At 66.7% G+C, this 446698-nt stretch carries 440 protein-coding genes, 6 tRNA genes and 9 pseudogenes (2 of these 455 running past the window's edge); 249 read left to right on the plus strand and 206 right to left on the minus strand.

The annotated features are described in order from the left end of the window. On the minus strand, positions 1-1277 hold the 5' portion of the coding sequence (locus tag CNE_RS05055; RefSeq protein WP_013956058.1) for a vWA domain-containing protein. Its footprint begins 424 nt before the window's first position; the window shows 1277 of its 1701 coding nt (coding positions 1-1277); the start codon lies at positions 1275-1277; its stop codon lies beyond the left edge, outside the window. A 207-nt stretch (positions 1278-1484) separates the two neighbouring features. Between CNE_RS05055 and ggt the strand changes: the two genes are divergently transcribed. After that, a complete protein-coding gene (gene ggt / locus CNE_RS05060; protein ID WP_013956059.1) occupies positions 1485-3365 on the plus strand; it encodes a gamma-glutamyltransferase in 1881 nt (626 codons plus the stop codon). 67 nt (positions 3366-3432) lie between these two features. On the opposite strand, the gene CNE_RS05065 is transcribed toward ggt, so the two are convergent. The 4 genes from CNE_RS05065 to CNE_RS05080 all read right to left on the minus strand — a co-directional run bounded on the left by CNE_RS05065 (position 3433) and on the right by CNE_RS05080 (position 7715). After that, positions 3433-4509 (minus strand): phosphotransferase, encoded by a 1077-nt coding sequence (locus CNE_RS05065; protein ID WP_010809084.1) that lies wholly within the window; start codon positions 4507-4509, stop codon positions 3433-3435. A gap of 60 nt (positions 4510-4569) precedes the next feature. Next, positions 4570-5295, minus strand: a complete 726-nt coding sequence (locus tag CNE_RS05070; RefSeq protein WP_013956060.1) for a histidine phosphatase family protein — start codon at positions 5293-5295, stop codon at positions 4570-4572. An 83-nt stretch (positions 5296-5378) separates the two neighbouring features. Then, positions 5379-6158 carry an oxepin-CoA hydrolase, alternative type gene (locus tag CNE_RS05075; protein ID WP_013956061.1) on the minus strand — a complete coding sequence of 260 codons (780 nt, stop codon included), beginning with the start codon at positions 6156-6158 and terminating at the stop codon, positions 5379-5381. A gap of 33 nt (positions 6159-6191) precedes the next feature. Beyond that, the gene (locus tag CNE_RS05080) at positions 6192-7715 is read right to left on the minus strand and encodes a 3-hydroxyacyl-CoA dehydrogenase (protein ID WP_013956062.1); all 1524 of its coding nucleotides are present in this window, start codon (positions 7713-7715) and stop codon (positions 6192-6194) included. Between the two features lie 189 nt (positions 7716-7904). Here CNE_RS05080 and CNE_RS05085 point away from each other — a divergent pair, with 189 nt between their 5' ends. Then, positions 7905-8549 carry a glutathione S-transferase gene (locus tag CNE_RS05085; protein WP_013956063.1) on the plus strand — a complete coding sequence of 215 codons (645 nt, stop codon included), beginning with the start codon at positions 7905-7907 and terminating at the stop codon, positions 8547-8549. Between the two features lie 96 nt (positions 8550-8645). Here the strand turns inward: CNE_RS05085 and CNE_RS05090 are convergent, their stop codons facing one another. Further along, the gene (locus CNE_RS05090) at positions 8646-9827 is read right to left on the minus strand and encodes a pyridoxal phosphate-dependent aminotransferase (RefSeq protein WP_013956064.1); all 1182 of its coding nucleotides are present in this window, start codon (positions 9825-9827) and stop codon (positions 8646-8648) included. Between the two features lie 83 nt (positions 9828-9910). Further along, on the minus strand, positions 9911-10438 hold the full coding sequence (locus CNE_RS05095; protein WP_013956066.1) for a PIN domain-containing protein: 528 nt from the start codon (positions 10436-10438) through the stop codon (positions 9911-9913). Between the two features lie 49 nt (positions 10439-10487). Between CNE_RS05095 and yaaA the strand changes: the two genes are divergently transcribed. Beyond that, a complete protein-coding gene (yaaA, locus tag CNE_RS05100) occupies positions 10488-11273 on the plus strand; it encodes a peroxide stress protein YaaA (RefSeq protein ID WP_041228327.1) in 786 nt (261 codons plus the stop codon). 26 nt (positions 11274-11299) lie between these two features. Then, positions 11300-12442, plus strand: a complete 1143-nt coding sequence (locus CNE_RS05105; protein WP_013956067.1) for a M14 family metallopeptidase — start codon at positions 11300-11302, stop codon at positions 12440-12442. A gap of 80 nt (positions 12443-12522) precedes the next feature. Here CNE_RS05105 and CNE_RS05110 read toward each other — a convergent pair whose 3' ends face one another. From CNE_RS05110 to CNE_RS05120, 3 genes are all read right to left on the minus strand, one after another. Beyond that, positions 12523-13302: a BspC domain-containing protein gene (locus tag CNE_RS05110; protein WP_371827391.1), complete on the minus strand. Its 780-nt coding sequence runs from the start codon at positions 13300-13302 to the stop codon at positions 12523-12525. Between the two features lie 250 nt (positions 13303-13552). Then, a complete protein-coding gene (locus CNE_RS05115) occupies positions 13553-14440 on the minus strand; it encodes an N-formylglutamate amidohydrolase (RefSeq protein WP_013956069.1) in 888 nt (295 codons plus the stop codon). A gap of 15 nt (positions 14441-14455) precedes the next feature. Next, positions 14456-15442: a Bug family tripartite tricarboxylate transporter substrate binding protein gene (locus tag CNE_RS05120; protein WP_013956070.1), complete on the minus strand. Its 987-nt coding sequence runs from the start codon at positions 15440-15442 to the stop codon at positions 14456-14458. 124 nt (positions 15443-15566) lie between these two features. On the opposite strand from CNE_RS05120, the gene CNE_RS05125 reads away from it, so the two are divergent. Next, a complete protein-coding gene (locus CNE_RS05125) occupies positions 15567-16475 on the plus strand; it encodes a LysR substrate-binding domain-containing protein (RefSeq protein WP_013956071.1) in 909 nt (302 codons plus the stop codon). Between the two features lie 3 nt (positions 16476-16478). On the opposite strand, the gene CNE_RS05130 is transcribed toward CNE_RS05125, so the two are convergent. Further along, the gene (locus CNE_RS05130; protein WP_041227820.1) at positions 16479-17387 is read right to left on the minus strand and encodes a LysR family transcriptional regulator; all 909 of its coding nucleotides are present in this window, start codon (positions 17385-17387) and stop codon (positions 16479-16481) included. 109 nt (positions 17388-17496) lie between these two features. On the opposite strand from CNE_RS05130, the gene mdlC reads away from it, so the two are divergent. The 3 genes from mdlC to CNE_RS05145 are packed head-to-tail and all read left to right on the plus strand — an operon-like array spanning position 17497 to position 21651. Further along, the gene (gene mdlC / locus CNE_RS05135; RefSeq protein WP_013956073.1) at positions 17497-19101 is read left to right on the plus strand and encodes a benzoylformate decarboxylase; all 1605 of its coding nucleotides are present in this window, start codon (positions 17497-17499) and stop codon (positions 19099-19101) included. A gap of 49 nt (positions 19102-19150) precedes the next feature. Continuing rightward, a complete protein-coding gene (locus tag CNE_RS05140) occupies positions 19151-20602 on the plus strand; it encodes an aldehyde dehydrogenase (protein WP_013956074.1) in 1452 nt (483 codons plus the stop codon). 59 nt (positions 20603-20661) lie between these two features. Beyond that, positions 20662-21651 carry a Bug family tripartite tricarboxylate transporter substrate binding protein gene (locus CNE_RS05145; RefSeq protein WP_013956075.1) on the plus strand — a complete coding sequence of 330 codons (990 nt, stop codon included), beginning with the start codon at positions 20662-20664 and terminating at the stop codon, positions 21649-21651. A gap of 61 nt (positions 21652-21712) precedes the next feature. On the opposite strand, the gene CNE_RS05150 is transcribed toward CNE_RS05145, so the two are convergent. From CNE_RS05150 to CNE_RS05160, 3 genes are read right to left on the minus strand one after another with little or no spacing between them, the layout of a single operon-like run. After that, positions 21713-22888, minus strand: coding sequence for a vWA domain-containing protein (locus CNE_RS05150; protein ID WP_013956076.1), 1176 nt, complete (start codon positions 22886-22888; stop codon positions 21713-21715). Positions 22889-22916: 28 nt separating this feature from the next. After that, positions 22917-23510, minus strand: a complete 594-nt coding sequence (locus CNE_RS05155) for a GNAT family N-acetyltransferase (protein ID WP_013956077.1) — start codon at positions 23508-23510, stop codon at positions 22917-22919. 13 nt (positions 23511-23523) lie between these two features. Beyond that, positions 23524-24414 (minus strand): AAA family ATPase, encoded by an 891-nt coding sequence (locus tag CNE_RS05160; protein ID WP_013956078.1) that lies wholly within the window; start codon positions 24412-24414, stop codon positions 23524-23526. Between the two features lie 539 nt (positions 24415-24953). Between CNE_RS05160 and CNE_RS05165 the strand changes: the two genes are divergently transcribed. Together CNE_RS05165 and CNE_RS05170 are read left to right on the plus strand one after the other, a co-directional pair. Then, positions 24954-25301 carry a c-type cytochrome gene (locus CNE_RS05165; RefSeq protein ID WP_013956079.1) on the plus strand — a complete coding sequence of 116 codons (348 nt, stop codon included), beginning with the start codon at positions 24954-24956 and terminating at the stop codon, positions 25299-25301. 9 nt (positions 25302-25310) lie between these two features. Continuing rightward, positions 25311-25709: a c-type cytochrome gene (locus CNE_RS05170; RefSeq protein ID WP_013956080.1), complete on the plus strand. Its 399-nt coding sequence runs from the start codon at positions 25311-25313 to the stop codon at positions 25707-25709. 99 nt (positions 25710-25808) lie between these two features. Here the strand turns inward: CNE_RS05170 and aroG are convergent, their stop codons facing one another. Further along, a complete protein-coding gene (gene aroG / locus CNE_RS05175; protein ID WP_013956081.1) occupies positions 25809-26888 on the minus strand; it encodes a 3-deoxy-7-phosphoheptulonate synthase AroG in 1080 nt (359 codons plus the stop codon). 144 nt (positions 26889-27032) lie between these two features. Then, positions 27033-27278 carry a hypothetical protein gene (locus CNE_RS40935; RefSeq protein ID WP_148271560.1) on the minus strand — a complete coding sequence of 82 codons (246 nt, stop codon included), beginning with the start codon at positions 27276-27278 and terminating at the stop codon, positions 27033-27035. Between the two features lie 122 nt (positions 27279-27400). Between CNE_RS40935 and CNE_RS05180 the strand changes: the two genes are divergently transcribed. After that, positions 27401-28456: a class I SAM-dependent methyltransferase gene (locus tag CNE_RS05180; protein ID WP_013956082.1), complete on the plus strand. Its 1056-nt coding sequence runs from the start codon at positions 27401-27403 to the stop codon at positions 28454-28456. 64 nt (positions 28457-28520) lie between these two features. Here CNE_RS05180 and tldD read toward each other — a convergent pair whose 3' ends face one another. The 3 genes from tldD to CNE_RS05195 all read right to left on the minus strand — a co-directional run bounded on the left by tldD (position 28521) and on the right by CNE_RS05195 (position 35215). Continuing rightward, positions 28521-29981 carry a metalloprotease TldD gene (gene tldD, locus CNE_RS05185; protein ID WP_013956083.1) on the minus strand — a complete coding sequence of 487 codons (1461 nt, stop codon included), beginning with the start codon at positions 29979-29981 and terminating at the stop codon, positions 28521-28523. A gap of 99 nt (positions 29982-30080) precedes the next feature. Next, positions 30081-30911: a carbon-nitrogen hydrolase family protein gene (locus tag CNE_RS05190; RefSeq protein WP_013956084.1), complete on the minus strand. Its 831-nt coding sequence runs from the start codon at positions 30909-30911 to the stop codon at positions 30081-30083. A gap of 23 nt (positions 30912-30934) precedes the next feature. Then, on the minus strand, positions 30935-35215 hold the full coding sequence (locus CNE_RS05195) for a YhdP family protein (protein ID WP_013956085.1): 4281 nt from the start codon (positions 35213-35215) through the stop codon (positions 30935-30937). Between the two features lie 317 nt (positions 35216-35532). On the opposite strand from CNE_RS05195, the pseudogene glnE reads away from it, so the two are divergent. Next, positions 35533-38405 (plus strand): annotated as a pseudogene (gene glnE / locus CNE_RS05200) (bifunctional [glutamate--ammonia ligase]-adenylyl-L-tyrosine phosphorylase/[glutamate--ammonia-ligase] adenylyltransferase). Continuing rightward, positions 38395-39034 (plus strand): annotated as a pseudogene (rrtA, locus tag CNE_RS05205) (rhombosortase). The pseudogenes glnE and rrtA overlap by 11 nt, the downstream one beginning before the upstream one ends. Positions 39035-39052: 18 nt before the next feature. Here the strand turns inward: rrtA and mprA are convergent. The 4 genes from mprA to CNE_RS05225 form a co-directional block, all read right to left on the minus strand. Further along, complete coding sequence (mprA, locus tag CNE_RS05210; RefSeq protein ID WP_013956087.1) at positions 39053-40684, minus strand: MprA protease, GlyGly-CTERM protein-sorting domain-containing form; 1632 nt, start codon at positions 40682-40684, stop codon at positions 39053-39055. 108 nt (positions 40685-40792) lie between these two features. Beyond that, on the minus strand, positions 40793-41242 hold the full coding sequence (locus CNE_RS05215; protein ID WP_013956088.1) for a hypothetical protein: 450 nt from the start codon (positions 41240-41242) through the stop codon (positions 40793-40795). A 49-nt stretch (positions 41243-41291) separates the two neighbouring features. Further along, on the minus strand, positions 41292-43046 hold the full coding sequence (gene recN / locus CNE_RS05220; protein ID WP_013956089.1) for a DNA repair protein RecN: 1755 nt from the start codon (positions 43044-43046) through the stop codon (positions 41292-41294). A gap of 66 nt (positions 43047-43112) precedes the next feature. After that, entirely contained in the window at positions 43113-44030 is a 918-nt protein-coding gene (locus tag CNE_RS05225; protein ID WP_013956090.1) for an NAD kinase, read from the minus strand. A gap of 102 nt (positions 44031-44132) precedes the next feature. Here CNE_RS05225 and hrcA point away from each other — a divergent pair, with 102 nt between their 5' ends. From hrcA to CNE_RS05240, 3 genes are all read left to right on the plus strand, one after another. Further along, positions 44133-45167 (plus strand): heat-inducible transcriptional repressor HrcA, encoded by a 1035-nt coding sequence (gene hrcA / locus CNE_RS05230; protein WP_013956091.1) that lies wholly within the window; start codon positions 44133-44135, stop codon positions 45165-45167. Positions 45168-45273: 106 nt separating this feature from the next. Then, positions 45274-46389 carry a ferrochelatase gene (hemH, locus tag CNE_RS05235; protein ID WP_013956092.1) on the plus strand — a complete coding sequence of 372 codons (1116 nt, stop codon included), beginning with the start codon at positions 45274-45276 and terminating at the stop codon, positions 46387-46389. Beyond that, positions 46386-46781 (plus strand): RNA-binding S4 domain-containing protein, encoded by a 396-nt coding sequence (locus CNE_RS05240; RefSeq protein ID WP_013956093.1) that lies wholly within the window; start codon positions 46386-46388, stop codon positions 46779-46781. The genes hemH and CNE_RS05240 overlap by 4 nt, the downstream gene beginning before the upstream one ends. A 67-nt stretch (positions 46782-46848) precedes the next feature. On the opposite strand, the gene CNE_RS41690 is transcribed toward CNE_RS05240, so the two are convergent. Next, positions 46849-47022, minus strand: coding sequence for a hypothetical protein (locus CNE_RS41690; protein WP_013956094.1), 174 nt, complete (start codon positions 47020-47022; stop codon positions 46849-46851). A 275-nt stretch (positions 47023-47297) separates the two neighbouring features. Here CNE_RS41690 and grpE point away from each other — a divergent pair, with 275 nt between their 5' ends. Beyond that, positions 47298-47858 (plus strand): nucleotide exchange factor GrpE, encoded by a 561-nt coding sequence (gene grpE, locus CNE_RS05250; protein WP_013956095.1) that lies wholly within the window; start codon positions 47298-47300, stop codon positions 47856-47858. Positions 47859-47946: 88 nt separating this feature from the next. Beyond that, complete coding sequence (locus CNE_RS05255; protein ID WP_013956096.1) at positions 47947-48378, plus strand: thioredoxin family protein; 432 nt, start codon at positions 47947-47949, stop codon at positions 48376-48378. A 22-nt stretch (positions 48379-48400) separates the two neighbouring features. Here CNE_RS05255 and CNE_RS05260 read toward each other — a convergent pair whose 3' ends face one another. Both CNE_RS05260 and CNE_RS05265 read right to left on the minus strand, forming a co-directional pair. Beyond that, positions 48401-49717, minus strand: a complete 1317-nt coding sequence (locus tag CNE_RS05260) for a phospholipase A (RefSeq protein ID WP_013956097.1) — start codon at positions 49715-49717, stop codon at positions 48401-48403. Positions 49718-49848: 131 nt separating this feature from the next. Then, positions 49849-50280, minus strand: a complete 432-nt coding sequence (locus CNE_RS05265; RefSeq protein WP_013956098.1) for a DUF1841 family protein — start codon at positions 50278-50280, stop codon at positions 49849-49851. Between the two features lie 102 nt (positions 50281-50382). Here CNE_RS05265 and CNE_RS05270 point away from each other — a divergent pair, with 102 nt between their 5' ends. Next, complete coding sequence (locus CNE_RS05270; protein WP_041227826.1) at positions 50383-51321, plus strand: DMT family transporter; 939 nt, start codon at positions 50383-50385, stop codon at positions 51319-51321. An 88-nt stretch (positions 51322-51409) separates the two neighbouring features. Beyond that, positions 51410-51997 (plus strand): malonic semialdehyde reductase, encoded by a 588-nt coding sequence (locus tag CNE_RS05275; RefSeq protein WP_013956100.1) that lies wholly within the window; start codon positions 51410-51412, stop codon positions 51995-51997. An 82-nt stretch (positions 51998-52079) separates the two neighbouring features. On the opposite strand, the gene CNE_RS05280 is transcribed toward CNE_RS05275, so the two are convergent. The 3 genes from CNE_RS05280 to CNE_RS05290 are packed head-to-tail and all read right to left on the minus strand — an operon-like array spanning position 52080 to position 55368. Then, on the minus strand, positions 52080-52805 hold the full coding sequence (locus tag CNE_RS05280; protein ID WP_013956101.1) for a Coq4 family protein: 726 nt from the start codon (positions 52803-52805) through the stop codon (positions 52080-52082). Positions 52806-52822: 17 nt separating this feature from the next. Further along, positions 52823-53806 (minus strand): alpha/beta fold hydrolase, encoded by a 984-nt coding sequence (locus tag CNE_RS05285; protein WP_013956102.1) that lies wholly within the window; start codon positions 53804-53806, stop codon positions 52823-52825. Further along, positions 53803-55368, minus strand: coding sequence for a flavin-containing monooxygenase (locus tag CNE_RS05290; protein ID WP_013956103.1), 1566 nt, complete (start codon positions 55366-55368; stop codon positions 53803-53805). The genes CNE_RS05285 and CNE_RS05290 overlap by 4 nt, the downstream gene beginning before the upstream one ends. An 84-nt stretch (positions 55369-55452) precedes the next feature. Between CNE_RS05290 and CNE_RS05295 the strand changes: the two genes are divergently transcribed. Next, positions 55453-56079: a TetR/AcrR family transcriptional regulator gene (locus CNE_RS05295; protein ID WP_013956104.1), complete on the plus strand. Its 627-nt coding sequence runs from the start codon at positions 55453-55455 to the stop codon at positions 56077-56079. 7 nt (positions 56080-56086) lie between these two features. Here the strand turns inward: CNE_RS05295 and nth are convergent, their stop codons facing one another. Further along, the gene (gene nth / locus CNE_RS05300; protein ID WP_013956105.1) at positions 56087-56731 is read right to left on the minus strand and encodes an endonuclease III; all 645 of its coding nucleotides are present in this window, start codon (positions 56729-56731) and stop codon (positions 56087-56089) included. Then, positions 56728-57534 carry an electron transport complex subunit RsxB gene (gene rsxB / locus CNE_RS05305; protein ID WP_013956106.1) on the minus strand — a complete coding sequence of 269 codons (807 nt, stop codon included), beginning with the start codon at positions 57532-57534 and terminating at the stop codon, positions 56728-56730. The genes nth and rsxB overlap by 4 nt, the downstream gene beginning before the upstream one ends. Positions 57535-57829: 295 nt before the next feature. Here rsxB and CNE_RS05310 point away from each other — a divergent pair, with 295 nt between their 5' ends. Continuing rightward, positions 57830-58465, plus strand: a complete 636-nt coding sequence (locus tag CNE_RS05310; RefSeq protein WP_013956107.1) for a TetR/AcrR family transcriptional regulator — start codon at positions 57830-57832, stop codon at positions 58463-58465. 64 nt (positions 58466-58529) lie between these two features. Here CNE_RS05310 and CNE_RS05315 read toward each other — a convergent pair whose 3' ends face one another. Both CNE_RS05315 and CNE_RS05320 read right to left on the minus strand, forming a co-directional pair. Then, positions 58530-59789, minus strand: coding sequence for a polyhydroxyalkanoate depolymerase (locus CNE_RS05315; RefSeq protein WP_013956108.1), 1260 nt, complete (start codon positions 59787-59789; stop codon positions 58530-58532). Positions 59790-60101: 312 nt separating this feature from the next. Continuing rightward, positions 60102-61298: an amino acid aminotransferase gene (locus CNE_RS05320; protein ID WP_013956109.1), complete on the minus strand. Its 1197-nt coding sequence runs from the start codon at positions 61296-61298 to the stop codon at positions 60102-60104. A 239-nt stretch (positions 61299-61537) separates the two neighbouring features. Here CNE_RS05320 and uvrB point away from each other — a divergent pair, with 239 nt between their 5' ends. From uvrB to iscX, 15 genes are all read left to right on the plus strand, one after another. Beyond that, complete coding sequence (gene uvrB, locus CNE_RS05325; RefSeq protein WP_013956110.1) at positions 61538-63622, plus strand: excinuclease ABC subunit UvrB; 2085 nt, start codon at positions 61538-61540, stop codon at positions 63620-63622. 66 nt (positions 63623-63688) lie between these two features. Continuing rightward, positions 63689-63988: a putative quinol monooxygenase gene (locus CNE_RS05330; RefSeq protein WP_013956111.1), complete on the plus strand. Its 300-nt coding sequence runs from the start codon at positions 63689-63691 to the stop codon at positions 63986-63988. Positions 63989-64010: 22 nt separating this feature from the next. Continuing rightward, on the plus strand, positions 64011-64232 hold the full coding sequence (locus CNE_RS05335) for a hypothetical protein (protein WP_013956112.1): 222 nt from the start codon (positions 64011-64013) through the stop codon (positions 64230-64232). 32 nt (positions 64233-64264) lie between these two features. Next, positions 64265-64507 carry a hypothetical protein gene (locus CNE_RS05340; protein ID WP_013956113.1) on the plus strand — a complete coding sequence of 81 codons (243 nt, stop codon included), beginning with the start codon at positions 64265-64267 and terminating at the stop codon, positions 64505-64507. A 91-nt stretch (positions 64508-64598) separates the two neighbouring features. Beyond that, the gene (locus CNE_RS05345) at positions 64599-65087 is read left to right on the plus strand and encodes a low molecular weight protein-tyrosine-phosphatase (protein WP_013956114.1); all 489 of its coding nucleotides are present in this window, start codon (positions 64599-64601) and stop codon (positions 65085-65087) included. Between the two features lie 87 nt (positions 65088-65174). Next, positions 65175-67271, plus strand: a complete 2097-nt coding sequence (locus CNE_RS05350) for a site-specific recombinase (protein WP_013956115.1) — start codon at positions 65175-65177, stop codon at positions 67269-67271. Positions 67272-67376: 105 nt separating this feature from the next. Next, the gene (gene iscR / locus CNE_RS05355; protein ID WP_013956116.1) at positions 67377-67931 is read left to right on the plus strand and encodes a Fe-S cluster assembly transcriptional regulator IscR; all 555 of its coding nucleotides are present in this window, start codon (positions 67377-67379) and stop codon (positions 67929-67931) included. Between the two features lie 55 nt (positions 67932-67986). Further along, a complete protein-coding gene (locus CNE_RS05360; RefSeq protein ID WP_269148715.1) occupies positions 67987-69210 on the plus strand; it encodes an IscS subfamily cysteine desulfurase in 1224 nt (407 codons plus the stop codon). A 67-nt stretch (positions 69211-69277) separates the two neighbouring features. Continuing rightward, a complete protein-coding gene (iscU, locus tag CNE_RS05365; protein ID WP_010809025.1) occupies positions 69278-69676 on the plus strand; it encodes a Fe-S cluster assembly scaffold IscU in 399 nt (132 codons plus the stop codon). A gap of 43 nt (positions 69677-69719) precedes the next feature. After that, complete coding sequence (iscA, locus tag CNE_RS05370; RefSeq protein WP_010809024.1) at positions 69720-70040, plus strand: iron-sulfur cluster assembly protein IscA; 321 nt, start codon at positions 69720-69722, stop codon at positions 70038-70040. A gap of 24 nt (positions 70041-70064) precedes the next feature. Next, positions 70065-70286 carry a DUF3565 domain-containing protein gene (locus CNE_RS05375; protein ID WP_010809023.1) on the plus strand — a complete coding sequence of 74 codons (222 nt, stop codon included), beginning with the start codon at positions 70065-70067 and terminating at the stop codon, positions 70284-70286. Between the two features lie 63 nt (positions 70287-70349). Then, a complete protein-coding gene (gene hscB, locus CNE_RS05380) occupies positions 70350-70868 on the plus strand; it encodes a Fe-S protein assembly co-chaperone HscB (protein ID WP_013956118.1) in 519 nt (172 codons plus the stop codon). A 96-nt stretch (positions 70869-70964) separates the two neighbouring features. Then, positions 70965-72830 (plus strand): Fe-S protein assembly chaperone HscA, encoded by a 1866-nt coding sequence (hscA, locus tag CNE_RS05385; RefSeq protein ID WP_013956119.1) that lies wholly within the window; start codon positions 70965-70967, stop codon positions 72828-72830. 40 nt (positions 72831-72870) lie between these two features. After that, positions 72871-73209, plus strand: coding sequence for an ISC system 2Fe-2S type ferredoxin (gene fdx / locus CNE_RS05390; protein ID WP_013956120.1), 339 nt, complete (start codon positions 72871-72873; stop codon positions 73207-73209). A gap of 33 nt (positions 73210-73242) precedes the next feature. Then, positions 73243-73437: a Fe-S cluster assembly protein IscX gene (iscX, locus tag CNE_RS05395; RefSeq protein ID WP_013956121.1), complete on the plus strand. Its 195-nt coding sequence runs from the start codon at positions 73243-73245 to the stop codon at positions 73435-73437. A gap of 44 nt (positions 73438-73481) precedes the next feature. Here iscX and CNE_RS05400 read toward each other — a convergent pair whose 3' ends face one another. The 5 genes from CNE_RS05400 to prfB form a co-directional block, all read right to left on the minus strand. Then, positions 73482-74501, minus strand: coding sequence for a hypothetical protein (locus tag CNE_RS05400; RefSeq protein ID WP_013956122.1), 1020 nt, complete (start codon positions 74499-74501; stop codon positions 73482-73484). Positions 74502-74630: 129 nt separating this feature from the next. Further along, positions 74631-75371 carry a glycine zipper 2TM domain-containing protein gene (locus tag CNE_RS05405; protein WP_013956123.1) on the minus strand — a complete coding sequence of 247 codons (741 nt, stop codon included), beginning with the start codon at positions 75369-75371 and terminating at the stop codon, positions 74631-74633. A gap of 278 nt (positions 75372-75649) precedes the next feature. Further along, positions 75650-77194 (minus strand): lysine--tRNA ligase, encoded by a 1545-nt coding sequence (lysS, locus tag CNE_RS05410; protein WP_013956124.1) that lies wholly within the window; start codon positions 77192-77194, stop codon positions 75650-75652. Between the two features lie 64 nt (positions 77195-77258). Further along, the gene (locus tag CNE_RS05415; RefSeq protein ID WP_013956125.1) at positions 77259-78017 is read right to left on the minus strand and encodes an SDR family oxidoreductase; all 759 of its coding nucleotides are present in this window, start codon (positions 78015-78017) and stop codon (positions 77259-77261) included. 122 nt (positions 78018-78139) lie between these two features. Continuing rightward, a protein-coding gene (prfB, locus tag CNE_RS40940) for a peptide chain release factor 2 (RefSeq protein ID WP_099045607.1) occupies positions 78140-79244 on the minus strand; the annotation gives its coding sequence in 2 pieces (ribosomal slippage) (positions 78140-79162 and positions 79164-79244; 1104 coding nt in all). 192 nt (positions 79245-79436) lie between these two features. On the opposite strand from prfB, the gene CNE_RS05425 reads away from it, so the two are divergent. Beyond that, entirely contained in the window at positions 79437-80147 is a 711-nt protein-coding gene (locus CNE_RS05425; RefSeq protein WP_013956127.1) for a peptidoglycan DD-metalloendopeptidase family protein, read from the plus strand. A gap of 26 nt (positions 80148-80173) precedes the next feature. Here CNE_RS05425 and recJ read toward each other — a convergent pair whose 3' ends face one another. Together recJ and CNE_RS05435 are read right to left on the minus strand one after the other, a co-directional pair. Continuing rightward, the gene (recJ, locus tag CNE_RS05430; RefSeq protein WP_013956128.1) at positions 80174-81871 is read right to left on the minus strand and encodes a single-stranded-DNA-specific exonuclease RecJ; all 1698 of its coding nucleotides are present in this window, start codon (positions 81869-81871) and stop codon (positions 80174-80176) included. A 61-nt stretch (positions 81872-81932) separates the two neighbouring features. Continuing rightward, on the minus strand, positions 81933-83042 hold the full coding sequence (locus CNE_RS05435; protein WP_013956129.1) for a hypothetical protein: 1110 nt from the start codon (positions 83040-83042) through the stop codon (positions 81933-81935). A gap of 147 nt (positions 83043-83189) precedes the next feature. Here CNE_RS05435 and CNE_RS05440 point away from each other — a divergent pair, with 147 nt between their 5' ends. From CNE_RS05440 to CNE_RS05450, 3 genes are read left to right on the plus strand one after another with little or no spacing between them, the layout of a single operon-like run. Next, positions 83190-84440: a lipoprotein-releasing ABC transporter permease subunit gene (locus CNE_RS05440; RefSeq protein WP_013956130.1), complete on the plus strand. Its 1251-nt coding sequence runs from the start codon at positions 83190-83192 to the stop codon at positions 84438-84440. Next, complete coding sequence (gene lolD / locus CNE_RS05445; RefSeq protein ID WP_013956131.1) at positions 84433-85173, plus strand: lipoprotein-releasing ABC transporter ATP-binding protein LolD; 741 nt, start codon at positions 84433-84435, stop codon at positions 85171-85173. The genes CNE_RS05440 and lolD overlap by 8 nt, the downstream gene beginning before the upstream one ends. Positions 85174-85186: 13 nt before the next feature. Then, positions 85187-86047 carry a TatD family hydrolase gene (locus CNE_RS05450; RefSeq protein ID WP_013956132.1) on the plus strand — a complete coding sequence of 287 codons (861 nt, stop codon included), beginning with the start codon at positions 85187-85189 and terminating at the stop codon, positions 86045-86047. A 73-nt stretch (positions 86048-86120) separates the two neighbouring features. Here CNE_RS05450 and tnpA (CNE_RS05455) read toward each other — a convergent pair. Continuing rightward, a pseudogene (tnpA, locus tag CNE_RS05455) lies at positions 86121-86420 on the minus strand (IS200/IS605 family transposase); the annotation flags it as partial. 54 nt (positions 86421-86474) lie between these two features. Between tnpA (CNE_RS05455) and CNE_RS05460 the strand changes: the two are divergent. Both CNE_RS05460 and CNE_RS05465 read left to right on the plus strand, forming a co-directional pair. After that, a complete protein-coding gene (locus CNE_RS05460; protein WP_049800600.1) occupies positions 86475-87635 on the plus strand; it encodes an RNA-guided endonuclease InsQ/TnpB family protein in 1161 nt (386 codons plus the stop codon). A 300-nt stretch (positions 87636-87935) separates the two neighbouring features. Next, positions 87936-89129, plus strand: a pseudogene (locus CNE_RS05465) (ComEC/Rec2 family competence protein). 110 nt (positions 89130-89239) lie between these two features. On the opposite strand, the gene CNE_RS05470 reads toward CNE_RS05465, so the two are convergent. Further along, positions 89240-90178, minus strand: coding sequence for a MurR/RpiR family transcriptional regulator (locus tag CNE_RS05470; RefSeq protein ID WP_013956134.1), 939 nt, complete (start codon positions 90176-90178; stop codon positions 89240-89242). Positions 90179-90432: 254 nt separating this feature from the next. Here CNE_RS05470 and edd point away from each other — a divergent pair, with 254 nt between their 5' ends. The 12 genes from edd (at position 90433) to ftsB (ending at position 103415) form a co-directional block, all read left to right on the plus strand. Next, a complete protein-coding gene (gene edd, locus CNE_RS05475; protein WP_013956135.1) occupies positions 90433-92328 on the plus strand; it encodes a phosphogluconate dehydratase in 1896 nt (631 codons plus the stop codon). A 149-nt stretch (positions 92329-92477) separates the two neighbouring features. Then, on the plus strand, positions 92478-92984 hold the full coding sequence (locus CNE_RS05480; protein WP_041227830.1) for a gluconokinase: 507 nt from the start codon (positions 92478-92480) through the stop codon (positions 92982-92984). A gap of 325 nt (positions 92985-93309) precedes the next feature. Beyond that, positions 93310-94785 carry a circularly permuted type 2 ATP-grasp protein gene (locus tag CNE_RS05485; RefSeq protein ID WP_013956137.1) on the plus strand — a complete coding sequence of 492 codons (1476 nt, stop codon included), beginning with the start codon at positions 93310-93312 and terminating at the stop codon, positions 94783-94785. A gap of 67 nt (positions 94786-94852) precedes the next feature. After that, the gene (locus CNE_RS05490; RefSeq protein ID WP_013956138.1) at positions 94853-95806 is read left to right on the plus strand and encodes an alpha-E domain-containing protein; all 954 of its coding nucleotides are present in this window, start codon (positions 94853-94855) and stop codon (positions 95804-95806) included. A 47-nt stretch (positions 95807-95853) separates the two neighbouring features. Beyond that, positions 95854-96693, plus strand: a complete 840-nt coding sequence (locus tag CNE_RS05495) for a transglutaminase family protein (protein ID WP_193351049.1) — start codon at positions 95854-95856, stop codon at positions 96691-96693. Between the two features lie 115 nt (positions 96694-96808). Continuing rightward, a complete protein-coding gene (locus tag CNE_RS05500) occupies positions 96809-97630 on the plus strand; it encodes a proteasome-type protease (RefSeq protein WP_013956140.1) in 822 nt (273 codons plus the stop codon). A gap of 22 nt (positions 97631-97652) precedes the next feature. After that, on the plus strand, positions 97653-98459 hold the full coding sequence (locus tag CNE_RS05505; protein WP_013956141.1) for an alpha/beta fold hydrolase: 807 nt from the start codon (positions 97653-97655) through the stop codon (positions 98457-98459). Between the two features lie 141 nt (positions 98460-98600). Next, positions 98601-100253, plus strand: a complete 1653-nt coding sequence (locus tag CNE_RS05510; RefSeq protein ID WP_010808999.1) for a CTP synthase — start codon at positions 98601-98603, stop codon at positions 100251-100253. Between the two features lie 28 nt (positions 100254-100281). After that, positions 100282-101151, plus strand: coding sequence for a 3-deoxy-8-phosphooctulonate synthase (kdsA, locus tag CNE_RS05515; RefSeq protein WP_010808998.1), 870 nt, complete (start codon positions 100282-100284; stop codon positions 101149-101151). An 82-nt stretch (positions 101152-101233) separates the two neighbouring features. After that, positions 101234-101527 (plus strand): DUF1330 domain-containing protein, encoded by a 294-nt coding sequence (locus tag CNE_RS05520; RefSeq protein ID WP_013956142.1) that lies wholly within the window; start codon positions 101234-101236, stop codon positions 101525-101527. 88 nt (positions 101528-101615) lie between these two features. After that, positions 101616-102905: a phosphopyruvate hydratase gene (eno, locus tag CNE_RS05525; RefSeq protein WP_013956143.1), complete on the plus strand. Its 1290-nt coding sequence runs from the start codon at positions 101616-101618 to the stop codon at positions 102903-102905. A gap of 168 nt (positions 102906-103073) precedes the next feature. After that, positions 103074-103415: a cell division protein FtsB gene (gene ftsB / locus CNE_RS05530; protein ID WP_013956144.1), complete on the plus strand. Its 342-nt coding sequence runs from the start codon at positions 103074-103076 to the stop codon at positions 103413-103415. A gap of 24 nt (positions 103416-103439) precedes the next feature. Here the strand turns inward: ftsB and CNE_RS05535 are convergent, their stop codons facing one another. The 3 genes from CNE_RS05535 to CNE_RS05545 all read right to left on the minus strand — a co-directional run bounded on the left by CNE_RS05535 (position 103440) and on the right by CNE_RS05545 (position 105532). Further along, complete coding sequence (locus tag CNE_RS05535; protein WP_013956145.1) at positions 103440-103862, minus strand: hypothetical protein; 423 nt, start codon at positions 103860-103862, stop codon at positions 103440-103442. 104 nt (positions 103863-103966) lie between these two features. Further along, the gene (gene hslO, locus CNE_RS05540) at positions 103967-104968 is read right to left on the minus strand and encodes an Hsp33 family molecular chaperone HslO (RefSeq protein ID WP_013956146.1); all 1002 of its coding nucleotides are present in this window, start codon (positions 104966-104968) and stop codon (positions 103967-103969) included. A 39-nt stretch (positions 104969-105007) separates the two neighbouring features. Next, the gene (locus CNE_RS05545; RefSeq protein ID WP_010808992.1) at positions 105008-105532 is read right to left on the minus strand and encodes a gamma carbonic anhydrase family protein; all 525 of its coding nucleotides are present in this window, start codon (positions 105530-105532) and stop codon (positions 105008-105010) included. A gap of 137 nt (positions 105533-105669) precedes the next feature. Between CNE_RS05545 and CNE_RS05550 the strand changes: the two genes are divergently transcribed. Next, entirely contained in the window at positions 105670-106551 is an 882-nt protein-coding gene (locus tag CNE_RS05550) for a ferritin-like domain-containing protein (protein WP_013956147.1), read from the plus strand. Between the two features lie 17 nt (positions 106552-106568). Here the strand turns inward: CNE_RS05550 and CNE_RS05555 are convergent, their stop codons facing one another. Continuing rightward, on the minus strand, positions 106569-107774 hold the full coding sequence (locus tag CNE_RS05555) for an MFS transporter (RefSeq protein ID WP_013956148.1): 1206 nt from the start codon (positions 107772-107774) through the stop codon (positions 106569-106571). Between the two features lie 39 nt (positions 107775-107813). Further along, positions 107814-109010, minus strand: coding sequence for a serine hydrolase domain-containing protein (locus tag CNE_RS05560; protein ID WP_041227835.1), 1197 nt, complete (start codon positions 109008-109010; stop codon positions 107814-107816). Positions 109011-109125: 115 nt separating this feature from the next. On the opposite strand from CNE_RS05560, the gene CNE_RS05565 reads away from it, so the two are divergent. Continuing rightward, complete coding sequence (locus tag CNE_RS05565; RefSeq protein ID WP_013956150.1) at positions 109126-110028, plus strand: LysR family transcriptional regulator; 903 nt, start codon at positions 109126-109128, stop codon at positions 110026-110028. 408 nt (positions 110029-110436) lie between these two features. After that, positions 110437-112524 (plus strand): hypothetical protein, encoded by a 2088-nt coding sequence (locus CNE_RS05570; protein WP_013956152.1) that lies wholly within the window; start codon positions 110437-110439, stop codon positions 112522-112524. Between the two features lie 160 nt (positions 112525-112684). Here CNE_RS05570 and CNE_RS05575 read toward each other — a convergent pair whose 3' ends face one another. Beyond that, positions 112685-114415, minus strand: a complete 1731-nt coding sequence (locus tag CNE_RS05575) for an acyl-CoA synthetase (RefSeq protein ID WP_013956153.1) — start codon at positions 114413-114415, stop codon at positions 112685-112687. 168 nt (positions 114416-114583) lie between these two features. Here CNE_RS05575 and CNE_RS05580 point away from each other — a divergent pair, with 168 nt between their 5' ends. Beyond that, the gene (locus CNE_RS05580) at positions 114584-115483 is read left to right on the plus strand and encodes an alpha/beta fold hydrolase (protein WP_013956154.1); all 900 of its coding nucleotides are present in this window, start codon (positions 114584-114586) and stop codon (positions 115481-115483) included. A 16-nt stretch (positions 115484-115499) separates the two neighbouring features. Here the strand turns inward: CNE_RS05580 and CNE_RS05585 are convergent, their stop codons facing one another. Further along, a complete protein-coding gene (locus tag CNE_RS05585) occupies positions 115500-116585 on the minus strand; it encodes an NAD(P)/FAD-dependent oxidoreductase (protein ID WP_013956155.1) in 1086 nt (361 codons plus the stop codon). Positions 116586-116745: 160 nt separating this feature from the next. Between CNE_RS05585 and CNE_RS05590 the strand changes: the two genes are divergently transcribed. The 7 genes from CNE_RS05590 to CNE_RS05620 all read left to right on the plus strand — a co-directional run bounded on the left by CNE_RS05590 (position 116746) and on the right by CNE_RS05620 (position 122780). Then, on the plus strand, positions 116746-117591 hold the full coding sequence (locus CNE_RS05590) for a 3',5'-nucleoside bisphosphate phosphatase (protein ID WP_013956156.1): 846 nt from the start codon (positions 116746-116748) through the stop codon (positions 117589-117591). A 71-nt stretch (positions 117592-117662) separates the two neighbouring features. Further along, positions 117663-118286 carry an L-threonylcarbamoyladenylate synthase gene (locus CNE_RS05595; protein ID WP_013956157.1) on the plus strand — a complete coding sequence of 208 codons (624 nt, stop codon included), beginning with the start codon at positions 117663-117665 and terminating at the stop codon, positions 118284-118286. An 80-nt stretch (positions 118287-118366) separates the two neighbouring features. Next, entirely contained in the window at positions 118367-119032 is a 666-nt protein-coding gene (locus CNE_RS05600; protein ID WP_013956158.1) for a site-2 protease family protein, read from the plus strand. Positions 119033-119048: 16 nt separating this feature from the next. Further along, positions 119049-119621 carry a class I SAM-dependent methyltransferase gene (locus CNE_RS05605; RefSeq protein ID WP_013956159.1) on the plus strand — a complete coding sequence of 191 codons (573 nt, stop codon included), beginning with the start codon at positions 119049-119051 and terminating at the stop codon, positions 119619-119621. Between the two features lie 137 nt (positions 119622-119758). Then, the gene (gene dapA, locus CNE_RS05610) at positions 119759-120643 is read left to right on the plus strand and encodes a 4-hydroxy-tetrahydrodipicolinate synthase (RefSeq protein WP_013956160.1); all 885 of its coding nucleotides are present in this window, start codon (positions 119759-119761) and stop codon (positions 120641-120643) included. 48 nt (positions 120644-120691) lie between these two features. Then, positions 120692-121924 carry an outer membrane protein assembly factor BamC gene (bamC, locus tag CNE_RS05615; RefSeq protein ID WP_013956161.1) on the plus strand — a complete coding sequence of 411 codons (1233 nt, stop codon included), beginning with the start codon at positions 120692-120694 and terminating at the stop codon, positions 121922-121924. 67 nt (positions 121925-121991) lie between these two features. Next, a complete protein-coding gene (locus CNE_RS05620) occupies positions 121992-122780 on the plus strand; it encodes an MBL fold metallo-hydrolase (RefSeq protein ID WP_013956162.1) in 789 nt (262 codons plus the stop codon). Positions 122781-122873: 93 nt separating this feature from the next. On the opposite strand, the gene CNE_RS42005 is transcribed toward CNE_RS05620, so the two are convergent. Beyond that, positions 122874-123119, minus strand: coding sequence for a hypothetical protein (locus CNE_RS42005; protein WP_013956163.1), 246 nt, complete (start codon positions 123117-123119; stop codon positions 122874-122876). Between the two features lie 199 nt (positions 123120-123318). Then, positions 123319-124524: a ribosomal protein uL16 3-hydroxylase gene (locus CNE_RS05625; RefSeq protein WP_193351051.1), complete on the minus strand. Its 1206-nt coding sequence runs from the start codon at positions 124522-124524 to the stop codon at positions 123319-123321. An 11-nt stretch (positions 124525-124535) separates the two neighbouring features. Here CNE_RS05625 and CNE_RS05630 point away from each other — a divergent pair, with 11 nt between their 5' ends. Next, the gene (locus CNE_RS05630) at positions 124536-125063 is read left to right on the plus strand and encodes an FKBP-type peptidyl-prolyl cis-trans isomerase (protein WP_041227837.1); all 528 of its coding nucleotides are present in this window, start codon (positions 124536-124538) and stop codon (positions 125061-125063) included. Positions 125064-125144: 81 nt separating this feature from the next. Here CNE_RS05630 and CNE_RS05635 read toward each other — a convergent pair whose 3' ends face one another. Both CNE_RS05635 and mutS read right to left on the minus strand, forming a co-directional pair. Beyond that, positions 125145-126194: a hypothetical protein gene (locus tag CNE_RS05635; RefSeq protein ID WP_013956166.1), complete on the minus strand. Its 1050-nt coding sequence runs from the start codon at positions 126192-126194 to the stop codon at positions 125145-125147. Beyond that, positions 126191-128821: a DNA mismatch repair protein MutS gene (mutS, locus tag CNE_RS05640; RefSeq protein ID WP_013956167.1), complete on the minus strand. Its 2631-nt coding sequence runs from the start codon at positions 128819-128821 to the stop codon at positions 126191-126193. The genes CNE_RS05635 and mutS overlap by 4 nt, the downstream gene beginning before the upstream one ends. Positions 128822-129065: 244 nt before the next feature. Between mutS and CNE_RS05645 the strand changes: the two genes are divergently transcribed. Continuing rightward, on the plus strand, positions 129066-130346 hold the full coding sequence (locus CNE_RS05645; RefSeq protein WP_013956168.1) for a tyrosine-type recombinase/integrase: 1281 nt from the start codon (positions 129066-129068) through the stop codon (positions 130344-130346). Positions 130347-130353: 7 nt separating this feature from the next. Here the strand turns inward: CNE_RS05645 and CNE_RS05650 are convergent, their stop codons facing one another. From CNE_RS05650 to CNE_RS42010, 17 genes are all read right to left on the minus strand, one after another. After that, positions 130354-130608 (minus strand): hypothetical protein, encoded by a 255-nt coding sequence (locus tag CNE_RS05650; RefSeq protein ID WP_013956169.1) that lies wholly within the window; start codon positions 130606-130608, stop codon positions 130354-130356. Positions 130609-130610: 2 nt separating this feature from the next. Continuing rightward, on the minus strand, positions 130611-131465 hold the full coding sequence (locus CNE_RS41930; RefSeq protein WP_013956170.1) for a DUF3850 domain-containing protein: 855 nt from the start codon (positions 131463-131465) through the stop codon (positions 130611-130613). 4 nt (positions 131466-131469) lie between these two features. Then, the gene (locus CNE_RS05660) at positions 131470-131748 is read right to left on the minus strand and encodes a DUF4031 domain-containing protein (protein WP_013956171.1); all 279 of its coding nucleotides are present in this window, start codon (positions 131746-131748) and stop codon (positions 131470-131472) included. Then, positions 131745-132026 (minus strand): hypothetical protein, encoded by a 282-nt coding sequence (locus CNE_RS05665; protein WP_013956172.1) that lies wholly within the window; start codon positions 132024-132026, stop codon positions 131745-131747. Before CNE_RS05665 ends, CNE_RS05660 begins: the two co-directional genes overlap by 4 nt. Then, positions 132019-132267: a hypothetical protein gene (locus tag CNE_RS05670; RefSeq protein ID WP_013956173.1), complete on the minus strand. Its 249-nt coding sequence runs from the start codon at positions 132265-132267 to the stop codon at positions 132019-132021. The genes CNE_RS05665 and CNE_RS05670 overlap by 8 nt, the downstream gene beginning before the upstream one ends. After that, positions 132260-132889, minus strand: coding sequence for a hypothetical protein (locus CNE_RS05675; protein ID WP_013956174.1), 630 nt, complete (start codon positions 132887-132889; stop codon positions 132260-132262). Before CNE_RS05675 ends, CNE_RS05670 begins: the two co-directional genes overlap by 8 nt. Before the next feature lie 2 nt (positions 132890-132891). Further along, positions 132892-133362, minus strand: a complete 471-nt coding sequence (locus CNE_RS05680; protein ID WP_013956175.1) for a hypothetical protein — start codon at positions 133360-133362, stop codon at positions 132892-132894. Further along, on the minus strand, positions 133359-134114 hold the full coding sequence (locus CNE_RS38640) for a hypothetical protein (RefSeq protein WP_013956176.1): 756 nt from the start codon (positions 134112-134114) through the stop codon (positions 133359-133361). Before CNE_RS38640 ends, CNE_RS05680 begins: the two co-directional genes overlap by 4 nt. A gap of 21 nt (positions 134115-134135) precedes the next feature. Beyond that, positions 134136-136130 carry an H-NS family nucleoid-associated regulatory protein gene (locus CNE_RS05690; protein ID WP_238553055.1) on the minus strand — a complete coding sequence of 665 codons (1995 nt, stop codon included), beginning with the start codon at positions 136128-136130 and terminating at the stop codon, positions 134136-134138. A 55-nt stretch (positions 136131-136185) separates the two neighbouring features. Beyond that, entirely contained in the window at positions 136186-136605 is a 420-nt protein-coding gene (locus CNE_RS05695) for a hypothetical protein (protein ID WP_013956178.1), read from the minus strand. Then, positions 136602-136961, minus strand: a complete 360-nt coding sequence (locus CNE_RS05700) for a hypothetical protein (RefSeq protein ID WP_013956179.1) — start codon at positions 136959-136961, stop codon at positions 136602-136604. Before CNE_RS05700 ends, CNE_RS05695 begins: the two co-directional genes overlap by 4 nt. Before the next feature lie 10 nt (positions 136962-136971). Continuing rightward, positions 136972-137202: a hypothetical protein gene (locus tag CNE_RS05705; protein ID WP_013956180.1), complete on the minus strand. Its 231-nt coding sequence runs from the start codon at positions 137200-137202 to the stop codon at positions 136972-136974. Between the two features lies 1 nt (position 137203). Next, on the minus strand, positions 137204-137341 hold the full coding sequence (locus CNE_RS41475) for a hypothetical protein (protein WP_158310019.1): 138 nt from the start codon (positions 137339-137341) through the stop codon (positions 137204-137206). Beyond that, a complete protein-coding gene (locus CNE_RS39095; RefSeq protein WP_319609830.1) occupies positions 137338-137562 on the minus strand; it encodes a helix-turn-helix transcriptional regulator in 225 nt (74 codons plus the stop codon). Before CNE_RS39095 ends, CNE_RS41475 begins: the two co-directional genes overlap by 4 nt. Then, positions 137559-138071 carry a hypothetical protein gene (locus CNE_RS05710; protein ID WP_013956182.1) on the minus strand — a complete coding sequence of 171 codons (513 nt, stop codon included), beginning with the start codon at positions 138069-138071 and terminating at the stop codon, positions 137559-137561. Before CNE_RS05710 ends, CNE_RS39095 begins: the two co-directional genes overlap by 4 nt. A 9-nt stretch (positions 138072-138080) precedes the next feature. Next, positions 138081-138215 (minus strand): hypothetical protein, encoded by a 135-nt coding sequence (locus tag CNE_RS42685; protein WP_013956183.1) that lies wholly within the window; start codon positions 138213-138215, stop codon positions 138081-138083. A gap of 142 nt (positions 138216-138357) precedes the next feature. Further along, positions 138358-139179 (minus strand): LexA family protein, encoded by an 822-nt coding sequence (locus tag CNE_RS42010; RefSeq protein WP_238553056.1) that lies wholly within the window; start codon positions 139177-139179, stop codon positions 138358-138360. Between CNE_RS42010 and CNE_RS39100 the strand changes: the two genes are divergently transcribed. The 36 genes and pseudogenes from CNE_RS39100 to CNE_RS05885 all read left to right on the plus strand — a co-directional run bounded on the left by CNE_RS39100 (position 139178) and on the right by CNE_RS05885 (position 166520). After that, positions 139178-139435, plus strand: coding sequence for a hypothetical protein (locus tag CNE_RS39100; protein WP_013956185.1), 258 nt, complete (start codon positions 139178-139180; stop codon positions 139433-139435). The two genes, CNE_RS42010 and CNE_RS39100, sit on opposite strands and share 2 nt — an antisense overlap. Positions 139436-139660: 225 nt before the next feature. Then, a pseudogene (locus CNE_RS42850) lies at positions 139661-140197 on the plus strand (phage regulatory CII family protein). After that, positions 140194-140544 carry a hypothetical protein gene (locus CNE_RS05730; RefSeq protein WP_013956188.1) on the plus strand — a complete coding sequence of 117 codons (351 nt, stop codon included), beginning with the start codon at positions 140194-140196 and terminating at the stop codon, positions 140542-140544. The pseudogene CNE_RS42850 and the gene CNE_RS05730 overlap by 4 nt, the downstream one beginning before the upstream one ends. Then, positions 140541-140954: a hypothetical protein gene (locus CNE_RS05735; protein ID WP_013956189.1), complete on the plus strand. Its 414-nt coding sequence runs from the start codon at positions 140541-140543 to the stop codon at positions 140952-140954. The genes CNE_RS05730 and CNE_RS05735 overlap by 4 nt, the downstream gene beginning before the upstream one ends. Before the next feature lie 8 nt (positions 140955-140962). Further along, entirely contained in the window at positions 140963-141136 is a 174-nt protein-coding gene (locus CNE_RS41480) for a hypothetical protein (protein WP_158310020.1), read from the plus strand. Continuing rightward, positions 141136-142203: a hypothetical protein gene (locus CNE_RS05740; protein WP_013956190.1), complete on the plus strand. Its 1068-nt coding sequence runs from the start codon at positions 141136-141138 to the stop codon at positions 142201-142203. Before CNE_RS41480 ends, CNE_RS05740 begins: the two co-directional genes overlap by 1 nt. After that, positions 142200-142514 carry a hypothetical protein gene (locus tag CNE_RS05745; RefSeq protein WP_013956191.1) on the plus strand — a complete coding sequence of 105 codons (315 nt, stop codon included), beginning with the start codon at positions 142200-142202 and terminating at the stop codon, positions 142512-142514. Before CNE_RS05740 ends, CNE_RS05745 begins: the two co-directional genes overlap by 4 nt. A 2-nt stretch (positions 142515-142516) precedes the next feature. After that, positions 142517-142903 carry a hypothetical protein gene (locus CNE_RS05750; protein WP_013956192.1) on the plus strand — a complete coding sequence of 129 codons (387 nt, stop codon included), beginning with the start codon at positions 142517-142519 and terminating at the stop codon, positions 142901-142903. A gap of 197 nt (positions 142904-143100) precedes the next feature. Beyond that, positions 143101-143544 carry a hypothetical protein gene (locus CNE_RS05755; protein ID WP_148271562.1) on the plus strand — a complete coding sequence of 148 codons (444 nt, stop codon included), beginning with the start codon at positions 143101-143103 and terminating at the stop codon, positions 143542-143544. Positions 143545-143711: 167 nt separating this feature from the next. Further along, positions 143712-143873 (plus strand): hypothetical protein, encoded by a 162-nt coding sequence (locus CNE_RS41485; protein WP_158310021.1) that lies wholly within the window; start codon positions 143712-143714, stop codon positions 143871-143873. Then, the gene (locus CNE_RS41490; protein WP_013956193.1) at positions 143874-144464 is read left to right on the plus strand and encodes a hypothetical protein; all 591 of its coding nucleotides are present in this window, start codon (positions 143874-143876) and stop codon (positions 144462-144464) included. Between the two features lie 107 nt (positions 144465-144571). After that, positions 144572-145090 (plus strand): terminase small subunit, encoded by a 519-nt coding sequence (locus CNE_RS41495; protein ID WP_013956194.1) that lies wholly within the window; start codon positions 144572-144574, stop codon positions 145088-145090. After that, entirely contained in the window at positions 145047-147095 is a 2049-nt protein-coding gene (locus tag CNE_RS05770; RefSeq protein WP_013956195.1) for a phage terminase large subunit family protein, read from the plus strand. The genes CNE_RS41495 and CNE_RS05770 overlap by 44 nt, the downstream gene beginning before the upstream one ends. Before the next feature lie 12 nt (positions 147096-147107). Then, complete coding sequence (locus CNE_RS05775) at positions 147108-147329, plus strand: phage head-tail joining protein (RefSeq protein ID WP_013956196.1); 222 nt, start codon at positions 147108-147110, stop codon at positions 147327-147329. A gap of 1 nt (position 147330) precedes the next feature. Beyond that, positions 147331-148782 (plus strand): phage portal protein, encoded by a 1452-nt coding sequence (locus CNE_RS05780; protein ID WP_013956197.1) that lies wholly within the window; start codon positions 147331-147333, stop codon positions 148780-148782. A gap of 64 nt (positions 148783-148846) precedes the next feature. Continuing rightward, positions 148847-150901 carry a prohead protease/major capsid protein fusion protein gene (locus tag CNE_RS05785; protein ID WP_013956198.1) on the plus strand — a complete coding sequence of 685 codons (2055 nt, stop codon included), beginning with the start codon at positions 148847-148849 and terminating at the stop codon, positions 150899-150901. 83 nt (positions 150902-150984) lie between these two features. After that, complete coding sequence (locus CNE_RS05790; RefSeq protein ID WP_013956199.1) at positions 150985-151317, plus strand: DUF2190 family protein; 333 nt, start codon at positions 150985-150987, stop codon at positions 151315-151317. Continuing rightward, positions 151317-151619: a hypothetical protein gene (locus CNE_RS05795; protein WP_013956200.1), complete on the plus strand. Its 303-nt coding sequence runs from the start codon at positions 151317-151319 to the stop codon at positions 151617-151619. Before CNE_RS05790 ends, CNE_RS05795 begins: the two co-directional genes overlap by 1 nt. Continuing rightward, on the plus strand, positions 151616-152191 hold the full coding sequence (locus tag CNE_RS05800) for a hypothetical protein (protein WP_013956201.1): 576 nt from the start codon (positions 151616-151618) through the stop codon (positions 152189-152191). The genes CNE_RS05795 and CNE_RS05800 overlap by 4 nt, the downstream gene beginning before the upstream one ends. 20 nt (positions 152192-152211) lie before the next feature. After that, positions 152212-152400, plus strand: a complete 189-nt coding sequence (locus CNE_RS05805; RefSeq protein WP_013956202.1) for a DUF2635 domain-containing protein — start codon at positions 152212-152214, stop codon at positions 152398-152400. After that, entirely contained in the window at positions 152400-153881 is a 1482-nt protein-coding gene (locus tag CNE_RS05810) for a phage tail sheath C-terminal domain-containing protein (RefSeq protein ID WP_013956203.1), read from the plus strand. The genes CNE_RS05805 and CNE_RS05810 overlap by 1 nt, the downstream gene beginning before the upstream one ends. 48 nt (positions 153882-153929) lie before the next feature. After that, positions 153930-154295 (plus strand): phage tail tube protein, encoded by a 366-nt coding sequence (locus CNE_RS05815; protein WP_013956204.1) that lies wholly within the window; start codon positions 153930-153932, stop codon positions 154293-154295. After that, positions 154295-154624 carry a phage tail assembly protein gene (locus CNE_RS05820; protein WP_013956205.1) on the plus strand — a complete coding sequence of 110 codons (330 nt, stop codon included), beginning with the start codon at positions 154295-154297 and terminating at the stop codon, positions 154622-154624. Before CNE_RS05815 ends, CNE_RS05820 begins: the two co-directional genes overlap by 1 nt. Before the next feature lie 79 nt (positions 154625-154703). Continuing rightward, positions 154704-156425, plus strand: coding sequence for a phage tail tape measure protein (locus tag CNE_RS05825; protein ID WP_013956206.1), 1722 nt, complete (start codon positions 154704-154706; stop codon positions 156423-156425). A gap of 63 nt (positions 156426-156488) precedes the next feature. Next, positions 156489-157652, plus strand: a complete 1164-nt coding sequence (locus CNE_RS38650) for a DNA circularization protein (protein WP_013956207.1) — start codon at positions 156489-156491, stop codon at positions 157650-157652. Next, positions 157649-158848, plus strand: coding sequence for a phage baseplate assembly protein (locus CNE_RS05835; protein WP_013956208.1), 1200 nt, complete (start codon positions 157649-157651; stop codon positions 158846-158848). The genes CNE_RS38650 and CNE_RS05835 overlap by 4 nt, the downstream gene beginning before the upstream one ends. Continuing rightward, positions 158848-159411, plus strand: coding sequence for a phage baseplate assembly protein V (locus CNE_RS05840; RefSeq protein ID WP_013956209.1), 564 nt, complete (start codon positions 158848-158850; stop codon positions 159409-159411). The genes CNE_RS05835 and CNE_RS05840 overlap by 1 nt, the downstream gene beginning before the upstream one ends. Further along, positions 159411-159869 (plus strand): phage GP46 family protein, encoded by a 459-nt coding sequence (locus CNE_RS05845; protein WP_013956210.1) that lies wholly within the window; start codon positions 159411-159413, stop codon positions 159867-159869. The genes CNE_RS05840 and CNE_RS05845 overlap by 1 nt, the downstream gene beginning before the upstream one ends. A gap of 1 nt (position 159870) precedes the next feature. Next, complete coding sequence (locus tag CNE_RS05850; RefSeq protein ID WP_013956211.1) at positions 159871-160923, plus strand: baseplate J/gp47 family protein; 1053 nt, start codon at positions 159871-159873, stop codon at positions 160921-160923. Then, on the plus strand, positions 160914-161579 hold the full coding sequence (locus tag CNE_RS05855; protein WP_013956212.1) for a YmfQ family protein: 666 nt from the start codon (positions 160914-160916) through the stop codon (positions 161577-161579). The genes CNE_RS05850 and CNE_RS05855 overlap by 10 nt, the downstream gene beginning before the upstream one ends. A gap of 24 nt (positions 161580-161603) precedes the next feature. After that, the gene (locus CNE_RS05860; RefSeq protein ID WP_013956213.1) at positions 161604-162800 is read left to right on the plus strand and encodes a phage head spike fiber domain-containing protein; all 1197 of its coding nucleotides are present in this window, start codon (positions 161604-161606) and stop codon (positions 162798-162800) included. Between the two features lie 59 nt (positions 162801-162859). Beyond that, entirely contained in the window at positions 162860-163834 is a 975-nt protein-coding gene (locus CNE_RS05865; RefSeq protein WP_013956214.1) for a hypothetical protein, read from the plus strand. Positions 163835-164091: 257 nt separating this feature from the next. Then, positions 164092-164949 (plus strand): hypothetical protein, encoded by an 858-nt coding sequence (locus CNE_RS05870; protein WP_041227841.1) that lies wholly within the window; start codon positions 164092-164094, stop codon positions 164947-164949. Between the two features lie 87 nt (positions 164950-165036). Continuing rightward, the gene (locus CNE_RS05875; protein ID WP_013956216.1) at positions 165037-165678 is read left to right on the plus strand and encodes a glycoside hydrolase family 19 protein; all 642 of its coding nucleotides are present in this window, start codon (positions 165037-165039) and stop codon (positions 165676-165678) included. A 22-nt stretch (positions 165679-165700) separates the two neighbouring features. Further along, on the plus strand, positions 165701-165997 hold the full coding sequence (locus CNE_RS05880) for a phage holin family protein (RefSeq protein ID WP_013956217.1): 297 nt from the start codon (positions 165701-165703) through the stop codon (positions 165995-165997). Then, complete coding sequence (locus CNE_RS05885; protein WP_013956218.1) at positions 165981-166520, plus strand: DUF2514 family protein; 540 nt, start codon at positions 165981-165983, stop codon at positions 166518-166520. The genes CNE_RS05880 and CNE_RS05885 overlap by 17 nt, the downstream gene beginning before the upstream one ends. A gap of 19 nt (positions 166521-166539) precedes the next feature. On the opposite strand, the gene CNE_RS05890 is transcribed toward CNE_RS05885, so the two are convergent. The 8 genes from CNE_RS05890 to CNE_RS05930 all read right to left on the minus strand — a co-directional run bounded on the left by CNE_RS05890 (position 166540) and on the right by CNE_RS05930 (position 171492). Continuing rightward, on the minus strand, positions 166540-166920 hold the full coding sequence (locus CNE_RS05890) for a hypothetical protein (RefSeq protein ID WP_013956219.1): 381 nt from the start codon (positions 166918-166920) through the stop codon (positions 166540-166542). 4 nt (positions 166921-166924) lie between these two features. Next, entirely contained in the window at positions 166925-167173 is a 249-nt protein-coding gene (locus tag CNE_RS05895) for a hypothetical protein (protein WP_013956220.1), read from the minus strand. Between the two features lie 54 nt (positions 167174-167227). Further along, entirely contained in the window at positions 167228-167860 is a 633-nt protein-coding gene (locus CNE_RS05900) for an ATP-dependent DNA ligase (protein WP_013956221.1), read from the minus strand. A gap of 188 nt (positions 167861-168048) precedes the next feature. Continuing rightward, a complete protein-coding gene (locus tag CNE_RS05905) occupies positions 168049-168231 on the minus strand; it encodes a hypothetical protein (protein ID WP_013956222.1) in 183 nt (60 codons plus the stop codon). A gap of 60 nt (positions 168232-168291) precedes the next feature. Further along, positions 168292-168834: a hypothetical protein gene (locus CNE_RS05910; protein ID WP_148271564.1), complete on the minus strand. Its 543-nt coding sequence runs from the start codon at positions 168832-168834 to the stop codon at positions 168292-168294. A 517-nt stretch (positions 168835-169351) separates the two neighbouring features. After that, the gene (locus CNE_RS05915) at positions 169352-169786 is read right to left on the minus strand and encodes a universal stress protein (protein WP_041228342.1); all 435 of its coding nucleotides are present in this window, start codon (positions 169784-169786) and stop codon (positions 169352-169354) included. 448 nt (positions 169787-170234) lie between these two features. Further along, complete coding sequence (locus CNE_RS05925) at positions 170235-170450, minus strand: YdcH family protein (protein WP_010808971.1); 216 nt, start codon at positions 170448-170450, stop codon at positions 170235-170237. 223 nt (positions 170451-170673) lie between these two features. Next, positions 170674-171492 (minus strand): inositol monophosphatase family protein, encoded by an 819-nt coding sequence (locus tag CNE_RS05930; protein WP_013956226.1) that lies wholly within the window; start codon positions 171490-171492, stop codon positions 170674-170676. Between the two features lie 122 nt (positions 171493-171614). Between CNE_RS05930 and CNE_RS05935 the strand changes: the two genes are divergently transcribed. Together CNE_RS05935 and cysE are read left to right on the plus strand one after the other, a co-directional pair. Then, the gene (locus CNE_RS05935; protein WP_013956227.1) at positions 171615-172514 is read left to right on the plus strand and encodes an RNA methyltransferase; all 900 of its coding nucleotides are present in this window, start codon (positions 171615-171617) and stop codon (positions 172512-172514) included. A 305-nt stretch (positions 172515-172819) separates the two neighbouring features. Continuing rightward, entirely contained in the window at positions 172820-173563 is a 744-nt protein-coding gene (gene cysE / locus CNE_RS05940; RefSeq protein ID WP_013956228.1) for a serine O-acetyltransferase, read from the plus strand. Between the two features lie 30 nt (positions 173564-173593). Here cysE and CNE_RS05945 read toward each other — a convergent pair whose 3' ends face one another. The 4 genes from CNE_RS05945 to CNE_RS05960 form a co-directional block, all read right to left on the minus strand. Then, positions 173594-174391: a UDP-2,3-diacylglucosamine diphosphatase gene (locus tag CNE_RS05945; RefSeq protein ID WP_013956229.1), complete on the minus strand. Its 798-nt coding sequence runs from the start codon at positions 174389-174391 to the stop codon at positions 173594-173596. A gap of 66 nt (positions 174392-174457) precedes the next feature. Beyond that, positions 174458-174958 (minus strand): peptidylprolyl isomerase, encoded by a 501-nt coding sequence (locus CNE_RS05950; RefSeq protein ID WP_013956230.1) that lies wholly within the window; start codon positions 174956-174958, stop codon positions 174458-174460. A 21-nt stretch (positions 174959-174979) separates the two neighbouring features. Next, positions 174980-175564, minus strand: coding sequence for a peptidylprolyl isomerase (locus CNE_RS05955; RefSeq protein ID WP_013956231.1), 585 nt, complete (start codon positions 175562-175564; stop codon positions 174980-174982). A gap of 71 nt (positions 175565-175635) precedes the next feature. Further along, positions 175636-176337: a tetratricopeptide repeat protein gene (locus tag CNE_RS05960; RefSeq protein WP_013956232.1), complete on the minus strand. Its 702-nt coding sequence runs from the start codon at positions 176335-176337 to the stop codon at positions 175636-175638. A gap of 283 nt (positions 176338-176620) precedes the next feature. Between CNE_RS05960 and cysS the strand changes: the two genes are divergently transcribed. The 8 genes from cysS to CNE_RS06000 all read left to right on the plus strand — a co-directional run bounded on the left by cysS (position 176621) and on the right by CNE_RS06000 (position 187553). After that, entirely contained in the window at positions 176621-178009 is a 1389-nt protein-coding gene (gene cysS, locus CNE_RS05965) for a cysteine--tRNA ligase (RefSeq protein ID WP_013956233.1), read from the plus strand. Beyond that, entirely contained in the window at positions 178006-178845 is an 840-nt protein-coding gene (locus CNE_RS05970) for a DNA-3-methyladenine glycosylase family protein (RefSeq protein WP_013956234.1), read from the plus strand. The genes cysS and CNE_RS05970 overlap by 4 nt, the downstream gene beginning before the upstream one ends. Positions 178846-178960: 115 nt before the next feature. Beyond that, complete coding sequence (locus CNE_RS05975; RefSeq protein ID WP_010808961.1) at positions 178961-179932, plus strand: acetyl-CoA carboxylase carboxyltransferase subunit alpha; 972 nt, start codon at positions 178961-178963, stop codon at positions 179930-179932. Then, positions 179898-181349, plus strand: coding sequence for a tRNA lysidine(34) synthetase TilS (gene tilS, locus CNE_RS05980; RefSeq protein WP_404997183.1), 1452 nt, complete (start codon positions 179898-179900; stop codon positions 181347-181349). Before CNE_RS05975 ends, tilS begins: the two co-directional genes overlap by 35 nt. A gap of 123 nt (positions 181350-181472) precedes the next feature. Then, the gene (locus tag CNE_RS05985) at positions 181473-182723 is read left to right on the plus strand and encodes an aspartate kinase (RefSeq protein ID WP_010808959.1); all 1251 of its coding nucleotides are present in this window, start codon (positions 181473-181475) and stop codon (positions 182721-182723) included. Between the two features lie 129 nt (positions 182724-182852). Then, positions 182853-182946, plus strand: a tRNA-Ser gene (locus CNE_RS05990). 480 nt (positions 182947-183426) lie between these two features. Further along, positions 183427-186834, plus strand: a complete 3408-nt coding sequence (locus CNE_RS05995) for a bifunctional diguanylate cyclase/phosphodiesterase (protein ID WP_013956236.1) — start codon at positions 183427-183429, stop codon at positions 186832-186834. Between the two features lie 71 nt (positions 186835-186905). Beyond that, complete coding sequence (locus CNE_RS06000; RefSeq protein ID WP_013956237.1) at positions 186906-187553, plus strand: glycine-rich domain-containing protein; 648 nt, start codon at positions 186906-186908, stop codon at positions 187551-187553. Between the two features lie 247 nt (positions 187554-187800). Here CNE_RS06000 and CNE_RS41500 read toward each other — a convergent pair whose 3' ends face one another. Beyond that, positions 187801-187980, minus strand: a complete 180-nt coding sequence (locus CNE_RS41500) for a hypothetical protein (RefSeq protein ID WP_013956238.1) — start codon at positions 187978-187980, stop codon at positions 187801-187803. A gap of 200 nt (positions 187981-188180) precedes the next feature. Between CNE_RS41500 and CNE_RS06010 the strand changes: the two genes are divergently transcribed. Then, positions 188181-191684: a pyruvate carboxylase gene (locus CNE_RS06010; RefSeq protein WP_013956239.1), complete on the plus strand. Its 3504-nt coding sequence runs from the start codon at positions 188181-188183 to the stop codon at positions 191682-191684. A gap of 85 nt (positions 191685-191769) precedes the next feature. Here CNE_RS06010 and CNE_RS06015 read toward each other — a convergent pair whose 3' ends face one another. Continuing rightward, complete coding sequence (locus CNE_RS06015; protein WP_013956240.1) at positions 191770-192120, minus strand: hypothetical protein; 351 nt, start codon at positions 192118-192120, stop codon at positions 191770-191772. A 302-nt stretch (positions 192121-192422) separates the two neighbouring features. Between CNE_RS06015 and CNE_RS06020 the strand changes: the two genes are divergently transcribed. Next, positions 192423-194204 (plus strand): SulP family inorganic anion transporter, encoded by a 1782-nt coding sequence (locus tag CNE_RS06020; protein WP_013956241.1) that lies wholly within the window; start codon positions 192423-192425, stop codon positions 194202-194204. Positions 194205-194242: 38 nt separating this feature from the next. On the opposite strand, the gene CNE_RS06025 is transcribed toward CNE_RS06020, so the two are convergent. From CNE_RS06025 to CNE_RS06055, 7 genes are all read right to left on the minus strand, one after another. Next, on the minus strand, positions 194243-195568 hold the full coding sequence (locus CNE_RS06025) for an MFS transporter (protein WP_013956242.1): 1326 nt from the start codon (positions 195566-195568) through the stop codon (positions 194243-194245). Positions 195569-195695: 127 nt separating this feature from the next. Then, entirely contained in the window at positions 195696-196676 is a 981-nt protein-coding gene (locus tag CNE_RS06030; RefSeq protein ID WP_013956243.1) for a tripartite tricarboxylate transporter substrate binding protein, read from the minus strand. A 70-nt stretch (positions 196677-196746) separates the two neighbouring features. After that, positions 196747-200313, minus strand: coding sequence for an indolepyruvate ferredoxin oxidoreductase family protein (locus CNE_RS06035; RefSeq protein WP_013956244.1), 3567 nt, complete (start codon positions 200311-200313; stop codon positions 196747-196749). 91 nt (positions 200314-200404) lie between these two features. Continuing rightward, complete coding sequence (locus tag CNE_RS06040) at positions 200405-201439, minus strand: Ldh family oxidoreductase (protein WP_013956245.1); 1035 nt, start codon at positions 201437-201439, stop codon at positions 200405-200407. Next, positions 201436-202140 (minus strand): GntR family transcriptional regulator, encoded by a 705-nt coding sequence (locus CNE_RS06045; protein WP_013956246.1) that lies wholly within the window; start codon positions 202138-202140, stop codon positions 201436-201438. The genes CNE_RS06040 and CNE_RS06045 overlap by 4 nt, the downstream gene beginning before the upstream one ends. Positions 202141-202146: 6 nt before the next feature. After that, positions 202147-203301 carry a UxaA family hydrolase gene (locus CNE_RS06050; protein ID WP_013956247.1) on the minus strand — a complete coding sequence of 385 codons (1155 nt, stop codon included), beginning with the start codon at positions 203299-203301 and terminating at the stop codon, positions 202147-202149. A 5-nt stretch (positions 203302-203306) separates the two neighbouring features. Further along, positions 203307-203597, minus strand: a complete 291-nt coding sequence (locus CNE_RS06055; protein ID WP_013956248.1) for a UxaA family hydrolase — start codon at positions 203595-203597, stop codon at positions 203307-203309. Between the two features lie 217 nt (positions 203598-203814). Between CNE_RS06055 and CNE_RS06060 the strand changes: the two genes are divergently transcribed. From CNE_RS06060 to CNE_RS06090, 7 genes are all read left to right on the plus strand, one after another. Next, the gene (locus tag CNE_RS06060; RefSeq protein ID WP_013956249.1) at positions 203815-204276 is read left to right on the plus strand and encodes a hypothetical protein; all 462 of its coding nucleotides are present in this window, start codon (positions 203815-203817) and stop codon (positions 204274-204276) included. Continuing rightward, on the plus strand, positions 204266-204631 hold the full coding sequence (locus CNE_RS06065; RefSeq protein ID WP_013956250.1) for a hypothetical protein: 366 nt from the start codon (positions 204266-204268) through the stop codon (positions 204629-204631). Before CNE_RS06060 ends, CNE_RS06065 begins: the two co-directional genes overlap by 11 nt. Before the next feature lie 52 nt (positions 204632-204683). Beyond that, positions 204684-205655: a zinc-binding dehydrogenase gene (locus CNE_RS06070; RefSeq protein ID WP_013956251.1), complete on the plus strand. Its 972-nt coding sequence runs from the start codon at positions 204684-204686 to the stop codon at positions 205653-205655. Between the two features lie 33 nt (positions 205656-205688). After that, on the plus strand, positions 205689-206483 hold the full coding sequence (locus tag CNE_RS06075; protein WP_013956252.1) for a TauD/TfdA dioxygenase family protein: 795 nt from the start codon (positions 205689-205691) through the stop codon (positions 206481-206483). A 116-nt stretch (positions 206484-206599) separates the two neighbouring features. Continuing rightward, positions 206600-207718, plus strand: coding sequence for a Re/Si-specific NAD(P)(+) transhydrogenase subunit alpha (locus CNE_RS06080; protein ID WP_013956253.1), 1119 nt, complete (start codon positions 206600-206602; stop codon positions 207716-207718). Between the two features lie 22 nt (positions 207719-207740). Then, positions 207741-208091: an NAD(P) transhydrogenase subunit alpha gene (locus tag CNE_RS06085; RefSeq protein WP_013956254.1), complete on the plus strand. Its 351-nt coding sequence runs from the start codon at positions 207741-207743 to the stop codon at positions 208089-208091. Continuing rightward, positions 208088-209557, plus strand: coding sequence for an NAD(P)(+) transhydrogenase (Re/Si-specific) subunit beta (locus CNE_RS06090; protein WP_013956255.1), 1470 nt, complete (start codon positions 208088-208090; stop codon positions 209555-209557). Before CNE_RS06085 ends, CNE_RS06090 begins: the two co-directional genes overlap by 4 nt. Positions 209558-209609: 52 nt before the next feature. On the opposite strand, the gene CNE_RS06095 is transcribed toward CNE_RS06090, so the two are convergent. Beyond that, the gene (locus CNE_RS06095; RefSeq protein ID WP_041228346.1) at positions 209610-210659 is read right to left on the minus strand and encodes an RNA-guided endonuclease InsQ/TnpB family protein; all 1050 of its coding nucleotides are present in this window, start codon (positions 210657-210659) and stop codon (positions 209610-209612) included. An 89-nt stretch (positions 210660-210748) separates the two neighbouring features. On the opposite strand from CNE_RS06095, the gene CNE_RS06100 reads away from it, so the two are divergent. The 4 genes from CNE_RS06100 to CNE_RS06115 all read left to right on the plus strand — a co-directional run bounded on the left by CNE_RS06100 (position 210749) and on the right by CNE_RS06115 (position 213563). Then, positions 210749-211537 carry an SDR family NAD(P)-dependent oxidoreductase gene (locus CNE_RS06100; protein ID WP_013956257.1) on the plus strand — a complete coding sequence of 263 codons (789 nt, stop codon included), beginning with the start codon at positions 210749-210751 and terminating at the stop codon, positions 211535-211537. A gap of 29 nt (positions 211538-211566) precedes the next feature. After that, entirely contained in the window at positions 211567-212628 is a 1062-nt protein-coding gene (locus tag CNE_RS06105; RefSeq protein WP_013956258.1) for a phosphotransferase family protein, read from the plus strand. A 195-nt stretch (positions 212629-212823) separates the two neighbouring features. Next, a complete protein-coding gene (locus CNE_RS06110) occupies positions 212824-213078 on the plus strand; it encodes a hypothetical protein (protein ID WP_013956259.1) in 255 nt (84 codons plus the stop codon). A gap of 83 nt (positions 213079-213161) precedes the next feature. Beyond that, positions 213162-213563 (plus strand): hypothetical protein, encoded by a 402-nt coding sequence (locus CNE_RS06115; protein ID WP_013956260.1) that lies wholly within the window; start codon positions 213162-213164, stop codon positions 213561-213563. Here the strand turns inward: CNE_RS06115 and ppk2 are convergent, their stop codons facing one another. Next, on the minus strand, positions 213564-214448 hold the full coding sequence (gene ppk2, locus CNE_RS06120) for a polyphosphate kinase 2 (protein ID WP_013956261.1): 885 nt from the start codon (positions 214446-214448) through the stop codon (positions 213564-213566). It abuts the gene before it with no gap. 351 nt (positions 214449-214799) lie between these two features. Here ppk2 and CNE_RS06125 point away from each other — a divergent pair, with 351 nt between their 5' ends. The 3 genes from CNE_RS06125 to CNE_RS06135 are packed head-to-tail and all read left to right on the plus strand — an operon-like array spanning position 214800 to position 217509. Continuing rightward, positions 214800-216206: a DUF3300 domain-containing protein gene (locus tag CNE_RS06125; protein ID WP_013956262.1), complete on the plus strand. Its 1407-nt coding sequence runs from the start codon at positions 214800-214802 to the stop codon at positions 216204-216206. Positions 216207-216226: 20 nt separating this feature from the next. Further along, a complete protein-coding gene (locus CNE_RS06130) occupies positions 216227-217144 on the plus strand; it encodes a DUF2950 domain-containing protein (protein ID WP_013956263.1) in 918 nt (305 codons plus the stop codon). After that, entirely contained in the window at positions 217141-217509 is a 369-nt protein-coding gene (locus CNE_RS06135; RefSeq protein ID WP_013956264.1) for a hypothetical protein, read from the plus strand. The genes CNE_RS06130 and CNE_RS06135 overlap by 4 nt, the downstream gene beginning before the upstream one ends. Before the next feature lie 31 nt (positions 217510-217540). On the opposite strand, the gene CNE_RS40640 is transcribed toward CNE_RS06135, so the two are convergent. Both CNE_RS40640 and CNE_RS06140 read right to left on the minus strand, forming a co-directional pair. Beyond that, positions 217541-217843 (minus strand): hypothetical protein, encoded by a 303-nt coding sequence (locus CNE_RS40640; RefSeq protein ID WP_085959663.1) that lies wholly within the window; start codon positions 217841-217843, stop codon positions 217541-217543. Positions 217844-217930: 87 nt separating this feature from the next. Continuing rightward, complete coding sequence (locus CNE_RS06140; RefSeq protein WP_013956265.1) at positions 217931-219304, minus strand: tetratricopeptide repeat protein; 1374 nt, start codon at positions 219302-219304, stop codon at positions 217931-217933. A gap of 260 nt (positions 219305-219564) precedes the next feature. On the opposite strand from CNE_RS06140, the gene CNE_RS06145 reads away from it, so the two are divergent. Then, positions 219565-223476, plus strand: a complete 3912-nt coding sequence (locus CNE_RS06145) for a BTAD domain-containing putative transcriptional regulator (protein WP_013956266.1) — start codon at positions 219565-219567, stop codon at positions 223474-223476. Between the two features lie 16 nt (positions 223477-223492). Here CNE_RS06145 and CNE_RS06150 read toward each other — a convergent pair whose 3' ends face one another. From CNE_RS06150 to CNE_RS06175, 6 genes are all read right to left on the minus strand, one after another. Then, on the minus strand, positions 223493-225493 hold the full coding sequence (locus tag CNE_RS06150; protein ID WP_013956267.1) for a thioredoxin domain-containing protein: 2001 nt from the start codon (positions 225491-225493) through the stop codon (positions 223493-223495). A 79-nt stretch (positions 225494-225572) separates the two neighbouring features. Continuing rightward, positions 225573-225866, minus strand: a complete 294-nt coding sequence (locus CNE_RS06155) for a hypothetical protein (protein ID WP_013956268.1) — start codon at positions 225864-225866, stop codon at positions 225573-225575. A 509-nt stretch (positions 225867-226375) separates the two neighbouring features. Next, positions 226376-226663 carry a GYD domain-containing protein gene (locus CNE_RS06160; protein ID WP_013956269.1) on the minus strand — a complete coding sequence of 96 codons (288 nt, stop codon included), beginning with the start codon at positions 226661-226663 and terminating at the stop codon, positions 226376-226378. 167 nt (positions 226664-226830) lie between these two features. After that, positions 226831-227859 (minus strand): TGS domain-containing protein, encoded by a 1029-nt coding sequence (locus CNE_RS06165; protein ID WP_013956270.1) that lies wholly within the window; start codon positions 227857-227859, stop codon positions 226831-226833. An 89-nt stretch (positions 227860-227948) separates the two neighbouring features. Continuing rightward, a complete protein-coding gene (locus tag CNE_RS06170; protein ID WP_238553059.1) occupies positions 227949-228743 on the minus strand; it encodes an MFS transporter in 795 nt (264 codons plus the stop codon). Positions 228744-228845: 102 nt separating this feature from the next. Next, positions 228846-229442 (minus strand): IS4 family transposase, encoded by a 597-nt coding sequence (locus CNE_RS06175; protein ID WP_269148716.1) that lies wholly within the window; start codon positions 229440-229442, stop codon positions 228846-228848. A 75-nt stretch (positions 229443-229517) separates the two neighbouring features. Here CNE_RS06175 and CNE_RS06180 point away from each other — a divergent pair, with 75 nt between their 5' ends. Beyond that, on the plus strand, positions 229518-230771 hold the full coding sequence (locus tag CNE_RS06180) for an IS256 family transposase (RefSeq protein WP_104670212.1): 1254 nt from the start codon (positions 229518-229520) through the stop codon (positions 230769-230771). 17 nt (positions 230772-230788) lie between these two features. Here the strand turns inward: CNE_RS06180 and CNE_RS43290 are convergent, their stop codons facing one another. The 3 genes and pseudogenes from CNE_RS43290 to tnpA (CNE_RS06190) all read right to left on the minus strand — a co-directional run. Beyond that, positions 230789-231187 (minus strand): hypothetical protein, encoded by a 399-nt coding sequence (locus tag CNE_RS43290; protein WP_238553060.1) that lies wholly within the window; start codon positions 231185-231187, stop codon positions 230789-230791. Further along, positions 231184-231600 (minus strand): IS4/Tn5 family transposase DNA-binding protein, encoded by a 417-nt coding sequence (locus CNE_RS43295; protein WP_238553061.1) that lies wholly within the window; start codon positions 231598-231600, stop codon positions 231184-231186. Before CNE_RS43295 ends, CNE_RS43290 begins: the two co-directional genes overlap by 4 nt. Positions 231601-231735: 135 nt before the next feature. Beyond that, a pseudogene (gene tnpA, locus CNE_RS06190) lies at positions 231736-232035 on the minus strand (IS200/IS605 family transposase); the annotation flags it as partial. A gap of 54 nt (positions 232036-232089) precedes the next feature. Between tnpA (CNE_RS06190) and CNE_RS06195 the strand changes: the two are divergent. Beyond that, complete coding sequence (locus CNE_RS06195; RefSeq protein ID WP_049800594.1) at positions 232090-233250, plus strand: RNA-guided endonuclease InsQ/TnpB family protein; 1161 nt, start codon at positions 232090-232092, stop codon at positions 233248-233250. Here CNE_RS06195 and CNE_RS06200 read toward each other — a convergent pair whose 3' ends face one another. Together CNE_RS06200 and CNE_RS06205 are read right to left on the minus strand one after the other, a co-directional pair. Then, positions 233251-233925: an MFS transporter gene (locus CNE_RS06200; protein ID WP_202947890.1), complete on the minus strand. Its 675-nt coding sequence runs from the start codon at positions 233923-233925 to the stop codon at positions 233251-233253. It abuts the gene before it with no gap. Further along, entirely contained in the window at positions 233922-234716 is a 795-nt protein-coding gene (locus CNE_RS06205) for a hypothetical protein (protein WP_013956273.1), read from the minus strand. The genes CNE_RS06200 and CNE_RS06205 overlap by 4 nt, the downstream gene beginning before the upstream one ends. A gap of 235 nt (positions 234717-234951) precedes the next feature. Between CNE_RS06205 and CNE_RS06210 the strand changes: the two genes are divergently transcribed. Then, positions 234952-235530: an acyloxyacyl hydrolase gene (locus CNE_RS06210; RefSeq protein WP_013956274.1), complete on the plus strand. Its 579-nt coding sequence runs from the start codon at positions 234952-234954 to the stop codon at positions 235528-235530. 140 nt (positions 235531-235670) lie between these two features. Continuing rightward, entirely contained in the window at positions 235671-236546 is an 876-nt protein-coding gene (locus tag CNE_RS06215) for a pirin family protein (RefSeq protein WP_013956275.1), read from the plus strand. A gap of 50 nt (positions 236547-236596) precedes the next feature. On the opposite strand, the gene CNE_RS06220 is transcribed toward CNE_RS06215, so the two are convergent. From CNE_RS06220 to CNE_RS06250, 7 genes are all read right to left on the minus strand, one after another. After that, a complete protein-coding gene (locus tag CNE_RS06220; RefSeq protein WP_013956276.1) occupies positions 236597-237745 on the minus strand; it encodes a porin in 1149 nt (382 codons plus the stop codon). Positions 237746-237993: 248 nt separating this feature from the next. Next, complete coding sequence (locus CNE_RS06225) at positions 237994-238818, minus strand: SDR family NAD(P)-dependent oxidoreductase (protein WP_013956277.1); 825 nt, start codon at positions 238816-238818, stop codon at positions 237994-237996. A 26-nt stretch (positions 238819-238844) separates the two neighbouring features. Further along, positions 238845-239261, minus strand: coding sequence for a MaoC family dehydratase (locus CNE_RS06230; protein WP_013956278.1), 417 nt, complete (start codon positions 239259-239261; stop codon positions 238845-238847). 14 nt (positions 239262-239275) lie between these two features. Next, complete coding sequence (locus CNE_RS06235; RefSeq protein WP_013956279.1) at positions 239276-239716, minus strand: MaoC family dehydratase N-terminal domain-containing protein; 441 nt, start codon at positions 239714-239716, stop codon at positions 239276-239278. 26 nt (positions 239717-239742) lie between these two features. Beyond that, positions 239743-240930, minus strand: a complete 1188-nt coding sequence (locus tag CNE_RS06240) for a lipid-transfer protein (RefSeq protein ID WP_013956280.1) — start codon at positions 240928-240930, stop codon at positions 239743-239745. A gap of 38 nt (positions 240931-240968) precedes the next feature. Next, positions 240969-242108 (minus strand): acyl-CoA dehydrogenase family protein, encoded by a 1140-nt coding sequence (locus CNE_RS06245; protein WP_013956281.1) that lies wholly within the window; start codon positions 242106-242108, stop codon positions 240969-240971. A 196-nt stretch (positions 242109-242304) separates the two neighbouring features. Then, positions 242305-244995, minus strand: a complete 2691-nt coding sequence (locus CNE_RS06250; protein ID WP_013956282.1) for a LuxR C-terminal-related transcriptional regulator — start codon at positions 244993-244995, stop codon at positions 242305-242307. A gap of 516 nt (positions 244996-245511) precedes the next feature. Between CNE_RS06250 and CNE_RS06255 the strand changes: the two genes are divergently transcribed. Then, the gene (locus tag CNE_RS06255; RefSeq protein ID WP_013956283.1) at positions 245512-248292 is read left to right on the plus strand and encodes a LuxR C-terminal-related transcriptional regulator; all 2781 of its coding nucleotides are present in this window, start codon (positions 245512-245514) and stop codon (positions 248290-248292) included. Positions 248293-248322: 30 nt separating this feature from the next. Here the strand turns inward: CNE_RS06255 and CNE_RS06260 are convergent, their stop codons facing one another. Together CNE_RS06260 and CNE_RS06265 are read right to left on the minus strand one after the other, a co-directional pair. Further along, on the minus strand, positions 248323-249291 hold the full coding sequence (locus CNE_RS06260; protein WP_013956284.1) for a Bug family tripartite tricarboxylate transporter substrate binding protein: 969 nt from the start codon (positions 249289-249291) through the stop codon (positions 248323-248325). Between the two features lie 228 nt (positions 249292-249519). Next, positions 249520-250683, minus strand: coding sequence for a CaiB/BaiF CoA transferase family protein (locus CNE_RS06265; protein WP_013956285.1), 1164 nt, complete (start codon positions 250681-250683; stop codon positions 249520-249522). A 221-nt stretch (positions 250684-250904) separates the two neighbouring features. On the opposite strand from CNE_RS06265, the gene CNE_RS06270 reads away from it, so the two are divergent. After that, on the plus strand, positions 250905-251627 hold the full coding sequence (locus CNE_RS06270) for a hypothetical protein (protein ID WP_013956286.1): 723 nt from the start codon (positions 250905-250907) through the stop codon (positions 251625-251627). 92 nt (positions 251628-251719) lie between these two features. On the opposite strand, the gene CNE_RS06275 is transcribed toward CNE_RS06270, so the two are convergent. The 5 genes from CNE_RS06275 to CNE_RS06290 form a co-directional block, all read right to left on the minus strand. Continuing rightward, positions 251720-253459, minus strand: coding sequence for a long-chain fatty acid--CoA ligase (locus CNE_RS06275; protein WP_013956287.1), 1740 nt, complete (start codon positions 253457-253459; stop codon positions 251720-251722). 31 nt (positions 253460-253490) lie between these two features. After that, complete coding sequence (locus CNE_RS40755; protein ID WP_193351053.1) at positions 253491-253661, minus strand: hypothetical protein; 171 nt, start codon at positions 253659-253661, stop codon at positions 253491-253493. 33 nt (positions 253662-253694) lie between these two features. Beyond that, positions 253695-254093 carry a Zn-ribbon domain-containing OB-fold protein gene (locus CNE_RS06280; RefSeq protein WP_013956288.1) on the minus strand — a complete coding sequence of 133 codons (399 nt, stop codon included), beginning with the start codon at positions 254091-254093 and terminating at the stop codon, positions 253695-253697. A gap of 17 nt (positions 254094-254110) precedes the next feature. Next, complete coding sequence (locus CNE_RS06285; RefSeq protein WP_013956289.1) at positions 254111-255277, minus strand: thiolase domain-containing protein; 1167 nt, start codon at positions 255275-255277, stop codon at positions 254111-254113. Positions 255278-255363: 86 nt separating this feature from the next. Beyond that, entirely contained in the window at positions 255364-256464 is a 1101-nt protein-coding gene (locus tag CNE_RS06290) for a CaiB/BaiF CoA transferase family protein (RefSeq protein WP_013956290.1), read from the minus strand. Positions 256465-256490: 26 nt separating this feature from the next. Between CNE_RS06290 and CNE_RS06295 the strand changes: the two genes are divergently transcribed. After that, positions 256491-256706, plus strand: coding sequence for an N-formylglutamate amidohydrolase (locus CNE_RS06295; protein WP_013956291.1), 216 nt, complete (start codon positions 256491-256493; stop codon positions 256704-256706). A 13-nt stretch (positions 256707-256719) separates the two neighbouring features. On the opposite strand, the gene CNE_RS06300 is transcribed toward CNE_RS06295, so the two are convergent. Genes CNE_RS06300 through wrbA form a run of 3 tightly spaced genes read right to left on the minus strand, consistent with a single transcriptional unit; the run spans position 256720 to position 259163 of the window. Further along, a complete protein-coding gene (locus tag CNE_RS06300; protein WP_013956292.1) occupies positions 256720-258138 on the minus strand; it encodes an FAD-binding oxidoreductase in 1419 nt (472 codons plus the stop codon). Between the two features lie 18 nt (positions 258139-258156). Next, positions 258157-258564: a DUF2069 domain-containing protein gene (locus CNE_RS06305; protein WP_013956293.1), complete on the minus strand. Its 408-nt coding sequence runs from the start codon at positions 258562-258564 to the stop codon at positions 258157-258159. Continuing rightward, positions 258561-259163 (minus strand): NAD(P)H:quinone oxidoreductase, encoded by a 603-nt coding sequence (wrbA, locus tag CNE_RS06310; RefSeq protein WP_013956294.1) that lies wholly within the window; start codon positions 259161-259163, stop codon positions 258561-258563. Before wrbA ends, CNE_RS06305 begins: the two co-directional genes overlap by 4 nt. Positions 259164-259329: 166 nt before the next feature. On the opposite strand from wrbA, the gene CNE_RS06315 reads away from it, so the two are divergent. Next, the gene (locus tag CNE_RS06315; RefSeq protein ID WP_013956295.1) at positions 259330-260676 is read left to right on the plus strand and encodes a YihY family inner membrane protein; all 1347 of its coding nucleotides are present in this window, start codon (positions 259330-259332) and stop codon (positions 260674-260676) included. 32 nt (positions 260677-260708) lie between these two features. Here CNE_RS06315 and CNE_RS06320 read toward each other — a convergent pair whose 3' ends face one another. The 3 genes from CNE_RS06320 to CNE_RS06330 all read right to left on the minus strand — a co-directional run bounded on the left by CNE_RS06320 (position 260709) and on the right by CNE_RS06330 (position 263263). Next, positions 260709-261026, minus strand: a complete 318-nt coding sequence (locus CNE_RS06320; RefSeq protein WP_013956296.1) for an Mpo1-like protein — start codon at positions 261024-261026, stop codon at positions 260709-260711. A 102-nt stretch (positions 261027-261128) separates the two neighbouring features. Next, a complete protein-coding gene (locus CNE_RS06325; RefSeq protein WP_013956297.1) occupies positions 261129-261953 on the minus strand; it encodes an alpha/beta fold hydrolase in 825 nt (274 codons plus the stop codon). Further along, a complete protein-coding gene (locus CNE_RS06330; RefSeq protein ID WP_013956298.1) occupies positions 261953-263263 on the minus strand; it encodes an O-acetylhomoserine aminocarboxypropyltransferase in 1311 nt (436 codons plus the stop codon). Before CNE_RS06330 ends, CNE_RS06325 begins: the two co-directional genes overlap by 1 nt. Before the next feature lie 239 nt (positions 263264-263502). Between CNE_RS06330 and CNE_RS06335 the strand changes: the two genes are divergently transcribed. The 5 genes from CNE_RS06335 (at position 263503) to CNE_RS06355 (ending at position 269219) form a co-directional block, all read left to right on the plus strand. Further along, positions 263503-263949, plus strand: a complete 447-nt coding sequence (locus CNE_RS06335) for a CBS domain-containing protein (protein WP_013956299.1) — start codon at positions 263503-263505, stop codon at positions 263947-263949. Positions 263950-264099: 150 nt separating this feature from the next. Continuing rightward, on the plus strand, positions 264100-265998 hold the full coding sequence (locus tag CNE_RS06340; protein WP_013956300.1) for an MFS transporter: 1899 nt from the start codon (positions 264100-264102) through the stop codon (positions 265996-265998). A 27-nt stretch (positions 265999-266025) separates the two neighbouring features. After that, on the plus strand, positions 266026-266748 hold the full coding sequence (locus CNE_RS06345; RefSeq protein ID WP_013956301.1) for a glutathione S-transferase C-terminal domain-containing protein: 723 nt from the start codon (positions 266026-266028) through the stop codon (positions 266746-266748). A gap of 74 nt (positions 266749-266822) precedes the next feature. Further along, positions 266823-267932 (plus strand): chorismate synthase, encoded by a 1110-nt coding sequence (gene aroC, locus CNE_RS06350; protein ID WP_041227845.1) that lies wholly within the window; start codon positions 266823-266825, stop codon positions 267930-267932. Positions 267933-267944: 12 nt separating this feature from the next. Further along, positions 267945-269219 (plus strand): MFS transporter, encoded by a 1275-nt coding sequence (locus CNE_RS06355; protein WP_013956303.1) that lies wholly within the window; start codon positions 267945-267947, stop codon positions 269217-269219. Here CNE_RS06355 and CNE_RS06360 read toward each other — a convergent pair. Together CNE_RS06360 and CNE_RS06365 are read right to left on the minus strand one after the other, a co-directional pair. Then, positions 269141-270247: an NAD(P)/FAD-dependent oxidoreductase gene (locus CNE_RS06360; RefSeq protein ID WP_013956304.1), complete on the minus strand. Its 1107-nt coding sequence runs from the start codon at positions 270245-270247 to the stop codon at positions 269141-269143. The two genes, CNE_RS06355 and CNE_RS06360, sit on opposite strands and share 79 nt — an antisense overlap. Before the next feature lie 36 nt (positions 270248-270283). Beyond that, positions 270284-270997 carry a FadR/GntR family transcriptional regulator gene (locus CNE_RS06365; protein WP_013956305.1) on the minus strand — a complete coding sequence of 238 codons (714 nt, stop codon included), beginning with the start codon at positions 270995-270997 and terminating at the stop codon, positions 270284-270286. A gap of 240 nt (positions 270998-271237) precedes the next feature. On the opposite strand from CNE_RS06365, the gene CNE_RS06370 reads away from it, so the two are divergent. Together CNE_RS06370 and CNE_RS06375 are read left to right on the plus strand one after the other, a co-directional pair. After that, complete coding sequence (locus CNE_RS06370; RefSeq protein WP_041227847.1) at positions 271238-272125, plus strand: flagellar brake protein; 888 nt, start codon at positions 271238-271240, stop codon at positions 272123-272125. Positions 272126-272214: 89 nt separating this feature from the next. Beyond that, positions 272215-272740 (plus strand): annotated as a pseudogene (locus tag CNE_RS06375) (esterase/lipase family protein); the annotation flags it as partial. 123 nt (positions 272741-272863) lie between these two features. Here the strand turns inward: CNE_RS06375 and CNE_RS06380 are convergent. Continuing rightward, positions 272864-274023 (minus strand): annotated as a pseudogene (locus tag CNE_RS06380) (RNA-guided endonuclease InsQ/TnpB family protein). 54 nt (positions 274024-274077) lie between these two features. On the opposite strand from CNE_RS06380, the pseudogene tnpA (CNE_RS06385) reads away from it, so the two are divergent. Further along, positions 274078-274377, plus strand: a pseudogene (gene tnpA, locus CNE_RS06385) (IS200/IS605 family transposase); the annotation flags it as partial. Between the two features lie 70 nt (positions 274378-274447). Here tnpA (CNE_RS06385) and CNE_RS06390 read toward each other — a convergent pair. Next, positions 274448-275821: an IS4 family transposase gene (locus tag CNE_RS06390; protein WP_041227849.1), complete on the minus strand. Its 1374-nt coding sequence runs from the start codon at positions 275819-275821 to the stop codon at positions 274448-274450. A gap of 164 nt (positions 275822-275985) precedes the next feature. Between CNE_RS06390 and CNE_RS06395 the strand changes: the two genes are divergently transcribed. Together CNE_RS06395 and CNE_RS06400 are read left to right on the plus strand one after the other, a co-directional pair. Further along, positions 275986-276519 carry a hypothetical protein gene (locus CNE_RS06395; protein ID WP_013956310.1) on the plus strand — a complete coding sequence of 178 codons (534 nt, stop codon included), beginning with the start codon at positions 275986-275988 and terminating at the stop codon, positions 276517-276519. Beyond that, on the plus strand, positions 276506-277555 hold the full coding sequence (locus CNE_RS06400; protein ID WP_269148711.1) for a lipase secretion chaperone: 1050 nt from the start codon (positions 276506-276508) through the stop codon (positions 277553-277555). The genes CNE_RS06395 and CNE_RS06400 overlap by 14 nt, the downstream gene beginning before the upstream one ends. A 73-nt stretch (positions 277556-277628) precedes the next feature. Here CNE_RS06400 and CNE_RS06405 read toward each other — a convergent pair whose 3' ends face one another. After that, positions 277629-279317 carry an electron transfer flavoprotein-ubiquinone oxidoreductase gene (locus CNE_RS06405; RefSeq protein ID WP_013956312.1) on the minus strand — a complete coding sequence of 563 codons (1689 nt, stop codon included), beginning with the start codon at positions 279315-279317 and terminating at the stop codon, positions 277629-277631. A 310-nt stretch (positions 279318-279627) separates the two neighbouring features. Between CNE_RS06405 and CNE_RS06410 the strand changes: the two genes are divergently transcribed. From CNE_RS06410 to CNE_RS06430, 5 genes are all read left to right on the plus strand, one after another. After that, positions 279628-280413 (plus strand): SDR family oxidoreductase, encoded by a 786-nt coding sequence (locus CNE_RS06410; protein WP_013956313.1) that lies wholly within the window; start codon positions 279628-279630, stop codon positions 280411-280413. A gap of 268 nt (positions 280414-280681) precedes the next feature. Next, entirely contained in the window at positions 280682-281284 is a 603-nt protein-coding gene (locus tag CNE_RS06415) for a TRAP transporter small permease (RefSeq protein ID WP_013956314.1), read from the plus strand. Beyond that, positions 281281-282585: a TRAP transporter large permease gene (locus CNE_RS06420; RefSeq protein ID WP_013956315.1), complete on the plus strand. Its 1305-nt coding sequence runs from the start codon at positions 281281-281283 to the stop codon at positions 282583-282585. Before CNE_RS06415 ends, CNE_RS06420 begins: the two co-directional genes overlap by 4 nt. A 49-nt stretch (positions 282586-282634) precedes the next feature. After that, a complete protein-coding gene (locus CNE_RS06425) occupies positions 282635-283663 on the plus strand; it encodes a DctP family TRAP transporter solute-binding subunit (protein WP_013956316.1) in 1029 nt (342 codons plus the stop codon). Between the two features lie 52 nt (positions 283664-283715). Next, a complete protein-coding gene (locus tag CNE_RS06430) occupies positions 283716-284117 on the plus strand; it encodes an acyl-CoA thioesterase (protein WP_013956317.1) in 402 nt (133 codons plus the stop codon). Positions 284118-284132: 15 nt separating this feature from the next. Here CNE_RS06430 and CNE_RS06435 read toward each other — a convergent pair whose 3' ends face one another. Further along, on the minus strand, positions 284133-284678 hold the full coding sequence (locus CNE_RS06435) for a PAS and helix-turn-helix domain-containing protein (RefSeq protein WP_013956318.1): 546 nt from the start codon (positions 284676-284678) through the stop codon (positions 284133-284135). Between the two features lie 182 nt (positions 284679-284860). On the opposite strand from CNE_RS06435, the gene CNE_RS06440 reads away from it, so the two are divergent. From CNE_RS06440 to CNE_RS06450, 3 genes are all read left to right on the plus strand, one after another. Continuing rightward, positions 284861-285562 carry a CoA transferase subunit A gene (locus CNE_RS06440; RefSeq protein ID WP_013956319.1) on the plus strand — a complete coding sequence of 234 codons (702 nt, stop codon included), beginning with the start codon at positions 284861-284863 and terminating at the stop codon, positions 285560-285562. 11 nt (positions 285563-285573) lie between these two features. Further along, a complete protein-coding gene (locus CNE_RS06445) occupies positions 285574-286212 on the plus strand; it encodes a CoA transferase subunit B (RefSeq protein WP_013956320.1) in 639 nt (212 codons plus the stop codon). 226 nt (positions 286213-286438) lie between these two features. Further along, the gene (locus tag CNE_RS06450) at positions 286439-286822 is read left to right on the plus strand and encodes a putative zinc-binding protein (RefSeq protein WP_013956321.1); all 384 of its coding nucleotides are present in this window, start codon (positions 286439-286441) and stop codon (positions 286820-286822) included. A gap of 35 nt (positions 286823-286857) precedes the next feature. Here CNE_RS06450 and CNE_RS06455 read toward each other — a convergent pair whose 3' ends face one another. Beyond that, on the minus strand, positions 286858-287340 hold the full coding sequence (locus CNE_RS06455; protein WP_013956322.1) for a DUF411 domain-containing protein: 483 nt from the start codon (positions 287338-287340) through the stop codon (positions 286858-286860). A gap of 10 nt (positions 287341-287350) precedes the next feature. Continuing rightward, positions 287351-288127 (minus strand): 3-hydroxybutyrate dehydrogenase, encoded by a 777-nt coding sequence (locus CNE_RS06460; protein ID WP_013956323.1) that lies wholly within the window; start codon positions 288125-288127, stop codon positions 287351-287353. A 206-nt stretch (positions 288128-288333) separates the two neighbouring features. Between CNE_RS06460 and CNE_RS06465 the strand changes: the two genes are divergently transcribed. From CNE_RS06465 to CNE_RS06530, 14 genes are all read left to right on the plus strand, one after another. After that, positions 288334-289215, plus strand: coding sequence for an alpha/beta fold hydrolase (locus CNE_RS06465; RefSeq protein ID WP_013956324.1), 882 nt, complete (start codon positions 288334-288336; stop codon positions 289213-289215). A 44-nt stretch (positions 289216-289259) separates the two neighbouring features. Continuing rightward, positions 289260-289622 carry a RidA family protein gene (locus CNE_RS06470; RefSeq protein ID WP_010813105.1) on the plus strand — a complete coding sequence of 121 codons (363 nt, stop codon included), beginning with the start codon at positions 289260-289262 and terminating at the stop codon, positions 289620-289622. 15 nt (positions 289623-289637) lie between these two features. After that, positions 289638-291866, plus strand: a complete 2229-nt coding sequence (locus tag CNE_RS06475) for a RelA/SpoT family protein (RefSeq protein WP_013956325.1) — start codon at positions 289638-289640, stop codon at positions 291864-291866. 21 nt (positions 291867-291887) lie between these two features. Continuing rightward, a tRNA-Val gene (locus CNE_RS06480) sits at positions 291888-291964 on the plus strand. A gap of 361 nt (positions 291965-292325) precedes the next feature. Further along, positions 292326-294233, plus strand: coding sequence for a threonine--tRNA ligase (gene thrS / locus CNE_RS06485; protein WP_013956326.1), 1908 nt, complete (start codon positions 292326-292328; stop codon positions 294231-294233). Positions 294234-294281: 48 nt separating this feature from the next. Next, positions 294282-294803: a translation initiation factor IF-3 gene (gene infC, locus CNE_RS06490; RefSeq protein WP_080569535.1), complete on the plus strand. Its 522-nt coding sequence runs from the start codon at positions 294282-294284 to the stop codon at positions 294801-294803. A 167-nt stretch (positions 294804-294970) separates the two neighbouring features. Beyond that, entirely contained in the window at positions 294971-295168 is a 198-nt protein-coding gene (gene rpmI / locus CNE_RS06495; RefSeq protein WP_006575466.1) for a 50S ribosomal protein L35, read from the plus strand. A 28-nt stretch (positions 295169-295196) separates the two neighbouring features. Further along, complete coding sequence (rplT, locus tag CNE_RS06500) at positions 295197-295553, plus strand: 50S ribosomal protein L20 (protein WP_008650487.1); 357 nt, start codon at positions 295197-295199, stop codon at positions 295551-295553. A gap of 238 nt (positions 295554-295791) precedes the next feature. Continuing rightward, complete coding sequence (gene pheS, locus CNE_RS06505) at positions 295792-296823, plus strand: phenylalanine--tRNA ligase subunit alpha (RefSeq protein ID WP_013956328.1); 1032 nt, start codon at positions 295792-295794, stop codon at positions 296821-296823. A 57-nt stretch (positions 296824-296880) separates the two neighbouring features. Beyond that, on the plus strand, positions 296881-299328 hold the full coding sequence (gene pheT, locus CNE_RS06510; RefSeq protein ID WP_013956329.1) for a phenylalanine--tRNA ligase subunit beta: 2448 nt from the start codon (positions 296881-296883) through the stop codon (positions 299326-299328). Positions 299329-299429: 101 nt separating this feature from the next. Further along, on the plus strand, positions 299430-299840 hold the full coding sequence (locus tag CNE_RS06515; protein WP_013956330.1) for an integration host factor subunit alpha: 411 nt from the start codon (positions 299430-299432) through the stop codon (positions 299838-299840). Positions 299841-299956: 116 nt separating this feature from the next. Next, on the plus strand, positions 299957-300382 hold the full coding sequence (locus tag CNE_RS06520; RefSeq protein WP_013956331.1) for a MerR family transcriptional regulator: 426 nt from the start codon (positions 299957-299959) through the stop codon (positions 300380-300382). A gap of 55 nt (positions 300383-300437) precedes the next feature. Continuing rightward, positions 300438-300514 (plus strand) — tRNA-Pro (locus tag CNE_RS06525). A gap of 128 nt (positions 300515-300642) precedes the next feature. After that, on the plus strand, positions 300643-301947 hold the full coding sequence (locus CNE_RS06530) for a hypothetical protein (RefSeq protein ID WP_013956332.1): 1305 nt from the start codon (positions 300643-300645) through the stop codon (positions 301945-301947). A gap of 1 nt (position 301948) precedes the next feature. Here the strand turns inward: CNE_RS06530 and CNE_RS06535 are convergent, their stop codons facing one another. Genes CNE_RS06535 through CNE_RS06555 form a run of 5 tightly spaced genes read right to left on the minus strand, consistent with a single transcriptional unit; the run spans position 301949 to position 304964 of the window. Beyond that, complete coding sequence (locus CNE_RS06535) at positions 301949-303067, minus strand: tyrosine-type recombinase/integrase (RefSeq protein WP_013956333.1); 1119 nt, start codon at positions 303065-303067, stop codon at positions 301949-301951. Continuing rightward, positions 303064-303360: a DUF4224 domain-containing protein gene (locus tag CNE_RS06540; RefSeq protein ID WP_013956334.1), complete on the minus strand. Its 297-nt coding sequence runs from the start codon at positions 303358-303360 to the stop codon at positions 303064-303066. Before CNE_RS06540 ends, CNE_RS06535 begins: the two co-directional genes overlap by 4 nt. Continuing rightward, positions 303357-303881 carry a DUF1643 domain-containing protein gene (locus tag CNE_RS06545; RefSeq protein ID WP_013956335.1) on the minus strand — a complete coding sequence of 175 codons (525 nt, stop codon included), beginning with the start codon at positions 303879-303881 and terminating at the stop codon, positions 303357-303359. Before CNE_RS06545 ends, CNE_RS06540 begins: the two co-directional genes overlap by 4 nt. Before the next feature lie 10 nt (positions 303882-303891). Beyond that, positions 303892-304335, minus strand: coding sequence for a hypothetical protein (locus CNE_RS06550; protein ID WP_148271566.1), 444 nt, complete (start codon positions 304333-304335; stop codon positions 303892-303894). Next, on the minus strand, positions 304332-304964 hold the full coding sequence (locus CNE_RS06555; protein WP_013956337.1) for an ASCH domain-containing protein: 633 nt from the start codon (positions 304962-304964) through the stop codon (positions 304332-304334). The genes CNE_RS06550 and CNE_RS06555 overlap by 4 nt, the downstream gene beginning before the upstream one ends. A 44-nt stretch (positions 304965-305008) precedes the next feature. Here CNE_RS06555 and CNE_RS06560 point away from each other — a divergent pair, with 44 nt between their 5' ends. Beyond that, positions 305009-305248 carry a hypothetical protein gene (locus CNE_RS06560; protein ID WP_148271567.1) on the plus strand — a complete coding sequence of 80 codons (240 nt, stop codon included), beginning with the start codon at positions 305009-305011 and terminating at the stop codon, positions 305246-305248. Positions 305249-305250: 2 nt separating this feature from the next. Here CNE_RS06560 and CNE_RS06565 read toward each other — a convergent pair whose 3' ends face one another. After that, positions 305251-306315, minus strand: coding sequence for a DNA-methyltransferase (locus CNE_RS06565; protein WP_013956339.1), 1065 nt, complete (start codon positions 306313-306315; stop codon positions 305251-305253). 35 nt (positions 306316-306350) lie between these two features. Here CNE_RS06565 and CNE_RS06570 point away from each other — a divergent pair, with 35 nt between their 5' ends. Next, positions 306351-306986 carry a hypothetical protein gene (locus tag CNE_RS06570; protein ID WP_041227854.1) on the plus strand — a complete coding sequence of 212 codons (636 nt, stop codon included), beginning with the start codon at positions 306351-306353 and terminating at the stop codon, positions 306984-306986. 17 nt (positions 306987-307003) lie between these two features. On the opposite strand, the gene CNE_RS06575 is transcribed toward CNE_RS06570, so the two are convergent. Next, a complete protein-coding gene (locus CNE_RS06575) occupies positions 307004-308794 on the minus strand; it encodes a DNA cytosine methyltransferase (protein ID WP_013956341.1) in 1791 nt (596 codons plus the stop codon). A gap of 158 nt (positions 308795-308952) precedes the next feature. Here CNE_RS06575 and CNE_RS06580 point away from each other — a divergent pair, with 158 nt between their 5' ends. Beyond that, a complete protein-coding gene (locus CNE_RS06580; protein WP_041227856.1) occupies positions 308953-309630 on the plus strand; it encodes a hypothetical protein in 678 nt (225 codons plus the stop codon). A gap of 170 nt (positions 309631-309800) precedes the next feature. On the opposite strand, the gene CNE_RS06585 is transcribed toward CNE_RS06580, so the two are convergent. From CNE_RS06585 to CNE_RS06600, 4 genes are all read right to left on the minus strand, one after another. After that, the gene (locus CNE_RS06585) at positions 309801-310067 is read right to left on the minus strand and encodes a hypothetical protein (protein WP_013956343.1); all 267 of its coding nucleotides are present in this window, start codon (positions 310065-310067) and stop codon (positions 309801-309803) included. Then, a complete protein-coding gene (locus CNE_RS06590; RefSeq protein WP_013956344.1) occupies positions 310064-310399 on the minus strand; it encodes a hypothetical protein in 336 nt (111 codons plus the stop codon). Before CNE_RS06590 ends, CNE_RS06585 begins: the two co-directional genes overlap by 4 nt. Before the next feature lie 2 nt (positions 310400-310401). After that, entirely contained in the window at positions 310402-311301 is a 900-nt protein-coding gene (locus tag CNE_RS06595; protein ID WP_041227857.1) for a hypothetical protein, read from the minus strand. A gap of 207 nt (positions 311302-311508) precedes the next feature. Continuing rightward, entirely contained in the window at positions 311509-311913 is a 405-nt protein-coding gene (locus CNE_RS06600) for a hypothetical protein (protein WP_013956346.1), read from the minus strand. Positions 311914-311941: 28 nt separating this feature from the next. Between CNE_RS06600 and CNE_RS06605 the strand changes: the two genes are divergently transcribed. The 12 genes from CNE_RS06605 (at position 311942) to CNE_RS06655 (ending at position 317477) form a co-directional block, all read left to right on the plus strand. Continuing rightward, the gene (locus CNE_RS06605; protein ID WP_148271568.1) at positions 311942-312205 is read left to right on the plus strand and encodes a hypothetical protein; all 264 of its coding nucleotides are present in this window, start codon (positions 311942-311944) and stop codon (positions 312203-312205) included. Then, the gene (locus CNE_RS06610; protein ID WP_013956348.1) at positions 312171-312542 is read left to right on the plus strand and encodes a tail fiber protein; all 372 of its coding nucleotides are present in this window, start codon (positions 312171-312173) and stop codon (positions 312540-312542) included. The genes CNE_RS06605 and CNE_RS06610 overlap by 35 nt, the downstream gene beginning before the upstream one ends. Before the next feature lie 9 nt (positions 312543-312551). Beyond that, positions 312552-313154 carry a tail fiber assembly protein gene (locus CNE_RS38655; protein WP_013956349.1) on the plus strand — a complete coding sequence of 201 codons (603 nt, stop codon included), beginning with the start codon at positions 312552-312554 and terminating at the stop codon, positions 313152-313154. Between the two features lie 177 nt (positions 313155-313331). Beyond that, entirely contained in the window at positions 313332-313841 is a 510-nt protein-coding gene (locus tag CNE_RS06620; RefSeq protein ID WP_041227858.1) for a hypothetical protein, read from the plus strand. Between the two features lie 60 nt (positions 313842-313901). Then, positions 313902-314060: a hypothetical protein gene (locus CNE_RS41505; RefSeq protein WP_013956351.1), complete on the plus strand. Its 159-nt coding sequence runs from the start codon at positions 313902-313904 to the stop codon at positions 314058-314060. Between the two features lie 62 nt (positions 314061-314122). Beyond that, positions 314123-314359, plus strand: coding sequence for a DUF7940 domain-containing protein (locus CNE_RS06625; protein WP_013956352.1), 237 nt, complete (start codon positions 314123-314125; stop codon positions 314357-314359). Next, positions 314356-314835: a lysozyme gene (locus CNE_RS06630; RefSeq protein WP_013956353.1), complete on the plus strand. Its 480-nt coding sequence runs from the start codon at positions 314356-314358 to the stop codon at positions 314833-314835. Before CNE_RS06625 ends, CNE_RS06630 begins: the two co-directional genes overlap by 4 nt. Then, positions 314832-315221, plus strand: a complete 390-nt coding sequence (locus CNE_RS06635) for a hypothetical protein (protein WP_013956354.1) — start codon at positions 314832-314834, stop codon at positions 315219-315221. The genes CNE_RS06630 and CNE_RS06635 overlap by 4 nt, the downstream gene beginning before the upstream one ends. Continuing rightward, positions 315218-315634, plus strand: coding sequence for a hypothetical protein (locus tag CNE_RS06640; RefSeq protein WP_013956355.1), 417 nt, complete (start codon positions 315218-315220; stop codon positions 315632-315634). Before CNE_RS06635 ends, CNE_RS06640 begins: the two co-directional genes overlap by 4 nt. Positions 315635-315744: 110 nt before the next feature. Beyond that, a complete protein-coding gene (locus CNE_RS06645; protein WP_013956357.1) occupies positions 315745-316050 on the plus strand; it encodes a hypothetical protein in 306 nt (101 codons plus the stop codon). Between the two features lie 364 nt (positions 316051-316414). Further along, a complete protein-coding gene (locus tag CNE_RS41510) occupies positions 316415-316585 on the plus strand; it encodes a hypothetical protein (protein ID WP_013956358.1) in 171 nt (56 codons plus the stop codon). A 280-nt stretch (positions 316586-316865) separates the two neighbouring features. Beyond that, a complete protein-coding gene (locus tag CNE_RS06655; RefSeq protein WP_148271569.1) occupies positions 316866-317477 on the plus strand; it encodes a hypothetical protein in 612 nt (203 codons plus the stop codon). Positions 317478-317706: 229 nt separating this feature from the next. On the opposite strand, the gene CNE_RS40960 is transcribed toward CNE_RS06655, so the two are convergent. The 3 genes from CNE_RS40960 to CNE_RS06670 all read right to left on the minus strand — a co-directional run bounded on the left by CNE_RS40960 (position 317707) and on the right by CNE_RS06670 (position 318641). Beyond that, complete coding sequence (locus CNE_RS40960; protein ID WP_148271570.1) at positions 317707-317937, minus strand: hypothetical protein; 231 nt, start codon at positions 317935-317937, stop codon at positions 317707-317709. A 134-nt stretch (positions 317938-318071) separates the two neighbouring features. Further along, positions 318072-318326, minus strand: a complete 255-nt coding sequence (locus CNE_RS06665) for a hypothetical protein (RefSeq protein ID WP_013956362.1) — start codon at positions 318324-318326, stop codon at positions 318072-318074. A gap of 24 nt (positions 318327-318350) precedes the next feature. Continuing rightward, positions 318351-318641 carry a DUF2471 family protein gene (locus CNE_RS06670; protein ID WP_041227864.1) on the minus strand — a complete coding sequence of 97 codons (291 nt, stop codon included), beginning with the start codon at positions 318639-318641 and terminating at the stop codon, positions 318351-318353. 373 nt (positions 318642-319014) lie between these two features. On the opposite strand from CNE_RS06670, the gene CNE_RS06675 reads away from it, so the two are divergent. After that, entirely contained in the window at positions 319015-319308 is a 294-nt protein-coding gene (locus CNE_RS06675) for a hypothetical protein (RefSeq protein ID WP_238553062.1), read from the plus strand. 92 nt (positions 319309-319400) lie between these two features. Here the strand turns inward: CNE_RS06675 and CNE_RS06680 are convergent, their stop codons facing one another. The 4 genes from CNE_RS06680 to CNE_RS06695 form a co-directional block, all read right to left on the minus strand. Then, positions 319401-319703 (minus strand): HigA family addiction module antitoxin, encoded by a 303-nt coding sequence (locus tag CNE_RS06680; protein ID WP_013956365.1) that lies wholly within the window; start codon positions 319701-319703, stop codon positions 319401-319403. A 12-nt stretch (positions 319704-319715) separates the two neighbouring features. Next, positions 319716-319994, minus strand: coding sequence for a type II toxin-antitoxin system RelE/ParE family toxin (locus CNE_RS06685; protein WP_041228359.1), 279 nt, complete (start codon positions 319992-319994; stop codon positions 319716-319718). 314 nt (positions 319995-320308) lie between these two features. Next, a complete protein-coding gene (locus CNE_RS06690) occupies positions 320309-320815 on the minus strand; it encodes a cupin domain-containing protein (protein ID WP_013956367.1) in 507 nt (168 codons plus the stop codon). Between the two features lie 43 nt (positions 320816-320858). Further along, positions 320859-321119, minus strand: a complete 261-nt coding sequence (locus tag CNE_RS06695; RefSeq protein ID WP_035817461.1) for a hypothetical protein — start codon at positions 321117-321119, stop codon at positions 320859-320861. Positions 321120-321390: 271 nt separating this feature from the next. Between CNE_RS06695 and CNE_RS06700 the strand changes: the two genes are divergently transcribed. From CNE_RS06700 to CNE_RS06715, 4 genes are all read left to right on the plus strand, one after another. Continuing rightward, on the plus strand, positions 321391-321732 hold the full coding sequence (locus CNE_RS06700) for a hypothetical protein (RefSeq protein ID WP_238553077.1): 342 nt from the start codon (positions 321391-321393) through the stop codon (positions 321730-321732). 40 nt (positions 321733-321772) lie between these two features. Beyond that, positions 321773-322006 (plus strand): hypothetical protein, encoded by a 234-nt coding sequence (locus CNE_RS06705; RefSeq protein WP_035817458.1) that lies wholly within the window; start codon positions 321773-321775, stop codon positions 322004-322006. A 91-nt stretch (positions 322007-322097) separates the two neighbouring features. Next, complete coding sequence (locus CNE_RS06710) at positions 322098-322286, plus strand: hypothetical protein (protein WP_018310329.1); 189 nt, start codon at positions 322098-322100, stop codon at positions 322284-322286. Positions 322287-322386: 100 nt separating this feature from the next. Further along, a complete protein-coding gene (locus tag CNE_RS06715) occupies positions 322387-322746 on the plus strand; it encodes a hypothetical protein (RefSeq protein ID WP_013956372.1) in 360 nt (119 codons plus the stop codon). A 22-nt stretch (positions 322747-322768) separates the two neighbouring features. On the opposite strand, the gene CNE_RS06720 is transcribed toward CNE_RS06715, so the two are convergent. Further along, a complete protein-coding gene (locus tag CNE_RS06720) occupies positions 322769-327625 on the minus strand; it encodes an NAD-glutamate dehydrogenase (protein WP_013956373.1) in 4857 nt (1618 codons plus the stop codon). Between the two features lie 168 nt (positions 327626-327793). Further along, positions 327794-328348: a hypothetical protein gene (locus CNE_RS06725; protein WP_013956374.1), complete on the minus strand. Its 555-nt coding sequence runs from the start codon at positions 328346-328348 to the stop codon at positions 327794-327796. Between the two features lie 396 nt (positions 328349-328744). Between CNE_RS06725 and CNE_RS06730 the strand changes: the two genes are divergently transcribed. After that, entirely contained in the window at positions 328745-330262 is a 1518-nt protein-coding gene (locus CNE_RS06730; protein ID WP_013956375.1) for an acetyl-CoA hydrolase/transferase family protein, read from the plus strand. Between the two features lie 81 nt (positions 330263-330343). Here CNE_RS06730 and CNE_RS06735 read toward each other — a convergent pair whose 3' ends face one another. The 4 genes from CNE_RS06735 to CNE_RS06745 form a co-directional block, all read right to left on the minus strand. Continuing rightward, the gene (locus CNE_RS06735; protein WP_013956376.1) at positions 330344-330739 is read right to left on the minus strand and encodes a hypothetical protein; all 396 of its coding nucleotides are present in this window, start codon (positions 330737-330739) and stop codon (positions 330344-330346) included. Between the two features lie 147 nt (positions 330740-330886). After that, positions 330887-331027 carry a hypothetical protein gene (locus tag CNE_RS41515; RefSeq protein ID WP_013956377.1) on the minus strand — a complete coding sequence of 47 codons (141 nt, stop codon included), beginning with the start codon at positions 331025-331027 and terminating at the stop codon, positions 330887-330889. Positions 331028-331056: 29 nt separating this feature from the next. Next, positions 331057-332037, minus strand: a complete 981-nt coding sequence (locus CNE_RS06740; protein WP_013956378.1) for a Bug family tripartite tricarboxylate transporter substrate binding protein — start codon at positions 332035-332037, stop codon at positions 331057-331059. 339 nt (positions 332038-332376) lie between these two features. Continuing rightward, a tRNA-Lys gene (locus tag CNE_RS06745) sits at positions 332377-332452 on the minus strand. Between the two features lie 147 nt (positions 332453-332599). On the opposite strand from CNE_RS06745, the gene CNE_RS06750 reads away from it, so the two are divergent. Next, positions 332600-333508: a LysR family transcriptional regulator gene (locus CNE_RS06750; protein ID WP_013956380.1), complete on the plus strand. Its 909-nt coding sequence runs from the start codon at positions 332600-332602 to the stop codon at positions 333506-333508. Between the two features lie 133 nt (positions 333509-333641). Continuing rightward, positions 333642-335030, plus strand: coding sequence for an 8-oxoguanine deaminase (locus tag CNE_RS06755; protein WP_013956381.1), 1389 nt, complete (start codon positions 333642-333644; stop codon positions 335028-335030). Positions 335031-335145: 115 nt separating this feature from the next. On the opposite strand, the gene CNE_RS06760 is transcribed toward CNE_RS06755, so the two are convergent. Then, positions 335146-335221, minus strand: a tRNA-Lys gene (locus CNE_RS06760). A 226-nt stretch (positions 335222-335447) separates the two neighbouring features. Between CNE_RS06760 and CNE_RS06765 the strand changes: the two genes are divergently transcribed. Beyond that, positions 335448-335711, plus strand: a complete 264-nt coding sequence (locus CNE_RS06765; protein WP_010813081.1) for a DUF1488 family protein — start codon at positions 335448-335450, stop codon at positions 335709-335711. Between the two features lie 221 nt (positions 335712-335932). On the opposite strand, the gene CNE_RS06770 is transcribed toward CNE_RS06765, so the two are convergent. From CNE_RS06770 to folD, 5 genes are all read right to left on the minus strand, one after another. Further along, positions 335933-337723, minus strand: a complete 1791-nt coding sequence (locus tag CNE_RS06770; protein ID WP_013956382.1) for a SulP family inorganic anion transporter — start codon at positions 337721-337723, stop codon at positions 335933-335935. A 19-nt stretch (positions 337724-337742) separates the two neighbouring features. Further along, positions 337743-338261, minus strand: a complete 519-nt coding sequence (hpaR, locus tag CNE_RS06775) for a homoprotocatechuate degradation operon regulator HpaR (protein ID WP_013956383.1) — start codon at positions 338259-338261, stop codon at positions 337743-337745. Between the two features lie 86 nt (positions 338262-338347). Further along, positions 338348-339178, minus strand: a complete 831-nt coding sequence (xth, locus tag CNE_RS06780; RefSeq protein WP_013956384.1) for an exodeoxyribonuclease III — start codon at positions 339176-339178, stop codon at positions 338348-338350. After that, on the minus strand, positions 339175-341259 hold the full coding sequence (locus tag CNE_RS06785; RefSeq protein ID WP_013956385.1) for a M3 family metallopeptidase: 2085 nt from the start codon (positions 341257-341259) through the stop codon (positions 339175-339177). Before CNE_RS06785 ends, xth begins: the two co-directional genes overlap by 4 nt. Before the next feature lie 103 nt (positions 341260-341362). Further along, positions 341363-342214: a bifunctional methylenetetrahydrofolate dehydrogenase/methenyltetrahydrofolate cyclohydrolase FolD gene (gene folD, locus CNE_RS06790; RefSeq protein WP_013956386.1), complete on the minus strand. Its 852-nt coding sequence runs from the start codon at positions 342212-342214 to the stop codon at positions 341363-341365. A gap of 160 nt (positions 342215-342374) precedes the next feature. Here folD and CNE_RS06795 point away from each other — a divergent pair, with 160 nt between their 5' ends. Further along, positions 342375-343055 (plus strand): energy-coupling factor ABC transporter permease, encoded by a 681-nt coding sequence (locus tag CNE_RS06795; RefSeq protein ID WP_013956387.1) that lies wholly within the window; start codon positions 342375-342377, stop codon positions 343053-343055. Between the two features lie 102 nt (positions 343056-343157). Here CNE_RS06795 and CNE_RS06800 read toward each other — a convergent pair whose 3' ends face one another. Both CNE_RS06800 and CNE_RS06805 read right to left on the minus strand, forming a co-directional pair. Next, the gene (locus tag CNE_RS06800) at positions 343158-343790 is read right to left on the minus strand and encodes a response regulator transcription factor (protein ID WP_010813074.1); all 633 of its coding nucleotides are present in this window, start codon (positions 343788-343790) and stop codon (positions 343158-343160) included. Between the two features lie 169 nt (positions 343791-343959). After that, positions 343960-346545, minus strand: coding sequence for a PAS domain S-box protein (locus CNE_RS06805; protein ID WP_013956388.1), 2586 nt, complete (start codon positions 346543-346545; stop codon positions 343960-343962). A gap of 422 nt (positions 346546-346967) precedes the next feature. Here CNE_RS06805 and aceE point away from each other — a divergent pair, with 422 nt between their 5' ends. The 7 genes from aceE to amrS all read left to right on the plus strand — a co-directional run bounded on the left by aceE (position 346968) and on the right by amrS (position 356191). Further along, entirely contained in the window at positions 346968-349655 is a 2688-nt protein-coding gene (gene aceE / locus CNE_RS06810) for a pyruvate dehydrogenase (acetyl-transferring), homodimeric type (RefSeq protein ID WP_013956390.1), read from the plus strand. 167 nt (positions 349656-349822) lie between these two features. Then, positions 349823-351499 (plus strand): dihydrolipoyllysine-residue acetyltransferase, encoded by a 1677-nt coding sequence (aceF, locus tag CNE_RS06815; protein WP_013956391.1) that lies wholly within the window; start codon positions 349823-349825, stop codon positions 351497-351499. Positions 351500-351567: 68 nt separating this feature from the next. Further along, on the plus strand, positions 351568-352245 hold the full coding sequence (locus tag CNE_RS06820; RefSeq protein WP_013956392.1) for an Ntn hydrolase family protein: 678 nt from the start codon (positions 351568-351570) through the stop codon (positions 352243-352245). A gap of 33 nt (positions 352246-352278) precedes the next feature. Continuing rightward, positions 352279-354063 carry a dihydrolipoyl dehydrogenase gene (gene lpdA, locus CNE_RS06825; RefSeq protein ID WP_013956393.1) on the plus strand — a complete coding sequence of 595 codons (1785 nt, stop codon included), beginning with the start codon at positions 352279-352281 and terminating at the stop codon, positions 354061-354063. 316 nt (positions 354064-354379) lie between these two features. After that, the gene (locus CNE_RS06830; protein ID WP_041227872.1) at positions 354380-354817 is read left to right on the plus strand and encodes a universal stress protein; all 438 of its coding nucleotides are present in this window, start codon (positions 354380-354382) and stop codon (positions 354815-354817) included. Between the two features lie 94 nt (positions 354818-354911). Then, positions 354912-355106, plus strand: coding sequence for a hypothetical protein (locus CNE_RS06835; protein WP_013956395.1), 195 nt, complete (start codon positions 354912-354914; stop codon positions 355104-355106). Then, positions 355103-356191 carry an AmmeMemoRadiSam system radical SAM enzyme gene (gene amrS / locus CNE_RS06840; protein WP_013956396.1) on the plus strand — a complete coding sequence of 363 codons (1089 nt, stop codon included), beginning with the start codon at positions 355103-355105 and terminating at the stop codon, positions 356189-356191. The genes CNE_RS06835 and amrS overlap by 4 nt, the downstream gene beginning before the upstream one ends. Before the next feature lie 281 nt (positions 356192-356472). On the opposite strand, the gene phaP1 is transcribed toward amrS, so the two are convergent. Continuing rightward, positions 356473-357051 (minus strand): TIGR01841 family phasin PhaP1, encoded by a 579-nt coding sequence (gene phaP1, locus CNE_RS06845; protein ID WP_013956397.1) that lies wholly within the window; start codon positions 357049-357051, stop codon positions 356473-356475. A 359-nt stretch (positions 357052-357410) separates the two neighbouring features. Here phaP1 and CNE_RS06850 point away from each other — a divergent pair, with 359 nt between their 5' ends. From CNE_RS06850 to pbpG, 5 genes are all read left to right on the plus strand, one after another. Further along, positions 357411-358331, plus strand: coding sequence for a histone deacetylase family protein (locus tag CNE_RS06850; protein ID WP_041228360.1), 921 nt, complete (start codon positions 357411-357413; stop codon positions 358329-358331). Beyond that, positions 358328-359251 (plus strand): DMT family transporter, encoded by a 924-nt coding sequence (locus CNE_RS06855; RefSeq protein WP_013956399.1) that lies wholly within the window; start codon positions 358328-358330, stop codon positions 359249-359251. Before CNE_RS06850 ends, CNE_RS06855 begins: the two co-directional genes overlap by 4 nt. Before the next feature lie 72 nt (positions 359252-359323). Beyond that, complete coding sequence (locus tag CNE_RS06860; protein WP_013956400.1) at positions 359324-359803, plus strand: acyl-CoA thioesterase; 480 nt, start codon at positions 359324-359326, stop codon at positions 359801-359803. Further along, the gene (locus tag CNE_RS06865) at positions 359800-360522 is read left to right on the plus strand and encodes a nitroreductase (RefSeq protein ID WP_013956401.1); all 723 of its coding nucleotides are present in this window, start codon (positions 359800-359802) and stop codon (positions 360520-360522) included. Before CNE_RS06860 ends, CNE_RS06865 begins: the two co-directional genes overlap by 4 nt. Before the next feature lie 272 nt (positions 360523-360794). Continuing rightward, complete coding sequence (gene pbpG, locus CNE_RS06870) at positions 360795-362018, plus strand: D-alanyl-D-alanine endopeptidase (RefSeq protein ID WP_148271571.1); 1224 nt, start codon at positions 360795-360797, stop codon at positions 362016-362018. A 68-nt stretch (positions 362019-362086) separates the two neighbouring features. Here the strand turns inward: pbpG and CNE_RS06875 are convergent, their stop codons facing one another. The 3 genes from CNE_RS06875 to CNE_RS06885 all read right to left on the minus strand — a co-directional run bounded on the left by CNE_RS06875 (position 362087) and on the right by CNE_RS06885 (position 365191). After that, complete coding sequence (locus CNE_RS06875; protein WP_013956403.1) at positions 362087-363499, minus strand: FAD-binding oxidoreductase; 1413 nt, start codon at positions 363497-363499, stop codon at positions 362087-362089. A 15-nt stretch (positions 363500-363514) separates the two neighbouring features. Further along, the gene (locus CNE_RS06880; protein ID WP_013956404.1) at positions 363515-364264 is read right to left on the minus strand and encodes a FadR/GntR family transcriptional regulator; all 750 of its coding nucleotides are present in this window, start codon (positions 364262-364264) and stop codon (positions 363515-363517) included. Positions 364265-364405: 141 nt separating this feature from the next. Then, positions 364406-365191, minus strand: a complete 786-nt coding sequence (locus tag CNE_RS06885) for an IclR family transcriptional regulator (RefSeq protein WP_013956405.1) — start codon at positions 365189-365191, stop codon at positions 364406-364408. Positions 365192-365426: 235 nt separating this feature from the next. Here CNE_RS06885 and CNE_RS06890 point away from each other — a divergent pair, with 235 nt between their 5' ends. Genes CNE_RS06890 through CNE_RS06900 form a run of 3 tightly spaced genes read left to right on the plus strand, consistent with a single transcriptional unit; the run spans position 365427 to position 367860 of the window. Beyond that, positions 365427-366152, plus strand: coding sequence for a (Fe-S)-binding protein (locus CNE_RS06890; RefSeq protein WP_011615043.1), 726 nt, complete (start codon positions 365427-365429; stop codon positions 366150-366152). 29 nt (positions 366153-366181) lie between these two features. Continuing rightward, entirely contained in the window at positions 366182-367594 is a 1413-nt protein-coding gene (locus tag CNE_RS06895; protein WP_013956406.1) for a LutB/LldF family L-lactate oxidation iron-sulfur protein, read from the plus strand. Then, complete coding sequence (locus CNE_RS06900; RefSeq protein WP_011615045.1) at positions 367591-367860, plus strand: hypothetical protein; 270 nt, start codon at positions 367591-367593, stop codon at positions 367858-367860. Before CNE_RS06895 ends, CNE_RS06900 begins: the two co-directional genes overlap by 4 nt. Positions 367861-367878: 18 nt before the next feature. On the opposite strand, the gene CNE_RS06905 is transcribed toward CNE_RS06900, so the two are convergent. Further along, positions 367879-368766: a LysR substrate-binding domain-containing protein gene (locus CNE_RS06905; protein WP_013956407.1), complete on the minus strand. Its 888-nt coding sequence runs from the start codon at positions 368764-368766 to the stop codon at positions 367879-367881. A gap of 151 nt (positions 368767-368917) precedes the next feature. Between CNE_RS06905 and CNE_RS06910 the strand changes: the two genes are divergently transcribed. Genes CNE_RS06910 through CNE_RS06920 form a run of 3 tightly spaced genes read left to right on the plus strand, consistent with a single transcriptional unit; the run spans position 368918 to position 371855 of the window. Further along, a complete protein-coding gene (locus CNE_RS06910; RefSeq protein WP_013956408.1) occupies positions 368918-369919 on the plus strand; it encodes an ornithine cyclodeaminase family protein in 1002 nt (333 codons plus the stop codon). Then, complete coding sequence (locus tag CNE_RS06915; protein WP_013956409.1) at positions 369916-370752, plus strand: phosphate/phosphite/phosphonate ABC transporter substrate-binding protein; 837 nt, start codon at positions 369916-369918, stop codon at positions 370750-370752. Before CNE_RS06910 ends, CNE_RS06915 begins: the two co-directional genes overlap by 4 nt. A 56-nt stretch (positions 370753-370808) precedes the next feature. Then, positions 370809-371855: a tripartite tricarboxylate transporter substrate binding protein gene (locus CNE_RS06920; protein ID WP_013956410.1), complete on the plus strand. Its 1047-nt coding sequence runs from the start codon at positions 370809-370811 to the stop codon at positions 371853-371855. A 64-nt stretch (positions 371856-371919) separates the two neighbouring features. Here the strand turns inward: CNE_RS06920 and CNE_RS06925 are convergent, their stop codons facing one another. The 3 genes from CNE_RS06925 to CNE_RS06935 all read right to left on the minus strand — a co-directional run bounded on the left by CNE_RS06925 (position 371920) and on the right by CNE_RS06935 (position 374765). Further along, positions 371920-372714 carry an ABC transporter ATP-binding protein gene (locus CNE_RS06925; protein ID WP_013956411.1) on the minus strand — a complete coding sequence of 265 codons (795 nt, stop codon included), beginning with the start codon at positions 372712-372714 and terminating at the stop codon, positions 371920-371922. 1 nt (position 372715) lies between these two features. After that, complete coding sequence (locus CNE_RS06930; protein ID WP_013956412.1) at positions 372716-373612, minus strand: ABC transporter permease; 897 nt, start codon at positions 373610-373612, stop codon at positions 372716-372718. 175 nt (positions 373613-373787) lie between these two features. Further along, on the minus strand, positions 373788-374765 hold the full coding sequence (locus CNE_RS06935) for an ABC transporter substrate-binding protein (protein ID WP_013956413.1): 978 nt from the start codon (positions 374763-374765) through the stop codon (positions 373788-373790). A 200-nt stretch (positions 374766-374965) separates the two neighbouring features. On the opposite strand from CNE_RS06935, the gene CNE_RS40965 reads away from it, so the two are divergent. From CNE_RS40965 to CNE_RS06945, 3 genes are all read left to right on the plus strand, one after another. After that, positions 374966-375157 carry a hypothetical protein gene (locus CNE_RS40965; RefSeq protein WP_148271572.1) on the plus strand — a complete coding sequence of 64 codons (192 nt, stop codon included), beginning with the start codon at positions 374966-374968 and terminating at the stop codon, positions 375155-375157. A 246-nt stretch (positions 375158-375403) separates the two neighbouring features. Next, on the plus strand, positions 375404-376222 hold the full coding sequence (locus CNE_RS06940) for a DUF2092 domain-containing protein (RefSeq protein WP_013956414.1): 819 nt from the start codon (positions 375404-375406) through the stop codon (positions 376220-376222). A gap of 11 nt (positions 376223-376233) precedes the next feature. Then, positions 376234-376719: a hypothetical protein gene (locus tag CNE_RS06945; protein ID WP_013956415.1), complete on the plus strand. Its 486-nt coding sequence runs from the start codon at positions 376234-376236 to the stop codon at positions 376717-376719. 53 nt (positions 376720-376772) lie between these two features. On the opposite strand, the gene CNE_RS06950 is transcribed toward CNE_RS06945, so the two are convergent. The 11 genes from CNE_RS06950 to CNE_RS07000 all read right to left on the minus strand — a co-directional run bounded on the left by CNE_RS06950 (position 376773) and on the right by CNE_RS07000 (position 387267). Further along, the gene (locus CNE_RS06950; RefSeq protein ID WP_013956416.1) at positions 376773-377807 is read right to left on the minus strand and encodes a quinone-dependent dihydroorotate dehydrogenase; all 1035 of its coding nucleotides are present in this window, start codon (positions 377805-377807) and stop codon (positions 376773-376775) included. A gap of 88 nt (positions 377808-377895) precedes the next feature. Next, entirely contained in the window at positions 377896-378684 is a 789-nt protein-coding gene (locus CNE_RS06955) for an arginyltransferase (protein WP_013956417.1), read from the minus strand. Between the two features lie 68 nt (positions 378685-378752). Next, complete coding sequence (gene aat, locus CNE_RS06960) at positions 378753-379505, minus strand: leucyl/phenylalanyl-tRNA--protein transferase (RefSeq protein WP_013956418.1); 753 nt, start codon at positions 379503-379505, stop codon at positions 378753-378755. Positions 379506-379545: 40 nt separating this feature from the next. Beyond that, positions 379546-380130, minus strand: coding sequence for an NUDIX hydrolase (locus CNE_RS06965; RefSeq protein WP_013956419.1), 585 nt, complete (start codon positions 380128-380130; stop codon positions 379546-379548). A gap of 214 nt (positions 380131-380344) precedes the next feature. Further along, positions 380345-380420 (minus strand) — tRNA-Met (locus tag CNE_RS06970). Between the two features lie 122 nt (positions 380421-380542). Continuing rightward, positions 380543-381295 carry an RES family NAD+ phosphorylase gene (locus tag CNE_RS06975; RefSeq protein WP_013956420.1) on the minus strand — a complete coding sequence of 251 codons (753 nt, stop codon included), beginning with the start codon at positions 381293-381295 and terminating at the stop codon, positions 380543-380545. After that, entirely contained in the window at positions 381255-381644 is a 390-nt protein-coding gene (locus CNE_RS06980) for an MbcA/ParS/Xre antitoxin family protein (protein ID WP_013956421.1), read from the minus strand. Before CNE_RS06980 ends, CNE_RS06975 begins: the two co-directional genes overlap by 41 nt. A gap of 92 nt (positions 381645-381736) precedes the next feature. Beyond that, positions 381737-382987, minus strand: a complete 1251-nt coding sequence (gene boxA, locus CNE_RS06985) for a benzoyl-CoA 2,3-epoxidase subunit BoxA (RefSeq protein ID WP_013956422.1) — start codon at positions 382985-382987, stop codon at positions 381737-381739. 43 nt (positions 382988-383030) lie between these two features. Then, on the minus strand, positions 383031-384455 hold the full coding sequence (gene boxB / locus CNE_RS06990) for a benzoyl-CoA 2,3-epoxidase subunit BoxB (protein WP_013956423.1): 1425 nt from the start codon (positions 384453-384455) through the stop codon (positions 383031-383033). Positions 384456-384490: 35 nt separating this feature from the next. Continuing rightward, on the minus strand, positions 384491-386200 hold the full coding sequence (boxC, locus tag CNE_RS06995; protein WP_013956424.1) for a 2,3-epoxybenzoyl-CoA dihydrolase: 1710 nt from the start codon (positions 386198-386200) through the stop codon (positions 384491-384493). Between the two features lie 107 nt (positions 386201-386307). Continuing rightward, the gene (locus CNE_RS07000) at positions 386308-387267 is read right to left on the minus strand and encodes a helix-turn-helix transcriptional regulator (protein WP_013956425.1); all 960 of its coding nucleotides are present in this window, start codon (positions 387265-387267) and stop codon (positions 386308-386310) included. 268 nt (positions 387268-387535) lie between these two features. Here CNE_RS07000 and CNE_RS07005 point away from each other — a divergent pair, with 268 nt between their 5' ends. From CNE_RS07005 to CNE_RS07065, 13 genes are all read left to right on the plus strand, one after another. After that, the gene (locus tag CNE_RS07005; protein WP_013956426.1) at positions 387536-389191 is read left to right on the plus strand and encodes a benzoate-CoA ligase family protein; all 1656 of its coding nucleotides are present in this window, start codon (positions 387536-387538) and stop codon (positions 389189-389191) included. Positions 389192-389247: 56 nt separating this feature from the next. Next, complete coding sequence (locus CNE_RS07010) at positions 389248-390063, plus strand: alpha/beta fold hydrolase (RefSeq protein ID WP_228772678.1); 816 nt, start codon at positions 389248-389250, stop codon at positions 390061-390063. A 120-nt stretch (positions 390064-390183) separates the two neighbouring features. Further along, complete coding sequence (locus tag CNE_RS07015; RefSeq protein WP_013956428.1) at positions 390184-391386, plus strand: ABC transporter substrate-binding protein; 1203 nt, start codon at positions 390184-390186, stop codon at positions 391384-391386. A gap of 72 nt (positions 391387-391458) precedes the next feature. Beyond that, the gene (locus tag CNE_RS07020) at positions 391459-392325 is read left to right on the plus strand and encodes a branched-chain amino acid ABC transporter permease (protein ID WP_013956429.1); all 867 of its coding nucleotides are present in this window, start codon (positions 391459-391461) and stop codon (positions 392323-392325) included. Position 392326: 1 nt separating this feature from the next. Beyond that, positions 392327-393424 (plus strand): branched-chain amino acid ABC transporter permease, encoded by a 1098-nt coding sequence (locus tag CNE_RS07025; protein WP_013956430.1) that lies wholly within the window; start codon positions 392327-392329, stop codon positions 393422-393424. After that, the gene (locus CNE_RS07030) at positions 393421-394191 is read left to right on the plus strand and encodes an ABC transporter ATP-binding protein (RefSeq protein ID WP_013956431.1); all 771 of its coding nucleotides are present in this window, start codon (positions 393421-393423) and stop codon (positions 394189-394191) included. Before CNE_RS07025 ends, CNE_RS07030 begins: the two co-directional genes overlap by 4 nt. Next, positions 394188-394901 carry an ABC transporter ATP-binding protein gene (locus CNE_RS07035; RefSeq protein WP_013956432.1) on the plus strand — a complete coding sequence of 238 codons (714 nt, stop codon included), beginning with the start codon at positions 394188-394190 and terminating at the stop codon, positions 394899-394901. The genes CNE_RS07030 and CNE_RS07035 overlap by 4 nt, the downstream gene beginning before the upstream one ends. 300 nt (positions 394902-395201) lie before the next feature. Then, positions 395202-397103 (plus strand): potassium transporter Kup, encoded by a 1902-nt coding sequence (locus CNE_RS07040; RefSeq protein ID WP_013956433.1) that lies wholly within the window; start codon positions 395202-395204, stop codon positions 397101-397103. A gap of 262 nt (positions 397104-397365) precedes the next feature. After that, the gene (locus CNE_RS07045) at positions 397366-397770 is read left to right on the plus strand and encodes a hypothetical protein (RefSeq protein ID WP_013956434.1); all 405 of its coding nucleotides are present in this window, start codon (positions 397366-397368) and stop codon (positions 397768-397770) included. A 206-nt stretch (positions 397771-397976) separates the two neighbouring features. Then, positions 397977-398366, plus strand: a complete 390-nt coding sequence (locus CNE_RS07050; RefSeq protein WP_013956435.1) for a hypothetical protein — start codon at positions 397977-397979, stop codon at positions 398364-398366. Positions 398367-398433: 67 nt separating this feature from the next. After that, on the plus strand, positions 398434-399570 hold the full coding sequence (locus CNE_RS07055; protein WP_013956436.1) for an alpha/beta fold hydrolase: 1137 nt from the start codon (positions 398434-398436) through the stop codon (positions 399568-399570). 225 nt (positions 399571-399795) lie between these two features. After that, positions 399796-400236 carry an Hsp20/alpha crystallin family protein gene (locus tag CNE_RS07060; RefSeq protein WP_013956437.1) on the plus strand — a complete coding sequence of 147 codons (441 nt, stop codon included), beginning with the start codon at positions 399796-399798 and terminating at the stop codon, positions 400234-400236. Between the two features lie 15 nt (positions 400237-400251). Next, on the plus strand, positions 400252-400677 hold the full coding sequence (locus CNE_RS07065; RefSeq protein WP_013956438.1) for an Hsp20/alpha crystallin family protein: 426 nt from the start codon (positions 400252-400254) through the stop codon (positions 400675-400677). A gap of 197 nt (positions 400678-400874) precedes the next feature. Here the strand turns inward: CNE_RS07065 and CNE_RS07070 are convergent, their stop codons facing one another. Together CNE_RS07070 and CNE_RS07075 are read right to left on the minus strand one after the other, a co-directional pair. Further along, on the minus strand, positions 400875-401930 hold the full coding sequence (locus CNE_RS07070) for a bifunctional UDP-4-keto-pentose/UDP-xylose synthase (protein ID WP_013956439.1): 1056 nt from the start codon (positions 401928-401930) through the stop codon (positions 400875-400877). Positions 401931-401973: 43 nt separating this feature from the next. Then, on the minus strand, positions 401974-403728 hold the full coding sequence (locus CNE_RS07075; RefSeq protein WP_013956440.1) for an ArnT family glycosyltransferase: 1755 nt from the start codon (positions 403726-403728) through the stop codon (positions 401974-401976). 304 nt (positions 403729-404032) lie between these two features. Here CNE_RS07075 and CNE_RS07080 point away from each other — a divergent pair, with 304 nt between their 5' ends. Together CNE_RS07080 and CNE_RS07085 are read left to right on the plus strand one after the other, a co-directional pair. After that, positions 404033-404704, plus strand: a complete 672-nt coding sequence (locus CNE_RS07080; protein WP_013956441.1) for a response regulator — start codon at positions 404033-404035, stop codon at positions 404702-404704. Further along, positions 404701-406056, plus strand: a complete 1356-nt coding sequence (locus CNE_RS07085) for an ATP-binding protein (protein WP_013956442.1) — start codon at positions 404701-404703, stop codon at positions 406054-406056. The genes CNE_RS07080 and CNE_RS07085 overlap by 4 nt, the downstream gene beginning before the upstream one ends. A gap of 57 nt (positions 406057-406113) precedes the next feature. On the opposite strand, the gene CNE_RS07090 is transcribed toward CNE_RS07085, so the two are convergent. After that, a complete protein-coding gene (locus CNE_RS07090; RefSeq protein ID WP_013956443.1) occupies positions 406114-408465 on the minus strand; it encodes a Tex family protein in 2352 nt (783 codons plus the stop codon). A 169-nt stretch (positions 408466-408634) separates the two neighbouring features. Here CNE_RS07090 and CNE_RS07095 point away from each other — a divergent pair, with 169 nt between their 5' ends. From CNE_RS07095 to CNE_RS07105, 3 genes are all read left to right on the plus strand, one after another. Continuing rightward, entirely contained in the window at positions 408635-409426 is a 792-nt protein-coding gene (locus CNE_RS07095; RefSeq protein WP_013956444.1) for a hypothetical protein, read from the plus strand. Positions 409427-409460: 34 nt separating this feature from the next. Then, positions 409461-409664 (plus strand): DUF465 domain-containing protein, encoded by a 204-nt coding sequence (locus tag CNE_RS07100; RefSeq protein ID WP_013956445.1) that lies wholly within the window; start codon positions 409461-409463, stop codon positions 409662-409664. A gap of 69 nt (positions 409665-409733) precedes the next feature. Continuing rightward, the gene (locus CNE_RS07105; protein WP_041227876.1) at positions 409734-411890 is read left to right on the plus strand and encodes an ATP-dependent DNA helicase; all 2157 of its coding nucleotides are present in this window, start codon (positions 409734-409736) and stop codon (positions 411888-411890) included. An 80-nt stretch (positions 411891-411970) separates the two neighbouring features. On the opposite strand, the gene CNE_RS07110 is transcribed toward CNE_RS07105, so the two are convergent. Next, on the minus strand, positions 411971-412801 hold the full coding sequence (locus CNE_RS07110; RefSeq protein WP_013956447.1) for an outer membrane protein assembly factor BamD: 831 nt from the start codon (positions 412799-412801) through the stop codon (positions 411971-411973). A 17-nt stretch (positions 412802-412818) separates the two neighbouring features. On the opposite strand from CNE_RS07110, the gene CNE_RS07115 reads away from it, so the two are divergent. Next, the gene (locus CNE_RS07115) at positions 412819-414081 is read left to right on the plus strand and encodes an RluA family pseudouridine synthase (protein WP_013956448.1); all 1263 of its coding nucleotides are present in this window, start codon (positions 412819-412821) and stop codon (positions 414079-414081) included. Next, complete coding sequence (gene pgeF / locus CNE_RS07120; RefSeq protein WP_013956449.1) at positions 414065-414868, plus strand: peptidoglycan editing factor PgeF; 804 nt, start codon at positions 414065-414067, stop codon at positions 414866-414868. The genes CNE_RS07115 and pgeF overlap by 17 nt, the downstream gene beginning before the upstream one ends. A gap of 13 nt (positions 414869-414881) precedes the next feature. On the opposite strand, the gene CNE_RS07125 is transcribed toward pgeF, so the two are convergent. Next, positions 414882-415085: a hypothetical protein gene (locus tag CNE_RS07125; RefSeq protein ID WP_013956450.1), complete on the minus strand. Its 204-nt coding sequence runs from the start codon at positions 415083-415085 to the stop codon at positions 414882-414884. A 445-nt stretch (positions 415086-415530) separates the two neighbouring features. Between CNE_RS07125 and CNE_RS07130 the strand changes: the two genes are divergently transcribed. From CNE_RS07130 to CNE_RS07170, 9 genes are all read left to right on the plus strand, one after another. After that, on the plus strand, positions 415531-417300 hold the full coding sequence (locus CNE_RS07130) for a class I poly(R)-hydroxyalkanoic acid synthase (protein ID WP_013956451.1): 1770 nt from the start codon (positions 415531-415533) through the stop codon (positions 417298-417300). Positions 417301-417384: 84 nt separating this feature from the next. Beyond that, a complete protein-coding gene (locus CNE_RS07135; RefSeq protein WP_013956452.1) occupies positions 417385-418566 on the plus strand; it encodes an acetyl-CoA C-acetyltransferase in 1182 nt (393 codons plus the stop codon). A gap of 76 nt (positions 418567-418642) precedes the next feature. Further along, a complete protein-coding gene (locus tag CNE_RS07140) occupies positions 418643-419383 on the plus strand; it encodes a 3-ketoacyl-ACP reductase (RefSeq protein WP_013956453.1) in 741 nt (246 codons plus the stop codon). 435 nt (positions 419384-419818) lie between these two features. Then, on the plus strand, positions 419819-420370 hold the full coding sequence (gene phaR, locus CNE_RS07145) for a polyhydroxyalkanoate synthesis repressor PhaR (RefSeq protein ID WP_013956454.1): 552 nt from the start codon (positions 419819-419821) through the stop codon (positions 420368-420370). A 293-nt stretch (positions 420371-420663) separates the two neighbouring features. Next, positions 420664-421632: a tRNA dihydrouridine synthase gene (locus CNE_RS07150; protein WP_013956455.1), complete on the plus strand. Its 969-nt coding sequence runs from the start codon at positions 420664-420666 to the stop codon at positions 421630-421632. Positions 421633-421777: 145 nt separating this feature from the next. Next, entirely contained in the window at positions 421778-423157 is a 1380-nt protein-coding gene (gene rimO, locus CNE_RS07155) for a 30S ribosomal protein S12 methylthiotransferase RimO (protein ID WP_035820084.1), read from the plus strand. 92 nt (positions 423158-423249) lie between these two features. Continuing rightward, the gene (gene bktB / locus CNE_RS07160; RefSeq protein WP_013956457.1) at positions 423250-424434 is read left to right on the plus strand and encodes a beta-ketothiolase BktB; all 1185 of its coding nucleotides are present in this window, start codon (positions 423250-423252) and stop codon (positions 424432-424434) included. Positions 424435-424442: 8 nt separating this feature from the next. Further along, entirely contained in the window at positions 424443-425081 is a 639-nt protein-coding gene (locus tag CNE_RS07165; RefSeq protein WP_013956458.1) for a hypothetical protein, read from the plus strand. A 166-nt stretch (positions 425082-425247) separates the two neighbouring features. Beyond that, positions 425248-426471: a cystathionine beta-lyase gene (locus CNE_RS07170; protein ID WP_013956459.1), complete on the plus strand. Its 1224-nt coding sequence runs from the start codon at positions 425248-425250 to the stop codon at positions 426469-426471. Between the two features lie 6 nt (positions 426472-426477). Here CNE_RS07170 and CNE_RS07175 read toward each other — a convergent pair whose 3' ends face one another. The 8 genes from CNE_RS07175 to mfd all read right to left on the minus strand — a co-directional run bounded on the left by CNE_RS07175 (position 426478) and on the right by mfd (position 436614). Beyond that, positions 426478-426717 carry a DUF2789 domain-containing protein gene (locus tag CNE_RS07175; RefSeq protein ID WP_010810122.1) on the minus strand — a complete coding sequence of 80 codons (240 nt, stop codon included), beginning with the start codon at positions 426715-426717 and terminating at the stop codon, positions 426478-426480. 117 nt (positions 426718-426834) lie between these two features. Then, entirely contained in the window at positions 426835-428484 is a 1650-nt protein-coding gene (locus CNE_RS07180; RefSeq protein ID WP_013956460.1) for a PepSY-associated TM helix domain-containing protein, read from the minus strand. 10 nt (positions 428485-428494) lie between these two features. Continuing rightward, positions 428495-428797, minus strand: coding sequence for a hypothetical protein (locus CNE_RS07185; protein ID WP_013956461.1), 303 nt, complete (start codon positions 428795-428797; stop codon positions 428495-428497). Beyond that, positions 428794-429081, minus strand: coding sequence for a hypothetical protein (locus CNE_RS07190; RefSeq protein ID WP_013956462.1), 288 nt, complete (start codon positions 429079-429081; stop codon positions 428794-428796). The genes CNE_RS07185 and CNE_RS07190 overlap by 4 nt, the downstream gene beginning before the upstream one ends. A 209-nt stretch (positions 429082-429290) precedes the next feature. Further along, the gene (gene serB, locus CNE_RS07195; RefSeq protein ID WP_013956463.1) at positions 429291-430145 is read right to left on the minus strand and encodes a phosphoserine phosphatase SerB; all 855 of its coding nucleotides are present in this window, start codon (positions 430143-430145) and stop codon (positions 429291-429293) included. Between the two features lie 114 nt (positions 430146-430259). Then, positions 430260-431639: an amidohydrolase gene (locus CNE_RS07200; RefSeq protein WP_013956464.1), complete on the minus strand. Its 1380-nt coding sequence runs from the start codon at positions 431637-431639 to the stop codon at positions 430260-430262. Positions 431640-431873: 234 nt separating this feature from the next. Further along, positions 431874-433088 carry an acetylornithine deacetylase gene (argE, locus tag CNE_RS07205; protein ID WP_013956465.1) on the minus strand — a complete coding sequence of 405 codons (1215 nt, stop codon included), beginning with the start codon at positions 433086-433088 and terminating at the stop codon, positions 431874-431876. A gap of 76 nt (positions 433089-433164) precedes the next feature. Beyond that, positions 433165-436614 (minus strand): transcription-repair coupling factor, encoded by a 3450-nt coding sequence (mfd, locus tag CNE_RS07210; protein WP_013956466.1) that lies wholly within the window; start codon positions 436612-436614, stop codon positions 433165-433167. A 142-nt stretch (positions 436615-436756) separates the two neighbouring features. Here mfd and ispD point away from each other — a divergent pair, with 142 nt between their 5' ends. Together ispD and ispF are read left to right on the plus strand one after the other, a co-directional pair. Beyond that, positions 436757-437569 carry a 2-C-methyl-D-erythritol 4-phosphate cytidylyltransferase gene (ispD, locus tag CNE_RS07215; RefSeq protein WP_013956467.1) on the plus strand — a complete coding sequence of 271 codons (813 nt, stop codon included), beginning with the start codon at positions 436757-436759 and terminating at the stop codon, positions 437567-437569. A 4-nt stretch (positions 437570-437573) separates the two neighbouring features. After that, positions 437574-438083, plus strand: coding sequence for a 2-C-methyl-D-erythritol 2,4-cyclodiphosphate synthase (gene ispF / locus CNE_RS07220; RefSeq protein WP_013956468.1), 510 nt, complete (start codon positions 437574-437576; stop codon positions 438081-438083). Here ispF and CNE_RS07225 read toward each other — a convergent pair whose 3' ends face one another. From CNE_RS07225 to ompR, 6 genes are all read right to left on the minus strand, one after another. Next, positions 438084-438656, minus strand: a complete 573-nt coding sequence (locus CNE_RS07225; protein ID WP_013956469.1) for a GNAT family N-acetyltransferase — start codon at positions 438654-438656, stop codon at positions 438084-438086. A gap of 183 nt (positions 438657-438839) precedes the next feature. After that, complete coding sequence (locus tag CNE_RS07230) at positions 438840-439361, minus strand: carboxymuconolactone decarboxylase family protein (RefSeq protein WP_013956470.1); 522 nt, start codon at positions 439359-439361, stop codon at positions 438840-438842. Between the two features lie 106 nt (positions 439362-439467). Beyond that, positions 439468-440016 carry a peroxiredoxin gene (locus CNE_RS07235; protein ID WP_010810110.1) on the minus strand — a complete coding sequence of 183 codons (549 nt, stop codon included), beginning with the start codon at positions 440014-440016 and terminating at the stop codon, positions 439468-439470. A 297-nt stretch (positions 440017-440313) separates the two neighbouring features. Continuing rightward, positions 440314-441615: an MFS transporter gene (tcuC, locus tag CNE_RS07240; RefSeq protein WP_013956472.1), complete on the minus strand. Its 1302-nt coding sequence runs from the start codon at positions 441613-441615 to the stop codon at positions 440314-440316. Between the two features lie 224 nt (positions 441616-441839). Beyond that, a complete protein-coding gene (locus CNE_RS07245; protein WP_013956473.1) occupies positions 441840-443189 on the minus strand; it encodes an ATP-binding protein in 1350 nt (449 codons plus the stop codon). Between the two features lie 24 nt (positions 443190-443213). Further along, positions 443214-443936 (minus strand): osmolarity response regulator transcription factor OmpR, encoded by a 723-nt coding sequence (ompR, locus tag CNE_RS07250; RefSeq protein ID WP_010810107.1) that lies wholly within the window; start codon positions 443934-443936, stop codon positions 443214-443216. Between the two features lie 314 nt (positions 443937-444250). On the opposite strand from ompR, the gene CNE_RS07255 reads away from it, so the two are divergent. Then, entirely contained in the window at positions 444251-444598 is a 348-nt protein-coding gene (locus tag CNE_RS07255) for a hypothetical protein (protein WP_013956474.1), read from the plus strand. A gap of 46 nt (positions 444599-444644) precedes the next feature. On the opposite strand, the gene CNE_RS07260 is transcribed toward CNE_RS07255, so the two are convergent. Together CNE_RS07260 and hpnD are read right to left on the minus strand one after the other, a co-directional pair. After that, positions 444645-445907 (minus strand): Zn-dependent hydrolase, encoded by a 1263-nt coding sequence (locus CNE_RS07260; RefSeq protein WP_013956475.1) that lies wholly within the window; start codon positions 445905-445907, stop codon positions 444645-444647. A 44-nt stretch (positions 445908-445951) separates the two neighbouring features. Next, positions 445952-446698: the 3' portion of a presqualene diphosphate synthase HpnD gene (gene hpnD, locus CNE_RS07265; RefSeq protein WP_013956476.1), read on the minus strand. The gene runs 90 nt beyond the window's last position; only the last 747 of its 837 coding nucleotides appear in the window; its start codon lies off the right edge, out of view — the gene reads right to left on this strand; it ends in the stop codon at positions 445952-445954.

Genomic DNA, 446698 nt, shown 5'->3' on the forward strand with positions numbered 1-446698 from the left:
TCATACAGCGCCGTCACGGTGTGGCCCGCGCCGATATCGCCGGCATCGACCTTGTCGTTGTTGAAGTCCTCGCGCGCCAGCATGCGGTTCTCGTAGCCGATCAGGCGATACTCCTTCACCGTTGCCGGATTGAATTCCACCTGGATCTTCACGTCGCGCGCGATGGTGGCCAGCGTCGAGCTGATCTCGCTGACCAGCACCTTGTTGCCTTCCATCAGGTTGTCGATATACGAATAGGCGCCGTCGCCGGCATCGGCCAGCTGCTCCATCAGCTGCTCGTTGTAGTTGCCGGTGCCGAAGCCGAGCGTGGACAGCGACACGCCGGACTTGCGCTTCTCTTCCACCATGCTCTTGAGCTGCCGGAAGTCGGTCACGCCCACGTTGAAGTCGCCGTCGGTGGCCAGCAGCACGCGGTTGATGCCGCCGGCGATAAAGCTCTGTTGCGCGGCCTGGTAGGCCAGCGCGATGCCACTGGCGCCGGCGGTGCTGCCCCCGGCCACGAGCTGGTCGACGGCGGCGCTGATGGCGGTCTTGTCGCTGCCCGGCGTGGGCGGCAGCGCCACGCGCGTGCCGCTGGCATAGGTGACCAGCGTGATGCGGTCCTGCGGGCGCAGCTTGTTCACCAGCAGCTTCAGCGAAGACTTCAGCAGCGGCAGCTTGTCCGGCGAGTTCATCGAACCCGATACATCCACCAGGAATACCAGGTTGGCAGGCGGCAGCGCGCCGCTGGCCATGTCCTTGCCCTTGATGCCGATGCGCAGCAGCACATTGGCCGGGTGCCAGGGCGCGGGCGCCAGCGCGGCATGCACGGCGAACGGGCGACCGTCGGCGGGCTGGGCATAGTCATAGGGGAAGTAGTTCAGCAGCTCTTCCACGCGCACCGCATCGGCCGGCGGCACGCGCCCGGCATTGAGCATGCGGCGCATATTGCTGTAGCTACCGGTATCGACATCGATGCTGAAGGTGGATACCGGCGCCTGCGCCACCAGCCTGACGCCGTTTTCCTCGATGACGCCGTAGCGTTCGCGCTCGGCCGGCGCAGGCGGCGGCAGGTGGTAGGGCATGGCCAGCGCGGCGCGCGGGGCGACGGCATGCAATTCCATGGCGGGCGTTGCCTGGCCAGCCTTGGCGGCCTGGTCGTGCGTGGGCGCCGGCGCTGCGGGTGGCGGCACAGGCTGTGCCACTTCCTGGGGAAGCGACGGCGAATGCCCGCCGCAGGCCGACAGCGCCAGTGCGGCAGCAAGACTGGAAATGACGGCCGGTGCGCGAAGTTGCATGTTTTTCTCCTGAGCGGCCGCGGGGCGGGTTCCCGGTCATGACGGCCTGTCGATGAAACGGCGCAGATTAGCGATCGGGGTTAAACCGGGAGAATTTTTTGCTGCACCTTCATGTGGCCCCCGCATGTGGCGGCAGTCAGACTTTCTTGCCCCAGAATGCGCCGATCGCCACTACAATCGTTTGATCCTTCCCCCAGGAGATATCGCATGGCTCACCCTGACCTCTCTTCGATGGCGTGGCGCGGCGCGCTGGCCCTTGCCCTGACGGCGCTGCTCGGTGCTTGTGGTACCCAGGGCGGAGGGACCGCCACGCCGGCCGCGCCTGCCGCCCCGACCGCGACCACGCCACCGGCCGCCATGCCGCCGGCACCGGAAGTGTCGTCCGGCTATCGCCCCGGCATGTCCACGGCCTACGCGCAGCGCCATATGGCGGCCGCGGCCAACCCGCTCGCGAGCGAGGCCGGGCGCGCCATCCTGCGCCAGGGCGGCTCGGCCATCGATGCCGCCATCGCGATGCAGGCCGTGCTGACGCTGGTCGAGCCGCAGGCCACCGGCATCGGCGGCGGCGCCTTCATCATGTACTGGGATGGCAAGAACGTTCAGGCCTTCGACGGCCGCGAGACCGCCCCTGCCGGCGCCACCGAAAACCTGTTCCTGCGTTCCGACGGCAAGCCCATGGAGTTCAGCGAGGCCCAGATCGGCGGACGCTCCGTCGGCACGCCCGGCGTGATGCGCGCGCTGGAAATGGCGCACCGGAAGCACGGCCGCCTGCCCTGGGCCAAGCTGTTCCAGCCCGCCATCGACCTGGCGGAGAAGGGCTTCCCGATCTCGGAGCGGCTGTACACGCAAGTGGCGGCCGACAAGTTCCTGGCCAATTCGCCGGAGATGGCCGCGTACTTCCTGGATGCACAGGGCAAGCCCAAGCCGGCCGGCACGGTGCTGAAGAACCCGAAGCTGGCACAGACCCTGCGCGATGTCGCCCGGCGCGGTGCCGGCGTGCTCTACAGCGGACCGATCGCGCGCGATATCGTCGCCAAGGTGAACGATGGCAGCAATGCCGGCTCGCTGTCGCTGGCTGACCTAGGCAGCTACCGGGCCAAGCAGCGCGTGCCGGTCTGCACCGACTACAAGCGCTGGAAGATCTGCGGCATGCCGCCGCCGTCGTCGGGCGGCATCGCCATCGCGCAGATCCTGGGCACGCTGCAGGCGCTCGAAACCAAGAATCCCAAGTACGCGCTGGCCGCGCTCAAGCCACAGGGCGTGAACACGCCGGCGGTGATGGAGGCCAATCCCGACGCGGTCCACGCGATCTCCGAAGCTGACCGCCTGGCCTATGCCGACCGTGGCCTGTACGTGGCCGATACCGACTTCGTGCCGGTCAACGTGACCGGCCTGGTCAGCCCGTCCTACCTTGCCACGCGCGCGGAGCTGATCGGCGACAAGAGCATGGGCAAGGCCCAGCCAGGGGTGCCGCCGGGCACGGCGATGGCTTACGCGCCCGACCGTTCGCCGCCGCGCGTTTCCACCTCGCAGATCGTTGCGGTCGATGACCGCGGCGGGGCGATTTCGATGACCACCACGATCGAGTCGTACTTCGGCTCGCATCTGATGGTGCGCGGTTTCATGCTGAACAACCAGCTGACCGACTTCTCCTTCGTGCCGAGCGAGAACGGCAAGCCGGTGGCCAACCGCGTGGAGCCGGGCAAGCGCCCGCGCTCGTCGATGGCGCCGACGCTGGTGTTCGACCGCGAGAGCGGCCAGCTGGTCGCCACGGTCGGTTCGCCGGGCGGCTCGCAGATCATCGAGTACGTGTCCAAGACCCTGGTCGGCATGCTGGACTGGAACATGGACGTGCAGGCCGCCATCGGCATGGGCAACTTCGGCAGCCGCAACGGCCCGACCGAGGTGGAGAAGGGGCTGGTGTCGCCGGGCCTGGTGCAGGCACTGCAGCAGCGCGGCCACCAGGTGGCCGAGATCGAGATGACCAGCGGCACGCAGGCCATCATGCGCAAGCAGGGGCCTGACGGCAAGGCGGTGTGGGCGGGTGGTGCGGACCCGCGGCGGGAAGGGGTGGCGCTGGGGGATTGAGCGCCGCGCGACGCGGATGAAAAACGGGCGCCTCGGCGCCCGTTTTCTTGCCGCAGCCGTTGCTGCGTCAGCCCTTCGCCTTCTGCGCGTACTGCCACCCCATCTCCGCCATCGGCCGCGCGCGCTTGCCCGCGTCCAGCGCCTGCGCCGACGACGCGGTACCGTCCACCACGCGCTTCATGATCCCCTGCAGGATGCCGGCGATGCGGAACATGCTGAAGGCCAGGTAGAAGTTCCAGTCGCCGGTGATCGGGCGGCCGGTGCGCTGCTCGTACAGGCGGCGGTAGCTGGCTTCGTCGGGGATGCCCAGTGCGGCGAAGTCCACGCCTGCAATGCCGCGGAACTGGCCCGGGGCGATATGCCAGCTCATGCAGTGATAGCTGAAGTCCGCCATCGGGTGGCCCAGCGTGGACAGTTCCCAGTCCAGCACCGCCAGCACGCGCGGCTCGGTCGGGTGGAACATCAGGTTGTCCAGCCGGTAGTCGCCATGCACGATCGAGGTCAGGTCGGCGTCTTCCTGCGGGATATGCTGCGGCAGCCAGTCCATCAGCGCGTCCATCGACGGGATCGATTCGGTCTCGGACAGCTTGTACTGCTTGGTCCAGCGCTCGATCTGGCGCTGGAAGTAGTTGCCGGGCTTGCCGTAGTCGCCCAGGCCGATGGCGTTGTAGTCGACCGTGTGCAGCGCGGCGATGACGCGGTTCATCTCGTCGTAGATGGCGCTGCGCTCGGCGGTGCTCATGCCCGGCAGCGACTGGTCCCACAGCACGCGGCCGGCGACGAACTCCATGATGTAGAAGGCGCGGCCGATCACGGACTCGTCCTCGCACAGCGCGTACATGCGCGCCACCGGCACGTCGCTGCCGGCCAGCGCGGCCATCACGCGGTACTCGCGCTCGATCGCGTGCGCCGAAGGCAGCAGCTTGCTCTTGGGGCCGGGCTTGGCGCGCATCACGTAGGTCTGGCCCGGCGTGACCAGCTTGAAGGTCGGGTTGGACTGGCCGCCCTTGAACTGCTCCACGGTCAGCGGGCCGGCAAAGCCCTCCACGTGCTGGCGCATCCAGGCTTCCAGCGCGTCGGTGTCGAAGCGCTGCTGGTCCGCCACCGGGCGCGTGCCCTCGAAGTGCGATACGTTGCTCGTCATGCTGTCTCCGTTGGTTTTCTGTTCGGTATCGGTTGGGATTCGATCAAGTCCGCGGCGCACTCAGCCCTGCGGCTGGCGTCCGCGCAAATACTGGTGCAGCAGCACTTCCATGGTGGTGTGGCGCGTGCCGCTGTGAACGGGCGTGGGCGGCGAGTAGTTGGTCATGCGCACCACCCAGTCGAGCGGATCGTCGCCCATGTCGAGCACATTGATGCAGCCCGCGGTCTGCAGCAGCGAGCCGAAGAACACGCGCCGCCCGCAGGTGATGGCCTGCGACAGGATGGCGCGGTTGGTGCCGCCATGCAGCACCATCAGCGCGGTGTCCCAGTCGGGATCGGCGCGCAGGCGCTCCAGCGCGGGCAGCACGCGGTCGAGGAACTGGCCGATGGTCTCGCCGTTGAGGAAGCGCTTGTCTTCGGGGACTTCGCCCTCGAAGGCGCCGACGAAGGCGTCGCGCAGGTCGTGGTCGGCGATGGTGGACAGGTCGCCGCCACGGATTTCCTGCAGCGCGGGCCAGACTTCCGGCACCACGTCGTCCATCCCGGGCAGTTCGGCCAGCACGCGCTCAGCCGTCTCGACGGTGCGCGGCAGGCCGCTGACGATGACGCGGTCGAAGCGAATCTGTTCGGCGGCAAAGGCGCGCCCGGCGGCGGTGGCCTGCATGCGGCCGGTCTCGTTCAGGGGCACCATCTCGGGCAGGGCAGGGCGCCCGGCCTCGTCAAAATATGAAACGGCACCATGCCGCATCAGGTAGATGCGGCGACGCGAGGACGGCGGCAATTCCATGCGTTGTCTCCTTGCATTGTGCCGGCATGCCCGTCTGCCGCGGGCTGGCCGTTCGGGTAAAGCCAGGCGTCCGGCGCCCGGCTTCAGCGGTACTGCGGCTTGCGCTTTTCCAGGAAGGCGCTGATGCCTTCGCCGCCGTCGGGGTGATGCAGCGCGGCGACGAAGCTGTCGCGCTCGGCCAGCAGGTGTTCGGCGCGCGATGCGGTGGCCGCGTGGTTGATCAGATCCTTGATGCGGCCCACGGCGTGCGGCGACTGGCGGGCAAGGCCGGCGGCCAGGCGCAGGGCCTCGTCCAGGGCCTGGCCCGGCTCGGTGACGCGGTTGACCAGCCCGAACTGCGCCAGCCGCGCCGCGTCCACCGGCTTGCCTTCCATCATCAGTTCGCTGGCCAGCGGGCGCGGCAGCGCGCGTGCGATCTCGTACGAACCGCCGCCGTCGGGCGTGAGCCCCACGGAAACATAGGCCATCACGAACTTGGCATTGCTGGCCGCCACTACAAAGTCGCACGCCAGCACCACCGAGAAGCCCGCGCCCGCGGCCGCGCCTTCCACCGCCGCGATGATCGGCTTGGGAAAGGCGTGCAGCGACTCGACCCAGCCGTTCAGCAGGGCGATGCTGGCGGCCTGCACCTCCTGCGGCTGGCTGCGGTTGCCGAGCAGCCGGTTCAGGTTGCCGCCGGCGCAGAAAATGCCGTCGGCGCCGGTGATGATGACTGCGCGCACCGAGTCATCGGCCGCAGCCTGATCCAGCGCCTGCTGCGAGGCCGCGTAGATGTCCGGGTGCAGCGCATTGCGTGCCTCGGGGTTCGAGATGGTCAGCACCAGCGTCGAATCGACGCGGTGGGAAAGCAACTGTGCGGGCATGGGCGTGGCTCGGTCGGTGGGGCGGTGGCGGGCTTACTGCTCTTCGGCCAGCAGCGACAGGCCCAGGCCGGCACGGCGCCACAGCCACGGGCTCGGGCGGTAGCGCATGTCGCCGGTGAGCGCTTCCATGTTGCGCAGCGTCTCCAGCACCAGTTGCGGGCCGACCGCATCGCCCAGCGCCAGCGGGCCCTTGGGATAGCCCAGGCCCAGGTTGACGGCGAGGTCGATGTCCGACGGCGTGGCGATGCGTTGCTGCGCGATATCGCTGGCGATATTGATGATGCAGCAGAGCACGCGCTGCGCGACGAAGCCGGCCGAGTCGCGGATCACCGTGACCGGCACGCCGTCGCTGCCAAACAGGCCGTGCGCGGCATCACGGGCGGCGGCGCTGGTGGCCGGCGTGGTCATCAGCGTGCGGCGCTTGGTGGCCTCGAACGGCAGCAGCGTGTCGATGGCGACGGTGCGGGCCGGGTCCAGGCCCTGTTGCAGCGCGCTGGTGGTGGCGTCCAGGCCGAGCGGGGTGACGATGATCAGCGCATCGGCCGACGGCTTGTTGCCGCCTTCCGGGGTCACGCCCAGCGCGCCCAGCAGCTTGCTCACCATGGCGTGGCCGCGCTCGCTGGCGTGGCTGACCCACACGCTCGACGGGCGCGCGCCCGGCACCGCGGCAGCGGCCGGCACTTTCTTCTGGCCATCGGCGTACGAATAGAAACCAGCACCCGCCTTGCGGCCGATCAGCCCGCCGACCGCGCGGATCGCGGTGATCGGCGAGGGGCGGTAGCGCGGTTCCTGGTAGAACTGGTTGTAGATCGATTCCATCACCGGGTGCGACACGTCCAGCCCGGTCAGGTCCATCAGCTCGAACGGCCCCATGCGGAAGCCGGCCTGCTCGCGCATGATGTTGTCGATGTCGGAAAACCCGGCCACGCCTTCCTGCGCGACTTTCAGGCCTTCGATATTCATACCGCGGCCGGCATGGTTGACGATAAAGCCCGGCATGTCCTTGCAGCGCACCGGCGTATGGCCCATGCGGCGCGACAATGCCATCAGCGCGTCGCCCACCGCGGGGTTGCCCGACAGGCCGTCGATGACCTCGACCACCTTCATCAGCGGCACCGGGTTGAAGAAGTGGTAGCCGGCGATACGGCCCGGGTGCCTGGCGCCGACTGCGATGGCAGTGATCGACAGCGACGACGTGTTGGAGGCAATGACGGCGTCTTCACGCAGGACCGCTTCGAGCTTGGCGATCAGGTCGCGCTTGACTTCCAGTTTCTCGACGATGGCTTCCAGCACCATGTCGCAGCCGGCCAGGTCTTCCAGCGTGCCGCAGGGCTTGACGCGGGCCAGCGTGGCCTCGGCGTCGGCAGCGCTGATCTTGCCCTTGTCGGCGAGCTTGGCCAGCGTGTCCTGCAGGTACTGGCGCGCGGCGGCCACCGCTTGCGGGTTGGTGTCGTACAGGTTGACGGTCAGGCCCGCCTGCGCGGCGATCTGCGCGATGCCCCGGCCCATGGCGCCGGTGCCGACGATACCCAGCGTATCGATGGTGAAAGTGCTCATCATTCGTCCCAGAAGTTGTGGTTAAATTAGCACGATCGTACGTTTTTTGCACCTTCCGCGACAGTCCAGCGGGGCAGGCGGCGTGCGCTGATCGGCCAGCCGGTACACTGCAGACCCCGGATGGTCCACAATCACCCGACATCCGCACCGTGCGATGCGGGGATCATTCCAATAACGGAGAGAGACGACATGCTGAAGCTCTGCGGTTTTGCCGCCAGCAACTACTACAACAAAGTGAAGCTGGCGCTGCTGGAAAAGAACGTGCCGTTCGAAGAGGTGCTGGCCTGGATCGGCCAGACCGACCCGGCAGCCACGCCCGCGGGCAAGGTGCCCTACATCATCACCGAATCCGGCCCGCTGTGCGAGTCCGAAGCCATCGTCGACTACGTAGAGGCGGCCTATCCGCAGACGCCGCTGCTGCCGGGCGACCCGTACCAGGCCGCCAAGGTGCGCGAGATCGTCGTCTTCATGGAACTGTACCTGGAGCTGACCGCGCGCGAACTGTACCCCGAGGCATTCTTCGGCGGCAAGGTCAGCGATGGCGTCAAGGAACGCCAGCACAAGCTGCTGACGCGCTATGTCCCCGCCTTCGCCAAGCTGGCGAAGTTCTCGCCGTATATCGCCGGCGACACCTTCACGCTGGCCGACTGCGCCGCCGCGGCGCACCTGCCGCTGGTGTCGTCGTGCACCAAGATCATCTACGGCACCGATCTGCTGGCCGACCTGCCGGTCAAGGACTACCTGAAGACGCTGTCGGCGCGCGAATCGGTGCAGAAGGTCAATGCCGACCGCAAGGCCAATCTTGAGCTGATGGCGAGCCGCAGCAACAAGTAACCGGCAACAAGCCGGCCACAAAACCGGCGGCACAAGGTAAAACGCCCGCGATTGGATCGCGGGCGTTTTTCGTTGGCGCAGAGGCCAGGCCTGCGCCTACAGCTTGCCCAGCCGCTCCAGCGCCAGCGCCAGCGTCTCTTCCTTCTTCGCAAAGCAGAAACGCACCACGCCCGATTCACGCGGCTGCGTGTAGAAGGCCGAGACCGGGATCGCGGCCACGCCGATCTCGCGCGTCAGCCACATGGCGAAGTCGGCCTCGCTCAGGTCGGAAATGGCCGAGTAGTCGACGCACTGGAAGTAGGTGCCGTCCGACGGCAGCAGCTTGAAGCGGCTGTTGGCCAGCCCGGCGCGGAAGAAGTCGCGCTTGGCCTGGTAGAACGCCGACAGCTGCAGGTAGGGCGCGGGATCGGCCATGTAGTCGGCCAGGCCGTGCTGCACCGGCGTGTTCACGGTGAACACGTTGAACTGGTGCACCTTGCGGAACTCGGCCATCAGCGCGGCCGGCGCGGCCACGTAGCCGACCTTCCAGCCGGTCACGTGGTAGGTCTTGCCGAAGCTCGAGATCACGAAGCTGCGGCGCGCAAGCTCAGGATGGCGCGAGACCGAGGCGTGCTGCTGGCCGTCGTAGACCATGTGCTCGTAGACCTCGTCCGAGAGCAGCAGGATGTCGGTGCTGGCCAGGATCTGCGCCAGCTGGTCCATGTCGGCCGCGCGCAAGATCGTGCCGGTGGGGTTGTGCGGCGTGTTGATCAGGACCATGCGCGTGCGCGGCGTGATCGCGGCGGCCAGCTTGTCGAAGGGCACGCGGAATTCCGGCGCTTCCAGCGTGACCGGCACGGCGGTGGCGCCGGCCAGCTCGATCGCGGGCAGGTAGCTGTCGTAGCACGGCTCCAGCACGATCACCTCGTCGCCCGGATGCACCGCGCACAGGATCGCGGTCAGGATGCCCTGGGTGGCGCCGGCGGTGACGGTGATCTCGGTGTCCCAGCTGTACTGGTGGCCATAGAGGCTGGCGATCTTGGCGGCGATGGCCTGGCGCAGGCGCGGCACGCCAGCCATCGGCGGGTACTGGTTATGGCCGGCACGCATGGCAGCGGTCACGGCATCGACGATCCTGGGGTCGCAGTCGAAGTCCGGGAAGCCTTGGCCCAGGTTGACGGCGTTCTTCTCGGTGGCCAGCGCGGACATCACGGTGAAGATGGTGGTGCCGACGGCGGGCAGGCGCGAGGGCGGCGGGGTCAGCGGCGTCAACTGGGTGTGGGTGGTGTCTGCGGACATGATGCGAACGTGTCGATGCGGTGGGGACGGGGTGCGATCAGGCGTGCGGCGCCACCACGTAGGCGGCGCCGGGAGCCGACATTCTAAAGCGGATCGGCGGCGCTGGCGGCGCCAAGCGCGGCCAGCCAGGCGCCGAAGGCCGGTGGCGTCATCACTTCCACGCCGCTGCTGCGGCGCAGGCGGCTGCGCAGCTTGAGCACGGCCTTGTCCTTCGATACCAGGCAGGCGGCGCCGGCAAAGTGGGCCAGCTCGATGAACTTCTGGTCGTCGGTGTCCTTGCAGCGCGGCAGGCTGATGGCGTCGTAGTCGGCCTGCGGCGGCGCGGCTTCCAGGCTGGCGAGGCGGTCGACAGTGGCCAGCGCGGCATCGATATCGACGTCAAAGCGGGCAAATTGCGGATAGGCCAGCACCCGGCGCAGTTCCTCGCGGCAGTCGGCGCGGATCACCGGGGCGATGGTGCCGGCCTCAAGCGCGGTGCGGATCGGCTCCACATGGGGGTCGCGGAAGACCAGCAGGTCCACCCAGATGTTGGAGTCGAGCACCACGCGCGGCGCTGATGTGACGCCGGCGGGGCTGGCGAAGAGGGTGGTTCCGGTGGTGTCGAGGCGCATTCGCTACAATCTTGGCTTGTTTGTCCTTGGCTACTGCCGCGATTTTGCCATGCTCATCGTTTTGTCTCCCGCCAAGTCGCTGGACTACGAGACTCCTCCGCGCCTCAAGACCCATACGCTGCCGCGCTTTATCGACCGTTCCGCCACGCTGATCGAGCGCCTGCGCAAGCTGGCGCCGCAGGATGTGGGCGCGCTGATGGACATCTCCGACAAGCTCGCGGTGCTCAATGTGACGCGCTACGGCGACTGGTCGCCGGAGTTCACCGCGGCCAACAGCAAGCAGGCGGTGCTGGCCTTCAATGGCGACGTCTACGATGGCCTGGACGCGAAGACGCTGTCGGCCGATGACCTCGGCTTTGCGCAGAAGCACATCCGCATCCTGTCCGGCCTGTACGGCGTGCTGCGCCCGCTGGACTGGATGCAGCCCTACCGTCTGGAGATGGGGACGCGCCTCGATAACGTTGCCGGCAAGGACCTGTACGCGTTCTGGGGCGACGATGTTACGCAGATGATCAACGCCGACATGGCCGCGCTCAAGCAGGAAGGCGCGCCGGTGCTGGTCAACCTGGCCTCGGAAGAGTATTTCAAGGTGGTGCGGGCCAAGGTGCTGCAGGCGCGCATCGTCACGCCGGTGTTCGAGGACTGGAAGGGCGGCCGCTACAAGATCATTTCGTTCCACGCCAAGCGCGCGCGCGGCACCATGGCACGCTACGCGGTGACGCAGCGCGTGACCGAGCCGGAAAAGCTCAAGCGCTTTGCCGAGGACGGCTACGCCTTCGACGCCGCGGCCTCGGATGCCACCCGCTGGGTGTTCCGCCGCCGCCTGGAAGACTGAAACCCATCGCCACGAGACTGCCAGCCATGCCTGCCGACATGCATATCTCTTCGCAATTCGACTCCGGCGCCATCGAGGTCGAGGCACTCGACCGCGCCGACGATATCCGCCTGCGCATCCGCGCCGACTCGCACGCCGACTTCCGCCAGTGGTTCCATTTCCGCCTGCAGGGCGCGGCGGGGCAGGCGTGCCGGATGCACTTCCTGAACGCCGGCGACTGCACCTATCCGGATGGATGGCGCGACTACCGCGCGGTGGCCTCGTACGACCGCGCCAACTGGTTCCGCGTGCCGACGCGCTTCGACGGCCAGGTGATGACGGTGGAATGCACGCCCGAGCACGACAGCATCTGGTTTGCGTATTTCGAGCCGTATCCGGATGAGCGCCACCTGTCGCTGCTGGCCAGTTGCCAGCGCTCGCCGCTGGCGCGGCTGTCGCACCTGGGCAGCACCGTGGACGGGCGCGACATGACCCGCGTCACGCTGGGCCAGCCCGGCCCCGGCAAGAAGACCGTCTGGATGATCGCGCGCCAGCACCCGGGCGAGAGCATGGCCGAATGGTTTGTCGAAGGCGTGCTGCAGCGCCTGACCGGCACCGGCATGTGGGCGGGCGACCCGGTCGCGCGCAAGCTGCTGGAGCGCGCGGTCTTCCATATCGTGCCGAACATGAACCCGGACGGTTCGGCGCGCGGCAACCTGCGCACCAATGCCGCCGGCGCCAACCTGAACCGCGAGTGGATGGCGCCGAGCCCGGATACCAGCCCCGAGGTCTACCACGTGCGCCGCGCCATCGAGGCCAGCGGCTGCGACATGTTCTTCGACATCCATGGTGACGAGGGACTGCCGTACAACTTCGTCGCCGGCAGCGAGATGCTGCCGGGCTTTACCGAGGCGCGCCGGCGCGAGCAGCAGCGCTTTATCGAGGCCTTCAAGCGGGCCTCGCCGGATTTCCAGGATGTGCACGGCTACGCGGCCAGCAAGTACAACGCGGATGCACTCAAGCTGGCGTCCAAGTACATCGGCCATACCTTCGGCTGCCTGGCGCTGACGCTGGAGATGCCGTTCAAGGACAATGCCGATCTGCCGGATCCGGCGGTCGGCTGGAACGGCGCGCGCAGCGCGCTGCTGGGGACGGCGATGCTGCAGGCGATCCTGGACTACCTGGGCTGAGCCAGCGCAAACGGCCCAACCGGACGAAACCGGGTGGGCCGGAACGGCCTTGGCGCGGACGCGGTGCGCCCGCTTTGCGCCTATTGCTTCTTCTTGGTCTTGCTGGTCGTCTTGGCCGGGCCGGAGGTGGACTTGGCGGTCGTTGACTTCGACGACTTGGACGCCGACGCCTTGTCCGACTTCGAAGCCGTGCTCTTGCCTTTGGCCCCCTTGCGGCTCTTGCTTGCCGAAGTGTGCGTAGCAGCAGGCACGGCCGGCTCGGCAGCCGGTTCGCTGATGGTGGCGCCGCCGCTGTCCAGCAGCTCATACGCCAGCATCATGCCGTCGTCATAACCGCAGCGCACCTTCACCGGCTGCCAGTCGTCGCTGCCGCGGCGCTTGTGCGCGGTAGCGGCGAAGGTGACCACCGAGCTGACCGGCACGGCCTGCTTGCCGGGCGAGAAGCGTCCGTTCCATGGCTCGGTCGTGGCCTGTCCCGCGGCGAGCGCGCCGGTGGGGATCTTCAATGCATCGTAGCTGGCCGAGCGCGGCACCACCCAGCTGGCGTGGGCGGCGCAGTCCGCCACGTCGCTGGTGGCGTTCTCGGTCTTCATCAGTTGTTCGCGCATGCGGGTCCGGTACTCGGACAGGCTGACGCGGCCACGGTCGGGCAGGGTGACGGTCTTGGTGGGCGGAGTGGAAGTGGCGGGTGCCGGGGCGGCGGCAGGTCGGGCGGGCGCGGCGGTGGGTGCCGGGGCAGGGCCGGCGCTGGCATCATCGGCCGGCATATTGGCGCAGCCTGCCAGCGCGATCGCACCGGCCACTGCGGCAGCCACCATGCGGAGCCGGCTGCCGAGCAGTTCGGAGATTCGTCGGATCACGGTGTGAGCGGTGTGTGCGTTCTTGGGTTTTGCCCGCGGGGCCGCAGGGGCCGGCAGGCAAGATGGGTTCGCAAGGAATGCCATGATAGAGGAAACCTATCTGACAAAGTTCCTAAATCTTGTTACCCATTCTTCCAAGGCTTGAGGTCGTGCAGCAAGTGACTTGTGCACTAGCAGGAATCCCTTCTCTCGCACAACTGCGGTGAACCCGCAGCGTATGCGGGGCTGCGTGGCGCAGCCCCGGCCCGGGTCAGGCCACGCGCGACGGCATCGAGCGCGTAAAGCGCAGCAGCTCGTCGAGCAGCAGGTTCAGGTCATGGCGCAGCCTGGCAAAGCCCGCGGTATGCGTCAGGCCCACCTCGTCCATATAGAGCTTGCGGTTGACCTCCAGCTGCAGGCTGTGGCAGCCGGCCTGGGGCTGTCCCACCACGCGCACGATCTCCACGCCCTTGTACGGGTGGTTGCGCCAGACGTCGTAGCCCATCTCCTTGAGCACGCCCTCGACCCGGTCGGTGAAGCGCTTGTCGCAGGTGGTGCCGTCGCGGTCACCCACCACGAAGTCCGGATGCTCCAGCCCCGGGAACTCGGTGGCGAATGGCGCGGCGTGGCTCGGCATCGAATGGCAGTTGATATGCCAGGCGCTGCCGTGGCTGGCGACGGCGCGGTCGGCCAGCTTCTGCAGCTGCGCGTAATAGGGCAGGTAGCAGCGGTTGATGCGCGCCTGCACTTCTTCCACGCTCAGCTTGCGGTCGTAGATGGCCTCGCCAGTGTCCAGCACGCGCCAGACCAGGCCCTTGCCCAGCCGGGTCTTGGAGGTCTCCTGCCTGGCGCCGGGCCACGGTGTGTCGAGCAGGGCTTCGTCGATTTCTTCCAGCGCGCGGTTGGCGTCCAGATAGCTGCGCGGGAAGCCCGCGCACAGCAGCGGGATGCCGCGCGCCGGGGCGCCGGCGTAGAGCTCGTCGACAAAGGTGTCTTCGGCCTGGCGCAGCAGTTCCAGCGGTAGCGCGGGGTCGGGGCGGAAGTCCGTCGGGTAGGTCGTCGCGCTGTGCGGCGAGTCCAGGAACAGCGCCGCGGGCTCGCCCTCGGGCTGGTACAGGTAGAACGGACTGTCCGCGGTGGTTCGGTCGGTGTCGGTCATGGTGTTGCTGTGGAATCAGTCGAGCGAGATCTTGGCGGCGGCGGCCACGCGCTTGTTCTTGGCCACTTCGCTCTTGATCTGGGCGGCAAAGTGCGCCGGCGTATCGCCCACCGGGGTCGCGCCCAGCTTCTCGAGCTTGGCCTTCACTTCCGGCAGTGCCAGCACCTTGACCGCGGCGGTGTGGAGCCTGGTCTGGATATCCGCCGGCAGGTTGGCCGGTGCGATCAGGCCGAACCAGGCGGCGTCGTTGACTTCGCCCAGGCCCAGTTCGGCAAAGGTCGGCACGTTGGGCAGCGCGGCCACGCGCTTGGGCGCTGCCACGGCGAGCGCACGCAGCTTGCCGCCTTCGATGAACGGCAGCGACGACGGCAGGTTGTCGAACAGCACCTGCACCTGGCCGGCCAGCGCGTCGTTCAGCGCCGGGCCCACGCCCTTGTAGGGCACGTGCAGCAGTTCAGTCTTGCTGCTCATCTTGAACAGTTCCCCCATCATGTGCGAGACGCTGCCGTTACCCGCTGAGCCATAGGCAAGCTTGTTGGGCTGCGACTGCGCCAGCGCGATGAAGGACTTCATGTCGGTGGCCTTGACCGCCGGGTTGATGCTCATCACGTTGGGCACCGAGGCCAGGTTGGTGATGGTGGTGAAGTCCTTGGTTGCATCGTAGGACAGGCGCGGGTAGACCGCCGGATTGATGCCATGGGTCGAGGCCGTGGCAATGCCCAGCGTGTAGCCGTCCGGCGCCGCCTTGGACAGGAAAGCGGTGCCGATGCTGCCGCCGGCGCCGCCGCGATTGTCCACCACCACGGCCTGGCCCAGTTGCTGGCCGAGCTTGTCGGCGACGATGCGCGCGACGATGTCGGTGGTGCCGCCTGCGGGGAAGGGCACCACCAGCGTGATCGGCTTGGTCGGGTAGCCGGCCTGGGCGAAGGCGCTGAAGGAGATGCCGGCAGCGGCGGCGGCCGAAGCGGCGGCCAGGAGTCGGAGAAGATGGCGACGTTGCATGACGGGGTCCAGGGGAAGGGGAGGAATAAAGTGGATTTCACGATTCTGCGCGCCCGGGCAAGCGTGCCGCAAACGAAATAAAATCCTTAGCTCATTCCATTTGGTCGTAAAGTAGAGGTGATTTATGCGACGCCTATGTCCGTCGCTGACCGAGTTGCAGGCCTTCGAGGCTGCGGCGCGTCATAACAGTTTTACCGTAGCCGCGCGTGAACTGCATGTCACGCAAGGCGCGGTCAGCAAGCAGGTGCGCAGCCTGGAGGCTTACTTGGGCGTGGAGCTGTTCCAGCGCGTGCGCCAGCGCCTGATGCTGACCAAGGCGGGCGAGCGCTACCTCGAGCGCATCGGCCCCAGCCTGAACGAGCTGGAGGCCGCCACCGTCGAGCTGATGGCGCGGCAGGGGCGGGGCGGCGTGCTGCATATCGCCAGCATGCCGACGCTGGGCGCCAAGTGGCTGATCCCGCGCCTGCCGCAGTTTTTCGCGCGCCATCCGGAGGTGACGCTGGAATTCGTGCCGCACGCGCAGGGCTACGATTTTTCCGAGCCGGACCTGGACGCCGCGATCCGTTTCGGCGACGGCGTCTGGCCCGGCAGCCTGGCCGACTACATGACCGGGCGCGAGGTGCTGCCGGTGTGCCGCCCGGGCCTGCTGGCGTCCGAGCCCGGCGGCGTGGCGCCCACGCCCGCCGCGCTGCTGCGCTATCCGCTGCTGCACCACACCACCGTTCCCGAAGCCTGGCCCGACTGGTTCGCCACGCTGGGCGTGCCGACCCGCGAGGCCTGGAGCGGCGCGCGCTTCGACCAGTTTTCGCTGCTCACGCAAGCCGCGCTGTCGGGTCTGGGCATCGCGCTGATCCCGCGCTGCCTGATCGAGGAAGAACTGGCCACCGGGGCGCTGGTGGTGGCGCATCCGGCCCAGGTGCTGGCCAAGAAGGGCTATTACCTGTGCTATCCGGAGCAGAAGCAGCACCTGCCGGCGCTGCGCACATTCCGCGCATGGGTGATGGAAGGGGCCGACCTGGCGCGGCCCGCCTGACGTTCAGCCCACGTCCGATGTCAACTGGCGCAACTGCTCCAGCAGCTTCGCTGCCGGCGCCGGCAGGATGCCCTGGCGGCGCCGGTACACCGCCAGCCGGCGCGGCGCCTGGGCGCCTTCAATGGGCAGCGGCTGGATCATGCCCGCCTTTTGCTCGGCCTCGTACATCGGCGCGGCCATCCAGCTGAGGAAGCCCGCGCGTGCCACCAGCGCCTTGAGCGCAATGATCGAGCGGGTTTCGGCGACGATCTCCGGCGGCGGCAGCCCGGCCCGTGCAAACAGCCGCTGCAGTTCGTCGAATGGCGCTGTGCCGCGCGGCGGCATGACCCAGCGGCAGCCGACCGTATCCGCCAGCCGCAGCGCCGGCCGGCCCATCAGCGGATGCCCGGCGGCGGCGACCACGAAGCTGCTGTCGCTCCAGCCCACATCCGCCACGGCGCAGATTTCCTCGTTCTCCGGCAAGGCGATGCCGATGGCCAGGTCGATCTCGCGGCGCAGCAGCGCATCGGCCAGGAAATCTCCCACCCCTTCGACGATGCGCACGCGCAGCCCGGGCCAGCGTGCCAGCACCGCCTCGATCGCCTCCGGCAGCACCACGCTGGCCACGCTGGCGACGGTGCCCACGCGGATGGTGCCGGCGGCCAGCCCGCGCAGCGCGCGCACGGCCTCGGTGGCGTGCTCGGCCTCGTGGCGCAAGAGGTTGGCGTGCGGCAGCAGGGCCTCGCCGCAGGCGGTCAGCACCATGCCGGTGGCATAGCGTTCGAACAGCGGCGCGTCCAGCTGGGCTTCCAGCCGCTGGATGGTGCGGCTCAGTGCCGGCTGGGTCACGTTCAGCTGTGTGGCCGCACGGCCCAGGCTGCCGTGTTCGCACACCGCAAGGAAGGCAAGAAGCTGGCGCAGATCGAGGGTCATGCCGAATCGTAATGACTTTGCCCCGAAACGGCAATTTCTGGGCAAGGCCTGATTGTCCATACTGGTCGGCAAGCTTTGTCTCTAATTCCGCACTGGAGCTTCCTCGACCATGGCCAGTTCTGCCTCGCCTGCCGCCTCCGCCACTCCCACCACCGTGCGCACCGCGGTGCTGGACCTGGTGCGCGCGTTCGGCATGACCACCATCTTCGGCAATCCCGGCTCGACCGAGCTGCCGCTGTTCCTCGATTTCCCCGACGACTTCCGCTACATCCTCGGCCTGCAGGAATCCGTGGTGGTGGGGATGGCCGATGGCTATGCCCAGGCCACCCGCAATGCGGCCTTCGTCAACCTGCACTCGGCGGCCGGCGTCGGCCATGCCATGGGCAGCATCTTCACCGCCCACAAGAACCGCACCCCGATGGTGATCACGGCCGGGCAGCAGGCGCGCTCGATCCTGCCGTTCGAGCCCTTCTTGTTCTCGGCTCAGGCCACCGAACTGCCCAAGCCCTACGTGAAGTGGAGTTGCGAGCCGGCGCGGGCCGAAGACGTGCCGCTGGCGATTGCGCGCGGTTACTACATCGCCATGCAGCCGCCGCGCGGGCCGGTGCTGATCTCGATTCCCGCCGATGACTGGGCCCGGCCATGCGAGCCGGTGCTGCCGCGCACGGTCAGCACTGAAAGCCGCGTGCAGCCGGCACTGCTGGCGCAGATCGGCGACGCTCTCGATGCCAGCCGCCGGCCGGCGTTCGTGGTGGGCGCGGCCGTGGACCGCGATGGCGCCTGGGACGACGTGGTGCGGCTGGCGGAACGGCACCAGGCGGCGGTGTGGGTGGCGCCGATGTCGGGGCGCTGCGGCTTTCCGGAAGACCATCCGCTGTTTGCCGGCTTTCTGCCGGCGATGCGCGAGAAGATCGTCGGGCTGCTCACGGGCCACGACCTTGTTTTCGCGCTGGGCGCGGCGGCCTTCACCTATCACGTCGAGGGGTTTGGCCCCCATGCGCCGCCCGGGGCGCAGGTGGTGCAGCTGATCGACGATCCGAATATCGCCGCATGGGCGCCGGTGGGCACTGCCGCAGTCGGCAGCATCCGCCAGGGCGTGGCCGACCTGCTGGCGCGCCCGGCGCCGCCGCGGCGCGAAGCCCCGCGCCCGCGCGTGCCGGCACCGCGCGCCGAGCCCGGCACGCCGATGACCGTCGCCTATGTCCTGCAGACGCTGGCGGAGCTGCGCGACCCCGATTCCATCGTGGTCGAGGAAGCGCCCAGCGCGCGCCCGGTGATGCATCGCTACCTGCCCATCCTGCGCAGCGAGACCTTCTATACGATGTGCAGCGGCGGGCTTGGCTACGGCCTGCCCGCGGCAGTGGGCGTCGCGCTGGGCAAGCCGGGGCGCAAGGTGATCGGCCTGGTCGGCGACGGCTCCAGCATGTATTCGATCCAGGCGCTGTGGAGCGCCGCGCAACTGGGCCTGCCGATCACGTTCATCGTGCTCAACAACCGGCGCTATGCCGCCCTGCAGGAGTTTGCGCCGACCTTCGGCTTTGGCAGCGATGATCCGCTGGTCGGCACGGCATTGCCCGATCTGGATTTCGTGTCGATTGCGCTCGGGCATGGTTGCGAGGCATCACGGGTGACTCATCCTGCTGCATTGCGCGAAGCGCTGGCGACAGCCCTGCGCATGCGTGTGCCGACCGTGGTGGAGATCGAGGTGGCCTGAGCCGCAGCGCCAGACGACAGACGAAGTACCCCTTCCAGGAGACTCCAGGATGCAAAACATCACCATGCTGATCAACGGCGAGCGCACGCAGGCCGCCAACGGTGCCACCTTCGAGCGCCGCAACCCGCTTGACCACAGCGTGGCCACGCGGGCGCCGGCAGCCACGAGCGCCGATGCGCTGGCCGCGGCCGACGCTGCCGCGCGCGCCTTCCCGGCCTGGCGCGACACCGGTCCGGGCGAACGGCGCGCCTTGCTCATGCGCGCGGCGCAGGCACTCGAAGGCAAGGCCGGGGCACTCACCGCCGCGATGGCGGCGGAGACCGGTGCGTCGGCGATGTGGGCCGGCTTCAATGTGCACCTTGCCGTCGGCATGCTGCAGGAGGCCGCCGCGCTGACCACGCAGATCAACGGCGAGGTGATCCCCTCCGACGTGCCGGGCAGCCTGGCGATGGCGGTGCGGCAGGGCGCGGGCGTGGTGCTGGGCATCGCGCCGTGGAACGCACCGGTGATCCTGGGCGTGCGCGCTGTGGCCACGGCGCTGGCGTGCGGCAATACGGTCATCCTGAAGGGTTCGGAGATCTGTCCGGCCACGCATGGCCTGATCGTCGATGCGCTGGCGGAGGCGGGCTTCCCGGCGGGCGTGGTCAACTTTGTCACCAACGCCCCGGCCGATGCCGCCGCGGTGGTCGAGACCATCATCGCCCACCCGGCCGTGCGCCGCATCAACTTCACCGGCTCCACGCGCGTGGGGCGTCTGATCGCGCAGACCTGCGCGCGCCACCTGAAGCCCGTGGTGCTGGAGCTGGGCGGCAAGGCGCCGCTGGTGGTGCTCGACGATGCGGACCTGGACGCCGCGGTGGACGGTGCCATCTTCGGCGCCTTCGCCAACTCGGGCCAGATCTGCATGTCCACCGAGCGCATCGTGGTGGATGCCAGCATCGCGGACGCCTTCGTGGCACGCTTTGCCGCGCGTGCCGGCGCCTTGCCGCTGGCGGATCCGCGCACCGGCCCGGCGGTTCTGGGCTCCGTGGTCGACATGAGCACCGTCGAGCGCTGCAACGTGATGATCGACGACGCGCTGGCCAAGGGCGCGCGGCTGGTCTGCGGCGGCAAGGCGACCGACACGCTGATGCGGGCCACGGTGCTGGATCACGTGATGCCGGACATGGAGATCTATCGCGAGGAATCGTTCGGGCCGGTCAAGGCCGTGGTGCGCGTGGATGGCGTGGAAGCGGCCATTGCCTGTGCCAATGATTCCGCCTATGGGCTGTCGGCGGCCGTGTTCGGCGGCGATGTGGCGCGCGCGATGCGGGTGGCCGGCCGCATCGAATCGGGCATCTGCCACGTCAATGGCCCGACCGTGCAAGACGAGGCGCAGATGCCGTTCGGCGGCGTCAAGGCGAGTGGCTATGGCCGCTTCGGTGGCAAGGCCGGGATCGATGCCTTCACCGAGCTGCGCTGGATCACGGTGCAGACCACGCCACGGCAATATCCGTTCTGAGTGGCGCCGCGGAGCGCTGCGGCAGGCAGTAGCAAAACATAAGACAGGAGACAACCATTATGCGATTCCCCCACCGTATCGCGCGCGCCCTTTGCGCCGCACTGTGCGCGCCGGGCCTGCTGGCTGGCGTGAGCGCGCCGGCCGCCGCGCAGCCGTGGCCGGACAAGCCGATCCGGCTGGTCGTCAACTTCCCCGCCGGCGGGGCCGCGGATACGCTGGCGCGCGGCATCTCGCCCGGTCTGTCCGAGGCGCTGAAGCGTCCGGTGGTGATCGACAACCGCCCGGGCGCCAACGGCATCGTTGGCGGCGATGCCGTGGCCAAGGCGCCGGCCGATGGCTATACCTTCCTGCTGACCTCGGGCGGCGCGGTGGCCATCGACCCCTTCCTCTACAAGAAGATGCCGTACGACCCGCTCAAGGACCTGACCCCGGTCGCATCGGTGGCGCTTGTGCGGGTCTACCTGCTGGTGCATCCGTCGGTGCCGGCGAAGACGCTGGACGCGTTCATCGCCTATGTGCGCGAGCATCCGGGCAAGCTCAGCTACGGCTCGGCCGGCAACGGCAGCACGCCGCATATCGCTGCCGAGATGTTCAAGCGCGCCGGCAAGCTGGACGCCGTGCACGTGCCGTACAAGGGCGCGGCCCCGGCCCTGAGCGACCTGCTGGCAGGGCAGGTGCAGTTCATGTTCGATCCCGGCCCCGGCCTGCAGCACGTGGCCAGCGGCAAGCTCAGGCTGCTGGCGGTGGCCAGCGCCAAGCGCGCGGCGCAATACCCGGACGTGCCGACGCTGGCCGAGGCCGGCCTGCAGGACGTCGACGGCGACTCGACCTTCGGCGTCTATGCGCCCGCCGGCACGCCGCCGGCCATCGTCGAGCGCATGAACCGCGAGATCAACCGCGCGCTCGCCGGCGTGCAGCTGCAGGACAACGTCAACAAGCTGGGCGGTGCGGTGGCGCCGCTGAGCATCCAGGCGTTTGCCGAGCGGCAGAACGTGGATCGCGCGCGCTATGGCAGGTTCATCCGGCAGGCGGGCATCACCGTGGACTGACCCATGAAAAAGGGCGGCATGTCGATGCCGCCCTTTGCGCGCTTCAGCAGCCAGCGCCGCCTTACTTCGACAGCACCTTCATCGCCTGTTCCAGCCCCGCCAGCGTCACCGGATACATCCGTCCCTTCATCAGCTGGTTGATGACCGTGATCGACTGCCGGTACTGCCACAGGCCTTCCGGCTCCGGGTTGAGCCAGACGAAGTGCGGGAACTGCTCGGTCATCCGGTTCAGCCATACCGCGCCGGCCTCGGTGTTGTTGTACTCCACCGAGCCGCCCGGCTGCAGGATCTCATACGGGCTCATGGTGGCGTCGCCGACGAAGATGATCTTGTAGTCGGGCGTGTACTTGTGCAGCAGGTCCCACGTGGCCAGCTTCTCGGCGTGGCGGCGGCGGTTGTTCTTCCACACGTAGTCGTACAGGCAGTTGTGGAAGTAGTAGTACTCCAGGTGCTTGAACTCGGTCTTGGTGGCCGAGAACAGCTCTTCCACGCGCTTGATGTGGTCGTCCATCGAGCCGCCCACGTCCATCAGCATCAGCACCTTGACCTTGTTGTGGCGCTCGGGCCGCAGCTTGATGTCGAGCAGGCCGGCGTTGGCCGCGGTGGAGTGGATGGTGTCGTCCAGGTCCAGCTCGGTGTCGGCGCCTTCGCGGGCGAAGCGGCGCAGCCGGCGCAGCGCCACCTTGATATTGCGCGTGCCCAGTTCGACCTGGTCGTCATAGTCCTTGTAGGCGCGCGCCTCCCACACCTTGATGGCGGTGCGGTTGCCCTTGGACGGGCCGCCGATGCGGATGCCCTCGGGGTTGTAGCCGCCGTGGCCGAAGGGCGAGGTGCCGCCCGTGCCGATCCACTTGTTGCCGCCCTCGTGCTTTTCCTTTTGCTCCTCCAGCAGCTGCTTGAGGCGCTCCATCAGCTTGTCGAGGCCGCCCATGGCCTCGATCTTGGCTTTTTCCTCGGGCGAGAGTTCGCGCTCCAGCGTCTTCTGCAGCCAGTCGAGCGGGATGTCGGACTTCCAGTCGACCAGGCTCTCGACCCCCTTGAAGTAGGCGGCGAAGGTCTGGTCGAACTTGTCGAAGTGCTTCTCGTCCTTGACCAGCGTCATGCGCGACAGGTAGTAGAACTCGTCGATCGACGGCGAGATGACCTGCGCCTTGAGCGCTTCCAGCATGGTCAGGTATTCCTTGACCGAGACCGGCAGCTTGGCGTGGCGCAGCGAGAAGAAGAAATCGATCAGCATGATGCCTCGCTTTCAGTCGGCGGCCGCTTCAGCGCGGACGGTCGAGCTGGAATTGCAGGTGTTGCCGCACCGCCGGCCATTCGCTGGCGATGATCGAGAACACCACGGTGTCGCGCAAGGAGCCGTCCGGCATGCGCTGGTGGTTGCGCAGCACGCCGTCCTGCTTGGCGCCCAGGCGCGCGATGGCGGCGCGGCTCTGCTGGTTCATCCAGTGCGTGCGGAATTCCACGGCGATGCAGTCGAGATGCTCGAAGGCATGGCCCAGCAGCATCAGCTTGCATTCCGTGTTCAGCGGCGTGCGCTGGACGCGGCGCGCATACCAGGTGGAGCCGATCTCCACGCGCCGGTGGGTCGCGTCGACATTCATGTAGGTGGTCATGCCCGCCAGCTCGCCGGCGGCGTCGCGCACCGCGAACGGCAGCATCGAGCCCTGTTCCTGCAGCGCCAGGCGCCGCGCGATCTCGGTTTCGATCCGCTCGGGCGCGGGCACGCTGGTGTACCAGAGCTTCCACAGCTCGCCGTCGGCGCAGGCGCTGCGCAGGCCATCCGCATGCTCGGCGCGCAGCGGCTCCAGCGTGACGTGCCGGCCCACCAGCGTGACGGGTTTGACGAACGCAGTCATGGCGGGCGGTGCCTCAGCGGTTGGCGCGGTTCATGAACACCAGGCGCTCGAACAGGTGCACGTCCTGCTCGTTCTTCAGCAGCGCGCCATGCAGCGGCGGAATCGCGGCCTTCTTGTCCGGGCTCTTCAGCGCCTCGGGCGGGATGTCCTCGGACATCAGCAGCTTGAGCCAGTCGATCAGTTCGGAGGTGGACGGCTTCTTCTTCAGGCCCGGCAGGTTGCGCATCTCGTAGAACGATTCCAGCGCGGCAGCTACCAGCTCGCGCTTGATGCCGGGGTAGTGCACGTCGACGATCTGCTGCATCGTCTCGGCATCGGGGAACTTGATGTAGTGGAAGAAGCAGCGGCGCAGGAAGGCGTCGGGCAGCTCCTTCTCGTTGTTCGAGGTGATGATCACCAGCGGGCGATGCTTCGCCTTGACCAGTTCGCGCGTCTCGTAGACATAGAACTCCATGCGGTCGAGTTCGCGCAGCAGGTCGTTGGGGAATTCGATGTCGGCCTTGTCGATCTCGTCGATCAGCAGCACGACCTGCTCGTCGCCATCAAAGGCCTGCCACAGCACGCCCTTGACGATGTAGTTGCGGATGTCGTGGACTCGGTCATCGCCCAGTTGCGAGTCGCGCAGGCGCGACACCGCGTCGTACTCATACAGGCCCTGCTGCGCCTTGGTGGTCGACTTGATATGCCACTGCAGCAGCGGCATGCCCAGCGCGGCGGCGACTTCCTCGGCCAGCATGGTCTTGCCGGTGCCGGGCTCGCCCTTGATCAGCAGCGGGCGCTGCAGCGTGCGCGCGGCATTGACGGCCAGCTTGAGGTCGTCGGTGGCGACATACTGGTCGCTGCCCTCGAAACGGGCCTGCTGGGCGATGGAAGCTTGGGCGGAAGCGTTGGCGGTGTTTGACATGAGGCAACCTGAGGTGACGGCCTCGGATCGAGGGCCGGGTTGGCGTGCTTGGCGCGGTCTCTTCGCGCTGTCATGCGCGCTTTCATTATGGAAACAGGGTCCGGTGCAGGGCGCCCGCAAGCTGCTGGCGGCAGCATTCGCGAACGGTCGTGCAGATTCCCGGGATCAGCCAGTATAAAAGACCTTTGCGGTTCGTGTTGGGGCACGCTGACAGGCCGTCGGTGGTCCGGGCCGGTTGCTGGACTGGCAGGTGCCGGCTGCGGTACAATGCGGCGGTTTGACGCGCCCCCACGTCCAGTTCTCCAGCATCCGGCAGTCCGCGTTCAGAAGTCCCAGCGGCCCTTCCGGGTCGCGGCGATTGCGAGAGGTGGTTCCAGAATGGTGTTCCACATCCCTGCAACAGAGCGGATGCGACATGTCTGGCGGGTTGCACCTCGGCAATCCGTCCGGCTGCCCTGGTTTCCCCCGCAGAAGCATTCTGAAACCGTCTCCGCCCGGCAGGGCAGGTCACACGGTTTAACTTCCAATCCGCAAAGACAATGAAAAAGCTCCTCACGATGGTGGTGCTGGGCGCGGCTGCAACGGCTGCGCAGGCACAGGAAGTCAAGGGCAATGGAGACGCTGCCAAGGACAAGGTTGCAATGTGCATCGGATGCCACGGCATTCCGGGCTACCGTGCGTCATTCCCCGAAATCTATGAAGTGCCGATGCTGGGCGGCCAGAGCGCCAAGTACATCGAGAACGCGCTCAAGGCCTACCAGAAGGGCGAGCGCAAGCACCCGACCATGCGCAGCATCGCCGCGACGCTGACCGAGCAGGACATCGCCAACGTGGCGGCCTACTACTCGCAGCAGAAGGCCGGTACGCAGAACAATTCCCTCAAGTAAGAGACCCTCATGAATACGCTCAAGACGCTTTCGTTCGCGCTCGGCGCACTCGTGCTGGGTGCTGCCGCGATGCCGGCCTCGGCCGCCGACCTTGCCGCCGGCAAGGCGCTGGTGGAAAAGGGCGCCTGCGTGGCCTGCCATGGCGCGGGCCTGAACGCCCCGATCTCGCCGGACTACCCCAAGCTGGCGGGTCAGCACGCCGACTACCTGTACCACGCGCTGGCGTCGTACCAGGTGTCGGGCAACGCCCTGGTGGGCCGCTCCAACGCCATCATGGCCGGTCAGGTCAACGCCAATCCGGCCGTGACCGACAAGGACGGCAAGCCGCGCCCGTTCACCCGTAAGGAGCTGAAGGACATCGCCGCCTACATCGAGTCGCTGCCTGGCGACCTGGTGCTCAAGAAGTAAGAACGCGCGGCGGCTGCCGTGCCGATGCCAAAAAGCCGCTTCCCTGGAAGCGGCTTTTTGTTGTGTGCGGCAGCGCGGGGCCCGGGCCCCGCCGCGGCATCAGTTGCCGCTGCCCGAGGCCAGCCGGCGCTGGCGCACCGACTCGGCCAGGCCCTCGAGCACCTTGACCGAGTCGTCCCAGCCGATGCAGGCATCGGTCACGGACTGGCCGTAGGTCAGTTCCTCGACCGGCTGGCCCTGCACGTGGTCCTGGCGGCCCGCCACCAGGTGCGATTCCACCATCACGCCGATGATGCGCTGGTCGCCGCCGGCGATCTGGCGGCCGATGTCCTCGCACACCGGGATCTGGTTCTCATGCCGCTTGCTGCTGTTGGCGTGCGAGGCATCGACCATCAGGCGCGAGGCCAGGCCGGCCTTGGCGATGGCGTCGCACGCTTCCTGCACGCTGGCTGCGTCGTAGTTGGGCGCCTTGCCGCCGCGCAGGATCACGTGGCAGTCCTCGTTGCCCGAGGTCGACACGATTGCCGAGTGGCCGCCCTTGGTCACCGACAGGAAATGGTGCGGCTGCGACGCGGCCTTGATCGCATCGACCGCGATCTTGACGTTGCCGTCGGTGCCGTTCTTGAAGCCCACCGGGCACGACAGCCCGGAAGCGAGTTCGCGGTGCACCTGCGACTCGGTGGTGCGGGCGCCGATCGCGCCCCAGCTGACCAGGTCGGCGATGTATTGCGGGCTGATCATGTCGAGGTACTCGGTGCCGGTGGGCACGCCCATCTCGCTGATGTTCAGCAGCAGCTCGCGCGCGGTGCGCAGGCCATCGTTGATCTTGAAGCTGCCATCCATGTGCGGATCGTTGATCAGCCCCTTCCAGCCCACCGTGGTGCGCGGCTTCTCGAAGTACACGCGCATCACCACCTCCAGCTCGCCGGCGAAGCGGTCGCGCTGGACCTTGAGCAGCTTGGCGTAGTCCAGCGCGGCGCGGGTATCGTGGATCGAGCACGGGCCGATGATGACGATCAGGCGGTCATCCATGCCGTGCAGGATGCGGTGCATGGCCTGGCGCGCGCCGTAGATCACGTCCGAAGCCTGTTCGGAGCAGCCGAACTCGCGGATCAGGTGCGCGGGCGGCAGCAGTTCCTTGAGTTCGCGAATGCGCAGGTCGTCGGTGTTCTTCAGCATGATGGCTCCAGGAATCTTGTGAGGTCGTGAGTGTGTGGGGTAACAAACAGGTATAAAAAAACCGCCAGGGTCGCTGGCGGTCTTTTTTGTATTCGGGGCGCTGCTTACAGCCGTCCCTCCCTATCCGCCAGCGGTGTGAGATCGCTAAAAAAGTAAAAGTAAAACTTGGCGGACATGGCGGAAAAAGGCGTTGGCTTGGGTCAGCTTGAATCGATTATCGTCGTGGGCGCCGAATTTATGCTGCACTGCGTAGCAGAAAGGCAGGAAATTGCGCGCCGGTCGGTCAATTTTCGGCGTGCGTCCGTTGCTTATCGCGCGGCGAAGCATCTTTATAGCGCCTTTTGCCAGGGTTGGCAAGTGTCGACGAGGCCATGCGGTGCGCTGGCGCACCGATCTCCGGCGGCTTGCAGCCTTGCCGCGCAAGCCTTGTCCCGCCGCCGCTTTTCGGCTTTTCCCAACATAACCGGGGGCTATATTGGAACCGGGGAGCGGTGAGCACGGGGAGGTGCATCATGAGCGTCGATGAAGCGAGGCTGAATGCCTTCATGGAAAAATTCATCAACGATATCGGCGCGGTGATGCATGCCGCGACCGTGGTCGTGGGCGATGAACTCGGCCTGTACAAGGCGATGGCGGAAAAAGCCATGACCGCAGAAGTGCTGGCGGCAAAAACCCATACCGACGTGCGCTACCTGCGCGAATGGCTGTCGGCTCAGGCGGCCAGCGGCTATGTCGACTATGACCCGGCAACCGGGCAGTTCAGCCTGAACGAAGAGCAGGCCTATGCGCTGGCGCAGGAGGGCAGCCTCGCATTTATCCCGGGCGCGTTCCAGATCGCGGTGGCGCAGTTCCGCGCCATCCCGAAGATGATCGATATCTTCCGCAACGGCCGCGGGCTGGGCTGGCACGAGCACGATCCCGCGCTGTTCCACGGCACCGAGCGCTTCTTCCGGCCCGGCTACGCGGCGCACCTGGTCTCCGAATGGATTCCCGCGCTGGACGGCGTGGAGGCGCGGCTCAAGGCGGGCGCGTCGGTGGCGGACGTGGGCTGCGGCCACGGCGCGTCGACCATCATCATGGCGCAGGCGTATCCGGCCTCGCGCTTTGTCGGTTTCGACTACCACGAGCCTTCGGTGCGCCATGCCGCCGAAGCCGCGCGCCGCGCCGGCGTGGCCGAGCGCGTGCGCTTCGAAGTGGCCACCGCCAAGGACTACGGCGGCAAGGACTATGACCTGGTGGCGGTGTTCGACTGCCTGCACGACATGGGCGATCCGGTCGGCGCGGCGCGCCACGTGCGCGAGACCCTGCGTGCCGATGGCGCCTGGATGATCGTGGAGCCGTTTGCCAACGACACGCTGGAGCAGAACCTCAACCCGGTCGGCCGGGTGTTCTATTCCGCGTCCACCTTCATCTGCACGCCGGCGTCGCGCGCGCAGGAAGTTGGCCTGTGCCTGGGCGCGCAGGCGGGCGAGACGCGCATGCGCGCGGTGGTTGAGCAGGCCGGCTTCCGCAGTTTTCGCCGCGCGGCGCAGACGCCGTTCAATTTGGTGTATGAAGTGCGGCCGTAAGGCTGGGACGATCCCATGAAAAACGGGACCCCGCGGGATCCCGTCTTCGTCATCGCCGGACCGCTCAGGCGGTGCCGCCCACCGTCATGTCCTCGATGCGCAGCGTCGGCTGGCCCACGCCCACCGGCACGCTCTGGCCCTCCTTGCCGCAGACGCCGACGCCCGAGTCCAGGCGCATGTCGTTGCCGATCATGGTGACGTCCTTCAGCGATTCCGGGCCGTTGCCGACCAGCGTCGCGCCCTTGACCGGATAGGTGATCTTGCCATCCTCGATCATGTAGGCCTCGCTGGCCGAGAACACGAACTTGCCGTTGGTGATGTCCACCTGGCCGCCGCCGAAGTTGACCGCATACAGGCCGCGCTTGACGCTGGCGATGATTTCCTGCGGATCCCTGTCGCCGTTGAGCATGTAGGTGTTGGTCATGCGCGGCATCGGCAGCGCGGCATAGCTTTCGCGGCGCGCGTTGCCGGTGACCGGCATCTTCATCAGGCGCGCGTTGAGCGTGTCCTGGATATAGCCGCGCAGGATGCCGTCCTCGATCAGCGTGGTGCACTGGGTCGGGTTGCCTTCGTCGTCCAGGTTGAGCGAGCCGCGGCGGTTGGCCAGCGTGCCGTCGTCGACCACGGTCACGCCCTTGGCCGCGACGCGTTCGCCCATGCGGCCGGCAAAGGCCGACGAGCCCTTGCGGTTGAAGTCGCCCTCCAGGCCGTGGCCGACGGCTTCATGCAGCAGCACGCCAGGCCAGCCCGGGCCCAGCACCACGGTCATCGCGCCGGCCGGGGCCGGGCGCGCGTCCAGGTTGACCAGGGCCGAAGAGACGGCCTCGTCCACATACTTCTGCAGCAGCTCGTCGGTGAAGTAGCCATAGGCATAGCGGCCGCCGCCGCCGGAAGAGCCGACCTCGCGGCGCCCGCCGTGTTCGGCGATCACCGTGACCGAGACCCGCACCAGCGGACGCACGTCGGCGGCGATCACGCCGTCGCTGCGCGCCACCAGCACCACGTCGTATTCGCCGGCCAGGCCTGCCATCACTTGCACCACGCGCGGATCCTTGGCGCGCGCCATGCGCTCGACGCGCTCCAGCAGCGCCACCTTCTCGGCCGCGCTCATGGAGTCGAGCGGGTCGTTGGGCGTGTACAGGTTGCGCCCGGCGTGCGTGGCCAGCTCGCCGGCCACCTTGACGCGGCCGCTGCCGGCACGGCCGATGGTGCGCGTGGCCGCCGCGGCCTGCGACAGCGCCGCCAGGCTGATGTCGTCCGAATAGGCGAAGGCGGTGCGGTCGCCCGAGACCGCGCGCACGCCCACGCCCTGGTCGATGCTGAAGCTGCCCGACTTGACGATGCCTTCTTCCAGGCTCCAGGCCTCGTTGCGGGTGTACTGGAAGTACAGGTCGGCATAGTCGACCTTGTGCGTGAAGATATCGGCCAGCACGCGCTGGAGCTTAGCCTCGTCCAGGCCGTACGGTGCCAGCAGCAGTTGCTGCGCGGTGGCCAGGTTGCGGATTCCGAGATCGCCGGCGTTCATGAGATGTCCTTTCTTCCTGGGAACGCGCCGGCTTGCGGCCGGCGCGGCAAAAAATTCTCTGGGCGGGCGCCGGTGGCGGCCCCCGCGGTTGCGTACATGCTACAGCACCCGGTGTCGCAGTGCCGGCAGGTTCTGCCGGACCTCTGCCAGGCGCGCGGGGTCGATCACGCCGCCGACCACGCCTTCGCCTTCAGGCAGCGTTGCCAGGACCTCGCCCCACGGATCGACCAGCATCGAATGGCCCCAGGTGCGCCGGCCGTTCTCATGCTTGCCGCCCTGTGCCGCGGCCAGCACATAGCATTGGTTTTCAATGGCGCGGGCGCGCAGCAGGATCTCCCAGTGCGCCTGCCCCGTGGTGTAGGTGAAGGCGGCCGGCATCAGAATCAAGCTGGTGCCGTCGCCGGCGGCCAGTCCGCGGTAAAGCTCGGGGAAGCGCAGGTCGTAGCACACCGACATCGCCACCCGGCCGCAGGGCGCATCGAAGCTGACCGGCGTGCGCCCGGCCAGGATGGTGCGCGACTCGTCGTAGCTTTCAGTGCCGCGGGTAAAGCCGAACAGGTGGATCTTGTCGTAGCGCGCCACGCGCTCGCCGCGCGGGTTGAAGGCGAGCGAGGTGTTGTACACGCGCGCCGGGTCGTCGCACCACATCGGCAGCGTGCCGCCGACCAGCCAGATGCCGTGGCGGCGTGCCGTATCGGCCAGGAACTGCTGCACCGGGCCGTCGCCGTCATGCTCGCGCACCGCCACCTTGTCCGATTCGGAGCGGCCCATCATGCAGAAGTATTCGGGCAGCAGCACCAGCGCGGCGCCGCCGGCGGCGGCCTCGGCGATCAGCGCGCCGGCGCGCGCCAGGTTGGCATCGAGCGAGGTGCCTGTCACGGTCTGGATGGCGGCAACGCGGAACGGGGCGGGGGCGGCGGGTGCAGTCATAGGCGGGGCGGGCGTTGTTTTCCTCAGCGCGGGAAGGCGGGGTCGGCGCGGTTCTGGAAGGTCGGGGCTTGCGCCTTATTGTCCTCCAGTTTGCCGATCTGCGGGTTAGCCCAGCTACCGCTGATGCGGTAGTGCTGGGTGAACACCTTGGAGAACTCGTCGGCAAACAGCAGTTGCGCGGCCAGCGTGCCGATGCCCAGCACCGGGTTGATGAAGGCGGCCGCAATCGAGGTGGAGGTGGCGTTGATGCGCGGCACCACCTCCACGCGCAGGTCCTGGGTCTCGCGCAGCAGGTTGGCGGTGCCGCTCATGCTGGCCATGATCTGCGGGCTCCTGAGCTCGAAGTCCTGGATCGTGCCGACGCCGTTCTCGATCGTGCCGGTGCCGGCAATGCGGTCGAACACCAGCCCGCGGCCTGACAGGGTGCGGAAGTCCAGCGTGGCAAAGCGCAGCAGGCCCTGCAGGCTGAGCACGCCCAGCAGCCGCGCCGCGCCGGGGTCCACGCTCAGGATCTGGCCATTCTCCAGGTCCAGCGACAGCTTGCCCGACAGCGTCGGGTAGTCGATCGACAGCGGCGAGCCGCGCCAGGCCACGCGGCCTTCGAGCTTGCCCTTGCCGTCGCTCAGCGTGTGTGCCAGGCCCAGCCGGTCCAGCGTGGCGCCGGCATCGCGCACGTCGATGGTGAAGGACAACAGGGTGCGGCGCTCGGCATTGGCGTCGGCGCGCAGCCGGCGCGGCACGCGCCAGCTGCCGCTGCCGGTCAGGGTGGCGCCGGGCTGCTCGATCTGCAGCTTGTCCAGGGTCCAGACCGGGTCGGCAGCGCTGGTGCCGGTATGGGCCTTGACCTCAAGCTTGCCGAAGTCATGCCCGCGCAGCATGAACTGATCGGCCACCAGGTCGATCGCGGGCAGCTCGTCGATGCTGCTGGCAAGCGCGTCCACCACGTTGTGCTCGTCGCTGGCATCGGGCACGTTCAGGCGCGCCAGGCGCAGTTGCAGCGACCCGGTGGCCGAGGGCCCGGCCGGACGCCACTGCACCGCGCCGGCCACCTGGCGCGAGTCGATCTTAGCGTTCCAGCCACCGGCCTCGCGGTTGGCGTCGAGCACCACCTCATCCAGCGTGCGGCCCATGGCGTGCAGCGCGCGCGCGCGCAGCGCAATGCGGCCAGGCAGGAAGGGCGAGGGCGCCTCAGCGGGGCCCGCGGTGCCGGCACCGCCACCGAAGGCCGCCCGCCACGCATCGATATCGAGCTGGTCGAAGGTGGCCGCGGCGCTGACACCGGCCGCAGGCAGCGGCGCCGCCTGCTGCACGCCGATGCCGCCGGCGAGCACGTCGATGCCGCCGCCCTGGTCGCGGCGCAGCAGGTAGCGCGCGTTCAGCGCATGGCCCAGCTGCACCACCAGTTCGCTGGCGCCGGCGCGGCCCGGGGCGCTGGCCGGGCGCAGGTCCACGCGCAGCGCCAGGTCTTGCGCCGCGGCCTTGGCCAGGGGCGCGGGCAGGCCGCTCGCCATGCCATTCAGTTCGGAGCTCAGCTGCACCTGCAGCTGGCGCTCGCGCGTGGCGATCACGGCGCTGTAGCTGGTGCTGCCTTCGAGCCGCGCGGCCACCGGCGCCAGCGCCGAGCCCGCGGCAGCCTCGCGTAGCCCCGCGGCCGAGACGCTGCCGCTGGCGGTGACGTGCGTGGCGCCGTCCGGCTGGGTGCCGCCGCCGAGCCGGATCTCGCCACCGAGGAAGCGGGCGCGCATGTTCTCCAGCCCGAAACCGTGTTCGTTGAACGTGATGGTGCCGTTGGCATGGCCCAGTTGCGGCAACTGCGGGCTGAGCACGACTTCGTTGCCGGGGAAGCGGAAGCGGCCGTCCACCTTGGCGGCATTGGCGTGTTCCAGCGGCATGTCGAGCTTGAGCCTGAGCTCGCCGTTGCCGTTGGCCTGCGCCGCATCGGCCACGTGCGCGGTCCATTCGCGCACCGGCGAAGCGTTGATGTAGCGCAGGAAGCCCTGCACCGGTCCGCTGGCGCCGCCGTCGATCACCAGCTTGCCGTGCGGGCCAAGGTCGTCGATGCGGCCCTTGACGTCCTGTAGCGTGACGCCGGGGATATCTTGGACCGTGGCCCGGCTCGCCAGGAACGTCATGCCGCCGCGGTCGAACACGACCCGCCCGGCAATGTCGGTGAACGTGGGCCACGCCTGTACGCCGGCGGTGGTGCCGCTCGCGGTCTCATGCGGGGCGATCTGGTAGCTGACGTGTTCGATCGGCACCTCGACGCGGAACTCGCCGGCCTTCTCGTGCGGGGCACGGAACGGGAAATGCGCCAGGTCGCCGCGCAGCACGAAGCTCACGCCGGCCGCTTCGCCGCCCGCCAGCGCGCCGGCCAGGTAGTGCCGGGTGCCGGCCGGAATGCTCAGCGGCAGGTAACGCGGCACGCGCGCCACCTGGGCGCGGGTCATGTCACCGGTCAGGTCGGCGATGCCGGATACACCGTCGCCGCCTGCGCGCCAGGTGCCGCGCACCGAGCCGGCCGCATCGGCATTGGCAAAGCGCACGCCGTCCAGCGTGACCGCGAGCTTGCCGCCGGTGTGGGTCCAGTGCACTTCGCCGCCGATCTGGTCGAACGGCAGCCGCGGCTCCTCGAACAGGCCGGGCAGCACCAGTGCCGCGTCATTGCCTTCGAAGCGGGCATTGCCCTGCTGGTCATCGAAGGAGAAGGTGCCGGACAGGTGCGAGAAGCCGGGCGTGCCCAGCCGCGGGTGACCGCTGGCGTCCATCGCGGGCACGGCCGGCTGGCCGTTGACCGAGACGTCGCGCAGCGTGCCCTGCACGCTGTAGAGCGGCTTGCCGCCGCCGCGCTCGAGCATGCCGGCGCGATCGCGGCTCCAGGTCACGTTCAGGTTGTCGATGTGGCCCGCCGGCTGCAGCGCGCGCAGCCGGCGCAGCACCGCGGTGTCCAGCGGCATCGAGCTGGACACCGCGCGCACCGTGTTCAGGTCCAGCGTGGGCGCCTTCAGCGAGAACTTGCGCAGGGTGCCGTCATTGGCGGTGGCCCAGCCGAGGGTGACCTTGCGCATGCCTTCGCGCCAAGTGCTGTCGGCGGGGGTGCCCTCATCGTCGCTGGCGGGCAGGGGTTGCCAGAGCAGGGTGTCGACGGTCAGCAGGTTGCTGCCGTCACGCTCGGTCCGGTGCAGCAGGAAGGCCTGCGCATTGGCCAGGCGCAGCGGGGCGGAGGCGCCGGCCAGCTGCAGGTCGACGCCGCTGGCGCGCAGCCGGGTCTGGCTGCGCACGATGCGGCCCTGGCGGAATTCAATGCTGCCGTCGGTGCTGAAGGTGCCGCTGGCGACGCGCTCGAACATCGCCAGGTAGCGCTGCAGCACCGGCAACTGCAGCTGGCCGAGGTCCCAGCTGGCCTGCCCGGTCCAGTAGCGCCAGTTGCCGGCGCTGTGCAGGTAGTCGTTGCGGAAGGTGGACTGCACTACCAGGGGGCTCGGCCCCAGCGCCGGCGAGCGCGCTTCCAGTTCCAGCGTATGGCGCACGCCATCGCGGCGGGTATCGAGGCGGATCTCGCCGATATCGAGCTGCGGCAGGCCTGCCTTTTCGTCCAGCCAGCGCAGCTTGCCGTCGGACAGCGCCACGCGCCCCTGCGACATCAGCCAGCCCAGGAAGCGGTCGTCGTCCTGCTGGCCGCCGGTCGCGTCCACCACCATGCCGCCCACCAGCAGCCTGCCCTCGGGCGTGCGCCGCACCAGGATGTCGGTGCTGGTCGCGCCCAGGCTGACGAACTGCAGGTTCATGCTGAACAGCGAACGCCACGACAGCTTGCCGTCGAGCGTGGCGGCCGCAAGCAGCACGCGCCGTTCGGGGTCCACGGCGCGCAGGCCGCGGGCGCGGAAGGCTGGGTGCCAGCCGTCCCAGTAGGTATCGAGCGCGCCGATGCTGACCTTGGCCGAGAGCGCCACCGAGCCGCGCTCTTCCAGCCACTGGCGCGCGGTGGATGCCTGTGGCCACAGCACGAAGCGGATCAGCAGGCCCGCCACCAGCGCCAGCGCGGCCAGCACCAGTGCCAGCCGCACCAGCGCGCGGCCCAGCCCGCGCCAGAACGGGTGGCGCACGGCTGCCGCCACGCCGCGCGCGCAGGCGCGCAGGAACGTGCCCGCGCGTGCGCGGGCGGAACCGCTGTGCCGGGCGCTGGCGGCATCGTTGGCCGGGGGATTCACGGCGTGTGGCGGGGCCAGGGTGGAGGCGGCCTCCGGCCCGCCCGCGCCGCAATTGGGGGGGGAACCATCAGCGGGTTGTGGGGCGCGGCTGGACATGCGCAGATTATCCGACAATACTAGCCGCTCTCCAATCTGGTGCCCGGCCGGCTGAAACAAGAACGCGCAAGCTGCGCGCACCCAACGCGACAATAGCGACGATGGCGCGCCCGCTGCGCGGACAACAGGACGCGAGCATCGGGTGAACCGCGGGGCGAACCACGGGCCGCACCTTTTCTCGCATTTCAAATACTGGAATGACTGCCTCTGAACCGACGAGTTCCGCCGCTGGCGACGCTGCTGACCAACATGGCGCGCGCGCCACACCGGATCCGGCCAATCCAGCGAATGCGCAGCCAGGGCCGGGCGCCGGCACCATGGCTGCCGGCGCCTTTGCCATCACCGCGGCGCAGGCGCTGCAGCCGGCTGACGGGGTTGTCCAAGCGGGCGGCCACGTATTGTACTCGGCTGCGTATTCGCACTACGCGCGCCGCGTGCTGCAGGCCCGGCCGGATTTGCCGGCCGTCCTGGCCGCCGCGGCCGCCCAGCCGCTGACGCGCGCCTGGATGCAGGCGCGGCTGCAGGCGCTGCACGAGCCCTCGGCCGATGCCGAGGAATCCGCCAAGCGCACCCTGCGCCGTCTGCGCGCCGAAGTGATGTGCGCGGTGATCGAGCGCGATTTGCGCGGCCTGGCCACGCTGGGCGAGGTCACCGGCGCCATGACCGACCTGGCCGAGCTGGCGATCCAGCATGGCCTGGCGATGCTGGGCGACGACCTGGCCGCCACCTTCGGGCGCCCGGTCGGCGCCCAAAGCGGCGAGGTGCAGGAGCTGGTGGTGGTGGGCATGGGCAAGCTGGGCGGGCGCGAGCTCAATGTCTCGTCCGACATCGACCTGATCTTTCTCTATGACGAGGACGGCGAGACCCAGGGCGGCTCGCGCAGCCTGTCCAACCACGAGTACTTCATTCGTCTCGGCCGCCGCCTGATCAACCTGCTGGCCGAGGTGACCGCCGATGGCTATGTGTTCCGCGTCGACATGCGGCTGCGCCCCAACGGCGATGCCGGCCCGCTCGCGTGCAGCCTGGGCATGCTGGAGGAATACCTGGTGGTGCAGGGGCGCGAGTGGGAGCGCTATGCCTGGATCAAGGGCCGCGTGGTGTCGGCGCTCGACACGCCGCACGCGCAGCGCACCGCCAGCCTGCTGGCGCGGCTGACCACGCCCTTCGTGTTCCGCCGCTACCTGGACTATGGCGTGATCGCCGCCATCCGCTCGCTGCATGCGCAGATCCGCAGCGAGGCCGCCAAGCGCAGCGGCGGGCTGGCGGGGCACGGCGTCAACCAGCGTTCGTTCAATATCAAGCTGGGCCGCGGCGGCATCCGCGAGATCGAATTCATGGCGCAGGTGTTTCAGCTGATCCGCGGCGGCCAGGACCCGGTGCTGCGCGTGCGCCCGACGCTGGAAGTGCTGGCGGTGGCGGTCGAGCGCGGGCTGTTGCCCGCCGGCCAGGCCGAGCAGCTCGGCGATGCCTACCGTTTCCTGCGCCAGCTCGAACACCGGCTGCAGTACCGCGACGACGCCCAGACCCACCACCTTCCGACTTCGCCCGACGAACAACTGGCGGTGGCGCGGATGATGGGTTGCGCCGACTGGCAGGAACTGCTGGCGCGCCTCGCGGCGCTGCAGGAGCCGGTGGCGCAGCAGTTCGAAGCCACCTTCTCGGATCCCGATGCCGCCCCGTGCGAAGCGCTGTGGCCGGGCATCGTGTTCGACGACAACGCCGCGCAAGCGCAGGACAACCTGGAACAGAAGCAGGACGACGCGGCCTGCGACGATGACGCCGCGCCCTGTCAGCGCCTGCAGGCCGCCGGCTTCACCGACTGCAACGGGCTGCTGGACCGGCTGCGCGCGATCGCCTCGTCGCTGCGCTACCGCGCGCTGTCCGAGTCCAGCCGCGCGCGCTTCGATCAGCTGGTGAACCGCGCGCTGGACCTGGCCGCGCGCCAGGACGACGCCGACAGCACCATCGCGCGCTTTATCGACTTCCTCGAGGCGATCAGCCGCCGCGCCTCCTACCTGTCGTTGCTGTCCGAGTATCCGCAGGCGATGGACCGCGTCGCGCAGACGCTGCATGCCTCGCGCTGGGCCGCGGCCTACCTGACGCGGCACCCGCAGCTGCTGGACGAACTGCTCGACAGCGATGCGCTGGCCGGCGCGCCCGACTGGGCCGCCTTCCGCAAGCGCCTGCATGAACGGCTGCTGGCCGCCGAAGGCCAGATCGAGCAGCAGATGGACATCCTGCGGCGCGAGCATCATGTCGAGACCTTCCGAGTGCTGCTGCAGGACCTGCAGGGCATGCTGACGGTGGAGCAGGTGGCCGACCGCCTGTCCGACCTGGCCGATGCCATGCTCGAGGCCACGCTGGCAACGGTCTGGCGCCAGCTGGCCACGCGCCACCGCGACACGCCGCGCTTCGCGGTGATCGCCTACGGCCGGCTGGGCGGCAAGGAACTGGGCTATGCCTCGGACCTGGACATCATCTTCCTGTACGACGACGACCATGAGCGCGCGCCCGACGTCTACGCCGCCTATGCGCGCCGGCTGATTACCTGGCTGACCAGCCATACCGCCGCCGGTGCGCTGTTCGACGTCGACACGCGGCTGCGCCCCAACGGCGCGGCCGGCCTGCTGGTGACCAGTTTCGAGGCGTTCCGCCGCTACCAGCTGCGCGAAGGCGACAACACCGCCTGGGTGTGGGAACACCAGGCGCTGACGCGCGCGCGCTTCTGCGCCGGCGACGCCGCCATCGGTGACCGCTTCGAGGCGCTGCGCGGCGAGGTGCTGTGCCAGGAACGCGATGCCGCCGCGCTGCGCGACGAGATCGTGCAGATGCGCCGCAAGGTCGCCGAAGGCCATCCCAACCCGACCGACCTGTTCGACCTGAAGCACGATCGCGGCGGCATGGTCGATATCGAATTCACGGTGCAGTACCTGGTGCTGCTGCACAGCCGGGCGCACCCGCAGCTCACGCGCAATGCGGGCAATATCGCGCTGCTGCGCGAAGCGGGCGAGCTGGGCCTGATCGACGCGACGCTGGCACCGGCGGTGGGCGGTGCCTACCGGCTGTTCCGCGCGCGCCAGCACCAGCTGCGGCTCGAGGGGCAGGCGCATGCGCGCGTCGCGCCCGCGTCGGTGGCGCAGCAGACCGGACAGGTCGCGCGCTGTGGCAGGCCGTGTTCGGTGAGGCCTGACGCGGCAGTTCCGCCGGCACCGGCCGGGGCATCGTGGCCGGGGTTGCTGGCGGCGATCGCGCTGGTGTGGGCGCTGTCGGCCCTGGTTCACCTTCATGCCATGGTGGCATGCGCATGGCCTCTACCTGCGCGATGCCGTGCGGCTGGACGGCCAGTGGTGGCGCCTGGCCACCGCCATGTGGGTGCACCTGGATGGACACCACTGGCTGGCCGACGCGCTGGCGGCCACCGGCGTGCTGGCCATCGCCGCGCGCGTGGCGCGTGCGCACACCCTGTTGCTGGTGCTGGTTGCCTGCGGCATCGGCGTGCAGGTGGTGCTGCTGCGCGCGCCGGCGATTGCATGGTATGGCGGGCTCTCCGGCGCCTTGCACGGGCTGGCCCTGTGGGGCGCGCTCGCGCTGTTGCGGGCATCGGGCCTGGCGCGCGTCACCGGCGTGCTGCTATGCCTGGGCGTGCTGGCCAAGGTCTGGGTGGAACAGTCGTGGCTGGCGCCGGTGGTGTTCGAACCGGCCTGGGGATTTGGCGTGGTGCGCCTCGCGCACGCGGCCGGCGCCGTGGCCGGCCTGCTGTGCTGGGTCTTGCAGGAGTGGTGGCTGGCGCGTCGCCCGGCCCGCGGCGACGACGCCTGAGCCGGCCGGGCGCCGGGGTTACAGGCGACGCCGCAGCGCGAAGGCCAGCAGGCCGGACAGCGCCAGCAGTATCGCGGTCCAGGGCGCAATGGCGCCGCCGCCACCGCCACCACCATTGCCCGGTGCCGGCGCAGCCTGCGCCGGTGGTGTGCCCGCCGCGGCCGCCAGTGCGCCGTCGGCATCGAGCAGGCCGGCGCCGCAGACGCCCGGATTGGTGGTGCAATAGGTGCCGGACGGATGCGGGCGTGCCGAAGCCTTCAGCGCTGCGGTGACCTGGGCCGGAGTCAGCGAACCATTGACCGCGAACATCATGGCCACCACGCCCGAAACCATCGGCGCGGCGAAGCTGGTGCCCGCGGATGACGTCACGACATAGTTGCCAAGGCCAGTCTTGCCATCGTTGTTCAAGGTGCGAATGACCGAGGGCGTGGTCGTGCACTGCCCATTGACTACCTGCGAGTTGCCGCATCCGCCGCCCGGCGCGCTGATCGCGACCTGCGGGCCGACGTTGGCATAGCTGGCATTCTCGCCGTCGTTGGCATGCGCCGTGACCGCGATCACGCCGCTGCAGTCGCCCGGCGCTTCCACCGCGCCGCGCTCATTGCCGGCGGCGGCCACCACCACCACGCCGCGCGCGTTCAGGTCGTTGACGGCCTGTTGCTCAATGCTGCTGCAGGTGCCGCCGCCGAGGCTGATATTGACCACGCGCGCCGGCGTCGCATTGGCCGGCACGTTGGGTACCGACAAGCCGCCGGCCCAGCGCATGGCGTCGACGGTATCGGACAGCAGCGCGCCGCAGCGGCCCGAGACGCGCACGGGCAGGATGCGCGCGTTCCAGTCGACGCCCGCGATGTCCTGCGCATTGTTGGTCTGCGCGCCCAGCACGCTCGCCACGCGCGTGCCGTGCCAGCTGTTGTTGGTCGCCGTCTGCGTGGGCGTTGAACTGCCCGGGCAGGTGAAGTTGGCCGGGACATTGTCGCCGGCGTCGGTGGCATCGGCGTCGCGGCCGTCGCCGTCATTGGAAATGGTGCTGCTGCTGATGAAGTCGTAGCCCGGCAACACGCGCGCCGCCAGGTCGGGGTGCGGCAGGATGCCGGTGTCCACCACCGCGATCACCACGCCGCTGCTGCCGCGGCTGCGGTCCCACGCGCGCGGCAGGTTGACGCCGCCCACCGCCGTGCCGGTACCCATCAGGTAAGGCTGGCGCGAGATGAACTCGGGATCGTTGGGCAGGGTGTCGTGCAGCTTCAGCCAGCGGTCGGGCACGGCATCGGCGATGCGTGGGTCCTGGCGCAGCCGGGCCGCCGCGGCTTCCGGGTCGGCAGCGAGTGCGTCGGGCACCTGCAGCAGGTGCAGGTTGCCGCCCATGGCGCGGCGCGCCGTGACGGCAATGCCGGTGCGCTCGCTCAGCTGCTTGAGCGCATCCGCCGCGGCTGCAGGCGTCTTGCTGCTGCCATCGCTGGCGGTGCCATTGGCGCCGTCACGCCAGCGCACGATGATCTGGCCAGTGTAGGCGGGTGCGGCATGGGCGCCGGCAGCCAGTGCCGCGCTGGCCGGCATCACGCCGCACACAGCGGCGGCGAAGACAATGGCCCGCCAACGGCGGGTCACGGGGCTGCTACGGAAGTCGGACTGCGCGGGTTGCGGCATGTATTCCTCCTGGGGCGTAGCGCGCGAGGGGCTTGTTATGTAGCGAATACGATCCAGCGTGGTTGCGCAAGGGCAACCGAAGGCTTAAGTCCTGTCGTGCATCCGGGCTCAGCTCTGCGGCATGTCGCGGCTGGTGGGAATGTTGCGGTTGGGCTTGAGCACGCGGTCGGGCTCGGCGGTCTCGATGCGGGGCGTGGCGCGCAGGGTCTCGACCGCCTGGTCGAGGGTGGCATCCGCCGACGGCGAGATCGCGGTGACCAGCCAGACGCCGCCGGACATCGGGCGCTTGACCACGTAGCGGATCGGGCCCTTGATCTCGGCCAGCAGCTTGCCGGCGTCCTCCGACAGGTTCACCGCGGGCGGCTTGAAGCGCACCATGATGTCGCCCAGGGAACGGTCGTCGCTGATGCTGCCCGGCGGCGGGGCCGAGGACTTAGGCTGGGCCTGGCAGGCGGACAGCGCCAGCAGTGCGGCCGATGCGGCGGTGGCGATGGCCAGCACGGCGCGCAGCGATGCGCGCGGGCGTTGCCGGAGGCCGGCTTGCGCTTGGCGGGTCATGGTGAAGCTCCTGTCAGTATATGGATTGGCGCACGTGCGGGGGCGGCTTTCAGCCGGCGGCGCGGCGGCTGCGCCGGCCATCCTTGCCGCCCGTGCCGCGTGCGGGCTGGCTGCCCTGGCCGCCGGCCATGCCTTGCGCCAGCATTTCTTCCGCATGTTGCAGCGTGGTGGCGGTGACAGTGGCGCCGCCCAGCATGCGGGCGGTCTCGACCACGCGCCCGGCGGGGTCCAGCACCCGGATGCGCGAGCGTGTGACCGAGCCGTCGCCTGCATCGGTGGTTTCCTTGCTGACCAGCAGGTGGGTGCCGGCCTGCGCCGCCACTTGCGGCAGGTGCGTCACGCACAGCACCTGGCGCGCGCGGCCGAGCTCCTGCAGGCGCCGGCCGACCACTTCGGCCACCGCACCGCCGATGCCGGTATCGACCTCGTCGAAGATCAGCGTGGGCGTGGGCGAGGCCTCGCTGGTGATCACCGAGATCGCCAGGCTGATACGCGCCAGTTCGCCGCCCGAGGCCACCCGGGCCAGTGGCCGCGGGCTCACGCCGGCATGGCCGGCGACCAGGAATTCGACCTGCTCCAGTCCATGGCTCTGGCCTTCGTCGAGCGCATTGAGTGCGGCGACAAAGCTGCCGCCGGCCATCGACAGGCCCTGCATGGCGTCGGTGACCGCGGCGGACAGCGCCTGCGCGGCCTGCTTGCGGGCGTGGCTGAGATGCTGTGCCAGGGTCAGGTAGGCGGCCTTGGCCGCGGCCTCGCGCGCCATCACCTTGTTCAGGTCCTGCGCGGCCTGCAGGTCGTCCAGCTGCTGGCGGCGGGCCACCAGCTCGTCGGGCAGTTGCTCGGGCGGCAGGCGGTACTTGCGCGCGGTGGCGTGCAGCGCCTGCATGCGTTCGTCCACGGCCTGCAGCCGCTCGGGATCGAGTTCGAGCCGGTCGACATAGCGCATGAGCGAGTGCGCGGCTTCCTCGGCCTGCATCTGCGCAGGCTCGAGCGCGGCCAGCACGTCGCGCAGCGCGGGATCGACATCGGCAAGCTGCTGCAGCTTGTGCACGATGGTATTCAGCGCCGACAGCACCGAGCCGTCGGCCTCGGACAGTGCGTCGAGCGCGGCGCGGCTGCCGTCGATCAGGCCGGCGGCATGCGACAGCCGGTTGTACTCGGACTGGATCTCTTCCCATTCGCCCGGCTGCGGGTTGAGCTTGTCCAGTTCGCCGACCTGCCATTCCAGCCGTTCTCGTTCGAGCTGCATCTCGCGCGACTGGTGTTCTACCGCCTCGCGCTGGCGCACGCAGGCACGCCAGGCGCGCCAGGCCTCGGCCACGGCGCCGGCCTGCTGGGTGAGGCCGGCGTGGGCGTCGAACAGCAGCCGCTGCGCGTCGGGGCGCAGCAGCAGCTGGTGCGCGTGCTGGCCGTGGATGTCGACCAGCTGGTCGCCGACTTCGCGCAGCTGCGCCAGGGTGGCGGCGGCGCCGTTAATAAAGGCCTTGCTGCGGCCGCCGGCATCGACCGTGCGGCGCAGCAGCACGGTATGCACGCCGTCTTCCGCTTCGCTGTTGAGCTCGCGCTCGGCCAGCCAGGCATCCAGTGCCGGGTGGGTCGAGAAGGTGGCGCTGACGCTGGCGCGCGGGGCGCCTTCGCGCACCACGCCGGCATCGGCGCGTTCGCCCAGCACCAGCGCCAGGGCATCGATCAGGATGGATTTGCCGGCGCCGGTCTCGCCGGTGAAGACGGTGAAGCCAGTGGTGAAGTCCAGGTCGAGCGTATCGACGATGACGAAATCGCGGATGGACAGGCTGCGCAGCATCGTGGCGTGGAAGGTAGTCGGTCCGATGGGTTCGGGCTCAGGCTTGAGGGGCGGCTTGATACTGGCTCAGAGGCGATTGTCTTCGGAAGGATACTCGTGCCAGTGCAGCTTCTTGCGCAGCGTGGCGTAGTAGTTGTAGCCGACCGGGTGCAGCAGGTTGATGGATTTTTCGGAGCGCCGCACCACGATGCGGTCGCCCGGCAGCAGCGAGGTCAGCGACTGCATGTCGAAGTTGACGCTGGCGTCGCGCGCGCTGGCCACCTCGATGGTGACCTCGGCGTCGTGCGGCAGCACGATCGGGCGGTTGGACAGCGCGTGCGGGGCGATCGGCACCAGCACCACGCCCGACAGCGTCGGATGCAGGATCGGGCCGCCGGCGGACAGCGCGTAGGCGGTGGACCCGGTGGTGGTCGACACGATCAGCCCGTCCGAGCGCTGGTTGTACATGAAATGGCCGTCCACCGACACCGCCAGCTCGACCATGCCGGAGATGCCCGAGCGGTTCACCACCACGTCGTTCAGGGCCAGCGCGGAGAAGATGTCCATGTCGTCGCGCACCACGCGCGATTCCAGCAGCAGGCGGGTCTCGGCCTCGTACCGGCCGTCGAGCATGTCGGGCAGCACGGTGTGCGCGTCTTCCAGCGCGATGTCGGTCATGAAGCCCAGCCGCCCGTGGTTGACGCCGATCAGCGGCACGTCGTAGCCGGCCAGCTGGCGGGCGATGCCCAGCAGCGTGCCGTCGCCGCCCAGCACCACGGCCACGTCGGCCTGCCGGCCGATCTCCTCGGCGGACAGGGCAGGGTAGCCGGTTAGCCCGGTGGCCAGCGCGGTTTCGCGCTCGAACACCACGTCCTGCCCGTTGCGCAGGATATAAGAGGCGATCTCCTCCAGCGGCCCTTCGATGCCGGCAGTGGAGTACCGGCCCACCAGGGCGACGGTCTTGAACGAAGTGCGCACGGCGCTGGCTTTCGGGGGGGCGGACATGCGTGGATTAGACCATACCGCCATGACGGTTGTCAGCAGGCGCGGACGGGCGGCCCAGGCCGCCCGCCAGAAGGTCCAAAACTTGCGTAAAATCGGGGCATCATGGATGAACGCTCCAAAACGCTGCTCAAGACCCTGATCGAGCGCTATATTGCCGAAGGGCAGCCGGTCGGTTCCCGCACCCTGTCGAAGTACTCGGGGCTGGACCTGTCGCCTGCGACGATTCGCAATGTGATGTCCGATCTGGAGGAAATGGGCTTTATTGCCAGCCCGCACACCTCGGCCGGCCGTATCCCGACCCCGCGCGGCTACCGGCTGTTCGTCGATTCGATGCTGACGGCCAAGCCGCTGGAGCGCAACGCCGACCTGGCCGAGCTGACCGGCCAGATCCAGGACCAGCTCGGCGGCCAGCAACTGGGGCCGCAGCGCATGATCACGGCGGCGGCGCGCACGCTGTCCAACCTGTCGCACTTCGCCGGCGTGGTGATGACGCCGCGCCGCGCGCAGGCGTTCCGGCAGATCGAATTCATGCGGCTGTCGGACAAGCGCATCCTGCTGATCATCGTCAGCCCCGAGGGCGACGTGCAGAACCGCATCATCCAGACCGAGCTGTCATACACGCCGGCCCAGCTGATCGAGGCGGCCAACTTCTTCAACTCGCACTATGCCGGCATGAGCTTCGACACGGTGCGCGGCCACCTGCGGGTGGAACTGCAGGACCTGCGCCGCGACATGTCGCAGCTGATGCAGGCCGCGGTCGAGGCCGGCAGCGTCGCCGAGGACGAGGACGACGACCACGTCTTTATCAGCGGCGAGCGCAAGCTGCTGGAAGTGGAAGACCTGGCCTCCAGCATGGACAAGCTGCGGCGCCTGTTCGACGTGTTTGAGCACAAGACCAGCCTGTTGCAGCTGCTGGACGTGTCCAGCCATGCGCAGGGCGTGCAGATCTTTATCGGCGGCGAAAGCCGGCTGGTGCCGATCGAAGACATGGCGGTCATCACCGCCCCGTACGAGGTTGACGGCCAGATCGTCGGCACGCTTGGCGTGATCGGCCCCACGCGCATGGCGTATGAGCGCGTGATCCCCATCGTCGACATCACCGCGCGCTTGCTGTCCAGCGCCCTGAGCCAGAACTAGTGCAAAGACTGGCTGGTCTGACAAGCAGTTCCATTCCTACCTAGCGCGGCAATCGCCGGTGCGCCGCACCGGCGCCATCCCGGCACCGTGCCAACCCGGAAGCGACATGACGTTTTCTCCCGAACCGGCCTACCAGCACGGCCACGCGCCGCGCACGGCGATCCTGCTGGTCAACCTGGGCACCCCGGACGCACCCACGCCCAAGGAGGTGGGGCGCTACCTGAAGGAATTCCTGTCCGACCCGCGCGTGGTCGAGATCCCGCGCGTGGCCTGGCTGCCGCTGTTGCATGGGGTGATCCTGCCGCTGCGATCGCGCGCCTCGGCGCTGAAGTATGAATCGATCTGGCTGCGCGAGGCCCATATGACGGGCTCGCCGCTGCTGGTCTACAGCGAGCGCCAGGCCCATGCGCTGCAGCGGCTGCTGAACCAGCATGGCCATGAAGTGACGGTCGCGTGCGCAATGCGCTACGGCAACCCGTCGATCGCCTCGGTGCTGGAGGCGCTGCGCCGGCAGGGCTGCGAGCAGGTGCTGGTGCTGCCGATGTATCCGCAGTACTCGGGCACCACCACGGCCACGGCCTTCGACGAGGTGTTCCGGGTGCTGGGCCAGTGGCGCAACCAGCCCGAGCTGCGGCTGGTCAAGCATTTCCATGACCACCCGGCCTATATCTCGGCGCTGCACCAGCAGGTCGGCGCCTATTGGGCGCGGCACGGCATGCCGGACTTTGCCCGCGGCGACAAGCTGATCCTGTCGTTCCACGGCGTGCCGCGGCGCACGCTGGAGCTGGGCGACCCCTATCACTGCGAATGCCTGAAGACCGGCCGGCTGCTGGGCGAGGCGCTGGGCCTGCAGCCGGGCCAGTATCAGGTGACGTTCCAGTCCCGTTTTGGCAAGGCGGAATGGCTGCAGCCGTACACCGCGCCGACGCTGGCCGAGCTGGGCAAGGTCGGCGCGGGCCGGGTCGACGTCTTCTGCCCGGGCTTTCCGGCCGACTGCATCGAGACCCTGGAGGAAATCGCCATGGAAGGGCAGACCGAGTTCAAGGTCGCGGGCGGCAAGGATTTCCACTTCATCCCGTGTCTGAATGATGCCGATCCGTGGGTCGCGGCCATGGCCGAGATCGCGCTGCAGCACCTGCAGGGCTGGCCGCTGGCCACGCCGCATCCGCACGAACTGGAAGCACGGCGCACGCGCGCCCAGACCCGGGGAGCGGCGGCATGAATGTCGACTTTGCGCCGGATGCGCGCCAGCGCATTGACAAATGGCTGTGGTGCGCGCGCTTCTTCAAGACGCGCTCGCTGGCGGCCGAAGCGGTGGAGCGCGGCAAGGTGACCGTGAACGGCCAGCCATGCAAGAACTCGCGCGAGGTGAAGCCCGGCGACATGGTGGTGCTGGAAGCGCACCAGCAGCGCTGGGAACTGGTGGTGATGGGCATCGCCCCGGCGCGCGGGCCGGCGCCGGTGGCGCAGACGCTGTATGAGGAAAGTGCCGAAAGCCAGTCCCGCCGGCTGGCCGATGCCGAACGCCGGCGCCTGCAGCCGGAGCCGTCCGCGCAGATCCAGGGGCGCCCGACCAAGCGGGACCGGCGCCGCATCGACCACCTGAAGAGCTGAAATGACAACGCGGCGGCACCGGGAAGCTCCGGTGCCGCCGCGCAGTGGGCACAGGGTCAGGTGGCGCTTATTCCTGCGTGACTTCCTGACTGACGATAGGGACGATGTAGTGCTTGAACACCGCCTTGCCGCTGCCATACTCCGTATCGCGCGAGGTGAATGCGCCGGAAAGGCAGATAAAGACGGTCATGACCGCCAAGGCGGCCACAAGGCAGAGCGTCACGACTGGCAGCTTATGCATGGCCAACCTTTCGGAAGAGGCACAAAGTTGAACCATCTCCAGGACCCCCGACATTTTTGTCATTTTTCTTACTGAGAATCTTAGTGAGTGCGATGCAGCAAAGCAATAAGGCGTCGATTGCATATGGGTGGCCTTTGTAACCGTGTGTTTCCGCGTCACGCCAGCGCCACTCTTGAAAACCTGCGCCTTGCCACCACCTGCACGGAACACGCGCCGATTTACCACCCGCGGCCAGGCCCACGGCGGGCCGCGACAATGCATTGATACGGATCGACATGGAAGAACAGAAGCAGACGCCAACCACCCAGACGCCTACGCCCGCGGGCGAAGAGGCGGCCAACGCCAGCCAGGAAACCGGTGCGCCGGAAACCGCTGCCGTGGATGACGTGGCGGCCCAGCTGGCCGCCCTGGAAGCCAAGGCGCGCGAGCATTACGACCTGTATATGCGCGCCGTTGCCGAAGGCGAGAACATCCGCCGCCGGGCGCAGGACGATGTCGCCAAGGCGCACAAGTTCGCCATCGAGAACTTCGCCGACAACCTGCTGCCGGTGATGGACAGCCTGCAGGCCGCGCTGGCCGACGGCTCGGGCGATATCGCCAAGCTGCGCGAAGGCGTCGAACTGACCGCGCGCCAGCTGGCGGCCGCCTTTGAGCGCGGCAAGATCGTTGAACTCAACCCGGTGGGCGAGAAATTCGACCCGCACCGCCACCAGGCCATCTCGATGGTGCCGGCGGACCAGGAACCCAATACCGTGGTGACCGTGCTCCAGCGCGGCTACACCATTGCCGAGCGCGTGCTGCGGCCGGCGCTGGTGACGGTGGCGGCACCGAAGTAAGCCGGCCCGGGACGGCGGCGTGCCATCCTGGATTGCGACCTGACGCCCGGTGCCGGCTGGCCCGGGCGTTTGTCATTCTGGAGCGAGCATGACCACTGAACCAGGCGCCGGCTCGGCGCAGTCGTCCCCGGCCCCCCACCTCGACCACCGCGCCTTCGAGGCGTTCGGCATGCGCGAGGTCGATGACGGCATCATCGACGCCGCCATAGCCGGGGCCGGCGACGCGCTGGTGTGCGTGTTCTTCTGGGGGGTGGACTGCTTCAACTGCGAGATGGCCAAGAAGGCCATGCTGGCCAACCCCGAACCGGTCCGCGCGCTGGCGCTGCACTGGCTGCATGCCAACGTCTACGCGCATCCCGGGCTGGGCCGGCGCTTTGGCCTGCATGGCATCCCGGTGTTCATGTTCTTTCAGAACGGCAAGAAACTGGGCCGCGCCACTGGCTGGCATGGCCACGGCCAGTTTGCCGCCGCGGTGGCCAATGCGCGGCTCAAGGCCAGCGGTAAGCCGCTGGCCGGCTGAGCGGTCTGGCCGTTCAGCGGGTTCAGCGGGACAGCGCGTAGCCGATGCGGAACTGCCACGGCAGCTTGTGGTTGTAGTCCAGCAGGCTCTCGCCATAGCCGACGAAGTAGCCCGCCATCAGGTAGCCCGCGGTGCCGGGAATCAGCCGCGCCATCGGGTAGGTCAGCTGGGCGTCGACGCTGCCGTACCACTTGCGCGTGCCCTTGCGCAGCGTGGCGGAGAACTCCCATGAGTCCGGGCGCCCGTAGGCAATGCCCAGGTCCATGAAGCCGCGGTAGTGGGCGATGTCGGGGTTGTCGCCCTTTTCCACATAGGCATAGAGCTTGGGCGCGACGCGCCAGTGCCAGTCGTTCTGGTCGCCGAAGTAGAAGGTCGGCTTGACGAAGACCGTATTGATGCTGCGCGATTCGTCGCCGCTGCGGCCATTGGATTCATGCTCCAGGCCGGCCGCCAGCGACAGCCGGCTGATGACGTTGTTGCGCACGCCGGTATCCGACAGGTAATAGAACAGGCTGGGCCGGTAGTTGGTGTCGCGGAACGGCTTGGACTGCTCGGACAGGTCCCACAGCGAAAACTGCGTGTAGCCCACGTACAGGTTGTCGAACAGGCGCTTCGACGCCGGGTCCTCGCCCTGAAACAGGCGGTACTTGAAACTCAGCTGGAACTTGGCGTTGGCGCCGTCATGCGCGCCGACCATGAAATACATCGGGTCATGGAACGACAGCCGGGCGCTGTCGCGCAGGTCGGCCGGCGCGGGTGCGGCGGCGCCCGCCGTGGTGACCGGGGAGACCGGCACGGCTGCGGTAGCGGTCGCCGGCTCTGCGGCGTCGGTGGCCGGCTCGGTGCCGTTCGCCGCCGGTGCCTTGCCGGCGACCGGTGGCGCGGCGGTGGCGGGTTCGCCGGGCTGCGGCAGGCGGTTCAGCGTCACCAGTACCGGCGCGGCGTCGATGCCGGTGGCATCCAGCCGCACCTGGCCGCGCAGGGCCGGGGGCAGCGCCACCGTGTAGCGGATCGCGCGGTGCTCACCGCGGCGCAGGTTGACCACGGCCGGGCCCGAGACTTCGCGCCACAGCACCAGCCGCACCGGCGCCTGCAGGTCGCCCGAGGCGGTCACTTCGAGCGTGTCGGGAATCCGGTAGCGGCGCGTGGCGTCGTCGGCGCTGACCACCAGCGTCAGCGTCAGCGGCTGGTTGCCGTCGATCACGCGCGGCGGCTGCAGCAGCGCCACCCCGGCGTGGCCGGCCAGCGGCCAGGCCAGCATCAGCGACAGGCAGAGCGGGGCAACGGCGCGGCCGGCGGACGCGAGCCGGCGCCGGCGGGGGAGGGCAATACGGGGCATGGTTTGCGGGCACCGCGCCGCCATATGACGGCAACGCGGCTAGGGAAATGCGGACCCCAAAGCCTACCACGCACCCATCGGAGGGTTGTGACGAATTGTACGCAGCACTTGATGCGTCTCGCGTACCGGACTTAGCGGTTGGCGCGGCGCTTCACGCAATCGACGTAGTGGTCGCCGTCGGGCGGCTGGCCGGTGCGTTGTGCCTGCCACAGCATTTCGCCCAGGCATTCCATCACCTGGTGCTGGGCTTCGTGCGGGGAATCCAGCCGGCGCGCCAGCGCCTCATAGGCCTGGCGAATGCCGCGCGGCTGGTCGACCGAGACCTGCTCGGAGATCGACAGGTGCATCGACAGGTGCAGGAAGGGGTTGGTCTGGCCTTGCTCGGGAGTGTAGTCCTGCGACAGCGCACCTTCACTGTCGCGCAGCAGGCCGTGGTACTCGGGGTGCTCGCCGATCCAGTCGATTGCGATGGCTTCCAGCGGGGTCAGCACGCCGCCTGTGAGCTGCTTCTGCCAGGCATCGCAGAAGAACCGGCGGACTTCTTCTCGGGAGGGATTAAACATGGTGGCGACATTGTAAACGAGGGCCGCGGCCCGCGCTGGCGGCGCCGCTTGTTGCAAGCGGCGCCAAGTAGAATGCGGGATCGCCGACTTTCCGCCCGCTCGATGACCGCTTCCGCCCAAACCGCCCCGGACCACGCCCGCGACAAGCTGGCCGGCGTGCTGCTGATCGCGCTGTCGGCCAGCGCCTTTGGCGCCATGGCGATCTTCGCGCGCTTTGCCTACGCGGCCGGCGCGGATGTCTACGGGCTGCTGCTGGTGCGCTTCATGCTGGCCGCCGCGGCATTGGCCTGGGTGATGCGCACGCGCGGCATCGCCTTGCCGCCGTGGCGCCGCGTGCTGGCGCTGGCGGCGATGGGCGGCATCGGCTATGTCGGCCAGCTGTTTTGCTTCTTCAGCGCGCTCAACCATGCGCAGGCCAGCCTGGTGGCGCTGTTGCTGTACCTGTATCCGCTGTTCGTGACGATCCTGGCGGCGGTCTTCCTGAAGGAGCGGCTGACCACTGCCGCGGTGATCGCGCTGGTGTTGTGTTCGGTGGGCGCCGGCCTGACCGTCGGCGGCGGCGAGGGCTCACCGCTGGGGATCGCGCTGGGGCTGGCGGCGGCGGTGATCTATTCGGTCTATATCATCGTCGGCGCGCGCGTGACTGCCGGCGTCAACCCGATCGCCACCACCACGGTGATCTGCACCGCGGCGGCGCTGGTCTACGGCGCCGTCGGCCTGCTGCGGATGGGGGCGGGCGCGCCGCCGCAGTTCCCGGCCACTGCCGGCGGCTGGCTGGCGCTGGCAGCCATCGCGCTGTTGTCGACGGTGCTGGCGATCCTGACCTTCTTCGCCGGCCTGCAGCGGCTGGGCGCGGCGCAGGCGTCGATGCTGTCGACGCTGGAGCCGGTGGTCACGGTGCTGCTGGCGGCGCTGCTGCTGGGCGAGCATATCGGCGCGGCGCAGGCCGTGGGCGGCGGGCTGATCCTGGCCGGCGTGCTGTGGCTGACCCGCCGGGGCAGTGCGCCGGCGCCGGCCCGCGCCGATATGCAAGGGAATTGAACGGGTTGCTCAAAGGCGCTGTCGTGGGGCGCACAAGGCGTTGGGTACAATCGCGCCTTCTCTTAAATCTCGTACAGGAAAGAAGCGCATGTCCCAGATCGACAACGCCGCGCTGGCGCAGCTGTTCACCGAAGCCCGCACGCACAACGTGTGGCAGGACCGCCACGTGGACGACGCCGTGCTGCACCAGATCTATGAAGCGATGAAGTTCGGCCCGACCGCTGCCAACAGCAGCCCGGCGCGCATCGTGTTTGTCAAGAGCGCTGCCGAGAAGGCGCGCCTGGTGGACTGCGTGTCGGCCGGCAACGTCGACAAGACCCGTTCGGCGCCGGTGACGGCCATCATCGCCTTCGACACCGCCTTCCACGACCAGCTGCCCAAGCTGTTTCCGCATGCCGACGCCCGTTCCTGGTACGCCGGCAACGCCGAGAAGATCGCCCGCGACGCGCTGATGAACAGCTCGCTGCAAGGCGGCTACTTCATCCTGGCGGCGCGCGCGCTGGGCCTGGACTGCGGCCCGATGGGCGGCTTCGATGCCGACAAGGTCAACGCGGCCTTCTTCCCTGACGGCAAGTGGCAGGTCAACTTCCTGTGCAACCTGGGCTACGGTGAGGCCGACAAGCTGTTCCCGCGCGGCCCGCGCCTGTCGTTCGACGAAGCCTGCCGCATCGTCTGAACGCGCTGCGCACCAACGGTGCCAGACAAAAAAAGCGACCCGCCGTGGTCGCTTTTTTTTTGTCTGGCGCGCGGCGGCGGCTTCAGGCCGTCCACTCCTGCACGGGATTGCAGGCCAGGTAGCGCTGGGGTTCGGCAATGCCAAGCCGCGCGCGGGCCGCGTCGATGGGTTCATGCAGCAGGTTCTCGTAGTCCTCGCCCAACAGCCATTGGGCGCGGCGGCCCAGCCGGTAGCCCTCCAGCACGGCCCGCGCAAAGGCCAGGCTGCCGCTCACGCGCAGGCTCTTCAGCGACGCCGCGATGGCGATGAAGGCCCAGCCCTTGCCGCCGGTCTGGGCATAGCTGAATGCCACCAGTGCGGCTTCGCCAAGGCTTTCATCGGCCCGGTAGCCGGTAAGCACATGCCAGATGTCGTGGATGTCGCGGGTACGCCGGCCGAACCACATGTAGGCGTCCTCGACCACGGGCTCCTGGTCCAGGTTCGAGACCTTGGCCAGCCCGTCAGCGCTGTAGCCGGTCTGTTCCAGGAAGGCGCGATAGGCCGCGCCCACCGTGCCCGGTGCGAACCTGGCCACGTAGGCGGGATCGGACAGGCGCTCCGCCAGCTCGACGCGCTGGTAGACCATGCGCCGCCCGTCCGGTGTGCTCAGCAGGCGGCTGAAGTTGCGGGGCATGGACGGCCCGTTGAGTGCGCGCATGATGCGGAACACCTGCTCCGTGTCGTTGCCATTCGCCATCAGCTTGCGAACGGCCTGGAACGCGGTGAAGACATCCTGCTTGTAGGGGTTGGAACCGGTGGTGGTGGCCATGGGCGGGGCTCCGTGGATCAGGCGACCTGCGCCTGGGCCGGCGCGGGTACATGCAGCCGGGCGGCGGTGTCGCGGACGAAATCGACGCTGGTATCGACGGCGGTCACCGGCAGCATATGCCCGCCGCTGACCAATGTCAGCGTGGCGCCGGGGACCTTGGCGACAAGCGCTTCGCCATGCTCGGCAAAGTCCAGGATGTGGTCTTCGCGGCCGTAGAGGACACTGACCGGCACGCGCAGCGTGCCATAGCGGTGCAGCAGCGCCGGCAGGCTATGCGCGGCACCGATCAGGTCTTCGGACGCGGCCAGGAAGTGGCAGGGCCGCAGCGCCAGCAGGCCGCCTCCGCGCGTCGGGAAGTCGTCCGGCACCGGGTCCGGGCCGAATACGATGTCCATCACGGCTTCGCGGCGCCGTATCGACATCGGCACCACCAGCGTCCATGCCATCAGCCGGCGCAGCCACGCGCTGTGCACGGCCATGGCCTGGAACACCGGCGAGATCGCCTTGGGCGGGTGCGTGAGCGGCGCGATCAGTGCCAGCCCGCCCACGCGTTCGGGGTGGTGGATGGCCAGCGCCAGCGCAATGGCACCGCCCAGCGAATGGCCCACCACCAGCGGACGCTCCAGGCCAAGCTTGTCGCACAGCGCGGCGAGCGCCGCGGCCTGTGCCGGCAGGTCCGCGGCGCTGCCCGGCGTGCGTGTGGAGTGGCCCGCGCCGGGGCGGTCGACGGCGATCACGCGGAAGTGCTCGGCAAGCGGCCCGATCATGCCGTAGCCAAAATTCTCAAGCTGGCCAGACAAGCCATGCACCAGCAGCACCGCCGGGCCCTGGCCGCGCTCCACCACATGCAGCCGCGCGCCGGGCACATCGACAAAGCGGCCGGGCGGCGGCATGGCGGCTTCGATGCGCCGGGCGGTGCGCCACGTGTACAGATACAGCGACGCGCCCAGCACCAGGATCAGCCCGATCAGCACCGCGAAGACGGTCAGGACGATGGTCATGATTGCACCTCGCTGGCGGCAACGGCCGGCACCGTGTTTTTGTTCGTGGTGTCCTGGCTGTCCCGGTGCGCCCGGTGTGCCAGGGGAGAGGGAGGCGGGACATCGAACTGCAACACGCCGTCTGCGATGCGCCCGTGCCGAATCGTCAGCAGGTCCTTCAGGTAGTTCTGGTGCACGCGCCATGGCTTGCGATGCCCTTGCCGGGGCAGCACGGTGGCGGCACGCTGCACGTAGCCGGAGGTGAAATCCAGGAACGGGGTCGGCTCAACGTCAGCGGGGGCGCGCGGCACGGCAATGCGGTGGGCGTGGCGATCCATATGACGCAGCAGGCGGCAGACGTACTCGGCTGTGAGGTCGGCCTTGAGCGTCCACGAGGCATTGGTGTACCCGAAGGCCAGCACCAGGTTGGGCACATCGCTCAGCATCATCCCCTTGTAGGCCAGGCATTCGGCGGGGCGGCGCGGCTGGCCGTCTACAGTGAGCGCAATGTCGCCCAGCATGTTCAGCTTCAGGCCGGTGGCCACCACCACGACATCCGCGGCCAGCGTCTTGCCGCTGGCCAGCACGATGCCGTCTTCGGTAAACCGGTCGATGGTGTCGGTCACCACCGATGCGTGCCCGTCGCGGATCGCGCGGAACAGGTCGCCGTCGGGCACCAGGCACAGGCGCTGGTCCCACGGCCTGTAGCGGGGCGTGAAGTGGGTGCCGACGTCATAGCCTGGCGTCAGTTGCGCTGCCGCCATGCCGATCAGGCGCTGCCTGACGCGATCCGGCCGGCGCCGCGCCAGCTGGAAGAACATCATGCCCAGCAGCACGTTCTTCCAGCGCGTGGCGGCGTAGGCCAGCCGCTCCGGCAGGATGCGGCGCAGCTTGTGGGCGATGGCGTCCTCGCCGGGGCGCGTCACGATATAGGTGGGAGAGCGCTGCAGCATCGTCACGTGCGCGGCGCTCTTCGCCATGGCCGGCACCAGCGTGACCGCCGTGGCGCCGCTGCCGATCACCACCACGCGCTTGCCGGCGTAGTCGAGCGATTCGTCCCAGAACTGCGGATGCACCATGCTGCCGCGGAATTGTTCTTCGCCTGCAAATTCGGGCCGGTGGCCCTCGGCATAGCTGTAATAGCCCGCGCACACATAGAGCAAGCGTGCGCGCAGGCGCAGCCGGCTGTGGTCCGCCGTGTGTTCGGCTTCGACCGTCCAGCAGGCTGAGGCGCTGTCCCATGCCGCGCTGATGACCCGATGGCCAAAGCGGATATGTGACGTGATGCCGGCCTCTTCGGCGGTTTCGCGGATGTAGGCGCGAATCGACGGCCCGTCGGCGATGGCCTTGGCGCCGCGCCAGGGCTTGAAGCGGTAGCCCAGCGTGTACATGTCCGAATCCGAGCGGATGCCGGGGTAGCGGAACAGGTCCCAGGTGCCGCCCATGGCCTCGCGCGCCTCCAGGATGGCGTAGCGCTTGCCGGGGCAGCGCATTTGCAGCTGGCGCGCGGCGCCAATGCCGGACAGGCCGGCGCCTACGATCAGGACATCGAGGACTGCGTCATCGGAACTTGGGGCGGTCATGGCGGATCCGGACGAGTGGCGCTTCTGACAACATAGATTGTCAGAAGCGATCCGGCAAGTAATCTGACAATAGGGAATGTCATAATGGCGCACATGACGACCGAGCTCACCCCCGCGCGCCGCTACCGCGGCGCCGAAGCCGAAGAACGACGTGCCCAGCGCCGTGTGCAGCTGATTGCCGCGGCCGTGCAGGTCTACGGCGAGCGCGGCTACCAGAACGCCACCGTCAAGGCCGTGTGCGAGGCCGCGGGCCTGACCGAACGGTATTTCTATGAGTCGTTCGCCAACAGCGAGGCCTTGCTGCTGGCATCGTTTCAAACAGTGACCCACCGCTTGCTGCACACCCTCGCCCTGGCGGGCGAGGGGGCCGGAGGCGACGGCCAGCAACGCGCGCTGGCCATGCTGCGCGCCTATTTCGGGGCGCTGCAGCGCGAGCCGCGTTCAGCGCGGGTGTTCCTGGTGGAAATCCGCGGCGTCAGCAAGCTGGTCGACGGGGCGCTGGCGGAGTCGCTGGATGAATTCGGCGGGATGCTGGCGCAAGCGCTGCTGCCGCCGGGACGCAAGCTGGATCCGTTGCTGACGGCGGGGGTGGCGGGCGGGGTGGTCCACATCGCCCTGCGCTGGATCACGCATGGTTACGCGCCCGATGTGGAGGTGGTCGCGCGCACGGCGCTACAGCTGGCCCTGGTGCTGGCGCACGAGCCGGACTAGCCTCGGGTCACAACTGCGGCGCCGGCGTCTTTTCCCTGAACTCGCATAGCGGCTCGATCACGCAGTGCCAGCACTCGGGCTTGCGCGCCTTGCAGACGTAGCGGCCGTGCAGGATCAGCCAGTGGTGGGCATCGTGCAGAAACTCATGCGGCACGCACTTGAGCAGCTTCTGCTCGACGATCTGCACGGTCTTGCCCGGCGCCAGCCCGGTGCGGTTCGCTACCCGGAAGATATGCGTGTCCACCGCGATGGTGGGCTCGCCGAACGCGGTGTTGAGCACCACGTTGGCGGTCTTGCGGCCCACGCCCGGCAGGGCCTCCAGCGCTTCGCGATCGGGCGGGACCTTGCCGCCGTGGCGCTCGACCAGGATGTGGCAGGTTTCAATCACGTGCTTCGCCTTGGTCTTGTACAGCCCGATGGTCTTGATGTACTCGCTGAGGCCGGCTTCGCCCAGGTCCAGCATCTGCCGCGGGGTATGCGCCACCGGGAACAGCCGTCGCGTGGCCTTGTTGACGCCGACGTCGGTCGCCTGCGCCGACAGCAGCACGGCGATCAGCAACTCGAACGGCGAGCTGTATTCCAGCTCGGTGGCCGGGGCTGGGTTGGTTTCGCGCAGCGTCTCAAAGATGGCACGGCACTTGGCGGCGTTCATTTTTCTTCTGGGTCGGTATTGGCGTTCTGGTCGGATCCAGGCCTGGTAAGCCCCGCACGCGCGCGCCGTGCTTCGGCGGCGTCGATCTGGGCCTGCACCGCAGCCGAGACGTTCTCCGTGTTGCGCGGTTGCGCGGCCTGCTGCTTCTGCCGGGCGCGTTCGATCGCGGCCTGGATGATGGCGCGCTTGCGTTCCTGCGCGGCGCGCTCGGCATCGTTCTCCGGCGCTTCGGCCTGCACCGCGGCCAGCTTGGCGGCGGCCTTGGCGGCCAGGCGCGCGTCGTTTTCCTCGCGCTCGCGCACCAGCCGCGCATTGCGCGCCAGGAAGCGCGCGTGCGCGGCATCGGCCTGCGCCTGCGACCACGCGGCCCAGCCGGTGCGTTCGCCGGTGACCGGGACCATGTCGATGCAGTCGACCGGGCAGGGCGCCACGCACAGGTCGCAGCCGGTGCACCAGTCAGGGATCACCGTATGCATCTGCTTGGCGGCGCCGGCAATCGCATCGACCGGGCAGGCCTGGATGCAAAGCGTGCAGCCGATGCAAAGGCTCTCGTCGATGCGGGCCACCGCGCGCGGCTGTTCGCTGCCGCGTTCCGGGTCCAGCGGCAGCGGTTCGGCGCCCAGCACCGCGGCCAGGCGCACGATGCCTTCCGCGCCGCCGGGCGGGCAGCGGTTGCAGGGGGCTTCGCCGCTGGCCATGGCTTCAGCGTAGGGGCGGCAGCCGTTGAAGCCGCATTTGGTGCACTGGGTCTGGGGCAGCAGCGCTTCGATGCGGTCGGCGAGGGACTTGACGGCGGGATTCACGACTACGGGCAGGAAATCAGGGGACAAAACAGGGACCAAGGCCGGATCAGAACGGTCAAGACACGAAATTTGCGGGGCACTGTGAGGGTTTGGCGACATAACAGCCGAACCCTGCGGCGGACAATAGGCCAGCGACCCTGCGGCACCGGGATCTCTGTGAACCCCTGCGAGCCATCGCGCCGCAAGGATTATCCCCGATTTCGCCGGCGGGCAGAAACGGCGATGATGCGCGCACCACCGGATTGCCGCATTCCGGCCTATGCCATAATCCGCGCAACGATCGACCAGCCACCCCATGTCAACTGAGCCCAAGACCAAACGCGACCCGGAAGGGACGCGCCGACGCATCCTCGCTGCGGCCACCGAGGAATTCGCCAAGGGGGGTCTGGCCGGCGCCCGCGTCGACCAGATTGCCCGGCGTGCGGAGACTAACGAACGCATGCTGTACTACTACTACGGCAGCAAGGAAGGCCTCTTCCTGGCGGTGCTCGAGAAGCAATACGCCAATTTCCGCGCCGACGAGGAGCAGCTGCACCTCGTCGACGAAGACCCGGTCCAGGGCGTGCGCACGCTGGCGCGCTTCGTCTGGGACTGGTATTACGAGCATCCGGAGTTCATCCGCCTGGTCAACAGCGAGAACCTGCACGAGGCCCGGCACCTGAAGAAGTCGGCGCAGCTGCAGCAGCTGATCAACCCGGTGGTGGATGTGCTGGCCGACGTGATCCGGCGCGGGCAGGAACAAGGCGTGTTCCGCGACAATATCGACGTGCCGCAGTTCTACCTGACGATTTCCGCGCTGGGCTACTACGTGCTGTCCAACCGCTACACCATCAGTGCCGTGATCGGCCGCGACGTGGCCTCGCAGCAGGAGCATGAGCGCTTTGCCGAGCTGCACTCGGAAATGCTGCTCAGCTACCTGAAGAAGCACTGAACCTCCCGGCCCGCCCCCGCAAGAAGAAACGCCCGCGATCGCGGCCCCGATCGCGGGCGTTTTTTTACTTGGTGGCCGAGGCCTGGTGGTACTTGCGGATAAAGTCGCGCAGCTGCGGGTAGATCTCCTCGCGCCAGCGCCGGCCCGAGAAGATGCCGTAGTGGCCGCAGTGTTCCGCATTCAGATGCTGCTTGCGGGCTTTCGGGATGCCGGCGCACAGGTCGTGCGCCGCGGCGGTCTGGCCCGCGCCGGAGATGTCGTCCAACTCGCCCTCGACGGTCATCAGCGCGGTGCTCTTGATGTCCTGCGGCCGCACCGGATTGCCGTCGATGGCCCAGGTGCCGTTGGCCAGGCGGAACTCCTGGAACACCTCGCGGATGGTGTCGAGGTAGTACTCGGCGGCCATGTCGAGCACCGCGTTGTATTCGTCGTAGAAGCGCACGTGGGCGTCGGCGTCGTCCGCATCGCCCTCGACCAGGCTCAGGTAGAAGTCATAGTGCGAGGAAAGGTGCCGGTCCGGGTTCATCGCCACGAAACCGGCATGCTGCAAAAAGCCCGGGTAGACGCGGCGCCCGTGGCCGGGGTAGTTGGCCGGCACGGTGTAGATGACGTTGTTCTCGAACCACTCGAACGACTTGTTGGTCGCCAGCGAGTTGACCGCGGTGGGGCTCTTGCGGGCGTCGATCGGGCCGCCCATCATCGTCATGGTGCGCGGCGTCTTCTCGCCGGCCGAGGCCATCAGCGAGATCGCGGCCAGCACCGGTACCGTGGGCTGGCACACCGAGATCACATGCAGGTTCTCGGCGCCGATGTGGCGGATGAATTCCTGGATGTAGTAGATGTAGTCGGACAGGTGGAACGTGCCATCCTCCACCGGCACCATCCGTGCGTCGATCCAGTCGGTCACGTAGACCTTGTGGTCCTGCAGCAGCGTGCGCACCGTGTCGCGCAGCAGCGTGGCATGGTGGCCCGACAGCGGCGCGGCCACCAGCACCACCGGCTCATCCTTGAGCAGCTTGATGGTATCCGGGTCGTCGGCATAGCGCTTGAAGCGCACCAGCTTGCAGAAGGGCTTCTCGAGCACGGTCTGCTCGACGATGGGGATGTCGCGCCCGTTGGAGCGCACCGACTTGATGTCGAATGCCGGTTTTTCGTATTCCTTGCCGAGCCGGTACAGCAGTTCATAGCCGGCAGCCAGGCGGGGTGCGCCGGGAACCAGCGAGAGCGGGCTGAGGGGGTTGGTGAAGGTCTTGGCCGTCGCCTGGGCCCACGCGGTCAGCGGGTGCAGGATCGAACGCTGGAACTCATGCAATTGGTAGAGCATGCCTTTTCTGCCTGGGGTCTAGCTATGAGGTACGTACTACCAGGTACTAATGTACTGACAATACACCGTGGATCGTGGCGCCGATTATGCCCTTAACCGAACGACCGTGCTAACGATCTTGCTCTGCAGCATATACCTTAAAGTACATCCATTGCTGCGGAAAACAATAAGGTAAAAGGCTGATTTCTGGATGACATTTGGCTGATAAATTGCAAACAAATGCAAAAAGCGGCCGAAGCCGCTTTTTGTGCATTGCTTTGTGACGCTTGCGCCAGTCGCCACTTGTTGCGGTGTGGCGATTTCAAAGGGCTTTTACATCACAGCTGCGATTGCATCGACGACGGCGTCGATGTTGCGGCTGTTCAGCGCGGCCACGCAGATGCGGCCGGTGCCGACGGCGTAGATGCCGTGCTCATTGCGCAGGCGATCCACCTGGGCCGAGGTCAGGCCCGAGTACGAGAACATGCCGCGCTGCGCCTTGACGAAGGAGAAGTCGCCCGGCACGCCCTTGGTGGCCAGCTTGTCCACCAGCGCATGGCGCATCAGCTTGATGCGGTCGCGCATCTCGGCCAGTTCTTCTTCCCACATGGCGCGCAGTTCCGGGCTGTTCAGCACGCTGGCGACCACGGTGCCGCCGTGCGTCGGCGGATTGGAATAGTTGGTGCGGATCACGCGCTTGACCTGCGACATCACGCGCTGCGCTTCTTCCTTGCTGGTGGTGACGATCGACAGCGCGCCCACGCGCTCGCCGTACAGCGAGAAGCTCTTCGAGAACGAGCTCGACACGAAGAAGGGCAGGCCGGAGTCCGCGAACAGGCGCACGGCGGCGCCGTCCGGGTCGATGCCGTCGGCAAAGCCCTGGTAGGCCATGTCCAGGAACGGGATCAGGTTGCGTTCCTTGACCAGTTCCACCACCTGCTTCCACTGCTCGGGCGACAGGTCCACGCCGGTCGGGTTGTGGCAGCAGGCGTGCAGCACGACGATGGTGTTGGCCGGGAACGACTTGAGCGATTCCACCATGCCGGCAAAGTTCAGGCCGTGGCTGGGGGCGTCGTAGTAGGCATAGTTGACCACCGGGAAGCCGGCGGATTCGAACAGTGCGCGGTGGTTTTCCCAGCTCGGGTCGCTGATGGCGACCTTGGCGTCCGGGTACAGGCGCTTCAGGAAGTCGGCGCCGATCTTCAGCGCGCCGGTGCCGCCGAGTGCCTGTGCCGTCACTACGCGGCCTTCGGTGATCAGCGGCGATTCCTTGCCGAACAGCAGCGTCTGCACGGCCTGGTCATAGGCGGCGATACCTTCGATCGGCAGGTAGCCACGCGGGGTGGCGGTGGTCAGACGGGCCTTTTCTGCCTCCTGGACGGCGCGCAGCAGGGGGATTTTCCCTTCGTCGGTGAAGTACACGCCAACGCCCAGGTTGACCTTGGTCGGGCGGGTATCGGCATTGAAGGCTTCGTTGAGGCCCAGGATCGGGTCGCGCGGGGCCATCTCGACGGCAGAAAACAAACTCATTTGGAATCTCGTGGTCGGCAATGAATGAAAACGGGAAGGCGTAGAATGCTTCGGACTGCGCTGGCGGCTGGCAGGCCCCGTTCCCTTCCGGCGGGAAGTGGCTTGAAGCGGGGGCTGTCAACCCCAAGATTCTAGCGTATCCGCCCGTTTTCCTGAGGTTTTTCCCTAATCTCGCCGCGCCTTCTTTCGTTATTTCTTTCCTTACTCGTACCGCTACCTCTCCAGCCACCACGCCCCTTATGTCGAACCTTGCCGAAGCCGCGCCGGCCCTGGACGAAGACAAATTCGTCACATTTCCCGGCTCCCCGTTCCAGCTGTACCAGCCGTTCCCGCCCGCCGGCGACCAGCCGGAGGCCATCCGGCAGCTGGTGGAGGGCGTGGACGACGGCCTGTCGTTCCAGACGCTGCTGGGCGTCACGGGCTCGGGCAAGACCTTCACCATGGCCAACGTGATTGCCCGCATGGGGCGGCCGGCCATCGTGTTTGCCCCGAACAAGACGCTGGCGGCGCAGCTCTATGCGGAATTCCGTGAATTCTTCCCGCGCAACGCCGTCGAGTACTTCGTCAGCTACTACGACTACTACCAGCCCGAGGCCTACGTCCCGCAGCGCGACCTGTTTATCGAGAAGGACTCGTCGATCAACGAGCATATCGAGCAGATGCGGCTGTCTGCGACCAAGAGCCTGCTGGAGCGCCGCGACACCATCATCGTGGCAACCGTCTCGGCGATCTATGGTATCGGCAACCCGACCGAATACCACCAGATGATTCTCACCTTGCGGGCCGGCGACAAGATCAGCCAGCGCGACGTGATCGCGCGCCTGATCGCGATGCAGTACACCCGCAACGAGACCGACTTCCAGCGCGGCACCTTCCGCGTGCGTGGCGACACCATCGATATCTTCCCGGCCGAGCATGCCGAGATGGCGGTGCGGCTGGAGATGTTCGATGACGAAGTCGAGTCGCTGCATTTCTTCGACCCGCTCACGGGCCGCGTGCGCCAGAAGATCCCGCGCTTCACGGTCTACCCGTCGAGCCACTATGTGACCCCACGCGAGACCGTGCTGCGCGCGATCGAGGCGATCAAGTCGGAGCTGCGCGAGCGCCTCGAGTTCTTCCACAAGGAAAACCGGCTGGTGGAGGCGCAGCGGCTGGAGCAGCGCACCCGCTTCGACCTGGAAATGCTGTCCGAGCTGGGCTTCTGCAAGGGCATCGAGAACTATTCGCGGCACCTGTCCGGTGCACGCCCCGGCGATCCGCCGCCGACGCTGGTCGACTACCTGCCGCCGGATGCGCTGATGTTCCTGGACGAGTCGCACGTGCTGATCGGCCAGCTCAACGGCATGTACAACGGCGACCGCGCGCGCAAGACCACGCTGGTGGAGTACGGCTTCCGGCTCCCGTCGGCGCTGGACAACCGGCCGCTGAAGTTCGACGAATTCGAGCGCAAGATGCGCCAGGTGATGTTTGTCTCGGCCACGCCGGCGCAGTTCGAGCAGGAGAATGCCGGGCAGGTGGTGGAGCAGGTGGTGCGTCCGACCGGGCTGGTCGATCCCATCATCCTGGTGCGCCCGGCGACCACGCAGGTGGACGACCTGGTGTCCGAGATCCACGCCCGCGTCGAGGCCGGCGAACGCGTGCTGGTGACCACGCTGACCAAGCGCATGGCCGAGCAGCTGACTGAGTTCCTGTCCGAGAACGGGGTCAAGGTGCGCTACCTGCACTCGGACATCGACACCGTCGAGCGCGTGGAGATCATCCGCGACCTGCGCCTGGGCACCTTCGACGTGCTGGTGGGCATCAACCTGCTGCGCGAGGGCCTGGATATTCCCGAGGTGTCGCTGGTGGCAATCCTCGATGCGGACAAGGAAGGCTTCCTGCGCGCCGAGCGCTCGCTGATCCAGACCATCGGCCGCGCCGCGCGCAACGTCAACGGTACCGCCATCCTGTACGCGGACCGCATGACCGAGTCGATGAAGAAGGCCATTGGCGAGACCGAGCGCCGCCGCGCCAAGCAGATCGCCTTCAACGAGGCCAACGGCATCACGCCGCGCGGTGTGGTCAAGCGCATCAAGGACATCATCGACGGCGTCTACAGCGTCAGCGATGCCAAGGCCGAGCTGCTGGCGGCGCAGGAGCAGGCCCGCTACGAGGACATGAGCGAGAAGCAGGTCTCCAAGGAAATCAAGCGCCTGGAGAAGCTTATGCTTGACCATGCCCGCAACCTGGAATTCGAGCAGGCGGCGCAGGTGCGCGACCAGCTGGCCAAGCTCAAGGCACAGGTGTTCGGCGCCAGCGGAGATGGCGCGCTGCCGCCCGCCTGATACGCGTGGTGCCGGCTCCGGCTGGCCTATAGTGAAATGCGTCACACCTGATCCGGGAGGCGCATCATGGTAAAACTTGGACTGTGGGTACCGCTGGAGGCCAGGCCGGGCAAGGAGCAGGAGGTTGAGCAGTTCCTGCGCGACGGGCTCGCGCTGGTGGAGCAGGAGGCCGGCACCACGGCCTGGTTCGCGCTGCGGCTGGGCCCGTCGATGTTCGGCATCTTTGATGCCTTCCCCGATGAGTCAGCGCGCGAGGCGCACCTCGGCGGCAAGGTTGCCGCGGCGCTGATGGCCAGGGCGCCGGAGCTGTTCATGGGGACGCCGCCGATCCAGAAGCTGGAGGTGGTGGCGGCCAAGCTGCCTTGATGGCGAACGACAAGGAGCTACGATGGAACGCCAGTTTGAATACGGCGGCTACGCGGTCGTGGTCAGCGCGGTCCCGAATGCCGCCGGCGGGTTTGCGGCGCAGATGCGCATCGCCGATGCCTTCGGCGAGCCTTCCGGCCCCAGCTTCGAGGCGATTGCGGGCGATGCGCCCACGCCCGAAGGGGCCATCGCGCTGGCGGAGGCCGGCGCCATGCGGGCGATCGACGCCGGCGAGGTCAACTAGCCAGGCACCCCCATTTTCCGTGGAGAACCACAATGACCGAAATCGGTGAATGGAAGAAGAAGGTCTATGAAACCCACGAAGTGCAGGTCCAGGTCAGGCAGCGCTCACAGAGCGAATGGTCCTACACCGTGCGCGTCTGCCGCCCCGGCACCAATATCCGCGCCGCTGGCACGCTGACCGAGACCTCGCGCATCACCGAGCACTATAAATCGCGCGAAGCCGCGGAAGTGGCCGGGTTTGCGCACGGCGAGCGGCTGGCCAAGCAACTGGCCTGAAGGGCTGCGGGTAGAATTGCGGGCTGTCCGGCCGGCGGCCCTGCCGAGGGCCGGTGCGCCTGCCATTCCACTCCCGCCAAGTTGTGATCCGATGAAGACATACGCCATCCTGATGTGCTGCATGGGAAACATCTGCCGTTCCCCGACGGCGGAGGGCGTGCTGCGCGCCAAGCTGGCGGAGGCCGGGCTGGACGCGCTGGTGGAGCTGGATTCGGCGGGCACGCATGAATACCACCTCGGCCGCGCGCCCGATCCCCGCACCCAGCGCCACGCGCTGCAGCGCGGCTATGACCTGTCCGCGCTGCGCGCGCGCAAGGTCGGGCTGCCGGACTTCGATCGCTTCGACCTGATCCTGGCGATGGACCGCGAGAACCTGGCCGGCCTGGCGCGGCTGCGCCCCGATGCCGGCGAAAAGCTGCGCCTGCTGATGAGCTTCGCCACCCGCCACGACGCCGACGAGGTGCCGGACCCGTACTACGGCGAAGGCGATGGCTTCGAGCGCGTGCTCGACTACATCGAAGATGCCTGCGAGGGCCTGGTGGCCGAGCTGCGCCAGCGCCTGCAAGGCAACGCCGGCTGATCCGGGCACCCGCCCCGTCGCCTTTTCTGCGGCCCGCGCCGCGACGCCACGAGCGCCGCGGCCGGCGGCCCGATCCCACGAGAATCCATGCTTCGCAAACTGTTCCGCAAATGGCGCGAATCGCGCAATGCCAGCCTGCAGCTCGACGCCATCCTGGCCGCGGCCGATCCTGAGGCCCCGCTGGCCGAGCGCAACGGCTGGCTGATCGAGCTGGGCTTCTGGATCCGCCGCGATGGCGGGCTGGGCGCCGATGCCGGCAGCCAGGAACCCGGCACGGACCGCAGCCACCCCGAGCATGTGCGGCTGCGCTACCTGCTGCAGGTGCTGGAGCGGCATCCCGACTGGGCCGAACGTTTTGCCCTGACCGTGCGCAGCCTGGTGCGCGAGAACGACCCGACCGGACTGTTCTGCGATACCGGCGTGGCCCTGCACCCGGGCTTCGTCAGCGAGATGGTGGGCCGGCTGCAGAACCGCTTCCTGCCGCCGCCGCCCAACCGCAGCGACATGGCGGGGCTGTTTGCGCTGGTGTTCGTCGGTGATAAAGACGCGGAGTGGGTCGAGGCCGTCGACGATGAGCTGCTGGCCCGGCTGGCGCGCGTGCTGCAGGCCGGCAGCGCCAAGGGCGAAGCGGCGGGTATGGCGCACTATCGCGATGCGCTGGGCCAGACGCTGGCCACCAGCATCGCGGTGCTGGTCAGCCAGGTGCGCGCCACCGGCCTGAGCCAGGCGATCCGTTCGCGCCTGGCCGGGCGCGTGGACGAGACGCCGTTCTTCCGCCTGGACGAGGCCGTCCAGGCCTTGCGTGAAGAGGGCCTGCGCCATGACGACAACAGCTTCGGCCATCGCCTGAACTATTTCCGCGCGCTGCTGGACGGCTGCCATGCCGCGATCCGCCATGTGTATGAAGACCTGGAAGAAAACGGCGTATCGATCGAGGTGGTGTTCCAGATCGAGCGCATGAAGGTGCAGCTCAGCCGCATCGAGCTGCTGCTGGCGGCCTGGGTCGAGCCCCACCGGCCCGGCATGCATGCGCACCTGGTGGCGGAACTGATCCGATCGACCCAGGCCCGGCGCAGCATCTCGCACCTGGCCGGCACCTCGTTCGCGCAGCTGGCGCGCAAGGTGGTGGAGCGCTCGGCCGAGACCGGCGAGCACTACATCACGCGCGACCGCAAGGAATACGCCGAACTGGTGCGCGCCGCAGCCGGCGGCGGCCTGGTCTCGGTCGCCACGGTGTACCTGAAGTTCCTGATCCACGGCCTGCACCTGGACAAGTTCAGTGAGGGGTTGCTGGCCTCGCTCAACTACGCCGGCAGCTTCCTGGCCATCCACTTTGCGCACTTCACGCTGGCGACCAAGCAGCCGGCCATGACCGGCCCCGCGCTGGCGCACCGGCTGGACGGGGCAGGGCGGCCGGAAGGGCGCGAGATATTCGTCGACGACACCATCGCCATGATCCGTTCCAACGCGGCGGCGATTGTCGGCAACCTGGCGGTGGTGTTCCCGGTGGCGCTGGGGATCCAGTGGCTGGCGCACAAGCTGCTGGGCGCCAACCTGATCACGCCGGCCAAGGCGATTGCCACCATCGAATCGTTCTCGATCCTGGGCCCGACACCGCTCTACGCCGCCTTCACCGGCGTGCTGCTGTGGCTGTCCAGCCTGATTGCGGGCTGGGCCGACAACTGGTTCGCGCTGCACCGCGTGCATGACGTGATGGCCTACAACCGGCGCCTGCGCTACGTGCTGGGTGCACGCGGCGCCACCCGGCTGGCGGATTTCTGGAAGCGTAACCTGTCGGGCATTGTCGCCAATGTGTCGCTGGGCTTGCTGCTGGGGTTGGGGCCGGAAATCCTGAGCTTCTTCGGGCCGCATATGGAAGTGCGTCATGTGACGCTGTCGACCGGCTCGGTCGGCGCGGCCATCGGCGTGCTGGGGATGGATGCGCTGCGCATGCCGTCGCTGTGGCTGGCGGTGGCGGGCATTGCGCTGATGGGGATGTTGAACGTGGCGGTGAGCTTCGCGCTGGCGTTCAATATGGCGCTGCGGTCACGCAACCTGCGGCGCGTGGACCGCGCCGAACTGAGCGCGGCCGTGCGGCGGCGCATCCTGACGCACCCGCTGTCGCTGGTGATGCCGCCGCGCGTGGCAGGCCCGGAGACGGCCGCAGGCGGGCGCGAAGCGTGATGGGGACGTGGTGCGGTGCGGCAGGGTAGTTGACTGAATTAGTCGGGTACCTTTATACTTGACGGAAACGATCAAGTATTGGCATCACCCCCAGAGCCCTGCACCATGAGACTGACCACCAAAGGCCGCTTCGCGGTCACTGCGATGATCGACCTGGCCATGCGCCAGGACCAGGGACCGGTCACGCTCGCCGGCATCAGCCAGCGGCAAAAGATCTCGTTGTCCTATCTGGAGCAGCTGTTTGGCAAGCTGCGCCGGCACGAGATCGTTGAAAGCGTGCGCGGCCCGGGCGGCGGCTACAGTCTGGCGCGCAAGGCCGAAGACGTCACCGTGGCGGACATCATCATCGCCGTGGACGAGCCCCTGGATGCCACCCAATGCGGCGGCAAGGGCAATTGTAACGGAGATGACGGCTCCGGGCGCTGCATGACCCACGAACTGTGGGCCACGCTGAACCAGAAGATGGTCGAGTACCTCGACTCCGTTTCCCTCAAGAACCTGGTGGACCAGCAGCGCGAGCGCCAGCCTGCCGTGCTGCACGACATGCGCGAAGACGCTGCGCAGCCGGTCGCGACCGCTGCGCGCGGCAAGGCCGACAAGCAGGAAAAGCCGGTCCGGGCCAGAATGGTGAATTCAGTTTTCAGCCTGGCGCAGTCCTGAGCGTGCCCAGGCAACGACAGCAAAACAGCGATCAGCGGTCCCTAACAAGGCAGTCATAACGATGAGCACCCCACATTTCCCCATCTACATGGATTACTCGGCCACCACGCCGGTGGACCCGCGCGTGGCGGACAAGATGATTCCGTACCTGCGCGAGCAGTTCGGCAACCCCGCCTCGCGCAGCCATGCGTACGGCTGGGAAGCAGAGCGCGCGGTGGAAGAAGCGCGTGAGCAGGTGGCCGCACTGGTCGGCGCCGACCCGCGCGAGATCGTGTGGACGTCGGGCGCGACCGAATCGAACAACCTGGCGATCAAGGGTGCCGCGAACTTCTATTCGGGCAAGGGCAAGCATCTCATCACCCTGAAGACCGAGCACAAGGCCGTGCTCGACACCACGCGCGAGTTGGAGCGCCAGGGCTTTGAAGTGACCTACCTGGACGTGAAGGAAAACGGCCTGCTCGACATGGAAGTGTTCAAGCAGGCACTGCGCCCGGACACGATCCTGGTCTCGGTGATGCTGGTCAACAACGAGATCGGCGTGATCCAGGACGTCGAGCAGATCGGCGAGATCTGCCGCGAGAAGGGCATCATCTTCCACTGCGACGCCGCGCAGGCGACCGGCAAGGTGGCGATCGACCTGAACAAGCTGAAGTGCGACCTGATGTCATTCTCGGCCCACAAGACCTACGGCCCCAAGGGCATCGGCGCGTTGTACGTGCGCCGCAAGCCGCGCGTGCGCATCGAGGCGCAGATGCACGGCGGCGGCCATGAGCGCGGCATGCGCTCGGGCACGCTGGCCACACACCAGATCGTCGGCATGGGCGAAGCCTTCCGCATCGCCCGCGAAGAGATGGCGACCGAAAACGAACGCATCCGCATGCTGCGCGACCGCCTGTGGAACGGCCTGTCGGACATGGAAGAGGTCTACCTGAACGGCGACCTGGAACAACGCGTGCCGCACAACCTGAATGTCAGCTTCAACTTCGTCGAGGGCGAATCGCTGATCATGGCGATCAAGGACGTGGCGGTGTCGTCGGGTTCGGCCTGCACCTCGGCCTCGCTGGAGCCGTCGTATGTGCTGCGCGCGCTGGGCCGCAACGATGAACTGGCCCACAGCTCGATCCGCTTCACGGTGGGCCGCTTCACCACCGAGCAGGAAATCGACTACACCATCGAACTGCTCAAGAGCAAGATCGGCAAGCTGCGCGACCTGTCGCCGCTGTGGGAGATGTTCAAGGACGGCGTCGACCTGAATTCGATCCAGTGGGCCGCGCACTGACGCGCCCGCCACAGATCATCAGTACAAAAAGCAATACCCCCGCAAAGATACGCAAGAGGTAAGCAAAATGTCATACAGCACCAAGGTTCTCGACCACTATGAAAACCCCCGCAACGTCGGTTCGTTCGACAAGAACGACGATGCGGTCGGCACCGGCATGGTCGGCGCGCCGGCCTGCGGCGACGTGATGAAGCTGCAGATCAAGGTCAACGAGGCTGGCGTGATCGAAGACGCCAAGTTCAAGACCTACGGCTGCGGCTCGGCCATTGCCTCGTCCTCGCTCGTGACCGAGTGGGTCAAGGGCAAGACCGTGGATCAGGCGCTGGAGATCAAGAACACCCAGATCGCCGAAGAACTGGCGCTGCCGCCGGTGAAGATCCACTGCTCGATCCTGGCCGAAGACGCGATCAAGGCCGCCGTCGAAGACTACAAGAAGAAGCACGGCGCCGAGCAGAAGGCTGCCTGATTCTGTCGCACTGACCACGGCATCGACGAAGGAAGACGCAACGATGATCACCATGACCGAGAAGGCGGCCAAGCATGTGGCCCGCTACCTGGAACGCCGCGGCAAGGGCGTGGGCCTGCGCCTGGGCGTGAAGACCACCGGCTGCTCGGGCCTGGCCTACAAGCTGGAATACGTGGACGAGCTGCTGCCGGAAGACGCGGTGTTCGAATCGCACGGCATCAAGGTCATCGTCGACGCCAAGAGCCTGCCGTATATCGACGGCACCGAACTCGACTACGCACGTGAAGGGTTGAACGAAGGTTTCCGCTTCAACAACCCCAACGTCAAGGACGAGTGCGGCTGCGGCGAGTCTTTCACGGTCTGAGCAAGCCAGCGCAAGCAAGCCCCGGTGGAGCGCAGCATCGTCGGGTTCCGCCGGGACGAGGAAGGCCACTGGGTGGCCGAACTCGAATGCGGGCACGGCCAGCATATGCGGCACGACCCGCCGTGGCAGTCGCGGCCATGGACGCAAAGCGAGCAGGGCCGCGCCGGCATGATCGGCATGCGGGTGAACTGCCTGAAGTGCGACCGCAACGAACCGCCGGCCGAGTGGGCACGCAAGCCCGCCTGAGCGGCACCGTGGCGGCAATGGACAAAGGGGCGGCGCGGCCGCTCCTTTTTCTTGGGGAAGCAGTTGAAAGACGATTTTTTTGCGCTGTTCGGCCTGCCGGCGCAGTACGGCCTCGACGAGGCCGCGCTGGATGCGGCATACCGCACCGTGCAGTCGCAGGCACATCCGGACCGCTTTGCCAAGGCGGGCGACGCCGAGCGTCGCGTGGCCATGCAGTGGGCCGCGCATGCCAATGAAGCCTACCGTACGCTGCGGCAGCCGTTGCGGCGCGCGACCTACCTGCTGAAGCTGCGCGGCGTCGATGTGCAGGCCGAGAACAACACGGTCATGACGCCGGCCTTCCTGATGCAGCAGATGGAATGGCGCGAAGCGCTGCAGGAAGCGGTGGAAGAGCGCGCAGTGGACCGGCTCGATGCGCTGCTGCGCGAGTTGCGCCAGGAAAAGCGCGAGCGCCACGAAACACTGGGCGCGCTGCTGGATTCCGGCGACAACGAGGCGGCCGGCGGCGCGGTGCGGCAACTGATGTTTATCGAGAAGATCGAACACGATACCAGCGAGGCCATCGACCGGCTGGAAGACTGACCGGCACGTTTGCCGGGCCCGTGACAAAATGGCGCCCGGCGCGAGATCCGCCCGCATGGCGGCTTCCCCTGCCGCACAAGACAGCGAAGAATTACCATGGCACTGCTCCAGATTTCCGAACCCGGCATGTCGCCGGCGCCCCACCAACGCCGCCTGGCCGTCGGCATCGACCTCGGCACCACCAACTCGCTGGTGGCCGCGGTACGCAGCAGCATTCCCGAAGTGCTGGGCGACGAACGCGGCCGCGCGCTGCTGCCGTCGGTCGTGCGCTACCTGCCGGACCGCACCACGCATATCGGCTACCGGGCCCAGGATGAAGCGGTGCGCGACCCCAAGAACACCATCGTCTCGGTCAAGCGCTTCATGGGCCGCGGCCTGCGCGACATCGCCAATATCGAGCACAGCCCATACGACTTCGTCGACGCGCCCGGCATGTTGCAGATCAAGACCGCGGCCGGCGTGAAGAGCCCGGTCGAGATCTCGGCCGAGATCCTCGCCACGCTGCGCCAGCGCGCCGAGGACACGCTCGGCGACGACCTGGTCGGCGCGGTCATCACCGTGCCGGCGTACTTCGACGAGGCCCAGCGCCAGGCGACCAAGGACGCCGCGCGCCTGGCCGGCCTGGAAGTGCTGCGCCTGCTGAACGAACCGACCGCGGCGGCTATTGCCTACGGGCTGGACAATGCGTCGGAAGGCATTTACGCGGTCTACGACCTGGGCGGCGGTACCTTCGATATCTCGGTGCTCAAGCTGACGCAGGGCGTGTTCGAAGTGATGGCCACGGGCGGCGACTCGGCGCTCGGCGGCGACGATTTCGACCAGCGCGTGCTGTGCTGGATCGTCGAGCAGGCCGGCCTGCAGCCGCTGTCGGCGCAGGACATGCGCCTGCTGATGGTGCGCGCGCGCGCGGCCAAGGAAGCGCTGTCGGAAGCGGACAGTACCGTGATCGATGCCGTGCTCGATTCCGGCGAGATCGTTCACCTGGCTCTGACCGACGAAACCTTTGAACAGATCACCGCACACCTGGTGCAGAAAACGCTGGCGCCGGTGCGCAAGGCGCTGCGCGACGCCGGTGTGACCCCCGATGACGTCAAGGGCGTGGTGCTGGTGGGCGGCGCCACGCGCATGCCATCGATCCGCAAGGCCGTGGGCGACTACTTCGGCCAGACCCCGCTGACCAACCTGGACCCGGACCGCGTGGTGGCGCTGGGCGCCGCGATGCAGGCCAACCTGCTGGCCGGCAACCATGCCCCTGGCGAAGACTGGCTGCTGCTCGACGTGATCCCGCTGTCGCTGGGCGTCGAGACCATGGGCGGCCTGGTCGAGAAGATCATCCCGCGCAACAGCACCATCCCGGTGGCGCGCGCGCAGGAATTCACCACCTTCAAGGACGGCCAGACCGCGATGGCGATCCACGTGCTGCAGGGCGAGCGCGAGCTGGCCAGCGACTGCCGCTCGCTGGCGCGCTTCGAGCTGCGCGGCATCCCGCCGATGGTGGCGGGCGCGGCGCGCATCCGCGTGACCTACCAGGTCGACGCCGACGGCCTGCTGTCCGTGACCGCGCGCGAGACCCATTCGGGCGTGGAAGCCTCGGTCACGGTCAAGCCGTCGTACGGCCTGGCCGACGACGATATCGCGCGCATGCTGCAGGACAGCTTCCGCGAGGCCGAGCACGACATGAAGAGCCGCGCGCTGGCCGAAGAGCGCGTGGAAGCCGACCGGCTGGTCGAGGCCACGCAGCGCGCGCTGGAAACCGATGGCGACCTGTTGTCCGCCGAGGAGCGCACTGCGGTGGAAGCGCTGATGGCCACGGTGCGCGAGATCGCCACCGGCGACGACCACCACGCCATCCACGCCGCGGTGGAAAAGCTGTCGCACGGCACCGACGAATTCGCTGCCCGCCGCATGGACCGCTCGATCAAGAGCGCGCTGGCGGGGCGCAAGGTGCAGGAGCTGGGCTGATCACCACGCCTGCACCGCATTACAGATACCAGGACACGAGATGCCACAGATCATAGTTTTGCCCCACGTCGAATACTGCCCGGATGGGACGGTGATTGAAGCCGAGACGGGTGTCAGCGTCTGCGATGCGCTGCTCTCGCACGGCATCGCGATCGAGCATGCGTGCGAGAAATCGTGCGCCTGCACCACCTGCCACGTGATCGTGCGCGAGGGTTTCAACTCGCTCAACGAGGCTGAAGAGAAGGAAGAAGACCTGCTCGACAAGGCCTGGGGGCTGGAGCCGAATTCGCGGCTGTCGTGCCAGGCCATCGTCGATGAGGAAGACCTGACCATCGAGATCCCGAAGTACACCATCAACCACGCCAAGGAAGGCCACTGAGCGGCCCGGCAGACCTCAGCGGAGAATAACCCCATGAAGTGGACCGATACCTACGACATCGCGGCAGCCCTGTACGACAAGTATCCCGATGTGGATCCCATGTCGGTGCGATTCACCGACCTGCGCCGCTGGGTGCTGGAACTGGATGGCTTTGCCGATGTGCCGGAGCGTTCCGGCGAGAAGATCCTGGAAGCGATCCAGGCTGCCTGGATCGAAGAATCCCAATAAGCAAGTACTCCCCTGAAACAGGCCGGCTCCGCCGGCCTGTTTGCTTAGAAGCGGTAGCCGACGCCCGCCAGGATCACGTCGGTATCGTGGTCGTAGCCGGTCATGGTGCGGTTCCATGTCAGTCGCGTCAGCCAGTGGTCGCCGAGCCGGTAGCTGGCCGACATCGACATCAGGCCTGACCATCGCGACGGCGAGCTGGCTGCGCTCAACCCTTTCTGGCTCAGGTCGATGGCGTAGTACGGGCCCACGCCGACCCCGAGTGTCAGTTTGTCGTGGAAGAACGCGCGCGTGAGCCACGCCTGCGCGGCCACGCCGTTGCGGCGCAGCACCGCGTTTTCTCCTTCGTTGATGTAGCTGATGGTGCCGTCCACGTATTGCCACAGCCCGCGCCGGTATTCTACCGCTTTGGCGAAAGAAGTCTGTGGATCGAAGCTGTTGACGATGGTTCCGCCAAGGAACGCCGTCAGCTCATTCTGCGTGACATTGTCTGTCCGCCCCGGCGGCGGCACCACCGGCCCGCCGCGGTCACCGCGATCGAGTTGGTAGCCGACGCCCACCAGCAACGTGTTGGTCTTGATGCTTGACGGCGTCTGCGTCCGGTTGTAGCGCGCCTGCAGCATCCAGGGGCCGCCATTTACATACCAGGTTGCCGCGGCGCTCAGCAGCGCGCCCCAGCCGTGGTGGTTGTCGTAGGTGCCGTCCGACCGCTGATCGGTGGTATCGAAATAGCGGTAAGGGCCGGCACCGAGGGCCAGCGTCAGCCTGCGGTCCAGGGCCAGGTAGCGCCACCAAAGCTGGACGCTGTGGCCGTCGCGGTGATGGTTGGTGACATGGCCTTCATTCAGGTAGGTGAAGGTCGCGTACCAGTTCTCGCCGAGGTTGTGCTGGTAGGAGTAGGCGTAGCCGTAGCTGCGCTCGCCGAGGGACTCCGTCGACTGGAGGCCGCCGAGCACAAGCAGTTCCTGCCCGAACGCCGCGTGGTGCGACAGCGCCAGCAGCAGCGCGCCGGCCAGTGGGAGAAGCCGTTGCCAGGTCCTGCAAGTGTTGTGGGTGGCTGGCTGCATGGTATGGACTCCGGTTCACCGGGAGGTGGCGCCCAAGAATCATAGCAAAGCGACCATGGAAAAGGCCGGCGACAAACCGGCCATGGTTTGTAACGGCACACTAAATGCGCCGGCGCGTGCTGTGGGCGGTCACCCGGTCACCAGCGCACCATTCTCCAGGTGCACGCGCTGGCCCACCTGCACGCCAGGGTTCTGCTCGTAAGTGAAGCTGCGATGGCTGCCATCGTCCATGCGTACGCGGACTTCGTAATGCGTGTCCTTGCTGACCGCCTTCTCGATCTGGTTGCCGGCTACGCCGCCGCCCACGGCACCGACCACGGTGCCGACGATGCGGCCGTTGCCCTTGCCGACCTGGTTGCCCAGCAGGCCGCCCACCACAGCGCCGCCGAGCGCGCCCAGGCCGCTGGTGTTGGGCTTCTGGGTCTGGACCGGCGTCACGGCGACGATACGGCCGGCGTAGGGGCTGCCCTTGGCAGCCGGGCGCTCGGTGTCGGCGCGCTGGCTGGCGCGCGGCTCGCTATCGCGCTGCGCGGCCTGGCGTGCCGGGGCGGTGCGCGGTGCGGTTTGCGACGAACGGGCAGCGTCCTGATTGGCCGGGCGCGGCTGGCCGTCATCGTAGACCGGTGGGCGCGTGGTGCTGCCCGGCGGGGGCGCGGTTTCCGCGGTGACTGGCAGCGGGCCCTGCGGACCTTGTTGCGTTTGCAGGTCCGGGTTGGCCTTGCTGATTGGCAGCACGCCGGTCACGGCGGCGACAGCGGTCAGGCTGGCGATCACCACGGCCACGGCCGCCGCGCCGATCAGCGGATGCAACCGGCGTTGCGGCGGCAGCGGTGCAGGGGTGTGGTCTGGCGAGGTGGCTTGGCTCTGCATTGTGGCTCCGGTGCGGCGAAGGCCGCGATGGGATGGAGCCAGTGTGGCCGAAGCGGGTGCCGTTTTCCGTTTGTTTTTGTAAATATATGTAGGCGGAAAAATCCTTTCGATTCAATGGGTTGTGGTCGTCCTGCCGGCGCGGTTGCGGACCGGGTTGTAACAATCGACACGCTGGAGTGCCTTTCGCGACCCAAAGAAAAACCCCACCGCAGGCGGTCACCGCAGGCGGTGGCGTTCACGGTTTCCGCAGTGGGGCGTCCTGCCGGACGCCGCCTGCATCAGTCTTCCCGGCGCAGGTGCGGGAACAGGATGACGTCGCGGATATTCGGGCTGTCCGTCAGCAGCATCACCAGGCGGTCGATGCCGATGCCGCAGCCGCCCGTCGGGGGCATGCCGTATTCCAGCGCGCGGATGTAGTCGGCGTCGAAGTACATGGCTTCTTCATCGCCGGCGTCCTTCTGCTCGACCTGCTTGCGGAAGCGGTCGGCCTGGTCTTCGGCATCGTTCAGCTCCGAGAAGCCGTTGGCGATCTCGCGGCCGGTGATGAACAGCTCGAAGCGCTCGGTGATGCCCGGCACCGTGTCCGAAGCGCGCGCCAGCGGCGAGACCTCGACCGGGTAGTCGACGATAAAGGTCGGCTCCCACAACTGGCTTTCCGCGGTTTCCTCGAACAGCACCAGTTGCAGCGTGCCCAGGCCGGCGTTGAGGAACTGCGGCGCGTTGGTGTTGACGCCGAACTTCTTCAGCTCGGTGCGCAGGAACCCGGCATCGGCCAGTTGCGCATCGGTGTACTGCGGCGCGAACTTCTGGATCGCCTGGCAGATGGTCAGGCGATGGAACGGCTTGGACAGATCCAGCTCGCGGTCCTGGTACGTCAGCACGGCGCTGCCGCGCGCATCGATGGCGGCCTTGCGGATCAGGTCCTCGGTGAAGTCCATCAGCCAGCGGTAGTCCGTGTAGGCCGCGTAGAACTCCATCATGGTGAACTCGGGGTTGTGGCGCGGGCTCACCCCTTCGTTGCGGAAGTTGCGGTTGATCTCGAACACGCGCTCGAAGCCGCCCACGATCAGGCGCTTCAGGTACAGCTCGGGCGCGATGCGCAGGAACATCTGCATGTCCAGCGCATTGTGGTGCGTGATGAAGGGCTTGGCCGCGGCGCCGCCCGGGATCGGGTGCAGCATCGGCGTTTCCACTTCCATGAAGCCGGCATCGGCCATATGGCGGCGCAGCGACGAGATCGCGTTGGTGCGGGCGCGGAAGGTGTTGCGCGTTTCCGGCGACACGATCAGGTCGACATAGCGCTGGCGGTACTTCATTTCCTGGTCGGCCAGGCCGTGGAACTTGTCCGGCAGCGGGCGCAGCGACTTGGACAGCAGGCGCAGCTCGCGCACCTGCACCGACAGCTCGCCCTTATTGGTGCGGAACAGCTCGCCGCGGGCGCTGATGATGTCGCCCAGGTCCCAGTGCTTGAAGGCCGCGTAGACCTCTTCGCCGACCTTGTCGCGCGTGATGTAGAACTGGATCTGGCCGCTGCCGTCCTGCACCGTGGCAAAGCTGGCCTTGCCCATCACGCGCTTGAGCATCATGCGCCCGGCGATGGCGACCTCGACCGGCGCGGCCTCGAGCGTGGCCTGCTCGGTCTCGGCGTACTGCGCCTGCAGCGCGGCGGCCTGGTGGGAGGGGCGGAAATCGTTGGGGAAGGGCACGCCCTGCTGGCGCAGCGCGGCCAGCTTCTCGCGCCGCTCCGCGATGATCTTGTTCTCGTCGACGGCGGGGGTGTCTGCGGCGGCTGGCTTGGCCTGGGCGCGGTTCGGTTCAGTCATGATGTCTTGTCGGATCGCGCGCGGCTTGCCGCGCGCGGATTCAGATGGCTTTGATGGGTGCGGCTTAGTAGTTGCGGAGATCGTCCAGCTCGGTGCTGCCGAAATCCGGGCGGTGCAGGTAGGCGACGATGCGGCCGGCGGTTTCCTCGGCCGACGCCAGCTGTTCATTGGCTTTCAGCTCGCGGAAGCGCTGCACTTGGGCGAAGTCGGCATTGCGGATGGTGGCCTGCATGCCGGTGTCGATCACGCCCGGGGCCAGCGCCACGGCGCGCACGGTGCGCGGGGCTTCGGCCTGGGCGTACTCGGCGTTGACCGAGCGCATGAACATGTCCAGCCCGGCCTTGCCGGCGCAGTACGCGCTCCAGCCTTCGACCGGGCGGCGCGCCGCGCCGGAGGAGATCGCCAGCACCTTGCGCGGGCAGTCGAACTTCTCGGTGCGCTCCAGGAACGCAGCGGTCATCGTCATCGGCGCCGCCAGGTTGGTCAGCAGGTGCGGCACCAAAGTCTTTTCCTGCAGGCGCGCGACCGGGCCGATCGGCTCGACCACGCCGGCGTTCAGGATCAGCGTGGCGCTGGTCGGCGGGATGTCGAGCGTATCGAGCACGCTGGCGAGCCAAGTCGCGGCGGGGCCGGCCTGCGACAGGTCCTGCAGGTGCCAGGCCACCGGCACGCCGCTCATGGTGGCGATGCGCTCCAGCTCGCTGTTGCGGCTGCGCGCCACGCAGATCAGACGGTTGCCCGGCACGAGCAGGGCATTGGTCAGTGCCGCGCCCAGCCCGCGCGAGGCGCCGGTGATGATGTAGAGGTGATTGGCTTCGCTCATGGTGCCCCGGTCGGAGATGTCGCCCTGCCGCCGTGCCGGTGTGGCGCGGGCGGCGGTACAGCGGTGGATGGAATGCTGTGCCGCCGCCGGCCGCGCCGGCAGGGCGGACGGCGGGTGCTGCCTTACAGTCCCTGCTTGAGGCTGGCCTCGATGAACGGGTCCAGGTCGCCGTCCAGCACCTTCTGGGTGTTGGACATTTCCACGTTGGTGCGCAGGTCCTTGATGCGGCTCTGGTCCAGCACGTAGGAGCGGATCTGGTGGCCCCAGCCCACGTCGGTCTTGCCGGCTTCGAGCTTGTCGGCCTCGGCCTGGCGTTTGCGCATCTCGTGCTCGTACAGGCGCGATTTCAGCATCGACATGGCTTCGGCACGGTTGCGGTGCTGCGAGCGGTCGTTCTGGCACTGCACCACGATACCGGTCGGGATGTGCGTGATCCGCACGGCCGAATCGGTCTTGTTGATGTGCTGGCCGCCCGCGCCCGAAGCGCGGTAGGTGTCAACGCGCAGGTCCGCCGGGTTGACCTCGACCTCGAACGAATCATCCACCTCGGGGTAGACGAACACCGACGAGAACGAGGTATGGCGCCCGCCCGACGAATCGAACGGCGACTTGCGCACCAGGCGGTGCACGCCCGTTTCCGTACGCAGGTAGCCGAAGGCGTATTCGCCCTCGATCTTGATGGTCGCGCTCTTGATGCCGGCCACGTCGCCTTCGGACTCTTCCAGCACCTCGGCCTTGAAGCCCTTGCGCTCGCAGTACTTCAGGTACTGGCGCAGCAGCATCGAGGCCCAGTCGCACGCTTCAGTGCCGCCGGCGCCGGCCTGGATGTCGATAAAGGCGTTTGCCTGGTCCATCTCGCCAGAGAACATGCGGCGGAATTCCATGCCCGCGACGATCTCCTCGAAGCCCTTGACGTCGGCCTCGATCGCTTCGAGGGTGTCGTCGTCGCCTTCTTCCCTGGCGAGCTCAAACAGCTCTTCGGCACCGCTGAGGTCGTCGGTGAGCTTGCTGAGCACGCTTACCACGCCCTCGATTGCCTTCTTTTCCTTGCCGAGGTCCTGGGCCCGCTTGGGGTTGTTCCAGACGTCGGGGTCTTCCAGCAAACCGTTGACTTCGTCCAGCCTTCCTACTTTGACATCGTAGTCAAAGATACCCCCGTAGATCTTCCGTCCGGGAACGGAGATCGGAGATGGCACCGGAGATGGCGTTGAGGCGTTCTGCTTCCATGATGTTCCTGCGCTTAGAAAACCCCGAATTATAGCGGATCGGCGCGGCAACCCGGGGCTTCCGGGCCGCCTCGGGCGGGCCGCGGACCGAACGGAATGGCCGCCGCGCGGTCTATCCGCCGGTGCCGGGCGACGCACGCGGCGATAATACGGGTCGCAAGCCGCTCCCCGGCTAGACAAAGAACAGGGACGAATGACGCAAACCAGACATGACATCGAGCCAGGCCGGCGCCGCGCGCTGGGCCTGCTGCTGGCCGCCGCGGCCGCGGTCGCGGCCGGCTGCGGTACCACGGGCGGGCCCGTGCCGGACGGCTACTACCGCGTTGAGCGCGGCGACACGCTGTATTCGATCGCGCGCAAGCACCGCCGCAGCGTGCGCGACCTGACCCGCTGGAACAGCGACATCACCAGCCCCAGCCAGATCGAGGTGGGCCAGCTGGTCCGCGTGCGGCCGCCGGGTGGCAGCGCCCCGGCCTCCACCGGCACCGACCAGACCGTGACCGATACGCCGCGCGTCGACAGCGGCTCGTCCAGGCCGCCCGCCAGCGGCATCCGCCTGCAGTGGCCGGCCGATGGCCGCGTCACCGGAGGCTACGCGCCGCCGGCCAGCAAGGGCCTGCGCATTGCCGTGCCAGCCAATGGCACGGTGCGCGCCGCCGCCGCGGGGCGCGCCATCCACGTGGGCAACCTGCGTGGCTACGGCATGCTGGTGATCGTCAAGCACAACGACGACTGGCTGACCGTCTACGGCAACCTCGACCAGCCGCTGGTCACCGAGGGCGCCTCGGTCGCGGCCGGACAGGACGTGGGCCGCATGGGCGCCAGCTCGAGCGAGCTGCATTTCGAGGTGCGCGGCAACGGCAAGCCGGTCGACCCGATGGCCTACCTGCCGTCGCGCGGCTAAACGGGGCTAACGCCCCCCGGAGCACGCTACTGCGCGTGCTCGATCACCAGTTGCACGCGGGTGACGCCGTTGAAGGTGTTGTTGTCGAGCCGGTAGGCCACCTGCGCGCTGGCACCGAGCGAGTCGGCGTGGTTGAACCAGATCGCATCAAAGCGCTGGCTGCCGCGCCCCAGCTGCAGCTTCAGGTGCTTGCCCTTGAGCACGCTCTGGCGCAGCACGTCGAACTCGCCGCAGAAGGTCGGCGCCGGGAAGCCCTGGCCCCATACCTGCTGCTCCAGCAGGGTGACGAATTCCGGGCTGAAGCACTGGTCCTCGATATCGCCGTCGGTCTCGATCACGCGCGCCAGCTGGTCGTCGGTCAGCCATTCGCGGCCGACCGCCTCGAAGGCTTCCTGGAACTCGGCAAAGCGCTCTGCGCGCACGGTCAGCCCGGCCGCCATGGCGTGGCCGCCGAACTTGAGCAGCATGCCGGGACGGCGCTTGGACACCAGGTCCAGCGCATCGCGCAGGTGGAAGCCGGGGATCGAGCGGCCCGAGCCCTTGACGGTGGTCTCGTCGCCGGGGGCGAAGGTGATGGTGGGGCGGTGGAACTTGTCTTTCAGACGCGACGCCACGATGCCGATCACGCCCTGGTGCCAGGTGTCGTTGAACACGCTGACGGTAAAGCGTGCCGACGGATCCGGGCCGGCCAGCGGCTGCTCCAGGATCTGCAGCGCCTCCTGCTGCATGCCGGCCTCGATGTCGCGCCGCTCGCGGTTCATACCGTCCAGCTCCTGGGCGATTTCCCAGGCGCGGTTGGCATCTTCGGTCAACAGGCATTCAATGCCCAGCGACATGTCCGCCAGCCGGCCGGCCGCGTTCAGGCGCGGACCCAGCCCGAAGCCCAGGTCGAAGGTATTGGCGCGCGCCGCCTCGCGCCCGGCGGCACGGAACAGCGCCGCTACGCCCGGCTGCATCCGTCCGGCGCGCATGCGGCGCAGGCCCTGCGCCACCAGGATGCGGTTGTTGGTGTCCAGCTTGACCACGTCGGCCACCGTGCCCAGCGCCACCAGGTCCAGCAGCGTCTGCAGCGGCGGTTGCGTGGCCTGGGTATAGACGCCGCGCTGGCGCAGTTCCGCGCGCAACGCGAGCAGCACATAGAACATCACGCCCACGCCCGCCAGGTTCTTGCTGGGGAATTCGCAGCCCGGCTGGTTCGGGTTGACGATCACCGCGGCCTGCGGCAGCTCAGATCCAGGCAGGTGGTGGTCGGTCACCACCACGTCGATGCCCAGCGCATTGGCCGCGGCCACGCCGTCGACGCTGGCGATGCCGTTGTCGACCGTGACGATCACGTCCGGCTGCTGCCTGGCCGCCAGTGCCACGATCTCCGGGGTCAGGCCGTAGCCGTACTCGAAGCGGTTCGGCACGATGTACTCCACCCGTGCGCCCAGCATGCGCAGCCCGCGTACGCCCACCGCGCAGGCGGTGGCGCCGTCGCAGTCATAGTCGGCGACGATCAGCAGGCGCTTGCCGGCGGCGATGGCGTCAGCCAGGTAGGCCGCGGCGTGGCCGATGCCCTTCATGGCCGCGGGCGGCACCAGTTCGGGCAAGTCGGTGGCAAGCTCGGCGGCGCGGGCCACGCCGCGCGCGGCCAGGATGCGGGCCAGCGTGGGGTGGAGGCCGGCGGCGGCCAGCGAGCTGGCGTGTTCGGGGGAAAACTGGCGGATGGCGATCCGGGTCATGGGCGGGGCGGCAGGTGATGTTTCGGTAGGGGCAGCGCGTGTCAGGCGGCTTCAAGCGGCTTTATGCGGCATAGGCTAGGTCGGACAGCAGCGCGCGCCAGTCGCCGCGCTGGCCCATGCTGCGCCAGAACTTGCGCAGGTCGGCGCGGCGCACGGTGAACTCGGCAAAGTGGTTCTCGCCGCCCAGCACCAGCGTAATGGCGCCGACCTGGCCGGCCACCAGCGCTTCCAGCGCCGGCGCGAACCAGTCGGCATCCAGCGCATGCATGCGGTCCAGCCACAGGCCCCAGTCTTCGGCGATATGGGCTTCGGTGGCGCTGTCGAGCATGGCCAGCACCGTGCCCTCCGTCCCGGCGGTGCCGGCCAGGCCGGCCGGCACCGGCAGCACGCGGCTGCCGGCGGCCAGCGCCAGCCCGCTCAGGAAGGGATCGTTGCTCAGCACCGTATCGGCCAGCCGCGGCACCGGCTGCAGCGCGCCGCCGCCGTACAGCCAGACCGAATTGACCGGCGCCTCGCCGGCGGCCTCGCGGGCCTGGTTGACGCGGTGGTCATGCCAGGTCATCTGGACCTCGTTCTGCAGGCGGCGCCAGTCGCGGGCGCGCTCGCCGGCCTGCATCCAGATATCGATATTGCGGCCCGCCGCGCGCAGCGGCGTGGTCGCCTCCAGCGGGCCGAATGCGGCCTCGGGCAGGTACCAGCGCTGCGGGCAGGGCGATTCCAGCGCGATGCCCGATTCCAGCAGCAGTGCGTCGATGGCGGCGCGCAGGGCGGTGGCTTCCTGCGGCCGGATGCCCAGTTGGGCGGGCGGCATCAGCACCAGGTGATCGCGCGCGGCATGGATGTGCACCGGCTGCAGGCAGGTCCAGGACTGGCCATCGGAGCTGGCGGGGACGGCGCCGCCACTGTCGGCCAGCCGCATATAGGGCGCCAGCGGCACCCGGACCGGGTCCAGCCCCGCCTTGCCGGCCAGCCAGCGCTCCTGCGGCAGGCTGCGCAGGAAGGGGTCTTCATGCCGCTCGCGCGGGCCGGGCTCGGCCCGGGTCAGCAACTTTCCGAGCGCCGGCAGCTCCAATTGCCGCAGCAGCGCGCCGGGAACGACATCGTCGCGGCCGTCGTCGCCGGCGCCCGGTGGGACGGAAAAGGGCACAATCAGGGTCAGGTGCGTCATCATGGTGGCGAGATTGTAAACTCCCGGCTGGCCGGCGCCAGTCCCGGGCGACGCCGTGGCGTGACCGGGACGGCGCCCGCCAAGGCTGCATGAGTGCCGCCAGCGCCCCCGGGGGGGCACCGGCGCTTTCCCGAAACAACAGGAATCCTCTTGAACTTTCCCTACGAGTGGCAGATCGGCTGGCGATATACCCGCGCAAGCAAGCGCGCCAGCCGCAATACCTTCATTTCGTTCATCTCGATGATCTCGATGTTCGGGATCGCCCTTGGCGTGGCCGCGCTGATCGTGGTGCTGTCGGTGATGAACGGGTTCCAGAAGGAAGTGCGCGACCGCATGCTGTCGGTGCTGGCGCATATCGAAGTGATCGGCCCGTCGGCGCTGCCGGACTGGCAGAAGACCGCCGCCGAGGCCTTGCAGAACAAGGAAGTGGTCGGCGCCGCGCCCTACGTCGCGGCCCAGGCCATGCTGACCCGCGACGACGCTGTGCGCGGCGTGCTGCTGCGCGGCGTGGAGCCGTCGCAGGAGCCCAAGGTCTCTGACATCGGCAACCAGTTCCGGGCCGGCAGCATGACGGCGCTGGCGCCGGGCGGCTTCGGCATTGCGCTGGGCAACGAGCTGGCCAACGCCATGGGCGTGCAGGTCGGCGACAAGGTCACGCTGGTGGCGCCGCAGGGCACCATGACGCCGGCGGGCGTGCTGCCGCGGCTCAAGCAGTTCACCGTGGTGGGCGTGTTCTCGTCCGGGCATTTCGAGTTCGACAGCGCGCTGGCGCTGGTCAACATGCACGACGCCGAGACCCTGTTCCGCCTGAGCGGCCCCACCGGCGTGCGCCTGAAGCTGCAGGACATGCAGCGCGCGCCGCAGGTGGCCAACGAGCTGGCCGGCACCATGTCGGGCGAGCTCTACCTGCGCGACTGGTCCAAGCAGAACCGCAACTGGTTTGCCGCGGTGCAGACCGAGAAGCGCATGATGTTCATCATCCTGACGCTGATCATCGCCGTGGCGGCATTCAACCTGGTGTCCACGCTGGTGATGACCGTCACCGACAAGCAGGCCGATATCGCCATCCTGCGCACCATGGGCGCGCAGCCGGGCTCGATCATGAAGATCTTTATCGTGCAGGGCGTGGCCATCGGCTTTATCGGCACCATCCTGGGCGTGGCCGGCGGCACGCTGATCGCCACCAATATCGACGTTATCGTGCCTTTCATCGAGCGGCTGCTGCACGTGCAGTTCCTGCCGCGCGACATCTATTTCATCAGCGAACTGCCTTCGGATCCCCGCGTGAACGACATCGCCACCATCGGCATCATTTCCTTTGTGCTGGCCACGCTGGCCACGCTCTATCCCAGCTGGCGTGCCGCCCGCGTCAACCCGGCGGAGGCGCTGCGCTATGAGTGAAGCCGTGTTGCACGCCGATACCCCCACGCCCGCCGCGGACCAGCCGCGCACCGGCTCGCCGGTGCTGGTGGCCGAGGGCCTGACCAAGCGTTTCCGCCAGGGCGAACTCGATGTGGACGTGCTGCGCGGCGTCGACGTGCGCGTCAATGCCGGAGAGAAGGTTGCCATCGTCGGCGCCTCGGGCTCGGGCAAGAGCACGCTGCTGCATGTGCTGGGCGGGCTGGATGAGCCCGACTCCGGCCGCGTCGCGCTGCTCGGCAAGCCCTTCACGGCGCTGCGTGAACGCGAGCGCAACGTGGTGCGCAACCGCCAGCTGGGCTTCGTCTACCAGTTCCACCACCTGCTGCCGGAATTCACCGCGCTGGACAACGTGGCGATGCCGATGCGTATCCGCGGCCTGACCCAGCATGACGCGCGCGGCGTGGCGCAGGCCATGCTGGAGCGCGTGGGCCTGGGCGGGCGCGCGAAGCACCGCCCGGGCGAGCTGTCCGGCGGCGAGCGCCAGCGCGTGGCCATCGCGCGCGCGCTGGTAGGGCAGCCGGCCTGCGTGCTGGCCGACGAACCCACCGGCAATCTCGACGACCACACCGCCGGCGGCGTCTATGACCTGATGCTGGAACTGTCGCGCACGCTCGGCACCAGCTTCATCATCGTCACCCACGACCTGGACCTGGCCGGCCGCTGCGACCGCGTGCTGCGGCTGCGCGACGGGCACCTGCACCAGGAACGCTGAGCCGGGCCGGCCCATGTGGATCGACACTCATTGCCACCTCGACGCCAGCGAGTTCGACGCTGACCGCCAGCAGGTGGCCGACGCGGCCGAGGCTGCCGGCGTGCGCGGCATCGTGGTGCCGGCGGTGGCCGTCTGGAACTTCGATGCCGTGCGCGCGCTGGCGCGCCACGATGCGCGCTGCGTCTATGCACTCGGCATCCATCCGCTGTGCTCGCCCGGCGCCGGCCAGGCCGACCTTGACACGCTGCGGCGCGAGGTGGCGGCCAGCATGGGCGACCCGCGCTTTGTCGGCATCGGCGAGATCGGGCTCGACTTCTTCGTCGCGGGGCTGGATGCGGAGCACCAGACCTGGCTCTACGCGGAGCAGCTGAAGATCGCGCGGGAATTTGACCTGCCGGTGCTGCTGCATGTGCGCAAGTCACAGGACCAGGTTGGCGCGCAGCTGCGCAAGCTGGGCGTGAAGCGCGGCATTGCCCACGCTTTCAACGGCAGCAATGAACAGGCGCGGCGCTTTGTCGAGCAGGGCCTGAAGCTCGGCTTCGGCGGCAATGTCACCTTCAGCCGTGCGCGGCAGATCCGCCGGCTGGCGACGGAGCTGCCGCTGGAGGCGCTGGTGCTGGAAACCGACGCACCCGACATGGCGCCGGCGTGGCTGTCTGACGATCAGTTCGGCGAACAGCACAAGGCGCGCAACTCGCCCGCGGAGGTGGCGGGCGTAGCCCGTGTGATGGCGGAATTGCGCGGCATCGATGCGATGGCGCTGGCGCAGGCGACATGGCGCAATGCCGTGGATGCGATGCCGCGGCTGGCAGCGTTTGCGGACACCATGGCGCCTCCGGTTTCCGCCGGACACACAACTTCCAATTCTTCTTGACCAGGTGCGCGGCAAGCCTCGGCCTTTAGGCCGGAGAAGGATAGCGCGGACGCCGTCGGCGTCCTTTCGGCGGCTAATGCGGCGTCTGTTGTTGCTCAATGTATTGGCGGATGATCTCGATGGGCGCACCGCCGCAGCTCCCTGCGAAGTAAGACGGCGACCACAGCGCACCGCCCCATAGCTTCTTGCTGATGCTCGGGTAGTTCTTCTTTCGGATCATACGGCTGGATACCCCTTTCAAGCTGTTTACCAGTGCGGACACAGCGACCTTTGGCGGGTAGTTCACAAGAAGGTGAACGTGATCGTCCTCCCCATCGAACTCCACCAGTTCAGCTTCGAAATCTGCGCAAACGCCGGTAAATATGTCGCGCAGGTCCTCTGCCGAATGTCATTGTCGTCGCTCATAGGCCAAGAGTATGATTGGGCCATGCAGCGTCTTCAAGCCTTCAAATACGAATTGATGCCGAACGGCGAGCAGCAGCGCAACATGCGCCGTTATGCCGGATCGTGCCGGTTCGTCTATAACAAGGCGCTGGCGTTGCAGAAACAGCGTTACGATCAAGGCGAAAAGAAGCTCAGCTATGCCGGTCTGTGTAAGCAACTCACGGAGTGGCGCAACAGCACGGAAACAGCATGGCTGGCCGATGCACCAGTCCATCCTCTTCAACAGACGCTCAAGGACTTGGAGCGGGCCTACACAAATTTCTTCGCAAAACGGGCCGACTTCCCGCGTTTCAAGAAGAAGGGTCTGGGCGACAGTTTCCGCTATCCCGACCAGAAGCAAATCAAGCTTGATCAGACCAACTCGCGTATCTTTTTGCCCAAGCTGGGCTGGCTGCGATACAGGAACAGCCGCGACGTACTCGGTGAGGTACGCAATGCCTGCGTCAGTCTTTCGGGCGGCAAGTGGTTTGTTTCGATCCAGACTGAGCGGAAGGTCGAGCGACCTGTGCCGAAAGCCACCAGCGCCATCGGCATCGACATGGGCATCGCTCGCTTTGCCACCATGAGCGATGGCACTTTCCTCGCGCCGCTCAACAGCTTTAGGAAGCACGAAGCCAGACTGCGCCGTGCGCAGCGGGCGATGAGCCGCAAGGCGAAATTCAGCAACAACTGGAAGAAGTCCAAGGCCCGAATCCAGCGTATCCACGCACGCATCGGTAACGCCCGCCTCGACTACCTGCACAAAGCCACGACCACGATCAGCGAAAATCAAGCGATGGTGTGTATCGAGGACCTGAAGGTACGGAACATGTCCAAGTCAGCGGCCGGTTCAAGCGGGCAACCGGGCAAGAACGTCAGGGCCAAGTCCGGCCTGAACAAGGCCATCCTCGATCAGGGTTGGTACGAGTTCGGGCGTCAACTGGAATACAAGCTAGCGTGGAATGGCGGCTGGCTAATAGCTGTGCCGCCACAGCACACCAGTCGCACGTGCCCTTGCTGCGGGCATGTATCTGCCGAGAACCGGCAGAGCCAGGCGAGCTTCGCCTGTGTGGCATGCGGCTATGCGAATCACGCCGACGTGGTCGGCGCGATCAACATTTTGGCGCGGGGGCACCGCGTTGCAGCCTGTGGAGAGTCGGCGTAGTCAAGCCGCTCTACGAAGCAGGAACCCACCGAAGTGACTACGTAGAGCATCACGTAGCGCCGTAGGAATCCTCGTCCTTTCCGCCGTAAGGCGGCAGCCGAAGGCTGAGGACGGGGGGGATGTCAATACGCCTATTGGCTGCTGGCGCAAGGCTATGGCGCCACCGGCTATGTGCGCAGTGCGCAGGGCCCGCTCCAGGATGTGTCAGGAGAGCGGCTGGCGCGGCAAATAGAAGCCTGGCGCGCCGCCGTGCGCGATCACCTGCGCGCGGCACTGCCGGCCGATGCGCGCTTCGGTCCGGTGCTGATCGCACTGGTCATTGGCGACCAGCGTGGCATCGACGCGGACGACTGGCAACTGTTCCAGCGCACCGGCGTCAGCCACCTGGTTGCGATCTCCGGGCTGCATATCACCATGATCGCCGGCATGGCGGCGTCGCTTGCCGGGCTGCTGTGGCGGCATTCGTTCTGACTCGGCCGCTGGCTGCGCCGGCCGTTGCCGCTGTGGCTGCCGGCCCGGCAGGCCGCGCTGGTGGCGGCCGTGGCCAGCGCGCTGGCTTACGGATTGCTGGCCGGCATGCAGATCCCGGCGCTGCGCACCGTGGCCATGCTCTGCGTGGCGGCCATTGCGGTGTGGGGTGCGCGTGCGCCGCCCGCCTCGGTGGCGCTGGCCTGGGCGGCGCTGGTGGCATTGCTGCTGGATCCGTGGGCGGTGATGTTGCCCGGCTTCTGGCTGTCCTTCGGCGCGGTGGTGGTGATCTTCTTCGCGGCCCGGCCCGGGCGGGATGCTTCGACGCAAGGGCGTTGGCAACGCATGCGTTCCACGCTCGCCGCCGGGGCGCGCACGCAGTGGGCCGTGACCATCGGGCTGGTGCTGCTGACGTTGGTGCTGTTCGGCCAGGTATCGGTGGTGTCGCCGTTGGTCAATGCGGTGGCGATTCCGCTCGTCAGCCTGGTGGTGACGCCGCTGGCATTGCTCGGCGCGGCCTTGCCGATGGCACTGGCCGGGCCGGTGCTGGCGGTGGCCCACCTGGCCATGGTGGCGCTGGCCGCGGTGCTGGGCTGGCTTTCCGCGCTGCCATGGGCGATGTGGGAAGCGGCCAGCGCGGGGCCGTTGGCGCTGGTGCTGGCCGCGCTCGGGGTCGGGCTGCTGGTCGCGCCGGTCGCCACCGCGCGCGTGCGCCTGCACGGCGGGCTAGCGGTTGGCATAACCCAGCTGGAACACCGCCGCCGACGGGCGCACCGCCTCCAGCCAGGCTGCGCCGGACGAGGTGCCGCTGCCATGGTGGGCCACCACCAGCACGTCGGCACGCAGCGCCTCGGCCGGCAACCTGTCGATCAACGCACGCTTGCGCTTTACCGTGCTGCATCCGCTCGCGGAGCAGGCGCAGCAGGCCGCCATTGCCAGCAATGCGCGCAGCTGCGTTCGCCACCCGACTGGCGAAGTGTGGGAGCGCTGCGGCCGCGCGGGTGTCCTGCGCTACCGGACCGATGAAACCGGCGCGGTGACCATGGACACCGCGCCCGGGGGCTTTGCGTTGTCAATGTTCCGGCAGGCGCAGCCGCGCTACTGGCGGGCGCGACCGCCGGCGCCGCGTTAGCGAGTCAGCTGGCCTTGCGGCGGCGCGTGCGGGTGGCGGGCGTGGCTGGCTCGGCCGCAGCGGGCCTGGCGCGGCTTCGTGCCGGCGGTACTGGCCGGGCCGGCTCCGCACCGGCGATGCGCCGTTCGCGCAGATGCGCCTTGGCGCGCTGCAGGCGGGGGGCGACGGTGTCCGCGCGCGCCAGCGCCACGCCGGCGGCCAGGACGTCGCCCAGCACCAGGTGGCTGATGCGCGAGGTCATCGGCGTGTAGACCTCGCTGTCTTCCTCGACGTCGGAAAACACACACACGTCGGCCAGCCGAGCCAGCGGCGAGCCGCTGTGCGTGATCGCCAGCACGCTGGCGCCGCTGCTGCGCGCCAGCGTGGCGGCGGTCAGCATGTCCCAGGTGCGGCCGCTGTTGGAGACCAGCACGGCCACGTCGCCACGGGCGAGCAGCGCGGCCGACATGCTGAACACATGCGGGTCGGAATACGCAACGGTCGGCATGCCCAGGCGGAAGAACTTGTGCTGGATATCCAGCGCGACGATGCCGGAGTTGCCGCAGCCGTAGAACTCGATGCGCCGCGCGCCGGCGAGCAGCTGGATGCCATGCTCGATCTGGTCGGCGGAGAGCGCATTGCGCACGCTCATCAGCGTGGCAATGGTGCGGTCGAAGACCTTGCCGGCGATGTCCGCGGGGCGGTCGTCGGCCGCTACGTCCTGGTGCACGAAGGGCGTGCCGCCACCGACGTTCTGCGCGAACTGCAGCTTGAATTCGCGGAAGCCGTCGTAGCCCAGCGCCGCGCAGAAGCGCGCGATGGTGGGCTGCGACACGCCGGCGCGCTCAGCCAGTTCGGGCATCGACAGCCGGATCACGGCGGCGCCATGCCGGGCGACATAGTCGGCCAGGCGGCGTTCAGAAGGGCGGAGCGTGTCGTAGACGGCTAGGATTCGGTCGCGCATGGCGGCGGGGTGGCAGTGTCGGGGGTTCGGATATGTAGAGATTCTACATCGGATGGCGCCGCATCTTGCCCGAAATGGTGCGTCGTCCGCCCTGGGGGTTTGCCCTGATTCCGGGAATTTCTGCGCAATTGTGATGCATGAGCGGGTCGACGGCGCGCTTGTGCTCGGTATAATGGCAGCGATCTGTAGAAAATCTACATGCGATGGCGCGGCATTGCCGCGCTGCCACCCAGCCCACAAGGAACGTCTCCGCCATGCCTTCTGCCGTCCATGCCGAGCTTCTTGCCGTCACCGAGCGCATCGTTGCGCGCAGCCGCGCCAGCCGTGCAGCCTACCTTGCCCGCTGCGAGCGCGCGCAGGCTGAACTGGGGCCGCTGCGCGGCATGTCCTGCGCAAACCTGGCGCACGGCTTTGCCGCACTGCCGGCCAACGACAAGCTGAAGCTGCGCGTCGACCATGCGCCCAACCTGGGCATCGTCACCGCGTACAACGACATGCTGTCGGCGCACCAGCCGTACGAGCGCTACCCCGCCGTGATCCGCGAGGCCGCGCGCGCGGTCGGTGCGGTGGCGCAGGTGGCTGGCGGCGTGCCGGCGATGTGCGACGGCATCACGCAGGGCAACCCGGGCATGGAGCTGTCGCTGTTCTCGCGCGATGCGATTGCCATGGGCACCGCGGTGGCGCTGTCGCACAACACCTTTGATGCGGCCCTGATGCTGGGCGTGTGCGACAAGATCGTGCCGGGACTGCTGATGGGCGCGCTGCAGTTCGGCCACCTGCCGATGGTGTTCGTGCCGGCGGGCCCGATGGCCAGCGGGCTGCCCAACAAGGAGAAGGCGCGCGTGCGCCAGCTATACGCCACCGGCCAGGTCGGGCGCGATGCGCTGCTCGAGGCCGAATGCCAGGCCTACCACGGCGCCGGCACCTGCACCTTCTACGGCACCGCCAACAGCAACCAGTTCCTGATGGAAATCATGGGCCTGCACCTGCCGGGCGCGGCCTTCGTGCACCCGGACAGCGGCCTGCGCGATGCGCTGACCGCGGCGGCCGCGCAACGCGCGATCGCCCTGCGCGCGCGCGGCGACGAATACCTGCCGCTGGCGCGCATCGTTGACGAACGCGCCATTGCCAACGCCATGGTCGGCCTGCTGGCGACCGGCGGCTCCACCAACCACACCATCCACCTGGTGGCGATGGCGCGCGCCGCGGGCATCGTCATCGACTGGAATGATTTCGACCTGCTGTCACGCATCACGCCGCTGCTGGCGCGCGTCTACCCGAATGGCTCGGCCGATGTGAACCACTTCCATGCCGCGGGCGGCGCCGGCTTCGTCATCCGCGAACTGCTGCAGGCCGGTCTGCTGCACGAGGACGTGCAGACCGTGGCCGGCCCCGGGCTGGCCCGCTATGCGCAGGAGCCGGTGATGACCGACGGCGTGCTGCGCTGGCGCGACGGCGCGGCGCACAGCGGCGACGCGCAGGTGCTGGCGACGGCCGCGGAGCCTTTCTCGGCCGAGGGCGGGTTGCGGCTGATGCAGGGCAACTTGGGCCGCGGCGTGATCAAGGTCTCGGCGGTGGCGCCGGAGCACCGCGTGGTCGAAGCCCCGGTGCGGGTGTTCGATGCGCAGGAGGCGCTGCAGGCGGCCTTCGATGCGGGCGAGCTGACCGGCGACCTGGTCGCGGTGGTGCGTTTCCAGGGGCCGAACGCCAACGGCATGCCCGAGCTGCACCGCCTGACTCCGGTGCTGGGCGCGCTGCAGGACGCCGGCCACAAGGTGGCGCTGGTGACCGACGGCCGCATGTCCGGCGCGTCGGGGAAGGTGCCGGCGGTGATCCACGTCGGCCCCGAGGCGCTGGCCGGCGGCGCGCTGGCGCGCGTGCGCGATGGCGACCGCATCCGTGTCGATGCCGTTGCCGGCACGCTGCAGTGGCTGGGCGACGAAGGCGAATTCGCGGCGCGCGAACTGGCCGCGGCGCCGGACGACGATTTCGCGCAATTCAGCCTGGGGCGCGGCCTGTTCGGCCTGTTCCGGCGCCACGCGCGCATCGCGGAAGAGGGCGGCAGCGCACTTGACCTGTCCGAGGCGGATGCCGAGGCCGGCGCAGGCCGGCGCCAACGTACCGCAGCGGCGCAATCCGTCGCACAATAGCCAGGCCTGAGGCCGATTTTCCCCTGAAGTTTCCTGCGGGGCGGCAGCGCCCCCGGGCGTCCTTGCGCCGCCGCAAGGACGCCCAGCTGGACCGACAAGGACAGACAAGGATGGCGACACCATCCGATACCAAGACCGACGGAGCAGACATGATCTATATCCTGATGGGCGTTTCCGGCAGCGGCAAGACCACGGTCGGCCAGTTGCTGGCGCAGCGCCTGGGCTGCGGCTTCCATGACGCCGATGCATTCCACAGCGACGCCAACAAGGCCAAGATGCACGCGGGCATCCCGCTGACCGACGAAGACCGCTGGCCGTGGCTGGCGGCCATGCGTGCCGCCATCGACGCGGCCCGGGCCGAAGGCCGCACCCAAGTGTTCACCTGCTCGGCATTGCGCCAGGCCTACCGCGACCGGCTGACTCCGCCCGACGGCGGCGTGACCTTCGTCTTCATGAAGGGCGACGCATCGCTGATCGGCACGCGCCTGTCCGCGCGCACGGAACACTTCTTCAACCCCGACCTGCTGCAAAGCCAGTTCGATACGCTGGAAGAGCCCAGCGACGCGCTGGTGCTCGACATCCGCCAGTCCCCCGAGGCGCTGGTCGCCACCATCCTGCAGGCCACGGTGTCGCAGGGCGCCGGCGCGGCGCGCTGACCGCGCCGGCCGTTCCGGTCGGCTCGTTCCCGCGCAGCCCGCAAGCGGCCGCCAGCCTGGCTGGCGGCCGTTTTTGCGTGCGCTGGCAGACATCTTGCTAGTTCACTTTCCGTGCCGGCCGGCACCCGCCAGCTTGCGGGATTCGCCGGTACGGGTATGCTGAAAGGGCCAGTGACTCGACAGTATCGCCGTGGGCGCCCCGAACGGGCAGGCGCGGCGGGCTGGGGACAGGAAAGCCAGGGCAAAACCAGGGCAGCCGGTAGCGACCACGAAGTCGCAATGAAGCGGTAGCACCGGAAGCCCGCGACATGGAGGAACGGCCATCATGGCGGGGCGGTATTTCGACGAGATGCTGGACTGGCGCACGGACGGGGCGCAATTAGTCATCCAGGCGGGGCAGGCATTGCCTGAAGGCGCGGTGCGCCCGCATTACCGGCATTTCGCTGACTGGCTGGCGCGGCAGTCTGAAAGCACGATGGGCAACAAGCGCGCCGAGGCCGACCTGATCTTCCGGCGCGTGGGCATTACCTTTGCCGTCTACGGCGACAAGGATGAGGCCAACAGCGGCACCGAACGCACCATTCCGTTCGACGTGGTCCCGCGCATCTTCCCGGCCAGCGAATGGGCGCTGCTGGAAAAGGGCCTGCGTCAGCGCGTGGCCGCGCTCAACCGCTTTGTCCACGATATCTACCACGGCCAGGACATCATCCGCGCCGGCGTGATCCCACCCGACCAGATCTACAACAACGCCCAGTACCGGCCCGAGATGCTCGGCGTCAACGTGCCGCACGACATCTATGCGCACGTGGCCGGCATCGATGTGGTGCGCGCCGGCGAGGGCGAGTTCTACGTGCTGGAAGACAACCTGCGCGTGCCCTCGGGCGTGTCGTACATGCTGGAAAACCGCAAGATGATGATGCGGTTGTTCCCGGATCTGTTCGCGCGCAACCGCGTGGCGCCGGTGGCCCACTATCCTGACCTGTTGCTCGACATGCTGCGCGGGGTGTCGCCGCAGGCCATTGCCGATCCTACCGTGGTGGTGCTGACACCGGGCATGTACAACTCGGCGTACTTCGAGCATGCCTTCCTGGCGCAGCAGATGGGCGTGGAGCTGGTCGAAGGCAGCGATCTCTTCGTCGAGGACGACCACCTGTTCATGCGCACCACGCAGGGCCCGCAGCGCATCGACGTGATCTACCGCCGCGTCGACGACGACTTCCTCGACCCGCTGGTGTTCCGCCACGATTCCTCGCTGGGCGCGGCCGGCCTGCTGTCGGTCTACCGCGCCGGCAACGTGACCATCTGCAATGCCATTGGCACGGGCGTGGCCGACGACAAGTCGATCTATCCGTACGTGCCCGACATGATCCGCTTCTACCTGGGCGAAGAGGCGATCCTCAGCAACGTGCCGACCTATATGTGCCGACGCCCGGACGACCTGCAGTACGTGCTGGACCATATGGAAGAACTGGTGGTCAAGGAGACCCACGGCGCCGGCGGCTACGGCATGCTGGTCGGCCCGGCCGCGACGCGGGCCGAGATCGATGCCTTCCGCGAAGTAGTGAGGGCGCGCCCGGAGCAGTACATCGCGCAGCCGACGCTGGCGCTGTCGACCTGCCCGACCTATGTGGAGTCGGGCATCGCGCCGCGCCATATCGACCTGCGCCCGTTCGTGCTGTCGGGCAAGGAGGTGCGCATGGTGCCCGGCGGCCTGACCCGCGTGGCGCTGCGCGAAGGCTCGCTGGTGGTGAATTCCTCGCAAGGGGGCGGCACCAAGGACACCTGGGTGCTGGAACGATGAACGCGAACCACGTGATGACCGCCGCAATGACCGCCATGGCGACCGCCGCCATGCCAGGAGAGCCCGCATGCTGAGCCGCACCGCCGACCACCTGTTCTGGATGGCCCGCTACACCGAGCGCGCGGAGAACACCGCGCGCATGCTCGACGTCAACTACCAGACCTCGCTCCTGCCGCAATCGGCCGAGGTGGCCGAGCAGGGCTGGTGGGCCATGCTCGATATCTCCGAGCTGACCGACGTCTTCGACCACAAGTACGGGCTGCTGTCGCGCGACGATGTGATCGACTTCATGGTGCGCGACATGACCAACGCCTCGTCCATCATGAGCTGCCTGCGCGCGGCGCGCGAGAACGCGCGCGCGGTGCGCGGGTCGCTGACCACCGAGGTCTGGGAGACCGTCAACACCACCTGGCTGGAGGTGCAGCGCCTGATCGCCGACGGCGTGCTGAAGGAAGACCCGTCGCGCTTCTTCGAATGGGTCAAGTTCCGCTCGCACCTGGCGCGCGGGGTGCAGTTCGGCACCATGCTCAAGGACGATGCCTTCCACTTCATGCGGCTGGGCACGTTCCTGGAGCGCGCCGACAACACCGCGCGGATCCTCGACGTCAAGTTCCAGGCATCGGGCAGCGACGAGAGCGATGCCAACCGCGACCAGAACGATTTCTATCACTGGGCCGCGGTGCTGCGCTCGGTATCGGGCTTCGAGGTCTACCGCAAGGTCTATCGCGCGGTCATTACGCCGCAGCGCGTGGCCGAGCTGCTGATCCTGCGGCCCGACATGCCGCGCTCGCTGGTGTCGAGCATGGACGAGGTGGTGGCCATCCTGCACACGGTGCGCAACCAGCAGTCGGCGGAAACCGAGCGCCAGGCTGGTAAACTCCACGCCGACCTGAAGTACGCGCGCATCGACGACATTTTCGCTGTCGGCCTGCACGCGTACCTGACCAGCTTCCTGGAGCGCATCGGCGATCTCGGCAATGGCATCAGCCGGGACTTCCTCGTGCCGCTGCTGGCTGCCTGAGATAGGCCGCCGGCAGCCTCCATGTGCCGCCGCCGCGCCCTGATACCGTGAAATACAAGATCCACCACCATACTGTTTACCGCTACGCCGAGCCGGTGCGCCGCAGCGTGCACGAAGTGCGGCTCGAGCCGCGTTCGGGCCCGCTGCAGACCGTGCACCGCTGGCAACTGGTCGCGCCTGGCAATCCGTCAGCGGCGCATGACGGCTTCGGCAACATCGTGCACAACTTCACGGTGGCCGGACCGACTAGCACCATTTCGATCGAAGCCAGCGGGGAGGTGGAAGTGCTGCAGCCGCATGGCGACCTCGACCGGGACGGCCACCATGCGTTCTGCGACGCACCGCCCCCCGGCGAAGCGCGGGTGTCGCCGCTGTACTTCCTCGGCAGCACGCCACTGACCTCGGCTCCGCCGGAGATGCAGGCGTTTGCCGCACCGTTCCTGGCGGCCGGGCACGAGATTCCGGCGCTGCTGGCGCTGGCCCAGGGGATTGCGGAGCGGGTGCGCTACAAGCCCAACACCACTGACGTCGGCACCTCGGCGGCCGAGGCCTTCAGCCTGGGCAGCGGCGTGTGCCAGGACCAGGCGCAGGTGATGGTGGCGGCGTGCCGGGCGCTGGGTATCCCGGCACGCTATGTGAGCGGATACTTCTACGATCCGGCCGCGATCGAGATGGCCAGCCATGCCTGGGCCGACGTATGCCTGGACCCGGCGCGCGAGGTGTGGTGCAGCGTCGATATCACCCACGGCTGCCTGACCGACGAGCGTCATATACGCCTCGCGGTGGGGCGCGATTACGCGTCGGCTGCACCGGTAAGGGGCATCCTGGAAGGGGGGTCCGGCGAGACGCTTGAAGTCGATGTGAGCATAACGCCGCTTTTTCCCTGATTAGGTGCCTGATTCCAGACAGGGCGCGGTGCCGCGGCGCCGGCGCTAGAATCCGGGGTATGCAGGCCATCGGCTGGCCACTTCCGGCCGCCGCGAAGCACGCCAAAACAAGACCATGACTTACTGTGTAGCCATGCGGCTGGATGCCGGCCTGGTATTCCTGTCCGATTCCCGCACCAATGCGGGGGTAGATGCCATCTCCACGTCGCGCAAGATGACGGTGTTCGAAGAACCCGGCGACCGCGTGATGGTGCTGATGACCGCCGGCAACCTGGCGATCAGCCAGTCGGTGCGCCAGATCCTGGCCGAGAACCATGACGAGAAGCGCTCGCTGTGGACTGCGCGCGACATGTTCGACGCCGCTTCCATCGTCGGCGAGGCGGTGCGCCAGGTGCACAAGCGCGATGCGCATGCGCTGCGCGATGCCGGCATCGAATTCAATGTCAGCCTGATCTTCGGCGGCCAGGTGCGCGGCGAGCGAGTGCGCCTGTTCAACATCTACGCGGCGGGCAATTTTGTCGAGGCCACGCCCGAGAACTGCTATTTCCAGATCGGCGAGGCCAAGTACGGCAAGCCCATCGTCGACCGCGTGGTGCACCCGTCGCTGCCGCTGGCCGAGGGGGCCAAATGCGCGCTGATCTCGATGGATTCGACGCTCAAGTCGAACATCTCGGTCGGCCTGCCGCTGGACCTGCTGGTCTATGAGGCCGATACGCTGTGCGTGACGCGCTTCGTCAACATCGACGAGCGCAACGCCTACTTCCGCATGATCCGCGATACTTGGGGGCAGCGCCTGCGCCAGGTCTTCGGCGAGATCCACAACCCGGAGTGGGATCCGGCCGCGCCCGCCGAATTCTCGCTGGCGCGTCCCGGCGAGGCCGACCGCTGGGGCCAGCCGGTGCGCGCCAAGCGCAATCCGTCGCGTACCCAGGACTGAGGGCCGGGCGAGGAAGCAAGCGATGCGCGAGATCATTCATTTTTCCCATGCCAACGGCTTTCCGGTGACCACCTACCGCAAGCTGTTCGGCGAACTGGACGGCGACTTCGAATTCCGCGCCGTGGACCGCTACGGGCACAAGCCCGAATTCCCGGTGACGCGCGGCTGGCCGCACCTGGTGGAGGAGCTGCTCGGCGAGATTGACCGCCAGTACCGCGAGCCGGTGTGGCTGGTGGGCCATTCGCTGGGCGGCTTCCTGTCGCTGATGGCGGCGCTGCGGCGCCCGGAGCGCGTGCGCGGCGTGGTGATGCTGGATTCGCCGATCATTGCCGGCTGGCGTGCTTCGCTGCTGAAGACCGCCCAGATGTTCGGCATGGACGAAAAGCCCGGCCCGGCGGCGGTGACCAAAAACCGGCGCACCCACTGGCCGGATGCCGAGGCGGTCTGGGAACACTTCCGCGCCAAGCCCAACTTCGCGGTATGGGACCAGGAAGTGCTGCGCGACTACGCCATCCACGGCACCGAGCCGACCGGCAAGGACAACGAGCGGCGGCTGCGCTTTGACCGCGAGGTCGAATACTGGATCTACCGCACGCTGCCGACCAGCCTGGGGCGCAAGGTGGCGCGCGGCGCGCCGGTGCCGGTCGGCTTTGTCGCCGGCACCCGTTCCCGCGAGGTGCGCCAGTGCGGGCTGGGTGCCACCCGCAAGCTGGTCGGTCCGAACCTGCGCTTTATCGAAGGCGGCCATCTGTACCCGATGGAGCGGCCGCAGGAGACAGCGCAGCTGGTGCGCGACCTGATCGGCGCGATGCGCCGCGAGGGGCGCTGAGGCGGGTGTTGCGGCGCATGCGCCGCAACACACCGGAAAACCCTGTTGCAGCCCCGCCGAGGAGGGGTGCTGTCACAATTTCCGGGTCGGCGGGAATCGGGCTCTCATGTATAATCCCGATTTCCCCGGCAAGCTCGGTTTATGACCAAATTCGTCTTCGTCACCGGTGGCGTCGTCTCTTCTCTCGGCAAGGGCATCGCTGCTGCCTCGCTCGCGGCCATTCTTGAGTCGCGCGGCCTCAAAGTCACCCTCCTCAAGCTAGATCCCTACATCAACGTCGATCCCGGCACGATGAGCCCTTTCCAGCATGGCGAGGTGTTTGTCACGGAAGACGGCGCTGAAACCGACCTCGATCTCGGCCACTACGAGCGTTTCGTCTCGGCCAAGATGCGCAAGTCGAACAACTTCACCACGGGCCAGATCTACGAATCGGTGATCCGCAAGGAGCGCCGCGGCGAATACCTGGGCAAGACCGTGCAGGTGATCCCGCATATCACCAACGAGATCCAGGCCTTCGTCGAAAGGGGCGCCGCGGCGTCGCACGACGGCAAGGCCGACGTGGCGCTGGTGGAAATCGGCGGCACCGTGGGTGACATCGAATCGCTGCCGTTCCTGGAAGCCGCGCGCCAGATGAGCCTGCGCATGGGCCGCAACCACTGCGCCTTCGTGCACCTGACGCTGGTGCCGTTCATTGCCAGCGCCGGCGAGCTCAAGACCAAGCCGACCCAGCACTCGGTGCAGAAGCTGCGTGAAATCGGCATCTCGCCGACCGCGCTGCTGTGCCGCGCCGACCGCCCGATCCCGGACGACGAGCGCGCCAAGATTTCGCTGTTCGCCAATATCCCGCAAGACGCCGTGATTTCGGTGTGGGATGCGGACAGCATCTACAAGATCCCGCAGATGCTCAACGAGCAGGGCCTGGACCGCCTGATCTGCGAGGAGCTGCGCCTGGACCCGAAGCCCGCCGACCTGTCGATGTGGCAGAAGCTGGTCAACGCCCAGGAAAATCCCGAGCACGAGATCACCATCGGCATGGTCGGCAAGTACGTCGACCTGACCGAGTCGTACAAGTCGCTGATCGAAGCCCTGCGCCACGCCGGCATGCACACCGCCACGCGCGTCAACATCGAGTACATCGATTCCGAGGAACTGGAATCGGGCCACCTCGAAGTGCTGGCCCCGCTGGATGCCATCCTGGTGCCGGGCGGCTTCGGCAAGCGCGGCACGGAAGGCAAGATCCGCGCGATCCAGTACGCCCGCGAGAACAAGATCCCGTACCTGGGCATCTGCCTGGGCATGCAGCTGGCCGTGATCGAGTTTGCCCGCCACCTGGCCGGCATGACCGATGCCAACTCGACCGAGTTCAACCTGGAAACCGAGCACCCGGTGGTCGCGCTGATCACCGAGTGGGTGGACCGCGAAGGCAAGGTCGAGCAGCGCTCGGCCGATTCCGACCTGGGCGGCACCATGCGCCTGGGCGCCCAGCGCGTGCCGGTCAAGGAAGGCACCAAGGCAGCGACGATCTACGGCGCCGAGGTCAATGAACGCCACCGTCACCGCTACGAGGTCAACAATCACTACGTGCCGACGCTGGAAAAGGCCGGCATGGTGATCTCGGCGCGCACGCCGACCGAAAACCTGCCGGAAATGATGGAGCTGCCCGAGTCGATGCACCCCTGGTTCGTCGGCGTGCAGTTCCACCCGGAATTCACCTCGACGCCGCGCGACGGCCACCCGCTGTTCAAGGCCTACGTCGAAGCCGCGCTGGCCAGCCAGCAGCGCAAGGGCGCGTAAGCCCCGGCGGCAAGCAGGAGAGACAGTCATGAAACTCTGTGGATTCGAGGCCGGCCTCGACAAGCCGTTCTTCCTGATCGCAGGTCCGTGCGTGATCGAGTCGGAGCAGATGGCGCTGGATACGGCCGGCGAGCTCAAGGCCATCACCGCTGAACTGGGCATCCCGTTCATCTACAAGTCGTCGTTCGACAAGGCCAACCGGTCTTCGGGCAAGTCGTTCCGCGGCCTGGGGATGGAAAAGGGCCTGGAGATCCTGGCGACGGTCAAGCGCGAGATCGGCGTGCCGGTGCTGACCGACATCCACGAGATCGACGAGATCAAGCCCGTCGCCGCCGTGGTGGACGTGCTGCAAACGCCGGCCTTCCTGTGCCGCCAGACTGATTTCATTCGTGCCTGCGCTCAGAGCGGCAAGCCGGTGAACATCAAGAAGGGCCAGTTCCTGGCGCCGCATGACATGAAGAACGTGATCGACAAGGCGCGCGACGCCGCGCGCGAAGCCGGTCTGCCCGATGACGTCTTCATGGCCTGCGAGCGTGGTGTCTCGTTCGGCTACAACAACCTGGTGTCCGACATGCGCTCGCTGGCGATCATGCGCGAGACCGGTGCTCCGGTGGTGTTCGACGCCACCCACTCGGTGCAGCTGCCGGGCGGCCAGGGCACCAGCTCGGGCGGCCAGCGCGAGTTCGTGCCGGTACTGTCGCGCGCCGCCGTCGCCACCGGCGTCGCGGGCCTGTTCATGGAAACGCACCCGGACCCGAGCAAGGCCATGTCCGATGGCCCCAACGCGGTGCCGCTGTCGCGCATGAAGGAACTGCTGGCCGTGCTCAAGGACCTGGACACGTTGGTCAAGCGTGCCGGCTTTCTGGAAGACAACTTCGGCTGGCCGGCCTGCGCCTGAGCAGGCCCGGTTTTGTCACCACCGCAATGCCGGTGGTGACAAACCATATCGAAAGACAATACAAAAAATCGGGAGATTTTCCATGGCCGCGGGCTATATCATCGCCTACGTCGACGTGACCGACCCCCAGCAGTACGAAGAGTACAAAGTGCTTTCGAGCAAGGCCATGCAGATCCATGGCGCCGAAGTGCTGGTGCGCGGCGGCAAGACCGAGCCGCTGGAGGGCGAGTGGGCGCCGACCCGCGTCGTGGTGCTGAAATTCCCCAGCTATGAAGCCGCCAAGTCGTTCCACGACGGCGAAGCCTATCGCGCCGCCCGCAAGGCGCGCGAGCACGCGGCAAAGATGAACATGATCGTGGTGGAAGGCGCTGCCTGAGGGTTGTCGGGCAGTTTGACATGCGCCTGACACGGGCACAGCTTGAAGTAATCAGCAGCAGCAAGAATCAACAGTCAGAGAGGAATTCATGAGTGCAATCGTAGATATCATCGGTCGCGAGGTTCTCGACTCGCGCGGCAACCCCACCGTCGAATGCGACGTGCTGCTGGAATCCGGCGTGATGGGCCGCGCAGCGGTGCCGTCGGGTGCGTCGACCGGCTCGCGCGAAGCCATCGAACTGCGTGACGGCGACAAGTCGCGCTACCTGGGCAAGGGCGTGCTGAAGGCCGTCGAGCACATCAACACCGAAATCTCCGAAGCCATCATGGGCCTGGATGCCTCCGAGCAGGCCTTCCTGGACCGCACCCTGATCGACCTCGACGGCACCGAGAACAAGGGCCGCCTGGGCGCCAACGCCATGCTGGCCGTGTCGATGGCCGTGGCCAAGGCCGCCGCTGAAGAAGCCGGCCTGCCGCTGTACCGCTACTTCGGCGGTTCGGGCGCGATGCAACTGCCGGTGCCGATGATGAACATCGTCAACGGCGGCGCGCACGCCAACAACAGCCTGGACATCCAGGAATTCATGATCATGCCGGTGTCGCAGACCAGCTTCCGCGAAGCCCTGCGCTGCGGCGCGGAGATCTTCCACGCGCTGAAGAAGATCCTGGCCGACAAGGGCATGTCCACCGCGGTCGGCGACGAGGGCGGCTTCGCCCCCAACTTCTCGTCCAACGAGGAATGCCTGAACACCGTGGTGCAGGCCATCGAGAAGGCCGGCTACCGCGCCGGTGAAGACGTGCTGCTGGCACTGGACTGCGCCGCCAGCGAGTTCTACCACGAAGGCGAGGGCGTGTACCAGCTGGAGGGCGAAGGCCTGAAGCTGACCTCGACGCAGTTCGCCGACTACCTGGCCAACCTGTGCGACAAGTTCCCGATCGTGTCGATCGAGGACGGCATGGCCGAAGGCGACTGGGACGGCTGGAAGACGCTGACCGAGAAGCTGGGCACGCGCGTGCAGCTGGTGGGCGACGACCTGTTCGTCACCAACACCAAAATCCTGAAGGAAGGCATCGAGAAGGGCATCGGCAACTCGATCCTGATCAAGATCAACCAGATCGGCACCCTGACCGAAACCTTCGCCGCCATCGAGATGGCCAAGCGCGCCGGCTACACCGCCGTGATCTCGCACCGCTCGGGCGAGACCGAAGACAGCACCATCGCCGACATCGCCGTGGGCACCAACGCCGGCCAGATCAAGACCGGCTCGCTGTCGCGCTCGGACCGCATGGCCAAGTACAACCAGCTGCTGCGCATCGAGGAAGACCTGGGCGATATCGCCAGCTACCCGGGCAAGGGCGCGTTCTACAATCTGCGCTGACACCTTGCCCCGTCGTTCCCGCTCGCGCGGGAGCGGCAGCAAGCGGATGGAATGGCGGCGGCCGGGATTCCCTGGCCGCCGCCGTTTTTGTATCGAAATCTGCCTGGCAATTGCCTTATAGGCTGAGTTCGCAGATCATTGTGCGGAATTTCCTGTCCGCCATCTTTCATGCGCCTGATCTCGCTGCTGTTGTTCGTGCTGCTGCTTGCCATCCAGTACCCACTCTGGCTGGGCAAGGGCGGATGGCTGCGCGTGTGGGACCTGAACCGGCAGCTGACCGAGCAGGGCACCCGCACCCAGACGCTCAAGCTGCGCAACGCCAAGCTGGAAGGCGAAGTCGCCGACCTGCAGGACGGCACCGGCGCGATCGAGGAACGTGCCCGCTATGAGCTGGGCATGGTGAAGGAAGGCGAGGTCTTCGTGCAGTTTGTCGCGCCGGCGCCCAAGGTCAGCGCCACGCCGCCGTTGCCGCCGCCGCCGAATTCGGTCGCCGGCAGAGGTGGCCACTAAGAGGCGCCTTGCTTCTCGCTGTCGTCACCACCAGCCGTACGGATAACCGCCCCAGCCCCAGCCGGGCATGCCGACGCTGACGCCGCCGCCCCAGTGGCCGCCACCCCATCCCCCGTAATACAGGTTCCAGCTGGTGTTCGGATAGCCATAAGCCGCGCGCGCGGCCGCGGCCTGCTGGTCGAGCGCGATCACGGCCGCCTGCTCGCGCAGTATCTGCTGGTTCAGCGTGTCGAGCTTCTCCTTGTCGTCGGCCGTCAGCGGCGCTGGCGGGATGGCGTTGGGCGTGAGCCGCGCCGTGGGCGGCGAGCCGTTGACGTCGCGCGGCAGCTCTGCGCAGCCGGCGGCCAGCAGCAGTGCGCCGGTCGCGGCGCAGGCGGCAATGCCGCGCAGCACGGCCGGCACGATGGCGGGAGATTCAGGCAGGGAGGAGGTGGCTCGGGCGGACATGGCTGTTCTCAGGCTCGCTTGCGGCAGTTGGATGCTGCCATCGTACAGCCGTTGGACAGGGCGGCAGGGCGGTTGTTTCCGCCGTGCCGCCCCGCGCCCGCCGCTCAGTGGTGCTGGTGCGCGCCGGCACCGGCGCCGGTGGCGATATGGGTGGCCGAGAACAGCTGGGCGCAGTCGACCGGATCAAACTCATAGCGCAGGCCGCAGAAGTCGCAGTGGATCTCGACCTGGCCGCGCTCGGCGATGATGCCTTCGATCTCTTCCTGGCCCAGCGACTGCAGCATGCCCGCCACCTTGGGGCGCGAGCAAGAGCAATGGAAATGCGGCGTCAGCGGCTCAAACACGCGCAGGCCGGCGGCCTGCAGGTCTTCCCAGAACAGGCGGCGCAGCAGGGTGTCGGGGGTCTCGGCCAGCAGTTCGTCGGCCTTGAGCGTGGCGCCCAGCTGCACGGCGCGGTCCCAGGTGTCCAGGTCCTGCGCGCGGGCATGGCTGGCCAGCGGCGCGCCGGTCTCGCCGACTTCCGCGGTGCCGCCGTAGGCCGGCAGCTTTTGCAGCAGCATGCCGGCGGCGACGTGGTCGTCCGCCGCCAGCCAGAGGCGCGTGTCGAGCTGCTCGGACGCCTGCATGTAGTGCTCCAGCACGGCGCTGATCGAGGCCAGCGGGCCGTGCGCGTCGGCCAGCGGCACTATGCCCTGGTACGCCTGCTGGCCCGGCAGCTTGTCCTTCGGGTCAAGCGTGATGGCAAAGCGGCCGTGGCCGTGGGCGTTGACCATCTGCGCCAGCGTGGCGTCGTCGGCGATGTGCGCGTCCTCGGCCAGCTTGGCGGTGGCGCGCATCGACAGGTCGGACAGGCATTCCACCACCAGCATGCGCACCGGGCCGTCGCCGTGCAGCTGCATCACCAGCGCCCCGTTGAACTTCAGGTTGGCCGACAGCAGCGCCGCGGCGGCCATCATTTCGCCCAGCAGCCGGCGCACCGGTGCGGGGTAGCTGTGGCGGCCCAGCACTTCTTGCCAGGTGGCTTCCATGCGCACCAGCTCGCCGCGCACGGGAGCCGCGTCGAACAGGAATTTCTGCAGGGTGTCGGGGGTGGTGGTATCGGTCACAATAATCTGTCGATGATTCGGTAAGTGCCGCCGCGGTCGTCAGCCGATCCGCTTGAGCTGTTGCTTGTACATGGCCTGCCGGGTGGCGTAGGTCTCGGCGTTGCGGTACAGGTTGGCGACGTCGGCGTCGGTCAGCTGGCGCACCACCTTGGCCGGCGCGCCCAGGATCAGCGAGCGGTCCGGGAAGACCTTGCCTTCGGTCACCACGGCACCGGCGCCGACCAGGCATTCCTTGCCGATCACGGCGCGGTTCAGCACCACGGCCTGGATCCCAATCAGCGAGCCTTCGCCCACAGTGCAGCCATGCAGCATGGCCTGATGGCCGATCGAGACCTTGTCGCCCAGGGTCAGCGGGCAGCCCGGGTCGGTATGCAGCACCGAGCCTTCCTGGATGTTGGTGTCCTCGCCCACCACGATCGGTTCGTTGTCGCCCCGGATCACGACACCGGGCCAGGCGCTGGCGCGGGACTTGAGGGTCACGTTGCCGATGACGGTGGCTTCGGGGGCCACGTAGGCATCGCTGTCGATATTGGGCTTGACATCGCCGAGCTGGTAAAGCGCCATGAGGTCTCCTGCACGAAAGGCTTTTGTTGAAGTGGGGGTTGCCGCCGGACTTTAAAGGGCCAGGGTGGGGTGCGGGCGCGCGGCGCCAAGGCGACTGCGCGGCTTGCCCGGCAGTCGGGCACCGGCCAGGCCCTACAATGGCGGCAGACCCGGATTTTACGCTCATGCCAGAAAAAACACCCGCCGCCGCCTTGCCTGAACCGTCACTTTCGCCGCGCCACCAGGCGCTGGCGGTGCTGTGCATGACGGATCCCCGGCAGAAGTCCGTGGCGGCGCGGGCACTTTACCGCCATGTGACGACGTTGCCGGACGAGGCGCTTGCCGCCGGCGAGGCGATCCAGGCCGGTGCCGGCCAGGCCATTCCCGGCCGCCCCGCGCGGCCGCCGCTGGTGGCGCCGCAGGGCGTCGAGCGGCGCCGCTCGCTGCATACCCCGGCCGGGCGCGCGGCGATGATCCATGCGCTGTGCCATATCGAGTTCAATGCCATCAACCTGGCGCTGGACGCGGCCTGGCGCTTCGCCGGCATGCCGCCCGGCTACTACCGCGACTGGCTGCGCGTGGCCGATGAAGAGGCGTACCACTTCACGCTGCTGGCCGACCACCTTGGCACGCTGGGCGCGGCCTACGGCGACTTCCCTGCCCACAACAGCCTGTGGGAGATGACCGACAAGACCGCCGACGACGTGCTCGCGCGCATGGCGCTGGTGCCGCGCACGCTGGAGGCGCGCGGGCTCGATGCCTCGCCGCCGGTGCGCGCCAGGCTGGCCGGCGCCGGCGACCACGCCGCCGCGGCCATCATCGACATCATCCTGCGCGACGAGGTCGGCCACGTCGCCATCGGCAACCACTGGTACCGCTGGCTGTGCGCGCAGCGCGGCCTGGACCCCGTTGCCACCTACGCGCAGCTGGCCGGGCAGTACCGCGCGCCGAAGCTGCGCGGGCCGTTCAATCTCGAGGCGCGGCGCGCGGCGGGCTTCGATGAAGAGGAACTGGCCTGGCTGGAGGCATCGGCCGGTTAGGCCTGCCGTCCTGTACCTCAGCCGCGCGGCGGAAAGCCATGCCTGCGCGCCGACCAGACCGCCAGCCAGGTGGCGGCGAGCAGGGCAGCCAGCACGGGCGGGAATGCGCCGATCCCGAAGCCATCGAGCAGCAGCCCGCCAATGACGCCGCCGCCGGCGATGGCAATATTCCAGGCCGTGACCAGCATCGACTGGGCCACGTCCGCGGACTTTCCGGCGGTCTTTGCCAGCGCCGTCTGGAACAGCGTGGAAACGCCGCCGAAGCCCAGGCCCCAGATCGCGGCCGCGGCATAGACCACGGCCGGGTGCCCGCCCCCGGCCCCAAGCGCCAGCACCGCAAGCTCGAACAGCAGGGTGCTGGCCAGCGTCAGCGCCCGCAGCCACTGGTCGATCAGTACGCCGGTGATCCAGATGCCGGCGAGCGAGGCCACGCCGAACACGAACAGGACCAGATCAAGCCGTGCCCCGGCGTTGCCGGCTCGCAGGAACGGCGCGATATAGGTGTAGAGGATGTTGTGCGCCAGCACGAAGGCGAGCGTCACGAACAGCACGGGACGCACGCCCGGCACTGTGAACACGCGCGCGATCGGCAGCCGCTGGCCGGCGGGCTGGCCGGCAAAATCCGGCACGCTGGCCAGCACCCAGGCAACCAGGCCCAGCGTCAGCATGCTGATGATGCCGAAGCACGCGCGCCAGCCCATGAGCGCACCGAGGAAGGTCCCGGATGGCACGCCCAGCGACAAGGCCAGGGGGATGCCAACCATCGCGACAGCAATGGCCCGGCCCTTGAGGTGATCGGGAACCATGCGCGCGGCATAGCCAGCCAGCAGCGCCCACAGCAGTCCGGCCGAGACCCCCGCAAGAAAGCGCGCCGCCATCGTCAGGACATAGTTGCCGGACCAGGCCGTCGCGGCGTTGGCGACGGCAAAGCCCGCGATGGCAAGCAGCAGCAGCGGCCGTCGCCGCAGCCCTTGCGTGGCTGCCGTCAGCGGCATGGCGGCTACCAGAGAACCGAAGGCGTAGATGGTGACGAGCTGGCCGGCAAGCGGCTCGGAGATGGCAAGGCCCGCGCCGATCTGCGGCAGCAGCCCTGCCGGCAAGGCCTCGGTCAGGACGGTGATGAAGCCTGCGACGGCAAGCGCAAGCAGTGCCGGAAGCGGTAGCCGCGCAGGCTGGGTGCCCTGCTGTGCATCGTTCGCAAGCGTGTTGGTGGCTGTGGTCATGTTGGCGCCTTGATCAGGGGTGATGCGTTGCGTGGAGGGTTACGCGGCAGCGGGGGCGACACCGTAGACCGCGTCGCGCAGATCGGTGACAAAGCGGCCGGACATGCCCTCGTACAGCGTGTTGGTGAACGCCACCACGCTCAGCCCCTGGCTGCGGTCGACGAACCAGGCGTGGCCGTAGGCGCCGCCCCAGCGCCAGGTGCCGGTGGATTCCGGGGAGCCCGCCCGGCGCGGATCGCGCAGCACCGAGAAGCCCAGCCCGAAGCCGGTTCCCGGCGCATCGGGCAGGTCCAGGCCGCCGGTCTGGTCGCGCGCCATGTCTTCGACCAGGGCGGATGGCAGCAACACGCCGCCGCCCTGGCGCAAGCTTTCCAGCAGGCGCAGGAAGTCTTGCGCCGTGCCCGCCATGCCGGCGCCGCCGGACGGGAAGGCCCGCGCGTTGAAGAGGCGGGCGGGGCTGTAGGGAATGCCAACCGTGCCTTCGAGCACGGGCACGGTTTCGCCTTCGCGCAGGCGGTGCGGGTGCGGGCTGTCATTCACATACGAGGTCGGCACGCGGTGCGCATCGCGTGCCACGAAGCCGGTGTCGTCCATGCCCAGCGGGCCCGTCACCAGCTGGCGCACTGCCGTGTCGAGCGGCGTGCCATGGACGCGCTCGATCAGCGCGCCCAGCACGTCGGTCGCGAGCGAGTAGCCCCACGCGGTACCCGGTTCGTACAGCAAGGGCACGCTCGCGATGCGCCGCAGGTTTTCCGCCAGGCTGATGGTGGTGTCGTCCATGCCGTCGGAGACACCGGCGCGGGCATAGGGTCCGGCTTCGCCGGACTCGAAGAAGCGATAGCCCAGCCCCGCGGTATGGCTCAGCAGCTGCCGCGCCGTGATACGTGCCGGTCGGCCGTCGGCCAGGCGCGGGCAAAATTCGGGCAGCCAACGGTCGATACCCTGGTCAAGGTCGAGATGGCCTTGTGCCACCAGCACCAGTGCAGCCACGGAGACGATCGGCTTGCTTACCGAAGCCAGCCGGAACACCGCATCCATGCGCATCGACTGTCCGCTTTCCCGATCGGCCAGGCCTGCCGCCTGCTGGTAGACCGGTTCGCCGTCACGGCTGACCAGCACGACGGCGCCGACCAGCCGCCGTTGCTCCAGCGCCTGCCGGACCACGACGTCGATGCGCGCATTCAGGGGGGATACATGGGACACACCTGGACGCGGTGCAATCGTGGGGAGGGACACAGCGGAATCCTTGTTCAATGAGTACCCGCTCACGATAAGGACCCGGCCATTAAAGAAAAAGTGGGCTACAGTTCCTTTTTCTCCGGAACTTTGTGTCCGCAATCGGGGGGGCATCATGGATAGCCTCAGTGGCTTCGCAGTGTTTGTGCAGGTGGCCGAGACCCGCAGTTTTGTCGCGGCGGGACGCTTGCTGGGGGTGTCGGCCTCCGCCGTCGGCAAGAGCGTGGCGCGCCTGGAAGAAAGGCTCGGCGTACGGCTGTTCCACCGCAGCACGCGCAGCGTGACGCTGACCGCCGAAGGCACGCTGTTCCTGGAGCGCAGCCGCCGCGTGCTCGCCGAGATCGAAGCGGCGGAGCTGGAGCTGGCCGAAGCCACCGCGGCGCCGCGCGGGCGCCTGCGCGTGAGCCTGCCGCTGGTCAGCTCACTGGTCTTGCCCGTGCTTGGCGATTTCATGCGCGCGTATCCGGACATCGAGCTGGACCTGGATTTCACCGACCAACTGGTCGATGTCATCGAGGAGGGCTTCGATGCGGTGGTCCGCACCGGCGAGCCCGCCGACTCGCGCCTGTCGGCGCGCAGGCTGGGTGCGTTCCAGGCGATGCTGGTGGCATCGCCCGATTACCTGGCGCAGCGTGGCACGCCGAAGGTGCCTGCCGACCTGGCCGCCCATGCCTGCCTGCATTACCGCTTTCCCCACACCGGCAAGCTCGAGGCCTGGCCGCTGCAACGCGCGCCGGGCGAGCCCGAGCTGGCGCTGCCGACATCAATGATCTGCAACAACATCGAGACGCGCCTGTGTTTTGCGCTGTGCGGCCTGGGCATTGCCTGCCTGCCGGATTTCGCCATCCGCGAGCAACTGGCCGATGGCAGCCTGTGCCAGGTGCTGTCGGGCCATGTGGGGCCGGCCAAGGCCTTTCACGTGCTCTGGCCGGCGAGCAGGCATCCCTCGCCCAAGGTGAGGGCGTTGGTCGACTTTCTGTGCGCGCGGGTCTTTCCTGCAGACGAGGCGCGCTCCTAGCCCTACCTTCGCAAGCTCGGTGTTGTTCCGCGGCGGCATCGAGTCGGAATGCCGCGTAGATACTGGATTTCGCTTGATTCTTTGGCTCGGAGATGCTGCATGAAAAAATGATGCGCATCCTCGAACGGGAAGTCAACGGCCATCGCTACCGCATTGCCGCGCAGGGCCTGGCGCCCAACTGCCCCGCAGAATCCGAAGCGATGCGCATCACCAGAATTGGTTAGTGAGGCAATTTGATACATCCTTCCTTGGGGTGGTATTCGCCAGCCCGCATGGCCCCATACATTGACGTGCGCGGATGAGAAGTCAGCGGTCGTCATAGCCCAAAGAGAGAACTGCAACTTCACGCCGTTCGTGGCACTCCCGCGCAACACAGGAACCCCATAAAAGACCGGGAGGAAGTACCGCATGAAGAGCAATCGCTCCAAACTTGGCCTCGCCATGGCCGGCGCCGCACTGGTAACGCTTGCCGGTTGCGGAGGCGGTGGAGACAGCGCCAACAGCAACGCCACGACCCCGCCGCCTGCGACGACGGCGCCGGCAGCCAAAGCCGTGATGAGCGGGACCGCGGCAACCGGTGCGGCCCTGGCCAATGCCAACGTCACCATCACCAACAGCAGTGGCAACTCGCCTTGCGAGGAATCGTCGATCACGACGACAGCCCTGGGCACCTACACGTGCACGCTCAAGAGCGGAGAGACGGCGCCCTTCTTTGTCGTGGTGACCGACCCGACCGGCAACAGTGCCCCGCTGGTGAGCGTGGCCACCACCACCCCCGCCGCGGGCGCCGCGCTGACGGTCAACGCCACCCCGCTGACCACGGCCATCGTGGCACAGCTTGCTTCAGACGGTAACGCGCTTTCCGTGGTCAGCAGCAAGACCGTGGATACGGCCGCGTTGCAAAAGGTCACCGCTAACGTCTTGACGCAGCTTGCGAGCGTGTTGACGTCGATCGGCGCACCCGCGGACTACAACCCGTTCAGCACCTCTATTTCCGCGGCCACGGCTTCCAGCTCGGGCAACACCGCTGACCAGCTTCTGGATATCGTCAAGGTAACGACCGATCCCGCGAGCGGCAAACCGGCAATCGCCACCGTCGACAATCCGACGCCGGTGCCCCTGGCCACCGCAGACAGCAGCGGCACGGCGCTGCCCGCGCCGGACGCCGGCGTGGCCGATCTGCCCAAGGCCGCGCAACTCGTCGCCAAATCCCTGACTGCCTGCTTTGCGCTGCCAACGTCCCAGCGCGTGCTGGCCACCGACACCACCGTGCCGCAATCCCAGGGCGGCCCGACGGTGACGTCCGCGGCGCCGCAGTGCCAGGATATCGCGGGCGCCAGCGACAACGCGGCAGGCGTCGAGTTCCTGCACAATGGTTACGAGGCCGGCCAGTATCTGTACAACACGCTCACCAGCGATACGATGACCGGTGCGCAGTTCAGCGTTCCTGAGGTGATGACTTTCTACGGCGCAAGCAGCACCGCGTCGGGCAAGGACGAAGCCGTGCTGAACATCAAGTACCTGGATGCGGGAGGCAATCCCGGCAACCTGATCACCGTCGCGCGCAACATCGCCGGCGGTGTCACGCAATCGCACCCGAGCCCCTGGTGGCTGGTCGGCAACCAGCAGCCGGTCGACGTCAGTGTGCGGCCGTTGGTCCGCAGGGTTGAGCAACTCAACCCTGCCAATACCCAGGCCTTCAGCCACTTCCAGACCGGCCTGCAATTCCAGGTGAACGCGAAGGGGCCGGGCAGTGTCACAGCGAACGGCAACCTGGCCTATGCCCGCATTACCGGCCCGATGCTGCCCAAGGCAGGCCTGGTCTATATTGCTCCGGTCCCTGAGGAAGTCGGCCAGAACTATATGGATGTCACCAACAAGACCGGGACGGTCGGCACTACCACGCGCTGCAGCGACAATGCCGCGAACACTGGCCCGCGGTTCTACAACTGCCCGAACTTCTGGATCGGCCGGACCGCCGGCTTGACTGGCACGGCCGCTACGACCTTCGCCAACAATCAGGGGGGGCTGGTGTGGGCGCAGAATGCCGACAATCTCGATACGACCTTCCCTGCGAAGGGCCAGCGCTACAAGATCGAGCTGTTCTACGGCAGCAACACGACGGCGACTTACACGTACCACAAGACCCTGTTGAGCGACATGATCGTCGCCACCCAGGCTGTCAACTTGCCGTGGAACACGCCGGGCAGCGCAACATTGGCATTCCTGGATCCGAATGGCAGCCTTGCCGGCGCGCAGACGTCGACCAAGGCCGACTGGATCCAGAATATTGCGGCCGAGCAGATCGGCGGTGTTTCGGTGACTGTGGACACGAACGGCACCTATGGCGCGTCCCAGCAGGCTCCGAAGGGCTCCACGTCTCTCGTAGTGGATGCCCCGGTTCCAGCCATGACGCCGACGTCGGTTCGTGCGGTGCTGTTCGGCTACCGGATGCTGAACAACAGCAACAAGACCGCGGTGTACACCTATAACTGACCTGGTGTTATCAGCGACCCTGCGCAAGGATCGCTGATTTCCGGACCCCGCCAGCCCCAGAGCCGGCGGGTTTTTTTTGGAAGCAAGCCTGAAGACAAAGATGAACTGAAGCCGCGCGGTGGAATTGGTGAGGCTGGCGCTTCAAGCGCAACGCTAGGGGCTAGGCGCGCTTGCCCGCGCGCTCTTCCTCCAGCAGGCGCAGCACGCGCCGCTGGATCTTGCCGGTGGTGGTCATCGGCAACTGGTCGATGAACTCAATTGCCTTCGGGTATTCATACGGCGCCAGCTGGCCGCGCACATGCGCCTGCAGCTCTGTGACCAGCGCTGCGTCGCCGTCGAACGAGCGCGCCACCGACGGCGTCAGCACCACGAAGGCCTTGACCACGGCGCCGCGCTCGGGGTCGGGCGAGGGCACCACGGCGCAGTTGGACACTGCCGGATGCTTGAGCAGGCAGTTCTCGATCTCGCTCGGCCCGATGCGGTAGCCCGAGGACTTGAACACATCGTCGGCACGCCCCTGGTACCACAGGTAGCCATCGGCATCGACGCGCGCCAGGTCGCCGGTGCGACACCAGCGCAGGCCGTCGCGCTCGGTGTACTTGCCCGCGGTGGCGGCCTCGTTCTTCCAGTAGCCGAGGAAGAACACCGGGTCCGGATGCCCGGCGCTGTCGGTGGCGCACACCGCCACCTCGCCGTCTTCGCCGGGCGGGCAGGGGTGGCCTTCGTCGTCGATCACCTGCACGCGGTGGCCCGGATAGGGGCGCCCCATCGAGCCCGGCCGTGCCGGCCAGCCCAGCTGGTTGTCGTCGTTCTGCGCGGTGCAGTTGCCGACGATGTAGTTGATCTCGGTCTGGCCGAACATCTCGTTGACGATCACGCCCAGCGCATCGCGGCACCAGCCGAACACGGTCTCGCCCACGGCCTCGCCGGCGCTCATCAGCGCACGCAGCCTGATGTCGTAGCGCTGCCGCGGCTCGGGGCAGGCCTTCATCATCTGCTTGAGCGCGGTCGGGAACAGGAAGGTGTTGGTGACGGCGTAGCGCTCCAGCAGCTCGAAGGCGCGCTCGGCGGAGAAGCGTCCCTGGTAGCCGACGATGGGTTTGCCGAAATACAGCGCCGGCATCAGCGCATCCCACAGGCCGCCGGTCCAGGCCCAGTCAGCGGGGCTCCAGAACACGTCGTCGTCCCGCGGATACCAGTTCTGCGAGCAGACAAAGCCGGTCAGGTTGCCGATCAGCGCGCGGTGCGGGATCAGCGCGCCCTTGGGCGGACCGGTGGTGCCGCTGGTGTAGATCAGCACGGCGGCTTCGTCAGCCTTGGTCTGCTCGGCGGTAAAGACGGGCAACTGCGCGGCCAGCAGCACGTCCCAGTCGTGGTCGCCGCGGCCATGCGCGCCGCCGGCGGCAATCACGGTGGCCAGCGTCGGGCATTCCGGGCGCGCGGCCAGCACATTGTCGATGGAAGTCTCGTCGGCGATCGCCACGTTGGCTTCGCTGTGTGCGATGCGGTAGGCCAGCGCCTCGGGCCCGAACAGCATCGACAGCGGCATGGCGATGGCGCCGAGCTGGTAGATCGCCATATGCGCGATCACGGTCTCGATCCGCTGCGGCATCACGATTGCCACGCGGTCGCCGCGCGCCACGCCCAGTGCGCGCAGCGCCGCCGACAGGCGGTTGGCTTCGGCCTGGATATGGGCAAAGGCATGCGCGTTGCGGCGGCCGTCCTCGTGCTCGGTATAGACCGCGATGCGGTCCATCGTGGCCGGGTCGCGCGCCCAGCGCCCGCAGCAGGCCTCGGCGATATTGAAATGCGGGGGAATTTCCCAGCGGAAGGATTCATACAGGGCGCGATAGTCGTCGCGCCGGCTTGCCGGCAAGGCAGCTGCGGCCATCCAGGGTCTCCGGTAGGTTCGGATCGCGGCAATGGCGGCCCCCGAGATGGCGGCGGCCGCTATAATGCGCTCAAGCGAACGATCGTTCTATTTTGTGTGGGCTTCCCTCGCCAGCCCCCGTGGCGCCGCGCCCGGCGGCAGGAAGACCCACGCGCCAGGGTGGAGACAATGACAATCAAGGAAACCTCGCGGTCTGAATTTATCACGTTGCGCGGGCTGCGCTACCACGTGCGCCACTGGGGCAAGCCCGGCGCGCGCAAGCTGTTCATGCTGCATGGCTGGATGGATGTGGCCGCGTCGTTCCAGTTCCTGGTCGATCACCTGCGCGGCGACTGGCATGTGATTGCGCCCGACTGGCGCGGGTTTGGCGAGACCGACTGGCCCACGCGCTACCCGGGCACGCAGTCGTACTGGTTCGCGGACTATATCGCCGACCTGGAGGCCTTGCTCGACCATTACGAGCCCGACGGCCAGGTCGACCTGGTCGGCCACAGCATGGGCGCCAACGTGATCTGCCTGTATGCCGGCATCCGCCCGCAGCGCGTGCGCCGCGTGGTGGACCTGGAGGGCTTCGGCATGACGGCGACGCGGCCGGTGCATGCGCCGAAGCGCTATGCGCGCTGGCTCGACGAACTGCGCACCGGCTCGGAGCTGAAGACGTATGACAGCGTGGACGGCGTCGCCGCCCGGCTGCAGAAGACCAACCCGCGCCTGCCCGACGACCGCGCCGCCTTCCTGGCCGAGCACTGGTCGCGCCGCAATGCCGAGGGCCGCTGGGAGATCCTGGGAGACCCGGCGCACAAGCTGGTCAACCCGATGCTGTACCGGCTCGATGAGGTGATGGCGATCTGGGAGCAGGTCAGCGCGCCCGTGCTGCATGTGGAAGCGCGCGATTCGGAGACGCTGCGCAATATCGCCCACAAGCAGGCCATCGACGAATTCAAGGAGCGCTTCCGCGCCTTCCGTGACTTCCGTGAAGCGGTGGTCGATGATGCCGGCCACATGCTGCATCACGACCAGCCCGCCGCCGTGGCGGCGCTGGTGGAATCGTTCTGCGGCGCGGTGTGAGCGCCGGCGCCGCCGCTCAGGCGTGCGTCAGCTTTTCCTTCAGCGCGGCGTTGTTGCTGGTGTGCACATGCACCAGCGCCTTTTCCGGGAAGGCGTAGTGGTAGGCGCGGCGCAATGCCAGCGCGGCCTCGTGGAAGCCTGACAGGATCAGCTTCTGCTTGTTGGTGTAGTAGGCGATATCGCCCGCGGCAAAGATGCCGCGGCGCGAGCTTTCATAGGTGGTGGTATCGACCAGGATGCGGCCGGCGCGCATGTCCATGTCCCACTGCGCGATCGGGCCCGGCTCGGACACCAGGCCGTACAGCGCCACCAGTTCATCGGCGGGCAGCACCGTGCTGCCGTCGCGGGTGCGCACCTCGACCTCGGTCAGCGGGCCGTCCTGGCCTTCGGTGCGCAGGGCGCCGAGCATGCCGACCACGAAATCCATCTCGCCGGCCGCCGCCGCCTCGCGCATTTCCGCGACGGTGCCGTCGGCCGCGCGGAAGCCTTCGCGCCGGTGCACCAGCGTCACGCGCGCGGCCACCTTGCGCAGCGCCAGCGCCCAGTCCAGCGCCGAGTCGCCGCCGCCGGCCACCACCACGCGCTTGCCGGCAAAGCGCGACACATCGCGCACGGCGTAGTGCACGTGGCGGCCTTCCAGCGCCGGTGCTTCGGGCAGCGCCACGCGCTGCGGCGCGAATGCGCCCGCGCCGGAGCAGACCAGCACCGCGGCCACATCGAAGCGCTTGCCGCTGTCGGTGGTGACCAGCAGGCGCTCATGGGCAGCATGCCCGTCAGGTGCCGGCTGCCGCGGGATTTCGGACAAGCTTTCCGCGCGCTGGCCGAAGTGCATCGGGAAGTCGAACGGCGCGCACTGCTCCAGCAGCCGGTCGACCAGGTCCTGCGCCAGGCAGCCCGGCACGGCGGGGATGTCGTAGATCGGTTTTTCGGGGTAGAGCTCGGTGCACTGGCCGCCGGCGCGGTCGAGCACATCGATCAGCTCGCATCTGAGGCCGAGCACGCCGGCCTGGAACGCGGCAAAGAGCCCGACCGGGCCGGCGCCCACGATCAGGACATCGGTGGTGGTGACGGGGGCTGGTGTGAGGGGGGTAGCGGTGGGCATTGGGCGTGGCGGGCACGCCAGGTGCCCGCAAAAAGGACGGTGCAAGGCCCGACTATACCCCGCACATCGCCCGTTTCCGCCGACGCCAGCGTTGCCGGCAGGGCTTTCCAGGGTGCGCCGGCGTCACGCATGCAGGGGGCGACGGGAGTAGAATGGCTCCATGCAAAACGCCCACGCCATCAATGCCGACCTGCATTGCCATTCCACCGTGTCCGACGGCACGCTGGCGCCGCGCGCCATCGCCGAGATCGCCCGCGACGCGGGGGTCGCATTCTGGGCGCTGACCGACCACGACGAACTGGGCGGGCAGGCCGAGGCGCGTGCCGCGGCCGAGGAATTCGGCATGCGCTATGTGCCTGGCGTGGAGATCTCGGTGACCTGGGCCGGGCAGACCGTGCATATCGTCGGGCTGCAGATCGACCCGCACTGCCCGGAACTGATCGACGGCCTGACCGATACCCGCTCGGGCCGCGCGCGCCGCGCGCGCGATATCGCTGACGCGCTGGCAAAGGTGGGCATCACCGGCGCCTATGAAGGGGCGCTGCAGCACGTGGGCAACCCGGACCTGATCTCGCGCACGCACTTTGCGCGCTGGCTGGTCGACCAGGGCCGTTGCGCCACCGTGGGCGAGGTCTTCAGCGAGTACCTGTCGGAAGGCCGCCCCGGCTATGTCGGCCACCGCTGGGCCAGCCTGGCCGACGCAGTCGGCTGGATCCGCGCCGCCGGCGGCATCGCGGTGATGGCGCACCCGGGCCGCTACCATTACACCGATACCCAGCACGACGCGCTGTTCGATGAGTTCACTGCGCTGGGCGGTGGCGCCGTCGAGGTCGTGACCGGCAGCCACACGCCCGACCAGTACCGCCGCTATGCCGAGGTGGCCCGCCACTACGGGCTGCTGGCCTCGCGCGGCACGGACTTCCACGGCCCCGGCGAAGGGCGCGTCGAGCTGGGCAAGCTGCCGCCGCTGCCGCCGACGGTGACGCCGGTCTGGCACGACTGGTAGGCGCAAGCCCGGCCTGGCCGGGGTACCCCCCAGATTCCGCTCCGATCCGTCCGAATCCGCCTCCCTGGTCCATGTCACAGTACTTCGAGATCCATCCGCTCAATCCGCAGTCGCGCCTGGTCAAGCAGGCCGCCCAGATCCTGCAGAAGGGCGGCCTGATTGCGCTGCCGACCGATTCCAGCTATGCGCTGGCCTGCCGGCTCGACGACAAGGGCGCCGTCGAGCGCCTGCGCCGGCTGCGCGGCATCGATGACCGCCACCACCTGACGCTGATGTGCCGCGACCTGTCCGAGCTCGGCAACTTTGCCCGCGTCGACAACCGGCAGTACCGCTGGCTCAAGGGCGCCACGCCGGGCCCCTACGTGTTCATCCTGGAGGCGACCAAGGAAGTGCCGCGGCGGCTGTCGCACCCGGCGCGCAAGACCATCGGCGTGCGCGTGCCCGAACACGCGATTCCGCTGGCGCTGCTGGGCGAAACCGGCGAGCCGCTGATCTCGGCCACGCTGCAGATGCCGGGCGACGAAGCGCCGCTCAACGACCCGGCGGAAATCCGCGCGCGGCTGGAGAAGCAGCTTGACCTGGTGGTGTGCGGCGGCCCGGCGCCGGCGCAGCCGACCACGGTGATCGACCTGACCAGCGGCGAGCCCGAGCTGATCCGCGCGGGCCGCGGCGACGTCGAGCGCTTCGGGCTCTGAGTTCCCCCGGGCGCTGCCACCCCGCCTGGCGGGTGCACAAGCGTGCGCCCGGGCGGCGCCGGGCCGTTACAATAGGGACCATGGATTCCTCCCTTATCCAGACCTTCGCGGTCTATGCCCTGCCGGTGCTGTTCGCCATCACGCTGCATGAGGCCTCGCACGGCTACGTGGCCAAGCTTTTCGGCGACGACACGGCCTATGCGCTCGGGCGCGTCAGCCTGAACCCGATCCGCCATATCGATCCGATCGGCACCATCGCGGTGCCGCTGCTGCTCTACATCATGACCAGCGGCCAGTTCGTGTTCGGCTACGCCAAGCCGGTGCCGGTGGCGTTCGAGCGCCTGCGCAACCCGCGCTGGCACGGCATGTGGGTGGCGCTGGCGGGGCCGGCCAGCAATGTGGTGCAGGCCTTCGTCTGGGTGCTGCTGGCCATCGGCCTGACCTGGGGCGGCGTGCGCGAGCCGTTTTTCGGCGAGATGGCGCTGGCGGGCGTGCGCGTCAACCTGGTGGTGGCGGCCTTCAACCTGTTTCCGGTGCCGCCGCTGGACGGCGGCCGCGTGCTGACCGCGCTGCTGCCGCAGGGCATTGCCCGCGCGGTGTCGCGCATCGAGCCGTACGGCATCTTCGTGGTGCTGGCGCTGGTGGCCGCGGGGGTGATCACCACGGTCTGGATGACGCCGGTGGTCAATGTGCTGATGTCGCTGATCGAGCTGCTGCTGCGCCCGATCGTGATGCTGCTGCATTGACGTGCCGGGGAACGCCATGATGCATACTGGGATTTCTGCCCCGTCCCCCTGGGTTGCCCGCTGGGCCCACCTGCTGCGCCCCGGCGCGCGGGTGCTGGACCTGGCCTGCGGCAGCGGCCGCCATGCCGCCTGGCTGGCGGCGCGCGGCCATGCGGTGCTGGCCGTCGACCGCGACGCCGAGGCCATCGCCGGCCTGCCGGCCGGCGTGACCGGCCGGGTGGCCGACCTGGAGCAGGGCGCCTGGCCGCTGGCCGGCGAGGCGCCGTTCGACGCCATCGTCGTCACCAATTACCTGCACCGGCCGCTGTGGCCGCACTTGGCGGCGGCGCTGGCGCCCGGCGGCGTGTGGATCTACGAAACTTTTGCTGCCGGCAATGAAACCGTCGGCAAGCCGTCGCGGCCGGATTTCCTGCTGCGGCCGGGCGAATTGCTCGAAGTGGCGCGCCAGTATGGCCTGCGCGTGGTCGCCTATGAGGATGGCCTGGTCGAAGTGCCGAAAACAGCCTTCATGCAGCGGATATGTGCGGTGCGCGAGGCGGCTGCGGGCGCCGATGCGCCCGCGCCGGCACGCTACCGGCTCGACGCCTGAGCCAGCCATGGCGCTGTCGGCGAGAATGCCGCTGCACACGTTGAAACAGTTGGTATCAACCCCTGTCCGGGCGGCGGTCGAAGCGGCCTGCGGTTCCGGTACAATCCCGTTATTCGCATCCCGAATTCCTTAACGTTATGACACAGATTACCGGCAGCATCGTCGCCATCGTTACCCCGATGCATGAAGACGGCAGCCTGGACTTCCCGGCCCTGCGCGCATTGGTCGACTGGCACGTGGCCGAAGGCACCGACGGCATCGTGATCGTGGGCACCACCGGCGAGTCCCCGACGGTTTCCGTCGAGGAGCACTGCGAACTGATCCGCGTTGCCGTGGAACAGGCCGGCAAGCGCATTCCGATCATCGCGGGCACCGGCGGCAACTCCACCAAGGAGGCCATCGAGCTGACCGCCTTCGCCAAGAAGGTGGGCGCCGATGCGTCGCTGCAGGTCGTGCCGTACTACAACAAGCCGACCCAGGAAGGCATGTACCGGCATTTCCGCACCATCGCCGAAGCGGTGGAGCTGCCGGTGCTGCTGTACAACGTGCCGGGCCGTACGGTCGCGGACATGAACAACGAGACCATCCTGCGCCTGGCGCAGGTGCCGGGCATCGTCGGCGTCAAGGAAGCGACGGGCAATATCGACCGCGCCGCGCAGCTGATCAAGGACGCGCCGGAAGGCTTTGCCATCTACAGCGGCGATGACCCCACCGCGGTGGCGCTGATCCTGCTGGGCGGCCACGGTAATATCTCGGTCACCGCCAACGTGGCACCGCGCAAGATGCACGAGATGTGCGTCGCGGCGCTCAAGGGCGACGTCGTCACCGCGCGCCGCCTGCACATGGAACTGATCGGGCTGAACAAGGCCATGTTCATCGAGGCCAACCCGATCCCGGTCAAGTGGGCGCTCCAGCAGATGGGCAGGATGGAAGGCGGTATCCGCCTGCCGCTGACCCCTCTGTCCGAGGACAACCACGACTATGTACGCAAGGCACTGGCCGCCGCCGGCCTGCTGGCCTGATCTTTCGCGGCGTCCTGCTGTCGCCTCACCTACTAGGATTGCGTGTCAATGAAACTGAAGCTTAACCGCCGCGGCGCGACGCAAGTCCGCCGCGCCGCCCTGGTTGTGCCCGTGCTCGCCGCTGGCGTGATCACCGGCTGCAGCAGCATCAACGAAGCGATGCAGCCGGACAAGATCGACTACAAGTCGTCGGCCTCGAAGCGCACGCCTACGCTGGATATCCCGCCCGACCTGACCAAGCTGGAGGGCGATCGCCGCTATTCGGTGCCCGATGCGAACGGCACCTCGACGCTGTCGACGTACAGCCAGGCCACCAAGGTGCGCGAGCAATCCCCGAGCGAGAACGTGCTGCCCTCCGCCCAGGGCATCCGCATGGAGCGTGACGGCAACCAGCGCTGGCTGGTGATCAGTAACGGCATGCGCGGCGACCAGCTGTGGCAGCAGCTGCGCGGCTTCTGGCAGGAAAGCGGATTCCTGCTGGTGCAGGACTCGCCCGAGACCGGCATCATGGAAACGGACTGGGCCGAGAACCGCGCCAAGATCCCGCAGGACATCATCCGCAACACCATCGGCAAGGTCTTCGACGGCCTGTACTCGACCTCGGAGCGCGACAAGTTCCGCACCCGCGTCGAGCGCTCGCAGAATGGCACGCTGGAGGTCTTCATCAGCCACCGCGGCGCGCAGGAGCAGCTGACCGGCATCGACAAGTCGAGCACGGTCTGGACCCCGCGTCCGGCCGATCCTGAGCTGGAAGCCGAATTCCTGTCGCGCCTGGCCCAGCGCCTGGGCGTGCAGAAGGAACAGGCCGACCGCATGGCCAAGAACCCGGCGGCGGCGGGCAATGCCGCAGCCGCTGCGGGCACGGCCGCCGCTGCCGGCACCGCAGCCGCCGCTGGTGCCGATGGCGCCGCGCCGGCCAAGTCGTACCTGTCCCAGGTCAACGGCGCCCCGGCGCTGCAGCTGCCCGAACCGTTCGACCGCGCCTGGCGCTCGGTCGGCCTGTCGCTGGACCGCGTGAACTTCACCGTGGAAGACCGCGACCGTGGCCAGGGCCTGTACTACGTGCGCTATGTCGACCCGCGCACCGTTGCCGACAGCCGTGGCTTCTTCTCCAAGCTGTTCACCAAGCCGGAAGATTCCAAGACCGCCAAGAAGTATCGCGTGGCGCTCAAGGGCACGGGCAGCGGCACGCTGGTGACGGTGCTCAACGATGCCGGCCAGCCTGAGAACGGCGAAATCGGCAAGCGCATTCTGTCGCTGATCGACGAGCAACTGCACTGAGCCGGCGCATGACTGCTGGCTTGCCAGCCGGCCTTCCTGGCCGGTGCCTGGCGGGGAGGGCGCGGCCATGATGCGCTTCGCCTTCCTCGGCAGCGGCAGCGAGGGCAACTCGCTGCTGATTGAATCCCGCGAAGACACCACCACCACGCGCGTGCTGCTGGACTGCGGCTTCGGCATCCGCGAGACCGCCCGGCGCCTGGAGCGCCTGGGCGTCGCGCCGGACCAGCTCGACGCCGTGCTGGTCACGCACGAGCATGGCGACCACGTCGGCTCGGCCTATGCCTTTGCAGCCCGCCATCGCCTGGCGGTCTACACCAGCCACGGTACCTGGCTGGCGACTTCGCACCTGCGTGGCGCCGATGCGGCCGATGTGCGCGTCTGCTGCGCCGACCATACCTTTGCCATCGGCGGACTGCAGGTGCTGCCGTACACCGTGCCGCACGATGCGCGCGAGCCGGTGCAGTTCGTCTTGTCGGACGGGCAGGCGAGGCTGGGCGTGCTGACCGATGCGGGCATGGAGACGCCCTACGTGACGGCGCGCCTGGCAGGCGTGGATGCGCTGGTGCTGGAATGCAACCATGACCGCGAGATGCTGCGCAATTCGGTCTATCCGGCTTCGCTGAAGCGGCGCATTGGCGGGGACTTCGGCCACCTGGCCAATGAAGTGGCGGCCAGCATCCTGGCGCAAGTTGCCCATGCCGGCCTGAACCGCGTGGTCGCGGCCCACCTCAGCAAGCAGAACAATACGCGTGAGCTGGCAACCGGGGCGCTGGCGGTGGCATTGGGTGCGCTGCCGTCCGAGGTGCTGGTGGCAGACCAGGACGAGGGCCTGGACTGGCAGGCAGTGCGCGTCTGAGGGATACCTGGATGCAGCGGGGCGCAGTGCGGTAGCGGCGCCCAAATAAAAAAACCGGCCCGAAGGCCGGTTTTTTCATCGGTCAGGAGCCGATTACTGCTTGGCAGCCGGAGCCGAAGCGTCAGCAGCGGCAGCAGCCGGGGCTTCAGCAGCGGGAGCCGAAGCGTCAGCAGCGGCAGCAGCCGGGGCTGCAGCAGCGGGAGCCGAAGCTTCAGCAGCCGGAGCGGCAGCAGCCGGAGCAGCCGTTTCAGCGGCCGGAGCGGCAGCTTCTTCCTTCTTGCCGCAAGCGGCGAGAGCAACAGCGGCCAGCAGCGATGCGATCAGGAGAGACTTCTTCATTGTTCGTCCTTTAACTTGTAATAACGGAAAACAGGCGATGAATAATTACCGGTAATTATCGCTCTTGAACTGCAAAATAGAGGCCCTCCCGGGTCCCGACAAATGCAATGGTCCACAGTACTAGCCAGCCAACGATTATATCCGCGTTTTCCCGGCTTGTGTAGCGCCGAAATTTACTGATTCGCAATGTTACGCATTATTACAGCCGCGGTCCCAATTGCAGCCATCCTTCCAGCGTCCAGTGATGGAAAGTTTCCATCAGATCGGGTAGATCCGCGCAAGCCGCAACATCTTCGCCACTAAGTTGCCGATAATCGGCCAACTTTTTCAGCCACTGCATCAGTTCGGCCGGCGGCTCGTAGGCTTCTCCATTGAGGAAGAAATTCGCGCGGTCGTAAAGCGCAATCGATGCCGATGGCAGGACGACGCCATGGCGGGCCGCCAGTGTCGCATAACGGCGCAACGGCATGTCAGGTATCTCTGAGAATTCCACGCCAGGCTTGGGTTCTGACAGATGGCTGCCGAGGAATTCAGACACCATCTGGCTATTCCATTGCAGCGCCTTGAGCCGCTCGGCAACTGCCTTGGCCATGCCGGCGGGCAACTGCGCGGGCCGCGTGGCGGCGCGCTCGCCGGCGTCGGCATAACGGCCGCCGAGGTCTTCGTTGTCTTCGACCGTTTCAGACAGCCAGGCCAGGAAATGCCCGGCCAGTTCGCGGTAGGCCGGCGCGCGGAAGCCGATCGAGCAGGTCATGCATTCGCCCTCGGCAATGCCATCGTGCGCATATTGCGGCGGCAGGTAGAGCATGTCGCCGGGTTCGAGCACCCATTCCTGTTCCGCGTTGAAGTCGGCGAGGATCTTCAGCGGCATGTCCGGGATCAGCTCAAGGCTGGTCTGCGACGAAATGCGCCAGCGGCGCCGGCCCGAGACTTGCAGCAGGAACACGTCGTAGGAATCGAAGTGCGGGCCCACGCCGCCGCCGTCGGTGGCGTAGCTGATCATCAGGTCGTCTAGGCGCGCATCGGGCACGAAACGGAAGCGGCCCATCAGCTCCGCCGCGGCGGCGTCGTGCAGATTTACCCCTTGCACCAGCAGGGTCCACTGGCGGGTCTTGACGCCGGGCAGGTTTTCGCGCGCAAATGGGCCATGCGCGAGTTTCCAGCGGTTGCGGAAGTGCGTCACCAGGCGCGATTCGACGTCGTCGCTGTCGGCCAGGTCGAAAAGCGCCTCGCGCGACACAGGCGGCACGATTCCGGGTACTGCCTGTCGAATCACCAGGGGCTTGCGATGCCAGACATCCCGCATGAATGCAGCAGGCGTCATGCCACCAAGCAGGTCGAGCGGAGTGTCTGGATCGACGGGGCCAGGGGGCAGGGCCTGCGCGTATAATGCGGAATCGTTCATGGAGTCAAGAATTGAAAATCGCTAAGAATACTGTGGTGTCCGTGATGTACAAGCTATCGGACACACAAGGCAATCTGATCGAGGAGTCAGATGAAGCCATGGTTTATTTGCACGGCGGGTATGATGGCACGTTCCCCAAGATCGAGGAAGCGCTCGACGGTCATGACGCGGGCTTCGAGACCCAGCTGCAGCTGGAGCCGGAAGACGCGTTCGGCGACTACGACGCCGATATGGTGAAGGTCGAGCCGCGCAACCGCTTCCCCGAGCCGCTGGAAGTCGGCATGCAGTTCGAAGGCATGCCCGAGGACGGCGACGAAGAGGACTCCGTCATCTACACCGTGACCGACGTGGCCGAGGACAAGGTCGTGCTGGATGGCAACCATCCGCTGGCCGGCATGGCGCTGCGCTTCTGGCTGAAGGTCTCCGAAGTCCGCGAGGCCACCGCCGAAGAAATCGAGCACGGCCACGCCCATGGCGCCTCGGGCGTTGAAGTCGTGGATGAGGACGAGGACGACGACACGCCGCGCACGCTGCACTGATCGCGCTGCACGGATCGTATTCCGCACCCCAAGAAAAAGCCGGCCGCAGCCGGCTTTTTCGTTTTCGGCCGGCAACCCGCCTCAGTGCAACACCGGTGCGTCCTTGAGCATGACCGCGAACGGTGACGCCGCGCCTGGCGTGATCACCAGCTCGGCCCATTGCGCGACCGTGTCGGTGGGCAGCGACACGCGCGTGAAGTTCTGCATGACCTTGCCGGCCGCATCGCGCAGCGGCTTGTCGATGCCGAAGCCGTTGTCGGCCCCGTTGGCCCCGTTTCCGCCAGCATGCACCAGCAGCACCTGGCCGCGGAAACGACCGGCCAGCTCGCGCAGCTGGCGCTTGAATTCCAGGTAGCCATCGCGGGTGCGGTGGCGCATGAAGCCGTCGAGCAGCGTCGGGCGGCCTTTCTTCTCCCAGCCGTTGGCAAAATGCGGGTCGGCGTGGACCACCACCACGATGCCGTTCAGGTCGCGTTGCCGCGCCACCGAGAACGCGCGCGCCAGCCACTGGCGGTTGGCCTCGCGCCGGTCCTCGAACTCGCCGTTGCGCCCGCCTTCGTCGCGGTAGTGGTTGTTGTCGCCCGGCAGGTTCATGCCGACGAGCAGGATATCGCCCACCTCCATGCGCATGTTCTCGCGGAAACTGCGGAACAGCGCCTGGTCCGACTGCCGCAGCAGCGGCCGCGGATGCCGGCCGAGCGTGGCGTCTTCAGGGAAGAACAGCTCACGCAGCCGGTTCAGGCGCTCGACCGCGTCAAAGCCGCCGTTGACCGGCAGCCGGCATTCGGACCAGTCGGTCTCGCCGGGCACGTAGACCAGCGGCAGCGGCGACTGGTTCAGCAGTTGCTGGCGGCTGCCCAGCACAGCATCGCTGCACGATTCTGTATCGCCCTTGATGCCGCCGGCATGAATGACCAGGTCCAGCTTGCGCTCGCCGAAGTAGTCGAGCAGTGCTGCCGCGTTGGCCTCCGCGGCCGGCCACTGGGGCAGGTCGGCGATCAGCGCGATGCGCGTCAGCTGTGGCCTGGCCGGTGCCTTGGCGCTGCGGCCCGCGGGCGCGGCCGATGCCATGCCGGCCGTGCAAAGCAGCGGCAGCAGCATGGCAAGCAGGGCACGGCGCGCAGCGTTCATGCGGCGTCGAGCGCCTCGCCTGCCAGTGCCTTGAGCCGGTACAGCGCCTCCAGCGCGGCGCGCGGCGTCAGGGTGTCGGGGTCCAGGCCGGCCAGCGCATCGATCAGCGCGGCCTGTTCGGGTGCGAGCGCGGGCGCCAGCGACGCGGACACGGTCGCCGGGGCGGCGCCGAAGTCGTCCTCGTCGTCCTCTGGCGTTGGCGGCGCCGCGAACAGGTCCAGCTGCGGTGTGGGCGTGGCGTCGGCCGATTGCTGCTCCAGCCAGGCCAGGTGCTTGCGCGCGGCGCGGATCACCGGCTGCGGCACGCCGGCCAGCTGCGCTACCTGCAGGCCGTAGCTCTGGCTGGCAGGGCCGTCCTGCACCGCGTGCAGGAAGACAATGCCGTCGCCATGCTCGACTGCCGACAGGTGCACGTTGGCTGCCTGCGGGAACTCTTGCGGCAGCTGTGTCAGCTCGAAGTAATGCGTGGCGAAGAGGGTATGGCTGCGGTTGTGCGACAGCAGGTGGCGCGCGATGGCCCAGGCCAGCGCCAGCCCGTCGAAGGTCGACGTGCCGCGTCCGATCTCGTCCATCAGCACCAGCGAAGCCGGGGTCGCGTGGTGCAGGATGCCGGCGGCCTCGGTCATCTCCACCATGAAGGTTGAGCGGCCGCCCGCGAGGTCATCGGCGGCGCCGATGCGGGTAAAGATGCGGTCGATCGGCCCGATCACGGCGCGCCGCGCCGGCACGTAGGCGCCGACACAGGCCAGCAGCACGATCAGTGCGGTCTGGCGCATGAAGGTCGACTTGCCGCCCATGTTCGGGCCGGTGATCAGCAAGAGCTTGCGCGCTTCATTGAGCTGGCAGTCGTTGGCGATGAACGCCACCGACTCCGCCGCGAGCTGGCCTTCGACCACCGGATGGCGGCCCTGCACGATGTCGACCACGTTCTCGGCGACGCGCTCCGGCGCGGACCAGTCCAGCGTCTGCGCGCGCTCGGCCAGTGCCGTCAGCACGTCCAGGCGCGCCAGCGCGCCCGCCACCCGCTGGAGCTCGCCGATATGCGGCAGCAGCGCCTGCAGCAGGCCGTCGTAGAGCTGCTTCTCGCGCGCGAGCGCGCGGTCCTGCGCCGACAGCGCCTTGTCTTCGAAGGCCTTCAGCTCAGGCGTGATATAGCGCTCGGCATTCTTCAGCGTCTGGCGGCGGCGGTAGTCGTCGGGCACCTTGTCGGCCTGGCCGTTGGTGACCTCGATATAGAAGCCATGCACGCGGTTGAACTCGACGCGCAGGTTGGCAATGCCGGTGCGGGCGCGTTCGCGCGTTTCCAGGTCGATCAGGAACTGGCCGCAGTTCTCGGAGATGTCGCGCAGTTCATCCAGGCCGGCATCGTAGCCGCGCGCAATCACGCCGCCGTCGCGCACCACCGTGGCCGGCTCTTCGGCCACGGCGCGCACCAGCAGGTCCAGGCAGTCCTGCGGCACGGCCAGGTCGTGCAGGGTCTGCGCCAGCAGGGTGCTGCCCTGGTCGTCGCGGATGCAGGCCTGCACCTCAGGCAGCGCGCGCAAGGTGTCGCGCAGCGAGGACAGGTCGCGCGGCCGCGCATTGAGCAGCGCCAGCCGCGAGGTGATGCGCTCGACGTCCGCCAGCCGGCGCAGCGCCGTGCGCAAGGCATCGGTGCCCTGGTCGATCAGCACGCCGATGGCCTGCTGGCGTGCCTGCGGCAGCGCCGGGTCGCGCAGCGGGTGGTGCAGCCAGTGGCGCAGCGCGCGGCTGCCCATGGCCGTGCAGCAGGTGTCCAGCAGCGAGAACAGCGTCGGCGACTCGCCGCCGCGCAGGGTCTCGGTCAGTTCCAGGTTGCGCCGCGTGGCGGAATCCAGGCCGACGTACTCTGATTCGCGCTCCACCTTCACGCCCTGCACATGGCGCAGCGACTGGCCCTGCGTGGTGGCGGCGTAGTTCAGCAGCGCGCCGGCCGCGCCCAGCGCGGCACCCAGCCCGGCACAGCCGAACGGGTCCAGGCTGGCCACGCCCAGCTGCTCGCGCAGCCGGCGCGTGCCGGCGTCCTGGTCGAAATGCCATTCGGGCAGGCGGGTACGCGCGCACGCCAGCGCGGGCAGCTCGATGCCGTCGGCATACAGCAGCTCGGCCGGGCGGATGCGCTCCAGTTCGCGGCCCAGTTGCGCCGCTTCGCATTCCATCAGGCGCAGCTCGCCGCTGGCCAGGTTCAGCCACGCCAGCCCGGTCTTGCTGACGCCGCGGCGCGTGGTCTGCTGGTGCACTGCCATCAGGAAGGTATCGGCCTTGTCCGGCAGCAGCGCGGCATCGGTCAGCGTGCCGGGGGTGACGATGCGCACCACCTTGCGCTCCACCGGCCCCTTGCTGGTGGCCGGGTCGCCGATCTGCTCGCAGATGGCCACGGATTCGCCCAGCTTCACCAGGCGCGCCAGGTACTGGTCCGCCGAATGGAAGGGGATGCCGGCCATGCGGATCGGCACTCCGTTGGATGCGCCGCGCGCGGTCAGCGTGATGTCGAGCAGGCGCGCGGCCTTTTCGGCATCGTCGTGGAAGAGTTCGTAGAAGTCACCCATGCGGTAGAACAGCAGGGTGTCGGGGTGGTCTGCCTTGATGCGGAGATACTGTTGCATCATGGGGGTGTGACGTTCTGCGGGCGATTCCGTAGTGGCCTGATCTACCTTGGTTTTTCCGCGCGATCCCTTTGCTGGCGCGGCTTCCACGCCAATCTGGGGGCTTTCGTTCATCTCGTCAACACTCATCGTCACTCGCCTACACTCCTGTCGTCAGCGTAGGTTTCTAGCGTATCATCCCGAAAAAACCACGCCGGGGTGCGCCGATGCCATTCCGGCAAAACCTACGCTACTGAAATCCTACGCCATGCAATTCGACGCGCGCGCTGCCAAGCTGCTTAAACCGGGCGAGCACATGACGATCACAGATCATCCGGGCCTGCGCCTTGAATGCGCCGCCAGCCGGCGCACGTGGATCTACCGCTACAAGTCGCCGGTCGACGGCCGCATGAAGCAGACGAAGATCGGGGCCTGGCCAGCGATGTCGCCGGCGGCTGCCATTGTCGAATGGGAGAAGCTCAGGGCTGCCCGGGACAGTGGCCGCGATGTTGCAGCGGAGAAGCGTGCAGCGAGAGCCAGCGCACGGTCGGTATCGGATGGGAGTTTACCGCAGGAGGGGCCGTACGATGTCCGTCGGCTCTGCCGGAACTATCTGGAAGGGCACGTTGAGCGCAATCGAGCACTGAAAGGGGCGAAAGAGATCCGCAGGATGTTTGACACCATGCTCGACCCAATTGCCGACATGCTTCCTCAGCAGGTTACCCGGTCGGTTGCGTTTGAGCTGCTCAACTCTTACATGCACATTCCTGTCCAGGCTGGGAGGCTGCGTTCCGAGCTCGGGGCGGCGTGGGACTATGGTCTGGACGCCGGAAAGCTCCCGGATGACACGCCGAACTGGTGGCGCCAGATTATGCGCGGCAGATTCCAGAGTCGGGGGAAAAAGATCGAAGGAAAGTCGGTTGGGGAGGTGAAGCGCGTGCTGACGGAGAGCGAGGTCGGCGAGCTGATCCGCTGGCTGCCGAATTTCAGCCGTATCGTGGCAGACGCGCTGGCGCTGTATCTGTGGACCGGCACGCGCGGGTCGGAGATTGTCTCGATGGAGGCGGCCGAGATCAGCGAGGAGGAGGACGGCCTCTGGTGGACTATTCCCAAGGCGAAAACCAAGAATGCCAAGCGGCAGGGGGCTACGGACCTGCGCGTGCCGCTGTTCGGCCAGGCCGAGCAGATCGTGCGCCGGCGCCTGGCCATTGCTGGCAAGGGGTATCTGTTCCCGTCCAGGGTCGGCGGCCCGACCGAGCAGAAGACGATCCAGACGGCAGTCTTCTATCACCAGCCGTACTCGAAGACCCGGCCGGAGGATCAGCGGCCCCGTCTCACGGTCGCCCGGTGGGCGCCGCATGACCTTCGCCGCACGGTTCGCACGCTGCTCGCGTCAATGGGCTGCCCGACCGAGGTTGCGGAGTCCGTTCTCGGTCACATGTTGCCTGGCGTGCAGGGTGTCTACAACCGGCACACGTATGACCGCGAGCGGCATGAGTGGCTGGGGAAACTGTCGGAGAAGCTGGAGAGCCTCGCGGCCCTCCGGTAGGGGGGGCTTATTTGGAGCGACGCCAGGCGTTGAAGGGAAACCCAAGCTCGGCGTGGAAGCGCTGGGCAGCCGTGGGATCGCTGTCAAGCTCGCTGCGCGATTTGATGCCGCAGGCGTGGCGAAGCACTGCGGCGGCGCGGTCGGTATCCTCCAGGTCGGAGAAGTCTCGCCAATCCACCGGGAAGCGCTCGGCGAGGAAGCGGCGGAATTCCGGGTTGCCGCAAAGGATGCCCGCAGTGCGGGCGAGGGCAGGGCGGGTCATGGTCAGGCGGCCTCCTGCGAGGAATGGATGGGGGCTCCGAGCGACAGCACGATCGTGTCGGTGGGCAAGTCGTAATCCCGCTGGATATGCGTCACGCGCTTGATTACCTCGCGGCCCGTGTACTTCAGCGGCATGCCCTTCGACATAGCCTTTGCGCTGTACAGCGTCTCGCGCAGGCGCAGTAGGTCGCCCACTTCGTAGCCTCGGTCATCGCGGCGGACCTCGCATGCTTTGCGGCCAGAGAGTAGGTCTGCGAACGGCTCCTCATCGCATTTCAATTCGTGTATCACGGGCTCCGAGCAGTCACTACATATGTCGCTGTGGCATTCCGCCTTGGCTTCCTGCTGGGCCTCTAGCTCTGCGATGCGGTCCAGTAGGCGAATAACAGTGCGAGGATGGACGGCCGCCACGTACTCAGCGAGTCCATTGAAATAACCCTTTTCGCTTGCGAAATGGCACACCCACTGTCTTCCCATTCCGCGGAAGTTGTCCGCATACAAGTAGCGATGCCCGAAAGCGGGTTTCCCGATGTACCAGCCAGAGAGCTGCAGATGTTCCGGCACAGCGGACGCCAGCGCTCGCAGCTCTTCATTGGTCGGCATGGGGCATGCTAGCGGAGTACTATCCGCGCCCTTCTTCCATTTCTCCACCGGGAAGAGGCCGGTTTGCTTCCAGCGTGTCCTTTGCTCATCGGTCATCGGTGCCCATTGCTCTTCGGGGGCGGCGGCTTGCAGTCTGGCGACCTGATAGGCCAGGGTGCGGGCGTACGATACGAGCGCGTGTGCGTCCTTCCAGGTCAGCTTTCCGTGAGTTATCGCGTTGCGCTCGAGGGCGTCGAGGTTCAAAGGTTGTGACATGGTGCTAGCCCTCCTTGCTGGCGCTCATGGCGGCGCGACGATTTCGCAGGATCTCGACCAGGCCGGCCCGGTCGATTTCGACGGCGCCATGCGCGATTGCTAGCGCGCGCTTGCTATTGGCGATGTCGAAGTGTTCATGGTGTGTGCCGGCCTTCTGCATCCACTTCCGCTGCACGCCGATCTTGTCGGCCATGGCCAGCAGTTCCTCAGTCGTATCGGCCAGCATGTGGCACATCACCATGCGGCCATAGCTGGCTTCCATGTCGTCAACGTAGACCGTCATGGGTGACCCTCCGGAACTCCACCACCCACACCCATGGATTGCGCGGCGGGATCACGGTCCAGGTAGTGGCGATACGCGCCCTCGATAAAAGCCTGCTCGATGAACGCGGCAATGGCCTTTGCTCGTTCTGCTTCGGGCTGGTAATTGGCCAGGCGCTGCGCGACCTCGCTGAGGCGGATTTCGGCACCCCACATGGCTGCCATCGTCTGCAGCGCGGACAGGGCTTTGCCGAGTGCGCGGCGCTGGTTCGGAGTCAGGTTCTCAAGCTCTTCAGCCATTGCCGTGCTCCACGTTGGTGGTGATCGCCTTGATTCCCTCCACGGAAATCACGCGCATCCGGTGCTGCTGGTCGGCCTTGTGGACGATGTTGCGAACAGAGTTGATCGCTTCTTCTGCCGCCTGCCCGTAGACCTGTGAGAGGGCGCATTCAGGGCCCCAGCTGCCGACGTGGACCTCGACAGTCAGTGAAACAGTGGCTACTGTGGTGGTGCGGATGCGTTGCTTGTGTCGTTCAGCCATTGTTCGTCTCCGCCTTGATGGCACGCTGCGCGGCGTCCAGCAGTCGCTCGCGCAGCGTCTGGTGCGGTTCGTAGGACACGCCCAACGCTTGGCGAAGCATCTCCAGCTCAGTGCGCGCGTCGTCCAGCATGTCGCGGTTGGCGGAGGCCTCGTTGTGCAGATCGGTGATGGCGTCTTCGAGGCGCTGCGCGAGTGCGTTCCCGCGGCCCGTAATGGCGGCGGCATACTCTGCCCACTCCCCGCTGTCGAGCATGGTCAGCATTGCTCTGACGGCTGCCACCAGGTCGCCTTGGCCGACTGCCGTGGAGGTGGCCAGTAGCTCGTCAATCGCGGCGAGAATCGGCTCGGCGCCACCGTCATTGGGATCAAGGCCCAGCTTCTCGTTAATGAGCCCGAGGTCAGAGCAGGCGGCCTGGAACATGCGTCGATACTGCGCCTTCGAGGTGTGGTCGTCGTCGGCATCGTTATGCTTCACGCCATGGGCGGCACGCACAGCGTCAGCAAAGCGCCCGAGCGCGGCATCCCATGCGTTTGTGCCAGGCCCGGCCATCATCAGTCCGCTCTCGCGCGCCAGCTTCCAGTCTTCGTCCCGGCAATGTGCCGGTGTAGTTGATTCGGTCATTGTCATTCCTCGAAAAGCGCCACTTGGCGCGGGTCGGATTCGGTAGGGGAGGGCTCGGCCTTGCTTGTGCGTTGCGATGGGGTGTCCGGCATCAGCTGCGGTGCGCGCAGGACGTGGCCGCCGGCGTAGACGTGCGCAAACAGCCGGCGGATCGCGTCGACGGGGTGGGCGCACGCGCGTGCTTCGCCTGGGATGAAGAGACCGGCGTTGTGCGGAATCAAATCGCTGTAGGCGCAGCCCAGCTCGCGCGCGAGATCCGTCATGGCGGCCTCGATGGCGCTGGCCACGTCAGCGTTGCCGCATGCTGCGGCGGCGATCGCAGTCGGCTGCTCGCCTGGCAGGACCTCGCGCACCAGCACACGCTCGATCTCGGCCGGACTGCGGTTCCAGGCGCTGCGGTCCATGCACATCACGCCGCGGATCGGGCTGGTGATCGCGGCATACCATTCGCGCGGTTGTGCTTGGGCGCTCATGCTGGGGCCTCGCTATTCGTCGTGGCCCGGACTTTGGCCTCGGCGTAGTGCGCCTCACTGCAGAACCCTTGCTTCATCCAGCCGATATGCGAGGGTCGGCCGCAGAAGCATTGCGGCATGGGATTAGACTGGTTGGCATCGAACCAGGCCTGTGCTTCCATCCCGTACGGCGCGTCTTCGTCCGGGATGTGGCCCGGTCCACATAGGGTGTTGTGGATCCAGCCCATGGCATCGTCGGCGCCGCGCCCGTGTTCCCACTCGATCCAGGCGGCCTGCATCACCACGACCTGGTCATGCACGATGTTCGAGAGCGACGCGGTGAGCCTTTCGAGCTGCTCAGCCTTGGCTGCCATGGTTTCGCGGCTGCCCTGCAGGAACGCGCGCATCGCGTGCTCGGCGACGACTTGCTCGCTGGCGCCGCGGGCGCGCAGCATGGCGGCGTAGTTGGCCACATTGACCAGCTTGCCCTTGCACAAGGCTTCGGCCATCAGCTGTGCCAGGCGTTCGATCGAGCATTCCAGCGGGTTGTCCCAGCCGCCGGCGCCTTCCTTGCGTTTTTCGGCCAGCTTGGCCTTCATCGCGCTGGCCAGCTGATCCACGGCGATGTCGTCGACGTGGGTGCGGGGTGATTTGCGGAAGGTCTTGGCATCATCACGCGACGTGGCGGCGAGTCGCAGGCCTTGCTCTTCGGGGATGCGTGCGCCGATGCTGTTGATCGATGGCGCACGGTTAGTGCGGCGATGCTTTGCCATGGGGATCTCCGGTGTGATGGTTCAGCTGGCCAGCAGGTCGTCCAGGGTCTTGCCGCTGGCGAGGGCTGCTTCGACCCAGCCTGGGCGCTTGCCGCGGCCGGTCCAGGTGTTGCCGAGCTCGTCGCGATAGCGGACAGCGGGCTTTCGGCTGGTGGGCTTCGCTGCTGCCTTGGGCGGGATGGGGCGGCGCAGCAGGGCGGGGAGCCAGCGTCGGCCGTCCAGGTGTCCCTCGGCCGCGGCTATCATGTCGCCCTTCTTCATACCGGCCAGGCCTGCGGCGGCTTCTTCACCGGCAGCTTCGCGCACGGCTTCGATGCGGCGGGCTGCCGGCACGCTAGCCAAGTAGGAGCCGGCGGTGGGCTGCCACCAGTCGGCCATGTCGAGATCCAGCGCCTCGGCGAGTTGGTTGGCGCGCGCGTGGCCGGCGGCGTCCTCCCGTTGCTCGAAGGTGTTGATGCTGTGCGCCACGCAGACCGCCAGCAGATCAAGCTGGTCGGCCTGGCTAAGTTCCTGGAGCCAGGTGAACAGATCGTCGGCCTCACCGGGCAGGCGGTCTTCCCAGCGTGCAACGCTGGCTTCCATGCGCTGCCAGGCGGGCGAGGCCTCGATGTCGGACGTGGCAGATGACGCGGAGCCGCGCTGGTCAGTGATCGAGACCTTGGCCACGGCGTCATATCGATGGCGATAGTTCAGCGACGAATGGAAGACGTCCGGTACCAGTGCATACAGCAACGCCGTGAGTGCTACCGTTGGCGACTCAGCCACCAGCGCCTGCAGCGCGACGGTGCGGTGTGCGGTGAGCTTGTGTATCAGGGTTGCCGGCAGCGACTTCTCCTGCGGCGCCTGCGTTGGAGTCTCGCCGCCTTCGCTTTCGGCATGCAGATCCTGCGGCTTCTTGCCGTCCTTGGTCGGTTTGATTAGCCCGCGGTGGATCTCGACAGCGCCTGCGTGGTCGATGGTGACGATTGCGCCGGCGCGGGACTTCTGACGTTCGGTGTAGTCTTCCAGGCCTGTCTTGAGGTTAGCGATTTCGGCCTCGACCTGGTCGAATTCTGCTTGCTGCTCGTCGGTGGAATCCTCGTCCTGGAGTAGGTCGTCGAGCTGGCGTGCACGCATCTCCAACTGCTCGAGCTGAGCGGCCTCCTCGGCGGTGGTGTCGCGTTTCTTCGCTTGGCTGCGGCCGAAGCTGTGCTGTTCGCTGTAGTCGAGCTTCTCCCGGGCTTCAACCCAACTCCAGCCTTCCGCGCGCACTTGGTCGGCGATCCCTTCGAGCTTTTCCATGGCCATGCGCTGGAGCAGCTTGGCGTCGCCGATGTAGCCGCCGCCGTTGCTGAAGAGATCGCGCGTGACCGGGCCACCCGCGGCCTCGTAGGCGTCCAGGCCGACGAAGCGCGCCAAGCGATCGCGCGAGGCGTCGATGGCCTTGTCAACCAGAGCTTCACGCAGATAGGTCGGATTGCGTTGCCACGGAGTGGCGGTGTCCCACACGCGTTCCTGGTCAGCGTGGTTGTCGGAGATGGCCAGGGCCGTGAGCTGGTCCAGCTTGATGTTGCCCGCGCGGTATTCGGTAATGAGTCGTGGCGAGACGTTTGCCAGCTTGAGGCGGCGGCGCACAACCAGCGGCGTGACGCCAAAGCGCGCGGCGACATCGTCGACGGAGCTGCCGGCATCGATCAGCACCTTGAAGGCCTCGAACTCGTCGGCGGGGTGCATGGCTTCGTGCATGTTCTCGGCGATGCTGGCCTCCTCGGCGTCGCCGGCCTCACGCAAGATGCAGAGGACTTCGTGATCCTTGGGCAGCTTGCGCTCGGCCATGAGCTGCTGGAGCGCCTGCAGGCGCCGGCCGCCGGCGATGACCTCGTAGGGTGCGGCGTTCTTCTTACGGTTGGTGGTGGCCGTGATGGTGAGGTTCTGCATCAGTCCATGAGACAGGATCGATGCGGCCAGTTCGTTGATGGTGGAGGAGGGGGTCTTGCGGACGTTTCGCGGCGAGATGGCCAGCTGGTCGATGCGCACGTGCAAAAGATCGCCTGCTTGGGGGGTGCTCATGTGGTGCTCCGGATGGTTGGGGTCAGGCTTCGACGGGCGCGCCTTGCGCTTGCATGGTGGCCTTGGTGATGGCGTGGGCGGCGGTGAATGTGTCGAGGCGCGTACGGCCGATGGCCTCCTCGATGGAGGGTGCGGCTGCGCGCAGCGTCAGCGCTTCAAGGTCCAGCACCGTGACTTTGGCGGAGCGCTGCCAGCGCCCGAAAACGCCAGCCATGGCGCGCCGGGCGGATCCCAGCTGCACGTCATAGTCCTGGATGCCCTGTGCCTTCATGGCGAGGGTGATCAGCTCCAACGTGCGCATCAGCCGGTTGTAGCCGGTATCGCTGGGCGCGCTGATGAAGCCGGCCAGGTCCGCGTAAAACGTGAGGTCGACGTGCCGCGTGTTCTGGGCCGTCATGGGGATGGCGACCGGCCGTGGCTGGTAGTTGCTGCGCTTTTTCATGTCGCGGCCCCCAGGAACTCGGCGTCGCCAATCACGCGGTCGAGCAGGTCGAAGGCGCGGAAGAAATCGCGCGACACGGTGACCTGGTGGTCGATGTCACGCAGCGCAATGTCATTCTCGGGCCCGAAGTCGGGCAGATGGGGGTCGCGCAGGTGCACGACGATGCCGCCACGCTCAGCCAGGATCTCGGCGTCGACTCGATCGCGGATATGCATCACCACGATGTGGTGGCCTGCCAGTTCGTCGACGAGCGGGTCGGTGATGAGCTTCGTAGGGGTGAAAGCGTGGGTGCGCGCGAGATAGTCGGCGACAGCATCCTGGCCGACACCAGGGCGGCCGGTAAGTCCGATCAGCATGGGTCTCTCCTCAGTCGAGGTCGTTTGCCTGGCGGCGTTTGTGATCTGGGATGGATGGATCGAAGCGGAGGCGGGGAGGGTGGCGGCGCGCCTGAGTCTTGCGCTGGGCATCGAGAAACGCGCGCACCTGCATGGCCACGCGCCATTCGCGGACGCGCAGCTCAGCGTTGCCCGACCCGTTCATCAGGCGGAAGCCTTCGACCAGGTCGGCAAACGTGTAGCGGGCGCGGCGCCGGCTCATTTCAGCCCTGTGACGTGATGCGCTTGGCAGCTACCGTGCGCGCGCCGCGGTTGAATCCGTCTTCGATCGCATCGAAGGTGCAGCGAAACAGGCCGACATAGGCGCGACGGCCGTCGAGGACGATGCGGAACGCGATCATTGCGGCTTCCTCCTGGATGTGTTCGGCGGCGGCGGGAGGTCGGATACCGGGCGGGCTTCGGCCCACTCTTCAACCTCGCGTACAAGCCAGGCAACCCGACGGCTCGAAACGGTGCGCGGTTTCGGGAACTGCTCTTCGCGCACGAGCTTTTGCACGCTGGTTTCCGAGAGCGCCACGATGGACGCTACCGTAGGTAGGTCGACGTAGAAGGGGCGGATCATTGCGCAGCCCCCATAGCGCGAGCTGTCGCCCTGGCGGCTGCTTCTGCGAGATCTCGGGCTCGCTCTAGCTCGAGGTATTGCCAGCAGAGTTCGAGCAGTTCAGGCATGGAGGTCACGCAAGACTCGAGCCGCTCGCCGTAGTGGCCGCCCACAGTGATGCATTCGATCTTTATCTGTGCGCCATGCTCTCGCGACGTTAGGGGTTCGCCTCGTACGTCGTCCCATGCCGGGCAATGCCAGAAGTCGATGCAAAGATCGAGTTCGACGCTGAGGCCAAATGTCGTACTGAAGGACATCGCCTCCCGCATGTAGTGGCGGGTGGGGGTGGTCTCCTCCAAGCGGAGGAAGTCCGGATCCTGATTGGCGCTGTCTAGGAAAATAGATCTGCCACGATCGCCTTCGGTGTACCCGGACCGGTAGATCCAGTTGTGCTCGGAGCCGAAGTCATCGATGACCAGCCAGCGGTTAGGGCGCGGACGTACTGCGTAGTCGGGATATTCGAGATGCATGGCCGCCCCTCACACTTGGCGCGCCGTAGCGGTCGTGGGGTCGGCCCGTAGGTCAGACTCAACGGCGCAGGCGTGGACGGCGAAGGCGGCGGCTACCAGGGTCAGGTAGAAGATCCAGCCTTTGATCTGTTTGGGCTTGTTCACGGTGCCTCCATCGTTGACGCGGATTGCGTCGATGGGGGCAATTAAACACCACGTTTATTTTTGCGTCAACACGGTGTTTAATCTGGTGTGAAAAAAAACCCACCAGGGCGGTGGGCTTTCACTGTGTGTAAGGTCGACCTGCCTACAGGTCAAATCCAGCGTGGCGGACAACGCCACAGAATTGGTCCCCTTCTTTGAGCCTTTGGTATCGCTCCGGCCAGTCCGGGTTGAGCGCCTCAAGGTACATTTCACCCTCAACCAGCGTCAGCTTTTTGAAAGTTGCCTTTCCTTCGCGACGGACGATCACATATTTGCCGGGAAGGGCTTCGGCGTCGGGACTCACAAATAGTTTGATCCCATCAGGGAATGACGGGTAGACCCCTGCAGGCGCAGTCATCGATGGGCCCCGTACCGTCACCACAAAGCCGCATGGTCCGAGATCGATATGGCACTGATGCCAGATCGTATGCTCGTCCGGCTCGAAATTCTCACAAAGCTCTGCCCACATCCCCGCTTGCACCCAAGAAATCTCGGGGTATCGCCTTGGTCTGAGATCCGGACCTGGTTCGAAGTTATCCCCCGCCATCGAAAGGGGATTGTAAGCGGGTGCTGAGGTTATCTCGTTAAGTTTTGCTTCTACCTGACCTGCACCAGATTTGGGCTTGACAGCCTCCATCGGTGGAACTCCAGTCAGCAACCAGGTGGCACTGCAGCCAATCGCCGCCTGCGCCTTCAGCATCCCACCCTGGGAAATACCCCTCCGCTCCCAGTTATTGATGGTTTGCTGTGACTGATTAAGCGCCCGAGCGACTTCGGTTGGCGTGCTCAGTCCCCTGAGTGTCTTCGCGGCCTCGTAGAGGCGAACCATGGATTCGTGCATGCCGCGGATGTTCTCACGAGTAAACATTCTGTTGATAAACGCCGTGTTTGACTTGTGATTAAACGTCGTGTTTAATTGCGCCATGAGCTCGAACCAGACCACCGTCCATTGCGACTGGCAAATCATCGAGGACCTTGGTGGCGCAACCGAGGTCGCCAAGCTCCTTGGCTATGACAAAAAGCGCGGCGGTATTCAGCGAATTCACAACTGGAGGGTAAGAGGCATCCCATCGGCAGTAAAGGTTGCCCACCCGGGATTGTTCATGAAGGAGGTAGTCAGCAGTTTGGACGCCTCTGACGACGCCCAGCCTCCAGTGGGGCGCATCGAGGTGGATTCTTGAGATCGGCGTCGGGCACGGTTGCCTCATGTTGAGGTGCGTGCCAATTCTTCCGACGAGGGGTACTTTGCCGCCTCTCAATCGGAGTCAAACGACGAAGAAATTTCGGCTTGGGCTGGAACACAGATTTCTCCCTGAGCTCGCGGTCAAGTGCCGCGTTGAGACAAAGATTAGCAGGCCGTGCTTGCAGAAAGAACGGCTGTTTTCCGGGGGTTTACCGTGGTCTCTGTGAAGATCGGCAACGACATCAACCAGCACGAGGCGCTCTACAGCCTCGCGAGCCGGTATCCGGGTTCGATTGAGGGCCTCGCGCAGGCAATGGGCCGTCGCCTTGGGCGACAGATGTACCCCAATGTATTGCGCAACAAGCTGCGGCCAGGGATTGATACGCACCATCTCAACTTCGAGGAGTACTCCCTCATCCTGGAACTGTGTGAGGAGGCCAAACTTGATGGCTGGCAGATCCCAATGCGCGCGCTCTGCTGGCGTCATGGCATGGTCGCGATCCCCTTACCGTAAGTCGAAGGCGCGCCCGCCAGTGTGGCGACCGCAATGCGTCAGGCCGGCGAGGCAGCGCGTGAGTTCGGCGAGATGATGGCGGAGTTTGCGCAGGCGGCTTCGGACGGAAAGATCACGCGCAGCGAGGCTGAACGTGTGCTACCCGAGGTCCAGCACGTGCTGACCATGGTGACGATGCTTCGGGACTCCATCGAGGCCGTCACGGTTCCTGACGATACCGCCTTCGGAATTCCGCGTCTCGTATGATCCGATCCGATCTGTTGCCCGGCACACGAAGCGTGGCGCCTGTGGGCCGCGTGCGTCCAAAACTCATCCTTCGGCGGCGCAAGCCACTGACGGCGCGCGAGCTGAAATCGGTGTTTGACCGAGTCAAGAAGCGTGTGCTGAAGGGTGGTGAGCCCTTCGGGTTGTTCGCGATCAAGCATGGCCAGGGCCGCGTCTTTCGCCTGATCAGCGTGAAGGACGCGAACTACACGGCGCAGCTGCGCGTCGACAAGGCTCTGCAGCACATGGTCGGGACCTACGACGGCAGCGCCAATTTAGGCCACGTCTGGGATGACCTGTGCGCGTTTGACCGGACGCCACCCGCGTGAAGATGGAAGTCCGCTTCCGCCCGGACATGGCGTGCTGCAAGTCGACGCGAGAAGCGATCGGCCTGCCATGCCGGGGCGACGCGCAAAAGTGCTGCGCCTGGCATCACGCCTGCCGATTGGCGTCTGACAAAGGGATGCGCGGCCTGCGTGTCTTCGCCCAGCACTTGCTGGGCTTTTGGTCGTTGTGTGATGTGTTTTGGATCTTCGCGGCGGCTGGCCAGATGTCGGCGCTCGCGGAGATCTGCTGCGAGCGCTGGACCTCGTTGCCCGATGCGACGGCGCGCGCCGCTTACCGCGCGGAAGTAATCAACGCCACGCAGGTGTATCGCGCCGAGTGTGGTCCTGACAACCCGGCCGCATTCATGGCCACCTTCGATGTTCTCTGTGAGGCGGCCGCTGTGCGGCCATAAGGACTTCCATGGATCTTCCAGTCCAATCTATCGAATCGCTGCGTGAAGCAGGGCAGAAGGCCGCCGTGAAGGGAGCGCGGGCCGATGCCAATCCGTTCCCCCCGTATAGCGGCCACTATCGCCAGTGGGAGCATGGCCACGTCTGGCAGCTCCTGGATCCTCGCAGCGAGGAGGGTGTCTGATGCCCGCATTCCGTATTAATGACGCTGAGCTCGATGCGCTGATGGGTGAGGGGGCGGACCTGTTCCAGCTCTATGTCGGTGCCTTGCGGCCTCGGATGGATTTCAAGACTGGCGTGGTGGGTCGGCGCGTGCGCATCTCCTACCAGGCGCTAAAGGAGTGGACGGAGCGCGCAGCACGGTCCGGGGTGCGATTCCTCGCTCACGACAAGAGCAAGCTGCAACGCATGCTGGCGCGCCTGCAGCATCTCGGCCTGCTGCGCAAGATGGGTGGCCCTTATGACCTGGTGTTTGCGTGTCCGCTCGCCGATACGGATAACTGCGCCCAGAAACAGGCCGATACGAAGTCGATACATCCGGAGAAGCCCACCAAGCCCAGACGCAGTAAGGCCTCGCGTGACTTGCCCACAGCCAGCGAAAACGCCGAGGCCGCCACACATCAGGAGTCCGGTAACACCTTAAAACCTCCTCCCCCTACCCCCTCAGGCCTGCGGCCCGAGGAGGATGGATCAATCGACCCTCCCGCGCCTGCGGCGCAGGAGGCAGGCAACCCCAAGATCGACGAAACACCGATCAATGCGCGCAGCCAGCAGCCCTCAGAGGAACGCCTCGAGCGGCCGACGCGCGGTGGGGGACGGCCTGCGGCCGAGCGATTAGATGAGGGGGCGAAGCCGAGCGTCACGTGGGAACCTCATCTCGCTTGGCCGACCGGCATTACGCCGCACCAGCGGGCCTACATTGCGCGAAGGCTTGTCGAAGTACCTGAATCGCTCCGTCAGCGTGTTTTGGACGAATGGCATGGCGCTACGCAGGCCGGTGCCGCCAAGAAGCCGTGGCCGTACTTCAATGGATTATTGCGGAATGTGAAAGAACGGGGCGACGCCTGGACCTCGATCCACGCCGAGGGAGTTGCCGAGGCGCGGGAGCAGGAGCGCCGGCGCTTGGCCAACCTGGCCGCGGTCGAGGCTGCCCATGCCGAGCGCCTGCAGGGCGAGGCCGTATCACCTGGTGGGCTGCTGCAGTGGAAGCGGGAGCTCGACGCGACGCGCGAGCGTCGTCGCCAAGCATGAGCACGGGCCAGATCGGCGCCGAGCAGGCCTATGCCGAAGCGGCCGAGCAGCTGCCGCTGCGCGCTGAGCGGCGCGACCAGTGGAGCGATCGCGCGGTATTCTGGACTGCCGTGCGCTATGGCGTAAGTGAGGTCCACCCGGGCGCCTGGCCGGTGGCGGCGGCGCGCTGGAGCAGGCTGTGGGAAGTCGCGCGGCGTGAGCACCTGCCGCCGATTCCCGGTATTCCCGAAGTCGAAAACATGCCGGCAACGGCCTCGGTAGCTGAACGCGGGATCGCATCGGTCCGGGCCATCGTCGGGAAACGGAGGTGAGCATGGCGAGTAATGACTGGGTCAAGGATCGACTACGCTCCTGGGCAGCCTGGCTGCACAAGGGGAATGGCGGGCGCGGCTACGGGGAAAGCAGCCTGACGATAGACGAGGCGCGCACGGTGCCGGTGCGCCCGTTCGTGGCCACCTTCGAAGATGAGTGCGAGCGCACGCACAAGGCCGTGCTGAAGCTGCCGCTGGACATGCGCAAGGTAGCGATGGGCTTCTACGTCGACGGTCTGCCGGCGTGCGATGTGGCTAAGCGCGTGAAGGTCAGCGAACGCCAGGCGTACCACATGAAGAAGACGCTGCATGTGATGGTGAAATATTGCCTTGAGAATCAAAACGTTAAGAGACCCCCCTTTCACCTGCTCTTGCAATCCGTGCAGTGAATCAGTAGATTTCCGCTACGCTGTGCGCTCGGTGCGTGCAGTGAAGATGAAAGCCCGGCCCGGTCCTCCGCGTCGGGTTTTTTCATTTCTGGAGCGCGTCATGTACCTATGTCTGCTTGGAATGGCCGTGGGCTCGATCATGACTCGCGAACTGCTGGATCACGGCGCGGCACGCGCAGAACGGAGGCAGCGACGACATGAAAGGAATTCGCAGACTGATCGCCTGGTGGCGAGGAAGCAACCAGCTGCCGCCGATCCGCATGCCGGTACCAGCAATGCCAGCGGTGGCGGTGGCGCGCTCACCGGAGCCGACTCTGGTGGGTGTGCGCAGCCCTGACGTTCTCGCTTCGCGAGCGCTGCTGCAGGCTGCCGTGGCGGTGCCGCGTCGCGCGCATGTGTCGCGTGCCGCGCCGGTTTCGACCGCTTCCCGCGCGAGTGTGGGCGATGAGGGCATGTCGATGCTGCCGGCGGCGATGCTCCTCGCGTCATACAGCTGCGACGGCGCGGCGGCTGACGAGGGTTCCTTCGGTCTGCGCGACGCCGCACCGGTGGCCGGTGGTGGTGGGTTCGATGGCGGTGGTGCCTCAGGCAATTGGGATTCCGGTGGATCGGATGCGACGAGCAGCTTCTCGTCGGATTGACAGTGTCTCCTTCCCTGCAAGCGAGTCGGTCGCAAGCAGGGCTTCGGGGCCGAGGCTTGTGTCTTGGCCCTTTTCTTTTTCTCCCTGGCTCGCACTGGCGGGCCGTTCCCGATAGGCCGGCGCGTTCTCCCCGTTCGCGTCGGCCTACCTTTTTCTGGGGTGAGCGAATGTTTGGGCTGCTGAAATCCGTGGGTGAGTTGGCGCTGGATGTTGCTAAGGTCGCTGTGGCTCCGGTTGAGATCGTGGTCGGCGTGGCAAGCGCGGCGGTCAAGCCGATTGCCGAAGCTGCCGAGGCGCTTGTCGATGACGTGAAGTCGTTGAAGGATTGAATGCTTACCGTCTCGGTGCGGCACAACATCGCCGACGTGCGCAAGACGCTGGACAACATCGCGCAGAAGCAGATGCCATTTGCGATTGCCAAGGCGTTGACCCAGACCGCCAAGGCGGTTGCGGGTGTGGAGTCGAGGGCCTTGCCGCGTGAGCTGGACAAGCCCACGCCGTTCACGATGCGCGCATTCGGTACGAAGCCGGCAACGAAGCAGAGGCAGATCGCCTCGGTGTTCATCAAGCCGGACCAGTGGAAGTATCTTCGCTACCAGGTGGATGGTGGTGAGCGCCGCCCGACAAAGCGGGCGGTCGTGATCCCGCAAGGCCTTCGGGTCAACCAGTACGGGAACATGCCGAAGGGCGCGATCCGAAAGCTGCTGGCGAAGCCCGGTGTATTCAGCGGGACGGTGAACGGCGTGCCTGGCATCTACCAGCGCAAGGGTCGCAGCGTGGCGCTGCTGGTCAAGTATGTCGACAAGGCCGGCTACAAGCGCCGCTTCGACTTCGCGGGCATCGGCCAGCAGGCCATTGCCGCCGAGTTCGGCGCGATTTTCGGGCGCGCGCTGGCGGGGGCGCTGGCCACGGCCCGCTAGGTGGCGCCGGGGTCACGCGGCGGGGGTCCTTCCGACCTTCCCCAAACGCGGGTAATTCGCGCCCCGATCGCGCACTACTCACGAAATTATTCCTAGGGGGTTATACCGTGACCGAGCTGTTGGATGACGTCGATCGCACGGTCACGCAGGCAGCCTTCGCCGACCTGGTCGGTATTTCCCAGCCGGCCGTGAGTGACCTGATCGGGCGCGGCACGCTGACGCGCGGCGCGTCGCTGCGCCGCTGGCTGGTGGAGTACTGCGAGAACCTGCGCGAGCAGGCGGCCGGCCGCGCCTCCACCGGCGATCTGGATCTGATCCAGGAGCGTGCCGCGCTCGCCCGCGAGCAGCGCATCAAGATCGCCATGGTCAACCAGCAGCTGCAGAAGGAACTGGCGCCGGTGTCGGTGCTCGAGGCGGTGCTGGCCAAGGTCGGGCGACAAATCGCGACGCGGCTCGAGGCGATCCCTGTGCAGATCAAGCGGCGGACCACCACGCTGTCTGCAGAAGACATTGACCTCATCACCGAGGAGATCACCAAGGCGCGCAACATCGCAGCCGCCATCAAGCTGGAAGACCTGAACGATGGACCTGTCGGAGATTCAGAAGGCGATTACGAAGGGCCTTAGTGCCCTGGCCGCGCCGACGCCCATGTCGCTTTCGAGCTGGGCGGCCGAGCACTTCTACCTGTCGGCAGAGTCGAGCTACGTCGAGCAAAAGTGGCAGGCCTTCCCCTACCAGGTGGCCATCCTGGACGCGATGTCGAACGACGACATCGAGGAGGTGGTGTTCATCAAGTCGGCCCGGGTTGGCTATACCAAGATGATCCTGGCGGCGATGGGCTACTTTGCCCATCACAAGCGGCGCAACCAGGCTGTATGGCAGCCGACCGACGAAGACGCCGACGACTTCGTGAAGACCGAGGTCGATACGATGTTGCGCGACGTGGCCGCGATGGCCACGGTCTTTCCCGCGTTCATGCAGCGGAGCAAAGACAATACGATGCGCAAAAAGGGCTTCCTTGGCTCGACGTTGCACATCCGTGGTGGCAAAGCCGCCAAGAATTACCGGCGTCTTTCCGTCGACGTCATCTACCTGGACGAGCTCGATGGCTTCGACAGTGATGTCGAGAAAGAGGGCTCGCCCGTGGTGCTCTCGCGCAAGCGTATTGAGGGCGCGACCTTCCCGAAGCAGATCCTCGGCAGCACGCCGAAGCTGAAAGGCTTCTCCCTGATCGAGGGGCGGTCCGAGCAGGCCGAGCAGCGGTTCAGCTTTCGTGTCCCTTGCCCGCATTGCGGCGGTGAGCATGTGGTGCGCTGGGGCGGAAAGGACAAGCCGTTCGGGTTCAAGTGGCAGGGCGATGATCCGGGGACGGTGCTCCACTACTGCCCGCTGTGTGGTGAGGGGTACTCGCAAGCGGATTACCTGACTGTCTGGCGGCGCGGGCGCTGGGTGTCGGAGACCGGCATGTGGATCGACCTGGATGGTCGGTTCCGATCGCCGGAAGGCGAGGTGGTGCGCGCACCGAGGTCCGTGTCGTTCTGGGTCTGGACGGCGTACAGCGAGATGACGCCGTGGTCGCAGATCGTGCGCGAGTTCCTATCGGCGCAGGCCAAGGCGAAGAAGGGCGACACCTCCGAACTCAAGACGTTCGTCAACACCACGCTCGGCGAGACGTGGGAAGAGGACGTCGAGAAAGCCGATCACGAGCAGCTCAAGGCGCGCGCCGAGCCGTATGCGCTGCGCACGCTCCCGATGGGAGTCCTCGCCGTGACTGCTGGCATTGACGTGCAGGATGATCGCTTCGAGATCGTCGTGTGGGGCTGGGGCGAGGGCGAGGAATCGTGGCCTGTCGACTATCAAGTGCTGGCGGCCAACCCGGCCAGCGAAGCGTCCTGGGATCAGCTCGACGCATACCTGAAGACGACCTATCCGCACGCCAGTGGCCAGGTCCTCGGCATCGAGGCGGCCGCGATCGACACCGGTGGCCACTTCACGCACCAAGTCTACAACTTCGTGCGGACTCGGGGTGGGCAGCGCCTGTATGCCGTGCGCGGCGAGCCGGCTGCTGGCAAGCCGATCAAGGGGCGTGCGACCAAGCAGGACATTAACTACAAGGGCGTGATGGTCAAGCGCGGCGTGCGGCTGTGGCACGTCGGTACCGACACGGCCAAAGACTTGTTGTTCGGACGCCTGAAGCTGTCCACACCGGAGCCCGGGCAGTCAATGCCAGGGTTCGTGCATTTCTCGGACCAGCTTCCTGTTGCGTTCTACGAGCAACTCACCGCCGAGGTTCGCGTGATCCAACGCACGCCCCGTGGCGAGGAGCATCGCTGGGTCAAGCGAAAGTCCGGCGCGCGCAACGAGGTGCTGGACTGCACGGTGTACGCGATGTTTGCGGCGTACTGCCTGGACCTGCACCGGTACACCAAGCCGATGTGGGATCGGTTGCGCGAGCGCGTGGCGCCGCGGCAGGGAGACTTGCTGTCGGATCCACTGCCGGGCGCGATCGAGCAGCTGCTCGCGGTGCCGGCGGAAGCTCCGGCGACCGACAGCAGCGTGCCGGAGGCCTCTGTGCCGACGGCGCACGACGATAACTGGCTGGGCGACACCGACGGGTGGCTCGGCCGCTAACAAGGCCGACACATGGCATTCACCCTTTCGCAACTGGAGGCCCTTGAGCAGGCCATCGCATCCGGCGAGCTTTCCGTGAAGTATGACGGCAAGGAAGTCACATACCGCTCGATGGATGACTTGACCAAGGCCTACAACATGGTCCGTGGCTCGCTGCTGGCCACCGGCCAGCTGACCGAGTCATCGCGCACGAACCGCGGCCCCTCCTCGCTGGCCTACTTCACCAGGGACTGACATGAACTGGCTCGATAACCTGGTCAGCTATGTGTCGCCACTGGCCGGCGTGCGGCGCGCGCAGGCGCGCATGGCGCTCGATACCGTGCGCGCCTACGATGCGGCCAAGGTCGGCCGCCGCACCGATGGCTGGATCGCCGGCGGCGGCAGTGCCAATGCGGAGATCGCGCCGGCACTGCACCGCGTGCGCCAGCGCTGTCGCGACGTGGTGCGCAACAATGAGTACGCCGCGTCGGCGTTGGACAAGTTGGTATCCAATACCGTGGGCACCGGCTTCACGGCGAAGGCGCCGAATCAGGCGATGTGGGATGCCTGGTGCGATTACTGCGATGCCGACGGCCAGCTGGACTTCAGCGGGCTGATGGAGCTGGCGCATCGCACTCGCCGCGAGTCCGGCGAGGTCATCATCCGGTTCCGTCCGCGCATGCCGGAGGATGGGTTCGAGGTGCCGCTGCAGCTTCAGGTGCTGGAGCCCGACCACATCGATTCGACGAAAACCGGGCCGATGCCGAACGGCAACTATGCGATCACTGGCGTGGAGTTCGACGCTCTGGGTCGCCGCGTCGCGTACTGGTTGTTCCCGCAGCATCCGGGCGAGATTGCAGGCTTCAGGCTCAACAGCCTGGAGAGTCGCCGGGTGCCGGCCAGCGAGATCCTGCACTACTACCGCAAGCGCCGGCCGGCGCAGGTGCGCGGCATGCCGGAGCTCGGCGTCTCGCTGCTGCGCCTGCGGGATCTGGCCGACTATGAGCAGGCCGAGCTGGTACGCAAGAAGATCGAGGCCTGCTTCGTGGCGTTCGTCCGCACCGATGACGCCAACCAGCAGCTCGGCGAGGCCAAGCAGGGTGCTTCCGGGCAGCGGCAGGAGAAAGTGGCGCCCGGGATGATCAAGTACCTGTCCAATGCGGAGGGCGTCGAGTTCGGAACGCCATCGGCTGCCGGTGGCTACGGCGATTACACCGTGACGCAGTTGCATGCGATCGCAGTGGGTGCCGGTACCACCTATGAGCAGATGACAGGCGACCTGTCTCGCACCAGCTACAGCAGCATGCGCGGCGGCCTGGTCGAGTTTCGCCGGCTGATTGGTTCCGAGCAGTGGCTGGCGCTGGTGCCGATGGTCATGAAGCCGATCGCGCAACGCTTCCAGGTCACTGCGAAGCTGGCCGGAAAGCAGCGCGAGGCGATCGCGCCGTTCATCTGGACGCCGCCCAAGCTGGAGTGGGTCGACCCGTTCAAGGACGTGATGGCGACCAAAGAAGCCATCCGCGCCGGGATGATGAGCCTGTCCGAGGCCATCCGCGAGCGTGGCGACGACCCGGCCCGGGTGTTTGCCGAGATCAAGCGTGAGCGCGATGAGCTCCGGGCCATGGGCATCCTCTCCGATGCGGATGCTGCCATCTCGGAGCGCCTGATCGACGCCTCGACGGCCGCCCAGGTGATGAATCAGCAGTAAGCCCGCCTTTGTTCAACCCGCCCCGCCCAGGTGCAGACCTGCGCGGGGCTTTTTGCGTACAAACATGCCAACACCACAAACACCTGCGGCCGCCCCGGTGGCCGGCGAGCGGCGAGACCTGCCGCTGATGGGCCGTTCGGCGGAAGTCGGTACCGTCGATCGCGATGCGCGCACCGTCGATCTGGTCTGGACCACCGGCGCGCGCGTGCAGCGCTACGACTGGTGGAACGAGCGCTACTACCTCGAGGAGCTCAGTCTCGACCCGGCGCACGTGCGGATGGGTCGGCTGCAGTCCGGCACGGCCAACCTGCTGAACACGCACTCGAGCTACGACTTGTCGGACGTGCTCGGCGTCGTCACGGCGGCGAGCCTCGACGGCGATCAGGGCCGGGCGTCGGTGCGCTTCAGTCAGCGCGACGACGTCCAGCCGTACTTTCAGGACGTTGTCGACGGAATCATCCGCAACGTCTCCGTGGGCTACCGGATCTACAAGATGGAGCGCATCGCGCCCGCTGTGGACGGTGACCCGTGGATCTACCGCGCAATCGACTGGGAGCCGTACGAACTCTCGCTCGTGCCGGTACCGGCCGACCCGGGCGCGACGACGCGCTCGGCAGAGCAGGGCCGGCAGCAACGCACGTTCGCGTGCGAATTCTTCGACCAATCCACGCCGGCAGCCGCTGGCAACCCCACCCGAAAGGAACCCAACATGCCCGGTGAGAACACGACCACCCAGCCGGCGGCCACGACGACGGCTGCCACCCAGACTGCCCCGGTGGTCGACCAGCGTGCCCTGGACGCGGCGCGCGAGGAAGGCGCCCGCGCGGAAGCTGAGCGCCAGACTGGCATCCGCGAGGCGGTGCGCCTCGGTGGCCTGGACGGCGCCTTCGCTGACCAGCTGATCGGCGAGCGCAGCATGAGCGCTGCGGACGCTGGCATGGCGGTGCTGCGCGAGCAGGCTCGCCGCTCGGCGGCTAACCCGACGCGCTCGGCGGCCGACATCCAGACCACGCGCGACGAAACGGACGCGCGCCGCGCTGCCATGGGCGACGCGATCGTGCTGCGCGCCAACCCGCGTGCCTTCAACGATGCGGCGCGTATGGATGCAGCCCGCCAGTTCCGCGGCATGGACCTGATGGACATGGCACGCCAGGCCATCGAGCTGGGCGGCGGCAACTGCCGTGGCCTCAGCAAGCGTGAAATCGCGGTGATGGCGCTCAACCTGGACCGCGACATGCAGGTTCGCGGTGGCATGAGCAGCACCAGCGATTTCCCGGAAATCCTGGGCAACACCGTGGGCCGCAGCCTGCGCCAGGCGTACCAGGTGCAGACCCGTACCTTCCTGCCGTTCTGCCGCCCGTCGACCGCGCCGGACTTCAAGCAGGTGGCTCGCACGCAGCTGTCCGAGGCCTCCGCGCTGCAGAAGGTCAACGAAGGCGGCGAATACAAGGCCATCTCGTTCGGTGACTCGGCCGAGAAGTACTCGCTGGGCAAGTACGGCGGCATCGTGTCGATCACCTGGGAATCGCTGATCAACGATGACCTGTCGGCGTTCGACCGCATGCCGATGGCCATCGCGGCGGAAGCTGCGGCCCTCGAGGGCGACATCGTCTACGGCATCCTGACAGGCAACCCGAACATGGCCGATGGGGTGGCGCTGTTCCATGCCACCCACGCCAACCTGGCCGGTTCCGGTGCCGCGATTTCCGAGGCGGCGCTCTCGGCTGGCCGTGCTGCGATGCTCAAGCAGAAGGGCTTGAAGAATCGCGTGCTCAACGTGAAGCCCAGCTTCCTGGTGGTCGGCCCGGACAAGGAATTCGAGGCGAACAAGTTCACCTCGGCCAACTTCGTGGCAGCCAAGTCGGTCGACATCAACCCGGTCTACAACACCTCGCTCGAGGTGATCGTCGACGCCCGCATCACCGGCAACCTCTGGCACCTCATCGCCGAGCCTGGTCTGATCGACACCATCGAATACACCTACCTCGAGGGTGAGGAGGGTCTGTTCACCGAGCAGCGCCGCGGCTTCGAAGTCGACGGCCTGCAGATCAAGGCGCGCCACGTGTTCGCGGCCAAGGCTATCGACTGGCGCGGTCTGTATCAGAACCCGGGCGCGTAACGCCAGCGGGTAGCACCACACGATAGGACGGGCGGCGAAGGTCGCCCGTTCTGCATTTCCATCAGCATTCAAGGAACATTGCGATGAAAAACTTTGTGCAAAAAGGTGACACGCTCACCCTGACGCCCGCCGCTGCGGTCGCCTCTGGCGAGGCCATCCTGGTGGGCAAGATTTTCGGCGTCGCGGTCACCGCAGTCGCCATCAACACGCCGGGCGAGTTCGTGACCGAAGGCGTCTTCGATATCACGGCCCTCAGCACTGACACCGCCTCGGTCGGCACCGTCCTGTACTGGGACAGCACCAACAAGCGCCTGACAACCACCTCCACCAGCAACACCCGCGTGGGCGTGGCGGTGGCGGCCAAGGCCAACGGCGACACCACGGCACGCATCAAGCTCGACGAAACGGTGGCCTGATGGGCTTCGATACCGCCCGTTTCTGGCCGTCCTTCAAGCGCCACGGCATGCTCAGCGCGGTCAGTGTCGCCGGGTCGCCGGACTTCGACGGGCGGCTCGATGCGCCGTCTGGCTTCTTCGTCGACAACATGGTGCAGGCCGGCGACGTGACGCTGCAGTACCCGGCCGATACGCCTGTGACGCTGTCGCACGGCATGACGCTCCAGTGCAAGGGGCGCACCTACAAGGTGCTCTCCGAAGAGCCGGAGCGCTTGCAGGACGGCTGGCTGCTGCAGGTCAAGCTCAAGGACATCACGCCATGACGACGACTCGCAAGGCCATCCGGCACGCTGTGCGCGACCTGCTGGCGGCGCAACCTGCGCTGACAGGGCGCGTGTTCGCCTCCCGCAACTATCCCGTCAGCGAAAAGAAGCTGCCGGTGGTGTTGGTCTACACCGAGCGCGATGTTAGCGAGCAGGTCACGGAAACGCAGGAGCAGCACACCCTCGATGTCGTGGTCAGGGTCGTGGTGCCGGGCGATGCCGATGAAGGCGCAGACGACCAGCTCGACGACCTCTGCACGTTGGTGACGGCGACGATCGCCGCGGCCATCTACGGGTGGCTGACGCCCATGCCGACGTTGACAGACCTGGTCGAGAACATGGTCCAGCGCGAAACCAACTTGGCTTACCGCGGCGACGATGGGCAGCAGGACCTGCTGGCCGCCGAGATCACCTTCGCGGCCAGCTACTCGGCTTCGCCAACAGCTGAGTTCGACCAGCTCGGCATCGTGTCCGTGAGCTTCGACATGGCCAGCCCGCGCAATGACCCGCCGACGCCGATCGGGCCCGATGGCCAGATCGACGCGCGCGCGGACATCGTTTTGCCAACGTAGCCCTTCCGATAGGAACAAACATGAAAAGCATCACCATCAAGCCCGTCGAAGGGCGGCTGGTGCGCGACCCGGCGACGGGCCGCGAGATTGCGGAGCCGACGCCGGTGGACGGCGACGATCCGTTCTGGATCCGCCGCCTCGCTGATGGCGACGTGGCGGAAGTGACCAACACGGCCGCCAGCGGCCAGCCTGCGCGAGGTGACAAGTAATGGGCCAGATCAGTTTCAACCAGATCCCGGTCAACCTGCTGACGCCCGGGGCCTATGTCGAGTTCGACAACAGCAAGGCGGTCAGTGGCCTGGTGGTGATGCCCAACCGCATCCTCATCATCGCCCAGATGCTGGCTGCCGGCACCGCCACGGCGAACGTGCCGTTCCAGGCCGACAACCTGGCCGGCGTGCAGGCCCGTTGCGGCCGCGGCTCGCATGCGGCGCTGATGTTCGAGGCCGTGCTGCGCATCACCGATTCCATCGAGACATGGATCCTCCCGGTGGCTGATTCGGGCGGTGGCGTGGCGGCGACCGGGACTGTGGCGCTGGCTGGTACGCCGACCGCTGCCGGCACGCTCAACCTGTACGTGGCTGCTGACCGCATCCAGGTGGCGGTGGCAACGACCGACACACCGACGACCGTGGCCACGGCGCTGGCCGCCGCGATCAATGCCAACGCAGACCTGCCGGTGACGGCCACGTCCGCCGCTGGCAACGTGACGCTGACGGCGCGCAACAAGGGCACGCTGGGCAACGACATCGACCTGCGGCTGAACTACTACCCGCTGTCCGAGAGCACGCCGGCCGGCCTGAACGTGACCATCACGGCGATGGCCAGCGGTACCGGCGACCCGTCGATCGCCACGGCGATCGCCGCCATGGGCGAGACGCAATACAACACCGTGCTGATGGGTCTGTCAGATGCGTCCAACATGGCGCTGATCGAGACCGAGCTCGACGCGCGCTGGGGCCCGCTGCGCCAGAACGACGGGCGTGTGCATACCGCGGTGCGTGGCACGGTCGGCTCGCTCAACACCTACGCCAGCACGCGCAACAGCCCGCACGTGGTGGCCTGGTCGGTCGAGCAGGGTGGCTCGCCGTCGCCGGTGTGGGAGCACGCGGCCATCTGGGGCGCGATCTGCGCGTTCTACCTGGGCGGCATCGACCCGGCTCGCCCGGTGCAAACGCTGGTCGGTGCCGGCCTGCTGCCGGCCTCGGCCGAGAAGCGCTTCACCCGGGCCGAGCGCAACAACCTGCTGTCGTACGGGATGGCGACCTGCATCGCCAACCCGGGCGGCCAGCTGGCGGCGGAACGTGCGGTCACGATGTACACGCAGAATGCCAGCGGCATCGTCGACCCCAGCTACCGCGACGTCGAGACGATGTACACGCTCAGCTACCTGCGCTACAGCGTGCGTGCGCGCATCTCGCAGGTGTACCCGCGCCACAAGCTGGCCAATGACGGCACCGTGTTCGACGCCGGCCAGGCGATCGCCACGCCGACGATGATCCGCGCCGAGCTGATCGCGCTGTTCCGCGACTGGGAGGAGGCAGGGCTGGTCGAGGACTTCGACCAGTTCAAGGCCGACCTGCAGGTCGTGCGCAGCGGAACCGACGCCAACCGCGTCGACGTCCTGCTGCCGCCGAACCTTGTCAACCAGTTCCGCGTGTTCGCCGCGCAGATCCAGTTCCGCCTGTAACCCGAAGCGTGGGGCGCCCGCCCCACGCGCAACCTCAAGGAAGACAACATGGCAGGCAAACAAGTCATGGGGCGTGCCTTCATCACCGTCGCGGGCCAGCGCCTGGCGTCGGTGCCCGGCTCGGCCAAGCTCAACACCGGCGGTGTCGAGCGCACCCCGCAGGTGTCCGATGCGGGCACGGTGTTCTACACGGAAAAACCGGTCCAGTCCGAGATCGAGTGCGACATCCTGATCACGGCGGACACCGACATCATCGCGCTGAACAGCACCACCGATGCCGTGGTGCTGTTCCAGGCGGACTCGGGCCAGAGCTACATGGTCCGCAACGGCGCCATGGCCTCGCCGCTGAACCCGCAGGCGGGTGACGGCAAGGCCTCGGTCAAGATGTTTGGCGCACCGGCGGAGGCTGTCTGATGGCTGCTCTCGCGAATATCAAGGTCACGCTCAGTGAGCCGATCAAGCTGAAAGGCGGCGGCGAGCTCACCGAGTTGGTAATGGCCCGGCCGAAGGCGCGCCATCTGCGCACCATGGAGATGACGGCCAAGCCCAGCATGGGCATGATCCTCGACCTAGCTGCCGAGCTGGCCGGCCTCACGCCGGAAGAGATCGACGACCTCGAGGCTGCCGACGCCATGGAGGTCGTCACCGAGCTTGGCCCTTTCTTGGTGAAAGACGATGGGACGAAGCCGTTGCCCTCATCGCCTACACCTTCCACTTCCCCCCAGACTCCATCTGGGACATGACCACGGCGGATCTCGACTTCTGGTGCGGCAAGGCCGAGGAGATCCACAAGGCGCTGGGTAGCGCGCAGGGGTAATCGGCATGGCAGACACGAACAAGGCCGAGATCGTCATCACCGCACTGGATCGGGCGAGTGCCACGCTCCAGCGCATCGGTGAGAAGTTCGACAGCGTCACCAAGCCGGTCGGCCGCGTGCAGGAGGCGGTCGGCCGATTCACCGATGCTACCGGCTTCAGCAAGATGGGCGGCGCCGTCAGCGGCCTGACCGAAAAGCTCAAGGGGCTGGCCACCGTCTCGGTCGGGTTGGGTGTGGGTTACAGCGTAGCGCTGGGCGGCATCGTCGCCACGGCTAAGGCGGCAGCGGACGCCGTCGACCAGGTCGGCGACCTGTCCTCGCGCTATGGAGTGGCCAGTCAGGACGTCCAGGTATTCGGCGGCTTCGTCTCCGAGGCCGGCGGCAACATGGACGACGCGGCCAAGGCGCTGGGCAAGCTCAACAAGAACATGAGCCTGGCCAGGGCGGGCAGCAAGGAAATGCAGGGGGCGTTCGCGTCCGCCGGCATCTCCATGGCTGACCTGCGATCGAAGACGCCGGCCGAGGTCCTGTTCAAGATGGCAGAGGCGGCCAAGGCTTCCGAGAAGGAAGGCGCCAAGCTGGCCACGCTGGAGGCGGTCATGGGCAAGAGCGGCTCCATCATGCTCGACGCGCTCAACAAGGGCGGCGACGAGCTGAAGGATCGCTACAAGCAGATGACGGCCGACGGCGCGCTCTTCACCGAGGAGCAGATCAGCCAGGCGGACGCCTTCGACAAGTCGTGGCAGCGCATGTCGCGCACCGTCGAAGGGGTCAAGAATGCGCTGGGGCTGAAGCTGGCCAACGCCATGCAGCCGCTCGTCGACCGCATGCAGGCCTGGGTGGTGGCCAACCGCGCCATGCTGGAGTCGAAGGTCGACAAGTTCGCCGAGGCGCTGCCCGGGGTGCTGTCGGATGTGGTCGATGTCTTCGAGGGGCTGTGGAATGTCGCCGTCAAGCTCGGCGCGGCGTTCAAGGCGCTGAAGACGGCAATCGGGCCCACTAATGCGGTGCTGGCGGTCATGGCGCCAATCCTGGCGCCGGTGGCGCTGGCGGTCGGGCAGGTGGTGTTCGCCTTCGGCCGCTTCGCCTGGATCATGGGCAACGGCCTCTTCATCATGCTGCCCAAGCTGATCGGCCTGATCCGCCTGGTAGGCGCGGCGTTCATGGCCAACCCCATCCTGGCAGTCGTGGGGGTGCTGGCTGCTGCGGCGTTCCTGTTGTGGCAGAACTGGGACTGGGTGATCGGCCGGCTCGCGGCGGCGTGGCAGTGGCTGGCGGATATGGCCTCGGCCTATGTCAACCTGGTCGTCGGCTTCTGGTCTGGCATGGGGCAGGCGCTGATGGCCGTCTTCACGGGCGACTGGGAGCGCTTGGGCCAGATCGTCCAGGGCGCACTTGACACGATCAAGGGCTGGTTTCCTGGCCTGTATGACGTGTTCGTCTCGGTGTGGGACCGGATCGTCGCGTGGTTCGCCCCGAAGATGCAGGCCCTCACCAGCATCTTGCCGAGCTGGTTGACGGGCGGCAGCGTCAACGTGACCGCGAGGGGCGTGCCGGCGGCACCTGTCGCCGCCCAGGTGATCGCGGGCGGCCAGGCGCAGCGCCAGGAGGTGGGCGGCCGGATCCAGATCGAACTGTCCGGTGCGCCGGCCAAGGTGACCGACATGCGGTCGAACAATCCCAACGTCCCGCTGGATGTGTCGTCAGGCATGTACGCCTTCGGCTGATCCTCTGGCAACCGCAACACCCGCCCGGCCTGCGCGCCGGGCGTTTTCATTTCTGGAGGCACCATGAGCTGGCGTGATGAGCTGCGCCCGGCATCGTTCCGCGGCGTCGCCTTTGAGACCCGTGGCCACGAGCTGGGCGGTGGCCGGCGCCTCGCGCGGCATGAATACCCGCAGCGCGACGAGCCGTACCTGGAGGACATGGGCAAGAAGGCGCGCGAGTACAAGGTCCAGGCCTTTGTAATCGGTCCGGACTACCGTGCGGCGCGCGATGCGCTCCTGGAGGCGCTGGAGCAATCCGGCCCTGGCGAGCTGGTGCATCCGTTCTTTGGCCGGCGCAGCGTCGTGGCCGGTGAGTTCGGTCTCAAGGAGAGCACCGAGGAAGGCGGGATGGCCACCTTCTCGCTGGTCTTCACCGAGGCGGGCAAGCTGGCCGAGCCGGACGTCGATATCGACTTGCCGGCGGAGCTGCTCGCCAGTCAGGAAACGGCCTTCGATGAAGTGGCCAACGATTTCGCCGAGTCGTTTGATGTGTCCGGCCTGCCGGCCTGGTCGCTCGATGACATCGAGGCAGCCATCAATGATTTCCTGTCGCTGGATGCCTTCAAGGCGGTGGCCAACGAAGTCTCCGGCTTCGTCAGTCGCGTTGCTGACCTGGTGATGCGGCCGGTCGACTTCGCCAATTCCGTGATCGGGCTGGTGCGGCGGCTCACCGACGTCTCGTCGATCCTCAGTACGCCGTATATGCCGGTGCGGGCATGGCGCACGCAGTCGGTCCAGGCGGAGACGACGACGCGCGGCGTGGTGGCGAAACAGCAGGCGGCGGTCAACATGCTGTTTCACCGTGCGGCCCTGGTGCAGGAAACCGCCACACTGCAAGCCACCGACGGGCCGACTGCGCTCGAAACCCGTCAGCAGGTGGAGGCGGCGCGTCAGTTGGTGCTCGAGCATTTCGACACGCACGACGTGACGCCAGGCCTGCCGCGGCCGGCCCCGGCGCTGGCCGCTGCCCTCAAGGCGCTGCAGGTCAATACGCTGGTCTACCTGCGTCGGCAGTCAGCCGCGCTGCCGCAGGTGTACGCCCTGCAGCTGCTGGAGGCGACGCCGGCGGTCGTGCTCGCCTATGACCTGTACCAAAATCTGCGTGCCGACGAGATCGTCCGCCGCAACGCGGTCCGCCATCCCGGCTTCGTGCCGGCGGGCGTGCCGCTGGAGGTAACCAGCCAATGAGCGAGGACCGTAACAAGCTCACCTTGCGGGTGGGTGGTCAGGTGTTCGGCGGCTGGACGGCGGTGCGCATCCGTCACAGCATTGAGCAGATCGCCGGCACCTTTGACATCAGCTACACCGAGCGCTGGCCAGGTCAGACGGACGGCTGGGTCATCCCGGCCGGCGAGGCCTGCGAGGTCCGCATCGGCGAGCACGTGGTGATCACGGGCTACGTCGACAAGACGTCGCTGAGCTATGACGCGTCCAGCCACACTATCCGGGTCACCGGGCGCGATCGCACCGGGGATCTGGTGGACTGCTCGGCGCCGTCGCAGGCCTTCTCCGGCATGACGTTCAAGCAGCTCGCCGACACGTTGTGCAAGCCGTTCAGTATCACGGTGTACGACGAGACGGTCGACGAGAAGAAATTGACTGTCTCGCAAAAGAAGGCGGGCAAAAAGGGCACGCCACCGAAGTCCGCGCGCGTGGGCGGTGCTTTGCCGAAGGCGGCCTGCCAGAACTCCGAAAGCGTGTTCCGGATCCTGCAGCGCCTGGCGAAGAACGAGGGCGTCCTGCTGGTTTCCGATGCGGAGGGCGGGTTGCTGCTCACGCGTGCCGGGCGGGCGGGGACGATCTCCGCGCCGCTCGAGCTCGGCGTCAACATCCTGGCGGCCGAGTACGAACACTCGCAGGCCAATCTGTTCTCCGAGATCACCGTCAAGGGCCAGGCCTCGATGCAGGATGCCGACAGTGCCGGGGGCAAGTTCGAAAACTGGATCAGCCCCAAGCACACGGTGAGCCGCGGCAGCGGCGGGACTAAGACTGGAAACAGCGAGATCACCCGGTACCGCCCGCTGATCATCGTGGCCGAGGCGCAGGCCGATGCGCGGCGCGTCAAGCAGCGCGCCGAGTGGGAGGCCAGCAATCGCGAGGCCAAGTCGCGCACCTACAAGGCCACCGTGCAGGGCTGGTACCCGAGTGCAGACGATGGCGACATCTGGCGCATCAACAGCCTGGTCCGCGTGCGGGATCCCTGGGCGCGCATCGATGAGGACTGGTTGCTGGCTGCGGTCGAGTTCAACCTCGACGAGGCGGGCAGCCGCTGCACGCTGGAGCTCACCAGTCCGAAGGCCTTCGAGGAGTTGCCCGAACTGCCACAGCCAGCGGCGGGTGCCTCCGGCGCGGGCGCGTCGGGCGGGAAAATGGAGAAGTGGTGATGCTTGAAGCCATCCAGACGATGCTGGAGCCGGTCAAGAACAAGGTGGGGCTCATGGTCGGTCGTTGCGTGCTGCGCGCCATCACGGACACCGGCAAGCTGCAGCGTGTCCAGGTGCAAGCGCTGGCCGATGAAACACACGACGACGTCGAGCGGGTCCAGCAGTACGGCTTCACCAGCGTGCCCTTCGCTGGCGCCGAGGGCGTGGTGGTGTTCGTCGGTGGCAACCGCGACCACGGTCTGGTGATCGCCGTCGACGACCGGCGCTATCGCCTGGTTGGACTCTCGGCCGGGGAGGTGGCGCTCTATGACGACCAGGGCCAGAAGGTGCATCTCACGCGCACGGGGATCGTGGTCGACGGCGCCGGCAAGGACATTCACTTTGTGAACGCGCCGACCGTCTTCATCCCGCAGGATCTGCACGTTGGGCGGGACATCATCGCCGACCGCGATATTTCCGACCAGGGCGGCACGAAGAGCATGAAGGGCATGCGCACCGCATACAACGGCCACAGGCACGTTGAGACCGGCAGCACCACCAACACACCCGACGCAGGCATGTAATGGACATTGAACTCTTCTGGAGTACCGACCTCGGCCGATGCGAGTGGCGTCAGCGGCCGGACGGGCAGCTGGCGGTGGATCACGACCTGAAAACCGCAGTGCTGATTTCCCTGTTCACCTGGCGCCGCGCCGAGGCCGACGACATCCTGCCGGATCCGCGCGGGCCGCGCCGGGGGTGGTGGGGCGACCTGCTGGCAGCCCGGCCCATTGGCTCGCGCCTGTGGCTGCTGTCGCGGGAAAAGCAGACCGCCGAGGTGGTCCGGCGCGCCCGGGAGTATGCCGAGGAGGCGCTCGCGTGGCTGCTGGACGATGGCGTCTGCGCCAGCGTGGAGGTCATCACCGAGATCGTGCAAACCGGGATGCTTGGGCTGCGCTGCAGGTTCACCCGGCCGGACGGCACCGCTGTGGCGTACCAGTTTGACTTTGCCTGGCGCAATCTTTCCAACGTAACGAGCTGACATGGCCTATCAAAGACCAGAACTCATGGATCTGCGCGACGCGGCCTACGCTGCGATCGAGGCGATCCCCGGGGCGGATGCCCGTTTGCGCTTTGCGGTGCTCAACGCGCTGGCCGTGATGACGGCCGGCGCTGCCGACGGCCTCTACGGCTACCAGGAGTGGATCAGCAAGCAGATCCTGCCGGACCGGGCGGAAAAGGAGTTCCTCGACCGGTATGCGTCGCTGTGGCTATCCGGGGGCAGAAAGCAGGCGACCGGCGGCGCCGGCCTGGTAACGGTTTCCGGTACCGACGGGACGGTCGTGCCGGCGGGCACGCTGTTCATCCGCTCAGACGGAGTCCAGTACGCCAGCCAGGCGGATGCCACCGTAGCAACAGGGACGGCATCGGTATCGGTGCTGGCCACCACGGCAGGCCTGTCGACCAATGCGGTGATGGGGCAAAGCCTCACGCTGGTCACCCCGGTGCCGGGACTGCAAAGTACCGCTGCGGTCGGTGTTGCGGGGCTGACAACGGGCACCGACGTCGAGAGTGACGATGACCTGCGTGCGCGCTTGCTGCAGCGTCTGCAGCAGCCGCCAGACGGGGGATCGGCGGCCGATTATGTGCAATGGGCGCTGTCGGTGGCTGGCGTGACGCGGGCATGGGTGGCACCGCTCGAACTGGGCCCCAACACCGTGGTGGTGCGTTTCGTGCGTGACGATGATGCATCGATCATCCCGGACGCCGCGGAAGTGGCGGCGGTGCAGGCGTACATCGACAGCGTTCGCCCAGTGACGGCCGAGGTCACTGTCGTCGCGCCGGTGGCCATGGCGGTCAACTTCCAGATCCAGCTGACGCCGAATACGGTGGCGGTGCGGGCCGCTGTCGAGGCCGAGTTGCGGGATCTTATTACGCGCGAAGCCATTCCGGGCGGCACGATCTTGCTCTCCCACATTAATGAGGCAATCAGCCTGGCTGCCGGCGAAACCGACCATGTACTGACTTCGCCGAGCGCCAACGTGGCGGCGCCTGTCGGTCAGCTGGCCGTCTTCGGGAGCATCACATGGATGTAACCGTCACCCACTACCGCCAGCAGCTGCTGCGGCTATTGCCTCAGGGTCCGGCCTGGCCGCAGGACGAGGGCGACCTCGCCGTGCGGGTGCTGAACGCGCTCGCGCTGACCTATCTGTCTGTCCACAAGGCCGCTGAGCAGCTGCATGAGGAGTCTGATCCGCGTGCCACGTCGGCCTTGTTGGATGACTGGGAGCGCAACTACGGGCTGCCGGATCTGTGCCTGACGCCGCCGGTGTCGGTGGCGGATCGGCGTGCGCGTCTGGTGCGCAAGGTGGTGTGGGGAGGTGGTCAGTCACGAGCGTTCTTCCTGGGATTCCTCTCATCGCTCGGTTATCCCATCGAGCCTGGTGACCCCTCTGGCGCGGCGATGGACCTGGACTTCGTCAATCAGTCCTATCGCACCGACGGGTACGTCACGATCACCGAGTTCCGGCCGTTCCGGGCGAACAGCAAGTGCAATGCGGCGCTGAATCAGGGGGGCTGGCGCTACGCGTGGCGTGTCAACGTACCGTCCACCGCGACGGTGCGGGCCATGACGGCGGCGGCTCGGTGCAACGAACCGCTGGGAAGCTGGGGGGATCCCGGGTTGTATTGTCTGCTGGCCCAGCACAAGCCTGCTCATACCGTTCTGTATATCTCATACGGGTCTAGCTGATCGTCTAACTCAACAAGGAAAGAGATGCTGGTCAACAAGGCATTTTCAGATCTGATTACCTTCACCAGGGCCAGCCCGGCGTGGCGCTTCAATGCGTCGGGCATCCTGGTGCAGGACGCTGCGAATACGCCGCGTGTCGACTGCGATCCGCTGGCGCTGCAGCCGCGCGGGTTGCTGCTCGAGGAGGGGAGGACAAATCTGATCACTTACTCCGCCGGACTCGAAAATGCGGCGTGGTCGAAATCCAACTGCACAGTAACGCCGGCCGCAGGCGTGGCTCCGGACGGCACCACCAGCGCGTGTAAGGTTATTGGTGCCAGCGGGGCATCAGCGAGATACTTGGCAAGCGCTGCGGCCACGGCATCGAACGCGCTTGTCGTCGGGTCGATTTTTGCCAAGGCAGGGGAGCACTCGAAGTTCCGCCTGAACCTGACGAACTTTGCCAGTGATTCGCGCGGCGTTTATGTGGATCTGGCGACTGGTGCCATCTACCAGACGGACACCAGCGGGTCAGATTTCACGGGCATCAGTGGCTCCATGACGTCGGTAGGTGGAGGCTGGTATCGGTGTGTCGTGCTGGCCCTCAAGGGTGCAGCAAATAGTGTCGTGCGGTTGGCAATCGACCCCAAAGACAATTCTGGAGCGGCCAGTGGTGACGGGACGTCTGGAATTTATGCGTGGGGAGGGCAACTTGAGCTTGGCGCCTTCCCGACAAGCTATGTGCCCACGACCAGTGCAGCAGTGGCGCGCGCCGCAGACGCGGCGAGCATTACGGACCTTACCAAGATCGGCTTAAATCCTGTGCAGGGCACGCTCTACGCAGAATTCGTCGCGCCAAACATGACCGTTGCGGCGAATCAGTCCATCTTTTCACTATCTGATGGGACGACTGCAAATCGCATCCAGCCGTTCATCAATGCGGGGGTGCTGACAACGCGCGTTACAACTGCGGGAGTCGCGGCGGACTTCACGAGCGCGATCTCCGGCGCATCGGCAGTGCATAAGCTCGCTATTGGCTGCGCGGCGGGAAGCGCTGCGCTGAGCGTCGATGGCGGGGCCGCGGCGCAAACCAGCCCCACCGCCTTCCCGGCGGTCTCAAGACTGTATCTGGGGTCGACCTTCGATGGACTCGGATTCTTTCTCAATGGTTACCTGCGGGCGCTTCGTTACTACCCACGCAAGCTCTCGAACGCCGAGCTGCAGGCGTTGACTGCTGCCTAAGGCAGATCGCATCCCTATACAGTGCCCTCGTGAATCGAGGGCTTTTCATGGAGAAATAAATGCGGCGTATTTCGACGTCAACTAAGGTGACCGACAAGTTCGGCGCCGGGAAACACGGCTTCACGAATGGCAACGCTGTCGGTGGGATTCCAGCGACGGACTTGGAGGATGTGTGGTTCGATCACGCCCAGGAGGAGATCTGTTCGCCAATCGAGGCCGCTGGCCTCGCGCTGGATTCCAATGACAGGACCCAGCTCCTGCAGGCGATGCAGATCCTGTCGGCACCGATTGTCGGGTTGATGCGTAAGGCGCGGATGAGCGTTACCGCTGCCTCGGCCTCGGCTACATTTCTCGCCGACCAGATTGTGGTGGCGACCGCCCTCGGGGGAAAGCACTACCGCCTGTCCGGATTCAGCAAAACCGTCAACCTGGCTACCACCGGAGCTGGCGGCATGGACACCGGGAGTGCGCCGACAAGCGGTTATGTGGCGCTCTATGCGATCTACAACCAGACGAGCGGCGCCAGCGCGCTGCTTGCTACGAACGCAACCTCGGCAGTTGCGTCGCATGTCTACAGTGGGGCGAATATGCCGGCGGGTTATACCGCCTCGGCGCTGGTCAGCGTGTGGCCGACGAATGGAAGTGGCCAATTCACAGTCGGTCAGCAGCAGGACAGGGACATCTATCGCAACTCGACGTCAGTTCTCAGCACCACGACGTCGGCTACGAGCGTTCCTTTCACGTCCCTGTCTATCTCGTCCGCAGTGCCGCCGAATGCGGTCCGCGTGAAAGGTACTCGCACAATCACCTTCACTTCGGCAACGGGTTGTGCGCCATCATTTGCCTTCGCGCCGGACTCCGGTGGCAGTGGCGGAAACTTGATGTACGTTTCCGGTAGCACATCGTCTGGACCGAACTGGGGCATGGATTTTGAGTCACTGGTTGTCACGCAGCAAACGCTCTACTACGCGATCGGAAATTCGGCCGCAGTTTCCGTGACCTATGCGGCGTCGATTGTCGGCTACAGCATCTAGGGGTAATGATGACAACGCTTAATGTCCAATTCGACGATGCTCAGTCCAACATCGTGAGCTACTTTGGAGCACCTCAAGACCCAGACGTCTACCCGAATTTGGGTACCGTGGAGTCAACGGATCCGCGCTGGCTGGCCTTTTACGAGGAGATGAGTCCTGTTGTGCAAAGGTCTCTGCCGGCACCTGGAGTTTGAGTGATATTGACGCTCAGTCGACGCTCCGTCATAGTTCTGCGCTAGTTATGACGGAGCGACCTGGTGTCCACAATTTTCGAGCCACTGTACCAGAATGGGCAGGTGCTATCTGAGCCGGCGTTTAAGCCGCTTCGCATGCCCGATAACTCGCATGCCGCTTGGCGTGAAGTCAGGATCTTGGTGGACTTCTATCGCCGGGGGGATCACCGCAATGGCAGTACGGGCATCTTCTCGCCGAAGTTCGGGTTGAAAACCAAGGTGTCCGGTGAGCAGTTCCTGCAGTTCGTGCGCGAGCAGCGAGACGCAGACGTTTGGATTATCAACCCCTTCCCGACCATCGCCTACTACTCGTACAACGTGTGGATGCAGGGGGAAATCAACCATCCGGGGCTGACTGAGCGGGCGCAGGGTCTTCTCGATTCCTGCGGTATTGGTTGGGATCTTGCTCGCGTGCCGCGGCAAACGAATGCGGTGCTGTGCTACTCCAATTTTTGGGTCGGGACGTCGGCCTTCTGGGAAGGGTACGTCGGAGGGGTGCTGGATCCGATCGCGCGTTACCTGGAAGCGAGTCCGGACACGCCGGTGGCCAAGGCGGTGATGGGTGACACGTGGCATACCGATGCAGCGCCGTTCCTGCCGTTCATCGTCGAGCGGCTTTTCAGTACCTACCTGTCGCTGCAGCCGAGCGTCCGCATTGCGTCGTATCCCATCGAGTCGATCCTGGACTACTGCCTGACAGACTTCGAGCGTGAGCTCGTTGAGCGCATGCGGCCGTCCGTGGATGCGGCTGACCGCGCTGGCGCCTTCCCTAAGGAGCTTGCGGAAATGCAGGGCCTGTTGTGTTCGCTGTACAAGCGATATGCGATCGAGCATTTCGCGGTCAACGCGCACCCGCATTCGGGTAAGACGGTCGCCGCATAGACGCTGTCTACATTCGAGGATAGCCGCCTTCGGGCGGCTTTTTTATTGCCCGCGCAAAGCGGGCATTTTCGTTTCCGGGGTCACAAGATGGATAAGCAGGTATTCAGACAGGCAGCCGGCCTGTCATCGGAGCTGGCCGAGCGCTGGTATCCGGTCGTGTCGGCCGCGCTCTTTGAGTTCGGCATCCTGGCGCCGCATCGCGTCACGGCATGGATCGCGCAGGTCGGTACCGAATCGGCTGGCTTTGCCAGGCTGCAGGAGTCCTTCGACTACAGCGTCGACGGGCTGCAGCGGACGTTCGGTAGCCGCATGCCGCCGGCGCTGGCCAGCACTCTCGGCCGTCAGCCGGGCGAGCGCGCGGTGCCGGCTGAGCGCCAGGCACGCATTGCGTCGATCGTGTACGCCAAGCGCTTCGGTAATGGCGAGGCGGCCAGTGGCGACGGCTGGCGCTACCGCGGACGCGGGCTCAAGCAGATCACGTTCGCCGACAACTACCACGATTGCGGTCACGCGCTCGGCGTCGACCTGGATAGTCAGCCGGACCTGCTGGCCACCGACGACCAGCTGGCCGCCCGCTCAGCGGCGTGGTTCTGGTACGCCAAGGGCTGCAACCAGCTGGCGGACCTGGGCGACTTCGAGCAGCTCACGCGGCGCATCAACGGCGGCCTTAACGGGCTCGACGACCGGCGACAACGCTGGCAGCGTGCCCAGCAATTCATCCACGCATAAACAACCGCAAAGGAACGGGTACATGCAAGAACCAGAAAAGAGCTTGTTTATGTTGGTGGTCGTTGGCGCCATGATTGGCCTGGGCAAGTTGCTGGCCAGCGACGAAGCCATCACTGTGCGCCTGGTGTTCGCTCGGACGGTGATGGGGGCAGCTGCCTCGATGGTGGCCGGTATGGCGCTCATTCAGTTCCCGGAGCTCAACCCGGTAGCACTGGTGGGGCTTGGCAGCGCATTCGGCATCGTTGGCGCGCAGGCCCTGGAAAGTTACTTCAAGCGCAGGCTGCGCCAGAGCGAGGGCCGGCATGGCAAAGGCACTTGAGTTCCTGGCTGCGTGGAAGAGCCGCCTGGTGGCGGCCTTTCTTATGGTGGCGGTCGGTGCGGTGCTGGGCGGGGTGCTCGCCTGGTGGCTGCAGGGAAATCGTTATGAGCGCCAGCTCTCTGAGTGCGGGCGCGAGCTGGCCGAGCTGCACGCGGAGCAAGCCAGGCAGGTGGCCGAGGCGGTCAACGCCGCGCGCCTCGAGGAACAACGCCGCACCGCGGCACAGACGGAGATCGCCAATGCGGCCATCCAACAAGCCGAGGCGGCCCGGGTCGATGCTCGGGCTGCTGACACTGCTCGTCGCGAGTTGCTCGCACGTGCAACCGCCCTCGCCAACGCCAGTCGAGGCCCCGGCGATCCCGCCACTGTCGGCGGCGGCGCGCCAGCCGCCACTCCCGTCGATCTGCTCGCCGACGTGCTCGGCCGGGCTGATGCGCGAGCGGGAGAGCTGGCTGCGGCGCTTGACGCCAGCCACGGCGCAGGTCGCACCTGCGAGCGCAGCTACGACGCGCTGACCCCGTAGCGGCACCCGTCCGGGCGCGCTATGTCCTGGCGCGTGTCCGGCGCTTGGCGATGCGCCCGCGCGCCTCCGCCTGGATGGTGGCCAGCCGGACCTCATGCTCGGGGGTGCGCACATCCCCTCGCCACCCGCGCGACCCTGGCGTACGGCTGCCATAGTCTGCCTCCAGTGCCTCGACAATGCACGGCTCCTCCATCAGCTGCCGGAGCCAGCTATCGGCCATGACTCCGCCTTGACTGTACAGTAGCTCGGCGATGTAATGCGCCCGCTGTACCGTCTGCCGCAGCCGCGCAATCTCCCACAGCAGGTCACGGACGTCCTGGTTGCGCACGCGCTGGCCGATGTCGCGCAGTTCTTCTTCCGTGAGCGCAGGGAGATCCCGCGGCAGTTCCTTGGTGGCCATGAGCTCACCGCAGGGTAAAGCGCACGGTCATCGGAGCCAGGGTAACCCATGGCCCGACTGCCAGGCGCAACAGCTGGCCATCGTCCCAATATGACAGGTGATCCGGGCGCCATTTCAGTCTCTGCAAGGGGCGCAGTTCGATGCCGGTGATGACTAGGCCGCCCGCCGCGGCCGCGACCGCATCGCACGGCAGGCGCAGTTCCTCGCGATCCTCGCCGAAGTAGTGGGCTTCTAGAAAAATGGTGGTGGCCATGGGGCGGTCCGATCTGTCCAATCACTGTACAAATATACAGTATCCGGGTCGAACCTATCCCCCGCGGCGGAATCGCCCGGGCGGCACCGCGCCGGGCCGCTTGATCTTGAGCCAGTCCGGCGAGAGGCCGGCCGTGTACACGCTGCCGGCGCGCTTGGCCACCACGCCCTCCAGTTTCAGCTGCAACACCTGGTGGTAGAGCCAGGCGCCATCCTCGACGGCGCAGACATACAGCAGGCCGGTGGTGGTGCCGGCCAGCAGCTGCTGCAGCTGCGCCTTGCGCTGCTCGATGGGCAGTGCGCGCAGATCCCGGCCGCAGTAGGCGAGCAGATCGAACGCGCACAGCACCACCAGGTCGGCGCCTGGGTACCAGCGCCGGCGCAGTGCGCGCGCGTGCAGCCGATCGAAGTCCGGGCGGCCGATGTCATCCAGCACGCAAACCTCGCCGTCCAGCACGGCGCCGGCCGGCAGCCTGGCCAGATCAGCTGCCAGCTCGGGAAACCAGGTGGTCGCGTCGCTACCCTGGCGCAGCCGCAGCGCCGGCGTGCCGGTGGCCGCCAGCATGCGGTAGCCGTCGAACTTGATTTCGTAATGCCAGGAGCCGGAGCGCGGCAGCGCGAGGCGCCGTTCGGCCAGCATGGGCTGGAAGTGCGTGAGATCCGGCGGCGGAGACGGCCGGGTGGCCATGATTGCCTCGCTGTGAGCTGCTATGGCGCCAGTCTGGCGCTGAGCCTGCACGTCCCGGTATCGGCGCAAGTCCTACAGTGGGCGCGGATCATGTATGACAAAAGCGCTACTCGCCTTACCGTTTCATCTATTGGGCGCTGCCGGCGTGACGCTTTTGGCTACGCGCGCGGCAGTTCAGCGGAGTGCGCTCACCGGCCAGATTGGAATGGCTCGATCGGTCCGGAGATCTGCTCGGCAAAGTCCCGCGTGTAGCGCGCGATGGCGGCGCGGACAGCGGCCTCATGCGCCGGCTGCCCGGTGGCCTGCAGGTGTGCGGCGGCAGCGCAGAGGCTGGCCAGTTCGGTGTGGAGTTGTCGTTGGGCGTCGGTCATGGGATTTCCGGGTGATTGAGCATAAGGAACCATTTGCGAAAGAAAGAAATTGTGGCGGCCTTAGTCGCTCACGCCAGAAGGGCCACGCCTGTCGAGTTTATTCGCGCTGGTTTTCGATTGTTTGATTGCTGCTGCCTTCTCGGCCTGTGCCTCACGAGATAGGTCATATGCACCCTGAAACGCGCACCAGGCGCCGGCGAGAAAGAGCAGTAGCGACAGGACGGCGATGTAGGCACCCCAATCGATTTGCTTTTGCCGCCGCTCATCGCGGTCGATGGCTCGGACCCATTCCCACCGACCAAGAAGCACCTTCTTGTAGTCCTCATTCCAGCCGTCCAGCAGCCATGCCATGTATGTGTAGCGATAGAGGTAGATGGCGCCGACCTCGAAGAGACCGCACATGAAGGCAGCGCCGCCCCAAGAAAGCAGGGGGTGCACTATTTTCATGCTGCCCATGAAGGCAAGCACGGCCCCCAACCCCCCAAGGTTGATTGTGGCCAGAAACTTGATGCCATCGGTCGCGGTTTCGACCACGATGCCATTGAGTTGCTCAAAACGTTGCCGCGAGAAAGCATCCCGTTTTTCCCAGACTTCGGGCGGCACCGGCGGTGGCGACGCTGGCTTGCGAGGGCTGTGGCGGTGCGTGACGGACAGTAGTCGGCGGCCATTGTTCGGCCCTGGTCTGCCAGCGGTCCGTCTAGTAAGGGGTGCCATCGTCGAAGATTTCTCGCGGAATTCGTATTCTCAGGCGCGTAGGTTTCGGCGTAGGTTTTGCCTAGAGCCTTTGCGGGCTAACGCAAAGGTGCTGCTGCATCATTGGCGTGTGGCGGCTCGCGGCCAAATCTGCCTGCGCCTGTTCCGGGTCGGTTTTCTTCTGCAATCCCATTGCCATTTAGCCTGTCTGGCGGTGGGCCTGCCTGATGCTGCCCGCTCCGCTCGGATCGCCGCCTTGCGCAAGCCGGTTGGCGGCCGCGCGGGGCGTCCGGGCGGTCATCCGGCGGCCTGGGGCCATGGCGCGAAGGGGCGTTTTCGAATATGGGCGATATGGTACAGCACGGGGCAGCGGTTGCCGCGCCGCGTGGGCCGGATCTGGCCCGGCGGCGGGGGCGGCGGCGTGCCGTCAGCGGAACACCAGCACCGGCACGTCGCTGTGGGTCAGCACCTTCTGCGTCTCGCTGCCCAGCAGCAGCCCGCTGATGCCCTTGCGGCCGAGCGAGGCCATGAAGATGACGTCGCAACCCAGGTCCCGGGCGGCGTTGACGATGCCGTGATACGGGGCGCTGGCGGCCGAGACGTGGCCCGCGCAGGGGACGCCGGCCATTGCCGCCGCGGCCTCGATCTTGGCCAGTTCCTGGCGCGCCAGTGCCTCCACGCGTTGCTGGAATACCTCGCGCCGCTCATGGGTGCTGTCGCTGCCCACCATGTAGGGGTAGGTCTCCACGCACATGTAGGGCGTCAGGCGCGCCGCGGCAGTGCGGGCAAACTGGATGGCGGCGGACACGGCCTTGTGGGAAAGCTCGGAACCGTCGACGGGCAGCAGGATGTGCTTGAACATAGGGGCCAGCTCCACCTGCAGGCGGTACTTCTGCTTTTCGTAATTGCGCCGCGACATCAGGTTCTGGTACGGGTACGCGCCTTCGCGCCAGCCCGCGGACAGCTCGTCGTCCGGATGGCGCTTGCGGCCGGCCTGCCACGCGGCGGGATCGCCTTCGAGGATCAGGCTGCGCAACTGCGCTGCTTCGTCGGGCGCCAGGCCGTCAAGCAGCGTGCGCACGGCGTCGAGCATGTCGACGCCGTGGCCGGCGCGGCTGGCCAGGATGTCCTGCATACTGCTGGCCACCAGCTGCACCGCGGCGTCGACGGCGCTGTCGACTTCATTGCGCTGGGCTGAAAGCGCCGAGTTGGTGGGCAGCACGTCGCCCCTGGCCGTGGCGCGGGCACGTGGCGGGGTAGCGGCGTGGGAGGGCTGGATGGTGTCGCGATCGGTCATCTGCGGTCCTCCGTCAGGCAGCGGTGTTGCGCAGGATCGCGTAGAGCTGGTCCTTGAGCAGGAGCTTCTCTTTCTTCAGCCGCTCGATCTCGAAGGTGGAGGCCGGCACCAGCCCCGACTCCATGTTGTGGATTTCCTGGTCCAGCGCGTTGTGGCGGTGGAACAGGCGCGCGAAGCGGGCATCCTGCGTCTTCAGGGTGGTGATCTGGTCGCGGTATTCGGGAAACATGCTGGCTCTCCTGCTGGATCCGCGCGCACGGGGCGTGGCGCATGGTTTCATTTTGGGGAGGGCAGGGTGGGGCGACCTTGACGAGGATCATGGCCGTCTGGGGAATGAGAAAGGTCTGCAGTGCAGGGCGCGGTGGCAGGCGGGGCGCACCATGCAAAACGCCCGCCGGGGTGCGGCGGGCGTCGGGGTATGGCTGATCTGGCCGTCAGGCCAGGTGCCGGTGTCAGGCGGCGGGCTTGGCGTTGTCCAGCGAGAACGGCGACAGCAGGCGCACCATCTGGGCGAACGCCTTGGGGTTGCCGGCCAGCACTTCGCCCTGTTCCATCTGGCGCGGCTCGCCGGCGTAGTTGCCGACCAGGCCGCCCGATTCGGTGATCAGCAGCATGCCGGCAGCCATGTCCCACGGCTGCAGGCCGCGCTCGAAGAAGCCGTCCAGGCGGCCGCAGGCCACATAGGCCAGGTCCAGCGCGGCTGCGCCCGGGCGGCGCAGGCCGGCGCAGCTGCGCGTCATCAGCGCGAACAATTCCATGTATTCGTCCAGGCCTTCCAGATCGCGGAACGGGAAGCCGGTGCCGATCAGGCAGTCGGCCAGCTTGTCGCGGCGCGTGACGCGGATGCGGCGGTTGTTCAGGAAGGCGCCGGCGCCCTTGCTGGCGGTGAAGAGTTCGTCGCGGGTCGGGTCGTAGACCACGGCCTGCACGGGCGTGCCGCGGTGCAGCTGGGCGATCGAGACCGCGTATTGCGGGAAGCCGTGGATGAAGTTGGTGGTGCCGTCCAGCGGGTCGATGACCCAGGTGTACTCGTGGGTGTCTTCACCCTCGGCCCAGGACTGGCCGGATTCTTCCGCTAAAATGCCGTGTTCCGGGTAGGCCGTGCGCAGGATCTCGATGACCGCGGCTTCGGCGGCGCGGTCCACCTCGGTGACAAAATCGTTGTGTTGCTTGCGCGAGACGCGCACCAGATCGACGTCGAGCGACGCGCGGTTGATGATGGATCCCGCCTTGCGGGCCGCCTTGACGGCGATATTGAGCATCGGATGCATGAATCTCTCCAGGCCGGCCATGACGACGCGGCGGGGCGCAAAAGCGCCGCACGCCCGCTCATGGGCAGCTGACAACACAACGGATTGTAGAAGAACGTCGGGCGTCGCCGGTTCTGCTGCAAATGTGCCGCGAGAGTCTCGCGAGCAAGCAAAAACCTGGCGCCGCGCCAAAGAAGAACCCCGAATTGTATATGAACCCGGCAATTGATACGAGCCAGCCCGCTGCCGATGGCAACAGCGGAGACCCCGGCGGCGACGCCTTCGGCCGCGTGCGTTTCGTGCTGGTCGAAACCAGCCACCCGGGCAACGTGGGCTCGGTGGCGCGCGCGATCAAGACCATGGGCTTCGGCAGCCTGGTGCTGGTCTCGCCACGCGAGCCGGATGTGCTGCGGCACCCCGACGCCATCGCCATGGCCAGCGGTGCCGACGATGTGCTGGCGGGCGCGCTCATCGTCGACCAGGTCGACGCGGCGCTGGCCGGCGCCGCGCTGACCGTGGCGATGACCGCGCGCCACCGCGAGTTCGGCCCGCCGCGGCTGTTGCCGCGCGCGGCCGCGGAACGTGCGCGGCAGACGCTGTCCGGCAGCGGCGGCGTTGCCTTCGTGTTCGGCAACGAGCGTTATGGCCTGCCCAATGAAGTGGTCGAGCGCTGCAACGCCGTCACCCATATCCCCGCCAATCCCGCCTATACCTCGCTGAACCTGGCGCAGGCGGTGCAGCTCATCGCCTACGAGTTGCGGCTGGCGCTGCTGGAGGCGGCCCCGGACGCCGGCGCCAATATCGGCTATGCTGGTGAGCCGGCCACGGCCGAGCAGGTCGAGGCCATGTTCGGCCATCTGCAGACGGGCCTGGAGGCGATCGGCTTTCTCGATCCGTCCAACCCGCGCAGGCTGATGACCCGGCTGCGCCGGCTGCTGGCACGCAGCGGCCTGGAGCGCGAGGAAGTGAATATCCTGCGCGGCATCGCCAAGCACATGCTGATCGCCGCGCAGAACCAGCCGGGCCCGCACCAGGACCGGTGATAGGAGCAAGGACAGTGGCAGCAAACCGGAGCGATTCGATGCAGGGCGATGCAGGCATGCGCGGCAAGCGCGCGTGCTGTCGTCCCGCGGCTGCGGGTTTGCGCAGGCCCGGGCGATGTTGATCGCAGCATCGCCGCAATGTCCCTGACGGATCAGGGGCCAAACACCGGTACCCCAAGCGGGTCCGGCAAATCACTTACACTCCCTGATCCCGTCCCCACCGGCCACTGACCTCGCCGGCGACCCTGCCCCGGGCACCAGCCCGCGTGGCGCGGCGCACGGCGCGGCAACACGACACGACCAAGATGTTCTCTCGCCTGAAGGAAGATATCGACACGATCATGCTGCGCGATCCCGCCGCGCGCAGCCGCCTGGAGGTGCTGACTTGCTACCCCGGCCTGCATGCCGTGGTGTTCCACCGCTTTGCGCATGGATGCTGGAACGCGGGCTTCCACTGGCTGGGGCGCTGGATCTCGCACTGGGCGCGGTTTTTCACCGGCATCGAAATCCATCCGGCGGTCAAGCTGGGCCGGCGCGTATTCATCGACCACGGCATGGGCGTGGTGATCGGCGAGACCGCCGAGATCGGCGATGACTGCACCATCTACCAGGGCGTGACGCTGGGCGGCACCTCGCTGTACAAGGGCCAGAAGCGGCACCCCACGCTGGGCGCCAACGTGGTGGTGAGCGCGGGCGCCAAGGTGCTGGGCGGATTCGTGGTGGGCGACGGCGCGCGCGTGGGCTCCAACGCGGTGGTGCTCAAGCCGGTGCCGGCGGGCGCGACTGCCGTGGGCATCCCGGCCCGTATCATCCTGCCGGATGCGCCATCGGCGCAGCAGGGTGCCAAGCAGGAGTTCTCGGCCTACGGCATCACGCCCAATGCGGACGATCCGGTGTCGCTGGCGCTCAAGAGCCTGATCGACAATGCGGGGCGCCAGCACGACCGCATCGAGGCGGTGCTGGCCGCACTCGACCGGCTTGGCGAACACCTGGAGAACACGCCGAACGATCCCTTCGACGCGAGCGAACTGCGCAGGCTGATGAAGTGAGCGGGGCAGGGGCCGGGCCGGCGCTGTCGCTCAGTCCGTCTGCGGCAACAGGCGGAAGCCGTCGCGATCCAGTTGCAGCACCGCGGCGCGCGGATGGGCGCCGTCCAGGTCCCAGTCAGTGAGCACCCAGCGCACGCCGGCGGCTTCTTCATGCCGTGCCGGGCGGTGCGTGTGTCCATGCACCAGCAGCGACGCACCGGCGGCGCCGAGCAACTCGGCCGCGGCGGCGGGCGCCACATCACCATAGATCACCGGCACGGGCGCACCCGCGCTCAACTGCCTGGCGCGGTTGCCTTCACTGTCTGCCCGCAGCTTGCGGGCGATCGACAGACGCGCGCTAAGCGGCAGTGCCAGGAACACGCGTTGCACCCAGCCCTTGCGGGTCCAGCGGCGGAAGCGGTTATAGCGTTCGTCGTCGATGCACAGCATGTCGCCGTGGCTCAGCACCACGCGCTGGCCGGCACAGTGGATCACGGTGGGGTCGGGCAGCAGGCTGGCACCGGCCGCGCTGGCGAAACGCTTGCCCAGCAGGAAGTCCCGGTTGCCGTGCATCAGATACACGGCCACGCCGCGCGCGGCCAGTGCGCGCAGGGCGCCGGTCACGCGCTGCGCGAAGGGCGAGTCGGTTTCTTCGTCGCCGATCCAGAATTCAAAGAAGTCGCCCAGGATGAACAGCGTGCGCGCGTGCTGCGCGGCGCGCTCGAGCGTGCGCTCGAAGGCCGCCAGCGTGCGGGGCATGCCGGGCGTCAGGTGCAGGTCTGAAATGAACCACGCCGGCGCCTGTGCCTCGAAGGGACCGGCCACCGGCGTGTGGGGGATTGCGGTCATGCGCGGTGTCGGAAGGGGAATGCCGGCACGTGGATGCGCACGGAACCGCAATCGGCAGGCATCGGCTTACTCGACGATGACGGCCTTCTCGATCACCACGTCTTCCAGCGGCACGTCCTGGTGGAAGCCCGAGCTGCCGGTGCGCACGCCCTTGATCTGGTCGACCACGTCGGTGCCTTCCACCACCTTGCCGAACACGGCATAGCCGAAGCCCTGCGGCGTGGGCGAGGAGAAGTTCAGGAAGTCGTTGTCGACCACGTTGATGAAGAACTGCGCGGTGGCCGAGTGCGGGGCGTTGGTGCGCGCCATGGCCACGGTGTAGCGGTCATTCTTCAGGCCGTTGCCGGCTTCGTTCTCGATCGGGGCGTCGGTGCCCTTTTGCTTCATGCCGGGCTCGAAGCCGCCGCCCTGGACCATGAAGTTCTTGATCACGCGGTGGAAGATGGTGTTGTCGTAGTGGCCCTTGCGCACGTACGACAGGAAGTTCTCGACCGACTTCGGGGCCTTTTCGGCGTCGAGTTCAATGGTGATGACACCCTGGTTGGTGTGGAGCTGGACCTTGGACATGGGATTTCCTCTGTTCGGTAATTATTTGACGACGGTGGCCGACTCGATCACGATCGGCGCGGCCGGCACATTGCGCATGGGGCCGTAGGCCGTGGTCGGCACGCTCTTGATCTTGTCGATCGTCTCCATGCCTTCCACCACCTTGCCGAAGACGGCGTAGCCGTTGCCGTCCGGCTGCGGGTAGTCGAGATTCGAATTATCCACCACATTGACGAAGAACTGCGCGGTGGCCGAGTTGGGGTCGCTGGTGCGTGCCATGGCCACCGTGCCGGCCTTGTTCTTCAGGCCGCTACGGGCTTCCAGCGGGATCGGCGCACGGGTGGGCTTTTCCTTCATGTCGCGGTCAAAACCGCCGCCCTGCACCATGAAGCCATTGATCACGCGATGGAAGATGGTGCCACTGTAGAAGCCGCTCTTCACATATTCCAGGAAGTTCGCGACGGTCTTCGGCGCGGCCTCGGGGTAGAGCTCGATGGTGAACTTGCCGGCACTGGTGACGAACTGGACGCGTTCGGCGGCCTTTTGCTGCGCCAGCGCGCTGAACGAGGACAGTGCCAGGGCGCCTGCGGTCAGGCCGGCCAGGACGATGCGACGGGAACGGATCATGAAGGAACTCCGGTAAGTCTGGATGCACATGGTCCGGGCGCGCCGCGCCCGGACCTTGGAATGGGTGGCCGTCAGTTGGCCGCAGGGGCGCTGGCAGGTGCCTGGCGCTGCGCTGGCGTCGCCTTGCGGCCAGTGCCGGCGGGCGCCGCCGGCGACGCGGCATCAGGGTTCAGCTGGCGCAGGCCGGTGCTGGCGCGGGCATCGCCCGGATTGCGGCGCAGCGCTTCGGTGTAGGCCTGCTCGGCCAGGCGGCGGTAGACGTCGCCCAGGTTGGTGTAGCCAATGGCGAAGCCCGGCTTGACTTCGGTGGCCAGCAGCAACTCGGCCTCGGCGCGCTTCAGGTCGCCGCGCTTGGCGTAGAGCAGCGCCAGGTTGTTGTGGGGCTCGGGCAGTTCCGGGAAGTCCTGCGCCATTTCGGCAAAGGCCTGGATGGCGGCGTCCTCGCGGCCGGACTGGGCCAGGGCCCAGGCGCGCTGGAAGCGTGCCTGCGCATTGCGCGGGTTGGCGGCCAGCACGCGGTCAAAGCCCTTGATGGCTTCGTCGTAGCGGCGCGCGTTGGCGGCCTGCTGGGCCTCGCTCATGCCAGGATCGGTCGACTGGATGCCACCGGCCGGCGCTGTCGGCGCGGCCAGCGACAGCGGGCCGTTCTGCGCGTAGGCAGGGGCCGCCAGCGCGGCGGCAAGGGCCAGCAGGGGCAGTACGGCGCGATGGCCGCGTCGGCGCGCGGGGGCGGCGAACATGGCAGAACACGGGGAGGGCAGCGGCAGGCTCATTGAGGACAGGTCCGTTATACTCCGCGGCATTCTAGCAAAGCGGCAAGTCCGGCACGAAGGGCGATGCCATCGGGGCGGCAGGCGCGGCATCTGGCGCGGCCTGGCAGCGCGGTGCCGGAGGCAACCTGCGCACCGCCTTCCGGTAAGATATGGGGCGCGACGGAATTGCGCCAGTGGCCGCGTTGCCGCCGGCGGCCTGCCAGGCGCCGGGCAACCGGCGCCACGGCCCGCGCTGCCTGCTGTGCGAACCCCGGCAGTCTCCTCTCACCACTCACTTCGTTTCATGCAGCTTCTGAACATCTACAACACGCTCGCGCGTGAGAAACAGCCATTCGTGCCAATCGAACCCGGCAAGGTCCGCATGTATGTGTGCGGCATGACGGTGTACGACTATTGCCACGTTGGCCACGCTCGCGTGATGGTGGTGTTCGACATGGTGCACCGCTGGCTGCGTGCCGCCGGCTACGAGGTGACGTATGTGCAGAACATCACCGACATCGACGACAAGATCATCCGCCGCGCGGCCGAGAACGGCGAGACCATCGGCGAGCTGACCACGCGCTTTATCCAGTACATGCATGAGGATGCCGCCGCGCTGGGCGTGATCCGCCCTGACCACGAGCCGCGCGCCACCGACTACGTGCCGCAGATGCTCGACATGATCGGCAAGCTGGAAGCCAGGGGCCTGGCCTACCAGGCCAGCGACGGCGACGTGAACTATTCGGTGCGCAAGTTCGACGGCTACGGCAAGCTCTCGGGCAAGTCGCTGGAAGACCTGCGCGCCGGCGAGCGTGTCAGCGCCAACGACGCCAAGCAGGACCCGCTCGACTTCGTGCTGTGGAAGTCCGCCAAGGCCAGCGAGCCGCCCGAGAGCAAGTGGGACTCGAAGTGGGGCGCCGGCCGCCCGGGCTGGCACATTGAATGCTCCGCCATGAGCTGCACGCTGCTGGGCGAGCATTTCGACATCCATGGCGGCGGGGCTGACCTGCAGTTCCCGCACCACGAGAACGAGATTGCGCAGTCTGAAGGCGCCAGCGGCAAGCCCTTCGTCAATATGTGGATGCACAACGGATTCGTGCGCATCAACGACGAAAAAATGTCCAAGTCGCTTGGCAATTTCTTCACCATCCGCGAGGTCCTGAAGTCGTACGACGCTGAGGTCGTGCGCTTCTTTATCTTGCGCGCGCACTACCGCAGCCCACTGAACTACAGCGACGCGCACCTGGACGATGCGCGCCACGCCCTGACACGCCTGTACACGGCACTCAAGGACAGCCAGCCGGGCGGCTGCGCGGTGGACTGGGACGAGCCGCACGCCAGGCGCTTTGCCGAGGCCATGGGCGACGACTTCAACACGCCGATCGCGATGTCGGTGCTGTTCGACCTGGCCAGCGAGATCAACCGCACCGGCTCGACCGCGGCTGCGCGCCAGCTCAAGGCGCTGGCGGGCACGCTGGGCCTGCTCGAGCGCGATCCGCATACCTTCCTGCAAGGCGGCAGGTCCGACGACGGCATCTCGCCGGAACAGATCGAGACCTTGATCGCCGCGCGCAAGACCGCCAAGCTGGAGCGCAACTTTGCCGAAGCGGACCGCATCCGCGCGCAACTGCTGGAAGCGGGCATCGTGCTGGAAGACAAGCCGGGCGGTGCCACCGAGTGGAGGCGTGCTTGAACGCTGCCGCGCGCAAGCCCGCCACCGCCACGCCGCCGGCCACGTCTCCCGCTACGAGGGGCCGGGCGAAGGCGGCCGGTCCGCGCCCGGGCAAGGCTGGCGCCAGCGAGGCGCCGCTGCCGGATGGCAAGGACGCGGCCAGGGGCACGCGCAACGCCAAGGCCGTGCTGCCCGAGGCGGATGCGGTACCGCTGCCGGTCGAAACCGTCATCGATGCGGTGCGCCCCGCCTACTGGGACGAAGCCTGCGCCGACCTGATGAAGCGTGACCGCATACTGCGCAAGATGATCCCGACCTACGGCCCGGCGCACCTGGTGTCGCGTGGCGATCCGTTCGTCACGCTGGCGCGCGCGGTGGTGGGCCAGCAGATCTCGGTCAAGGCGGCGCAGTCGGTGTGGGAGCGGCTGCATACGCTCTGCCCCAAGCTCACCCCGGCCCAGTTCCTGCGCGCCGGTCCCGAGAAGCTGGCAGGCTGCGGCCTGTCCAAGCGCAAGGGGGAATACCTGATCGACCTGGCCGACCACTTCAAGGCGGGCATGGTGCATGTCGCCGAATGGGCGCAGATGGACGACGAAGCCGTGATCGCGGAGTTGACGCAGATCCGCGGCATCGGCCGCTGGACCGCGGAGATGTTCCTGATGTTCAACCTGATGCGGCCCAACGTGCTGCCGCTGGACGATATCGGCCTGATCAACGCAATCTCCGCCAACTATTTCAGCGGCGAACCCGTCACCCGCAGCGAGGCGCGCGAAGTCGCGGCCAACTGGGAGCCGTGGCGAACTGTGGCGACGTGGTATATGTGGCGCAGTCTCGACCCGTTGCCAGTGACGTATTAGGCATCGCAGAAAGAAAATTTAGTGGCAGGTGCAGTCCGGGCTATCTGGCAGGCGCTAAGATAGCGACCAAATTCCGGTAGAATGCGCCCCTTCACAGACAGGTACGTGTGATTTTATGAAAACCACCTTCCTGGATTTTGAGCAGCCCATTGCCGAACTTGAGGCAAAGATCGAAGAACTGCGCTTTGTGCAGGACGATTCGGCTGTTGATATTTCCGAAGAGATTTCGCGGCTGGCCGGCAAGAGCCAGCAGCTGACCAAAGACATCTACGCCAACCTGACCCCGTGGCAGGTTGCGCAAATTGCCCGCCACCCCCAGCGTCCCTATACGCTGGACTACGTGCGCGAGATCTTTACCGATTTCCACGAGCTGCACGGCGACCGCACCTTTGCCGACGATCTTTCGATCATCGGCGGCCTGGCGCGCTTCAACGGCCAGGCGTGCATGGTCATCGGCCACCAGAAGGGCCGTGACACGAAAGAGCGCGCCATGCGCAATTTCGGCATGCCCAAGCCCGAGGGCTACCGCAAGGCGAAGCGCCTGATGGAGCTGGCGGACAAGTTCGGCCTGCCGATCTTCACCTTCGTCGACACCCCGGGCGCATTCCCCGGCATCGATGCCGAAGAGCGAGGCCAGTCAGAGGCTATCGGCCACAACCTGTACGTGATGGCCGGCCTGAAGGTGCCCCTGATCGCCACCATCATCGGTGAAGGCGGTTCGGGCGGCGCGCTGGCGATTGCCGTGGGCGACGTGGTGCAGATGCTGCAGTTCGCCACCTACGCGGTGATTTCGCCCGAAGGCTGCGCCTCGATCCTGTGGAAGACGGCCGAGAAGGCACCGGAAGCCGCCGAGGCGCTGGGCCTGACCGCGCACCGCCTGAAGGCGCTGGGCCTGATCGACAAGATCGTGAGCGAGCCGCTGGGCGGCGCGCACCGTGACTACAAGGGCATGGCGGCGATGCTCAAGCGCTCGCTGGCCGAGTCGCTGCGCCAGTTCCAGGGCATGAGCGTGAAGGAGCTGCAGGCCCGCCGCTACGAGCGCCTGCTCGCCTATGGCAAGTTCAAGGAAACCGGCACCCAGGACTGAACCGTCCGCCCGGCTGACCGACAAGGTCGCACAGGCCCTACAGGCCGGTGCGGCCTTTGTTGTTTCTGGCGGCGGCACGGGCGCGGCGACGATCGCCGTGGCCCTGTCGGGCGGTCGCGATTCGGTCGCGCTGCTGCATGCCGCCCGCGCGGCCGCGGCGGAGTGGGGCGTTGGCGCGCGCGTGGTGGCGCTGCATGTCCACCACGGCCTGCAGGCGGATGCCGACGACTGGGACCGCTTCTGCGCCGCGCTGTGCGCGCAGTGGCAGGTCGGCTATTTCGTGCGGCGCGTATCGGTGCAGCCCGAAGCGGGAGAGGGCGTGGAAGCGGCTGCGCGCCGCGCGCGCTATGCCGCGCTGGCGGCGATGTGCGCCGACAGCGGCGCGCGCCTGCTGCTGTTTGCCCACCACCAGGACGACCAGGTCGAGACCGTGCTGCTGCGGCTGTTCCGCGGCGCTGGAGTGGCCGGCATGGCTGGCATGCCAGCGCTGCGCCCGCTGGACGAGCGCAGCGGCGTGATGCTGCTGCGCCCCTGGCTGGATGTGGCCCGCGCCGAGATCGAGGCCTATTGCGCGGCCAACGCACTGCAGTGGGTCGACGACCCGTCCAATGCTGATGAGCGCTATGCGCGCAATGCCTTGCGCGCGCACCTGCCGGCGCTGGTGGCGGCCTTTCCGGCGTTGTCGGCCAATGTGGTGCAGGCAGCCGCGCATTTCGCCCAGGCAGGCGCACTGATCGACGAACTGGCAGCCGCCTCGCTGGCGGCGCTGGCGCGCCCCGGCCGCGATGCCGACACGCTTTCCGAACTCGACCTGGCAGGGCTGCGCGCCTTGCCCGTGGCACATGCCGATGCCGTGCTGCGCTTCTGGCTGCGCGACCTCGGCGTGCGCGCGCCGTCCACCGCTCGGCTGGCGGCTATGCGCGAGCAACTGGTCACCCACGCTGGCGGCGAGCCCGCGATCGCGCATGAGGGGCTGGTCCTGCGCCGTTTCCGCGACCGCGTGCTGGCCTGCACGCCGCCACCGATCGCTGCGCCGGCACCCGTGACGCTGGACTGGCGCGGCGAGGTCCGCATCGTCGTGCCAGCCTGGCGCGGCGAACTCCATTTCTTCCGCGATGACACCTTCGGCGTGCCCGAAGCGGTGCTGCGCCAGCCCTTGCGCCTGGCCGCCCGCAGCGGCGGCGAGCGTATCGTGCTGCGTCCGGGCGGCCCGGCCCGGGCCCTGAAGCAGGCCTGCCAGGAAGCCGGCATCCCGGCCTGGCGCCGCGCCTGGCTGCCGTTGCTGTGGTCTGGCGATACGCTGGTGCTGGCCGCCGGCCTGGGCATGCACCGCCGCTGGCCGGACGCCCCGGCAGCGCCGCGCTGGTGCGTCGAATGGCATCCGCGGCCGCCGGCAGTGGCGATGCCGACGCACTGAAGCTCCCGGATCGCCGCCGGCATCACTTCCGATCTGCAGCCCGAACCCCGCTCCCGCCTTGCCTCACGGGGCTTGTTCGTGTATTTTCAAGGGCTTTGCATAATCGCTGGCGTCGACAAGAAGATGGCTCTCATCGTTCACAAATACGGCGGCACTTCGATGGGTTCCACGGAACGCATCAAGAATGTCGCCAAGCGCGTGGCCAAGTGGCACCGCGCCGGTCACCGCGTAGTCGTGGTGCCTTCGGCCATGTCGGGCGAGACCAATCGCCTGCTGGGACTCGCCAAGGAAATTTCGCCGCAGCCCAATCCGCGTGAACTGGACATGCTCGCCTCGACTGGCGAACAGGCCAGCGTGGCACTGCTGGCCATCGCGCTGCACGGCGAAGACATCGACGCGGTCAGCTACACCGGCTGGCAAGTGCCGGTGAAGACCGACTCGGCCTATACCAAGGCCCGTATCGAATCGATCGACGACGAGCGCATCCTGGCCGACCTCGACGCCGGCCGCGTGGTCGTGATCACCGGCTTCCAGGGCATCGACGACGACGGCAACATCACCACGCTGGGCCGTGGCGGCTCGGACACCTCGGCCGTGGCCATCGCCGCCGCCATCGAGGCCGACGAGTGCCTGATCTACACCGACGTCGACGGCGTGTACACCACCGACCCGCGCGTGGTCGAAGACGCCCGCCGCCTGGACCAGATCACCTTCGAAGAAATGCTGGAAATGGCCAGCCTCGGCTCCAAGGTGCTGCAGATCCGCTCCGTGGAGTTCGCCGGCAAGTACCGCGTGAAGACCCGCGTGCTGTCGTCGCTGACCGACCCGCTTATGCCGCTCGAGCAGGAAATGCACTCGGGCACGCTGATCACTTTTGAGGAAGACTCCACCATGGAAGCAGCCGTCATCTCCGGCATCGCCTTTGCCCGTGACGAAGCCAAGATCACCGTTCTGGGCGTGCCGGACAAGCCGGGCATCGCCTACCAGATCCTGGGCCCGGTCGCCGACGCCAACATCGACGTCGACATGATCATCCAGAACCAGTCCGTCGACGGCAAGACCGACTTCACCTTCACCGTGCCGCGCGGCGAGTACCAGCGCGCGCTGGCCATCCTGAACGACGGCGTGAAGTCGCACATCGGCGCCGGCAGCGTGTCGGGCGACCCGAAGGTGTCGAAGGTATCGGTGGTGGGCGTGGGCATGCGCTCGCACGTGGGCATCGCCAGCAAGATGTTCCGCACCCTGTCGGAAGAGGGCATCAACATCCAGATGATCTCCACCTCGGAAATCAAGATCTCGGTGCTGATCGACGAGAAGTACATGGAACTGGCCGTGCGCGCGCTGCACAAGGCCTTCGAACTGGAACAGGCGTGATCCGTTCGTGAACACTTCTGGCGGGACCGCGGTTTTTGTGTTGAGTGATCGATTTTTCGTTGACCAACACGTGCGGCGCCGCTAGAATACGCGCTTCGTTGTGTGGCTCCCTCACACAACGCAAGTTTGGGAGACGTGGCCGAGAGGTCGAAGGCACTCCCCTGCTAAGGGAGCATCCGGGCCAAAACCTGGATCGAGGGTTCGAATCCCTCCGTCTCCGCCAGAAATGGCGGCGAACCCCGGAAGATCGCGGTCTTCCGGGGTTTTGTTTTTTGCGGGTCCGGATTCCTGCTGTGCGAGCAGACACCCGCCACTTCTCGGCTGCTGCTCGTGCCGTTGCGTAGAGCGGCGCCAACGATTCCACCCTCGAAGTCCATATCGCAATCTGGCGACGAAAGAGCGCCAGTTTCTGCAGATGCTCCCGTTAAAGCCGTTGATCTGATTTCGAAGCCCACGGCCAGCGCGTGCCTGGATAACTCGCGAACGGAGTCAGTATTTACGCTTGCGGCTAGCTTCTGCCAGGCCACTGTCCCCCCTAAACTGCCACCCCACTTAAGTTGGGTGTTTACGCGGCGATAATCAGGGCCCGTTTTTCCCCGCTTGTTATAGATTGTTAATACATATAAGAGGCTGGATTCCGAATAGAACCCCAGCCAATAAGTGCACTATTAGCATCAGTCGTTGGTGACGGCCGCTCAGCCGCATGGCTGCCATCGACATCCGGGGGGAAACAATCTTGCGCCAGACGCTTGCGCGCGCGCTGCGCCCGCTTGGACGCCTTGGGTCGCGCACCATCACCGCGGGCACCTTGCTGCTTGGCGTGATGACGACGGCTGTCGTCTATGCGTTCTGCACCGACCTGCTGGAAAAGGACGTCCGCCTGCGATTTGAGAACGATACTGGCGATGTGATCCAGCAGATCGATACACGGATCCGCCTCTATACCGATGTACTCGTGACCATGCAGGCGCTGTTCGGCGCCAGCGACCATGTCTCGCGCGGCGAGTTTCGCGATTTCGTCAGCGGCTTGAACCTGCCGCAGCGCTATCCCGGTTTCCAGACGCTGAACTACGCGCCGTACGTGCCGGCGGCCGAGATCGACGCCTTTGTCGCCCGGCAGCGCAGCGATCCGATCCTGCGCGAGGCGGGCGTGACGTTTAACGTGCGGCCCCCCGGCCGGCGGCCGGGCCATTTCGTGCTGACCTATGTCGAGCCGCTCGACATCAACCTGGCGTCGATCGGCATCGACATGGGCGCCGAGCCACGGCGCCTGGCTGCGCTTGAACGCGCGCGCGATACCGGGGAGTCAGTCAGCAGCGGGCGCCTGATCTTCAGCGAGGCAAAGAACCCGCATGTGGGCATCGCCCTGCGCCTGCCGGTGTACCGCAAGGTGCCCGACCTGGATTCCGTGGAAGCGCGCCGACGCGCCTATGTCGGCTCGGTTGGCGCGGGGATCCGGGTGGATGACCTGCTGAAGGACCTGGTCAGCAATGAGAACCTGCGCCGGATCCGGTTCCGCGTGCATGACGCCGGAGACTTCGCGGAGGCGGCGGTCCCGTCCTCCGCCGCCAACCTGCTCTATGACAGCCTGACCGGCCTGGCGGTCGGGGAGCGCAGCCGGGGCGCCGGCGGCAGCGCCGTCCACGCCAGTGCCGCGCGTGGCGCGACGGCACTGGCGGACGGCCAGGCGGCCCCGGCCCAGCATGATCTGGTCAAGAGCGTGGTGCGGAATTTCGGCGGACGGCGCTGGGTAATCGCGTTTGCTGCCGATGCCAAGGCCATCAGTGGTCCCCAGCGCTACCTGCCGGCGCTGGTGGTGATTTCCGGCCTGATCATCAGCGTGCTGCTGGGGTGGCTGGCCTATGCGCTTTCGAGTTCGCGGGCGCGCGCCGTGGCCGTGGCCGACCAGATGACGCACAGCCTGCGCGACAGCCAGGCCGCGCTGGCCGAGGCGCAGCAGATTGCCCGCCTGGGCGACTGGCGCATCGACCTGGACAAGGACATCGCGCATTTTTCCCGGGAAATGGCGCGCCTGCTGGGCTTGCGCGGCGACAAACCGACTCCGGAAGCGCTGTTCCAGGCGATCGACGCCGGCCATCGCGCCGTGCTGCAGGAAAGGATGCGGGTAGCCCTGCAGGATCGCCAGCCGTTCGAGTTCGAGTGCCCCTACCGTTCGCGGCGCGGGCGGCGGGGCTGGCTGCACCTGATCGGCCACGCGCATGGGGCGGCGGACAGCGCCGTGCTGCGGGGCACCGCGCAGGACATCAGCCAGCGCAAGTCCGCCGAGCAGGCCAGGATGCAGGAACACCAGATTGCCCTGCACCTGGCCACCGCCACCAGCGAAACCGAGGTGCTGGAGGAGATTGTCCACACGCTGCTCGAAGGCATGGACTGGGAGGCGGGTGCCTTCTGGCCGGGCGATGACAGCCAGGGGCTGAAGCTGCCACCGGTCTACCTGGCCCGCGTCAAGGTGCTGCAGCCCTGGTTCGCCGAGCGCCCCGCAGGGCCGGCCGGCGCTGCGGTCTTGCAGGCGCCGCAATGGTATGCAAGCCGGAGCGCGATGGCCCGGCATTCGCAAGCCAGGTGGCTCGACGCGGGCGGCATCCGGACGGTGTTCGCCTTCCCGCTGAGCAGGGGGCACGTGACGCTCGGCGTGGTCGAACTCTATTCCCGCAGCAAGCGCAGCCCCGATACGCATGCGCTCGCGATGGCGGGCGGCATTGCCAATCAGACCGGGCACTTCCTGCTGCGGCGCCAGGCCGAGGAGAACCTGCGCTTCCTCGCCAATCACGATGCCCTCACCGGCCTGCCCAACCGCCTCATGTTCAAGGCCGAGTTCGAGCAGGCGCTGACACGTGCCCGCGCCAGCGACCAGGCGCTGCATGTCATTTTCGTGGACCTGGACGAGTTCAAAGTCGTGAACGACACGATCGGCCACAACGCCGGCGACATCGTGCTGCGCGAGATGGCCGACCGGTTGCGCGGGAGTCTGGAGGAGGTGGAGCTGATCACCCGCTTCGGCGGCGATGAATTCGTCGTGCTGCTGGACCCCAAGGGCGATTCGACGCTCCTGGAGCGGACCATCGCCAGGATCCAGGCTGCGCTCGCGCCAGGCTTCGTCGTCAACGAGTCGGAGCTGCGCATGACGGCAAGCATCGGCATCAGCTCCTTCCCCGAGGACGGCAGCGACTGGCAGACCCTGCTCAAGCATGCCGACCTGGCCATGTACGGTGCCAAGCAGCTCGGCAAGAACGGCTACCAGTTCTACTGCCGGGGCATGAGCGCGTCCCTGCAGCGGCGCATCGACATGGAGACGCACCTGCACCGCGCGCTCGAGCAGAACGAATTCATCCTCTACTACCAGCCGCGCATTGCGCTCGCGTCGGGAGCGTGCACGGCGGTCGAGGCACTGATCCGCTGGCGCCACCCGGAACTGGGCCTGGTCATGCCCGGAGATTTCATTCCCTTCGCGGAGCAGAGCGGCGCCATTGTCGAGATCGGCGCCTGGGCGCTGCGCGAAGCGTGCCGGCAGAATGCCGCATGGCGCGCGCAGGGGCTGCCGCCGGTGCGTGTTTCAGTCAATCTTTCGGCACGGCAGTTTGCCGACAAGTCGCTCAGGCTGACCATTATCGATGCCCTGCGGCAAGCGGCCTTGCCTGGCAACCTGCTGGAGCTGGAACTCACCGAAAGCATGATCATGCGCGATGCCGAACAGGCTTCCAGCTGGCTCTCGCGCCTGAAGCGCACCGGCGTTCGACTGGCGATCGACGACTTCGGCACCGGCTATTCCTCACTTGCCTACCTGAGCCGCTTCCCGATCGATACGGTCAAGATCGACCGTAGCTTCGTCCGCTACGTACCGGAAAGCCGCAGCGACACGCAGATTACCAGCGCGGTGATCGGGCTCGGCCACCGGCTCGGCCTGGAAGTGGTCGCCGAAGGCGTGGAGAACGAGGTGCAACTCGAATTCCTGCGCCGCGAAGGCTGCGACGAGGTGCAGGGCTACTACTTCAGCCATCCGCTGCCGCCGGCGAAGATCACTGCCTTCCTCGCCAGCCGCATGGAGAACGGCCCCGCTATCGAGCACGGGCCGCAACCGCTGCGCGCCTGACTGCCGGCAATCCGGCGCGCGCTTATGCAAGTCCAATAAAAGGCAGTCAAATAAAAATGGGAGCATGAATCATGCAGGTCCGTACTATTGAAATCATGTGGCAGGCCATCGACGCCCTGGACTTTTCCAGGATGAAGGCCAAGCTGCTGCACCAGAAGTATGCGCACTGGTCGCCAGAATCGCTGGAGCAGGCGGAGAGCGGCTACCGGCAATTCCTCAAGCTGGCGGCGAAGCATCCGGACACGCCCGCTGTCCCCAGCGAGCAGGTGGATGCCTTCTGGCATGCCCACATCCTGGACACCAGGCGCTATGCCAGCGATTGCGAGCGCATCTTCGGCTATGTCCTTCACCACGACCCCTACGTTGGCATCGACGGCCCGGAGGATGAGGCCCGCCTCCTGCAAATGGCCGCGGCGAGCGATGCGCTGAGCATGCGCGAATTCGGCAGCCCGCTGACGTCTGCCGCATATTGTGCCCGGGCAGCAGCTGACGAGGCCGCGTACTGCGCACGCATGGCGAAGGCGGAGGAGCCCGCGTACTGTGCACGGATGGCCAAGGCGGAAGAACCGGCGTACTGCGCACGCATGGCCAAGGCGGAGGAACCGGCGTACTGCGCACGCATGGCCAAGGCGGACGATCCCGCGTACTGCGCCCGCATGGCCAAGGTCGGCGCCCCCGCATACTGCGCACTGGCTTCGCCCCAGCCCGCGGCCTGCTGAAGGCCTGGCATTCGTGGCCGGGCGGGTGTCGTCAGCCTGGCCACGTTGCCCACGCTGGCACTATCGGTTGCCGCGAGGCATAGGTGCTGCATCGCGCATTGGCCGCGGCATCGATGAAATGAAAAATTTCATTTCTGAAATCCGATAGGCTGGCCTCGGAAGAAAATCCTCCACTAAATCAAAGGGATGGTGCCTGAATCGGCCGTGGCCCGCTTCTTGCGGCAGCAGGCCGGGATGGGCGCGTATTTCATCGCGCCTGCAAACCTGCCGTCGCCCTGGCCATCGCGCTGCGTCGCGGGCAGGCGAACCTGGTCTTGAAGAGGAAGGCACCACGATGTACTACGGAAGAAACGGAGCCCGCGGGCACAGCCGCGAGCTTGCCGGAGATGGCGATCAGCCGCTTGCCGGCCAGAATCGAAGCGAGCATGGCGATCGGGACCAGCCGTCGCCAAAGCGAGCCAACTGGGCATGGGCCGCTGCATCGGCGCACTATGACTGGATGGACTCGCACGCCCCATTTGCCCATTACGACTAGCGGCCCGGGCAAGCCTTGCGCCCGTGCTGCATCCCTGATCACCTGACCCTGCCGTGGCGGTTGCGCACGGCTGGTTCGTTTCCCTGCGCCCCATGGACTACGCTCCTATCCGTTCCCTGCTGATTGCCAACCGTTCCGAGATCGCGATCCGCGTGATGCGCGCCGCCGCCGAGATGAATGTGCGCACGGTGGCGATCTATTCGAAGGAAGACCGCCTCGCGCTCCATCGCTTCAAGTCCGATGAGAGCTACCTGGTCGGCGAAGGCAAGAAGCCGCTGGCGGCTTACCTCGACATCGACGATATCCTGCGCATTGCCAGGCAGGCAAAGGTCGACGCCATTCATCCGGGCTATGGCTTCCTCTCGGAAAACCCGGACTTCGCGCAGGCCGTGATCGACGCGGGAATCCGCTGGATCGGCCCGTCGCCCGAGGTCATGCGCAAGCTTGGCAACAAGGTGGCGGCGCGCAACGCGGCGATCGAGGCGGGCGTGCCGGTAATGCCGGCAACTGATCCGCTGCCGCATGACCTGGATACGTGCAAGCGCCTGGCCGCCGGCGTCGGCTATCCGCTGATGCTCAAGGCAAGCTGGGGCGGCGGCGGACGCGGCATGCGGGTCCTGGAAAGCGAGCAGGACCTTGAGGGGGCGCTCGCCGCGGCGCGGCGCGAGGCGCTGGCTGCGTTCGGCAATGACGAGGTCTATGTCGAAAAGCTGGTGCGCAACGCGCGCCATGTCGAAGTGCAGGTGCTCGGCGACACGCACGGCAACCTCGTGCATCTCTATGAGCGCGACTGTACCGTGCAGCGGCGCAACCAGAAGGTGGTGGAGCGGGCGCCCGCGCCGTATCTCGACGATGCCGGCCGGGCCGCGCTGTGCGAATCGGCCCTGCGGCTGATGCGCGCGGTCGGCTACACCCATGCCGGTACGGTCGAATTCCTGATGGATGCCGATTCCGGCCAGTTCTACTTCATCGAGGTCAATCCGCGCATCCAGGTCGAACACACGGTCACGGAGATGGTCACTGGGATCGATATCGTCAAGGCGCAGATCCGCGTGACGGAGGGCGGCCATATCGGCATGACCGAGAACACGCGCAATGAAAACGGCGAGATCGTCGTGCGCGCCGCGGGCGTGCCGGTGCAGGAAGCGATTTCGCTCAACGGTCACGCGCTGCAATGCCGGATCACCACCGAGGACCCGGAGAACGGCTTCCTGCCGGACTATGGCCGCCTCACCGCCTACCGCAGCGCGGCCGGCTTCGGCGTGCGCCTGGACGCCGGCACTGCCTACGGCGGCGCGGTGATCACGCCGTACTACGATTCGCTGCTGGTCAAGGTCACCACCTGGGCGCCGACCGCGCCCGAATCGATCCGGCGCATGGACCGTGCGCTGCGCGAGTTCCGCATTCGCGGCGTCGCGTCCAACCTGCAGTTCCTCGAGAACGTCATCAACCATCCCGCGTTCCGGTCCGGCGATGTCACCACGCGCTTTATCGACCTGACGCCGGAACTGCTGGCCTTCACCAAGCGCCTGGACCGCGCCACCAAGCTGCTGCGTTACCTGGGCGAGGTCAGCGTCAACGGGCACCCGGAGATGAGCGGCCGCACGCTGCCATCGCTGCCGCTGCCCACACCGGTCCTGCCCGCCTTCGACACCAGCGGTGCGCTGCCCTACGGTACGCGCGATCGGCTGCGCGAGCTGGGCGCGGAGAAGTTCTCGCGCTGGATGCTGGAGCAGAAGCAGGTGCTGCTGACTGACACCACCATGCGCGACGCGCACCAGTCGCTGTTCGCCACGCGCATGCGCACCGCCGACATGCTGCCGATCGCGCCGTTCTATGCGCGCGAACTGTCGCAGCTGTTTTCGCTGGAGTGCTGGGGTGGCGCCACCTTCGACGTGGCGCTGCGCTTCCTCAAGGAAGACCCGTGGCAGCGCCTTGAGCAACTGCGCGAGCGCGTGCCCAACGTGCTGTTCCAGATGCTGCTGCGCGGCTCCAACGCGGTCGGCTACACCAATTATGCCGACAACGTGGTGCGCTTCTTCGTGCGCCAGGCGGCCAGCGCCGGCGTGGATGTGTTCCGCGTGTTCGATTCACTGAACTGGGTGCGCAACATGCGGGTCGCGATCGACGCCGTCGGCGAGAGCGGCGCGCTGTGCGAAGGCGCGATCTGCTATACCGGCGACCTGTTCGACAAGTCGCGCGCCAAATACGACCTGAAGTACTACGTCGGCATCGCGCGCGAGCTGAAGCAGGCCGGCGTGCATGTGCTGGGCATCAAGGACATGGCAGGCATCTGCCGTCCGCAGGCCGCGGCGGCACTGGTCAGGGCGCTCAAGGAAGAGACCGGGCTGCCGGTGCATTTCCATACCCACGACACCAGCGGCATCTCGGCCGCTTCGGCGCTGGCCGCGATCGAGGCCGGCTGCGATGCGGTCGACGGCGCGCTCGACGCCATGAGCGGGCTGACCTCGCAACCCAACCTGTCGAGCATCGCCGCGGCCCTGGCCGGCAGCGAGCGCGATCCCGGCCTCAGCCTGGAGCGCCTGCACGAAGCGTCGATGTACTGGGAAGGGGTGCGCCGCTTCTACGCGCCGTTCGAATCCGAAATCCGCGCCGGCACCGCCGACGTGTACCGCCACGAGATGCCCGGCGGCCAGTACACCAACCTGCGCGAGCAGGCGCGCTCGCTCGGCATCGAGCATCGCTGGACCGAGGTGTCGCGTGCCTATGCCGAGGTCAACCAGATGTTCGGCGACATCGTCAAGGTGACGCCGACGTCCAAGGTAGTCGGCGACCTGGCATTGATGATGGTGGCCAACGACCTGAGCGCCGCCGACGTGTGCGATCCGGCCAAGGAAACCGCCTTCCCTGAATCGGTGGTGTCGCTGTTCAAGGGCGAACTGGGCTTTCCGCCCGACGGCTTCCCCGCGGCACTGTCGCGCAAGGTGCTGCGCGGCGAGCCGCCAGCGCCGTACCGGCCCGGCGACCAGATCCCGCCGGTCGACCTCGACGCGGCGCGCGCCGCGGGTGAAGCAGCGTGCGAACAGCCGCTCGACGACCGCCAGCTGGCTTCGTACCTGATGTACCCGAAGCAGGCCGGCGAGTACCACGCGCATGTGCGCAACTACAGCGACACCTCGGTGGTACCCACGCCGGCATACCTGTACGGCTTGCAGCCGCAGGAAGAAGTGGCCATCGACATCGCCGCCGGCAAGACCCTGCTGGTCTCGCTGCAAGGCACGCACCCCGATGCCGAAGAGGGTGTCATCAAGGTCCAGTTCGAGCTGAACGGGCAGTCGCGCACCACGCTGGTCGAGCAGCGCAGCACCACGCAAGCGGCGGCGAAGCGCCACAGCCGTCCGGTTGCCGAGCCCGACAACCCGCTGCATGTCGCTGCGCCCATGCCGGGCTCGATCGTGACGGTGGCGGTGCAGCCGGGGCAGCGCGTGGCTGCGGGCACGACGCTGCTGGCGCTGGAGGCGATGAAGATGGAGACCCATATCGCGGCGGAGCGGGACTGCGAAATCGCCGCAGTCCATGTTCAGCAGGGCGATCGCGTGGCGGCGAAGGATCTGCTGATTGAACTGAAGAATTGACGCTGGCTGGCAGGCGCAGGCTCCGATTCGCATCCCGCGGCGAACCGTCCGCCACTTCCACCACGCCGTGCAGACAGATTCCCGGCTACGTGCAGTTGTCCCGGTACGCCTGCTGCAGTTGCTTGCGCGTCTTGTCGCGTTCGATCTTGGGGATGGTGCGGCCTTGCGCGTTCTGGGTGGCAGGGCCGGATGATTGATAGGAGCGCTTCTTGGAGGTGGCGTTGTATTGCTCCTTCAGGGCTTCGCACTTGGCGCGCGCGGCATCGTCAGGATCGGGCGAGGCGGCTGACGGGGGGCGATAGGGACTGGCCCCGCCTTGCACCGCTTCCGATATGGCGCCGGCGGCACCGTCTGCCGGTGCGGGCTGCGCCAGGGCAGGCGAGGCCCACGCCAGGGCCAGCAGGCCGGTTGCCAGGCATCTCGTCGATATCGGCATCTTGTCTCTCCCCGGTGCAAAGGCATTCCGCTGGGCGCGGGAACCCTGTCGGACTACAGGCTGGCTTGCCAGACCATCATACGTCCCATTACCGGGATTGTCAGAAGCGAATGACCCGGGCGGTTCTTCCCCGTAGTCAGATCGGGAGCGCGGTGCGGCAAGCAGGCAGCATTGCATTGCAGCATCCGAGGGGTTTCGCGGCACCCCGACCAGGGCGTTCCAGGGCCGGCTGATCCACTTCTTTCTTTGATCCGGCGGGGCGGCACCCTCTATAGTCGATGTATGCCAAGGAGATGCCCCCCATGGAGCCTCAGAACCTGACTCCCGCCGCGCAGCGCGACGCCGACAAGGCACCCGGGTGGTTGCGCTGGCTCCCCGGGGTCCAGATGCTGAAGTCATACCAGCCGGGCTGGCTGCCGAACGACCTCGCCGGCGGGCTGGTGCTGACCACCATGCTGGTGCCGGTCGGCATCGCCTACGCGGAGGCCTCCGGCGTGCCCGGTGTCTACGGGCTCTACGCCACCATGATCCCGATGCTGGTGTATGCCGTGTTCGGCCCGAGCCGGATCCTTGTGCTGGGGCCGGATTCGGCCCTGGCCGCGCCGATCCTGGCTGTGGTGCTGCAGGTCTCCGGCGGCGATCCGGCGCGCGCCATCATGGTGGCCAGCATGATGGCAATCGTCTCGGGCGTGGTCTGCATCGTGATGGGGCTGTTGCGGCTGGGGTTCATTACCGAGTTGCTGTCCAAGCCGATCCGCTATGGCTACATGAACGGGATCGCGCTCGCGGTGCTGGTCAGCCAGTTGCCCAAGCTGTTCGCCATCTCGATCGAGGACGCCGGCCCGCTGCGGGAGATAATCAGCCTCGGCCGGGCGATCCTGGCCGGCGAGACCAACTGGTACAGCTTTGCGGTCGGCGCGGGCAGCCTGGTGCTGATCCTGTTCCTGAAGCGCTTCGAGCGCATTCCCGGCATCCTGATCGCGGTGATCATTGCCACGCTGGCCGTCAGCGGGCTCCACCTGGACCAGTCCGGCGTGAAGGTGCTGGGCCAGATCCCGCAAGGCTTGCCGGCCTTTGTCGTGCCCTGGGTGAGCGATGCGGACCTGGTGAAGATCCTGCTGGGCGGGTGTGCCGTTGCGCTGATCTCGTTCGCGGATACCAGCGTGCTGTCGCGCACCTTTGCCGCGCGCACCAACACCCGCGTCGACCCGAACCAGGAGATGGTCGGGCTGGGCGCCGCCAACCTGGCCGCGGGCTTCTTCCAGGGCTTTCCGATCAGCAGCAGCTCGTCCCGTACGCCGGTGGCCGAAGCCGCGGGCGCGAAGACCCAGCTTACCGGCGTGTTGGGTGCGCTGGCCGTGGCGGCGCTGCTGATGTTCGCGCCCAACCTGCTGCAGTACCTGCCAAACAGCGCGCTGGCCGCGGTGGTGATCGCGGCGGCCATCGGCCTGTTCGAGGTGAATGACCTGAAGCGCATCTACCGGATCCAGCAGTGGGAGTTCTGGCTTTCCATGGTGTGCTTTGCCGCGGTGGCGGTGTTCGGGGCCATCCAGGGGATCATCCTGGCCGTGGTCATCGCCGTTATTGAGTTCCTGTGGGACGGCTGGCGGCCGCACTATGCCGTGCTCGGCCGCGTCGAAGGCCTGCGCGGCTACCACGACATGCAACGCTACCCGCATGCGCAGCGCATCGACGGCCTGGTGCTGTTCCGCTGGGATGCGCCGCTGTTCTTCGCCAATGCCGAACTGTTCCAGGAGCGGCTGATGGAAGCGATCGATGCATCGCCGACACCCGTGCGCAGGGTCGTAGTGGCGGCCGAACCGGTGACCAGTGTCGATGTCACCTCGGCCGACATGCTGCGCGAACTGAGCCGCACCCTGGACGCGCGCGGCATTGCGCTGCATTTCGCCGAGATGAAGGATCCGGTGCGTGACAAGCTCAAGCGCTTCGAGCTGATGGAAGCGATTGGCGACAAGAATTTCCATCCGACCGTTGGCAGTGCGGTGGATGACTACCTTGGACTTGACGACGGCCCGGCCGGCACGGGCAGCGGAAGTGCGCCTGCGGCGCAGGCCGGCCAGTGAAAAGACCTGCGCCGCATGCTTCGTTGCCGGCGCTGGGCTTACGAGAGCCGCCGGCCGAGCGTCTCCGGCACCATGGCCAACCCGAGCAGCGAGACCAGGCCGCAGCCGATCAGGTAGAAGGCCGGCGCATTGGGGCTGCCTGTCAGGTGGATCAGCACGGTCGAGAACAATTGGGCAAAGCCGCCGAATATCGCAATCGCCACATAGTAGGTCACGGACATGCCGGTGGCCCGCAGGCGCTGCGGCAATACCTCGCTCACCAGCACCAGCGTGGCGGGCGAAGTCATGGCCATGGGGATGGCCAGGCACCCGACCACCACCAGCAGGCAAGTCAATGACGGAAAGGTGTTGAGCACGAAAAAGGCTGGATAGGCCATCAGCAGCAACACCACGCGCGACCACCACACCATGGTGCGGCGCCCGACGCGGTCGCACATCCAGCCGGCGATCGGACCGAACACCACCATCATGGCCGCGGCCACGAAGCCGGCCCAGACCGCCTCCCCGCGCGGGATATGCAGCTGGAAGGTAGCGTAGTTCGGCAGATAGTAGGCGATCAGGTGTACCGCCGCGGCGAGGCCGGTCATCAGGAGCACGCTGGCCACCAGCTCACGCCAGTGCTGGCGCATCAGCTGCCATCCGCCGGCAGCGGCCTTCTTGCGCGGCGGCGGCACCAGCGTTTCCTCCAGGCGCCGGCGGATCAGCTGGCCGATGGGGATTACCAGGATGCCGAGCAGGAATGCAGCGCGCCAGCCCCAATGCTCGAGGGCATCGGCGCTGAGCGTATGGCTGAGCGAGAGCGCCACCAGCGCTGCGAACACGGCGGCAATACCCTGGCTGGCCGTCTGCCAGCTGGTGTAGAAGCCGCGCGAGCGTTCGTCCGCGTACTCCAGCAGCATGGCGCTGGCCGAGCCCATCTCACCGCCGATCGCAAAGCCCTGCAGCAGGCGTGCGAGGATCATCAGGACCGGGGCCAGGTAGCCGATCTGTGCATAGGTCGGCGTCACCACGAGGATCAGGGCGCTGAACGCCATCAGCCACATCGACAGCAGCACCGCGGGCTTGCGGCCATGGCGGTCGGCGTATGCGCCGATCACCAGTCCGCCCAGGGGCCGCATCAGGTAGCCCGCGCCAAAGGTGCCGAACGACAGTAGCAACTGGCCGAGCGGATTGCCGACAGGAAAATAGAGGGGAATGATCAGGGTGGCGAAGAAGTTGTACACCCCCGAGTCGTATAACTCCAGGGCACCGCCGATGGTGATGGCGGTGACCGCAGAAGCCTTGGACATGGGCTTGGGGTTGTCCTCGGCCGGCGCGGGCGTGGATACTGGCGACACCATGGTGGTGGTGGGATCGAGGGGCAAAGCTGTCTCCTGGCGCGGCCGTTGCCGGTACGGGTGCGGGCAAGAAGCCGCCGCGCGCTGTTGTTAGTCTGATGAAGTGAGTCGGTGGAGGCGGGCCGGCGGCCTGGCGTCGCCGGGCCGTGCTGCCTTATTCCAGCCGGAACCCGGTCTGCTTGATGGCGAGCGCCCATTTCTTCTGCTCGGCCGCCATGAAGCTGGCAAACTGGTCTGGGGAACTCTGGCTGGCGGGCTCATAACCCCTGCTGACGAGTTGCTGGCGCACGCCAGGCGCATTCAGGGCCTTCTCGATCTCCTTGCCGAGCAGCGCGACGATTTCCTTCGGCGTGCCGGCGGGTGCCACCAGGCCATACCATTCGCTGGCCTCGATACCGGGGAAGCCCGCCTCCGCCATGGTCGGCACATCCGGGAACAACGGCAGCCGCTGCTTGCTGGCCACGGCGATGCCCTTGAGCTGGCCGCCCTTGACGAACGGCATCACCGCCGGCACGCCGTGGAACATCATCTGGATGTGGCCTCCGACCATGTCGGTCAGCGCCTGCGGTCCGCCCTTGTAGGGCGCGTGCACGACATTGATATGGGCGGTCTCCTTGAACACCTCGGTGATCACGTTCTGCTGGGTGCCCGGGCCGACCGATGCATAGCTGAGCTTGCCGGGCTCCGCCTTGGCGCGTGCCACCAGGTCCTTGACAGAGCCGCCCACGGACGGGTGGATTACCAGCATGTACGGCGAGCTTGCCATCAGCCCCAGCGGCGCGAAGTCCTTGCCCATGTCGAAGGGCAGGTTCTTGTGCAGGCCGGCGTTGATCGCCATCGGTGCGCTGGCGACCAGCAGCGTGTAGCCATCCGGTGCCGCCTTGGCGCCCATGCCGGCGCCGATATTGCCGGTTGCCCCGGGCCGGTTGTCGACCACGACTTGCTGGCCCAGGCTGGCTGTCATCTTCTCGGCCACCGTGCGGGTGACGGCATCGACGCCGCCGCCCGCCGGCCAGGGTACGATGATGCGGATCGGGCGGTTGGGGTATCCGCCTTGTGCCAGCGCGCCGGTGGCGCAGGCGGCCAGTGCGATCGCGCCCAGGGTACGGCCAAAGCGGTTCAGTACGGATTTCATCTGTTGTCTCCTCGCTGTCTCTGGCGGGCCCCGTGCGGGTGGCGGGGCCTACGCTGTTTCAGTCTTTGGTTTATGCCGCTTCAGTAGCCTTGGTCTGTCCCGGCTTTGCGCTTCCTTGCTGCCATTGCGCCATCAGCCGCTCCCAGCGCGTGCGGGTGGCCGCCAGGTTGCGCGCCTTGACGTGGCCGTAGCCGCGGATTTCCTGCGGCAGCCGGGCAATCTCCAGCGCCAGGTCAAGGTTTTGCGCGGAAAGTGCCGGCAGCAAGGCTTCCACGCTGCGCCGGAATTCACCGATCAAGGCCCGCTCTTCCTTGCGCTCCAGGGTGTAGCCGAAGGGGTCGAATGCCGTGCCGCGCAGTCCCTTGAACCGGGCCAGTACGCCGAACGCGCTGCGCATCCACGGGCCATAGGCGCCTTTCACCAGTTCGCCGGCCTGGTTCTTCCGCGCAAACAGGGGAGGGGCCAGGTGATGGACCAGCCGGACCTTGCCTTCGAACATCGCCGCAATCTGCTGGCGGAATGCGGCGCCGGTATGCAGGCGAGCCACCTCATATTCGTCTTTATAGGCCATCAGCTTGAACAGCGAGCGGGCCACGGCTTCGGTCAGGCGGGTGCCGCCGACGACCGATTCCGCTGCCTTCACGCGGCCCACTAACGACTCGTATTGCGCCGCATAGGCCCGGTTCTGGTAGCCGGCCAGGAAGTCGGCATGCTTCGTCATCAGTTCCCCGACCGGCACCTTGCGCACGAACTGGATTACCTGCGAGCCGGCCGGCTGCGCGGGTATCTTCGACATATCGTGGGCGCACAGCCGGCCCCATTCGAAGGCCGCCTTGTTGCTGTCGACCTGCACGCCGTTGAGCTCGATGGCGCGCATCAGCGCGGCGTGCGACAGCGGCACCTTGCCTTTCTGCCAGGCATAGCCGAGCAGCAGCAGGTTGGCGAAGATCGACTGGCCGAGCAGCTGCTTCGCCACCTGTTCGGCGTCGAAGCTGGCGAGCTGGCCTTCGCCGACGGACTGCGCGATCCGCGCCACGGCCTCGCCGGTCTGCGGATCCCAGTCGGGATTGCGGACAAAGGCCGCGGTCGGGGTGAGATGGCTGTTCAGCACCACATAGGTCCGCGCCGGCGACATCGCGGCCAGCGAGGTCTTGCCGGCTGCGACCACGGTATCGCAGGCGATCACCAGGTCGGCCATGGCCATGTCGACGCGGCTCGCATGCAGGGCGTCCGGGCTGGCGGCGATCTGGATGTGGCTCCAGGTGGCCCCACCCATCTGCGCCATGCCGGTCGCATCCTGGGTGATCACGCCCTTGCCCTCCAGGTGGGCGGCCATGCCCAGCACGCCGCCGATGGTGACGATGCCGGTGCCGCCGATCCCCGCCACCACGATGCGCTGCGGCTTGCCGGCATCCGGCAGCGTGGGCATCGGGATGGCCGGAGGCGTGGCGCGGCCGCTCGCGGTGGCGGCGGGCTTCTTCAGTTGGCCGCCTTCGACCGTGACAAAGCTCGGGCAGAAGCCCTTGGTGCAGGAGAAGTCCTTGTTGCAGGTATCCTGGTTGACCTTGCGCTTGCGGCCGAAGTCGGTTTCCACCGGCTGCACGGCCAGGCAATTGCTTTGCACGGAGCAGTCGCCGCAGCCTTCGCACACCAGCTCGTTGATGACCACGCGCTTCGCCGGATCGACCATGGTGCCGCGCTTGCGCTCGCGGCGCTTCTTGGTGGCGCAGGCCTGGTCGTAGATGATCACGGTCACGCCGGACACCTCGCGCAGCTCGCGCTGCACGGTATCGAGCTCGTCGCGGTGGCGCACGGTGACGCCGGCGGCGAGGTTGTCGACACCCTTGTACTTGCCCGGTTCGTCCGTGACCACGACGATCTGCCGCGCGCCTTCGGCGCCCAGTTCGCGCGTCATCGCCGGCACGTCGAGCTGGCCGTCCACCGGCTGGCCGCCGGTCATGGCCACGGCGCTGTTGAACAGGATCTTGTAGGTCAGGTTCACGCCGGCGTGGATCGACTGGCGTACCGCCAGCAGGCCGGAGTGGTTGTAGGTGCCGTCGCCCAGGTTGGCGAACATGTGGGTGCGCTTGCTGAAGGGCGCCTGGCCCATCCAGTGCACGCCTTCGCCGCCCATCTGCGACCACGAGGTGGTCGAGCGGTCCATCCACACCACCATGCCGTGGCAGCCGATGCCGGCGGTCGCGACCGAGCCCTCCGGCACCTGGGTGCTGGTGTTGTGCGGGCAGCCCGGGCAGAACCACGGCAGGCGATCGGTGGCGCGCGTATCGCCCTGGCCGGTGGCGCGTTCCTTCGCTTCGATTTCCTGCAGGCGCACGTCCATGCGCGCGGCCACGTCGGCCGGCACGCCCAGCGCCTTGAGCCGCTGCGCGATGGCCTTGGCCACCAGCGCGGGCGAGAGATCGGCCTTGGCGCGCAGCAGCCAGTCCTCGGCGGGCTTGCGGTGGCTCCATTCGCCGCCGGCGCCGTCGGTGTGGTGGTACTTGCCGAAGACGGCCGGGCGGGCGGCGGGCGGGTAGTGGTACAGCTCGTCCTTGAGCTGCTGCTCGATGACGGGACGCTTTTCCTCGACCACCAGGATTTCGCGCAGCCCGCGCGCAAAGTCGCGCACGCTGTCGGGCTCCAGCGGCCAAACCACGCTGACCTTGTGCAGCCGGATGCCGAGCGCGCGGCAGGTGGCGTCATCCAGCCCGAGGTCGAGCAGGGCCTGGCGCGTGTCGCTGTAGGCCTTGCCGCTGGCGATGATGCCGAGGCGGTCGCCGGATCCCTCGATCACGTTGCGGTTCAGGCGGTTGGCACGCACATAGGCGAGCGCGGCCGGCCACTTGAACTCCATCATGCGCGCCTCGGCCGCGAGCGGATCGTCGGGCCAGCGGATATGCAGTCCGCCCTCGGGCAGGGCGAAGTCTTCCGGCAACACGATGCGCACGCGATCCGAGTCGGTGGTCACCGAGGCGCCCGATTCCACCACCTCCTGCACGGTCTTCATGCCGGCCCACAGCCCGCTGAAGCGGCTCATGGCGAGGGCATGCACGCCGAGATCGAGGATGTCCTGCACATTGGACGGGAAGAACACCGGCAGCCCGCACGCCATGAAGGTGTGGTCGCTCTGGTGGGCCAGCGTGCTGCTCTTGGAGACATGGTCATCGCCGGCGAGCGCGATCACGCCACCCAGCGGCGAGGTGCCGGCGAGGTTGGCATGCTTGAGCGCATCGCCGCTGCGGTCGACGCCGGGACCCTTGCCATACCAGATGCCGAACACGCCGTCGTAGCGCTTGCTGGCGGCATCGAACTCCAGTTGCTGCGAGCCCCAGACCGCCGTGACGCCGAGTTCCTCGTTGACGCCGGGTTTGAAGACCACGTGGTTATCGGCAAGATGCTTCTTTGCCTGCCACAGCGCCTGGTCATAGGTCCCCAGGGGTGAACCGCGGTAGCCGGAAATAAAGGCGGCGGTGTTGTGGCCGGCCGCGGCATCGCGCTTGCGCTGCAACAGCGGCAGGCGTACCAGCGCCTGCACGCCGCTCATGTAGGCACGGCCGGAGTCCAGCGCGTACTTGTCGTCGATCGACACGGCTTGCATCGCCTGCCGGGCCGCGTCGGGGAGGATTGGAGCATTCATAAGGGCGGTTTTCAGGCAAACAGGGTTGAACGGGGCCTGCCGGCGTGCCTTGGCACCCGGATTCCAGGCAATACAGGTGATGGAAGCGGCGCTAGCCGGGGAGGGGGATGCCGAGTTCGCGGCCTAGCGCATCCAGTTCCCGCACGACCGCGTCGGGCAGGGCGATGCCTTGCTCGCGGCCTTCGCGTTCGAGCGCTTCGCCTCGGTGTCCGGGGAGCCGGGCATCGGCGCCGCCGGCGGCAAGATAATTGCCGGTCCACTGCGCCATGTAGTCGGCGAACAGGTCCTTGCCGGCAAAGGCGTCCGGCTTTACCAGCCAGACAAAACCGCCTTGGCGGCCGACCGCGCCGGCGCCTGCGACGGTGTTGCGCGCGGGAGAAAGCGAGTCTGCGGTGGCGGCCATGGCACCGGCCAGGCACTCCACCATCATGGCGATGCCGATGCCTTTGTGCCCGCCGGTGGGCAGCAGCGAGCCTTCCAGCGCGCGTTGCGCATCGGTGGTCGGATGGCCGTCGGCGTCTAGCGCCCAGTCATCGGGAATCGGCTTGCCTTCACGGGCGGCCAGCAGGATATGGCCGCGGGCGGCGACGCTGCAGGCGACGTCGAACACGATCGGCGCCGCGCCCGGCAACGGGCAGCCGAAGGCGATGGGGTTGTGCCCGATCGCGGCGCGGGCAAATCCTTCCATGCCCAGCACGGGCGGCGTGCGCTGTCCGACCATGCAGAAGGCACCCGCCTCGGCAGCCAGCAGCGCTGGGATGCCCAGCGCGCCGAGATGGCCGCACGATTGCACCGCAACCAGCACGGACGCGCACGATTGCAGCGCCTCCAGCCCCAGTTGCACGGCGCGCGGGCCCGCGATCTGGCCCATGGCGCCGTCGGCGTCCAGCACGATGCCGCCCGGAAAGGCCTTGTGCGACATCTCGGGGCGCGGGTTGAAATCGCCGGCACGCAGGCGTTCGACATAGGAGGGGACCCGCGTCAGGCCATGCGTCTTGTAGCCACGCAGTTCGCTGCGCACCAGTGCGGCCGCGGCTTCGGTAGCCTGGTCTGGCGCCACGCCGCACGACTCGAACACGGCGGCGGTCCAGCGCGCAAGGCGGTCGGTTTTCCAGCGGATACTCATGTGGATTTCTCCCGCACGATCATCAGGCGCTCCGCGAACGGGGCGGCATAGATCGACTGGTAGTAGAGCGGCTGGTCGCGCAGCGTGTAGCCACGTAACTCCATGATGAATGCCGGCGCTTCCGGGTCGAGCCCGAGTTCCTGCGCGGCCGCGGCCGGGGCCGGGCCAAAGCGGATCCACTGGTCCACGCGCAGCGTCGGCAGCGACAGGCGCTGGCCGATCAGCTCGCGCAGGTTCTTCTCCAGGGCATCGCGGTCCAGCCCGCCAAGTTGCGCAAAGTCTTCCTCGCGCAGCCAGAACTCGCTGTAGAGGTCGAAGCGGCCGCCGACGCTGATCACGCGCTCGATGCGCACGTAGCCGTCACCGGCGAGGAACTCCGACCACGGTCCCTTGCGCTTGATACGCTTTACCGAGCGCGCGTGGACGTAGGACGGCAGCTCGTTGCCCTGTTCATCGCGAAAGCGCAGGTAACGGACATCCGCCGGCGCAACGCGCGTCCCGGAGACAAAGGTGCCCCGTCCCTGTTCGCGCGTGATCAGTCCGGAGTGCGTCAGCCGCGCCAATGCCTTCTGGATCGTGCCGACGCTGACCCCATGGAAGCTGGCGAGCTCGCCCTCGGAGGGCAGGCGGTCGCCCTCGCGCAGTGCGCCGGATTCGATGGAGTGGATGATCGCGTCGGAGACGCTGCGAAGTTTGGTCATGGTTGTTCAGAGGCTCAGTGCGAATCGACTGACCGCGGTCTCCCGGATATCGAGCACCTCGCTGGTCAGCCGCGTGCCGGATGCGACGTCCATCGCATAACCAAACAGCTGCTCGCCGAGGTCGGAGATCTTGTCCCCGTTCTGCAGGACTCCGCTGACGTCGAAGTCAATGTTGTCGGCCATGGTGTGCAGGGTATTGACGTTGCCGCACACCTTGACGGTCGGTGCCACCATGCTGCCGATGGGGTTGCCCACCCCCGTGCCGAAGAAGGTGAGCTGGCATCCGCCGGCGGCCAGCGCAGTGAGATTTTCCACTGCCGCGGCCGGCGCGTCCATGAAATGCAGCCCCTTCTTCTGCGGCGCCTCGCCGTAGCGCAGCACGCCCACCAGTGGGCTGGTGCCGGCCTTGGCCATGGCGCCCAGCGCCTTTTCCTCGACCGTGGTCAGGCCGCCGCGCTTGTTGTCGGGCGAAGGCTGGTCCTCGCGCATGTCGACGCCGCGCGAGATCGCCAGGTTTTCCATGTTGCGCACCGCCGTGACAAAGGCCTCGCGCACCCGGCCATCGGCCGCGCGCTCGGCGAACAGATGCTCGGCGCCGATGAACTCCGAGGTTTCGGAAATGATCACGGTGCCGCCGCCGGCGATCACCATGTCCGCCATGCGGCCGATCACCGGATTGCAGCTCAGCCCGGAAGTGGTGTCAGAACCGCCGCACTCGACGCCGATCACCAGCGACGACACCGGGCACGGCACGCGGCGCGCCTTCGACGCCGCCAGCGAGAGCCGGCTGGCCTTGCGCGTGCCTTCGGCAATGCATGCAACCGTGCCGTCGGGCTGCAGGTGCACGCATTCGACCGGCTTGCCGGTGCTGCGGATGCGGCGTGCGACCTCTTCCGTCGACGATTCTTCCAGGCCCACCAGCAGCACCGCGGCGATATTGGGATTGCGGCCAAGGCCGGCCAGCGACTCGAACGCGAAATCCAGGTCGGCGCCGAACTGTCCGCGCACGAACAGCGTCGTGACCGGGATGCAGCCGCCTACGGTGCGGGCAATGGTGCGGGTGACCGGATTGCAGTTGTCCATCACGGAAACCACCGCGACCCAGTTGCGCACACCGACCGCGCCGTTCTCGCGCGGGTATCCGAGGAAGGTTGTTGTCATCTGCATTACCCCTTTTGCAGGTCGCCGCGGGCACGCGCCGACTCGATGTTGTGAACGTGCATGTGTTCGCCGGCGCGCACCGCGCGGCTGGCGCGGCCGATGACCTGGCCGTACTTCAGGATGGTTTCTCCCTCGACCGTGTCGGCGATGCAGATCTTGTGGCCGAACGGCACGTCTTGCAGCAGCACCAGCTTGCCTTGTCGCTCGCCTTCCAGCGCGCAGGCGTCGCCGGCCTGGCCGGCGTCCAGCAGGGTGGCCACATTGTCGGCCGGGTTCAGTACGATGGCTCGGGGCATTGATCAACTCCTGTATAGGTGTTGGGATCAAATGTAGGGAGCCTGCTGGTATCTAGTCAAGGATAAATAGGGATACTCAGCGAAAACCACTACTCCTAGAGTGAAAGTCCTATATAGAAGTTTGTTGACATCGGCCCGACCGCTGTCTATCGTCATGACAACGGCGATGTTGTTTGCGCCGGAGCATCGACGCAGTGAATCAACGGAGAAGGCGGACATGAACGTCATGTCACACAAGGAAAAGATTGCGAAGCTGCAGGCCCTGCGCGCACGCCTGGATCCCCTGGAGGACTTCGGCCTGTGGTTCTGGGCAGGCATGACCGCCGGCACCCATGCCGTCAATGCAGCACTGCATCAGGCGGGCATCACGCTGGATGACGACCGGTTCCCGACGCAACCCGGCGTCTACCTGGTGCCGCAGCCCGACGGCAGCCTGAAGCCGGCGTTCCGGCCGCTGGGCGACGTCCTGCATGTCGGTCGCCCGAAAGTGGAGGGGCCGGTGCCTGCCGATATCGCCGAGATGATGGAAGTGATGGAGCACATCGAGCACTACCGCGATCCCTGTCTGCGCGAAGGGCTGGCGCCGACCGCCGGGATTGCGCAAGGTTGCGACGCCGCGCTGCGCCGCTGCCTGGGATTGCTGGAAGCGCGCCTGGAGGGAGACCGCCATGGACATTGAGCAGCACATGGCGATGGCGCGCAGTCTCGAGGCGTCGCTGCAGAAGTGCACCAGCGTCGACTACGAGATGACTATCGAAGGCGCGATGCTGGCGGGAACGCACTGGTTGAACGCGCTACTGCACAAGGTGGGTGCGACGCCGCCGCAGGCGGATGTGTTCCATACCTACCTGCTGACGGTCAATGAATTCCGGCGGCTGGCGGTGGCGGCGGAGAAGCCGCTGCACGCCCTGGCCGCCATCGAGGATACGCGGGCGCCGTTTGTACGCGGCAACCATCCGGGTGGAGAAGCTGCCGCCGAACGGGCGCTGGAGCTGCTGTCGTTGATCCGCGCGACGGCGCTGGGCAGCGCATAGCAAGTACAGACGCAGCAAGAGACACGTCGAGAGACAGGAAAAGGAGACAACAGTGAAGGCAGTCCGTGTAGTGCCGGGCCCCGAGGGCGGCAAGGTCGAAGTGCAGGATATCCCCGTGCCGGTGGTGGCAGCGGGGCAGGTACTGGTGAGGGTGCGCGCCGCGGGCCTCAACCGTGGCGAAATCAACCAGGCGAAGGAGCTGCGCTCGGGCAACACCATCACCACCGGCGTCGAATTTGCCGGCGAGATCGCGGAAGTCGGCGAAGGCGTCAGCGGCTGGCGCAAGGGCGACCGCGTGATGGGCCATGGCCGCGGGTGCCAGGCGGAGTACGTGGTGGCCGACCCGTTGGCACTGATCCCGGTGCCGGACGGCTTGTCATGGATCGATGCCGCGGCGTTCCCCAACGTCTTTATCACCGCGCATGACGCACTGGTCACCAACGGCCGCCTGGTGGCGGGCGAGTCGGTGCTGGTCAACGGCGCCTCGGGCGGCGTGGCGATGGCGGCGATCCAGATCGCCTCGCTGATGGGCGCCCGGCCTGTGATTGCGTCCTCGCGCTCGGCGGCCAAGCTGGACAAAATCAGCCAGTTCGGCGTGGATGTCGGCATCGACGCCTCGAAGGACGACCAGGTCGAGGCGGTCTTGCAGGCCACCGACAACAAGGGCGTCGACATCATCATCGATACCGTCGGCGGCCCGGTGTTCGAGGCCAATATGAAAAGCCTGGCAATCAAGGGCCGCCTGGTGAACATCGCGCGGCTGGGCTCGGCAACCGCCCAGATCGACCTGGCACAGCTCTGGCTCAAGCGCCTGCAGCTGATCGGCGTGACCTTCCGCACCCGCACGGAACAGGAGCGGCTGGAGTGCATCCAGGCCTGCGCGCGCGACATGCTGCCGTTTTTGCGCGCGGGCCGCGTGCGGCTGCCGATCGATCGGACCTTTGCCATGACCGACATCGACGCCGCGCATGCGTACATGAAGCAAGACCAGCACGTCGGCAAGATCGTGTTGCTGGTCGACTGATTCCACAGAAAGCGATAGATAAGAGGAGACATGATGACAATCCAGATCAAGCCGCTGACCGGCTCCGTGGCTGCAGCCGTGACCGGTGTCGACCTGAACCAGCCGCTCGACGACGCCAGCTTCGAGATCCTGCACCGGGCGTTCCTGGAGCATGGCGTGCTGGTGTTCCGCGGCCAGCAACTGCAGCCGGCCGCGCAGGTCGCGTTCGCCCGGCGCTGGGGCAAGCCGGTGCAGGGCAACCCGCTGCTCAAGGGCCTGACCGAGTTCCCGGAACTGGCTCAGGTCACCAGGATCCCGAAGGAAACCGCCTCGACCGAGGCCTGGCATTCGGACTCGATCTATACCGAGGTGCCGCCGAAGATCTCGATCCTGTCGGCGGTCACCATCCCCATCGGTGGCGACACCATGTGGTGCAACCAGTACGTCTCGTACGACCGCCTGTCGCCGGCGATGCAGCGCATGATCGAAGGGCTGCGGGCCCGCTTCTCGGGGGCGCGGCTGGCCAAGATGACGGGTTCGGACAAGGTGCCGACGGCCGTGCACCCGATCGTGCGCACGCACCCGGAGACCGGGCGCAAGGCGCTTTATGTCGGCCACCCCGACACCGCGCAGTGCATCGAAGGCATGACCGAAGTGGAGAGCCGTCCGCTGCTCGACTTCCTGTATGAGCACTCGGTGACGCCGGACAACGTCTACCGCCATATGTGGCAGGAGGGCGATGTGGTGATGTGGGATAACCGCTGCACCATGCACTACGCCGTGCACGACTATGGCAATGCCGACCGCGTGCTGAACCGCGTCACGCTGGAAGGGGAAGTGCCCCGCTGAGCTGTACCGCCAAGACCGGCGCCGCGCCTTGCCATTGATCCGGCATGCGGCGCCCGGCACACAGGTTGCCCGTCCACCCTCGACGCACGGAATGCACGGGACCAAAGGAGATTGAAATGCAGATAGGGATCCCGACTGAGACGCGGGCGGGGGAGGCGCGCGTTGCCGCAACGCCGGAGACCGTGAAGAAATACGTGGCACAGGGCCACCAGGTCATATTGCAGGCTGGCGCCGGCGTGCGTGCCAGCCAGACCGACAGCGCCTATGAGGCCGCGGGAGCGCGCATCGGCAGCGCCGCCGAGGCGCTGGGCGCGCAACTGGTGCTGAAGGTGCGCGCACCGGACGAAGCCGAGCTGGCGCAGATGAAGCCGGGCGCCGTGCTGGTCGGCATGCTCAATCCCTTCGACGCCGAGAACAACGCGCGCATGTCCGCCGCGAACATCACCGCCTTTGCGCTTGAAGCCGCGCCGCGCACGACGCGCGCGCAGAGCATGGACGTACTGTCGTCGCAGGCCAATATCGCCGGCTACAAGGCCGTGCTGGTGGCGGCGCACCATTACCAGCGCTTCATGCCGATGCTGATGACCGCCGCGGGCACCGTCAAGGCGGCGCGCGTGCTGATCCTGGGCGCGGGCGTCGCCGGCCTGCAGGCCATCGCCTCGGCCAAGCGGCTGGGCGCGGTGATCGAGGCCTCCGACGTGCGCCCCGCGGTGAAGGAGCAGATCGAATCGCTCGGCGGCAAGTTCCTCGATGTTCCCTTCCTCACCGACGAAGAGCGCGAGATCGCCCAGGGCGTGGGCGGCTATGCGCGCCCGATGCCGCCGGACTGGATGAAGCGCCAGGCCGAACTGGTCCACCAGCGCGCGATCCAGGCCGACATCGTCATTACCACCGCGCTGATCCCGGGCCGCAAGGCGCCCACGCTGCTGCACGAAGCGACCGTGCAGCAGATGAAGCCGGGCTCGGTGGTGGTCGACCTGGCCGCGGCACAGGGCGGCAATTGCCCGCTGACGGTGGCCGACGAAGTGGTCGAGCGCCATGGCGTCGTGCTGATCGGACACACCAACCTGGCCGGCATGGTCGCGGCCGACGCCTCGGCACTGTATGCGCGCAATGTGCTGGACTTCCTCAAGCTGGTCATCGACAAGGACGGCCAGTTCACGCTGAACCTGGAAGACGACATCGTCGCCGCATGCCTGATGACGCGGCGCGAAGAACTGGCGCTCGCCAGCTGAACCGGCAATCAAGGAGATCTCGATGGAAATAGTTGGCCACACGGTGATTAACCTGATCATCTTTGTACTGGCGATCTACGTGGGCTACCACGTGGTCTGGACGGTCACGCCCGCGCTGCACACGCCGCTGATGGCGGTGACCAATGCGATCTCGGCCATCATCATCGTCGGCGCCATGCTGGCCGCCGGCCTGACCGAGGGCTACGTTGGCCGCGCAATGGGGACGCTGGCGGTGGCGCTGGCGGCAGTGAATGTGTTCGGCGGCTTCCTGGTCACGCAGCGCATGCTGGAGATGTTCAGGAAGAAGGCACCCAAGGCGCAGCCCGAAGCCAAGGGGCAGCCTGGCGGCAAACTGGCGGAGGTAGCGCAATGAATGGCCTGTCGATGAATATGGTGACGCTGTCCTACCTGGGCGCGTCTGTTTGCTTTATCCAGGCGCTCAAGGGGCTGTCACACCCGACCACGGCGCGGCGCGGCAATACCTTCGGCATGGCGGGCATGTTGGTGGCGGCGCTCACCACGGTGGCGCTGATCTTCAAGCTGAAGAGCGAGCTGCTGTCCGGCGGGGCGGACCCGTCCGCGCCGGGCACCGGCCTGGCGCTGATCCTGGCGGCGCTGGTGGTGGGCGGCGGCATCGGTGCCTACGTGGCGAAGAAGGTGCAGATGACCAAGATGCCCGAGTTGGTCGCGGCGATGCACTCGCTGATCGGCCTGGCGGCGGTGTTTATTTCCGTGGCGGCAGTGGCGGAGCCTGCTGCCTTCGGTATCACGGCTGCCGGTTCGCATGACATTCCGCTGGGCAACCGCATCGAACTCTTCATCGGCTGCTTCGTCGGTGCCATCACCTTCTCCGGCTCGGTGATCGCCTTCGGCAAGCTGGCCGGGCGCTACAAGTTCCGGCTGTTCCAGGGCGCACCGGTGGTGTTCGCCGGCCAGCACTGGCTGAACCTGCTGCTGGCGGTGGCGATGGTGGGCTTTGGCATTGCGTTCTTCCTGACGCAGGCATGGATGCCGTTCCTGGTCATGCTGGCGCTCGCCTTCGTGCTGGGCGTGCTGATCATCATCCCGATCGGCGGTGCCGACATGCCGGTGGTGGTGTCGATGCTGAACTCGTACTCGGGCTGGGCAGCGGCGGGCATCGGCTTCTCGCTGAACAACCCGATGCTGATCATCGCCGGCTCGCTGGTGGGTTCCTCCGGCGCGATCCTGTCGTACATCATGTGCCGGGCGATGAACCGCTCGTTCTTCAACGTGATCCTGGGCGGCTTCGGCAGCGACGCCGCGGCCGCCAGCGGCCCGGCAGGGCAGGCCCAGCGCAATGTGAAATCGGGCTCGGCCGATGACGCCGCCTTCCTGATGGGCAATGCGGAAACGGTGATCATCGTCCCGGGCTACGGCCTGGCGGTCGCGCGTGCCCAACACGCGCTCAAGGAACTGACCGAAGTGCTCACGCACAGAGGCGTGACCGTGAAGTACGCGATCCACCCGGTGGCGGGCCGCATGCCCGGCCATATGAACGTGCTGCTGGCCGAGGCCGAGGTGCCGTACGACCAGGTCTTCGAGATGGAAGACATCAACAGCGAGTTCGGCCAGGCCGACGTGGTGCTGGTGCTGGGCGCCAATGACGTGGTCAACCCGGCGGCCAAGAACGACCCCAAGTCGCCGATCGCCGGCATGCCGATCCTGGAGGCGTACAAGGCCAAGACCATCATCGTCAACAAGCGCTCGATGGCCGCCGGCTATGCCGGGCTGGACAACGAGCTGTTCTACATGGACAAGACCATGATGGTGTTCGGCGACGCCAAGAAGGTGGTCGAGGACATGCTCAAGGCCGCCTGAGCCGCAGATTCACAGCAATAACGAGGAGACATGGATTGACATTCTCCCCTCCCTAAAGGGAGGAGATTCCCTCTGCAGGCGATCGATGTCCCGATCGGGCAAGGATATTTAACGCAGCGTTCACATCGCGATCATGTACGGCACCGCATTCACTGCATACCCACTGCCTTATTCCGAGGTCTGCGATACCTTTCGGCCTCCCCGGCGGCATCGCGTCGCACGAAGAACAAACCTGGGTGGTGAAACGTTCGTCGACTTCCTCATACCACGCGCCATGCGCAATCGCCTTGTACGCGAGCATTGTGCGGAAGGACGACCAGCCCGCATCGCGGACGGACTTCGCCATGCTGGTTTTGGCGAGGCCGGCGGCATTCACATTCCCCACCGCGATGTAGTCGAAGTCCCGCACGATGCGATGCGAGAGCTTGTGCAGGAAGTCGCGCCGCGCATTGGCGATGCGCGCGTGGAGGTTCGTGGCCTGTCGTTTCTTGCGCGCCCGTTGCGCCTTGGCAAGGGCTTGCTCGAGTTGGCCAAGGTGACGCGGATTCTCGAACTTCTCGCCGGTGGACAGCGTGGCAATGTCCTTCAAGCCCAGATCGATGCCGACGCCGCGTTCCGGGCAGCGGGCCTGGGTGTCGGCAACTTCAATCACGATGTTCAGGAACCAGTTGCCTCGCGCATCGCAGGAGAAATTTGTGCCGTCCTTGATCTTGCCTTCGGGAAGGGGGCGGGAGCTGAACACGCGAAACGTGTTGCCGGCAAAGCGGAATGCGTCGCCCGAGCGCTTGAGATCCCGGCCCTTGAGCGGCACCCAGCCAAGCGACTTGCGGCCGCGATAGCGCAGGTACGGCCTGCGGTGCTGGCTACGCGACTTGGCGTACTGCTCGCAAACCGCGTTGACGGTGCCGGAATGGATGCGCAGTTCCTTGCTGCTGCCGGTGGTCAACACGTTCAGATCGAAACCCGTGGGCCATTTCTTGCCCCACTTGAGTGCGTGCTTCTGCGTGTCGTTGCAGAAGTTCCAGACGTAGTTCACCGCGCGGCTCTGCTGATTGAGCAGGCCGTTCAGCGACTTCACCCGGTAGCGATAGACCAGAAGCATGCCGGTCATTCTAATATGGGATTGCTTGCTGCCGGCAGCACTCCTTTCACTCCCCGCCCTGAAGGGCGAGGTTTCTCGGAGCAAGTCTGATGAACCAGCAAGAACGCAACCTCGGCCTGTTCGCCGACCTGGAAGGCAAGGTAGCGCTGGTGACCGGGGCCTTTGGCGGCCTGGGCCTGCATTTTGCGCAGACGCTGGCGCGCGCCGGCTGCAAGGTGGCACTGGCGGGGCGGCGCGTGGCCGAAGGCGAGGCCGTGCTGGCGGAACTGCGCAGGCAGGGCGGGCAAGGCTGCGTCGTTGCGCTCGACGTCAGGGACCCCGCGTCGGTCGGTGCGGCGTTCGAGACGGCGCGCCAACAGCTCGGCCCGGTCCAGGTGGTCGTCAACAGCGCCGGCATCGCCACCACCGGGCCGGCCATGGAGGTGGATGAGGCCGCCTGGCAAGGCGTGATCGATACCAACCTGAACGGCGCCTGGCGCGTGGCGCAATGCGCGGCGCGGCTGATGCGCGAGGCCGGCAGCGGCGGCTGCATCGTCAATATCGCGTCGATCCTCGGCCTGCGCGTGGCGCAGCAGGTCCCGGCCTACACCGCCGCGAAGGCGGGCCTGATCCACCTGACGCGCTCGCTGGCGCTGGAATGGGCGCGGCACGGGATCCGCGTCAACGCGCTGGCGCCGGGCTATTTCGAGACCGACATCAACCGCAGCTTCTTCGAGACCGACAGCGGCCGGGCCATGATCGGGCGCATTCCGCAGCGCCGGCTCGGCCAGCCCCGGCAGCTCGACGGCGCGCTGCTGCTGCTGGCTTCGGATGCTTCCGACTACATGACCGGTACGGTGCTGCCCGTGGACGGCGGCCACGCGGTCAGCTCGCTCTGAGCCCACCCGCAATCGAGGAGAGCGATCCAATGCAACCAGCCCTTGCAGTTCCCGCCGCGACTGGCGGTTCGGGTTTCGATAGCGCTGCCCTGGCAGCGCTGCTGCATGCAGAAGGCCTGATCGACCGGCCCGAACTGACCCTGGAGCGCCTTGCCGGCGGCCAGTCCAATCCGACCTACCGGCTGGCCTGCGGCGCGCAGCAATACGTGCTGCGCACCAAGCCGCCGGGCCAGTTGCTGTCGTCCGCCCATGCCATCGACCGCGAGTATCGCGTGATGCACGCGCTGCGCGACAGCGACGTGCCGGTGCCCCCGGTCTACCTCTACAGCGAAGACACCACGATCCTTGGCACGCCCTTCTACCTGATGGGACTCCTGCAGGGCCGCGTGATCTATGACCAGTCCCTGCCGGGCCAGTCCCCGCAACAGCGCGCCGCGATCTACCGCGAGATGAACCGCGTGATCGGCGCCTTGCACCGCGTCGACTACCGCGCCGCCGGCCTGGCGGACTATGGCAGGAGCGGCGGCTACGTGGCGCGCCAGGTCGCGCGCTGGGCCGGCCAGTGCCGAGACACCGGCATGGGCGACAACAAGGCGCTGGCGGCGCTGGCAGAGTGGCTACCGCAGTACGTCCCGGACGCGGAGCAGACCAGCGTGGTGCATGGCGACTACCGCATGGACAACCTCGTCTTCCATCCCACCGAGCCCCGCGTCATCGGCGTGCTCGACTGGGAGCTGTCCACGCTCGGCCACCCACTGGCGGACCTGGCCTACCACTGCATGAGCTGGCATATCCCGGCCGACCTGTGGCGCGGTATCGGCGGGCTCGACCTGCAGGCGCTGGGCATTCCCGACGAGGCGACCTACCTGCGCTGGTACGGCGAGACCAACGGCACGCACGCGCTCGAGCACTGGGACTTTTATCTCGCCTACAATTTCTTCCGGCTGGCGGCGATCATGCATGGCATCGGGCAGCGAGCCAGGAGCGGCAACGCCGCCGCGGCGGATGCCGTGGAGACCGGCAGGAAGGCGGTGCCGCTGGCCGAACTGGGGTGGCAATTCGCCATGCGCTACCGCGCGGCAGGGCGTTAGCGTTTGCGCACGGTCCGGCGCCAGCCGGATCGAAGCCTCCGCAGGTGATGGAATCTGCCCTGGATTCCTCATCGGGAATCAAAGTTTGCCTTCCGATCCAGCCTGGCTTAAAGATAGGAAGGGGAGATGGGCCCGCGGACTCATGGCCGCATCGGAACCGGGCTGACTGGCATCCCGAGCCTTCAGGAGACGTCAATGAGTGTGCTGATGCTTGTGAATATCGATACGGCGACAACCGACGAGGAAATCCAGGAGTTCATCGGTCGCTACGGCTTCCCGGCCTTCGATGAGATTGAACGCGTGCCGGGAGACGGCACCCGCCCGGCCGTATCGCTGCATTTCAATTCGGTCGATGGGGCCGCGTTGCGGCTGCTGCAGCCGCGCATCAACCACCTGTTCTGGAAGCAGCGCAAGGTGGACGCGATGGTGCTGACCGAGCGTTTCGAATAGGCCGCTGCCGCGGCTGGCGGGCATGTGGGTCCGGTGCTTCCTCGCTTGCCCGCCTCGGGGCAGGCCATGGCGGAGGAGGCGAGATGAACAGGCGATACAGGATCCTGCACGCGCTGGCATGCAGTGCCGCAATGCTTGCGGGTGCAATGTCGGCAGGACCGGCCGTTGCCTATTTTGACCACTACCTTGGCGGCACCATCGTCGGCACGCTTACCCAGGACCAGCTCACGGCGTTGACGGATGTCTTCCGCAGGACCCTGGAGCAGGGCGCCGACGGCGCCCGCATGCCGTTCAGGCTGCCACCCGACGCGCGCGAGCGGCAGGTCGAAGGTTCCTTCACGCCGTTGCAGTCCCGGCGCGACCACGGCGACCGGTGCCGGCAACTGCGCAGTGAATTCCGCCGGGCCGGCGAAACCGAAGCCTGGACCGGGTGGTACTGCAAGGAGAAGGACGGGAGCTGGAAGTCGCGCAAGCTGCCGAAGTAGCTAGTACCGCTCTTCGACATACCGATACGGATAGTCGGGCTCCCGGTATCCGCCCGCCTTCTGCCTGGCAGGCAGCTTGACTGGCTTGCGTTCGATCGCCTTGTACGGGATCTGTGCCAGCAGGTGCGTGATGATGTTCAGGCGCGCCCGGCGCTTGTCATTGGAATTGGCCAGATGCCACGGGGCATAGTCGGTATCGGATGCGGCAAACATGGCGTCGCGCGCGCGTGAATAGTCGTACCAGCGGCTGTACGAGCGCAAGTCCATGTCAGTGAGCTTCCAGACCTTGCGGCCGTCCTTGATGCGCCCCTGCAGGCGGCGGGTCTGCTCCTCCGGGCTGACCTCGAGCCAGTACTTGATCAGGATAATGCCGGAATGCACGATGGCGCGTTCGACCAGTGGGACGGCGCGCAGAAACTCGTCGGTCTGCGCTTCGGTGCAGAACCCCATCACGCGTTCGACGCCGGCGCGGTTGTACCAGCTCCGGTCGAAGATGACGATCTCTCCCGCGGCGGGCAGGTGCGGCAGGTAGCGCTGCACGTACATCTGGCTCTTTTCGCGGTCGGTCGGCGCGGGCAGGGCGATCACGCGGAAAATGCGCGGGCTGACGCGTTCCGTGATGGCCTTGATGGTGCCGCCCTTGCCGGCACCGTCGCGCCCTTCGAACACCACGCAGACCTTGCTGCCGCTGGCCTGCACCCATTGCTGCAGCTTGACGAGCTCGACATGAAGGGCGAAGAGTTCCTTCTGGTATGCCTTCTCCGACATGCGCTCGCGCGGCTGCTGGTCCGGCTTTTCGTCGCGGCTGTCGGCCGGGTCTGGTTCGCGCGGCGGCTCCGTCTGGCTTCCGTTGTCGTCGTGGCGCTTTCCTTTCCGCTTGGCCATGATCTTCCTCCACTGACGTACCGGTGCCTCGAGGGTCCGGTCATGCACCTTCAAACCTGGGGTACCGCTTGCATGCGCACAGGCGGCTCGTTTCTACGATAGAAGCAAAATCGGGGGAAATCCTCATGCCGATCCATTTTCCTGGCATAACCCTTGCCGGCTGGTCTGCCGGACCGCGACCGGAATTCGGTTGAATTTCAATGTGTTCCGTACTACCTTCGTAGCGCGTATGGAGCAATATCCGCTCCGTATGTCGTCTGGCAATGGCACGCGGCAGGAGAACTTCCTCCGGCCCGGTGCGCTGCCCCGGTACGCCTCGGATGGCTCCGTCACCAGTTGCGAGGAGGGAACATGGCCTTTCTGGTCAGGCGGCTGCTTCAGTCCGGCTGTGCGTGGCTGTTTGTCGCGCTGGCGGCAGCAGCGGGCGGCGCCGCTGCCCAAGACGCACCAAAGCCGCCACCCACCTTCAAGGCCGAGGAGCTTGAGGCGCTGGTCGCGCCGATCGCGCTCTATCCCGATTCCGTGTTGTCGCAGGTGCTGATGGCCTCCACCTATCCGCTGGAGATCGTGCACGCGGCGCGCTGGGTCAAGGCCAACCCCAAGGTCAAGGGCGACGCCGCGGTCAAGGCCGTGGCCGACCAGCCCTGGGATGTCAGCGTGAAGTCGCTGGTGGCCTTCCCGCAGGTCCTTGAGCCGATGAACGACAAGCTCGACTGGACCCAGAAGCTGGGCGATGCCTTCCTGGCCCAGGAGAAAGACGTGCTGGCCGCGGTCCAGCGGCTGCGCAACAAGGCCCAGCAATCCGGCAACCTCAAGAGCACCGAACAGCAGAACGTCATTGTCGAGCCCGCGACCACTGCGGCGCTAGGCGTGCAGACCGTGGTGCGCATCGAACCGGCCGACCCGCAGGTCATCTACGTCCCGGCCTACAACCCCACCGTGGTCTACGGTTCCTGGGGTTATCCGTCCTACCCGCCGTACTACTGGCCGCCTTATCCCGCCTATTACCCGGGCGCCGCGCTGGCCACGGGCTTTGCCTGGGGCGTCGGGCTGGCCGCCGCCGGGGCGATCTTCGGCAACTGCAACTGGGGCGGCGGCGACGTGAACGTCAACGTCAACCGGGCCACCAATATCGACCGCAACTTTGACCGCACCAAGGTGCAGAGCGGCGGGCGCTGGCAGCACGACGCCGGTCACCGGCAGGGCGTGGCCTACCGCGACAATGCCACCCGCGAGAAATTCTCCCGCGATGTGCCAGGCGGGGACCGGCGCAATGAGTTCCGGGGTCGCGAGGGTGGCGCCGGCGTGTCCGACCGCGCGGCGCGCGACCGGGCCGGCGGGCAGGACCGGGCGGGTGCCGGAGACCGGGCCGGAGAAAGGGCGGGTGATCGGGCGGGAGACCGCGCCGGAGACCAGGTCGGTGATCGCGCTGGCGAACGGGGCAGTGATCGGGCCGGGGTCTCTGACCGGGCCGGTGTATCGGACCGCGCAGGGGCTGCCGATCGGTCACGGGGCGGCGGTGAACGGGCCACCACCGTAGCCGACCGCGGCGGCGGTGGCGGGCGGGACAACGCATTCCAGGGCGTGGGCGGCGGCGCGGCGTCGCAGCGCGACTTTGATCGCGGACGCTCCAGCATGCAGTCGGCCGGAGGCCACGCAGGCGGCGGCTTCAGCGGCGGCGGCGGGGGCCGTGGCGGCGGCGGCTTCAGCGGCGGCGGGGGCCGTGGTGGCGGCGGCGGACGCGGTGGCAGGCGCTAGCGGACCAGGGAGCCTCGATCATGACGTCACCACTAAGCCTTGCCCGATCCCTGCCTGGCCGCCTGGCCTGCGCGCTGGCGCTTGCGCTCGCGCTGACCGTTGCCGGCATGCACGCCGCGCACGCGCAGAAGTCCTTCAAAACCCCCGAGGCCGCCATGAACGCCTTTGGCGAGGCGGTCGCCACCAGCGACGACAATGCCATGAAGGGGCTGCTGGGCGCCAGCATCCACGACCTGATCCCGCCAGTCGGCGCCGACATCCGGTACCGCTTTCTCGAGGCCTGGCGGATCTCGCATGCGGTCCAGCCAGAGGGCGACAGCCATGCCCGCATCGCCGTAGGCAATGACGGCTGGACCCTGCCAGTGCCGCTGGTGAAGACATCGAAGGGCTGGCAGTTCGATACGCGTGCCGGGGTCGACGAGATGCGCATACGCCGCATCGGCCGCAATGAACTCGCGGTGATCCAGGCCATGCTCGCGGTCTATGACGCCCAGCGCGAATACGCCCGGACCGATCATGACGGCGACGGCCTGCTGGCCTATGCAGGCAAGCTTGCGAGTACGCCGGGCAAGCAGGACGGGCTGTACTGGCCGACATCGGAGGGCAAGCCGCCCAGCCCGCTCGGGGCCGCATTCCTGACCGCCGGCAAGCGCAACCCGGGGCAGGGCGGCTACTACGGCTATCACTACAAGCTGCTGACCGCGCAGGGGCCCACCGCACCCGGCGGCGCGTACAACTATGTCGTCAATGGCAAGCTGTTCGGCGGCTTCGCTGTGCTGGCCTGGCCGGTGCGGTATGGCGATACCGGCGTGAAGAGCTTCATGGTCAGCCACGATGGCCAGGTCTATGAACGCGACCTGGGCACCGACAGTGCCGGCAAGGCCGCGGCGATCAAGACCTTCGATCCCGGCCCTGGCTGGAGCAAGGTGACGCCATGAAGCATGGGCTCCGGATCCTGGCGGGCGTTGCCGTGTTCGCCGCAGTGCCGGTGCTGACGGCATGCTATCCCTACCCTTACCCTGCCGAGGTGGTCCCGACCACCTACCCGGGCCTGCAGCCCAGCCGCTACGACCGCGCCTTTGCCGCGGCCGCCGGCGCCATGCGCGACCAGGGCGTGGCGATCAACACGGAGGATGCCGTGGCCGGCACGGTGGAAGGAACCCGCAACAACCTGCCGGTGAGGGCCAGCGTGCGCCGCCAGGCCGACGGCACGGTGCGGGTGCAGTTCGACGGCACCGACCCGTCGGATCCCCGCCTGCTAGAGCGCATCTCGCGCAGCTACGACGCGCGCATGGGCCGCTGAGGCGCGCTGCGCCGCCGTTGCCGCCAACCACTCAAGGCTGCGCGCGCGGAATGACCGGCGCCCCCGGCGCCGGACTGGCCGGGCGCTGCGGATACACCGACGTGCCAAAGGTGTTGTTGCCCATGCGATGGCTGGTGGCCGCCTCGTTATAGAGGCCGAGCTGGTTCGAGGGCCGCTGCGCGATCGCCTCGGCCGCCAGCGTTGAGCGAGGCGCAACTGAGCCAGTTGACGCCGACCGAGCGCAGCAACCTGCGCTGATGGCGCCCTGACGATCGAGGGAGCGCTTCGGGGCGGCTTGCCTGGGCTCGGCATGAGCCAAGGCAAGCGTCCTCATTTTTTTTATCCGCTCATGGGCCATTGTCGGCCGGCCCAGGTGCCGGCGACAAAGGCCTGGGCTTGGCACGTGGCCAGCCGGCTTGCGTCACGCCACCTTCGCCGCGACCACCTCCCCGTGGCCGTCCGCCGCTTCGCGCTGGAGCGCTGAAGCGCGCTGCACCAGCTTGCTCAAGCTGGGGTTCATCGGCTTGAGCTCCATGCGCTCGGCTGCGAGCGCGCAGGCCAGGTTGGCGCGTTGGCCTCGCAACGCCGCCTCGATCAGCGTCAGGTTGATGAGATCGCGCTGGGCGTGGCTGCCGCCGAAGCGATGCGCGATCTGGCGTACCGGCAGCAGCAAACCGATGGCGTGGTCGTAGTCTTGCCGCGAGAAAGAGAGCAGGGCTTCGGTCACCGGCAGGCCGACCTCGCGGGTCATCATCGCGTTGGAGCCACTGCCACCTGCCGCCGCGCGCATGCCGGCAAGCAGGCCATCCAGTGCACAGTCGCGCCCGGCGCAAAGATAGGACATGGCGGCGTGGGTATCGTTGAAGGCGTAGTAGCCTTCGGCGCCGCGCGCCTGCCAGGTGTCGGCGACTTCGTTCCAGCGCGCGCCCACGTCGATGCCGCGCAGGTGCAGGCGCCACAGCATGGCGCAGGCATCGATCAGCTCCAGCGCCACCGCGGAGTGGTGCTCGCGGATGTGCGCGTCGTAGATGTCCAGTACCTGCCTGGTATGGCCGAGTTCGAGATGGAACAGCGCCAGGTGCCACCAGTTGTGCACGGCCATCATATTGTCCTGCGACCAGTCGGCAGCACGCCCGCTCAGCCAGTCGATGCCTTCATCCTGGCGGCCCTGCATTTCCATCACGTGGGCGACCGCATGAATAGCCCAGGGATCGCGCGGATTCAGTTCCAGCGCGAAGCGGCCGCGTTCCTCGGCTTGCTCGTACAAGTTCGTTTCCTCAAGACCGAACGCATGCATGCCAAGGACATAGCCGAAGCCGGGTACGCGCGTATTCCAGTGCGGCAGCACCTGGGCGATGCGGTCGCGTAGCAGGGTGGACTGCCCGAGCAGGAAGTCGCCGATATGGGCGATCTGCAGCGCCAGGCTGTCGCGCGGATAGTCGACCACGATGTCACCGTACAGCTGGATCGAGCACGCGAAGTGGCCGTCCAGCCAGGCGCGTGCCGCCGCGATATGCCGGCGCTCGCGCTCGTTGGCGCTGGCGGACAGCGCTTCGCCTGCCTCGACGCTCTGCCTGAGCATCGGCTCCACGGCGCCGTCGCCAGCCGTGATCATCATCCCCGCGCGCAGGGCATGGCCCATCACGAAGCCCGGATCGTCGGCCAGGGCATGGTCGATCACCGTGAGCGGGTCGCCGTAGTAGCCATGCAGCAATTCCAGGGCGGCTTCGAAGCGCTCCAGCGAGTTGGTGTTGGTGCTCGAGACCGAAACACCGCGCGAGTCAGTATGTGTCATGACGCAATCCTTCCAGTGTGACCGAGGCAGCCCTTGCCTCGCTCGATGGCAGCCCCTGTTCGTCCGCTATGTCGGAGCCACGCGGCCCGGGGTTGTGGTCATACTAGGCAGCGGGCGTGAACGGGCCCGGCAATCCAGCGTGAAAGAAGCGTGAAAATAGCGGCATGCCGGGAAGTACCGGCTTCATATCTTTGCGCCGGCGAGGCGCGCGTGATGCTGTGCCGTCGCCTATAAAGGATGGGCTTTCAGGATTCCAAATCATGGCCCGCGCCCGTCTTGACCTGTTCGGCGGCTTCCAGCTAAGTTCCGCAGACGGAACGCCGATTCCGCTGACTGCCCGCAAGGCGCGCGCAGTGCTGGCCTATCTCGCGCTGGCACAAGGGCGCGCCCAGCCGCGCGACAAGCTGGCCGCACTGTGCTGGGCCGAAAGCAATGCCGAGCAGGCGCGCAGCAGCCTACGCCAGGCGCTCAGTGCGGCGCGGCGCGCGCTGGAAGAGGCTGGCCAGCACGTGGTGCTGGCAGAAGGCGACAGCGTGACGCTCGGCGAAATCGAGGTCGACGTGTGCGAGTTCGAGCAGTTTGCCCGTGAAGCCACGCCCGCGTCGCTGGCGCGCGCCGCGGTGCTGTACCGGGGTGACTTGCTGGAGGGCTTTCATGCCGCCGCGCCGGCGTTCGACCACTGGCTGGCGATCGAACGCGAACGTCTGCGCGGCGTGGCGTTGGCGGTCATGGCCAGGTTGCTGGCGCACCATGAACAGGCCGGCGAGACGGAGCAGGCCATCGCCAGTGCCACCCGCCTGCTTGCGCTCGATCCGCTGCAGGAAAGCGTGCACCGGGCGCTGATCCGGCTGTATGAACGCCAGGGCAGGCAGGCGCTGGCGCTCAAGCAATACCGCTTGTGCCGGGCGGCGCTGCAACGCGAACTCGGGGTATCGCCCGAGCCCGAGACCGAGGCGCTGTACCAGGCAATGCTGCGGGCCCGTCGCGAGCCGGTGGCTGGCATGCCGGCTGGTGACGACGGTGCCGCGGTGCCACCTGCGTCCGCCGTAATCGCTGCCGAGCCGCAGTTGCGCCACGCAGTGGTCCTGATAGCCAGCCTGGACGATAGCAGCGTTGGCCTGGAGCCCGAGCCATTGCACGCTGCCCTTGCGCGCTGGCGCCAGCATGCCAGGGCATTGGCCAGCGCCTGCGGCGGTCATATCACCGATGAAATCGGCACCCGGCTGACCGTCGTGTTTGGCGTTCCGGTGGCGCATGGGAACGACGCCGAGCGCGCCCTGCATACCGCCGGGGCGCTGCATGCCGGTCTGGCGCGGCTGGCGGAATCCGCCAACGCCAGGCTGCTGGCGCGCGTAGGCCTGGCCAGCGGCCAGGTGCTGGCCGCCTGCGGCGAAAGCGGCATGACGCTGACCGGCGGGCCGGTTAGCGTGGCCTTGCAGGCGATGGAGCGGGCCGAGCCTGGCGCAACCATGGTGTCGAATCGGGTCTACCAGGCGCTGCCCGGACGCCTGGAAGCGGACTGCGTGGCGCACGCCGTGCTCCCCGGAGCTGCCGAACCGATTCCGCTCTGGCGCGTGCGGCGCTTTCTCGGGGTGGAACAGGCGCCGGCGCAGCACGCCTTCGTCGGGCGGCAAGCGGAGCTGGCCCAGCTCGCCGGCGTTGCCGACAGCTGCCTGCGTTCCGGCCATGGCCGGGTCGTGCTGATCCGTGGCGAGGCCGGCATCGGCAAAAGCCGGCTCGCCGACCGCTTCGTCGCGCTGGCGCGCGAGCATGGCCTGGAGGCACACCGGGCGCTGGTGCTCGACTTCGGCGCCGGCAGCGGCGGCGATCCCTTGCGCTTGCTCGCGCGCAGTCTGTTGGGCGTCGCGCCTCGCACGGGCGCGGGTGGCGCCGCCGCCGAAGAAGCGACAGGCGCGGCCATCGGGCAAGCGCTCGCGGCCTGGCAACTCGGCGAGGATGAGCTTGTGTTCGCCCGCGACATGTTCGAGCAGCCCCAGTCCCGGGAGCAGGCCGCCGCACTGGCCGCGATGGACGCCGCCAGCCGGCAACGCGGCGCACAGCGATTGATGGTGACGCTGGCCACCCGCCGCAGTGCGGTGCGCGCGCAATTGATCGTGGTCGACGACGTCCACTGGGCCGAGCGCACGGTGCTCGATTGCCTGGCGCAGCTGGCCGCGGCAACCCGCAGCCATGCGCTGATCCTGGTGCTGACCGTACGTCCCGAGCATGACCCGCTCGATGTGGCCTGGCGGGCGAGCAGCCAGGGGGCATCGCTGACCACCATCGACCTCGGGCCGCTCGACGATGCCGAGGCGCACGAACTGGCAGCCTGCCATCGGCAGGTCGATCCTGCCGTGGCCGCTACCTGCATTCGCCGGGCCGAGGGCAATCCGCTGTTTCTCGACCAGTTGCTACGCGGCGCGGAGGCGGGCGCGGACGAGTTGCCCGGGACGCTGCAGAGCATTGTGCTGGCGCGGATGGACCGGTTCTCTACCGCCGACCGCCAGGCGCTGCAGGCCGCTGCCGTGCTGGGCCAGCGCTTTGGCCCGGCCGCACTGCGGCGTTTGCTCGAGGATCCCGCGTACGCTTGCGAGCGCCTGGTACAAGAGGCCATGGCCCGGCCGGAAGGCGAAGACTATCTGTTCATGCACGCGCTGATCCATGAGGCGGTGTACGCGTCGCTGCTCAAGTCGCGGCGACAGAATCTGCACCGGCGCGCGGCCGCCTGGTATGAAGGCCGGGACCCGGCGCTGATGGCCGAGCACCTGGATGCCGCAGGCGATCCCGGCGCGCCCGAAGCCTATGCCGCCGCGGCGCGGCATGAGGCGGCGCACTTCCGCGGCGAGCGCGCATTGCGCCTGGTCGAGCGTGCGCAGCGCCTGGATAGCGGCGACGCCTGCAGGCACACGCTTGCCTGCCTGCACGGCGAGCTGGCACTTGACCTTGGCCTGCCGACGCAATCGCTGCAGGCTTTCCGGCAAGCGCAATTGCTGGCGAGCGATGCGGCACAGCGGGCCCGGGTGTGGCTTGGCACGGCGGCCGCCTTGCGCCTGCTCGACCGCTATGACGAAGCCCTGGCGGCGCTGCGCGAGGCGGAGCAGGCCGCTGCCGCGCCGGGCCAGCCCGAGCGCCTGGCCGAGATCGAATCACTGCGCGGCAATCTCTATTTCCCGAAGGGCGACATGGAAGAGTGCCTCGCCGCCCACCAGCGCGCCCTCGGCCATGCGAGGGCGGGCGGATCGGTGCTGGGCGAGGCGCGTGCGCTGGGCGGCCTCGGTGATGCGTACTACCAGCAGGGCCGCATGCTGACCGCGCATGCGCATTTTGTCCGCTGCGTCGAGCTGGCGCGGGCACACGGCTTCATCCGCATCGAATGTGCCAACCTGCCGATGGTGGGCGCGGTGGAACTGTTCCGCAACGAACTTGCGGCCGCGCAGGCCAGCTGCGAGGAAGGACTGCGCCTGGCGCGGCGCATCAGCGATGCGCGCAGCGAGATGCTCGCCTACGACGTGATGACATCGACCGCACAGCTCGCCGGCGACTGGCCGCGTGCCGAAGCGCACGCGCGGCTGGCACTGGCACTGACGCGCCGGTTGGAGGCCCGGCGCTTCGAGGCGGAAGTGCTGGCCCGGCTTGGCCTGGCCATCGGCGCGCTCGGCCAGGTGCAGGAGGCGGAGTCCCTGCTCGACGAGGCACTGCAGCTGAGCCACGCCAGCGGCGTGCGGTATTCAGGGCCAACCGTGCTCGCGTTCCTCGCGCGCACCACGCGCGATCCGGACAAGCAGCTCGACGCCCTGCGCCAGGGCGAGGCCATGCTGGCCCAGGGCTGCGTGAGCCATTGCCACGTCGATCTGCTCGAAGCTGCGATCGACGTTTCACTGGCGGCGCGCCGGTGGCAGGAAGCCGAACGCTACCTGGCAGCGCTGCAGGATTACATGCGGCCTGAGCCGTGCCCCTGGGGAGACTTCCTGATCCGCAGGGGTCGCGCCTTGATCTGCGCCGGACGGGAAGAGGGTGGTGCGAGCACGCCGCCGCTTTGGGCCCGGCTACGGCTGCTCAGGGACGAGGCACACGCGGCCGGTCTGAATGAATCCCTGGGTGCCATCGATGCGGCACTGGAGCGGCTGAAAGCGACATCGCGTATCGGGCAGGACGCATCTGGCCTGTCCTGATCGAAAGGGCTCACCGTCACCCCACGCAGCGTTCAAGGAGCGCCTGGCCGCTGGTCACGGGCGCGGTACAGGTGCGATGTCGGCACACGTAGGCTGCCGGCCGGCCGTCGACCGGGAGCCGCCCCTGGCCGACGGGAACGTCTTCGGCGAATGCCAGCACGCGTGCCGGAAGATAGGTGCGGTGAACGCTTTCCACCAAGGCGGCGGCCGCCGCCTTGTCGCCGGCAAGAATGATCCCGAACGCGCCGCGCTGCGCGAAGTCCGCGGCGGCCAGGAGGTGCACGAAGCCGGCCGGGGCCGCGGTGGCGGCAGCCCGGTAACGCTGGAATTCCTGCTCGGCGAGGTCACGATAGCGATCCTCGCCGGTGAGTTCATGCAAGCGCAGGAAGGCGAACACGCTGGCTGAAATGCCAGACGGCCATGCGCCGTCGTACGGACCGCGAGGCCTGTGTATCAATGGCTCGCCATCATTGGGCGTGAAATACAGCCCGTCGCCCCGGAACCTGTCGATGATGAGCGTCACGAGTTCGGCGGCGCGATCGAGGTATCTCCTGTCGAAGCAGGATTCGTAGAGGTCGATCAGCGCGTTGGCCAGGAAGGCATAGTCTTCCAGGAACCCTGGCACCTTGACTGTGCCGTTCTTCCAGTACCGATACACACCGCCGTCCGGCATGGTGAGCTTGTCCTGGACAAAGCTGGCGGCACGCCTTGCGGCGGCGAGGTGTGCGGGGTTGCCCGTTGCCTGGTAAGCCGCGCAGAGTCCCTGGATCATGAGACCGTTCCACCCGGCGAGAATGTTGTCGTCGCGGCCGGGGCGCACGCGCCGGGCGCGTGCTGCCAACAGCCGCTCGCGCCAGCCTTCCAGCCGTGCCTCCTCCAGAGGAGTCAGCGTGACGGCACGGTGGAGCACCGATCTGCCGGGCTCAAAGTTCCCGCCTTCGGTCACGCCGTAGGCGCGACACGCCAGGGCCCCCTCGGATTCGCCCAGGACTGCCTTTACCTCGGCCGCTGTCCAGACATAAAAGCGGCCTTCCTCGCCTTCGCTGTCGGCATCTTCGCCGGCATGGAAGCCGCCGTCGGGGTGCGTCATGTCTCGCAGAATGTACGCGATCGTTCCCTCGAATACGCGGCGCCAGGCTTGCTTTCCGGTCAGGCGATAGGCGTTGGCGTAGAGTGTGACGAGCTGGCCGTTATCGTAAAGCATCTTTTCGAAGTGGGGCACGGCCCAGCGTTCGTCGACACTGTAGCGGGAAAACCCACCGCCGAGCTGATCATGGATGCCGCCGGCCGCCATGCCGTCGAGCGTGCGCTCCAGCGCATCAAGCAGCGCGGGTTCATGCGTTCGCTGACAGATGCGCAGCACGAGGTCGTACGCGCTTGCGTTGGGAAACTTGGGCGCTCCGCCCAGGCCGCCATGGGTCGGGTCCGTATTGCGCGCGAGGGCGAGGGCTGTCTGCGCGGGCAGGTCCTGGACTTCCGCGGCCTGTTCCGCGTCTTCACGGCTCAGGACCCCTTCGTCCAGGTGCCGGAACCCCTGCTGAAACTGCTCGATGGTGTCGCGCAGTTCCTGGCGGCGATGCCTCCAGGCTTCGCTCAGGCTCAGCAGCACGCGCGGGAGCCCAGGGCGGCCGTAGCGGTCATCCGGCGGAAAGTAGGTGCCACCGTAGAAAGGCTCTCCTTGCGGCGTCAGGAATACCGTCAGCGGCCAGCCGCCGCCCTGTCCCATCAACTGGGGGACTTTCTGGTAAATGTCGTCGAGGTCGGGACGCTCCTGCCGGTCGACCTTGATGCTGATGAACCGCTCGTTCATCAGGGCGGCGATCCGGGGATTCTCGAACGATTCGTGCGCCATCACGTGGCACCAATGGCAGGTGGCGTAGCCGACCGAAAGCAGGACCGGCTTGTCGTCGTCGCGCGCACGGCGAAACGCCTCTTCGCACCAGGGATACCAGTCGACCGGATTATCCGCGTGTTGCCGGAGGTAAGGCGAGGTTTCTGTGGCGAGCCGGTTTGTCATCCTGGTCTCCAGCCTGGGCCGGTGGGACAACTGTGGCGCAGAACAGGGCGCCCGGCAAGCGCGTGGCGGGTTTCCGGCATCAGGCCACCCCAACCCCTGGTGACCAGTACTGGTATCGCCAGGTAAAGCCATCGCGCGGTGGCGTGGTGCCGGGGGGTGCCCCACCGCCACGATAGGCGAAGGTGTACAGCACCAGCGCCGTGCGCCGCGAAGAGTACCGGTCCCGCAGGGGCATGGCCTCCCTTGCGGGCCACCAGCGCGGTGCAAGCAGCGCGCCGCTGACATAGGCCAGGCCGCAGTGCCCCCAGCCGGCTGCAGACAGCTGCCACAGCCAGCGGTAGCCGGCGTTCGGAGGGCGTGAGCGAGCGCGCATGCGACTCCTTGTTTCAGTTCGGATCCGCTACGGCTCTGATCCGATCCGTCCACTTTTGCATTGCCGGACGGTTTGCCGACCAGGGACTGCGATCGGTTAAGGCGACTGTGGCAAAAAAAACTGCCCGGGGCAATGCAAGTTACAGTGCCTGCCGGCATGTCACCAGCGAGGCCCGCGAGGCGAGTGGTCAACGTCGCCCTGATACGCCACAAATAAAAGGAGCCACAAACAAAAAGAGCACCTTCTACAGGTGCTCAGTGCTTCCAACAATCGGGTGCGTCCGAACCGGGTCAGCAACTTATGATCCGGTCCGGACCTGCAGGCATATGTGGCCTGCACGATCACGCTTCATCTGGCAGATCATCCAGGAAACATGATCGTTTCGCTGACCTACCTTCGCTTTACTCAAGCGTGTCTCAGTCAGCACTTTAAGTATAGGGCAGCCGACGGTCAGGTCAACCTGAATCTGGCTGTGCCGCCGCGCGAGCAGCCTGGTCCAGCGAGCTGCGCTACAGGGCCGCGATGAACTTGTCCCACGGCGTCGCTTGCAGCGTCTCGGTCGCGGCGTGTCCGTAGCCCCGGATGATCAACGCCGCCCGCTCGAGTTGCTTCAGGTCGTCCGTCTCGACAATGTCCACGACGTCAAAGCGCCCGAGTGTCAGATAGCTGTCCTTCCAGGTGACTGCAGGGCATTCGGCCTTGATTTTCTCGGCCACCGTGGCGGCGAGTTTCTTCATGTCCCTGGGGTCCGTGAACGCGTCAGGAGCGAGACGGCTGAGGATGACGTATGTAGTCATGGCATACCTCCGTGCAAGAAATTGCTCCGCAAATCGGCACGGCAGTCATGCGGGAACAACCGGCCGCAGGTCTTTTAGTCTATGTCATCGGCGCCCGCCTGCTGCGACCTGTCCCCAGGGCCCCGTGGGCCGGGCCATCAACGAACTCCCTGCGGCCATGGCTTTGATCAGCCATGCGCCTGCGAATGCAGTTCCACCACGTCTCGATCGGCTACCGGATGATCGGCGCCCACCTGCTGGCCGCTGAACTTGCCACTCCCCCAAATGCGGGCGAACTTGAACGTACGTGCGAGATCAGGGTGCACCTGCAGGGCGACATCCAGCACGGTGTCGCCGCGGCGCATCGTAAAAGGCCGACGCTGGTCGACGGGTTTCCCGGGTGCCTTGGTGTAGACACGCACGATGCCCAGAGCCCTGAAAAGGAACGGACCGACCTCGGCCAGTCCGCGCCCGCCGGTTGCCGAGGTTGCGAGCGCCGGAAAATGTACACCGAGCAGGTCTTCGAGCACGGCCGCGTCTTCCGGCTTGGCGAGATCAGTCTTGTTGGCCAGCAGCAGCGCAGGGAGGTGAACACTGAACGGGTCAGCCGCCGCTTCCGCCGTCGCCCCAGGGCTGTCAGCCTGACCCGGCCAGCGCTCCGACAGGATGATCTTTGCCTCGGCGAGGCGCCTCAGAATCAGCGCCAACTGTTCTGTACAGTCTGGCGCGCTCAGATCGACCACGAGCAGTACGCCGTCTGCCGCCCGCAATATGTCGGTGAGCCCGGGTTGCATGAATTCGACTGATACAGGTGGCAGATCCACCAGCTGAAAAGCAATGTCGTCGAACGGCAACATGGCGGGAACCGGAAACTGCGTAGGGTGGGGGTAGGGCCCGACCTCGTTGCCCGATCCTGTCAGCCTTGCGTGCAGGCTGGATTTTCCCGCGCCGGGCGGGCCGATCAGACAGAGCTGCGCCGCGCCTTCTGGATGCACCGCATGTGCCGGCCCTCTGTGAGCGGCCTTCCCGTGGCCCGCGGATGCCTGGGTGAGTTCCCTGATCCGCGACTTGATATCGGCCTGCAGACGCTCCGTCCCCTTGTGTTTCGGGATGACACGGAGCATCTCCTTCAGGCATTCGAGCTGCTCGCGCGGCTGGCGTGCCAGCCGATAGGCTTGTTCGGCCTGCTTGTACTCTGGAGTGAGGTTTGCTGGCATGGGCTGTCGCCAGAGCTTCAGCGTCCGGAAGCCGAAAGAGCGATCCAATCGCCAAAGGGCAGTTTCATTCTAGTCTGCCGTCCGTGCTGCTAATGGCAAGCGGGGCCGGCAGCGGCGCCGTACCCGGTCTCCAGCCCGACCATTCGCTCAGCGCGCAAGGCTGCCCGCCGGCCCCGCACGGTGTTGACGCCGCACAGCAGGCCCAGCCCGACCACGAAGTAGCTGCCGGTGACCAGCAGCGCCTGCCGGTGATCGCCGCCCGTCAGCCAGCTTGCCATGCCATAGGTCAGTGGCCCGGCGATCGAGGCCAGCTTGACCGCCAGGCCCCAGAGCCCGAAGAACTCGGCCGCGCGCGAGGGCGGAGCCAGCAGCCCCACCATGGCCCGTCCGGCGGACTGGGCGGCGCCCAGGCACAGGCCGGCCACATTGGCGGCCAGCCAGAACAGCGGCGCTTCGCGCGCGGCGCGCGCCAGCATGATGGTCAGGATCCAGCCCAGCAGCGTCAGGGCAATGGCGCGCACGTGGCCGATGCGGTCCTGCACATGGCCGAACAGGAAGGCGCTGGCCGCCGCCGTCAGATTGACCACCAGCACCAGGGTCAGGGTCTGCCGCATGGTGAAGCCCATGGCCTGGTTGGCGTAGATGGCGGTCAGCGTGATCACCGCCTGGATGCCGGCCTGGTAGAACAGGGTGCACAGCAGGAAGCGGCGCAGGTCCTTGAACTTGCGCAGCTGGCCCAGGCGTTGCCATACCCTGGCCCAGGCCGTGCCGATGGCCCGTTCGCCAGCCGGCGCGGCCGCGGCGACCTGTGGCGCGCCGCGGTCGCGCAGCAGCAGGAAGGTCGGCAGGCTCGCCACGGCAAAGATGGCTGCCGTGATCAGCATGGTGACGGGAACGAACTGGCTGGCGACCTGGCCGCGCGCGCTGGCCCAGTTGACCAGGTGCGCGGCAAGCCTCGGCCTTTAGGCCTGAGCTTTACCCACATCCTATGGACCTGAACTGAAGATGCGGAACATTTCGGTAATCTCGTGGAGGACGAAGAAGCCTCGCCAGATAACCGTGGCGCCGGGCGGAGGATCACTGCGGCGATTCAGGTAGCCACCCAGCGTGGCGATCCACAGTACTGCCTGATTCAGCGATGGCACTTTGTCCGGTGGCCGGGTGGTTCGGTGTACGCGGCAATACAGAGCCTGCCATTCGATGGGCTGAAGGACTACCTCGCAGGGCAACTCGCCATCAAGGCGAGCCAGTAGAGTCGTGTACAGAATGCGCCAGGCGATTACGGCAAACAGGGAGGTGGCCCGCACGAAGCGTTCCAGTGTACCGAATTGGCGGGCCTCGATACGGCAGCCACTCTTGAGCACACGGTGCCAGGTCTCGATGGTCCAGCGCCGCGCATACCACTGAAGCCGTTCAAGAGCCTGCTCAGGCGAGTGCGTGGGCACCGAACTGAGTAGCATCCATTCGAGCGGCTCGATACCGGCGGGCGGTTCGTCCTCGATGACATGCACAGCGAAGACATTCTGCTCGGGCAAGCCAGCCCGCGTCTGAGGTGGTTGCAGGCGAACGGGCGCGTATCGCAGAGCCTGTCAGATTTCTTGTGTGTTGAGGTCATGAGACGATATCGAAAGAAACGCCTTATGACCGAAACAACAAGCATGACCAAGAAGAGCAAGAAATCGAGCGCGCCGAAGCTGTTTCCGGATGAGTTGATCGATCAACTGCTGGCTCAGGTACAGAACAAGGACGCCGAGTCGATTCTCGGTGAATCAGGCTTGGCCGGCCTGCTCAAGAAGCAGTTGGCCGAGCGTATGCTTGCCGCCGAACTGACGCACCATCTGGCCAGCGAGGCCAAGCAAGGCAAGAGCGGCAATCACCGCAACGGCAGCAGTGCAAAGACCGTCATCACGCCCAACGGCGAGCTGGAGCTGGACATTCCGCGCGACCGGCAAGCCACCTTCGAGCCGCAACTGGTCGCCAAGTACCAACGCCGGCTGTCCGGCTTCGACGACCACGTAATCAGCATGTATGCACGCGGGATGAGCGTGCGTGAGATTCAGGGCCATTTGCAGGAACTGTATGGCCTGCAGGTCTCGCCCGACCTGATCTCCACCATCACCGACGAGGTACTGGCGGAGGTCGAGCAATGGCAGCAGCGTCCGCTGGAGGCGATGTACCCCATTGTCTACTTCGACGCGCTGCGCCTGAAGATCCGCGACGAAGGCACCGTCAGGAACAAGGCGGTGTACCTCGCGCTGGGCATCCGCGCCGATGGGCGCAAGGAAGTCCTCGGCCTGTGGATCGAGCAGACCGAAGGCGCCAAGTTCTGGCTCAAGGTCTTCAACGAGCTGAAAAACCGCGGCCTGGAGGATATCTTGGTCGCCGTGGTCGATGGCCTGCGCGGCTTCCCCCAGGCAATCGAGGCCGTCTACCCGGCCGCGCAAATCCAGACCTGCATCGTCCACCTGCTCCGCAACTCGCTGAACCTGGCGAGCTGGAAGGATCGCAAGGGCCTGGCGACCGCGCTCAAGCCGATTTACCAGGCTGCCACGGCCGATGCCGCTGCCACTGCGCTGGATGCCTTTGCCGGCAGCGACTGGGGCCGCAAATTCCCGACGGTGGCCGACATGTGGCGGCGGCAATGGGAGCAGGTCATCCCGTTCTTCGCCTATCCGCCGGAAGTGCGCAGAATCATCTACACCACTAATGCCATCGAGAGCATGCACATGCAGTTGCGCAAGATCGTCAAGAACCGGGGCCACTTCCCCAGCGACGAAGCCGCCAGCAAGCTGCTGTACCTGGCCTTGCGCAACATCGAGAAAGATTGGAAGATGCCGCCCATCACCTGGAAACAAGCGGCCAACCAGTTCGCCATTCTCTTCGGTGACCGCTTCACCAACGCCCTACGCTGAGATTTATTTAACCGACCTCAGCACACAGAATTCCTGACACCTCCGTATCGCAGCGTCAGGCGGGCCGTGCGTAGGGTGCGTGCACCTCTGGCCGGAATCAGCAACTCGGTGTAACCTGCCGCAGGGGTGTCCAATACCGCTTGCCAGAGATAGCGCTGGGGATGGCGGGCACAGCGATTCCATGCTGCGCGCACCAGCCAGTCCACTCCGTCTGGTCGCTCGGCAGCAAACAGTTCATACACATCGCTTTCGCGATCTCCGATCCCTACCAGTTGGGTCTGTGCACAGCGCGACTTCAGCGCAGACAGATGGGCAAGACCCTCGATCCACTTAGCGCTTTCTTTCTCGTGGACGGGTCGGGACTTGCGCTGCGCCGCACTACCTTTGGTTGCTTCAGCGCGTGTCCACGTCTTCATGCCCAGCACCCCAAGCGGCAGCCCCTCTGGACTGACGCCAGCAGGCTGTGCATCAGGAAACCACGCTCATTGCCACCGGTACAGCGACCTAAGCCCTCTGTGGCGTGCAGGTGCGTCAGATTGAATTCGGTCTTATCCTGTATTGCCAGCACCACTGGCAACTGTTCCATGCGGTGCAACGTCTGTGCAATATGCGGCGCCAGCACGCCGTTGGTATCGACCTGATCGTTATCGAAGAAGCGGTAGGCCGCCTTCAGTTCAGCTGGTGACAGGGCCTGGGGGAGCGAAGTGTGTGGACTGATGGCCAGCTGCCGGGCCAGCGCGACCAGTCGCTGCGACAGGCGAGCATCGCCGAGACTCGCCTCTGCGAATTCTTCGCTAGCCCAGTCTGCCGTGTCGTCTCTGATCGCCAATCCGCTGCAACAACATAAATAGGATGGGCGAAAGTTAACACCGCTCAATCCAGTTTACAACCGGATTTGTGGGTAATCCTCAGGCCTAAAGGCCGGGGAAGGATAGCGCGGACGCCGTCGGCGTCCTTTCGGCGGCTAATGCGGCGTCTGTTGTTGCTCAATGTATTGGCGGATGATCTCGATAGGCGCACCGCCGCAGCTCCCTGCGAAGTAAGACGGCGACCACAGCGCACCGCCCCATAGCTTCTTGCTGATGCTCGGGTAGTTCTTCTTTCGGATCATACGGCTGGATACCCCTTTCAAGCTGTTTACCAGTGCGGACACCGCGACCTTTGGCGGGTAGTTCACAAGAAGGTGAACGTGATCGTCCTCCCCATCGAACTCCACCAGTTCAGCTTCGAAATCTGCGCAAACGCCGGTAAATATATCGCGCAGGTCCTCTGCCGAATGTCATTGTCGTCGCTCATAGGCCAAGAGTATGATTGGGCCATGCAGCGTCTTCAAGCCTTCAAATACGAATTGATGCCGAACGGCGAGCAGCAGCGCAACATGCGCCGTTATGCCGGATCGTGCCGGTTCGTCTATAACAAGGCGCTGGCGTTGCAGAAACAGCGTTACGATCAAGGCGAAAAGAAGCTCAGCTATGCCGGTCTGTGTAAGCAACTCACGGAGTGGCGCAACAGCACGGAAACAGCATGGCTGGCCGATGCACCAGTCCATCCTCTTCAACAGACGCTCAAGGACTTGGAGCGGGCCTACACAAATTTCTTCGCAAAACGGGCCGACTTCCCGCGTTTCAAGAAGAAGGGTCTGGGCGACAGTTTCCGCTATCCCGACCAGAAGCAAATCAAGCTTGATCAGACCAACTCGCGTATCTTTTTGCCCAAGCTGGGCTGGCTGCGATACAGGAACAGCCGCGACGTACTCGGTGAGGTACGCAATGCCTGCGTCAGGCTTTCGGGCGGCAAGTGGTTTGTTTCGATCCAGACTGAGCGGAAGGTCGAGCGACCTGTGCCGAAAGCCACCAGCGCCATCGGCATCGACATGGGCATCGCTCGCTTTGCCACCATGAGCGATGGCACTTTCCTCGCGCCGCTCAACAGCTTTAGGAAGCACGAAGCCAGACTGCGCCGTGCGCAGCGGGCGATGAGCCGCAAGACGAAATTCAGCAACAACTGGAAGAAGTCCAAGGCCCGAATCCAGCGTATCCACGCACGCATCGGTAACGCCCGCCTCGACTACCTGCACAAAGCCACGACCACGATCAGCGAAAATCAAGCGATGGTGTGTATCGAGGACCTGAAGGTACGGAACATGTCCAAGTCAGCGGCCGGTTCAAGCGGGCAACCGGGCAAGAACGTCAGGGCCAAGTCCGGCCTGAACAAGGCCATCCTCGATCAGGGTTGGTACGAGTTCGGGCGTCAACTGGAATACAAGCTAGCGTGGAATGGCGGCTGGCTAATAGCTGTGCCGCCACAGCACACCAGTCGCACGTGCCCTTGCTGCGGGCATGTATCTGCCGAGAACCGGCAGAGCCAGGCGAGCTTCGCCTGTGTGGCATGCGGCTATGCGAATCACGCCGACGTGGTCGGCGCGATCAACATTTTGGCGCGGGGGCACCGCGTTGCAGCCTGTGGAGAGTCGGCGTAGTCAAGCCGCTCTACGAAGCAGGAACCCACCGAAGTGACTACGTAGAGCATCACGTAGCGCCGTAGGAATCCTCGTCCTTTCCGCCGTAAGGCGGCAGCCGAAGGCTGAGGACGGGGAGATGGATGTCAAATAGAGCAGGCAGGCGCCCAGCGTGGCCAGGCCACCGATATAGCCAAGGCTCCAGCCCCAGCCCGATACCCTGCCCAGGGCGCGGGTGGTGGAGAGCGATGGCAGGAAGGCGGCGATCAGGTTTTCGCCGCTGCCGAAGAAGAAGTTGGACAGGACCACGCACAGGATGGCGATGCCAAGGGTGCCGGGCTGCGCAAAATAGAGCAGTGCGGTGAACACCACGCAACCCGCCGTCGTCACCGCAAGCAGTGGCTTCTTGGCTGCGCGCAGGTCGGCGTAGGCGCCGACCAGCGGCGCGCTGAGCACCGCCAGCGCATAGGAGAGGGAAAGCGCCGCGGTCCACGCCAGCGTGGCCCAGGGCGCGTTGCCGGCCGCCACGGCGACGAAGTAGGCATTGAACAGCGCGGTGATGACCACCGTGGTGTAGCCCGAATTGGCAAAGTCGTACATGGCCCATGCCCACACTTCGCGCGGCCGTACGTCGACGCCCAGGGCAGAGGGCACGCGGGGCTCGCGAGCGTGGCCACCCGCTTGGGGCACGGTCATGTTCCTTCCTCCACGATGCGGCGCCGCTTCAGCCGAAGCAGGACGCCATAGACGGCCAGCGCTGCGAACACGTGCTTGAGCGTGTGCCCGCTGACCAGCCCGGTGAGCGCGGCGATCTGGTGATCCAGCACATCGCAAGCCAGGGCCAGCACATAGCAGCCGGTGATGGCCAGCACATCCCAGTCGCCAGTGTAGCGCGGCGCATAGAGGCAGAGCAGCAGCGGCACCACCAGCATGGCCCACGCCTGAACCAGGAGATAAGGGCGCAGGTCTCCGATGCCTCGGGCTTCGCTCCATGCCCAGTAGCCGACGCTGGCCGGCCCCGCGATCAGCAGCAGCGGCAGCAGCCGCAAGCCGGCCTTCAGGCTGACCCGCTCGCACAGGTTGGCGCCCAGCCAGGACATCAGCGCGAACGCCAGCGGGGCCCTGTCCCACACCAGCCGCTGGTTGTCCGGTGCAAGGTGGTAATAGGCGGAGCCCAGGCCAACCAGGAAGACGGCAAAGAAAAGCAGCCGGTAAGGCCAGGCCTCGGCCGGCGCGATGAAGGCGCGGCTGGCAGCCGTGGTGCCCAGATAGCGCAGGCCGGCCGCGCCCGCGAGCAGGAACAGCAGATTGGAGCCGATGTCGAGGCAGTGGGGCGTGCCGAAGCAGACATAAGGGTCGGCATAACGATGGTATTGCGGAGGCTGCGCGATGCGCGGCAGCAGCCAGGCCGCGGTGGCCATGGCCGCCACCAGCAGCCAGACTGCTGCTGCCCTGGCGGCAGGGCGGGCTTGTCGGCAGGCGCGCATGATGGCCTCCTTCCGCTTGTGGACGGCCTTGTGATAGCCGCGTACTACCAAGTTTCGACAATTGTCTGTTGCTTTGCCAATGCTTTGGCTGTGACGCCGCATTGTTCCGGCATTGGAACACTGTGTTCGCTTCCGGCAGGCTTCCGCAAATTTGAAGGGCTGCTATCTTCGAGCGCCGTGATCAAAATAAAGTGGCAGCGCCGCGATACACCTCGACGCTGCCCGAAACCCACGGATGTCAGTGAAGAACGCAACCCCATCAACCCGGCTGGCGCACCTTGCGACCGCCGTTTCCTTTGCTGTCTGCCTGTGCGTGCTGCCGGCCGCCGCCGGCGCGGCAACCTTCTCGATGCAGGGCGGCTATGGCCGCGACAACGGCCACGGCGTTGAGAAATACGAAGTGGCCGCGCGCTGGGACGACATCGTGCAGTGGCAGCTGTCCAGCCGCTTGGTACTGTCCCTGGACGGCGAGGTCAATCTCGCGAACTGGCGGGCGCTGTCGTCCCAGCCGTCGAGCCAATTGACAGAGTTTGGCGTGTCGCCGATCTTCCGCCTCAGCTATGCGGGCGAATACGCGACGCCGTTTGTTGAAGCCTCCGTGGGTTTGCGCGTGCTCAGCCATACCGAGATCGCCGATGGCCATCGCATGGGCTCGGCTTTCCAGTTCTCTGACATGGTCGGCGTGGGCATTGCCTTCGGCAAGGCGCAGCGGCTTGCCATCGGCTACCGCTTCCAGCACCTGTCCAATGCCGGCATCAAGCAGCCCAATCCCGGCACCAACTTCAGCATGGGCTACGTGCGCTACTGCTTCTGACGGGGTGGCGGCCGGGGATCGTTCCAGCCGCAGGACACTGCATCGCAATCCCACGGTCTACCGCGCATCGGCCCCAGCACCTATCATTGCTCCATGGATCATTGCCTGCCACTATCGGCCGGCATACTCGGAGATCAGACATGAAGCGCATTCTGGGCGTCTACAGCGCACCGCGTCAGCACTGGGTCGGGGATGGCTTTCCGGTGCGCTCGATGTTTTCGTACATGAGCCACGGCAAGCAGCTGAGCCCGTTTCTGCTGCTGGATTACGCCGGGCCGGCCGACTTCACGCCGACGCAGCGACCGCGCGGGGTTGGCCAGCATCCGCACCGCGGTTTCGAGACAGTGACCATCGTCTACAAGGGCGAGGTCGCGCATCGCGACTCGACCGGGCAGGGCGGCGTGATCGGCCCCGGCGACGTGCAGTGGATGACGGCGGGCGCCGGCATCCTGCATGAGGAATTCCACTCGCCGGCCTTTACGCAAAGCGGCGGCGCGCTGGAAATGGTGCAACTGTGGGTCAACCTGCCGGCGCGCGACAAGATGACCGCGCCCGGCTACCAGGCCATCGTCGACCGCGATATCTCGGTGGTGCCGATGCCCGATGGCGCCGGCACGGTGCGCGTGATCGCCGGCGAGTACGCGGGCAAGGCCGGTCCGGCGCGCACCTTCACGCCGATGAATGTGTGGGATATGCGCCTGAACCAGGGTGCCAGCACGCGGCTGGCGCTGCCGGAGGGCTGGCATACCGCGCTGGTGGTGCTGCGCGGCAAGATCACGGTCAACGCGGAGGCGACGGTGCGGGATGCCGAAATGGTGGTGCTGGACGGTGCCGGCGAGGATGTGAACATCGAAGCCAGCACCGACGCGGTGATGCTGCTGCTCAGCGGCGAGCCGATCGACGAGCCGATCGTCGGCCATGGCCCGTTCGTGATGAACACTGAAGAGCAGATCGCCGATGCCTTCCGCGACTTCAGCAGCGGCCACTTCGGCAGCATCACGGCGGGCGGCCGGTAGGCGCCTGCTGCGGCAACGGGGCGAGCCTTGCGGCTCGCCCCGCTCCGGCATCAGAAGATCTGCCGGATCCCCACGGTCACGCCCACCATGCTCTTTTGCCCGGCCATGGTCGGGTACTTGAAGGCAAAGGCGGTGGCCGCGCCGTCGAAGCTCAGGCCGCCGTTGCGCGCATAGCCGGCCGACAGGTACACGTCGGTGCGCTTGCTGAAGTTGTAGTCGGCGATGAAGCTGACCTGCTGCATGTTGGACGGGTTGGTTTCGGCGGCCGTGGCGGTGGCGCGTGCGCTCTTCACGTCGGCGTAGTAGTAGGCCAGGGACAGGCCCAGCGCGGGCGTGGCCTGGTAGTTGACGCCGGCCCACCAGTAGTCGTCGCGCAGCAGCGTGTTGCCGTTGGCGAACTCAGCCTTGTTGTAGCGGTATCCTAGCGTGAACTTGAACGGCCCGGTGTTGTACAGCGCCGCCGCGCCCAGCTTGGTCATGGTGCCGGGCTGGCCGGTGACCGCGGCAGGGCGCCAGACGTCGGCACCGATCGAGGCGCCGAAGCCACTGCTGTTCAGGTACATCAGCGAGCCGCCATAGGCGATGTTGTCGCTGAAGTGCCCCGGCACCTCGCCCGCGCCGCCGTTGGCCAGCAGGATGGCGGCATTCTGCACCGCCACGCCGGCGCCGAACGAAAAGTGCGCCACCGCCTGCAGCGGACCGAACTGGCCGGTGTACTTGATCATGTTGTCTTCGCGGTAGTTCAGGCCCATCCACCAGATGCCCGGTTCATAGGTGGCGGCAAAGCGCATCGGCGCGAAGTTGGCCATGCCGTCGAAGAACGACGTGTACTGGCGCCCGAAGGTGAGCTTGCCGATGCTCTTGTTCTGCAGCCCGACATATGACTGGCGATTGAACAGCGGCGCGCTCTGCAGGTTGCCGCTGTCCCACTGGAAGCCGCTTTCCAGCACGAACAGCGCCTGGTTGCCGGCACCAAGGTCTTCCACTCCGCGCAGGCCCCAGCGCGACGCGGAGAGGCCGCCCACCTGCGGCATGCCGATGCGCTTGCCGCCCTGCGTGGGCGTGGCGGCGGATGCGGCCACGCGGTTGACATACTCGATGGATCCGTCGATGACCCCATACAGCGTCACGCCGGACTGTGCATTGGCGCTGCCTGCGGCCGCGCCAAGTACAGCCAGCGTGATAAGCGATTTCTTCATGCTAAGTCGTCTCCTGTCGGTTTTTATGGAAGGCGCTGGCCGGTTGCTACGCCCGGCTCTGTTCCATTAGACCTTTGTGCGTGGTGTCAGGCCCCCTCCTAAAAGGAGTGAATCGGGGTCTGGGTGTTGCCGTGCCGCACGGATGATGGCTGGAGGAGAGTCCCTATTGACTTGAGGTGGGGAGGCGGTTGGCGAAGCAAAAAAACGGGGGCTCGCCAATGCGAGCCCCCGCTTCGGTGCGGCTGGACTTACTGCACGTTGCCGGCGACCGCGATCACCTGGCCGGTGATGTAGTTGGAATCCGGCGAGCAGAACAGGTACACGCCGCCCGCGGCTTCTTCCGGGGTGCCCCCGCGGCCGAGCGGGTTGCGCTGGGCGTGCGTCTTCAGCGCTTCCGGGTTCAGGCCCACGCGGATCTCACGGCCTTCGATGTTGACCGTGGCGCCGGCCTTGGCGTCGGCCGAGGTCATGCGGGTGTGGATCAGGCCGAACGCCACCGCATTCACGTTGACGTTGAAGCGGCCCCACTCGCGCGCCATGGCGCGGGTCATGCCGATCACGCCGGCCTTGGCGCCGGAGTAGTTGATCTGGCCGGCATTGCCGTTCAGGCCCGAGGTCGACGAGATATTGACGATCTTGCGGTACACCTCGCGGCCGGCTTCCTTGTCGGCGGCGGCCAGTGCCTTAATATGCGGGTAGGCGGCGCGCAGGATGCGGAAGGGCGCGGTCATATGGCAGTCCAGAATGGCGTACCACTGCTCGTCGCTCATCTTTTGCACCACGTCGTCCCAGGTGAAGCCGGCGTTGTTGACGATGATGTCGATGCACTTGAAATTGCTCATCGCCGTGTTGATGAAGCGATCGGCAAAGTCCGGTGCGGACACGTTGCCCACGCAGGCCACGGCTTCGACGCCCATTGCCTTCAGTTCTTCGACGGTCTGTTGCGCCGGCTCGGCGTCCAGGTCATTGATGACCAGGCGTGCGCCTTCGCGTGCCAGCCGCATGGCGATGGCGTTGCCGATGCCGCGGCCCGAACCGGTGACCAGTGCCACCTTGCCTTCAAGTGCTCCCATTTCAGACTCCTTGTGCTTGATTGGATTTACAGGGCAACGATGGCGTCGCCGAGGATCTTGCTTTCGCCATACTGGTTGGCGGTCTGGATTTCCAGCCTGACGCGTTTCTCGCCGTCGACTTCCAGCTTCTCCACCACGCGGCCGGTGCAGGTGATGCGATGGCCCAGGTGCGTGATGCCGACAAAGCGCACGCCGAACTGGCGCAGCTGGCGCTGGTCCACCCACTGCGTCAGCAGGCGGCCCAGGTAGGCCATCGACAGCATGCCGTGGGCAAACACGTCGGGCATGCCGGCCTTGCGGGCGTAGTCGGTGTCGATGTGGATGGCGTTGTGATCGTTCGAGGCGCCGGCAAACAGCGCCAGCGTGGTGCGATTGATCGGTTCCAGCGTCAGCGGCGGCAGGGTGTCGCCCACCTTGACCTGGTCGAAGCTCAGTTTGCTCATGGGAGTTCTCCGGTTCAGCCGTTGCGATGCACCAGCACGCTGCGCAGGTCCGCCACGTGCTCGCCGTCCTGGTTGGCGACGCGCGTCTCGCGCACCACGAACTCCAGCGCGCCCCCCTTCTTGTCGTAGATGTCGGTGATGGTGGTCTTGAAGTGCAGCGTGTCGCCCGCATAGGCCATACAGTGGTAGTCGAAGGACTGCTCGCCGTGCAGGATGCGGTCCGGCCGGATGCCGAGTTCCTGGCGCCAGGCGCTGGGCGGCTGCGTCAGTTCGAGCGAGAACAGGAAGGTCGGCGGCAGCGGCAGGCCCGGGTGGCCGGCGTCGCGCGCGGCGGCCTCGTCGATATAGACCGGGTCGGTCTGGCCGGTGGCCTTGGCGAAAAAGCGCAGCTGGCTGGCCGGCGCGGAGGTGCGGAAGTCCGCAATCACCCGGCCGATATGTTTCTTGTCGATCATGGATGGGCTCCTGTGTCGGGGTGTGCTCAGGCGTGCTTCTGGTACAGCGTGACCACGCAGGCGCCGCCCAGGCCGAGGTTGTGCGTCAGGGCCAGGCGTGCGCCTTCGACCTGGCGCTGGTCGGCGGTGCCGCGCAACTGCTGGACCATCTCGTAGCATTGCGCCAGGCCGGTGGCGCCCAGCGGGTGGCCCTTGGACAGCAGGCCGCCCGACGGGTTGACCACCCACTTGCCGCCGTAGGTGTTGTCGCCGTCGTTGACCAGCTTCTCGGCGCCGCCTTCCGGGCACAGGCCGAGGCCTTCATAGGTCAGCAGCTCGTTCTGCGCGAAGCAGTCATGCAGTTCGATCACGTCGATGTCCTGCGGGCCGACGCCGGCCTGCTCATACACCTGCTGCGAGCCTTCGCGCGTCATGTCGAAGCCGACCACGCGGATCATGTCGCGTGCGTCGTAGGCGCTGGGGCGGTCGGTGGTCAGCGACTGGCCAGCGATCAGCACGTCAGTCTTCAGGCCCTTCTTGCGGGCGAATTCCTCCGACACCACGATGGCGGCGGCGGCGCCGCAGGTTGGCGGGCAGGCCATCAGGCGCGTCAGCACGCCTTCCCACAGCGCCGGCGCGGCCAGCACGTCCTCGGTGGTCAGCACGTTGCGGAACACGGCCAGCGGGTTGTTGGCGGCGTGGCGGCTGGCCTTGGCGCGGATCCTGGCGAAGGTTTCGAGCTTCGTGCCGTACTTTTCCATATGGGCCTTGCCGGCGCCCGAGAACTGGCGGATGGCATTGGGTAGGTCCTTGCGGTCGACCAGTTCGTCCACCAGGCCGATGGCGCGCTCCAGCGCCGGGGCGCGGTCGTCCCAGCGCGACTTTAGCGCGCCGGGCTGCATGAATTCGAAGCCGACAGCGAGCGCGCAGTCCACCGCGCCGCTCTGCACCGCCTGGCGCGCCAGGAACAGCGCCGACGAGCCGGTGGCGCAGTTGTTGTTCACGTTGATGACAGGGATGCCGGTCATGCCGACCTGGTACAGCGCCTTCTGGCCGCAGGTCGAGTCGCCGTACACGTAGCCGGCGTAGGCCTGCTGCACGTCCTCATAGCCGAGGCCGGCGTCTTCCAGCGCCTGGCGCACGGCGGTTGCGCCCATCACGTCATAGGTGTCGCTGCTGCCCGGCTTCTTGAACGGGATCATGCCGGCGCCGGCGACGAAAACCTTGCGAGTCATGTGTGTGCTCCGATGAGTGTTTGTCTTGGGATCAGTGCTTACAGCTTGCGCGCGATCAGATCGCGCATCACTTCGCTGGTGCCGCCGTAGATGCGGGTCACGCGCATGTCGGCAAAGGCGCGCGCCACCGGGTACTCCATCATGTAGCCGTAGCCGCCGTGCAGTTGCACCATCTGGTCCAGAGCGGTGCCCAGCACTTCGGTCGCATGGAGCTTGGCGATGGCCGCTTCTTCCAGCGTCAGGCGGCGGCGGATGTGCTCGCCGAGGTAGTGGTCGACCAGCAGCCGCACTGAGATCGCCTGCGTCTTGATGTCGGCCAGCTTGAACTTGGTGTTCTGGAAGTCCCAGACGGTCTGGTTGAAGGCCTTGCGGTCCTTGACGTAGGCCAGCGTGTGTTCCAGGCAGACCTCCAGCTTGGCGGCGGCGCTGACCGCGATTGACAGGCGCTCCTGCGGCAGCTCGGCCATCAGGTAGCCAAAGCCCTTGCCTTCCTCGCCCAGCAGGTTTGCCACCGGCACGCGCACGTTGTCGAAGAACAACTCGGCGGTGTCCTGCGCGTGCTGGCCGACCTTGTCCAGCTTGCGGCCGCGGCGGAAGCCCTCGCGGTCGGCTTCCACCACGATCAGGCTGACGCCGCGCGCGCCGGCGGCCGGGTCGGTCTTGCAGACCATGATGATCAGGTCGGCGTTCAGGCCGTTGCTGATGAAGGTCTTGCTGCCGTTGATCACGTACTCGTCGCCATCGCGGATGGCGGTGGTGCGGATCGCCTTGAGGTCGCTGCCGGTGCCCGGCTCGGTCATGCCGATGGCCAGGATGCTCTCGCCGGAGCAGACCTTGGGCAGCCAGCGCTGCTTCTGTTCCTCGTTGCCGATGCGGGCGATATACGGCGCGATGATGTCGGAGTGCACGCCGAAGCCGACCCCGCTCAGGCCGGCGCGGGCATACTCTTCGGCATAGATCGCGGAATGGCCAAAGTCACCGCCGCCACCGCCGTACTCGGTCGGCAGCGTCACGCACAGCAGGCCTTCGCGGCCGGCCTTGAGCCAGGTCTCGCGGTCGACCTTGCCGGCTTTGTCCCATTCGGCTTGCCTGGGCAGGCATTCGCGTTCCAGGAAGCGGCGCACGGTGGTGCGGAACATCTCGTGGTCGTCACGATAGATGCTGCGGTTGATTTCCATTGAGTACTCCGGATGTCGGTCTGCGGGAGGTAGCCTCAGCCCAGCAATGCGGCCGTTGGTATGGCGCTAAGGTACCGGGGAGGAGGGGGCCGCGAACACCACCCGCATCAGGTGGCCGGAGACAGCAAAGAGGGGGCCGTGCTTGGGTCGCGCGGCCTTGGGGGGAGGGAGAGGGGGAGAGGGGGCGGCCGCGCCGTCAGTGCGGCACGTCAGGCGGCTGGGCGCCGCCGGCCTGGTCCAGCTCGCGGTCGCGGGCGCGGGCCACGGCCTCGTCGCGGCTGCTGACGCCCAGCTTGCGGAAGATGTTGCGCAAGTGCCATTTCACCGTCTCCGGCGACAGACCCAGGCTACGTGCGATCTTCTTGTTGGGCAGGGCCTGGCCGAGCAGGCGCACGACATCGGCTTCGCGGTCGCTCAGTTGCTCAAAGCGCGCATCGGCCCGGGCCGGGCTGCCGGCGGGCGCGGCAGCCGCGGCGGTGCCGGCTTCTGTGGCTCGCGGCGGCACGGTGGCCTGCAGCCGTTCGACATAGAAGGCCAGCACCGGGTCCAGCGTGGTGTTCGCGGCCACGCGCACGATCTGGCCGAGTGCGCCGGGGCAGGCATCGATCACGCTACGCATCAGGCCGAGCCGGTGGCCCCGGCGCAACCCTTCCAGTACATGCGCGCGTGCCGCCTCGGCGTCGCCGCGGCGCGATGCCACCACGGCCGCCAGCATGTGCATCTGCGCCACGTGGCGTTGCCAGCCGCGCGCCTCGCAGTACGCGATCAGCGCTGCGGTGCGGGCCTCGGCCCCGCACATGTCGTCATGCGCCAGGCTGAGCAGCAGGTGGGCGCGCTCGTTCACCATGTGGATGGCGTCCAGCGAGCCGCGCGGCGCGTTGCGATGGCGCGCGGCAATGGCGTCCAGGCGCGCCAGCGCCGCCTCGGCGGCAGCGATGTCGCCGCTGGCCAGGTGCAGCCGGATCTGGTTGGCCAGGCTCTGCGCCACCAGCCGGTCCAGGCGCAGTTGCGTGCCGTAGTCTTCCAGCCGCTCCAGCTGCGCGAAGGCATCGAGCCGGTGGCCGCAGATCCAGTGCGCGGCTGCCAGCACGGTGTGCACCCGCAGCACCGAGTCGGGGATCGATACCCGTTCGAGCACGTCGACCCGGTCTTCCAGCAGCCGGCGCGCGGCCTCCAGGTCGTTCTGCTCATACAGCGCCTCGCCCAGCAGGGCTGCGGCAAAGTACTCCGGCTCGGCGCCGGCGCCGCCGTGGCCCGCTTGCTCGACTTCGCGCAGCACGTCGCGGGCGACGCGCTCGGCCTGGATCATGTTGCCTTCCAGCGCATGGCTGAAGCCGATCATGCAGCGCCCGTTGAGCATGCCGCTGGCGGTGCCCAGCAGCGGCACGCCGTCGATCACCAGCGGCGGTGCCTCGGTCTGGATGCGGCGGGCGCGCTCGTAGTCGCCCAGGTGCATATAGAGCCACGACAGCAGGTTGTTGCGCGAGCCGATAAACAGCGCCGGCATGTCGGCGGGCGCGCTCTCGATCTGCGGCAGCAGCGCCAGCGCGCCCTGGCTGTCGTCGCGCAGCAGCACCAGGGAAAAGCGCAGCAGCGCCAGCCGGTAGCGCAGCGAGGCGTCGCCCGGCGGGATGTCGGCTTCGAGCCGGTCCGCGGCCGCGGCGCACGCGTCCAGGTCGCGCGAGAACATCTGTGTGCGCAGTGCCAGCAGGCGCAGTTCGGGGCGCGACTGCACCTGGTCGGCGGGGATGGTGCGCAGCAGCCCGAGCGCCTTGCGCACCTCGCCGCGCATGATCAGGGTGTCGGCAAAGCGCTGCACCAGGTCGGCGGCGGTGTCGGCATCGCCGGCCAGAACCGCGTGGCGCACGGCTTCTTCCAGCATGCGATGGTCGCGGAACCAGCGCCACGCCGCCGCGTGCACGGCGCGCTGCTGGGCCTCGCTGCGCGAGCGGAAACGCTGGGCCAGGGTTTCGCGCAGCAGCGGATGCAGCCGGTACCAGGATTCGCGCTCGGGGCCCTGCGCCGGGGTAATGAAGAGGTTCTCCTGTTCCAGCCGCGCCAGCAGCGCCAGAATCTCGCCTTCACCCAGCGCCTGCTCGCCCAGGGCCTCGCACAGCGACGCGGTGAAGCGTTCGCACGCGGCGGCACGCACCAGCAGCTCGGCTTCGTCCGGCGCCAGGCGCGACAGCACCTCGCGTTCGAAATACTCGGCGAAGGCGCCAGCATCCTGCACGCTGGCCTGCACGAAGCCGGTGGCAAAGGTGAGGCCGCTGGCGTTGGCCTTCTTGCGTTTCCAGTGCGCGGCAAAGAGCTGCAGGCCGGCCACCCAGCCGTCGGTCAGCTCGTGCAGCATGCGCGCATCGCGCGGGCTGATCTCGCCCAGCTGGGCGCGCAGGAAATGCTGCGATTCAGCAAGCGTGAAGCGCAGGTCGCGCTGGTCCAGCTCCAGCAGCATGCCCTGGTCGCGCAGGCGCCCGAGCGACAGTGGCAGCGCCACGCGCGAGGCCAGCACCACATGGAAATTGGCCGGGGCATAGTCGAGCAGCCACTGCAGCGGCTCCAGCACGCGCGGCGCCGTCAGGTGGTGCATGTCGTCGAGCACCAGCGTCACGTCGCGCGGGTGGGCAGCAATGCCGCGCACCAGCGCGATGATGGCGCGCTCGACGGCTTCGTCGTCCGTGCCGCGGTCGGCCAGCATCATGGCTTCGCGCGTCAGCGCGGGGCTGACCTCGGACAGGCAGCCGAGCAGGCGGTCCAGCCAGCGCTGGCGCTCGTTGTCGGCCGGCTCCAGCGTCAGCGCGGCCATGTCAAAGCCGAGCGCCAGCAGGTCCAGCCGCCATGCGGTCAGCAGCGCGGTCTTGCCGTAGCCGGCCGGGCCCTGCAGCACGATGCAGCGCCGGCGCCGCGCGTCGGTCGCTGCGCCAGCAGGCGCTCGCGCGCGACCACGCGCGCCGCGCTGCGCAGCGAGGCCGGGCGGGACGGCTGCGAGACTGGCGCGGCGGGCTGGCTACGGGGAGCGGCTGGCGGATTGGCTGGCGTCTGGGGCATGGGCGAGGCAGGACGGTGCAGGTGAGGTGCGGAGGAAATGCGGGCGAGGCAGCGCGATGCCGGGCAAAGGCGGCACGTTGTCGCGATTGTACTGGCAGACGCGGCGCGGCGGCCAAGCCACGCCTGGCCAGCTGTCCGGGTGGCCAGGGTGAGACGCGCACAGCACCCGCAGGCCACCCGGAACAGGTGGGGAAGGGTTTGCCGGGTGTCCGGCCACAAGGCGTCGCCTTATATTCGCGCAGCGGCAAGCCCGCCGGCGAAGCGCGTGCCTTTTCATGCCTGCACGCCTTCGCCCCTTCATTGTCTTGCCGCTTCGTCCCTTTGTCCCGCTTCAATTGCGCACCGCTGGACGCCCATGGAAACCATACATGCTGCCGTCGCGACCCGCCTCGTGCCGCCGCGCCAGAACCGGCGCGCGATCGCGCGCGAGATCCTGCTGCAGCGCCTGCACGACGCCAGGCATGGCCGGCTGGTATTGCTGACTGCGCCTGCCGGCTATGGCAAGACCACCGTCATGGCGCAATGGCGCCACCGCCTGCTGGCCGGCGGCGCGCGCGTGGCCTGGCTCACGCTCGCGCCGGAGGACGACGACCTGGGACAGTTCTGCGCCAGCCTCGATGCCAGCCTGCGACAGGCTGGCATCCGCGTGTGCCGGCCCGGCCCGGAGTTCGGCTTCGACCCGGCGCACCCCACCGCGTTGCTGCCCGCGTTCGTCGCGCTGCTGGACGGCGTGCCGGGCGAGGTCTACCTGATGCTGGACGGGCTCGACCGCCTGCGGCACCCGGCCACGCTGGCCTTCCTGCAGGGCGTGCTGAGCGCGCGCCTGCCGCACCTGCATATCGTCGCCGCGGCGCGCGGCGAGGCCGGGCTGGCCCTGGGCCGGCTGCGCGCCGGCGGAGAACTGGCCGAAGCCGGCCGCGCCGAGCTGGCCTTCAGCGTTGCCGAAACCCTGGCCTTCGTGGGCCAGCGCGTGGAAGGGCGCACCGCGCGCCGGGAGAGCTCGCAAGCCGCGGTCGACACGGCGGTGGTGCTGCAGGAAGTCACCGAGGGCTGGCCCGCCGGCCTGGAGCTGGTTGCCGCATCGCTGCGCACGGGCCAGGAACCGGCGTGGCCGCATGCGCAATCTGCCGCCCTGCATGCCTACTGGCAGGAGGAGGTGACTGCCGGATTGCCGCCGGCGTTGCTGGACTTCATGCGCTGTCTCGCGGTGCCGCGCCGCATCCATGCTGAGCTGGCCGCGCTGCTGGCCGGCTGCGCGCAGGCACCCGCGCGCCTTGCCGAGATCGCCGCGCGCAGCCTGTTCCTGGAGGCAGCCCCGCCCGAGCCGGATGAGGTTGCCGATGGGAGCGGGCAGGGCTGGTACCGCTTCCACCCGTTGTTCCGGGCGCACCTGCTGCATGAACTGGAGCACGGCACGGGTCCCGGGCCGCATGGACTGCCCGAGTTGCAGCGGCTGCACGGGCTTGCGTCCGCGTGGCTGGACCGTTGCGGCAAGCCGGCGGAGGCGATCGGACACGCGCTGTGCAGCGGCGACTTTGGCCGTGTGCTGGCGCTGGTGGAGGCCACCGCGGCCCACTTGCCCGGCGTCAGTCCGCTGCGGGACTTCCTGCAATGGGCCGACGGCATTGCACCCGCGCGGCTGGCGTTGCACCCGGCGCTGCTGCTGGCCTCGGCATGGGCATGCGTGGTATCGGTGCGGCCGCAGCACGCCGAGCACTGGATCCGGCGCTGGGAAGCCAGTGCCGGGCCCGGCGTGGATACCGTGGTGCACGCCACGATGATGCGCGCGACCATTGCCGCGCAGCAGGACGACCACGCGCGGGTGCAGGTGCTGCTCGACAGCCTGCAGGGCAGGCCGCAGGGCAATCCCGCGCTCGAGCAGATCCGCATGAGCCTGGCGTTGCGCTACGGCACCCTGCTGGGCTGCCAGCCCCGCTCGCGTGCGCCATACCGCTGCGCGGCGCAGCCCGGCGACACCGAGATCGCGCTGATGGGTGCCGGCACGCTGGCGCTGACGGCCTGGATCGAGGGCAACGCTTACGAGACACTGCGGCTCGGCACGGACGTGCTGGCGGCCGCGCAGCATGCCTATGGGCGCCGCTCGATCGCGGCCAGCCTGTGCGCGGTGGCGGTGGCTGCAGCACTGTACGAGCAGGACCGCATCGCCGAAGCCAGCCAAGTGCTGGCGGGCCGGCTGCAGACGCTGCGCACCGGCACCCCGGACGTGCTGATCGAAGCGGCGCTGTGCCATGCGCGGCTGCAATGGCTGGCAGGCGCGCGCCATGAAGCCCTGGCGGAACTGGTGGAAGCCGAAGCCATGTTCCACCGCCGCGGCCTGCCGCGCGGGGTGGCGCGCGTGGCGGCCGAGCGCCAGCGGCTGGCGCTGCTGGGCAAGGACCTGCGCCACGCGCAGCGGCTGCAGGCCTCGCTGGAGGAACTGGGCCGGCAAGATCCGGGCGATACACCGCGCGGCCAGGAAATCGCCGCTGTTGCGGCACTGGGCCGCGCACGGCTGGCGCTGGCGCAAGGCGAGCCCGCGCTGGCGCTTGCCGCGCTTGGCACCGTGCGCGGCCTGTACGTGGCTTCGATCCGGGAACCGCTGCTTGTGACTGTAGACCTGCTGCAGGCCACCGCGCTCGACGACCTCTATCGTCCCGATGAAGCGGCGCCGTATCTTGAAGCCGCGCTGGCAGCGGGCGAGCGGCTGGGGCTGGTGCGCACTTTCCTCGATGAAGGCGAACGTACCTTCGGCTTGCTGGCAGGCATGGCTGGCAGGGAGGACGGTGGCGCGGCGGGGCGCGGGGCTTACCTGGCGCGCCTGTGCGAGGCCGCCGCGATGACGGCGCCGCCGCCCGGGCCGGCCGAGCACAGTCCGGAGCCCGCCGCCGCGCCGGCTGCGTTGCCGGCCACGCTGCCGCCGGCCGACGTCGGCAAGGGCCGGCTGCTGACCCCGCGCGAGCGCGAGATCCTGGCGCTGCTGGAGCAGGCGATGTCGAACAAGCGCATTGCGCTGGTGCTCAACCTGAGCGTCGACACCGTCAAGTGGAACCTGCGGCAGATCTACGCCAAGCTCAACGTGTCGCGCCGCTACGATGCCATCTTGGTGGCGCGCAGCGCGGCGCAGCGGCCGGGCTGACCGTACCGGCCACCCGGCCGCGCGCTGGCCTTATTCCGCGGTGGCGCCGCTGGCCTTGATCATCTGGGCGATCACGGGCTCGGTCGCGTCGAATTCGCGCCGGAACTCCGCCGGCGAGTTGCCCACCGGATCCATGGCCAGCGCATCGAGCCGCGCGCGCATGGTCGGCGACTGGATCGACGCCCGCGCTTCGGTCTCGAGCCTGGACAGGACCGCCGCCGGCGTGCCGGAGCGCGCGAACAGGCCAAGCCAGGCTGGCGAGCGCAGTTCCTGCTGCTTCAGCCCGGCCTCGGCCATGGTCGGTACGTCGGGCAGCTCCTTGATGCGCTTGTCGCCCATCACCGCCAGGGCCGTCAGCCGGCCGCTCTTGATATGCGGGCCGAGCGTGCTCATCGAGCCGATCGCCCAAGCGATGTTGCCGGCGATCATGTCCTGCGCCATCGGTGCCTCACCCTTGTAGGCCACGTGCGCCATGTCCAGGCCGCGCACCTGATTCAGGTGCGCGCCGACCAGGTGCGGGAAGGTGCCGACGCCATAGGAGCCGTAGCTGACCTTGCCCTTGTTCTTCGCGGCCCAGTCGAGAAACTGCTGCATGTTCTTTGCCGGCACGTCCCGGCTCACCACCAGCACGATCTTGCCGACCGACACCTCGGTGATGAAGGCCAGGTCCCGGCGCACGTCGTACGGCACGTTGCGGTACAGGTGCGGCGTGTTGATCAGCGGCGAAGAGTGGCTGAGCAGGATCGTGTAGCCGTCCGGCGCGGCACGCGTAATGGCCTGCACGGCGATCACGCCCGCGCCACCGGGCTTGTTGTCGACGATGATGGTTTGCCCGAGACGCTTGCCCATGTCCTCGGCCAGCGCGCGCGCCACGGTGTCGGTGGCGCCGCCGGGCGGGCCCGGAACGACAAAGGTGATGGGACGCGACGGGTAGCTCTGGGCACCGCAGACGGCGCTCCATGCCATCACTGCCATCGCGATCAGGGACTTCATGCGCATGATGTGATACCTCGGGAAAGGGAATAGGAAACTGCGTAGCAAGAAGGGCTGCATGTGGGAAGTTATAGGATGCCCGGCACCTTGCATGCCCCCCATATCGGCTGGGCGGGATTGCCCTAGGTGCCGGCCAGTCGGGCAGAAAAAAAGAATGCTCCGGCACGAGGCCGGAGCAAAACACGCAGCCGGACGATGCGGCCAGGTGGAGATTGTGTTGTACCGCGCAGTCCCTTAGCGCTCTGCCATCAGCCCCAGGCCCTGTGCTTGCAACTGGGCCACGCCATCGGCATCGAAGCCCCAGTCGCGCAGCGCGGCGGCGCCATGCTCGCCACGCGCCGGCGCGGGCCCGGAGATCTCGGATGGCGTACCGAGGAAGCGCGGCGCCGGTGCCGGCTGCACCACGCCAGCGACTTCGACGAAGCTGCCGCGTGCGCGGTGATGCGGGTGGTTGGGGGCTTCGCTGAATTCCAGCACGGGTGCGATGCAGGCATCGCTGCCTTCGAACACGGCGCACCATTCGTCGCGCGTGCGGGTCAGGAAGACGGCCTCGAACTGCTCGCGCAGCACCGGCCAGCCGTTGCGGTCGTACTGGGCCGGCAGGTCCTTGCCGGCAAGGCCCAGCTTGTCCAGCAGCTCGGCGTAGAAGCGGCCCTCGACCGGGCCGATCGACATGTACTTGCCGTCGCGCGTGCGGTAGTTGTCATACCAGGGCGCGCCGCCGTCGAGCACGTTGGCCTGGCGCTCTTCGCGCCAGTTGCCCGAGGCCAGCAGGCCCCAGAACACCGCGCCGAGTTGCGCAGCGCCTTCGGTCATGGCCGCGTCGACCACCTGGCCCTTGCCGCCGCGCTGCACATTGAGCAGTGCCGCCACCACGCCAAGCGCCAGTAGCATGCCGCCGCCGCCATAGTCGCCGACCAGGTTCAGCGGCGGCACTGGTGCTTGCCCGGCGCGGCCGATACCCGACAACACGCCGGACAGCGCGACATAGTTCAGGTCGTGGCCGGCACGGTCGGCCAGCGGGCCGGTCTGTCCCCAGCCGGTCATGCGCGCATAGACCAGCCTGGGGTTGAGCGCCAGCGCGGCGTCGGGCCCCAGGCCCAGGCGTTCCATGGTGCCCGGGCGGAAGCCTTCGATCACCACGTCGGCGCGTTCGACCAGCGCCAGCGCTGCGCGCTGCGCTTGTGGCTGCTTCAGGTCCAGCGTGACCGAGCGGCGGCCGCGTCCGGTGATATCCACGCGCTTGCCGGTGGCCGACTTGGGCCCCAGGTCGGCCGGCGCCGCCGGGCGGTCGACGCGCAGCACGTCGGCGCCCATGTCGGCCAGCAGCATGGCGCCGAACGGGCCCGGCCCGATGGCTTCGAATTCCAGTACGCGGATTCCGCTCAGTACACCCATGGTGGTTCTCCTCTTGCCCAGTCCTGTTTGCATGGGACGCACCCATGCCCTTGATTGCGTTTTTGCACTGGCTGCAAGTAGACCAAAAGCGGGCGCCCCCGAGCCCCACCCGTATCAGGTAGTAGGCCGCCCACCCTTCCTGCGGTGCACAAATGCGCTCCTATAATCGGTTCACAGCGGCCGCAGTGCAGGCCGGAAGACGAAGTGAGCCGGAGCCAGAAGTGAGCAATACCCAGCGCGCAATCGCATCGCCAAGGCGGACACGGCAGGCCGCACGCCTGTTGCCGGTCCTGAGCGAGCTCAGGCAGGAGGTGCGCTCGCTGAGCCGGCGTGCGCATCGTCTGGCGCTCGCCCAGGCCGGTGGTGATGACGACGCCTGCCGCCATCAGCTGGCGCAGTTGTTCGAGCGCTGGATCGAAGACGGCTCGCCACGCGCCCAGGTGGTCTGCTTTGCCTCGGCCGCCGAGTTCGGCCTGCCGCTGCACCGGCATGCCGAGCGCTGCCGCGCCGCCGCGACGTGCGACGGCTCCGATGCGGTGCGCGCCTTGTACTGGGCGGCGCTGCACCGCACGCGCAGCCGCGTTGGCATGACCGCGCAGATGGAAGATGCGCAGGCCGCAGTGCTGCCCGCGGTGGCGCCGGCGCCACCGGCTGGCGCGCAGCTGCGGGTGCTGCCCGCCGCATCGGTGCGGCCGCTGTGCCGCCGCTGCGAGCGGCTGCGCCTGGATGCGCGCTGCGCCAATGGCCACGGTGCCTTGCGCCCGCTGGGCGACATGCAATGGCGCAGCCTGGCCGCCGGCGTGCAATGCCAGACGCGCGAGCACCAGTGCGATACCTGCAGCACGCGCTGGACCCAGCACCGCAGCGCGGCGGATCCCTTTACGGCCTGGACCATCAGCCGGCGCGGCAACGCAATCCCGGCAAGGGACGCATTGACGGCCTGAATGCAATGCACCGGCCATGCAGCAATGGCCGGCAATAACAGAACGGCGCGCCGGACCTTGCGGACCGGCGCGCCGTTTTACTTGCGGCTGGGCTAGGCCTTGTGGTTCGCCAATGGAGCGCCCTGCATCTCCTGCTCCTGCAGTTCGCGCCACGCGATCTTGCCGGTGGCGGAGCGCGGCAGGCGCTCGACAAACTGCACGATGCGCGGCGCCTTGTAGGTCGCCATGCTGGTACGGCACCAGGCCAGCAACTCTTCCTCGGAAACGCCGGCGCCGTCACGCCGCACGATCACGGCCTTCACCGTCTCGCCCCGATGCGGATCGCGCGCGGCGATCACGCAGGCTTCCAGGATCGCAGGGTGGGTATGCAGGATCGCTTCCACCTCGGCCGGCCACACCTTGTAGCCCGAGGCGTTGACCATGCGCTTGAGGCGGTCGCGCATGACGAAGTAGCCGTCGGCATCGACGCTGGCAAGGTCGCCGGTACGGAAGAAGCGCTTGCCGTCGATCGTGATAAAGCTCTCGGCATTGGCGGCGGGCTGGTTCCAGTAGCCCAGCATCACCTGCGCGCCGTGCACCACGATCTCGCCGACCTCGCCGCGCGGCACTTCGGCCAGCGTGGCGGGATCGATGACGCGCGCGTCGACGCCGTAGGTCGGCACGCCCAGGAGCCCGGTGCGCGGTGCGGCGAGAGGGTTGGCGATGATGAACGAGGCGGTCTCCGTCAGGCCGTAGCCTTCGACAAACTGCAGCCCGTAGCGCTCCTTCATCACCCGCGCGGTGCTGTCGGGCACCGCCGCGCCGCCGCCGACCACGCAGGCCAGGCTGCTCAGGTCGAATGACTCGATATCCGGCTGCGCGAAGAACTCCACCAGCATCGGCGGCGGCGCCGCCCAGAACGTGACGCGATGGCGCGCTACCAGCTGCGCCGCGGTGCGCCGGTCCCAGCGCGGCAGCAACACGATGGTGCCGCCCATGTAGACCGGCGCATTGACGCCGTTCTGCAGCCCGAGCAGGTGGAACATCGGCGCCACCGCCAGGAAGGTCGACTCCGCGTGCGAGCGCCGCCATAGCTGCGAACCCGCCACCGACACCATCACCGTGCGGTGCGTGTGCATGCAGGCCTTGGGCGCCCCGGTGGTGCCCGAGGTGTAGGGCAGCATGCACAGGTCGTCCAGGCCTGCGGCGCGCGGCGATGGCGTGGAGCCGGCGGCCATGGCCTGCTGCCAGTGGACTGCGCCGGCCGGCAACGCCGAGCCGGACGAGCGCTGCTGCACCCAGTCCGGAATCGCGAGGCTGTCGTCGGGCTGCGCGGGCAGGGCATCGCCATAGTGATGCACGATCACGTGGCGCAGCGGCGTGGTGCCGACCAGCGGTGCCACCTGCCCGACCAGCTCGCTTGCGGCAAACGCGGCCACCGCGCCGCTGTCGGTGACGATATGGCGTAGCTCGTCTTCCAGCAGCATGGCGTTGGCCGGCACCACCACGGCATCGGCGCGCAGGATCGCGTAGTAGGCCACGATGAACTGCGGGCTGTTCTGGCTGAGCAGCACCACGCGGTCGCCTCGGTGCACGCCGCATGCCTGCTGCAGGTAACCGGCCATGCGCTCCACCTGCGCCAGCAGTCCGGCATAGGTGGTGGCGCCGTGGTAGAACTGGACCGCGACCTTGTCGGGGAAGCGCCGGGCCGAGATTTCAAGGTTCTCGGCCAGCGTGGTGTGCGGCATATGGAAAACGCGCGGCACGTCGCCGAGCGCCACTGCGGCATCCACCGCAAGCGGGCCAGTGGGGGCGGCGGCGACGCCTGCATCGGGCAGATCGTTGTGGGTCATGGTGGTCCTCTCTGTCATGTTGCAGTTGCCGTCAGAACGCGGTATCGCCATCCAGCAGCCGGCGGCCGCTCTCGTCGTAGGCAGTGCGTTCGCTGCCCAGCAGGGCGCGGTGCTCATGCACCAGCGCGGCCACTTCGCGGTCGATGGCTTTGATCAGCGCACCGCCGAATTCGACCCATTCGCCCGGGGGCTGGAAATCCATGTTGCTGCTCTCCTTGACAGGTTCAGCCCGGCCTCAGGCCAGCGTGAAAGTCGGTACCGGGGCGCCGCCATCGCTGGGCGAGAACTTCACCTGCACCTTCTGCCCGATCCGCACCGTGTCGAGGTCGCAGTCGACGATATGGGTCATCATGGTCACGCCTTCGTCCAGCGTGACGTAGGCGATGCAGAACGGATTGGGACCTGCGCGGCGCGTCACGCTGAAGCTGTAGATCGTGCCGCGGCCGCTGGCCGGCTTCCATGAGGTGGTGCCCATGCAGAACGGGCACAGCACGCGCGGATACCAGTGGGGCTTGCCGCAGTCGTCGCAGACCTTGAACAGCAATTGCCCTTCGCGCGCGGCCTGCCAGAAGGGCAGGTTGTCGGGCTGCTCGTCCGGCGCCTTGTAGGCAATGGGGGTATGTGGGGTCGTCATGTCATTGCTCCCGCGCATTATTCACGTTCAAGGATCAGGGTGGCGCTGCCGTGGCGCGAGCCCAGGTAGCCGCCGGTGCCTTGCGCCAGCGCCAGGTCGCAGTTGGCGACCTGCACCGCCGGGTGGGCTTCGCCGCGCAGCTGGCGCACGGCCTCGATGACCTTGGTGATGCCGCCGCGGTTGGCCGGATGGTTGTTGCACAGGCCGCCGCCGTCGGTGTTGAAGGGCAGCTTGCCGACGCCGGAGATCAGGTTGCCGTCGGCGACGAACCTGCCGCCTTCGCCTTTCTTGCAGAAGCCCAGGTCTTCCAGCTGCATCAGCACGGTGATGGTGAAGCTGTCGTAGATCGACGCGTACTTGATGTCGGCCGGCGTGACGCCCGCTTCGGCGAACGCCGTCGCGCCCGAGAAGCGCGCGCCGGACCAGCTCAGATCGACTTCTCCACCGAGCTGGCCCTTGATGTACTCGCCGGCGCCGCGGATCTTCACCTTGGGCCTCTGCAGCGTGGCGGCGATTTCCGGGCGCGCCACGACCAGCGCGCCGCCGCCGTCCGATACCACGCAGCAGTCGAGCTTGTGCAGCGGATCGGAAATCATCGGCGAGTTCAGCACGTCCTCGACCGTGACCACGTCGCGCAGCATGGCATGGGGGTTGTGCTGCGCGTGGTGCGACGCGGCCACCTTGACCCAGGCGAGCTGCTCGGCAGTGGTGCCGTATTCGTGCATATGGCGCATGGCCGTCATCGCGTACAGGTTGACGGTGACCGGGCTGAAGGGGCTCTCGAACGGCGCGTCGGGCAGGTTGGCGCCCCAGTTGCGCGCCTGGGTGCCGCTGGAGCCTTCCGAACGCGGGCGGCCCGCCAGCGTGATCAGGGCCACGTTGCACTTGCCGGCCGCGATGGCCTGCGCCGCGTGCGAGACATGGACCAGGTAGGCCGAGCCGCCGGTGTCGGTGGAGTCGACATGGCGCACCTTGAGGCCGAGATAGTCGACCATATTGACCGCGCCCAGTCCGGGCGCGTCGCCGGCGCAGAAGTAGCCGTCCACGTCCGCCAGCGTCAGGCCCGCGTCTTGCAGTGCGCCCTTGGCGCTTTCGGCGTGCAGCTGCGCCACCGACTTGTCCGGTGCCTTGCGGGTCGGGTGCTCATAGGCGCCGACGATATAGGCCTTGCCGTTGATGCTCATCATTTCTCCTCTCGTGCGTCAAATGGTGCTACGCATGGATATTGCAGCGGTTTGGTCATTCTGTCCTGAGGGGCCTGTAGACCGGCCTACCGGATGGCCCCCGCCGCGCGCATGTGCACGATCTCTTGCTTCCCATAGCCCGCCGCCAGCAGGATCGCGTCGGTGTGCTCGCCAAGCATGGGCGCGCGCTGGAGTACCGCGCCGGGGGTGGCGCTGAGCTTGATCGGCACGCCGGCGATCTTGACCGGCGTGGCCGAGCCCGGTTGCTCAACGTCGACCAGCATTTCGCGCACGCGGTAGTGCGGGTCCGCGAAGATCTCCGCGGAGGTGTAGACCGGACCGAACGGCACCTTGCCGCCCAGGCACTGTGCGATCTCCTCTTTGGTGCGCGCGGTGCTGAACGCTTCGATGGCGTCGATCACTTGTTGCGCGTTGCGCACACGCGCGGCGTTGGTGGCGAAGTCCTCGTCGGTGGCCATCTCGGGGCGGCCGATGGCATGGGCCAGCTTGGCCCAGAACGCGTCGGTGGCGCAGGCGATCGAGACATGGCCATCGCGGGCGCGGAACAGGCCGAACGGGCACAGCAGCGGGTGGCGGTTGCCATCCGGCGCAGGCACGGTGCCGGTGTAGGAGGTCTGGTAGACGATGCGCTCGCACATGGCCAGCACGGCGTCGGTCATGGCCACGTCGACGAACTGGCCTGCGCCGGTCTCGCGCACACGATGCACAGCGGCCAGGATGCCGATGCACAGCATCAGCGCCGGCACGGTGTCACCGACGCCGGGGCCGATCTTGGTCGGGGTGTCGCGGTCCGGGCCGGTGATTCCCATCATGCCGCCCATCGCCTGCGAGACCACGTCATAGGCCGGCCATTGCGCATAGGGGCTCTCGCCGCTGCGCGGATCGCCGAAGCCGCGCACGGTGCCGTAGACCAGCCGCGGATTGGTCTCGCGCAGGGTTTCATAGGCCAGCCCGAGGCGTTCCATCACGCCGGCGCGGAAGTTCTCGACCACGATGTCGGCACCGTCGATCAGCTTGCGGACGATCTCGCGGCCCTTGTCGGTCTTCAGGTCGACTGCGATCGATCGCTTGTTGCGGTTCACGCTCTGGAAATAGCCGCCAAAGTCGCGCAGCGTGTCGTCGGCGCAGAAAGGGCCGGTGACGCGCGTGCCGTCGCCGGTCGACACAGTGCCTGCGCGGCTACGGCTACCGGGTGGGCATCAACTGGCCGTACAAGGGGGCGGAGCTGATCCGCGCCTATGCCGACCCGGCGCGCGGCCGCCACAGCCTGCAGATCGAAATCAACCGCGCGCTTTATATGGACGAGGCAAGGCTCGCGCAGCACCGCGGCTTCGCCGTGCTGCGCGGCCATCTCGACCAGTTGCTGGAGGCGGTGGCGGCATTTATCCGCGAGGCACTGGCGCGATGATGGCGCGGCGCGCTCAGATAACCTTGCCCGGATTCATCAGCCCCTGCGGATCGAGTGCGCCCTTGATCGCGCGCATCATGGCCAGCTCGACCTCGCTCTTGTAAAGCCGGTTTTCCTCGCGCTTGAGCTGGCCGAGCCCGTGCTCGGCGGAAATCGAGCCGTTATGCGAGCGCACGCTGTCGTGCACGATGCGGTTGACCTGGTCCTGGTGGGCCAGGAAGGCGTCATGGTCGACGCCTTCCGGCGGCGACACGTTGTAGTGCAGGTTGCCGTCGCCAAGGTGGCCGAAGGTCACCATGCGTGCGCCGGGGAAGGCGTTCTGCAGCAGCGCGTCGGTGGTCTCGATAAAGTCCGCCACACGCGACACCGGCACGGCGATATCGTGCTTGATGTTCTTGCCGTCTTCCACCTGCGCCAGCGGGATATGCTCGCGCAGGTTCCAGAAATCACGCGACTGCTGCACCGATTCCGCCACCACCGCGTCGGCGACCACGCCGGCATCGAAGGCGGCCGACATCATGGTTTCGAAGATGCCGCGCGCATGGGCTTCGCTTTCGCTGTCGGACAGTTCCAGCAGCACCAGCTGCGGGTGGATGTCTGCGAACGGATAGCGCAGCTGCGGGAAGTGCCGCGTCACCAGCGTCATGCTGAGCGCGGACATCAGCTCGAACCCGGTCAGCATGGCGCCCGCATGCGATTGCGCGATGGCCAGTAGCGCCAGCGCGGCGCGCGGGCTCGGCACCGCGGCCAGCGCGGTGACCGAGGCGCGTGGCAGCGGGAACAGCTTCATTACCGCGGCGGTGATGATGCCCAGCGTGCCTTCGGCGCCGATAAAAAGGTCGCGCAGGTCGTAGCCGGTGTTGTCCTTGCGCAGCCCGCGCAGGCCGTGCCAGATCTCGCCCGACGGCGTCACCACTTCCAGGCCCAGGCACAGCTCACGCGTGTTGCCGTAGCGCAGCACCGCGGTGCCGCCGGCATTGGTCGACAGGTTGCCGCCGATGGTGCAGCTGCCTTCGGCCGCCAGGCTCAGCGGAAACAGCCGGCCGTGCTCGCGCGCCACTTCCTGCAGGTGCTGCAGCACCACGCCGGTCTCGACCGTGATGGTGTTGTTGAGCGGATCCACCTGGCGGATGCGGTGCAGCCGCTGCAGCGAGACCACCACCTGGTCCTGCCCGGCCACCGGCGTGGCGCCGCCGCACAGGCCGGTGTTGCCGCCTTGCGGCACCACGGCGATCTTGTGCGCATGGCAGGCATGGACCACCTCGGCGACCTCCTCGGTGGTGCCGGGGCGCAGCACCGCCAGCGCCTCGCCGCGATAGCGCTTGCGCCAGTCGGTCAGGTAGGGCGCCTTGTCGGCTGCATCGGTCAGCACGTGCTGCGCACCCAGCGCGGCGCGGCACAGTGCGAGGAAGGAGTCTTGAGGCGAGGTCATGGCGATGGCGGAATGGGGTCAGGACTTGGGCGCGGCTGGCTTGCCGGCCGCCCGGGCGCGGCGCTTGTAGGGGCGAAGGTACAGGATGGTGCTGGTGAAGTACACCAGCGTCAGCGCCACCTCCACCCACGCCAGCGTGGACGAGGGGGCGCGGTCGCTGGTGGCGCGCACGATGCCCTCGGTGAAGAACAACAGGATCAGCATCGACGACCACTGCATGGTGTAGCGGTTGCGCGTCAGCAAGCCGCGCAGCGGCAGCAGCAGCGGCAGGAACTTGATGATCAGCCACGACCCCCCGGGGCGCAGCGGCGCCAGGAACCATTCCCAGGCAATGCACAGCACCATCAGCGCCAGCAGGCTGCCCACGCTGAACCGGTACAGCCAAGGGCTGTGCAGCGCCTGGTCGCTCTCGGGGATGGGGCTCATGCCGCGTCTCCCGCCAGGCGCAGCGCGGTCTGCGCCAGCCGCCGGCCCATGGCGATGGCCAGTCCAGATTCGTCTTCCGTGACCGGGCCGCGGTTGTCGCCGTGGGCATGGTGGCTGGGGCCGTAGGGCGTGCCACCGGAGGCCGTGGTCATCAGGCCCTTCTCGGAATACGGCAGGCCCAGGATCAGCATGCCGTGGTGCAGCAGCGGCAGCATCATCGACAGCAGCGTGGTTTCCTGCCCGCCGTGCAGGCTGCCGGTGGCGGTGAACACGCAGGCCGGCTTGCCGGTCAGCGCGCCCGACAGCCACTGCGCCACGGTGCCGTCCAGGAAGTACTTCATCGGCGCGGCCATGTTGCCGAAGCGGGTGGGGCTGCCCAGGGCCAGGCCGGCGCATTCCTCCAGGTCGCGCAGCTCGGCATAGGGCGGGCCGTCGGCCGGGATATCGGACGCGGTGGCCTCGCACACGGTGGAAACCGGCGGCACGGTGCGCAGCCGGGCCTGGGCGCCGGGGACGCTGTCAATACCGTTGGCAATCAGTTCGGCAAGTTTGCGGGTGCTGCCGTGGCGGCTGTAATACAGGACGAGGATGTCGGTCATGGAGCGGGATGGCCGGCGGTGGCGGGGTGGTGTTGCGCGAAGGATGCCGGAAGCAATGCGCGTATTATAGATGCGCCCCCCGCGCCATCTCCCATCGGCTTCGCGCCCCCGGTGCCGCGGGCCGCCTGTTTATCCGTCAGAACCAGATCCAGGAGGTCGTTTGCGCATGATTGGACCCCGCGTTGCCCGCCTGCGCCGGGAATGGAACCTGCAGAAGGTACGCGCCCTGGCGCGCTATGCACTGCGCCGCGCCGGCGAAGACCGGCTGCCGCAGGTCTCGGCCAGCCTGACCTTCACCACCGTGCTGGCCGTGGTGCCGGTGCTGACGGTGGCGTTCGCGCTGCTGGCCGCGTTCCCGGTGTTCCGCGACTTCCGCAACGCCATCGAGTCGTTCCTGTTCCAGAACCTGATCCCCGGCAACGTCAGTGAATCGATCCAGCGCTACCTCGGCATGTTCGCCAAGAGCGCGCGCGGGCTGACCGCAATGGGCCTGGGCGGACTGATGGTCACCTCGGTGCTGACCATGCTGACCGTGGAAGATGCGCTCAATGCGATCTGGCGCGTCAAGCAGCGCCGCCCGCTGGCGCAGCGGGTGCTGGTGTTCTGGGCGGTGCTGACCTTCGGGCCGGTGCTGATCGGCGCGAGCCTGTCGATCAGCTCTTACCTGATCTCGGTCTCGGCGGGCTATGTCGGCACCATGCCGGTGGGGCTGGGGCTGCTGGTGGGCGCAACGCCGGTGCTGCTGTCGGCGCTGGCCTTTGCCTTCCTGTACACGGCGGTGCCCAATGCCTATGTCGAATGGCGCGATGCCATCGTGGCGGGCCTGGTGGCGGCGATCGCGTTCGAGTTTGCCAAGCGCGGCTTCGGCTATTTCATCACGCATATCCCGACTTACACGGCGGTCTACGGCACCTTCGCGGCGCTGCCCATCTTCCTGCTCTGGATCTACCTGAGCTGGCTGGTGACGCTGCTGGGTGCGACCATCGCCGCCAACCTGCCGGTGATCCGGCAGGGCTACTGGCGCCGCCGCACCTTTGCCGGCAGCGAGTTCTTCGACGCGCTGGGCGTGCTGCTGCTGCTCTACCGCGCGCGCGACGAAGTGCCGCGCAGCGTCGGCGAACTGGACCTTGGCCGCAAGCTGCGGGTTGAGGCCGACTACCTGTCGGGCCTGCTGGGCAAGCTCAAGGCCTTGCACCTGATCGGACGCCTGCAGCAGGAGCGTGGCCAGGCCCACTGGGCGCTGCTGTGCGATCCGTCGCAGGTGACGCTGCGGACGTTGCATGACCGGTTGGTGCTGAACCTGCCGCGGCTGCCGCGCACGGCGCTTGCGCAGCAGCTTCGCGGCGCCGATGCGCTCAAGTCGATTCTGGACAATCCGCAGCTGGACCAGACGCTGGAGGCGGTGTTCCGGCAGCAGCCGGCCGATCTGCCGCCGACTGAAGGAGATGGGGGGAGCCATCTGCAGCGGCGCACGCTGGAAGTGGTGCCGCCGGGCTGGCATGGGCAGGTGTAAGGCCCGGGCCAGCCCGGCGACAGTGAAGTTGCCTAGAACGGAATCTTGCCCCGCCAGATATCGGCATACATCACCCAGTCTCCCATCAGGCTGTAAAGCGGATGCCGGAACGTCGCCGGCCGGTTCTTCTCGAAACCAAAGTGCCCGACCCAGGCAAAGGCGTAACCTGCCAGCACAGCGGCCAGCAGCCACCACGCATTGCCGGTAACCACCAGCGCCACCAGACACAGCAGCGCCACCGTCGACCCGGCAAAATGCAGCCGCCGGCAGGTACGGTTCTGGTGTTCGGCCAGGTAGTAGGGATAAAAGGCCGCGAAGTTTTCGAACTCGCGCGCGCGGGCGTGGGCCATGGCTGTCTCCGGCAGGTCTTGTTTTGTGCAGTGTAGACCTTCTGCGCAGAGGTGCCGGGAGGCTGGCCGCCGGCGTGGCCGGCCAGCCATCTGCGGCCAGGCTTAGCCGGCCGCGACCACCTTGCGCGCAAACGCCGCCAGCGCGTCCAGCACTTCATCCGGGCGTTCGCCCATCAGCGCGTGGCCGCACGGGACCGTGACCAGGCTCGCCTTGGTCATCTTGCCGGCCAACGCCTGGGCCGCCTTGGGCGACGTCATCATGTCCTTGGTGCCGGTGATGAAGAGCGCGGGGCAGGCGACCGCGGCCGCGGCCTCTTCGCCATGGGCGTAGGCATTGCAGGCCGAGAAGTCATTGTGGAACACATGGGCCTGCGGGTTGTTGCGCGACACGCGCTCCATCAGCCGCTGGCTGCCGCCGTGCATCCACGCGCCCGGCCCGGGCGAAGACGGCTTGTTGGCCAGGCTCGAATGCGACCAGGTGTTGACCATGGCGATGGCCTCGCCCTCGCGGTTGAGCGAAGCGTCCAGCAGCGCGTCCGAGACCTTCATCGGGTAAGCCGTGGCCAGCAGGCCGATGCCGCGCACGGCCTGCGCATGCCGCGCCGCGCATTCCAGCGCGATCAGCGAGCCCATGCTGTGGCCGAACACGAAGGCCGGCGCCTTCACGCCGGCGGCCGCCACCAGCGCCATGACCCAGTCGGCCATGGCCTCGACGGTGGCCAGCGGCGCGCCCTTGCTGCGGTTGTGGCCCGGCAGGTCCACCGCCAGCACCGAGAAGCCGTGGTTGGCAAACCAGCGCGTCTGCAGGGCCCACACGCTGTGGTCGTTCTGCGCGCCGTGGACAAACACGGCACAGGGCAGGGCGGGATCGAAGGGTTTGCCGCCGGTATAGGCGTAGGCCGGCTGGCCTGCAATGGTCAGTTCCATCAGGCTTGCCCTCCCTTGCCGCTCATGGCCTTTTCGGCCGCCTTCAGGCCGCGCTTGAGATCGTCGATCAGGTCATCCGGGTCTTCCAGCCCGATCGACAGCCGGATCGTGCCCTCGGTGATGCCGGCCGACTGCAGCGCCGCCGCGTCCATGCGGAAGTGCGTGGTCGAAGCCGGGTGGATCACCAGCGAGCGTGCGTCGCCCACGTTGGCCAGGTGCGAGAACAGCGACATGCTCTCGATAAAGCGCTGGCCGGCCACGCGGTTGCCCTTCAGGTTGAAGCTGAACACCGCGCCGCAGCCGCGCGGCAGCAGGCGCTTGGCCAGTTCGTAGTCAGGGTGCGATTCCAGTTCCGGGTAGGACACCGATTCCACCATCGGGTGCGAGACCAGGAACTGCACCACCTTGCGAGTGTTGTCGACATGCCGGCTCATGCGCAGCGGCAGCGTCTCCACGCCCTGCAGCAGCTGCCAGGCGGCCATCGGGTTCATGCAGGCACCGAAGTCGCGCAGGCCCTCGCGGCGCGCGCGCAGCAGGAAGGGCGCCACCGTGCTTTCCTCGGTGAACACCATGTTGTGGAAGCCCTCGTACGGCTCGGACAGCTCCGGGAAGCGCCCGGAGGCCTCGAAGTCGAAGGTGCCGCCTTCGACCAGCACGCCGCCGATGGTGGTGCCGTGGCCGCCCAGGAACTTGGTGGCCGAATGGTAGAGCAGGCCGGCGCCGTGGTCGAACGGGCGCAGCAGGTAGGGCGTGGTGAAGGTGGAATCCACCAGCAACGGGATGCCGTTGTCCTGGCCCAGTTGCGCCAGCGTCGGGATGTCCAGCACGTCCAGTCCCGGGTTGCCCAGGGTCTCGCCGAACAGCAGCCGGGTATTGGGCCGGATCGCCGCGCGCCAGGCGTCGATGTCGCGCGCCTTGACAAAGGTGGTCTCGATGCCGAAGCGGCGCAGAGTGTAGTGCAGCAAGTTGTGCGAGCCGCCATACAGTGCCGACGAGGCCACCACGTGCGAGCCCGCGCCCATCAGAGTGGCCACCGCCAGGTGCAGCGCGGCCTGGCCCGAGGCCGTGGCGATGGCGCCGGCGCCGTTCTCCAGCGCGGCGATGCGCTCTTCGAGCACGGCCACGGTGGGGTTGGAAATACGAGAGTAGACGTGCCCCGCGCGCTCCATGTTGAACAGCGACGCGGCGTGCTCGCTGTCGCGGAACACGAAGGACGTGGTCAGGTGGATAGGGGTGGCGCGGGCCCCGGTGGCGGGGTCTGGCGCGGCGCCGGCGTGCAGCGCAAGCGTGTCGAATCGGGTTCCGGACATGGTCGGTCGGCCTTGAGTTGTCTCCGGCCAGCATCGTAGCACCGTGCGCCCGCCGACGCCCGCAAACCGGCCTCCCGCTTTACTTTGACGGCGGGTTTGGGCTAGGATCGGCCAACGGGGCGCTACGATGCAGAGTGCGCCCGCACACCCATAGACAGATAACAATGTGACCGGTATCGCCCCCTGTGCCCCCGGCCGGAGCGATGCCCTCAGTTTGAGCGCAGGCAGCGGAGACCAACATGAAAGTCAGCGACATCCTCCAGATCAAGGGCAATACGCTCTATACCGTGACGCCTGACACCTCCTTGCTGGTAGCCGTCCACACCATGGCCGAGCACGATATCGGCTCGCTGGTGGTGATGGAATACGGCGACCTGGTCGGCATGCTGACCTTCCGCGAGATCATCGAGACGCTGGCCCGAAATAATGGCAACGTCGGCAGCACCAGCATCCGCAAGGTGATGGACGATGCGCCGCTGACCTGCACCATGGAGACCGACGTCAACGAGGTCCGCCGCATGATGCTGGAACGTCACACCCGCTACCTGCCGGTGCTCGACAACCGCACGCTGATGGGCGTGATTTCCTTCTACGACGTCGCCAAGGCCGTAGTCGAGGACCAGAGCTTCGAGAACAAGATGCTCAAGGCCTATATCCGCGACTGGCCGGAAGAGCGCGCCGAGTAATTGCGCCGGGCCGCCCGGGCTGAAGCTTCCTTCGGAAATACCCTCGGTTGGCGCCACGGGGCCGTGGCGGGGTGGCGGCCGAACCCCGGCTCCGGCACACTAGCCGGCGTTCCCATTTCGGCGGCGGTCCCCTGACCGACCGGCCCATCCATGAGCCAACACAGCCAGTTCCGACTGCTCGGCCTGCGCCGCTTCGCCCCGTTCTTCTGGACCCAGTTCCTTGGGGCGATGAACGACAACGTCTTCAAGGTCGCCTTCACCTCGCTGGTGACTTACCACACGGCACTGTTCGAGGGCGTGGACGCGCGCAGCGCGGCCTTTCTGATCTCGGCCATCTTTATCGCGCCGTTCGTGCTGTTTTCGGCCACCAGCGGGCAGATCGCCGACAAGCTGGAGAAGTCGCGCCTGATCCGGCTGGTCAAGTCGCTGGAAATCGCCATCATGGTGCTGGGCCTGGCCGGCTTTGCCTGGCACAGCGCGCCGCTGCTGTACGCCGGCACCTTCCTGATGGGGCTGCATTCCACGCTATTCGGCCCGGTCAAGTTTGCCTACCTGCCGCAGCACCTGGATGAAAGCGAGCTGGTCGGCGGCAACGGGATGGTGGAGATGGGCACCTTTGTCGCGATCCTGATCGGGACGCTGATCGGCGGCGAACTGGCCGGGCTTCAGCAGGGCGGCACGATCGTGGGGCCGATGTACGTGGGCGCGGTGTGCGTGGTGATCGCGGTGGCGGGGCGGCTGGTGTCGGGCCGCATCCCGGTCTCGCCGGCGCCGCAGCCGGACCTGCGCATCAACTGGAACCCGTTCTCCGAGACCTGGCGCAACCTGGTGCTGGCGCGCGGCAACCGCACGGTATTCCTGAGCCTGCTCGGCATTTCGTGGTTGTGGTTCCTGGGCGCCACCTTCCTGACCTCGTTCTTCAGCTATGCCAAGGATGTGCTGGGCGGCGACCAGAACGTGGTGACGCTGCTGCTGGCGGTGTTCTCGCTGGGCATCGGCACCGGTTCACTGCTGTGCGAGCGCTTGTCCGGGCGCCATGTCGAGATCGGCCTGGTGCCGTTCGGCTCGATCGGCATGACAGTGTTCGCAGTCGACCTGTACTTTGCCAGCCAGGGGCAGGCACCCGTGGCGCTGAGCGGCATCGGCGGTTTCCTGGCCGAGCCGCGCCACTGGCGCGTGCTGGTGGACCTGTTCTTGCTGGCCATGTTCGGCGGGTTCTACAGCGTGCCGCTGTACGCGCTGATCCAGAGCCGCAGCGCACCCACGCACCGCGCCCGCATCATCGCCGCCAACAACATTCTGAACAGCTTCTTCATGATTGCCGCTTCGCTGCTGGGCGTGGCGATGACGCGGGCGGGCTACAGCATCCCGCAGCTGTTCCTGGTGGTGGGGCTGCTCAATGCGGTGGTGGCGGTCTACATCTACTCGCTGGTGCCGGAATTCCTGCTGCGCTTTATCGCGTGGATCCTGGTCCATACCCTCTACCGGCTGCGCCGCGTCAACGCCGAGCGCATTCCCGCCGACGGCCCGGCCGTGCTGGTCTGCAACCACGTCAGCTTTGCCGACGCAGTGGTGCTGATGGCCTGCAGCCCGCGCCCGGTGCGCTTCCTGATGGACCACAACATCTTCAGGGTGCCGCTGCTGTCGTGGTTCTTCCGCCAGGCCCGGGCGATCCCGATCGCGCCGGCGCACGAGAATCCGGACATGCTCAAGCGTGCCTATGACAGCGTGGCGCAGGCGCTGGACGAGGGGGATCTGGTCTGCATCTTCCCCGAAGGCAAGATCACCGCCACCGGCGAGATCAACCCGTTCAAGCAGGGCGTGCAGCAGATCATCCGGCGCACGCCGGTGCCGGTGGTGCCGATGGCGCTGCGCGGGCTGTGGGGCAGCTTCTTCTCGCGCAAGGGGGCACCGGCGATGTCGCGGCCGTTCCGGCGCGGCATCCTGAACCGGCTGGAGCTGGTGGTGGGCGAGCCCGTGCCGCCCGAGGCCGCCACCCCGGAGGGGCTGCAGCAGATGGTGCAGGCCCTGCGCGGCGACTGGCGCTAAATCCGTTGTGCGGAACCCGAATCCACAATGATCACGCTCTATACCTTTGGCCCCGCCTTCGGGCTGCCCGACGCCAGCCCCTTCGTCACCAAGGCCGAGATGCTGCTCAAGCTGGCCGGCCTGCCTTACCAGGCGCGCCGCGGCAGCCTGCGGCGCGCGCCCAAGGGCAAGCTGCCCTACCTGGACGACATGGGCCGGATCGTGGCGGATTCCACCATGATCCGCTGGCATATCGAGAAGACCTACCACATCGACTTCGACGCCGGCCTGAGCGCGGCCGAGCGCGGCATCGCCTGGGCCGCCGAGAAGCTGATGGAAGACCACCTGTACTGGGCGGTGGCGCGGGTGCGCTGGCTGGACCAGGCCAACTTCGACAAGGGGCCGGCCCAGTTCTTCCGCGGCGTGCCGGCGCCGGTGCGCGGCCTGGCCGAGCGGCTGGTGCGCTACAAGGTGCGCAAGACGCTGTGGGGGCAGGGGCTGGGCCGGCACAGCGAAGAAGACCTGGTGGCGCTGGCCAGCAAGGGCGTGACCTCGATTGCCGACATCCTGGGCGACAAGCCCTACCTGATGGGCAACGCGCCATGCGGGGCCGACGCCACGCTGTTTGCCTTTGCCGGCAGCCTGCTGTGCCCCGTATTCGACACTCCGATCCGCACCGCGGCCGAGGGGCATGCCAACCTGGTGGCCTATATGGAGCGGATGCGCGCCGAGTTCTACCCCGAACTGGTGCTGGCAAGCGCCGCCGCCTGAGCCTGTCGGGCCGCCCGAGGCCCGCCATTGGCCTTACAATGGAAACCTTCCCCAATTCCTGTGCGGTTTCCATCATGTCCGGCAACACCCTTGGCCTGCTTTTCACTGTTACCACCTTCGGCGAATCGCACGGGCCCGCCATCGGCGCGGTGGTGGACGGCTGCCCGCCGGGCATGGCGCTGACCGAGGCCGACATCCAGGGCGACCTGGACCGCCGCCGGCCCGGCACCTCGCGCCACGTCACGCAGCGCCAGGAAGCCGATCAGGTCGAGATCCTGTCCGGCGTGTTCGAGGGCAAGACCACTGGCACCCCGATCTGCCTGCTGATCCGCAATACCGACCAGCGCAGCAAGGACTACGGCAATATCGTCGAGACCTTCCGCCCGGGCCATGCCGACTACACCTACTGGCAGAAGTACGGCATCCGCGACCATCGCGGCGGCGGCCGCTCGTCGGCGCGCCTGACCGCGCCGGTGGTGGCGGCCGGGGCGGTGGCCAAGAAGTGGCTGCGCGAAAAGTACGGCACCGAGATCCGGGGCTACATGTCGCAGCTGGGCGAAATCGCCGTGCCGTTCACGGACTGGTCGCATGTGCCGCAGAACCCGTTCTTCGCGGCCAATGCCGACGTCATCCCTGAACTGGAAACCTATATGGACGCGCTGCGCCGCGACGGCGACTCCGTCGGCGCACGCATCGAGGTGGTGGCCAGCAACGTGCCGGTGGGCCTGGGCGAGCCGCTGTTCGACAGGCTCGACGCCGACATTGCCCACGCCATGATGGGCATCAACGCGGTCAAGGGCGTGGAGATCGGCGCCGGCTTCGACAGCGTGGCCCAGCGCGGCAGCGTCCATGGCGACGAGCTGACCGCCGAGGGCTTCCGCACCAACAATTCCGGCGGCGTGCTGGGCGGTATCTCCACCGGCCAGGACGTCACGGTGTCGCTGGCGATCAAGCCGACGTCTTCCATCCGCACCCCGCGCGAATCGATCGACAAGGCCGGCAATGCCGCCACCGTCGAGACCTTCGGCCGCCACGACCCGTGCGTGGGCATCCGCGCCACGCCGATCGCCGAGGCCATGCTGGCGCTGGTGCTGATCGACCACGCCCTGCGCCACCGCGCCCAGTGCGGCGACGTCAAGGTCGATACGCCGCGCATTCCCGCGCAGGCCGGCCAGACGCCTTGATCTGACCTCGCGTTGGCCACGCCTTTCGCGGGCGGCGGCGCCACCGGCGCCGGCCGCCCCGACTACGCCCGTTTCGGGCTCTTCTACCTTGGCTACTACGGCTACGTCGGCCTGATTTCGCCGTACGTCAGCCTGTATTTCGCCGACCGCGGCTTCAACCCGGTGCAGATCGGCGTGCTGATGGCGAGCTTCCAGGTCAGCCGCATCGTCGGGCCCTACCTGTGGGGCTGGCTGTCCGACGTGATGCACACGCGCGTGCGCATCCTGCGCGTGAGCGCGTTCACCTCGTTGTTGGCTTTCCTGATGCTGCCGGGTGTCGGCAGCTACGGCGGCATGATGGCGATGATGCTGACGCTGAGCCTGTTGACCAGCGCGATGTCGCCGCTGGGCGATGCCCTGACCATCTCCACGCTGCGCCGCTACGGCGCCTTCGACCATAGCTACGGCCGCATCCGCATGTTCGGCTCGGTCGGTTTTATCGGCGCGGTACTGGCCGGCGGGGCCTTGTTCGAAGCGGTCGGCATGCGCGCCTTCCCGTGGGTGGCCAGCACGCTGCTGGCGATCCTGGCCGGGGTGGTGCTGACCATGCGCGACGCCGCCGCCGACGGTACGCACACTGCGCCGCCGCGCGCCTTGCCGCTGCTGCGCCGCCCGGACGTGGCCTGGTTCCTGGCGTCAGCCTTCCTGATGATGTTCGCGCACGCCGCGCTCTATGTGTTTTATTCGCTGTGGCTGGCACAGCTGGGCTACAGCAAGTTCGCCATTGGCGTGATGTGGACCATCGGCGTGGTCGCCGAGATCGTTTTCTTCTACTACCAGGGCCTGCTGTTCGCGCGCTATTCGCTGCGCACCATCCTGGCCGGCACCTTTGTGCTGGCGGCGCTGCGCTTCGGCCTGACCGGCTACTTTGCCCAGTTTGCCTGGCTCATGGCGCTGGTGCAGGTGCTGCACGCGGCCACCTTTGCCGCGCACCACAGCGCCAGCCTGAAGCGGTTGCAGGCCTGGTTTGCCGGGCCGCTGCAGGGGCGCGGGCAGGCGCTGTACACGGGCATTTCCTACGGCGTCGGCGGCACGCTGGGCGGGCTGGCGATGGGCTGGACCTGGAACGCGCTGGCGCCCGAGCATACGTTCGGGCTGGCCGCCATTGCCGCGGCGGCCGGCGCGCTCTGTGCGGTGATGAGCTTTCGCGCGGAAGGCGATGGCGCCGCTCAGGCCAGCGCTGCGCAGACCCGCTCGGCGATCGCCAGCGACGAGGTCAGCCCCGGCGACTCGATGCCGAACAGGTGAACCAGCCCCGGCACGCCGTGCACGGCGGGGCCGTCGATGCGGAAGTCTGCCGCCGCCTCATGCGGGCCGCTGATCTTGGGGCGGATGCCGGCATAGCCGGGTTGCAGCGCGCCGTCGGCCAGTCCGGGCCAGTAGCGCCGCACCTCGTCATAGAAGCCGTCGGCGTCGGCTGGGTCCACGCCGTATTCGATCTCGTCGATCCAGCGCACATTGGGGCCGAAGCGCGCCTGCCCGCCCAGGTCGATGGTCAGGTGCACGCCCAGCCCAGCCGCCTCGGGCACCGGGTAGATCAGCCGTGAGAACGGCGCGCGTCCGGCCAGCGTGAAATAGCAGCCCTTGGCGTAGTACTGCGGCGGGATATGGGCCTCGGGCATGCCGTCGATGCGGCGCGCCAGTTCCGGCGCGGTCAGCCCGGCCGAGTTCACCACCGTGCGCGCCAGCAGCGTGGTGACGCTGCCATCCTCGTTGCCGATCTCCAGCCGGATGCCGTCCGGCGTCACCGCGCCGCCCAGCACCGGCGACTGCACCGCCAGCATCGCGCCGGCGTTTTCCGCGTCGCCCAGCAGTGCGGTCATCAGGCCATGGCTGTCGACAATCCCGGTCGACGGTGACAGCAGCGCGGCATGGCACTGCAGTTGCGGCTCAAGCGCCTGCGCCTCGGCGCGGCTGACGAGGCGCAGGTCGTCCACGCCGTTGGCCGCCGCCTTGGCGCGGATGCCTTCGAGCGTGGCCACCTGGGCCGCGCTGGTGGCCACGATCAGCTTGCCGCAGCGCTGGTGCGCCACGTGGTGGCTGGCGCAGTAGTTGTACAGCATGGCCTTGCCGCGCACGCACAGCTGCGCCTTGAGCGAGCCGGCCGGGTAGTAGATGCCGGCGTGGATGACCTCGCTGTTGCGCGCGCTGGTGATGGTGCCGAAGGCGTTCTCGGCTTCCAGGATGATTACTTCGCGGCCCTGCAGCGCGAGTGCGCGCGCCACCGCCAGTCCCACCACGCCGGCGCCGATGACGACGCAATCCACTGTTTCCATGGTTGTTCCTCGCTTCAATGTCTGTGTGTTCGGGACTCAGGCCGTCAGGTCGAGGCGCGCGGCGGCGGCCGCAAGGTGCTGTTGCGCGGCGTTGCGGGCGGCCGCGGCGTCGCCGGCGGCAATGGCTTCGGCCAGCGCCGCATGTTCCTGGTCGGCGGCGCGCGGCGCGCCGGTCGTCACGCTCAGCCGCGAGGTGTTCTCCCAGGCGCGCTGGCGCGCGGCCAGCATCTGCTGGCTGACGAAATCGGTCAGGCCGGTAAAGCAGGGGTTGTGCGCGGCTTCCGCAATGGCATGGTGGAAGGCCATGTCGGCCGCCGCCGCGCTGGCCATGTCGCCCTGGCCGTCGGCCTGTGCCTGCATCGCCGCCAGTGCGCCGCGGATGGCATCGATATCGGCATCCGTGCGCCGCTGCGCGGCCATTTCGGCGCAGGCGGTTTCCACCACCCGGCGCAGTTCGAACAGCTGCGCCAGCGTCGGGCCGCCGTCGGGCGCGCTGGCCACGCGCCAGGCCTGGCCGCCCGGCGTCTCCGACACATAAGCGCCCGAGCCCTTGCGCGTCACCAGCACGCCATCGGCCTTCAACTGGGCGATGGCCTCGCGCACGATCGGCCGGCTCACGCCGAAGGTGTCGGCCAGGCTGGCCTCGGCCGGCAGGCGCGCGCCCGCGCCATAGCGGCCGGCGAGGATATCGTCGTGCAGGGTCTGGGCGATACGGCTGGCGAGGGAGGCCGGGCGAGGCAGGATGGTCATGGTTTGATATGTCAGGCTGTCAGACAGCTTTTGCGGATTTTCGGCCTAACTTTGCGGCGCGTCAAGGTTTCCGTAGGGAGCGAATGCTACACATGCGGCCTTAGTCAATCGCCGAGGGCTTAATTTCGCCGCGCCGGCGCCGATAGAAACCTGATACAGGTGGCGGATCCTGCGCGTCAGCTCCGCCCAGGGCTTGCCATGCCCCGTGGCGTCCAATGCCGGGGCCTACTGCGAACAGCCATGATCCAGCTCACACCTAACGATCTTCCCGTCGGATACCCGCTGCCCTGGTCATTGCTCGATGGCGAGGGCAACCTGGTGCTCGGCAGCGGCAGTGTCATTCCCGATGAACGCGACCTGGCGCTGGTGTTCCACCATGGCGTGGTCTGCCGCGAAGATGGTCACGACGATGCCGATGACGAACTGCGTCCGACCACCGGGCCGCTTGGCCTGCAGGTCGGCACGCTGCTGCATGTCAAGCATGAGGGCGAGGCCGCGCGCCCGGCCGCCAGCCGCCTGATCGGTTTTATCGAGCAGGGCCTGTTTGTCACCTGGCCGCAGCTCGGCGGGCGCGACCTGCCGCTGCAGGCGGGCGATTCCGTGCTGCTGCGCGGCTTCTCCGGACAGGCCATCCACAGCTTCACCTCGACCATCACCGCCGTGTGCCGCAGCCCGTTTCGCTACCTGGTGCTGTCGGCGCCGGTGCAGAAGCACGCAACGCCGGTACGCAAGGCCGCGCGCGTGCCTACCCGGCTGGCGGCCTACCTGACCGAGCCCGGCGATGACGACGGCATCGACACCGGCACGGCGCGGCTGGCGCTGCTGTCCGACCTCAGCACCGGTGGCGCGCTGGTGCAGACCACCGCGCCTGCGCCGGCGCCGGGCAGCCGCGTACGGCTGCGCTTCAAGATGCGCACGGCGTCGCTGGACAGCGAGGTCACCATCGACGGCTGGGTCCGCCTCGCGCCCCCCGGCGCGGCCAGCGACGATGCCGACTTCCCGGCCTTCGGCGTGGCCTTCGACGTGCTGGCCGAGCGCGAGCTGACGCTGCTGCAGTGCTACATTTACGAACAGCTGCTTTCCAGCACCCGCATGCCCTTGCAGCCCGCGGCTGTATTGGCCGTTTAGAAGGAATCCGCTAATGTTTTGATTGTCTCCTCGCGTCGGCCCGTCTTTACTGCTTCCAACATAAAAAGACCCACCACCGAGGAGACAAGATGGAGCACTGCGGACACCACGCGTGCGGACAACGCACGCCCGCGCTACGCGAGCAGAAGGCCGGCAAGGCCTGGCACAGGCTGGCAGGCACAGCCGCGCTGGCCGTGGCGGCCATGCTGGCGCAGCCAGCACCCGCGCTGGCCGCGAGCGGCGACTATGCGAAGACGCGCTACCCGATCGTGCTGGTCCACGGATTGACCGGCGCGGCCAAGATGGGTGGTGCTCGACTACTGGTATGGCATCCCCGAGGTGCTGCGGGCCAACGGCGCGCAAGTCTATGTGGCCACGGTGCCGTCGTTCAACAGCGATGAAGAGCGCGCGCTGGCGCTGCAGGCCTATGTGCACGCGGTCAAGCTGGAAAGCGGCGCCGACAAGGTCAACCTGATCGGCCACAGCCAGGGCGGGCCGACCTCGCGCATGCTGGCGGCGATGTCGCCGCAGGACGTGGCCTCGGTCACCACCATCGGCAGCCCGCATCGCGGCAGCGAAGTGGCCGACACCGTGCTGGACCTGATCAATGGCTTGACATCCTCCTCGTCCTCAGCCTTCGGCTGCCGCCTTACGGCGGAAAGGACGAGGATTCCTACGGCGCTACGTGATGCTCTACGTAGTCACTTCGGTGGGTTCCTGCTTCGTAGAGCGGCTTGACTACGCCGACTCTCCACAGGCTGCAACGCGGTGCCCCCGCGCCAAAATGTTGATCGCGCCGACCACGTCGGCGTGATTCGCATAGCCGCATGCCACACAGGCGAAGCTCGCCTGGCTCTGCCGGTTTCGGCAGATACATGCCCGCAGCAAGGGCACGTGCGACTGGTGTGCTGTGGCGGCACAGCTATTAGCCAGCCGCCATTCCACGCTAGCTTGTATTCCAGTTGACGCCCGAACTCGTACCAACCCTGATCGAGGATGGCCTTGTTCAGGCCGGACTTGGCCCTGACGTTCTTGCCCGGTTGCCCGCTTGAACCGGCCGCTGACTTGGACATGTTCCGTACCTTCAGGTCCTCGATACACACCATCGCTTGATTTTCGCTGATCGTGGTCGTGGCTTTGTGCAGGTAGTCGAGGCGGGCGTTACCGATGCGTGCGTGGATACGCTGGATTCGGGCCTTGGACTTCTTCCAGTTGTTGCTGAATTTCGTCTTGCGGCTCATCGCCCGCTGCGCACGGCGCAGTCTGGCTTCGTGCTTCCTAAAGCTGTTGAGCGGCGCGAGGAAAGTGCCATCGCTCATGGTGGCAAAGCGAGCGATGCCCATGTCGATGCCGATGGCGCTGGTGGCTTTCGGCACAGGTCGCTCGACCTTCCGCTCAGTCTGGATCGAAACAAACCACTTGCCGCCCGACAGGCTGACGCAGGCATTGCGTACCTCACCGAGTACGTCGCGGCTGTTCCTGTATCGCAGCCAGCCCAGCTTGGGCAAATAGATACGCGAGTTGGTCTGATCAAGCTTGATTTGCTTCTGGTCGGGATAGCGGAAACTGTCGCCCAGACCCTTCTTCTTGAAACGCGGGAAGTCGGCCCGTTTTGCGAAGAAATTTGTGTAGGCCCGCTCCAAGTCCTTGAGCGTCTGTTGAAGAGGATGGACTGGTGCATCGGCCAGCCATGCTGTTTCCGTGCTGTTGCGCCACTCCGTGAGTTGCTTACACAGACCGGCATAGCTGAGCTTCTTTTCGCCTTGATCGTAACGCTGTTTCTGCAACGCCAGCGCCTTGTTATAGACGAACCGGCACGATCCGGCATAACGGCGCATGTTGCGCTGCTGCTCGCCGTTCGGCATCAATTCGTATTTGAATGCTTGAAGACGCTGCATGGCCCAATCATACTCTTGGCCTACGAGCGACGACAATGACATTCGGCAGAGGACCTGCGCGACATATTTACCGGCGTTTGCGCAGATTTCGAAGCTGAACTGGTGGAGTTCGATGGGGAGGACGATCACGTTCACCTTCTTGTGAACTACCCGCCAAAGGTCGCGGTGTCCGCACTGGTAAACAGCTTGAAAGGGGTATCCAGCCGTATGATCCGAAAGAAGAACTACCCGAGCATCAGCAAGAAGCTATGGGGCGGTGCACTGTGGTCGCCGTCTTACTTCGCAGGGAGCTGCGGCGGTGCGCCCATCGAGATCATCCGCCAATACATTGAGCAACAACAGACGCCGCATTAGCCGCCGAAAGGACGCCGACGGCGTCCGCGCTATCCTTCCCCGGCCTAAAGGCCTGAGCTTTACCCACATCCTATGGACCTGAACTGAAGATGCGGAACATTTCGGTAATCTCGTGGAGGACGAAGAAGCCTCGCCAGATAACCGTGGCGCCGGGCGGAGGATCACTGCGGCGATTCAGGTAGCCACCCAGCGTGGCGATCCACAGTACTGCCTGATTCAGCGATGGCACTTTGTCCGGTGGCCGGGTGGTTCGGTGTACGCGGCAATACAGAGCCTGCCATTCGATGGGCTGAAGGACTACCTCGCAGGGCAACTCGCCATCAAGGCGAGCCAGTAGAGTCGTGTACAGAATGCGCCAGGCGATTACGGCAAACAGGGAGGTGGCCCGCACGAAGCGTTCCAGTGTACCGAATTGGCGGGCCTCGATACGGCAGCCACTCTTGAGCACACGGTGCCAGGTCTCGATGGTCCAGCGCCGCGCATACCACTGAAGCCGTTCAAGAGCCTGCTCAGGCGAGTGCGTGGGCACCGAACTGAGTAGCATCCATTCGAGCGGCTCGATACCGGCGGGCGGTTCGTCCTCGATGACATGCACAGCGAAGACATTCTGCTCGGGCAAGCCAGCCCGCGTCTGAGGTGGTTGCAGGCGAACGGGCGCGTATCGCAGCGTCAGGCGGGCCGTGCGTAGGGTGCGTGCACCTCTGGCCGGAATCAGCAACTCGGTGTAACCTGCCGCAGGGGTGTCCAATACCGCTTGCCAGAGATAGCGCTGGGGATGGCGGGCACAGCGATTCCATGCTGCGCGCACCAGCCAGTCCACTCCGTCTGGTCGCTCGGCAGCAAACAGTTCATACACATCGCTTTCGCGATCTCCGATCCCTACCAGTTGGGTCTGTGCACAGCGCGACTTCAGCGCAGACAGATGGGCAAGACCCTCGATCCACTTAGCGCTTTCTTTCTCGTGGACGGGTCGGGACTTGCGCTGCGCCGCACTACCTTTGGTTGCTTCAGCGCGTGTCCACGTCTTCATGCCCAGCACCCCAAGCGGCAGCCCCTCTGGACTGACTGCCAGCAGGCTGTGCATCAGGAAACCACGCTCATTGCCACCGGTACAGCGACCTAAGCCCTCTGTGGCGTGCAGGTGCGTCAGATTGAATTCGGTCGTATCCTGTATTGCCAGCACCACTGGCAACTGTTCCATGCGGTGCAACGTCTGTGCAATATGCGGCGCCAGCACGCCGTTGGTATCGACCTGATCGTTATCGAAGAAGCGGTAGGCCGCCTTCAGTTCAGCTGGTGACAGGGCCTGGGGGAGCGAAGTGTGTGGACTGATGGCCAGCTGCCGGGCCAGCGCGACCAGTCGCTGCGACAGGCGAGCATCGCCGAGACTCGCCTCTGCGAATTCTTCGCTAGCCCAGTCTGCCGTGTCGTCTCTGATCGCCAATCCGCTGCAACAACATAAATAGGATGGGCGAAAGTTAACACCGCTCAATCCAGTTTACAACCGGATTTGTGGGTAATCCTCAGGCCTAAAGGCCGAGGCTTGCCGCGCACCTGGTCAACAGTATTCCAATCGCCGGGCCGATACTCGTCGGCATCATCCAGGGCGTGCTCGATACGGTGGGCTGGTTCAACGGCATCGGCAACGGGCAGGCGCTGGATCAGGATGCGCTGGCCTCGCTCAAGATCCTGACCACGCGCGGCGCCGCCGAGCAGAATGCGCGCCTCAATGCCACGCTGGTGCCCGGCACGAAATCGGCACTGGGGCCGGATTGCAATACCGCTGGCGCGGTGTCCGAGCAACGGCAGGCGCGCGATGCCGCGGGCAACCTTGTCACCCATACCCAGGCCGCGTATTCCTGGACTGGTCAGGGCGGGCCGTTCAGCCTGCTGCGCTCCAACCTGCTGGACCCGACCACGGTGATGATGTCGACCTCGGCCGGGCTGATGGACCTGAAGGGCGCCGGCCCCAATGACGGGCTGGTCTCGGTCTGCAGCAGCAAGTGGGGCCGGGTGCTGGCCACTGGCTACTACTGGAACCACCTCGACGAGGTGAACCAGATGGCCGGCCTGTACCAGGACGTCGATCCGCGCACAGTCATCCTCAGCCACGCCAACCGGCTGCGCAATGACCAGCTCTGAGCGCTCGCCGCGGCTCTGGCTGGCCTTGCTGCCGGCCGGCGCAGCGGCAGCAGCGGTGTACTGGCTGACGATGGCGTCCGGCCCGGCTGCCGTGCCGCAGCGCACGGCGGCGATCACCACTGCTGCGAGTCCTTCGACAACATCGGCTGACGCCGGACCCGCCGGCGTGGCTGCGTTGCCATCGCTTTCCGGCGTCGACGTGCCCGCAGGCCTCGAACTCGACGCGCAGGGCAAGCTGCGGCTGACGCGCGCGCTGCGCACCTACTTCGACTACTTCCTCAGCACCCGCCACGACGCCGGCGGCGCCGACGCGCTGGACCGGCTGGTGTACGACGATATCCGCCGCCGCGTGCCGCAGCCAGCGGCAGGGCAGGCGTGGCAGCTGTGGCAGCGCTATGTAGCCTATCTTGCCGAGATTCAACCGCAGGCCACCCGCAAGCCGCGGGCGGATTCGAACGGCACGCTGGATGCGGCGCAGGTGCAGCAGCTGCGCGCGCTGCAGGCTGAGCGCAACGGTGCGCGGCAGCGCCTGCTGCCGGAGGTGGCGGCAATCTGGTTCGGCGACGAGCAGGCGTATGACGATGCCATGCTGGCGCGGCTCGACATCGCGGCGCAATCCGGCCTGGATGACGCGCAGCGGCAGCAGCGGCTGGCCGAACTCGAAGCCATGCTGCGCGAGCCATTGCGCGCGGCACGGGAGGCCAGCGCGCGTCCGCAGGCGATCAGCGACACCATCGCCGGCATGCAGGCCGCCGGCCGCAGTGCGCAGGACATCGGTGCGGCGTTGGCGCAGGCCTACGGTCCCGAGGTGGCGCAGCGCTACCAGCAGCAGGCGCAAGCCGGGCAGGCCTGGCAGCAGCGCTACGACGACTACGCCGCGCGCCGCGCGCAGATCGAGGCCTTCCCGGGGTTGTCGGAGCAGGACCGCCGGCAGCAACTGGATGCGCTGCGCAGCCAGACCTTCGGCAATCCCAGCGAAGCGCTGCAGGCCGAGGTGGTCGACAAGGCGATGGCCGCGCGGCGGCAGGCACGATAGCCGCGCTGCATCGCCCAAAGAAAAACGGCACCGGGTTCCCGGTGCCGTTTTTACAGCCGCTGGCTCGGCAGGTTTACATCCCGACGTAGTTCGGACCGCCGCCGCCTTCCGGCGTCACCCAGACGATGTTCTGGGTCGGATCCTTGATGTCGCAGGTCTTGCAGTGCACGCAGTTCTGCGCGTTGATCTGCAGACGCTCCTTGCCCGACGTCTCGTCCTGCACGAACTCATACACACCGGCTGGGCAGTAGCGCGACTCGGGGCCGGCGTACTTGTCCCAGTTGATGTTGACCGGCACGCTGGCGTCCTTGAGCGTCAGGTGCGCCGGCTGGTTCTCTTCGTGGTTGGTGTTGCTGATGAACACCGAGCTGAGGCGGTCGAAGGTCAGCTTGCCGTCCGGCTTCGGGTACTCGATCTTCTGGCACTCGGCCGCGGGCTTCAGGTACACATGATCCGGCTTCACGCGGTGGATGGTCCACGGCGGGTTGCGGATGCCCAGCTTGGGCAGCAGCCATTGCTCGATGCCGGTCATCAGCGTGGCGGTGGTGCGGCCCTTCTTGAACCACTGCTTGAAGTTCTTGGCCTGCAGCAGTTCCTTGTGCAGCCAGCTCTGCTCAAACGCAGCCGGGTAGGCGGCCAGTTCGTCGTGCTGGCGGCCGGCCTGCAGCGCGTCATAGGCGGCCTCGGCGGCCATCATGCCGGTCTTGATGGCGGCGTGGCTGCCCTTGATGCGCGAGGCATTCAGGTAGCCGGCATCGCAGCCGACCAGCGCGCCGCCCGGGAACACGGTCTTGGGCAGCGACAGCAGGCCGCCGGCGGTGATGGCACGCGCGCCGTAGGAGAGGCGCTTGCCGCCTTCAAAGTACTGGCGGATTTCCGGATGCGTCTTGAAGCGCTGGAATTCCTCGAACGGCGACAGCCACGGGTTGGTGTAGTCCAGGCCGACCACAAAGCCGACCGCGACCTTGTTGTCTTCCATGTGGTACAGGAACGAGCCGCCGTAGGTGGCCGGGTCCAGCGGCCAGCCGGCGGTGTGCACCACCAGGCCAGGCTTGTGCTTGGCGGGATCGATCTCCCACAGTTCCTTCAGGCCGATGCCGTAGCTCTGCGGATCCTTGCCGGTGTCGAGCTTGAATTTCTCGATCAGCTGCTTGCCCAGGTGGCCGCGCGCGCCTTCGGCGAAGATGGTGTACTTGGCATGCAGCTCCATGCCCAGCTGGAAGTTCTCGGTGGGCTCGCCTTCCTTGTTGATGCCCATATTGCCGGTGGCCACGCCCTTGACCGAGCCGTCTTCGTTGAAGAGCACTTCGGCGGCGGGGAAGCCCGGGAAGATCTCCACGCCCAGCGCTTCGGCCTGCTGGCCCAGCCAGCGCACGAAGTTCGACAGGCTTATGATGTAGTTGCCTTCGTTGTGGAAGCACTCGGGCAGCAGCGCGGGCGGCGTGCCCTTGGAGCCGGACTCGTTCAGGAACAGGAACTTGTCTTCGGTGACCGCCTGGTTCAGCGGCGCACCCAGTTCCTTCCAGTTCGGGATCAGCTCATTGAGGGCGCGCGGATCCATGATGGCGCCCGACAGGATGTGGGCGCCGGGCTCGGAGCCCTTTTCCAGTACGCACACGTTGACGTCGGCGCCTTTCTCCTGCGCGAGTTGCTTCAGGCGGATGGCGGTGGCCAGGCCGGCGGGGCCGCCGCCGACGATGACCACATCGTATTCCATGGCTTCGCGCGGGCCGAACTGCTCCACGAGCTGTTGCTGATCCATTGTCTCTAACCCTCTATTTCTTTGCTGCTTGCTTGCAATTGTGGGAAATGCGGTGATCGTTTTGCCGAGAACCGGGCCAGCGCGCGGACGGGAGCCGCGGGTGGGTGAGTTGGCAGCGATTTGGAGTCCAAAGACGCCCGGATCGCGCGTTTTCCCTCTTTCCCTTTACTGGCCAAGTTCTTAGAATCTCCGGCATTGTCCGGGACTCGCCACCCACAGGCAAGGATTTTTTTGGAACGGTCGTTCTTTTTTTGATATGCTGCCTTCTGCTCCCGCATAGGCCGGAGGAGCTCCCGCACAAGAGGTAATCATGGGTTTGTCGATCAATCTGGAAGGCAAGGTCGCGCTGGTCACCGGCGCTTCAAGCGGGCTGGGCTCGCGTTTCGCCACGGTGCTGGCCGCCGCCGGCGCCAAGGTGGTGCTGGCCTCGCGCCGCACCGAACGGCTCAAGGAACTGCGCGCGGCGATCGAGGCCGAGGGCGGCAGCGCCCATGTGGTGCGCCTGGACGTCACCGACCCGGACAGCATCCGCGCCGCGGTGGCGCACGCGGAGACCGAGGCCGGTTCCATCGACATCCTGGTCAACAACTCCGGCGTGTCGACCACGCAGAAGCTGACCGATGTGACCGCCGATGACTTCGATTTCGTCTTCGACACCAATACCCGCGGTGCCTTCTTCGTCGCCCAGGAAGTGGCCAAGCGCATGATTGCGCGCGCCAAGGGCGCCGAGCGCAACGGCAGCCCGCTGCCGCAGGCGCGCATCGTCAATATCGCCTCGGTGGCCGGGCTCAAGGTGCTGTCGCAGATCGGCGTCTATTGCATGAGCAAGGCGGCCGTGGTGCACATGACCAGGGCCATGGCGCTGGAATGGGCGCGCCACGGCATCAATACCAATGCCATCTGCCCGGGCTATATCGACACCGATATCAACCACCACCACTGGGACTCGGACGCGGGGCAGAAGCTGATCCAGATGCTGCCGCGCAAGCGCCTGGGCAAGCCAGAGGATCTCGACGGCCTGTTGCTGCTGCTGGCATCCGATCAGTCGCAATTCATCAACGGGGCTGTCATTACCGCCGACGACGGCATGGTCTGACCGCCTGACCGCTGACCGGGGGGCGCAAGGCCCCCTGCATCCCGGCTGCGCGCCAAAAGTGCCGCGGGATGGCCAGATTGCACGCCCAGGGCTTATCCGGTCCCCTTGGGTGCGCCGTCGTCAGCACACACCAATCATCAGAAAATTCGTGCGTGATGGGCCAGTCTTGGCATAATCCGCCATGTCTGCAGATTAAGTCTTTACATACAAGTAAAAAAACGCCGCGGTGGCTGCATGGCCCGAGCGGCCCGGACCGGAGGCCGGGGAGATGGAGCAACAAGAAGAGGCACGGCGCAACGCCGTGCCGCAACACGTCGTCGATTCCGCGGTGATCCCGCAGGCTGCCGACGAAGCGCAGGACGCTGAATTCCGGGTTTCGCCCCGCATCGAGGACTGGATTGGCGTGATCGTGATGGTGCTGCTGGTCGGCATCACCTTCGCCAACGTGGTGGTCCGCTATTTCACCGACGAGTCGTTTGCCTGGACCGAGGAGTTCTCGGTCTTCCTGATGATCGTGCTGGCGCTGGTCGCCGGCAGCGCCGCGGTGGCGCGCGACCGCAATATCCGCATCGAATTCTTCTTCGAGCGCGGCAGCGCGGCCCGGCAGCGGCGCCTGGCGATCCTGTCGGCGCTGGCCGTGGCGGTGATGTTCATCGCGCTGGCAGTGCTGGGGGCGCGCATCACCTGGGACGAATACACCTTCGGCGAGACCTCGCCGGGCATTGGCGTGCCAAGCTGGTGGTACTCGATCTGGCTGCCGGTGCTGTCGGCCGGCATCGCGCTGCGCGCGCTGGGGCTGGTGCTGCGCAACGTGCGCGCGCTCAAGGCGCTGCATGCAGCCAGGACAGGCACGATGGAGCAGGCGCCATGACTCTCGTTGCCATCATCCTGTTCGTGGTCTTTATCGGCCTGATGCTGCTGGGCGTGCCCATCGGCGTGTCGCTGGGGCTGGGCGGCCTGGTTGCCATCGGCCTGTCCAATCTCGACACCCAGATGTTCGGCCTGCTGGCCGTGCCGCAGAACTTCTATGCGGGGCTGGCCAAGTATCCGCTGCTGGCGATCCCGATGTTCGTGCTGGTGGGGTCGATCTTCGACCGCTCCGGCGTGGCGCAGCGGCTGGTGACCTTTGCCATCGCCATCGTCGGCCGCGGCCCCGGCATGCTGCCGCTGGTGGCGATCCTGGTGGCAATGTTCCTGGGCGGCATCTCCGGTTCCGGTCCGGCCAACGCGGCCGCGGTGGGCGGAGTGATGATCGCGGCGATGTCGCGCGCCGGCTATCCCGGCTCGTACAGCGCGGCGGTGGTTGGCGCTGCCGCCGCGACCGACATCCTGATCCCGCCGTCGGTGGCGTTCATCATCTACAGCGTGCTGGTGCCCGGCGCGTCGGTACCGGCGCTGTTCGCGGCCGGCATGATTCCGGGCATCCTGGCCGGCGTTGCGCTGATCGTTCCGGCGGTGTGGCTGGCGCGCAAGCACAATATGGGCGCGATCGAGGCCGGGTTGCCGCGCCCGCCGTTCTGGAAGAGCCTGCGCGAGGCCGCCTGGGGTCTGGTGGCGCCCTTCCTGATCCTGGGCGGTATGCGCGCTGGCTGGTTCACGCCGACCGAGGCCGCCGTGGTGGCCGTAGTCTACGGTCTCTTTGTCGGCATGGTGGTGTACCGCAGCATCGGCATGCGCGACCTGTTCACCATCTTCCAGGAGGCGGCCGAGACCTCGGCGGTGATCCTGCTGGTGGTGGCGCTGGCCGGCATCTTTGCCTATGCGCTGTCGACGCTGGGCGTGATCGACCCGCTGGCGCATGCCATCGCCACCTCCGGGCTGGGCGAGTACGGCGTGCTGGCGCTGATCGTGCTGCTGCTGATGACGGTAGGCATGTTCCTGGACGGCATCTCGATCTTCCTGATCTTCGTGCCGCTGCTGCTGCCGATCGCCAATGCCTTCCACTGGAACCCGGTATGGTTCGGCGTGGTGCTGACGCTGAAGGTGGCGCTGGGCCAGTTCACGCCGCCGCTGGCCGTGAACCTGATGGTGTCGTGCCGGATTGCCCGCGTGCGCATGGAAGAGACCGTGCCCTGGGTGATCTGGATGCTGCTGGCGATGTTTATCGCCATGCTGATGGTGCTGGCCTATCCGCCGCTGGCGACCTGGCTGCCTGAGTACCTCGGCTACTGATGTTCCGCATTCACAAACAAGAATTGACGCTTTCCCGAGAGGAGATGAGATGAAACGTCGTGCCCTGATGCTCGCAACGGCTGCCGCCATTGCCGCTTCCGCCTTCGCCCCCGCCGGCGCAATGGCCCAGACCTACAAGTCCGAGTACAAGATGTCGCTGGTGCTCGGCCCGGCCTTCCCGTGGGGCAAGGGCGGCGAGATCTGGGCCGACCTGGTCAAGCAGCGCACCAACGGCCGCATCAATATCAAGCTGTACCCGGGCACCTCGCTGGTGGCCGGCGACCAGACCCGCGAATTCTCGGCGATCCGCCAGGGCGTGATCGACATGGCGGTGGGCTCGACCATCAACTGGTCGCCGCAGGTCAGGGAACTGAACCTGTTCTCGCTGCCGTTCCTGATGCCCGACTACAAGGCGCTGGACGCGCTCACGCAGGGCGAAGTCGGCAAGTCGCTCTTCACCACGCTGGAAAAGGCTGGCGTGGTGCCGCTGGCCTGGGGCGAGAACGGCTTCCGCGAAGTGTCCAACTCCAAGCGCGAAATCCGCAAGCCGGAAGACCTCAAGGGCATGAAGCTGCGCGTGGTCGGTTCGCCGCTGTACATCGAGACCTTCAACGCGCTGGGCGCCAACCCGACCCAGATGAGCTGGGCCGACGCGCAGCCGGCGATGGCCTCGGGCGCGGTCGACGGGCAGGAGAACCCGCAGTCGGTGTTCGCCGCCGCCAAGCTGTACACGGTGGGCCAGAAGTTCGTCACCACCTGGGGCTACGTGGCTGACCCGCTGATCTTCGTGGTCAACAAGCAGATCTGGGAAAGCTGGACCCCGGCCGACCGCGAGATCGTCAGGCAGGCCGCCATCGACGCCGGCAAGCAGGAAATCGCGCTGGCCCGCAAGGGCCTGGTGGAGCCGGGCGCGCCGGCCTGGAAGGACATGGAGGCGCACGGCGTCAGGGTCACGCACCTGACGCCGGCCGAGCACGACAGCTTCCGCAAGGCCACCGCCAAGGTCTACGACAAGTGGAAGAAGCAGATCGGCGCCGACCTGGTGACCAAGGCCGAAGGCGCGATCGCCAAGCGCTAAGCCACGCAGAGGGTCCGCCAGACTCGGCGGGCCTGTTCCTTTGGAGACTGTGATGAAGCACGTCTATACGGTGGTCATGCCGATCCGCTGGGGCGACATGGATGCCATGGGCCATGTCAACAACACCGTCTATTTCCAGTACCTGGAGCAGGCGCGCATCGAGTGGTTCGCGTCGCTGGGCCGCGGCGGCAAGGACGCGAACGGGCAGGGCCCGGTCATCATCAATGCGCATATGACCTTCCTGAAGCAGCTGCGCTATCCGGGCGACATCGAGTGCCGCGTCTACGCCGGCCAGCTCGGCCGCACCAGCTTCGAGACCCGCATGGAAATCCGCCGCACCGACCTGCCCGACGTGGTCTGGGCCGAGGGCGGGGCCAAGGTGGTGTGGTGCGATTACACGCAGGAGAAATCGGTGCCGGTGCCGGCCGAGATCCGAGCGATCATCGAGGGCTGACGCCCGCCACGGGGCTCAGTGGTTGACCAGCCGCTGCACCAGGTCCACCGAGGTACTGGCCCCGTACTTCTTCATCAGCCGCGCCCGGTAGATGTCCACCGTGCGCGGGCTGATCGCCAGCAACTTGCCGATCTGCTTGCTGGTTTTCCCCTCCACCAGCTGAGCCGCGATCTCGCGTTCGCGCGCGGTCAGCTCGGCCGTGACCTGGCGCTTCTGCGACAGGTCCTCGAAGGTCCAGATCCCGGCGCCCAGCGGTTGCGTGCGGTCCAGCGCGCGCCCGGTGACATGGCACCAGAACAGTTCCCCGCCTGCGCGCTTCATGATGCGCTCGTCCGAGTACATGCCGCGCTTGCCCATGATCGGCGCGATGCGCGCGCCGGTGCGCTCGAATTCGTCGGGGGTGGGGTAAAGCACCAGGAAGGACTGGCCCAGCAGCGCCTCGCGCGTGGTGCCGAAAATGCGGCAGACCTCCTCGTTGCAGTCCTCGATCACGCGTTCGCGTGACAGCACCAGGCCCACGGGGGCGAGCTGGAAGGCGGTCTGGTAATCGATTGCGGGCATCTGCTTATGTATTTTTACGTAATGGCGTAGCCGGCTGCGCTTGCGTATGCTGTCGGTCGGACGAGTTGCGGCGACTGTCGCCCGCCTGTTGCCGATTGTACCGTTACAATTTCCCTGCGTCGCCCGCCGCACAATCCGGTGGCGGGAAGAGCGACAGGGAACTACCGAGGAAGGAGCGAAACATGAACAAGGTCTACGCCAGCGCCGCAGAAGCGCTTGCAGGCGTCGTCCGCGACGGCCAGACGATCGCCGTTGGCGGTTTCGGCCTGTGCGGCATCCCCGAGGCGCTGATTGCCGCGCTGCGCGACAGCGGTGCCAAGCAGCTGACCTGCATCTCCAACAACGCCGGCGTCGATGGCTTCGGCCTGGGCCTGCTGCTGGCCACGCGCCAGATCAGGAAGATGATCTCGTCCTACGTGGGCGAGAACAAGGAGTTCGAGCGCCAGTACCTGGCGGGCGAACTGGAGCTGGAATTCACGCCGCAAGGCACGCTGGCCGAGAAGCTGCGCGCCGGCGGCTCCGGCATCCCGGCCTTCTTCACCAAGACCGGTGTCGGCACCATCGTCGCCGAAGGCAAGGAAATCCGCGAATTCGACGGCGAGCAGTACGTGATGGAGCGTTCGCTGACCGCCGACGTCGCGCTGGTCAAGGCATACAAGGCCGACAAGGCCGGCAACCTGGTGTTCCGCCGCACTGCGCGCAACTTCAACCCGATGTGCGCGATGGCGGGCAAGGTCACCATCGCCGAGGTCGAGCATATCGTCGAGACCGGCGAGCTGGACCCGGATGAAATCCACCTGGCCGGCATCTTCGTGAAGCGCCTGGTGCTGAACACCACCCCCGAGAAACGCATCGAGCAGCGCACCGTGCGCGCGGCCAGCTGAGGAGACCCATCATGGCATGGACACGTGACGAAATGGCCGCGCGCGCCGCGACCGAGTTGCAGGACGGTTTCTACGTCAACCTGGGCATCGGCCTGCCGACGCTGGTGGCCAACTGGGTGCCGGAAGGCATGGAAGTGTGGCTGCAGTCCGAGAACGGCCTGCTGGGCATCGGCCCGTTCCCGACCGAGGACGAAGTCGACGCCGACATGATCAACGCCGGCAAGCAGACCGTGACGACGCTGCCAGGCTCGTCGATCTTTTCTTCGGCGGATTCGTTCGGGATGATCCGCGGCGGCCACATCAACTTGGCGATCCTGGGTGCGATGCAGGTCAGTGAGAAGGGCGACCTGGCCAACTGGATGATCCCGGGCAAGATGGTCAAGGGCATGGGCGGCGCGATGGACCTGGTGGCCGGCGTCGGCCGCGTGGTGGTGCTGATGGAACACACCGCGAAGAAGAAGGACGGCACCGAGGACATCAAGATCCTAAAGGACTGCAACCTGCCGCTGACGGGCGTTGGGGTGGTCAACCGCATCATCACCGACCTGGGCGTGATCGACGTGACCGAGGCCGGCCTGAAGCTGGTGGAAACCGCTCCGGGCGTCAGCCGCGAGGAAATCCAGGCCAAGACGGGCGCGCCGCTGCTGTAAGCGGGCTGAGCTCCGAAGCCTGACAGGGCCCCTGCAGTGCGATGCGCCGCAGGGGCTTTTTTGTCAGGTCGCTCCGCCTTGGAACTCACCGGCCGGGCTACGCCAGCCGGCTGCACTCCCTAGCTCTTCCGGCGAATAGCCCGGCAGCATCGCTGCGCACTATGCTGGCTGCTCTCCGGCAAGGCGCAGACCCTGGCCGCGGTCGAACCCTCACGGAAGGTGCGTCATGCCGGCTTCCCCGAACCAATCCTTGCCACTGGTCTACGCCTGCTCCGGTTGCTCCAGCGTGGCGCAACTGGCCAATGCCTGCGCGGTGCGGCTCGACCGCAGCGGCCGTGCGGAAATGTCCTGCATCAGCGGCGTGGGTGGCGGCGTGCCGGCGCTGACGCGGGTGGCGCGCTCGGGGCGGCCGATCCTGGCGCTGGACGGCTGCCCGTTGGCCTGTGTCAAGGCCTGCCTGGCCAGCGCGGGCGTGGCGGCGGACCGGCACCTGGTGCTGAACCGGCTCGGCGCGACCAAGCGGCAGCACGGCGCATGCACCGAGGCCGAGGAACAAGCGATCTGGGGAGCGGTAGAGGCGGCACTGACGAGCCTGGCCGCCGCAGGCTGAAGCCGGGCGCGCCGTGGCACGCCCGGTGCGGCAGGTCAGCCGGCCTGCTTGTTGTAACTTGCGAACACCGAAGCGGCGCCGTCCGCTTTTACAATCAGCACGTCGAACGGGTCCTTGCGCGGGCCCTGTTCCATGCCGGGCGAGCCGACCGGCATGCCCGGCACGGCCAGCCCGACGGCCCTGGGTTTTGTGGCCAGCAGCTTGCGGATATCCGCCGCCGGCACATGGCCCTCGATGGCGTAGCCGCCGATATGCCCGGTGTGGCAGGAGCCAAAGCGTTCCGGCATGCCGAAGCGCTTGCGGTACACGCCGGTGTCCTCGACGTCATGCACCGTCACGGTGAAGCCGTTGCTGCGCAGGTGCTTGACCCAATCCTCGCAGCAGCCGCACAGCGGGCTCTTGTAGACGTCGATGGCAAGCGGCCTGGCGGCTTGCGCCAGCGCGCCGGCCACCGGTGCCAGCGCTCCGGCCGAGACCACGCCCAGCGCCAGCGCGCGCAGGAAACTGCGTCGTTGCATCGCTTGCTCCTTACTGCGCCACCCAGCCGCCGTCCATGTTCCAGATCGCTCCGCGGACCTGGCGGGCCGCTTCGGACGACAGGAACACGGCCAGCGCGCCCAGTTCATCGGGCGTGACAAACTGTCCCGAGGGCTGCTTCTCCAGCACCAGCTCGCGCTTGGCCTGTTCCACCGGAATGCCTTCCTTCTGCGCGCGGGCTTCGACCTGCTTCTGCACCAGTGGCGTCAGCACCCAGCCCGGGCAGATCGCGTTGGCGGTGACACCGGTCTGCGCGGTTTCCAGCGCGGTCACCTTAGTGAAGCCGACGATGCCGTGCTTGGACGCCACATAGGCGGACTTCTGCGCCGAGGCCACCAGCCCGTGGGTGGAGGCAACATTGATGATGCGGCCCCAGTCCTTCTGCTTCATGCCGGGCAGCGCCAGGCGCGTCGTGTGGAAGGCCGAGGTCAGGTTGATGGCGATGATCGCGTCCCAGCGCTCGGGCGGGAAATCCTCGATGGCGGCCACGTGCTGGATGCCGGCGTTGTTGATCAGGATGTCGGCGCCACCGAAGTCGGACTGCGCGTAGCGCATCATGTCCTCGATCTCGGCCGCCTTGCTCATGTCGGCGCCGTGGTAGCCGACCCGGATTCCCTGGCCGGCCTGCGCGATCTCTGCCTTTGCGGCGTCCGCGTCACCAAAGCCGTTGACGATGATGTTAGCGCCCTGGGCCGCCAGCGCTTTCGCGATGCCGAGCCCGATGCCGCTGGTCGAGCCAGTCACCAGTGCGGTCTTGCCGTTGAGCATGTAAGCCTCCGTCGAGAGAAAGGGATGCCACAGAAGGAATGCCACAGGGTTGGCGGCGCGCGCCGTGGCGGTGCGCGGCCGCGCACGCGGGGCGCTGACACTGTGCTGTGGCATTGTACCCGCTGCGGCGTACAATCCAGCTTTGCTCAACCTCCGGCAGCACCGTCTTTTTTGCGGTCCGCGGTCCGGTTCGCCAGGGAGTCCAGATGTCTGCCAGTCCGCGTCTCGGTTTTGTCCAGTGCATCAGTCCGGCGGGCCTGCACCGCATGGCCTACCACGAGTGGGGCGACCCCGCCAATCCGCGCGTGCTGGTGTGCGCGCATGGGCTGACGCGCACCGGCCGCGACTTCGACACCGTTGCCAGCGCGCTGTGCGGCGACTACCGCGTGGTCTGCCCCGATGTGGCCGGGCGCGGCCGCTCGGAATGGCTGGCCGATGCCCACGGCTACGTGGTGCCGCAGTACGTCGCGGACATGGTCACGCTGATTGCGCGGCTCAATGTGGAGAAGGTGGACTGGTTCGGCACCTCGATGGGCGGGCTGATCGGCATGGGCCTGGCCGGGTTGCCGAAGTCGCCGGTGCGCAAGCTGTTGCTCAACGACGTGGGGCCGAAGCTGGCGCCCTCGGCGGTGGAACGGATCGGCGCCTACCTGGGGCTGCCGGTGCGCTTCAAGACCTTCGAGGAAGGCCTGGCCTACCTGCAGACCATCAGCGCATCGTTCGGGCGCCATACGCCAGAGCAGTGGCGCGAGCTCAACGCCGCCATCCTGAAACCGGTGCAGGGCACGGACGGCCTGGAATGGGGCTTGCATTACGATCCGCAGCTGGCGGTGCCATTCCGCAAATCCACGCCCGAGGCCATTGCTGCCGGCGAGGCCGCGCTGTGGCGCAGCTTCGAGGCCATCGAAGGCCCGGTGCTGGTGGTGCGCGGCGCGCAGTCGGACCTGCTGCTGCGCGAGACCGTGGCCGAAATGGTGGCGCGCGGCAAGCATGTGAGCTCGGTGGAAGTGCCCGACGTGGGCCATGCCCCGACCTTTGTCGATCCGGCGCAGATTGCGATCGCCCGGCAGTTTTTTACCGGGGCCTGATTGCATCGCATGCCGGCCTTGTTTTTATCAGTCAACGCATTGTCATGAGTAACCTTGAACTGAAGCGCGCCCACGTGGGCAAGCGGTTGTCCGAATACGCGGTCTATAACGGTGTGGTGTATCTCGCCGGTCAGGTGCCCGAGGTCGATCCCAAGGCCGATATCCGCGGCCAGACGCGCGAGGTCCTCGGCCATATCGACCGCCTGCTGGCCGAGGCCGGCAGCGACAAGACCCGCATCCTGTCGTGCCAGATCTTCCTGACCAATGTCGACCAGATCGGCGAGATGAACGAGGTCTGGGACGCCTGGGTGCCGCAAGGCAACACGCCCCCGCGCGCCACCGTCGAAGCCCGCCTGGCCAATCCCGATTACCTGATCGAAGTGGTGGTGACCGCTGCGCTCAACTGATGCAGGCGTTGTGACATGGTGACGTCCACCGACCTGACCGGTCGGGTCGCGGGCATTCCGGATGCCGAACTGGTCGAACGCGCACTGGCCTACGTGCGCGAGCATGGTGCCGAGGTCGCGCTGCCCACCGGCGAGACCGTGCTGTCGCACGCGCAGGGCATGCTGCGCATTCTCGACGGCCTGCGCGTCGACGACGCCGCGCGCGCCGCCGCCTGCCTGTTCGGGCTGGTGGCCTTCGTGCCCGGCACCGAGGCCGAGATCGCGCCGCGCTTTGGCGACGAGGTGGCGCGGCTGGTCGACGGTGTGCGGCAGCTGCTGCGCATCGGTGCCATCGCCGGCAGCCGCCCCGAGGCCGAGCCGGCCGCGCCGTCCAAAAACGAAGCGCAGGCGCGCCACGAACAGGTCGAGGCGCTGCGCAAGATGCTGCTGGCGTTTGCGCAGGATATCCGCGTGGTGCTGGTGCGCCTGGCCTCGCGGCTGCAGACGCTGCGCTGGATGGCCGAGACCAAACAGGCGCCGCAGCCGGGCGTGGCGCGCGAAACGCTGGACATCTACGCGCCGCTGGCCAACCGCCTTGGTATCTGGCAGATGAAGTGGGAGCTGGAGGACCTGGCGTTCCGCTTCGAGCAGCCCGATACCTACAAGCGCATCGCCAAGCTGCTGGATGAAAAGCGCATCGAGCGCGAAGGCTATATCGCCAGCGCCATCGAACGGCTGCAGTCCGAACTGGCGACCGCCGGCATCCCTGCCGAGGTCAGCGGGCGGCCCAAGCATATCTACAGCATCTGGAAGAAGATGCGCGGCAAGGAGCTGGATTTTGCCGACCTGTACGATGTGCGTGCCTTCCGCGTGATCGTCGACGATATCAAGGACTGCTACACGGTGCTGGGTATCGTCCACCATATCTGGCAGCCGATCCCGCGCGAGTTCGACGACTATATCTCGCGACCCAAGGCCAACGGCTACAAGTCGCTGCATACGGTGGTGATCGGCGATGACGGGCGCGCCTTCGAGGTGCAGATCCGCACCCACGAGATGCACCACTTTGCTGAATACGGCGTGGCCGCGCATTGGCGCTACAAGGAGGCGGGCAGCCGCGGCTATGCCGGGCAGTTTTCCGCCAGCGAGCGCTATGACGAGAAGATAGCCTGGCTGCGCCAGCTGCTGGCGTGGAAGGACGATGCCGACCACAGCGTGGCGCACGACGAGTCGTGGGAGCAGATCAAGCATGCCGCGATCGACGACCACATCTACGTGCTGACGCCGCAGGCGCGCGTTGTGGCGCTGCCGCAGGGCGCCACCGCGGTGGACTTTGCCTACTACCTGCACAGCGATCTCGGCCACCGCTGCCGCGGCGCGCGCGTGGACGGCACCATGGTGCCGCTGAACACGCCGCTGAAGAACGGCCAGACCGTGGAGATCATCGCGGTCAAGCAGGGCGGACCGTCGCGCGACTGGCTCAACGCGGACCTGGGCTACCTGGCCAGCAGCCGCGCGCGGGCCAAGGTGCGGGCCTGGTTCAATGCGCTCGATTCGCAGGAGACCATCGCGCAGGGCCGCGTGCTGATCGACAAGACCCTGCAGCGCGAAGGCAAGACCGCGGTCAAGCTGGAAGACCTGGCCACGCGGCTGGGCTTCAAGACGCCGGAGGACCTGTTTGCGGCAGTGGCCAAGGATGAGTTCAGCCTGCGCCACGTGGAGCACGCGCTGCGACACCCGGAGGGCGAGGTCCAGGCGCCGCTGAGCGAGGAAGATGCTGTCACCAAGAAAAGCCGCGCCACCAGCGTGGCGCGCGGCGCCAAGAGCGGCGTGCTGGTGGTGGGGGTGGATTCGCTGATGACGCAGATGTCGCGCTGCTGCAAGCCGGCGCCGCCGGATGACATCGTCGGCTTTGTCACGCGCGGGCGCGGGGTGTCGATCCATCGGCGCAGCTGCCACACCTTCCAGCAACTGGCCGGGCGCGCGCCGGAGCGGGTGATCCAGACCGAGTGGGGCCAGAAGAGCCACGCCGCGGTCTACCCGGTCGACATCCACGTCGAGGCGATCGATCGCCAGGGGTTGCTGCGCGATATCTCCGAAGTGCTGTCGCGCGAGAAGATCAACGTCACCGGCGTCAAGACGCTCTCCAGCAAGGGCGTGGCACGCATGCAGTTCACTGCCGAAGTGTCCGAGGCTACGCAGTTGCAGCGCGCGCTGCAGTTGATCGAAGACGTCCAGGGGGTGTTGCAGGCGAAAAGAAAGTGATGCTATACTTGCGGCTTCGCTAGGCTCGTAGCTCAGCTGGTTAGAGCACCACCTTGACATGGTGGGGGTCGTTGGTTCGAGTCCAATCGAGCCTACCAACGAATTGCAGGAAAGCAGTAAAAAGAAGTGTGGCAAGTCCGATTCAACCCCATACGGAACGGAAGGGCATCATGGTTATGACACCGCGAACTACTACCGCTGGCAAGCGACAGTAGTCGAGGTGCGCCTTCGACCCGGTTGGATTGGGTTTGACAAAGAGAAACGCGGCCTTGGCCGCGTTTTTTTTCGTCTGTCGCCTGCCAGCACCCTGATAAGCTGCCGCCTTTCCGGTGCGGCAGAGCAGGGCAGTAAAGAATAAATCGCCAGTCCCGCAGGCATGCCGGGGCCGGTGCCACAAGATGCAGTTTGATCCGCTCAGGCGATGCGCAAGGCGCAGCCAGCGGAACCTGGAGAGTCGAAATGATCGCAATCACGCTGCCGGATGGGTCCCGCCGCGAGTTTCCCGGCCCGGTGACGGTTGCCGAAGTGGCGCAGAGCATCGGTGCCGGCCTGGCCAAGGCCGCGCTGGCCGGCAAGGTGGACGGCCAGCTGGTCGACACGAGCTACAAGATCGACCGCGATGGCGAGCTGGCCATCGTCACGGACAAGGACGCCGATGGCGTCGATGTGATCCGCCACTCCACGGCGCACTTGCTGGCCTATGCCGTCAAGGAGCTCTATCCGGAAGCGCAGGTGACGATCGGGCCGGTGATCGAAAACGGCTTCTACTACGACTTTGCCTACAAGCGTCCCTTCACGCCCGAAGACCTGGCCGCCATCGAGAAGAAGATGACGGAGCTTGCCCGCAAGGACGAGAAGGTCGTGCGCGAAGTGTGGAACCGCGACGAAGCGGTGGCGCTGTTCGAGTCGATGGGCGAGAAGTACAAGGCCGAGATCATCGCCTCGATCCCCGCCGACCAGGAAATCGGCCTGTACCGCGAAGGCAGCTTCGTCGACCTGTGCCGTGGCCCGCACGTGCCGTCCACGGGCAAGCTGAAGGTCTTCAAGCTGATGAAGGTGGCCGGCGCCTACTGGCGCGGCGATGCCAACAACGAGATGCTCCAGCGCATCTACGGAACGGCCTGGGCGAAGAAGGAAGACCAGGAAGCCTATCTGCACATGCTGGAAGAGGCCGAGAAGCGCGACCACCGCAAGCTGGGCAAGACGCTCGACCTGTTCCACCTTCAGGAAGAGGCGCCCGGCATGGTGTTCTGGCATCCGAAGGGCTGGCAGGTGTGGCAGGCCGTCGAGCAATACATGCGCGGCCGCCTGACAGACGCCGGCTACGACGAAGTCCGTACGCCGCAGGTGATGGATCGTTCGCTTTGGGAGAAGTCCGGCCACTGGCAGAACTACAAGGAGAACATGTTCGTCACGGAGTCGGAGAAGCGCGACTATGCGATCAAGCCGATGAACTGCCCAGGCCATGTGCAGATCTTCAACCACGGCCTGCGTTCGTACCGCGACCTGCCGCTGCGCTTGGCCGAGTTCGGCGCCTGCCACCGCAACGAGCCGTCGGGCGCGCTGCACGGGCTGATGCGCGTGCGCGGCTTTGTGCAGGATGATGCGCACATCTTCTGCACGGAAGAGCAGATCGTGGCGGAGGCCAAGGCCTTCAACGAACTGGCGTTCTCGGTCTACGACGACTTCGGCTTCAAGGATGTGAAGGTCAAGCTGTCGCTGCGCCCGGACCAGCGTGCTGGCTCCGACGAGGTCTGGGACCACGCCGAAGAGGGCCTGCGCCTGGCGCTGCGCGCCTGCGGCGTGGATTGGGAAGAGCTGCCGGGTGAGGGCGCCTTCTACGGCCCCAAGGTCGAGTACCACATCAAGGACGCGATCGGCCGCTCGTGGCAGTGCGGCACGCTGCAGCTTGACCTGGTGCTGCCGGAGCGCCTGGATGCCGAATACGTCTCCGAGGACAACTCGCGCAAGCGCCCGGTGATGCTTCACCGCGCCATCCTGGGTTCGTTCGAGCGTTTCCTGGGCATCCTGCTGGAAAACCACGCCGGTGCGTTGCCGGCCTGGCTGGCCCCGGAGCAGGTGGTGGTCATGAATATTGCGGATTCGCAGGCGGAATACGCCGAAAGCGTCGTGCAATTGCTGCAAAAACAAGGGTTTAGGGCCAAGGCCGATTTGCGTAATGAGAAAATTACGTATAAAATCCGCGAGCATTCGCTTCAAAAGGTTCCCTACCTGCTGGTAGTGGGCGACAAGGAGCGGGATGCCAGTCAAGTGGCCGTGCGTGCCCGTGGCAACGTGGATCTGGGTGTGATGCCCGTCTCCGCGTTTGTTGAGCGTCTGCAAAACGACGTCGCCAGCAAAGCCTGATGGGTGGTGAGCACGGCTTGTTTTTTTGTCTTCTTGAGGTAACGCAACATCGCTACGGACAAAGGTCATCGCATCAACCGGGAAATCAGCGCGCCTGAGCTGCGCCTGGTAGGGGTTGATAACGAACAGCTCGGCATCGTCAAGTTCATGGACGCACTGCGGCTGGCTGAAGATAAGGACTTGGACCTGGTCGAGATCGCGCCGAACGCGGTTCCGCCCGTCGCCCGGATCATGGATTACGGGAAGTTCAAGTACGAGGAAGCCAAGCGCGCCCACGAGGCGAAGCTGAAGCAGAAAATCATCCAGGTCAAGGAAGTCAAGTTCCGGCCGGGTACGGATGATGGCGACTACAACGTCAAGCTGCGCAACCTGAAGCGCTTCCTGGAAGATGGCGACAAGACCAAGATCACGCTGCGGTTCCGTGGTCGCGAGATGGCGCACCAGGAAATCGGCGCGCGCATGCTCGAACGCTTGAAGGCGGACCTGGATGAAATCGGCCAGGTCGAGCAGATGCCGAAGATGGAAGGGCGCCAGATGGTGATGGTGCTCGCCCCCAAGAAGAAGAAGTAATTCCTGCGCGTTGCAGCGGCCGGGATGCCAGGCATCCCGGCGTTGCTTCGTGCGGAAGTCGCGCGCGGCCCGCAAGGGCCGCTGTGCAACAACAAGTGGATGCGGGTCTTGCAAGCGTCGGCGTGAGCCGTCCACCTGCATGCATGTCATATGAGCTGGAGTTTTTCATGCCGAAGATGAAGACGAAGAAAAGCGCCTCCAAGCGCTTTACTGCCCGTCCGAACGGTTCGTTCAAGCGTGGCCAGGCCTTCAAGCGTCACATCCTGACCAAGAAGACCACCAAGAACAAGCGTCAACTGCGCGGTACTCAGGACGTCCATGAGACGAATCTGAAGTCGGTGCGCGCGATGATGCCTTACGCATAACCCCTGACGAAAACGAAAGGAGAATTACATGCCTCGAGTAAAGCGTGGGGTCACTGCACGGGCCCGTCACAAGAAAGTCATCGATGCTGCCAAGGGTTACCGCGGCCGTCGCAATAATGTCTATCGCATCGCCAAGCAGGCGGTCATGCGTGCTGGCCAGTACGCATACCGCGATCGCCGCAACAAGAAGCGCGTGTTCCGCGCTCTGTGGATTGCGCGTATCAATGCCGCGACGCGTGAGCATGGCATGACCTACAGCGTGTTCATGAACGGTCTGAAGAAGGCCTCGATTGAACTGGACCGCAAGGTGCTGTCGGACATGGCTATTCACGACAAGCCTGCCTTTGCCGCCATCGTCAACCAGGTGAAAGCCACCGTTGCCTGATGCCGGCTGCGGTAGCGCGTAAGCGCTGCCGGGCAAGCACCGACCGCAAGGTCGACCGCTGACCGCAAGGTCCGCTGAAACGGGGCTCCTCACCGAGCCCCGTTTTTATTTCGAATGCCGTTTCAGTTGCCGGAATCCGGTTGCCGAGACCGCATTCGAAACGAACACCGCACGTAGTGCCAACCCACGTCGGACCGGTGCGTACCGGCCCGACGCCAAAAGTCCCACGACCGCCGCCATGTCTCAGGATCTGGATCAAATTGTCGCCGATGCCCAGGCCGCCTTCGCTGCTGCCAACGACAACGCCACGCTGGAAAACGAAAAGGCCCGCTTCCTGGGCAAGACCGGTGCGCTGACCGAACTCCTCAAGGGCCTAGGCAAGCTCGACCCGGAAACCCGCAAGACGGAAGGCGCCCGCATCAACCAGATCAAGCAGCAGGTTGAAGCCGCCCTGCAGGCACGCCGCCAGGCGCTGGCCGATGCGCTGATGAACGCGCGCCTGGCCGCGGAGGCCATCGACGTCACGCTGCCTGGCCGTGCGGTCAGCCGCGGCAGCCTGCACCCGGTGATGCGCACGTGGGAGCGCGTCGAGCAGATCTTCGGCTCGATCGGTTTCGATGTGGCCGACGGCCCCGAGATCGAGACCGACTGGATGAACTTCACCGCGCTGAACAATCCGGATAACCATCCGGCGCGTTCGATGCAGGACACCTTCTATGTCGACGGCCGCGACAGCGACGACAAGCTGCTGCTCCTGCGCACGCACACCAGCCCGATGCAGGTCCGCTACGCGAAGATGCATGTCGAGAAGTACGCCGGCAAGGCGATGCCGCCGATCAAGGTGATCTGTCCGGGCCGCACCTACCGTGTCGACAGCGACGCCACGCACTCGCCCATGTTCAACCAGGTCGAAGGCCTGTGGATCGGCGAGGACGTCAGCTTTGCCGACCTCAAGGGCGTGTACACCGATTTCTTGCGCAAGTTCTTCGAGCGCGATGACATCCAGGTGCGCTTCCGCCCATCGTACTTCCCGTTCACCGAGCCGTCGGCAGAGATCGACATGGCCTTCGGCAATGGCAAGTGGCTGGAGATCTCCGGTTCGGGCCAGGTGCATCCGAACGTGCTGCGCAACATGGGCCTCGATCCCGAGCGCTATATCGGTTTTGCGTTCGGCTCCGGCCTGGAGCGCCTGACCATGTTGCGCTATGGCATCAACGACCTGCGCCTGTTCTTCGAGGGCGACGTGCGCTTCCTGCGCCAGTTCGCCTGACGCGCCGCCGTCCCCTCGTCAACGACCACACAGAATACTTACCGGATCAGAAGCGCCATGCAATTCTCGGAATCCTGGCTTCGCACCTTCGCCAACCCTGAAAAGATCTCCACCGACGCGCTGTCGCACACGCTGACCATGGCCGGCCTGGAAGTGGAAGAGGTGGGCTCGGTCGCGCCGCCGTTCGACAAGGTGGTGGTCGCGCGCGTGCTGTCGACCGAGCGCCATCCCAACGCCGACCGCCTCAACGTGTGCCAGGTCGATGCCGGCACCGGCGAGACCCTGCAGATCGTCTGCGGTGCGCCCAACGTCAAGCCCGGCATCCTGGTGCCGTGCGCACTGGTTGGCGCCGTGCTGCCCCCGTCCGAGGACGGCGGCAAGCCGTTCGAGATCAAGGTCGGCAAGCTGCGCGGCGTGGACAGCTACGGCATGCTGTGCTCGGCGCGCGAACTGAAGCTGTCGGAAGAGCACGGTGGCCTGCTGGTGCTGCCGGAAGACGCGCCGGTCGGCCAGAACATCCGCCAATACCTCGACCTGGATGACCAGGTCTTTGTCATCAAGCTGACGCCGAACAAGGCCGACTGCCTGTCGATCCATGGCGTGGCGCGCGAAGTGTCGGCACTGACCGGCGCCGCGCTGACGCTGCCCGAGATGAAGCCGGTGGCGGTGACGATCCAGGACAAACTGCCGGTCAAGGTATCGGCGCCGGACCTGTGCGGCCGCTTCTCCGGCCGCGTGATCCGCGGTGTCAATGCGCGCGCGGCCACGCCGGCATGGATGGTGCAGCGCCTTGAGCGCTCGGGCCAGCGCAGTGTTTCCGCACTGGTCGATATCTCGAACTACGTGATGCTGGAATTGGGACGTCCGTCGCACGTGTTCGACCTGAACAAGATCCACGGCGGCCTGGATGTGCGCTGGGGCCGCAAGGGCGAGCAGATCAAGCTGCTCAACGGAAATACCATCGAGGTCGACGAACAGGTCGGCGTGATCGCCGATGACAAGGAGATCGAAAGCCTGGCTGGCATCATGGGCGGCGACAGCACTGCCGTGACGCTGGACACCACGGACATCTATCTCGAGGCCGCATTCTGGTGGCCCGCTGCGATCCAGGGCCGGGGCCGCCGCTACAATTTCTCGACCGACGCCGGACACCGCTTCGAACGCGGCGTGGACTACGCCACCACGGTCGAGCATATCGAGCGCATCACCGCGCTGATCCTCGAGATCTGCGGCGGCCAGGCCGGTCCGGTGGACGACCACGTGGTCAACCTGCCGCAGCGCAAGCCGGTCAGCCTGCGCGTGGCGCGCGCCGAGCGCGTGCTGGGCATCGAGCTGTCGCCGGCGGCCATCGCCAATGTATTCCAGCGCCTGCAGCTGCCGTTCGTGCGCACCCAGGGCGCCGAGGGCGAGGTGTTTGAAGTCACGCCGCCGAGCTACCGCTTCGATATCGAGATCGAGGAAGACCTGATCGAGGAAGTGGCCCGCATCTATGGTTTCGAGCGCATCCCGGCGCGTCCGCCGATCGCCGAGAGCGAGATGCGCCCGACCAACGAGGCTCGCCGCTCCACCCACGTGGTGCGCCATGCCGTGGCCGCGCGCGACTACCAGGAAGTCATCAACTTCGCCTTCGTCGAAGAGAAGTGGGAGCGCGACTTCGCCACCAACGACAACCCGATCCGCCTGCTGAACCCGATCGCCAGCCAGTTGGCGGTGATGCGTTCGACGCTGATCGGCGGCCTGGTCGACAAGGTGCGCTACAACCTGAACCGCAAGGCCGCGCGCGTGCGCCTGTTCGAGGTGGGCCGCGTGTTCCATCGTGACGACAGCGTGAAGGACGGCGGCCTGACGGTGGCCGGCTACGATCAGCCGATGATGGCCGCGGGCATTGCCTACGGCCCGGCCTTCGAAGAGCAGTGGGGCATCCCCACGCGCAACGTCGACTTCTTCGACATCAAGGGCGATGTCGAGGCGCTGTTCCATCCGCGCGTGCCGCGTTTCGAGCCGGTGTCGCACCCCGCGCTGCACCCGGGCCGCGCCGCGCGCGTGCTGCTCGACGGCAAGGCCGTGGGCGTGGTCGGCGAGCTGCATCCGCGCTGGCTGCAGGAATACGAGCTGACGCACGCCCCGGTCGTGTTTGAACTGGCGCTTGACGCGCTGCGCGACACCGGCCTGCCGGTGTACACCGAGATCTCCAAGTTCCCGGCCGCCGTGCGCGACTTGGCCGTGGTCGTGAAGCAATCGGTACGCGTGCAGGATCTGCTCGACGCCATGCGTGCCGCACTGGAAAAGCAGGGCTACGGCCGCTACTGCCAGAACCTGGTGGTGTTCGATGAGTTCCGTCCCAAGGGCGCTTCAGCTGCCATTGGCGCGGACGAGAAAAGCCTTGCGTTCCGGGTGACCTTGCAAGATACTGGGTCGACCCTCCAGGACGAAACCGTCGACAGCGCAGTGCGCTGCATGGTCGACGCGCTGACAGAGGCCTTCCAGGCCCGGCTGCGCGGCTAAGCCATCGCCAGTACGCGACAAGTACGCGACGGACACACGATAAACAAGGGCGCCCGGGCTCGCCCCGGGCGGATCGCCAGACACACACTTGAGCGATCGACATGAATGATCGAGACGCGAATTCCATGACCGCTGCAGCACTGGGTGAGATGAGCGACCGGCAGGCTTCCTCCCTTGACGACGCGATGCCGGATAACCGCGCGACCGAAGTTCCCACGCTGACCAAGGCCGAACTCGCCGAGATGCTGTTCGACCAGGTGGGCCTGAACAAGCGTGAATCGAAGGACATGGTCGAAGCCTTCTTCGACGTCATCCGCGAAGCGCTGGAGCAGGGCGACAGCGTCAAGCTGTCCGGCTTCGGCAACTTCCAGTTGCGCGACAAGCCGCAGCGGCCCGGCCGCAATCCCAAGACCGGCGAAGTCATTCCAATCACCGCGCGCCGCGTGGTCACGTTCCACGCCAGCCAGAAGCTCAAGGGCCTGGTGGAAGAACGCGCAGGCATCGCCGGCTGACGCGTCACCCGAACGGCGGATTGCTTCCCGAAGCCGGCATCGGTATGCTTCTGGGCGCGCACCTGGTGCGCGCCAACCGCATGGCCGGCATGGCCTGACGCTCGTCTACACACCACATGTCGGACAAATCCAGCGATCGCATCGCGTTGCCGCCGATTCCGGCCAAGCGCTACTTCACCATCGGTGAGGTGAGCGAGCTTTGCGCCGTCAAGCCGCACGTCCTGCGCTATTGGGAGCAGGAGTTCACGCAACTCAAGCCCGTCAAGCGCCGCGGCAACCGCCGCTACTACCAGCACCATGAAGTCCTGCTGATCCGCCGCATCCGCGAACTGCTCTACGAACAGGGCTTCACCATCAACGGGGCGCGCAACCGCCTCGATGAAGGCCGTCATCACAGTGGGGCAGCGGCAGCGCCTGAGGCCGCAGAGGTTGGCGAAGAAAACGCGGCGGCATTGTCGGTCGACATCAGCGGCCTGCGCAATGAACTGGTCGAAGTGCAGCACCTGCTCGCGCAACTGCGGGAGATCGCGAAGCACGGATAATTTCGACGCCAGGAGCTAGTCATACGAGAAATGCTTCTGTTATAATCTTTTGCTTCGGGGCGTAGCGCAGCCTGGTAGCGTACCTGCATGGGGTGCAGGTGGTCGGAGGTTCAAATCCTCTCGCCCCGACCAAATTAAAGCCCGCGTAATCAATAGGTTACGCGGGCTTTTTCGTGGCGCTTTGTGGCGCTCTAACGGCTCGATTTGGATGTTATCCAATATCCGCGCTGAACTCCCGCATGTTTTCGTGACTTGGTACCATGAGCGACCACGATCCGGCAGAAGACTTCATCAACGAGCACCAGGCGGAGATAGATACTCGCGTAGCTCTGTTTGATAAAGTGAAGGAGCGCTGCGCGGCAGCGAACTTGGCCACAAGCGACGACATAAATTTGGAGGACGACGGGCCAGCGCTCATCGTGCATATGGCATGTGGTCGCGGTACCAGAGAAGTCAAGCTCGAAGAAGCCTCGCAGGCTCAGAGCTTCTTAGATATGGACTTCGAGAGGTATCGATTCCTTCCCGGATACGATGCCATTTTCTGCCCTGATACCGGCGAGTTAGAGGCTCTTCTTCGGCAGCTCGGCTCCACCTTGCAGCAAGTTTCCCTTGTAACGCGGGCGCGGCTTCTCGGTAAGTCGGAAACGCGCGGCAGGGTGCGGATGCAGTCATTGGAAGTAACTGGCGAAAATTCGACGAAGGCCATTCTGCAACCTGAAAGTTCGGTGCTGTCGGCATTACTTGCTCGGCCTTCGAGAGTGTCCCTCAAGATTTCCCAACCTGGACTGACCTCGGCTGAGGAGTTTGAAAAGGTGTTGGTGAAGTTGTCCAACGCGCTTTTTTTCCAGGTGGAGCACCTTTCCGGCATTGGCCTTGGCTTGGTCAGACATCGCCCTCAACCTGCTCCGCGATCCAAGCAGTCGCGAACAAATTTGGCGGAAGTGATTCAGTTTCCGACTATGGAATATGACGAGGCTCCCATATCTCTTTATTGGTATGGTCGAAACGCTTCTGGCATTCCATTGTTGCAGTTTCTTGCGTACTACCAAGTCCTCGAGTACTACTACCCCGTCTACTCGAAAGCCGAGGCGAATAGAAGGGTAAGGCATGTCCTAAAGGAACCAGGCTTCCGCGCAGACCGAGACGCAGATGTCAACAGGCTTCTTGGCGTGATTCAAGCGGCACGGGGAGGGGGATTCTTTGATGAGCGCGCTCAACTCAGCGCCACGCTAAAAGAGTGTCTGGATGAAGGGGAACTTCGCGAATTCTTTGCGGCGGACGAGGACCGCAAGGCCTGGTTCATAAAATCCGAAAAGCAAAGCGTACTGAAAGTACGCGCTATTCCACTGAACGATTCTCGAGCGGATCTGGTGTCCGAAGTCGCAGAGCGGATTTATCAGATCCGCTGCAAGATTGTGCATACCAAGGCGGAAGGCGGCGCCGGTGAAGTCGAATTGTTGCTTCCGTATTCGAGAGAGGCGGAATCGCTAACACATGACATTGAGCTGGTCCGCTATGCGTGCCAGAAAGTCTTAATCTGCGCTAGCGTCCCTTTTCAACTTTGAATTACCGGGGAATGGAGAGACGCACCGTCGAAACCGGCACGTCGCGCTGCTTGATATAGCCTTCGGTGGTCGCGCGATCTGTGTGTGCGCCGGCCACCTGCAGGGCCTCGATGTCATAGCCTGCCTTCTTCGCGTCCGTGAGCGCCTTGGCCCGGATGTCCTTCACCGTGTAGTCCTTGCCTTCCAGCTTCGCGCGCACCAGCGCATCCCGCCATGCGTCCCGGCATGCCGCCGCCGTCTTCGGCTTCCCACTGCGGTCGACCAGCACGAAATCATCAGCCAGCGCCTGCACTTTGATGCTCCGGCGTAGCTCTTTGGCGCGGCGCAGCACCTCGTCAATCTCCGGTGTGATAGGCCAGTCCACCGCCTCGCCGCTGCTGTCCGCCGTCTTGCTCGGCACGAAGTGGATCACACCGGCGTGGCGGTCCACCTGCGACCAGCGCAGCTCGCGGATGTCGGTCGAGCGCTGGCAGGTGAGATAGCAGAGATCGACGAAGACCTGCATCTCCGGGCCGGTGGGTACCTTGGCCGTGACCTCTTGCACTTCACCCCGGACGGCTTTTTTGTACTTGTAGGCGGCTAGGGCGGCCCGGATGGCAAGGAAATGGCCGTGCGGAATGTAGACCTTCCGCATCTTCGGCTTCTTCAGGGCGACCTCGCGGCACGGATTGATGGTGATGTGGCGACGCAACACCGCCCAGGCGAAGAACTTGGACAGCCAGCCCTTCATGGCGGTCTGGGTCGGCAGCTTGTCGGGCCAGTTGCCCAGCAGGAAGTCCTGCACCGCCCCGGGATCGATCTCCTCGATGCCATGCCGCTTGAAGGCCTTGCGGACATCCTCACCGCGGCGGCACCATTCGTCCCGGAAGGACTCTGCGTAGTGTTTGGCGTGCTGCTCCATGTAGATGGCGACCAGCCGCGACATGCTGCCTTCGTCGCCGTCGACATCGGTCTTGCGCTTCTCCTCGGCCAGGCGCTCGAACATGCGGGTCTCGCCCTCGTCGACGCGGCAAAGCTTGATCCACTTCTCGTCGGTGTTCCGGACCCAGAAGTAGCTGCCGTAGCGGATGTACACCCGGCTCGGCAGGCCGTCCGGCTTCGTGCGGCGCCTTGCGTTCATGCTGCCTTCCGGATCGGGATGAGGGGAGTTCGAGTAGGCGCGCTTGCGCCCGGCAGCACGCCGGCGCGCTTGGCCTGAAGCCCTTCGAATGCCGACCAGGTCATGATGACCCGGCCATCGGCGCGCTGGACTGGCGTGACGCCAAAGTGCCGCTGGAACCACTGCACCTGCAGGCTACGGCGCTTGAGGCCGGTGACGTCCTGCAGGTCCTGCTCACTCATCAATCTGTTGTCCACTTGCTGCTCCCAGTGTTGCCGGGTAATTGCGATGATCCGTTGTGCTTCTTCAGTCATGCCGTGAACCGCTGCGGCTTGGTGCTGGCCGCGATGTAGAGAGGGTGTTTCGGGCTGCCGTCCTTGTTCAGGCCCAGATGGTGCAGCAGCGTGCCGCGCCCGCACATCCTGATGATCCGCAGCACCTCGGCCGCGCGCGCAGGCGCCGCCTTATGGGCTCCCCACGCGCAGATCACCAATGAGCAGCGGTCGAGCGCATCCATGATGGCGCACTCGTTGCGGTCGGGCCGGTCGCCCAGCGGAGCGGGGTGGGTCAGCAACCCTTCCGGATCTGTCGAGCGCAGCGGAAACAGGTTGACCACCTCCAACCGGCCGTACTTCCCGGCCAGCGCCCGTTGCATGCACCTGGTGACCGTCGGATCGTTGACCAGGTGGTCGGCGGTCGACGGGTTCAGCATGATGAAGCCGAGGCCCGGGGTGCTGCGGTCCCAATCGCGCCAGAGGCGGTAGCGGTACTGTTCGCAGTCGGAGAGGATGCAGCCGGCCTCGCCGTCGAGGGTGGTTTCAATCAGTCGTTTCATGGCATCCCCGTCATTTCGTCACGCCGCGCCATACATAGTCGCCCTTGTCCTCGCGGATGGCCGGTTCTTCACCCTGGCACGGGCATTCGTAACCGGAAAGGCGATCCGCCACCGGCCGCCAGAAGTTGCGCACCAGGCCGTGGGGCACGTGGTTGTCTTCCTTGGCGTCGAGTAAGTCGAACTGGGCCAAGACCCACAGCGCGTCCGCCGCGGAGATCCTGCCGCCGTGCTGGCTGATTGAAAGGTGATACTCCGGGCCCAAATCGGGCTGTCCAGCCTCGCGCGCCACTTCTACGGCGCTGAACACGCAGATGCCGTGCTGCCGATGGAGCCACACTTCGCATGGCCAGCTGCCGACGCCGGCGCGGCGGATCGCCTCTTGGGCCAAGTCGGAGCTATCGAGCAGCCAACCCGTGCCGGCCGGTCGCTTCGGTTTGAGGATGAAGTCGGTCATGGCAGCCTCCTGAAGTCCACGACCCAGACCCATGGGTTAGAGTCCCACGCGCCGGCGCCTTTGATGTTGTCCCACAGGTTCTGATATGCGCCGCGCGGATCGGCGAAGCCAACGTGAGAATCTTGGGAAGCGAACCACGGGCCATTGAATGGCACTTCGCAGTCGCGCCATACGCCCTCTGCCGCGGCATCCGCTTCGCTGCAGTCGTTCAGCCGCTCGACGAGCACGCCGGTCACTTCCAACGCCAGGCGGCACATCGCCCGGGGCATGTGGATGCTCGGCTTCCAGGTGATCGCCTCCGCCGGCGGGATATTCGTGAAGTCAGCCGGCACGCATGCCGGATAGTCGGCGCGGTAGACGGTCGGTCCCGGATCCATCGCGGTCGGCTGCGCCCACGTCTCTCGCACCCACAAGCGATCGCCGGGCTTGCCATAGGGGCAGTGGATCGTGATGTCCTGCAGGCGCGGCAGCAGTAGGCCGTCGAGCGGCTTGGCCAGCCAGTCGCCGACCAGGTTGCCTTGCTCGTTCACTTCGGGCTGAGGCTTCACTATGCGCCTCGTCTGGGTCTTCCGGCCGTCGAGGATGGCGCGCACCATGGCGCCGCTGAAGAGGATGGGGCGTCCTTTCATCGGGTCACGCTCAAGATTTCCGGCTGGCCGCCGATATGGCGCCCATGACCAAGTTTTTCGACAAGAAGCTCGAGGACGAGCTGGGCACCGCGGCTGCCCTCCAAATTGCCGCATTGGGCGCTGACGTGCGTGCCACCATGGATCGGATGAACGCAATCCGTGTCGCGCAAGGCAAGCCCACGCTCGAGCAGGAGATGGCTGAGCTTGAGGCCTTTGAGCAAGAGGAGATCCGGTCTGGTCGAGCCAAGCCGGAAGACTTCGAGTGGGAGCCTCCGCTGGACTGAGGTCATGCTGCACTCTCCAGCACCAGGCCCAGCTGGCGCGTACGCTCTGCCAGCAGGGCGATGTAGTCAGGGTTCAACTCGGCGCCGAGCCACCGTCGGCCCAGCCGCTGTGCGACGCTGGCCACCGTTCCGGAGCCCATGAACGGGTCGAAGACGATGTCGCCGGGCCGGCTGCCGGCGAGGATGCAGGGCTCGACCAAGGACTCCGGGAAGGTGGCGAAGTGGGCGCCATCGAACGACTGCGTCGGGATGGTCCAGACGCTTCGGCGGTTGCGCGTTCCAACGGACTCGGTCACGGCGGCGCTAAACGATGCGTTCTGCTTCACGCGAGGCTTGACCACCTTGTCGTAGCCGCGACCGAATCCGACCCCCGTACCGGAGTAGCGGCCCTTCAACTGCCGGTGGCCGCCAGGCGACGTGTCCCAGCCGCTGGGAGCAGCCTTCGGGTTCACGCCGGCGCCACGCGCATGGGCGCCGCCGGAAACGGGCTCCTGCATGGCCTCGAAGTCGTAGAAGTACTTCTCGCTCTTCGTCAGCAGGAACACGTACTCGTGCGCCTTGGTGCAGCGATCGTGAACGCTCTCCGGCATCGGGTTCGGCTTGTGCCAGACGATGTCCTGCCGCAGCCACCAGCCCGAGTCCTGCAGAGCGAATGCCAGTCGCCACGGCTGGCCGACAAGATCCTTCGGCTTCAAGCCCTCCACCCGCACATCGCTGCGCGGGATAGGCGTGTCATCGCGCCGCCTGCTGGCAGTCATCGACCGGGCCTCGGTCGCGGCCGGGGACGGGCCCCACGGCGCGCCGCGTGAGCCGGCATAGCTGTCACCCATGTTGAGCCAAAGCGTGCCGTCATCGGCGAGCAGCTGCCGGCACAAGACGAACACCTCGACCATATTGGCAAGGAATTCCGGCAGCGAGGCCTCCAGCCCCAGTTGCCCGTGGACGCCATAGTCCCTCAATCCCCAATACGGCGGGCTGGTGACGATGCATTGCACACGCACGCCGGCGGCGATCAGCTCGCGCATGACCTCGCGGCAGTCGCCCTGGTAGCAGTGGTTGGTCAGCATGCTACGATGCCTCGCGCAAGCAAAGAGGAGAAAAGATGCAAGGGTGGAAGTCCGTGCTTGGGGCACTTGGCGGCACTGTTGCCGTCATCGCGATATCGATTTTTGGCGCCACTTCGGCAATGACTAAGCCGTACGATCCCAGCCTTATGGCAAGTTGGGTGCAGGCCACCGGATCTATTGCGGCGATTGCAGGGGCATATCTCTTGGGATTGCGTCAGGAGCGTGCCGCTTATCGACTTCAGGAACAGGCAGAGGTAAGAGAGGCCCAACGCATGCGCGACACCATCCGAGCAGTTGCCAAAGCTGGGGTAGATCGAGCAGTCGCTGCGGAACGTTTGTTGTTCACGCCCGATCTCGACGTCAATCCTACGCCGTTCATCTTTGGAGGCGTTTCCGCAATCGTGGAGCGCATCGAGGAGGCGAGACGCGCAATGACAGCGATACCGCTCCACCAAATCGGAAAGGCGGAAATCGTGCTTTCCGTGTCCGACTTGACGTTTGCCCTGGCCGACTTTGCTGAGACGTTGAGGGAAACGGAGCAAGAGTACAAGCGCGCCCATGCAGCCTATGAATCCTTCGAAGCGGGGACTTACCCTGGGAGAGCGAAGCTGGACGTAAACAATGTCAATGGCGTGTATGCCCGTCTTTGCGAAAACTTGGTCGAAGAGTAATTCGCTATTCATGCCGATCATGCAACCTCCGCAGGCTGTGCCACCGACAGCGCCACTGCGACCGGCCGCACCCATACCGGCGTCGCCGACAACATGAACGTCTCGCCGGACTCGGCCAGCAGCAGGGTGGTGCCCATCACCTCGGCGATTGCCTGCGCGGCGTCCGGCGGTACCGCGTTGCCGATGCGCTCGCGCCATGCCTGGTCGCTCAGGCCGTCCAGCTCGAGGTATTCCTCCGGCTCGATCAGCGACTGGATGGCCGCCAATTCGAGCGTAGTGAACGGGCGGTGCCAGGTGCCGTCCAGCGCGCGGATGATGGCCACCAGCTTGTCGTTCGCCGCCGGCAGACGAGGGTCGGCTACAGACCAGCGTCCGTTGTCGTGGCCAGCAGCTGCCGAAACGGCGCCGCTCGGCTGATCCCAGCTCACCACGCCGTAATGGCCACCCGTCAGGTAGTTGTCGCCGCGCTCGCGCCGCATGCCCGGGCGCGGGTCGGCCACGGCATACGCACCCTGGCCGGTGTCGCTGCGGGCGATGACCGTCCCGGCCGGCTCGTCGTAGCCGGTGATGCGGTACTTGCCGGCGCCCTCGAATCCCATAGAGGCGCGGGGATCTTGCACGCACTGGCCGGTTCCGTGCGCGCTGGTGACGGCGCCGGCGGCCTGCTGCCACGGCACGATCCGGAACTCGTTGTTGTGCTTGGCGGGGCCGGCATGGCGCGGGTCCGCGACGCTGAACGTACCCTGGCCGGGGTTCGTGCCAGCAGTGATCGTTCCCGACGCCTCACCCCAGCGCAGGACGCCATACTGCTGGTATTGCGCGGCATTGGCCGGGCCGCGCGGGTCGGCGATGGAGAATGTGCCATTGCTCGGTAGCGACTCACCGGCAACCGCGCCAGCATGCTCGTCCCAGTTCAGGACGCCCAGCGCACCATTGCGGCGTTCCGGCATGATCAGGTAGTCCCGCAGGTGGCCGTTCACTACCTCCAGACGGTTCAGGCTGCGCCAGTCACTACCGGCCTCGACAAATGCCAGGCGCACCCAGGTCTTCCACTGCAGGGACGGCACGCGGTGCATCGGGCCGCCAGCGGCATCGCCCGGCTGCGGCATGCGGCCAAGCACGGTACCGACGCCCTGCAGGCGCCGCAGCTCCGGTTCGTACAGGAAGGCCGGCACCCTTTCCATGTGGCGCGCCACCAGCAGGAAGCGCTTGCGGCTCTGGGCCAGGCCGCCAAGCTCGCCGCAGTCGTGCGTGGTCTCGTTCACGGCATAGCCGTAGTGGCGCAGGATCTGGTTGATCTGGTCCAGCAGGTGCCGGCCGCGCGTGGCCAGGCGCGGCACGTTCTCGAACACGATCAGCTCAACCGGGTCGTCCTTCCAGGCCTCGCACATCAACCAGACGCAGCGCAGCGTCAGCTCGTTCAGCGCCTGGTACTTCGGCGTGCGGCTCAGGGTCTCGGAGAGGAGCCCAGACGCGCCCTTGCAAGGCGACGATATGAACACACAATTCGGCCGCTCATTGCTGGCGGCACGCCGGATGTCGGAAGGCATGGCCTCGCGCCAGCCAGCTGGCGGCTCCTTGCCGTGGAATGCCGTGTACTGCTGCCGGGTGAATAGGTCCATGACGGTGCATGGCACGCCCACCAGCGTCTCGAAGTCGCGGGCGGCTGCCGGGTCGACATCGATGCCACCGATGCAGCGCCAGGTGGCGACCATGTTGCCGACCTGCGAGGCTGCCTTCTTGAAGCCTTTGGCACCGCCGCCGAGGCCGCAGCAGAAGCCGAACGTTTTGTACTCGCGGCGGATCACGCAACACCTCCATCCAAAAGATTGGGACGGGTCGCGTAGTTGTTCGAGAAGTTATCGATGGACCGATCGACATGAACATACAAATCGGACTGCGCGCTGGCAAATGACGTTGCCGGTGCCATGTTAGGATCCCACCCTAAAGAAAAACAGGATCGGGTATGTCTTACTTTCTTAGGCTCGCCGAATGCATGGTGTTGGCGTGCGTGGTTGCGGCGGGAGTTTGGGTGGTGACCGTGGCTGTTCCCAGTGCGTCCAATTCGCAATTCAGCGGCAAGACTTTTTGGGAAGTCGTATCCGCAATCGGAACTGTTGCGGCGGTCGTTGTGGCACTCGGCATCGCACTGTGGCAGGAGGCTCTTCGTCGAAGCGAAGCAAAGTTGCGAGCTCGGCTTACAGCGACAACGCTCGTTGGTCCACTCGGCCGGAACATTGACCGGCTTCAACGAGCAAGCCGGGCTATAGAAGAGGCAGAAGTTGCCTACGAAGGTGCTGTGTCGCACACGGTGCGTGACGTTTGGGATCTTGTCCAAGCGCGAAACGAAGCAGTGACGGAAGGTGGCCAGATTGCGTTTGAGTTGCTGTTGGAGATTGAGGAAATCTCGCTGGAACAACTGGCCGTAATTTCGGCCTTGGATGCGCGCCATGCTGAGCAGATCGCACAATCTGCTGCAGAGTCGAGACACACATACGCGCTTCTGGATCCCAGGAGCTACCACGCTGTAACCCCAGCTGGACGGGCGAACATCGCGAACCAATTGCGTACTGCCGAGGCACTCTTGAAGCCAGCGTGGCAGGCATTTCAACAGATCGCATTTCGTGCATCGAATCAAACCTAGAGCGACGGCAGTGTTCGCACGCGAGGCCGTTTTTTCGTCTCCATCGCGGCGCCGTGGACGGCCTGCCGCTGCTTCCTGCCCATGCGTGCCTGGCGCGGCCGCCATCAGGCCTGCGTCACGCGCCAGCTTCCAGTCTTCGTCCCGGCACTGCGCCGGCATTGTCGATTCGCTCATTGCTTGCCCCCAAGCCGTTCCCACCCCATGTCCTTGCCGCTACCGTTGAATCGGACCTTCCCGGCTTTGCGCAGCGCCTGCAGGCGGCGGTCGCAAATGCGGAACGGGTCAACGCCGTAGGGCGAGAGGCGCGTGCCTTCTTCCCTGGCGATGCGCTCGCATTCCGCCTTCACGTCGCCGGCGAAGATGTTGGCGAACTGGCTTTGACCCTTGCCGATGCGGTCCAGCACCAGGGCGTCGAGCTTTTCGTATTTCGTGGTCATGCTTGATCCTTGATCGATGTGAGTAGGGTGGCCATCGGCCCGAACTTCACCCAGCGAGCCAGCGGCCAGTGCGGCTGCTGTTCGGCGCCGCGGATCAGCTCGCGCGCCAGCTTCTCCAGCTGGGCGATCTGCAGCGTCATCACGGCGTGCGCCTCGCGGCTGATGGCCAGCGCTTCCTCGGCATGCTCGGCGGCACGCTGGGCGGCCATCAGCTGCCGGCGCAGCTCGGCGTTATCGCGCTTGAGCGCCGTGGAGTCGCGCGCCAGGTCGACGATGTCGCTGTCCAGCCGGCGCGTGGCCATGCTGACGGTGGTTCCGATGGGCCAGGACATGGTTACGCTGCCTTATTCAGGAGGAATCCATCACCGGCGCAGTGGGGGCACACGCCGACGCTGCTGGGCTCGATGTAGGACAGCACCAGGTTGACGAACTCGTTGATCTTGGGCTCCAGCGCTAACCAGTTCTCGGCCTTGAGCGTCGGCGGTACCAGGGCGCCCTCGGTGTAGCTGCTGCGCGGCTTCGAGAGCTTCATCACCTCGAATCTCGACCGGGTCTGTGTGTCACGGCGCGTTCTGCGGCCGACCTTGTACTCGCGGGTGCGCGGCTCATGGTTCATATAGCGGTGCAGGGTGACCGTCCCGATGCTTCGGTGGTCGTCGCAGACGAAGTCGTTGGGGCGTGCGGCGACAGCAGCGACCAGCACATCCGCCGCGCGAGCGAAAAGCGCCTCACCGCTGATGCTGACCGGATGCCTATGCCAGGTGGCCGGGTACTCGCGCAGCGAGTGCGGAAAATCCACCGTCACGTCGGCAGGCTGAGTGATCGGCTGGCAGTCGCGGTCGATGACCAGGAACTCGACAGCAACAGGCGACGCCTGGCGTTCTTCGATGACCTGCTCGTAGAAGTCAGGGTGGTAAGTTGCGGTGGCGTCGGTAGCCTGGTATGCCTCTTCGTCGTGGTCGTACGTGATCGCGTCCGGCTCTAGCGTTTCCGGGAACTGGACAACGCCGCGGTACTTGTCGGACAGCCGCCAGCCAATGCACACGCGCTGGCTCGGCTGCTTGATCGCCAAGGACTCCACGATGCCGTCATGCATCGCCCACTGCTGATTACCGGGGCAGACGGCCGGCGTATGCTCGCCATTGACGATGATGGATGCAGCGCGCATGTAGTAGTCGAGCTTGATGTAGCTCACGCCCTGGTGCTGCATGACGATGATCGGATCGCGGTTCATGGTCTCTCGTGTAGGGTGGGCGGGCCGGCGACTTTCCAACCAAAGGAGAAAGGGTGTCGCGCGCTCTTTATCGGGACTCGGCGTTGTCCCGCCGCCGGCCTGCCCGTTGAATGGGGTGGGCTACTCGCTACACCGGTTGGGGAATCGAACCCCGCAGCCCTGGACACCAGTCCGCAGCCGCCGGCATCTGCTTTCGCCCGTTGATCGTCAGGCCGCTTCCTTCAGCGTCGCCGGCTCGTCGAAGTGCAGGCTCATGTGCACCTCCTGGCCGAGCAGCGACAGCAGCTTGGCGGTAGTGGTCTCGTCGGGATGTGCCTGCACGCGGAAGTTGACGAAGACGGTGCCGCCTTCCTGAAAGTCGAAAGCCAGCTTGTTGACCTTGGATTCGTCCAGCACGATGTCGAATGCCTCGGTGACACCGTTGTGGATGATCAGCACCTGGTGCTCCCAGTCGCCGTCCCATTTCACGACGCCCAGCTTCGGGTTCTTCAGGTTCGGCAGGTAGCCGGCATCGGTCACCAGGTCGCCCTGCACCGACTCGTCCTTGTGGTAGAAGCTCGACTTCAGCGTCGGCGAGACCCAAGTGTCAACTCCAGTGTCAAGTGTTGCCACTCAGACAGAACTGCCGCTCATGTGCCTGATGGAGAAGCCGCGGGCCATCGAACACGACGTTGTTGCAGCTATTGCCGACGTGCCTGGCCTGATCTGCAAGGCCATCGAACTGAGCCGGTTCAAGTTCCTGGAGAAGACCTATGCGGGCTACCTGGGCCTGTCGGCGTCCCAGTTCTCCAAGATCAAGCACGGCCGGGATGGGGCCGGCAAGGTCTGGCACCTGCCGCTGACCGCGATCGCGCGCTTCGAATGGCGCTGTGTCGCGCACCGTTTACTCGGACCTATGGAATGAAATCGGATCCACATTCGGGGCCGGAGATGGCAGTACTACCTTCAATCTGCCGGAGCTGCGCGGCGAGTTCCTGCGTGGTTGGGATGATGGTCGAGGCGTCGATGCGGGCCGCGCGTTCGGTAGCGCACAGGCCAGCCAGAACCTGGAGCATACGCACGGAAACGGCGCCGGCTCCAATGGCTATTGGGTCGATGCGCCCGGCCTCGGCGTGATCAACATCGGTGGTGCGACGCTCAACATCAACCGCAGCAATACGACGGGAAACTCTGCGGTCGGCACGGCGGGGACCGAAGCCCGCTCGCGCAATATCGCGCTGCTCGCCTGCATCAAATACTAAGGATCCGGCATGGAAATCTACAACTATCACCCCCTGACTGGCGAGCTGCTGAGCGTCGGAGTCGCAGACGAGAACCCGCTTGAGCCCGACAACCCTATCGTGCCGGGCTATGCCACGCCCATTGCGCCGGCGGCGCCAGGCGAGCGATCGGTTCTGGTGTACCGGGACGAAGGCGGAGCGGCGCCGCAGAACTGGCCGAATGGAGCATGGACGCTGGCACCTGACTACCGCACGGTGCCGCTGTACCGGACCAACGATGGATCGAGCTTCCAGCTGGGCGCGGAGTACTCCGGCATTGGCGACCTGCCGCCCTTCCTGACCGACGAGCCGCGGCCGAGTGCGGCACATAAGTGGGTCGCGGACGAGTGGGTCCTGGACGTGGTGTTGGAGACCGAACAGCTTGCCGCCGTGGCGCGCGCGCAGCGTGACGCGCTGCTGGCCGACGCCGACCACCTGATCGCGCCTCTGATGGATGGCTTCGTGCTCGGCGAGCTGACGCCGGAAGACGAAACGCGCCTGCGCGCGTTGAGCCAGTACCGCAAGGCTCTCCGCGCGGTAACCACCCAGACGGGCTTCCCGCGCACCATCAACTGGCCCGTCAAGCCGGAGTAGAGCATGCTGGGAATCATGCTGACATCCGGCTCGCGGGCAGCGGACTAACTGCCGACTGACTCATTGCACAAGTAATGGCGAGCACTTGCTGATTGAAGGCTATCCCTCTGCAGTGGGGTAAATCTCGAGGCAGTTCCTGTCGTTATCGCAGGACAGGTATGGACTCGTGAGAAGGAAATGCTTAATCAGTACGCAAAATATTTCGGGCGAATCGCAGCGATTCTCGGTGGGGCTGTGATCTTCTTGGTGGGCTTGGGAGTGACGTTCTTCAAGAGCGCCTTCTTGGGACTCCTAATCTGCTTGCTTGCCGGTGCATTCGTGTGGTGGATCGTCTCCCAGGAGCGAAAGGAGTATCGCGGTTACATAGCAGATATGAATCGGGAAACCGGTTGTAATTTCACCGAGGCCTTCGGTTCCGGCACGACGTCGATATGCATCGACGAGAATGCAAGGAAGCTCGCACTGCTGCAGCACAGCGGCGTAAAACATCATCTATTCGGCTTCGAAGAGATTGACGATTGGGAGTTGCGTTGGACTGAAGTCTCGAGAAATGGCACTTTGTCATTTCGTGATGTCCATTTCGCCTTTCGCACGACCCGAATCGACATGCCAATCTTTAAGGTAGGGGTCAGCACTAAGATGAACGGGGAAGCATGGAGCCAGAAGCTACGCCTTCTCATGTCCTAGTGCTCTATCGCATTCAAATCTAGCCGCCTCTGGGCGGCTTTTTCGTTTCTGGAGTCACCCATGACCATTGGCATGTCCACCGCGCTGCGCAATGCGCGCCTCGATGCAATCACCACTGCCGCCGGCGCGAGCGCGAAGCTGCGGCTGTACACCGGCACGCGGCCGGCTACTGGCGGTGCGATCACGTCGCAGACGCTGCTGGCGGTCGCCGAACGATAGCCGCACCTTTCACCCACCACAGGCCCGCCGCGCGCGGGCCTTTTTCATTTCCGGAGGTTCACATGGAACTCATCGAAGAGGCCAAGAAACAGTTCCCGCGGCTGTGGAGCGTGCGCCTGTCGCTGCTGGCCGGCTTTCTGTCGAGCTTGGAGGCCGGCGCCGACATGTACCTCACCGGCAAGCCCGCGATGGCTGCGATCGCCGCGGCGCTGGTGGCCTTCGCTGCCGCCTTCTCGCGCATCGTCGCGCAGCCGGCCCTGAAGGATCTGATCGACGCCGACAAGGGTGCAGCCGAATGAGGACCGGATCGAAGCGGACCCTGCAGGCGACCGTCGGCGCCGGCGCGGCGGCGCTGCTGCTTACCTCAGTGCCGAAGTTCGAAGGCGTGATCCTGCGCGGCTACAAGGATCCCATCGGCATCGTGACTGCCTGCGCCGGCCACACGAAGACCGCGGTGCTGGGCCGTCCGTACTCGCCAGCCGAGTGCGCGGCGCTGCTCGATGCCGACCTAGTCGAACATGCCGACGGCGTCCTCGCCTGCACGCCGGGCCTGAAGGGGCAGACCTACCGCCTGGCCGCTGCGACCAGCTTCGCGTTTAACGTGGGCGTCTCCGCCTACTGCCGCTCGACCATGGCGCGCAAGTTCAACGCAGGGGACTACGTCGGCGGGTGCGCCGAGTTCTCGCGCTGGACCTATGCCGGCGGGCGCGAACTGCCCGGCCTGGTGAAGCGTCGAGCGGCGGAACGCGCTATGTGCGAAGGGAGGTTGTCATGAGCAAGGCCAAGATCGTCCGCGACACCGAGGGCCGGTTCTACGGCATCAAGTGGATCTGCCCCGGATGCGAGGCCGGCACGCGCGGCTCGGGGGTGCACATCCTGCCGGTTAGTTGGCTGCCGCCGGGCGAGAACGATGAATCGCCGCACAACGCCGGCAAGCCGCGCTGGGGGTTCAATGGCGACATGGAGAAGCCGGCCTTCACCCCGAGTGTTCTTTCAAGCTGGGACGAGTGGCAGGGCGATGGTGTGCCGCCCAAGAAGCACGTCTGCCACTCATTCGTTGGGTGCAATGGCGCGCAGCCAGGGCAGATCACGTTCCTGACGGACAGCACCCACGCGCTGGCTGGCCAGAATGTCGACTTACCGGACGTGGAGGAGACATGACCCACCTCACCAAGGCGGCCATTGTGCTCGGCATGCTGCTGGCACTTGCCGCCGGCGGCGCGGCGTGGCGGGCCAGCGTGCACGCCGCCGGTTTCCGAGCAGGCCAGGCGGCGCTGAAGGACGCGATCGACAAGCGGAACAAGGAGATCGCGCGCCTGAACAAGCAGGTCGTCGCCAAGGACCAGGACGTGCTTGTGGCCAAGCAGGAGGACCGCGAGCGCATCGTCACCATCTACCGGACCATCCGGGAATCTGTGGAGCCCGAAATTGTTGAAAAGACTGTCTTTCGCGATTGCCGCGTTGGCCCTGGCGTCCTGCGCAGCCTCGTCGCCGCCGCTGAGGGCGGAATGCCAGCCGATCCCCAGAAGCCTGCGGACGATTCCGCCAGCAAAGCTGCCGGCGCCCACCGATGACAGCATGGGCGCCCTGGTCAGGGCATATCTCGGCTCCGCGGAGCAATACCACAAGGCCCGGCGCGATGCGGTCGCGTTGGATGCCGCAATCGAAGCCAGGGAGGGCTGCTATGCAGCAGAGCGATAGTCACGTCGCCGTGAAGATGGAGCGGCCAACGCTGCCGTTCTGGGGGCTGCTGGTAGCGCTGGTGGCCGCGCTGTCTGCCTACTTCGGCCAGCGCGAGGCCACCAACTCGGCGCTGATCGAGATCAAGACGGAGATGGTGGCCATGAAGAAGACCATTGAGCGGATGGAGGGGGATCGCTATACCGGGGCGGACGCCCGCCGGGACTTCGCCTGGCGGGATGAGCGAGTCGCGGAGCAGGGCAAGCGGTTGGCGGAACTTGAGAACGAGGTAAGGGCGCGTCGTCGGTAAACCATGCCGGTGGCGGCTCGCTTCCTTTACCTAAGGTCGTCGGGAGGGGGGCCGGCCAATACTTCTGCGAGGGAGTCGTAGACGGCATCGAATCCATGAGCGAGCGCATGAAGGACGACTGCCGTAGAGACGAAGATGATCCACTCCCCCCTGGTGCCTTGCAAGAAGAAGAGGAAGAGCAGTCCTCCTACAGCGTAGACTCGAGCTACCCATACGAAATTTGACATCCTGCGCTGATACGGGGTCATGGTCTTTTCCTTCTTGTATCCGTCGGAACAAGGTGCAGTCATGCAGATTCAACTGGAGTTCGCATGCTATCGGCGAAACCTATCCGGCGGCACCCCCACGTCCCGCTTGATCTGGTTTGCTCGAAACTGTCAAAAAGCTAAGCAAGCCGCCGCCGCTCGATAGCGCGCTGGCCGCGCCGTGCGAGGTGCCGGACGCACCGTCCATGGCAGACTATGATGTCTGGCAGGACTGGATGGTGACCGTGCTGGGCGCGCTTGGGCAGTGTGCTGCCGGCACTGTAAGCTAGTTGAGATCTGGTGTCCGGAAACAGTGATGCTGGCATCGTGATAGGCGCGGATATACTGTGCCGATCATTCTTTCCCTAGTACGCACAAATGCCCTCGTCGCAGTATTCCCGTGAGGTTTTTTTGGCGAAGCACCCTGCGTGCGCATTCTGCGGGGCGCCAAGCACAACTGTCGAACATTGCCCGCCGCGCGCGCTCTTTCAGTTCCGCGTTTGGCCCGAGGGTTTCGAGTTTCCCGCGTGTGACGCCTGCAATCATGGTACGGCCGACTACGATATTGTGGTGGCCATGCTCGCGCGCATGGACCCAACGGGAGACTCAGGAAATCAGGACGGCAAGCAAGTTGGGTACATGAAGAACGTGAATGCCAGGTTCCCAGCATTGTTCAAGCGGATGATGCCGACCGCGGTGGAGGCACGGAGATTCAACCGAGTTATGGGTATCAGGCCGGAGCCGGGGCAGACGCACCAAGAGATTTGCCCGGTAAAGGTGCCGGATGAGGTGCATGACGCAGTGTGCGTGTTCGCTCGGAAGCTATCGAAAGGCGTTTATTACCAGACCACTGGTCAGGTTTTTCCCGAACAAGGCGGGTTGGCCCTGAATTGGTTCACGAACGCCGACCTGATGAGTGAAGGGAAGTATCCAGTTTTTGAGCTGCTTAGGGAGGTGAGTGGTGTCGTTCCGCAGCTAAAGCGAGCTGGCGCTGACTTGTCCGAGCAATTCCAGTACAAGATTTCCTTGGCCGACGACGGCACCGTGATGGTCCTTCAAGCCATATTTGGGAAGGCTTTCGGCTTCGTTGTTTTCGGCACCACGGTGCGAGGCGTTATCGAGGGAATAATTGAGCGTCTCCGAGCTGCAACAGGGAGAACTGGACCATTCGCATTGCTGTGAGTTGGCGTCAGCGTTTGAGTTGTGTCAGTGGCACAGGTTCTGGGCGTTTGATATTCATTCACTAGCGCGACCGCTCGCCAAACGCCAGCCTCAGCGCAAGGGCGGTATAACCAAGCTCCATTCGAGATGCTGTCCACGAATTCGGGGGCGGGCCGTGGCAGCAAATGGCAGGAACGTCTACGGCACTTATCGTTTCGCCTATTTCTTGGGGGATTCGCTAACAGTGCAACTACTGTGCGGCAGTGGCCTTGTTCGGCAGCGTGCGTCGCACTTTGTCCACCACACGCCGATGCTTGTCCTGAGCCTCTTCCCAGGTGGCCGAGTGGTAAATCCGGTCGAGACCATTGCCCCAGATGGTTGTCCAGAAGCTCGGCGGCTTGTCATCGTGCATGCTGGCCCAGCAGGAGAACCTGGTGCGCACCTCGACGCCATACTCCGGCAGCCCGGTCGTACAACTCATATTGCTTGCCAATTGTGATCTTCCAGCCGACCTCCATGCCGAAGTCGAATACCCGGACTGGAGTGCCGCCGGCATCTAGGATGTAGATGCGGTCCCAGTTCTCGGGGATGGAGTAATCGGAGCCCATGGCAAGCTCAGCGCAATGTGAAGCGCACCGTGTGCGCATCCAAGGCGATCCATGGTCCGACCGCCAAGCGCAGCAGCTGGCCTTCGTCCCAGTACGATAAATGATCGGGCCGCCACTTCAACGCTCGAAGGTGGCGGACCTCAATGCCGGATACCACCAGGCCACTGGCAAGCGCGGCCACGGCATCGCAGGGCAGGCGCAATTCTTCGCTGTCCTCGCCGAAGTAGTGGGCTTCGAGAAAAATCGTGGTGTGGGTGGCCATTCCGGAACCGACGCGATGGGGCGTTCAGTTGACGCGGTTCCAGGCGTCTTGAATCGCGCTGAACGTGGCAGGCATGACGTCGTGCCCGGTGAAGTCGGCGGGCGTGTCGTCCTTGGGATAGCCCAGCATGGGCGAAGCCTTGAGCATGCGCAGCAATGCAGGGGCGTGTTTGCCAGACTGGGCGACTTCGTGCATCACCTCATCCTCGATCTGGTGGATCAACTTCCAGGTCAGGATGCCGGCCGCTCGGTGCTTGGCAACGATAGCGGGGGTGGCTTCAACGATGGAGGATTCGGCGGCTTCGAAGTGGTTCATGATCGGCGAAAGTACTGTATGTCCATACAGTATATCAGGCATCCAATAAGCCGGGGAGAAAAGACCTGCAACCCGCAAGCTGCCGTGCCTATTTGTTTGGCAGGTTCTTGGATGGATTCGCCGCTATGCCTTGTGTGGCAAGGCTTGGCGGGAGATTTTTCACCCTGCATGGGGTGCAGGTGGTCGGAGGTTCAAATCCTCTCGCCCCGACCAGACAGAAACCCGCTTGGTGAATAGCCAAGCGGGTTTTTTATTTTCCGCGTGGAAATGGCCGGCCGGTGCGGTAACGCTTTGATACAGCCGTCGCCGATGCCCGTTGCTATGCTCTGCCATCCTCCTGGCCGATTCCCCACCTATGTTCCGAAAGCTCTGTGTGGCTACCTTTGCGCTCCTCTGGCTGACGGCCGCGCCTGCCGCACGCGCCGATGACCGCGGCTACCCGAGCGCCTATCGTGGCGGCGAGTACAAAGAGAAATTCCGTAGCGGCCCTTGTGAAATCGAACGCGAACAGAAGCGCGATGGCGAATACAAGGAAGAGCGCAAATGCAAGGGTGGTCCGCGTGGCTATGAGCAGAAGCAGAAGTACCGCGACGGCCCTTGCCTGATCGAGCGCGAATGGAAGGACGACGGTGAATACGAAGAGAAGGTCGAATGCAAGCGTGGATGAGTGCATGACCTTTCGGTCCGTCAGCCGGGTGGCGTGGCTGGGCCGCAGCCCCATTGGCGGCTGCCCCCAATGCCGATTTCAGGCTTCGCGCATCATGCCAGCACGGCATGCTGCCTGATCGACTCCAGCTTCTTCTCGCCGATCTTCTCCTTTGCCATTTCGGTGTCGAAGTGCGTCTGCAGGTTCATCCAACTCTGGGGATCGGTGCCGAAGAACGCACCAAGGCGTACAGCGGTGTCCGCCGTTATGGCGCGGCCACCCTTCACAATTTCATTGATACGGCGAGGCGGTACGTCGATGGCCTTGGCCAGGGCGTACTGAGAAATGCCAAGCGGGTCGAGCCAGTCCAGTTGAAGGATTTCTCCCGGAGTGGCCAGGGGTACTTCGCGTGCCATGGAGGCCTCCTTTCAGTGGTAGTCGACGATCTCGACGTCGGTTGCATGGCCATTGGCGAAGCAAAAGCAGATTCGCCATTGGTCGTTGATACGGATGCTGTGCTGACCAGCCCGGTGCCCTTGCAGCGCTTCCAGCCTGTTACCCGGCGGGACTCGCAGAAAGCTGAGGTCGCCGGCCGCGTGCAACTGCTGGAGCTTGCGCATGGCAACAGATTCTATGTTGACGAACCGGGCGATCCGCGTGCCAGCGAAGAGCAGTGCCGTGTCGCGGCAGTTGAACGAAGTGATCATGGTCATATTAACGCGAAGCGTTAATAACGTAAAGCGTTATTACTGTTTCCCGTGCGGCCTTGCCGAGCGGTTCGATTCCGGGAGCCCGCTCCAGACCGGGAGTGATAGGCGAGCTCAAGATTATCTGTAGCCGCAGGTATTGATCTGCATCCTGAGTGCCTGTTGGGCTATACGCGCTGCTCGGCCGTTTCCAGAAAAAGCGGCGAGATACCCGGGTTCTCCCATCATGGCCCGCTGGGGCCCTGGCTTAGACTCGTGCCGCTGTACTTGCCAGCCCGCCCGCACCCCGCCGCGGCGGGCTGTTTTTTTGGGGGCTAGCGAGTCAGTCTGCCCAACAGCGCGTCATGTCCGCTTGCCAGGCCGGCAAGCGCTGTTGCGTCGGCCAGTTCGAAATCGCTGAAGCGGAAGGCCGGTGCCACGGTGCAGCCGACCAGGGCGAAGTCCACGCCATCGCCCAGATCCAGGCGTTCGGCGGCAAACCATAGTCCGGCGGGCACCATTGCCTGGAAGGCCGCGCCGGGATGCCGCAGCGGGTCGCCCAGGCGCTGCGTGACGATGGTGCCGTCCACGATCCGGTGCACGTCCACGGGGGAGCCTGCGTGGTAGTGCCAGAGTTCGTCGGACCGGATGCGATGCCACGCGGAATAGTCGTTGCCGCACAGCATGTAGTGGATCGCGGTGCAGGCTTCGCGCGTGCGCCCGTCCTGGCAGACGACCTGTTCTTCGCCGCGATAGGTTTCGCGGTAGTAGCCGCCTTCCGGATGTGGCTGCAGGTCGAGCGAGCGGATCAGTTGGCGGGCGGTCGGACTGAGGTCTGGCATGTGGGCAAGGGGCGTGGCGCATCGGGGATGCGGAAGCCGTAGCTTAAAGCAGCGCGAAGCGTGCCTGGCCGGGGCCGACAAGGGCGGGGCGGCTGACCGGGTAGCGGTGACGGGTGCCCTGGGCGTCGAAGGACAGGAAATCCGGCGTCCAGCGCAGCGCCTGCAGCTGGCGTGGCTCGATGCCGTCGACGAGGATGGCGCCGGCGCCCACGCAGACACTGCCGCAGGGCAGGCGCAGGGATTCGCTGTCGTCGCCGAAGTAGTAGGCCTCGAGCAGGATGGAATCGGACTGGTACAAGGGCATGGGGCAGTATCCGGATACTGTATGAATGTACAGTATAGCCCTGGCCGGCGGTTCGGTCATCCCCCACGATTCTCATTTTCGTGCGCCGGCACACCCTGCGGCGCTGTGTCCTTGCCGCGTGGAAGTTGGTGGCAAGCGGTGTCGGCCTGGATTGGTATAACCTGAAAACGATGCCGGTCGCACAGCGTGGTCGTGGCAGGCCGGCAGGGTCGCTACGGGGGATGCCATGGCGAGGTGCGGGAGCAGGGCTTGCTGGTTTGGCTTGGGCGCGGTGCTGGGCGCGGCGCTGGGCAGTGCCTGCGCCATGCTGGTGCGCACCGCCGCGGAGCAGCGGGTGCTGCGCCAGCGCGATGCGCCGCTGGTGCCGTCCGATCCCGCGGCGGATCAGGCGCTGACCGATACCGCCACCGACGTGGTGGAGTACGGCGGCTTCGTGATCCACGTGTATTGCCACGCGCTGGGCATGGGGCGGTTCAAGGCCCTGTGCGATATCTGGGAGTCGGGCGCCGTGGTGCTGGAGGGTGGCGCGCCGCCGGCCACGCACGCGACGCCTGAAGACGCGCGGGCCGCGGCGATTTCGTGGGCGCGGCAATGGGTGCAGCACAATGGCTGAAGGCGCCGCCGCGCAATCATCGCCATGACAGGAGATGCCGATGCACGCCTGTGACCTGTGTCATCAGCTGGTGGGCGAACCGTCCAGCGTGCCGCCGCACGAGAACCTGGCTGCCTCGGGCATGGCTGCGATGAGCAACCGCTGCAAGGTCGACAGCCGCTGGCGCTGCACTGGCTGCGGCGCCTGGATGTATCAGAGCACGGCATTGGGTGAGCCGCCGAATATGTGGCGAATGGGCCCGCGGCCGGCCGACTGGCCTGATAATCACGGCTGAGCAGGCATGGCCGCGCCGCCACCAGGCGGTGCGGCCATGCCCGGTATCGCGCCCGGCTCAGGCTCTCGGGCGTCTGTTTCAAGGAGAATTCATGTTTGTTTGTGGGAACCAGGCTTGCGGTGCGCGCTGGGAGCCGAATGAGGTGCAGATCCGCAATGAAGGGCAGGGTCCCGTGTTCCGCTGCCCGCAATGCGGTGCACGCAATCACGTCCAGGCACGCACCGCGCGCGACGGCAGCACGGTCTACCGCCAGGTGGCGGCGAAGCCGGCGCCGCGCTAGTCCGGACCGACGGCGGCACGCCATGTCACCCCACGCATGTGGGGTCAAATACACATGGCTGCTGCCTTAAGCTTGCTCAGGCGGGACCGTTATACACATCATGGACTTTGCCGACCTTCCTCAAGACTCTGCTTCCAATGCCGAACGCATGGGCTGGGCGAACGCTTCGCCGGAAGTGATCGCCAAGGTATTGAATTCAGCACTGGCAGCGCAGGATCTCTCAGGGTTTGCCGCGCTGCTGTCGGATATCGCGCGCGACCGTGGCCTCAAGGGCGAGCGTGCCGCGCACCAGTCGATCTACGACATGCCGTACGCCAGCCTGCTGCCCAGGCAGAAGCACCTGCTTTCCGATGCCTTCGATCTGCTGGTCCTGCTCGGGCTGGAACTGCGCCCGCGTGGTGCCGACGCAGGCTTCGGCGACGCTGCGGACATCGACACGGACGCAGAAGCAGACCAATAACCCCCGGCTGGACAGCGCCGCTCTATGCGCGTTCCAGCATACCGATTTCGCGCACCGCGACCGACAGCATCGACAGCCCAGCAGCCCCCGAGGCGCGCTGGTCGGCCAGCATGCGCGTAAAGCGTTCCAGCGCGCCATGACGGCTGGACCGCCACGCATCGATCATGGCTTCGGGCGTATCCAGTTCACCCGCCTGTGTCAGCACGCTGACGGTCAGTGCGCGCTTGAGCCGCCCCAGGTCTTCCAGCGTGGTGGTGCGTGCCAGCAGATCCCAGTGCGTGTCCGATGGCAGCGCCAGCGCGCGCTCGCGCAGCCAGCTGAAGCTCAGGTGGCTGTCCAGCGCGAAATAAACCCCCGCCACCAGGTCCAGGCTGCGTTCGCACGCGGTGGCCACTTCGGCGATATCGAGCGCGGCAGCGGAGATCTCGCTGCCGGCCACGCGCACGGCCAGCGCTTCGTCGACCCCCGCATCCGTCAAGGCGCGGGTGCGCTCTGACAGCGCCGTCGCATCGGCCGGTGGCAGCAGCCGCGGCAGTTGCGGTGCCAGCCATTGCGCTGCCTGGGCAAAGCGCGCCAGATCCTCGGCGGCCTTGCTGCCGCTACGCAGATAGCGGATGAACCACAGGCACGCGCGCTCCAGCAGCAGCGCCACGGCCCCGAACATGCGCGCCTGCTCGGCATCGGCCACACGGTTGTCCAGCGCATCGATCTCCTGCCACAGGGTGGTCAGGCCGAAGACATCGCGTGCGATCAGGCAGGCGCGCACGATATCGGCCGGGCGTGCGTCGGTCTCTTCCATGATCCGGTGCACGAAGGTGGCGCCGATGCGATTGACCAGCATATTGGTCAGGTGCGTCGACAGGATCTCGCGTCGCAGCGGGTGGCGCTGCATCGCGTCGGTGTAACGCTGGCGCAGCGGAACCGGGAAATAGTCCGACAGCAGTCCGGCAACCAGCGCGTCTTCCGGCACGTCGGAGGCCAGCAGTTCGTCGTACAGCCACATCTTGCTGTAGGCAAGCAGCACCGCACGTTCGGGCGATGCGAGGCCTTCATCGGCCAGCTTGCGCTCGGCGATTTCCTCCTCCGAAGGCAGGAACTCCAGCGGGCGGTTGAGCCGCCCGGCGCGCTCCAGCCAGCGCACCAGGCGCGCCTCGCCGTCGAGCAGCGCGGGGTTGCTGCGCCCGGCCACGGACAGTGCCTGGGTCTGGTAGTAGTTGTCCTGCAGCACCAGCAGGCCGACCTCGTCGGTCATCTCGGCCAGCAGCTTGTTGCGCTGCTTCTCGGTCATTTCGCCGTCGGCAACCACCAGTCCGAGCAGGATCTTGATATTGACCTCGTGGTCCGAGCAATCCACCCCGGCCGAGTTGTCGATGGCATCGGTGTTGATGCGACCGCCGTTGCGCGCGAACTCGATGCGGCCCAGCTGGGTGAAGCCGAGGTTGCCGCCTTCGCCGACCACCTTGCAGCGCAGGTCGTTGCCATTGACGCGCACCGCGTCGTTGGTGCGGTCGCCGGCCTGCAGGTGGGTTTCCTGGCTGGACTTGACGTAGGTGCCGATGCCGCCGTTGTAGAGCAGGTCGACCGGCGCCATCAGGATGGCGTGGATCAGCTCGGCCGGCGACAGTGTGGCTGCCGTGACCCCCAGCACTGCCTGCACCTGCGGCGACAGCGGGATGGTCTTGGCGCTGCGCGGATAGATGCCGCCGCCGGCGGAGATCAGCGTGGCGTCGTAGTCGGCCCAGCTGGAGCGGGGCAGGCCGAACAGCCGCGTGCGTTCCTGCAGGCTCCTTGCCGTGTCCGGGTCGGGATCGAGGAAGATATGCCGGTGGTCGAAAGCGGCCACCAGCCGGATATGCGGCGACAGCAGCATGCCGTTGCCGAACACGTCGCCCGACATGTCGCCGATGCCGGCCACGGTGAAGTCCGTGGTCTGGATATCGACACCCATCTCGCGGAAATGCCGCTTGACCGATTCCCACGCACCGCGCGCGGTAATGCCCATCTTCTTGTGGTCATATCCGACCGAGCCCCCGGACGCAAAGGCATCGCCAAGCCAGAAGCCGTACTCGGCCGAGATCGCGTTGGCGAAGTCGGAGAACGTCGCGGTGCCCTTGTCGGCGGCGACCACCAGGTAGGGGTCGTTGTCGTCGTGGCGCACCACCTCGGGTGGCGGCACCAGCTGGCCGCCGACGAGGTTGTCGGTCAGGTCCAGCAGCCCGCGCAGGAAGGTCTGGTAGCAGGCAATGCCCTCCTGCAGGAAAGCATCGCGGTCGGTGGGCGGGGGCGGGCGTTTGACCACGAAGCCGCCCTTGGAGCCCACCGGCACGATCACCGTGTTCTTGACCATCTGCGCCTTCATCAGTCCCAGCACTTCCGTGCGGAAGTCCTCGCGCCGGTCTGACCAGCGCAGTCCGCCGCGGGCCACGCGCCCGCCGCGCAGGTGCACGCCCTCAACGCGTGGCGAGTAGACCCAGATCTCGAACATCGGGCGCGGCTCGGGCAGGCCGGGGACCAGCGCGGGATTGAACTTGAACGACACATACGGGCGCGGCTGGCTTTCCTCGCCACGGTGGAAATAGTTGGTGCGCACGGTGGCGTTGATCACGCCCAGGAAGAGCCGCAGGATGCGGTCCTCGTCCAGGTTGGGCACCTTGTCCAGCGCCGCGCCGATATCGGCCAGCAGCTTGTCGCAGCGCGCCTGGCGGGCGGTGTCGGTGGCGACCTCGCTGAAGGTGTCGAAGCGCGCAACGAACAGGCCGACCAGCATGGCGGCAATGGCCGCGTTGCCGGTCAGTGCGCGCTCGATATAGGCGTCGCTGAAGGTCGAGCCGACCTGGCGCAGGTAGCGGGCATAGGCGCGCAGGATGGTGACGTCGCGCGCGGCCAGCTCGGCGCGCAGCACCAGGCGGTTGAAATCGTCGTTCTCGATCTCGCCGTGCCAGGCGCGCGCGAAGGCATCCTCGAACAATGCCTTGACGCGCGCGATATCGAATTCCGCCGCGCCGCCGCTGTCGGCAATCTCCAGCCCGAAGTCGTGCACCCATACCGGCGTGCCGCTGTCGGGTTCGATCAGGTAGGGGCGCTCTTCATCCACGCGCACGCCCAGGTGCTCCAGCATGGGCAGGCTGTGCGACAGCGCGATCGGCTCGCCGGCACGGTACACCTTGAAGCGGAACACCCCCGGCGCGGCCTCGATCGGCCGGTACAGGTTCATCGCCATGCCGTTGCCGCGCAGCGCGTGCTCCATCAGCTCGATATCGCGCACCGCGGTGCGGGCCGGATAGTCCTCACGGTAGCCGGCGGGGAACGAGCCGCCATAGCGCTGCAGCAGCCGGTTGCCTTGCTCTTCGCCATGGCTTTCATGCAAGGCTTCGGCGAGATCGTCCTGCCAGCGGCGGCTGGCGTGCACGATGCGCGCCTCCAGCTCGCGCGTATCAACGTGCGGCATGGTGCCGGGCTCGCCGCGCACGGTCAGCTGGATGCGCGCCAGCGGCGACTCGGACAGCAGCGGCGTGAACTCGCAGCTGGTGCCGTGGAAGGCCGCGGTCAGCAGCTTCTGAATCTTCTGGCGCAGGTCGGTGTTGTACTTGTCGCGCGGCACGAACACCAGGCACGAGACAAAGCGGTCGAAGCGGTCGCGCCGTACAAAGAGCCGGGTGCGCTGGTGTTCCTGCAGCCGCAGGATGCCGGTGGTGATGTCGAACAGTTCATCCTCGGTGGCCTGGAACAGTTCATCGCGCGGGTATTGCTCAAGGATGGTCACCATCGACTTGTACAGGTGCCCCTTGGCGAGGAAGCCCGCGCGCGCCAGGATATTGGCGCACTTGAGCCGCACCAGCGGGATTTCCGCGATCGGCGCCATGTAGGCAGTCGAGGTGTACAGGCCGACAAAGCGCCGCTCGCCGAACAGCTGCCCCTTGTCATCGAGCAGCTTGACGCCGACATAGTCGAGATAGCCCGGCCGGTGCACGGTGGCGCGCGAGTTGGCCTTGGTCAGGAAGATCGGCGAGGCCCCTTCGATGATCGCGGTGGCCGCGGCGGGCAGCAGCGTGAGGTCTTCGGTATCGGGCTCGCGCAGGCTTTCGCGCAGGATGCCCGCGCCCGAGCCCGGCACGCCGCGCAGGAAGTAGCGCCCGTCCTGCGACACCAGCTGGTAGTCACGCTGGCCGAGGAAGGTGACGTGGTCATCCATCATCCAGTCCAGGAAGGCGCGCGCTTCGGCGCTTTCCGGCGCGGCCGCGTCGGGCGCCTGCGCCATGGCGCTGATGGTGGTCTGGGTGATGTCGCACATCTTCGGCCAGTCTTCCACCGCCGCGCGCACGTCGACCAGCACCTGCGCAATGCAGCTGCGTAGCGCCTCCAGCCGCGCGGCCTCGCCGCTGCGGTCGATCTCGAAGTGGATAAAGGACTCCAGGCGCGAGCTGTCCCCGGCTTCGCCGGCGCCGCCCTTGGCGATCCGCTCGATGCCGCCGCGCGCGTCGCGCCAGACCCGGAACACGGGATGGATGGCCGAGTGCAGCGCCAGTCCCTGGCGGTTGATCTCCACCGTCACCGAGTCGACCAGGAAGGGCATGTCGTCATTGACGATCTCGACCACGGTGTGGTCCGAGTGCCAGCCGTGCTCTTCCAGGTTGGGGTTGTAGACGCGGATGCGCGCATTGCCGGGCGTGAATTTCTGTGCGGTCTGCCAGTGCGCCATCACGGCGCCGTAGAGATCGTCGACGTCGTGCTGGAGCAAGTCTTCGGCGTCGGCCTGGTCGTAGTAGTGCAGCAGGAAGGGCTCGACCACGGCGAACATCGCCGCCGGCAGCCGCTCGCGCGCGAAGCTGGACAGTTCGTCCAGCAGGTGCGCGACCTTGTCTTCGTTCTCCTGCGGCATGATCCCTCCTCGCGGTGTCGATGGGCGGCCCGCAGCATGTGCCGGGGCATGCTCATACTTTAGGAAAAAACCGCATGCCCGGCGCAAGAAAAGTGGCGGGTATGAGGATGACGCGTGAAGAAAAGGGTCGGTTCCCGCTGCTGCCCGCGGGACCGGCTTGCGCGGCGCTCAGAGGCGCGTGGCGGCGAGGGTGGGGCAGGTGGTGGGGCGGTGGGCGACCGGCGGCAGGCCGGGGCAATGCGAGGGCGCGGCAGCTGTCTCCTGCCGGGCGGCTTGGGTGCCCGCGCGAACCTGGCGCGTGGTGTGGTCGCTCAGCGTGGTCTTCATCCGCTCCAGCAGGGAGCCCAGCGCAACACGCTCTTGCGAACTGAACGCCGCCACTGACACGCTGTGCAGCGCGCTGAGGGCCTGCGCGGTGCGTTGCAGCCGGCTGGCTGCGCTATCTGCAATGCGGGGCGCCTGGGTGTCTGCGTACTCGATCCAGCCGTCGCGCTGCAGTTCATCCAGCATCGTCTCGGAACGCGCGACATCGATCGGCATCGGGCCGGTCAAGGGCGAGCCGCGCACGAAGGCATCCTGGCGGATTGCCCGCAACAGAAGCCACTGGGCGTAGTTCAGGCCAGAGGCGCACAGCGTCTGTTCCAACGCACTTTGCCAGGCGGTTACGGCATCAACCAGGGCAAGGACAACCGGCTCGCTGGGTTCGAGGGGTCTTGGCTGCATGAATGGCGTCTCCTGTTTTGGTTTGCCGCCACTGCGATGCGCTGGCATCCGTCGCACAGATACCAGGGGCCGGAGCATGGCCGGCCCGGGCGGCACGGACGCCGCAACCTCTCTGGCGGGGCACGGTCGACCGATGGGGCAGACACTACCAGAATCCTTTGCCGGCAATGTGACAGCGAGGGAATGCCCTGTGGCATCACAGGGACATAGTGGCCCGCACGTCTCCCAGCATTGTTTCAGCTATGAATAAAGCGACTGGAAACTATGACTTTAAATCACAGCCAGAATGTATGCGGCTGGCTACACTGCCTGCCGGAGACCCCCGCCAACGAGCCTTCAGGCCAGCACGGGGCGCGCGGCGCGGGCACGGGCCCGGCCGCCAGACCGGAGATAAGGATGTACAAGGAACGCATTCGCCTGGCCAGGCTGCACGACAAGGTTGTCTCGGCCGACGAAGCCGCCGCGCTGATCCGCGACGGCATGACGGTAGGCATGAGCGGCTTCACGCGCGCGGGCGACTGCAAGGAAGTCCCGTTTGCGCTGGCGCGGCGGGCGGCAACCGAGCCACTGCGCATCACCCTGATGACCGGCGCCTCGCTGGGCAACGATATCGACCGGGTACTGGCAGAGGCCGACGTGATTGCGCGCCGCCTGCCGTTCCAGTCTGACGCCACGCTGCGCCGCAAGATCAACGCCGGCGAAGTGATGTTCATCGACCAGCACCTGTCCGAGACCGTGGAGCAACTGCGCTCCGGCCAGATCGCGCCGGTGGACGTTGCGGTGGTGGAAGCGGTGGCGATCACCGAGCAGGGCGGCATCATCCCCAGCACCTCGGTCGGCAACTCGGCCAGCTTCGCCATGCTGGCGCGCAAGGTGATCGTCGAGATCAACCTGAACATGCCGCTGGAGCTGGAAGGGCTGCACGACATCTACTTCCCGGTGCAGCGCCCCTACCGCCAGCCGATCCCGCTGATCGCGCCCGAGCAGCGCATTGGCCTGCCGTATATCCCCATCGATCCCGAGAAGATCGCGGCCATCGTCATCACCGCCAAGGACGACAGCCCGTCCAACGCGCTGCCGCCGGATGCCGATACGCGCAATATCGCCGGCCATCTCAACGATTTCCTGCTGCGCGAAGTCCGCGCCGGCAGGCTCTCGCCCTCGCTGCAGCCGCTGCAGGCGGGCATTGGCACCATTGCAAACGCCGTGTTGCACGGCATGGTCGATTCACCGTTCCGCGACCTGCAGATGTATTCCGAGGTGCTGCAGGACAGCACCATCGAACTTCTGGATGCGGGGCGCCTGGCGTTTGCCTCGGCCTCTTCGGTGACGCTGACGCGCGAGGTGTACCAACGCTTCCTGTCGAACCTGGACCGCTATCGCTCGCGCCTGGTGCTGCGTCCGCAGGAGATCAGCAACCATCCGGAGATCCTGCGCCGGCTCGGGCTGATCACCATCAATACGGCGCTGGAGTGCGACATCTACGGCAACGTCAACTCCACGCATGTGGGGGGCACGCACATGATGAACGGCATCGGCGGCTCCGGGGATTTTGCGCGCAATGCGCACCTGTCGGTATTCGTGACCAAGTCGGTGGCCAAGGGCGGCGATATCTCCAGCATCGTGCCGATGGTGGCGCACGTGGACCATACCGAGCACGACGTCGACATCATCGTCACCGAGCACGGCCTGGCCGACCTGCGCGGCCTGGCGCCGCGCGAACGCGCGCGCACGCTCATCGCCAACTGTGCCGACCCGCAATACCGCGAGCTGCTGGGCGACTACTTCCGGCGCGCCAGCGCCCATGGTGGCCAGACCCCGCACCTGCTGGAAGAGGCGCTGTCCTGGCATGTCGGCTTCCGCGACCGCGGCACCATGCAGCCCGCGCACCCGGCCCAGGCGATGGCAGCCTGAGCGCTGCCTCCGCCAGAAAGCAAAACAGCCCGCGCAAGCGGGCTGTCTGCCTTGGTGCCGCCGGTTGGCGGCGGGGCAGGCTTACTGCGCCTTGCCGCCCTGGCTGGCGGGTGCCTTGGCGCCGTCGGTGTACGGATCAGCCTTGCCGGCCTTGGCGCCGTCGGTGTACGGATCGAACTTGCCGGCCTTGGCGCCGTCGGTGTACGGATCGAACTTGCCGGCCTTGGCGCCATCCGTGTTCGGATCGAACTTCTTGCCCGAGTTGGTCAGGTCCGACTTGGTCGATTGCTTGGCGCCATCGGTGTACGGGTCGAACTTGCCGGACTTGGCCGGGTTCTGGTTCGGGCTGGCTTTCTTGGTGTGGCTGCCACCGTAGAGATCGCCGCCGTCAGTGTAGTTCTTCTGCGCATAGACCTGCGTCGCGCCCAGCGCGGCCATTGCTGCAACGATCAGGGTCGAAACGGTCTTCTTCAGCATCTTGCTTATCCTCGCGATTGACGGTCGCGCAGCGCCTGCGCGAATCCGGTTTTAGGGCCGAGCTTGGCCGGTGACGGCCGGGCACATGTGGCGGAACACCCGGTAAATGTACCGAGTCAGCGCTTGTCCGCAAAGTGAAAGTTTCTTTTACAAGTATTGAACACCCATGGCGTTGCCTGCGTACTGCGCCGGATCAAATGCAACGATCTTTAGATAGATGTGGGTGCCCCATGGCCCATTTTCAACGGCCAGCCATAAAAAAACGGCTGCCAGGTGGCAGCCGGTCATGACCCTCGCGGGACGGTTTCGCCGTCCGGTTATTCCAGTGTGATGTTCTGGTCGCGTGCGATCTTCTTGCGCAGGTCCAGCTCGCGCTTGATTTGGGCGGCGTACTGCGCCGGGGTGTTGCCGTCGGTGTAGGCACCGCTGTCGGCCAGGCGGCGCTTGACGTTCGGGTCCTGCAGCGCCTTGACCGCGGCATCATGCACGCGCGTGATGATTGCCGCCGGCGTACCGGCCGGGGCCACCAGGCCGTACCAGGCCATGTTGTTCATGTCCTTCATGCCGGCTTCGGCAAAGGTCGGCACGTCAGGCAGGCCCTCGACCCGCTTGGGCGCCGCCACTGCCAGCGCGCGCAGCTTGCCGGCCTGGATATGCGGCATCGACGACGGCAGGTTGTCGAACTGCGCGTTGACCTGGCCGGCCAGCGTGTCATTCAGCGCAGGGCCCGATCCGCGGTAGGGGATATGGACCATGTCGGTCTTGGTGATGTCCTTGAACAGCTCGCCGTCCAGATGCGAAATGCTGCCCTTGCCGGCCGAGGCGTAGCTGTACTTGCCGGGGTTGGCCTTCAGCATCGCGACGAATTCCTTCAGGGTCTTGGCCGGCACCTTCGGATTGACCGTCAGCACGTTCGGCACGTTGACCAGGTTGGTGATCGGCGCGAAGTCCTTGAGCGGGTCGTACGGGTTCTTGGGGTTGGTGGCGGGGTTGGTCGCCATCGTGCTGACGGTGGCGATGCCCAGCGTGTAGCCGTCCGGGGCGGACTTGGCGAGCGCGTCGGCGCCGATCGCGCCGCCGCCGCCGCCGCGGTTTTCCACCACCACCGGCTGTCCCAGCTCGCGGCCGAGGCCGTCGGAGACCGCGCGCGCGACGATGTCGGTGGTGCCGCCGGCCGCGAACGGAACGATCAGGCGGATCGGCTTGTTGGGGTAGGACTGGGCCTGGGCCAGGCCGGCGTGGGCCAGGCCAAGGGCGGCGATGCAGGTGGCTGCGCCGGCGTTGATAACTGCTTTCAAGGAGTGCCTCCGTTCTTCTTTCACTGATTTGCCAGGCGGGCTGCAGGCGTTTCTTCGGGCGCGACCTTTCGTCTGCGCCCCGCGCTGTCACGGATCCCCGCGCTGGCATGACCAGGCCGTGCCGGGATGCGGCGACGGCCGGCACCTTGCGATAGTTCCGCGATACGGAACTATGTTCCACAATGTGCGCGGATGCGATTCAACCGGGAAAGCGGGCGCAGGGGAATTGGTGAGAACCCGCGTATCAAGAAAGCGGCAGCCATGCCGACCGCGCGCAGAAGCCGGGCGGCGGAAATGAAAAAAGCCGGAAGCAACGCTTCCGGCTTTTCCTGAATTCGCTGGTGGGGCGTGAGTGACTCGAACACTCGACCTACGGATTAAGAGTCCGCTGCTCTACCAACTGAGCTAACGCCCCAACGAAGAAAAAGATTGTAGCAAGGTATCGGATAAGACGCAATAGCCTTCGCGCAATTTCTGCGAGCCAGGCTGCACTGGCCGCTACAATGCCAGGCCACCGCGCGCATCCCGCGCGGTGGTTCCGATCCACCAGCTTGCCCAGCCCATGCACGCCAGAGTCCTGCGCTATCTTGACGAGGTCGTCCGCCGCGGTTCGATCCGCAAGGCGGCCGAGCACCTGCATGTGGCGCCGACCGCGGTCAACCGCCAGATCCTGGATCTGGAGGCGGAACTGGGCGCGCCGCTGTTCGAGCGCATCAATAAGCGGCTGCGGCTGACGCCGCTGGGCGAGATGGTGCTGGCCCACGTGCGCCAGACGCTGCGCGAGCACGACGCGCTGCGCGAGCGCATCGAGGACTTCAAAGGCGCGCGCCGCGGCGAGGTCACCGTGGCGGTCACGGCCGGCCTGGCGGGCTCGCTGATGCCGTCGCTGGTGCATGACTTCCGCCGGCGCTATCCGGGCATCGTGGTGCGCGTCGCCGACCTGCCGGTGGCCGACATTATCGCGGCGGTGGAGCAGGGCGATGCCGACCTGGGCCTTGGCTATGACCTGCCTGAGCTGCCTGCCTTCCGCGCGCTGGCCACCAGCGACTGGCAGATCGGCGCGGTGGTGCCGCCGGGCCATGCGCTGGCGGCCCGGCAATCGGCGCTGCTGAGCGAATGCGTCGGCTATCCGCTGATCCTGCCGGCGCCCTCGCTATCGATCCGCGCCATCCTTGACGCGGCCTTTGCCCGCAATGCAATCGAGGTCTCGCCGGTGGCGGAGTCCACCTCGACCGCGCTGATCCGGCAACTGGTGATGCTGGGCACCGGCATCGCGCTGCTGAACCCGCTCGATGTGATGGAAGAGCGCGCCCGCCAGGCGCTGGTCTATGTGCCGCTGCGCGACCGCCACCTGCAGGGCCAGACGCTGACACTGGTGGCGCGCGCCCGTGGCCCGCTCAGCGCCGCGGCCGAGCTGATGGCCGAGCGCATCGGCGACGCGCTGGCGGTGTTGTTCGCGCAGGCGCGCTGAGCAACAGGGTGCCGCAGGTGTCCACTTTTTGTGGACAGGTTGATCGGAATTCTGCGCTTGGGGGATGGCACCTCGCCGCCGTAGACTGGCGGCCATCCAGTCCCCCAATTCGCTTTGCAGAAGGAATTCCGCCATGACCCTGATTGTCCTGAACGCCGACGTGCTGGTCACCATGGACGCGCAACGCCGCGAGATCCGCGACGGCGCCCTGGTTGCCGAAGGCCCCGCCGTGCAGTGGGTCGGCCCCACATCGGAGCTGCCGCCGCAGTACCGGCGCATGGTCGATGACGGCAGCGCGCAGGTGCTCGACATGCGCGGCCGCATGGTCACGCCCGGGCTGGTCAACACCCACCACCACATGTACCAGTGCCTGACGCGCGCGGTGCCGGCGGCGCAGGATGCCGAGCTGTTCTCGTGGCTGACCAACCTGTACATGCTGTGGTCGCACCTGACGCCGGAAATGATCGCGGTGTCGACCAAGACCGCGATGGCCGAGCTGATGCTGTCGGGCTGCACCACCACCAGCGACCACCTCTACCTGTTCCCGAACGGCTCGCGCCTGGATGACTCGATTGCCGCGGCGCAGGAGATGGGCATGCGCTTCCACGCCGCGCGCGGCTCGATGAGCGTGGGCCGCAGCAAGGGCGGCCTGCCGCCGGATGTGGTGGTGGAAGAGGAAGCCGCCATCCTGCGCGACAGCCAGCGGCTGGTGGAGCAGTACCACGACAGTGCGCGCCACGCGATGCTGCGCGTGGTGCTGGCGCCGTGCTCGCCGTTTTCGGTGTCGCGCGACCTGATGCGCGAGTCGGCCAACATGGCGCGGCACTATGGCGTGTCGCTGCACACGCACCTTGCCGAGAACGACAACGACATTGCCTACTCGCGTGAGAAATTCGGCCTGACGCCGGCCCAGTATGCCGAGGACCTGGGCTGGGTCGGCCACGATGTGTGGCATGCGCACTGCGTCAAGCTGGACGACGAGGGCATCGCACTGTTTGCCCGCACCGGGACCGGCGTGGCGCATTGTCCGTGCTCGAACATGCGGCTGGCGTCCGGCATTGCGCCGGTGCGCGCCATGCGCGATGCCGGCGTGCCGGTGGGCCTGGGCGTGGACGGCAGCGCCTCGAACGACGGCGCGCATATGCTGGGCGAGGCGCGCCAGGCCATGCTGCTGCAGCGCGTTGGCTACGGGCCGGCCGCAATGAGCGCGCGCGAGGCGCTGGAGATTGCCACGCTGGGTGGCGCGCGCGTGCTCAACCGCGACGATATCGGCGCGCTGGCGCCGGGCATGTCGGCGGATTTTGTCGCCTTCGACATGTCGCAGGTCGGCTTTGCCGGCGCCGGCCATGACCCGGTGGCGGCGCTGGTGTTCTGCACGCCGGCCAACGTCGCGGCGAGCGTGATCAACGGCAGGGAAGTGGTGCGCGACGGTGCACTGCTGACGGCCGACCTGCCCAACGTGCTGCTGCGTCATCGCGCGCTGGCGCGTACGCTGTTCGAGCGGGCCAGCCAGGGCGCCTGATGCAGGGACCGCCGTGGCGTGGGCATGTGCCTGTGCCACAGCAGATTAGCCAATCAAGCAAGCGCACAAAGCAAAAGGCCGGAAGCATTGCTGCTTCCGGCCTTTCTGTATTCGGTGGTGGGGCGTGAGTGACTCGAACACTCGACCTACGGATTAAGAGTCCGCTGCTCTACCAACTGAGCTAACGCCCCAACGAAGAACGAGATTCTAGCATGATTTTCGGCGCTGTCAAATGTTTGATGCACTTGCCGGAACACCCCCCGTCGTTGTGACCGGGAGCCACACATACGCGCGGATGGAACTCAAAGACGGCCGCGATGGTCTTCGCAATGAGCGCATTCGCATGGGCTCTATCCATACGATTTTGCCGGAGCCATGTTAGGATGTTTCTCCACTTGCATATGGAGGGCTGCACCGATGGAAATCAAATTCCAAGAGCAAGAGCGCTACGACATCAATAATGAAGGCTTGCTGTTCCAGGCACTTGTCAATGGCGAGAAGGTGACTTGCGTGGTGACACGCGAAGCACTGTGGGAAGGCTTCAGTGCCGACCAGGTACTGTCGCTGGAAGAGGCATTCCGTGCCGGTCGCGAAACCATCGAACGCGCCGCCGTGGTGCTGATCGAGCAGGGCGCGCCCCAGCCAATCGTCGTCAAGCGCGCCCACGTGGCGCCGATCTGATGCGGATGGATGCCCCGGCCAGCCCCCGGCATGCCGCGGGCGCCCATCTGTTGTCAGGTTCCCAGACGTAGGGCCGTCCGGCCTTGCGTGCCAAGCCGGCAACGCCGGCACAGGCAATCTCCCGGTTTTCCCGTTTCAGTTTCCTGGTTTTCCTGCAGCCGTATTGTGGCTTGAACGCTGGTGTGCGGCCGCCGCTCATGCCGACGCGCCGGTGCTTCAGTTCATTGTGCTGCCGGGGCCGCGGCGCCAGGCCGTGACGCGCACTCTTCAAAGATCCGCACGGTGCATTGCGCGCAGATGTCCGGCGAAAGCTGCTCGACGATCGTGTGCAGCGCCTGCCGCTTGGTCGGGAAGATATGGTCGGCCCCGAGCTTGTCGGTAAAGCCGGTCTGCGCCCAGGTCTGCAGCACCTGCGTGCGCGGGCGGTGGAAGTACAGATCGCCGCCCAGCGCGCGCCGTTCGGCGAGCTCGTTTTCCCACATCTCGGCACCGGCCAGGTCGATGAAGTTCATGCTCTTGGTCATCGCCAGCAGGTGCGTCTGGCCGGCGTTGACCGTGCGCAACCAGTGCAGGCGATCCGTCACGTACTGCACGGCGCCGAAGTAGATCGCGCCTTCCATGCGCAGCAGTTTCAGTTGCGGGCATTCCGGCTGCGGGCGGCGCAGTTCGTCCAGCGGCGTGAAGCGCCGGCCGGGATCGTCGGCGTCGGGCACCAGGCTGCGCACGGCAGGCCGCGACGTGCGGTACAGGTAGGCCACCAGCGACAGCACGGTGCCGAGCAGCACCGCCATCTCCAGCCGGATCACCAGCGTGGCGGCGAAGGTGCCGATGGAAATGGCGAATTCCGTGCGGCTGAGCGTGAAGATGCGGCGCAGCCGCGCGGTGTCGAGCAGGCCCCACGCCACCAGCAGCAGCATCGCGGCGATCGCCGCCATCGGGATCTGTGCCAGCAGCGGGGAGCTGACGGCCACCAGCGCCACCAGCCACAGCGCCGAGAACACGCTGGCCAGCGGCGTGCGCGCGCCGGCTTCGAAGTTCGGCACCGAGCGGTTGAGCGAGCCGCACGAGATATAGCCAGAGAAGAAGCCGCCCGCGATATTGGACAGACCCTGGCCAATGAACTCGCGGTTGGCGTCGATATGCTGGCCCGAGCGCAGCGCCACCGCCTTGGCGATCGAGATCGACTGGCCCAGCGCGACGATGGTCAGCGCCGAGGCAATGCCAAGCAGGTCGGGCAGCTTGCGCCAGTCGACATCGGGAAGGTGGAAGCGCGGCAGCGCCGACGGGATCGGCCCGACCACGTTGACATGGTGGGCGCCACCCGCGCCGGACTGGTTCAGCAGCAGCGCCACGCCATAGCCGGCCAGCAGCCCCAGCAACATGAACGGCAGCCGCCGCCACAGCCGCTTGCACAGCAGCGTCACCACCAGCGTGACCGCGCCTACGGTGGCCGCGCCCCAGTTGATGGTGTCGATGTTCTCGAACAGGTGGCGCAGCACGCCGAACGCACTGGTGCCGGTCGGCACCGCCAGCCCGAACAGGTCCTTGAGCGCATACAGGCCGATCAGCGTCGCGGCGCCGCAGGTGAAGCCGAGCAGCACCGACGGCGAGATAAAGTTGGCCAGCGTGCCGAGCCGCAACGTCCCCACGGCGAGCTGGATCACGCCCACCACGATGGTGACCGCCAGCGCCAGCCCGATATAGGCCGGGCTGCCGGCAAACGCAAGCGGGCTCAGCATCGCGAACAATGCCAGCGAATTGGCGTTGGTCGGCCCCGACATCACGTGCCAGCTCGAACCGAACAGCGCCGCCACGATGCACGGCACCACCGCGCTGTAGATGCCGTATTGCGGCGGCAGGCCGGCCAGCGTGGCGAAGGCCACGCCCTGCGGCAGCACCAGCACGGCGCCGAGCAGGCCGGCCACCAGGTCGGCGCGCAGCGTGGTCTTGTCGACGCGCTGGCTCCATGGGAACAGGCGCGGCAGGAGTGATCCGGGATGGGACGCGGGCATTGGCAATGAAGGAGCAGGCTTAGCCGGCCTCGCCGCCGCGCCCGGGCGGTGGCGAGGCAACGGATTCGAGCGGGGTGGATTCGGGCAGGTTCGGCTGCGGCGCCAGGCCGGCCAGCATGGCGTCGAGCGCGCGGTAGACCTCGGTCAGACGCTCGGGGCCGAGCCGCTGCGCCAGCTCCTGGTAGCGTGCATCGACCAGCGGCTCCATTTGCATGATGATGGCGCGCGCCGACGGCGTCAGGCTGACCAGCTGGCGGCGCTGGTCGGTGGCAGAGCGGGTCCGTTCGACCAGCCCGGCGTCTTCCATGCCGCACAGCATGCGGGTCAGGCTGGGGCTCAGGATCAGGCAGGCATCGGCCAGCTGGTTCGGCTCCATCGGCTCGTGCTCGTTGAGCGTGCGCATCACGCGCCATTGCTGCTCGGTGATGCCGAACTGCCGCAAGATCGGGCGAAAGCCGGCCAGCAATGTCTCGCGCGCTTGCAGCAGCAGGTGAGGAAGGTTGCGGTGGCGGAACATGGCCTGGCTGGTGTGGCTCATGCCCGCAGTGTAGCGGGCGCGGCGCCGCGCGGCGAGCGGGGCTTGTCCGGACTTGCCTGAACCTGCGCGCGGCGCCAGCGGCGCGTTCAGCCGCAGCTGAGTGTGGCCACCACCGGCGTGTGGTCCGACGGCTGCTCCCACGTGCGCGGCACGCGGTCGATCACGCAGGCGCTGCAGCCGCTGGTCAATGCCGGCGACAGCAGGATGTGGTCGATGCGCAGGCCCGCATTGCGGCGGAATGCCATCATGCGGTAGTCCCACCACGAGAAGGCCTTCTCGGGCTGCTCGAACTGGCGGAACGCATCCGCCAGGCCGAGTTCCACCAGGGCGGCGAATGCAGCGCGCTCCTGTGGCGAGACCAGGTTCTGGCCTTCCCATTTCTTGGGGTCGTGCACGTCGCGGTCTTCCGGCGCGATATTGAAGTCGCCCAGCAGCGCCAGCTTCGGGTAGCGCTTCATCTCTTCGCGCAGCCAGGCCGTCATCGCATCCAGCCACTTGAGCTTGTAGACGAACTTGTCCGAGTCCAGCGCCTGCCCGTTGGGAAAGTAGGCGCAGACCAGCCGCACGTCGCCGTACGTGGCCGCGATCACGCGCTGCTGCGCGTCCTCGAAGCCGGGGATGTTGCGCACCACGTCGGCGGGGCCGGGCATGCTGGCGTCGCGGGCGAGGATGGCCACGCCGTTGTATGTCTTCTGCCCGGTGTAGATGCTGTGGAAGCCCGCGTTCTCCAGCTCGGCCAGCGGGTACTTGTCGTCCGGCAGCTTCAGTTCCTGCAGGCACAGCGCGTCGATCGGCGCGCCGGCCTGGTCCTGCTCGGCCAGCCATTGCAGCACCTGCGGCAGGCGCACCTTGAGCGAGTTGACGTTCCAGCTGGCAATGCGAAGCGGGCCGCTGGCGGGCAGGGCGGCGGCGCTCATGCTGCCATCCCGCCGTGGCGCAGCAGCGCGTCGATCTGCGGCGCGCGGCCGCGGAATGCGACAAACGAGTCCATCGCCGGACGGCTGCCGCCGACCGACAGGATCTCGCGCTGGTAGCGCGCACCGGTCTCGCTGTCGAGCACGCTGCCCGACAGCTGCGCGGCCTCTTCGAACGCTGCGTACACGTCGGCCGACAGCACCTCGGCCCACTTGTAGCTGTAGTAGCCCGCCGCATAGCCGCCGGCGAAGATATGGCTGAAGGTGTTCGGCCAGCGCGACAGCGGATGCTGCGGCACCACGTGCACGCGGTCGTTGATCTGGCGCGACAGGTCCAGCACCGAGGTGGCGCCGGCCGGGTCGAAGTCGGTGTGCAGGTGCATGTCGAACGACGAGAACACGATCTGGCGCAGCGTCATCATGCCGTTCTGGAAGTTCTTGGCCGCCAGCATGCGGTCAAACAGCGCGCGCGGCAGCGGCGCGCCGGTGTCGATGTGCTGCGTCATGCCGGTCAGCACCTCATACTCCCAGCAGAAATTCTCCATGAACTGCGACGGCAGTTCCACCGCATCCCATTCCACGCCGTTGATGCCCGACACGCCCAGCTCGCCCACCTGCGTCAGCATGTGGTGCAGGCCATGGCCGAACTCATGGAACAGGGTGATCACTTCATCGTGCGTGAACAGCGCGGGCTTGCCGCCCACCGGCGCGGAGAAGTTGCAGGTCAGGTAGGCCACCGGCGTCTGCACGCCGCCTTGCTCCAGCACCTTGCGGCCGCGCGCGTCGTCCATCCAGGCGCCGCCGCGCTTGCCTTCGCGCGCGTACAGGTCGATGTAGAACTGGGCCAGCAGCGTGCCGTCGGCGGTGGTGACGCGGAAGAAGCGTGCGTCCTTGTGCCAGGTCTGCGCCTGCTCGGGCTCGATGCGCACCGAGAACAGCTTCTGCACCACGCCGAACAGGCCCTCGAGCACCTTCGCTTCTGGGAAGTACTGCTTGACCTCTTGCTCGGAGAACGCATAGCGCTGCTGGCGCAGCTTCTCCGAGGCATAGGCGACATCCCACGGAGCCAGTTCAGGCAGCCCCAGCTCTGCTGCGGCGAAGGCCTTCATCTCGGCCCAGTCCTTCTCGGCATAGGGGCGCGCCTTGACGGCGAGCTCGTCGAGGAACTTCAACACCTCGGCCGGCGATTCGGCCATCTTCGGCACCAGCGAGACTTCGCCGTAGCACTGGTAGCCGAGCATCTGCGCCTCTTCGCGGCGCAGGGCCAGCTGCTCGCGCATATTGGCGGTGTTGTCCCAGTCGGCCTGGCCCTGGCCATGCTGCGGGCCCAGTTCCGAGGCGCGCGTGACGTTGGCTTCGTACAGGGTCTGGCGCAGCGCGCGGTCGTCCGCGTACTGCAGCACCGGGAAGTAGGACGGGAAGTGCAGGGTGAATTTCCAGCCGGCCTTGCCATCCTTCTCTGCGGCATGGCGGGCGGCTTCCTTGGCGTCGTCGGGCAGGCCGGACAGGCGGGCCTCGTCCTCGACATGCAGCGCGTAGGCGTTGGTGGCATCCAGCACGTGGTCGGAGAAGGCCTTGGACAGCTGGGCCTGCTGCTCCTGGATCTCGGCGAAGCGCGGCTTCTTGTCCTCAGGCAGCTCGGCACCGCCCAGGCGGAAGCCGCGCAGTTCGTTCTCGATCAGCTGGTGGCGCGCCGCGCTCATGCCGGCGAACTCCGGGCTGGCGGCCAGCGCCTTGTACTTGTCGTACAGCGCCAGGCTCTGGCCGAGCGAGGACCAGAACTCGGTCATGCGCGGCAGGTTCTCGGCGTGCGCGCGGCGCAGTTCGGGCGTATCGGCCACGGCGCTCAGGTGACTGACTACGCCCCAGGCGCGGCCCAGCGGCTCGGTGGCCGCTTCCAGCGCCTGCACGGCGCTGGCCCAGTCGGCGGGCGTGGCCGGATCTTCGGCCCGGGCGACGGCCTGCTGGGCGCGTTCCAGCAGCACGTCCAGCGCCGGGCTGATGTGCTCGGGCCGGATTTCTGCAAAGCGGGGCAGGTCGGAAAAGTCCAGCAGAGGATTGGTAGCGTTGGCGGCTTGGTCCATGGCGTGTTCTCGGTTGGCTGGCCTCGATCGGGCAATATTCCCGCAGATGGGGCCGGGGCGCTGGATTTTCCAGAGCCCCGGGTGGCGTATCGTACGCGCGGCCTCAGCCGGCGGCGCGCTCGGCGGCTTCCAGCGTATTGACCAGCAGCATGGTGATGGTCATCGGCCCGACCCCGCCCGGCACCGGCGTGATGTAGCCGGCGACTTCACGCACGCCGGCAAAGTCGACGTCGCCGCACAGCTTGCCGTTGTCGTCGCGGTTCATGCCCACGTCGATCACCACCGCGCCCGGTTTGACCATGTCGGCGGTGATCAGGTTGCGCTTGCCGACCGCGGCCACCACCACATCCGCGTCGCGGGTGTGGGCGCCGATGTCGCGCGTCTTGCTGTTGCAGATGGTGACGGTGGCGCCGGCCTGCAGCAGCAGCATCGCCATCGGCTTGCCGACAATATTGGAGGCGCCCACCACCACGGCGCGCGCGCCGCGCAGCGGGAACTGGACCGATTCCAGCATCTTCATGCAGCCGTAGGGCGTGCAGGGGCGGAACAGCGGGGCTCCGGTCATCAGCGCACCGGCATTGGCCACGTGGAAGCCGTCGACATCCTTTTCCGGCGCGATGGCTTCAAGCACCTTGTGGCTGTCGATATGCTTGGGCAAGGGCAGCTGCACCAGGATGCCGTGGATGTTGGGGTCCTGGTTCAGTGCCTCGATGCGGGCCAGCAGTTCCGCCTCCGACAGGTCGGCCGGGTAGCGGTCGAGTGAGGAATGGAAGCCGTTGTCCTGGCAGGCCTTGACCTTGTTGCGGACGTAGACCTGGCTGGCCGGGTCCTCGCCGACCAGGATCACGGCCAGGCCGGGCCGGTGACCACGCTCAGTCAGGCGGGCGGCGCGCAGGGCGGCTTCGGAGCGGATTTGTTTGGCAAGGGCGTTGCCGTCGATCAGGTGGGCAGGCATGGAGGCTGGGCGGGTTCGTGGCCGGGAGGTGGAGGTGCCGCCGCGCGCCGGAGCGCGGGTTGGGCTAAAGGCGGAATTATAAAGGTTGCGTGGGGCTTGCCGCACGGAGCTTGACCGGGTGCAAGGGCCGGGCGGGGGCAGCGCTGGTAGCATCGGCCGCATGCACACCGCGCTGCCGTCCCTGCTGTCCCACCCCTTGCTGCTGTTGCTGTCCCTGGCGGCACTGCTGTGGGCGCTGACGCGCCGGCCCTGGCAGCTGTTGCGGCGCAATGCGCTGCAGAACGCCTGGCTGGGTGCGATGGTGCTGGTGGCGCTGCTGTGGACGTTGCGCGCCACGCTGGTCGGCGGGCTGGTGATCCAGCTGCTCGGCGCCACGCTGATGGTGACGCTGTTCGGGCTGCCGCTGGCGCTGCTGTCGCTGTTCGTGGTGGACGTGGTGTCGCTGTTCGGGCTCGAATACCTGGCCGGGCATGGCTGGGCCCAGTTCGACTGGCCCTCGCTGTGGGTGCGCTACGTCTGGCTGGCGCTGCTGCCGGCGCTGATCTCCGCGGCGCTGCAGGCAATGATGCGGCGCCTGCTGCCACGCCATCCGTTCGTTTTTATCCTGGGGCACGGCTATTTCACGGCCGGGCTGGCCGCGCTGGGCGCCAGTGCGGCGGAAGCCGGCTGGCGCCACCTGACGGCGCCGGGCCCGCCATGGAGCGTTGCCGAAACCCTGACGGCAGCCGTCATCCTGGCCTTTGGCGAGGCCTTCCTGACCGGCATGCTGGTGGCGATTTTTGTGGTCTATCGGCCACAATGGGTCGTCACGTTCCGGGACGAGGAATACCTGGACCGCTGACGGGACTGAGGGGATGCAGAGGCGGCGCCGGACGGCGCGCGGAGAGGGCAGCCGGTGCGGCCGCGGGCCGCACCGGGTCAGGCGGAGGCAGGCGCCGGCCGCTCAGCTGTTGCGCGACAGCGCCAGGCGCAGCAGGTCGGCGACGGTGTTGACGTTGAGCTTTTCCATGATGTTGGCGCGGTGCGCCTCCACGGTCTTGATGGAAATGCCCAGGTCGTCGGCGATCTGCTTGTTCAGGCGGCCGGCCACGATGCGCTCCAGCACCTGCTGTTCGCGCGTGGTCAGCTTGCCCAGCAGGTCCTTGGCGGCGCGCTGCTCGCGTGCGGCGGAATGGTCGGTGCGGGCCTTGGTCAGCATGCGCTCGACCAGTGCGCGCAACTCGGACTCGTCGAAGGGCTTTTCGATGAAGTCGATGGCGCCGCGCTTCATCGTCGACACCGCCATCGGCACGTCGCCGTGGCCGGTGATAAAGACGATGGGAATGTCGATCTGCTCGGCCAGCATGCGCTCCTGCAACTCCGGGCCGCTCATGCCGGGCATGCGCACGTCGAGAATCAGGCACGACACCTGGCTGGCATCGTAGGCGGCGAGGAACTGCTCGGCGCTGGTGAAGCTGCGCACCTGATAGCCATTGCCCTCCAGCAGCCAGGTCAGCGAGTCGCGCATGGCTTCATCGTCGTCGACGATGAACACGGTCTCGCCGCGGTGGGGCGTGGGGTTTGGCGTTGCGGTCATGTAGTCTCCTCGGGACAACAATTCATTGCTGCGAAGTGTAACCGGCAGCGGCCCTCTGTGGCGAGACAGGCCCCCCACATCCGTGGGGAAACGGGGCGGGCCGGCTTTTTCTGGAATCCTTGGGTACGCCCGGGCGCGAAGGCCCCGGCAACAGGGCCTGTGGTTCGGCTTAATGCTCGGCCAGCGCCGATTGCAGCGGCAGCATGATTTTAAATGTACATCCGATGCCGTCGGCATTGTTCTCCACCCACAGGCGGCCCTGGTGCGACTCGATGATCGAGCGGCAGATGTTCAGCCCCATGCCCATGCCGTCGGATTTGGTGCTGAAGAAGGGTTCGAACAGGCGCTCCTTGGTGGCTTCGTCCACGCCCGGCCCCTGGTCGATCACGTCGATATGGACGTTGTCGCCGATCTCGCCCGGCTCCACCCGCGCGTGCAGGCGCACCACGCCGCCGGCATGCAGAGCCGGCAGGCCGGCCATGGCTTCCACGGCGTTCTTGAGCAGGTTCACCAGCACCTGCTCGATCAGCACCGGGTCGACATAGACCGTCAGCGGCGGGGTTGGCAGGCGGGTCAGGATGGTGACGCGGCGGCGCGTGGCCTCCAGATCGGCCAGGCCTACCGCGTCGGCGACGATGTCGTGCAGCGCGGCCTCGCGCCGCTGCGGCTGGCTGCGCTTCACGAAGCCGCGGATGCGGCTGATGATGGTGCCGGCGCGCACCGCCTGGGCCGAGGTCTTCTCCAGCACCGGGATCAGGTCCTCGGGCGTGCTGCGGCCCGAGTGCAGCCGCGCCACCGCGCCCATGCAGTAGTTGTTGATGGCCGCCAGCGGCTGGTTCAGCTCATGCGCCAGCGACGACGCCATCTCGCCCATGGTGGTCAGGCGGCTGGTGAACTGCAGGCGCTCTTCATGCTGGCGCGCCATTTCCTCGGCGGCCTTGCGCGCGGTGATGTCGGTGGCGATCTGCATCTGCGCCAGGTGGCCGTCGACCCACTGGATATAGCGGCGGCGCACTTCGAACCATTTCTGCATGTCCGGCACGAACACTTCGCGCGCATCCGATGCGTACGGCATCAGCTCGGACGCCGGCAGGCCGGCATAGGCGTCGACATAGTCGGTGTTGTCGCTGGAGACCTGGTCCTTGTCGAGGTCGTCGCCGGCCAGCTTCAGGTGGCCCTCGGCCTCCCAGCCGAACAGCTGCCGGTAATAGCGGTTGGCAAAGAGCAGCTCCGCCTTGTCGGTGGCCAGCACCGACACCGCGGCGTCCAGGCTCTCCAGCACCGTGGTGAAGCGGTCATGCGCCGCGGCTAGTTCCTCGCGCGCGCGCTTGGGCTCGGTGATGTCCGTCATCGAGCTCATCCAGCCGGTATGGCGGCCGCGGCTGTCCACCAGCGGCGACACGTACATGCGCGCATAGAAGCTGCTGCCGTCGCGGCGCATCACGCGCATCTCATAGCCGCCGGCGGGCGACTTGCCCTGCAGGGTCAGGTCGATCTGCTTCTGCATCTCCTGCTGGTCGTTGGGCGGCCAGTAGGGGAAGGGCGGCAGGCGCCCGACCAGGTCGTTCTCCTGCCAGCCGGTCATGCGGCAGAAGGCCGGGTTGACATAGGTGATGCGGCCGTTCAGGTCGAGCGCGCGCAGGCCGATCAGCATCGAGTTTTCCATCGCGCGCCGGAACGAGGTCTCGGCCAGCAGCGCGCGCTGCGCCTCGGAGCGGCGGCTGGTGTGGCGCCACATGCTCCACAGGCTCCACAGCAGGAAGCACGACAGCCCCACCACCAGCCACAGCAGCATGTTGTTGGGCAGGTTCGACGCCGACGGGTAGGCATCGGCGCGCAGCGACAGCGAGTGGCCCGGCGGATCCAGCAGCACCTCGTACGACAGCGCATTGCCCGGCACTGGCCGCAATGAGGTGCTGGCGCGGGTCTGGTTGTTCTTGTCGATCAGCGAGAAGCGGTAGCGCTCGGTCAGCTCGGGCGGCAGCAGGTGCGTCAGGATGCCGTTGATCGAGTACAGCGCGCCGAGCGTGCCGAGGAACTCGTTGTCGCGCACGATCGGCACTTCCATCAGCATGAAGCTGTCGCCGCGGTCGTTGACCAGCGGGCGCGAATAGACCACGCGCTGGGTCTCGCGCGCGGCGTCGAAGGTGTCGAGCACTTCGGGCTCGAGCGGCTGGTCTTGGGTCTCGCGCAGGCGGCTGGCGAATTCCGAGGTCGATGGCAGCGACCAGCGGCCGCGCTTGGTGGCATCGAGCCAGTTGATGAAGACGATCTCGGGGTTTTCGCGCAGGATTTCCTGCGCCGCGGTGCGGTAGGCGCCTTGCTCGAGCTGCGCGGCGGCGATGTCGCGCGCCAGCGAGGCCAGCTGGTCCTGGTTGCTCAGCAGCGACAGACGCACGCGCTGCTGTGCCCAGGCGGCGTCGCGGTACAGGGCGTCGCGTTGCTGCTGGCGCTCGGTCTCGTGCAGGGACCACAGGATCACGCCCATGGCCACCGTGAACAGTACGATGGCAACCAGCGGGATGAACATGAACCAGCTGGTGGCCACCAGGTTGCGCCAGCGCAGCCACCACAGCCCGCGCGGTGCGGCCACGGGGGCGCCGTCGTCGGGGCCCAGCGCCTCGATCGGCCCCAGTCCGGCCGCCGGCGAAGGGGCGTGCGCGGGATCGCCTCCGGCCGCCTTGGCTGATCCCGACGCGTCGGGAGGAAGCATGGCTGCACGCAGGCTGGAGAGAAGTCGGTCGAAAAACGGCATGGGAGGGATTGACGGCTGACCGACCAGTGTACCGAGATTATTGCGGTGCGTCGCTTGGGGAAAGCGCCAATGAAAACATTGCTGCTGCGGCCGGTGCGGGCAGGCTTATGGCGCATGGCGGGCCGGTCCGGTGGTGATTCTTGGTGCGCTGCCGCATAATTCCACATTATAAAAAACGATATCGCAATTTGAAAATTTCACTTGTGTTGGACTTTGCGCTTCCATAGAATCGGTTCGACCCCAGAATGCGGGCGGTAGCCATGTGCCTGCCGCGCGGAGAGACCGGAACAGGTTTCCCGGCGGCGGCCCGATGCAAGGCGGCATGGCACCGGATCCGCAAGTCGGTGCGAGTCATACGTAAAGTCGTGTCCAGGCGCTGCCAGCGCGGGCGCGGAAGCAAAGAATTCACCCAGGAGACAGTCATGTCCGCCGTACCAGAGCAGATTCTCGGCGCCTCGAGCGCCAACGACGCCGATCCCCAGGAGACCCATGAATGGCTCGACGCCCTGCAGGGCGTCCTGGCCGCCGAAGGTCCGGCGCGCGCCGCTTTCCTGATCGACAAGCAGATCGAATACGCACGCGTGAACGGCGTCACCCAGCCGTTCCACGCCGAGACGCAGTACATCAACACGATTCCGGTCGAGCAGCAGGCCCGCATCCCCGGCGACCAGGACATCGAGCACCGCATCCGCTCGTACACCCGCTGGAACGCCATGGCGATGGTGCTGCGCGCGAACAAGCACACCAACGTCGGCGGCCACATCTCGTCGTTCGCCTCGGCTGCCACGTTGTATGACGTCGGCTACAACCACTTCTGGCGCGCCCCGTCGGAAGCCAGCGGCGGCGACCTGGTCTTCGTGCAGGGCCACTCGGCTCCGGGCGTGTATTCGCGCGCCTTCCTGCTCGGCCGCCTGACCCAGGACCAGCTCGACAACTTCCGCCAGGAGGTGGACGGCAAGGGCATCTCGTCCTACCCGCACCCATGGCTGATGCCGGACTTCTGGCAGTTCCCGACGGTGTCGATGGGCCTGGGCCCGATCATGGCCATCTACCAGGCCCGCTTCATGAAGTACCTGGACAGCCGCGGCCTGGCCAAGGCCGGCGACCGCAAGGTCTGGGCCTTCCTGGGCGACGGCGAGACCGACGAGCCGGAATCGCTGGGCGCGATCGGCATGGCCGGCCGCGAGAAACTCGACAACCTGGTCTTCGTCATCAACTGCAACCTGCAGCGCCTGGACGGTCCGGTGCGCGGCAACGGCAAGATCATCCAGGAACTGGAATCCGAATTCCGCGGTGCCGGCTGGAACGTGATCAAGGTGGTGTGGGGCAGCAAGTGGGATTCCCTGCTGGCGCGCGACACCAAGGGCCTGCTGATGAAGCGCATGATGGAATGCGTCGACGGCGAGTATCAGACTATGAAGGCCAAGGACGGCGCCTACGTCCGCGAGCATTTCTTCAACACGCCTGAACTGAAGGCGATGGTGGCCGACTGGTCCGACGACGATATCTGGCGCCTGAACCGCGGCGGCCACGATCCGCACAAGATCTACGCCGCCTACAAGGCTGCCAGCGAGCACAAGGGCCAGCCCACGCTGATCCTGGCCAAGACCATCAAGGGCTATGGCATGGGCGACGCCGGCCAGGCCATGAACGTGGCCCACCAGCAGAAGAAGATGCCGGTGGACGCGATCCGCAAGTTCCGCGACCAGTTCAATCTCCCCGTTGCCGACGACCAGCTGGAAGATGTGCCGTACATCACCTTCCCGGAAGGTTCGAAGGAACTGGAATACATGCGCCAGGCGCGGCAGAACCTGGGCGGCTACCTGCCGGCCCGCCGCCAGAAGGCCGAAGCCCTACCGGTCCCGCAACTGTCCGCGTTCGAGGCGCTGCTGAAGGCCACCGGCGAGGGCCGAGAAGTGTCCACCACCATGGCCTTCGTGCGTATCCTGAACACCCTGCTGAAAGACAAGCAGATCGGCAAGCACGTGGTGCCCATCGTCCCGGACGAGTCGCGCACCTTCGGCATGGAAGGCCTGTTCCGCCAGGTCGGCATCTGGAACCAGGAAGGCCAGAAGTACGTGCCGGAAGACCATGACCAGCTGATGTTCTACAAGGAATCGCAGACTGGCCAGGTGCTGCAGGAAGGCATCAACGAAGCCGGCGCCATGTGCGACTGGATCGCCGCCGCCACGTCGTACTCGACGCACGGCGTGCAGATGATCCCCTTCTATATCTACTACTCGATGTTCGGCATCCAGCGGATCGGCGACCTGTGCTGGGCCGCTGCCGACATGCGCTCGCGCGGTTTCCTGCTGGGCGGCACCGCCGGCCGCACCACGCTGAACGGCGAAGGCCTGCAGCATGAAGACGGCCACTCGCACGTGTTCCACGCCGCCATCCCGAACTGCATCTCGTACGACCCGACCTTCCAGTACGAACTGGCGGTGGTCATGCAGGACGGCCTGCGCCGCATGTACGCCGAGCAGGAAGACGTCTACTACTACCTGACGGTGATGAACGAGAACTACGAGCATCCGGAAATGCCGGCTGGCGTAGAGCAGGACATCGTCAAGGGCATGTACCAGTTCCGCAAGGGCGTCGAGAACAGCAACGCGCCGCGCGTGCAGCTGCTGGGCTCGGGCACGATCTTCCGCGAAGTGATCGCCGCTGCTGACCTCCTCAAGAAGGACTGGGGCGTGGAGTCGGACCTGTGGGGCTGCCCGAGCTTCACCGAACTGGCCCGCGAAGGCCACGACGTCGAGCGCTTCAACCTGCTGCACCCGACCGAGACCCCGCGCGAATCGCACGTGGCCAAGAGCCTGAAGTCGGCCCGCGGCCCGGTGATCGCCTCCACCGACTACGTACGCGCCTTTGCCGAGCAGATCCGTCCGTTCGTGCCGCGCCGCTATGTGGTGCTGGGCACCGACGGCTTCGGCCGCTCGGATACGCGCGAGAAGCTGCGCCACTTCTTTGAAGTGGACCGCTACTGGGTCACGCTGGCCGCGCTCAAGGCGCTGGCCGACGAGGGTGCGATCGGCCGCGACAAGGTCGCCGAGGCCATCAAGAAGTACAACCTCGATCCGAACAAGCCCAACCCGATGTCGGTCTGATCCGGCAGCCAGCACCAACCCCCGCAGTACGGCAACGCCGTGCCGCGGGCGCCCCGGCCAGAGCCCGGACGGCGCCTTGCGGCATGGCGGCGTGACAGAAGCGGGCGGCGAAGGTAATCTCGCCGCTTGCGGACGTCGCGCGTGCCGGCCTGCCCAGGAGACACTGAATGAGTCAAGCGATTGAAATCAAGGTGCCGGATATCGGCGACTATGACGCCGTTCCCGTCATTGAAGTGCATGTGAAACCCGGCGACAGCATCGACGCGGAAGACGCGCTGGTGACGCTGGAGTCGGACAAGGCCACCATGGACGTGCCCTCGCCGCAGGGCGGCGTGGTCAAGGAAGTCAGGATCAAGGTTGGCGACAACGTCGCCGAAGGCTCGGTGCTGGTGATGCTGGAGCCGGCCGGCCAGGCCGCTGCTGCGCCCGCGCCTGCAGCCGCACCGGCGCCTGCCGCCGCTGCACCGGCCCCGGCAGCCGCCGCAGCCCCCGCAGCCCCCGCGCCGGCTCCGGCCGCAGCGCCGGCTGGCGGTGGCGGCATCATCGAGGTGAAGGTGCCTGATATCGGCGACTACGACGCCGTGCCGGTCATCGAAGTTCACGTCAAGGCGGGCGACACCATCAATGCCGAAGACGCCGTGGTGACGCTGGAGTCCGACAAGGCCACCATGGACGTGCCGTCGCCGCAAGGCGGCGTGGTCAAGGAAGTCAAGGTCAAGGTCGGTGACAACGTCGCCGAAGGCACGCTGCTGCTGATCCTGGAAGGCGCCGCCGCAGCCGCCGCCCCGGCCGCTGCCGCCGCGGCACCGGCTCCGGCTCCGGCTGCCAGCGCGCCCGCACCGGCGCCGGCCCCCGCAGCCGCCGCCCCGGCTCCGGCCGCAGCGCCTGCTGCCGCGCCGGCCGCCGCTGGCGCAATCGGCAAGGCCGCCCACGCCAGCCCCTCGGTGCGCAAGTTCGCACGCGAGCTGGGCGTGGACGTGTCGCGCGTGCCGGGTACCGGCCCCAAGGGCCGTATCACCCAGGAAGACGTGCAGGGCTACGTCAAGGGCGTGATGAGCGGCCAGGCCGCCGCGCCCGCGCAGGCCGCCGCGGCTGGTGCCGGTGGTGGCGAGCTCGGCCTGCTGCCGTGGCCGAAGGTCGATTTCACCCGCTTCGGCGAGGTCGAAAGCAAGGCCCTGTCGCGCATCAAGAAGATCTCGGGCGCCAACCTGCACCGCAACTGGGTCATGATCCCGCACGTCACCAACCATGACGAAGCGGACATCACCGAACTGGAAGCCTTCCGCGTCCAGCTGAACAAGGAAAACGAAAAGGCCGGCATCAAGGTGACGATGCTCGCCTTCATGATCAAGGCCACGGTGGCGGCGCTGAAGAAGTTCCCGAACTTCAATGCCTCGCTGGACGGTGACAACCTCGTGCTGAAGAAGTACTTCAACGTCGGTTTCGCCGCGGACACCCCGAACGGCCTGGTCGTGCCGGTGATCAAGGACGCCGACAAGAAGGGCGTGCTGGAGATCAGCCAGGAAATGAACGAACTGGCCAAGCTGGCACGCGACGGCAAGCTCAAGCCGGACCAGATGCAGGGCGGCTGCTTCTCGATCTCGTCGCTGGGCGGCATTGGCGGCACGTACTTCACGCCGATCATCAATGCGCCGGAAGTGGCCATCATGGGCGTGTGCAAGTCGTACCAGAAGCCCGTGTGGGACGGCAAGCAGTTCGTGCCGCGCCTGACGCTGCCACTGTCGCTGTCGTGGGACCACCGCGTCATCGACGGTGCCGAGGCCGCGCGCTTCAACACGTACTTCGGGCAACTGCTGGCGGATTTCCGCCGGATCCTGCTGTAAGCGGGGTTGCGCCGGGCAGGCCGACGGCCTGGCCTGCCCGGCGCACCACGCGCAACCGGGAGCGAGCCATGACTACCTGCGTGGTCGTCAGGAAGGGCGCCGAGGTGGCCATCGCGGCAGACGCGCTGGTCACCTTTGGCGACACGCGCCTGTCGCGTGCCTACGAGCGCAACCAGAAGGTGTTCCCGGTGGGCGACGGCTTTATCGCGCTGGCCGGGACCACCGCGCACTTCCCGGTCATGCGCACGCTGCTGGCGGGGCTGGGCGAGGAGTGCCGGCTGGGCTCGCGCGACGACGTGTTCCGCACCTTCCTGAAGGTGCATGAGAAGCTGAAGTCGGACTATTTCGTCAACACCAAGGAAGACGAGGACGATCCCTACGAGTCGTCGCAGATCGTATGCCTGATCGCCAATCCGGCGGGCATCTTCGGCGTCTATTCGTACCGCGAGGTGTTTTCGTTCGACCGCTTCTGGGGCATCGGCTCGGGCCGCAACTACGCGCTGGGCGCGATGCATGCGGTCTATGACCGGCCGGACCTGGATGCGGGCGAGATCGCGCGTATCGGCGTCGATGCGGGCGTGGAGTTCGACAAGAGTTCGGCGGGGCCGATCGAGGTGCACACCGTGCGGCTGCACGAGGGTGACGCCGCACCGGCGGCGGTGGCTGGCGGTACCGCGGGTGGCAATCCGTCGACCGGCAATACAGCACCCGACAGCGCGGCAACCAACAACGACGGCGCGCCCTGAAGCCGAGAGGCGGGCGCGCATAGAGGAGCAAACATGAGTGTGATCGAAGTCAAGGTGCCGGATATCGGCGATTTCGACGCGGTGGAAGTGATCGAGGTGCTGGTCAAGGCCGGCGACACGGTCGAAGTGGAACAGTCCCTGATCGTGCTGGAATCCGACAAGGCCAGCATGGACGTGCCGTCGTCGGCCGCCGGCAAGGTGGTTGAGGTCAAGGTCAAGGTCGGCGACAAGGTCGGCCAGGGCGCGGTGATCTGCACCATCGAGGCCCAGCAGGCCGCGGCCGCCCCGGCGCCCGCGCAAGCCCCGGCACCGGCGCAGGCTCCCGCACCCGCGGCGGCTGCTCCGGCCCCGGCTCCTGCCGCCGCCAGCCACAGCGGCGGCGCCGATATCCAGTGCGAGATGCTGGTGCTGGGCGCCGGCCCCGGCGGCTATTCGGCCGCTTTCCGCGCCGCAGACCTGGGCATGAACACCGTGCTGGTGGAGCGCTACGGCACCCTGGGCGGCGTCTGCCTGAATGTGGGCTGCATCCCGTCCAAGGCGCTGCTGCACAACGCCGCCGTGATCGACGAAGCCAAGGCGCTGGCTGCGCACGGCATCCTGTTCGGCGAAGCCAAGATCGACCTGGACGGCCTGCGCCACTACAAGAACCAGGTGGTCGGCAAGCTGACCGGCGGCCTGGCCGGCATGGCCAAGGCGCGCAAGGTGCAGGTGGTGCGCGGCGTCGGCAATTTCCTCGACCCGCATCACCTGGAGGTGGAGCTGACTGAAGGCGAGGGCAAGCAGACCACCGGCAAGAAGACCGTGATCCGTTTCGAGAAGGCCATCATCGCCGCCGGCAGCCAGGCGGTGAAGCTGCCCTTCATCCCCGAAGACCCGCGCATCGTCGACTCGACCGGCGCGCTGGAGCTGCCCGAAGTGCCCAACAAGATGCTGGTCATTGGCGGCGGCATCATCGGCCTGGAAATGGCCACGGTGTACAGCACGCTGGGTGCCGACATCGACGTCGTGGAAATGCTCGACGGCCTGATGAACGGCGCTGACCGCGACCTGGTCAAGGTCTGGGAAAAGAAAAACAAGGACCGCTTCGGCAAGGTCATGCTGAAGACCAAGACCGTCGGCGTGGAAGCCAAATCGGACGGCATCTACGTCAAGTTCGAAGGCGAGGCCGCACCGGCCGAGCCGCAGCGCTACGACCTGGTGCTGGTGTCGGTAGGCCGCTCGCCCAACGGCAAGCGCATCAGCGCCGAGAAGGCAGGCGTTGCCGTGACCGACCGCGGCTTTATCAACGTCGACAATCAGTTGCGCACCAACGTGCCGCATATCTTTGCGATCGGCGATATCGTCGGCCAGCCGATGCTGGCGCACAAGGCCGTGCACGAAGCCCACGTGGCGGCGGAAGCCGCCCATGGCGAGAAGGCCTACTTCGATGCCAAGCAGATCCCGTCGGTGGCCTTCACCGATCCGGAAGTGGCCTGGGCCGGCCTGACCGAAGACGAATGCAAGGCGAATGGGATCAAGTACAGCAAGGGCGTGTTCCCCTGGGCGGCTTCGGGCCGCGCCATCGCCAACGGCCGCGACGAGGGCTTCACCAAGCTGATCTTCGACGAGGAAACCCATCGCGTGATCGGCGGCGGCATCGTCGGCACGCATGCCGGCGACCTGATCAGCGAGGTCTGCCTGGCGATCGAGATGGGCGCCGACGCGGTGGATATCGGCAAGACCATCCATCCGCACCCGACGCTGGGTGAGTCGATCGGCATGGCGGCGGAGATCTATGAAGGTACGTGTACTGACGTGCCGCCGCCGCGCAAGCGCTGAGCGCCGGTCGCCGCAAGCGAGAAAGCCCGCCTGTCCAGGCGGGCTTTCTCATGGGCAATTATGCAATTAACCGCCAGGATTTGGCGGCGTCCGCGAGATCTGGTGCCACAACCGCTTGCATCGCGGCCGGGATGCAGTTTGCGACAGGAGCGGCGCAAGATCTTCGCTGCCTATACTGAATGCAGCCGGCATGCACCTCAATGCAACCGAGGGCGGCACTGCATATTCGCACGCGGCCGTTCGCTTGCCAGATGTCTGCTGGCGGGATCCGGTGGCCCCCCGTGTGGCTACCGTTCAGCTGACAAGGAGGCACGACGTGTTCAGGCATCTTCTTGTTGCGGTAGACGGCTCCGCACTGGCCGAAGCGGCCTTTCGCAAGGCACTGGTGTTCGCGCAGGAGACGCAAGCCAGCATTACGGCGGTGCGCGCCTGCCCGGATTTCCACATCACGACTTACCACACCGAAATGCTCACCGACACCCGAGAGCAGTTCGAAGAGGCGGTCCTCGAGGACGCATCGAAATACCTGGACGGCATCGCCCGAGAGGCCGCCGCGGCAGGCGTGCCTTGTGACACCAGCAGCGTGGTCGACGACCACCCCTACGATGCCATCATCAAGGCTGCCGAAGAAAAGGATTGTGACCTGATTGTCATGGCATCTCATGGACACAGGGGTGTGAAGGGTCTGCTGATCGGCAGCGAAACCCTGAAGGTACTGACCCACAGCAAGATTCCGGTGCTGGTATATCGCTGAACGCCGCGTGAACGGGGTCGCCGGGATCGATGATGCCGGACACGTTCGTGATGCCACCATGGTTGCCTGTCATGGGCGCCATAAAGGATCCGCCATGAGCACTCGCCGCTATGTCGTGATGATCGACCAGCCCAGGGACGTTGCCGACGAGCAGATGGCAGAGTACATCAAGCATGCCATCGCCGGCTGGGGTGCCGGATTGCCCCCGCCTCCGGCGGACAGCCCGTTCTTCGACCTGGATGTGTTGTCGGTAACCGTGATCAGCAAGCCGCACAAGGACCATCCATGAAGGATGTGCCCGGTTCAGGGAGCTACCCCGGCCGTTACTGGCATTTCCTGGATGACGGCCGCATGCAATGCGACCTGTGCCCGCGCAACTGCCGCCTGCACGGCGAGCAGCGCGGCGCTTGCTTCGTGCGCCAGCGGGTCGGCGATCGGATGGTGCTGACCGCCTACGGCCGCTCGTCGGGCTTCTGTATCGATCCTGTCGAGAAGAAGCCGCTCAACCACTTTTACCCGGGCTCCGCCGTCCTGTCGTTCGGCACGGCCGGCTGCAACCTGGCCTGCAAGTTCTGCCAGAACTGGGATATCAGTAAATCGCGCGAGATGGAGACCCTGGCCGATGCGGCCATGCCCGAAGCGATCGCCGCATCGGCGGCGGCGCATGGTTGCAAGAGCGTGGCCTTCACCTACAACGACCCGGTGATCTTCGCCGAATACGCCATGGACGTAGCCGATGCCTGCCACGAACTGGGGATCAAGGCGGTGGCAGTGACCGCCGGGTATATGGGCGCCCAGGCGCGGCGTGATTTCTACACCAGGATGGATGCGGCAAACGTCGACCTGAAAGGCTTTACCGACGCGTTCTATGTTGCCTTCACCGGGGCGCACCTGCAGCCGGTACTGGAGACGCTCCAGTACCTGAAACACGAAACCGATGTCTGGCTGGAGATCACGACGCTGCTCATTCCCGGCAAGAACGACAGCGATGACGAGATTCGCGCCGAGGCCCAGTGGATCGCCAGGGAGCTTGGCCCCGACGTTCCGCTGCACTTCACCGGATTCCATCCGGACTACAAGATGCGCGACGTGCCGCCGACACCATGCTCCACCCTTGCGCGCGCTCGCAAGCACGCGTTGGCGGAGGGGCTGCATTACGTCTACACCGGCAACGTCCACGATACTGCCGGTGCCACCACGTATTGCCCTGTTTGCCGCGCGCAGCTCATTGTGCGCGACTGGCATGCGATCGAAAGCTATCGCCTGACGCCCACGGGAACTTGCCCGGACTGCTTTGCGCAGATTGCAGGACGTTTCGGGAATTTTGAGCGTCAGTTCGGGCGGCGGCGGATTCCTGTGTACATCGGGGAATAAGCCGGCATGCAGGCGCAGGGCCCACAGCCGCAGGTCGCTGGGACCAACCTGGTGGAAGGGGGAAGCGCAAAAAAAAGCCCGACCTGTAGAGGTCGGGTTTAACGATACCTTTGGACAAGGAGACCGCGGTACCGAGGAGACATCGGCAGACAAGGCAGCGCCGGTGCAACTCAGTCAGGGCACTACCTTCATCGTTGGCAAAGCACACCGCAAACGCCAGGCGTCGATATGCTTTGGCAACGGACCGGCCGTAGCCGGTCCATCTTCAACGCAGACTGCTATCAGGCAGCCGTCGTCTTCTTCGCCGTGGCCGTACGGGCCGTGGCGCTGGCTTGCTGGGCAGCCTTGGTGGCAGCCGTTGCCGCAGCCTGGAAGTTGGTTTCAGCGATTTCGACCGCTTGCTTGGTCGCCTTCTGCACCGACTCGTAGGCGTTGTTGGCAGCGGAGATCGCCGACTTCACGATGGCCACGGTCGATTCCGAACCGGCCGGGGCGTTCTTGGCGAGGTTCTCGACCAGGGCTTGCACGTTCTTCGAGCCTTCGGCCAGTTGGGCCTCGGCTACCTTGGTGAACTCGCTCTGGGTTTCCGAAGCGATTTCATACAGGTGGCGCGTGTAGGCCAGGGTCTTTTCGGCAACCGGCTGCACGGCTGCGGCCTGGATGGCCAGCAGTTCCTGCGCGTCCTTGGCCGACAGTGCCTTCTTGGCGTTGTCGACGCTTTCCGCGAACGAGGTCTTGACGACCTGCAGGTTCAGCTCGACGAGCTTTTCGACGCCTTCAAACGCCTTGGTGGTCAGGCCGAACAGCGTTTCGAGGTTGGCCTTTTGCGCTGCTGCAACTTGTTCCGGGGTGAGGATCATTGCTGGTCTCCAGTGGTGAACTTCAAGGTCTAGCAAATTAAGCCGCCTAGATGTCAGGGCCGTGACGGTGTTGTGCCGGATTCGGCCAGCCCAGGCGTGTGGGTGGGTCAAGGCGCATTTCTTGTTTGGTGCGCCGCAACAATTCCTATTGTAGAGACGCCGGATTCAATGTCAAGTGGATTTTGTGCGATGCACAAAAGAGCGTTGCAGACGATGTACGGATGTGGCGGCTGCGCTATCCCGGCACGCTCCGGCGATGGCCGGGCAGGGGTGCTACCATCCCGGATTGCCCGCGCCCGCACGGCTGGCCGCCGCCGGGAATCCAACAAGACGTGAACCGAACCGCCCAGGCCACTTCCATGCTCGCTTTCTACGCCGACCACTTTGTGCTGCCACTGCCACCCGGGCACCGTTTCCCGATGCGCAAGTACAGCATGCTGCGCGATGCCGTCGCGGCGCAGGTGCCGGGGTTGCGCCTGGTGGAGGCGCCGCGCGCGGGCGACGACGCCTTGTTGCTGGCGCACACGCCCGGGTACGTGCAGGCCGCGTCAACCGGCACGCTCGACGCGGCGCGCCAGCGCGAAATCGGCTTCCCGTGGTCCGAGGCCATGGTGGAACGCTCGCGGCGCTCCGCCGGCGCCACCATCGAGGCCTGCCGGACGGCGCTGCGCGAAGGCGTTGCCGTGAACCTGGCGGGCGGCACCCACCATGCGTATGCCGACAAGGGCGGCGGCTTCTGCGTGTTCAACGATGCCGCCATTGCGGCCCGCGTGCTGCAGCGCGATGGTGCCGTGCGCCGCGTGGCCGTGGTCGACCTGGACGTGCACCAGGGCAACGGCACCGCGTCGATCCTGCAAGGCGATCCCTCCGTGTTCACGCTGTCGCTGCATGGCGAGAAGAACTATCCGTTCCGCAAAGAAGCCAGCAACCTGGACGTCGGCCTGCCAGACGGCTGCGACGACGACACCTATGCGCAGGCGCTGCAGGCGGCGCTGGACACGCTGTTCAGTCGCTTCGATCCTGAACTGCTCATCTACCTGGCCGGTGCCGATCCGCATGAGGGCGATCGCCTCGGGCGGCTCAGGCTGACCCTGGCGGGCCTGGCACGGCGCGACCGGCTGGTGTTCGATGCCGCGCATGCACGCCAGTTGCCGGTGGCAGTGGCGATGGCGGGCGGCTACGGCAACCAGATCGAGGATACGGTTGCGGTCCACGCGCAGACTGTGAGCCTAGCCGCGCAATATCACGCGCGCCATGCACAGGTGGCGCTGGCCTCATGAGTGGCGTGATGGAGCAAGGCGGCGCAGCGGCAAGCGCCCGCGCCACCCTGTGGGTGGCGTCGATGCCGTGGCTGTTCGTGCTGATCTGGAGCACCGGCTTTATCGTCGCCAAATACGGCATGCCGTATGCGGAGCCGATGACCTTCCTGTTCCTGCGCTTTGCCGGCGTGGTGGTGCTGATGGTGCCATTCGTGCTGCTGGCGCGCGTGCCGCTGCCGCGCCTGCCAGGCAAGGCGGAAACGGACTGGCGCGCCGTCGGCCATATCGCCGTCGCCGGGCTGCTGCTGCAGACGGGCTACCTGGGCGGCGTCTGGGCGGCGATCAAGCTTGGCATGCCCGCCGGCGTATCGGCGCTGATCGTCGGCATGCAGCCGATCCTGACCGCGCTGATCGCCACGCGCATGGGTGAGCGCATCGGCGCGCGCCAGTGGCTGGGGTTGCTGCTGGGCATTGCCGGCGTGGCACTGGTGGTGGCCAACAAACTGGGTGCCAGCGGGCTCACGCCGGCAAGCCTGGCACTGGCGGGTGGCGCCTTGCTCAGCATCACGGTCGGCACGGTCTACCAGAAGCACTACTGCCCGGTGTTCGACCTGCGCATGGGCTCGGTGATCCAGTTCGCCGCGGCGGCACTTGCGTGCGTGCCGTTCATGTTCCTGTTCGAGACCCGCGCGGTGCAGTGGAGTGCCGCGATGTTCGGTGCCATGGCGTGGTCGGTGGTGGCGCTGTCGATCGGCGCGATCTCGCTGCTGTTCCTGCTGATCCGGCAGGGCGCGGCCACCAAGGTGTCGAGCCTGATGTACCTGACGCCGCCCACTACCGCAGTGATGGCCTGGCTGCTCTTCGGCGAGCGCTTTCCGCCGCTAGCCGCTGCCGGCATGGTGCTCGCGGCGCTGGGTGTCGCACTTGTCATCCGCCGCTAGCCGCGGCGCGTTCGAGTCGCGTACGCGGCTACTTCAGAGTATTCCTATTCCATCCTGTTCCGTCCACGTCTCATGAAACCGCAAGCCGAGTCGCGCAGTGCCTATCCGTACTTCCAGCCGATCACCACGCGTTGGATGGATAACGATGTCTATGGCCACGTTAACAACGTTGTCTACTACAGTTATTTTGATACCGTGGTGAATACCTACCTGATCCGGCAGGGCGTGCTCGATGTCACATCGGGCGACACGATCGGGCTGGTGATCGAGACGCAGTGCAACTACTTCTCGTCGCTCAGCTTCCCCGAGACCGTCGTGGCCGGCCTGCGCGTGGCAAGGCTGGGCACGTCGAGCGTGCGCTATGAGGTCGGGCTGTTCAGCGGCGACAACGAGATCGCCGCCGCGCAGGGGCATTTCATCCACGTCTATGTCGATCGCGCCACGCGCCGGCCGGTGCCGTTGCCCGAGCCGCTGCGCGAGGCGCTGCTGCCGTTGGTGATGACCGACGCGGTGGCGGGCGGGCAAGGGTGGGAACGGGGCAACAGGAGATGAACAAGATGTCCCACGAGGTGCAATTCGGTTCGCAGGATGCCGTGGACTGCGTGGATCGCGCGATCCTGACGCGGCGTTCGGTGCGGGCCTTTCTCGATACGCAGGTGCCGCGCCGGACCGTCGAAGAAATCCTGGCCGTGGCCAGCCGTGCGCCGTCGGGCACCAATACGCAGCCGTGGCGCGTCTATGTGCTGTCCGGCGAGGCCAAGGCCAAGCTGTGCGCCGATGTGCTGTGCGCCTACGAAGACCCCGAGCGCGACAGCAAGTACCTGGAGGAGTATCCGTACTACCCGCGCGAGTGGGCCGATCCCTACTTGTCGCGGCGGCGCAAGGTGGGCTGGGACCTGTACGGGCTGCTTGAGATCAGCCGTGAAGACAAGGCGCGCATGCATGAACAGCATGCGCGCAACTTCCGTTTCTTCGATGCGCCGGTGGGGATGATCTTCACCATCGACCGCATCATGGAGCAGGGCAGCTGGCTGGACTACGGCATGTTCCTGCAAAGCATCATGGTCGCCGCCCGGGCGCGGGGGCTCGATACCTGCCCGCAGGCGGCGTTCACGCAATTCCACAAGATCATCGGCAGTCACCTGCGGCTGCCGCCGGAGGAAATGGTGGTGTGCGGCATGTCACTGGGTTTTGCCGACCCGGAAGCGATCGAGAACCAACTGACCACGGAACGTGAACCGGTCAGCGAGTTCGCGCGTTTCCTCTCATAGTAAAGCTTGTATCAATGTGTAACGATGAATGCCGATATACAAGGTGACTTCCCTGTGTTGGCTGGAGTGTTTCCAGGAGGCAGCAAGGTGAACCCGGGTACGCCCGGGGCAAGCCAGAGGCGGTTCGCATGCAAACGTGACCTTTTGGTTGCTTTTTCCACAATGTGGAAATGTTTGCAAATCGAACTTTAAGGAGCGTCTGTAAGTCTTTAATCTTGCTAACAATTTCTTTCTTTCCTACACTAGCGCCATTCCTATGCGCTGAACGAATCATGTTCCGGTCTGATTCCATTTTTTCCAGATTCTTCGGCTCCGCACCCCTGTCCGCTGTTGCTGCCGCGGTCCTGGTGTCGGTGTCGATGGTCGCGGCACCCGTGGCCCTAGCGGCCACCACGTCTGCAACCACCCAAAAAACGCCCAAGAAGCAGGCAAAATCGGCTAACGCCGAGAAAAAGAGTGCTTCGAAGACTGTCGCCAAGAGTTCGCGTGGCGGCAAGGTCGCCAAGAGCGAAGCAAGCAGCACGCGCAAGGTGGTGGTGCTGAGGAACGGCAAGCGCCATACCGTTGTGGCCCAGCGCGCGGCGCCCGTGCGCGCCGTCTTCACCCCGGCCAAGCCGTCGCTGGGCGAAGCCATGGGCTTGCGCGACACGGATGACGCGCTGGCACTGCGTTCCAGCGTGGCGCTGGTGATGGACCAGAACTCAAACGAGGTGCTGTTCCAGAAGAACGCCAGCGCGGTGCTGCCGATTGCCTCGATCACCAAGCTGATGACCGCGCTGGTGGTGATGGACGCCCGCCTGCCGATGGACGAAGTCCTGACCATCTCCGAGGACGACCGCGACACCGAGAAGCACAGCAGTTCGCGCCTGCGCTTCGGTACGCAGTTGACGCGCCAGGAACTGCTGCTGCTGGCGCTGATGTCGTCCGAGAACCGCGCCGCGTCGGCACTGGGCCGCAACTATCCGGGCGGCCTGCCGGCCTTTGTGCAGGCGATGAACCGCAAGGCCCGCGAGCTGGGCATGAACGACAGCCACTTCGTCGATTCCAGCGGGCTGTCGAGCAGCAATGTGTCGAGCGCGACAGACCTGGTGCGCATGGTCAACGCAGCGTACCGCAACCCGACCATCCGCGAGTTCTCGACGCAGACCGAGCATGAGGTCAACGTGATGGGCCGCACCCAGCACTACGTCAGCACCAACCGCCTGGTGCGCGGCGGCAACTGGGAGATCGGCCTGCAGAAGACCGGCTTTATCTCCGAAGCTGGCCAGTGCCTGGTGATGCAGGCCAAGGTCCAGGGCCGCAACGTGGTGATGGTGTTCCTGGACTCGGCCGGCAAGCTGTCGCGCTTTGCCGATGCCAACCGCGTCAAGGAATGGCTGGAGCATGCGCCGTCGCCATCGTCCCCGCAGCGTGGCTTCCCGTCGTCGCCGAACCTGACGCAGGCTCCGGGCGGCGCGCACGCGATCCTGGCTTCGCAGCAGTCGCGCGGCATTTGATACGGAACGCCTGACCGGAAAAAACGCGCCGTGCTACGGCGCGTTTTTCTTTTTGGCGGCCGCGGCCGTCAGAGCAGCTTGCCGGGGTTCATGATCCCGGCCGGGTCGAACACGGCCTTGATTTCGCGCATCAGCCGCAGTTCCAGCGGGTCCTTCATGGCCAGGAAGGCATGGCGCTTGAGCTGGCCGATGCCATGCTCGGCGCTGATGCTGCCGCCGTAGCGCATCACTTCGTCCAGCACTGCGTCGGTCACCGCATCGCCTTGCGTGGCCGCCCAGTCCCTGGGCGCGCCGGCTGGGCGCGACAGGTTGTAGTGCAGGTTGCCGTCGCCGAAGTGCCCGAAGATAAAGGGCCGGATGGCGGGATCGAGCCCACGCAGCCGCGTTTCCATCGAGGTCATGAAGGCCGGGATCTGCTCGATCGGCAGCGAGATGTCGTGCTTCAGGTGCGGGCCGTCGGCGCGCTGTGCCTCGGAGATTTCCTCGCGCAGTTTCCACAGCGCCTGCAATTGTGCGAGCGAGGCAGACACGGCTGCATCGAGGCACAGCTCGCGCTCCAGCGCCTCGCCGATGACGCGTTCGAGCAGCGCGTTCAGTGCCGCTTCATCGGTGGTGTCGGCCAGTTCCACCAGCACATAGGCGGGGTAGCGCTGCGCAAACGGTTCCTGCACCCCTTCCGCGTGCGTGAGCACCAGGTCCAGGCAGTCGCCGGTAAAGAACTCGAAGGCCTGCAGGCGCGCGCCGCATTGCGCGAACAGCAGCTCGTAGAGTGCCAGCGACTGCGCCGGTGAGGCCACCGCCGCCAGCACCACGCTGCGCGTGTCGGTGCGCGGGAACAGCCGCAGCGCGGCCGCGGTGATCACGCCGAGCGTGCCTTCGGAGCCGATCAGCAACTGCTTCAGGTCATAGCCGGTATTGTCCTTGCGCAGCGTGCGCAGGCCGTGGAAGACCTCGCCGTTGGGCAGCACGGCTTCCACGCCCAGCACCAGCTCGCGCGCCATGCCATAGCGCACCACGTTCACGCCGCCGGCATTGGTCGCAAGGTTGCCGCCGATCTGGCATGAATCTTCAGCCGCCAGCGACAGCGGCAGCAACCGGTTGGCGTCTTGCGCCGCGCGGCGCAGGTTGCCGAGGATGCAGCCGGCCTCGGCAACCATGGTGTTGGCGATGGTGTCGAGCGAGCGCACCGCGTTCATGCGATCCAGGCTCAGCACCACGTTCTGCGCCTGCGCATCGGGTGTGGCGCCGCCGCACAGGCCGGTATTGCCGCCGCGCGGCACCACCGGCACCGCGGCCTGCTGGCACAGCGCCAGGGCGCGCGACACCTCGTCCACGGTACGCGGCCGCAGCACGGCCTGGGCCTGGCCGCGGTAGATGCCGCGCCAGTCGGACAGCCACGGGGCGATGTCGTCGGGGTTGGTCAGGACGGTGTCGGCGCCGAGGGCCTCGGTGAGCCGCTGGGCGAATTGGCCGGTTTGCATGATGGCGGTGTCGTTTCAGGAAAGGGAAGGGTGGCTGCTGGCGCGCGCTGTCGACGTTTCATCGGCGCGCGTGCGCAGCACAAGGCCAAGTCGGCGTGCGGCGCATTGCAGGTGCGTCACCGCGGCGGCGCGGGCTGCCGCGGCATCGCCACGGCGGATAGCATCGACGATCGCTTCATGCTCGGCATGCACGGTCTCGGCCAGGCCGGCCTGGCGCAGCGTATTGGCGCGCGCGGTGGCCACGGCCTGGTGCAGCTGCAGGTTCAGGTACTGCAGCAGCTGGCGGTAGTAGGGGTTGTGCGTGGCGGCGGCAATGCCGATATGGAAGGCGGCGTCGATATCGGCGGCCGGCTGCGGGTCATAGAGATGAGCGTGCAGCCGCTGCAGCAACCCGCTCAGTGCGGCCACGTCCTCATCGCTGCGGCGCGCGGCGGCCAGCGCCGCGGCGGCGCCTTCCAGGTCGATGCGCAGGTCGTACAGGTCCGCCAGCCCGCTGGCGTCGATATCGGGTTCGCGCGGCAGCTGGAACCCCGCCGCGCCGGTACGCGAGCGCACCGTGCAGCCAACGCCCTGGCGTGACTCGACGAACCCCTGCGAGCGCAGGTGCTCGGTGACTTCGCGGATCACCGCGGCGCTGACGCCGTACTGCTCGGCCAGCTGCCTGCCGGTCGGCAGCCGACTGCCGACGGGGTAGGTGCCGTTTTCGATGTCGGCGCGCAGCTGGCGGGTGACCTGTTCGGTGAGGGTGACGGCGCGGGTTCGCATGGGTGCCGATTATAAGGTTTGCTGGTTATCTGAAAACATAGGGTAAACCATTGAATTGGGATGGCCGCAGCCCCAAAGCAAAACGCGCGGACTGCCATGATGGCAGTCCGCGCGTTGGCGGTGGCTGGTGATTCGGTCTTTTCAGGCGGCAGCTTCGGTCACGTAGCCCATGCCGCGCGAGATCTGCAGCGCCGTGTCCTTCAGGTTCTGCAGCCAGCTGTCCTGCAGCCGGTCGGCCGGCGCCGACAGCGACAGCCCGGCCACCAGCCGGCGCGAATCGTCATAGATGCCGGCAGCAATGCAGCGCACGCCAAGTTCCAGCTCTTCATTGTCGCGCGCATAGCCGTTGGAGCGCACCCAGCTGAGTTCCCGCTCGAGCTTGGTCAGGTCGGTGATCGAGGTGCGCGTATGTCCGGCCAGCCCGGTGCGGGTGGCGTAGTTGCGCACGCGCGCGGCTTCGTCCGCAGCCAGGAACAGCTTGCCGACCGAGGTCAGGTGCAGCGGCGCGCGGCCGCCGATGGCGCGCACCACCTGCATGCCCGAGCGCTCGCTGTAGGCGCGCTCGATGTAGACGATCTCGTCGCCCTGGCGCACCGACAGGTTCACGGTCTGGCCGGTGACGCGGTGCAGCGCGCGCATCGGCGCCAGCGCCGCGTCGCGCACCGACAGGCGTGCCTTGACCAGGTTGCCCAGTTCCAGCAGCCGCATGCCGAGCCGGTAGCTGCCGGGATCGGAGCGGTCGACAAAGCGGCAGGCCACCATGTCGTTGAGGATGCGGTGGGCAGTTGAGGGATGCAGCCCCGTGGCCAGTGACAGCTCTTTCAGGCTGACCGGGTCGGCGTGCTGCGCGAGCGCGTCCAGCAGGGTCATCATGCGCTCGATGACCTGGATGGACGTCTTGCCGGGTGACTTGTCTGCGTCGGACATAGATGGGAAAAAGAAAAATGTTGCCTTGCGGCATTTTTAAGCGTCTGCCTGATTCTATCTCGCATTGTGAAAATTTCAATAGGTGAAATGACATTACCGTAAGAAATGCCCGGTGATGTCGCTCGCGTAAGTGATGTGCATTGCACCCGATTCACGCCCTTGCTGAACGGTTTGTGCGCCACGCGCGACGCAAACGCGCATAATTGTGGGGTTTCGGGGTCTGGAGAAGTCGACAATGCGAGTTGGTCTGTTCGCCACCTGCCTGGTGGACCTGATGCGTCCGGAAATCGGGTTTTCGGTGCTCAAGCTGCTGGAAGCCGCCGGCTACGAGGTCATGGTGCCCGAGGCGCAGACCTGCTGCGGCCAGCCGGCCTACAACTCGGGCGAGCGCGCGGTGTCGCGCGACCTGGCGGAGAAATTCCTGCGCGAGTTCGAGATGTTCGACTACATCGTGGTGCCGTCGGGCAGTTGCGGCGGCATGATCCGCCAGCATTACGGCGACCTGCTGCACAACGATCCCGAACTCAACGGCCGCTACGAGCGCCTGCGCGAACGCGTGTTCGAGCTGACGGATTTCCTGGTCAACGTGGCCAGGGTGCAGACGCTGCCGTCGTCGTTCTCGGGCCATGTCACCTATCACGATTCCTGTTCCGGCCTGCGCGAGCTGGGCGTCAAGCAGCAGCCGCGTGAGCTGCTGTCGCGCCTGCCGGGCGTGCAGCTGACAGAAATGAAGGATTGCGAAGCCTGCTGCGGTTTTGGCGGCACCTTCTCGGTCAAGTACGGCAATATCTCGACGGCGATCGTCGATGAGAAGTGCGCCAACATCAAGGCCAGCGGCGCCGATACGGTGGTGCTGGGCGACCTGGGTTGCATCCTCAATATCGAAGGCCGCCTGCGCCGCACCGGCGACAGCAGCACGCGCGTGCTGCATATCGCCCAGGTGCTAGCGGGCGACGCCTGACATCCGCTGAAATCCGGGGAATCGCCACGATGCAAGTCCACAGCATGGAATTCAAGGCGCGCGCCGGCCAGAAGCTGGCCGACCAGCGCCTGCAGCAGAACCTGAAGAAGCTTTCGACCAAGTTCGTCACGGCCCGCGCGGATGCGATCCGCGATATCGACTTCGACGCCACGCGCGAGGCCCTCAAGGAGCGCCGCAACCGCGCGCTGGAAAACCTCGACGTCTGGCTGGCCACCTTCGAAGAGAACGCGACCAGGCGCGGCGCCACGGTGCTGTTTGCCGAGACCACCGCCGATGCCGCGCGCCTGGTGGCCGAGATCGCGCAGAAGCATGGCGTGAAGAAGGTCATCAAGAGCAAGTCCATGGTGACCGAGGAAATGCGGCTGAACCAGGTGCTCGGCGAGATGGGCGTGCAGAGCATCGAGACCGACCTGGGCGAATACATCCTGCAGATCAACGACTCGGAGCCGCCGTCGCACATCATTGCGCCGGTGGTGCACAAGGACAAGGACGAGATCGCCGACCTGTTCGCCAGGGTTCACCACAAGCCGCGGCTGACCGAGATCCCGGAGATGACGCGCGAGGCGCGCGAAGTGCTGCGGCCCGAGTTCCTGAGCGCCGACATGGGCGTCACCGGCGGCAACTTCATCATTGCCGAGACCGGCTCGGTGGCGGTGGTCACCAACGAGGGCAACGAAGGCATGTGCACGGTGATGCCGCGCGTGCACGTGGCCGTGACCGGCATCGAAAAGGTGCTGCCGACGCTGGAAGACCTGGCCACGGTGATGCGCCTGCTGCCGCGCTCGGCCACCGGCCAGGCCATCTCGAACTACTTCTCGCTGCTGACCGGCCCGCGCGCCGAGGGCGAGCGCGACGGCCCCGAGCACATGTACTTCGTGCTGGTCGATGGCGGCCGCACCGGGCTGATCGGCGGCGACTTCCAGGAGATGCTGCGCTGTATCCGCTGCGGCGCCTGCATGAATCATTGCCCGGTGTACCAGAAGATCGGCGGCCATGCCTATGGCTGGGTCTACCCGGGACCGATGGGCAGCGTGCTGACGCCAAGCTATGTCGGCCTCGCCAATGCGATCGACCTGCCACAGGCGGCGACCATGTGCGGCGAGTGCAACCGCGTGTGCCCGGCATCGATCCCGCTGTCGGACCTGCTGCGCAAGCTGCGCGAGAAGCAGATGGAACGCGGGCTGCGCCCATGGCAGGAGCGCTTCGCGCTGCAGGCGTGGGGCTACGTCGCCAAGCGCCCGGAGCTGTATGCCTTTGCCACCCGCATCGGCGCCTGGCTGCTGGGCCGCATGGGCGGCAGCAACAAGCTGATTGCCAGCCTGCCGATGGCCGGCAAGGGCTGGACCGAAACCCGCGACATGCCGGCCCCGTCGGGCCGCACGTTCCGCGAACTGTACAAGGAAAGGAGGGCACGTTCATGAGCGCCGCCAACAACGAAGCACTGGCGCGCATGCGTGCCGCACTGGACCAGCACCTGGCCGGATCGATGCCCGCTGGCGACCTGGTGCGCGCATGGCGCGAAGCCGGTACGGGGCTGGCGCTGCCGCCGGTCTACGGGCAGGCAATGGAAGAGCTGCTGCGCCGGCTCGAGATGTCGGCAGTGTTCGCGCAGGATAGCTGCTCGTTCTCGAGCTCGGCTGTGACAGACCAGCTGACGCGCTGGCTGGACAAGGCGGCAACAGTCTGAGGCTTCAGTACAGCACCACTAACCCTTCATCATCCCCGTCAGCGTATCCACGAATTCCAGCGACAGCCGCGACAGCGGTTCGGTCTGCACATGGAAGATCTGCACCGAGGCATTGACCTTGGTGCGTACCGGCACCGCGACGATATTGGGCCAGCTCTGGCCGAACACGGTCATGGCATCGACCAGCGCGATGCCGGCGCCGGCCTGCGCCAGCGCGCGCGCCACGTGCGCCTGCTCCACCTGCACGCGCATATCGGGCTGGTTGCCCTCGCTGCCGAACATCTCATGGACCAGCAATCCGAACGGCACGTCCGGTCCGTAGCCGATCAGGTCCTCCCCGACCAGCTCGGCCGGGCGCACCCAACTCCGCGTGGCCAGCCGGTGATCCACCGGCACCAGCGCCACGATCGCGTTCTTTACCAGCAGGCGCGCCTCCAGGTTGGGGTGCACCAGCGGCATGTTCGACACGGCCAGGTCCACCTGTCCCGACAGTAACGCGCGCAGCATATTGCCGGGGATCTGCGTACGCACCACCACCCGCACCGCCGGGTGCGCAGCGCGAAAGCTCGCGATGGCGCGCGGCAGCACGGTCTGGCCCAGGTTGGGGCTGCATGTGAGGCGCAGGCTGCCGGTGCGGTTGGCCGCGAGGTCCTCGGCGATCTCGTTGACGCGCTCGATCCCTTCATAGACCGCATTCACTTCGCCCAGCAGGCGCCGCGCTTCCGGCGTAGGGTAGAGCCGCCCCTTGGTGCGGCGGAACAATTCCAGGCCGAGGCGTTGCTCGGTGTGCGACATCAACCGGCTGATGGCCGGCTGCGACACGTACAGCAGCTTGGACGCACCGCTGATCGAGCCGGTCAGCATCACCGCGCGGAACACCTCGATCTGGCGCAGGTTCATTTTCATGACATTAACCTGATGTTAAGGCTGGCGGACATATAAGCATATGACAGTCAATGGCGCCATACCTACACTGAACTCCATCGACACACGCCGCGCGCCGCAGGGCACGCACCAGCGATGTGCAGGGTTTTCCATCCCGGAGGCAGGAGACTGTATGAGCGACATCCATCTCACCTACATCAACGGCAAGGACATCGCGCGCCTGGAAATGACCGACGCCGAGATCCTCGACGCGGTCGAGCAGGCGCTCGTGGCGCAGGGCAACGGCCAGACCGTGATCGAGCCACGCGTGCACCTGATTCCCGACCCCGCCTTCAACGGCCACTTCAACGTGTTGCGCGGCTATGTGGCGCCGCTGGGGCTGGCAGGCGTCAAGATCGTCGGCGACTTCGTCGACAACTACAAGCTCGGGCTGCCATCGGAAATGGCGATGCTCAACCTGTTCGATCCGCGCACCGGCATGCCGGTGGCGATGATCGATGCCACCTTCATTACCGATGCCCGCACCGGCGCGCTAACCGCGCTCGGCGCCAAGCATCTGGCGCGCCGCAACAGCAAGGTGCTGGGCCATATCGGCGCGCGCGGCACCTCCTACTGGAATGTGCGCCTGCTCGACAGCCTGTTCGACTTCGACGAGATCCGCGTGCACTCGCGCCGCCCCGAAAGCCGCAATGCCTTCGCCGCGAGGCTGGAGCGTGATCTCGGCAAGAAGATCGTCGTCACCGAAGACTGGGAGTCGTGCGTGCGCGGCGCCGATATCGTGATCGAGGCCTCGCGCCTGGAGCGGCCGACGCCGATGCTGAAGACCGAGTGGATCAAGCCCGGCGCCTTTATCGTGCCGTACGGCACCATGAGCGCGGTCGAGCTGTCGCTGACCGACATCATGACCAGGATGGTGGTGGATGACTGGGGCCAGTGCAAGGGCGGCATGTTCGGCTCGCTGCGCGCGCATGTGGAAGCCGGCAAGCTGTCGGAACAGACGCTCTATGCCGAACTGGGCGAGATCGTCGCCGGGCGCAAGCCGGGCCGCCAGAGCGACGACGAGACCAACCTGTTCTGGCACCGCGGCCTGTCGCTGAGCGATATCGCGCTGGGCCACGCTATCCTGAAAAAGGCCGAGAGCCGCGGCCTGGGCCAGAGGTTGCTCTACGCATGATCGCCAACGCCCGCATGTACTCGGTCAGCGCGCCGGTGGAGCAGGCGTGGCGCGCGCTGTTGGCGCACGTGGCCGACCGCGCCGGCGTGGACCTGCCATATGTCGAACATCCCGCGCCGGCCCCGGTCAACGCGTTGTGGGCGCGGCTGGACTGCGGCTGCGTATTCATGTGCGGCTATCCCTATGCCAGCGCGCCGGCAACGCCGCAATTGCTGGCCGCGCCGGTGCCGGCGCTGGCGCGCTACGGCGGGCGCCCGGTCTACTTCAGCGAATTCATCGTGCGTGCTGACGCGCCGGTGCAGGCGCTGGCGCAGACCTTCGGCGCTCGGCTGGCATGCATGCTGCCTGAGTCCAACTCGGGCTACAACGCGCCGCGCCATCACCTGATGCGGCTGGCGCCGGCCGGCACCCGTGCGCTGTACCGGCCTGCCGCCGCACCCACGCCGACCCCGCGCCAAGTCATCGACGCGGTCATCGGCGGGGATGCCGAGGTGGGAGTGGTCGACAGCTATGTGCTGGACCTGCTGCGCCGCTTCGAACCCGGGCTCGCGGGGCAGCTGAAAACGCTGGAGGTGACCCCGGCCGCGCCGATCCCGCCGCTGGTCGCCTCCGCGCAGGCCGACCCGCACGAGTGCGCGTATGTGCGTGCCGCGCTGCTGACGCTGCATGAGGGTGCAACGGGGAGCGCGTTGCTGTCCATGCTGGGGCTGGCGCGCTTTGCGCCGGTGCAACCGGCCGACTATGCCGTTCTGCCTGAACTCGCACGCGAAGCGGACCAGGCGGGGTTTGCGCTGACCGATGCCGGACCGGGCACGGCCAAGCACGATAACTAGACTGCCGGCGCGGTGGGGGAGCCAAGCCTGATCACTGCCAAATAGGGGAAACCGTCATGAAGACCGCTGTGAAACCTGATGTGGAAGCTGCCGTGAAGCCCGCCGTAAATCCTGTCCTTCGACGCATGGCCATGCGCTGCATACTTGCCTGCATCGCGGCCTGCGCCCCGTGGCTCGCTGCCGCACCCGCGCTGGCCCAGCCGCCTGGGTATCCCGCCAAGCCGGTGCGCATCGTGGTGCCGTTCGCCGCCGGCGGGCCCGCCGATGTGCTCGGCCGCGCGGTCGGCGAAGGCATCGCCAAGGCCACCGGCCAGAGCGTGCTGGTGGAGAACAAGGCCGGCGCCGCCGGCACCATCGGCGTCGACATGGTGGCCAAGGCCGCGCCCGACGGCTATACGCTGGCGCTGGTGCCGGTCGGCAATATCGCGGTGAACCCCACGCTGATGCCGAACCTGCCGTACAAGCCGGCCGACCTGGCGCCGGTGGCGATGCTGGCCACCGCCGAGAACGTGCTGGTGGTCAATGCGGCCACGCCAGTCAAATCGCTGGCGGAACTGCTCAAGCTGGCCGGGCAGAAGCCGGGTGAGCTGAGCTTTGCTTCGCCCGGCGCCGGCAGCCAGGCGCACTTGGCCGGCGAACTGCTGCAGCTGGATGCCCATGTCAAGCTGAACCACGTGCCGTACAAGGGCATCAGCCCGGCCATGACCGATGTGGTCGGCGGCCAGGTGACGATGATGTTCGCGCAGATGTCGGCGGCGCTGCCCTATATCAAGGCCGGCAAGCTGCGCCCGCTGGGTGTGGCCAGCGCCAAGCGCTCGGCGGTGCTGCCCGATGTACCGACCATCGCCGAACAGGGCTTCCCGAAGTTCGAGGCGTTGTCGTGGTATGCGCTGATGGCCCCGGCCGGTACGCCCGCGGAGATCGTGCGCAAGCTCAGTCAGCATGTTGATGCAGTGCTGGCTGATGCGACGCTGAAGGAAAAGCTGGCCACGCTGGGGATGGAAGCGGCCGGCGGCACGCCGCAGCAGCTTGCCACCACCATCCAGAAGGAAAGCACGCGCTGGGCCGGCGTGATTCGGCAGCGGCATATCACTATCGACTGACGCGTCGCGCACTGGCATGAAAAAGGGGAGCCGCCTGGCTCCCCCTCTTCATTGCACGCTGTCTTCAACCCAGCAAGAGCGCATCATCATCCAGCTGCTCGTGCCGCGTCTGCTCAAACATCTTCAGCAGGTCCGGCACATCCAGGCCCTTGCGCTTGTCGCCCGACACGTCCAGCACCACCTGCCCCTGGTGCAGCATCACCGTGCGCTGCCCATAGTCCAGCGCCTGGCGCATGCTGTGCGTCACCATCATCGTGGTCAGCTTGCTTTCCTCGACGATGCGCGCGGTCAGTTCCAGCACGAAGGCCGCGGTCTTCGGATCCAGTGCGGCCGTGTGCTCGTCCAGCAGCAGAATGCGCGACGGCTGCAGCGACGCCATCAGCAGGCTCACCGCCTGGCGCTGGCCACCGGAGAGCAGGCCGATGCGGTCGGTCAGGCGGTTTTCCAGGCCCAGGTTGAGCAGGCGCAGCTTCTCGCGGAACAGCTCGCGCGAGACGCGGTTTAGTGCCGGGCGGAAGCCGCGGCGGCTGCCGCGGGCCATGGCCAGGGCCATGTTTTCCTCGATGGTCAGCGCCTCGCAGGTGCCGGCCATCGGGTCCTGGAACACGCGGGCCACCAGTTGGGCGCGGTCCCATGCGGGCTGGCGCGTGACGTCGGTGTCATCGATGGCAATGCGGCCCGAGTCGACCATCTGGTCGCCGCTGATCGCGTTCAGGAAGGTCGACTTGCCGGCGCCGTTGGAGCCGATCACGGCCACGAACTGGCCGCTCGGGATCTCCAGGCTGAGGCCGCGCAGGGCGCGGGTCTCGATCGGGGTGCCCGGGTTGAAGGTGAGCTTCAGGTCTTGTGCGCGCAGCATCTCAGGCACCTCCGTTCTTGCGGGCGAACAGCTTCTTGCGGGTCGCCGGCAGCACCAGCGCGATCGTCACCAGCGCGGCGGTGACCAGGTTCAGGTCCTGCGCCTTGAGGCCGATGAAGTCGCTGTTCAGCGCCAGCGCGATGAAGAAGCGGTACAGGATGGCGCCCAGCACCACGGCCAGCGTGGTCCAGATCAGGCGGCGTGCCGGCAGGATGGTTTCGCCGATGATCACCGCGGCCAGGCCGATCACGATGGTGCCGATGCCCATGGAGATATCGGAGCCGCCCTGCGTCTGCGCGAACAGCGCGCCGGCCAGTGCCACCAGCGCATTGGACAGCGCCATGCCGGCCAGCGTGGCGCGGCCGGTGGGGATGCCCTGCGAGCGGGCCATGCGCGGGTTGGCGCCGGTGGCGCGCATCGCCAGGCCCAGCTGCGAGCTGAAGAACCAGTCCAGGCCGACCTTGGCCACCACCACCACCACGAGCAGCACCAGCGGGCGCAGCACGTAGTCAGGCAGCCATTCGGGCTGCAGGATGGTGAAAAGCGTGGGCTCGGTGATCAGCGGCACATTGGGGCGGCCCATGATGCGCAGGTTGACCGAGTACAGCGCGATCATCATCAGGATACTGGCGAGCAGATCCATGATCTTCAGGCGCACATTGAGCCAGCCGGTGATGAAGCCTGCCAGCGCGCCGGCCGCGATCGCCACGGCAGTGGCCACGAACGGGTCCTGGCCGGCGGCGATCAGCGTCGCGGCGACGGCGCCGCCGAGCGGAAAGCTGCCATCAACGGTCAGGTCGGGGAAGTTGAGGATGCGGAAGGAGATCAGCACCCCGAGCGCCACCAGGCTGAAGATCAGGCCGATCTCCAGGGCGCCCAGAAGGGAAAAGAGGGACATGGGGGAATCCTGTTGCAGGGGCTGGCGGCTGCCTTGGCGCCGCCTTCGGGGCGGGTGGGCCGGCACGCCCGTGTGGGGCTGCCGGCCGCCTCGCCCTGTTCTGTCCCGTCGGGCCGGATAGGCCCGACGGAGCACCCGCCGCCTTGCGGCGGCAGGAGGCAGTGCTGGTCTGTGCTTACTTGATGACCGTCTTGGCTTCCTTGACCAGCTCAGGCGACAGCGTGACGCCTTGCTTGGCAGCGGCGCCCGTGTTGACGAAGAGCTCCAGGTTGTCGCTGGTCTGCGAGGCGATCGCGCCCGGCTTCTCGCCCTTCAGGATGCGCACTACGACCTTGCCGGTCTGGTGGCCGAGGTCGCCGTAGTTGATGCCCAGCGCGGCCACGGCGCCACGCTTGACGCTGTCGGTATCGGCGGCCACCAGCGGGATCTTGGATTCGTTGGCGACCTTGACCAGGGACTCATACGCCGACACCACGTTGTTGTCGGTGTTGGTGTAGATCACGTCGACCTTGCCGATCAGGCTCTTGGCGGCCGGGCCGATGTCAACGGTACGCGGCGCGGCGGCTTCCTTGAGCGTCAGGCCGTCCTTGGCCAGCAGCTCCTTCAGTTCCTTGACCACGACCACCGAGTTGGCTTCGCCCGGGTTGTAGACCATGCCCACGGTCTTGGCCTTGGGCACCACGCGCTTGATCAGGGCGACCTGCTTGTCCAGCGGCAGCTTGTCCGACACGCCGGTCACGTTGGTGCCCGAGGCCGACCAGCTCTTGACCAGCTGCGCGGCGACCGGATCGGTCACGCCCGAGTACACCACCGGCACGGTCTTGGTGGCGGCAACCACGGCCTGGGCCGACGGCGTGGCGATGGCAACGATGGCGTTCGGGTTGTCGCCGACGAACTTGCGGGCGATCTGCGCCGCGGTGCCGGTGTTGCCCTGGGCACTCTGGTATTCCCACTTCAGGCTCTTGTCGGCGTCATAGCCGGCGGCCTTCAGTTCGGCGCGCACGCCGTCGCGGATGGCGTCCAGCGCGGGATGGTCAACGATCGACAGCACCTTGACGGTCTGGGCCTGCACGGCGCCGCCGTACAGCAGTGCCAGCGCCACGGCGCCGCCCAGGATGGACTTGGTTGCTGCGAGACCCCTGATGGACTTCATTGTCTGTTCTCCCCCGAAACTCGGTTCTGGATTGGATACGGCCGCGGATGGTTCGGTCCGCCGTCCTGGCCCGCGCGCATGCTGGCGTACGGTGCCGGTCCGGGCGGGCGCGGCGGCTTCCTGCGGCTGGAGGGAGCGTGCGCGGGCGCGTCGGATGCGACAGCGATAAGCCTGCGAGGATACCACTTCCCGCGCACGATATGGACAGTCATCATGCCGAAGTGGGGCATCGGATGCTGTCAGACGCCCGCAATCCGCCATCGAGGCGCATTTTATTGCGCGGGATTCATATTTTGCTTGTGGATTACCCTGATTGCGGCGGCGACATCTTCATGCAATTGCGCGATCCGGGTGTCGAGGCTTTCCTCGATCCCTGGCTTTCACCAGCATGATGAAAACGATGCGGCACGCGCCACGTAGTGGCGGTCAAAGCGGGGATCTTGAATTCACGTTTCGAAAAGATTCATGTCTTCCGATCGATATCCGGAATTTCAGATCAGCTAGCATTCATCCACCGTGGCAGCGCCGGGACACCCCTGGAAGAGGGCTTTGCCCCGAACTCTCCGGCACATCGCCGGATCCGCGAGCGATGAGATGGATTGTCCTCCGTGATGGCATCAAAACCTGTGAGGTTCGCTATGTATCGTGTCTTGAGTATTGCCGTGCTGGGGGTCTCGCTTGCGGCGTGCAGCAGCCCGGCCCCGACAGCTTCGGCGCCGGTTACCCAGCCCGCGTCGGTCCAGCCCGCGGCTTCCACTGAACCGGCGGCTGCCAGCAAGCCGGCAGCCAATGCCGTGGACCCGGCGGTGATCCAGGCCCTGAACAACATGGGCACCTACCTGTCGACGCTGAAGCGTTTCAGCGTCGATATCGACCTGGACGGAGAGCGCGTCCTGGCCGATGGCCAGAAGCTGCAGCATTCGGCGACCGCCAAGGTCGACATCGACCGGCCGAACAAGATGCGGGCGCAGATGCGAAGCGCGCGCGCGCAACGTGACCTGATCTACGACGGCAAGACCGTTACGCTCTACCAGCCGGCGCAAAAGTACTACGCGTCAGCCGGCGTGACGGAAAACCTTGGCGATCTGATCGTTCATCTGCGCCAGCGGTTCGGGATCGAGGTGCCGATCGGCGACCTGTTCCTGTGGGGAACGCCCGCGGCACCCGTGGACAACATCACCTCGGCCATGTATGCGGGCAGCGACTACATCGATGGCACCCTCTGCGATCACTATGCCTTGCGCCAGGAGGCGGTCGACTGGCAGATCTGGATTGCAAGCGGCAGCCGTCCGGTGCCGCGCAAGGTGGTGATGACCAACCGGGCTGACGAGGCACGTCCGCAGTCGGTAACCTGGCTGGACTGGAAGCTGAAGCCGGCTTTCAAGGATTCCGTCTTCCACTTCACGCCGCCGCAGGGCGCCCGTGAGGCCAAGTTCGTTCCGCTCAAGACCCAGTGAAGGAGAGGCACATGAAACGAGTCGAAACGTCCCTCCTCGCGGTCCTGGGTGCCGTCGTGCTTGCCACCTATGGCTGGGTGCCGCAGGCTGAAGCGCGTGGCGGCGGTCACGCCGCGGGGCGCGGCGGTGGTGGCGGCGGCGCACAGGTCAGCAACGTGCGGGCCGACGCGCGCACGAACAATGTCCGCAGCGCCAGCGTGAACAGTGTCAGTGCCAACCGGAATGTCAACGTCAATACGAACCGGAACGTCAACGTCAATGTCGACACGCATGGCGGATGCTGCGGCGGCTGGGACAATGACTACCATCCGGTTGCCACCGCTGCCGCCGTTACCGCAACGGTGGCTGTGACCGCTGCCGTGGTGGGGTCGGTCGTGCGCTCGGTCCCGCCAAGCTGCGTCCCGGTCAGCTATGGCGGCATGGTGTACCAGCAATGCGGCAGCACCTGGTATCAGCCGCAGGGAACCCAGTACGTCGTGGTGAATGCTCCGTACTGACGCGGCCGGCTGCGATGGGTTGAGCCGCGCCAGTCCTGCCTGACGGCGCCGGCTCAGCCGCGCAGCGCCGCGGCGCACTCGCGCACCAGCGCCGGGCCGCGGTAGATCAGGCCGCTGTAGACCTGCACCAGCTTCGCGCCGGCATCGATCTTGGCGCGCGCATCGGCGCCGCCGAAGATGCCGCCCACGCCGATGATCGGCACCGCGTCGCCGACCACGCCGTGCAGCGCGCGCACCACCCGGGTCGAGGCCTCGAACACCGGGCGGCCGGACAGGCCACCGGCTTCTTCAGCGTGGGGCAGGCCCTTGACCGCCTCGCGCGAGATGGTGGTGTTGGTGGCGATCACGCCGTCGATCTTGTGCCGCACCAGCGCGTCGCCGATGTTGCCGACCTGGTCGGCATCCAGGTCCGGCGCGATCTTCAGCGCCAGCGGCACGTAGCGCTTGTGCTGGTCGGCCAGGCGCTGCTGCGCGTCCTTCAGCGTCGACAGCAGGCTGTCCAGCTCGCTCGCGCCTTGCAGCTGGCGCAGGTTCTTGGTGTTGGGCGACGAGATATTGACCGTCACGTAGCTGGCGTGCGGGTAGACGCGCTCCAGGCAGTAGAGGTAGTCATCGTTGGCGCGCTCGATCGGCGTATCGGCGTTCTTGCCGATGTTCAGCCCCAGCACGCCGCCCTCGGCCTTCCAGCGCGAGGCCCGCACATTGGCGACAAAGGCATCGACGCCGCCGTTGTTGAAGCCCATGCGGTTGATCAGCGCATCTGCCTGCGGCAGCCGGAACATGCGCGGGCGCGGGTTGCCCGGCTGCGCGCGCGGCGTGACCGTGCCCACCTCGATAGAGCCGAAGCCGAGCGCGGCCAGCCCGTCGATATAGGCGCCGTCCTTGTCCAGCCCCGCGGCCAGGCCGACCGGGTTGGGGAAACGCACCCCCATGACCGTGCGCGGGTCGTCGGCGATCTTATTGCCGATGCAGCCGCCCAGGCCCATGCGGCGGGCGCGCAGCAGGTTGTTCAGCGTGAAATGGTGGGCGTCCTCGGCATCCATCGAGAACAGGGCCGGGCGAAACAGGGGGTAGAGCGCGTTGAGCACGTGAGGCAGGGCAGAGTGAATACCAGGCCCGCATTGTAGCGGCTGGGCCGCATACCCGGGCAGCGCGCGGACGGATGCCGCGACCCGCCTATTCCCGGGTGGGTGCAGGCGCGGCGGTGGCCGTATCCCCGGCTTCGTCCTCGAACGCATGCCAGTGGTTGCCGGTCAGCACCTGCAGCGGCCGGAAGCGTGCCTTGTAGGCCATCTTGCGGCTGTCGGCGATCCAGTAGCCCAGGTAGAGGTGCGGCAGGCCCAGCTCGCGCGTCTGGCGGATCTGCCACAGGATGTTGTAGGTGCCGTAGCTGGCGTTGCGTTCGAGCGGGTCGTAGAAGGTGTAGACCGACGACAGCCCGTCGTCGAGCACGTCGATCATGCTGACCATGCGCAGGCGCCCGGCCTCGGGCGAGCCCGGCGGTTCGCGGAACTCCACCAGACGGGAGTTGACGCGGCTCTGCAGCAGGAATTGTTCGTACTGGTCGCGGCTGTCCTGGTCCATGCCGCCGCCGGCGTGGCGCATCGACTGGTACAGCAGGTACAGCGAATAATGCTCTTCGACATAGGTCAGCGGCGCCACCAGTGCCTGCAGGTGCTGGTGGCGGCTCCAGGCGCGGCGCTGCGAGCGGTCCGGCGCGAACTGGTCGACCACCACGCGGCATGGCGTGCAGGCGTGGCATTCGTCGCAATACGGCCGGTAGGTGAAGATGCCGCTGCGGCGAAAGCCGGCGCGCACCAGGCGTGAATAGACGTCGGCATTGATCAGGTGCGCCGGGGTGGCGACCTGGGAGCGTGCCATGCGGCCGTCGAGATAGCTGCAAGCGTAGGGCGCCGTGGCATAGAACTGCAGCGCGGAGAGCGGAAGTTCCTTCAGCTTGCTCATGACTCAGGGGGCTCCGGGCGGGACGATGCGGCCGGACGCGCAGTCAGCGGGGCGCCCCGTGCCAGGTTTCAGCCGGCCGGCGCGGCTGGCGTCCCGGCCCAGCGCTCCAGCACCGATTTGTCGAACCGCCACGGGCTGATCGCCGGTTGCGCCGTCGCCGCCCGCACATGGGCCACGAATTCCGCGCGGGGGATCGGGCGCGCACCCAGCGAGGCCAGGTGGTCGGTTTCCTGCTGGCAGTCTATCATCGCCACGCCGTGATTGCCGAGGAACGCGCACAGCGCCGCCAGCGCAATCTTTGATGCATCGGTGCGGTGCGCGAACATCGATTCGCCGAAGAACATCCGCCCCAGCGCCACCCCATACAGGCCGCCCACGCGTTCGCCGCGGTACCAGCTTTCGACCGAATGGGCCATGCCGTTGCGGTGCAGCGTACCGTACGCGGCAATGATGTCGTCGGTGATCCAGGTGCCATCCTGGCCGTCGCGCGGCGTGGTCGCACAGGCGCGCATCACCGCCAGGAAGTCGTCGTCGACGCGGATCTCCCAGTCAGCATCGCGCAGCACGCGGCGCAGGGTCTTGCGCAGGTTGAGCGAGACGCGCAGCGCCGACGGGGGCAGCACCATGCGCGGATCGGTGCTCCACCACAGCACCGGCTGGCCACTCGAATACCACGGGAAGATGCCCTGGCGGTACGCCAGCAGCAGCCGCTGGGGCGACAGGTCGCGGCTGGCCGCCAGCAGGCCGGGGGCCTCGGAATCGGGCCCAAGCGCCTCGGCAACCGGCGGAAACGGATCTTGCGGGTCCAGCCAGGCAATCATGCGGGCTGCGCCGTAGGGCGATGCGCGGCAGCCGCGCCGCTCAGGGCGTGACCGTGGCCCGGCTGGTCAGCGGGCGCATCGGCTTGTCGATATCCAGGCTGTGCAGCCGGAAGCTGCCGTCCTGCAGCCGGCCGGCGGCGCGGTCGGCAAAGAAGCAGCGCAGGGTGTGGATCACGGTGGGGAACGCCAGTTCATCCCAGGGCACATCGGCCTCTTCCACCAGCTTGACCTCCAGGCTTTCCTCGCCGGGGGCGACATCCAGGTCGTCCAGCGTGGCCAGGTAGAAAAGATGCACCTGGTGCACATGCGGCACGTTCAGGATCGAGAACAGTTCCCCAACTTGCACGCGCGCGCCGGCTTCTTCCAGTGTCTCGCGCGAGGCGGCCTGCACGGTGGTCTCGCCGATCTCCATGAAGCCCGCCGGCAGGGTCCAGAACCCGTAGCGCGGCTCGATCGCGCGCTTGCACAGCAGGATCTTGTCTTCCCACACCGGGATCGTGCCGACGACGTTGCGGGGATTGACGTAGTGGATGGTGCCGCAGTTGTCGCAAACACTGCGCGGGCGGTTGTCGCCGTCAGGCACGCGCAACACGACCGCATGACCACAGTTCGAGCAGAATTTCATGAGGGGTGTCCGGGAGGAATGGCGAAAGTGTATCACCCTCGCCGAGGGGGCCGGCAGGCATGATTGGGGCGGTGGGGCACCATCGGTCAACGCAACCTGCGTGCTGCACGGAGGGCAGCATCCGATTGCCAGCACCGGGGCAGCAGAAAACAAAAAACCCGCCAGAGGCGGGTTTATCTGCTTTAACGGCGCCACATGATACGCATCATGCGGTTGGTTGCGGGGGCAGGACTTGAACCTGCGACCTTCGGGTTATGAGCCCGACGAGCTGCCAACTGCTCCACCCCGCGTCCGTCGAAGAAAAGATTATATGGCATCCGGTTGCGCAATGCAACACTTGTTTAAAAATACCTTCCAGCGGTGAGCATTGCCGCCTGCCATAACGATTAGATCGCCGGCACGGGGCAGAGGTTCAGCCCTTTCCAGCGCTATTGGTTGTGCGCTGCCACAGCGCGGCTTCGAACTCGAAGCTGTCGCGTTGCTGCAGGTCGTCGCGCTGCCAGATCACGCGGTCGCGGCGTACCGTCAGCATCCAGGTGGTGGTGGCCAGCGGCGCCGGGTGGGAGAACGCGCGCGGGGTCAGCACCGCGCCGCAGGGGCCATGCTGGGGATCGCGCACGGAGGTGTAGCGGATCATGCCAAGGCCGGCCTCGCGCGCAATGCGGCCGAAGGCCTGGCAGGGCTCGTGGTGGTCGGGGTCGGTCCAGGTTGCGTGGTCCTGGTCGAACGGCGGTGTGTCCAGCGCCACGCCCCAGGTCTCGACGCGCACTTCGAACAGCGTCTGCGCGCGGGCGTCGATGCCCGGCAGCGCGGGGCTGTCGTTGAGGAAGCGCCAGCGCCAGTAGCCGAGTTCGGCGCAGGCGGTGCGGATCTCGTTGGCGCCGTAGAACACGCCCGGGTCCTGGCTGGCGCGAAAGCGCGAGCCCCAGGGCGAGGGCGGATAGCGGAACGGGGTGAACAGCAGGTAGTGCAGGTGGCGCGCCTCGGCGGGCACGGCGGGTTTGCCGGCGTCAAGCACGGCTTCCAGCACAGCCTGTTCTTCCAGGCTGTCGACCAGCGGCATGGTGGATACGACGTGCTGGGCCTCCACCGCCCGCCACAGTGTGAGCGCAAACTGCCGGCGCTCAGATGCGACCGCGGGTGGCGTCCAGGTAGTGAACGACACGGACCAGACCTTCCGTTGTGCGGATCATTTCAAGGGGCTTGCCGCCCAGCGCGAGGTTTTCATTGGTCAGCCATAGCCGGGCCTGGTCGCCGTGGCCCAGGATGGCATCCAGCGATCGGAACAGGCGCACGAACAGCACGCCGAATTCCCACTCCTTGCGGTGCGCATCGAGCACATAGCCGCCAGATGCCATACGCGATACCGATGCCGTGCTGATGCCCAGCACGCTTGCCACGATGGCCTGGCTGATGCCGAGGAAGCCCGCGGCGCGCATCACCGCCTTGGTCAGCGTGGTGCCGGGGTCGGGGCCGCCGGCGGGATCGATTTCCGGAATCCGCCTGGATTGCATCGCCATCACTCCTGTTTCTTGAGAAATATTATAGGCGATGCCTTTCAGAAGGGAAGCGCTTGCTGAAAAGACCAGCAAGCAGCGGGGCGGCGTCAGTAGGTCTCGATATGGAGCCGGCCCTCCGCCTTCATGGCGGCCTCGATCTCCAGCCAGGCGTGCCCGGCGCCGGCGCACACCGCTTCGAATGCCTCCAGCACGCCTGCTTCCATGCCCTTCAGTCCGCAGATATAGACATGGCCGTTGGGATCGGCCAGCAGGGCGGCGGCGCTGTCCCCGGCCTCGCGGATCGCGTCCTGCACGTAGCGGCGCGGCGCGGCGGGGTCGCGCGAAAAGGCGAAATGGATGTCCAGGAAGTCCCTGGGCAGCTTCAGCAGCGGGCCGAAGTAGGGCAGTTCGTTGGCGTTGCGGGCGCCGAAGAACAGCATCCGGCGCCCGCCGAAGTGCGCCATGTTGCGGCGCATGCGCTCGGTCATGGCGCGCATCGGCGCCGAGCCCGTGCCGGTGCAGATCATCATGATGCTGGCCTCGGCATGGTTGGGCATCAGGAAGGTCGATCCGAACGGGCCCACCACCTGTACGTTGTCGCCCTTGGCCAGGTCGCACAGGTAGCTGGACGCGACGCCCCGCACCGGCTTGCCATCGTGGTCCTGGTCGACCCGTTTGACGGTCAGCGCCAGGTTGTTGTAGCCGGGGCGCTCGCCGTCGCGCGGGCTGGCCACCGAGTACAAGCGGATGTAGTGCGGCTTGCCCGACGCATCCGTGCCGGGCGGCACGATGCCGATCGACTGGCCTTCCAGGATCGGGAAGAAGTGCGTGCCGAAATCCAGCACGATATGGTGGATGTCGCTGGACGCGTCCTCGGCGGTCAGCCGGTAGTTGCCGGCCACGGTCGCGGTGACCGGCGCGCGCACGCCATGCAGGTTCACATAGGGATGGGCCGCCGACCACGGCGCACGCGGCGAGGTGTGGCGGCTGGTTTCCACGGACTGGATGACGGCGTCGGGTGCGGCGCCGGTTGCCGTGCCGCTGCCGAGGGTTGCCTGCGGTGCCTCACCCAGGTCGGCCAGTTCCGGCAGCGGCACCTCGGCCGGCAATTCGTCCCACAGCAATTGCGCCTCGATCGGGTAGGCCTGGCCGCGCAGCATGGTGCGCCAGTTGTCGATGGCGCCCGTCGGGCAGGGCGACAGGCAGGCGTTGCAGCCGTTGCACACGTCCGCCCTGACCACGTAGTTGCGGTCGTCGTGGGTGATGGCATCGATCGGACAGGTGTCCTCGCAGGTATTGCAGCGGATGCAGATTTCCGGATCGATCAGGTGCTGCTTGATGATGTCGGGGGCGCCCATGGCGTGTCTCCGGTGGCTCCTGGCCTGTCCTTGTGGTTCTGGTTCAGTTGAAACGCACGTACTCGAAATCCATCGGCTGGCGGTTGATGCCCACCGCCGGCGGCGCGATCCAGTTGGCGTACTTGCCCGGCTCCACCACGCGGCCCATCAGCGAGGCCACAAAGGCGCGGTCTTCATCGGTGGCCAGCCATTTGCGTTCGTTGGCCTTCCACTCGGCTTCGGAAATCAGCTGGCCCTCGGGCGAGACGTGCACATTGGCGAGCGTGCCGATCTTGCGGTTGAAGGCCTTGTGCGGCACGGTCAGGCGGAACGCGATGCCGGCCTTCTCGATGACCTTGTTCCAGCGCGCGACGCCGCCCATGCTGTCCTTGATGTAGTCGTCGCGCAGTACTTCATTGAGCGCATTGAGCATCGGCACCTCGCGCTCGCCCAGGTGGCCGTCGCGCACTTCCAGCACGCGGTAGACATCGCTCTTGAGCACGTGGTCGTCGGCGCGCTTGCCTTCCTCGAAGCGGCCCTTCAGGCCGGCGCTGTAGAAGGTGGCGGCGTTGGACGACTGGTCGGCGCCGAACAGGTCAATGGTGACGCTGTAGTGGAAGTTCAGGTAGCGCTGGATGGTCTCCAGATCGATCACCCCGGCGGCGCGCACTTCGGCGGGGTCTTCGATGCCGCGTTCGCGCATCACCTCGCAGGTGCGCTGGATCACGCGCGACACGCCGGATTCACCCACGAACATATGGTGCGCTTCCTCGGTCAGCATGAAGCGCGTGGTGCGCGCCAGCGGATCGAAGCCGGATTCGGCCAGCGCGCACAGCTGGAACTTGCCGTCGCGGTCGGTGAAGTAGGTGAACATGAAGAACGCCAGCCAGTCCGGGGTGCGCTCGTTGAAGGCGCCGAGGATGCGCGGATTGTCCTGGTCGCCCGAGCGGCGCTCCAGCAGCGCCTCGGCTTCCTCGCGGCCGTCGCGGCCGAAATAGCGGTGCAGCAGGTATACCATCGCCCACAGGTGGCGGCCTTCCTCCACATTGACCTGGAACAGGTTGCGCAGATCGTACAGGCTCGGCGCGGTCAGGCCCAAGTGGCGCTGCTGCTCGACCGAGGCGGGCTCGGTGTCGCCCTGCGTGACGATGATGCGGCGCAGGTTGGCGCGGTGCTCGCCCGGCACGTCCTGCCAGGTGGCTTCGCCCTTGTGCTCGCCGAAGTGGATCCTGCGCTCGGGGTCGGCCGGCTGCAGGAAGATGCCCCAGCGGTAGTCCGGCATCTTGACGTGGTCGAAGTGCGCCCAGCCGGATGGATCGACCGACACCGCGGTGCGCAGGTACACATCGAAGTTGTGCGAGCCGTCCGGTCCCATGTCGCGCCACCAGTCGAGGAACGCTGGTTGCCAGTGTTCCAGCGCGCGCTGCAGCGCGCGGTCGTCGGACAGGTTGACGTTGTTGGGAATCTTCTGGCTGTAGTCGATGCTCACGTGCTGTCTCCTTGTTGTCTGGCGGGGCCCGGGCGCTACACCCGGTCCCAGTCGAAGCGTGCCTTGTTGCCGCTGCCGAAGACCTTCAGCGCGCCGTACTCGCCGACGGCGTTGGGGCGCTGGAAGATCCAGTTCTGCCATGCGGTCAGGCGGCCGAAGATGCGCGTTTCCATGGTCTCGGCGCCGCCGAAGCGCAGGTTGGCTTCCATCCCGGTCAATGCATCCGGCGACAGGCTGGCGCGTTCTTCCAGGGCGATGCGGATTTCGTCCTCCCAGTCGATATCGTCGGGCGCGGCGGTGATCAGCCCGAGCGAGTCGGCGCTGAGCGCATCCAGCGGCGCGCCGATATGCTCGCGTACCGCCGTGAGCGCGGCCTCGTCGCCATAGAAGCGCGCCGCCAGCCGGGTTTGCCCGTTGGGCATGGGGTAGTGGCCGAAGTTGAGCGCGGACGCGAACACGCGCGGCGCATCGTCCGGGGCGTCGGGCAGGTGCAGCATGTAGCTGCGGTCGGCGGCCAGCGCCAGTTCCAGCAGCGTGCCGGCAAAGCAGGAATCGGCTTCGATCAGCGCGATCAGGCTGCGCGACGACACATCCAGCCGCGCCAGCGTGCGGCGCAGCATGCCGATGGTCTCGCGCACGAACCAGTGGCCGGCATGCGCCTGCAGCAGCGCGTCGGCGGCCAGCACCGCGGCCGAGTCGCCATCGGTCTTGAGCACCCAGATGCCGATATCCAGGTGGTTGGCGCGCAGTGTCAGGATGGCGTCGTCCAGTTCGCGCGCCATCTTCAGCGGCCACCATTGCGCGCCGGCCGCGACCACGCCGGCGAGATCCGCGGGCTGGTGCTTGTCGGGCCCGAACACGGTCAGCGTGGCCTTGCGCGCAGCGGGATCGACATGCACGCGCACGGTCTCGTAGCGGTAGCCGTCGGGCTCGATGGTGCGCGACAGCGGTGTCAGCGTGATGCCATGGTGGCCCTGTGGCCGGTCGCTGGTGGCCGCCAGCGCCGCCGCGCGCTCGGCGATATGCTCGGCAAAGCGCGCCGGCTTGACCACTTCGTCAACCAGCTTCCAGTCCTTGGCGCGCTGGCCGCGCACGCCTTCCGTGGTGGTGCAGAAGATGTCTGCGTGGTCGCGGCGCACGTGGCGCTTGTCAGTCACGCGGGTCAGGCCGCCGGTGCCGGGCAGCACGCCGAGCAGCGGCACCTCGGGCAGGCTTACCGCGGACGAGCGGTCATCGACCAGCACGATCTCGTCGCACGCCAGCGCCAGTTCATAGCCGCCGCCGGCGGTGGTGCCGTTGCAGGCGGCGATGAACTTCAGCCCCGAGTGCCGGCTGGCATCCTCGATGGCATTGCGGGTCTCGTTGGTGAACTTGCAGAAGTTGACCTTCCACGCATGCGACGACAGCCCCAGCATGAAGATATTGGCGCCCGAGCAGAAGATGCGCTCGCGCGCGCTGGTCAGCACCACGGTGCGCACTTCGGGGTGTTCGAAGCGGATGCGCTGCAGCGCGTCGTGCAGTTCGATATCGACGCCAAGGTCGTAGGAATTGAGCTTCAGCGCGTAGCCGGGGCGCAGTCCGCCTTCCTCGTCGACGTCCATCGCCAGCGTGGCGACGGGGCCGTCGAAACTCAGTTTCCAGTGGCGGTACTGGTCGGGATGACGCTCGAAGGTGACGGGGGCGGGCGCATCTGACGGGGCGGCTGCCTGGTCAGGGCGCAGTGGGGCGGTTGCCGGCGCGGACATGGCTGTCTCCTGAGTGCACTATAGTGCCTTGCGGCTTTTGATGAAATATAGTGCATGGAGGCGGCCGGCGCAATGTCTTTGTCAGCCGTGCGCCGCCGGCAGGGTGGTCAGGCGCCGGCGGCCTGCAGTTGGGCGCGCAACTGTTGCAGCGAGGCGGCGGCGTCCTGGCCGCTGGTGTCGATCGAGATATCGGCGCGGTCATAGAGCGGCGCGCGTGCCTGCAGGATGCGGCGCAGGTCGGCCATGGCCTCGCGGTTGCCTTCCATCGGCCGCATGTCGCCCTGGGCCACCACGCGCGCCATGTGTTCCTCCGGCGAGGTGCGCACCCAGATGGTGTAGCACTGCGACAGCAGCAGGTTGAAGGTGGCCGGTTCAGAGACCAGGCTGCCCGGCGTGGCCAGCACCAGGCGGTCGTGCTCGCGCAGGGTGCGTTCCAGCGCGCGCATTTCGTAGCGGCGGTAGGCCGCCTGGCCGTAGAGCGAATGGATTTCCGACAGGCTGGCCCCGGCTTCCTGCTCGATCACGGTGTTCAGTTCGACAAAGGGCACGTCCCTGGCCGCTGCCAGCGCGCGGCCCAGGGTGGACTTGCCGGCGCCGCGCAGGCCGATCAGCGCGATGCGGCGGTGGCGCGCATCGCCGGACTCTGCGGGGGCCAGTGCATGGCGGCAGGCTTCACGCACGCGCGCCAGGTCGCCCGCGGGCAACTGCGCCAGCCATTGCACCATCTGCGCAAACGCGGTGGCCTGCTCGCCTTTCAGGCCGTCCACTTCGGCCAGCACCACCGGCAGCGGCACGTCGAGCGCGCGCGCCACCTGGCGCAGCAGCAGCACCGACGCATTGCCGGTGCCGGTTTCCAGGTTGGCCAGGTAGCGCTCGGACACGCCGGCGCCGCGCGCCAGGTCCTTGCGCGACATGCCGCGCGAGGCGCGCAGCGAGCGGATGCGCTCGCCCAGCAGCGTCAGGTAGGGGTCGCGCTCGGCGTTGGCGGCTGCGGCGGGCGCATCCCCGGCAGGGCGCGCGTCGGCTTCGGTCTCGTTGGCGGGCAGCGGGGTGGGATCGCGGCGCATGGTGGTGGTTTCGGGTTGACCGGCAGAAAAAGCAAGGGCGCATTATACGAGCAGCCCTGGTGCGCCAAGTGGCGCGGCAGGCAGTCGGTTCGATAAAGCCTGTCCTATAGTGCATCCCCTCGCTTGCATAATAGTTGATATGAAATAAAATGCATCAACAAGCGGATGCCGGCATGCACATTGGCGGACATCGGCAAACAGAACAACGACTGGACTGACGCTGGCGCGGCGCCCGTGGCCCGCGGCGCGACACCAAGGAGTGGAGACAATGACGCCCCCCAATACCGCCGCCGGCATGCCAGCGGCAGCATCGCCCGTGCTGCCGGATGTTCCACCCGCTACCGATGTCGTGGCGGCACTGCCCACCCGCTACAACGCCGCCGAGGACCTGCTGTCGCGCAATCTGGAGGCAGGGCGCGGGGGCAAGACTGCCTACATCGACGACACCACCTCGCTGACTTACGCCGAGCTCGATGCCCGCGCCCGCCGTTTTGCCGGCGCGCTGCGCGACGCGGGCTTCCGCCAGGAAGAGCGGCTGCTGCTGTGCGCGCTCGATACCATTGATTTCCCCACGGTATTTCTCGGCTGCCTGCTGGCGGGCGTTGTGCCGGTGGCGGTCAATACCCTGCTGACCGCGGACGATTACGCCTACATGCTTGGCCACAGCGGCGCGCGCGCCGTGGTGGTGTCGGAGCCGCTGCTGCCGGTGATGAAGGCGGCCATCGAGAAGAGCGGGCTGGCGCCGATGGTGATCCAGGCGGCGCCGCATGCCGATGGCGCGCCGGCGTGCAGCGTGGGCGCGATGCTGGCGCGCACGCGTTCCCCCGCGCAGACCGTGCGCAGCGGCCCGGAGGACATGGCGTTCTGGCTGTATTCGTCGGGCTCGACCGGACGGCCCAAGGGCACCGTGCACACGCATGGCAACCTGTTCCATACGGCTGACCTGTATGCCCGCCAGGTGCTGGGCATCCGCGAAGACGACATGGTGTTCTCGGCCGCCAAGCTGTTCTTTGCCTACGGGCTGGGCAATGCGCTGACCTTTCCGATGTCGGTCGGCGCCACCACCGTGCTGATGGCCGAGCGGCCCACGCCGGCGGCCGTGTTCAGGCGGCTGCGCGAGCAGCGGCCCACGGTGTTCTGCGGCGTGCCCACGCTGTTTGCGGGCATGTTGGCGGCGCCTGAGCTGCCGCCGCGCGCCGAGGTGGCGTTGCGTGTATGCACCTCTGCCGGCGAGGCCCTGCCGCGCGATATCGGCGAACGCTTCCTGGCGCATTTCGGCTGCGACATCCTGGATGGCATCGGCTCCACCGAGATGCTGCATATCTTCCTGTCGAACCGGCCGGGTGAGGTGCGCTACGGCACCACCGGCAAGCCGGTGCCAGGCTACGCGCTGAAGCTGCTGGACGAGCGCGGCGAGCCGTGCGCGCCCGGCGAGATCGGCGATCTCTATATCAAGGGCCCCAGTGCCGCGCTGATGTACTGGTGCAACCGCGACAAGAGTCGCGATACCTTTGTCGGCGAATGGACGCGCAGCGGCGACAAGTACCTGTGCGATGCCGATGGCTACTACACCTATGCCGGCCGCAGCGACGACATGCTCAAGGTCGGCGGCATCTACGTGTCGCCGTTCGAGGTCGAGGCCGCGCTGGCGCAGCACCCGGCCGTGCTGGAGGCGGCGGTGATCGGCGTCACGGATGCCGACGAACTGGTCAAGCCCAAGGCCTTTGTCGTGCTGCGGCCCGGCCAACAATGGCATGACGGCATGGCGGCGGAACTGCAGGCCTTTATCAAGTCGCGCCTCGCGCCGTACAAGTACCCGCGCCAGATCGAATGCGTGCCCGAACTGCCCAAGACCGCGACCGGCAAGATCCAGCGTTTCCGCCTGCGCCAGCGCGAGCAAGCCGCGCGGGAGGCGGCGCAATGAAGCGCCCGTAGCTTCTGGACATTCCTTCTGAACCGATGCAAGACAATAGCGTGCCCATGCAAAGCAGCCTGGTGGAAATTCCCTTCGACAACCGCCGTATCCGGATCGAGTACCAGTGGCTGCGACCTGAACGCGCGCAGCGCCCGCTGGTGGTGTTCCTGCATGAGGGGCTGGGCTCGGTCAGCATGTGGCGCGATTTTCCGCGTGAATTTTGTGAAGCCGGCGACTATCGTGGCCTGGTGTTCTCGCGCTACGGCTACGGACGTTCGACGCCGCGGCCGCACGACGAAAAATGGCGTCCCGACTTCATGCATCGCCAGGCATGCGAGGCGCTGCCCGCATTGTTCGACGCGCTCGACATCGGTCCCGGCCGCGCGCACGGCATGCCCTGGCTGCTGGGTCACAGCGACGGCGGCTCGATCGCGCTGATCCACGCCGCCAGCTTTCCACAGGCGGTTGCCGGCATCACCGTGCTGGCGCCGCATATCGTGGTCGAAGACCTGTCGGTGCGCAGCATCGCGGGCACGCGCCGGGCTTACCTGGAAACCGACCTGCGCCAGCGGCTGGCGCGCCATCATGACGACGTCGATTCGGCCTTCTGGGGTTGGAACGATATCTGGCTCGACCCCGAATTCCGCCAGTGGGACCTGCGTCCGCTGCTGTCTGGGCTGCGCTGCCCGGTGCTGGCGGTGCAGGGCGAGGACGACGTGTACGGCACCATGGCGCAGATCGAGGGTATCCATCGATATGCCCCCCAGACCACCTTGCTTAAACTCGCGCGATGCGGGCATTCGCCACACCGGGACCAAAAAGAACCGTTGACGCTGGCTGCCGTTCGGCATATAAATCTGCATACTTCAAACCTAAAATAATTCGGCTTCCCGCCTGTTGCGAAGGGTCCTCACGGTGCATGCGCCAGCGCGGGACACGGCAAGGGCAGGGGTGACCGGCAACGGTCCAGCGAGCCACCGGCTTGACCACCAGGAGACACCATGCGTCGCTTCACCTCGCGCAGGCTTGCGCCTGCCTGCCTTGCCGTCGCCACCGTCTTTGCCATGGCCGGCGCGTCCGCGCAGCCAGCAGCCCCCGCACCCGCTGCACCCGGGGGAAAGATCAAGGTCGGCTTCATGCTGCCGTACACCGGCACCTACGCGGCCCTGGGGACGGCCATCGAGAACGGCTTCCGCATGTACGTGCAGCAGCAGGGCGGCAAGCTTGGCGGACGCGACATCGAGTACTTCAAGGTCGACGATGAATCCGATCCGGCCAAGGCGCCGGAGAACGCCACCAAGCTGGTCAAGCGCGACCAGGTCGACGTGGTGGTCGGCACGGTGCATTCGGGCGTGCAGATGGGCATCGTCAAGGTGGCCAAGGAGAACAACACGCTGCTGATCATTCCCAATGCCGGCGTGGATGAGGCAACAGGTCCGCTGTGCGGCCCCAATATCTTCCGCACCTCGTTCTCGAACTGGCAGCCGGGCTACGCCATGGGCCAGGTGCTGGGCGAGCGCGGCCTGAAGAAGGTGGTGACGCTGACCTGGAAGTACGCCGCCGGCGAACAGTCGGTGAAGGGCTTCAAGGAAGCGTTCGAGGCCAAGGGCGGCAAGGTGGTGAAGGAACTGAACCTGCCGTTCCCCAATGTCGAGTTCCAGGCGCTGATCACCGAAGTGGCGTCGCTCAAGCCTGACGCCGTGTTCGTGTTCTTTGCCGGCGGCGGCGCGGTCAAGTTTGTCAAGGACTGGGCTGCGGCGGGGCTCAAGGACAAGATTCCGCTGTACGGCTCGGGCTTCCTGACCGACGGCACGCTCGAAGCACAGGGCAACGCCGCGCAGGGGCTGGAAACCACGCTGCACTACGCCGATGGCCTGACCAACCCGCGCGACAAGAACTTCCGCCTGGACTACGCCAAGACCTACAAGCTGCAGCCGGACGTGTACGCAGTGCAGGGCTACGATGCCGCCCAGCTGCTGGCCGCCGGCGCCACGGCGGTGAAGGGCGACATGACGCGCAAGGCCGACCTGTACAAGGCCATGGGCGCGGCCAGGATCGACAGCCCGCGCGGCGCCTTCACGCTGTCCAAGGCGCATAACCCGGTGCAGGATTTCTACCTGCGCAAGGTCGACGGGCGCGAGAACAAGGTCAGCTCGGTGGCCGTCAAGGCACTGGCCGACCCGGCCCGCGGCTGCCGCCTCTGATCGGCTCTTCCGGAGCAGCCTGATACCGCGCCTTCGTCCTCCAGGGACAGGCGCGGTGGCGGCTGACGCAACATGGATATCGTCTCCTTCCTGATCCAGTGCCTGAACAGCGTCCAGTACGGGCTGCTGCTGTTCCTGGTGGCCAGCGGCCTGACGCTGATCTTCGGCATCATGGGCGTGATCAACCTCGCCCACGGCAGCTTCTACATGCTGGGCGCCTACGTGGCCTTCACGCTCGCCGGCCTGACCGGCAACCTGTTTATCGCCATCCCGCTCGGCATCGTGCTGGCGGTGGCATTCGGCTACGTGCTGGAATGGGCCTTCTTCAGCTACCTGTATGAGCGCGACCACCTGCAGCAGGTGCTGATGACCTACGGGCTGATCCTGGTGTTCGAGGAGTTGCGCAGCATCCTGGTCGGCGATGACGTGCACGGCGTGCAGGTGCCTGCGCTGCTGGACGGCTCGTTGGCGATCGGCAACGACATGACCTATCCGGTGTACCGCCTCTTTATCTCCGCGGTATGCCTGGTGGTGGCCCTGGCGATGTACTACGTGATCCGGCGCACCCGGCTGGGCATGATGATCCGCGCCGGCGCCACCAACCGCGAGATGGTGCAGTCGCTGGGCATCAACATCACGGTGCTGTACCGTTTCGTGTTCGCGCTGGGCGTGGCGCTGGCAGTGCTGGCCGGCATGATCGCCGCGCCGGTGTCGTCGGTCTATCCGGGCATGGGCGCGCAGGTGCTGATCGTCTGCTTCGTGGTGGTGGTGATCGGCGGCATCGGCTCGGTCAAGGGCGCGCTGGTGGCGTCGCTGCTGCTGGGCTTCGTCGATACCTTCGGCAAGGTGTTCTGGCAGGAGGCGGCCGGCGTGCTGATCTACCTGCTGATGGCGGTGATCCTGCTGTGGAAGCCGCAGGGGCTGTTCAAGGCAGGATGACATGAACCCGACGACATTGCCGGCGCGCCGGCACTCCTTGCGCAATGCCACGCTGGCCACCGGGCTGGGCTGGCTGGTGGCGTTCGCGGTGCTGGCGGCACTGCCGCTGCTGCTGACCGCGGACAGCAACAAGTTCTACATCGAGCTGCTCAGCAAGGTGATGATCATGGCGATCTTCGCGCTGTCGCTGCAGCTGCTGATCGGCTACACCGGGCTGGTCAGCCTGGGCCATGCCGCGTACTTCGCCATGGCGGCGTATGCCACCGCAATCCTGGCGCCGCAGGCCGGCCCGGGCAACGGCTGGCTGCTGCTGGCGGGTGCGCTGGCGGCGTCCGCGCTGCTGGCGCTGGTGGTGGGGGCGCTGGTGCTGCGCACCCGCGGCGTGTATTTCATCATGGTCACGCTGGCGTTCGCGCAGATGGTGTATTTCGTCTTCCATGACACCAAGATCGCGGGCGGCAGCGACGGCACCTATATCTACTTCCGGCCGGAATTCCCGGTGCCTGGCGAGCACCTGCTGACGGTCAACGATCCCACGCATTTCTACTGGATGGTATGGATCGGGCTGGTGCTGACGGTAGCGGTGCTGGCGCTGGTGCTGCGCTCGCGCTTCGGGCACGCGCTGGTCGGCATCCGCCACAACGAGCAGCGCATGCGCGCGGCCGGCTATGCCACCTACCGCTACCAGCTTGGCGCCTTTGTCGCGGGCGGGCTGCTGGCGGGGCTGGCCGGGTTTCTGTATGCGATCCAGTTTGGCTTCGTCAATCCGGAGATCGCGTCGTGGCACCAGTCCGGCAACGCCATGCTGATGGTGATCCTGGGAGGCGTGGGCAGCCTGGCCGGCGCGGTGCTGGGCGCGTTCTCGTTCGTGCTGCTGGCCGAGTGGTTCAGCACCCTGACCAAGCACTGGCAGCTGCTGATGGGCGGCTTCATCATCGTCGCGGTGGCACTGCTGCCGCGCGGACTGGTCAGCCTGCCGTCGGTGTTGCGGCACGGTCGCCGCGGACGCCGCAATGGCGATGCCGGCACCGGCACGGATGAGGCCGCGGGCGCCGCGGACAGCCGCCGTGAAGGACGCCGCAATACGGAGGCCGCATGACATCGCAAGGAACCCCGATCCTGCAGGCGCAGCAACTGACCCGGCGCTTCGGCGGCCTGACCGCCGTGGCGGGCGTCGACCTGTCGCTGGAGTTGCATGAGATCCATGCCGTGATCGGCACCAACGGCGCGGGCAAGTCCACGCTGATCAATATGCTGTCTGGCGAACTGCCGCCGTCGTCCGGCCGCCTGCACCTGAAGGGCGAGGACGTGACCGGCTGGTCGCAGCCGCGGCTGGCGCGCCATGGGGTCGGGCGCAGCTACCAGCGCAACAATATCTTCCTGCCGCTGACGGTGCGCGAAAACTGCCGGCTCGCCGCGCAATCGCGCGCGCAGCGCGCGTGGCGGCTGTGGGAAAGCGCCCAGGGCTGCCGCACCAGCGCCACGCTGGCCGACGAGGCCCTGGAGCGGGCCGGCCTGGCACCGCTGGCGGACCGGCTCGCCAGCGACCTGGCGCATGGCCAGAAGCGCCAGCTGGAGGTGGCGATGTGCCTGGCCACGCAGCCGGTCGCATTGCTGCTGGACGAGCCGCTGGCCGGCATGGGCGCGGAAGAGTCGGCGCGGATGCTGGCGCTGCTGCGCGGCCTGCGCGAGGGCCACGCCATCCTGCTGGTCGAGCATGACATGGACGCGGTGTTCTCGGTCGCCGACCGCATCACCGTGATGGTCAACGGCGCCGTGATTGCCACTGGCAGCCCCGAGGCGATCCGGACCAACCACGAGGTCCAGGTCGCTTACCTGGGCGAGGAAGAGAGCGAGGCCGCATGAATGCCCCGATGATCGAAGCCACCGGCATCAACGCCTGGTATGGCTCCAGCCACGTGCTGCGCGACGTCGACTTCACCGTGGGCGTGGGCGAAACGGTCGGGCTGCTGGGCCGCAACGGCATGGGCAAGAGCACGCTGCTGCGCACGCTGCTGGGCCATGTGCGCCAGCGCCAGGGGCAGATCCGCGTGGCTGGCCGCGACGTCTCGCGCGCGCAGCCGTTCGAGGTGGCGCGCCTGGGCGTGGCCTACGTGCCGGAGGGCCGCGGCATTTTCCCCAGCCTGTCGGTGCGTGAAAACCTGCTGATGGCCGCGCGCAAGGGCTGCAACGGCCGCAACGACTGGGACGAGGCGCGCGTGCTCGACTTGTTCCCGCGGCTGAAGGAACGCCTGTCCCATGGCGGCCAGCAGTTGTCCGGCGGCGAGCAGCAGATGCTGTCCATCGGCCGCGCGCTGATGACCAATCCCGACTGCCTGGTGCTGGACGAGGCCACCGAAGGGCTGGCCCCGCGCATCGTGCGCGAGATCTGGGCGGTCATCGCCACCGTGCGCGGCACCGGCATCGCCTCGGTCGTGGTCGACCGCAATTTCCGCTCGGTGCTGGCCCACGCCGACCGCGCCGTGGTGCTGGAAAAGGGCCGGGTGGTGATGTCTGGCCCCGCGTCGGATCTTGCCGGCAAGCCCGAAGCGCTGGACCGCTATCTGGGCGTTTGAGGTGGAAAGCGCCGCATAAGACTCTTATGTTGTCCTGCCGCAACGCTGCTTGCGGGCGCAAGGACACGCTGTTTTGCTCTCCCGGGGCTTGACCATCCGCCGCTTCCCTCCCATCCTTGCGAAGTCACGAAAGCGGCATCCCTTTTTGCCGCAGTGGTCGATCGTCGACAGTTCATCTAAAATTGCGCGCGTTTGTGCGATGCAATAGAAGAAGTTAGCGGACCCGCAGCCACCGCGTCAGGGCCGGGTCGCCGGAGAGGCATCAATCGCCCGCGAGCCCGGTCAATCAGACCAATACTCATGACCCAATCCGCAACAACCAGTCATTATTTTGTCGAAAGCCCCAGTACGCGGGCGCTGATCATGGGAGCGATCGGTGTCGTCTTCGGGGATATCGGCACCAGCCCGCTTTACGCGCTCAAGGAGTGCTTCAGCCAGGAACACGGCATTCCCTTCAGCGCTGATGCCGTGCTTGGCATCATCTCGATGCTGTTCTGGGCGATGATCATCGTCGTTTCGCTCAAGTACGTGATGTTCGTGATGCGCGCTGATAACGACGGCGAGGGCGGCGTGCTGGCCCTGATGGCGCTGGCGCTGCGCACAGCGGCACCGCGCTCGCGTATGGCGCGCCTGCTGATGATGCTGGGCATCTTTGGTGCCTGCATGTTCTATGGCGATGCGGTCATTACGCCGGCAATCTCAGTGCTGTCGGCGGTGGAAGGGCTGGAGATCGCCGCGCCGGGCCTGTCGCAATTCGTCATTCCGATCACGCTGGTCATCCTGTGTGCGCTGTTCCTCATCCAGCGCAGCGGCACGCATGCCGTGGGCAAGTTGTTCGGCCCGATCATGGTTGCGTGGTTCCTCGCGCTTGGTGCGCTGGGGCTGCTGCACCTGGTGAAGGCGCCGGGCATCCTTCTTGCGGTCAGCCCGCACTATGCGATCAGCTTCCTGATGGAGCATTCGCTGCAGGCCTTCGTCGTGCTGGGTTCGGTGTTCCTGGTGCTGACCGGTGCCGAGGCCCTGTACGCGGACATGGGCCACTTCGGCGCGCGCCCGATCCGGTATGGGTGGTTCGCGCTGGTGATGCCCTGCCTGATGCTCAACTATTTTGGCCAGGGCGCGATGTTGCTGAACAATCCGGCAAACATCTCCAATCCCTTCTACCTGATGGTGCCGGACATGCTGCAGCTGCCGATGGTGCTGCTGGCGACCGCCGCCACTGTGATTGCTTCGCAGGCCGTGATCTCGGGAGCCTTCTCGCTGACCAGCCAGGCGATCCAGCTTGGCTTCGTGCCGCGCATGCGCATCCGCTATACCTCTGCAGCAGAAATCGGCCAGATCTACCTGCCGGTGATCAACTGGATCCTGCTGGTACTGGTGGTGATCGTGGTGGTGGCGTTCAAGAAGTCTGAGAACCTGGCGGCTGCCTACGGTATTGCCGTCACGACGACCATGGTGATCACGACCTTCCTGGCGGCCGTCGTGATGCGTAATGTCTGGAAGTGGCATCCGGTGCTGGTCACGCTGATCGGCCTGTCATTCCTGCTAGTCGACCTGGCGTTCTTCTCGGCCAACCTGCTGAAGATCGCCGAAGGCGGCTGGTTCCCGCTGTTGATGGGCGGTACGGCCTTCTTCCTGCTGATGACCTGGCACAGCGGCCGCAAGCTGCTGCGCGCGCGCAGCCTGGAAGACGGCATCCCGCTCGAGCCCTTTATCGCCGGGCTGCTGGCGCACCCGCCGCACCGGGTCGAGGGCACCGCGGTGTTCCTGACCGGCAATACCGACTCCGTGCCGGTATCGCTGCTGCACAACCTGAAGCACAACCGCGTGCTGCATGAGCGCGTGGTGTTCCTGACCTTCGTCACGCGCGATATCCCCTACGTGGACGACAACCAGCGCGTGAGCAGCAAGGACCTCGGCGGCGGCGTCTTTATCCTGAAGTCCGAATACGGCTTCAAGGAAACGCCAGATGTGCAGAGGGTGCTGGACCTGGCCGACCACAAGCTTGGCATGCACTTCGAGCTGATGGAGACCTCGTTCTTCATCGCGCGCGAATCGGTGATTCCGTCCAAGCTGCCGGGCATGCCGATGTGGCGCGAGAGCCTGTTCGCCTGGATGCACCAGAACGGCGCCAAGCCGTCGGACTTCTTCCAGATCCCGGCCAACCGGGTGGTGGAGCTGGGCACCAAGGTCGAGATCTGAGTGCGCGGGCCCCGGCGCCCGCTTCCGTCGAACTCAGCAACCCCCGGAAGCGCCGCCAGGCAACCCGGGGGTTTTGCTTTCTGCCTGGTTTGCGCCGCCTGCAGCCCGGCCCCCGGGGCGCATGTCCCGGGAAGTCGCGCATTGCGGACCCCGAACCGGGACACCGGCCTCATGCGTGCACACCGCCCCGCGCCACACAATGCAACCCTCAGCTTGTCACTGACCGCCTTCAAGGCGGTCCCTTCCAGAAGGAGCCTGTGCCATGTGCGCGTTGCAGCAGTGGTCTCGCCAGTCCAGCCGGCATGCCGACGGTATCCGTCGCATCCGTCGGCTGCGACGGGCGCTGCCGCCGTGGCTGCCGCCGCTGCTGCCGGCGCTCCTGCTGCTCTACGTCTTCTGTCATTCACATGCGAACTGGGAATCGTGCCTCGCCTCACTGCGTGAGCTGAGTCACGATCACGGCGCGCCGGCGCGCGAGCTGGGACGCGCGTTGTCGCTGGCGCGCTCCCTGCGCGGACGCCAGGCACCGGATCCGGCTGCCTGGCACGCCGCGGTGCAGCTGGCCGCCGACCGGGGGTCGGCGTGCCTGGCAGCACTCGGGCGCAGTCCGGCGCGGCTGCTGCCGTCGCTGACAGCGCTGTTCGCGATGCTCGCATGGCTGCACTAGGGCGGCCGCTTTCCCGCATCCGCATAACACTGATCCAGGAGTCAGGCGCTGCGCCGCTGCCATGATGGGATGGCAGCCGGCTTGCGCCAGGCAACGGCTGGCACGGCTCGAGGCGATCCCGTGCGGCCCGTGCCGTTTCGTAGCCGATCGCCCGCATGAGGCGTGCCGTCGCGGCAATGCCGCCGGCATCCCTGTTGGAGATTGCAATGCATGAGAATTTTGCCAAGACCCTGCTAGTCGCTGCCGCACTCGCCGCCGGGTTCAGTCATGCCGCCCACGCCGGTGCATATGGCGAAGCCCTGGCCGCTGCCGTGCCGCGCCACAACGCGCAGCGCGACGCCTTCACGGACGGCGCGCGCAGTCCGGCCGCCGAGGCCGCGATGCGGCCCGTGGTGGCTCGCGGCAGCATGTCAGTGTGCGTGGTCCGTGGCTTTGATCCGAACCGGGATGCGATGCGCAAGCCTGATCCATACACGGATGGCGCGCGCATGGGACGCTTCGATCCCTTTACCGAGGGGACGCATATCAGTTCTCGCGATGGTTTCACCGACGGCGCGCGCAGCGATGCACGCGGCAGCGAGGAATGCTTGTCCTGAGTGATCGACGGCGCTTTGGCGCCGCCCATCCTTTGCCTAAGCTAGGGAAGTCACGCGGCGCGCCCGCATGGCAGCCGCGGCCCGCGGCTGCCGGCAGGCCGTCCCAGCACCGCGCGGCCCCGACATGCCGATGTTCAAGCAGCAGCTCCGCCTGTGCACCAGCCGTGACGGCGTTCGCCTTGCGTACGCCATCACGGGCAGCGGCGCGCCGCTGGTCAAGGCGGCCAACTGGATGAGCCACCTGGAGTTCGACGTCGGCAGCCCGGTGTGGAGCCACATGATCACGGCGCTGTCTGCCACGCATACGCTGATCCGCTATGACGAGCGCGGCTGCGGGCTCTCTGACCGGGATATCGAGGACCTGTCCTTCGACGCGTGGCTGCGCGACCTGGAAACCATCGTCGACGCCACCGGGGTGGACCATTTTCCGTTGCTGGGCATCTCGCAGGGCGCGTCGATTGCCGTCGCCTACGCGGTCGCGCATCCCGAGCGGGTCAGCCATCTGGTGCTGCACGGTGGCTACGCGCGGGGGCGCCTGAAGCGCGACCACCTGAGCCAGCGCCTGCTGGAAGAGGCCGAGCTGATGAACAAGCTCGCCGAGCTTGGCTGGGGCCAGGAGAATCCGGCTTTCCGCCAGTTCTTCACCACCCAGTTCATCCCCGGCGGCACGGCCGAGCAGCATGCATGGTTCAATGAACTGGAGCGGGTCTCGACCTCGCCGCTGAATGCCGCACGCTTCATGCGCGTCTTCAATGAGATCGACGTGGTGGCGCTGCTGCCCCAGGTATCGTGCCCGACACTGGTGCTGCACGCGGTGCGCGATGCGCGCGTGCCGTTCGACGAAGGGCGCCTGATCGCCAGCGAGATTCCCGGCGCGCGCTTCGTGCCGCTGGAAAGCGGCAATCACCTGTTGCTGGAAACCGAGCCCGCATGGCTGCGCTGGCTGGACGAGGTGCGCGCCTTCCTGCCGGCTGGGGAGCCAGTGCGCGACCCGGCCTTCACCGCGCTGACACGGCGCGAGCGCGATATCGTCGAACTGATCGCGCAGGGCCGCGACAACGCCCAGATCGCCGCGCATCTTGACCTGTGTGAAAAGACCGTGCGCAACCACATCACCAGCATTTTCGCCAAGCTGGAAGTGGAGAACCGCGCGCAGGCCATCGTGCTGGCGCGCAAGGCCGGCTTCGATCGCGCCGGCGCCTGAATTCCGGACCTGAGGCTGTGATGCGGTCGATACCTGCCAGCGTCAGATTGTCCCGCTATCCGACCCCTTGAAATCCGCGCGGGGCAGCACTAATTATGGATTGCCCAGTCGTCGCGGCAACGCGGCGCTGCGTGTTTTCCGTTGGTTTGCAGCGGCCTGGCAGGAGGCCAGGTGCACTACATCAGGGTCCTGCGCCTCCCCGCTGCATAGAAGGAGGATCTAACCATGAGTGACTTCTTTTTCGGGAACGACCCGTTCAGTGAATTCGACCGGATGCAACGGCAGATGGCGAATCTCTTCGGCGGGTTTTCAACCAGCCTGCGCTCCGGGCGTTTCGGGGCGTTCCCCCCGCTGAATATCGGCGCGACCGATGACTCGATCGAGATCGTGGTGTTCGCGCCCGGCATCAAGACGGACCAGCTCGAGGTATCGATCGACAAGGGCCTGCTGACCATCAGCGGCGAGCGTGCCCAGGTGCAGCCGGAGGGCGAAGCCGAGGTACGGCCCTATGCGCAGGAGCGCTTCTTCGGCAGCTTCCGCCGCGTGATCGAGTTGCCGCAGTCGGCCGATCCGGACAAGGTGCAGGCACGCTATACCAACGGCTGCCTCTCGATCAGCGTAGGCAAGCGCGAAGCGTCGCGTCCGCGCGCCATCACCGTCAGCTAACGTGAGGAGGACGCCATGAACGATTCGAAGCAGGTCGTCCAGCGCGACCAGAACACAAGCGGCCAAGGCGAGCGGGGCGCCGTCGCGCAACGCCGCGAGGAAATCCAGACCATGACGCTGGTGCCCGCGGTCGATATCTACGAAACCTCAGCAGGAGTCACGCTGTGGGCGGATCTGCCCGGCGTGCCGCGCGAGAACCTCGAGGTCAACGTCCACGACAGCAGCCTGCGCATCGAAGGCGAAGCCGTCGTGCCGACGCCCGCGAGCCTGCGCGTGCAGCATGCCGAGATTCGGCAGCCGCGCTATGCACGTACGTTTACGCTCAGCCCGGATCTTGACGCCTCGCGCATCGAGGCCAACTTGCAGGACGGCGTGCTGAAGCTGACGATCCCGCGCAGGGAAGAGGCGCGGCCGCGGCGGATTGAAGTGTCGGTCGGCTGAGGCCGCGGGTGTGCTCCCCTCTCCCGCTTGCGGGAGAGGGGCAGGGGGTGAGGGCAGGCACAGGCATACCGACACGCGTTACTTCGTCGATACACCTGGCCCTCACCCCAACCCTCTCCCGCAAGCGGGAGAGGGAGTACCCAAGCCAGAAGGAACGCCAGCAGGCTTCGGCATGCGGCTTGAGACTGCCTCCAGCCTCACCCCTGGTTCACCAACGTCCTTGCGTCCGTCACGTGCGTGCGATACGCCTCGAAGATGCGGCGCAGCGCCGCTTCCATGCTGATCCCGGGCTTCCAGCCCAGTTCTTCGATGGTGTTGTCGATCTTCGGCACGCGGTGCTGCACGTCCTGGTAGCCCTTGCCATAGAAGTCGCCCGAGGAGGTCTCGATGATCTGCGTCTTGCGCGCTTCGTCGGCGTATTCCGGATAGTCGGCGGCCATCTTCAGCATCATCTCGGCCAGCTCGCGCACCGAGTGGATATTGCCCGGGTTGCCGATGTTGTAGATCTTGCCGCTGGCCACGCCGTTGGGGTTCTCGATGATGCGCATCAGCGCGTCGATGCCGTCGGCGATATCGGCAAAGGCGCGCTGCTGGGCGCCGCCGTCGACCAGCTTGATCGGCTCGCCGCGCACGATATGGCCGAGGAACTGCGTCACCACGCGCGACGAGCCTTCCTTCGATTCGAAGATCGAATCCAGCCCGGCGCCGATCCAGTTGAACGGACGGAACAGGGTGTAGTTCAGGCCTTGCTCCATGCCGTAGGCGTGGATCACGCGGTCCATCAGCTGCTTGGAGCAGGCGTAGATCCAGCGCGGCTTGTTGATCGGGCCGTAGACCAGCGGCGAGGCCTCGGGGTCGAACTCTTCGTCGCTGCACATGCCGTAGACCTCGGAGGTCGACGGGAACACCAGGTGCTTGCCGTACTTGACCGCGGCGCGCACGATCGGCAGGTTGGCCTCGAAGTCCAGCTCGAACACGCGCAGCGGCTGGCGCACGTAGGTGGCCGGGGTGGCGATGGCCACCAGCGGCAGTACCACGTCGCACTTGCGGATGTTGTACTCGATCCACTCCTTGTTGATGGTGATGTCACCCTCGAAGAAGTGCATGCGCGGATGGTCGACGAGGTCGCCGAGGCGGTCCGACGACATGTCCATGCCGTAGACCTCCCACGGCGTGGTTTCCAGGATGCGGCGCGTCAGGTGGTGGCCGATGAAGCCGTTGACGCCGAGGATCAGTATTTTCTTGCCTTGCATTGCGTTTGACGATGGCATGGGAAAACGGAACTCGCTGGCGCGGCTAGCGCGCGCCAGCGATGGGGAAGTTGGCGACGGCCACGCGCCGCCAGTCGCGCGCGACCACATGCATCGGCACGCGTGCACTCAGCTCGGCAAAGGTCTGCGGCGACAGCAGCGCGACGGCGCGCGGACCGTGCAGCCAGGCATCGATGAAGGCATCGACGGTGGGCAGCCATTTCTGCGGCTCCTGTTCGGTGCCGAAGGTTAGTTCGTCGGCTCGCGCTACCATGGTGAGCGGATGGTGCAGGTAGAACGGCAGCGTATGGTCCAGCATGCCGACGCCATAGAGCGGCATGCCAGGCTCCAGTACGCGCGCGATCGGCGCCACCATGTCGATGCCCGACGCCGAGCGGCCGATGGTTTCGTGGCCGAGCAGGGCGGTGGAGAATGCCAGCAGCATCCCGAATGCATAGGCCGTAATACTGGCCATGGGCCCGTGCCGGCGCTGCAGCCACAGGCCCGCCACGGCGCTCAGCATCACCAGCGCGAACGCCAACGCCGCCCACACGGCATAGGCGCGGTACAGCGCGTTGGGCGTGTTGTTGGAATCGAGCGTGGCCACGTAGGGGCTGGCCAGCAGCCCGATCGCGCCGACGACCAGCATCGCCCGCAACTGTCGGCGCCAGGCACGCTCGCCGGTCTGCACCAGCGCCGCACCCGCCAGCATCCCAAGCGCCGGGAACACCGGCAGGATATAGCCGGGGAGCTTGGATCCGGACAGGCTGAAGAAGACGAAAATCGACGCGGCCCACAGCGCCGCCATCAGGGCAGGCTGGAACGGCCGCGAACTGCTTGCGTCGGCGACGCCGGCACGTTGCCGGACGGCGCGCACCATGCCGGGCACCAGCCCCAGCCATGGCAGGAAGCCACCGATCACCAGCGGCACGAAGTACCACAGCGCACCCTTGCGCGCATGCACGGTCGAGGTATAGCGCTGCCAGTGCTCGTGGATAAAGAAAAAGCGCAGGAATTCCGGGTTGCGCCGCGCCACCAGCCAGTACCACGGCACCGCTACCAGCAGCATCACCACGATGCCGGCCGGCACATGCAGCCTTCGCCACAGTGCCAGGTCGCGCGTCACGCAGGTGTAGCTCACCAGCACCAGGCCGGGCAGCGCCAGGCCGATCAGCCCCTTGGTCAGCACGGCCACGCCCATCGCGGCCCAGCACGCCAGCATCCAGTTGCGGCGCGCGGCGGGCGTTGTGCCCGGATGCTGGGCCACCAGCATGCACGCCAGCACGCAGGCCATGACGCCGGACAGCGTCATGTCCAGCGTATTGAAATGCGCGGCGACGTTCCACATCGGTGCGGACGCCAGCACCAGACCCGTCAACAGTCCGGCGCGCGCGCCGAACCAGCGTGCCGCGGCCAGCATCGACATGCCCAGCCCGGCCATGCCGGCCAGCGCCACGCACAGCCTTGCCTGCCATTCGCCGACGCCGAACAGCGCGTACGACAGTGCCGTCACCCACATATGGAAGGGCGGTTTCTCGAAGTACTTCAGCGCGTTGTAGCGGATGGTGACCCAGTCGCCGGTGCTCAGCATCTCACGCGCGATCTCGGCATAGCGGCCTTCGTCGGGGCCGAGCAGGTGGCGCACGCCCAGCGTGCCGAACCAGACCAGCGCGAACGCCAGCGCCACCAGCGCCACCGTCAGGGCGGGCATGCCGGCGATGCGTGCGGCATGGCCGGGGTCGCCGGCCCGGGCGGCGTCAAGCCTGCGCACTGCGGCAGAGCGATTGGGACGTTGAGGCATGGCAGGAACGTCGTGGCCTGGAGGCGGGTGTGACGGCAAGGGCGGCGGTGGCTTGGGTAGGGTGCTGAGGCGGCGCTGCGAGGCAGCGCGGCCCGGCGGCATGGCCATGACAACGCCGGCTGGAGGTGCGGCGTTGACTCAGGCTGGGTCCTGGCGCGGAGAGAGCGAGAATAATGGGCAAACCTTAATGGCAGATTAAGCGGGCGCGCACATAATGGCCACGATGCGTTCCAGGCACGATGCCGCACGCACTCTTGTGACTGGTGGATAACACCGGAAGGATAAACGAACCCAGCCCGGAAGAATGAGAATCCTGATCGTTGAAGACGCCCCGATGCTGGGCGACGGGCTTCGCCGCGGCCTGCAACTGCTGGACTATGCGGTCGACTGGTTCAGCACCGGCGCTGAAGCCGACCATGCACTCGGCGTGGTCCACTACGATGCCGTGGTGCTGGACCTGGGCCTGCCAGGGGAAGACGGCATGTCGCTGCTCGCGCGCTGGCGTGCGCGCGGCTGCCGCATCCCGGTGATTGTGCTGACCGCGCGCGATGCGATCGACAGCCGCATCGGCGGCCTTGACGCCGGCGCCGACGACTACCTGGTCAAGCCGATCGCGCTCGATGAGCTGGCGGCACGGCTGCGTGCCGTCACCCGCCGCGCCGCGGGCCTGTCGTCGCCAGTGTGGAAGCACGGCGCGCTGGAATTCCACCCGGCCGCGCGCCAGGCGTACTGGCAGGGCCAGCCGGTGGAACTGACCAGCCGCGAAGCCATGTTGCTGGAGCTGCTGCTGGCGCACCCCAACCGGCTGCTGACGCGCGACTTCCTGCGCGACAAGCTTTATGACTGGCAGGGCGGCATCGAGAGCAACGCACTGGAGGTGCATATCCACCACCTGCGCCGCAAGATTCATCCGAAGATCGTGCGCACCTTCCGCGGCGCGGGCTACACGCTGGGCGCGGCGGAGGATTGCATATGACGTTGCAGCGCCGGCTCATCTTTGCGGTGCTGATCGCCGCGCCGGTGGTGTGGCTGCTGACCATCGGCCTGACCTACGTGCGGGCCCGGCATGAGATCAATGAGCTCTATGACACTGACATGGTGCGCATGGCGCTGCAGATGCATTCGGTGGTCCCGCTGGTCGATGTCGCCGCTGAGCCGTCGCGCACGCGGCTGCCGCAGCTGGTGGAAGGTGACCAGGGCGACGCCGGGCTGGGCGATTTGGCCATCGCGGCGTGGCTGCCGGACGGCAAGTCGCTGCATATCGATCCCGAGGGCGACCTGCTGCCACGCGCCCCCGGCGTCAAGGGCTTTACCGAGATCACCATCAACAAGAAGGCCTGGCGGCTCTACTACCTCGACGACCCCGACACCGGCTGGCGTGTCTGTGTCGGCCAGCAGATCGGCGAGCGCAACGAGCTGATCCTGTCCTATATCGCCGCGCAGGTGTTGCCGTGGGCCGCGGGGCTGCCGGTGCTGATCGGGCTGCTGATCTGGTTCATGCGGCGCGCGCTGGCGCCGGTGCGGGCGCTGTCCTCGGACATCGAAGGGCGCGCCCCGGAGGACCGCCGACCGCTCAGCCTCAAGGCCGTGCCCGGTGAACTGGTGCCGCTGGTGCATGCGATGAACCGGCTGCTGGCGCGCGTATCGGATTCAATCGAACACGAACGGCGCCTGACCGCCGATGCGGCGCACGAGATGCGCACGCCGCTGGCCGCGCTCAAGGCGCAGTGGGAGATAGCCGAGCGCTCGCCTGACGCCGACGAACGCGCGCAGGCGCGCGCCAATGTGGCATCCGGCATCGACCGCATCGGCCGGCTGGTGTCGCAGCTGCTGACACTGAGCCGGCTGGAGGATGCCTCGGCGCCGCCTTCGCGCCAGCCTGTCAACTGGCTGCCCGTGGCGCAGCAGGCGCTGTCCGACTGCCTGGGCCTGGCCCAGCAGAAACAGGTCGACGTCGAGCTGGAATGGCCGGCCCAGGGCCATCCCCCATTGCCGGTGGCGGGCGACACCAGCCTGCTGTCGCTGATGCTGCGCAACCTGCTCGACAACGCCATCCGCTACAGTCCGCCCGGTGCGCTGGTGACGGTCGATTTCCAGCCTGACGGCATCACCGTGCGCGACCAGGGGCCGGGCGTGGCGCCGGACGTGCTGGCACGGCTGGGAGACCGCTTTTTCCGCGGCGGCAGCGGGCAGCGCGAGCAGGGGCACGGCCTTGGCATTTCCATCGCGCGGCGCGTGGCGCGGCTGCATGGGCTGGAAATTGCGTTTGCCAACCGCTCGGATGGGGCCGGGAAGGGCCTGGCCGTGCGGATCGGGCGCGGCGGCTGAAAGCGAAAACGCCCCGCACGGCTTCCCGTGCGGGGCGTCTTGCCATGCGCTTGCGGCTTAGCGCTTGAGCTTGGCGAAGGCCGCGGCCATCGCGCCCGCCGGTTCCTGCTCGCGGCGGCCGCCACCGAAGCCCTTGCCACCATTGCGCTGGGCGCCGCGATCGCCACGGTCGCCGCCGGCACGCGCCGCGGCCTGGCCGGGCTCGTCGTCCAGGCGCATCGACAGGCCGATGCGGTTGCGCTTGACGTCGACCTCCATCACCTTGACCTTGACCACCTGGCCAGCCTTGACCACCTCGTGTGCGTCCTTGACGAACTTGTTCGACAACGCCGAGATATGGACCAGGCCGTCCTGGTGCACGCCGATATCGACAAACGCACCGAAGGCTGCCACGTTGGTGACCACGCCTTCCAGCACCATGCCGGGCTGCAGGTCCTTCACGTCTTCCACACCTTCCTGGAAGGTCGCGGTCTTGAACTCGGGGCGCGGGTCGCGGCCCGGCTTTTCCAGTTCGGTCAGGATGTCGCGCACGGTCGGCAGGCCGAAGGAGTCGTCGGTGAACTGCGTCGGCGACAGGCCGCGCAGCGCGTCGCGGTTGCCCATCACATCGCGCAGGCCCTTCTTGACGTGTTCCAGGATGCGCTGCACCACCGGATACGCTTCCGGGTGCACCGAGGAGCGGTCCAGCGGATTGTCGCCGTCGTTGATGCGCAGGAAGCCGGCCGCCTGCTCGAAGGTCTTGTCGCCCAGGCGCGGCACCTGCTTCAGCGCGTTGCGGTTGGGGAAGGCGCCATTGGCGTCGCGGAACTCGACGATATTGCGCGCCAGCACCGTGTTCAGGCCCGACACGCGCGCCAGCAGCGGCGCCGAGGCGGTGTTGACGTCCACGCCCACGGCGTTGACGCAGTCTTCGACCACGGCGTCCAGCGCCCGCGCCAGCTCGCGCTGGTTGACGTCATGCTGGTACTGGCCCACGCCGATCGACTTGGGATCGATCTTGACCAGTTCCGCCAGCGGATCCTGCAGCCGGCGGGCAATCGACACCGCGCCGCGCAGCGACACATCCAGGTCCGGGAATTCCTTGGCTGCCAGCTCCGACGCCGAATACACCGAAGCGCCGGCCTCGCTGACCACGATCTTGGTCAGCTTCAGCTCGGGCATCTGCTTCATCAGGTCCTGCACCAGCTTGTCGGTTTCGCGGCTGGCGGTGCCGTTGCCGATCGACACCAGCGCCACATTGTGCTGTTTTGCCAGGCGCGCCAGCGTGGCGAGCGAGCCGTTCCAGTCGCGGCGCGGCTCGTGCGGGTAGATGGTGGCGGTGTCCAGCAGCTTGCCGGTGCTGTCCACCACGGCGATCTTGCAGCCGGTGCGGATGCCCGGGTCGACGCCCATCACGGACTTGGGCCCGGCTGGCGCGGCCAGCAGCAGCTCATGCAGGTTGCGGCCGAACACCTTGATGGCTTCGTTCTCCGCGGTTTCGCGCAGCTGCGTCAGCAGTTCGGTTTCCAGGTGGGGCTGCACCTTGACGCGCCAGCACCAGCGGCATACGTCGCCCAGCCACTTGTCGGCCGGGCGGCCCAGGTTCTGGACGCCGACATGGCGCGCGATCATGCCTTCGCACGGGTGCGGCACCATCGCGTCCTGTTCTTCGCCCAGGCCCAGCTTGACCATCAGCACGCCCGCGTTGCGGCCGCGGAACAGCGCCAGCGCGCGGTGCGACGGCACGGTGCGGATGGTCTCGCTGTAGCTGTAGTAGTCGCGGAACTTCTCTTCCTCGGCGGTTTCCTTGCCTTCCATCACGGTGGAGGCCACCACGCCGTTGTTCCACAGGTGCTCGCGCAGCTTGCCCAGCAGTTCCGCGGTCTCGCCGAACTGCTCGGACAGGATGTCGCGCGCGCCGTCCAGCGCGGCCTTGACATCCGGCACGCCGCCGTCGGCGGTGGGGTTGCCATTGACGTACTTGGCGGCCTCGCCCTGCGGATCCAGCGTGGGATCGGCCAGCAGCGCCTGCGCCAGCGGCTCCAGCCCGCATTCGCGCGCGATCTGGGCGCGGGTGCGGCGCTTGGGCTTGTAGGGCAGGTAGAGGTCTTCGAGCGTCTGCTTGGTTTCGGCGGCCTCGATGGCGGCCTGGAGCTCGGGCGTGAGCTTGCCTTGCTCCTGGATCGACGCGAGGATGGCCGCGCGGCGGTCTTCCATGTCGCGCAGGTAGAGCAGGCGCTCTTCCAGGTTGCGCAGCTGCGTGTCATCCAGGTTGCCGGTCACTTCCTTGCGGTAGCGGGCGATGAAGGGCACGGTGGCGCCTTCGTCGAGCAGCGCCACGGCCGCGGCCACCTGGCGGGGCTGCACGGACAGTTCAGCCGCGATGAGCGAGACAATCTTTTGCGAGACGGATGCGGGCAGGTTGGACATCGGAGAGCGCAGCGAAAAACGCAGTCAGTCGAAAGCGGGGCATTTTGCCACAAGCGCGGGAGGTATCCGCCGGGGCGCGCTGTGGGTGCGGGGCGGGCGGCGTCCCGCGCACGTCCGGAACGGGACGGCGGGGCAGGCCGGTGCCCGGCCCGGATGCTAGAATCCGGTCATGATCGTCAAGTCCCGCCCGGCCGCCGCCAAGGCCACCATCCTGGCCATGCCAACCTTCGCCAACGTGCCTGAAACTTCCCTGTTCCGCTTCGGCCGCCTGGCTGCACTGGCCCTGGCTGCATGCGCCGTGCTGATGCCGCTGCGCGAGGCGCGCGCCCAGGCTTCCGCGCCCGCCGCGCCGCCCGCCGCCAACGGCCAGCGCGACTTTGCCGCCGAACGCAAGGCCGTCGAGGATTCGCGCGCCTGGACCAACTACCGCTTTGCCGCCGCCGAACGTGAGTGCTACGGCAAGTTCTTCGTCAACCACTGCATCAACAACGCCAAGGAAGTCCAGCGCGAGGAGCTGCAGGTGCTGCGCAAGCGCGAACTTGAGGTAGGCGAGGCCGAACGCGCCCACCGCGCCGCCGAGCGCGACCGCGAACAGGCGCTGCGCAACGCCGAGTTCGAGGCCAGCCAGCCGAAGCGCTCGGCCAGTGAACAGTCCAGCCGCGAGGCCTTCCAGAAGAAGCAGCAGGAACAGCAACTGCGCGAGGCGCAGCGCCAGGGCGAGGCGCCGCAGCGTGCCGCCAACGCGCAGGCGTACGAAAAGAAGCAGTCTGACTTCGATGCCCGCATGAAGGAGGCCCAGCAGAAGGGCGCCGAGCAGGCCCGCCAGCGGCAGGAGAACGTCAAGACGTACGAGGCCAAGCAGCGCGACCTCGAACAGCGCCAGAAGGAACTGGAAGAGCGCCGCGCCAAGGCGAAGGAGCAACAGGGCCAGGCGTCGGCGCCGCGCCCGTTCGGCTTCTGAGGCCCGGTACCGTGACAGCGCAGCGGAGGCATAGATGGACAGCAATCTGAACACCCTGGAGCGGCGCATCATGGAGTTGCAGATCGAGCACCGCGACCTGGATTTCCTGATCGACCGGCTTGCCAGCGACGCCGTCCATGATGAACTGCAGCTGCGCCGGCTGAAGAAGCGCCGCCTCAAGCTGAAGGACGCCATCACGCTGCTGCAGCTGCAGCTCGAACCCGACGTGCCGGCCTGAGCGCATCCGCGCCAGGCTGGCCGATTGCCACCGGCCCTGTCCGGCGGCCCATACAACATCCCCCCTCCCTTGTCCGATCTTCCAGATTCCCCTGAGTCGTCCGAAGCCGTCAGCCTGACCGACGCCGGGTCGCCCGTGCCTGCCGCGCCCGCCGACGTCGGCGCCAGCCGCGGCGCTGAACTGGCCACCATCTTTGCCGATACCGGCACGCTGGCCCAGGCCATTCCCGGCTACCGGCCACGCGCCTCGCAGCACAAGATGGCCGAGGCCGTCGCCGACGCGATCGCGCAGAACGATTCCGTCATCGTCGAGGCGGGCACCGGCACCGGCAAGACCTACGCCTACCTGGTGCCGGCGATGCTGTGGGGCGGCAAGGTGATCCTGTCGACCGGCACCAAGAACCTGCAGGACCAGCTGTTCCTGCGCGATATCCCCACCGTGCGCCATGCGCTGAACGTGCCGGTCTCGGTGGCGCTGCTCAAGGGCCGCGCCAACTACGTCTGCCACTACCACCTGGAACGCGCGCAGGCCAACGGGCGCCTGGCGTCGCGCCAGGATGCGGCATGGCTGCGCGACATCGGCCGCTTCGTCAAGGAAACCTCCACCGGCGACAAGGCCGAGCTGGCGTCCGTGCCCGAGAACGCGCCGGTATGGCAGATGGTGACCTCCACGCGCGACAACTGCCTGGGATCGGAATGCCCGCATTACAAGGAATGCTTTGTGATGCGCGCGCGCAAGGAAGCGCAGCAGGCCGACGTGGTGGTGGTCAACCATCACCTGTTCTTTGCCGACGTGGTGCTGCGCGACACCGGCATGGCGGAACTGCTGCCGGCGGCCAACACCGTGATCTTCGACGAGGCCCACCAGCTGCCCGAGACCGCCACGCTGTTCTTCGGCGAGACGCTTTCCACCAGCCAGCTGCTGGAAATCGCCCGCGATGCCGTGGCCGAAGGCCTGTCGCATGCACGCGATGCGGTGGACTGGGTCGCGCTGGCCGCGCCGCTGGAGCGCGCCGCGCGCGACCTGCGCCTGGCCTTCAGCAAGGACAATGCGCGGCTGGCGCTGGGCCAGATCGAGGCCGACCGCCGTATCGCCGAGCCTTTCAACGAGACGCTCGATGCGCTGGACGAGGCGTTGTCAGACTTCGTCGAGATGCTCGAAAGCCAGGCCGAGCGTGCCGAATCGCTGCAGCAATGCCACCGCCGCGCGCTGGAGCTGGCCAACAAGCTGGCCGCGTGGCGCGCCGATGCCGCGCCCGTGCCGGCACCGCAGCAGACGGAAGGCGAGGGAGAAGCAGCCCCGGCGGTGCCCGCGGGGGCTGAAACCGTGCGCTGGGTCGAGGTGTTCTCGCATACCGTGCAGCTGCACCGCACGCCGTTGTCGATCGCGCCGATCTTCACGCGCCAGCGCGACGGCCAGCCGCGCGCCTGGGTCTTCACCTCGGCCACGCTGTCGGTGAAAGGCAACTTCACCCACTACGCCGCGCAGTTGGGGCTCGACAAGGACCGCTCGCTGACGCTGCCCAGCCCGTTCGATTACGCGAAGCAGGCGCTGCTCTACGTGCCGCGCGACATGCCGGCGCCGCAGTCGCCGCAGTTCACCGACGCGGTGGTGCAGGCGGCATTGCCGCTGATCGAGGCCGCCGGCGGGCGCACCTTCCTGCTGTGCACCACGCTGCGCGCCGTGCAGCGTGCCTCGGACCTGCTTTATGACGCGTTCGCCGAGCGCGGCCTGAACCTGCCGCTGCTGGTGCAGGGCCAGGCCAGCCGCACCGAGTTGCTGGACCGCTTCCGCGAACTGGGCAATGCGGTGCTGGTCGGCAGCCAGAGCTTCTGGGAAGGCGTGGATGTGCGCGGCGAGGCGCTGTCGCTGGTGATCATCGACAAGCTGCCGTTCGCGCCGCCCGACGACCCGGTGCTGGCCGCGCGCATGGAAGTGCTGCAGAAGAAGGGCCTGAGCCCGTTTGCCGTGCACCAGCTGCCGCATGCGGTGATCACGCTCAAGCAGGGGGCGGGGCGGCTGATCCGTTCGGAGTCTGACCGCGGCGTACTGGCGATCTTCGATACGCGGCTGGTCGAGAAGCCCTATGGCCGGCAGATCTGGCAAAGCCTGCCGCCGTTCACGCGCACGCGTGAGGCAGCGACGGTGGTGCGGTTCCTGGAGTCGCTGCGCAGTCCTGGCAAGGAAGCTGAGGCGGAGCCCGCAGGGGAAGCGGCAGCGGACTGAACGCTGCGGGTGCCGGAAAAAGAAAAACGGGACGTATCGGAGGATACGTCCCGTTTTTTATGGCCGCTGGCCAGCCGGCGTCAGAACACTTCCCACCAGGCCTTGTCCTTGCGGCGCGCGCCGTACTTGATGAAGTCGCTCTCGGGGAAGTTGCGCTCCATCACGCGCGCGGTGTCGTCGCGCAGGTCCTTCATGCCCATCGCGTCATACGAGCGGATCATGATGTACAGGGCCTCTTCGTTGGCCGGCGCGCCATCGTAGTCCTTCAGTGACTGCTGGGCACGGTTGACGGCGGCAAGGTAGGCGCCGCGCCGGTAGTAGTAGCGCGCGGCATGCACTTCATGCTGGGCCAGCGAGTTGACGATGTACTGCATGCGCAGCGTCGCGTCGGGGGTGTACTTGCTTTCCGGGTAGCGGGTGATCAGCGTATGGAAGGCGTCGTACGCGGCGCGGGCGGCCTTGGGATCGCGCTCGCTCAGGTCCTGGCCCGAGAATCGGCCCAGCCAGCCCAGGTTGTCGTTGAAGTTGATCAGGCCCTTGAGATAGTAGGCGTAATCGATATTGGGATGATTCGGGTGCAGCTGGATGAAGCGGTCCACCGCGGCCAGGGCTGCTGCCGTTTCACCATCCTTGTAGCTGGCGTAGGCGGTATCGATCTGGGCCTGCTGCGCATAGCGGCCAAACGGATAGCGGCCTTCGAGCTTTTCATACAGCTTGACGGCACGCGTGTAGTCGCCGCCATCCAGCGCATCCTTGGCTTCCGAATATAATTTGTTGGCCGACCAGCCTGCGGTCTCGTCGGGTTGGTCCGCCAGCAGGCCGCATGCAGACAGCATGACGCAGCCGCCTGCGAGCAGAACCGCTCCAATTGTCGTGCGCCAGCGCGCGCGTTTCATGCTCTGCAATTGCATGGGCAATCGTATCCCGGATGAAGAAAAATAGCGTCAAGCATTATAGCCCAAGCCCCCAGCCCCACCCCGAAGCCGGAGGTGGCGTGGGAGGACTTCCACCAGAACGGGTGCGCGCAGCCGCGTCCGTGGCCGATTTCGAGGCACATCCCGAGGAATTTGAAGACCTTGCCGAAGCGCCGACCGGCAGCGGCGCGCCAGCTGCCGAGCCGGCCGTGACCCTGACGCTGGAGGTGGACAGCGCCTCACATGGCCAGCGGCTCGATAAATTGCTCGCGCGGCACTTCAGCGAGTTTTCACGCAGCCGCCTGCAACAGTGGATCGAAAGCGGCGCGGTGCGCGTCGACGGCCAGGTGCGCCGGCCGCGCGACGCGGTGCAGATGGGCAACCGCATCGAGATCCAGCCGCAGGCCGCGCCGGAATCGTCAGCTTTCTCGCCCGAGGACGTGCCGCTGGACGTGGTCTATGAAGACGACACCCTGCTGGTGATCAACAAGCCCGCCGGGCTGGTGGTACACCCGGCTGCCGGCAACTGGAGCGGCACCGTGCTCAACGGGTTGCTGCACCGCGACCCCGCCGCCACGTCGCTGCCGCGCGCGGGCATCGTGCACCGGCTCGACAAGGAAACCTCCGGGCTGATGGTGGTGGCGCGCTCGCTGACCGCGCAGACCGACCTGGTGCGCCAGCTGCAGGCGCGCACGGTCAAGCGCACCTATATCGCGCTGGTGTGGGGCCGCACCTATGACGAGGGCACCATCGACGCGCCCATCGGCCGCGACCCGCGCGAGCGCACGCGCATGGCGGTCGTGCATACCGCCAGCGGCAAGCCGTCGCGCACGCATTTCCGCACGCTGGCCACGGTGCCGCTGGGGCGGGGCTTTGTGTCGATGGTGATGTGCAAGCTGGAGACTGGCCGCACGCACCAGATCCGCGTGCATTTCGAATCGATCGGCCATCCGCTGGTGGGCGACCCGGTCTACTTCCGCGCCACGCAGCGCGGGCAGCGCCCGGCGGTACGCGCGCCGCTGCCGGTGCCGTATGAGCGCCAGGCACTGCATGCGTACCAGCTCGGCCTGGTGCATCCGGCCACCGGCAAGCGCATGTCGTGGACCGCGCAGCCTCCGGAAGACCTGCAGGCGTTGATCGATGCGCTGGATTTTGAAAGCGCGCAGGCCGACGAGGAAGAAGAAGCCTGGGACGAAGTCTGGGAAGGCGGCGAGGCCCACTGGGAATATGCCGGCGATGACGAAGACGGTGACGATGACGATGAGCGCAGCGCCTGATCCCGCCTGGCTGGTCCCTGACTGGCCCGCGCCGGCGCGTGTGTGCGCGCTATCCACGACGCGCCAGGGCGGCGTCAGCAAGGGCCCGTACGGGCTTGCCGGCGGCGCCCCGGGCGGCCTGAACCTGGGCACCCACGTCGGCGACGATGCCGCGGACGTGGCGCGCAACCGTGCGCGGCTGGCTGCGTGCCTGCCGTCGATGCCGCAGTGGCTGGAGCAGGTGCATGGCTGCGCGGTGGCGACGGTCGATCATGTCGCGGCCCCGAGCGCGCCCGTGCCCCAGGCCGACGCGAGCCTGGCGTTGGCATCCGGCCACGTCTGCGCCGTGATGACGGCGGATTGCCTGCCGGTGCTGCTGTGCGATGCGCAGGGGACGGTGGTGGGCGCCGCGCATGCGGGCTGGCGCGGCCTGTGCAGCGGCGTGATCGAAGCCACGCTGTCACGGATGCAGGCCGCCGCCGGTGCTGGCGCCCCGCGCTGGCTGGCGTGGCTGGGCCCGGCCATCGGCCCCGATGCGTTCGAGGTGGGTGCGGAAGTGCGCGATGCTTTCCTGGCGCAGGCACGCGCCGATGAACAGGCCGCGGTTGCCGCAGCCTTCCGCGCTGGCGCACCGGGCAAGTACCTTGCCGACATCTATGCGCTGGCGCGCACGCGCCTGGCGCGCGCCGGCTGCACCGAGGTCTACGGCGGCGACGCCTGTACCGTGGGCGAAGCCGGTCGCTTCTACTCCTATCGGCGCGACGGCGTGACCGGCCGCATGGCCAGCCTGGTCTGGCTGGCGGACTGAGCCGGCCGCTGCCTCACTCGTCCTTGCCCCTGGCCGCCTGCGCGCGCTCGGCTTCGGCCTTGCGCCGCCGCCGGCCGGGCGTGCCCATGATGTAGAGCACCAGCGCCACCGGCGCCACGCCATACATCAGGAAGGTGGCAACCCCTGCCACCACGGTGTGCTCGGTGATCGCCATCATCAGCGCCACGTAGAGCCAGCCAATGGCCACGATGTACATCAAAATTTCATCCTTCTCGCCTATGCTCTGTGGCCTCGGCAGATGCGAGCGCTGCATACCGTCCGGTAGGTCGGGAAGCGCGCGGCGCCGGGACGGATTCCCGCATTGACAGCGCGTGCGTTGCAAGGCAACAATGAGCTCAAATGTCTCGGAATCGCTGACGATTCCCAGGTTTCTCCGGCAAGCATACCGCATGGCGTTGCCACGCCAGAGTGTCGCGTTTGCCGGATAAAAGGGGAGCCGCTATCGGAATGGACGCGAGCTATGGCCGCAGCAGGTGCGGTCTAGGCTTCCAGCCAGTTCCAGGGCAGATGTGCCGGCAGACCCTCCCGCTTTGGGGAGGCGCAAGCCGGGTCCATTCGGATAGCATCTCCCCATGCAAAGTGCCGGCCAGGGCAATGCCCGGAGCCGGTTCGAATAGTGACGGCAGAGAGACAATCAAATCATGGCGACCGGCAAAGGCGCGGCAGCTTCCACTCAGGAAGGCAAGTCCCAACCATTCAAGTTCACGCCGGGGCCATTCGATCCAGCCACATGGCTGGAATGGTCCCGCCAGTGGCAGGGCACTGAAGGCAACGGCCACGCGGCCGCGTCCGGCATTCCGGGCCTGGATGCGCTGGCAGGCGTCAAGATCGAGCCGGCGCAGCTGGGTGATATCCAGCAGCGTTACATGAAGGACTTCTCAGCCCTGTGGCAGGCCATGGCCGAGGGCAAGGCCGAGGCCACCGGGCCGCTGCACGACCGGCGCTTCGCCGGCGACGCGTGGCGCACCAACCTGCCATACCGCTTCGCTGCCGCGTTCTACCTGCTCAATGCGCGCGCCTTGACCGAGCTGGCCGATGCTGTTGAGGCCGATGCCAAGACGCGCCAGCGCATCCGCTTTGCGATCTCGCAATGGGTCGATGCGATGTCGCCCGCCAACTTCCTCGCCACGAATCCCGAGGCGCAGCGCCTGCTGATCGAGTCGGGCGGCGAATCGCTGCGTGCCGGCGTGCGCAACATGATGGAAGACCTGACGCGCGGCAAGATCTCGCAGACCGACGAGAGCGCGTTTGAGGTCGGCCGCAATGTCGCGGTGAGCGAAGGCGCCGTAGTCTTCGAGAACGAATACTTCCAGCTGTTGCAGTACAAGCCGCTGACCGACAAGGTGCATGCGCGCCCGCTGCTGATGGTGCCGCCGTGCATCAACAAGTACTACATCCTGGACCTGCAGCCGGAGAGCTCGCTGGTGCGTCATGTGGTGGAGCAGGGGCATACGGTGTTCCTGGTGTCGTGGCGCAATCCGGACGCCAGCATGGCTGGCAGCACCTGGGACGACTACATCGAGCACGCGGCCATCCGCGCCATCGAAGTCGCGCGCGACATCAGCGGCCAGGACAAGATCAACGTGCTCGGCTTCTGCGTGGGCGGCACCATTGTGTCGACTGCGCTGGCGGTGATGGCCGCGCGCGGCCAGCACCCGGCTGCCAGCGTCACGCTGCTGACCACGCTGCTGGACTTTGCCGACACCGGCATCCTCGACGTCTTTGTCGACGAGGGCCATGTGCAGCTGCGCGAGGCCACGCTGGGCGGCGCCGCCGGCGCGCCGTGCGCGCTGCTGCGCGGCCTTGAGCTGGCCAATACCTTCTCGTTCCTGCGCCCGAACGACCTGGTGTGGAACTACGTGGTCGACAACTACCTGAAGGGCAACACGCCGGTGCCGTTCGACCTGCTGTTCTGGAACGGCGACGCCACCAACCTGCCGGGGCCTTGGTACTGCTGGTACCTGCGCCACACCTACCTGCAGGACGAGCTCAAGGTGCCGGGCAAGCTGACTGTGTGCGGCGTGCCCGTGGACCTGGCCAGCATCGACGTGCCGACCTACATCTACGGCTCGCGCGAAGACCATATCGTGCCATGGACCGCGGCCTATGCCTCGACCGCGCTGCTGGCGAACAAGCTGCGCTTCGTGCTGGGTGCGTCGGGCCATATCGCCGGTGTGATCAACCCGCCGGCCAAGAACAAGCGCAGCCACTGGACCAACGATGCGCTGCCGGAGTCGCCGCAGCAATGGCTGGCTGGCGCCACCGAGCATCACGGCAGCTGGTGGCCGGACTGGACCGCATGGCTGGCAGGCCAGGCCGGCGCGAAACGTGCCGCGCCCGCCAACTACGGCAATGCGCGCTATCCCGCGATCGAACCCGCGCCTGGGCGATACGTCAAAGCCAAGGCATGACGCTTGCATGAGGGCCGGCGTGCGTCATGCACGGCGCCGGCAGGCATGCAGGTTCCCTCCCGTTTCCATTGAAAGGACTACAAAATGACTGACGTTGTCATCGTATCCGCCGCCCGCACCGCGGTCGGCAAATTTGGCGGCTCGCTGGCCAAGATCCCGGCGCCGGAACTGGGTGCCGTGGTCATCAAGGCCGCGCTGGAACGCGCCGGCGTCAAGCCGGAGCAGGTGAGCGAAGTCATCATGGGCCAGGTGCTGACCGCCGGTTCGGGCCAGAACCCCGCACGCCAGGCCGCGATCAAGGCCGGCTTGCCGGCGATGGTGCCGGCCATGACCATCAACAAGGTGTGCGGCTCGGGCCTGAAGGCCGTGATGCTGGCCGCCAACGCGATCATGGCGGGCGACGCCGAGATCGTGGTGGCCGGCGGCCAGGAAAACATGAGCGCCGCCCCGCACGTGCTGCCGGGCTCGCGCGACGGCTTCCGCATGGGCGATGCCAAGCTGGTCGACACCATGATCGTCGACGGCCTGTGGGACGTGTACAACCAGTACCACATGGGCATCACCGCCGAGAATGTGGCCAAGGAATACGGCATCACGCGCGAGGCGCAGGATGAGCTCGCGGTCGGCTCGCAGAACAAGGCCGAAGCCGCGCAGAAGGCCGGCAAGTTTGACGAAGAGATCGTCCCGGTGCTGATCCCGCAGCGCAAGGGCGACCCGGTGGCCTTCAAGACCGACGAGTTCGTGCGCCAGGGCGCCACGCTGGACAGCATGTCCGGCCTCAAGCCTGCCTTCGACAAGGCCGGCACGGTGACCGCGGCCAACGCCTCGGGCCTGAACGACGGCGCCGCCGCGGTGGTGGTGATGTCGGCGGCCAAGGCCAAGGAACTGGGCCTGACCCCGCTGGCCACGATCAAGAGCTACGCCAACGCCGGTGTCGATCCCAAGGTGATGGGCATGGGCCCGGTGCCGGCCTCCAAGCGCGCCCTGTCGCGCGCCGAGTGGACCCCGCAGGACCTGGACCTGATGGAGATCAACGAGGCCTTCGCCGCGCAGGCGCTGGCGGTGCACCAGCAGATGGGCTGGGACACCTCCAAGGTCAACGTGAACGGCGGCGCCATCGCCATCGGCCATCCGATCGGCGCGTCGGGCTGCCGTATCCTGGTGACGCTGCTGCATGAAATGAAGCGCCGCGACGCCAAGAAGGGCCTGGCCTCGCTGTGCATCGGTGGCGGCATGGGCGTGGCGCTGGCAGTCGAGCGCAAATAAGGAAGGGGTTTTCCGGGTCCGCGCGCGGTTGGCGCGGACCCGGCGACGATAACGAAGAGCCAATCAAGGAGTGGACATGACTCAGCGCATTGCGTATGTGACCGGCGGCATGGGTGGTATCGGAACCGCCATCTGCCAGCGGCTGGCCAAGGATGGCTTTCGTGTGGTGGCCGGCTGCGGCCCCAACTCGCCGCGCCGTGAAAGGTGGCTCGAGCAGCAGAAGGCACTCGGCTTTGACTTCGTTGCTTCTGAAGGCAACGTGGCTGACTGGGACTCGACCAAGACCGCATTCGACAAGGTCAAGGCCGAGGTCGGCGAGGTCGATGTGCTGATCAACAACGCCGGCATCACCCGCGACGTGGTGTTCCGCAAGATGACCCGTGCCGACTGGGACGCGGTGATCGACACTAACCTGACCTCGCTGTTCAACGTCACCAAGCAGGTGATCGACGGCATGGCCGACCGCGGGTGGGGCCGTATCGTCAACATCTCGTCGGTGAACGGGCAGAAGGGCCAGTTCGGCCAGACCAACTACTCCACCGCCAAGGCCGGCCTACACGGCTTCACCATGGCGCTGGCGCAGGAAGTGGCGACCAAGGGTGTGACGGTCAACACCGTTTCGCCGGGCTATATCGCCACCGACATGGTCAAGGCGATCCGCCAGGACGTGCTCGACAAGATCGTCGGGACGATCCCGGTCAAGCGCCTGGGCGAGCCGGAAGAGATCGCTTCGATCTGCGCCTGGCTGTCGTCGGACGAGTCCGGTTTCTCGACCGGCGCTGACTTCTCGCTCAACGGCGGCCTGCATATGGGCTGACCTGCCGGCCTGGTTCAACCAGTCGGCAGCCGGCGCTGGCGCCCGCGTATTGCGGTGCAGCCAGCGCGGCGCACAAGGCGGCGGACGCTTCGTTTCGCCGCCTGTTTCGCGGGCTGTCATGGCCCGCGAATCGTTTCTGCCCGCGTGGCATTCCTCCCTTTTTGCGCCAGTTCACCGGGTTTTCCTTAAGCCCGTTCGCTTTTCTTAGTGCCTTGTTGGGCATAGAATCAGGGCAGCGGCGCAGCCAGCACCATGTTCGTGCAGCGCGGCCCTCGCGGGGGCGAGGTTGCAGGCCGCCACGCGCAGCCATGCGCGAACAGGCCACAGACGGCCGGCACGACAACAAGCAGATGGCGCGGGCGATACCGATTTGCGCACTGCACCCCATGCGGTGCAGCAGCGCGCAAACAGCGATGACACAAGGACAGAGCACCGATGGCCACGACCAAAAAAGGCGCAGAGCGACTGATCAAAAAGTATCCGAACCGCAGGCTCTACGACACCCAGACCAGCACCTACATCACCCTCGCCGACGTCAAGCAGCTGGTCATGGATTCAGAGGAATTCAAGGTCGTCGACGCCAAGTCTGGTGACGAACTGACCCGCAGCATCTTGCTGCAGATCATCCTGGAAGAAGAGTCGGGCGGCGTGCCGATGTTCTCCAGCGCGATGCTGTCGCAGATCATCCGCTTCTATGGTCATGCCATGCAGGGCATGATGGGCACCTACCTGGAAAAGAACATCCAGGCCTTCATCGACATCCAGAACAAGCTGGCCGAGAACTCCAAGGGCCTGTATTCCGGCGAAACCTTCAGCCCCGACATGTGGTCGCAGTTCATGAACATGCAGGGCCCGATGATGCAGGGCATGATGAGCAACTACATCGAGCAGAGCAAGAACCTGTTCGTGCAGATGCAGGAGCAGATGCAAAGTCAGGCCAAGAATATGTTCGGGACGTTCCCGTTCAACCAGCCGGACAAGAAGTAAAGCACTAGCGGCGGGCTCTGCACCCTCCGCATATCCCGCACGCGGGCTGGCACTCAGCCCGCGCTCGCATGCAGGCGGATGCCCAGCGCCCGCACACCTCCCTGAAGGCCCTGCCGACGCAAAGCAGGTAGAATGCGCGGTCTGTGCCCCCAGGCGCACGCAATCACGCAACTCTCTCCAGCGGCGGCTCAGTGTGGACTCGCCTTTTGTGCGCGAAACCCCATGCCCTCCGTTATCCAATATGCTCGTCCGGCCTTTAAGGCCTGGTCCTCTGCTTCGGTGAAGGCTTCGCCATGAGCCGGCTGTTCCTGGCCCCCATGGAAGGGCTCGCCGACTACGTCTTGCGCGACGTGCTGACCGATACCGGCGGCTACGACGGCTGTGTATCCGAGTTCGTTCGTGTGACGGGTTCGTTGCTTCCTGCGCGCGTTTACGAGCGCGATACGCCCGAAATCCTCGCCGGCGGCTATACCCGCAGCGGCACGCCGATGGTGATCCAGTTGCTCGGCAGCGACCCGGAATGGCTGGCGCGCAATGCGGCCTATGCCGCGACCTTGTCGCCACATGGCATCGACCTGAACTTCGGCTGTCCCGCCAAGGTCGTCAACCGGCATGGCGGCGGCGCCATGCTGCTGACGAATCCTGAGTTGTTGAGCCGGATCGTTGCGTCCGTGCGCGCTGCGGTGCCGGCCCATATTGCCGTGACGGCAAAAATGCGGCTGGGCGTCTCCGATACCTCGTTGGCGATTGATTGCGCCACGGCGCTGGCCGAGGGCGGCGCGGCCTCCCTCGTGGTCCATGCCCGGACGCGGGACCATGGCTACCGGCCGCCGGCCCACTGGGACTGGATCGCGCGCATTGCGGCGGCGGTGGACGTGCCCGTGATTGCCAACGGAGACGTCTGGACGGTCGCGGACTGGGAACGCTGCCGGGCCGTCAGCGGTTGCGCCGACGTGATGATCGGGCGCGGCGCCGTGTCCGACCCTTTCCTGGCCTTGCGCATTCGCGGGCTGATGGACAGCACGCCGTCAGACGAGGAGTGGCCACTGGTGCTGCGCCAGATCGCCACTTACCTGAAAAAGCTGCATGCCCGTATTGCCTCCTGCCACGAGCATGGGCGCGTGAAACTGTGGCTCAGCTATCTCAAGCGGACCTGGCCACAGGCCGCCGAACTGCATGCAGCCATCCGGCGCATGCAGGGCTCCGTGGAGATAGAGCGGGTCCTGGAAGGCCTGCCGGGAGCTGCTACCGCGCCGGAATGACGCGGCATTGCCGCAGCCTGGGCCACATGTGTGGAGTCAGGCGCCGAGAATTCATGGCAAACGGTTAAAATGCGCGATTGGCTCACCGGCCGCCGGCCCTGTCCCCGCATATTCCGCCGCGCCTGCCCCACATTCGGATTGCACCGTGAAAAACCCTTCAGAATCAACGACCCAGAAAGACCATAGTCCGCGTGTGGGATTCGTTTCCCTTGGCTGCCCCAAGGCGCTGGTCGACTCCGAGCAGATCATCACCCAACTGCGCGCCGAGGGCTATGCCATCAGCGGCACCTATGACGGCGCCGACCTGGTCGTGGTCAATACCTGCGGATTTATCGACGAGGCCGTGCAGGAGAGCCTGGACGCCATCGGCGAGGCCCTGACCGAAAACGGCAAGGTCATCGTCACCGGCTGCCTCGGGGCGAAGAAGGATGCGGCGGGCCACGACATCGTGTCGTCGGTGCACCCCAAGGTGCTGGCCGTGACCGGCCCGCATGCGCTGGGCGAGGTGATGCAGGCGGTGCACACGCACCTGCCCAAGCCGCATGACCCGTTCACCGACCTGGTGCCGGCCGCCGGCATCAAGCTGACGCCCAAGCACTACGCCTACCTGAAGATTTCGGAGGGGTGCAACCACCGCTGCTCGTTCTGCATCATCCCGTCGATGCGCGGAGACCTGGTGTCGCGCCCGGTGGCCGAGGTCATGCTGGAGGCCGAGAACCTGTTCAAGGCCGGCGTCAAGGAACTGCTGGTGATCTCGCAGGACACCAGCGCCTACGGCGTCGACGTCAAGTACCGCACCGGCTTCTGGAACGGCCGCCCGCTCAAGACCCGCATGACCGAACTGGTGGCGGCGCTGGGCGAGCTGGCTGCGCAATATGGCGCCTGGGTGCGCCTGCACTACGTCTACCCGTACCCGCACGTGGACGAGATCATCCCGCTGATGTCGCAGGGCCACGTGCTGCCGTACCTGGACGTGCCGCTCCAGCATGCGCACCCAGACGTGCTCAAGCGCATGAAGCGCCCGGCCAATGCCGAGAAGACCATGGATCGCATCCGCGCCTGGCGCGAGATCTGCCCTGAGCTGACCATCCGCAGCACCTTTATCGCCGGCTTCCCGGGCGAGACCGAGGCGGAGTTCCAGACGCTGCTGGACTTTATCGCCGAGGCCGAGCTGGACCGCGTCGGCTGCTTCGCCTATTCGCCGGTGGAGGGCGCCACCGCCAACGACCTGCCGGGCGCGCTGCCCGACGAGGTGCGCGAGGAACGCCGCGCCCGCTTCATGGAAGTGGCCGAAGAGGTCTCGGCGCGACGCCTGCAGCGCAAGGTCGGCCAGACCCTGCGCGTGCTGGTGGACGAGGTCAACCAGGACGGCGGCATCGGCCGTTCCTCCGCGGATGCGCCGGAAATCGACGGCCTGGTCTATATCGCGCCGCCGGAGCGCCATTCCCAGCGCTACCGCGCCGGCGAGTTCGTCGACGTGAAGATCACCGGCGCCGACGGCCACGATCTGTGGGGCGAGGTCTGAAACGGGTTGATTAGGTAAAAGTACGCTCGTTCGATTTCGTCCGCGTCCCGCTATACTGTGCGGTGCAACATAACCCTCATGGAGACAAAGTCATGACGCGTGAAGTGGTAGTGGTGAGCGGTGTCCGTACCGCGATCGGGACCTTTGGCGGCAGCCTGAAGGATGTGGCGCCGGCGGAGCTGGGCGCGCTGGTGGTGCGCGAGGCGCTGGCGCGCGCGCAGGTATCGGGCGACGATGTCGGCCACGTGGTGTTCGGCAACGTGATCCAGACCGAGCCGCGCGACATGTATCTGGGCCGCGTCGCGGCCGTCAACGGCGGGGTGACGGTCAATGCCCCCGCGCTGACCGTGAACCGCCTGTGCGGTTCGGGCCTGCAGGCCATCGTCAGCGCCGCGCAGACTATCCTGCTGGGCGATACCGACGTCGCCATCGGCGGTGGCGCGGAAAGCATGAGCCGCGCGCCGTACCTGGCGCCCGCGGCCCGCTGGGGCGCACGCATGGGCGATGCCGGCCTGGTCGACATGATGCTGGGCGCGCTGCACGATCCCTTCCATCGCATCCACATGGGCGTGACCGCCGAGAACGTCGCCAAGGAATACGACATCTCGCGCACGCAGCAGGACGAGGCCGCGCTGGAATCGCACCGCCGCGCTTCGGCCGCGATCAAGGCCGGTTACTTCAAGGACCAGATCGTCCCGGTGGTGAGCAAGGGCCGCAAGGGCGATGTCACCTTCGACACCGACGAGCACGTGCGTCATGACGCCACCATCGACGACATGACCAAGCTCAGGCCGGTCTTCGTCAAGGAAAATGGCACGGTCACGGCCGGCAATTCCTCGGGCCTGAACGACGCCGCCGCCGCGGTGGTGATGATGGAGCGCGCCGAAGCCGAGCGCCGCGGCCTGAAGCCGCTGGCCCGTCTGGTGTCGTACGGCCATGCCGGCGTGGACCCCAAGACCATGGGCATCGGCCCGGTGCCGGCGACCAAGATCGCGCTGGAGCGCGCCGGCCTGCAGGTGTCGGACCTGGACGTAATCGAAGCCAACGAAGCCTTTGCCGCGCAGGCGTGCGCGGTGACCAAGGCGCTCGGCCTGGATCCGGCCAAGGTCAACCCGAACGGCTCGGGCATCTCGCTGGGCCACCCGATCGGCGCCACCGGTGCCCTGATCACGGTGAAGGCGCTGCATGAGCTGAACCGCGTGCAGGGCCGCTACGCGCTGGTGACGATGTGCATCGGCGGCGGGCAGGGTATTGCCGCTATCTTCGAACGCATCTGAGGTTAGCCTTGCGCCCGGCTTTGCTGACGAAGAACCTCTGCACGCTGGGCCTGGCCGCCGTGCTCGCCCTGGCGGGCACGGTGCAGGCAGCGCCGGGCACCGAGCTGTCGACCGGCCCGGCTAACGTTGCACCCGCTGGCGGGCCTGCCGGCGGGGAAGGCCTGGGCATCAACCAGGCCATTCGCGACGGCGAAGCCCGGCGCGGCGGCACCTCGCTTTCCACTGGCGCGCCAAGACCTCTGGCGCCGCGGCCGGAATATGCGTCGCTGCCGGTCTACGTCGGCAAGGTCGGCGACCAGCCGGTGCGGCTGCGCCTGGGCCCCAAGCCTGACGAGCGCGACAGCGTGCGCGGCGAATACGCAGGCCGTGGCGCCGGTGTGCGCCTGCTGGCCGGCGAGTGGGAGGGCGGCGCCTTCCTGATGGAGGAGTCCGACGACGGCACCCGCGTGTCGGGCAACTGGGAAGGCAGCATCGACGCCAGCGGCGCCGTGCGCGGCACCTGGACCGATGCGTTCAACCCGGCCATCGTGCTGCCGTTCTTTATCCGCCCGCTGGGCGTGCTGGTGATCCCCCCGTTTGACATGACGCCCAACAGCGGCGTCACCTACGCGCCGCCAGCGCCGAAGTCCTCGATTTCCGGCTGGTAAGCCGTTTCCTGGTGCCCGCCGTTGCCATCACCGGTGGCGCGGCCGGCATTTGCTGGTAAGCTCGAAGGCTCATCGAGTCTCATTCCTGACCGTTGCCGCGCTTCTGCCCGGGCATACCGCCGGGGCAGCGCGCCGTGGCCGGCCAGCAGCCAGCAAGGAAACCGCCGTGTCCGATTCGCCATCCGACAAGCCCGCGTCGCCCGCCCATTACCTGCAAACCGTTGCGGTCCAGCCCGAGCTGGAGATCGCGCCCGGCTTTGCCTCGTTTTCTCCCGCCACGCACCGCGGCTCCACCGTGGTGTTCCGCAACCTGGCCGAACTGCGTGCCCATGGCGACGGTGCGACCACTTACTGGCGCTATGGCCTGCACGCGACGCCCACCAGCGAGGCGCTGTGCCAGCACCTGGCGCTGCTGGAGGGCGCGCGCCACACGCTGCTGCAGCCGTCAGGACTCGCAGCAATCTCGCTGGTCTACTTCGCGCTGCTCAAGAGCGGCGACGACGTGCTGGTGCCGCGCAACGTCTACGGCCCCAACCGCGACCACGGCGAGTGGCTGGCACGCGAATTCGGCGTGACCGTGCGCTACTACGACCCGATGGACGCCGCTGCGGTGGCGGCGATGATCCGGCCGAATACGCGCCTGGTCTGGATGGAGTCGCCCGGTTCGGTGACCATGGAAGTGCCCGACAGCGACGCCATCGTCGCCGCGGCCAGGGCGCGCGGCGTGCTGACCGCGATCGACAATACCTGGTCGGCCGGCATCTACTTCCGCCCGTTCGACAAGGGCATCGATATCTCGGTGCAGGCGCTGACCAAGTACCAGTCCGGCGGCAGCGACGTGCTCATGGGCGCGGTCCTGACCTGCGACGATGCCCTGCATGAGCGCCTGAAGCGCACCCGCATGCTGATGGGCTGGGGTGTTTCCGCCGATGACTGCCACCTGGTGCTGCGCGGGCTGCCGAGCCTGCCGGTGCGCCTGGCCGCGCATGACCGTGCGGCCCGCGAAGTGGCGGAGTGGCTGCACCAGCGGCCCGAGGTTTCGCGCGTGCTGCATCCGGCGCTGCCGGACTGCCCCGGCCACGCCAGCTGGCGGCGCGATTTCACCGGTGCCAGCGGGCTCTTTGCCATCATCCTGCGGGCAAGCTATACGCGCCAGCAGGTGGATGCCTTCGTCGAGGCGCTGCAGCTGTTTGCGATCGGCTGGTCCTGGGGCGGCGCCCACAGCCTGGCCGTGCCATACCACGTGCAGGGCATGCGCCCGGCGGGCACCTGGCCGCCGGCCGGCTGGCAGGACACCGGCGAACTGGTGCGGCTTTATATCGGCCTGGAAGACACGCGCGACCTGATCGCCGACCTGCGCCAGGCGCTGGAGGCTACGCTGGCCGCGTAAGCGGCCTCAGGCCGGCTGTCTCAGGGCGAGATTGAGCTGGTCGACGACCTCGGCCCAGTCGGCGTCGTCCAGCAGCTCGTCGCGCAGCAGCGTAGCCTGGGCGGGGGTCCAGAACGGTGCCTCGGCCAACTCGACATCGTCGGGCAGCGGGGCGTGCGTGCCGATAAAGCTGCGGATGCTGGCTTCGTCGGAGGCCAGGCCGAGTTGGGCGAACAGTTCGGAAAACTGGTGGAAGGTCGATTCCATGGCGGTCGGCTCGATGTTGTTGGCCTGAGATAGTGTAGGGCAGCGGCCGGGCTGGCGCGGTCAAGGAAACAAAAACGGACGCTGCTGCGTCCGTTTTTGCGTGCGGGCGCCGTGCGCTCAGGGCGTATCCGCGCTGGGCATCGTCTTGGCGCTCGCGGTGGGCTTGGCGGCTTGTGCTGCTTGGGCTGCCTGCGGCATCGCCCACACCGACTCCGCCGGCCAGCTGCGCGCGCGGCGCTGCGTGGCGCGGGCCAGGGCGACAAAGCCCGCGGCCAGCGCGATCGCGCCGATATCGAAGCCGGCGATGATCCAATGCCCGCTGGGGATGCTGTGCAGCAGGTGGTCGCCGGTCAGGATCGCGTTCGCCAGCGGCACGGTCAGCGACGCCAGCGCGGCGGCGTAGAGCAGCTCCACCGCGGCGCGTACCGGCGGGCGCAGCAACGCCCAGGCACAGGCCAGACCAAACACCGTGAAATAGGTGTAGCTCACCGCGCGCTCCGGCCACAGCAGCGCCGCCGGGAAGCACAGCGCCACGCCGATGCAGCAGCCGATGCACACACCGACCGTGCCCTGCGCCAGCAGCCGGTGCACGCGCGGCTGCTCGGCCTGGCGCACCTTGCGCCGCGACTCGATCCACAGCAGGTTGCCCGAATAGAACAGGAAGGCGCCGGCCAGCCCGGCCAGCAGGTAGACCAGGCGCACCGGCAGCTCGCCGAAGGTGCCGAAATGCAGCGCGTACAGCGCGCTGTAGAGCCCGTGGTTGCTGTCGCGCGTGCCGGCGGTCTGGTTGGCGGTCAGCTGGCCCGCGTTGGGCTCGCCGCTGGCGGCATGGATGCCGACCGAGCCCAGGTTGCCGAGGGCCTGCGTGCTGGTGCCGCGCACTTCCACCACGGCATTGGCGTCGCCAAAGCGCTGGAAGCGGAACGACTCGGGCGCGAAACGCTCGCCGCCGTGCTCGCGCGCAATCTGCATCAGCGTGGCGGTGGGCATGGTCGGCACCGTACGGCCGGCCGCGGCCACTTCCGGTACGGCGGTGGTGGCACGGGGCACCGCCTCAAACAGGCGGCCGTCGAAGGTCAGTGTGTTGAACACCGTCATCAGCACCAGCGACACGGAGAACAGCGCGCCGGTGATGGCAAAGACCAGGTGGAAGGGCAGGCTGAACAGGCCCAGCACATTGTGGGTGTCCATCCAGAAGCGCTTCAGGTTGCGCCCGGGGCGCACCGCGAACAGGTCCTTCTTCAGCCGCGGCAGGTGCAGCAACACGCCCGACACCAGCGCCAGCCCGTACAGCACCGAGATCGCACCCATGAAGTAGATGCCGCCGACCGGGATCCCCAGCGAGTAGTGCAGGCTGTTCAGGAACGCCGACAGTTCGCCGATCACCTGGTCGCGCGAGGTGTCGCGCTGCATCGCGGCGTCGCCGGCCAGGCGGGCGTCGGTGGTCATCTGCCACTCGCCGGACTTGTCCTGCCAGTAGGCCGAGATATTGGGCTCGCCCTCCGACGGCATGATCACGTAGGAACTGGCCGCGGCCTCGGGGTGGATCGCGACCAGTTTCTGCATGAAGCGGTCGACCGCGGCCGGGTCGGCCTTGGCCTCGACCGGCGCGCTGCCCTTGAGCCGCGACGGCGACTGCCACACATGCAGTTCGTGGTGGAACACGGTGACCGCCCCGGCAAAGAAGGCGATAAACAGGGTCCAGCCGGCCATCAGGCCGACCCAGGTATGCAGCATCTGGTACAGGCGCAGGGTTGCGGTTTTCAAGATGGCATTCTCAGGAGGCGGGCAGTGCAGCCGGCGCCAGGCCGGCCAGGCGCAGCGCCCACAGCGCACCGAAGCAGATCAGGTTGGCGCCGCCCAGCCAGATCCAGGCGGTGCGGCTGGAACGGAACAGCAGGCTGGCGCTGATGATGGCCACCCACACCGGCAGGCAAGCCGCCACGGCCGCGACGATGCCGGTTTCCCAGCCGCCCGGCAGCCACAGGATCGACAGCGTGCACACCGCCACCGCCAGCGGCAGCCCAAGCAGCGCACCGGCCAGCCATTTGGTGCCTATCGCGGATTGGTTTGCGCTCATGCCCGTTGCTCCCGTGCCGCCCAGCGCTTGCGCGCGGCATAGGTGCCGATAAAGGGCCATACCGACAGCGCGCAGGGCACTGTTACCAGGCTGGCGGCAATGGCCACGGGCCAGCCGTCGGTGGTGCTCCACAGCCAGGTGCTGACGATGGCCAGGGCCAGGCCCAGCCAGCCCAGCACACGCGGTTGCGCGATCCTGCCGGGCGGCAGCAGGACCTGGTTGGGCGCGGCCAGGTACAGGCACGCGGCCGCAGCCAGGCCAACAAGGACGGCCAGAACTTGCATGGGGCAATGTCAGATAAACGAAACATTAATGATAATGATTCGTATTTGAAGAGGCAAGCGCTACGTAGACGCTGCGTCTCAGGGATGTATCTGCACTTGGGGAGGGACTTGCGCTGGCTGTAGCGCGAATTGTCGCTGGCGGCCCGGGTGGGTGGGGCCAGCCGGGCGCTTGCCGCCCGGCGCGAAGCCGCGTTTGCCGCGGACAGGGATCAGTGCGGGAACAGCGCCAGCAGGCCGTCCAGCCCGACGTGGTTGAACGCGACGCTGGCCTGCGCGCGCACCACCGGCTTGGCCCGAAAGGCCACCGACAGGCCGGCCACGGCCATCATCTTCAGGTCGTTGGAGCCATCGCCCATGACGATGGCCTGGTCCGGCGTGGCGCCGATCTGGGCGCAGACTTCCTGCACGGTGCGGGCCTTGACGTCGGCATTGACGATCTCGCCAACCACATTGCCGGTCAGCTTGCCGTCGACGATCTCCAGCGTATTGGCGCGGGTCACGTCGAGTTTGAGCCGTGCCTTGAGCTTCTCGGTGAAATGCACGAAGCCGCCCGACACCAGCAGCGTGCGCAGGCCCAGCGCCTGCACGGTCTGCAGCATGCGCTCGGCGCCCGGCGACAGCCGCAGGCGCTCTTCGTAGACGCAGTCCAGCACGCTGGCGTCCAGCCCCTTGAGCAGGGCCACGCGGCGGCGCAGGCTCTCGTTGAAATCGGTGATCTCGCCGCGCATGGCGGCTTCGGTGATGGCAGAGACCTCGGCCTTGAGGCCGCAGAAATCGGCGATCTCGTCGATGCACTCGATCGTGATCAGGGTCGAGTCCATGTCCATTGCCACCAGGCGGAAGTCGGACAGCTTGCGCCCCGGGGGCACCACTGCCCAGTCGATCGCGCGCGGGCCGCAGAAATCGTCCAGCGCATCGCGCAGCGCCGGCGTCAGCGGCGCGCATTCCTCGGCGGCCGCCACGGTATCGCTGCGCAGCACCAGTTCAGAGGCGCGGGCCAGGGTGCGGGCGGTGTCGAGGTCGGCGGTGGGAAGCGGGGCGGTGCTCTGGAGGATCAGGGGCATGACGAATGAGGATCGGGCGCTTGCCGCGCTGGCGGCAAGGCGGGGAGGGGCTGGCCGCAATGCGCGCGGCAAAACTGTTATTGTAGCCCCGCCGCAGCGCCCAGGGCGAGCCGCTCAGCGCTGCGCCATCACCATGTAGTCCACGGTCAGGCTGGACAGGGCGCGCACGCCGTTGATCAGCGCCGGCTCGTCCACATAGAACTCAGGCGAGTGGTTGGAAGGCGCCTTGGTCACATCCTGGCCCTTGGGCGTCACGCCGAGGTTGAAGAACAGGCCCGGCACTTTCTCTTGGTAGAACGAGAAGTCCTCCGACGCGGTCGCCTTGGGCGTGATCATCCAGTTGCCTTCGCCGGCCACGCGCTGCAGCGTGGGTGCCATCTTCTCGGTCAGGGCCGGCTGGTTGATGGTGGCGTTGTACAGCTCCACCACGCGGAAGTTGGCCTCGGCCCCGGCGCTGGTGGCGATGGCCTCGGTGGTGCGCTTCATGCGGGCATGGATGTCCTTCTTCATGCCTTCGTCATAGGTGCGCACGGTGCCCATCATCTCGACCTTCTCCGGCACGATGTTCATGCGGTTGCCGCCGTGGATGGTGCCCACGGTGATCACCGACGGTTCCAGCATGGCGTTGACCTGGCGGCTTTGGATGGTCTGCAGGCCCATCACGATCTGCGACGCCACCACGATCGGGTCGATCCCGCCCCACGGCCGCGCGCCGTGCGTCTGGCGGCCCTTGACGTCGATCCAGAACTGGTCGGCCGCCGCCATCGAGGGGCCGCTGCGCCAGCCCAGCTTGCCGGATTCGATGCCGCTGCTCACATGCAGGCCGAAGATCGCATCGACCTTGGGATTGTCCAGCACGCCCTCGGACACCATCTGCTTGGCGCCCCAGGTGTTGGAGCCATTGGGTTCGAAGTCGGCCGGGCTTTCCTCGGCCGGCTGGAAGATGAACTTGACCGTGCCGGGCAGCTGGTCCTTCATGCCGGCCAGCACTTCGGCGGTGGCCATCAAAATCGCCACGTGGGTGTCATGGCCGCAGGCGTGCATCACGTCCACTTCCTTGCCCAGGTACTGGCCCTTGGCCTTCGACGCGAACGGCACGTCCACGCGTTCCTTGACCGGCAGCGCATCCATGTCGGCGCGCAGCGCCACCACCGGACCGGGCTTGCCGCCCTTGAGCACGCCGACCACGCCGGTCTTGGCCACGCCTGTCTTCACTTCCATGCCGAGCTTGCGCAGGTGGTCAGCCACCAGCTTCGCGGTGCGGGTCTCGTAGTTGCCCAGTTCCGGATGCTGGTGGATGTCGCGGCGCCATGCGATTAGTTGTTTCTCGACGGCCTTGGCGCGGGTTTCGATCTGGGCGTGGAGGGTGTCGGCGGAGATGGGGGCCGGCGTGGTCTGTGCCTGCGCGGTGTTGCAGAGCAGGCCGGCGGCGAGGGCCAGGCCGGCGAGAGCAAAGCGGGTGGTGGGACGGGATGCGGAATCACGGACAGCCATGCAAGGTCTCCTTCGTTGTTGTTGGTGTAATGCAGGCAGTGTGGCGGCGCGCGGCAAGTTGCAATGCGCCGGGAAAAGCGGAGTGGTTTCTCCCCTCTCCCTTTGGGAGAGGGGCGGGGGAGAGGGCAGGCGTATCTCGATGCGATGCGCGTCATTCGCCGAAGCGCTGGCCCCCTCCCCCGGCCCCTCTCCCGCAATCGGGAGAGGGGAGCAAAGCTCTGGCACGCTCGGCAGTCAGCTCACGCGCAAGCTGTCGACCACCTTGTGCAGGAAGGCCTCGCAAGCAGCCAGCTGCTCCAGCGAAACAAACTCATCCGGCTTGTGCGCCTGCTGGATATCGCCAGGCCCGCATACCACGGCGGGAATGCCGGCGCGCTGGAACAGGCCGGCCTCGGTACCATAGGCGACCTTGTTGGTGTCGCGGTCGGCGGTCAGCGCGCGCACCAGCTGCGTGATGGCTTCCTGCTCGGCCACGTCCAGCGACGGCGCGGCCGCGATCTTGCTCAGCGTCAGGCCGGCGTCGTCATGCTCGGCGCGCATCTTCGGCAGCAGCACGTCGTTGGCGTAGGCCTGGATGCGGGCGTAGATGGCTTCGGGATCCACGCCCGGCAGGTTGCGGAACTCGAACACGAACTCGCACAGCGCCGGGATGGTGTTCAGCGCGATGCCGCCCTGGATGGTGCCGGTCTGCGCGGTGGTGTAGGGCACGTCGAAGGCCTGGTCGTAGGGTCCATTGGCCTTGAATTCATCGGCGATGTCGCGGATGAAGCAGATCAGGCGCGCGGCGTATTCGATCGCATTGACGCCGCGCGGCGTCAGCGACGAGTGCGCGGCCTGGCCCCTGACGCAGCAGCGGTAGGCGTTGATGCCCTTGTGCGCGACGATCACGCGCATGCTGGTGGGTTCGCCGACGATGCAGCCGCCGGGCGTCACGCCGCGGTCGCGCAGTTCGGCCAGCAGGTAGGGCGCGCCCATGCAGCCGATCTCTTCGTCGAAGGACAGCGCGTAGTGCACCGGCTCGCGCAGCCTGGCCTGCAGGATGGCCGGCAGCAGCGACAGGCTGGTGCCGATAAAGCCCTTCATGTCGCAGGTGCCGCGGCCGTAGAGCTTGCCGTCGCGCACCACCGGCTTGAACGGGTCGGTCGTCCAGTCCTGGCCGTCCACCGGCACCACGTCTGTATGGCCGGAGAGCACGATGCCGCCGTTGGTGCTGCCGTCGGCGGCAGGCACGGTGACGAACAGGTTGGCCTTGTCCCGCTGCGGGTTGTAGCTCAGATGCGGCTTCAGTCCCTTGGCCAGGAAATGGTCGCGCACCGACTCGATCAGGCCCAGGTTGGAGTGGCGGCTGGTGGTGTCATACGCGACCAGCCGCTGGGTCCATTCAAGCGCGCTGCCGCGCGCGGCGGTTTCGGTGACGGGCTGGCGGTGGGAGGCGGCGTGGGCAGGCATTGGGGCGTTATCGCTAACTTGTTAAGTACTTGATGCTACACCCGGTCGGGCGCCGCGTCCATGCAGGATGCCCGTCCTACGCCAGTTGCCGCAACGTATGCTTGATGGTCTGCGCGCGGATCGCCACGTCCGGCATCTTGGCCTCGATGCGCAGCTTGTCCTGCCCGGCCAGCTTGATATGGCGGTTCTTCTGCACCAGGTCGATGATGCGCATCGCGTCGATCGGCGGGTTGGGCACGAACTGCACGCTGATGGTGGCCTCGCCCGCGTCGATCTTGCGCACGCCCAGCGGCGCCGCGGCGATGCGCAGCCGGTGGGTCTCGACCAGTGCCTGCGCCTGCGCCGGCAGCCGGCCGAAGCGGTCGATCAGCTCTTCCTGGATGTCGTCCACGCGCTCGGCGGTCTCGCAGTTGGCCAGCCGCTTGTACAGCGACAGGCGCTCGTGCACGTCGGCGCAGTAGTCGTTGGGCAACAGCGCCGGCGTGCCCAGGTTGATCTCGGTGGTGGCGGCCAAGGGCGCCATCAGGTCGGGCTCCTTGCCCGCCTTGAGGGCCTTGACCGCGGCGTTGAGCATGTCGGTGTAGAGCTGGAAGCCGATCTCGTGGATCTCGCCCGACTGCTTGTCGCCCAGCACCTCGCCCGCGCCACGGATTTCCAGGTCGTGCATGGCCAGGTAGAAGCCGGAGCCCAGTTCTTCCATCTGCTGGATGGCCTCCAGCCGGCGCCCCGCCTGCTTGGTCAGGCCCTCGACGTCATGCACCAGCAGGTAGGCATAGGCCTGGTGGTGCGAGCGCCCGACCCGGCCGCGCAGCTGGTGCAGCTGCGCCAGGCCGAACTTGTCTGAGCGGTGGATCAGGATGGTGTTGGCGGTCGGCACGTCGATGCCGGTCTCGATGATGGTGGTGCACAGCAGGATGTTGTCGCGGCGCGCGACGAAGTCGCGCATCACGCGTTCCAGCTCGCGCTCGTGCATCTGGCCGTGCGCGACGGCAATGCGCGCCTCTGGCACCAGCTCGGCCAGCCGCGCGCGCTTGTTCTCGATGGTCTCGACCTCGTTGTGCAGGAAGTAGACCTGGCCGCCGCGCTTGAGCTCGCGCAGGATGGCCTCGCGGATCACGCCGTCTTCCTCGCGCCGCACGAAGGTCTTGATCGCCAGCCGCTTCTGCGGCGCGGTCGCGATCACCGAGAAGTCGCGCAGGCCTTCCAGCGCCATGCCCAGCGTGCGCGGGATCGGCGTGGCGGTCAGGGTCAGCACGTCGACCTCGGCGCGCAGGGTCTTCAACGCCTCCTTCTGGCGCACGCCGAAGCGGTGTTCCTCGTCGATGATGACCAGGCCCAGGCGCTCGAACCTGACCTGGTCGGACAGGATCTTGTGGGTGCCGATGACGATGTCGACGGTGCCTTCGTTGATCTGCTTGATGGCCGCGTCGATCTCTTTCTTGGTCTTGAAGCGCGACAGCTCGACGATGCGCACCGGCCATTCGGCAAAGCGGTCGGACAGCGTCTGGAAGTGCTGCTCGGCCAGCAGCGTGGTCGGCGCCAGCATCGCCACCTGCTTGCCGCCCAGCACCGCGACAAAGGCCGCGCGCAGCGCCACCTCGGTCTTGCCGAAGCCCACGTCGCCGCAGACCAGCCGGTCCATCGGCTTGCCCGAGGTCATGTCGGCGATCACCGCGGCAATGGCGGCGGCCTGGTCCGGCGTTTCCTCGAAGCCGAAGCTCTCGGCAAAGGTCTCGTAGTCCTTGGGCGAGAGCGGGAAGGCAAAGCCCTCGCGCGCGGCGCGGCGCGCGTACAGGTTGAGCAGCTCGGCAGCGGTGTCGCGGATCTGCTGGGCCGCCTTGCGCTTGGCCTTGTCCCACTGGCCCGAGCCCAGGTGGTGCAGCGGCGCGGTATCGGGATCGGCGCCGGAATAGCGCGAGATCACGTGCAACTGGTGCACCGGCACGTACAGCTTGCTGCCCTTGTCGTAGTCCAGGTGCAGGAATTCCTCGTCGCCCTGGCCCATGTCCAGCGTGACCAGGCCCTGGTAGCGGCCGATGCCGTGCTCGCTGTGCACCACCGGGTCGCCGATCTTCAGCTCGGCCAGGTCGCGCACCATCGAGTCAACGGCGGAGGCCTGCTCCTGCTTGCGGCGGCCGGTGCGGCGCGTGGTGCCGGCGTAGAGCTCGGCCTCGGTGACAAAGGCGATCTGCCACTGCGGCAGCGCAAAGCCGCTCTGCAGCGGCGCCACCGCGATCGAGAAATGCGCTTCGCCGGCCAGGAACGCGGCAAAGTCGTCCACCGGATGCGGGCGCAGGCCGCTTTCGGCAAAGAGCTGCAGCAGGGTCTCGCGCCGCCCGGCCGAGTCGGCGCACATCAGCACGCGGGTCTGCTTGTCGAGCAGCAGCGCTTCCAGGTTGACCAGCGGATCATCGGCGCGGCGGTTCACCGCGACGTCGGGCAGCATGGCCGAGAACGCGGCCTGGTCCGCATTGGCTTCGGCCTGGAGCACCAGGCGCGCCATCGGCTTGGCGGCAACGAAGAACTGCTCCTCGGACAGGAACAGGTCCGCGGGCGGCAGCAGCGGGCGCTCGCGGTCGTGGCGCATGAAGTTGTAGCGCTGCGTGGTATCGGCCCAGAAGCGGCGGATGGCCTCGTCGACATTGCCGGCGAAAGCCAACTGGGTATCGGCGGGCAGGTAGTCGAACACGGTTGCGCTGTGCTCGAAGAACAGCGGCAGGTAGTACTCGATGCCGGCCGATGGCACGCCGTTGCCGATGTCCTTGTAGATCGGCGACTTGGTCGGGTCGCCCTCGAACACCTCGCGCCAGCGGCCGCGGAAGGCGGTGCGCGCGGCTTCGTCTAGGGGGAACTCGCGCCCGGGCAGCAACCGCACCTCCTTGACCGGGTACAGGCTGCGCTGGGTATCGGGGTCGAAGGCGCGGATGGTTTCGATCTCGTCGCCGAACAGGTCGATCCGGTACGGCAGCGCCGAGCCCATCGGGTACAGGTCGATCAGGCCGCCGCGCACGCTGTATTCGCCGGGACGCATCACCGCGCTGACGTGCTCGTAGCCGGCCAGCGTGAACTGGGCCTTGAGCGCGTTCTCGTCCAGGCGCTCGCCCTGCTTGAAGAAGAAGGTGTAGGCCGCCAGGAAAGCCGGTGGCGCCAGCCGGTACAGCGCGGTGGTGGCCGGCACCAGCATCACGTCGCATTGCCCGGTCTGGATATCGTGCAGCGTGGCCAGGCGCTCGGACACCAGATCCTGGTGCGGCGAGAAGCTGTCGTAGGGGAGGGTTTCCCAGTCGGGCAGCAGGCGCACGCGCAGCTCGGGCGCGAACCAGGGGATTTCCTCGGCCAGGCGCTGGGCATCGACCGCGTGGGAGCACACCACGGCCAGCATCGGCGCGCGCTCGCGGTGCTGCCGAGCGTACGCGGCCACAGCCAGCGCATCGGCCGAGCCGCGCAGGCCGGCCACGCTGTGGCGCAGCCCCGGCTTGACCAGCGGCAGGTTGAGAAAGGGGAAGGCGGGCTTGGCGTCAGGCATGTCGGCAGCGGGGCGTTCAAAACGACGATACCCCGCCGGCATTGCGGGCGGGGGTCGGAGCAGGGGACCTCAACGGCCCGTGCCGGGCACGCGTCAATGCGGAATGGCGCGGCATGGCGACGGGCAAGGGCCGTATTATAGAATGCGCACCGGTTGTCCCGCTGGCCATGCTGGCCGGCAGGCGCCCGCGCCTCTTTCACTCCACCCCGATCCTGTGTCCGCTCGCCGCTTTGCCCTGATTCCCTGTGCCGGTTCCGGCAGCCGCGCCGGCGGCGCCGTGCCCAAGCAATACCAGACCGTGGCCGGCCGGCCGATGATCTGGTACGCGCTGGCGGCGTTCTCCGCGTGCGACGCCATCAACGCCACCGCGCTGGTGCTGGCGCCCGACGACATGCCGCTGGAATCGCGCTTCGGCGCGGCGGCGTTTGCCGGGCTGCGCTTCGATACCGCCTTTGTCGGCGGCGATACCCGCCATGCGTCGGTGCTGGCCGGGCTGCACCACCTGGCGCAGCTGGGCGCGACCGAGAGCGACTGGGTGCTGGTGCACGATGCCGCGCGCCCGGGCCTGACCCCGGCGATGATCCACGCACTGGTGCGCGCGGTGGAAAGCGACGGCGACGACGACCCTGACGCCGCCATCGGCGGCATCCTGGCTGTGCCGGTGCCCGACACGCTCAAGCGTGCCCAGGAAGACGCCCGCATCGGCGCCACGGTGCCGCGCGAGGGCCTGTGGCAGGCGCAGACGCCGCAGATGTTCCGCCTGGGCGTGCTGCGCCAGGCGCTGCAGGACGCCATGGCGGCCGGCGCGGTGGTCACCGACGAGGCCAGCGCGATCGAGCGCCTGGGGCTGCATCCGCGTCTGGTCAACGGCTCGCTGCGCAATTTCAAGGTGACCTACCCGGAGGACTTCGCACTGGCCGAAGTGCTGCTGGGCAACGACGGCAAAGGAGACTGACCGCATGATGCCTTTCGATATCCGGGTGGGACAGGGCTATGACGTCCACGCGTTGGTGCCTGGCCGCAAGCTGATCCTGGGCGGGGTCGAGATCCCGCATGACCGCGGCCTGCTGGGCCATTCCGATGCGGATGCGCTGCTGCACGCGGTCACCGACGCGCTCTTCGGCGCGGCCGCGCTGGGCGATATCGGCCGCCATTTCCCCGACACCGACGCGCAGTTTGCCGGCGCCGACAGCCGCGCGCTGCTGCGCGAGGCCGCGCGCCGCGTGCGCGCGGCGGGCTATGAAATCGGCAATGTGGATGCCACCGTGATCGCGCAGGCGCCCAAGCTGGCCCCGCATATCGGGGCGATGGTGGCGAACCTGGCGGAAGACCTGGGGGTGGCGCGCGGTCGCTGCAACGTCAAGGCCAAGACCAACGAGAAGCTGGGCTTCGAAGGGCGCCAGGAGGGCATCGTGGCGCAGGCCGCGGTGCTGCTCTGGCGCGCCTCGGTGGGCGACGTGCAGGACTGATCAGGGCCGCGCGGCGTCTGGTGCCGCGTTTTCCGGCGGGATGGCGTAGGTGTAGTCGATCAGGCGGGCCATTGCGCCCGCGCGCGCACCGGCTTCGGTGCGCTTGGTGAAGCCCATCTGCTGGCACAGCCGGTTGGCCGATGCCATTTCCGGCATGGTGCGCACCACCAGCGTGGACGCGCCGATATCGCGCGCGCGCTGGATGCAGATCTGCATCAGCGTGCGGCCCAGGCCCAGGCCGCGCGCCTGCGGGCTCACCGACAGCAGCCGCGCTTCCGGCTGGGTCAGGGTGATGGTGCTGCCGTCCAGTGCCGGCAGCGTGGCGCCCGGATGGCAGAACAGCACGGCGCCCATGATGCCGTGATCGGTCTCCGCCACCCACCATTCCATATCCGGATGGCTGGTCGCCAGCACCGCCTGCATGCCGCGCTGGAACGAGGCGCGGCAGTCTTCCATGATGGCTAGCTCATATTGCCCGTAGGCTTGTTGCGTGACGGCGGCGATGTCGCCCCAGTCATGCACCGCCGCGAGGCGGTAGTGGAAGCGGGGGGAAGTCGGCGAAGGCAGGGTCATGGCAGGCTGTAAGTGCGTGTCCTGCCTGGATTGTAGGCCGATCGCCGCACGTGTGCAGCCTCGGCGCGGAGCGGTTGCAGGATGGGAACAGCCGGCAATTCCTGATGGGAAGCTGCCGGCTGCTGTGCTACGGCGCCCGTGGCAGGGCGCCGCGGAGGGCGCGGGGGCGCGCTTTGGCGGGGCTTATTGCGCGGCGATCACGTTGGCGGCGGCCACGATCACGGCGGCGATGCGGCCGACATCGCGCAGTTGCTGCGCGGTCATGCCCTGTTCATTCTTCAGCAACTGGTAGTGCGACTTCACGCAGAAGTGGCACTTGCCCACGATTGAGGCGGCCAGCGCGTACATTTCGAAACGGCGCTTGTCCACGCCGCCATGGGTGGCATAGGCGTTCATGCGCAGGCCGGCCGGCTGGGTGGCCAGGTCCGGATCGTCGGCCATCTCGACGTACGGGTACCAGGTGTTGTTCATGCCCATCAGCGCCGCTGCGGTCAGCGCGGCGTTGATTTCCTCGGGCGACAGCACGCCGGCGTTGCGGATGGCATCCACCAGCACCTTGCTCTGCGCCGCGAATGCCGCCGCCAGCGCCACGCCCACCGCATCGTTGCCTTCCAGCGAAGAGCGCGCGATAGTGCCGTCCACGTTCAGGCGGATGTCCTTGGCGTAATCGGGGATGAGATTTTTAATCGTGCTGAGGAATTCCATTTATTTCTCCTATCGATCGGGGCTCAAAAAACCCGCGCAAGCGGGTTTTAATGCGGAGGGCGGGGCCCTCCGCGGATCGCCACGGCGTCTGGCGAAGAACTGCAAATTACAGCGTGGCGCCACCAACGGCACGGTTGCACGGGCACAGCTCGTCCGTTTGCAGACCGTCCAGGATGCGCAGGACTTCTTCCGGGTTGCGGCCCACGTTCAGGTTGTTCACCGACACGTGCTGGATCACGTTGTCCGGGTCGACGATGAAGGTCGCGCGCAGCGCAACGCCGGCAGCGTGGTCACGCACGCCCAGCTGGTCGATCAGCGAACCGGTCACGTCGGCGAATTGCCACTGGTTCAGCTTGTTCAGGTCCTTGTGTTCGCGGCGCCATGCCAGCTTGACGAATTCGTTGTCGGTCGAGCCGCCCAGCACGATCGCGTCGCGGTCGGCGAAGTCGCCGTTCAGCTTGGCGAAGGCAACGATTTCGGTCGGGCAGACGAAGGTGAAGTCCTTCGGGTAGAAGTAGATGATCTTCCACTTGCCTTCGAACGACTTTTCGGTGATGTCTTCGAAAGCCGACTGGCCGTTCTCTTCGTGATTGTTGAAACCCGGCTTGACACCGACGACGTGGAAGGCTTCGAGCTTGTCACCAACGGTCTTCATAGACTATCTCCTGATACGGTTGCAATGAGAGCGGTGCTGCCGCCGCGCGGCTGGCGTGGGCCGGCTGCGTGGCTTACCGCGACAAAACGTGATTATGCGTCATCACCAGATGCCGGGCTAATTGATATTCTCAAAGAGCCCGATAGGCAAGGCATGTGACGCCTGGAGCGAATCCCGGCATGGGCAGCCGCGCGGCATCAGCCTGGCGGCTTCGATGCGGAAGGGCAAGTATGCCATGCGCGATGGGCCCGCTCATGGCAAGTTGGTGACGATTGCGGCGAGTTCAACCCGCCATGTTCAGGCCGGATGCATGACCGGCTCCGCGCGGCGCGCCCGGAAGATCACCAGCGTGGCGACCAGTCCGCACAGCGCGGCGAACATCAGCCACAGTCCCGGCGCCGCCTTGTTGCCGGTGGCGTGGATCAGCCAGGTCGAGATTGCCGGCGTGAAGCCGCCGAACAGCGCCGTGGCCAGGCTGTAGGCCAGCGAGAAGCCGGTGGTGCGCACCGCGGGCGGCATGATCTCGGTCAGCGCCACCACCATCGCGCCGTTATAGCTGCCATACAGGAACGACAGCCACAGTTCCACCATCAGCAGCCGCGAGAACGACGGCTCGGCCACCAGCCACGACACGGCAGGGTACGCGGTCAGCAGCGTCGCCACGGTGAAGAACAGCAGCAGCGGCTTGCGCCCGATGCGGTCCGACAGCGCGCCCATCAGCGGCAGCCAGATAAAGTTGGACAGGCCCACGCACATGGTGACGATCAGGTTGTCGGTGTCGTCCAGCTTCAGCACGGTCTTGCCGAAGGTCGGCGTGTATGCGGTGATCATGTAGAACGACACCGTGGTCATCACCACCATCATGCAGCCGGCCAGGATGATGCGCCAGTTGTCCAGCATCGAGCGGTAGATCTCGTCGATGGCGGGGCGGTGCTTGCGCGCCTTGAAGGCTTCGGTCTCTTCCAGCGAACGGCGGATCAGGAACAGGAACGGCACAATCAGGCAGCCCACCAGGAAGGGAATGCGCCAGCCCCATTCATCCATCTGCGCCGGCGCCAGCATGGCGTGCAGGATCACGCCCAGCAGGCCGGCGAAGATCACCGCCACCTGCTGGCTGCCCGATTGCCACGCGACGTAGAAGCCTTTGCGGCCAGGCCTGGCGATTTCCGACAGGTAGACCGAGACGCCGCCCAGCTCCACGCCCGCGGAGAAGCCCTGCAGCAGCCGCCCGGCCAGCACCAGCAGCGGCGCGGCCACGCCAATGGTGGCGTAGCCCGGCACGCAGGCAATCAGCAGCGTGCCCATGGCCATCAGCGCCAGCGTCATGATCAGGCCCTTGCGGCGGCCATGGCGGTCGATGTAGGCGCCCAGCACGATCGCGCCCAGCGGCCGCATCAGGAAGCCCGCGCCAAAGGTGGCAAGGGATAGCATCAGCGAGGCGAACTCGTTGCCGCTGGGGAAGAAGGTCCTGGCGATGGCGGCCGCGTAGAAGCCGTACACCATGAAGTCATACATTTCCAGGAAGTTGCCGCTGACGACGCGGAACACGGTGCGGAACCCGTGCTGCGCGCCGGGGGTGGCTGCGGAGGTATCTGACATGGCTGTCTCTCAGGCACCGCCGGTGGCCCCGGCGGCATGATGGTTCGGAGAAGTCAGCCAGGCGTGCGCGGGTCACGCCGTGTGGGAAGGATTTCGCCGCGGGCCTGATGACGGGCGCCAGTGTGCGCCGCGACCCTGTCATTGCCCTGACGAAAGCCTTTCAGAAGCCTATCAAAGGCTGTCGAAAACCTGTCAATGCACCGGGGATGGCGCTCAGGTGACGCTCAGGCGCGCCGGAAGCAGGCGCTGACCACCAGGCCGGTAGCCGGGCCGGCGCGGTTGGCCAGCAGCAGCCGGCCGCCATTGCGCTGCATGATGCGGTTGACGATGGACATGCCCAGCCCGGCGCCCTTGGCCTCGCTGCGCGCGGCGTCGAGCCGGTAGAAGGGCCGCGTCAGCAGCGACAACTGGCCGTCGGGCACGCCGTTGCCGTGGTCGGCCACGGTCAGCACGGCCTCCTTGTCGTCCACGCGCGTGGTGATCTCTACCACGGCCATGCCGCTTTGCTCGTCCTTGGCATAGCGGCGCGCGTTCTCGACCAGGTTGTCCAGAATGCGCTGCACTTCCATGCGGTTGGCCACGGCCATCACCGGCTCATTGGCGCGCACGTGCACGCGCACGTCGTCATGCGCGGCGTAGACGCCCACGGCATCGTGCACCAGCGCCGACAGGTCCACCGGCTCGACGGTCTCCAGCGGCGGCCGCGCGTAGTTGAGAAACTGGCCGATGATCGCGTCCATCTGCTCGATGTCGGCGATCATAGCGTCGCGCGTGACAGTGTCCATCGGCGACATCTCGGTTTCCAGGCGCAGCCGCGTTAGCGGCGTGCGCAGGTCATGCGAGATGCCGGCCAGCATCACCACGCGGTCGTCGTCGAGCTGGCGCAGGTCGCGCACCATCTGGTTGAAGCTGTGGTTGGCCAGCGCCACTTCGCTGGCACCATGCTCGGGCAGCGGCGGCGGGTCGCCGCCGGCGCCGATGGCGCGCGCGGCGTTGGCCAGCCGCTTGAGCGGGTAGTTGACGCGCGCGGTGATAAAGGCCGCGCCGATGATCGACAGCAGCAGCGCGGCAATACTCCACCACAGCCACTGGATGCCGGGCACGCGCTCGAAGCGCTCGGGGCTGATCGCCACCCAGTAGTCGTCGCCCTCGATCTCGAAACTGACCCACACGCCAGGAATGTCGTTGACGGTGGTGGCCAGCACCGTGTCCTCGCCCAGGCGGCTGCGGATCTCCTGCTGCACCAGGGTGGTCAGGAACGGGTTGGCGGTGGGCGCGGCGAAGTCGTCGTCCTTCTCGCGCGGATAGACCTTGATGCCTTCGTTCTGCACCAGGTCGAGCAGCAGGAAGCGCCGCCGCGCGGGGTCGGAATAGAGCAGCGCTGCGCGCGTGAGCTTGACCACGCTCACCACCTGCATGGCGATCTGCTGCGCGCGCGGGGCGCGTTCGAACAGCCGGTAGCTCTGGAACCAGATGCCCAGCGAAATCGCCAGCAGCAGGGCGATAAGCATGAAGGTCCGCCAGAACAGCGAACCAAAGAACCGCGTTGCGGTTCTACCGATAACGGTCGCCACGATGGGAACAGCGGCCGCGATCGGTTACTTCACGCCATCGGGGATGAAGACGTAGCCCAGGCCCCACACCGTCTGGATAAAACGGGGGTTGCTCGGGTCCGGCTCGATCAGCTTGCGCAGGCGCGAGATCTGCACGTCCAGGCTGCGGTCGAACACTTCGTATTCACGGCCGCGCGCCATTTCCATCAGCTTCTCGCGCGAGAGCGGCTGGCGCGGATGGCGGGCAAACACCTTGAGGACGGAGAACTCGCCAGTGGTCAGCGTGATTTCCTCGTCGTTCTTGGTCAGCGTGCGCGTGGCCAGGTTCAGCACGAAGTCGCCGAAGGCGAAGGTCTCGGGCGTTTCCGACGGGGCGCCGGGCACTTCGGCCGGGCCCTTGCGGCGCAGCACCGCGTGGATGCGCGCGATCAGCTCGCGCGGGTTGAACGGCTTGGGCAGGTAGTCGTCGGCGCCCATTTCCAGGCCGACGATGCGGTCCACGTCCTCGCCCTTGGCGGTGAGCATGATGATCGGGGTCTGGTCATTGGCCCCGCGCAGCCGGCGGCAGATCGACAGGCCGTCTTCGCCCGGCATCATCAGGTCCAGCACCAGCAGGTCGAAACGCTCGCGCAGCCAGAGCTTGTTCATCGCGGTGGCGTTTTCCGCCACCAGCACGGTGAAACCCTGTTCGCCCAGATAGCGGCGCAGCAAATCGCGCAGACGCGGGTCATCGTCGACGACAAGAATCTTGTGGCTGGTATTTTCCATGGCGGTATCTTAGCGACTATCGCTTTCGCTCAAAATGGCTTAACAAAACGTTACATACTTTACCCCGTGGTATGGCAGTGTGCACCAATCGTGCGATTACACTGCGCAATCCGTCTTTTTGGGCGCCATGCGCGGCAGGTTTCCACGCATTTGCACCAGACGAACCACTGCCTCGCCCAGCCTGCCTAGCCCGCGCTGGCGCGATGCTTGCAGAGGGTGCGGCGCCGGACGGGGTACCGGAATTCCCGGCTTCAGGGCAGTCCATCCAGTCAGTCCAACGGCTGCTTTTCCCGAGGCCAAGATCGCCATTATCAATGAAAGTGAACCGAACCCGGCACGGGCATCCGCAGCATGGTATCGCCGGCGCCTGCCTAGCGCTGGCGCTGGCCGTGCTGGCGCTGTGCATGCCGGCCGGGACGGTGCAGGCGCAATCGGCCGGCATGGCCAACCTGCTCAAGCGCCACCCGTCGACCCAGGCCAGCGATCCCGGCAACAGCCAGCGCGAGGCGCGGGCCCGTGCCGAGCGCCATCGCGCCGAGCAGCGCGAAGCCGAGCGCCGGCGCGCGGACGAACGCGGCGGCTCGCGCCTGTCGCCGGACGAGCGCCGCAAGCTGCGCAAGAACCTCTACGACTTCGGGCGCGATATCTACCAGGGCGGCTGACCCGTTCTTGTCGTGCCGCGCCCCCCATGGTACGCCACTGTGGCGCTTAGCCGCGCGGCTGGAAGTGCCGCAGGAAATCCACGAAGACCTCCGCCGCCAGCTGGGCATCCTCCGCCGTGATGGTTTCCAGCGGGTTGTGGCTGATGCCGCCGTTGCCGCAACGCACGAACAGCATGGCCACGTCAGTGATGCGCTGCATCATCATGGCGTCATGGCCGGCGCCGGAGGGCAACTCGAAGGCCTGCAGCCCGCGCTTCTTCAGCACCGCCCCGAACTGGTCCATCAGCCAGCGCGCGCACGGCGCGTTGTTGACCGGCGGTACGCGCTCCACCTGGGCGGCCAGCCCGCGCCGTTCCGCGATCTGGCCGATGCCGGCGACGATGTCGACGATGGCGGCCTCGCGGATGCCATCCTCGCCGGCGCGAATATCCATCGAGAAGGTGCAGGCCGCCGGGATGACATTGCTCGACCCGTTGGGCACCTGCAGCTGGCCCACCGTACCGACCAGCGTCGACGCCGCCGCGCAGCGTTGCTCCACCAGCAGGATCATCTCGGCCGCGCCCGCGGCGGCGTCGCGGCGCATGCCCATCGGCGTGGTGCCGGCGTGGCTGGCCTGGCCTTCGACCCGCACCGCAAAGCGGCTGCTGCCCGCGATCTGCGTGACCACGCCCAGAGGCAAGTCGTGGTGCAGCAGCACCGGGCCCTGCTCGATATGCACTTCGACAAAACCCAGCAGCGACGCCGGATCGACCGCTGCGGCGCGCAGGGCCTGCAGATCGCCCGCGCCGGGCAGGTCCGATGCCGCCAGCGCCTCGCGCAGCGTGATGCCGTCCGCGTCCTGGCGCTCCAGCAGGGCGGGATCGAAGCGGCCCGCCAGCACGCTGCTGGCCAGGAAGCTGGTCTTGAAGCGCAGGCCTTCCTCTTCGGCGAACCCCACGACATCAAAGTGATAGGGCAGGCGGATGCCGGCCTGGTTGAGCGCGCCGACCACGGCGATCGGCAGCAGGATGCCAAGACGGCCGTCATAGCGCCCGCCATTGCGCACGGTGTCGAAGTGCGAGCCGGTCATCAGCACGCGCGCGCCGGGCACGGCCGGGTCGGCCGCATAACGGCCGATGACGTTGCCGATGGCGTCGATCCGCACCTGCATGCCGGCCGCCTCCATCCACTGCGCAAGCCGGGCCTGCGCGGCGCGGTGGGCCGGGGTCAGGTAGGCGCAGGTGAGGCCGCCTTCCATGTCGGAGAAGCGGGCGAGCTGGTCGGCGTGGGCGAGGATGGCGTCGCCGAGGGAAGCTGAGGTCTGCGTCATGGCGGTGCGGCTTGGGACGGGTCGAACAGAAAAGGGGCAGGACGCTAGCTGTTGCGCAACCAGGTCTTCCAGGCAATCCACAGCTTGCGCAGCGGGGTCAGCGCGATGCGCTGGTTCAGCACCTGGAACTGGCTCGCTTCCAGTTCGTCGAGCAGTGCGTGGTAAATCGCGCCCATCAGCAGGCCGGCACGCTGGGCGCGGCGGTCCTGCTTCGGCAGCAGCGCTAGTGCCTCATGGTACAGCGCGCGGGCCCGGCCGGCGTGGTACTGCATCAGCGCGACAAAGCGCTCGGAATGCTCGCCCTTCAGGATCTCGGAGGCCGGAACCTGGAACTGCTGCAGCGTATTGACCGGCAGGTAGATGCGCCCGCGCCGCGCGTCCTCGCCGACGTCGCGCAGGATATTGACCAGTTGCAGCGACTGGCCAAGCTTCTCGGCAAAGACCAGGGTCTGCGGGTCGGTATAGCCGAACAGCCGCGCGCTGAGCGTGCCGACCACGCCGGCCACGCAATGGCAGTAGCGGGTCAGGCCGGGCTCGTCCAGGTAGCGGGTCTGGGTCAGGTCCATTTCCATGCCTTCCAGCACTTCGGACATCTCGCCCTGGGGCAGGCCGGCGCTGCGCACATGCGGCTGCAGGGCCTTGGTGGTCGGATGGGTCGGCTCGCCCTCGAACAGGCGGCGCAGTTCGGCGCGCCACCAGTCCAGCTGCTGGTGGGCCAGGCCCGCGTCATGGGTGTCGTCGACCACGTCGTCGACTTCGCGGCACCAGGCGTACAGCGCGGTGATGGCGCG

The organism is Cupriavidus necator N-1 (assembly GCF_000219215.1).
In the GTDB taxonomy this organism is placed as follows: domain Bacteria; phylum Pseudomonadota; class Gammaproteobacteria; order Burkholderiales; family Burkholderiaceae; genus Cupriavidus; species Cupriavidus necator.

Bases quoted from the DNA above. Each gene is read 5' to 3' on its own strand.
- ggt (WP_013956059.1), top strand. From the start codon at position 1,485: ATGGCTCACCCTGACCTCTCTTCGATGGCGTGGCGCGGCGCGCTGGCC.
- CNE_RS05065 (WP_010809084.1), bottom strand. From the start codon at position 4,509: ATGACGAGCAACGTATCGCACTTCGAGGGCACGCGCCCGGTGGCGGAC.
- CNE_RS05070 (WP_013956060.1), bottom strand. From the start codon at position 5,295: ATGGAATTGCCGCCGTCCTCGCGTCGCCGCATCTACCTGATGCGGCAT.
- CNE_RS05075 (WP_013956061.1), bottom strand. From the start codon at position 6,158: ATGCCCGCACAGTTGCTTTCCCACCGCGTCGATTCGACGCTGGTGCTG.
- CNE_RS05080 (WP_013956062.1), bottom strand. From the start codon at position 7,715: ATGAGCACTTTCACCATCGATACGCTGGGTATCGTCGGCACCGGCGCC.
- CNE_RS05085 (WP_013956063.1), top strand. From the start codon at position 7,905: ATGCTGAAGCTCTGCGGTTTTGCCGCCAGCAACTACTACAACAAAGTG.
- CNE_RS05090 (WP_013956064.1), bottom strand. From the start codon at position 9,827: ATGTCCGCAGACACCACCCACACCCAGTTGACGCCGCTGACCCCGCCG.
- CNE_RS05095 (WP_013956066.1), bottom strand. From the start codon at position 10,438: ATGCGCCTCGACACCACCGGAACCACCCTCTTCGCCAGCCCCGCCGGC.
- yaaA (WP_041228327.1), top strand. From the start codon at position 10,488: ATGCTCATCGTTTTGTCTCCCGCCAAGTCGCTGGACTACGAGACTCCT.
- CNE_RS05105 (WP_013956067.1), top strand. From the start codon at position 11,300: ATGCCTGCCGACATGCATATCTCTTCGCAATTCGACTCCGGCGCCATC.
- CNE_RS05115 (WP_013956069.1), bottom strand. From the start codon at position 14,440: ATGACCGACACCGACCGAACCACCGCGGACAGTCCGTTCTACCTGTAC.
- CNE_RS05120 (WP_013956070.1), bottom strand. From the start codon at position 15,442: ATGCAACGTCGCCATCTTCTCCGACTCCTGGCCGCCGCTTCGGCCGCC.
- CNE_RS05125 (WP_013956071.1), top strand. From the start codon at position 15,567: ATGCGACGCCTATGTCCGTCGCTGACCGAGTTGCAGGCCTTCGAGGCT.
- CNE_RS05130 (WP_041227820.1), bottom strand. From the start codon at position 17,387: ATGACCCTCGATCTGCGCCAGCTTCTTGCCTTCCTTGCGGTGTGCGAA.
- mdlC (WP_013956073.1), top strand. From the start codon at position 17,497: ATGGCCAGTTCTGCCTCGCCTGCCGCCTCCGCCACTCCCACCACCGTG.
- CNE_RS05140 (WP_013956074.1), top strand. From the start codon at position 19,151: ATGCAAAACATCACCATGCTGATCAACGGCGAGCGCACGCAGGCCGCC.
- CNE_RS05145 (WP_013956075.1), top strand. From the start codon at position 20,662: ATGCGATTCCCCCACCGTATCGCGCGCGCCCTTTGCGCCGCACTGTGC.
- CNE_RS05150 (WP_013956076.1), bottom strand. From the start codon at position 22,888: ATGCTGATCGATTTCTTCTTCTCGCTGCGCCACGCCAAGCTGCCGGTC.
- CNE_RS05155 (WP_013956077.1), bottom strand. From the start codon at position 23,510: ATGACTGCGTTCGTCAAACCCGTCACGCTGGTGGGCCGGCACGTCACG.
- CNE_RS05160 (WP_013956078.1), bottom strand. From the start codon at position 24,414: ATGTCAAACACCGCCAACGCTTCCGCCCAAGCTTCCATCGCCCAGCAG.
- CNE_RS05165 (WP_013956079.1), top strand. From the start codon at position 24,954: ATGAAAAAGCTCCTCACGATGGTGGTGCTGGGCGCGGCTGCAACGGCT.
- CNE_RS05170 (WP_013956080.1), top strand. From the start codon at position 25,311: ATGAATACGCTCAAGACGCTTTCGTTCGCGCTCGGCGCACTCGTGCTG.
- aroG (WP_013956081.1), bottom strand. From the start codon at position 26,888: ATGCTGAAGAACACCGACGACCTGCGCATTCGCGAACTCAAGGAACTG.
- CNE_RS05180 (WP_013956082.1), top strand. From the start codon at position 27,401: ATGAGCGTCGATGAAGCGAGGCTGAATGCCTTCATGGAAAAATTCATC.
- tldD (WP_013956083.1), bottom strand. From the start codon at position 29,981: ATGAACGCCGGCGATCTCGGAATCCGCAACCTGGCCACCGCGCAGCAA.
- CNE_RS05190 (WP_013956084.1), bottom strand. From the start codon at position 30,911: ATGACTGCACCCGCCGCCCCCGCCCCGTTCCGCGTTGCCGCCATCCAG.
- CNE_RS05195 (WP_013956085.1), bottom strand. From the start codon at position 35,215: ATGTCCAGCCGCGCCCCACAACCCGCTGATGGTTCCCCCCCCAATTGC.
- mprA (WP_013956087.1), bottom strand. From the start codon at position 40,684: ATGCCGCAACCCGCGCAGTCCGACTTCCGTAGCAGCCCCGTGACCCGC.
- CNE_RS05215 (WP_013956088.1), bottom strand. From the start codon at position 41,242: ATGACCCGCCAAGCGCAAGCCGGCCTCCGGCAACGCCCGCGCGCATCG.
- recN (WP_013956089.1), bottom strand. From the start codon at position 43,046: ATGCTGCGCAGCCTGTCCATCCGCGATTTCGTCATCGTCGATACGCTC.
- CNE_RS05225 (WP_013956090.1), bottom strand. From the start codon at position 44,030: ATGTCCGCCCCCCCGAAAGCCAGCGCCGTGCGCACTTCGTTCAAGACC.
- hrcA (WP_013956091.1), top strand. From the start codon at position 44,133: ATGGATGAACGCTCCAAAACGCTGCTCAAGACCCTGATCGAGCGCTAT.
- hemH (WP_013956092.1), top strand. From the start codon at position 45,274: ATGACGTTTTCTCCCGAACCGGCCTACCAGCACGGCCACGCGCCGCGC.
- CNE_RS05240 (WP_013956093.1), top strand. From the start codon at position 46,386: ATGAATGTCGACTTTGCGCCGGATGCGCGCCAGCGCATTGACAAATGG.
- CNE_RS41690 (WP_013956094.1), bottom strand. From the start codon at position 47,022: ATGCATAAGCTGCCAGTCGTGACGCTCTGCCTTGTGGCCGCCTTGGCG.
- grpE (WP_013956095.1), top strand. From the start codon at position 47,298: ATGGAAGAACAGAAGCAGACGCCAACCACCCAGACGCCTACGCCCGCG.
- CNE_RS05255 (WP_013956096.1), top strand. From the start codon at position 47,947: ATGACCACTGAACCAGGCGCCGGCTCGGCGCAGTCGTCCCCGGCCCCC.
- CNE_RS05260 (WP_013956097.1), bottom strand. From the start codon at position 49,717: ATGCCCCGTATTGCCCTCCCCCGCCGGCGCCGGCTCGCGTCCGCCGGC.
- CNE_RS05265 (WP_013956098.1), bottom strand. From the start codon at position 50,280: ATGTTTAATCCCTCCCGAGAAGAAGTCCGCCGGTTCTTCTGCGATGCC.
- CNE_RS05270 (WP_041227826.1), top strand. From the start codon at position 50,383: ATGACCGCTTCCGCCCAAACCGCCCCGGACCACGCCCGCGACAAGCTG.
- CNE_RS05275 (WP_013956100.1), top strand. From the start codon at position 51,410: ATGTCCCAGATCGACAACGCCGCGCTGGCGCAGCTGTTCACCGAAGCC.
- CNE_RS05280 (WP_013956101.1), bottom strand. From the start codon at position 52,805: ATGGCCACCACCACCGGTTCCAACCCCTACAAGCAGGATGTCTTCACC.
- CNE_RS05285 (WP_013956102.1), bottom strand. From the start codon at position 53,806: ATGACCATCGTCCTGACCGTCTTCGCGGTGCTGATCGGGCTGATCCTG.
- CNE_RS05290 (WP_013956103.1), bottom strand. From the start codon at position 55,368: ATGACCGCCCCAAGTTCCGATGACGCAGTCCTCGATGTCCTGATCGTA.
- CNE_RS05295 (WP_013956104.1), top strand. From the start codon at position 55,453: ATGGCGCACATGACGACCGAGCTCACCCCCGCGCGCCGCTACCGCGGC.
- nth (WP_013956105.1), bottom strand. From the start codon at position 56,731: ATGAACGCCGCCAAGTGCCGTGCCATCTTTGAGACGCTGCGCGAAACC.
- CNE_RS05310 (WP_013956107.1), top strand. From the start codon at position 57,830: ATGTCAACTGAGCCCAAGACCAAACGCGACCCGGAAGGGACGCGCCGA.
- CNE_RS05315 (WP_013956108.1), bottom strand. From the start codon at position 59,789: ATGCTCTACCAATTGCATGAGTTCCAGCGTTCGATCCTGCACCCGCTG.
- CNE_RS05320 (WP_013956109.1), bottom strand. From the start codon at position 61,298: ATGAGTTTGTTTTCTGCCGTCGAGATGGCCCCGCGCGACCCGATCCTG.
- uvrB (WP_013956110.1), top strand. From the start codon at position 61,538: ATGTCGAACCTTGCCGAAGCCGCGCCGGCCCTGGACGAAGACAAATTC.
- CNE_RS05330 (WP_013956111.1), top strand. From the start codon at position 63,689: ATGGTAAAACTTGGACTGTGGGTACCGCTGGAGGCCAGGCCGGGCAAG.
- CNE_RS05335 (WP_013956112.1), top strand. From the start codon at position 64,011: ATGGAACGCCAGTTTGAATACGGCGGCTACGCGGTCGTGGTCAGCGCG.
- CNE_RS05340 (WP_013956113.1), top strand. From the start codon at position 64,265: ATGACCGAAATCGGTGAATGGAAGAAGAAGGTCTATGAAACCCACGAA.
- CNE_RS05345 (WP_013956114.1), top strand. From the start codon at position 64,599: ATGAAGACATACGCCATCCTGATGTGCTGCATGGGAAACATCTGCCGT.
- CNE_RS05350 (WP_013956115.1), top strand. From the start codon at position 65,175: ATGCTTCGCAAACTGTTCCGCAAATGGCGCGAATCGCGCAATGCCAGC.
- iscR (WP_013956116.1), top strand. From the start codon at position 67,377: ATGAGACTGACCACCAAAGGCCGCTTCGCGGTCACTGCGATGATCGAC.
- iscU (WP_010809025.1), top strand. From the start codon at position 69,278: ATGTCATACAGCACCAAGGTTCTCGACCACTATGAAAACCCCCGCAAC.
- iscA (WP_010809024.1), top strand. From the start codon at position 69,720: ATGATCACCATGACCGAGAAGGCGGCCAAGCATGTGGCCCGCTACCTG.
- hscA (WP_013956119.1), top strand. From the start codon at position 70,965: ATGGCACTGCTCCAGATTTCCGAACCCGGCATGTCGCCGGCGCCCCAC.
- fdx (WP_013956120.1), top strand. From the start codon at position 72,871: ATGCCACAGATCATAGTTTTGCCCCACGTCGAATACTGCCCGGATGGG.
- iscX (WP_013956121.1), top strand. From the start codon at position 73,243: ATGAAGTGGACCGATACCTACGACATCGCGGCAGCCCTGTACGACAAG.
- CNE_RS05400 (WP_013956122.1), bottom strand. From the start codon at position 74,501: ATGCAGCCAGCCACCCACAACACTTGCAGGACCTGGCAACGGCTTCTC.
- CNE_RS05405 (WP_013956123.1), bottom strand. From the start codon at position 75,371: ATGCAGAGCCAAGCCACCTCGCCAGACCACACCCCTGCACCGCTGCCG.
- lysS (WP_013956124.1), bottom strand. From the start codon at position 77,194: ATGACTGAACCGAACCGCGCCCAGGCCAAGCCAGCCGCCGCAGACACC.
- CNE_RS05415 (WP_013956125.1), bottom strand. From the start codon at position 78,017: ATGAGCGAAGCCAATCACCTCTACATCATCACCGGCGCCTCGCGCGGG.
- CNE_RS05425 (WP_013956127.1), top strand. From the start codon at position 79,437: ATGACGCAAACCAGACATGACATCGAGCCAGGCCGGCGCCGCGCGCTG.
- recJ (WP_013956128.1), bottom strand. From the start codon at position 81,871: ATGACCCGGATCGCCATCCGCCAGTTTTCCCCCGAACACGCCAGCTCG.
- CNE_RS05435 (WP_013956129.1), bottom strand. From the start codon at position 83,042: ATGATGACGCACCTGACCCTGATTGTGCCCTTTTCCGTCCCACCGGGC.
- lolD (WP_013956131.1), top strand. From the start codon at position 84,433: ATGAGTGAAGCCGTGTTGCACGCCGATACCCCCACGCCCGCCGCGGAC.
- CNE_RS05450 (WP_013956132.1), top strand. From the start codon at position 85,187: ATGTGGATCGACACTCATTGCCACCTCGACGCCAGCGAGTTCGACGCT.
- CNE_RS05460 (WP_049800600.1), top strand. From the start codon at position 86,475: ATGCAGCGTCTTCAAGCCTTCAAATACGAATTGATGCCGAACGGCGAG.
- CNE_RS05470 (WP_013956134.1), bottom strand. From the start codon at position 90,178: ATGCGCGACCGAATCCTAGCCGTCTACGACACGCTCCGCCCTTCTGAA.
- edd (WP_013956135.1), top strand. From the start codon at position 90,433: ATGCCTTCTGCCGTCCATGCCGAGCTTCTTGCCGTCACCGAGCGCATC.
- CNE_RS05480 (WP_041227830.1), top strand. From the start codon at position 92,478: ATGATCTATATCCTGATGGGCGTTTCCGGCAGCGGCAAGACCACGGTC.
- CNE_RS05485 (WP_013956137.1), top strand. From the start codon at position 93,310: ATGGCGGGGCGGTATTTCGACGAGATGCTGGACTGGCGCACGGACGGG.
- CNE_RS05490 (WP_013956138.1), top strand. From the start codon at position 94,853: ATGCTGAGCCGCACCGCCGACCACCTGTTCTGGATGGCCCGCTACACC.
- CNE_RS05500 (WP_013956140.1), top strand. From the start codon at position 96,809: ATGACTTACTGTGTAGCCATGCGGCTGGATGCCGGCCTGGTATTCCTG.
- CNE_RS05505 (WP_013956141.1), top strand. From the start codon at position 97,653: ATGCGCGAGATCATTCATTTTTCCCATGCCAACGGCTTTCCGGTGACC.
- CNE_RS05510 (WP_010808999.1), top strand. From the start codon at position 98,601: ATGACCAAATTCGTCTTCGTCACCGGTGGCGTCGTCTCTTCTCTCGGC.
- kdsA (WP_010808998.1), top strand. From the start codon at position 100,282: ATGAAACTCTGTGGATTCGAGGCCGGCCTCGACAAGCCGTTCTTCCTG.
- CNE_RS05520 (WP_013956142.1), top strand. From the start codon at position 101,234: ATGGCCGCGGGCTATATCATCGCCTACGTCGACGTGACCGACCCCCAG.
- eno (WP_013956143.1), top strand. From the start codon at position 101,616: ATGAGTGCAATCGTAGATATCATCGGTCGCGAGGTTCTCGACTCGCGC.
- ftsB (WP_013956144.1), top strand. From the start codon at position 103,074: ATGCGCCTGATCTCGCTGCTGTTGTTCGTGCTGCTGCTTGCCATCCAG.
- CNE_RS05535 (WP_013956145.1), bottom strand. From the start codon at position 103,862: ATGTCCGCCCGAGCCACCTCCTCCCTGCCTGAATCTCCCGCCATCGTG.
- CNE_RS05545 (WP_010808992.1), bottom strand. From the start codon at position 105,532: ATGGCGCTTTACCAGCTCGGCGATGTCAAGCCCAATATCGACAGCGAT.
- CNE_RS05550 (WP_013956147.1), top strand. From the start codon at position 105,670: ATGGCGGCAGACCCGGATTTTACGCTCATGCCAGAAAAAACACCCGCC.
- CNE_RS05555 (WP_013956148.1), bottom strand. From the start codon at position 107,774: ATGACCACAGCCACCAACACGCTTGCGAACGATGCACAGCAGGGCACC.
- CNE_RS05565 (WP_013956150.1), top strand. From the start codon at position 109,126: ATGGATAGCCTCAGTGGCTTCGCAGTGTTTGTGCAGGTGGCCGAGACC.
- CNE_RS05570 (WP_013956152.1), top strand. From the start codon at position 110,437: ATGAAGAGCAATCGCTCCAAACTTGGCCTCGCCATGGCCGGCGCCGCA.
- CNE_RS05575 (WP_013956153.1), bottom strand. From the start codon at position 114,415: ATGGCCGCAGCTGCCTTGCCGGCAAGCCGGCGCGACGACTATCGCGCC.
- CNE_RS05580 (WP_013956154.1), top strand. From the start codon at position 114,584: ATGACAATCAAGGAAACCTCGCGGTCTGAATTTATCACGTTGCGCGGG.
- CNE_RS05585 (WP_013956155.1), bottom strand. From the start codon at position 116,585: ATGCCCACCGCTACCCCCCTCACACCAGCCCCCGTCACCACCACCGAT.
- CNE_RS05590 (WP_013956156.1), top strand. From the start codon at position 116,746: ATGCAAAACGCCCACGCCATCAATGCCGACCTGCATTGCCATTCCACC.
- CNE_RS05595 (WP_013956157.1), top strand. From the start codon at position 117,663: ATGTCACAGTACTTCGAGATCCATCCGCTCAATCCGCAGTCGCGCCTG.
- CNE_RS05600 (WP_013956158.1), top strand. From the start codon at position 118,367: ATGGATTCCTCCCTTATCCAGACCTTCGCGGTCTATGCCCTGCCGGTG.
- CNE_RS05605 (WP_013956159.1), top strand. From the start codon at position 119,049: ATGATGCATACTGGGATTTCTGCCCCGTCCCCCTGGGTTGCCCGCTGG.
- dapA (WP_013956160.1), top strand. From the start codon at position 119,759: ATGACACAGATTACCGGCAGCATCGTCGCCATCGTTACCCCGATGCAT.
- bamC (WP_013956161.1), top strand. From the start codon at position 120,692: ATGAAACTGAAGCTTAACCGCCGCGGCGCGACGCAAGTCCGCCGCGCC.
- CNE_RS05620 (WP_013956162.1), top strand. From the start codon at position 121,992: ATGATGCGCTTCGCCTTCCTCGGCAGCGGCAGCGAGGGCAACTCGCTG.
- CNE_RS42005 (WP_013956163.1), bottom strand. From the start codon at position 123,119: ATGAAGAAGTCTCTCCTGATCGCATCGCTGCTGGCCGCTGTTGCTCTC.
- CNE_RS05625 (WP_193351051.1), bottom strand. From the start codon at position 124,524: ATGAACGATTCCGCATTATACGCGCAGGCCCTGCCCCCTGGCCCCGTC.
- CNE_RS05635 (WP_013956166.1), bottom strand. From the start codon at position 126,194: ATGAACGCTGCGCGCCGTGCCCTGCTTGCCATGCTGCTGCCGCTGCTT.
- mutS (WP_013956167.1), bottom strand. From the start codon at position 128,821: ATGATGCAACAGTATCTCCGCATCAAGGCAGACCACCCCGACACCCTG.
- CNE_RS05645 (WP_013956168.1), top strand. From the start codon at position 129,066: ATGCAATTCGACGCGCGCGCTGCCAAGCTGCTTAAACCGGGCGAGCAC.
- CNE_RS05650 (WP_013956169.1), bottom strand. From the start codon at position 130,608: ATGACCCGCCCTGCCCTCGCCCGCACTGCGGGCATCCTTTGCGGCAAC.
- CNE_RS41930 (WP_013956170.1), bottom strand. From the start codon at position 131,465: ATGTCACAACCTTTGAACCTCGACGCCCTCGAGCGCAACGCGATAACT.
- CNE_RS05660 (WP_013956171.1), bottom strand. From the start codon at position 131,748: ATGACGGTCTACGTTGACGACATGGAAGCCAGCTATGGCCGCATGGTG.
- CNE_RS05665 (WP_013956172.1), bottom strand. From the start codon at position 132,026: ATGGCTGAAGAGCTTGAGAACCTGACTCCGAACCAGCGCCGCGCACTC.
- CNE_RS05670 (WP_013956173.1), bottom strand. From the start codon at position 132,267: ATGGCTGAACGACACAAGCAACGCATCCGCACCACCACAGTAGCCACT.
- CNE_RS05675 (WP_013956174.1), bottom strand. From the start codon at position 132,889: ATGACCGAATCAACTACACCGGCACATTGCCGGGACGAAGACTGGAAG.
- CNE_RS05680 (WP_013956175.1), bottom strand. From the start codon at position 133,362: ATGAGCGCCCAAGCACAACCGCGCGAATGGTATGCCGCGATCACCAGC.
- CNE_RS38640 (WP_013956176.1), bottom strand. From the start codon at position 134,114: ATGGCAAAGCATCGCCGCACTAACCGTGCGCCATCGATCAACAGCATC.
- CNE_RS05695 (WP_013956178.1), bottom strand. From the start codon at position 136,605: ATGAAAAAGCGCAGCAACTACCAGCCACGGCCGGTCGCCATCCCCATG.
- CNE_RS05700 (WP_013956179.1), bottom strand. From the start codon at position 136,961: ATGCTGATCGGACTTACCGGCCGCCCTGGTGTCGGCCAGGATGCTGTC.
- CNE_RS05705 (WP_013956180.1), bottom strand. From the start codon at position 137,202: ATGAGCCGGCGCCGCGCCCGCTACACGTTTGCCGACCTGGTCGAAGGC.
- CNE_RS41475 (WP_158310019.1), bottom strand. From the start codon at position 137,341: ATGATCGCGTTCCGCATCGTCCTCGACGGCCGTCGCGCCTATGTCGGC.
- CNE_RS39095 (WP_319609830.1), bottom strand. From the start codon at position 137,562: ATGATCCGCCCCTTCTACGTCGACCTACCTACGGTAGCGTCCATCGTG.
- CNE_RS05710 (WP_013956182.1), bottom strand. From the start codon at position 138,071: ATGCATCTCGAATATCCCGACTACGCAGTACGTCCGCGCCCTAACCGC.
- CNE_RS39100 (WP_013956185.1), top strand. From the start codon at position 139,178: ATGAGCTCGAACCAGACCACCGTCCATTGCGACTGGCAAATCATCGAG.
- CNE_RS42010 (WP_238553056.1), bottom strand. From the start codon at position 139,179: ATGGCGCAATTAAACACGACGTTTAATCACAAGTCAAACACGGCGTTT.
- CNE_RS05730 (WP_013956188.1), top strand. From the start codon at position 140,194: ATGATCCGATCCGATCTGTTGCCCGGCACACGAAGCGTGGCGCCTGTG.
- CNE_RS41480 (WP_158310020.1), top strand. From the start codon at position 140,963: ATGGATCTTCCAGTCCAATCTATCGAATCGCTGCGTGAAGCAGGGCAG.
- CNE_RS05740 (WP_013956190.1), top strand. From the start codon at position 141,136: ATGCCCGCATTCCGTATTAATGACGCTGAGCTCGATGCGCTGATGGGT.
- CNE_RS05745 (WP_013956191.1), top strand. From the start codon at position 142,200: ATGAGCACGGGCCAGATCGGCGCCGAGCAGGCCTATGCCGAAGCGGCC.
- CNE_RS05750 (WP_013956192.1), top strand. From the start codon at position 142,517: ATGGCGAGTAATGACTGGGTCAAGGATCGACTACGCTCCTGGGCAGCC.
- CNE_RS05755 (WP_148271562.1), top strand. From the start codon at position 143,101: ATGAAAGGAATTCGCAGACTGATCGCCTGGTGGCGAGGAAGCAACCAG.
- CNE_RS41485 (WP_158310021.1), top strand. From the start codon at position 143,712: ATGTTTGGGCTGCTGAAATCCGTGGGTGAGTTGGCGCTGGATGTTGCT.
- CNE_RS41490 (WP_013956193.1), top strand. From the start codon at position 143,874: ATGCTTACCGTCTCGGTGCGGCACAACATCGCCGACGTGCGCAAGACG.
- CNE_RS05770 (WP_013956195.1), top strand. From the start codon at position 145,047: ATGGACCTGTCGGAGATTCAGAAGGCGATTACGAAGGGCCTTAGTGCC.
- CNE_RS05775 (WP_013956196.1), top strand. From the start codon at position 147,108: ATGGCATTCACCCTTTCGCAACTGGAGGCCCTTGAGCAGGCCATCGCA.
- CNE_RS05780 (WP_013956197.1), top strand. From the start codon at position 147,331: ATGAACTGGCTCGATAACCTGGTCAGCTATGTGTCGCCACTGGCCGGC.
- CNE_RS05785 (WP_013956198.1), top strand. From the start codon at position 148,847: ATGCCAACACCACAAACACCTGCGGCCGCCCCGGTGGCCGGCGAGCGG.
- CNE_RS05790 (WP_013956199.1), top strand. From the start codon at position 150,985: ATGAAAAACTTTGTGCAAAAAGGTGACACGCTCACCCTGACGCCCGCC.
- CNE_RS05795 (WP_013956200.1), top strand. From the start codon at position 151,317: ATGGGCTTCGATACCGCCCGTTTCTGGCCGTCCTTCAAGCGCCACGGC.
- CNE_RS05800 (WP_013956201.1), top strand. From the start codon at position 151,616: ATGACGACGACTCGCAAGGCCATCCGGCACGCTGTGCGCGACCTGCTG.
- CNE_RS05805 (WP_013956202.1), top strand. From the start codon at position 152,212: ATGAAAAGCATCACCATCAAGCCCGTCGAAGGGCGGCTGGTGCGCGAC.
- CNE_RS05810 (WP_013956203.1), top strand. From the start codon at position 152,400: ATGGGCCAGATCAGTTTCAACCAGATCCCGGTCAACCTGCTGACGCCC.
- CNE_RS05815 (WP_013956204.1), top strand. From the start codon at position 153,930: ATGGCAGGCAAACAAGTCATGGGGCGTGCCTTCATCACCGTCGCGGGC.
- CNE_RS05820 (WP_013956205.1), top strand. From the start codon at position 154,295: ATGGCTGCTCTCGCGAATATCAAGGTCACGCTCAGTGAGCCGATCAAG.
- CNE_RS05825 (WP_013956206.1), top strand. From the start codon at position 154,704: ATGGCAGACACGAACAAGGCCGAGATCGTCATCACCGCACTGGATCGG.
- CNE_RS38650 (WP_013956207.1), top strand. From the start codon at position 156,489: ATGAGCTGGCGTGATGAGCTGCGCCCGGCATCGTTCCGCGGCGTCGCC.
- CNE_RS05835 (WP_013956208.1), top strand. From the start codon at position 157,649: ATGAGCGAGGACCGTAACAAGCTCACCTTGCGGGTGGGTGGTCAGGTG.
- CNE_RS05840 (WP_013956209.1), top strand. From the start codon at position 158,848: ATGCTTGAAGCCATCCAGACGATGCTGGAGCCGGTCAAGAACAAGGTG.
- CNE_RS05845 (WP_013956210.1), top strand. From the start codon at position 159,411: ATGGACATTGAACTCTTCTGGAGTACCGACCTCGGCCGATGCGAGTGG.
- CNE_RS05850 (WP_013956211.1), top strand. From the start codon at position 159,871: ATGGCCTATCAAAGACCAGAACTCATGGATCTGCGCGACGCGGCCTAC.
- CNE_RS05855 (WP_013956212.1), top strand. From the start codon at position 160,914: ATGGATGTAACCGTCACCCACTACCGCCAGCAGCTGCTGCGGCTATTG.
- CNE_RS05860 (WP_013956213.1), top strand. From the start codon at position 161,604: ATGCTGGTCAACAAGGCATTTTCAGATCTGATTACCTTCACCAGGGCC.
- CNE_RS05865 (WP_013956214.1), top strand. From the start codon at position 162,860: ATGCGGCGTATTTCGACGTCAACTAAGGTGACCGACAAGTTCGGCGCC.
- CNE_RS05875 (WP_013956216.1), top strand. From the start codon at position 165,037: ATGGATAAGCAGGTATTCAGACAGGCAGCCGGCCTGTCATCGGAGCTG.
- CNE_RS05880 (WP_013956217.1), top strand. From the start codon at position 165,701: ATGCAAGAACCAGAAAAGAGCTTGTTTATGTTGGTGGTCGTTGGCGCC.
- CNE_RS05885 (WP_013956218.1), top strand. From the start codon at position 165,981: ATGGCAAAGGCACTTGAGTTCCTGGCTGCGTGGAAGAGCCGCCTGGTG.
- CNE_RS05890 (WP_013956219.1), bottom strand. From the start codon at position 166,920: ATGGCCACCAAGGAACTGCCGCGGGATCTCCCTGCGCTCACGGAAGAA.
- CNE_RS05895 (WP_013956220.1), bottom strand. From the start codon at position 167,173: ATGGCCACCACCATTTTTCTAGAAGCCCACTACTTCGGCGAGGATCGC.
- CNE_RS05900 (WP_013956221.1), bottom strand. From the start codon at position 167,860: ATGGCCACCCGGCCGTCTCCGCCGCCGGATCTCACGCACTTCCAGCCC.
- CNE_RS05905 (WP_013956222.1), bottom strand. From the start codon at position 168,231: ATGACCGACGCCCAACGACAACTCCACACCGAACTGGCCAGCCTCTGC.
- CNE_RS05915 (WP_041228342.1), bottom strand. From the start codon at position 169,786: ATGTTCAAGCACATCCTGCTGCCCGTCGACGGTTCCGAGCTTTCCCAC.
- CNE_RS05925 (WP_010808971.1), bottom strand. From the start codon at position 170,450: ATGTTTCCCGAATACCGCGACCAGATCACCACCCTGAAGACGCAGGAT.
- CNE_RS05930 (WP_013956226.1), bottom strand. From the start codon at position 171,492: ATGCATCCGATGCTCAATATCGCCGTCAAGGCGGCCCGCAAGGCGGGA.
- CNE_RS05935 (WP_013956227.1), top strand. From the start codon at position 171,615: ATGTGCCGCGAGAGTCTCGCGAGCAAGCAAAAACCTGGCGCCGCGCCA.
- cysE (WP_013956228.1), top strand. From the start codon at position 172,820: ATGTTCTCTCGCCTGAAGGAAGATATCGACACGATCATGCTGCGCGAT.
- CNE_RS05945 (WP_013956229.1), bottom strand. From the start codon at position 174,391: ATGACCGCAATCCCCCACACGCCGGTGGCCGGTCCCTTCGAGGCACAG.
- CNE_RS05950 (WP_013956230.1), bottom strand. From the start codon at position 174,958: ATGTCCAAGGTCCAGCTCCACACCAACCAGGGTGTCATCACCATTGAA.
- CNE_RS05955 (WP_013956231.1), bottom strand. From the start codon at position 175,564: ATGATCCGTTCCCGTCGCATCGTCCTGGCCGGCCTGACCGCAGGCGCC.
- CNE_RS05960 (WP_013956232.1), bottom strand. From the start codon at position 176,337: ATGAGCCTGCCGCTGCCCTCCCCGTGTTCTGCCATGTTCGCCGCCCCC.
- cysS (WP_013956233.1), top strand. From the start codon at position 176,621: ATGCAGCTTCTGAACATCTACAACACGCTCGCGCGTGAGAAACAGCCA.
- CNE_RS05975 (WP_010808961.1), top strand. From the start codon at position 178,961: ATGAAAACCACCTTCCTGGATTTTGAGCAGCCCATTGCCGAACTTGAG.
- tilS (WP_404997183.1), top strand. From the start codon at position 179,898: ATGGCAAGTTCAAGGAAACCGGCACCCAGGACTGAACCGTCCGCCCGG.
- CNE_RS05985 (WP_010808959.1), top strand. From the start codon at position 181,473: ATGGCTCTCATCGTTCACAAATACGGCGGCACTTCGATGGGTTCCACG.
- CNE_RS05995 (WP_013956236.1), top strand. From the start codon at position 183,427: ATGGCTGCCATCGACATCCGGGGGGAAACAATCTTGCGCCAGACGCTT.
- CNE_RS06000 (WP_013956237.1), top strand. From the start codon at position 186,906: ATGCAGGTCCGTACTATTGAAATCATGTGGCAGGCCATCGACGCCCTG.
- CNE_RS41500 (WP_013956238.1), bottom strand. From the start codon at position 187,980: ATGCTCGCTTCGATTCTGGCCGGCAAGCGGCTGATCGCCATCTCCGGC.
- CNE_RS06010 (WP_013956239.1), top strand. From the start codon at position 188,181: ATGGACTACGCTCCTATCCGTTCCCTGCTGATTGCCAACCGTTCCGAG.
- CNE_RS06015 (WP_013956240.1), bottom strand. From the start codon at position 192,120: ATGCCGATATCGACGAGATGCCTGGCAACCGGCCTGCTGGCCCTGGCG.
- CNE_RS06020 (WP_013956241.1), top strand. From the start codon at position 192,423: ATGGAGCCTCAGAACCTGACTCCCGCCGCGCAGCGCGACGCCGACAAG.
- CNE_RS06030 (WP_013956243.1), bottom strand. From the start codon at position 196,676: ATGAAATCCGTACTGAACCGCTTTGGCCGTACCCTGGGCGCGATCGCA.
- CNE_RS06035 (WP_013956244.1), bottom strand. From the start codon at position 200,313: ATGAATGCTCCAATCCTCCCCGACGCGGCCCGGCAGGCGATGCAAGCC.
- CNE_RS06040 (WP_013956245.1), bottom strand. From the start codon at position 201,439: ATGAGTATCCGCTGGAAAACCGACCGCCTTGCGCGCTGGACCGCCGCC.
- CNE_RS06045 (WP_013956246.1), bottom strand. From the start codon at position 202,140: ATGACCAAACTTCGCAGCGTCTCCGACGCGATCATCCACTCCATCGAA.
- CNE_RS06050 (WP_013956247.1), bottom strand. From the start codon at position 203,301: ATGACAACAACCTTCCTCGGATACCCGCGCGAGAACGGCGCGGTCGGT.
- CNE_RS06055 (WP_013956248.1), bottom strand. From the start codon at position 203,597: ATGCCCCGAGCCATCGTACTGAACCCGGCCGACAATGTGGCCACCCTG.
- CNE_RS06060 (WP_013956249.1), top strand. From the start codon at position 203,815: ATGAACGTCATGTCACACAAGGAAAAGATTGCGAAGCTGCAGGCCCTG.
- CNE_RS06065 (WP_013956250.1), top strand. From the start codon at position 204,266: ATGGACATTGAGCAGCACATGGCGATGGCGCGCAGTCTCGAGGCGTCG.
- CNE_RS06075 (WP_013956252.1), top strand. From the start codon at position 205,689: ATGACAATCCAGATCAAGCCGCTGACCGGCTCCGTGGCTGCAGCCGTG.
- CNE_RS06080 (WP_013956253.1), top strand. From the start codon at position 206,600: ATGCAGATAGGGATCCCGACTGAGACGCGGGCGGGGGAGGCGCGCGTT.
- CNE_RS06085 (WP_013956254.1), top strand. From the start codon at position 207,741: ATGGAAATAGTTGGCCACACGGTGATTAACCTGATCATCTTTGTACTG.
- CNE_RS06090 (WP_013956255.1), top strand. From the start codon at position 208,088: ATGAATGGCCTGTCGATGAATATGGTGACGCTGTCCTACCTGGGCGCG.
- CNE_RS06095 (WP_041228346.1), bottom strand. From the start codon at position 210,659: ATGCTTCTGGTCTATCGCTACCGGGTGAAGTCGCTGAACGGCCTGCTC.
- CNE_RS06100 (WP_013956257.1), top strand. From the start codon at position 210,749: ATGAACCAGCAAGAACGCAACCTCGGCCTGTTCGCCGACCTGGAAGGC.
- CNE_RS06105 (WP_013956258.1), top strand. From the start codon at position 211,567: ATGCAACCAGCCCTTGCAGTTCCCGCCGCGACTGGCGGTTCGGGTTTC.
- CNE_RS06110 (WP_013956259.1), top strand. From the start codon at position 212,824: ATGAGTGTGCTGATGCTTGTGAATATCGATACGGCGACAACCGACGAG.
- CNE_RS06115 (WP_013956260.1), top strand. From the start codon at position 213,162: ATGAACAGGCGATACAGGATCCTGCACGCGCTGGCATGCAGTGCCGCA.
- ppk2 (WP_013956261.1), bottom strand. From the start codon at position 214,448: ATGGCCAAGCGGAAAGGAAAGCGCCACGACGACAACGGAAGCCAGACG.
- CNE_RS06125 (WP_013956262.1), top strand. From the start codon at position 214,800: ATGGCCTTTCTGGTCAGGCGGCTGCTTCAGTCCGGCTGTGCGTGGCTG.
- CNE_RS06130 (WP_013956263.1), top strand. From the start codon at position 216,227: ATGACGTCACCACTAAGCCTTGCCCGATCCCTGCCTGGCCGCCTGGCC.
- CNE_RS06135 (WP_013956264.1), top strand. From the start codon at position 217,141: ATGAAGCATGGGCTCCGGATCCTGGCGGGCGTTGCCGTGTTCGCCGCA.
- CNE_RS40640 (WP_085959663.1), bottom strand. From the start codon at position 217,843: ATGAGGACGCTTGCCTTGGCTCATGCCGAGCCCAGGCAAGCCGCCCCG.
- CNE_RS06140 (WP_013956265.1), bottom strand. From the start codon at position 219,304: ATGACACATACTGACTCGCGCGGTGTTTCGGTCTCGAGCACCAACACC.
- CNE_RS06145 (WP_013956266.1), top strand. From the start codon at position 219,565: ATGGCCCGCGCCCGTCTTGACCTGTTCGGCGGCTTCCAGCTAAGTTCC.
- CNE_RS06150 (WP_013956267.1), bottom strand. From the start codon at position 225,493: ATGACAAACCGGCTCGCCACAGAAACCTCGCCTTACCTCCGGCAACAC.
- CNE_RS06155 (WP_013956268.1), bottom strand. From the start codon at position 225,866: ATGCGCGCTCGCTCACGCCCTCCGAACGCCGGCTACCGCTGGCTGTGG.
- CNE_RS06160 (WP_013956269.1), bottom strand. From the start codon at position 226,663: ATGACTACATACGTCATCCTCAGCCGTCTCGCTCCTGACGCGTTCACG.
- CNE_RS06165 (WP_013956270.1), bottom strand. From the start codon at position 227,859: ATGCCAGCAAACCTCACTCCAGAGTACAAGCAGGCCGAACAAGCCTAT.
- CNE_RS06170 (WP_238553059.1), bottom strand. From the start codon at position 228,743: ATGCTGATCACGGCAGCCATCTTTGCCGTGGCGAGCCTGCCGACCTTC.
- CNE_RS06180 (WP_104670212.1), top strand. From the start codon at position 229,518: ATGACCAAGAAGAGCAAGAAATCGAGCGCGCCGAAGCTGTTTCCGGAT.
- CNE_RS43290 (WP_238553060.1), bottom strand. From the start codon at position 231,187: ATGAAGACGTGGACACGCGCTGAAGCAACCAAAGGTAGTGCGGCGCAG.
- CNE_RS06195 (WP_049800594.1), top strand. From the start codon at position 232,090: ATGCAGCGTCTTCAAGCCTTCAAATACGAATTGATGCCGAACGGCGAG.
- CNE_RS06200 (WP_202947890.1), bottom strand. From the start codon at position 233,925: ATGACCGTGCCCCAAGCGGGTGGCCACGCTCGCGAGCCCCGCGTGCCC.
- CNE_RS06205 (WP_013956273.1), bottom strand. From the start codon at position 234,716: ATGCGCGCCTGCCGACAAGCCCGCCCTGCCGCCAGGGCAGCAGCAGTC.
- CNE_RS06210 (WP_013956274.1), top strand. From the start codon at position 234,952: ATGTCAGTGAAGAACGCAACCCCATCAACCCGGCTGGCGCACCTTGCG.
- CNE_RS06215 (WP_013956275.1), top strand. From the start codon at position 235,671: ATGAAGCGCATTCTGGGCGTCTACAGCGCACCGCGTCAGCACTGGGTC.
- CNE_RS06220 (WP_013956276.1), bottom strand. From the start codon at position 237,745: ATGAAGAAATCGCTTATCACGCTGGCTGTACTTGGCGCGGCCGCAGGC.
- CNE_RS06225 (WP_013956277.1), bottom strand. From the start codon at position 238,818: ATGGGAGCACTTGAAGGCAAGGTGGCACTGGTCACCGGTTCGGGCCGC.
- CNE_RS06230 (WP_013956278.1), bottom strand. From the start codon at position 239,261: ATGAGCAAACTGAGCTTCGACCAGGTCAAGGTGGGCGACACCCTGCCG.
- CNE_RS06235 (WP_013956279.1), bottom strand. From the start codon at position 239,716: ATGATCGACAAGAAACATATCGGCCGGGTGATTGCGGACTTCCGCACC.
- CNE_RS06240 (WP_013956280.1), bottom strand. From the start codon at position 240,930: ATGACTCGCAAGGTTTTCGTCGCCGGCGCCGGCATGATCCCGTTCAAG.
- CNE_RS06245 (WP_013956281.1), bottom strand. From the start codon at position 242,108: ATGGAAATCAACCGCAGCATCTATCGTGACGACCACGAGATGTTCCGC.
- CNE_RS06255 (WP_013956283.1), top strand. From the start codon at position 245,512: ATGGAAACCATACATGCTGCCGTCGCGACCCGCCTCGTGCCGCCGCGC.
- CNE_RS06260 (WP_013956284.1), bottom strand. From the start codon at position 249,291: ATGCGCATGAAGTCCCTGATCGCGATGGCAGTGATGGCATGGAGCGCC.
- CNE_RS06265 (WP_013956285.1), bottom strand. From the start codon at position 250,683: ATGGGTGTACTGAGCGGAATCCGCGTACTGGAATTCGAAGCCATCGGG.
- CNE_RS06275 (WP_013956287.1), bottom strand. From the start codon at position 253,459: ATGACCCACAACGATCTGCCCGATGCAGGCGTCGCCGCCGCCCCCACT.
- CNE_RS40755 (WP_193351053.1), bottom strand. From the start codon at position 253,661: ATGGATTTCCAGCCCCCGGGCGAATGGGTCGAATTCGGCGGTGCGCTG.
- CNE_RS06280 (WP_013956288.1), bottom strand. From the start codon at position 254,093: ATGACGACCCCACATACCCCCATTGCCTACAAGGCGCCGGACGAGCAG.
- CNE_RS06285 (WP_013956289.1), bottom strand. From the start codon at position 255,277: ATGAGCATCAACGGCAAGGCCTATATCGTCGGCGCCTATGAGCACCCG.
- CNE_RS06300 (WP_013956292.1), bottom strand. From the start codon at position 258,138: ATGACCTCGCCTCAAGACTCCTTCCTCGCACTGTGCCGCGCCGCGCTG.
- CNE_RS06305 (WP_013956293.1), bottom strand. From the start codon at position 258,564: ATGAGCCCCATCCCCGAGAGCGACCAGGCGCTGCACAGCCCTTGGCTG.
- wrbA (WP_013956294.1), bottom strand. From the start codon at position 259,163: ATGACCGACATCCTCGTCCTGTATTACAGCCGCCACGGCAGCACCCGC.
- CNE_RS06315 (WP_013956295.1), top strand. From the start codon at position 259,330: ATGATTGGACCCCGCGTTGCCCGCCTGCGCCGGGAATGGAACCTGCAG.
- CNE_RS06320 (WP_013956296.1), bottom strand. From the start codon at position 261,026: ATGGCCCACGCCCGCGCGCGCGAGTTCGAAAACTTCGCGGCCTTTTAT.
- CNE_RS06325 (WP_013956297.1), bottom strand. From the start codon at position 261,953: ATGGAACTGACCATTGCAGGCCAGCCGGCCTACGCCTATACCGGCGGC.
- CNE_RS06330 (WP_013956298.1), bottom strand. From the start codon at position 263,263: ATGTCCGGAACCCGATTCGACACGCTTGCGCTGCACGCCGGCGCCGCG.
- CNE_RS06335 (WP_013956299.1), top strand. From the start codon at position 263,503: ATGAAAGTCAGCGACATCCTCCAGATCAAGGGCAATACGCTCTATACC.
- CNE_RS06340 (WP_013956300.1), top strand. From the start codon at position 264,100: ATGAGCCAACACAGCCAGTTCCGACTGCTCGGCCTGCGCCGCTTCGCC.
- CNE_RS06345 (WP_013956301.1), top strand. From the start codon at position 266,026: ATGATCACGCTCTATACCTTTGGCCCCGCCTTCGGGCTGCCCGACGCC.
- aroC (WP_041227845.1), top strand. From the start codon at position 266,823: ATGTCCGGCAACACCCTTGGCCTGCTTTTCACTGTTACCACCTTCGGC.
- CNE_RS06360 (WP_013956304.1), bottom strand. From the start codon at position 270,247: ATGGAAACAGTGGATTGCGTCGTCATCGGCGCCGGCGTGGTGGGACTG.
- CNE_RS06365 (WP_013956305.1), bottom strand. From the start codon at position 270,997: ATGACCATCCTGCCTCGCCCGGCCTCCCTCGCCAGCCGTATCGCCCAG.
- CNE_RS06370 (WP_041227847.1), top strand. From the start codon at position 271,238: ATGATCCAGCTCACACCTAACGATCTTCCCGTCGGATACCCGCTGCCC.
- CNE_RS06400 (WP_269148711.1), top strand. From the start codon at position 276,506: ATGACCAGCTCTGAGCGCTCGCCGCGGCTCTGGCTGGCCTTGCTGCCG.
- CNE_RS06405 (WP_013956312.1), bottom strand. From the start codon at position 279,317: ATGGATCAGCAACAGCTCGTGGAGCAGTTCGGCCCGCGCGAAGCCATG.
- CNE_RS06410 (WP_013956313.1), top strand. From the start codon at position 279,628: ATGGGTTTGTCGATCAATCTGGAAGGCAAGGTCGCGCTGGTCACCGGC.
- CNE_RS06415 (WP_013956314.1), top strand. From the start codon at position 280,682: ATGGAGCAACAAGAAGAGGCACGGCGCAACGCCGTGCCGCAACACGTC.
- CNE_RS06420 (WP_013956315.1), top strand. From the start codon at position 281,281: ATGACTCTCGTTGCCATCATCCTGTTCGTGGTCTTTATCGGCCTGATG.
- CNE_RS06425 (WP_013956316.1), top strand. From the start codon at position 282,635: ATGAAACGTCGTGCCCTGATGCTCGCAACGGCTGCCGCCATTGCCGCT.
- CNE_RS06430 (WP_013956317.1), top strand. From the start codon at position 283,716: ATGAAGCACGTCTATACGGTGGTCATGCCGATCCGCTGGGGCGACATG.
- CNE_RS06435 (WP_013956318.1), bottom strand. From the start codon at position 284,678: ATGCCCGCAATCGATTACCAGACCGCCTTCCAGCTCGCCCCCGTGGGC.
- CNE_RS06440 (WP_013956319.1), top strand. From the start codon at position 284,861: ATGAACAAGGTCTACGCCAGCGCCGCAGAAGCGCTTGCAGGCGTCGTC.
- CNE_RS06445 (WP_013956320.1), top strand. From the start codon at position 285,574: ATGGCATGGACACGTGACGAAATGGCCGCGCGCGCCGCGACCGAGTTG.
- CNE_RS06450 (WP_013956321.1), top strand. From the start codon at position 286,439: ATGCCGGCTTCCCCGAACCAATCCTTGCCACTGGTCTACGCCTGCTCC.
- CNE_RS06455 (WP_013956322.1), bottom strand. From the start codon at position 287,340: ATGCAACGACGCAGTTTCCTGCGCGCGCTGGCGCTGGGCGTGGTCTCG.
- CNE_RS06460 (WP_013956323.1), bottom strand. From the start codon at position 288,127: ATGCTCAACGGCAAGACCGCACTGGTGACTGGCTCGACCAGCGGCATC.
- CNE_RS06465 (WP_013956324.1), top strand. From the start codon at position 288,334: ATGTCTGCCAGTCCGCGTCTCGGTTTTGTCCAGTGCATCAGTCCGGCG.
- CNE_RS06470 (WP_010813105.1), top strand. From the start codon at position 289,260: ATGAGTAACCTTGAACTGAAGCGCGCCCACGTGGGCAAGCGGTTGTCC.
- CNE_RS06475 (WP_013956325.1), top strand. From the start codon at position 289,638: ATGGTGACGTCCACCGACCTGACCGGTCGGGTCGCGGGCATTCCGGAT.
- thrS (WP_013956326.1), top strand. From the start codon at position 292,326: ATGATCGCAATCACGCTGCCGGATGGGTCCCGCCGCGAGTTTCCCGGC.
- rpmI (WP_006575466.1), top strand. From the start codon at position 294,971: ATGCCGAAGATGAAGACGAAGAAAAGCGCCTCCAAGCGCTTTACTGCC.
- rplT (WP_008650487.1), top strand. From the start codon at position 295,197: ATGCCTCGAGTAAAGCGTGGGGTCACTGCACGGGCCCGTCACAAGAAA.
- pheS (WP_013956328.1), top strand. From the start codon at position 295,792: ATGTCTCAGGATCTGGATCAAATTGTCGCCGATGCCCAGGCCGCCTTC.
- pheT (WP_013956329.1), top strand. From the start codon at position 296,881: ATGCAATTCTCGGAATCCTGGCTTCGCACCTTCGCCAACCCTGAAAAG.
- CNE_RS06515 (WP_013956330.1), top strand. From the start codon at position 299,430: ATGAATGATCGAGACGCGAATTCCATGACCGCTGCAGCACTGGGTGAG.
- CNE_RS06520 (WP_013956331.1), top strand. From the start codon at position 299,957: ATGTCGGACAAATCCAGCGATCGCATCGCGTTGCCGCCGATTCCGGCC.
- CNE_RS06530 (WP_013956332.1), top strand. From the start codon at position 300,643: ATGAGCGACCACGATCCGGCAGAAGACTTCATCAACGAGCACCAGGCG.
- CNE_RS06535 (WP_013956333.1), bottom strand. From the start codon at position 303,067: ATGAACGCAAGGCGCCGCACGAAGCCGGACGGCCTGCCGAGCCGGGTG.
- CNE_RS06540 (WP_013956334.1), bottom strand. From the start codon at position 303,360: ATGACTGAAGAAGCACAACGGATCATCGCAATTACCCGGCAACACTGG.
- CNE_RS06545 (WP_013956335.1), bottom strand. From the start codon at position 303,881: ATGAAACGACTGATTGAAACCACCCTCGACGGCGAGGCCGGCTGCATC.
- CNE_RS06550 (WP_148271566.1), bottom strand. From the start codon at position 304,335: ATGACCGACTTCATCCTCAAACCGAAGCGACCGGCCGGCACGGGTTGG.
- CNE_RS06555 (WP_013956337.1), bottom strand. From the start codon at position 304,964: ATGAAAGGACGCCCCATCCTCTTCAGCGGCGCCATGGTGCGCGCCATC.
- CNE_RS06560 (WP_148271567.1), top strand. From the start codon at position 305,009: ATGACCAAGTTTTTCGACAAGAAGCTCGAGGACGAGCTGGGCACCGCG.
- CNE_RS06565 (WP_013956339.1), bottom strand. From the start codon at position 306,315: ATGCTGACCAACCACTGCTACCAGGGCGACTGCCGCGAGGTCATGCGC.
- CNE_RS06570 (WP_041227854.1), top strand. From the start codon at position 306,351: ATGCAAGGGTGGAAGTCCGTGCTTGGGGCACTTGGCGGCACTGTTGCC.
- CNE_RS06580 (WP_041227856.1), top strand. From the start codon at position 308,953: ATGTCTTACTTTCTTAGGCTCGCCGAATGCATGGTGTTGGCGTGCGTG.
- CNE_RS06585 (WP_013956343.1), bottom strand. From the start codon at position 310,067: ATGACCACGAAATACGAAAAGCTCGACGCCCTGGTGCTGGACCGCATC.
- CNE_RS06590 (WP_013956344.1), bottom strand. From the start codon at position 310,399: ATGTCCTGGCCCATCGGAACCACCGTCAGCATGGCCACGCGCCGGCTG.
- CNE_RS06595 (WP_041227857.1), bottom strand. From the start codon at position 311,301: ATGAACCGCGATCCGATCATCGTCATGCAGCACCAGGGCGTGAGCTAC.
- CNE_RS06605 (WP_148271568.1), top strand. From the start codon at position 311,942: ATGGAGAAGCCGCGGGCCATCGAACACGACGTTGTTGCAGCTATTGCC.
- CNE_RS38655 (WP_013956349.1), top strand. From the start codon at position 312,552: ATGGAAATCTACAACTATCACCCCCTGACTGGCGAGCTGCTGAGCGTC.
- CNE_RS06620 (WP_041227858.1), top strand. From the start codon at position 313,332: ATGCTTAATCAGTACGCAAAATATTTCGGGCGAATCGCAGCGATTCTC.
- CNE_RS41505 (WP_013956351.1), top strand. From the start codon at position 313,902: ATGACCATTGGCATGTCCACCGCGCTGCGCAATGCGCGCCTCGATGCA.
- CNE_RS06625 (WP_013956352.1), top strand. From the start codon at position 314,123: ATGGAACTCATCGAAGAGGCCAAGAAACAGTTCCCGCGGCTGTGGAGC.
- CNE_RS06630 (WP_013956353.1), top strand. From the start codon at position 314,356: ATGAGGACCGGATCGAAGCGGACCCTGCAGGCGACCGTCGGCGCCGGC.
- CNE_RS06635 (WP_013956354.1), top strand. From the start codon at position 314,832: ATGAGCAAGGCCAAGATCGTCCGCGACACCGAGGGCCGGTTCTACGGC.
- CNE_RS06640 (WP_013956355.1), top strand. From the start codon at position 315,218: ATGACCCACCTCACCAAGGCGGCCATTGTGCTCGGCATGCTGCTGGCA.
- CNE_RS06645 (WP_013956357.1), top strand. From the start codon at position 315,745: ATGCAGCAGAGCGATAGTCACGTCGCCGTGAAGATGGAGCGGCCAACG.
- CNE_RS40960 (WP_148271570.1), bottom strand. From the start codon at position 317,937: ATGAGTTGTACGACCGGGCTGCCGGAGTATGGCGTCGAGGTGCGCACC.
- CNE_RS06665 (WP_013956362.1), bottom strand. From the start codon at position 318,326: ATGGCCACCCACACCACGATTTTTCTCGAAGCCCACTACTTCGGCGAG.
- CNE_RS06670 (WP_041227864.1), bottom strand. From the start codon at position 318,641: ATGAACCACTTCGAAGCCGCCGAATCCTCCATCGTTGAAGCCACCCCC.
- CNE_RS06680 (WP_013956365.1), bottom strand. From the start codon at position 319,703: ATGGCACGCGAAGTACCCCTGGCCACTCCGGGAGAAATCCTTCAACTG.
- CNE_RS06685 (WP_041228359.1), bottom strand. From the start codon at position 319,994: ATGATCACTTCGTTCAACTGCCGCGACACGGCACTGCTCTTCGCTGGC.
- CNE_RS06690 (WP_013956367.1), bottom strand. From the start codon at position 320,815: ATGCCAGACCTCAGTCCGACCGCCCGCCAACTGATCCGCTCGCTCGAC.
- CNE_RS06695 (WP_035817461.1), bottom strand. From the start codon at position 321,119: ATGCCCTTGTACCAGTCCGATTCCATCCTGCTCGAGGCCTACTACTTC.
- CNE_RS06705 (WP_035817458.1), top strand. From the start codon at position 321,773: ATGCACGCCTGTGACCTGTGTCATCAGCTGGTGGGCGAACCGTCCAGC.
- CNE_RS06710 (WP_018310329.1), top strand. From the start codon at position 322,098: ATGTTTGTTTGTGGGAACCAGGCTTGCGGTGCGCGCTGGGAGCCGAAT.
- CNE_RS06715 (WP_013956372.1), top strand. From the start codon at position 322,387: ATGGACTTTGCCGACCTTCCTCAAGACTCTGCTTCCAATGCCGAACGC.
- CNE_RS06720 (WP_013956373.1), bottom strand. From the start codon at position 327,625: ATGCCGCAGGAGAACGAAGACAAGGTCGCGCACCTGCTGGACGAACTG.
- CNE_RS06725 (WP_013956374.1), bottom strand. From the start codon at position 328,348: ATGCAGCCAAGACCCCTCGAACCCAGCGAGCCGGTTGTCCTTGCCCTG.
- CNE_RS06730 (WP_013956375.1), top strand. From the start codon at position 328,745: ATGTACAAGGAACGCATTCGCCTGGCCAGGCTGCACGACAAGGTTGTC.
- CNE_RS06735 (WP_013956376.1), bottom strand. From the start codon at position 330,739: ATGCTGAAGAAGACCGTTTCGACCCTGATCGTTGCAGCAATGGCCGCG.
- CNE_RS41515 (WP_013956377.1), bottom strand. From the start codon at position 331,027: ATGACCGGCTGCCACCTGGCAGCCGTTTTTTTATGGCTGGCCGTTGAA.
- CNE_RS06750 (WP_013956380.1), top strand. From the start codon at position 332,600: ATGCACGCCAGAGTCCTGCGCTATCTTGACGAGGTCGTCCGCCGCGGT.
- CNE_RS06755 (WP_013956381.1), top strand. From the start codon at position 333,642: ATGACCCTGATTGTCCTGAACGCCGACGTGCTGGTCACCATGGACGCG.
- CNE_RS06765 (WP_010813081.1), top strand. From the start codon at position 335,448: ATGGAAATCAAATTCCAAGAGCAAGAGCGCTACGACATCAATAATGAA.
- CNE_RS06770 (WP_013956382.1), bottom strand. From the start codon at position 337,723: ATGCCCGCGTCCCATCCCGGATCACTCCTGCCGCGCCTGTTCCCATGG.
- hpaR (WP_013956383.1), bottom strand. From the start codon at position 338,261: ATGAGCCACACCAGCCAGGCCATGTTCCGCCACCGCAACCTTCCTCAC.
- xth (WP_013956384.1), bottom strand. From the start codon at position 339,178: ATGAGCGCCGCCGCCCTGCCCGCCAGCGGCCCGCTTCGCATTGCCAGC.
- CNE_RS06785 (WP_013956385.1), bottom strand. From the start codon at position 341,259: ATGGACCAAGCCGCCAACGCTACCAATCCTCTGCTGGACTTTTCCGAC.
- folD (WP_013956386.1), bottom strand. From the start codon at position 342,214: ATGCCTGCCCACCTGATCGACGGCAACGCCCTTGCCAAACAAATCCGC.
- CNE_RS06795 (WP_013956387.1), top strand. From the start codon at position 342,375: ATGCACACCGCGCTGCCGTCCCTGCTGTCCCACCCCTTGCTGCTGTTG.
- CNE_RS06800 (WP_010813074.1), bottom strand. From the start codon at position 343,790: ATGACCGCAACGCCAAACCCCACGCCCCACCGCGGCGAGACCGTGTTC.
- CNE_RS06805 (WP_013956388.1), bottom strand. From the start codon at position 346,545: ATGCCGTTTTTCGACCGACTTCTCTCCAGCCTGCGTGCAGCCATGCTT.
- aceE (WP_013956390.1), top strand. From the start codon at position 346,968: ATGTCCGCCGTACCAGAGCAGATTCTCGGCGCCTCGAGCGCCAACGAC.
- aceF (WP_013956391.1), top strand. From the start codon at position 349,823: ATGAGTCAAGCGATTGAAATCAAGGTGCCGGATATCGGCGACTATGAC.
- CNE_RS06820 (WP_013956392.1), top strand. From the start codon at position 351,568: ATGACTACCTGCGTGGTCGTCAGGAAGGGCGCCGAGGTGGCCATCGCG.
- lpdA (WP_013956393.1), top strand. From the start codon at position 352,279: ATGAGTGTGATCGAAGTCAAGGTGCCGGATATCGGCGATTTCGACGCG.
- CNE_RS06835 (WP_013956395.1), top strand. From the start codon at position 354,912: ATGAGCACTCGCCGCTATGTCGTGATGATCGACCAGCCCAGGGACGTT.
- amrS (WP_013956396.1), top strand. From the start codon at position 355,103: ATGAAGGATGTGCCCGGTTCAGGGAGCTACCCCGGCCGTTACTGGCAT.
- phaP1 (WP_013956397.1), bottom strand. From the start codon at position 357,051: ATGATCCTCACCCCGGAACAAGTTGCAGCAGCGCAAAAGGCCAACCTC.
- CNE_RS06850 (WP_041228360.1), top strand. From the start codon at position 357,411: ATGCTCGCTTTCTACGCCGACCACTTTGTGCTGCCACTGCCACCCGGG.
- CNE_RS06855 (WP_013956399.1), top strand. From the start codon at position 358,328: ATGAGTGGCGTGATGGAGCAAGGCGGCGCAGCGGCAAGCGCCCGCGCC.
- CNE_RS06860 (WP_013956400.1), top strand. From the start codon at position 359,324: ATGAAACCGCAAGCCGAGTCGCGCAGTGCCTATCCGTACTTCCAGCCG.
- CNE_RS06865 (WP_013956401.1), top strand. From the start codon at position 359,800: ATGAACAAGATGTCCCACGAGGTGCAATTCGGTTCGCAGGATGCCGTG.
- pbpG (WP_148271571.1), top strand. From the start codon at position 360,795: ATGTTCCGGTCTGATTCCATTTTTTCCAGATTCTTCGGCTCCGCACCC.
- CNE_RS06875 (WP_013956403.1), bottom strand. From the start codon at position 363,499: ATGCAAACCGGCCAATTCGCCCAGCGGCTCACCGAGGCCCTCGGCGCC.
- CNE_RS06880 (WP_013956404.1), bottom strand. From the start codon at position 364,264: ATGCGAACCCGCGCCGTCACCCTCACCGAACAGGTCACCCGCCAGCTG.
- CNE_RS06885 (WP_013956405.1), bottom strand. From the start codon at position 365,191: ATGTCCGACGCAGACAAGTCACCCGGCAAGACGTCCATCCAGGTCATC.
- CNE_RS06890 (WP_011615043.1), top strand. From the start codon at position 365,427: ATGCGAGTTGGTCTGTTCGCCACCTGCCTGGTGGACCTGATGCGTCCG.
- CNE_RS06895 (WP_013956406.1), top strand. From the start codon at position 366,182: ATGCAAGTCCACAGCATGGAATTCAAGGCGCGCGCCGGCCAGAAGCTG.
- CNE_RS06900 (WP_011615045.1), top strand. From the start codon at position 367,591: ATGAGCGCCGCCAACAACGAAGCACTGGCGCGCATGCGTGCCGCACTG.
- CNE_RS06905 (WP_013956407.1), bottom strand. From the start codon at position 368,766: ATGAAAATGAACCTGCGCCAGATCGAGGTGTTCCGCGCGGTGATGCTG.
- CNE_RS06910 (WP_013956408.1), top strand. From the start codon at position 368,918: ATGAGCGACATCCATCTCACCTACATCAACGGCAAGGACATCGCGCGC.
- CNE_RS06915 (WP_013956409.1), top strand. From the start codon at position 369,916: ATGATCGCCAACGCCCGCATGTACTCGGTCAGCGCGCCGGTGGAGCAG.
- CNE_RS06920 (WP_013956410.1), top strand. From the start codon at position 370,809: ATGAAGACCGCTGTGAAACCTGATGTGGAAGCTGCCGTGAAGCCCGCC.
- CNE_RS06925 (WP_013956411.1), bottom strand. From the start codon at position 372,714: ATGCTGCGCGCACAAGACCTGAAGCTCACCTTCAACCCGGGCACCCCG.
- CNE_RS06930 (WP_013956412.1), bottom strand. From the start codon at position 373,612: ATGTCCCTCTTTTCCCTTCTGGGCGCCCTGGAGATCGGCCTGATCTTC.
- CNE_RS06935 (WP_013956413.1), bottom strand. From the start codon at position 374,765: ATGAAGTCCATCAGGGGTCTCGCAGCAACCAAGTCCATCCTGGGCGGC.
- CNE_RS40965 (WP_148271572.1), top strand. From the start codon at position 374,966: ATGGACAGTCATCATGCCGAAGTGGGGCATCGGATGCTGTCAGACGCC.
- CNE_RS06940 (WP_013956414.1), top strand. From the start codon at position 375,404: ATGTATCGTGTCTTGAGTATTGCCGTGCTGGGGGTCTCGCTTGCGGCG.
- CNE_RS06945 (WP_013956415.1), top strand. From the start codon at position 376,234: ATGAAACGAGTCGAAACGTCCCTCCTCGCGGTCCTGGGTGCCGTCGTG.
- CNE_RS06955 (WP_013956417.1), bottom strand. From the start codon at position 378,684: ATGAGCAAGCTGAAGGAACTTCCGCTCTCCGCGCTGCAGTTCTATGCC.
- aat (WP_013956418.1), bottom strand. From the start codon at position 379,505: ATGATTGCCTGGCTGGACCCGCAAGATCCGTTTCCGCCGGTTGCCGAG.
- CNE_RS06965 (WP_013956419.1), bottom strand. From the start codon at position 380,130: ATGAAATTCTGCTCGAACTGTGGTCATGCGGTCGTGTTGCGCGTGCCT.
- CNE_RS06980 (WP_013956421.1), bottom strand. From the start codon at position 381,644: ATGCAATCCAGGCGGATTCCGGAAATCGATCCCGCCGGCGGCCCCGAC.
- boxA (WP_013956422.1), bottom strand. From the start codon at position 382,987: ATGGGCGCCCCCGACATCATCAAGCAGCACCTGATCGATCCGGAAATC.
- boxC (WP_013956424.1), bottom strand. From the start codon at position 386,200: ATGTCCGCGCCGGCAACCGCCCCACTGCGCCCTGACCAGGCAGCCGCC.
- CNE_RS07000 (WP_013956425.1), bottom strand. From the start codon at position 387,267: ATGCGCCGCGATCCCACCCCGCTGCCCGCCAACGAGACCGAAGCCGAC.
- CNE_RS07005 (WP_013956426.1), top strand. From the start codon at position 387,536: ATGACGCCCCCCAATACCGCCGCCGGCATGCCAGCGGCAGCATCGCCC.
- CNE_RS07010 (WP_228772678.1), top strand. From the start codon at position 389,248: ATGCAAAGCAGCCTGGTGGAAATTCCCTTCGACAACCGCCGTATCCGG.
- CNE_RS07015 (WP_013956428.1), top strand. From the start codon at position 390,184: ATGCGTCGCTTCACCTCGCGCAGGCTTGCGCCTGCCTGCCTTGCCGTC.
- CNE_RS07020 (WP_013956429.1), top strand. From the start codon at position 391,459: ATGGATATCGTCTCCTTCCTGATCCAGTGCCTGAACAGCGTCCAGTAC.
- CNE_RS07025 (WP_013956430.1), top strand. From the start codon at position 392,327: ATGAACCCGACGACATTGCCGGCGCGCCGGCACTCCTTGCGCAATGCC.
- CNE_RS07030 (WP_013956431.1), top strand. From the start codon at position 393,421: ATGACATCGCAAGGAACCCCGATCCTGCAGGCGCAGCAACTGACCCGG.
- CNE_RS07035 (WP_013956432.1), top strand. From the start codon at position 394,188: ATGAATGCCCCGATGATCGAAGCCACCGGCATCAACGCCTGGTATGGC.
- CNE_RS07040 (WP_013956433.1), top strand. From the start codon at position 395,202: ATGACCCAATCCGCAACAACCAGTCATTATTTTGTCGAAAGCCCCAGT.
- CNE_RS07045 (WP_013956434.1), top strand. From the start codon at position 397,366: ATGTGCGCGTTGCAGCAGTGGTCTCGCCAGTCCAGCCGGCATGCCGAC.
- CNE_RS07050 (WP_013956435.1), top strand. From the start codon at position 397,977: ATGCATGAGAATTTTGCCAAGACCCTGCTAGTCGCTGCCGCACTCGCC.
- CNE_RS07055 (WP_013956436.1), top strand. From the start codon at position 398,434: ATGGCAGCCGCGGCCCGCGGCTGCCGGCAGGCCGTCCCAGCACCGCGC.
- CNE_RS07060 (WP_013956437.1), top strand. From the start codon at position 399,796: ATGAGTGACTTCTTTTTCGGGAACGACCCGTTCAGTGAATTCGACCGG.
- CNE_RS07065 (WP_013956438.1), top strand. From the start codon at position 400,252: ATGAACGATTCGAAGCAGGTCGTCCAGCGCGACCAGAACACAAGCGGC.
- CNE_RS07070 (WP_013956439.1), bottom strand. From the start codon at position 401,930: ATGCAAGGCAAGAAAATACTGATCCTCGGCGTCAACGGCTTCATCGGC.
- CNE_RS07075 (WP_013956440.1), bottom strand. From the start codon at position 403,728: ATGCCTCAACGTCCCAATCGCTCTGCCGCAGTGCGCAGGCTTGACGCC.
- CNE_RS07080 (WP_013956441.1), top strand. From the start codon at position 404,033: ATGAGAATCCTGATCGTTGAAGACGCCCCGATGCTGGGCGACGGGCTT.
- CNE_RS07085 (WP_013956442.1), top strand. From the start codon at position 404,701: ATGACGTTGCAGCGCCGGCTCATCTTTGCGGTGCTGATCGCCGCGCCG.
- CNE_RS07090 (WP_013956443.1), bottom strand. From the start codon at position 408,465: ATGTCCAACCTGCCCGCATCCGTCTCGCAAAAGATTGTCTCGCTCATC.
- CNE_RS07095 (WP_013956444.1), top strand. From the start codon at position 408,635: ATGATCGTCAAGTCCCGCCCGGCCGCCGCCAAGGCCACCATCCTGGCC.
- CNE_RS07100 (WP_013956445.1), top strand. From the start codon at position 409,461: ATGGACAGCAATCTGAACACCCTGGAGCGGCGCATCATGGAGTTGCAG.
- CNE_RS07110 (WP_013956447.1), bottom strand. From the start codon at position 412,801: ATGCAATTGCAGAGCATGAAACGCGCGCGCTGGCGCACGACAATTGGA.
- CNE_RS07115 (WP_013956448.1), top strand. From the start codon at position 412,819: ATGAAGAAAAATAGCGTCAAGCATTATAGCCCAAGCCCCCAGCCCCAC.
- pgeF (WP_013956449.1), top strand. From the start codon at position 414,065: ATGAGCGCAGCGCCTGATCCCGCCTGGCTGGTCCCTGACTGGCCCGCG.
- CNE_RS07125 (WP_013956450.1), bottom strand. From the start codon at position 415,085: ATGTACATCGTGGCCATTGGCTGGCTCTACGTGGCGCTGATGATGGCG.
- CNE_RS07130 (WP_013956451.1), top strand. From the start codon at position 415,531: ATGGCGACCGGCAAAGGCGCGGCAGCTTCCACTCAGGAAGGCAAGTCC.
- CNE_RS07135 (WP_013956452.1), top strand. From the start codon at position 417,385: ATGACTGACGTTGTCATCGTATCCGCCGCCCGCACCGCGGTCGGCAAA.
- CNE_RS07140 (WP_013956453.1), top strand. From the start codon at position 418,643: ATGACTCAGCGCATTGCGTATGTGACCGGCGGCATGGGTGGTATCGGA.
- phaR (WP_013956454.1), top strand. From the start codon at position 419,819: ATGGCCACGACCAAAAAAGGCGCAGAGCGACTGATCAAAAAGTATCCG.
- CNE_RS07150 (WP_013956455.1), top strand. From the start codon at position 420,664: ATGAGCCGGCTGTTCCTGGCCCCCATGGAAGGGCTCGCCGACTACGTC.
- bktB (WP_013956457.1), top strand. From the start codon at position 423,250: ATGACGCGTGAAGTGGTAGTGGTGAGCGGTGTCCGTACCGCGATCGGG.
- CNE_RS07175 (WP_010810122.1), bottom strand. From the start codon at position 426,717: ATGGAATCGACCTTCCACCAGTTTTCCGAACTGTTCGCCCAACTCGGC.
- CNE_RS07185 (WP_013956461.1), bottom strand. From the start codon at position 428,797: ATGAGCGCAAACCAATCCGCGATAGGCACCAAATGGCTGGCCGGTGCG.
- CNE_RS07190 (WP_013956462.1), bottom strand. From the start codon at position 429,081: ATGCAAGTTCTGGCCGTCCTTGTTGGCCTGGCTGCGGCCGCGTGCCTG.
- serB (WP_013956463.1), bottom strand. From the start codon at position 430,145: ATGCCCCTGATCCTCCAGAGCACCGCCCCGCTTCCCACCGCCGACCTC.
- CNE_RS07200 (WP_013956464.1), bottom strand. From the start codon at position 431,639: ATGGCTGTCCGTGATTCCGCATCCCGTCCCACCACCCGCTTTGCTCTC.
- argE (WP_013956465.1), bottom strand. From the start codon at position 433,088: ATGCCTGCCCACGCCGCCTCCCACCGCCAGCCCGTCACCGAAACCGCC.
- mfd (WP_013956466.1), bottom strand. From the start codon at position 436,614: ATGCCTGACGCCAAGCCCGCCTTCCCCTTTCTCAACCTGCCGCTGGTC.
- ispD (WP_013956467.1), top strand. From the start codon at position 436,757: ATGCGCACCGGTTGTCCCGCTGGCCATGCTGGCCGGCAGGCGCCCGCG.
- ispF (WP_013956468.1), top strand. From the start codon at position 437,574: ATGATGCCTTTCGATATCCGGGTGGGACAGGGCTATGACGTCCACGCG.
- CNE_RS07225 (WP_013956469.1), bottom strand. From the start codon at position 438,656: ATGACCCTGCCTTCGCCGACTTCCCCCCGCTTCCACTACCGCCTCGCG.
- CNE_RS07230 (WP_013956470.1), bottom strand. From the start codon at position 439,361: ATGGAATTCCTCAGCACGATTAAAAATCTCATCCCCGATTACGCCAAG.
- CNE_RS07235 (WP_010810110.1), bottom strand. From the start codon at position 440,016: ATGAAGACCGTTGGTGACAAGCTCGAAGCCTTCCACGTCGTCGGTGTC.
- tcuC (WP_013956472.1), bottom strand. From the start codon at position 441,615: ATGTCAGATACCTCCGCAGCCACCCCCGGCGCGCAGCACGGGTTCCGC.
- ompR (WP_010810107.1), bottom strand. From the start codon at position 443,936: ATGGAAAATACCAGCCACAAGATTCTTGTCGTCGACGATGACCCGCGT.
- CNE_RS07255 (WP_013956474.1), top strand. From the start codon at position 444,251: ATGAAAGTGAACCGAACCCGGCACGGGCATCCGCAGCATGGTATCGCC.
- CNE_RS07260 (WP_013956475.1), bottom strand. From the start codon at position 445,907: ATGACGCAGACCTCAGCTTCCCTCGGCGACGCCATCCTCGCCCACGCC.